The following is a 354,397-nucleotide window of genomic DNA, read 5'->3' on the forward strand; positions in this document are numbered from 1 at the left end:
GACGCCGCCGACCGTGAACATGAAGATGAAGCCCAGGGCCCACATCATCGGCGTCTCGAAGGTCAGCGAGCCGCCCCACATGGTGGCGATCCAGCTGAATATCTTGATGCCCGTCGGCACCGCGATCACCATCGTCGCGGCCGTGAAATACATCTTCGTGTTCACGTCCATGCCGATCGTGAACATGTGGTGCGCCCAAACGACGAACCCGATCACGCCGATCGCGACCATCGCATAGGCCATGCCGAGATAGCCGAAGACCGGCTTGCGGCTGAAGGTCGCGACGATCTGGCTGACGATACCGAAGCCCGGCAGGATCATGATATAGACTTCGGGGTGGCCGAAGAACCAGAACAGATGCTGGTAGAGGATCGGATCGCCGCCGCCGGAAGCGTCGAAGAAATGGGTTCCGAAATTGCGGTCCGTCAGCAGCATCGTGATCGCGCCGGCGAGCACGGGCAGCGACAGCAGCAACAGGAAGGCTGTGACCAGCACCGACCAGACGAACAACGGCATCTTGTGCAGCGTCATGCCCGGCGCGCGCATGTTGAAGATGGTGGTGATGAAATTGATCGCGCCGAGGATCGAAGACGCGCCCGCCAGGTGGAGCGAGAAGATCGCCATGTCGACCGCCGGACCGGCATGGCCGCTGGTCGACAAGGGTGCGTAGACGGTCCAGCCGGTGCCGGCACCGTCGCCGCTTCCGCCAGGTACCAAGGTCGATCCGAGCAGCAGCAGGAAGGCCGGAACGAGCAGCCAGAAGCTGATATTGTTCATGCGCGGAAAGGCCATGTCCGGTGCGCCGATCATGATCGGAACGAACCAGTTGCCGAAGCCGCCGATCATTGCCGGCATGACCATGAAGAAGACCATGATCAGGCCATGCGCGGTGATGAGGACGTTCCACAAATGGCTCGCCTCGTCGGCGGTGGCGCCGGCGCCGGCCCAGGCCTGCAGATACTGGACGCCCGGTTCGGCCAGCTCCATGCGCATCATGCCCGAAATCGAGCCGCCGATGATGCCGGCGATGATCGCGAAGATCAGGTAGAGGGTGCCGATGTCCTTATGGTTGGTGGACATGAACCAGCGCGCGAAGAAGCCCGGCTTGTGATCCGCATCATGATGCGCGTCATGGGCGTGGCCTGCATCGAAATGGCTGGCATTGGCAGTGGTGTCGGTCATTTTACTGGTTTCCGCGTGAATCGGTGGCGGCCTGACTGGAAACCGGCGGCGTCGCCGTTCCCGCTGAGATATTGGTCGGCTCCGGGCTGGTCTCGGTCGCGGCGCCTCCCGCCGTCGGCACGGGGCTGCCGGCCGCGCCGGGATTGGTGATCGGGGAATTGACGGTCGCCTCGACCGACGTCGGTGCCACGGCGCCGGGCATGGTGCCGCCCTTCGACGCTACCCAGGCTGCGAACTGATCCTGCGACACCACTTCCACCGCAATCGGCATATAAGCGTGGCGCGCGCCGCACAGCTCGAAACACTGCCCATAATAAAGGCCGGGCTTCTCGGCCTTGAACCAGGTTTCGTTGAGCCGGCCGGGCACCGCGTCGAGCTTTACCCAGAAAGCCGGGACGCCCCAGCTGTGGATGACATCGGAGGCGGTGACGATCACCTTGACGGTCGCACCGACCGGAACCACCATCCGTTCGTCGACGCCGAGCAGGCGCGGCTCGCCGCGCTGCTTGGCGTCCGCATCGGAAAGCATGTTGGAGACGATCTCGAAGTCGCCATTGTCCGGATAGGTATAGGTCCAATACCATTGGTTGCCGGTGACCTTGACCGTCAGATCGGCCTTGGGCGGCGAATATTGATTCGCCAGCAGCTGGATCGAGGGGATGGCGATCGCCACCAGGATCAGCACCGGCACCAAGGTCCAGATCACCTCGAGGGCGGTATTGTGCGTGGTCCGGGACGGCACCGGATGGGCGCCGCGACGGAAGCGGACGACGACATAGATCATCAGCAGGAGAACGAAGATCGAGATGATGGTGATGATCGGCAGCAGCAGCACATTGTGGAACCAGGCTGCCTCCCGGCCGATCGGCGTCACCTGATCCTGGATGTTCATCGTGCCATTGGGCTGGCCGATATAGGTCGGCGTCGGCAGCTGGCTTGCCATCGTGCTCTTTGCCACGGTCGCATCGGACGGCTCCTCGCCGGTGATGTTGGCAATGGCCGGATCGGACACTTCCTCGGGCTGGGCAGGCGAGGCTTGCGATCGCGCGCTGATCGCGTCGGACGGCGGAGCGGCGGTCGGCTGGGCCGCGGCCGGCGTGGTTGCCGTCTGCGCCGCGACGGCGGCAGGTGCCATGCCGAAGGCTGCGGCGACGGCGAGAAGTTTCAGCAGAGTCTTCATCTAAACCCCTTGATCCGGTCCGGAATGGAGCGGGTGGATTCGAGCCGCGACCGCGGATGCGCGCGCCTTATAGGCAGGCAGGCTTTTCTCCTCAAGCGTCCCGCGCCGCTTTTTCGGAAGCTTGATGGCGCGGCCCCCCGCGCCTATCAGGCGGACAGCCCCAGCAGCCACGGGATCCTCCGCGTGACCGAAGAAGAGATACTCGCCGAATTCCGCGCAGCGGATGCCTTGCTCGAAGGGCATTTCGTGCTTTCATCGGGGCTTCACAGCCCGCGCTACCTGCAATGCGCGCGGCTGCTGATGGATCCGATGCGTGCCTCGCGTCTCGCCTCGGCGCTCGTCGCCTCGTTGCCGCGCGATATCAGGAGCAGTGTCGAGATCGTCGTCTCGCCGGCCATGGGCGGATTGATCGCCGGTCACGAAATGGGCAGGGCCCTCGGCGTGGAGGCGATCTTCCTGGAGCGTCCCACAGGCACGTTCGAACTTCGCCGGGGGTTCCGGCTGAAGCCAGGACAGAAGGTCTTGCTGATGGAGGACGTCGTCACCACGGGCTTGAGTTCGGGCGAGGCGATCAAGGCGGTCGAGCAAGCCGGCGGCGAGGTGATCGCCGCGGCCGCGATCGTCGACCGCTCGAACGGGGTCGCACAGTTCGACGTTCCATTCTTTCCGCTGATCAGCCTCTCGATTCCGGCTTATGAAGCGGACAAATTGCCTCCGGAGCTGGCTGCTCTCCCGACGGAAAAGCCGGGGAGCCGCGCTGCGGCGTGAGCATTTCCGCGGCAAAGGGACGCCTGCGGCTCGGCGTCAATATCGATCATGTCGCGACCATAAGGAATGCGCGCGGCGGCGATCATCCCGATCCGGTGCGGGCCGCCTTTGCTGCCGCCAAGGCCGGCGCTAACGGCATCACGGCGCATCTGCGCGAAGACCGGCGCCATATCCGGGACGCCGATATCGCCCAGTTGATGGAGCGGCTCACCATCCCGCTCAACCTGGAAATGGCCGCAACCGACGAAATGCTGGAGATCGCGCTTCGCCATCGCCCGCACGCCGCCTGCATCGTTCCGGAGAGGCGCGAGGAGCGAACCACCGAAGGCGGGCTGGACGCGGCTGGGCAGGACAACCACCTATTGCCCTTCGTCGCTCGCCTCGGAGCCGCCAATATCCGCGTGAGCCTGTTCATCGAACCCGACCCCCGCCAGATCGAGGCGGCGGTGCGGCTGAAGGTTCCGGTAGTGGAATTCCACACAGGGCGTTACGCCCATCTTGACGGGGAGGCACGCACCGCCGAGCTGCGCCGGCTTGCCGATTGCGCCGCCCTTGCGGCCAAGAACGGTATCGAGCCCCATGCGGGCCACGGCCTCACCTTCGACAATGTCGTACCGGTCGCGGCGATCCCGCAGCTCGCGGAGCTCAACATCGGCCATTTCCTGGTCGGCGAGGCCATTTTCGACGGCCTTGAAAGCAGCGTCGCTCACATGCGCGCGCTGATGGACGAGGCGCGCGGGTGACGGCGTGCTGATTATCGGCATCGGCTCCGACCTCTGCAACATCGAGCGGATTCAGAACTCGCTGGACCGCTTCGGCGAACGCTTCGTCAACCGGGTCTTCACCGAAACGGAACGCCGGAAGGCCGAAGGTAGGCCGTTCACGCGTGCCGGAACCTATGCCAAACGCTTCGCCGCCAAGGAGGCCTTTTCGAAGGCCGTCGGCACCGGCTTCAAGCGCGGGGTGTTCATGCGCGATATAGGCGTGGTGAACAAGATGTCCGGACAGCCGACCTTCCTGCTCACCGGCGGCGCCAAAGAGAGGCTTGACGCCATGATCCCCGAAGGCCACCTCGCCGACATCCACTTGACTATGACCGACGATCATCCCTTCGCGCAGGCGTTCGTCATCATCACCGCCAGCGCGATCGAAGGAGCTTAGGGTCAGGACTCATGAAATGAGCAGCAACGATCCCGCAGTCACCATGACCGATGAAAATCAAGCGCCGGAAGAAACGGCAAGCGCCAAACCCGAAAAGGCCGGCACCGATTGGTGGGGCGAGCTGAAGGCGATCTTCTGGCTGATCCTCGCCGTGCTCGCCTTCCACAGCTTCATCGCCAAGCCCTTCTACATTCCTTCCGAATCGATGATGCCGGTGCTCCTCAAGGGCGATCGCCTGGTCGTCACCAAATATGCCTATGGCTGGTCCTGGGTTTCGCCGAGCTTCCACATCGTCCCGCCGATGGAAGGACGGCTATTCGGCTCCGTTCCCAAACGCGGCGACATCGTCATCCTGACGCCGCCGGGCCAGAAGTCGGATTATATCAAGCGCGTGATCGGCCTGCCCGGCGACACGCTGGAGATGCGCGACGGGCAATTGTTCATCAATGGCGAGGCGGTGCGGCGCGAGCGCCGGCCGCCTGCGATGTTCCCGATCGACGAGAACGTACCTTGCCGGATAGACCAATGGGGCGATCACAAGGTCGTCGGCCCGGACGGGCGCGCTTATTGCAGCCAGCCCATCTACCGGGAGACCTTGCCCAACGGTCGCTCCTACGACACGATCGACGCCGGCTATTCCCCAGTGGATGATTTTTCGAGGCTGAAGGTGCCGGCCGACCATATCTTCGTCATGGGCGACAATCGCGATCGTTCCGCGGACAGCCGCGTTCCGCTCGGCGAGCAAGGGCTGGGGGGCCCCGTGCCGATCGAGAATATCGGCGGACGCGCGGAGTTCATCACCTTCTCGCTGGACGGGACGTCTTCCTATCTGAACCCGATAAGCTGGTTCACAGCGCTTCGCGGCGGTCGGGCCGGAACCTCTCTCCATCCGGACGAATCGCATTGATCGACGAGGACGGGCCTCATGTGGAGGAACGGGGCCCGACCGAGCTTCGCGACCCGCTGGTCCGGCAGGAGCTGAAGAAGGCAAGCGTCTGGCTCGGGATGGCGGTTACCATCGCCGGCATCTTCTTCCTTGCCCAGCCGCTGCTGCTGATTTTCGCCGGCATCGTCCTGGCGGCGATGCTGGACGGCGGCACCCGCCTGCTCGGGCGCATCCTTCCGATCGGGCGCGGCTGGCGGCTGGCGATCGTAGCGACAGCCGCGGTCGGTTTCGTCATCTGGACGTTCGTCTTTGCGGGTTTCGAACTGGCCAGCCAGGCCGAACGGCTGCGCGAGGTCATCGCTTTCCAGACCAACCGAATCCTCGCCTTCGGCAACGATCTTGGCATCGTACAGGGCGGTGCCAGCATGAACCAGCTCAGCAGCCAGCTGATGGGATCGCTCGGCCGCGTTGGATCGGCGGTCAGCAGCGCCGTCGGCGTCCTCACCAGCATCGTCCTGATCCTGGTGATCGGCATCTTCATCGCGATCGAGCCGCGGCTCTACGAACGCGGCATCGCCTGGATGTTGCCGATGCGCAATCGGGACAGCTTCTACACCACGGCAGAGTGCATGGGCCACACGCTGCGGCGCCTGATGGCCGGAAGGCTGGTCGGCATGGCGGTCGAAGGCGTCGGCACCTGGCTGTTGCTGTTGGTCGGCGGCGTGCCGATGGCGGCACTGCTCGGCATCCTGACCGGCCTGCTCGCCTTCATCCCGAATATCGGGGCGATCATTTCCGGCGTTCTGATCATTCTCGCCGGCTTCAGCGTCAGCACCGATGCCGGGCTCTGGGCGATCGGCGTCTATCTGGTGGTGCAGACCGTCGACGGCTACGTGATCGTTCCCTATGTCGCCCGCCGGACAGTCGACCTTGCGCCGGCCCTGGTGCTGGGCGCCCAGCTTCTGTTTGGCGCCCTGTTCGGCATCATGGGTCTGATGCTTGCCGACCCGATCATCGCCATGATCAAGACGGCGCTGGAACAAAGTTCGAAGCAGAAGCCGATCAAGGCCAAAGCCGGAGATTGACGCCAGATCCGGCGCCGAGGGCTCAGGGCGTCGGCTGACCTTGCTGCGACTGCTGCAGCATCTGCATCATCTTCAGCTGTTCCAACTGCTCAGGCGGAACCGGTTGGAAATCGACCAAAGTCATATCGAATTGAAGCACTGCATTGGCGGGGATGACGACCTCGTCGGTCCGCGGGTCTCTCTTTTCCTCCGGACCGTAGCCGAGCTCCGGTGGCAGCCAGATGCGCAGCTTCGTCCCGCGCTGCATTAGCTGAACAGCCTCGCTGAAACCGGGGACCACGCCCATCACCGGGAATGTCGCCGGTCCACCGTTCTGGGCGGTCGATTCGAACATCGTTCCGTCCGTCAGGCGTCCCTCATAATCGACAGCGACGACGTCGGTCATGGTCGGCTTGGCGCCCTTACCCTGCTGAAGGAGTTTGTATTGGAGGCCGGACTGGGTCGTGACGACACCGTTTTGCTGGGCATTGCGCGCCAGGAAGGTGGCGGGATCAGCCGCGAGCTGGCCTTCCGTGCCGGCCCAGGCGACGCCGGCCGCAGCCAGGCACAAGGCCCCGACGCCCACCCACAATTTCAAAACGGAGCCCTTCTTGACGGGGCGGATGGGAACCGTGGTCACCGACATGATGCTGATCCTAGAAACGAGAATGGCGGCGATAGCATCGCCGCCACTCTATTCAACCTCGAGACCGAATAGACGCCGCAGGCAGACGATCAGGGTCCGACCCGACAGCATTCTGGCGGTCCTAGCGGATGCCGTCCCGCTCCAGCCGCTTGCGCTCGAGCTTGCGGGCCCGGCGGATGGCGGCGGCGCGCTCACGCGCGCGCTTCTCCGACGGCTTCTCATAATGACGACGCAGCTTCATCTCGCGGTAGACGCCTTCACGCTGGAGCTTCTTCTTGAGCGCCCGCAGCGCCTGGTCGACATTATTGTCGCGAACGATGATTTGCATAAGCGGTCGTCACTCTCCGATCAAAAGCGTGGGGGCCATATAGCCGCCCTAATCTCAAAACAATGAAAAAGGGTTCGTCGCGGAAACTCCGCGCCGTCGCCGGGGGCCGATACCAGCGCAAAGCCCAAAATTCAAGCGGCAAAGCCAGCATCGCGGACGGAAGGGCCGCTCATCCACCACCGGTCATTCGTCGAGCGGGCCGAATTCGGGCTCGTTCTTGGCCAGCCTCGATCGAAGTGCCTCGTCGAGATCGGCGCTGGCGAGCGTCGCAGCGTTCCACAAGGCGACATGCCGCAGCCCGTCCTCGACCGGCCGGCCGCGGCTATAGTTGAGCGACTGCTTCGTACCGGCCACCGCCAATGGCGATTTGGCGGCGATGGTGCGGGCAAGGGCCATGCCGGCCTCGACCAGCGATTCGCGGTCGCCCAGCAGCTGATTGACCAGTCCGACCCGTTCCGCCTGCCTGGCTTCCATCCGGCGGCCCGTATAGGCCAGCTCCCGGAGCAGTCCTTCCGGAACGAGATGAGCAAGACGCTGCAAGGTGCCGAGATCGGCGGTAATGGCCACGTCGACCTCGGCAACCTGGAAGAAGGCATCGGCGGCGGCGAGGCGAATGTCGCAAGCGCTGACGAGATCGACTCCGGCTCCGATACAGCCGCCGTGGACGGCCGCGATCACCGGCGCCCGCGCGCGCTCGACCGCATTGAACGCGTCCTGCAGCCACTGGATGTGGCGAAGCCTGGCTTCGGCGGCCCGGCCAGGATCGGCGTTCGGCACGAATTGCGATGCGGCATAATGGAGGTCGATGCCTGCCGTGAAATGCTTGCCGCGACCGGTAAGCAGGATGGCGCGGACCCTCGGATCGGCGCCGAGGCTGCGAAAGACCTCGCCAATGGCCGCGAACATCGGTTGGTCCATCGCATTGTGCCTGTCGTCCCGCGCCAGTTCGACATGGGCGACGCCGTCTTCGATTCCGATCGCAATCCTTTCGCTTTCCATCGCCGCGCCTCTTTGCCTACAACCGCCCCATGACCCGCTTTACCGTGAACGGACAGCCCGTCCACTATCGGATGGATCCGGAGACCCCCTTGCTTTGGGCCCTCCGCGATGCGTCCAACCTGACAGGCACTAAATATGGCTGCGGCACCGGTCATTGCGGCGCCTGCACCGTCCATATCGATGGCAATGCGGTGCGCAGTTGCCAGGTCAGCATCGCCGCCATCGAAGGCAGCTTCGTGACGACCATCGAGGCCTTGTCGCGCGACCGTTCCCATCCGGTGCAGCAGGCCTGGGTGGCCGAACAGGTTCCGCAATGCGGCTATTGCCAATCGGGCATGATCATGGCTGCGGCCGCCCTGCTCGCCCGGAAGGGCAATCCGACCGACGCCGAAATCGACAGCGCCATCACCAACATCTGCCGGTGCGGCACCTATCCCCGAATCCGCGAGGCGATCCGACGCGCAGGTCGTGTCATTTCAGGACGAGAACGCATATCGGCAGCGCCGCCACCCGGGGTCGATCCGGAGGATGCGGCGCGCGAAGTGCCTGCCTTGCGGGCGCCTTCGGCAGCCCATAAAAGAAAGGGCTCCTGATTCTTTCTGTAGCCTGTGCAATGAGTTCAGCATCCGCTCATCCTGGATCGGGCACAAGCTGTCTTGGTTGGAAGGCAGATCGTGCCGGCCCCTAAGTGAGGAGTTTCTCATGCGTAGAGCGTTCATCTTGATGTTGATGGCGGCCACTGCGGCGACCCCGATCGCTTCCGCAGCCGCCCAGGACCGCGGCCGGGGCAATGCCCGTGCCGAACGGGAAAGCCGGCCGGAACGGCCACAGCGGGCCGAACGGCCACAGCGGACCCAGAGAGCAGAGCGGCCCCAGCGTGCCGTTCGCGCCGAACGCGTCCAGCGGGTCGAGCGCGCCCCGCGCAATTACGCCGCCCCCAGGTCGGTGCAGCGACGCGGCGCCGTCGCCGAGCGTCGCGATGACCGGCGCGATGCGCGGATCGAACGGCGGAACGATGTCCGGGATGCGCGTATCGAACGCCGGGACGATCGTCGCGACGCCCGCATCGAGCGCAGGGACGACCGGCGCGACACCGCAAGGTCCGGCTATAACCAGCGCGATCGTTATCAGCGTGACGGCGCCTATCGCGGCGATCGCAATCGCGGTGGCAATTGGGCCGACAATCGCGGGTCCTCCCGTTCGTGGAACCGCAACTGGCGCAATGATCGCCGCTACGATTGGCAGAGGTACCGGCATTCGAACCGCAACATCTACCATCTTGGGCGCTATTATTCGCCCTATCGCAACCACAGGTACAGCCGCTTCTCGGTCGGTCTGTTCCTCGGCAGCGCTTTCTTCGGTCAGAACTATTGGATCAACGATCCGTGGTATTATCGACTGCCGCCGGCTTATCCCGGCACCCGCTGGGTCCGCTATTATGACGACGTCATGCTCGTGGACACCTATACCGGCGAAGTCCTGGACGTGATCTACGACTTCTTCTGGTAAACGGATCGCAATAACGACAGAAAGTCCGGAGCCTGAAAAGGCTCCGGGCTTTCTTATCGTAAGGGCAAGCGCGGCGGAGAGATGAGAGCCGTTGGACGATATGGAGGCGAATGAGCAGCGATCCCGTCCAGGACCCCTATGCCGTCTACCGCATGCAGGTCGGCGCATGGGTGCGCGATCGGTTGCTCCGCACGCCCGGGACGCTCAAGATTCCCACGTCCGGCCTGGACCTGTTCGTGGTGCGCGATTTCCTCGATGCCAGACAGTGCGCCACCCTCGTCAAGCTGATCGATTCGGATCGCCGGCCCTCGGATATCCTTGCGGATGACGAGCCGGATCCGGAGTTTCGAACCAGCGAAAGCTGCAACCTCAGCCCGCGCCACCCCGTCGTGCGGGCGGTGGAGGACAAGATCTCGCAGCTGATCGGGATCGATCCTGCACAGGGTGAAACGGTGCAGGGACAGCGTTATGCTGTGGGGCAGCAATTCAAGCCGCACCATGATTTCTTCTTCGTCGACCAGCCTTATTGGGCGGAACAGGAGCGGACCGGCGGGCAGCGGACGTGGACGGCGATGATCTTCCTGAACGAACCCGAAGCGGGCGGCCAGACCGGCTTCCCGAACGTGGACGTCAAGGTGACGCCGCGCACCGGCAACCTCCTCGCCTGGAACAATATGGACGAACTGGGCATGCCCAATCCCCGTTCCCTGCATACCGGCATGCCGGTCGAGGCCGGGACCAAATATGTCATCACCAAATGGTATCGAGAGCGCCCCTGGGGTTAGAACCTTATCGTCAGTCGGACGCGAAATCGGCCCGGTCGCCCGCGGCCCGGCGTGGCGGAACGCGCTGGGTGGCGGCGAGCAAGGCGGCGCCCGACATGATCGCGGCCGCGATCAGGAAGGAAGCGCCGGGAAGCGGCAGAAGCGGCTTCTCCCCGACGGAAACCGAATAGACGAAGCCGAAAAACAAGGGCGACATCGCGCCGGCGATACTGGCTACGCTCATATTGGCGCCCTGCAACTGGCCCTGCTCGCTTTCCGAGACCAGCCGCGTCATCAGCGACTGGATGGTCGGCATCGCCAGGCCCCACAGGGCATTGGGGAACATGGCCAGGGTGAAGAGCCAGCCGGTCGGCGCCAGACCCATGCAGGCGATACCGACGGCACCGGCTGCCAAACCGAAGACCATGACCTTGCGGTCGCCCCAGCGCTTGACCGCCGGTCCGACGAGAATGCCCTGCACGACCATGTCGAGCGCGCCGACCAAGGCAAGCAGGATCCCGACCTCCATCGCACCCCAGCCGTAGCGGTAGGCCGCGTAAAGGACGAAGACGGCGGAGAAGAGGTGATGGGCGAAATAGAGAAGGAAATTGACGATCGAGAGACCGGTCAGTTCATGGTGGGAGCGCAGCAGCCGCAGCGCCCCGAACGGATTGGCGCGCCGCCACGAAAAGGCCATTCGCTTTTCCGGGGCAAGCGATTCGGGAAGAACGAACAGGCCGTAGAGGAAGGCAAGGCTGCTGAGCGCGGCGGCCGCCCAGAAGGGAATGCGCGGGCCGAACTCGCCCAGCACGCCGCCGATCAGCGGTCCGGCGACGAAGCCGGCGCTGAAGGCCGCACCGATCAATCCGTAGGCGCGCGCCCTTTTTTCCGGCTCGGTTATGTCCGCCATATAGGCGAAAACCGTCGTGAAGCTGGACGAAGTGATCCCTCCCAGGATACGCGCGGCCGCGAGCCACCAGAGGTTGGGCGCGAGCGCCATCAGGGCGAAATCGACGGCAAGCCCAGCGGCCGAGATCAGGATCACCGGACGGCGGCCGAAACGGTCGGAAAGTGAACCGATCACCGGGGAGAAGATGAATTGCATCGCCGCCCACAAGGTGACGAACAGGCCGTTATAGATTCCGGCTGCTGCATTCGATCCCGTGAATTGTTCCACGAGCACCGGCAAGACCGGTATGATGATGCCCATCGCCATCACGTCCAGCACCGCCGTCACGAAGATGAAGGCGATGGCCGGCGAGAAGCCGCCCCGTGGAGCGGGGATCATTCCGTGTCGGCCGCGAGCGCTTCGGCGATCAGCCGACGGCTATTGTCGACACCGTAGAGGGCGATGAAGCTGCCCATGCGGGGGCCCTGACTGGTCCCCAGCAGGGTTTCGTAAAGCGCCTTGAACCAATCGCGCAGAGTCTCGAAACCGGCGGCCTTGCCTGCCTCATAGACTTCATACTGGATCGTCTCCGCATCCGCATCCGCGGCGAGCGCGGCGAGCCGTGCGTCGAGATCCCGAAGCGCCGCGGCTTCCGTCGCATCCGGCGCGCGGCGACGGAGCGAATCCTTCACGAAGTCGCGGAAATAGGCGACCGCATGCGCGATCAGTGCATCGAGCTCCGGGTGCGACTCCGGCGCGGCTTCGGGGGCATAACGCTTCACGAATGCCCAGAGCAGATCCTTGTCGTCTGTCGACGCGACGCCGACCAGATTGAGCAGCAAGCCGAAGGTCAAGGGCATCCGGGCCGGCGGAACCTTCCCGCCATGGACATGGTGGACGGGATTGCCGAGACGCTTGTCCCAATCCTGTTCAGGATAAGCGGCTAGGAACTGCTGATATTCGTCGACAGCCCGCGGGATGATCGAAAAGCTGAGCTGCTTCGCCTTCCTGGGATCGCGGTAGATGTAGAATGCCAGGCTCTCCTGCGGCGCGTAGCGGAGCCATTCGTCGATGCTGAGGCCATTGCCCTTCGACTTCGAAATCTTCTCGCCATTTTCGTCGAGGAACATCTCGTAATTGAAGCCCTCGGGCGGGCGGCCGCCCAGAACCCGCGTGATCTTCGAACTTTGGATAACGCTGTCGATCAGGTCCTTTCCCGACATTTCATAATCCACCCCCAGCGCCACCCAGCGCATCGCCCAGTCCACCTTCCACTGCAGCTTTGCGCCGCCCGAAAGGATCGACTGTTCGATCTCGCGGCCGCTGGCCGGGTCGACATAGCGGACGAGACCCGCTTCGGCATCGGCAACGGTGACAGGGACCTGCAGAACCTTGCCGCTTTCCGGGCTGATGGGAAGGACGGGGGAATAGGTCTGGCGCCTTTCCTCACGCAGCGTCGGCAGCATCACCGCCATGATCGCGTCATAGTGGCGCAGGACCGATTTCAGCGCGTCGTCGAAGCGCCCCGAACGATAACAGTCGCTCGACGCGAGGAATTCATAGTCGAAGCCGAAATCGTCCAGGAACTGCCGGAGCATTCCATTATTATGCTGTGCGAAGCTTTCGTGGCAGCCGAACGGGTCCGGCACCTTGGACAATGGCTGGTCGAGATGCTGCATCAGCATTTCATGCTGGGGCAGGTTGGGCGGAACCTTGCGCATCCCGTCCATGTCGTCGGAAAAGGCGACGAGCCGGCTCGGCCAGTCCACCATCTCCGACAAGGCGTGGCGGACCATCAAGGTTCTGGCGACTTCCTGGAAGGTGCCGAGATGCGGCAGTCCGCTCGGGCCATAGCCCGTTTCGAACAGGATCGCACGATCGCCGGGGCCGTCCGGGTATCGTTTCAGGATCTTGCGCGCTTCCTCATAGGGCCAGGCCTTCGAGACCAGTGAAGCGGCGCGCAAAGCGTCCATGTCTGCCATGATGTCCTTCGGGGATTGCGGAAGAGTTGGCGCGGCTGATAGCCGACCGCGCCCGCCTCTGCCAGCGGGAAGCGGGAATGCCCGTTTCCCTTTCGTTCCGCCTTGCCTATAGCGAAGGCGATGGAGCCCCTCCCGCCCTATCCTGCGCTTTATGCGACCCATGCCGGCATCTGGATCGCGTCCCCGGGCGGCAATGTGCGCGGCGTTGGCCGCGGCGAGGCAATCGCCCTGGCGGCGGAGACGCCGATGATCATGCTGAACGCCCCGCTGGTCGGACAGCGGCTCGGCTATCCCGATTTGTCGGGACTCGACCTGCTCGAGCTGTTCGCATTCGTCTTCCCGGCCCGCTTCGCGGTGCCGACGCCGCGAGGTCTTGCCCATGCCCTGGATCTTGCCGTGCCAGAGCGCGATGCCGATGCCGCGCCCTTCCTGTTGCGCGTCGCCGAAGTCCTGCTCGACACGATGACGGAGGATTGGCCCGAGCGCGAAGGCGCATGGGCGTCGGCGCAATCCCTGTCGCGCCTGCGCTGGACCTGGGCGCCGCTCGTGGCGCAGCGCGTGCGGCGGCCGGAGCGGGACGAACGCTGGCTATTCTCGCGCCTGCCGGATTGGGAAGAACAAGGCGCGAGGCCCCAGCCGCGGCCCGTGCGGATCGGCGAGGACGAAGCGGTGGATCGGCTCATCCGCCTTGTCGGCAGCGAAGCCGAGATACGGCAGGGCCAGCGCGATTATGCCGCCGCTGCCGCGTCGGCCTTCGCGCCCAGGACAACCGAAGGGCAACCCAATTTGCTGCTCGCCGAAGCGGGGACCGGGATCGGCAAGACGCTGGGCTATCTCGCGCCTGCCTCTTTATGGGCCGAAAAGGCCGATGGCGCGGTCTGGATATCGACCTTCACCAAGGCGCTGCAGCGCCAGCTGGACCGCGAAGGCCACCGCCTGTTCCTCGATCCCGAAATCCGCAAGCGGAAGATCGTAATCCGCAAGGGCCGCGAAAATTATCTGTGCCTGCTGAATCTCGAAGATGCACTGCAGGGCGGCTTTGCCGGTCGCGCCGCCATTCTCGCCCAGCTGGTCGCGCGCTGGGCGACATATTCGAAGGACGGCGACATGGTCGGCGGCGACATGCCGGGCTGGCTGCCGACCTTGTTCCGCCGCGCCGGATCGACGGCCTTGACCGATCGGCGGGGCGAATGCGTCTATGCGGGCTGCCCCCATTATCGCAAATGTTTCATCGAACGATCGGCAAGGGCCAGCGCCGACGCTGATATCGTCATCGCCAATCATGCCCTGGTGATGGTGAATGCCGCGCGCGGCCGCGATGTGGCGCAAGCACCGACGCGGGTGGTCTTCGACGAAGGCCATCATCTGTTCGACGCGGCCGATTCCACGTTCGCCACCATCCTCTCGGGACAGGAAACGATCGAACTTCGCCGCTGGCTGACCGGGCCCGAAGGCAAAGCGCGCGGCCGCCGACGGGGTCTCGCCGCCCGGCTGATGGACGTGGCCTCCTATGACGAAGGCGGCGCGGCCGCGCTGGAGGCGGCGGTGCAGGCCGCGACGGCCCTGCCCGGTGACGGCTGGCTGCAGCGCATCGCGGAAGGCCTGCCCTTCGGGCCGTTGGAGAAGCTGCTCTCCGCCGTCCGGAGCAGCGTCTATGCCCGCGCCACCGCGCAGGATGCCGGCTATGGCATCGAAACCGAAATGGCCGAGCTTGACGGCGCGATCGTCGATGCGGCTGCGCCAGCGGTGACGGCGCTCGAGCAATTGATGCGGCCCCTGACCGCGCTCGCCAAGAGACTGGAAGCGGTCCTGGAGGACGCGCCGGACTGGCTGGACGGTCAGGCAAGGGCGCGAATCGAAGGCGCGATCGCGGGCCTCGGATGGCGGAGCCAGCTGCTTTCGTCTTGGATTTCGCTCGCCGCCCGGATCGGAGGTCCGTCCGATCCGGATTTCGTCGACTGGCTGGCGGTGGAACGGATCGACGGCCGCGAATATGATATCGGCCTTCACCGCCGCTGGCTCGATCCGACCCGCCCGCTGGCGGAAACGGTGCTGAAGCCGGCCCACAATGTCATCGTCACCTCCGCCACCTTGCGCGGCGCGGAGGATTGGTCGGGTGCCGAAGCCCGCACCGGGGCCTGCCACATCGGCGCCGCCACCCACTTTTCCGCAGCGAGCCCGTTCGATTACCAAGCCAATAGCGAAGTGGTGATCGTCACCGACCTGAAGCGCGGCGACGTCGCACAGCTGGCCGGCGCCTATGCGCGGCTGATCGACGCGGCGGGCGGCGGCACGCTTGGCCTGTTCACCGCGATCCAGCGCCTGAAGGCGGTCCATGCGCGCATTGCCGATCGGCTCGCCCGGGCCGGGCTGCCGCTTTATGCGCAGCATGTCGATCCGATCGACACCGGCACTTTGGTCGACATCTTCCGCGACGACCCGCGCGCATCTTTGCTCGGCACCGACGCCCTTCGCGATGGGGTCGACGTGCCTGGCCATTCGCTTCGGCTGGTGGTGATGGAGGGCGTGCCGTGGCCGCGGCCGACCGTGCTTCATGCCGCCCGCCGCGCGGCTGGCGGCGGCTCCGCCTATGACGACCGGGTGGTCCGGGCGCGGCTGGCCCAGGCCTTCGGGCGCCTTATCCGCAGCAAGCAGGATAGGGGCATGTTCCTGCTTCTGTCCGCAGCCACACCATCGCGGCTACTAAGCGCCTTTCCGGCGGGCGTGGCGATAAACCGAATGGGACTCGACGAAGCGATCGATCGCGTGCGGTCACGACTTTCAACCGCAACGTCTTTCGGGCATCAGGCCGCAGAGAGGATCGCGACGCAAGGGACGCAATGAAGATACTGACACTGCTGCGTCACGCGAAATCAAGCTGGGACGACCCCGTCGCGCGGGATTTCGACCGCCCCCTGAACCCGCGCGGGCGCCGTGCCGCGCGGACCGTTGGCCGGGAAATCTGCCGGCAAGGCCTGATTTATGATCTGGTCCTCGCATCGCCGGCACGTCGGGTGATAGAGACACTGGCGGAAGTCTCGGAAGCCTGCCCGATGCCGGCGCCGACTTTTGACAAACGGATCTACCTCGCCTCCACCGCAACCTTGATCGACATCGTCAAGGAAACCGCCGATTCGGTGGAGCGCCTGCTGCTGGTCGGGCACAATCCCGGCCTCGAAAGCCTGGCGATGGCCATGGCGGCCGCCGATGGCGGCGCGCTGCGACTGGAGCTCGAACAGAAATATCCGACTGGGACCTTGGCCGAGATAAGGTTCGACATCGAGCATTGGGCGGAAGTGGACGAAGGCATCGGCACGCTCGTCCGCTTCATCCGTCCGCGCGACCTCGATCCCGAACTGGGTCCGGACGAGGACAGCTTTTGAACCGGATCAATCCTGACGGAATTGGGGGACGGTACGGAAGATAGGGAAGCTTCCGCTCCTGTCGCCGCATCGTCATTGCGAGCGGTCGGCGCACGCTTGGTAAACTGCTCCATGCTGCGGAACGTCAGGCCGAGACGAGCGCCTGTGCCAGCCTGTTCCTGATTGCACGCAACTCCTCGGCCGGGAAGGGAGGATGTTGGCTGGCGGAGGTCGGTCCGGTCGCCGCGACCTGTTCCTCGCTGCCGGAAGCGCCGCTTCTCAGCAATTGCTGGACGCCGCGGATCGTATAGCCTTCCTGGTTGAGCAGGCGGTGGATGCGGTGCGCCAGGGCGACATCGGCGGGGCGATAATAGCGACGGTTGCCGGCGCGCTGAAGCGGCCTCAGCTGCGAAAAGCGGGTTTCCCAGTAACGGAGGATATGCTGCGGAACACCGAGATCGGCAGACAATTCGCCTATGGTCCGAAATGCCTGATCGCTCTTGCGGTTCGTATCCGCCACCGGCTCAGCCGCCGTTGGCGATCCGCTCGCGCATGATCTGGCTGGCGCGGAAGGTCAGCACCCGGCGCGGCGCAATCGGTACTTCGACCCCGGTCTTCGGATTGCGGCCGATCCGTTCGCCCTTGTCGCGCAGGATGAAGCTGCCGAAGCCGGAAATCTTCACATTCTCGCCCTCCGAGAGAGCGTGGCAGAGATGATGAAGGATGCGCTCGACGATGCCCGCGGAATCCGCGCGAGACAGGCCGATCTCCTGATGAACGACATCGGCGAGGTCGGCCCGCGTCAAGGTTCCGGCAGCGGCCCGCCTTATGGTGCCAGCATCCGCCATCTTCTACTCCCTCCCCGGAAATGAGCAAAAACCATAGTCCAGCTTGGGTCTATGTGCAAATGGCCATTGCTCGGCCCCTGTCTCAATAACGAACGACAGCCGCCCCCCAGGTGAAGCCGCCGCCCATGGCTTCCAGCACCAGCAGATCGCCTTTCTTGATACGCCCGTCGCGGACGGCGACATCCAGCGCCAGCGGCACCGAGGCCGCCGAAGTGTTGGCATGCTGGTCAACCGTCACGACGACTCGCGCAGGATCGAGGCCCAGCTTCTTGGCGGTCGCATCCAGGATGCGCTTGTTCGCCTGGTGCGGCACCACCCAATCCACCTCTTCCGGCTTGTGGCCCGTCGCATCCAGGACTTCGTTCAGAACGTTGGCGAGGTTTACCACCGCATGACGGAAAACCTCCTTCCCCTTCATGCGCAGCTTGCCGACCGACCCGGTGGTCGAGACGCCGCCATCGACATAGAGCAAATCATTGTGGCGTCCGTCGGCGTGGAGCCTGGTGGCGAGGATGCCGCGATCTTCCGTGTCCTCCGCCTTGAGCAGAATGGCGCCGGCGCCATCTCCGAAGAGGACGCAGGTGGTGCGGTCCTCCCAGTCGAGGATCCTGCTGAACGTTTCGGATCCGATCACCAGGGCATAATCCGCCATGCCGCCCTTCAGCATATTGTCGGCGACGGAGAGGGCGTAGAGGAAGCCGGTGCAGACCGCGGCTACATCGAAGGCGATGCAATCGTCGATGCCGAGCGCGGTCTGGACCTTGGTGGCGCTGGCCGGGAAAGTCTGGTCGGGAGTGGCCGTGGCCAGCACGATCAGCCCGACCTCCGCGGCCGATATTCCGGCTTCGCTCAAGGCTTTGCGTGCCGCCTCGGTTGCCAGCGAAGCGGTGGTTTCGCCGTCCCCGGCAATGTGACGCGCCTGGATGCCGGTGCGCGCCACGATCCATTCGTCGCTCGTGTCGACGCGCTCGGCAAGCTCGGCGTTGGTCACGCGTTTGGACGGCAGCGCCGAGCCGGTTCCAAGAATGACCGAGTGCCGGCTCATTTCGCGGCCGCCTGTGCGCGATGGGCGGCAATATTGTCGAGATCCTCGATGATCTTGCGTGTCAGGTCCTCGCGGACCATGCGGGCGGCGACCCGGATGGCATTGGCGACGCCCTTGTCGTTGGCGCTGCCGTGGCTTTTCACGACGAGGCCGTTGAGACCGAGGAAGACGGCGCCATTATGATTGTTGGGATCGAGATGATGGCGCAGCAGCTCCGTCGCGGGGCGCGAGATCAGGAAGCCGATCTTGGAGCGCACCGAACTGGTAAATGCTCGACGGAGGAGGTCGGTGACGAAGCGGGCGGTCCCTTCGATCGTCTTCAAGGCGATATTGCCCGAAAAGCCGTCTGTGACGACCACGTCCACGTCGCCGTGCGACAATTTGTCGCCTTCGACGAAACCGTCGAAGCGCATCACCAGATATTCCGCTTCGCGCAGGACCGCCGCTGCCGCCTTCAGTTCGTCGGTCCCCTTCAATTCTTCGGTACCGATATTGAGCAGTTTCACCCGCGGCTTGTCGATGTCGAGCACCACGCGGGAATAAGCGGCGCCCATCACCGCGAACTGGACCAGGTTGCGCGCGTCCGATTCCGTGTTCGCGCCGAGATCCAGCATGACAAGGTCATTCTGGCCAAGTGTGGGGAGCAATGCGGCCAGAGCGGGCCGATCGATGCCGGGCATGGTGCGCAGGGAAAGCTTGGCCATCGCCATCAGCGCGCCGGTATTGCCGCCCGATACGGCGGCATCGGCTTCGCCAGCCTTCACGGCCGCTATGGCATTGCCCATCGACGTGGTCTTGGCGCGGCGGATCGCCTGGCTCGGCCTGTCCTCGGCCGTGATCACGTCCGGACAATGGACGATGTCGCATGCCGAGGCCAATTGGGGATATTTGGCATGTTCGGAACGAATCCTCTCCTCGTCCCCGAAGAGGATGAAATGGAGGTCCGAACGCCTTTGATAGGCCTCCGCGGCACCGGCGATCATCACCGCCGGGCCGATATCGCCACCCATCGCGTCGATTGCGATCCGCGGCGCGCTGCCCACTGATAACGACTCCTGAAAGGCCTTGTTATCTGTTCTTTACGCCTCGACCGGCAGGATTTCACGCCCGTTATAATGGCCGCATTTGCCGCAGAGGTTGTGAGGAAGGCGAAGCTCCCCGCAATTCGGGCATTCCTGATAGTTGACGGGCTTCAGCGCGTGATGGCTGCGGCGCATATTGCGCTTCGAAGGCGAGGTTTTTCTTTTAGGGACGGCCATCCTGGCACCTGTTCCAATCGATAGAAGTTCATGATCTGGCGAACATGAAGCCGACGGCCAACGGCCGGTCGGGCCGCAGGCCATGGCGGCCGATTGCTCGCGCGTGAGCGTTGCCGCCTATAGCGAATTCACCCGATGTTGCAAGCGCTGCCTTGCCGTGCGACTCCCCCCGCTCATCGCAAGGAGGTCTCGCTCATGATTTTGCCGATCACGCTTACCATCGCGGGCGCTGCCGCCTTGCTCAATCTGTGGATTGCCGTGCGGGTCGGCCGAGTCCGGATGTCGCAGCGTGTCTCGATCGGCGACGGCGGCCACGAGCCGCTCACCGCGCGCATGCGGGCACATAGCAATTTCGTCGAATATACGCCTTTCTTCCTGATCCTGCTCGCTCTCATAGAGATGGCGCATGGCTCAAGGATCTGGTTGTGGGGCGTTGCCATGGCCTTCATCCTTGCCCGCATCGCCCACGTCTTCGGCATGGACGGCGGGCCCCGGAACCGCCTCCGCGGCCTGGGTATCGGCGTGACGATGCTCGTCCTGCTCGGCCTCGCCCTATACGCGATCGCGATCCCCTATATGGAGCGGTCGCGGCCGACGCTCCAGATCGCCGATGTTCCTCAGCCTTCCTCGTCGGGCGGCCTGAAGCTCAACTGAGCCAATCGCCAGCTCCGCTCCGGCGCGCCGGGCCATAAAGCATTCAGGTCCTGGGCCCGGTCCGGCTCGATTCCGCAGATTTCCGCGTGGATATAACGGCCCGTTTCGCGCAGCCGGATGGCGCCGCCGGGATATTGGCACGAAAGCTTTTCCATCAGCATTTCGGCTTCGGCGTCCATCTCCAGTCCGCCAAGCGCCCTCGGCACGCCGTCGGCGAGCTCGGCCGAAGCGATCCTCAGCGCCTTCCAGCCGTCATGGATGATCCCGATCGAAATGAAGGCGGCGGCGACCGAATCGGCCCACCACCATCCCAGTCCCAGCCCGATCACGCCGAACAGGCCGGCCGCACCGGTCAACCAATTGGCCTTGTTCATCAGGGCATCGGTGTAAAGAACCTCGTCCTGCAGCCTTTTGGCCAAGGGAAGCTCCTTGCGGCCGATAATATAAGGGGGAATGATCGAATAGACCTGTGCCGCCAGCATCACCCAGCCGAGCCAGATGTCTCGTCCGAAGATCGTGATCGAGGCGACCGTGGCATGTTCCTGGGCATAGAGAGTGAAAGCCGCATCCCAGAGCAGTGACAGGCCGACGGCGGCCAAGGCGACGGCGGCAACCAGGAAAGCAAGACTGTGGACGCGGGCGAAGCCAAAGGGAAAGAGTCTCGTCGAAGGCTTCCGTTCGAAATGGACGGCGGTCAGGAAGACGATCGGCGGAATGAGGCCGAGCAGATCCTCCACCCAGGCCGTCTTCATCGTCTGGCTGTTGCCCATGGCCAGGCCCATCACCACGACGATGCTGATCGTCCAACCGATATTCCAATATTCGAGCCCCACCGCCCGATCGAGATCCTTTTCGATTTCCGGTGGAATGGATGGCCTCATCGCGTGGTGCCGGTGACGTGGCGGGCAGAACGTTCCAGCAGCATGATCCAGGCATTCTCGCCATTGGCCGCCATGGCCGACAATTCGATCCGTTGCGCGCCACGGGATTCCACGTCCAGCGGCGGCAGGATGGTAACCCTTTTGGCCCAGGGGCTGTCCGGCGCCAGCTCGCCGACGACCAGGTCGATCCGGCCATGTTCGAGATCTTCGAGCAGGGGCTCGGCAGCGCCCTGGACCGTCACCGCCCGGGCGCCTGCGGCTGAAGCGACCCGTCGAAGGAAGGCCTGTTCCCGATCCGCGTTCGGACGGGCGGCGTCACCGGCGATGAGACCGACCCGGAATTGACCCTCGGCCCGCACGCGGTGCAAAGTGCCTCCTGGATCCTTGGGTATCCCGTCGCAGCCCGCCAGCAGTGCCGCGCAAAGGCAAATCCATGATTTCATTTCGGTGGCAGAACGCCTGCTCACCGCCCCCGTTCCTCGCCCAGGCTCTATTCAAACGTTGGGACGCCCGGTCTCCTCCCGGTCTCCCCTCGGTCGCCCCTTTATCCCCCAGAAGAATGGCAGGCGCCGCCTCCCGGCCACCCCGTCCAGCCTGGTCCGCGTACCACCCGTCCAGGACGATTTGCGGTCGGTTCGCCATTCAGGAGCACGGGTTCGCCATTGACGAAGACGTTCCTCATCCCCTCGGCATAGACGTGTGGCTTTTCGAGCGTCGAACGGTCGATGAAGGTTTCGGGATCGAACATGATGACATCGGCAAAATAGCCTTCGGCGAGGCGTCCGCGCCCCTTGATCGCCATATTTTCAGCCGGCTGCGAACTCATCTTCCTGATCACTTCGCCAAGGGGCATGAGCTTCTGGTCGCGCGCATAGCGGCCGACGACGCGGGCGAAGGTGCCGTAGGTGCGCGGATGAGACGGCGATTTCAGAGTATCGCCTTCCGCCGCCACCGCCGCGGCATCGGACCCGAAGCTCATCCAGGGGATGGCCGTCGCCCGGGCGACATTTTCCTCATCCATGAAGTTGTAGATGATGCCCACCCGGCTGCCATCCTCGATCACCAGGTCCATCATGGTGTCGACCGGATCCGTGCCGAGCATCGCCGCGATCTCGGCGATCGTCTTGCCTGTCAGCGGTTTCAGCTTTTCGCTTCTGAACCCCATGGCGATCATGCGGTCGGGACCTGTCGCGAGATAGAGATTCTCCCAACCTATCCCCGGCTTGGTAATCTCCTCCCTGATCCGCGCACGGACCTTCGGATCCTTCATCCTTCCGATCCAGGCGTCGAGGCCGCCGGACTGGACCCAGGTCGGCATGGCTGCATCGAGGCCGGAACCGCCCATCGTGTAGGGATACATGTTGGCACTGATCTTGAGACCCGAGGCGCGGGCCGCCTCGACACGGGCGATCGCCGCGTCGATCTTGTTCCAATTGGTCTTTCCGGCCTGTTTGAAGTGATAGATTTCCCCGCGCGCGCCGCTCTTGCGCGCGATCTCGATCAATTCGTCGATCGATTCGAGAAGGCGGTCGCCCTCCGAGCGCATGTGGCTGATATACAGGCCGTTGCAGCGTCCGGCCTCCGTCGTGAGGGCGATCAGTTCGGGGGTTTCGGCATAATTTCCCGGCGCGTAGATGAGCGCCGAGCCGACGCCGATCGCTCCTTCACGCATTGCCTGAGCGACGAGCGCGCGCATCTGCTGCAACTGCTCGGACGTCGGATCGACATCGTCTCGGCCAAGCACATAGGTTCGGACCGTCTCCGCGCCGACGAAGGAGGCGATGTTCGGCGCGATGCCGCGTTTCGCCAGCCAGTCGAGATATTCGCCGAGCGTGTTCCATTCGATGTCATATCCGGCTTCGCCCTGCTGCCGTGCCACCGCTTCCTGCTTCATCGCCGCGTTGATAGGGCCAGGCGTACTTCCCTCGCCGAACACTTCCAGCGTTACGCCCTGGCGAATGTCGCTGAGGCCGCGTCCGTCCTCGATCAGCGACTGGACCGCCCAGCTCAGCATGTTGATGAAGCCAGGTGCCACCGCCAGCCCCGTCGCGTCGATGCGGTCGCGGGCGGTGCCGGGAGCCCGGGGACCGACATAGACGATGCGATCGCCCTTGATGGCGACGTCGCCGACCCTGCCTTGCCCGCCGAGGCCATCATAGATGGTGCCGCCGGTAATCAGCGTGTCGTAGGCCGGCGCCGCCTGGGCGGTCGCGGCCGAGGAGATAAGAAGGCCGGCCAGGGCGGCCGTGGCAAGGGACAGGCGGCGCTTCATTGAGGAATCTCCGTTTTTGAGCGGCATATGCCTATCTTCAACAGAATGAGAAAATCTTCAACGGGCGAGAACCTGATCGGATACGAACGGATTGGTCCGGCGCTCATGGCCGAAGGTGCTCATTGGGCCGTGGCCGGGCACGAAGGCCGTTTCGTCGCCGAGAGGCCAGAGGCGGGTCGTGATGGCGTCGATCAGATCCTGATGATTCCCCATCGGGAAGTCGGTGCGCCCGATCGAGCCGCGGAACAGGACGTCGCCGACGATCGCAAGCTTCGACTGCGGGTGATGGAAGACGACATGGCCCGGCGTGTGGCCGGGGCAATGATAAACGTCGAGCACGAGCTCGCCGACCGTCGCCTGGTCGCCATTTTCGAGCCAGCGGTCCGATTCGAAGGGCTGGCCGAAGATGCCGTAGCGGGCGCCGTCCTCAGCCAGCCGGTCGATCCAGAATTTGTCCGCATGATGCGGCCCTTCGATGTTGACGCCCAGTTCGTCCGCCAGGATCTTGGCGGATCCGCAATGATCGATATGACCATGTGTCAGCAGGATCTTCTCGATCGTGACCCCCTGCTCCTTCGCCGCCGCCTTCAGCCGATCGAGGTCGCCGCCGGGGTCGGTGAAGGTGCCGCGCATGGTCTTCGTGCACCAGAGCAAGGTGCAGTTCTGTTGCAGCGGCGTGACGGGAATGACGGCGGCCTTGAGGGGCGGGTTCATCGCATCAACACTCCACCACATTGACGGCAAGGCCGCCCTGGGCCGTTTCCTTGTAGCGTTCGTTCATGTCCATCCCGGTCCTGCGCATCGTTTCGATCACCTGGTCAAGCGAGACACGATGGGTCCCGTCGCCGATCAGGGCAAGTCGGGACGCTTCGAGCGCCTTGATCGCGCCGACCGCATTGCGTTCGATGCAGGGCACCTGGACGAGGCCTCCGACCGGATCGCACGTGAGGCCGAGATTGTGCTCCATGCCGATCTCGGCGGCATTCTCGATCTGCGAGGGGCTGCCCCCAAGCGCCGAGGTCAATCCGGCGGCGGCCATCGAGCAGGCGACGCCGACCTCGCCCTGGCAGCCGACCTCGGCACCGGAGATGGAGGCGTTTTCCTTGAAAAGCGATCCGATCGCGGCGGCCGTCAGGAGGAAATTGCGGACGCCCCTTTCCGAAGCCTGGGGCACGAAGCGCTGATAGTAACGCAGGATGGCCGGAACGATCCCGGCCGCGCCGTTGGTGGGCGCGGTGACGACCCGCCCGCCCGCTGCATTTTCCTCGTTGACCGCCAAGGCCCACAGATTGACCCAGTCGAGGACGGTGAGCGGATCGGAAAGGCTGCGTTCGGCGCGTTCGATCAACAGGCGATGGAGCGCCGGGGCGCGGCGCTTCACCTTGAGTCCACCCGGTAGCATGCCGTCGATCGTCATGCCGCGGTCGATACAGGCTGCCATCGCCTGGGCGATCGCATCGAGGCGACGGTCTATCTCCTCGTCCGAAAAGACGGCCCGCTCGTTCGCGCGGGCGATTTCGGCAATGGCAATGTCGCCCCGTGCGGCAATGGCCAGCAATTCGTCGGCGCTGCGATAGGGATAGGGCAGGTCGAGGGCGCCATCGGGCGGCGCATTGCGGGCGATGGCCGCCTCGTCGACGATCGCGCCGCCGCCGACCGAATAAAGGATCGCACCGTCCAGCACGCCGCCATCCGCCGCAAAGGCGGAGAATTTCATGCCGTTGGAATGGTGCGGCAGCCGTTCGCGCTGAAGGAAGAGGAGATCGCGCGATTCGTCGAAGCCGATTTCGTGTCGCCCGGCGAGGCGGAGGCGTCCCGATGCGCGGATATCCTCGATGATGCCGTCGGCCGCATCGGGATCTATGCCTTCCGGTCTTTCACCCGACAGGCCGAGCAAGACCGCCCGATCTGAGGCATGGCCTTTGCCGGTCAACGCCAGCGAGCCGTAGAGCTTCACCTCGATCCGCGCCGCGCGATCGAGCAAAGCTTTTTCGGACAAGGCCTCGACAAAGCGGCAGGCGGCCGTCATCGGACCCATCGTATGCGAACTTGAAGGACCGACCCCGATCTTGAACAGGTCGAAAACGCTTGTGACCACGGAATACTCCCCTGCCTGGCCAGATGAACGTGCCGAGCCTCTCTGGCAAGACAGGCTGGGGAGCGAAACCTTCATTCTCCTCGACGACGCACGGCCGGGAGGAGCGAAGGCGCGGCTTTATCGCAAGCCGCGCGACATTATCGAAACCCGCGACCCGCATGAGGTGCGCGCATGCCTCGAACGGATCCGAGGTTCGCGGCTGCATGCGGCGGGATTCCTGACCTACGAGGCCGGTCACGCGCTGGAACCCAAGCTGGCCCCGCTCTGCCGACGGCCCGAGGAAGGCGAACCACCCCTGCTTTGGTTCGCCCTATTCGACGGGTTCGATCTGATCGATCCGCTCTCGCTCCTGCCGGGTGCATATTCGGGCTGGGCCGGCCGGCCGCGCCCGCGGATCGACCGGGCAACCTATGAGGCCGCTGTCGCGATCGCGAAGGGCCATATCGAATCCGGCGATATCTATCAGGCGAACCTCACTTTCCCGGCCGATGTCGAAACAGCCGGCGAGCCGATGGCGGTCTATGCAACGTTGCGGGCAAGGGCACAGGGCGGCCATGGCGGCCTGCTCTTCACCGGGGAACATTGGCTTCTTTCCTTCTCGCCCGAGCTTTTCTTCACCCTTGTCCACGGCCGGCTGACAGCCCGGCCGATGAAAGGAACGGCGCTGCGGGGCGCAAGCGAGGCGGAGGACCGGGTGGCAATGACTGCGCTTCGCAATGACGAGAAGCAACGCGCTGAAAATCTGATGATCGTCGATCTCCTGCGCAACGATCTGTCCCGCGTTTCACAGCCAGGCACGGTCAAGGTACCGGAATTGTTCGCCGTCGAAACCTATCCGACCGTGCATCAGATGACCTCGACCGTGGTGGCGGAGCTTGAGGAAGGATTGGGGCCGATCGACGTCGTCGAATCGATCTTTCCCTGTGGGTCGATCACCGGCGCCCCCAAAATCCGGGCGATGGAAATCATCGACGGTCTCGAACAATGGCCACGGCGGGTCTATACCGGCGCTATCGGCAGGGTTGCGCCGGACGGCGAAGCGGAGTTCAATGTCGCCATCCGGACATTGACCATGAAGGCGGGCGAAAGCCGAGCGTCGATGGGCCTGGGTTCCGGGATCGTCGCCGATAGCGTTCCCGCCGACGAGTGGCGCGAATGTCTGGCGAAAGGGGCGTTTGTGGAAACGGGCCGAAGCTTCGACCTCATCGAGACGATGCGCTTCGATCCGCAGGATGGGATCGCCGATCTCGATCGCCATCTCGCCCGGCTGAAGAGCAGCGCCGCGACGCTCGGCTTCGCGTTCGACCGGCACGATGCGCGAAACGAGCTCCAGGCTGCGACCTTCCGCCTTCGCGGCCCGCGCAAGCTGCGGCTACTCCTGTCGCGGACCGGCGCCATCGCGATCGAGGCACGTCCATTGCCGAAAGACCTGCCGGACCCGGTCGAGGCGATGCTGATGCCGCTGCCCGTGTCCCGCGACGACTTCCGGCTCCGGCACAAGACCAGCGACCGCAGCTTCTACGAGGATGCGCGGGCTGCCTCGGGCGCGTTCGAGGCTGTCTTCGTCGACACGGACGGATTCCTCACCGAGGGCAGTTTCACCAATCTGTTCGTCAAACGCCATGGCCGCCTGCTCACACCGCCGCTGTCACGCGGTCTCCTGCCCGGCATATTGCGCGCGCGGCTGATCGAGGAAGGCAAGGCCGCGGAAGCGAATCTTAGGCCCGCCGACCTCGCTGGGGGCTTCTTCGTCGGCAATGCGGTGCGGGGATTGCTCCGCGCCGTCCTTCGTCCCACGAAGACTGTTGCCGACCCTGTTTCCTCCGACCAGTCAACCGACATATAAATAGATTCATTCCAGCTGGGTTCATCCTGCATCCGCTAAGGGGAGTGCCGGAAGCTTGGGAACGACGTCGATGTTCAGCAGACGCAGCATGATCGGAACGGCCGGCGCAGGCGCGTTGGGTGGCCTTGCTCTGCTTTCGGGCTGGCGGCGGTCGGAAGCAGCGCCGAAACAGTTCCAGGTCGGCTATAGCGACGCCGAGTGGAAGCGAAGGCTGAGGCCTGATCAATATCAGGTGCTGCGGCGCGCGGCCACGGAGCGGCCCGGATCGAGCCCGCTCGACAAGGAAAAGAGGCCGGGAACCTTCGTTTGCGCCGGTTGCGCCCTGCCGCTGTTTTCGTCCAAGACGAAATTCGAGAGCGGGACGGGGTGGCCGAGCTTCTGGAAACCGCTGCCAGATGCGGTCGGAACCCGCAAGGATCATGAATTGCTGACGGAGCGCACCGAGGTCCATTGCCGCCGGTGTGGCGGGCACCTCGGCCATGTCTTCAAGGATGGTCCCAGGCCGACCGGCCTACGCTACTGCATGAACGGAGTCGCCATGCGATTCATACCGACATGAAGAGGGCGTTCGCCTTGACCGCGGCTTTGCTTGGCGCGGCGCCGCTGACGGCAAGCGACAGGCCGGCCTTCCAGACTGCTGTGCTTGCGGGAGGCTGCTTCTGGGGCATGGAGGCTGTGTTCGAACATGTGAAGGGCGTCCGCGAGGTCGTTTCCGGCTATGCCGGCGGCAGCGCCCGGGATGCGCGTTACGACCGTGTCAGCAGCGAACGAACCGGTCATGCGGAAGCGATCCGCATCTCCTACGATCCCGGACAGATCAATTATGATCGCCTTCTGCAAATCTATTTTTCGGCGGCCCACGATCCGACCCAGCTGAATCGGCAGGGTCCCGACGAGGGGCCAAGCTACCGCTCCGCCATCTTTCCGCAGGATCCTGCCCAGACCCGGGCGGCAAAGGCCTGGATCGACAGGCTGACCAAGGCGAAGGCGTTTCCCCGGCCCATCGTCACCAGGATCGAAAGCGGCAGCTTCTATCCGGCCGAAGCGGAACATCAGGATTTCATGCGTCGCAATCCGCGCCACCCCTACATCCTCGCCCACGACGTTCCGAAGCTGGCGCGGCTGAAGAAGCTGTTTCCCGCTTTCTATCGGAAATAGGATTCAGGCCCTGGACCGGCTCCGGCCCGGTCGAACCGGAGCCAATGCGCGTTTCCATTGAGTCCCAACCCTCGCGACCGACCGTATCCGTCCGTCGGATTTGGACGATTCCAGCTGGCCAACGGGCCTTCAGGCGGCGAGTGGGAAACGGAGCAGGCGGTCCGCGATCGGCACCAGAGCCTCCGCCTTGGGACCGACGGCGCGCACGATTTCGGGATGGGACGCATCGAGCCCTCCCGTCAGGGCACCGAACGCAGGGAGGATGAGCTTGCTCGGCGTGGCCACGAAGCAGCGGCGCGAGATCTGGCGGCCGCGATGACGGATCCTCAGCTTCGGATGAAAGTGGCCCGACAGCTCCGGCCGGCCCTCGCCAGGATCGGCTTCGTGACGGAGCAGGAGGCCGTCTACCTCGGCCTCCTCGACGATGGTGCCGCCGCAATGATCGGCAAAGCCGGGATCGTGATTGCCGGCGATCCAGGTCCAGCGCGTGGTGGAGGTGAGCGCCGTCAGCATCTCGCGCGCCCGTTCGGGCAGCCGATCGCAGCCATGACGGTCGTGGAAGCTGTCGCCCAGACACCAGATTTCCAGCGCGCCGGTCGAAACGGCAAGGGCAGTCAGATCGGCGAGCGTGGCGATACTGTCATAGGGCGGCAGCATCTGGCCAAGTCGCGCGAACCAGCTCGCCTTTTCAAGGTGAAGGTCGGCCACGAGAAGCGCGCGCCGCGCGGGCCAGTACACAGCGCCTTGCGGCAGCGCCATCATATCCTGGCCGGAGAACGAAAAGTGAACCACGGCTTCGCTATAACCGGGTCGCAACAACTTTCAAGTCGCGAGCACGGAGTCGGACATCGCCATCATGCCGGACGGATTCCAGCTTTCAGCCGCATGGCGCAATGCGTCCGGGACGAAGAGTCCGAAGCGAAATTCAACGTGACGAGGTGAACGACGCTTGGACCAGGATCGTTTAAGACTGAATCAATCTGAAGCGTGAAGCGCTTCCCCCTCAAACGGCCAGGCGCTAATCCGATCCCATCTGGTGGGAGGATGAAGAGAGCCGTTCGATCGCAGGCACGACCTGCGCGGCGGCGGAAGGCGGAGAATCAGCGGCCGCATTCTCATTCGCGCCCTGATCGGGTGCGATTGCCCAGAACAGGATCGCGCCCGCGACGAAGCCTTCGGCCGCCAGCAGGAAGGGATTGTCCAGCTTCTTGAGAAATTTGATCACGGTATCCGTTCCCGCCCCGGCTCCACGTCGCCTGTTGTGCGCGTAAGGGCCCCCTTTGGAGATGCGCGCCTTTACGCGCCAGGAAGGAAAATTGCACCTGCTAATTGTGCGCTGCGGCACGATCTGTCGCTCGCCTATTTCGGCTTGTCGCTGTCCTTCTTTTCGGCCGGAAGCCAGCGCTCGAACAATTTGATTGCGCTTAGGAGGACCAATGCGAAGCCGGAACCCACAAGCACAAGCTGATATTGGCCGGCGCCACAGGCTATTCCGATCGCGGCGGCGATCCAGATATTGGCGGCAGTGGTCATGTTCCGAACCGAACTGCCGCGCACGAAGATGATGCCGGCGGCAATGAAGCCGATCGCCTGGCTGAGCCCCTGCACGGCACGTAGCGGATCGGGCTGATGCTCGGGGGTCCGCAATTGGTCGAATAGCAGCAACGAGGAGATCATGATCATCGCCGAGCTTAGGGCGACCAAGGCATGGGTGCGGATGCCCGCATCATGGCCGCGTATTTCCCGATCGAGACCGAGCAATAATCCGATGAAGGCGGCAAGGCCCAGGCGCGCGACGAGCTCTCCCAGGGAATAGAGGTCGAGCGGATCGGCGTGCAGCATCGCCTTTCGCTACAACGATCCGGCGCGCGCCGTCCAGCCGCTCCGGAAGGAGCGCGGCGCTGTATGGTCCTCTTCCAAAGCTCAGGAAGGGGAGCTTCAGCCTGTCAGGGGCGCATGCACTTCCTCTTCAGGACCTTGTCGATGGCCGCCGCCAGGCCGGAAACACTGAACGGCTTCCGGAGAATGTCCACCGAAGGTCCGAGCGCCGCTTCGAGCTGCTCGGTCTCGGCATAGCCGGTGACGAAGATGATCGGCAGCGCGGGATGGAATGCCCTGGCCTTCCGGGCAACTTCGCCGCCATGCATCAGCGGCATGGCATAATCGAGCAGCATGAGGTCCGGCTCCCATGATGCGAGCGTCTCGAGCGCCGCCTCCCCATCCTCGGCCATCCTCACTTTGTGGCCGAGGCCTTCCAGCGAATCGGCGAGGAACGACCTGACGTCGCTGTCGTCGTCGACGATCATGATGGCGGCACCGCCATCATGATCGTCGAGGTCGGCCTGGGCTGCCGTGTCCCCTTCGGCGACGGCGGCACCGGCCTCGGCCGCAGGCAGGAAGAGGTCGATTCGGGTCCCGATCCCGACCCCGCTTTCGATGCGCAGGGTGCCTCCGGATTGCCGGGCGATACCGTAGACCTGGGCGAGGCCGAGGCCGGTTCCCTTGCCGAGCGGCTTGGTCGAGAAGAAGGGCTCCGTTGCGCGCTCGGCCACCTCCGGACTCATCCCTTCGCCGCTGTCCGCGACGCTGATGCAGACAAAATCGCCCGCCTCGATGTCCGGAGCATCGTGCAACGAGGTCCGGCTGGTGGAAATACTGAGCGAACCGCCGTCGGGCATCGCGTCTCGCGCGTTGATGGCGAGGTTGAGGATGGCGTTTTCGAGCTGGTTGGCGTCGCAGACCGCGTACTGCACGTCGCGATCGAGCAAAGTATCGATCCGGATCGCACCGCCGATCGTCTGTCGGAGCAGGGACCCCATCTTGCCGATCACGTCATTGACTGCGACCGGCGCCATGCTGATCCGCTGAATGCGGGAGAAGGCGAGCAACTGGCTGGTGAGCCTGGCCCCGCGACGCGTGGATTCGAGCGCCGCATCGGCGATGCGTTTCAGCCGCGGATCCTCCACCTTGTTCGCGATGATGTCCAAGCCGCCCATGATCGGCGTCAGCAGATTGTTGAAATCATGGGCGATGCCGCCGGTGAGCTGTCCGACCGCCTCCATCTTCTGGGCCTGGCGCAGAGCCTCTTCGGCGCGCTCTCTTTCGCCGACCTCGGCTTGCAGCCGGTCGAGCGCGGCGCTGAGATCCGCGGTCCGTTCCGCCACTCTTCTTTCGAGCGTCTCATTGACTTCCCGAAGCGCCGCCTCGGCGTGCTTTGAATCGGTGATATCGTGGGCGACTCCGATGAATCCGATATGCTCGCCCTGAGGCCCCCAGCGCGGCTGCGATTCCGATCTGAGCCAGCGCCATTGGCCGTCGCCCCGGCGATATCTGCCCTCCAGGACAAACGGCTTCAACGACTCCTCCCCAGCGACGGAATCAGCCAGGATGCGGGCGGCATCGTCCGGGTGGACGATCGTCCGCCAGTCGAAATCGATCGCATCCTCGTAGGATATGCCGAGGAAGTCGACATAGGCCCGGTTGGCGAAACTGCGCGTACGATCGAGCCTGGTGACCCACATCGGCACCGGCGCCGAATCGGCGATCAGCCGGAATCGTTCCTCGCTTTCACGCAAAGCCAGTTCGGCCAGGTGACGCTCGGTGACGTCATAACCTTCGACGAAGACGCCGCTGATCCTGCCGTCCGCATCCGCGATCGGCTGGAAGACGAAGTCGAGCAGCCTTTCCTCCGGCGACGCATCCGGTGCCCGTTGCAGATGGATCTTCATCGACCGGCCCGTGAAGGGCTTGCCGCTGGCATAGACCTCGTCGAGCAGTTCGAAAAAGCCCTGGCCCACGACTTCCGGAAGGGCCTCACGGGCCGGCCTGCCGATCAGATTACGATGCCCTACCAGCTGCAGATAGGCCTGGTTCAACATCTCGAAAATATGTTCGGGCCCGCGCAACACCGTCATGAAGCTCGGCGAGCGATCGAACAATTGCTCCAGCCTTTGGGCCTCGTCGATCCGGCGCCGTTCGGCCAGCACGGTGTCCGTCGTCTCCACGCAGGCGCAGAACATGCCGGCGACCGCGCCATCATCGCCGCGCAACGGGCTGTAGGAGAAGGTGAACCAGGTCTTCTCCTCATAGCCCTTGCGCATCATGACGAGCGGTAGGTCTCTCCAATAAGTGGCTTCGCCTGCCAGGGCGCGGTCGACCAGGGGACTGATGTCCGGCCAGATTTCGAACCAGATATCCTCGAAGCGTCCGCCCAGCGCCGCCGGATGCTTGCCCCCCAGCACCTCGCTATAGCCGTCATTGTAGAGGAAGCGCAGCTCCGGACCCCAGGCGACGAACATGGGGAATTTGGAGCTGAGCATGATGCCGACGGCCGTCTTCAGCGACTGCGGCCAATCCTGCGGCGGACCGAGCGTCGTCCCGTTCCAATCGAAGTCGCGGACCAGAGCGGCCATTTCCCCGCCGCCATCGAGAAATGAAACGCTGTCGGATGCGGAAGGCCCGGCGGTCGGCGTCGAAGGCATTCCTGATTCTCACTCCCCGAACGGCCATGGCGCCTTTCCTCGATCCTAGCGCGGGCCGTAGCATGACGGAAGTGTTTGTTCGCGATGCACTTTCCGGCGGAACCAGCCGATGTGCGGGCCCGGAGGAACTGTCGCTCTTTCCCCCCTCGGCCCACCTTGCTAAGGCCCGCGCGAAGCTCCGGGTGCGGCACCCGATCCATGCAACAGCATCAAGATGAGGACCTTATGACCTCCACCGGCCAGGACAGCCTGAACACCCGCTCGACGCTCCAGGTGGGCGGCAAATCCTATTCTTATTATTCGCTGGGCAAGGCTGCCTCCGCGCTGGGTGACATTTCCCGTCTGCCTTTCTCTTTGAAGGTGCTGCTCGAAAACCTGCTCCGCTTCGAGGACGGCAAGACCGTTACGCGTGAAGATATCCAGGCACTGGTCGATTGGCAGAAGGAAAAGAGCTCCACCCGCGAAATCCAGTATCGCCCCGCGCGGGTGCTGATGCAGGATTTCACCGGAGTTCCCGCGGTAGTCGACCTTGCGGCCATGCGCGACGCGATGGCGAAGCTCGGCGGCGATCCGGAGAAGATCAACCCGCAGGTCCCGGTGCATCTCGTCATCGACCACAGCGTCATGGTCGATGAATTCGGCACGCCCAAGGCCTTCGAGCACAACGTCGCGCTGGAATATCAGCGCAATTTCGAACGCTACCAGTTCCTCAAATGGGGCGCCGGCGCCTTCGATAATTTCAAGGTCGTGCCGCCGGGCACAGGCATCTGCCATCAGGTCAATCTGGAAAATCTCGCCCGTTCGGTCTGGTCCTCGGCGGACGCATCCGGGCAGGAAATCGCCTATCCCGACACTCTCGTCGGCACCGATAGCCATACGACGATGGTCAATGGCCTGGGCGTGCTCGGCTGGGGCGTCGGCGGGATCGAGGCCGAGGCGGCCATGCTCGGCCAGCCGGTATCGATGCTGATCCCGGAAGTGGTCGGCTTCAGGCTGACCGGCGCTCTCCGCGAAGGCATCACTGCCACCGACCTCGTGCTCACCGTAACCCAGATGCTCCGGGCACGGGGTGTGGTGGGCCGGTTCGTGGAGTTTTACGGCGAAGGCGTCAGCGCGCTTCCCGTCGCCGATCGCGCCACCATTGCCAATATGGCGCCCGAATATGGCGCGACCTGCGGCTTCTTTCCGATCGACGGCCGCACCCTGGACTATCTCCGGCTGACCGGCCGTTCCGAAGAACAGATCGCGCTGACCGAGGCCTATGCGAGGGAGCAGGGCATGTGGCTCGAGGCGGGGGCCGCCGATCCAATGTTCACCGATACGCTCCACCTCGACATGGGCAGTGTCGAAGCCTCGCTCGCGGGGCCCAAGCGGCCGCAGGACAAGGTGACGCTGGCTCGCGTCGACGAGGAATTCCTCGCCAATCTCAAAAGCGAATATGACCGCAACGGCGACGCCTCCAAGCGCTACAAGGTGCCTGGCACCGATCATGATATCGGCCATGGCGATGTCGTCATCGCCGCCATCACCAGCTGCACCAACACTTCCAATCCGTCGGTGATGATCGCCGCCGGGCTGGTGGCCCGCAAGGCGCGGGCGAAAGGGCTGACCCGGAAGCCCTGGGTCAAGACGTCGCTTGCCCCGGGATCGCAGGTCGTCACGGACTATCTCGTCAAAGCGGGTCTCCAGGACGATCTGGACGCAATCGGCTTCAACCTGGCGGGCTATGGCTGCACCACCTGCATCGGCAATTCGGGCCCTCTGCCTGAACCGGTGTCCAAGGCTGTGAACCAGCATGATCTGGTCGCCGCCTCGGTGCTGTCGGGCAACCGCAATTTCGAAGGCCGCGTGAGCCCGGACGTCCGGGCCAATTATCTCGCCTCGCCGCCCCTGGTCGTTGCTTATGCGATCAAGGGCACCGTGACCGACGATATGGTGGAAGCCCCGATCGGCACCGACACGCAGGGTGAAAACGTCTATCTGCGCGACATCTGGCCGACGAACGAGGAGGTCCGCTCGCTCATCGAGCAGCATGTCAACAGCGACATGTTCCGCACCCGTTATGCCGACGTCTTCAATGGCGACGAGCAATGGCGCGCGATCGCGGTGACGGGAGGTGAGACCTATGCATGGTCGGCGGGGTCCACCTATATCCAGAACCCGCCTTACTTCGAGGGCATGTCGATGACCCCGACTGCACCGGGCGACATTATCGGCGCCCGTCCGCTGGCGATCTTCGGCGATTCGATCACCACCGACCACATCTCTCCGGCGGGAGCGATCAAGGCCGATTCACCCGCAGGCACTTATCTGCAGGAGCATCAGGTCAGCCGCGCCGACTTCAATTCCTACGGGGCACGGCGCGGCAATCACGAAGTGATGATGCGCGGCACCTTCGCCAATATCCGCATCAAGAACCGCATGGTCCCCGGAACGGAAGGCGGCGTCACGAAACATATTCCCAGCGGCGAGACGCTTCCGATCTACGATGCCGCCATGCGCTACAAATCGGAAGCGACGCCCCTGGTGGTCATAGCCGGCAAGGAATATGGCACCGGCTCGTCGCGCGACTGGGCGGCCAAGGGCACCAACCTGCTCGGCGTCCGCGCCGTCATCGCCGAAAGCTATGAGCGGATCCACCGTTCCAACCTGGTCGGGATGGGCGTGCTGCCGCTGCAATTCCTGGACGAGGTACCTTCGTTCGACGGCACCGAAAGCTTCACGGTCGAACATGTCGGCGCGCTGACGCCGAGACAAGTGGTGACGGTCAAGGTGAGTCGGCCGGATGGCGCGGGCTTCACCTTCACCACACGCTGCAGGATCGACACGCTGAACGAGCTCGAATATTTCAGGAACGGCGGCATCCTCCATTATGTCTTGAGGAATCTCGCCGCCTGAGCGCGATCGAACTTTTCGTCGAAGCCGCCGGCTGGCTCGGGGCCGGCCTGATTCTGGGCGCCTATCTCTTGTTGTCGGTCGGCAAACTGGGCCCGCGCTCGCTCGTCTATCACGGGATGAACGTGGTCGGCGCGGCCGGTTTCATCGTCAACACCGCTTGGCATGGCGCCATCCCTTCGGCGGCGGTCAACGTCATCTGGGTGCTGATCGGCGGCTTCTCCCTGTGGCGGATCCTCCGGCGGTCAGGCGAGACCGGAGGCGAGCCAGCCGGGAATGATAGCGTCGCCTAGATCGTCGGTCCGGCGATGATCCACCGCCAGGCTGAGCTCGGGATAATGAACGCGCGTACGCGGCCCCGGCGACTCCGCGCGCACCACGACCAGCCGCCGGTTGACCTTGGAGCGATGATGCATCCTGGCCGTATTCTCCTGACCCACATAGCAGCCTTTGGCGAAGCTCACCCCATTCAGCTCGGCGGCATTGCATTCGAGCCATAAGGTCTTGTCCGATCCCAGCTCGGCCACCCCTTCGGTGACGCCCAGCGAGAGGCGGCGGTCGAGCCAGCCCGAAGCGGGCGCGTCCGCTGGAGCCAGCCAACGCAGGCCGAGCGCCGCCAGCCGGGGATCCGGAACGCCGTCGCCGCCATCCGGCGACCAATGGACCGCAAGATTCTCCTCGCGCGCAATGACGATCGGACGGCGCAACCGGTACAAGGTCAGCCGCCGGATCAGGGAATCTGCCTGTTCCGCCTCGCAATCGATCAGCACATCCTCGCCGTCCGCCCACAGGACGAAGTCGAACAGGGCCTTGCCCTGGGGCGTCAGCAGCCCGGCCCACAAGGGGCGGTCCGGCGCAAGCAGATCGGCGTCGTTGGTCACGAGCCCCTGCAGAAAGCCGCGCACGTCCGGACCCGAAAGCCGGATGATGCTGCGGTCGACAAGGGTGGTCGCGGCCATGTTCGGGAGTTAGGGATTGGCGCGAACAAAAGAAAGCGCGGCCGATGGCAACTTACGATCTCCTGCTCAAGAATGGCATAGTCTGGACCCCCGGCGGTCCGGTCGAGGCGAATATAGGCATTTGCAATGGCAAGGTCGCGGCGCTGGATATGGCCGGCGACGCGGGCGAAGTGATCGATTGCACGGGCCTGGTCGTTCTGCCGGGCGTGATCGATACGCAGGTCCATTTCCGCGAGCCGGGGCTGGAGGCCAAGGAGGACCTGGAAAGCGGCAGTCGCGCCGCCGTGCTTGGCGGCGTCACCGCCGTGTTCGAAATGCCCAATACCAAGCCCAACACCGACAGCGTGGAAGCCGTCGAGGACAAATTGCGGCGGGCGGCAGGGCGCATGTGGTGCGATCATGCTTTCTATGTCGGCGCCACTGCCGCCAATGCCGAGATTCTCGGCGAGCTCGAGCGCCTGCCCGGGACGGCAGGGGTGAAAATCTTCATGGGCGCGTCGACCGGTGATTTGCTCGTGTCAGAAGACAATGAGCTTGCCCGCGTGCTCGCGTCCGGCAGCCGCCGGGTGGCCATTCATGCCGAAGACGAGGCGCGGATGAACGCGCGCCTGGGCGAACGCATCCCCGGCGATCCTTCGAGCCACCCCGTCTGGCGCGATGACGAAAGCGCCCTGCTGGCCACGCGCCGGATCCTCACGCTTGCGCGCGCGGCGCGGCGGCGGATCCACATTCTTCACGTCACCACACCGGACGAACTTGAGTTGATCGCCGGAGCGAGGGATATTGCGACCTGCGAAGTAACGCCGCAGCACCTGACCCTTGCCGCCGAGGATGCCTATCCCAGCCTCGGCACCTTCGCGCAGATGAACCCGCCGATCCGGTCGGCGGCCCATCGCGACGGGCTTTGGCACTGGCTGAACCAAGGTGTTCCGGATGTACTCGGATCGGATCATGCGCCGCACACGCGGGAAGAGAAGGCAAGGGCCTATCCGGAAAGCCCCAGCGGCATGCCAGGGGTGCAGACATTGCTCCCACTGATGCTCGACCATGTCGCCAAGGGCCGTACCAGCATGGAACGCCTTGTCGACCTCACCTCGGCCGGGGCGCAGCGCATTTTCGGCCTGGTCGGAAAGGGACGAATCGCGGCCGGCTATGATGCGGACTTCACGATCGTCGATCTGAAAGCGGCGTGGACGATCGAGGAAAGCTGGCTGGCCTCGCGCTGCGGTTGGTCTCCCTTCACCGGCATGAAACTGACGGGCCGTCCGATCGGAACGATCATCCGGGGCAATCGCGTGATGTGGGAGGGGGTGGTGGCCGACGCCGCGCAGGGTCGACCGCTGAAATTCGAATCGACGGAATTCGCCAGATAGAATTGCGGAGGCAGGATCCCCCTTAAGGGCGGGATTCATGGAAAAAGCCTGGCGCTCTCCAGAGCGCCAGGCTTTTCATTACACCTCGGCGAAAGCTATTGAAGCGGTTGCAGATTCACCGCTGCGGTCTTGCCCCGGCGGTCTACTTCCAGTTCGAACTCCAGCCGGTCCCCTTCGTTCAGGGAAACCATGCCAGCGCGCTCGACGGCGGAGATATGGACGAATGCATCAGGCTGGCCGTCATCGCGGCTGATAAAGCCGAAGCCCTTCATCGCATTGAAGAACTTGACCGTACCCTGAGCCTTCTCGCCGGTCAGCTGACGCTGCGGCCCACCCGCATCGCGATCGTCGCGGTCGCGCGGGGCCCGGTCGGTGACGGGGAGCGGCTCTCCCTCGATCTTCAGATCGGTTGCGGAAATGCGGCCACCGCGGTCGACCAGGGTGAATTCGAGCGGCTGACCCTCGGCGAGGCCGGTAAGGCCCGCCTGTTCGACGGCCGAAATATGGACGAACACATCCTCGCCGCCATCATCGCGGACGATGAAGCCAAAGCCTTTCTGGCCGTTGAAGAATTTGACGACGCCCTTGCCTTCGCCGACGACCTGGGGGGGCATGCCGCCGCCGCGGGGACCACCAAATCCACCGCCGCCGCCACCGCCGCCACCGCCGCGATAGCCACCACCACCGCCGCCGCCGCCGAAACGGTCACCGCCACCGCCGCCGAAACGGTCGCCGCCGCCACCGAACCGGTCGCCACCGCCGAAGCCGCCGCGATCACCGTAGGAGCTGCCGAAATTGTCATCGCCGAAACTATCGCGCTTATCTCTGCCGCGCCCGCCGCGATCCCCGCGGCGCCCTTTGTCGAAACTCATGCCGTCTTATACTTTCCAGTGCCCTATCCCTGTTAGAACCATAGCGCTGGGCTGATTGCGCGAACGGCCTTTGGCGCGGAAACTTGGCGCACCCGCGACTCATATAGCCAAAAAACGACCCGCAGGCGAGTGACTTTGACGCAACAGCAGCCGCAATAATGACGGGGCTGGCCGAGACCTGCCACTTCGTGCATGGGCGAGGCACGAACATTCGTGAGGGCAGGGGAGAAGGATGGAAGGACTTTTTGAGCTGTTCAGCGATCCCGCGGTCCTGGCCGCGCTCGCCACGCTTATCGTCATGGAGGTGGTGCTCGGCATCGACAATCTGATCTTCATCTCGATCCTTTCCAACAAACTTCCCGAAGGCCAGCGCCAGAAAGCGCGGCGGCTGGGAATCGGCCTTGCTCTCTTCCTCAGGCTGGCCTTGCTGTCGGCCATCGCCTGGCTGGTGGGCCTCACGGCTCCCGTCTTCGACCTCGGCTTCACGGGCGCGCTCGATGCACATGACCAACCGACATTCGAAACCGCCTTCTCGTGGCGGGACCTTATCCTGATCGCGGGCGGCCTGTTTCTGGTCTGGAAGGCAACCAAGGAAATCCACCACAATATGGACCCTTCGCCGACGGACGACGTCTTCGACACGTCCAGGGCGGCACTCGGCTTTGGGGCCGCGATCGTCCAGATCCTGCTGCTGGACCTGGTCTTCTCGATCGATTCGATCCTGACGGCGGTGGGCATGACCGATCATTTGCCGGTGATGGTGGTGGCTGTACTCGTGGCGGTGTTCGTCATGCTCGTCGCCGCGGATCCGCTTGCCAATTTCATCAACAAGAATCCCACAGTGGTGATGCTCGCCCTCGGCTTCCTGCTGATGATCGGCGCCGTGCTGATCGCGGACGGCTTCGGCGTGCATGTCCCCAAGGGATATATCTATGCAGCCATGGCCTTTTCGGCCGGGGTGGAGGCGCTCAACATCTTCGCCCGGCGGCGGCGGGAGGCAGGCTCCCGCGCCAGGAATCCGGAGGGCATAGACGGTTCGGCAAGCCATTGAGCGTTCATCCGCTTCCGCCTATGCGGAGGTCATGACAGTTCATTTTCATCAAGAGGATCTGCCGGCCGGCGTCCTCGCGCCGGGCCCAGTTGCGGTCGACACCGAAGCAATGGGCCTCCACCCGGCCCGGGACCGGCTTTGCCTGGTCCAGATCTCCGATGGGGGCGGGGACGAGCACCTTGTCCGATTCGCGCCCGGCAGCGATTATGCGGCACCCAACCTGCGTGCCGTCCTTGCCGATCCGGATCGCCTGAAACTCTATCATTTCGCACGCTTCGACCTGGCCGTCATCAAGGCCTATATCGGCGTGATGGCGGCGCCGGCTTATTGCACCAAGACCGCCTCGCGCCTGATCCGGACCTATACGGACCGTCACGGCCTCAAGGAGCTCGTCAAGGAATTGCTGGCGATCGACATATCGAAGCAGCAGCAATCGTCCGACTGGGGGGCGCCGGACCTGTCCGACGCACAGAAGGATTATGCCGCCTCCGACGTGCGCTATCTTCACGCCCTGCGCGAGAAGCTGGACGAAAGGCTGAACCGGGAAGGCCGCATGGCCCTCGCCCAGGCCTGTTTCGATTTCCTGCCCAGCCGGGCGCTGCTCGATCTCGCCGGATGGCCCGAGGTGGACATCTTCGCGCATGTCTGAACTCGCCGAGCGGGAGCGGCTGATAAAGCGCGGCTGGGCGGCTCCCGGCAGCTTTCACGACGTCTTCGTCCGCTTGCTCAAGATCGCTCTGCCTGCGGGCATTGGCGTCCTTGCCGCCTATCTCGCCATTTCGCCCCTCCAGAAGGACAAGGAAGTCAGCTTCCTGCTCGACAAGAACAAAGTCGAGGTGGCGCGAGAACGGCTGCGCCTCGACGAGCCTCAGTATCGCGGCCAGGACGATAAGGGCCGGCCTTTCCTCATCCGCGCGGATCAGGCCATCCAGGCGACCTCCAAGGAGCAGGTCATGGACATCGAAGGCATGGATGCCAGTATAAGGCTGGCTGACGGGCCCGCGGTGCTTCGCGCCGATCGCGGACGCTACGACATGGATGCACAGACCGTCGATGTCCTCGGCCCGATCCTGTTCACGGCCGCCGACGGCTACAGGCTCGAGACCAGCGACGTGCAGGTCGATCTGAACAAGAGTCAGCTCGCCAGCCAGGGCAGCGTTAAGGGCCGGATGCCGCTTGGCCGCTTCACCGCCGATCGCATGTCGGTCGACCTTCCGGCCCGCCAGGTGACGCTGACCGGCAGGGCGCGCTTGCACATCGTCCAGGGCGCGATCAAATGAGCGGCATGAAAGAAGCCATCATCGCCCTTGCGGCGTCCGCCGTGATCGCCGCCGGTCTCGCGTTCAACCCCGCTTTGGCCCAGACCTCGGCGCTCAAGGGTCATAACAGCAATGCGCCAGTGGATGTGGCAGCGGACCGGATCGAAGTTCAGGACCGGGCCGACCGGGCGGTCTTTTCCGGCAACGTCCAGGTGCGCCAGTCGGATCTGACGCTGAGCGCCGCACGGCTTACCGTCGCTTATTCCAACGCTGGCGGCATCCAGATCGAGCGGCTGGACGCCAGCGGCGGCGTGACCGTGCGGAGCCCTTCCGAAACGGCGCGCGGCCAGTATGCGATCTACGATCTCAATCGCCGCATCATCACGATGATCGGCGATGTTACCCTGACCCGCGGCGATTCCAACGTGAAGGGCGGCCGGTTGGTGCTGGACCTCGACAGCGGGCGTGCGGTGATGGATGGCGCCGGTCCGGCCGGCACGGCGAACCAGGGCGGCCGCGTCACCGGAACCTTCACGGTCCCGCAGCGCCGGTATTGATCCTACGGTCCGGTCGCCCCGCCTCTTTTCAAGAAATAATCGTCGTCATGCATGAACCTTGCCAGTTGAGGCGCGCGGCGGCTTCGCCTAAGTCCGCGCAGGGCAAGGAAGCGGCATGAACGACAGCACGACGATCGAAAGGTCCCCGGACGCCGACGCGATCGGCGTGCTTTCACGGGGCCTGTCCGTCGTCTCGATCGCCAAATCCTATGACCGCAAGCAGGTCCTGAAGGACGTCTCGCTGGGCGTCGACCGCGGCGAGGTGCTTGGGCTGCTTGGCCCGAACGGCGCCGGCAAGACCACCTGCTTCTATTCCATCATGGGCCTCGTGAAGCCGGACAGCGGGCGTATCCTGCTCGACGGCAGGGACATTACCGGGCTGCCCATGTATCGCCGCGCCATATTGGGGCTCGGCTATCTGCCGCAGGAAACGTCCATCTTTCGCGGCCTTACCGTGTCGCAGAACATCATGGCCGTGCTGGAACTCGCCGAGCCCGACAAGTCCGTCCGTGCACAAAGACTGGAGCAATTGCTGGGGGAGTTCCACATCCAGCACCTGCGCGACGCCCCCGCAATGGCGCTGTCCGGTGGCGAACGACGGCGCTGCGAGATCGCACGCGCGCTCGCTGCGGATCCCAGCATCATGCTGCTGGACGAGCCGTTTGCCGGCATCGATCCAATCTCCATCTCCGACATTCGCGACCTGGTGATCCAGCTCAAGCAGCGGGACATCGGTGTCCTCATCACCGACCATAATGTCCGCGAGACCTTGGACATCGTCGATCGCGCCTGCATCATCTATGACGGCCAGGTGCTGTTCGCCGGCAGCCCGGAGGCGCTGGTTGCGAACGAAGACGTCCGCCGTCTCTATCTTGGCGAGGGTTTCGAATTGTAGTGATGGCCTGGGATCCCCTCTCGATCCCCTTTATCGACGCGGCACCGTGGTGGAGCGCGGCCTGATGGCGATCGGTCCCCGCCTCGACCTTCGGCAAAGCCAGTCATTGGTGATGACGCCGCAGCTGCAGCAGGCGATCCGGCTGCTCGCTTTGTCCAATCTTGAAATCGAAAGTTTCATTGCCGAGGAGCTGGAGAAGAATCCTCTGCTCGACACCGGCAGTGACGAGGCATCCGACAGGAACGCCGCCGAGGCGGACGAGGTGACCGATACGGGCGAGGAACCGGCGACCGTCGATCGCCTGGTGACGGAGGGCGACGGCGCCCGCGATGCACCGCTGGACATGGACCTGAACAATGAGAATCTCCACCAGGACAGCGCTTCGGACCGGGCGCTTGATGGAGGGCTGGGCCTCGATCATGGGTCCGGCGGCGGCGGCGGCGAGGAGGTCGATTATGACAGTTTTGCCGGCGAGGACATATCGCTCCACGATCATCTGCTCGCCCAGGCCGGCCAGCACCTCTCCGGCACCGATTTGGTCATCGCCGCCCAGATCGTCGAGCAGATCGAGGAGACAGGCTATTTCCCGGGCTCCACGCTTGAAATCGCCAATCGACTCGGAACGCCGCTGCAGGATGTCGAAAGGGTGCTTGCGGTCATCCAGACTTTCGATCCGAGCGGTGTCGGCGCACGCACGCTGGCGGAATGTATCGCAATACAGGCGAAGGAGGCGGACCGTTACGACCCGGCCATGGCGCTGCTGATCGACAATCTGGATCATGTCGCCAAGGGCAATCGCAGCGCCCTGAAGCGCATCTGTGACGTCGATGATGAGGATCTGTCCGACATGCTCCGCGAGCTGCGCGGATATGACCCGAAGCCGGGGTGCAAGTTCGCGCAGGGCAGCCGGATCGATGCCGTGGTGCCCGACATATTCATAGGCCGGCGCGGCCAGGGCTGGGCGATCGAACTGAACAGCGCGACCCTGCCCAGACTGCTGGTCAACCGAACCTATTATGCCGAACTGGCGGAAGGTGCACAGGACAGGAAATCGAAAACCTGGCTATCGGAATGCCTGGCCAGCGCGAATTGGCTGATGAAAGCGCTCGACCAAAGAGCCCGCACGATCGTCAAGGTCGCGACCGAGATCGTCCAGCAACAGGACGGATTCTTCCGCCATGGCGTGGCCCATTTGAAACCGCTGACGCTTCGCACGGTGGCGGATGCGATCGGCATGCACGAATCGACCGTCAGCAGGGTCACCTCGAACAAATATCTGTCCTGTGACCGCGGCCTGTTCGAGCTCAAATATTTCTTCACCAGCGGCGTGCAAAGCTCGGACGGCGGCGATGCGGTGTCCGCGGAAGCGGTGAAGAGCCACATAAGGGCGCTGGTCGCGGCCGAGGATCCGGCAAAGATTCTGTCCGACGACCAGATCGTCGACATGCTTCGCGCCAAAGGGTTCGACATCGCCCGGCGAACCGTCGCAAAATATCGCGAGGCGGCGGGCATCGGGTCCTCAGTCCAGCGGCGCCGGCAAAAGGCGATCGGCAACCGCGCGGCCTGACGCCGGTAGCGTCAATACGCTCGATCCGTCGCACATGCGCAACCGTCCGCACTGGTTTCGGCGCGCGGACCGGGCGGGCAACGGCAAAGCCGCAACCAAAGGCTGGCCAGGCGGTTTCCTTATCGAACCGAAAGCAAAGCGGGGGGTATGGAGGCCCAGCATGTTCCGCAGCTTGATTGCCGTGACATTATTGGCGGCGCCGATGGCCGCGACTTCCCAGACCGGCAATGGCGGCCGATGGGGGCTTGCCGGCTTTCCCGGCGGGTGCATGGTCCACGCGACCTCGCCGCAGGGCACCGTACTTTCCATCTGGGGCTTCGCCGGCCAGGAGAATCTCGGCATACTTGTCCAGAACCGGCAATGGCATGCACTTCGGGAAGGCGAACGCCACAACCTGAAAGTGGCTTTCGACCGGAATCATAGCTGGCCCGTCCGGGCAACGGCCCGTCGCGACATCGATGCCGACGGGCCAGGGCTTTTCTTCACCGTAAAACCGGGCAGTCGATCCGACCAGGCCGGCTTCTTCGAGGCGTTTGCCGCCGCCAGGGGAATGGACATCAGCCGCGAAGGACGAAGGGTCGATCGGCTGCCGCTCGCCGGCAGCCGCGAGGCGATGTTCGCGCTGGCGAACTGCATGGGCGCCTTATGGCAAGGCATGGCAGCGGCCTCGGCGAACGAGGAAGAAACGGCAGCTCCGGCGGGGCCGACCATCTGATCCATGTCCGTGGCCAGCTGCCGAGCGAATATTGCCGACGGGGGATCTCATCCAAGCCAATAGGCGGATCGCGGCCGCTTAGATTGAACGGTCCCGTGCCCTCGGCGGCGCCTGGCAAGCGCCACGCCGAACTGGCCTATTCAAATATCTAAGACCGGATCAGGCGTCCAGATTGGCGACGTTCAGGGCATTTTCCTGGATGAACTCGCGTCTTGGTTCGACGACGTCGCCCATCAGCCGTGTGAAGATCTCGTCGGCAATATCGGCCTGCGCGATCTCAACCTGGAGCAAGGACCGGTTTTCGGGATCCAGGGTCGTCTCCCAAAGTTGCTCGGCATTCATTTCGCCGAGGCCCTTGTAGCGCTGAATGGCGAGGCCCTTGCGGCCCGCGGCGAGGATTGCCTCGAGCAATTCGATCGGGCGGGTGACGCGATCCCCCTTGCCATCCGAAGACCGCTCCATGCCCGTCGAGTTCCCTGCATTGCCCTCGGCATCCTCGGCATCCGGAACCGTCTCCTCGGCTTCGGCGGCGGCCGTCGCCTTGAGCTTTACGAGCCGCGATGGCTTTGCGTAGGTCGCCTCCTGCTCCGACGCCAGGCTATGCAGCTTGCGCGCCTCGGCCGAGACCAGGAATTTATGATCGACGACGTGATGATCGGTCACGCCCCGCCAGAGGCGGCGCAGGACGTAATTGCCGTCCTCGCTGGCTTCGCCGGACCAGGACGCCTCAAGATCGCCGGCGCCGAGCCAGATCGACGCGCGCGAAATCGCTTCAGGTCTTTGGTCCGGGCGCAGATCCGGATCGAGCGCCCCGGCCAGGGCGAGCGCCTCGATGATGTCGAGATTATAGCGGCGCGGCACGTAGCGCATCAGGGTGCGCATCCGCCTTGCATGTTCGGCCAGACCCCGCAGATCCTCACCGGACCTGGGGCCGCCGTCGGTTTCCAGCACCATCAGGCCGATGCCGGCATCGATCAGATAGTCGTCGAGCTTGGAATCGTCTTTCAGATAGACTTCCGAACGGCCCTTGGCGACTTTGTAGAGCGGCGGCTGGGCGATGTAGAGATGGCCGCGCTCGATGATCTCCGGCATCTGTCGATAGAAGAATGTCAGCAGCAGGGTGCGGATATGGGCGCCGTCGACGTCGGCGTCCGTCATGATCACGATCTTGTGATAGCGGAGCTTCTCGACATTGAAATCGTCGCGGCCGATGCCGGTCCCCATCGCCTGGATCAGCGTGCCGATTTCCTTCGAGCCCAGCATGCGATCGAACCGCGCACGCTCGACGTTCAGGATCTTGCCCTTGAGTGGTAGGATTGCCTGGTAATGGCGATCGCGGCCCTGCTTGGCCGAGCCGCCGGCGCTGTCGCCTTCGACCAGGAACAGTTCCGATTTGGCGGGATCCCGCTCCTGGCAATCAGCGAGCTTGCCGGGCAGCGAGGCGATGTCCATCACCCCCTTGCGGCGGGTAAGCTCGCGCGCCTTCTTGGCCGCCTCGCGCGCCGCGGCGGCATCGATGATCTTGCCCACGATGGAACGGGCGTGGGCAGGGTTTTCCTCCAGCCATTCCGCCATTTTATCCGCCATCAGGCTTTCCATCGGCTGACGCACCTCGGACGAAACCAATTTGTCCTTGGTCTGGGAGCCGAATTTCGGATCGGGGAGCTTCACCGATACGATCGCGGTCAATCCCTCCCGCATGTCGTCGCCGGTCAGCGTCACCTTCTCCTTCTTCAGCATGCCGGATTTCTCGGCATAATTGTTGAGGGTGCGGGTCAGGGCCGCGCGGAACGCGGCCATGTGGGTGCCGCCGTCGCGCTGCGGGATGTTGTTCGTGAAGGCGAGGACATTCTCGTAGTAGGAATCATTCCATTCGAGCGCGATGTCGATGCCGATATCGTCGCGCTGCCCGTGAATGGCGATCGGATCGGGGAAGAGCGGCGTCTTGGTGCGGTCGAGATAGCGGACGAAGGCCGCGATTCCGCCTTCATAGAAGAGCTCGACCTCCTTCTTCTCCTCGTGGCGCGCGTCGACCAGGATCAGCCGCACGCCGGAATTGAGGAAGGCCAGCTCGCGAAAGCGATGCTCCAGCTTGTCGAAGTCGAAATCGGTGATCTTGAAGGTCGCGGGCGACGGCAGGAAGGAGACCCTGGTACCCTTCTTGCCTTCGGGCGCCGGGCCGACCAGCTTCAGCGGCGCTTCGGCATCGCCGAGCCGGAAGCGCATATAATGTTCCTGGCCGTCCCTCCAGATGGTGAGATCGAGCCATTCGGAAAGCGCGTTCACCACGGATACGCCGACGCCGTGGAGACCGCCGGAGACCTTATAGGCATTGTCGTCGGACGTGTTCTCGAACTTGCCGCCGGCGTGGAGCTGGGTCATGATGACCTCGGCCGCCGAAACCCCTTCCCCCTGGTGAATCCCGGTTGGAATTCCACGGCCATTATCCTCGACCGAAACCGATCCGTCAGGATTGAGCGTGATCAGGATACGGTCGCAATGACCGGCCAGAGCCTCGTCGATCGCATTGTCCGAAACCTCGAAGACCATATGGTGGAGACCCGACCCGTCGTCGGTGTCGCCAATATACATTCCGGGCCGTTTGCGGACCGCGTCGAGGCCTTTCAGAACCTTGATCGATTCCGCGCCATAGGAGTTTTCGCTGGGGGAAGATGCCATGGCGATTATATAGCGACGAACGTGGCGAAACCAAAGGAAATAAGCCCGAATACCGGCCTCCACTTCACGATTGCAGCAAGGCCTGGCGTCACCCCTCGCGCACGCGCCCTCCCACGATGTGAAGCCAGGTGGCATCGCTCCCCACGGCTTCGAACAGCGCCTTTTCCGTGCCCGTCATCCAGACCTGGCCGCCGGCCTTGATGAGCCTTTCGAACAAGGCTGCGCGGCGGCTGGAATCGAGATGGGCGGCGACCTCGTCCAGCAGGAGGATTGGGCGGCGGCCGGAGCGGTCGGCGACCAGTTCGGCATGGGCGAGCGTGATTGCCAGGAGGAGCGCCTTCTGCTCACCGGTGGAGCTTCGCTCGGCGGGCTGGCCCTTACCCAGGTGGGTGACGGCAAGGTCGGTGCGGTGCGGACCGATCAACGTCCGTCCAGCGGCCGCATCCCGCCCACGGCTGCGAAGAAGCCCTTCCGAAAGATCCTCCATCCCGCCTGCGAGCCGAAGGCCGGCGCGGGCGAACGGCCCCTCCGGCGCCGCCGCCAGGCGCTCCGAAAGAGCCGCCACCGTCGCCGCGCGGGCCCTTCCCAGGGCCGCGCCATGTTCCGCCATCCGCGCCTCGAGCGCCGTCAGCCACCCAGCATCGGCCGGACCGTCCTCGCCAAGCAATTTGTTGCGGGCACGCATCGCCGCCTCATAGCGGGCGGCATGAACGGCATGACCGGGATCCAAAGCGAGCACCAGCCTGTCGAGGAAGCGCCGGCGGCCGCTTGCCCCCTCAAGGAAAAGCCGGTCCATCGCAGGCGTCAGCCAGAGCAGCGAGAGCCATTCCGAAAGCGTCGTCGCCGAGGCCGCTGCAGAGTTGATCCGCACCTGCCGGCGGTCCGGCGATGCCGCGCCGGTTCCGGTGCCGAGCTCGACGTCGCCGAGCCGCGCCGATACCGCGAATCCGCCGGGGCCGTCGCTGCGGGCCATTTCCGCATAGGTGGCGCCACGAAGACCCCTGCCAGGCGACAGCAGGGAGATCGCCTCCAATATGTTGGTCTTGCCGGCGCCATTGTCGCCGGTCAGCAGGACGAGGCCGGTCCCCGGCGCGATCAGCGCATCGGCATAAGACCGGAAATTCGACAGGCTGAGGCGCGAAAGGACCATTGCGCGCTTCTATGGCCTATCGACACCAAGAGGAAAGGCATCGGCGCCCAAGCCCGCGCCGATAGCGACCCGCAAGCGGCACCGGCAACAAGATGCCGGCAGATTTCAGATATCGGCGAATGGCACCGGCCGGGCCGGCTTCAAACGCGCATCGGCATCAATACGTAGAGTGCGGGCGCCTTGTCATTCTCCCTGAGCAGGGTAGGCGCCGCCGCATCGGCGAGGTGGACCTCGATCAGGTCGCCTTCCATCTGGCCCAATATGTCGAGCAGATAGCGGGCGTTGAAGCCGATCTCGAACCCTTCCGAGCCATAATCGCCGGGGACCTCCTCGGCCGCGGTGCCGTTTTCGGGCGAAGTGACGGACAGGGTCACCTTGTCGCGATCGAGCGCCATCTTGACCGCGCGGGTCTTCTCGCTGGCGATGGTCGCGACACGATCCACGCCTTCTTCCAGGCTGCGCGGATCGATGCGGAGCAATTTGTCATTCGCCGTCGGAATGACCCGGCTGTAATCGGGAAAGGTGCCATCGATCAGCTTCGAGGTCAGGATCGCGGCGCCAAGGCCGAAGCGGATCTTGGTTTCCGAGAGGGAAAGCTGGACGGTCCCGTCCAGTTCCTCCAGCAACTTGCGAAGTTCAGCCACGCATTTGCGCGGAATGATCACGTCCGGCATGCCGGCGGCTCCGTCGGGCCGAGGCACAGTGACCCGGGCAAGCCGGTGTCCGTCGGTAGCCGCCGCCTTGAGCACCGGCTGCGATTCGTCGGAGACGTGCAGGAAGATGCCGTTCAGATAATAGCGCGTCTCCTCGGTGGAGATGGCGAAGCGCGTCTTGTCGATGATCTGCCGCAGGGTCGCTGCAGGCAATTCGAAGCGGGTCGGCAGGTCGCCTTCGGCGATGACCGGGAAATCGTCGCGCGGCAAGGTCGCAAGATTGAAGCGGGCGCGCCCGGCATTGACCTGCATCTTGCCCTCGGCCGCATTCAGCTCGACCTGGCTGCCCTCCGGCAGTTTGCGGGCGATGTCGAACAAGGTGTGGGCCGATACGGTGGTGGCGCCGGCTTGCGTCACATTGGCCTCGACCGTCTCGTTGATCTGAAGATCAAGGTCAGTCGCCATCAGGCGGATGCCGCCATCCTCGCTCGCCTCGATGAGGACGTTGGAAAGGATCGGGATCGTATTCCTGCGTTCCACCACGGATTGGACGTGGCCGAGGCTCTTCAGGAGCGTAGCCCGTTCGATCGTCGCCTTCATTGTGATCCCCGAAAGTGATGATTTCGGGGAGTTGTAGTGCGCCTTATCGCCCCTCGCCACTATTATTCATCGGATATGGAAAAGGGCCGGGGCTTGCGCCCCGGCCCTCCTTCTAATGCCGTCGAGCCAGGATCAGAAGCGGAAGCCGAAACCGGCAACGCCCTGATGCTTGTCGAAACCTTCCTCGTAATTCGAATAGCGATATTCGGCCTTGACGAACATGTTGGTGCCGAGAGCGTATTCGATGCCGGCGCCGGCCCGCACGCCGTCCAGATTCTCGCTGAGCGTGGAATCAAGCGCCGTGCCTGGGGTTCCATCCTCATAATCCAGGCTGACGCGACCATTGGTGTAGCCGGCCTTGGCATAGAGGAGCGCGCGGGAACCGACGACCGCCCCGATTCGACCGCCGACATAAAGATCCCGGCCGAGCTTGGCGCAAAGCTCGCTAGCGGGAGTCACGACGCCCGATACACATTCGGAAATGCTGGAATCGGTCGCTTCCGCCTCGATACCGAGGACGGCGCCGCCCATCTGGACATCATAGCCCACGGCAACGCCGTAGACGGCTCCGTCCGCGCCTTCATCCTCCACGTCGGTCGTGTCATAGCCGACGATGCCCTCGATCCGCGGACCGGTGAAGGTGGCGGCATCCTGGGCGAAAGCAGGCGCGGCCGCGCTGGCCGCGAGAAGGGCGGCGATCACATATTTACGCATTTTGATAACTCCGTTCAGCATTGACTAGGCACTGGGGTCCAGAAGGACGCGGACCCAGCGCGCGCCCCTTCAAGAGGTTGCATGAACCGCGGATAAACGCGTTTTTCCGTTGCCAAGCCGGGACGGAAGAAGGATCAAGGCAAGACCATGCGCAGCCTGTTTTTCCTCGTTTTGTTGCTGGGACTTAGCGGTCAGGCTGTTGCAGAAAGACAATCATTGGGAATTTTTCAGTTGTGGGGCGCCTTCAGCGAGCCGGGTCGCTGCTACGCCATTGCACAACCCTATCGTGCGCCCCGCGCCGAGCGCTGGAAGCCGTTCGCTTCGGTCGGTTACTGGCCGTCCCGGCGCGTCCGCAGCCAGATCCATTTTCGTCTCAGCCGGGAAAAGAGACCGGGTTCGGCGGTGCTGCTTCGAATCGACGACCAGACATTTCAATTGCTCGCGGGCGGCGCCGATGCCTGGGCGCCGGACGCGCGCGCCGACGCCGATATATTGAGCGCGATGCGCACCGGCATCGAAATGACGATCGAGACCCGATCCACCAGCGGGACGCTCGTGCGCGACGCCTACCGCCTGCGCGGCGCGGCAACCGCGATCGACGCCGCCGCAATCGCCTGCGCCGGCAGGAAATGACCCGCCCGGCGGGGCGTGGCAAAGACTGGTAAAATCTCCCTTCCGGCCTTACATGGCGCTCTCCATGACAGCCCTGATGCCCATCCCCGGTCATATCGACCCGGTTCCCGTGCCGCGTGCCGTGCCAGCGGATGCCGATTTGCGCCAGGACCTGGTCGGCCTGTCGCGCCCGGCGATAACGGAGGCTCTTGCGGCTGCGGGGCTGGACGCCAGGCAGGCAAAGCTTCGCGCGAAGCAGATCTGGCACCAGATCTACAATCGCGGCGCGACGGAATTCGACGCGATGAGCGACATCGCCAAGCCGCAACGGGGTTGGTTGGCGGAGCGGTTCCGGATCGGACGGCCGGAGGTGGTGGAGCAGCTCGTGTCGACCGACGGCACCCGCAAGTGGCTGCTCCGCACACCGGACGGCAATGATTTCGAGATGGTGTTCATACCTGATGCCGACCGGGGCACCTTGTGCGTGTCGAGCCAGGTCGGTTGCACCCTCAACTGCCGCTTCTGCCACACCGGCACGATGCGGCTCGTGCGCAATCTGACCGCCGGTGAAATTGTCGGCCAGGTCATGCTCGCGCGCGACAGCCTCGGCGAATGGCCGTCCCAGCCGGAAGGGCGGATGCTGTCCAATATCGTCATGATGGGCATGGGTGAACCGCTCTACAATTTCGACAATGTCCGCGACGCCCTCAAGATCGTCATGGACGGCGACGGCCTCGGCCTGTCGCGGCGGCGCATCACCCTTTCCACCTCCGGCGTGGTGCCGATGATGGCCAAGGCCGGCGCGGAAATCGGAGTCAATCTCGCCGTCTCGCTCCACGCCGTGACCAAGGAGGTGCGCGACGAGATCGTCCCGCTCAACCGGAAATATGGCATCGACGAGCTGCTCCAGGCCTGCGCGGATTATCCCGGCGCCAACAATGCCCGCCGCATCACGTTCGAATATGTGATGCTGAAGGACAAGAATGACAGTGACGAGGATGCTCGGGAGCTCGTGCGCCTCATCCGCAAGTATAAATTGCCGGCCAAGGTCAATCTGATCCCGTTCAATCCGTGGCCCGGCGCGCCCTATGAATGTTCAAGCGCGGAGCAGGTGGCGCGCTTTTCCGATATCGTCTTCGAAGCCGGTATAAGCGCGCCCGTCCGCCGGCCACGGGGCCGTGACATCATGGCCGCCTGCGGTCAGCTCAAATCGGCTGCGGAGAAGAAGAGCCGGGCCGATCTCGATCGTCTCGCGGCGGAAAAGCAAGCGGCTCTGGGCTGATCCGGCCGCCGCATGGCGGATCGAAACGCAAGAATCGAGGCGAACGGCCCCGTGCGCAAGGCCGGTTGCACTGAGCTTCGTCTCGGTTATTCTGAGCTCATGTGGCTTTTGAACAAGATGCTCCGCAAGCTCGTCACCCGTGGCGAACTCATCGTCAACGATCATGATGGCAAGGAGTATCGCTACGGCCATGCTTCACCGGATCGCAACCCGGTCAGGGTCAGGCTGACCGACAAGGGCGCGGCCTTTCATATCGCCAAGGATCCGCGGGTCGGCGCCGGCGAGGCTTATATGGACGGGCGACTCGTGATCGAGGAAGGCGATGTGCGCGACCTCGTGCTGCTGATCCGCGAGAATGCGCCTTGGGAAAGGCAGGGTGCGCTGGAACCGAAGGGGCCGATCCGGCAGGCCATCCATGCGGCCGCAGGCAAGCTCGACCAGGTCAACTGGAAATCACGCTCCCGGCGCAACGCAGAACATACCTACAACCTCACCCGGCGGCTCTACGAACTGTTCCTGGACGAGGACCGGCAATATACCTGCGCTTATTATCGCGACACGAACGACAGCCTTGAGCAGGCCCAGCTCGACAAGAAGGCGCATATCGCGGCAAAGCTCGCTCTGAAGCCCGGCATGAAGGTGCTGGACATCGGCTGCGGCTGGGGTGGCCTCGCTCTCTATCTGCATCGTCATTACGATGTCGACGTGCTCGGCGTCGCGCTGGCGCCGGATCAGATCGAATTCTGCCGTGAGCGTGCCGCCGAAGCAGGCGTCACCGACCGGGTCAAGTTCGAGCTGATGGATTATCGGGACGTCCAGGGAGAGTTCGACCGGATTACCAGCGTCGGCCTGATCGAGCATCTCGGCACCCCTCATTATCCGGGATTCTTCGCGCATATGCGCAGGCTGCTGAAACCCGACGGGGTCATGTTCTCCCATTGCTGCGGACGGATGGGCGGGCCCGGCGTCACCGATAAATGGACGCGCAAATATATCTTCCCCGGCGGCTACATCCCGTCCCTTTCGGAGCTGGTCAGCGAAGCGGAACGGAACCGGCTGATCGTTACGGACGTCGAGGCCCTGCGCTTCCACTATGCCCATACGCTGGAAGAATGGTATCATCGCACGACCGCCGCCAAGGACGAGATCATCGCCCTTTATGACGAACGTTTCTTCCGCATGTGGCAATTCTATCTGGCGGGCGCCGAAGCCGCCTTCCGCTATGGCGGACTGGTCAATTGGCAGCTCCAATATGTCCGCCGCCGCGACGCCATTCCCATGACGCGCGACTTCATGTTCGAGGAGGAAAGGCGGCTGTTCGAAGCCGAGCAGGCGCCCGAATGGCATATCAAGGCGGCTGCCGAATAGGCCGATTCAGCCGACTTGGGTGGAAGGGCGAAGCACGTCCACCTTAAACGATCAGGCTCTGGCCGGAAGACAGCCCCCGGCCATGTCCGCTTCAACTGTCCTGCTTGTTCTCAGCTGCCGCGGCGCTGCTGGCGGCCCGCACCGCGCGCGGACCGGCCTTCAGTCGGCGAAATGGTGCCATCGCGATCGGCATCGATCCGATCGAACCTGGCCAAGGCTCGTGCCGATGCCTCGGCCAGCGAAACCTTGCCGTCCTTATTGGAATCCATCGCTCGGAACCGGGTCGGCGCAAACATCAGGCCCGCCATCGCACTGCCGCGACGCTGCCGCTGCGCGCGGCGGTCGCTCTTTCCGGCAGCCGGCGGCTTTTCGAATTCGGAGCGGCTGAGGGAGCCGTCCTTGTTCGTGTCCAGCTTGGCGAACAATTCCGCTCGGCTTTCCGTGCGCAGGGCCTGGAATTCGGCGCGAGCCGCATCGGTGGCGGCCTTGGCTTCCGCCTCGGTCACGAACCCGTCCTTGTTCACGTCCACCTTGGCGAACTCCGCCTGTATGCTCGTCTGGACGGCGGCCCGGGTGGGCACAGGCCTAGCGGGCGCGGCCTGCTGTGCGAAAGCGGGGAGCGTGGCGGCAATTGCTATGCCCGCAAGTGCGAATTTCTTCATTGTCACTCCTTGGTCCAGACGGGCTTTGCGCCCGCCGGCGGCCGTTAGCCAGCGACGGCTGTACCCGAGTTGAACGCGCCTGGCAGCCGTCTCTCCGCCAAGAAAACAATCTTCCATTAACCATTTCTTGATGGCTCCAAGGCAGCTTGGCGCCGTCTCGGTGGCAAGCTGCCCGACACCGGAAACGGTCTGCTTGCTCCAAGCTTTTGTTATCCCATCGTGAAAAGTTGAAAGCCACCACTTTTCATACGATGCCTCGGGGGGAAAAGATGCAACTCGCGCTGCCGCGCACAGTATGGACACAGCGATCCGAGGGCATTCGCGCCCTGGAAAACTGGCTTCTATGCTGGGTGCTCCTGCCCAATCTGGCGTTTTGGCTGCTCTCGCTGATCGGTGGACCTCCCCGCGGCTTCGAGGTGCTGCTGACCGGGACGATCGGGATCGTGCTTCACCGCGCGCCTTTTCCGGCCAAGATGACGGGGTTCTGCCTGGCGCTCATTTATTCGGTGCTGAGTTTCATCTCCAGCCTGTTCAACCTGGCCATCCTCTCGCTTATCCAATCGCTTGAGTTCCTGACCGAGATGAAGCCGTCGGCCTCTCCGGAATATCTGCTCGGCGCACTGGCCCTCGCTGGAACGGTGGCGATCGCTTCGCGGCAATTGCGCAAGCCGACCACCCTTCCGCCGCAGCGGCTCGTCCTCGCCATGGCGCTGACCATCATCGCCGCCTGGGCGGACGTCCAGATGTCGAAGGCCGATCGGGGGACCTATTCGCGGATCGCCGAGCCTGGCGCTGCCTTTTCCTCCGCCGCCAGGCAGAGCGGCCTGGCCGGCCTCGCGACGGGGGAGCGGCATGTCCTTTTCGTCATGGTCGAAGCGATGGGCGCGCCTACCGATCCCGCCATCGCCACGAAGCTCGTCGATATATGGGCCCCCCCGGAAGTCCGCGCCCGCTATGAAGTCACCACCGGCACGACCCCCTTCTACGGATCGACCACCAGCGGCGAGATGCGGGAATTGTGCGGCCGCTGGGGCGACTATCGGGAATTGATGGAGACGAAGGACGCGACCTGCCTGCCCGCCTTGCTCGCCGCCAAAGGCTATCACAGCCAGGCATGGCACAGCTTCAGCGGAAAGATGTTCGACCGCAACCGCTGGTACCCCAATGCCGGCTTTCAGGAGATGCGCTTCGGCGAGCGGCTGGTGGCGGACGGGGCGGACATCTGCCCCGGCGTATTCCCGGGGGCCTGCGACCGTGACGTACCGCGAGAGATCGGCACGACGCTGAAGCAGGCGCGCCAGCCGCAATTCCTGTACTGGCTCACGGTCAACTCGCACCTGCCAGTGCTGAAGAACAAGAGATTGCAGACCCTCGATTGTGCGCGTTTCGACGCCTCTCTCGACGCCGCCTATCCGATGACCTGCCGTCTCCTCCAGCTTTTCGATCAGACCGGATCGGCCATGGCGCGCCAGATAACGGCGACTGATTTCCCGCCGACCGACATATTGATCGTCGGCGATCATCTGCCGCCATTCTTCGACCGCTATCACCGTACCCAGTTCGAGCCCGACCATGTGCCCTGGATCCTGCTGCGTCCCAAGAATCCGGACCGCGCAGCCGGGGTGGCCGCCAGCGCCGGGCCGGGCAAAGTCCGCGCTTAGGAGTTGACGGAAACCCGCCGCCGGACGAGACCCCCGCCAAAGGCATGCGGGAGCGGCAGGTGCAGGAACAGCAAGGGCGGCACTGGTGGGAAAGTCGGGCCTTTGCGCTCGCCTTGATCCTTGCCACCGCGATACCCCTGCTTTGGCCAGACATTCCGCCGCTGGTCGACCTGCCCGGACACATGGCCCGCTACCGGGTCCAGATCGAAATCGATCAGTCCGCCGCGCTGCGGAGCTTCTACGATTTCAGATGGGCGCTGATCGGCAATCTCGGCGTCGACCTTCTGGTCGTCCCGCTGGCGAAGATCTTCGGCTTGGAGCTGGCGGTCAAGCTGATCGTCCTTTCGATCCCGCCTTTGACGGCCGCCGGCTTCATATGGGTCGCGCGAGAGGTTCATGGCAACACGCCCCCCACGGCAGCCTTCGCGGTGCCGCTCGCTTACAATTATCCCTTCTTCTTCGGCTTCGTGAACTTCGCGCTTTCCATGGCGTTCGCTTTTCTTGCCTTCGCGCTCTGGCTTCGGCTCGCCCGGCTCGATCGTCTGCACCTGCGCATGGCCCTTTTCCCACTGATCTCAATACTGGTCTGGGTCACCCATACGTTCGGGTGGGGCGTCCTCGGCGTCATGGCCTTTTCCGCCGAACTGGTCCGCCAGGTCGATCTCAAGAGAACCTTTGTCCAGGCAGGTCTCAGGGCTGCGCTCCACAGCATGGCGATCGCGCCGCCTATCCTGCTGATGGTCGCCTGGCGCGGCGGCGATCACATTGCCGGACGCACCACCGACTGGTTCAACTGGGATCGCAAGCTGGACTGGCTGATCATGGCGCTTCGGGACCGGTGGGAGATGTTCGACCTCGGTTCGCTTGGCCTGCTCCTGATCGTCCTGCTCCTGGCCCTCATCTATCGCCGGATGGAATATTCCCGGAATCTCGCCGCTTCGGCGATCTTCCTCGCCGTGGTTTTCGCCCTCCTCCCGCGCATCGTGTTCGGTTCGGCTTATGCCGACATGCGGCTCGTTCCCTACCTGCTCGCGGTAGCCGTGATCGGCATTCGCCTGCGGCCGAACGCCTCCCTGGGATTCGCGACTCGACTGGCTTTCGTCGCTCTGGCCTTCTTCGTGGTCCGGACCGGCGCGGCCACGATCAGTCAATGGCGCTACGATCGCAATTACGACCGGGAATTGCCGGCTCTCGCGCACGTCCCCGAAAATGCCAGGCTGATCAGCTTCGTCGGAAGGCGCTGCGCCGATCTGTGGGCCATGTCGCGCATGGAGCATCTGCCCGGGATCGCGACCGTGCGCCGTCGCGCATTTTCGAACGATCAATGGTCGATGCCGGGCGCTCAGCTTCTGACTGTCCACTATCCGGCGCCCCGTTTCTACACCGTCGATCCCTCGCAAATGGTCACCCTGTTCAAATGCCGCCAGGAAAGATGGATGACCATCGACAATGCGTTGCGCCACCTGCCGCGCGAGGATTTCGATTATGTCTGGCTGGTCCGGCCGCCGCCCCACGATCCGAAGCTGCTGCGGGGACTGCGCCCGCTCTGGCGAAATCGCACCAGCGTGCTGTATGAGATCGTCGATCGAAACCCCGATCTTGCCCCCTAAGGGCGATCGGCCCGATGCAATGAATCCGCCTGCCTGCTCCAATTTTTCGTTATGGCATCCTGAAAGCTGGAAATCGGCGCCCCTTTTTCAGCAGGATGCTCTGAGAGGTATAGTGAATGAGCCCGGTCAAGCTGTCGGTTGTCATCCCTTGCTATAATGAAGAGGCGTGCCTCGACGAGCTTTGCAGCCGGGTCACCAAGGCATCGACCGAGGTCGTCGGCGATTCCTATGAAATCGTGCTGGTCAATGACGGGTCGCGTGATGGCAGCTGGGCGATGATGCAGGCGCTGGCGGCAAAGGACGACAAGCTCGTCGCCATCAACCTGTCGCGCAATCACGGTCATCAGTTGGCGCTCACCGCCGGCCTGGACCTTTGTTCGGGCGAGCGGATCCTGATCATCGACGCCGATCTGCAGGATCCGCCCGAATTGCTGCCGGCGATGATGGCGGAAATGGACCGGCTGCAAGCCGATGTCGTTTATGCGGTACGTCGCGCGCGGGCAGGCGAGACCGCGTTCAAGCGTTCGAGCGCGAAGCTTTTCTATCGCAGCTTGTCCAAGCTCGCGGACATCGAGATTCCGGTCGACACGGGCGATTTCCGGCTGATGAGCCGGCGCGCGCTCGACGCCCTGCTGAGCCTGCCCGAGCAAGCGCGCTTCATTCGCGGCATGGTCGCCTGGATCGGCTTCAGACAGGTGCCGATCGTCTATGACCGCGCCGAACGCCATGCCGGCCGGACCAATTATCCCTTGTCGAAGATGGTAAGGCTGGCGCTCGATGCCGTGACCGGCTTTTCGACGGCCCCTCTCCGCTTTGCCAGCCACATCGGCATGTGGCTGGTGGCCGCTTCGATCCTGCTCATCATCTATATCGCCGTGGGCTGGCTGAGCGGCAGCGCCATCCAGGGCTGGACCTCGCTGATGCTGGTGGTGGTCGTGCTCGGCGCCGTCCAGATGTTCGTGCTCGGCATGATCGGCGAATATCTCGGCCGGCTCTATATCGAGTCCAAGCGGCGTCCGCTCTACATCGTTTCCGAGATTGCCGGCCGCTCGGCGGGTGACGGCCGCCTGGGCCATGTCGCTCAGGGCGCCGAGAGCAAGGCGACCAGCGAGACGCCGGATGGGAAGGGGAATCTGCCGATCGCGTGACGCTCGAGCCCGAAAAGGGTCTCGAACAGTCGATTGACCGGCGCCGGTGGCAAGGCGTCGCTGCTATCCTCCTTGCCCGTCACGCGTCCGGCGATGCGCGCCGCCGCCGCCAGCGGGAAAAGCAGGCTGTTGAAATAACTCATGAAATCAATTCTGAGCCCGGCCGCCGCGACGACTTCCCGCAGGCTCCGTTTCGTATAGCGCCGGTGATGGTGATTGACCGTGTCGTGGGCACTCCACATCCAGGGATGGGCCGGAACGGTGATCAGGACATGCCCGCCTGGCTTCAGCCGCGCGCCGATGCTGACAAGGGCAGCGCGGTCGTCCTCGACATGTTCGAGCACGTCCAGCAGGGCGACAAGATCATAAGCGTGCAGCTGCACGCCGGGGAGCTCCGGGAGCGCCGCCTTCATGACCTCGCGGCCGAGCCGCTTGCTTGCGACGGCACGCGCCGCATCGTCGATCTCGATCGCATCGGCATGTCCGAACTGCGCCAGCATCGGCAGATTGTGGCCGGTGCCGCAGCCAATTTCGAGGATGCGCGCATCCGGGCCGGGTTCGAGCTTGCGGGCGATGAGATTGGCCAGGATATCGCGGCGCGCCCGATACCACCAATGGCGGCTGTCGAGCTCGGCCATCCGATCGTAGACGATGCGGTCCATCAGTCGAACACCCAGCGCCGCTGCAGCGAGAAGGTGACCAAGGGTGTCACGAACAGGATCGGTATGACGGACCACCAGACCTGACCGCCGAGATGCTTGACGAGCAGCCAGACGAAGAATTGGTTGCCGAGAAAACCCAATGTGTTGACGGTGAAAAAGCGGGCGGTCCTGGCGGCCGGGCGATCACGCGATCCGTGACCGCGGAAGCTGAACTTGCTGTGCAGCACGTAGCCGAGCGTCGTGAAGACGAGATAGTTGATAGTCAGGGCCAGCATCGGCTCGACACCGAACGCGGTCGCGACAAGCCAATAGCCGCCGGCCACCAGGACCGTCAGCAGGCCGCCGGTCAGCCCGAAACGGACCATCTGGCCGAAAAGCTCCTGATGATGTTTCGAAATCATCACGAAAATGTGAATTCCCCGAGGCGCTTGCCCTTTGCAGCCCAGCGACTAATGCCCGTTTGAGGGCTTGGAAAGGGGCGGCGCGCATCCATGGCTGAGACGGACCCATTGGACCGCTACTGGCGGGTCATGCTGCTCGTGACCTGGTTGGGGGCTGCAGCCGTCTTCGTCTATATGCGCTGGGACGCGATCCGCTGGTTCGTCCTCGGCGACACCGACGACAATATGCGGATCATGCAGGTGCGGGCCCTGATGAGCGGCCAGAGCTGGTACGATCTTCGCCAATACCGCCTGGATCCGCCGTTCGGCGCGGACATGCACTGGTCCCGGCTCGTCGACCTGCCGATCGCCGCCATCAAATATGTTCTGACCCCCTTCGCCGGTGCCCTGAACGCGGAGCGCGCGGCCGTCGCGATCGCGCCGATGCTGCCGATGGGCGTCGCCATGGCGTCCATTGCGGTCGCCGCCCGGCGGCTACTGGCGCCCTGGGCGTTCGTCATCGCCATCGCCATACTGTTCTGCGCGCCGTCGCTGCGCGGCATGTGGGTTCCGCTCCGAATCGATCACCATGGCTGGCAGCTCGCCTTGCTCAGCCTGGCCATGGTGGCGCTGACCGACCCGAAGCGGGCGCGCGGCGGCGCCTTGCTCGGCGCGGCTTCGGCCTTGTCGCTGGTGATCGGTCTGGAAATGCTGCTCTATTTGGCAACGGCCGGCGCCGCGATGGTGCTGATGTGGATCTGGGACGGCACCAGGAGCCGCGCCCTTGCCGTTTATGGCGCCAGCCTCGCGGGCGGCTCCGCCCTGGGCTATCTGCTCTTCGCTTCTTATGCCAACCGGGCCCCGGTCTGTGACGCGCTCTCGCCGGTCTGGCTTTCGGCGATGGTCTCGGCGGGCGCGGTTGCGGTGGCACTGCCCTTCATCGCGGCGAGAACGGCAGGGACCCGTCTCGCCGCCGCCGGCCTCGGCGGCATCGCGATAGCCGCCGCCTTCGCATATTTCTGGCCTCAATGCCTCGGTCGCCTCGAGGGCGTTTCGCCCGAAGCCCAGGCATTGTGGCTCAACAATGTCAGGGAGGCGCTGCCGGTCTACCGCCACGGTGCGCAGACGGCGATCGCCATCGCATCTTTGCCTGTGATCGGGCTCGTCGGCTATGCCATCATGTTGTGGCGGAGCCGCGCGGACCAGGCTGCGCTGATGCGGTGGGCGCCTCTTGCAGCGCTCGCTCTGCTCGCCGCGTCGTTGCTGCTGTGGCAGACCCGGGCGGGCGCGGCCTCGCAACTGCTGGCGCTGCCGGGCGCGACGGCGCTCGGCTGGATGATCCTGCCGCGGCTGCGGGGCAGTACGCACCTGCTGGTGCGGACGACCGGAACCGTGGCGGCCTTTCTTCTGATATCCGGCCTGCTGACCCAGAATGCGGCCAGGCTCCTGCCGAAGAAGGAGGATGACAATCCCCGGCTCAAGGCCGTGAACATCGCCAACAATCGCTGCCCGACGCTTCGCGCCTTGAGGCCGATCGCGCTTCTGCCCAAGGGCTATGTCCTGACCTTCGTCGACCTCGGGCCGAGACTGATCACCGTTACGCATCACGATGCCGTGGCCGGGCCTTATCATCGCAACGATGAAGACATTGTCGACGTCATGAAGGCATTTCGCGGCACGCCGGAGGCGGCGCAGCGCATGGTCGCGCGGCGCGGGATCGACTATGTGCTGATCTGCCCCAACCTCTCCGAATCCACGATCTACGCGAGCAAGGCGAGGAATGGCTTCTACATGCAGCTCAACCGGGGGAAAGTGCCGTCCTGGCTCGAGCGCGTGCCGCTTCCGGCCAGCTCGCCTTACAAGATGTGGCGCGTGATCAAGCGCTGAAGCTGGCGCTGATTCCGTCGATCACGAACTGGGCCGCCAACGCCGCCAGAATGACGCCGAGCAGCCGGGTGATCATCGCCTCCACTTTGTGGCCGAGGAAACGCATCAGCGCACCCGCCGCCAGCAAGGCGACCATGGTGAGGAGCAGGATCGCGAGCAGGGCGGCGAGCACGGTCAGCGATTCGTCGAGCCCGTCGCTCCTCGACATGAGCAGCATGGCGGATGCGATCGAACCGGGGCCTGCAATCATCGGGATGGCCATGGGAAAGACGGAAATATCCTCATGCTCGGGCGTGGCATTGATCTCCTGGGCCCGGCTTTCGCGCCGCTGGGTCCGCTTTTCGAACACCATTTCGAGCGCGATCAGAAACAGCATGATGCCGCCGGCGATGCGGAATGCGTCAAGGCTGATGCCTAACGCCCTGAGGAGGTCCTCGCCCAGCAAGGCGAAGAACAGGAGGATGCCGGCGGCGATCGCCACCGATCGCACCGCCATCTTCTGCCGCTCGCGGGCCGGCACGCCATGGGTCAAGCTGGCGAAGATCGGCGCGCAGCCGGGCGGATCGATGACGACGAAGAAGGTGACGAAGGCGGAGAGGAACAATTCCATCATCGCGACTGTCCCCGCACCAGATCGTCGATCACGGGCTCATGCCGGCGGCCGTTCCACAGCGATACCGTGACGCGGCGGGTCCCGTCGGGCGCGACCTGCCAGGCCCAGCTCAAGCTGCCGTCGGCAGACCAGCGGATGCCGGGCGAGGCTTGCCCCGGCCTCGGCGCGCCGCAGCGGGCCTTGCGCACCCTGACCCTGTCGCCGGCCGGACGCGGCTTCGCCAAACCGTCGCCATGGTCCAGAAGCCATTTCCAGCTACCGTCCTGCCTTTTGCTCCAGACAGTGGTGAAATATCCGGCAGCGGTGCCGCCGGCTCGCAGCCAGGCCCCGGTGTTCACCGCCATCGTTCCGTCGCACGACATGAAGCTCCGGGCCGGCCACCACATCACCGCCTGCGGCGGATCCTCGCGTCCCGCCAGCCAGGTCTGGGCGTTGACCGGCTCGGGCGTGAACATGACGGCCTCGTCGGCGGCGAAAGTGCGGAAGGCGGTCCATTGGCCCTGCGTCTGGGCGTTCGCGGCAAAGGCGCGTTCGGCAGCGACCGCTGTCGGAGGCGCAGCGCCTGCCATGAGGATGGCAAGCAGTCCGATCACAATCCCGCCGGCGGCGCGATGCCGGCACGCGCACAGGCCGCCACGAGCGTGTTGCGAAGCAGCACCGCAATGGTCATCGGACCGACTCCGCCCGGAACGGGCGTGATCCCCCCTGCAACCTGGCGCGCGGATTCGAAATCGACGTCGCCGACCAGGCGCGTCCTGTCGCCTTCGCCGGCGATCCGGTTGATGCCGACGTCGATCACGGTCGCGCCGGGCTTCAGCCAGTCGCCGCGAATCATTTCCGGCCGGCCGACTGCGGCCACGACGATGTCGGCACGGCGGACGACGCCGGGAAGATCGCGCGTGCGGCTATGGGCTATGGTGACCGTGCAATTCTGCTGGAGCAGCAATTGTGCCATCGGCTTGCCGACGATGTTGGAACGGCCGACCACGACCGCTTCCAGGCCGGACAGGTCGCCCAGCCGGTCCTTCAGCAGCATTAGGCAGCCAAGCGGCGTGCAGGGCACCAGCCCTTCCTCCCCCACAGCCAGCCGGCCGGCATTGGCGACATGGAAGCCATCCACATCCTTGGCCGGATCGATCGCCTCGATAACCGCCTTGTCGTCGATGCCCGCCGGCAGCGGCAGCTGGACGAGGATGCCGTCGACCGCGTCGTCGAGATTGAGCTGCTCGACCAGGGCGATCAACTCTTCCTGGCTGGTCGTGTCCGGCAGCCGATGTTCGAAGCTCGCCATGCCGGCCGCGACCGTCGCCTTGCCCTTAGAACGGACATAGACGTGGCTCGCCGGATCCTCACCGACGATGACGACGGCAAGGCCCGGCGCCCGCGCTTCGGTTTCGACGAACTGCGGCACGGCCTCGGCCACGCGCTGTCGCAAACGCTCGGCAAAGGCCTTGCCATCGATAATGTCGCCACTCATGCCAGGTCACCCGACAATCGAGGCAAAGGCCCCGGGCAGGAGATAATCCTTGATGATGACGATGATGAGCAGCACCACCAGGGGCGAGAAATCGAGTCCGCCGAAATCCGGCAGCAGCCGGCGGATCGGCCGATAGAGCGGCTCTGTGATCCGATCCAAGGCGTTCAGGAACGCGCGGACGAAATCATTATAGGTGTTGATGACGTTGAACGCGACCAGCCAGCTCAGGATCGCCTGCGCGATGATGATGTACATCAGCAGGCGCAGAAGCAGTTCCGCGATACCAAACAGCGCTTGGGGCATAGCCTCTCCCGATTTGCCAGAGGGCCCATGTAGGCGGCTGGCCGTCGGGGGGCAATGGCGGCAATCCGGCTCCTTGGCGGGCGGTCCTCATTCGGCGCGGCGGCCATTCGAGCTGGAGCAGGAACAATGCGGCGGCCGAAAGGGCATGAATCGCCGGCTGTCCCGGCCCCGCCGCGCGCAAAGGCCCGGATTTAGACTTGTTTCAAGGCACATGATCCACGTTTCAGATTGATTCAATCTGAAACGATCATGGTCTAGGGCGCGTGCCGGACAGCCTCTGCTTCTGCTAGGATCAGGGCGTATCGATCTTTCGGATCGGTCCATTCCTTGACCAGGCCCCAGCCCGAGGCGCGCAGCAGCAGGCGGGCATCGCGCGGCCCATATTTGTGGCTGTTTTCGGTGTGGATCGTCTCCCCCGCCTTCATCTCGAAATCAGCCCCATCCACGGTGAAGGCGATGTCGCGCATCGCTTCCAGGTGCATCTCGATCCGACTCATAGGGTCGTTCCAGACCGCGCGGTGACGGAACGCATCCACGGGAATGTCCGCATCGAGTTCCCGGTTGATGCGGTCGAGGAGGTTCAGGTTGAAGGCGGCAGTGACCCCGGCCGCGTCGTCATAGGCCCGCGTCAACACGTCCACATCCTTGATCCTGTCCACTCCGATGAGGAGATGGGCGCCTACGCCGAGGCTGTTCTTCATGGCGCGGAGAAGGTCGACGGCCGTCGAGGCCACCATGTTGCCGATGGTCGATCCGGGAAAGAAGCCCAGCCGCCTCCTGTCCCGGACTTCAGGCGGCAGGGCGATCGGCTGCATGAAATCGGCCTCGACCGGCCGGATCGCAAGCCCGGGAAACTCATTGGCCAGGGCCGTCGCGGCGTCCCGCAGGAACTCACCGGAAATGTCGATCGGGACGTAAAGCGGAGGCTCGGCCGCGCGCAGCAGGATACGGGTCTTGATGGAAGCGCCCGAGCCGAATTCGATCACGGCGGCACCGGGACCGACGATTCGCGCAACGGCGCCGCAATGGTCTTCCAGCAGCGTCGTTTCGACCCTTGTCAGATAATATTCCGGCAATCCGGTGATCGCTTCGAACAGCTCGGAGCCCCGGCGGTCGTACAGCCACCGCGCAGGGACAGCACGGACCGGCGCGGCCAGGCCGGCCAGCACATCGTTGCGGAAGAGAGGGTCGGCCGAAGGCCGTGTTTCGGCGTCCACTAAAGATCCCGGGCCAGTCTCAGCCCGGAAAACTGCCAGCGCTGATGAGGATAGAAGAAGTTGCGATAGCTTGCCCGGACGTGGCCGCGCGGAGTCGCGCAGCTGCCGCCGCGAAGCACGAATTGGTTGCACATGAACTTGCCATTATATTCTCCGACCGCGCCCGCTTCCGGGCGAAAGCCAGGATAAGGGCTGAAGGAACTCGCCGTCCATTCCCAGACGTCCCCGAAGATCTGGCGAAGGCCTGTGCCGTTCGGCGCCGGGTGCGGATGGGCCGGTCCCGCCTCGTCCAGCTGATTGCCGCCCATCGGATCGAGACCCGCCGCCGCGACCTCCCATTCCTCCTCCGTCGGCAGCCGTGCCCCGGCCCAACGGGCAAAGGCATCGGCCTCGTAATAACTGATATGGCAAACCGGCTCGGCGAGCCGCAACGGCTTCAGCCCGTCGAGGCCGAAGCGAAGCCAGTCCTCGCCGTCGCTCTGCCAGTAAAGCGGCGCCTCTATCCCGTTCTCCTTCACCCACTGCCACCCGTCCGACAGCCACAGATCCGGACGCCGATAGCCATTCTCGCCGACGAACCGCAGCCATTCGCCGTTCGTCACCAATCGGTCGGCGAGCTCATGCGGATGGATCAGCGCCGGGTGCCGCGGAGATTCGCAATCGAAGCCGAATCCGCGTCCGTCATGGCCGATCTCGAAAATGCCGCCATGGGCGCGGACGCCGCTGAGTGCGGGCAGCGCAGGGGGCGCATCATCCTCTCGCCGCAGCCAAGCCGACGGAAGCAATGGGTTGGAGGCGAAGGTCGCCAGCATGTCCATCAGCATCAGCTCCTGATGCTGCTGCTCATGGTGGAGGCCGAGCTCGACGAGGTTCAGCGCTTCGGCCGGCAGGCCTGACAATGCGTCGAGCAGAGCGGCGTCGACATGACCGCGATAATTCTGCACCTCCGCGAGCGACGGACGACTGAGCATGCCGCGTTTGGCGCGGGCAATCCGATCGCCCTCTCCCTCATAATAAGAGTTGAACAGATAGGCCCATGCTTGGTCGAAGAGGCGATAGCCGGGAACATGATCGCGAAGGATGAAAGTTTCGAAGAACCAGCTCGTATGCGCCAAGTGCCACTTCGCCGGCGAAGCATCTGGCATCGGCTGGATGGTGGCGTCAGCGTCCGACAGCGGCGCAGCGATGGCGCGGCTCAGGGCCCGCACGGCCTGGAAGCGGTCGTGCAATATTCCCTCGGGGACCGGCCGTGCCTGTGTCGCCATGTGATGACCCTATCCCAAAAAAGGGTTTCAAAGGCTCCTAACCGTTGCGGGTGCTTCCTGGTTGCCAGAGAATGTCGCCGCCCTCATGTTTCGCCAGCAGGCGCCCCATGACGAACAAATGGTCGGACAGGCGGTTGAGATAGGTGAGGGCCAGTGGATTGAGGGCAACCTCCCGGCCCGCCGCCACCGCCGACCGCTCCGCACGCCGCACAACTGCGCGGGCAAGGTGGAGATGGGCGGCACCGGCGCCGCCCCCCGGCAGAATGAAGCTGCGGAGCGCTTCCAGGCTCTCGTTCATGGCGTCGATCTCGCGTTCCAGCCGATCGATTTGCGGCTGCACGACCCTGAGACTCATCTCGGTCGGCGTGAAATCCTCGCCGGGCGTCGCGAGATCGGCGCCAAGATCGAACAATTCGTTCTGGATGGCACCAAGCATTGCGCGTTCCTCGGCGCGTGCGATGTACAGCAGGGCGACCCCGATCGCGCTATTGGCCTCGTCGACATCCCCGATCGCCAGAGCGCGGGGATGATCCTTCGACATGCGTGAGCCGTCGACCAGGCCAGTCTGGCCAGCATCTCCGGTCCGGGTATAGATCTTGTTGAGCTTGACCATGATCAGGACCTTCCGCTTGCGAGCAGCAGGATCAGGATCGCGACGATGATCGCAATGGCCTGGAACATAACCCTTTGCCGCATCAGCTGCTGCGAACGCATGCCGGTCAGGTCCTTGCCCTGGGCCATGCCGACCACGCCTTTGATGAGGATATACAACGTGGTGAGCGCTGCCGCGGCCAGCAGGATATAGAGAAGGATGGTCATGCCCTCCTATCTAGGCCCCCGCCGCCGAATATCCAGCAGGCAATCGTCCGCCGCGGAGGTCCTCGGCAAGTTTCTTCGGGTCGACGCCCTTCAGACGAAGATCGGCGAGCGTCGGCGCGCCGTGACGCTTGGCCAGCCGGCGGCCGGCGGCGTCCGCAAGCAGGGAATGATGATGATAGGTAGGCGTCGGCAGGTCCAGCAATGCCTGGAGCAGGCGATGGATATCCGTCGCGGCATAGAGATCGCGGCCGCGCACGACATCTGTAACCCCCTGCGCGGCATCATCGATGGTGACCGCGAGATGATAGCTGGTCGGCGCATCCTTGCGGGCGAGCACGACGTCGCCGAAGGCTTCCGGTTCGGCGACGACCTCGGTGTGGTCGTCATGCCAGTAAAGCGTGCCGGCCAGGGTCGCGGCGCGGGCCATGTCGAGCCGCCAGGCATGAGGCCTTTCGGCCATAAGTTGTCGCCTCTCGCCCTCGCCGAGCACGCGACAGGTGCCGGGATATACCGCCCCTTCGGGTCCATGCGGCGCGGCAGCGCTGGCCGCGACCTCGGCCGCAATCGAAGCGCGGGTGCAGAAACAGGGATAAAGGAGGTCCATCGCCCGCAGCCGATCCAGCGCCTGCCCGTAGACCGGAAGGCGCCGGGACTGGAACAGGATTTCGCCTTGCCAGGCGACCCCAAGCCAGCTCAGATCCTCGATAATGGCGTCGACATGTTCGGAACGCGTTCGCCCGGGATCGATATCCTCGATCCTGAGCTTGAAGATGCCGCCATGGCGCGCCGCGAAATCATGTGCGAGCAAAGCGGAATAAGCATGGCCTAAATGCAACAAGCCGGTCGGGCTGGGGGCGAAGCGGCTAATCAGCATGTTCGTCAACTTGGCTCTTGACCGCGAGTCGGGGGACATGCTGTCATGATCAGGTCACGCTTTGACGTCAAAGCGCGGCGGAACAGGGGAAAACCTCCCCCGTTCTGGGTGCGACAGGCCGGGCTGGTTCGGGGGGCGATTTCTCCAGCAATGCGGAGCGTCGTCGCCAGCCTATGTATCATCCAGACCTCATCCGGCATCCCGACAGCTGTCCCGCACTCGTGCTGAACGCGGATTACACGCCGCTCAGCTACTATCCGCTCAGCCTGTGGCCCTGGCAGACCGCGGTCAAGGCCGTGTTCCTCGAGAGGGTGGACATCGTCGCGCAATATGCGCGTGAGGTGCACAGCCCGACCCGAACCATGCAGATCCCATCGGTGATCGCGCTGCGTCAATATGTGAAGCCCAGCGAGCATCCCGCTTTCACGCGTTTCAACCTGTTCCTGCGCGACCGCTTCACCTGCCAATATTGCGGTGATCCGCGCGACCTGACGTTCGACCATGTCGTACCCCGCGCCCAGGGTGGCCGGACGACATGGGAAAATGTCGCCACCGCGTGCGCGCCCTGCAACCTCCGGAAGGGTGGGCGCACGCCGCAACAGGCGCATATGAACCTCAACCGCCGGCCGATCCGGCCGACCAGCTGGCAGCTCCAGGAACATGGCCGGAGCTTCCCGCCCAATTTCCTTCACGAAAGCTGGCGAGACTATCTCTATTGGGACATCGAGCTGGAAGCCTGACGGTCCCTTCGCGCATCCCTCCACCGATGCTGGAAACCGTGCCGGCGAGACGGCACCTCACTGGCTGCGACGCTTGTGCGTCGGCGCGTGGAAGTCCGGATCCTTGCCGCTCACCCAGGCGATGAATTTAGCGATGTTGGGATGCGCCCTCAACGCGTCGGCGGACCCTTGGCCGCGCTCCAATTCCTTGTTGGTGAAGGCGGCGTGGATCACGCGATGGCAAATCGGGTGGACGGCAACCGTCTCTCGGCCGCCCCGGCTCTTTGGAACCGGATGATGGCGCTGCACGTGCCGGCCCAGCGGACGTCCGCACAGGAAACAGACCTCGTCCCCTACCGCCGCAGCCAGTGGACCCTCATGAAATAGCCGGTGATCAGGAGGGCGATCATCATGCAGAAGCCGACCACGCCCCAGAATGCCCAGGGACTGTCGGCGTAAGGAATGCCGTGCACGTTCATGCCGAGCAGGCCGGTTACGAAGGTCAAGGGCAGGAAGATGAAGGCGACGATGGAGATGAGCAGGGCGCGCGTTTCCATCTGCTCGCCGCGCATGTCGGTAAGCTGCTCGTGAAGGAGGGCGGAGCGCTCGCGCACGGACTCGAGCTCTTCGGCCATGCGCGCGAAGCGGTCGGCGGCCTCCCTTATATGAAGCCGGTCTTCCTCGGCCAGCCAGCTGAAATCGAGCAGCGCGAGGGTTTCGAGCGCATCACGGTCGGGCGCGACGAAACGGCGGAAGGAGATGGCTTCCGAACGTATCTCGGCGATTTCCCGACGCAGCCGGTAGACGTGGCGGGGCTGCAGATCGCTTTCGCAATCGTCGAGCCGGTCGCCAAGGTCGGCGACCTGCGGGTCGAGCTGCTTGCTGATGGCCCGCGCATAGGCCGCGACCAGATCGCCGGGATCCAGGATCGTGCCGGCTTTCATCTGCGCCACGACCAGCGCCGTGGCGGCGAGGGGCCGGCGGGTGACCGAGGTCACCTTGCCCTGCCTTACCCAAAGCCGGATCGAGACCAGACGATCGGACGTTGCGAGCTCTTCGGCGGCAGGGCCGCGCAGATTGACCAGCGCACCGTCGTCCATCCGGTCGCAGCGTGGACGGGTCTCGGTGGCCGTCATGGCACTCGCGGCCACCTCCGGAATATCGTCGCCTATCATGGCGCCGAGTTCCTGCTCGCTCTCGCATTCGATATGGGTCCAGATGAACCCGGGTCCGCGATACCCGCTCACCTCTTCCGACTTGACCGTCCGAGTCGGTCCGTCGCCGACGAGGATCGCCGTACAGCTCATCCTGTCCTACAGATCCGCAATGACGGCGCGGATCGCCGGACCGGTATCGTCGCGGCCGAGCGCCAGGGCCAGATTGGCCGTGACGAAGCCGATCTTGTCCCCGCAATCGTAGCGCTTGGCGTCCACGGTCACGCCGTGAAAGGGCTGCGTGCCGATCAGGGCGGCCATTGCGTCGGTCAGCTGAATCTCGCCGCCCGCGCCTTTGACGGGATTGTCGAGGATCTTCATGACCTCAGGCTGCAGGATATAGCGTCCGACGATGCCAAGCGTGGACGGGGCCTCGTCGGGCGTCGGCTTTTCGACGAGGCCCTTTACCTCGGTCAGGTTGCCGTCCTGACCCCCGGGTGCGATGATCCCGTAACTGGCGGTCCGTTCCCGCGCGACCCGCTCGGCGCAGACGATATTGCCGCCTACCTTTTCATAGGCAGCGACCATCTGGGCGAGGCAGCCGGGTCTGCCGACCATCAAATCGTCCGGGAGCAGAACGGCAAAGGCCTCGTCGCCGATCATTTCCCGCGCGCACCAGACGGCATGGCCCAGACCCAGGGGTTCCTGCTGACGAACCGAAACCAACGCCCCCGCCGGAAGGCGCGTATCGTCGAGCACGGCCAGCGACTTGCCGCGTGCCCGCATGGTCGCCTCCAGCTCATACGCAATGTCGAAATGATCCTCGAGCGCGCCCTTGCCCCGGCCGGTTACGAAGATCAGCTGCTCGATCCCGGCCTCGATCGCTTCCTCGACCGCATATTGGATGAGCGGTCGATCGACGACCGTCAGCATCTCCTTGGGAATCGCCTTGGTGGCCGGCAGGAACCGCGTGCCGAGGCCAGCGACGGGAAAAACCGCCTTGCGAACTCTTTTCATCCAATCTCCGCTCTTGAGGTCAATCCGGGGGCGGCAGATCGAAGCGGTCATCCTCCCGTTCCTCGGAACGGGTCAATGTCTCGTCGATCCGCTCCGGGCGCGCGATGGGCGGCGGCGTCAGCAATTCGTCGGTGGTCAGCGCCCGCGTCGTCATGGCCGGCGGTGGCGGCATGGACTGGCCCGGCTTGGGCTGCAGCGGCTCGCGGCTGCCACATCCCGCAAGCAACACGGCGCTCCCCAATATCAGGTTTCTCGACAATGACATCCCGGTGCCAATAGCCGAGCCGGTGCGGCGAGGTCACCCAAAAACCGATTCCCTTGCCGAAGCGGACAGCGCGGCCTAACCGCAGGGCATGGATATTCCCAAGCACCTGCTTTTCCTCGCGCCGTTCCTGCTGGTCGTTGGCGGGTGCGGCGGGGAAAGCGAACCCCGCACGCAGGAAGCGGCCAAGCAAGCCGAGGCGGGGAAAACCGCGAAGAGCCTGCTCGATCGTTCGCGCGCGGGCAGCAAGGCGCCAACAGTCGAATTCCTGGATCCGGACGGCGAAAAAGCCTCCCTGGCCGATTTCGCCGGCAAGCCGGTGCTGGTCAATCTGTGGGCGACCTGGTGCGCCCCGTGCATTGCCGAAATGCCGACCCTGGACGCGCTCGCCGCGCGCGAGCAAGGGAAGCTCCAGGTGCTCGCGCTCAGCCAGGACATGGAGGGGCGCGCCAAAGTGGAGGCGTTTTTTGCGGAGCACCGCTTCAAGATGCTCGAACCCTATCTCGATCCCGAGCTCGGCATGATGGACGCGCTGAAGGTGGAGATCCTCCCCACCACCATCCTTTACGATGCCGCGGGCAAGGAAGTCTGGCGGATGACCGGCGTCGAGGAATGGAACAGCGACAAGGCGGCCGCGCTCATCGCCGAAGCCTCCAAAGGCTGAACTATCACCGTCCGCCGATCGCCCTTCGGCACAGTCATCCGCTTCGCAAGGGCCGCTCAGCCTGAACAAGGTCGGATGACGTTCGAGCCTCAGTCCCGCAACAATTCGTTGATGCTGGTCTTCGACCGCGTCCTCGCGTCCACGCGCTTCACGATGACCGCGCAGGTCAGCGAAGGCCCGCCGTCCTTGCCGGGAAGGGTGCCGGGAACGACGACGGAATAAGCCGGGACCCGGCCATAATGGACCTCGCCGCTGGCCCGGTCGACGATCTTGGTGGAGGCACCCAGAAAGACACCCATCGAAAGCACGGCGCCTTCCTCCACGACGACCCCTTCGGCAACTTCCGAACGGGCACCGATGAAGCAATTGTCCTCGATGATGACGGGTCCGGCCTGCAGGGGCTCCAGCACGCCGCCGATGCCGGCACCACCGGAAATATGGACATTCTTGCCGATCTGGGCGCAGCTGCCGACGGTCGCCCAGGTATCGACCATCGTTCCTTCATCGACATAGGCACCGATATTCACGAAGCTCGGCATCAGCACCGCGCCCTTGGCGACATAAGCGCCGCGACGAACGATCGCCCCTGGAACCGCGCGAAAGCCGGATGCGGTGAATTGATCCTTGTCCCAGCCGGCGAATTTGGAAGGAACCTTGTCCCACCAGTTGGCGCCGCCTGGACCGCCGCTGATCGCTTCCATCGGATTGAGGCGGAAGCTCAGTAGCACCGCCTTCTTCAGCCACTGGTTGACCCGCCAGCCATCGGCAGCCTTCTCGGCCACCCGCGCTTCGCCGGCGTCGAGCAGGCCCAAAGCGGTTTCAACCGCGGCTTTCACCCCGGCGTCGCTGCCGTCCAATGTGTCGCGCGCCTCCCAGGCTTCCTCGATCGTCGTTCGCAATGCCTCGGTCATTCGCTTTCGTCCCCCAAAATTTCACTGAGCCATGCGCCGATATCCGCGATCCGATAATCGATAAAGGCCGGATCGGCGCCGCTACCCGCTTGTTCCGAACCATTGTCGATCCAGACGGTAGTCATGCCGAGCGCCTTGGCCGGCGCGAGATTGCGCGCCATGTCTTCGACGAACAGGGCGCGGTTCGGGTCGATGGCGTGCCTGTCGCACATCGTCCGGTAGGATCGCGGATCGGGTTTCGGCAGATAGGCCATGGCATGGATGTCATGCAGGCCGTCAAAGGCATTGGCGAGGCCCAATTTGTCGAGAACCCGTCGGGCATAGGTCTCGTCGCCGTTGGTGAAAACATATTTGCGTCCCGGCAGCCGGTCGAGAGCGGCGACGATAGCCGGATCGGCGGAGATGCGCGCGAGTTCGATGTCATGGACGAAGTCGAGGAATGTATGCGGGTCCACGCCATTGACCGCCATCAGCCCGGCAAGGGTCGTCCCATGTTCGTGGAAATAGAGCTTCTGCGTGCGGCGCGCCTCGTCATGGCCGCATTCCAGCAGCTTCTGGATGAAAGCGGCCATGCGCTGGTCGATCAGTTCGAACAGATTGGCCGAGGCGGGGTAGAGGCTGTTGTCGAGATCAAAGATCCAACAATCGACATGGCTGAGAGCGGGGATCATGGTTGCCCCTATCCTAACCATTACTGAACAGCAATGCGAAAGCATTGATATTATAGGATATATCTGCAATGACTGGACGTTCCCGGTCATTCGGGTGGGGGTGGGGTAATGAATTCAAGGCTTTGCAGGCAGGTGCTTGTTCTTTCCGCAGGCGTCGCGGCGCTCGCGCTTGGCGGATGCGGCGGTGGCGGCGGCGGTGACGCGCGGCCGGCGCCGATCACGACCCCACCGCCCGCACCGCCGCCGCCTCCTCCCCCGCCTCCGCCGCCACCGCCTCCTCCGCCGCCGGCACCGAGCGGCTTCAACGATGCGGAATATAGCCGCTCCAACGGCGCAAAATCGGCTGGGGCAATCAGTGCCTATGAAGCGGGCGGGACCGGCAAAGGCGTCAAGATCGGCATCATCGACAGCGGCATCAATCCAGCGCTCCCCGAATTCACCGGCCGGATCGATCCGGCGAGTGCCGATCTGGTCGGCAATCGCGGTGTCGCGGACAGCGAAGGCCATGGCACCGCGGTTGCCGCGGTGGCCGCCGCCGCGCGCGATGGCAGCCAGGTCATGGGCGTCGCCTTCGATGCGACAATCCTGTCCCTGAACAGCTCCGACCCCACCCAATGCGATGCCGATGGCTGCAGCCATTTCGACGACGACATTGCCGAAGGAATCGACGTTGCCCGCGCCAATGGCGCCCGCGTGATCAACATCTCCCTAGGCGGCGGCGCACCTTCATCCACGGTGATATCGGCGCTGAAGCGCGCGACGGACGCTGGCATCGTCGTCGTCATATCGGCCGGCAATGACGGGGATGACCAGCCGGACCTGTTCGCGCTCGACCTGGCCAAGGCGGGATCGGGCCTCGTCATCATCGCCGGGGCGATGTCCGCAAACGGGAATCTGGCCAGCTTCTCCAACGAAGCCGGCACCGGATCGGAATATTATCTGACGGCGCTGGGAGACCGGGTCCGCACCATCGACAACAAGGGTGCGGCATCGATCTACTCCGGCACCTCTTTCTCCGCACCGGTGATCAGCGGCGCGGCCGCCCTGCTGGCGAGCGCCTTCCCCAATCTGACCGGAGCCGAGATCGTCGAACTGCTGCTAAGCTCCGCCGACGATGCCGGTTCGGCGGGGATCGACAATCGTTATGGTCATGGAATCCTGAACCTCGTTCGGGCCTTCGAACCGAAGGGCGCTCTCAAGACGGCTGGGAGCGAAGCGCCGGTGTCGGCCAGCTTCAACGGGACCACCTCCAGCGCGATGGGCGACGCGCAGCAGAATGCCGCCATGGCCGGCGTGGTGGTGCTGGACGGCTATTCGCGGGCTTTTGCCCTGAATCTCGCCCGTACCCTGTCGCGGGCGCCGCTGGAGCAGCCGCTTGGACGGGCGCTGCACGGAACCATCCGCACCGCCGGGGCTGCTTCGGGCCGGACGGCGGTTTCGATCACCATCGATCGCAACCTGCACGGACAGCCCTCGGTGGGCTTCGCGCAGCTGGGGCTGACCTATGAGGATGGCCGCAAGGCCCGCGTCCTGTCGGGGATGGCGCTGAGCCGGATCACCGACCGGACCGCCCTCGCCTTCGGCTTTGCAGAAAGCGGCAGTAGCCTGCAGCAGCGTTTGTCCGGCCAGGAACAAAATGCTTTCCTGGTGGCGCGCGACCCGACCAGCCGCATGGGCTTTTACGGCGACGACGCCGCCAGCATGGCCGTCCGCCACAGGTTCGGCCGCATCGGTCTCTCGATCGCGAATGAACGGGGTGAGGTCTATCTGTCCGGGCCGGCTCGAACGCTCGCCCGCCCGGGCTACAATGCCAGCTCGGTGACCGTCGACCGCAAGATCGGACCTGCCCGGCTCGCTCTGGGCGGCACCCGCCTTGGCGAGGACAAGACGGTGCTCGGCGGCCGATTTTCAGGCGCTTTCGGCAGCCGCGGCGCGACCAGCTATTTCATCGACGGCAGTGCCAGCTTCGACTTCGGCCGCGGCTGGGGCGTCCATGCCAGTTATCGGCGCGGCCACACCGCCTTGCCGGGAAGCGGAGCTCTGGTAGAGCGGGGATCGCTCGCAAGCGACGCCTGGGCCTTCGACCTTTCCAAGCGCGGTGCCTTTTTCGGAAGCGGCCATCTGGCGCTGCGGGTGATGCAGCCGCTGCGCGTCCGCTCCGGCGGTTTTCAGCTCAACGTGCCCGTATCCTGGGATTATGCGACGCTCCGCGCCGGCTATGAGCAACGCTTCTTCAACCTTGCCCCGACCGGGCGCGAAATCGATTTCGAAGCCGCTTACGGCCTGGATCTGCTCGGCGGCCAGTTCAGCGCCAACGCCTTCCTGCGCCGGCAGCCGGGCCATATCGCGGCGCTCGGCGACGATATTGGCGGGGCGATCCGCTTCACCCGGGGATTTTGAGGCGGGCGGGCGCGTTCACACGGTGAAGCTTTCGCCGCATCCGCACATGCCCTTGGCATTGGGATTTTCGAAGACGAAGCCGGCGGTGAAATCGTCTTCCTTCCAGTCCATGCGGCTGCCGATCAGATAGAGGACGGAAGCGCCATCGACATAGAAGGTACCGCCGGGCGTCTCGATCGCCTCGTCGAAGGGTTGGGCTTCGGTCACATAATCGACCGAATAAGCGAGACCCGAGCAGCCCCGCTTCGGGGTCGACAATTTGACCCCGATCGCGCCGTCCGGCGCGCGCTTCATCAGCTCTGCGATCCGCGCCTCCGCCGCCGGCGTGAGCGTCAGGGCCGCAGGACGTGTTCTTGTCGTGGTCGCCACTTTTTTCATCCAATCGCTAGAGCATGCCCAGTTCGAGCTTGGCTTCGTCGCTCATTTTCTGCGGATCCCAGGGCGGATCCCAAACCAGTTCCACCTCGGCATGGCCGACGCCGGGCACCGACCCGACGCGAAGCTCGATCTCGCCGGGCATGGATTCCGCCACCGGGCAGTGGGGCGTCGTCAGCGTCATGATAACCTTGGCATGACGGTCCGGCGAGATTTCGACGCCGTAGATGAGACCGAGATCGTAGATGTTGACCGGAATTTCCGGATCGTAAATCTCCTTCAGCGCGTCGATCACCGCCTCGTATAGATCGCCACCCGGTTCGACGTCGGATGCGCTTGCGGCCGGCGGCCTGGACAGGAATCCTTCCAGATAGTCCCGCTTGCGCTCGAACGTGTCGGAGACGCGCGCCTTGGGCGGCTTCACCGCTTCGTCGACTTCCTCGACCTCGATTTTGTGTTGTTCGTTCATCCGAAGATTCTCGTCACCCGCTCGATGCCGCCGGCCAGCGCCTCGACATCCTGCCTGCCATTATAGACGCCGAAGCTCGCCCGCGCCGTTGCTTCCACTCCGAGGTGGGCCATCAAGGGCTGGGCACAATGATGCCCGGCCCGGATCGCCACCCGGCTTTCATCCAATATGGTGCCGATATCGTGCGGATGCACCCCTTCGATCGCGAAGCTGACGATGCCGGCACTCTCTTCCGGCCCGAACAGACGAACGCTGTTGATCGCCGACAGCGCATCGCGCGTGGCCGCGACCAGGGCCGTCTCGTGGACATGGATCGCGCCCAGCCCGATCGCCTCGATATAATCGACCGCCGCCTCGAGCCCGAGGACGCCGACGACATGCGGCGTCCCCGCCTCGAACCGGGCGGGGGGCGGCGCAAAGGTGGTGCGGGCGAAAGTGACCTGGTCGATCATCGCGCCGCCGCCTTGCCAGGGCGGCATCGCCTCCAATATCTCGCCGCGCGCCCACAGGACGCCAATCCCGGTCGGCCCGTAAAGCTTGTGGCCGGAAAAGACGTAGAAGTCACAACCAAGATCGGCGACGTCGACCTTCATGCGCGGCACGGCTTGGCAGCCGTCGAGCAGCAATCTCGCGCCGACCCGATGGGCCAATTCCGCCGCACGGCGCGCATCGAGCACGGATCCGAGCACGTTCGAGACGTGAGCGAGCGCAACGATGCGATGCTTCTCCGTCAGCATCGAAGCCATCGTCTCCAGATCAATGCGGCCGTCCTCCGTCAGCGGCGCCACGTCGATCTGGGCGCCGGTCCGCTCCGCGATCAGTTGCCAGGGAACGATGTTCGAATGATGCTCCAGCATCGACAGCATGATGCGGTCGCCAGGCTTCAGCTGCGACCCGCCCCAGCTTTGGGCGACCAGATTGATCCCTTCGGTGGCACCGCGGACGAAGATGATCTCATCCGGGGATGGGGCGCCTATGAAGAGGGCCACCCGCTTTCGCGCCGCTTCGAAGGCGAGGGTCATTTCGGAGGAGCGCTGATAGACGCCGCGATGCACGGTCGCATAGGTTTCGGAATAGGCCCGGTCGATGGCGGCGATCACCGGCAGCGGCTTCTGCGCCGTGGCCGCGGTATCGAGATAGGCCCAGCCGGAAGGGATGGCCGGAAAGTCGGCGACGCGATCGAGCGGGCGGGTGGCGGCAGCAACGTCCATCAGGCCAGCCATCTCATCGCATCTTCATGGAAGGCATCGCGCACGGCCTGCTCGCCGATGCGATCGACCGCATCGGCGACGAACGCGCGCGTAAGCAGCGCCTTCGCTTCACGCTCCGGAACGCCGCGGCTCGCCAGATAGAAAATGGCATTGCGATCCAGTTCGCCGACAGTGGCGCCGTGCGCGCATTTGACGTCGTCGGCGAAGATTTCCAGTTCCGGCTTGGCGTTGATCGTCGCCCCGCGCGAAAGGAGGAGTCCCTTTAGCGACTGCTCGGCATCGGTCTTCTGCGCGGCCCGGGCCACCTCGACCCGCGCCGCCACCGAACAGCCCGCCTGATCGTCGGCGACCGAGCGCCAGGTCTGGCGGCTCATCCCGCCGACGGCGTCGTGCCGGACCACCAGATTGGCGTCGTGCCGCTGCCGCCCGCGCGCCAGCAACGGCCCGCCGATCTCGGCAAAGCCCGCCTCGCCTGCAATTGCGATCTCGCCGTCGAGACGGCTGTCGACGCCGCCCGCCGCCAATGTCGTGATCGTCAGGCTTGCCCCTTCGCCGACCGACGCACGATCCGTGATGCTGACGAAGCCGGATTCGCCGAGCAGCCGTCGGCTCAGCATCAGCCGGGCGCCCTTGCCCAGCTGCATGCTGGACAGCCGATTGGCCCAACCTTTCCCGACGAACGTCTCCACCACGGAGGCCTGTGCGTCGACGTCCAGCATGATCGAGGCCGGCAAGTGATCCGCACCGCCGGTCGTGAGGTGGACGATCTGGACGAGACCGGGCGGTGCATGATCCCGGCCAAGCTGAAGCCGCCAGCCTTCCCGGCCCACCAGCCGGGCAAGCGGATGGCCGCGCGGATCGCCATCCACCGGCCCGATCGTGACCGCCCCGGCATCGCTCTGCGCGGGGATGAACCGGCCGTCGAGGAACAGCAGACGGGGGCCGGCCTCCGCGCCATGGATCCACGGCAAATCAGAAAGGTTCGCCGCGCCCACATCGGGCCGGGCGTCGGCCAGCGCCGGCAGCGCCGACAGATCGCTCCAGCGCCAAGCCTCGGCGCGGTTGGAAGGGAGGTCGATCAGGCTCATGCGGCGATCGCTCCATAGCCTTCGCGCTCGAGCTTATGGGCCAGTTCGGGACCGCCGGAACGGACGATCCTGCCATCGGCGAGAACATGGACGAAGTCCGGCTCCACGATGTCGAGCAGCCGCTGATAATGGGTGATTAGCAGCACAGCCTTGTCCGGCCGCCGCATGATCCGGTTGATGCCCTCGCCGACGACGCGAAGCGCGTCGATGTCGAGGCCGCTATCGGTCTCGTCCAGCACGGCGAGGCGCGGATCGACAATGCCCATTTGCACCATCTCGTTGCGCTTCTTCTCGCCGCCCGAAAAGCCGACATTCACCGCCCGCTTCATCATGTCCATCGAGATACCGAGCTTGTCCGCCTGCTCGCGCGCCAGCCGCAGAAAGTCGCCGGCCGAAACCTCGTCCTCGCCCCGCGCGCGTCGCTGCGCGTTCAAGGCGGTACGCAGGAATTGGAGGTTGGAGACGCCCGGAATCTCGACCGGATATTGGAAGCCGAGGAAAAGGCCGGCGGCGGCGCGTTCGTCGGGGGCCAGTTCGAGCAGGTCCTTGCCATCGAACGTCACCGAACCCTGGGTCGCCTCATAACCCGGCCGCCCGCCAAGCACATAACCAAGCGTCGACTTGCCGGCGCCGTTCGGCCCCATAATCGCATGAATCTCGCCCGCGCCGACCGAGAGGGTCAGGCCGTTGAGGATCTGCTTGCCGCCGACTTCGGCGTGGAGGTTTTCAATTTTCAGCATGTCAAACGGCTGTTCCTTGAGCAGCTAATAGCCCCTCCCCTTCAGGGGAGGGGTTGGGGTGGGGGGTGTTCCGGCTATCGGAAACAGAATTCAGTTCGAGAAGCAGCGTCTGCAAGACACCATCCATCTCGCGCATCACTTGCTCGTTCGTGAAACGGACGGTCCGATAACCAAGCCGGGCGAGAGCGGCATCGCGAACGATATCCGTCTCCGCGTCATGGGTGATGCCGTCGACCTCTACGATCAGCGCCTTCTGCGGGCAGAGGAAGTCGGCGATGTAACGGCCAATCATCGCCTGCCGGCGGAACTTGAAGCCGCCGAGCTGGCGGTTGGAGGGATGACGCCAGAGACGGATTTCAGGCTCGGTCGGCTGGTTGCGCATCGACCGGGCGCGTTCGTGGAGGGTATCGATCTGCTCGACCGACAGCCCCCACCCCTTTCCCCTCCCCCGAAGGGGAGGGGTTTGTCTGCGCTGACCTTTGTCGATCATGCCGGCGCCTAGCCCCTCCCCTTCAGGGGAGGGGTTGGGGTGGGGGATGTCCCTCGAACCCGAACCTCCATCGATCATCCCACGCTCCCCTCAAGGCTGATGCCCAAAAGCTTCTGCGCCTCGACTGCGAACTCCATCGGCAATTGCTGGAGCACTTCCTTAGCGAAGCCGTTGACGATCAAAGCCACCGCATCCTCCTGCGAAAGGCCCCGCTGCATCGCATAGAAGAGCTGATCGTCGCTGATCTTCGAGGTCGTCGCCTCATGCTCGATCTGGGCGGTCGGGTTGCGGACCTCGATATAGGGGACGGTGTGGGCGCCGCATCTGTCGCCGAGCAGCAGGCTGTCGCATTGGGTGTGGTTGCGGACATTGTCGGCGGCGCCATTGACCCGGACAAGACCTCGATAGGTATTGTTGGAGCGGCCGGCGGAAATGCCTTTCGACACGATGGTCGATCGGCTGTCCTTGCCGATGTGGATCATCTTCGTGCCGGTATCGGCCTGCTGCATGTTGTTGGTGAGCGCGACCGAATAGAATTCACCGACCGAAGCCTCGCCCTTCAATATGCAGGACGGATATTTCCAGGTGATCGCCGAACCGGTTTCGACCTGGGTCCAGGACACTTTCGACCGATCGCCACGGCACATCGCCCGCTTGGTCACGAAATTGTAGATGCCGCCTTTGCCTTCGGCATCGCCCGGATACCAATTCTGCACGGTCGAATATTTGATCTCGGCATCGTCCAATGCGACCAGTTCGACCACCGCGGCATGAAGCTGGTTCTCATCGCGCATCGGCGCGGTGCAGCCTTCGAGATAGGAGACGTAGCTGCCCTTGTCGGCGACGATCAGGGTGCGTTCGAACTGACCGGTATTCTCGGCATTGATCCGGAAGTAGGTGGACAATTCCATAGGGCAGCGCACCCCTTCGGGCACATAGACGAATGTGCCGTCCGAAAAGACAGCGCTGTTCAGGCAGGCAAAATAATTGTCGCGCTGCGGTACCACCGAGCCGAGATATTGGCGCACCAGGTCCGGATATTCGCGAATCGCCTCGGAAATCGACAGGAAGATGACGCCGGCTTTCTTCAGCTCCTCGCGGAATGTGGTCGCCACGGACACGCTGTCGAACACTGCATCGACCGCGATCTTGCGCGCGCCCTCGACGCCGGCCAGCACCTTCTGCTCCTCGATCGGAATGCCGAGTTTCTCATAGGTGCGGCGAATCTCGGGATCGAGCTCGTCGAGTGAAGCCAAGGTCGGCTTTTTCTTCGGCTCCGCATAATAATAAGCGTCCTGGAAATCGATTTCCGGGATGTCGAGCTTGGCCCAGCTCACCTCCTCCATCGTCAGCCAGGCGCGATAGGCCTTGAGCCGCCATTCGAGCATCCATTCGGGCTCGTTCTTCTTGGCCGAAATGTATCGGACCGTCTCCTCGCTCAACCCCTTGGGAGCGAATTCCTGTTCGATATTGGAGGAGAAGCCCCATTCATAGCTCGAGGCGCGGTCGACCGCCTCCTGGGCTTCGCGGTTGCGTACGTCCATCACTTCACCTCGGCGAGACTGGCAAGGCTGACGCCCTGCAATGCGCCACGGAGGGCGCCGTTGACGACGGAAAGGTGGGGCTTGACCTGGCAATGGCCGTCGAGCGCGCAATCATTGCGCTTTTCGTCGACGCAATTGGTCATCGCGATCGGCCCCTCCACCGCTTCGATAATATCAGCAAGGCTGATTCCCCCCGCCTCCCGCGCCAGCCGGAAGCCGCCACCGGTTCCGCGAGCGCTACTGAGCAGGCCGGCACCGGCCAGCCGCCCCATCAATTTCTGCGCGGTCGGAAGTGGGACGCCGGTTTCGCCCGCCAGCAGGGACGCCGACAACCGCGCATCGCCGGGATGGCGAGCGGCTGCGGCCATCATCACGACGGCATAGTCGGCAAGGCTGGTGAGGCGCATGGTCAGGATCCGGACCGGCTATGGACGAGGGCGCGAGACGAAGCCGACGGGGGCATGGCGATGCCGGCGCCAGGGCGCGTCAAAGGCCTCGGACGCGCCAACAGGCCGGCCGATCGCCTTTCTCCTCCCACAGCATCATGCGTGATCATGTCACGATCCTCATACGAGCCAGCCAAATCGGACTGAATCATTCCGATTGCGCATGTGGCGGCAGCGGCGGCGGAAATCAAGGACTTTTGACGGCATTTTGACCCGCGTCGCCGCTAATGCCATAGGCCTTCCATGGCGCTCTATCCCCTGATCCGGCCCTTGATATTCGTGCTGGATGCGGAGCGGGCGCACCGCCTCACCATCCGGGCATTGAAGCTGGTTCCTCCGGGAGATCCGCCCAAGCCCGACCGGCTGCTGTCGATCCAGGTCGCCGGGTTGCATTTTCCCAACCCGGTCGGTCTGGCGGCGGGCTTCGACAAGGATGCCGAGGTTCCCGCCCAGATGCTCGGGCTCGGCTTCGGCTTCGTCGAGGTCGGAACATTGACGCCGCTGCCCCAGGCCGGGAATCCGCGGCCTCGCCTGTTCAGGCTCGCCGAGGACCGGGCCGTGATCAACCGCATGGGGTTCAACAATCGCGGTATGGAGACGGCGCGCCTCCGTCTTGCCAAGCGCAAGAGCGGCGGAATCGTCGGCGTCAATATCGGCGCCAACAAGGATAGCGTCGACCGGATCGCAGATTATGTCGCCGGGGTCCGTGCCATGGCCTCGGTCGCCGACTATCTGACGATCAATATCTCCTCGCCCAACACGCCGGGCCTCCGCGCTCTTCAGGACAAGGGCGCGTTGGTCGAATTGCTGGAGGCAGTCCGCGCGGCGCGCGGCGAAGCCGATGTCCCCGTCTTCCTGAAGCTGGCGCCCGATCTCGAGCGCATTGACGTGGACGATGTCGCGCGCATTGCGATCGACCGCAAACTGGATGGCCTGATCGTAGCCAATACGACGATTTCGCGGCCGGGGCTGATCTCCGACCATCGCGGCGAAGCCGGTGGCCTGTCGGGGGCGCCGCTGAAGGGGCTGGCACTCCAGCGGCTGCGCGACTTCAGAAGCGCGACGGGGGGCGCGCTGCCGCTCATCGCCGCCGGCGGGATCGAGAACGGCGTCGACGCCTTCCAACGGATTCGAGCGGGCGCGAGCCTCGTCCAGCTTTATTCGGCGCTGGTCTATCAGGGACCGACGCTGGCGGCCGCAATCGCCGCCGAGCTGAAGCGCCTGCTTCGGCGGCACGGTTTCGAGCGCCTGTCGGATGCCGTGGGGTCCGCGACGTCTTAGCGCTTGCCGCGCTGGCACAGCGCATTAGGGTTGCGGCCATGCCCCACCCGTTGCGCCGCGTCTTGCGGTCTCTCCATTTCCTCTTTCCACTCATGCTGCTCGCAGGATGCGCTTCCCCAGCGGTCCATGCTCCTCCCGCTTTGTCGGGGCCGCCAGGCATGGTTTCCGCTGCCGACCCGCGCGCGGCCGCGGCAGGCGTCGAGATATTGAATACGGGCGGCAGCGCCGCCGACGCCGCGGTGGCGGTGATGCTGGCGCTGACGGTGGTGGAGCCACAATCCTCAGGCATCGGCGGCGGAAGCTTCCTCGTCTATCATGACGAAAAAAGCGGCCGGATCCTGTCCTATGACGGGCGCGAGGCCGCGCCCGCCGCGGCCACAGCAGCTTATTTCCTGGACGATGACGGCACTGCGCGCCCGCGCCGGGATGCGGTTCCCGGTGGCATGAGCGTCGGCGTTCCGGGCAATTTGCGCCTGGCCGAACTTGCTCACGACCGGCATGGCCAATTGCCCTGGGCTCGTCTGTTCGAGCCGGCGATCCGGCTCGCCCGCGAAGGTTTCGCGATCACGCCCCGCATGCATAGATCGCTCGCCGCCAATTCCGATCTTGCCGCAATGACGCCATGGGCCCGTAGCCATTTCTTCGATCCGGACGGACAGCCCAAAGCGGTCGGAACCCTCCTCACCAATCCCGATCTTGCACATTTCCTAGAAAAAATGGCGGCCCGGGGTCCGGATTATTTCTATACCGGCCCAGCTGCCGAGGCACTTGTCCGAACGGTGCGGGGCGCCGCCCGGAACCCCTCGTCGATGACTACGGGCGACCTCGCCAGCTATGACGCCAAGGAACGGCAACCCTTGTGCGGCGCCTACCGTGTCTATCGCGTCTGCGGCATGGGCCCGCCTTCGTCCGGCGCCACCACCGTCTTCGCCATACTGAAGCAGCTGGAGCGGTTCGATCTCGCGGCGCTCGGCCCCGACGATCCCCGCGCGTGGCATCTGATCGCAGAATCGATGCGGCTCGCTTATGCCGACCGCGAAGCCTATCTCGGCGACCCCGACTTCGTACGCGTACCGGCGCCGGGACTGATGGGCTCATCCTATCTCGCCGGCCGCTCGCGCCTCATCTCACCCGGCAGGACGATGGCGAAGGTTGCGGCAGGAACCCCACCTGGCGCCGCCCGTGTGACCGCGGCGGCCGACCATGAAGTCCCGTCGACCTCGCATGTCGTCGCGGCAGATGCGGGGGGAAATGTCGCGACGCTGACGACGACGATCGAAGGGCCTTGGGGATCGGGCCTCACCGTCAACGGCTTCTTCCTCAACAACGAACTCACCGATTTCAGCTTCGCCCCAGAAGAAAATGGCGCGCCGGTCGCGAACCGGGTGGAAGGCGGCAAGAGGCCGCGCAGTTCGATGTCGCCGACCATCGTCTACGGCCCCGACGGCGAAGTTCGGATCGCCATCGGCGCCGCCGGCGGGATCACGATCATCGCCCAGGTCGCAAAGGCGCTGATCGGCGTGCTCGACTGGAATCTGAGCGCCCAGGATGCGATCGCCTTGCCTGTCATCCTCGGCATTGGCGACCGGGTGGCGGTCGAAAAAGGCACGAAGCTGGAGCTGATGATGCCGGCCTTGGCCGCGCTCGGGCAGCAGGTGAGCGCAATCGAACCGGGCTTCAAGGCAAATGCGATCGAATATGTGGATGGCCATTGGCGCGGAGCAGCGGACCCGCGTAGCGAAGGTGTGGCGATCAGCCAGTAGTTTGGCGATCGGTAACGGGTTTGGGCGTAAAGCCTGATCGTGTGCGGTGGAAGCGCTTCGCGCCTCCACCGATGACGTCAGACAAGCTCTATCAAATGTTGGGGATCGGGAGATTCTATGCGTCCGTTCGAACATTTTCCCAATCTCGTGACGATGTTCTTCACGCGCGCGGCCGAGAAAGGTGACGCGCCTTTCCTGTGGGCGAAGCGCGACGGGAAATGGCGGTCGACCAGCTGGCGGGAGGCTGCCGAACAGGTGGCGGCACTGGCCGCCGCGCTGCGGACGATCGGGCTCGATCGCGGCGACATGGTCATGCTGGTTTCGGAGAACCGGCCGGAATGGTGCATCGCCGATCTTGCGATCATGGCGGCGGGCTGCATCACGGTCCCGGCCTACACCACCAATACCGAACGCGATCACCAGCATATCCTCGACGATAGCGGCGCCCGGGCAGTGATCGTTTCCACCCAGAAGCTGGCCAAGCCTCTGCTTCCCGCCGCCATCCGATCCAACAATTGCGAGCATGTGATCGGGATGGATCCGCTGCCGGCCGGACAGACCGGCACTGTCCGGTTCCACCACTGGACGGCCTTGGTAGAGGCAGGAGGAACGAATGTCGCGGCCTGCGCCGAAGCGGCCGATTTCGGGCGCGACGATCTTGCCTGCGTGATCTATACTTCCGGCACGGGCGGGGCCCCGCGCGGCGTCATGCAGCATCACGGCGCGATCCTCCACAATGTCGAAGGCTGCATCGACGTCATTGCCGAGGATTTCGGCTGGGACGACGAGATCTTCCTGTCCTTCCTGCCGGCCTCCCACGCCTACGAACATAGTGGCGGGCAACATTTCCCGATCGGGCTCGGTGCCCAGATCTATTATTCGGAAGGACTCGAAAAGCTCGCCTCCAATATCGAGGAGGTGCGCCCGACCATCATGGTGGTCGTGCCGCGCCTGTTCGAGGTGTTGCGCCAACGCGTGCTGAAGGCGGTCGAGAAGCAGGGCAAGGTGCCGAACTATCTGCTGAAGCGGGCGCTCGACATCGGTGCCCGGGATTATGCCGGCTCCATGTCGATCCTCGACCGGCCGATGGACTTCATCCTCGACCGCACCCTGCGCCCCAAGATCAATGCGCGCTTCGGCGGACGGATGAAAGCCATGGTATCGGGCGGTGCGCCGCTCAATCCGGAGGTCGGCATCTTCTTCCATTCGATGGGCCTGACCCTGCTGCAGGGTTACGGCCAGACCGAGGCGGCGCCGGTGATCAGCTGCAACCGGCCCAAAGCGGGCATCAAGATGGACACGGTCGGGCCGCCGCTGAAGAATACCGAGGTGCGAATCGCCGAGGACGGCGAAATTCTGGTGCGTGGCGAACTGGTCATGAAAGGCTATTGGCGCAATCCCGCCCAGACGGAGCGGGCGCTTCAGGACGGTTGGCTGCTGACCGGCGACATCGGTCATGTCGACGATGCCGGGCGGCTCGTCATCACCGATCGCAAGAAGGACATTATCGTCCTCGACAAAGGCGACAATGTCGCCCCGCAGAAGATCGAGGGAATGCTGACCCTGCGGCCCGAAATCACGCAGGCGATGGTGGCGGGGGACCGGCGGCCTTATCTGGTAGGCCTCCTGGTTCCCGATCCCGAATGGACCGCGGATTGGGCGAACACCCACGGCAAGCCCGCCGGCGACGCGCTGAAGAGGGATCCCGACTATCTTCGCGCGCTTTCGGCCGCAGTCGACCTCGTCAACGCCGAATTGTCGGTGATCGAGAAGGTGCGCCGCTTCATCCTGGCGGACGAGCCGTTCACGACCGAGAATGAGCAGCTCACCCCGTCGATCAAGATCCGCCGCCACGTCATCCGCGGAGTCTATGGCAACCGCCTGGACGCGCTCTACAAACACTGACGCCAAGAAAACCGGAATGAGGGAGAAGAGATGAAACGCCGCAGCATGACCGCCATTGCCTGTGCCCTGATGGCGCTGGCCGCGACACCGGCGGGCGCCCAGAAGGTGAGCGCCGTCAAGCAGCGCGCGGTCTCAGGAGTGGAGGCGCGCGCGAAGCTGGCGCAGGAGATCAACGATTCCATCTTCAGCTTCGGCGAGCTCGGCTTCCAGGAGGTCGAAACATCCCGCTACGTCACCGAGATCCTCGAAAAGAACGGCTTCGCCATCGAACGCAATGTCGCCGGGCTGCCGACCGGCTGGGTGGCGCGCTGGAGCCATGGCGAGGGCGGGCCGGTGATCGCCTTGGGATCGGATATCGACGGCATTCCCAAGGCGTCGCAGAAGCCCGGAATCCCTTATCACTCGCCGCTGGTCGAAGGCGCACCCGGTCATGGCGAGGGGCATAATTCCGGACAGGCGGTCAATGTGGTGGCAGCGCTGGCGGTCAAGGAGATCATGGAGCGCGACGATATCAAAGGGAGCCTGGTGCTGTGGCCGGGCGTCGCCGAGGAACTGCTCGGTGGCAAGGCCTATATGGTCCGCGACGGCGTGTTCGAGGGTGTCGACGCCGTCCTCTTCACCCATGTCAGCGACAATCTCGGCACCGCCTGGGGCCAGCCGACGGGTACCGGCCTCGTCTCGGTCGAGTATAGTTTCCACGGCGACACCGCCCATTCCGCGGGCGCGCCATGGCGCGGCCGTTCCGCGCTGGACGCCGTCGAGCTTATGAACATGGGCTGGAACATGCGCCGCGAGCATCTGCGTCCCGAGCAGAGATCCCATTATGTGATCACCGACGGCGGCGATCAGCCGAACGTGGTGCCCTCGATCGCCAGTGTCTGGTATTATATCCGCGAGCAGAGCTTCGCGGGCATCGCGAAGAATTTCGAAATCGCCAATACGATCGCCGAGGCGGCGGCGAAGATGACCGATACGACAGTCACCCGCCGCATCATTGGCGCGGCGGCGCCGCGGCATTTCAACCGTCCCATGGCCGAGGCCGCCTATGCCAATATCCGGGCCGTGGGCCTGCCAAACTGGACGGCGGACGAGCAGGCTTTTGCAAAGGCCGTGCAGCGCAACATCAACGCGGAAAAGGTGGAGGGCCTCGATACGGAGCTCGATACGCTGGCCGCGCCGGTAGCAGATCCCAAGAGCGGCGGCTCAGATGATATTGGCGACATTTCCTGGACCATTCCGACCATCACGATCGGCTACCCCGCGAACATACCCAATCTTCCCGGTCACAATTGGGTGAATGCGGTCGCCATGGCCACGCCGATCGCGCACAAGGGCGTGGTCGCCGGCGCAAAAGTGGTGGCGATGACGACCATCGATCTGCTGACGCGCCCATCGCTGCTGCGGGATGCCCGGGATTATTTCGACAAGGTCCAGACCAAGGACCAGAAATATGCGCCGGTGCTGGCGTCGACCGACAAGCCGGCGGTGGAACTCAATACCGAGATCATGGCGCGCTTCCGGCCACAAATGAGGGAATTTTATTACGACCCGAGCCGCTACGCCACCTATCTGGAGCAGCTCGGGATAAAATTCCCCATTCTGGACAATCCGCCGCGATGACCGCGGGCAAGCCGGTCGATCGTATCAGGCTCTATTCAAATGTTGGAGACGCGGCTCAACCCGCCTTGCGATAAGGCGTGAAGTCACCCAGCGCGCAGCCGCCATATTCGGCGCCGGTCGACGGATCGAAGACACTGGCCAAATCACCCGAACAAAGCCGGCTGCTGGTGGTCCGAGTCCGCAAGGCCCGGGTCGACGTGATTTCCGGACAACCGTCGCGCGGCCGGTTCACATAGAGCGTGTTTCCGAACGATTCGAAGATGATCGCATGCTCGCCGATGCTTCGATTGCCCTGCAGGTCACGGCTGTTGACGCACGACACAGGCGGGCCGGATTGTGAATAGCCCGCTAGCGCCGATGCCAGGCGCGCTTCGTCATCCCGCTGCACCTCCATCGATTTCTGCTCGGACGCGCATCCCGCAAGCAGGAGGGCGCCGGCCAGCAACATCCTTTTCATGCCAATCTCCTTTCCCTTAATGGATTTCACCCTGGTCAACGCTTCAACCTCGAAATCCATCCTTGGCGGTCCGCCGCTCCGCGAATTCCGTAACCGAAGAGGCCCGCATGAAGGGATTGGTCGCCCGCTCCAGTGCAATCGTCGTGGGTATCGTCGGCTGGTCGGCACGGCGCGCCTTCTCCACCTCGGTCATGCGCCGGACGAGCGCGTCATTGTCCGGTTCGACCGTCAAGGCGAAACGCCCGTTCGCAAGCGTATATTCGTGGGCGCAATAGACCTTGGTCTCGGGGGGAAGAGCGGCCAGGCGCTGCAGGTTGGCGTGCATCTGCTCCGCATTTCCCTCGAACAGCCGGCCGCAGCCCATGGCGAACAAGGTGTCACCGACGAAAACGAGACCTTCCGTCGGAAGATGAAAAGCGATGTGACCTGCCGTATGGGCGGGCACTTCCATGACGATGGCTTCGGCGCCGCCGAGCGAAACGCTATCCCCCTCCGCCACCGGCCGGTCCAGCGTCGGGATCTTGCCGGCCTCCGCGGCGGGACCCGTCACGCGGCAACCGGTGACTGCCTTTATCCGGTCGTTGCCGCCGATATGGTCGGGGTGCCAGTGGGTGTTCCAGATCTGGCTGATCCGCCAATTCCGCGCCGCGGCCTCCGCCAGCACCGGCTCGGCCTCGGCCGGATCGATCACCGCCGTTTCCCCTGACGCACCGTCATGTGCCAGCCAGATATAATTGTCCGTGAGGGCCGGGATGCGCACCACTTCGATCATAGTCGTTTCTCCTTGCGCCCCTGCAGCAGTGCCAGGGCGCCTGATGCAAGCGTCGATACGAGTTGGGCAGCCGGCATGGGCCGGCCGAGCCTGGCCGCCTGGCCGGCCCAGAGCGGCGAAAAGCCGGCATCCCCACGTGCCTCCGCGGCGGCGCGAAGCGGTGCCAGCGCGCTCGCCGCATAGGGAAAAGGCGGCGCCTCGCGCCGCACCACGCCCAGTTCCCGCATCAGCCGGTTGGGCACGCCGCGCGCAAAACCGCCGGTCATCAGGTTGGTCACCATCGTTTGGTCCGCATCCTCCCCGGACAAGGCTGCGCGATGGGCAGCGGAAATCCGGCTTTCGGGACAGGATAGGAAGGCCGTGCCGATCTGGACGGCGCTCGCACCCAGCGTCAAGGCGGCGGCAATGCCGCGCGCATCGGCAATTCCGCCCGCGGCCACGACGGGAACGTCCACTGCATCGACGATCTGCGGCAGGAGCGCCATCAAGCCCATATGGGCGGCGGGATGGGCGGCAAGGAAGCGGCCGGCATGGCCGCCGGCTTCATAGCCCTGGGCAATCACGGCGTCGACGCCCCGCCCCTGCAGCCATCGCGCCTCCTCGACGCTGGTGGCATTGCCGAGGATCACCGCTCCGGCAGCCCTGACGCGATCGAAAAGCGCGGGGGCCGGCAAACCGAAGTGGAAGCTGACGACTTCGGGCTTCAGCGCCTCGACAAGCGCGCACGTGCCGGCGTCGAACGGCATGCGAAGGCGCGGCGCCTCCGCAGGAGGAAGGGTTCCGAATTCGTCATGATAGGGCCGAAGCAAGGACCGCCATTCCTGTTCGTCCGGCGCGGGTGGCATATTATGGCAGAAGAAATTGAGATTGATCGCCCCGGTCGCAGCACGCCGGATCGCCGCGACCTCCGTCCGCACCGCGTCTGGGGAAAGGATGGCGCAAGGCAGCGATCCCAGCGCGCCGGCCTTGATGGCGGCGACCGCAAGCGCGGCATCACTTGCACCGGCCATCGGCGCCTGCACGATCGGATAGCGGGTTCCGACGAGATCGAGGAAATGCCGGTCGGGCCAGGGGGTTGCGGCCCCTACCATTTCCCCGTGTTCGCCATCGAGGCCCAGGGCTCCGCTGGCGGCAGCGCCTCGCCAGCCTGAAGCAATTCGATCGAAATATTGTCGGGCGTGCGGACGAACGCCATGCGGCCGTCGCGCGGCGGCCGGTTGATGGTAATGCCATTGTCCATCAGGTGTCGGCATGTTTCATATATGTCGTCTACCCGGTAGGCGAGATGTCCGAAATTGCGGCCCTCGCCATAATCTTTCTCGTCCCAATTATGGGTTAGCTCCACCTGTGCATCCTCGTCCCCCGGGGCGGCCAGGAAGATCAGGGTGTAACGGCCTTGTTCATCGTCATGGCGGCGCAGTTCACGAAGACCGAGCAGGGTGAAGAAGCGAATTGTCTCGTCGGGATCCGATACCCGGATCATGGTATGCAGATATTTCATTTCGGCTCCCCATCGTTTCGGCTAAGCTCTATTCAATGTTGAGACCATGATCGGCGCGCGCCTAGTCGTGCTTTAATATGGGAGAATATGGCGCGCGTTCCAGCAGGGGATTTTCGAATGATCCGCGACCGCAATCTCGTGCTTCTCGTCATCGGCGGCGCCATCGCCATCGCGATCGTCCTGGGCGGCTATCTGCTGGGCGACGGCCTCCGGCGCGCGCGCATGGCCGATCGTTCCGTGACGGTGCGCGGCCTTGCCGAACGCGACGTCAACGCCGATCTCGCGACCTGGACGATCGTCTATACCGAACAAGGGACGGAGCTCGGTACGGTCCAGGCGGCGATCGATCAGAAGACGCGCACCGTCCGCGCTTTCTTTACCCGGCTCGGCTTCAACGAGCAGGACGTCAACACGGCCGGGACCGGCGTCAGCCAATATTATGACAGCAACCGCGGCACCAACAACGTCACCGTCCGCCAGCGCCTGCAGTTGCGCACCAACGATGTCGGCAAGGCTCGTGCCGCCTTCGCCCGTCAGTTCGAGCTGATCCGCAACGGCGTCGCGCTCGAGGAGGGGACGGCGATGATCTACAGCTTCACCAGGCTCAATGACATCAAACCGGCCATGATCGCGGAGGCCACCAGGGACGCCCGCAAGGGCGCCGAGCAATTCGCCAAGGATAGCGGCACCAGGGTCGGTGGCATCAAGCAGGCCACCCAGGGCTATTTCTCGGTCGGCGCGCGCTATGGAGACGAAGGATCCTCGGGAAGCGATTCGCCCTTTCAAAAGGTGCGGGTCGTCACCACCATCGATTTCTATCTGGATTGATCGGGCGGGGCCGCGGCCGACGCCGGCTCCAATCCGTTTTCCACGATCGCGGCCTGGGCGGCGCGGCCCGCCGGCGACTGGGGCGACGCCTTTATCGCGCGCATGTAGAAGGCTCTTGCGATGTCGGTGTCGCCGGCCAGGCCGGAAATGTTGCCGGCCTCGAGCAACACGTCGGCATCGTCGGGCGCCAGCGTGACAGCCTTGCCGATATCGGTCCGGGCGCGCGCAAGATCGTCGGACTGGCGCGCAAGCGCCGCCGACAAATACCATCCGAACGGGTCGGACGGCACCAGCGCCAACCCCTTGTCGATATCAAGCCGCGCCGCCTGAACATCATCGGCGGCAAATGCGGCGCGGGCACGATCGAACAAGACTTCCCCGCGAAGCTCGGGCGTCAGGCTGCTGGTGGCGAGCGCGGCGTCCAATGCCTTGCGGGCGCTCGCAAATTCGCCGCCCGCCAGCCAGGCATTGCCGGACTGGGTCCAATATTCGGCGGCGCGCGGATCCTGCTTCAGCTCCGCCTCCCTGGCCGCCTGCTCGAACTCGGTCGCCGCTGGCCCCCATCGCTCCAGCTGGACATAAGCAAGCGCCAGGCAGTGCCGCGCGGACAGCCCCCCGCCCGATACGCGCCACTCGCTCGCCTTGCGCACGGCCTGTTCGGGATCGGTCCTGACGGTTTCGGTGCAGCTGCGTAGCTGTGCCTCTTCGGATGCGGCGGGCGGCGCGCCCTGAAGCGCGGCAAAGGCAAACAGAAGCGAAATCACAAAGCCTCCAGCAGAGCGGTCACGGTCGCGATCAGCCTGGCGATGTCGGAATCGCGCGACAGGCGATGATCGCCGTCCTTGAGCAACAGCATCTGCACGTCGGCTGAACGAAGCTGCTCCATCAGCCGATAGGAGATGCGCCAAGGCACATCCTTGTCGTCGAGACCGTGGAGAAGCCTGACCGGACATTCTATCGCCACCGGGCCATCCAGCAACTTCAGCCCTTCGCCGTTCTCCCAGAAGCATTTGGTGGTGACATAAGGCTGATCGCTATAGGCCGACGGCTCCTCGATCCGGCCCTGCTCCAATATCTCCCGCTTCTGCGCCTCGGTGAAGCCCCACGAGGTAAAGTCGGGCGCCGCGGCGATCCCGATCAGGGCCGCCACTTTCTGCGGACGGGCGAGGGCCGCCAGCAGCATCAGCCATCCGCCCATGGACGATCCGACCAGGACGACCGGCCCAGCAACTTGGTCGATCATCGCCAGCGCGTCATCACGCCAGTCGGCAAGACTTTGCGCCTCGAACGCACCTTCACTGGCACCGCAGCCGGCATAATCGAAGCGAAGCATCGCGCGCCCTTCGGCCGCGGCCCAGCCATCGAGCGCGACGGCCTTGCTGCCTTCCATGTCGGACATATAGCCGGGAAGGAAGATCAAGGTCGGGGATCCGCCGGGACGGTGGCGATAGGCCAGGCGGCGCCCCGACCGGTTCAGGAACTCGATTTCGTTCATGCAAGGATCGACTTTGCTGATGGTCAGGATGGTCTGCGGCGGGCGGCCTTTACCTGTGCTTCGTCCTCCCCGCAAATGTCCCGGAAAGCACGCCATTCCGATTGGGTTAGGATCTGCGCATAGCTGTGGCAAAGTTTCATGCTTCGCCGGAATTTCAACTGCCGGTCCCGCGATGGCGGATGGGTAGAAATATATGCAAAACCGCTGCCGAGTCGGCCCAGCTGTTCAGGAGCCTGATAGGCTCCGTCACTCGCATTGCGTCCATTGACCACCCCGGGTTCGATCGAGGCTGCAACGAACAGGCAGGAGGCGCAAGCAGGGTTTGATCCGTTTCTGCTGCGCCTGCAGCGCATTCCGTCCGGAAGCCGTCTCGTTTCCGCTGTTTTCTTGACAGCGAACCCGCCCCATCTATGGCGGCAAGGTGCCAAAACTTGCGGAGTGCTCCTTTCGATGTCCGAAATGTTTTCGATCAAGCTGCCCGACGGATCGGTCCGCGAGGTCGAGGCGGGGACTACGCCTGCGGACATTGCGGCGGCGATCGGACCCGGCCTTGCAAAGGCGGCGCTGGCCGCTCGCGTCAACGGTGAAGTGCGCGACCTCAACCGGCCGCTGGAAGGCGATGCCGAGCTGCAGCTGATCACGGCCAGGGACGAAGCCGACGCACTGGAGCTGGCACGGCACGATTATGCCCATGTCCTCGCCGAGGCGGTTCAGAACTTGTTCCCAGGCACCCAGATCACCTTCGGGCCGGCCACCGAGGACGGCTTCTATTATGATTTCGCGCCGAAGGACCGTCCCTTCACGGAAGAGGATCTGCCGGCGATCGAGGAAGAGATGCGCCGCGTGATCGCGCGCGACGAACCGCTTGTCCGGGAAGTGTGGGCGCGCGACGATGTCCGGGCTTTCTTCGAAAGCCAGGGAGAGACCTTCAAGGCGGAATGGGTGATGGAGCTGCCCGCCGACGAGACGATTTCCATGTACCGCTCTGGCCGGTGGATGGACTTGTGCCGGGGGCCTCACCTCGCCTCGACCGGCAAGCTCGATCCGGATGCGTTCAGGCTGACGCGGGTGTCGGGCGCCTATTGGCGCGGCGACCAGAAGAATGCGATGCTGTCGCGCATCTACGGGACGGGCTGGCTGAACAGGAAGCAGCTCGACGCCCATCTGATCCGCCTCGAGGAGGCGGGGAAGCGTGATCATCGCAAGATCGGCCAGGAAATGGACCTGTTCCACCTCCAGAACGAGGCGCAGGGTTCGATCTTCTGGCACCCCAAGGGCTTCATGATCTGGCGGGTGCTCGAAGCCTATGTCCGCCGGCGTCAGGACGAGGCTGGCTATACCGAGGTGAAGACGCCACAGCTGCTGGACGCCAAATTGTGGGAAGCCTCGGGCCACTGGGGCAAGTTTCGCGAGAACATGTTCGTGGTGCCCGACGAGGTGCCGGGGACCGATCCCGACAAGCCGGTGCTCGCCGGTACGGGCAATCTCATGGCCCTGAAGCCGATGAACTGCCCCGCCCATATCCAGGTCTTCCGTCAGGGCATCAGAAGCTATCGCGACCTACCGGTGCGGCTCGTCGAATTCGGCGCTCTCCATCGCAACGAGCCACATGGCGCGCTTCACGGCATCATGCGGGTACGACAGTTCACCCAGGACGACGGTCACATCTTCTGCACCGACGAACAGGTGGAAAGCGAGAGCATCGCTTTTTGCGAACTGCTGGGTTCGGTCTATCGCGATCTCGGCTTCGCCGACTTCCAGGTGAAGCTCGCGACCCGTCCCGAAATGCGGGTCGGCGAGGACGCGGTCTGGGACCGCGCCGAGGCCAATCTCGAGGCCGCGCTCAAGGCGACCGGCCTGGCTTACGAGATCCTGCCGGGCGAGGGTGCCTTTTACGGGCCGAAGCTCGAATTCCATTTGCGGGACGCGATCGGCCGCACCTGGCAATGCGGAACGCTCCAGCTCGACTATCAGATGCCCGATCGGCTGGATGCCAGCTACGTGGCCGAAGACGGTTCGAAACGTCGGCCGGTCATGCTCCACCGGGCAATCCTTGGCACCTTCGAACGCTTTATCGGCATTTTGATCGAACATCATGCCGGACGCTTCCCGCTGTGGCTGGCGCCGGTCCAGGCGGTGATCGCGACGATCGTGTCCGATGCCGACGATTATGCCAAGGAGGTGCTTGGTCTGCTGACCGCTGCAGGCATCCGCGCCGAGACCGACCTTCGCAATGAAAAGATCAATTACAAGATACGCGAACACAGCCTCGCCAAGGTCCCCAACCTGCTGGTGCTGGGCAAGCGCGAGGCCGAGCAGCGCATGGTGGCGCTGAGGCCGCTCGGCTCCGATGCGCGGCAGGAGGTGCTGCCGCTCGAACAGCTGATCGAGCGGCTCAAACGCGAGGCGACGGCGCCGGACCTGCGCGGCTGATCCGCAACAGCCCGGCCGGAAAAGAAGCCTCGTTCGGCGGCCTGGCTTTCAATTCGCGCCGGGAATCACTAGGTGATGCGCTTACCTACGTATTCAGGAGACACAGCTATACGTCCCCCTCTGACCCGGCGCCCTCAGACGCCGCCCATGAACGGCCCCCGTTTCAATGAATTCATCGTCTCGCCCAAAGTACGCGTGATCGATGAGAATGGCGAGAATCTGGGCGTCATGCTGACCGCCGAAGCCATTGAGCAAGCGGCCGACGTCGGCCTCGACCTGGTGGAAGTTTCGCCCAATGCCGATCCGCCCGTGGTCAAGTTCCTGGACGTCGGCAAATATAAATATGAGGCCCAGAAAAAGGCCAACCTCGCCCGGAAGTCGCAAAAGACGCAGGAGATCAAAGAGATCAAGATGCGTCCCAACATCGACGACCATGATTACGACACCAAGATGAAGAAGGTGTTCGACTTCATCAAGGAAGGCGACAAGGTGAAGATCACTTTGCGCTTTCGCGGCCGCGAGCTTGCCCATGGCGAGCTTGGCATGCGCCTCCTCCAACGCGTCCAGGACGATGTCGTCGAAGCGGCAAAGGTGGAACAGCATCCCCGAATGGAAGGCCGGCAGATGCTGATGGTGCTCGCACCCAAATAGGGCTTGATGGCCGATTCGACGAACGGCGCGCTTTTACGGTCCGGCCGCCGATGATGTTTGCTCGGCGGTCGGATTCTGGAAATCAAAGCTTTCCGTAGCGGCAGTTGATCGCCCATTTTTCCTTAAGTTTCATTACGCAACCTAATTGTTGCTTTATTGCCATGAAAAAGTGAAACCTACGGAAAAGTGCGGTTTCCCGCTGGCAGACAATCGGCCTTTTCATTAGCTTCCTTCCAAATAAAAACTTTTAGGGAGGACTGAAAATGTCGAAATCCTTTTGGTTGATGTCGGCCGGCGCGCTCGCATTCGCAATCCCTGCCCATGCCCAGGACAATACATCGTCCACCGGCCAGACCAGTCCCTTGCAGGAATCCGCCGAAGTCGCCCAGAACGTGGATGTCGATTCCACGGACGAAGTCATCGTCGTCACGGCGCAAGGCCGCGAACAGATCCTGCAGGATGTGCCGCTGGCCGTTTCGGCGGTTTCGGCGGAAGCGCTGCAAAATTCGGGTGGCAGCGACATACGCTCGCTCAACCAGCTCGCGCCCTCGCTCCTGGTATCATCGACAGGGTCCGAGGCCAATGGCTCGGCGCGGATCCGCGGCATCGGAACGGTCGGCGACAATCCCGGCCTCGAAAGCTCGGTCGCGGTATTCATCGACGGCGTCTACCGGTCCCGGACAGGCGTCGGGCTCAATGAGCTAGGCGAGATCGAGCGGGTCGAAGTGCTGCGCGGACCGCAGGGCACCTTGTTCGGCCGCAACGCCTCCGCCGGCCTCATCAACATCATCAGCAAGAAGCCGAACCTCAACGAGTTCGAAGGCTTTGGCGAAGCTACGTACGGAAATTACGATCATATCCGCATCGGAGGCGGGATCACCGGCCCGATCGGCGAAGGCGGGCTCGGCTTCCGGCTGGACGGCGTCTATGTGAACCGTGACGGCTTCCTCAAGGTGGTCGACCCTCAGGGAGGAACCGAAAGCCGGGTCAACGATCGCGACCGCCTGTTCCTGCGTGGCCAGTTGCTCTACGAGCCGACCGATGCGCTCGAGATAAGGCTGATCGGCGATTATACGACCCGCGACGAATCCTGCTGCGGCGCGGTCTATATCGAAACGCGCGAGACATTCGATCCGACCCCGGCGACGCCGGGCGATTTCTCGGTCGCCCCAAGCAACCGGATCGCCGACATCTTGCGTGATCCCTTCTTCGGCGAGACCTTCCCGTCGGGCGACGATCCCTATCGGCGGCTGATCTCGGTCTCTCCGGGCCGAACATTTCGCAACAAGACCGAGGATTATGGAGTCTCGCTCCAGGTCGATTACGACCTGGGACCTGCGGCGCTGACCTCGATCACCGCTTATCGCGAATATAAATCCGGCGGTGCCGCCGATCTCGATTACGGCCGCGCCGACATCTATTATCGCGACGACGACGGCAATTCCTACCGCCAGTTCAAGACCTTCAGCCAGGAGTTGAGACTGCAGGGCTCGGCGTTCGACGACCGGCTCGACTGGCTGGTCGGCGGCTATTACGCCCATGAGGATCTCCGCCTCGTCGACAATGTGCGCTTCGGCACCCAATATGGCGCCTTCGCGGCCTGCCGCGCCATCGCCACCGTCAATCCGGCAGCGGCGCTGCGGCAGGCCGGCGCTCCCGGTTGCCTCAGCCCGACCGGCCGCGCCGTGCTGAGCGGCCAGGCGCCTGGAACCACGCCGGCCTTCGGCGCGCTGACTCCGGTCGTGCTCGCGGCGGTGGACCGACTCAGCACCGTCAGCGACGTGGGCGACGTAGATTCACGCTACGATCAGACCAGCGAGAATTATGCGCTGTTCACCCACAATATTTTCGAGATCACGGACGGCCTGAGCCTGACCCTCGGCGCGCGCTACACGCATGAATCGAAGGATCTGGAGACGGATTTCAACAACAATAATAATATCTGCCCCGCCCAGCAGGCCGCGCTAGCCCCCTATATTACCGATCCCAACGTGCCGGCCAGCCTGAGAACCCTGCTCGGCCAGGTCGTGCTGCTCACCTGCACCGGCAATTCGAGCACTTCCTTGAACGGTCTCGACATCAGGAGCGAGCGCGACGAGGGCGAATGGACGGGGACCGCCGTGCTTTCCTACAAGCCCAATGCCGACATGATGTTCTACGCCAGCTATTCGAAGGGCTATAAAGCAGGCGGCTTCAATCTCGACCGGTCGGATCTCGGTTCCGCCATCTTCCCGCGCAGCAATGCCGACGGAGACGCGCTCCAATTCGCGGCGGAGAAAGTCGATGCCTATGAAATCGGCGCGAAGTTCAGCGGGCCCCGAGGCCTCACCTTCAACGTCGCGGCGTTCCGGCAGGACTTCAAGGATTTCCAGCTCAACACGTTCAACGGAAGCGTCTTCATCGTCCAGAACGTCAATAGCTGCGGAACCGATCTGGGCGGAGCCGACCAGGACCCGTCGGCAACGACAGGCGGCTGCTCGGCGGACGATGTCGAGCCCGGCGTCCGTTCACAGGGCATCGAGGTAGAGATGAGCGCTTCGCCGCTTCGCAACCTGTTCGTCACGGCAGGCTACACCTATGCCGACACCAAATATCGCCGCAATCTGATCGGCAGCTCGCAGGGCGAGCCGCTCGATCCTTTCCTGTTCAACCTTCCCGGAAAGAATATTTCCAACGCACCCAAACATGTGCTGACGGGCTCGCTGGCCTTCACGCCGGAGCTCGGCATGGGCGGACTGAGCGGCCTCTTCTATATCGATGGCCGCTACACCAGCTCCTTCAATACCGGGTCGGACCTGTTCCCCGAAAAGGCCCAGGACGATTTCCTGCTGGTCAATGCCCGCATCGGTATCAGAGGACCGGAACAACGGTGGGCGGTGGAGCTTTGGGCGCAGAATCTGTTCAACAAGGATTATCAGCAGGTCGCCTTCAACTCGCCGTTCCAGGGTTCAGGCAGCCGCGCCCAGGTCGAACAGTTCGGGGCGCCTCTGGGCTTCGGCACCGCCAACCAGCTCTTTTCCTCCTATCTGGCGGAGCCCAGGACCTACGGCCTCACTGCCCGCATACGCTTCTGATCCGTCTCCATTCGATCGATGGCCCCCATCCAGGATGGCGGGGGCCTTCGATACAGTGAGGAATCGGATCAGGCCGCTTCGTTCTTGGCGTCCGCATCGCGTTCGGCCGACTTCAGCAACCGTGCCTGAAGGCTTTTCAGCCGCGCCGGATTCTCGATCTTCTGGCCCTGCATATCGGTGACATAGAAGACGTCGACGGCGCGCTCGCCGTAGGTGGCGATATGGGCGGAATGGATTGTCGCCTTTGACTGGAAGAAGGCCAGAGCGAGGCTGCTGAGCAGCGCCGCCCGGTCGCGGGCATTGACCTCCACGACCGTATAGCGGTTGGATGCGACATTATCGACGAACACGTTGGGCTCGATTGGAAAGGCGTCCGCCCGTGGCAGGCGCAGCGCCTTCGCCTCCAGCCGGTCCATAAGCGGCTCCTGCCCTCCAACGGCAGCCGCCACCGCTTCGTCCAGCCGGCGCAGCTGGTGCCGGTCGGTGAGTGGTCCGCCACCGCCTGACTGGACCAGGAAATTGTCGAGCGCCATGCCATCCATGGTGGTGTGGATGCGGGCGTCGATGATGTTCCCGCCCGCCAGGCTGATCGCGCCCGTGACGCGATAGAAAAGGCCGGGTTCGTCCTTGACATAAATGGTCACGAGGGTGGCGCCGCGTTCCTCGTGCACCGACGTCGAAAGCGGTCGCGCCTTGGCCGGCGCACGGTCGGCGGAATCGACGTAGAGCGCGTTACGTTCCAGGACCTGGATCGGCTCGGAAAGCCAATAACTGTCGGGTAGCCGCGACGTCAGGCTGCCGAAGCGGCTTTCGTCCCAGCCCAATCGTTCGGCCAGCTCCGCCTGGACCGCGGCGATCCGCTCCCGTCTGCCCTTCTGCTTATGGCCCAGACGGAGTATCTCTTCGGCCTGTTCGAACAAGTCGCGCAGCAGCTGGCGCTTCCAGCTGTTCCAGACTCCCGGCCCGACCGCGCGGATATCCACCACGGTCAGCAGGAAGAGGAGCCGAAGCCGCTCCAGGCTCTTCACGCGCTCGACGAAATCGATCACCGTCTTGGGATCCGTAAGATCGCGCTTGAATGCCGTGGCCGACATCAGCAGGTGCCAGCGCACGAGCCATGCGACGGTCTCGGTTTCGGCGCCGCTCAGGCCGAGGCGCGGACAAAGGGTGCGCGCGACGTCCGCGCCGAGCACGCTATGATCGCCGCCCCTCCCCTTGGCGATATCGTGAAGCAGGACGGCGACGTAGAGGACCCGCCGCGACGCGACATGCTTGAACAGGCTGGTCGCGAGCGGATGATCTTCCTTGAGCATCCCCTGTTCGATGCGGGCGAGCAGGCCGATCGCCCGGATGGTATGCTCGTCGACCGTATAATGATGATACATGTCGAACTGCATCTGCGCGACGACGCGGCCGAAATCCGGCATGAAGCGGCCGAACACGCCGGCCTCGTTCATCCATCTGAGCACCGTTTCCGGATCGCGCGGACTGGTCAACACGTCGAGGAACAAATGGTTGGCGCGGGGGTCGGAGCGGACCTTGGCGCCGATGAGGCGGGAGTCGCGTCCCGCCGCCCGCATGGTCAGCGGATGGATTTCGAGGCCGTGCCGGTCGGCGAGAGCGAACAATTGGACGAGGCGGACCGGATCCTCTTCGAAGAAATCGTCGCGCGGCAGCGCCAGCCGTCCGCGATCGAGCACGAAACCGTCGAGCTTGCGAGGCCGGCGCAGCAGAGCCGGAAGCCCGAAGCGGCGGCCCTGATTGGCGAACTTCTCGTCGAGATGGGCAAGAAAGATGCCGGTGAGATCGCCAACCAACTTAGCGTTCAGGAAATAGTGGCGCATGAAACGTTCGACCGGCGACCGCCCCGGACGATCCGCATAATGCATCCGCTCGGCGATCTCGCGCTGATAACCGAAGGTCAGCCTTTCCTCGGCTCGCCCGGCGGCGAGATGGAGATTGCAGCGCACCGCCCACAGAAATCGTTCGGCGCGCTGGAACTGGCGCAGCTCCTGGGCGGAAAGCAGGCCGACATCGACGAGCTCCGCGACGTTCCTCACCCGGTAGGCATATTTGCCGATCCAGTAGAGCGTGTGGAGATCGCGCAACGCGCCTTTGCCCTCCTTGACGTTAGGCTCGACCACATAGCGGCTGTCCCCCATCCGCTCGTGCCGCGCATTGCGTTCCTCCAGTTTTTCCGTGACGAACTGCCTGGCCTTGCTGCCGACCACTTCCTTCCAGAAGCGGGCCTGCAACTCCTCGAACAAAGGCTCGTCTCCCCACAGGTAGCGCATCTCCAGGATCGCCGTCCGAACCGTATGATCGCCGGCCGCGACGCGGAGCATATCGTCGATGGAACGGCTGGCATGGCCGATCTTCAGGCCAAGATCCCAGAGAAGATAGAGGATCGATTCGATCGCCTGCTCGGTCCATCCGGTCGGCTTCCAGGGGGTCACGAAGGCGATGTCGACATCCGAATGAAGCGCCATCTCGCCCCGGCCATAGCCGCCGACCGCCACCAGAAGCAGCCGCTCGGAGGCGGTTGGATTGCTGAGCGGATAGAGGTGGGTGACCGCGAAATCATGGACCAGCCGGAGGATCTGGTCCGTCAGGAAAGCGTAAGCCGCGGCCGTTTCCGTTCCCTGGTAAGGCTTTTCCTCTACCCGTCTGGCTATTTCCGTGCGGCCATCGGCCAGCGCCTGCTTGAGGATGCGGGTCGCGGCGGCCCGGCGCGCCTGGACCTCGCCGTCCATCGCGGCAAGCTGATCGGCAAGCGCGCGCCGGTCGATGATGGAGCGGCGATTCGGAATGTGGGCGAAGCGGGCGGCCATCAACCTTGCTCCGCCGCGATCTGCTTCAACCGATAGACGAATTCGAGCGCCTCGCGCGGGGTCAGCGCGTCGGCATCGACGTCGTCTAGCGCCGCCTGGACAGGGTCGGGCACCGCCTCCGCAGCCTCCTGGGCAGCGGCGAACAGCGGCAGGTCGTCGAGCCCGGCGGCGATACCGCCGGTTGCGGCGCGGCCTTCTTCCAGCTTGGCAAGGACCGAGCGGGCGCGGCCGAGGACTGGCGGCGGCAGGCCCGCCAGCTTGGCGACGGCAAGGCCGTAGCTACGATCGGCAGGCCCTTTCGCCACTTCATGCAGGAAGACGAGTTCACCCTTCCATTCCCGGGCCCGGACATGGTGGAGCGACAGAGCGTCCAGGCGTTCGGCGAGCCGGGTCAGCTCGTGATAATGGGTTGCGAAGAGGCATCTGCAGCGATTGCGATCATGAATTGCCTCCACCACCGCCCAGGCGATGGCGAGGCCGTCATAGGTGGAGGTGCCGCGCCCGACTTCGTCGAGGATGACGAAGCTGCGCTCGGTGGCCTGAGCCAGGATCGCAGCGGTTTCCACCATTTCGACCATGAAGGTGGAACGCCCACGAGCCAGATTGTCGGAGGCGCCCACGCGGCTGAACAGGCGATCGACCAGGCCCAATGTCGCTTTGGCCGCGGGAACGAAGGAGCCGGCCTGGGCAAGCAGGACGATCAGGGCGTTCTGACGCAGGAAGGTCGATTTGCCGCCCATGTTGGGTCCGGTCACAAGCCACAGCCGCTCATCCTCGGACAGACCGCAATCATTGGCGACGAAGCGGGCACCCGACGCGCGCAAGGCGTCCTCCACGACCGGATGACGGCCGCTTTCGACCTCGAAACATGGTTGTGGCACGAATTGCGGGCGGCACCAGCCGCCCTCCGCCGACCGCTCGGCCAGTGCCGAAGCCACGTCGAGCCGCGCCAGTGCGTCGGCCGCGTCCGAGATCGTCTCGGCGCGCGCCAAGGCGGCGGCGATCAGTTCCTCCAAATGAGCGGATTCAGCGGCGAGGGCATGCGCCCCCGCCTGACCCACACGAAGCGCCTGGTCGTGAAGGTCGGGCGCGTTGAAGCGGACCACGCCGGCCAGCGTCTGGCGGTGGGTAAAGCCCGATTCTGCCGTCATCAGCCGGTCGGCATGACGGGCAGGCACCTCGATATGGTAGCCGAGCACGGCATTGTGCCGGATCTTGAGCACGGCAATTCCTGTTTGCTGGCGATAGCGGGCCTCGAGACCCGCGATCGCGCGCCGCCCCTCCCCACCGGTCGCGCGCAGATCGTCCAGCGCGGCATCATAGCCTTCGGCGATATAGCCGCCTTGCGACGCGTCGAGCGGAGGCGCCGGAACCAGGGCGCGGGCGTAGAGATCGACGAGATCGCCATGCCCGGTCAGCGCGGGCAGCAGACGGGCCAGCAAGGCCGGCTTGTCCGAGAGAGCTGCGAGCCGGTCGTGGAGACGTCGTGCTTCGCCCAGACCGTCGCGGAGCTGGGCCAGATCGCGCGGGCCGCCCCGGCCCGCCGCCAACCGGCCGAGCGCCCGACCCAGATCCGGCAGCGCCTTCAACTGACGGCGCAGTGCATCGCGGCCGCCGGCATCGCCTTCGAACAAAGCGACGAGATCGAGCCTATCCTCGATCGCCGCCCTGTCGAGGAGCGGCGCGCCCAGATCCGCCGCGAGGAGCCGGGCGCCCGCACCGGTAACGCAGCGGTCGACGGCGGCGAGCAGGCTGCCGGCCCGGGTACCGCCGGCCGAGATGTTGAGCTCCAGACTTTCCCGCGTCGCCGCGTCGATCAGCATATGATCGCCGGGGGATCGCGCCACCGGGGGACGGAGGAAGGGGAGCGATTCGCGTGCCACCTCGTCCAGATAGGAAAGCAGGCCGCCGGCGGCGGCGAGCGCAGGGCGATCGAAGCTGCCGAACCCGTCAAGGGTCGCGACTTCGAAACGCGCCTTCAGCCGGCGCTCCGCCGCGATACTGTCGAAACCATGTTGCCTCTCCTGCACGTCGACACCAAGCAGGGCGATGGGCGCAACGATCTCCGCCGCGCCCAACCGTGCCAGTTCGGCATCCAAAGCGGCGCTCTCGACCGAGCCAAGTTCGAAACGGCCGGTGGAAATGTCCGCGGCGGCGATGCCGTAGCTGTCGCCGACCCGTGCAACGGCCGCCAGCCAGTTTGCCGACCGCGAGTCGAGCAGGGCCTCCTCGGTCAACGTGCCGGCTGTCACGACCCGGACGATCGCGCGGTTCACCACCGCTTTCGACCCGCGTTTCCGCGCTTCGGACGGATTCTCCGTCTGCTCCGCGATCGCGACGCGGAAGCCGCCGCGGATCAGCCGGGCGAGATAGGCTTCCGCGGCATGGACCGGCACACCGCACATCGGAATCGGTTCGCCCAGATGCTCGCCGCGCGCCGTCAGGGCGATGTCCAGGCAGGCCGCCGCCGCCTTGGCATCGTCGAAGAACAATTCGAAGAAATCACCCATGCGATAGAAAAGGAGGCAGTCCTGCGCCTCCGCCTTCAGCGCAAGATATTGCGCCATCATCGGCGTCGGCCCGCTCTCCGTCTTCATCTTGGTCGCCATGATGCAGCGATAGGGCTTCTGCGCCCGGCCGTCAGCCCTGAAGTCCACGGGTTCGTTCCGATTCCGCGCCGGCCGCCGCGCGCCGCCGCGGTCATGGGCTCGTCACGATGACGCCTCATCTGCCGTTGCAGCGCCGCCGGCTCGGAAAATTCGCGGGGCCGCGGCCATTGTGAGGATCAGATCTGGGCCCTAGAGCATCCGGAATCAGGGAGAGAGCAACGATGAACGACGGCAGCAATGTCAAATTTTCCGAGCAGGAAGCGCTCTTGTTCCATTCCCAGGGGCGGCCGGGAAAGATCGAGATCGTCGCCTCCAAGCCGATGGCGACCCAGCGCGACCTCAGCCTCGCTTATTCTCCCGGCGTTGCCGTGCCCGTGCGCGCCATCGCCGAAAACCCGGGATGCGCCTATGATTATACGGCCAAGGGAAATCTGGTCGCCGTCATCTCGAACGGCACCGCCATACTCGGTCTCGGCAATCTGGGCGCGCTCGCCGCCAAGCCGGTGATGGAAGGCAAAGCGGTGTTGTTCAAGCGCTTCGCCGACGTCGATGCGATCGACATCGAACTGGCGACGGAAGACAGCGACGCATTCATCAACGCCGTGGCCCTGATGGAGCCGAGCTTCGGCGGCATCAACCTCGAGGATATCGCCGCGCCCGCCTGCTTCATCATCGAGCAGACGCTGCGCGAACGCATGAACATACCGGTCTTCCACGACGACCAGCATGGCACCGCCATCATCACCGCGGCCGGGGTCATCAACGCCTGCTACCTCACCGGCCGCGACATGAAGGAGGTGCGCGTGGTCGTGAACGGCGCGGGCGCGGCCGCCATCGCCTGCACCGAGCTGATCAAGTCGATGGGCGTTCCTCACGACCATGTGCTGATGTGCGATCGCAAGGGCGTGATCTACCAGGGCCGAGACGATCTCGACCAATGGAAATCGGCCCATGCCGTCAAGACCGACCGGCGCACACTCGCCGAGGCGCTGGCCGGGGCCGACATCTTCCTCGGCCTGTCCGCGGCCGGCGCGCTCAAGCCCGAGATGGTCATGGCGATGGCGGCCAAGCCGATCATCTTCGCCATGGCCAATCCGGATCCGGAGATTTCGCCGCCCGAGGCCAAGGCGGCGCGGCCGGACGCGATCATTGCCACGGGCCGATCCGATTATCCGAACCAGGTCAACAACGTGCTGGGCTTTCCCTTCCTGTTCCGAGGCGCTCTGGACGTGCGCGCCACGACCATCAACGATCCGATGAAGATCGCCGCGGCCCAGGCCCTCGCCAGTCTCGCCCGCCAGCAGGTGCCCGAGGAAGTGGCCGCCGCTTATGGCGGCAAGGCGCAGAGTTTCGGGCCCGATTATATCATCCCCGCCCCGTTCGACCCACGGCTGATGGAGATCGTGCCGGCGGCGGTGGCGCAGGCGGCGATGGACAGCGGCGTCGCCCAATTCCCGATCAAGGACATGACCGTCTATCGCAACATCCTCAAGTCGCGGCTGAATCCCACCACCTCCGTCCTCTCGCTTGCCTATGAGGCGGCGCGCGCCAATCCGAAGCGGGTGCTGTTCGCCGAAGGTGAGGAAGCGGTCGTCCTCAATGCCGCCATCGCCTTCCGCGAGGGCGGCTACGGCATTCCGATCCTGGTCGGCCGCGACGACGTATATGACCGCCTTCGCGCGCTCGGCGTCGACGATCCGGAAAGCTATCCTCTCTTCAACAGCCGCACCTACAAGCGCGTGCCGGAGATGGTCGACCTGCTCTACCGGCGGCTGCAGCGGCGCGGCTATCTGCACCGCGAGATCGAACGGATGGTCAATCAGGACCGCAACACCTTCGCGTCGTTGCTGATCGCGCTGGGCGAAGCCGACGTGATGATCAGCGGCGTCACCCGGCCCTACGCCCAGACCATTCGCCAGATCCGGCGCGTACTGGATCCCAAGCCCGGGGTCACGCCTTTCGGGATCCATATTCTGGTGGGCAAGAGCCATACGGTCTTCATGGCGGACACCACCGTCAGCGAGCGTCCGAGCGCGGACCAGCTGGCCGCGATCGCCGTGCAGACCGCTGCCGTGGCCCGGCGGATGGGCCATGAACCCCGCGTCGCTTTCCTGTCTTATTCCACTTTCGGCAATCCCGAAGGCGCATTCCTCGACAATATACGCGACGCCGTGCAGCTGCTCGATCAGGGACCGGTCGATTTCGAATATGAAGGCGAAATGCCGGCGGACGTCGCGCTCAACCCGACGATGCAGCGCATCTATCCGTTCAGCCGGCTGACGGGCCCGGCCAACATCCTGATCATGCCGGGCCTGCAATCGGCGAATATCGCAGCGAAGCTGCTCAAGGAACTGGGCGGCGATGCCATGATCGGCCCGATTCTGGTCGGCATGGAACAGCCGGTCCAGGTGGCGGCCATGACTGCGACTGCATCGGAACTGGTCACGCTGGCGGTGCTCGCCGCCGGCGAGATCGTACGCTGAGGCCAGCCTCCGCCTGAAGAGGCGCGCTATCTCGGGTTGTTGGGATCCTGGCCGGCCATGCCGCCGGCGCCAACGGCACCGATATTGCCGAACAATTCCTCGAAGAAGCTCTTGTCCCGACCGAGGGTCGGCGTCTTGTCGCCCATGGGATCGATCGACACCACCTGTTCCAGGCCCCGCCGGTCGACCGCGGTGACATTGCCGGCCTCGTCGAAAGTGATGCGGAGCACGGTCTGACGCGCCGGACGCGGCGAATTGAAGGCCAGATTCTTGGTCTGACGCGACACATAATACCATTCGTTGGTGTTGAACTGGCCCGTGAAGGTCGGACGGCCGAGCGTGGCCTGCACCGAGTCGCGATTGTCGACGCCGGGCTGGACCGAGGCCACCAGGGTTTCATCGACGATATAGCCTTGCTGGTCCCTGATATTCGCGCAGCCGCCAACCAGCAGCCCCGCAGCAGCCAGGGTCGTCAAGACCAAGCTTCGTCCTTGCCCGAGGATCATAGAGGAATATCTCCTGAAAACAGCCGGCGCACAACGACGCGCCGACACCCTCCTTGCAGGGAGGAATAAGAGACCCCAATATCCGACAACAGACGAACGGCGCAAGTCTGCGTCCTTTCCCTTCGGAGCAAACAATTGTCCTTCATCACCCGCATATTCGGCGATCGGCGCGAACGCGATCGACTCGCTCCGCTCTATGGGGCGATCGTGGCCGCCGCACGCGATCCCCGCTGGTATCGCGAAGGACAGGTGCCGGATACGATCGACGGTCGCTTCGACATGGTGGCGGCGGTCCTCGCGCTGGTGCTGATCCGACTGGAGCGCGAGGGCGATCGCTGCCGGGATGATTCGGTGCTGCTGACGGAGACCTTCGTCGCCGACATGGATGGAACGCTCCGCCAGATCGGCATCGGCGATTTCGTGGTGGGCAAGCATGTCGGCCGGATGATGGGCGCGCTTGGCGGCCGGCTCTCGGCCTTCCGCGATGGCGGTGCGGACGAGGGCGCGCTCGAAGGCGCGGTCGGCCGCAACATCTTCCGGGAATCGCCCCCGTCGCCGGAGGCCCTCCGAACGGTCAGCGTGCGCCTGCGGCAATTCCAGGTCGCGCTGGATGCCCTCCCGGCCGACCGGATCGTTGCGGGACAATTGCCGACGCCATGACCGACCAGCCCGAATTCAGCCGTCCCGTCCGCATCGACTCATTGAGCGAGGCACCACGCCGAATCGCCATCGAGGCCGACGAAGGGGAAAAGCGGGCGCTCGCCCGCCGCTTCGATCTTGCCGGCCTTGACCGTCTCACGGCCGAGGTCGCCCTCAGCCGCAGCGAGGAGACGGTGACGGCTCAAGGATCGTTGAGCGCCGCGGTCGCCCAGAGCTGCGTCGTCACCGGTGAGGCGGTGGAAACGGAAATCGCGGAGCCGTTCGCGCTTTCGTTCCGGCCGCCGCCGGAACCGGGGGCAGCGGAGGAGGAGGTGGAGCTCGCCGAAGCGGAGATGGACGTGATCTTCTTCGAAGGCGGGAACGTCGATATCGGCGAGGCCGTGGCGCAGACGCTGTCGCTCGCCCTCGATCCCTATCCGCGCGCGCCGATTGCCGAAGCTGTGCTCCGGGATGCGGGGGTCAAGAGCGAGGAGGAAGCCGGTCCGTTCGGCGCCCTCGCTGCGCTTCGGGACAAGATGAAGCCCTGACGCCCCTCTCGATCGCATAGGGAAATCCGTCCGCACGCATGCCGAACGGGTGGACGGGCGCTCCGATCAAGAATCCCGGCTCGGAAAGGCCGGGCTCAGAAAGGAACGTCGTCGTCCAGGTCGCTGTCGAAAGCAGGCGCCGGCCGTGACTGCTGGCGGCTGGGACCGCTATCATAGCCGCCGCTCATATCGTCGCCAAATCCACCACCGCCGCCGCCGCCACTGCCTTTGGCGTCGAGCAGGACGAGCTCGCCCCGGAAGCGCTGGAGCACGACCTCGGTCGAATATTTGTCGGCACCGGACTGGTCCTGCCATTTGCGCGTTTGCAGCTGTCCCTCGAGATAGACTTTGGAGCCTTTGCGCAGGTAGCTCTTGGCGACCTTGCCGAGATTCTCGTTGAAGATGACCACCCGGTGCCATTCTGTCCGCTCCTGGCGGTTGCCGTCGCGATCCTTCCAGCTTTCCGACGTGGCGACGCGGAGGTTGACGACCTCGCCGCCATTGTTGAGCGAGCGGCTTTCCGGATCGTCGCCGAGATTGCCCACCAAAATAACCTTGTTCACGCCCGCCATCATCGTCTCCCGGCTGGATCGCGCCGGGAGGTTTCCGGCGCCGATCGCATCTGATTGGAGACCTGATTAACGCCCTTCGCCCGGCGGCGAAAGCGCCGAGTCTGCTAAAGGCCGAGCCCGATAGCGGTCCAGTAGGTCAGGCCCGCCGCCACGTAAGCGAGGGTAAAGAGATAGAGGAGCATAAAGCCCGGCCATTTCCATCCGTTGGTCTCCCGGCGGGTGACCGCAACCGTGGACAGGCATTGCGGCGCGAACACGAACCAGGCGAGGAAGGCCAGCGCGGTCGGCAGCGACCAGCGCCCGCGAAGCTGTTCGATCAGGCTGGTTTCGGTCTTGGCATCATCCTCGGCGTCGATCGAATAAGCCGTGGCGAGCGCCGCGACGGCCACTTCGCGCGCGGCCATGGCGGGGATCAATGCCAGCGCGATTTCATGGTTGAAACCGACCGGCGCTACGACCTTCTCCAGGCCGGCCGCCATGCGGCCGGCGATCGAGCTGTCGAGGACGCTTTCGCCCGCGCGGGGCTGCGGAAAGGACAGCAAGGCCCAGAGCAGGATCGTCGAGACGAGGATGATGGTGCCGGCACGTTTGAGGAAGATGAGGGCGCGCTGCCACAGGCCGATCAGGATGTCGCGCAGCTGCGGCAGCTGATATTTGGGCATTTCCATGAGGAAGCCCTGATGCGTTCCCTTCGCCACCGTCCTGCGAATCAGCAGCGCCGCGACAAGGGCGCCGCCGATGCCGGCGGCGTAGAGGCCGAAAAGGACGAGCCCTTGCAGGCCGATGCCCCAGCCGATGCTGGTCGCCGGTATGAAGGCGCCGATGATGATCGCATAGACAGGCAGTCGCGCCGAACAGGTCATCAACGGCGCGATCAGGATCGTCGTCAGGCGATGCTTGGGGTCCTCGATCGTGCGGGTCGCCATGATGCCGGGAACCGCGCAGGCGAAGGAGGAAAGCAGGGGAATGAAGGCATGGCCGGACAGCCCGACCTTGGCCATCAGCCTGTCCATCAGGAAAGCCGCACGTACCATGTAGCCGCTCGCCTCCAGCAGGAGGATGAACAGGAACAGGATCAGGATCTGGGGCAGGAAGACGACAACCGCGCCGACCCCGCCGAGGACGCCATCAACCAGAAGCGAGCGAAGCCAGCCCTGAGGAAGCAGAGCCGAAACGGCGCCCTGGAGGCCGGCGACCAACGCCTCGATCCAGCCGATCGGCGCCTCCGACCAGGCGAAGACAGCCTGGAACATCAGAAACATGACGAGGGTGAAGATGATCGGGCCGGCGACGGGATGAAGGGCGATGCGGTCGATATAATGAGTCGACCTCCTGGCCGGGCCCTCCGCCACCGTCGCCGCGGCCGCAATGGCGCGGGCGCGGCGCTGGACCCGGACGAAATCGCTATCGAGCGTTGGCGCTTGCCGCTCCTTCGTCACGGCGAGGCTGAGCGCTTCCTTGAGCGCTTCGAGTCCGCGCCGGCGCACGGCCACGGTTTCGATCACCGGCACGCCCAGTTCGGCGGCCAAGGTGGCCGGATCGATATTGAGTCCGTCGCGGCGCGCCAGATCCATCATGTTGAGCGCGATCACCACCGGCGCGCCCAGGTCGATCAGCTGGAGCGCGAAGCGAAGGTGATTGTCCAGATTGGTAGCGTCCAGCACGACCAGCAACGCGTCGGGCAGCCGCTCGCCCTCCTGCCGGCCGAGGACGACGTCGCGGGTAACCTGCTCGTCGGGACTGGACGTGTCGAGACTATAGGCACCGGGGAGATCCACAAGCTCCACCGGCCGGCCGTCCGCCAGGCTCATACGGCCGGATTTGCGCTCTACCGTCACGCCCGGATAATTGCCGACCTTCTGCCGGGCGCCGGTCAGCATGTTGAACAGGGCGCTCTTGCCGGCATTGGGGTTGCCGACCACCGCCACCAGCGGGATTGTCGTCATGCGCCGGCCGCGCCTACCGTCACACTGACTGCGCGCGCCTGGGCGCGCCGCATCGCCACCGTCATGCGCCCGATCCGGACCGCGAGCGGATCCCTGCCGAAGGGCGCGCCATGGAGCGCTTCGATGCCGACGCCTTCGTCGAAGCCGAGATTCCTGAGGCGCCGGGCATCGCTGTCCGAAAGGGCGGGCCAGTCGATCCCGACGACCCGGGCGGGCGTGTGAAACGGCAATTGGTCGAGACTGAGACTCATATGGTCATTCATCGGATCATCATAAGGCCGGACTGATTGATGCGACTGATTATCAATATCGCCATGAAAAGACCAGCTTTGTCTCGGCCATGATATAGTCTTTCACGCCGCGCCGGTTCGGCTCTTTTCCAATATGCATTTGACTTGCCCATGGCCGCCTTGGACCAGGGCCATGTCACGTCTAAGGCGACCATCGCTCAGGTGGCGGACCATATCGAGCATATCCGCGACATTGCCGGCTGCGATCATGTCGGTATCGGCGCCGATCTCGACGGCACGGGCGGGTCCGCCGTTGAGGGCCTGGGAGGAACGGACCGCTATCCGGCGCTGTTTCGCGAACTGGTCGGCCGCGGCTGGACGGACAAGGATCTCGGCAAGCTTGCCGGCGGCAATCTGCTGCGGGCGATGGAGGCGATGGAGCGCGTCGCGGCGACGCTGTCGAAGGAACGGCCCATCCTTACGACCGGCCCGCCGCAGCATCGGGAAAATGATCGCCGCCCCCGCAGAATCGGACGGGGGAGCCGGTCAGACGGCTGGGTAACGAAGGCGGCCGAGGAAGCGGCTGAGGCTGGGCAGGCGCGTGCTGCTGCGCCGCCACTCCCCCTTCATCTTCTCGAAACGCATGACATCGTCGATGCGGCGGTCGAGAAAGGAACGGGTCGCGGCGAAGCCCTCGCTGCCATCGTCGAGGAAGACAAGCGTCGTCGAGCCGTAAACGCCCATCAGGATGGTGCGCTTGCTGTAATGATTGAAATCCGTGGCCGTATCGCCGGCGATCCGCCACATCCGGTCCGCCGCCCGCCAGGCCAGCCTCGTCCCTTCGATCATGTTTCGCGGCAAGGCCAGGATGGCCAGCGCGCGGCGCAGCGCCTCCCTGTGCGGATCGGCCGTCTCGAGCCGGTGGAGGACGAGGTCGCGGATACGCTCCCGTATCTTCATCCCCTCGATCCGCTCGAGCGGATAAGCCGCGGCCATGCCCCGGTCGATCGAATCGAACCAGGCGTCGATCATGTCGACTGCACCGCGCGGAAAGGCGAGCCCGGCCCGCGCGGCCGGTACGCCGAGTTCGGCCGCCGCCATGTCCAGTGCCTTCCTGTCCCAGCCGTCGAAGACGGCATGGGCGGGGATCAGCGGGGCCAGCGCCAGCCGCAGCTCGTCGAGTGTCATTTCCGCCGGTTCGATCATGTGCGGACAATGATCCCGAGACAGGCCGGATGCAAGCGGCCGAGCATCAACTGGCCGGAACCGGGCTCGCCCCAGGCTGGCGGAGGCGGATCAGCACGAGCGCGACACAGATCATGAGCGCGCCGGCGATATCGACACCGCTCATCGCCTCGCCATAGCCGATCCATCCGATCATGGCGTTCGCCACGGGCTGGATCAGCAGGGCGATCCCGACCACGATCGGCCTGAGATAGGCGATCGCATAGACAAGCAGGCCCTGTCCGAGAACCTGACTGCCGAGCGAAAGGAGGATGAGCGGGGTCCATTGGGTCGGCATGATCTTCTCGCCGAGGGCGAGCGCGAACAGCAGAAGCGGCACCGTCCCTGCGATCGTCGCCAGGGCCAGGACCGGCATCGGCGCCATCGTGCGACGGGCGCGGTCGATCGCCACGAGGTAGAAGAAATAGAATATGCCGCCCAGCAACGCGAGAATGTCGCCGAGGAGATGCTCGCCGGAAAGCTCGTAGCTCGATCCCAGCAGCAGGAAGGTCCCGAAGCCGGCCAGAAGCAAGGCCAGGCTCTGCGACGCACGGGGCAGTTCCCGCGCTATGAGAAAGCCGTAGATCGGGAAAAGGAAGCTGGAGCAATTTCCGAACAAGGCGGCGTTGGCGAGCTTGGTCATCCTGATCCCGGCATGCCATGCGGCAAGGTCTGCTGCGAAGAAGAGCGCGCCCAGGACAACCATTCCGAGCAAGGCGACCGAGGGCAGGGGGCGCCCCTTGCCGGCGCGAACGGCCAGGATGAGAAGGAAGGGAGCGGCTATGGCGAGGCGCCAGAATCCGGCCGCGACCGGGCCGACATCGGCGAGCCGGACCATCCAGGGACCGAATGCGAGCAGCAGGTTAGAACCGATCAGCGCCGTGAAGGCGAATCGGCCCGTCCGTGCGGGCGCCTCGGGTCGAAGGTGAATCATGCCGGACGCAGCCGCTAGAATGTTTTAGAACCGGGCGGAATATCCGATAGCGCGCAACGAATGGACGAATGGACGCGCGCACGGTCGCCTAAAGCCGACCGCGCATGCATATTAGAAGCTGCGTCGGCGTCAGCCATGCGCCCCGCCCGCAGCGGAAGGATCGTCAGGCGAAGCGCTGCTTCAACTTCATCATGGCGAGCGCGGCCTTGGCGGCTTCGCCACCTTTGTCCTTGTCGTCGCGCCGTGCGCGGACAAGCGCCTGGGCCTCGTCCTCCACCGTCAGGATGCCGTTGCCGATCGCAAGTCCGTCAAGGGTCAAGGCCATGATGCCCCGCGCGCTTTCGGTCGCGACGATTTCGAAATGATAGGTTTCGCCGCGGATCACGACGCCCAGCGCGACGAAGCCGTCATAGCCGCCCGTCTCCGCGGCCAGCGCGATCGCCGCGGGGATTTCGAGTGCGCCGGGCACGGTGACCACGTCATGCTTATGCCCTTCCGCCTCGATCGCCGCTTGCGCGCCTTCCAGCAGGAGATCGTTCAAATGCCCGTAGAAGCGCGCTTCGACGATCAGGAGCCTGGCCATCTCAATCCTTACTCTGGGGGATCGGCCGCTCGCCGACGATAGTGAGGCCATAGCCGCCCAGGGCTATGGGTGTATGATGGGTATTGGTGAGCAGGATCATGTCCTGCACGCCGAGCGCCGACAGGATCTGGGCGCCGCCGCCATAATCGCGCAGCAACTCCATATCCTCGGCCTGGGTCTTGCCGGACCGGACGTCGAGCGCGCTGGAAATGGCGTTGGGCGCGGAGCGGTTGAGAACGACGATCACGCCTGACCCTTCTTCGGCGATCAGCTTCATTGCGCCCGCCAGCAATCCGCTGCGCGCATTCACCTCGCCGAACGCGTCGGCGAACAGGCTGAGCTGATGCATCCGGACCAAGGTCGGCCGGGACGGATCGATTTGACCCTTGACCAGCGCCACCTGTTCGCTGCCCAGCGCCTTGTTGAGGAACGTCTTGGCCGTCCAGCGCCCCCCCCAGATGCTTTCGAAGCCCGCCTCGGCGGTCTCCTCGACCAGATGATCCTTCTTCAGCCGATAGGCGATCAAATCCCTGATGGTTCCGATCTTCAGATTGTGAAGCTGGGCGAAGGCGACCAGATCGTCCATGCGCGCCATCGTCCCGTCCTCGCGCATGATCTCGCAGATCACGCCCGATGGATTGAGGCCGGCGAGGCGGGCGACATCGACAGCGGCCTCGGTGTGGCCGGCACGAATCAGCACACCGCCGTCCTTGGCTACCAGGGGGAAGACGTGGCCGGGGGTCACGATATGCTCCGGTCCCTTGGCGGCATCGATGGCGACCGCGATCGTGCGTGCCCGATCGGCGGCGGAAATGCCCGTCGTGACGCCGTCTTTGGCTTCGATCGACGTGGTGAAGGCTGTCTCGTGACGGGTGCCATTGTGGCGGCTCATCAGCGACAGGCCGAGTTGCTCGACCCGGGTCTTCGACAGGGCCAGGCAGATCAGGCCGCGGCCATGCTTGGCCATGAAATTGATCGCATCGGGCGTCGCCATCTGGGCCGGAATGACCAGATCCCCCTCATTCTCCCGGTCCTCGTCGTCGACCAGGATGAACATCCGCCCGTTGCGGGCTTCGTCGATCAGCTCTTCGGGGGAGGAAAGATATGCGTGCGGCATCAGCGCCGAAGCTCCATCATGCGGCCGATGTAACGGGCCAGGACGTCGATCTCGATATTGACCCTTCGCCCCGGCCGGACGTCGGCGAAGCTGGTCTGAAGGGCGGTGTGCGGGATGATGTTGACCGTGAACCGAACGCCTTCCGACAAAGTCTCGACATCGTTGACGGTCAGCGACACGCCATCGAGCGCGACCGAGCCCTTGCGCGCTATATAGGCTTCGACCGCGGGCCCGGCCAGGATGGCGAGACGCACCGAACCGCCGACATCGACCGCGGCCTCGATCTCGCCCACCCCGTCGACATGGCCGGTCACGATATGGCCGCCAAGCTCGTCGCCAAGCTTGAGCGAGCGCTCGAGGTTCAGGCTATTGCCGGCCTCCCACAGGCCGGGTGCGGTGCGAAGGATCGTTTCGGCGGAAAGGTCGACGGCGAACCAATGCTCGCCCTTGTCGACGACGGTGAGGCAGACGCCGGAACAGGCGATCGAGGCACCGAGATCGACGCGCGCCATGTCGTAATGACAGGAGATCCGCAGGCGTAGATCACCACGCTGCTCGGCGGCCTCGATGCGGCCGATATCGGTGATGATACCCGTGAACATAGACTGGATCCTAGCTTCGGACGCGCTCGTAGACGTCCAGCCTGTCGATTCCAAGCATACGTGTTTCGGCAAGGCTCCAGCGGCCGTGGGCCTCGGCCAGCGAGGCAAGGCCGATGTCGCCGATCGCGGATTTGCCGGCGCCGATCAGAATCGGCGCGCGATAGATGAGCAGCCGATCGACAAGATCTGCCGCGAGGAAGGCCGCTGCCGCGCCGGCCCCGCCTTCGACCAGCAAATCGTTGACGCCTGGCAGCGCGGCAACCGCCTCCGGCGCACGAATGGCCTCCCAGCCTTCCGGTGCGTCGCCTGCGGTGAGGAGCGCGCGGCGTGGCGCGCGATCTTCATAGCCTTCCAGCCGGATGTCGAGCGATGGACTATCCGCCTGATAGGTGCCGCGACCGACCAGGATCATGTCCGCGCGCGCGCGTTCGCGATGAACGTCCGTGCGCGCCTCCTCTCCGGTGATCCAGCGACTCTCGCCGCTCGGCAGGGCGATGCGGCCGTCGAGCGACATGGCCAGTTTCAATGTCACGAAAGGACGGCCGAGTCGCTGGCGGGTGAGGAATCCGGCCATCGAACGTTCCGCCTCCGCGGCGCAGGCGCCGACCTCCACGATTATGCCGGCGCCTCGCAACTTGTCGAAACCGTCTCCGTTCACGTGGTGAAACGGATCGGAGATCGCCGCCACGACCCGGGCGATTCCCGCTTCGATCAGCGCATCCGCGCAGGCTGGTCCCCGCCCTGGAACCGCGCAGGGTTCTAGAGTCACATAGGCCGTGGCGCCCCGCGCTTGCGCACCGGCCTCGGCAAGGGCGACGGCCTCCGCATGTGGCCGCCCGCCCGGCTGGGTCCAGCCGCGGCCGACGGTGCCGCCGTTCCTGACGATCACGCAGCCGACGGAGGGGTTGGGAGCGGTCTGGCCGCGGCCGCGCTCGCCGAGCACGATCGCTTCCTCCATCCAGCGGATGTCGGACGTCAAATGCCCAGCCGCTTCAGATCCTGATCGACCTTCTGCCATTGCCGCTGACGTTCCTTCATCGCTTTTTCCCGGCGGATCTGGTCCGCTTTCTGCTCGGCGATGATCTCGGCGTCGGTGCGTGTCGCGCTCCAGCTGTCGACATAATAGATCTGCGCCCTCGGCTGGATATTCGTGCGGGCGTCGATCTGAAAAACCGTCACGATGCCAACCGGGATGGTGATGGCTAGGAGGGCGGCGATCCACTGATGCCGGCTCCGCTCCGCCGCGAAAGCGCGCAGGTCCGCCCAGAGGGCGCGAGGGGAGGAAGGGCGGGGCAACGGCATGGCCAGCAAGATAAGGTCTTGGCAGCCAGGATGCCAGCCCGCCCTTTTTGGCTAAGATTCGATTTCGAAGCGAACCGTCATCACTTTGCTGCTTTCGACCGGACGCCCGTCAATCATTGCGGGCTCGAAGCGCCACTTGCGGATCGCATGGCGCAGCGTGGCCTGGTAGAATGCCTCGCTGGTCGCCCTGAGCCTTTCCGCTGCCTTGACCCGGCCATCCGGCCCGATCAGGACCTTCAGCGACACCGTCCCCTCGGCGCCCATGCGCTGTTCCGAGGCAGGATAAGGCGGCTGCAGCTCGCTTCGGCGGTCGAGGCGCGCCTCGATTGGAATCGGATCCGGCGGCGGCACCGGCTCGACTAGGGTCCCGTCGCCGGTCCCGTTGAACGACGTGACGTCATTGAAATGGGGCGGTTCGATCGTTTCGGTCGGGGCATCGATCGGCGTGTCGACCGGCACGTCGACGATCGGGTTCCGATAGATGAGCTCTTTCCGCGCCTTCTGGGGTTTGGAATGGGTTTCATTCTCTGGAGGCGGCTCGGGCGTCTTGATCCAGGTGACATCCGTTGGCGGTCGTATCACCTTGGTCACCTCGATCCTGGACGAGGCCACCGTCGCGATCGCAGCGCAATGGATCAGGACGACTATGGCAATGCTCGTCCTTCTCGGGCGCGGCGGCTGGTAATATCCTCCTTCACTCATCGTCCGTCTCCTTCGTTGGCGGCCGCTGTCGCGGCTCTAGAGGGATGATACTTTATTTCATAACGTTATACCATATCATTAATGGCGATATTCTGTTTCGGTGGATGCGGATCTAAGTCGACGCGTTGAGGCGGCGGAGACTCTCCTGCTTGCCGATCAACGGCAGCAGGACGGCCATTTCGGGTCCGCTGTCGCGGCCGGTCAAGGCTTGCCGCAGCGGCAGGAACAATGATTTGCCGGTCCTTCCGCTACTTTGCTTGAGCATGCCGGTGAGGGTTGCCCAGACGGGCGTGGTCCAATCCAGAGCCTCGGCCGCCTGGGCGGCCGCACGGATGAATTCCCGGTCCTCCGGCGCCGCGGCGTGACGGACCGGTCCCTCGATGATCTGCCACCATTCGCCGGCATCGGCGACCTTTCGGATGTTAGGCCGGATGGCAGTCCAGGCCTCCTCCGTCATACCCGGTGGCAGCCGTCCGTCCGTCCGGCTGAAATCGAGCTGGTGGACGACGCGGGCATTGAGCCCTTCGAGTTCCTCCATGTCGAAGCGGGCGGGTGCGCGCCCGAACGTCGAAAAATCGAATCCCTCGATCAACGGACGCGCGTCCGTCACGGGCTCGACCGGTAGGCTGGTGCCGATCCGGGCGAGCTTGGCAAGCAACGCGATCGGCTCGATGCCATCGGCCCGCATCGCCTCGACGCCCAACGATCCGAGCCGCTTGGACAATTTCCCTTCCGAACCGACCAGCAAGGCTTCATGGGCGAAAGCAGGCGGCGACGCGCCAAGCGCCTCGAACATCTGGATCTGGAGCGCGGTATTCGTGACATGATCCTCGCCGCGCACGACATGAGTCACACCCATATCGATATCGTCGACGCTGCTCGGCAGCATGTAGAGCCAGCTTCCGTCGGCCCGGCGGATGACGGGATCCGATAGCAAGGCCGGATCGAAATGCTGGGGGCCGCGAATCAGATCCTCCCACGCGATCGGCGCTCCATGGTCCAACCTGAATCGCCAGTGCGGCCGCCGCCCTTCGGCCTCGAACCGCTTGCGGTCGGCATCGGTCAGTTCGAGCGCTGCCCGGTCGTAGACGGGAGGCTTGCCCCGGCTGAGCTGCACCTTTCGCTTCAGCTCCAGTTCCTGCGTCGTCTCATAGGCCGGATAGGCGCGGCCGGCGGCCGCAAGCGTCTTCAGGGCCGCATCATAAAGGTCGAAGCGCAGCGATTGGCGATGCTCTTCGTCCGGGGTCAGGCCAAGCCATTGGAGGTCTGCCCGGATCGCCTCGACATGATCCTCCGACGACCGCTCGAGATCGGTGTCGTCCAGCCGCAGGATGAACCGTCCTCCTTGCTTGCGCGCCCACAGCATATTGTGGAGAGCCGTACGGATATTTCCGACATGGAGCCGACCGGTCGGCGATGGAGCGAAGCGTGTGACGACAGTCATGAGCGCGCTGTAGAACCTGATCGCCTTTGGAGGAAGCGCTTCGCGCTCCGTCGCTCACGCGCCAGCGCTTCATAGGGCTCGGCCCATCTCCCCCCAGCTGATGAGATCCGAGAAGGCCAAAGAAGGGAGGGGGCCCGGGCGAGGCGGCAATGGCCCTCTTGCCTTCGAACCATCCTCGCTTAAGGGGGGTGCAGCCGCTTTCGGGGAAGCAATCGCATGAAATTGATGACAGGCAATTCGAACCTGCCGCTGGTGCGCGATATCGCCACCTATCTCGAAATCCCGATCACCTCCGCCAGCGTCCGCCGATTCGCCGACGAGGAAGTGTTCGTCGAGATCAACGAGAATGTCCGCGGCGAGGACGTGTTCGTCGTCCAGTCGACATCCTATCCCGCGAACGACAATCTCATGGAGCTGCTGATCTGCATCGACGCGCTGAAACGCTCCTCGGCGAAGCGCATCACCGCAGTCATCCCCTATTTCGGCTACGCGCGGCAGGATCGGAAGCCGGGGCCCCGGACGCCCATTTCCGCCAAGCTGGTCGCCAATCTGATCACCGTCGCCGGCGCCAACCGGGTCCTGTCGATCGATCTCCATGCCGGCCAGATCCAGGGCTTCTTCGACATACCGACCGATAATCTCTACGCCGCGCCGGTCATGTCGGCGGACATCCAGGCGCGCTTCGCCGGCCGCAAGATCACTGTGGTCTCGCCCGACGTGGGCGGTGTGGTGCGCGCCCGCGCCCTCGCCAAAAGGCTCGACAACGCCCCGCTCGCCATCGTCGACAAAAGACGCGAGAAGCCGGGCGAATCCGAAGTGATGAACATCATCGGCGATGTTTCGGGCCGCTTCTGCATCCTCATCGACGACATTGTCGATTCGGCCGGCACGCTCTGCAACGCCGCCGCCGCGCTTCGCGAGGCCGGTGCTGAAGACGTCATCGCTTATTGCACCCATGGCGTCCTGTCGGGCGGCGCGATCGCGCGGGTCGCGACCTCGGAGCTCAGCGAATTGGTGATCACCGATTCGATCGGCGCCCACGAAGCGGCGGCCGCGACGGACAAGATCCGCCTCCTGACGATCGCCCCCCTGCTCGCCGAAGCGATCCGCCGCATTTCGGACGAAGCTTCGGTGTCCAGCCTGTTCGATTGAAGAAGCTGTTCCGGTAAGAAGACGCTCCACTTGCCTTCGGCATGCGCCATCTTTATAGGCGCAGCCTTTCCAGCTTATGGAAGAATCGAACCGCCCGGCCAGTAAGGGCTGCCGTGGCGGTTCTCAAACGTCCGCCATAGTTGCGGCAAGGAGACGAAAATGCCCAAGCTCAAGACCAAGAGCGGTGTGAAGAAGCGCTTCAAACTCACCGCGACGGGCAAGGTGAAGCACGGCGTCGCCGGCAAGCGCCACCGCCTGATCAGCCACAATGCCAAATATATCCGCCAGAACCGCGGCACCGACGTGCTCGCCGACGCCGATACGGCGCGGGTGAAGCTCTGGGCGCCCTACGGCCTGAGATAGGAGTAAGAGAGCATGGCAAGAGTCAAACGCGGGACGACCACCAAGACCCGCCACAAGAGATTGTTGGATCAAGCGAAAGGTTATTATGGCCGTCGCAAGAACACGATCCGTATCGCCCGGCAGGCCGTCGAGAAGGCCGGGCAATATGCCTATCGCGATCGCAAGGTTAAGAAGCGGAGCTTCCGCGCCTTGTGGATCCAGCGCATCAACGCCGCCGTGCGGGTCGAAGGCCTCACTTACGGCCAGTTCATGCACGGCCTGAAGCTCGCCAATATCGATCTCGACCGCAAGGTCCTGGCCGATCTCGCGATGCATGAAGGTGATGCGTTCAAGGGCATCATCGCCCAAGCGCGCAAGGCATTGCCGGCTCAAGCTTCGGCTTAAGCCCCCTCAGCGAAGAGACAAAAAGGGCGCGGAAGGAAACCTCCTTCCGCGCCTTTCTCTTTCCCCCCTCGGGACGCGACCAGGGCGCAATTCACGCGCCCTGTAACTTCATGCCCTTATCGCACCGCCTCGGCGGCGATCGAATAACGGGTGGTGGCCGTCGCGGCCGGGCTGCAGCTCAGCCGCGTCCACTCAGTGCGGGCCCTGCCTTCATTTTCGAAGGGTCCGACCAGCTTCTCCGTCCCGGGTACGAGAGCGTTGAAGTCGGCGCCTTCATATTCCCCTCCGATCACCCAATAACGTCTGGTCATCACATCCTCCTTGGCGTGGTTCCAAATCGGAGGATGGAGCATCGGCTCCATCCTCCCGACAGGATCAAGCGGCCTCCTTGCCCTTGAACTGATCGGCCTCGGTTGATTCGGCCAAGGCCGTGGTCGAGGCCTGGCCGGCCGAAACCGTCTGCGCGATCAGGTCGAAATAGCCGGTGCCGACCTCACGCTGGTGGCGGGTTGCGGTGTAACCGTCCTTTTCGCTGGCGAATTCGGCCTGTTGCAGCTCGGAATAAGCCGCCATGCCGCGATCCTTGTAGCCGCGGGCCAGCTCGAACATGCCGTGGTTCAGCTGGTGGAAGCCGGCCAGGGTGACGAATTGGAATTTGTAGCCCATCGCACCCAGTTCCCGCTGGAAGCGCGCGATATCGGCCTTGTCCAGCTTCGCTTCCCAGTTGAAGCTCGGCGAGCAATTATAAGCCATCATCTTGCCCGGATGGGCCTTCTGGATGGCCTCGGCGAAGCGCTTGGCGTCCGCGAGATTGGGGTTGCTCGTCTCCCACCACAAAAGATCGGCATGTTCGGCGAAAGCGATGCCGCGCTTGATGCAATGGTCGACGCCGGTGCCGTCCTTGAGGCGGAAGAAGCCTTCGGAGGTGCGTTCGCCGGTCAGGAATTCATGGTCGCGCTCGTCGACGTCCGACGTGATCAGTTTGGCGCTTTCGGCATCGGTGCGAGCAACCAGGACGGTCGGGACACCGCAGACGTCGGCAGCCAGACGCGCCGAATCGAGATTGCGGATATGGGCCTGGGTCGGGATCAGGACCTTGCCGCCCAGATGGCCGCATTTCTTCTCGGAGGCGAGCTGGTCCTCGAAATGGACGCCGGCAGCACCCGCCTCGATATAGGCCTTCATGATCTCGAAACAGTTGAGCGGGCCGCCGAAGCCGGCTTCCGCGTCCGCGACGATCGGCGCGAACCAATCCCTTTTGACGCCGCCCTCGCTATGCTCGATCTGGTCGGCGCGCTGCAGCGTGCGGTTGATGCGGCGGCAGAGCTCCGGGCCGGCATTGGCCGGATAGAGCGACTGATCGGGATACATGGCGCCCGCCGTGTTCGCATCGGCCGCTACCTGCCAGCCGGAAAGGTAGATGGCCTTGAGACCGGCACGGACCATCTGCATGGCCTGGTTGCCGGAAAGCGCACCCAGGGCGTTGATATAATCCTCGCTCTTGAGCAGCTCCCACAACCGGTTCGCACCGCGCCGGGCGAGGCTATGCTCGATCGTCAGCGACCCGCGCAGGCGCGCGACGTCGTCGGCGCTATAGGGGCGGGTGATGCCGTTAAAGCGGTCGCCGGGGGCCGGGACCAGTTGGCTGATATCGTTCATGATCATCTCGCTTCTTGGGAAATCCAGTCGCGAGCAAAAGACCGGATCGGCGGAGATGGCATCATTGAAAAGGGTCGTTGAGTCACGATCCGACTTGCGACTTTTGTAAATTTTTGACAATGTAACAAGATGAAGTCCCCCGAGCGGAAACTCTATCTGGGCGGCCGGCTACGGCGTCTCCGGCGCGAGCTGGGCCTCAATCAGAGCGCGATGGCCGGGGAACTCGGGATATCACCTTCCTATCTCAACCATCTGGAGCGCAACCAGCGGCCGGTGACCGCCCAGGTTCTGCTTCGCATGGCGGAAATCTACGACGTCGATCTGAAGAGCTTCGCGGCGGAGGGGAAAGAGGGCACAGGTCCCGATCAGCTCGCCGAGATTTTCGCCGATCCGATGTTCGGCGACATTGGCATCCCCCGTTACGAATTGCTCGAAGTCTCCGACAATTCGCCGTCGGTCGCCGACGCCATTTCCCGCCTCTACGCCGCCCTGGTCGAACGGCGCCAGCATCCCGAAGGCGGTGCGCCCGACGAAAGCTCCTTCGTCACCCCGGAATCCTGGGTGCGGGACCATATCCAGGCGCAGCGCAATTATTTCACCTATCTCGAAGAGGCGGCGGAGACGCTCGCGGGAGCGCTCGGCGAGCCGCTGACGATCGCGGAGCCGCTGCGCCGCCGGCTGAAGGAGGGTTTCGGGATCGACACGCGCATTGTCCCGCCCGAACTCCTCGACGGCACCAGCCAGCATTATGACTATCACCGCAAGCGGCTGATGCTCTCGGCTTTGCTCAGGCCCGAAAGCCGCACCTTCGCCATTGCCTATCAGCTCGCCTTGTTCGAATTCGGTCCTTTGCTGAAGCGGATGCTGGAGGGAGCGACGCCGCCAGACGTGCCGACCCGCCGCCTGCTCCACATGTCGCTCGCCAATTATGCCGCCGGCGCCATCATGATGCCGTATGAGCCGTTTCTCCGCGCAGCCGAGCGCCATCGTTATGATCTGGACCGCCTTTGCGCCGATTTCGGGGCGAGCGTGGAGCAGGTCGCGCACCGGCTGACGACGCTCGGCCGCAGCGGCTTGCGCGGCATTCCCTTCTTCATGCTGCGCGTCGATGCGGCCGGGAATATTTCCAAGCGTTTCGCGGGGGAAAGCTTCCCATTCTCCCGCTTTGGCGGCACCTGTCCGCGCTGGAACCTCCATGCCGCCTTCCGCACCCCTGGACGGGTCGTCACCCAATGGGTGGAAACACCCGACGGTCAGCAATTCTTCACGATCAGCCGAACCGTGGAGCGATCGGTCCGGCTGGACCCCCGGGAAAATAGCCAGCTCGCCATTGGCTTGGGTTGCGACGCCAAATATGCCCGAAAGCTTATCTATGCCGACGGCCTCGACCTTAACGACCCGTCCGTCACCCCGATTGGTCCCGCCTGCACCATTTGCCCCCGCATGCGCTGCCCGCAACGTGCGGCCGCGCCGGCCGGCCGGACGCTGACGGTCAACGAGATGCAGAAGACGATCTCGCCTTATCCGTTCCTCGCTGGTTGACAGGCAACGGGACTCAAACCGCCCTGGGCACACCGGGAACGCCGAGCGAGCAATCCAGCGACGCGCGATCCCAGCCGCCGAGATCGGCGGCGGCGGCATAACTGCTTTCGAGAAAGCCTAGCAAAATGCGGTCGGGATCCGCCGCGGTCCGGACGACGTCGTAATCCAGGACGAATTCCCCCAATGTCGTGTCGTACCGCGCGGCTTCCGGTTCGACTTTCGCCTCGGCGAAGCCCTCCGGCACGGGATAGGCATAGGCGTAGAAGATCGGCGCTCCGCCATTGGCACCGCCCGGCCAGAAGCCAGCGCTCGATACTTCGTGGCTATAGGCCTCGCGGGTGACCGTATCGGGCAAAGCGGGAATGCCGCCCGGATGGAGCGGCGCCGGACGGCCCGAAAAACGGGTGACGGCCAGGTCGAAACTGCCCCAGAAGAAATGAACCGGGCTCGCCTTGCCGATAAAGGAAGAGCGGAACAGGCGCAGCACGCGATCGGCATGCCGCAAGGCGGCCAGCAGGCGCTGGGCGCTGTCTTCGTCATAGGCACGCACCGCATCGTCACTGGCCAATGCCACGACCGGATCGAGCTCGTTCGAAAAGGGATGAATGGCGACACTTTGTCCTGCGGCGGCCATCATTGCCATCGTTTCGGCATGGAAAGTCGCTACGGACATGGGCCTGAGCGGAACTGTTCCCGTTGCGCCGTCCCCGCCGGCGAAGACAAACCGATGGTCGATCAGATCGAAGGCGAGCTCGAACATATACCCGTTGCAATGGATCGGCTCGGTGCGAAGGCCGCGGGGCGTCACGTGCAAGGTCAGGTGCCAGCCATGATTGCGCCACGGCAAGGCAGCCGTCGCGATCTTGCCGGCCACTTGCGAGAAGAGATGCAGCGCGGCGATCGTCGGTCCGTCGCGATGCTCGCCAAGCTCGGGCCAACCGCCGCCCTCCCAGCGCTTGGCTCGCCGGCCGATATCCTGTCTGCCCATTCCATCCTCCGTGGTGGCCGGGCTTCAAACCCCTGCCAAACTCGGTTACGGGCCGGCCATGGTAAGTGACACACACGCGCTCGACAATATGAGCCGGGAATGGCGGGCACGGGTGGCCGCCGCGGAAGATCTCCAGGCGCTGGAGACGGAGCGCGTCGCCGCGCTCGGCAAGCAAGGCGCGATCACCGCCCTGCTGAAGACCCTGGGAACGATGAGCGCGGAGCAGAGGCAGGCGGAGGGCGCCGCCATCCATCGCCTCCGCGAGCAGGTGACCGAGGCCATTGTCGCGCGCAAGACCGCGCTGGAGGCCGCGGACCTGGACCGCAAGCTTGCCACCGAGATGCTGGACATGACGCTGCCGGTCTCTGATCCGCCGCAAGGCAGCGTCCATCCGGTCGCCCAGGTGATGGACGAACTGGCGGAGATTTTCGCCGATCTCGGCTTCTCCGTCGCGACCGGCCCCGAGATCGAGGACGACTGGCATAATTTCACTGCCCTCAACATACCCGAGAGCCACCCGGCGCGGGCGATGCACGACACATTCTATTTCGACAAATGCGATGGCGAGGGGCGCCGGATGCTGCTTCGCACCCACACCTCCCCGGTCCAGATCCGAACGATGATGGGCCAGAAGCCGCCCATCTATACGATCGCGCCGGGCCGAACCTATCGTTCCGACAGCGACGCCACCCACACGCCTATGTTCCATCAACTCGAAGGCCTGGTGATCGATCGCGGCATTCATCTGGGCCACCTCAAATGGACGCTCGAAACCTTTCTCAAGGCCTTTTTCGAACGTGAGGACATCGTGCTGCGAATGCGGCCGAGCTATTTCCCCTTCACCGAGCCCTCGGCCGAGGTTGATGTCGGCTATACGTTGGTCAATGGCCGCCGCGTTCTCGGCGGAAGCGGAGGATGGATGGAATTGCTCGGATCGGGCATGGTCCATCCGCGCGTGATCGCGGCCTGCGGCCTCGATCCGAAGGAATGGCAGGGCTTCGCCTTTGGCTGCGGCATCGATCGTCTCGCCATGCTGAAATATGGGATGGACGATCTGCGCGCTTTCTTCGACGGCGACTTGCGCTGGCTTCGCCATTACGGCTTTTCCTCGCTCGACGTACCGACTCTTTCGGGAGGTGTCGGCGCATGAAATTCAGTCTGAGCTGGCTGAAGGAGCATCTGGAGACGGATGCCAGCCTGGAAACCATCCTCGAAACCCTCACGTCGATCGGCCTCGAGGTGGAAGGCGTGGAGAATGTGGCGGAAAAGCTCGCGCCCTTCACCATCGCCCGCATAATCACGGCCGAACGCCACCCCCAGGCCGACAAATTGCAGGTCCTGACGGTCGATACCGGCAGGGGCGATCCGCTGCAGGTCGTCTGCGGCGCGCCCAATGCCCGCGTCGGCCTGGTCGGCGTGTTCGGTGCCCCGGGCGCTTATGTGCCGGGCAGCGACATCACCCTCAAGGTCGCCGCAATACGCGGCGTCGAGAGCAATGGCATGATGTGCTCGGTCCGCGAGCTGGAGCTGGGCGACGAACATGACGGCATCATCGCCCTTCCCGACGACGCACCGGTCGGCGCTTCCTATGCGGCGTGGGCGGGGCTCGATGATCCGGTCATCGATGTTTCGGTCACGCCGAACCGCCAGGATTGCATGGGCGTCCACGGCATCGCCCGGGATCTCGCCGCCGCCGGCCTCGGAACCTTGAAGGCCGTCGATGCCGATGAAGTGGCAGGCAGCTTCCCCTGTCCGGTTGAGATCCGGACCGACGATCCCGAAGGTTGCCCGGCTTTCTACGGACGGGTGATCAGGAGCGTCCGCAACGGCCCGTCGCCGGCTTGGCTCCAGCAAAGGCTGAAGAGCGTCGGCCTGCGTCCGATCAGCGCCCTGGTCGACATGACCAACTATCTCATGCTGGGCTATGGCCGTCCGCTGCACGTCTATGACGTCGCCAAGCTGAAGGGCGCGCTCGTCGCTCGCAAGGCGCGCGACGGTGAAGAAATATTGGCGCTCAACGGCAAGACCTACCGGCTCGACTCCAGCATGACGGTGATCGCCGACGATGCCCATGTCCACGACATTGGCGGCATCATGGGCGGCGAGGATTCGGGCGTCGGCGAGGACACGACCGAAATCCTGATCGAATGCGCCTATTTCGATCCCGAGACGATCTCCCGCACGGGCCAGAAGCTCGCCTTGACCTCCGATGCTCGCAGCCGATTCGAGCGCGGAGTCGACCCGGCTTTCCTGGACGCCGGCCTGGCCTTGGCGACCCGGCTCGCGCTGGAGCTTGCCGGCGGCGAAGCGTCCGAGCCTGTTCGTGCCGGCACGCCGCCCGTCGAAGACCGGACGGTGGATTATAGTCCCGCACGCGCACTTGAGCTTGGCGGCATTGCCGTCGACGAGGGCCGGCAGAAGGACATATTGAACCGGCTCGGTTTCACGGTCGAAGAGGGGCCGGTCTGGACGATCGGCGTCCCGTCCTGGCGGCGCGATATCGACGGATCGGCCGATTTCGTCGAGGAGGTCGCCCGCATCCATGGTTTCGACAAGGTGCCGGCGACTCCGATCGTCCGCGCGCCCGGCGTCGCCCGGCCGACAGCGACGCCGCGTCAGATGCTCGAGCGGCGCGCCCGCCGGGCCGCGGCGGCCCGTGGCCTCAACGAGGCGGTGACCTGGAGTTTCATTTCCGAAAGTCAGGCGGAAGCGTTTGGCGGAAGCGCCTGGATCCTCGCCAATCCGATCAGCGAGGAGATGAAGGCGATGCGGCCTTCGCTCCTGCCCGGCCTGCTCGCTGCGGCCGCACGCAACATGGCGCGCGGCGCCGACAGCATGCGCCTGTTCGAGGTCGGACGACGCTATCTCGCCGAGAGCGAGCCCACCACCTTGGGCCTGCTGCTGGCCGGCGACCGGCAAACCCGCCACTGGCGCACGGGCAAGGCGCAGGGCTTCGACGCCTATGACGCCAAGGCGGAAGCGCTCGCCATCCTTGCCGCTGCGGGCGCGCCGGTCGACAGTCTCCAGGTCCTGGACGGCGCGTCCTCCATCTATCATCCCGGCCGTTCCGCCCGCCTCTGCCTCGGCCCCAAGAATGTGCTCGCCGAATTTGGCGAGCTGCATCCGGCAACGCTGAAGGCCTTCGACCTGGACGGTCCGGTCGTGGCCGCGGAAATCCACCTGGATTCGATCCCGCGGAGGAGATCGAGCGGCCATATGCGCGATGCTTATGCGCCCCCGGCGCTGCAGGCGGTCAAACGCGATTTCGCCTTCCTGCTACCCTCGGACACGCCCGCCGACACGCTCTTGCGAGCAGTGCGCGGGGCCGACAAGCAGGCGATCCTTGCCGTCAGCCTGTTCGACGTCTTCACCGGCACCGGAATCCCGGAAGGACAGAAATCGCTTGCGGTGGAGGTGACGCTCCAGCCGGCCGAACGGAGTTTCACCGACGAGGAATTGAAGGCGATCTCCGAGCGGATCGTCGCTGCGGCAGCAAAGTTGGGCGCGACCTTACGGGCCTGAGGATGGGGCGGGCCCGATCATTGGGTGAGGACGTCCTCGTCCGGCTCATAGGCTCCGTCCAGCCAGGCCAGGATTTCTGCCGCGCCCGGATGGTCCCATCCGGCATAATGTTCCCTGAGCGCCGCCCGCCGGTCCCCCAGCCGATCGAGGCCGCGATCCTGCAGGGCGATCAGATCCCGCCTCAGCATTCGGGCGAGTTCCGGCCCGACCACGGCTTCCGCAGCGGCGTCGAAAGCAGCGCCATAGGCGTAAAGATCCCCGTCCCGATAGCTGGCGGCAAGGGTGAGCGCGGGTATCCGGCTGAGCACGGGCTGGGAGGCGAGATTGATGCCATGTGCGGACAGATGCGGTCCGATCGCCGCAGGCCGGCCGGTAAAGGCGCGAAGATGAAGATGCCGCGCCATGCGCGGGCCGTCATTCACCGGATAATTGTCCCATAGGAACGGGCGTCGGCGCAGGCGCTCGCTCACTTCGGCGAGATGGCCGGGTGAATATTCGACCGAACAGACCTCCTCGCCCGTCCACATGATCTCGATCGAAGGATCGAGCTGTTTTCCCAGCGTTTCCAGATAGAGCGGCGGTCGCTGGCCAAAGGCGACGTCCAGCACCGGATCGTGGGAATAATAAGTCGGGCAGAAGATGATCCGCTTCGCCAGGCTGCGCTCCGCCGCGAAATGAACGATCGCACTCTGCCGTTCTGCGATCTCGGGAATGTCGCCGCGCATGTCGTCGAACAACAAGGCAAGGTCGTCGATCGGCAGCGCGTTGAGGCTCGCCAGCTTTGCGGCGAGCGGCTCCTGCCAGCTGCGACCCGGCTGGAGGTGGAGCTCGAACGGGCTGAGTCCGATTCCGAAGCTTATGCCGAGCTCACGGCATAATATGCCGAACCGGGCGATTTCCTCCAATTCCCCGTCGGGATGGATTTCCTGCCAGCGCCGACGGAGGAAGGGATCGGCCTTGGGCGCATAAAGGAAGAAGCGATAGCCGTGCGGGGCGAGGAAGCGCACTGCTTCGCTTCGCGCCCGCCAGCCCCAGGGTCGTCCGAAAAACCCTTCGATCAGGCCGAGCTCAGGCCTCATCGGCGCCCGGGCCCTTGCTGTCGAGAACGTTGATAGCCTGGTGCACGGCCGCTTCCATTTCGCCGCGGGGCAGGCCCGGCGGCAGCGGCGCGCCGAATCGCATCGTCACGATTCCCGGTCGTTTGACGAAGCTCCGCCGCGGCCACAGCCGGCCGCTGTCGAGCGCCAGCGGAACGACTGGCAGTCCGAGCAGCTTGTACAGGCCGGAAAATCCCGGCTGCAGCGGGGGCTGCTCGCCGGGCGCGACTCGCGTTCCCTCGGGAAAGATCGCGATGGAGCGGCCCTCTTCGCGCGCCGCATGCGCCGCTTTCAGCATCCGTCGTAGCGCAGCCGCGCCTCCCGACCGATCCACCGGAATGATGCCGTAGCGCCGCGCGACCCAACCCCAAAAGGGGATGTCCGCGAGTTCGCGTTTCATCACCACCGCGGGATCGTCCAACACCAGGATCATCTCGATCGTCTCGAACATGGACTGATGCTTGATGGCGACGATCGCCGGCGCCTGGGGTTTGACGCCTTCGATCCTGATCCGGACGCCGAGAATGATGGCAGCGCACCACCGGTGGTAGCGCGCCCAGCTGCGGGTCACGAACCAGACCGCGCCTTCGCTGACCAGGGCGGCCGGAAAGGCGAGCAGAACCGCGACCGCCGTGCCGGGATAGAAGAACAGAGCGAACAGGATCGAGCGGACGAGGTTCATCAGATTCCGACGAACACCGCGGCGCGGCGCAGCAGATATTTGTTATACTCGGTAAAGAGGTAACGGAAATTCGGACTGCTCTGGATGGCGTCGCCGACCAGTTGCACATCGTCACCGACCTGCAGCGACAATTCGAACCGGGCGCGCGGCATATGCCAGTCGTTGGTGACGAGCCGCACGCTCCGGAATTTGTGACGCTTCAGCCAGGCCGCCACCTCCTGTGCATTGGATCGCGTATCGACGGCTTCCCGTCCCAGATCCACGCAGCAGTCGAACAGCGATTGCTTCGCATGATATTGGGCGGCGAGCTCCTGGGGCCGGACCTGGCGCGCTACGCCGGAAATCAGCATCCTCTTCGCGCGCCCGCGCTCCAGCAGCTGGAGGCCACGCTCAATCCGCTTGGCGCCGCCCGTGAGCACGACGATCGCGTCGGTACGCCGATCGTCCGCCGGATCGGGAAGCTGGACCGTGAACCAGGCATAGCCGAGTGCGTAGAGGAGCAGGAGGAAGGAAAAGCCGCGGATAATCACAATAAACGACCCAATGCGCGCAATATGGTGGCGCGGGCAACCAGCATCGCCAGCAATACGCCCGCAACCGGAAGCGTGAACAGGATCAGCCAGCTGAGCGGCGGCAGGCCGGCCGAACCCAGCAGGTCCGATCCGAGCGCGCCGACGCGATTGCCGATCACGAGCAGGACCAGGGACGCGGCAACAAGACCGACAATCCCGCCGAAGAGCGCGTCGAGGGCGATCCTCCGCTGGAACAGGCGGGCGACCTGCAGATCGGTGGCACCCATGAGATGCAAGACCTCGATGGTGCTCCGATGGGTGTCGAGCGATGCCCGGGCCGCCAGCACGACGGTCGCTGCGGTGGCACCGATCATCAGCAGCACAAGCGCCGCAGCGAGCCATTTCAGCGACGTGATCAGCTTCGCGAGCGGCGCCAGCCATTGGGCATTGTCGTCGACACGGGCCGAAGGCGCGGCTGCGGCGACTTTCGCCTTGAGCGCGCCGAGCCGCTCATAGGTTTCTGGCTGGAGATCGACGTCGATCATGGTCGGGATCGGCAGATCGGCCTCCAGGCCGCCGGCGCCGATCCATGGTTCCAGCAATTCCTCCATTTCGGACGCGTCGATCTGGCGGACCCGCTCGATCCCAGGCTGCTGCCGCAGCGCACGGACCACTGCCGCGGCCTGGGTTTGACGCAGGTCGGGATTGGGCTCGACGATCTGGATTGTCACCCGGTTGGCGAGGTCGGCGTCGAGGCTCGACGCAGCGCTGCCAAGGCCCAGGCCCGCCGCCGCCGCGAGCACCGTCAGGAACATCATGATCGCGATTACCCAGGGCATCGGCCCGGACAGCCGCCCTTCCGGGAGCAGTCTGCGATCGGCCGCGCCGAATTTCCTGATCCCGCCCTTCACATTTCGGTCCGTCGCGGCGGATGGCGCAGCGCGCCGGTGGGATCGAGCAGCTGGCCACGATCCAGCCTCAGCATTTCCGCGCGATTGATGCGGGATATGAGATGCAGGTCGTGGGTGGCGACAACGACGGTCGTCCCCAATTTGTTGAGTGAGTCGAACAAATGGAGCAACCGCTTGGCCATTTCCGGGTCGACATTTCCGGTCGGCTCGTCGGCCACCAGGAGTTCCGGACGCGCGATCACCGCGCGGGCAATCGCCACCCGCTGCTGCTCGCCGCCCGATAGGGTGGCCGGACGGGCGGTGGAGCGATGGCCGAGTCCGACCCAGGACAGCATCTCGTTCACCGGGGTTTCCAGATCGCGCTCCTCGACGCCGGCGACGCGCAGCGGAAGGGCGACATTGTCGAAGGCGGAAAGATGGGGAACGAGCCGGAATTCCTGGAAGACGACACCGATGCGGCGTCGAAATCCCGGCAGCCGCCGGCGCGGCATGGTGACGATATCCTCGTTGAACAATTTTATCAGCCCCCGGCTGGGCCGCTGGGCAAGGTAAAGGAGCTTCAGCAACGAGGTCTTGCCGGCACCCGATGGCCCGGTGAGGAAATAGAAGCCGCCTTCCCGCAGCGAAAAAGACAGATCGGACAGGGTTTCGGCGCCCGTGCCGTAGCGCAGACCGACATTGTCGAACTGTACGATGCTGCCTGCGGCGTTCAGAACACGCCTCCAATCCTTGCTTGAGCCCCTCGGCGCCTCAATGGCATGGCCGGAGGCGCCACGTAAACCATCTGGGGATGAAAACCGGCATAAGCTTGATGGCGAGCCCTACATGTGCTTGGATTCAGGCAAGCACCAGCGTCAGGGCCCTACCAGCAATGATCCTCATCTGTCCCGCCTGCAATACCCGCTACGCGGTTCCCGACAGCGCGGTGGGGCCGACGGGACGCCAGGTCCGCTGCGCGTCGTGCAAGCATAGCTGGTTCCAGCCCCCGGCAAGCCAGCCGGCCGCGGCCGAACCCGCGGCATTCGTGCCGCCCGCGCCGACCCCTGAGCCTGAGCCGGAGAATGATGTTCCGCCCACGGCGCACAGGCCGATCCTGCCGCCGGCCGAACCCGTCGAACCGCAGGCGGAACCCGACGATTTCGATGCCTTCGCCAATGAGCCGCCCTTCCGAGGTCGTCGCAATCCTGCGCGCATGTGGACGATGATCGCGGTCGTCGCGGCTATACTCATGCTGGCGGGTGTCGGCGCCATATCCTATTTCGGCATCCCCTCGATCGGCCCCGCGACGGGCCAGAGCGGCAGCCCATTCTCGATCCAGGGACGGGCCGAGCGCCAGGAAATGGCGAGCGGCAACGAACTCTTGACCGTGACCGGGCGGATTTCCAATCTGACCGACCAGGTCCAGCGCGTGCCGCCAATCCGGGCCGAGCTTCGCGATCCGCAAGGCCGGGTGGTCTATGTCTGGTCGATCTCGGCACCGGTGACCGAATTGCAGCCGCGCCAGAGCGCCAGCTTCAACAGCGCCGAGGTCGATGTACCCAAGGGCGCCAAGGCGCTGAACCTTACGTTGGGGCCGCCATCCTGAGTGAGGCGGCCATCCTCGGTACTTGCCGGGGTGCGCGCTCCTGCGCACAGCCGGCACCGGCTTCGGAAAGGCGTTGATGCGAATCGGAATCCTGACCGGCGGCGGTGATGTTCCCGGCCTCAACCCCTGCATAAGATCGATCACCTTGTCGGCGGACGATCTCGGTTGGCAGGTGACCGGCTTCCGGCGTGGATGGCAGGGATTTCTGGAGATCGACCCGGCCGATCCGGAAAGCATCGCCGCGAACAGCTTCCCTTTGACGCGAGAAGGCGTCCGCGGCATCGACCGGATGGGCGGCACTATCCTCCACACATCCCGCACAGATCCCCGCACCGTCTCCGGCGGCGACCGGACCAGCCAGGTCTTGGACGTGCTCCAGAAGCTCGGAATCGACGCCATGATCACCATGGGCGGCGACGGGACACTTCGCTTTTCGGCTCATCTGGCGAGCCGCGGCGTCCCCGTCATCTCCATCCCGAAGACGATGGATAATGACGTTTTCGGCACGGATTATGCGATCGGCTTCTCGACCGCGGTCAGCCGCTCGGTCGAAGCGATCAACGCGCTTCGGACCACCGTCGAAAGCCACGAGCGAATAGGCGTGATCGAATTATTCGGCCGCCGCAGCGGGGAGACGGCTTTGCTCGCCGGCTTCCTGGCCCAGGTCGATCGAACGGTGATCGCCGAAGTGCCGGCGGACCTGGACATTCTGCTTCCGCTGCTGGCCGAGGACAAGGCCTCCAGTCCCGCTCACTATGCGATGTGCGTCATTTCGGAAGGCGCGACGATCAAGGGGGAAGCGGACGAGGATGGCGATTTGTCCAAGCCGGCGAGCGAGCGCGCCGAAATCGGGGTCGGCCATCGCCTCGGCCGAGCGATCTCGGCACGGATCGGGAGCGGCGTCGTCAATCAGGAGCTCGCCTATCTGATGCGGGCCGGCGAACCCGACGCAATGGATCGGATGGTCGGCTTCGCCTTTGGCGGTCTGGCCATCCAGCTCCTCCAGCGCGGCGAGAAGGCCCGCATGGTGGCGTTGACCGACGGCAATTATTGCCACGTTCCAGCCGACACCCTGCTTCAGGGCCGGAAGGCGGTGAACGTATCCGGCCTCTATGATGCGTCGGCCTATCGCGCGAAACTCATGCGGGTCGAGAATATGCCCATGTTTCTTTATTAGGATTCAAGCCCAGGGAATTCGGGTCGAACGGCGCCGCCCGCCGGTTTCGCACCCCGCCCAAGATGCTAGATTGCGCGCCGCCGACGCCTTTGCTAGAGGCGCCGCTCCTACCAACCGCCGGCATGGTTTTCGGCGGTGAATCACGTGCGGTCGTGGCGGAACTGGTAGACGCGCAGCGTTGAGGTCGCTGTGGCCGAAAGGCCGTGGAAGTTCGAGTCTTCTCGACCGCACCATTTCTTCTCCCGAAACGTCGCCCGGCGCGTCGGCAGTCGCCCCTCGGGGCATGGCTGGACCTTTGCCGCTGCTCTCGTCATGCTCGCGTCCATGACCGCTTCTCCCACACCCCGGCGCGCGTTCGGTTTCTGGATCTGTCTCGCCCTGGTGATGGGCAATATGATCGGATCTGGCTTCTTCCTGATGCCGGCAAGCCTCGCCCCGTTCGGCTGGAACGGCGCATTCGGCTGGGTCGCCACAACGGCCGGTGCATTGTGCCTTGCCGTCATTTTCGGAAGTCTTGCGCACGCCTTCCCCAAGGCAGGCGGGGCCTATGCATATACGCGCCAGGCCTTCGGTCCGACCACGGCCTTTGTCGTCGCCTGGAGCTATTGGGTGTCGATGTGGGTCGGCAACGCCGCTATCGCTACCGGCCTGGTAGCGCCGCTCGCCACGCTCTTCCCCTCGATCATCGACCATTCGGCGATCGTGACCATCGCCATTGTCTGGATGGTGACGGGAATCAATTGCTTCAGCGCCCTGCTGACCGGACGTGTGCAATTGCTGACGACCATCCTCAAATTCGCTGCTCTGGTTGCGGTCGTGCTGCTTGCCGCGCTGGTGATCGGAAGATCGGGAGGCGAGGTACTTCCGCCCATCCGGCTGCAGGATCTGGGTTTTGGCGGCGAGACCGGGATCGCCGCAGCCGCGGCCCTTACTCTCTGGTCGTTCCTCGGTCTCGAATCCGCCACGGTCCCGGCCGAGCGGGTGAAAGATCCGAGCAGGACCATTCCGCGCGCGACGCTGGCGGGAACCGCGATCACCGGATGCATCTATCTGTTCGCCTGCTCCGCCGTCGCCCTGCTGCTGCCCGTCGAGCAGGTGGTGAAATCGGGCGCGCCAATGGCCGATTTCGTCGCTCTATATTGGGGGCCCTTCGCAGGCACGATGATGGCCGCGGCGGCGGTGGTCAGCGCCTTCGGAGCGCTCAACGGCTGGGTCCTGCTGCAGGGTGAGATGCCCTGGGCGATGGCGAAGGACGGGGTGTTTCCCCGCTTTCTGGCAAAGACCTCGTCGCGCGGGACGCCGTTGCGCGCGCACATCGTCGCCAGCCTGCTGGTCACTCTCGTCATATCCTTCAATTTCACGCGTTCCATCGGCGACCTCTTCCAATTTCTGATCCTGCTCGCGACCAGCGCCGCCCTCGTCGTCTACCTGGCTTGCTCGGTTGGCGCGCTGCGGCTCGCCCGTCAGGGAAGACTCCCGGCGGGCCGGGCTCGTTTGCTGGTTTTTCTCCTGGCGGCATTATTTTCCTGCTGGGCTTTGTACGGCGCAGGAGTGGAATCCCTTTTATGGGGCATGGTGTTGCTCCTGAGCGGCATACCGATCCACTTCCTGATGCGCCGAAACTTGCCCCCGGGGGAGACGGTCTCTAGCCTCGGTCCGGACGATCAGGAGTTGAACGATGCGTAACGGCGGCCCCGACCTGGGCAGGATGCCGGATTTGAAGCCGGCCGCATGATGCCGCCGCTTGTGGGCGGACTCGTCCGGCCCTATCGATAGATTTCTATGGCCAGCAAAGCTCCCAACCGATCCCGGCTGCGGCGAACGGTGATCGGGATCCTCAAATATTCCCTCTACGCCCTGCTCCTCGCAATGGTCGCCCTGGCCGTCGCGGTCGGTGTCGCGATGAGTTCATTGCCGAGTTACCAGGAGCTGATCCGCCGCGACGATCTGGGCCAGATGATCCGCGTGCGCGCCGCCGATGGATCCCTGCTTGCGGAACTGGGGCCGAGTTTCGGCGAATGGCTCCGTTCGGACGAGATCCCGCAGATCATGAAGCAGGCGATGATCTCGGTCGAGGACCGTCGCTTCCGGTGGCATCCGGGCGTCGACCCGATCGGCATCGTCCGCGGCATCCAGGTGAGCATCCAGCGTGACGACAAGGTTCGCGGGGTGTCGACGATCACGCAGCAGCTGGCGCGCAACATCTTTCTCACCAACAAGAGAAGCTTCGGGCGCAAGGCCCGCGAAGCGGTCCTCGCGCTCGCGCTGGAGCGGCGGTTCAGCAAGGATCAGATCCTCGAACTCTACCTCAACCGCGTCTATTTCGGCGGCGGAGCTTATGGCATCGATGCCGCGTCGCGCCGCTTCTTCGGCCATTCCGCCGCCGAGCTCAGCCTCTCGGAGGCGGCGATCATCGCCGGCCTCGTCAAGGCCCCCTCCAATTATGCGCCGACGGCGGACGCCGAAGCGGCGCGCCAGCGTGCGTCGGTCGTGATCAGGTTGATGGTGAGGAATGGCGACATCACTCCTGCCGAGGCTGCCGCCGCGCACCCGTCAGAAATCAAGATCGTTCCAACGCCCAAGCAGAACAGCGTCCGCTATTTCACGGACTGGGTCCTGCCGCAGCTCGATACGTTGATCGACGAGACGATGAAGCCGATCGAGGTCTGGACTACGCTCGACCCCAACATGCAGAAGGTGGCCGACCAGGCGATCAATGCCAACACGCCCGGCACCGCCCAGGGTGCGCTCGTGTCGCTCGATCGGGACGGCGCCGTCAGGGCGATGGTAGGCGGGCGCGACTATGTCAGCTCGATCTACAATCGGGCGACCCAGGCCGTGCGCCAGCCGGGGTCCGCCTTCAAACTGTTCGTCTATCTGGCAGCGTTGGAGGGCGGCTACAAACCCAACGACATTGTTTCGGACCGGCCGATCAGCATCAATGGCTGGAGCCCGCGCAACAGCAATGGAAGCTTCGCCGGCGACATTACCCTCCGCCAGGCTTTCGCCCAATCGATCAATACGGTGTCCGTCCGGCTTGGCCAGGAGGTCGGTTTTCGAACCGTTGCCGATATGGCGCAGCGCTTCGGCATTACCACGCCGGTCGTCACGCATCCGTCCATGACTCTTGGCAGCTCAGATGTCCGCCTGCTGGACATGACGCGCGCCTATGCATCGGTGGCGCAACGCGGTGTCGCCGTCGTCCCTTATGGAATCAAGCGGGTCACGACATCGGACGGGGAATTGCTCTACGATCATGGACCGAGGGAATCCCGGGTACTTGTCGCTCCCTGGGTCGCGGCGCAGATGACTGACCTCCTGCAGGCGGCGGTGCTGACCGGCACCGGCCGGGCTGCGCAGATCGGCCGTCCGGTTGCCGGCAAGACAGGCACTACCAGCTCCAATAAGGATGGCTGGTTTCTGGGCTTTTCGAGCGGCCTGACGACGGGTGTGTGGATGGGCCGGGACGATGCCAAGAGGGTATCCGGTCTCCAGGGCGGCGCCGCCCCGGCGCGTGCCTTTCATGACTTCATGGTGCGGGCGGTCGCGCGGCGCCCGGTCGAGAATTTCGACATCGAGGTGGAGCTGCCCGACTGGCAGGTCGAACCCGATACCGAGGCCTGGTTCCAGGCGCCCAGCGACGGGCAGCTGGTCGATGCCGACGGCAATCCGGTCGTTCCGGCAGAGCCGCCTGCCGACGAAGCCGAACAGGATCCGGCGCCTCCCGAAAGACTTGACCAGGAATGGCTCGATCGCGCGACAGGGCGCGATCGCGCGCCGCCGCCGGACCTGCCACGGCGGCTGCCGCCGCCCCCGCAATTGCGGACCTTAAACCCGCCCGAACCGATGGAGAGAAGAACCGTTCCTCCGCAACCATGATCGCGCCGGTTTCGGGTCGGCGCCCAGCAGGTCGGCGACCAGCGCATGAAAGCGCGGGCTGTGATCCATGTGGATACGATGGGCGACTTCGTGGGCGACGGTGGCCCGGCGGACCCATTCGGGTGCCAGGATGAGCCGCCAGCTATAGCGAATGGCACCGGTGCTTGAACAGCTTCCCCAACGCGATACCGGATCACCGACACCCGTCCGGTCGACGCTGACGCCCGCTTTGTCCGCAAATTCGCAGGTTTCGCGGTCCAATAGCTCCGCCGCATGCCGTTTCAGCCAACGGAGCAGACGGGCCTCCAGATTCTCCAGCGGGCCGCCGACGGTTAGCCGATCCTCGTCGCGCCGCACGAGCCGCGAGCGTTCTGGGCTCCAATCGATGCGATGGGGGAGGTCGTAAAGCGGAATGACGGCGTCGGGAACGAAGCGGACGGGCGGGGCGATCGCCGCCAGCTGCGTCTCGATCCAGTCGCGCTGGTCCGCCGCCCATGCGAGCGCATGGCGCTGGGAGACGCGACGCGGCACGGTGAGCAATATGGTCGCTGTGCGCTGGTCGACCCTCAGCCGCATTGCACGCGCGCGCGGTGACTGCCTGATGCTGAGCGCTGCGGTTATGCCTCCGCCACGAAAAAGGAGGTCAGAGCTCACGGTCGACAAGGTGATGTTCGAGATCGCCCGCATCGGTCTCCGAAATCGTCCAGCCGCGAACGGATATGCCCGCTTGATGCACCATTTCCCGATCGCCGCTGACAAGATAGTGCCAAGCGGGCAATTCCTTGCCTTCGGCACGAAGGCGGTAGGCGCAGGTTGACGGCAGCCAGGCCAGCCGGTCGACATTGCCAGCCGTCAGACGGATGCAGTCCGGCACGAAAGCCCGGCGACCGCTATAATTGGTGCAGCGGCCGCTGTGCCGATCGAGCAATTTGCAAGCGACGTTGGTGGCGTGGATATCGCCGGTGACCTCATCTTCGACCTTGTGAAGACAGCATTTGCCGCAGCCGTCGCACAGCGCTTCCCACTCGGCGCGGTCGAGTTGGGCGAGCGGCTTTTCCCAAAAAGGCTTCGTCACTTCACCCATCGGTCGAGCTCGGCAGCGACCGCGTCGGCGCCCTGATCCGACGGAAGGATGGCGATCGGTTCGCCCTTCGGCCCGAACAGGATCGTTTGTCGGCTATGGTTCATCGTGTAGCCGGTGACGTCCTCTCTTTGCTCCTTCGCATAATAGATGCTGAAAGCCTTCGTCACGGCGGCAATATCCTCGGCGCTGCCGGTAAGTCCGATCAGGCGCGGGTGGAAGGACGCAACATATTGTTTGAGAACGGCAGGCGTATCCCGCTCCGGATCGACGGTGATGAAGATGGGCTGGATTCCGGCGGCGCGATCCGGGTCCTTCTTCTCGAACCTTTTCAGTCCCTGGCCGATGGCGAGAAGATCGGTGGGGCAGACGTCCGGACAGTAGCTGAAGCCGAAATAGACGATCCGGTAGCGCCCGGCGAAATCCGTATCGCTGACCTTCCTGCCATTCTGGTCGGTGAGCGTGAAGGGGCCGCCGATGCGGGCCCCCTGGAGGGGCGGCTCCTCGACGGCCGCGGGTGAACAGGCGGCCAGCGCCAAGCCCAGCAGCAGCGAAACGGCGAGCAGAATGAGGGATTTGGCTTTTTCGTTCATGGCAAAGGCAGCCTTGCTTTGCTAAGGGCCGCGGATCAAGTCGGGATAATGGTGTTGTGATGGTCAAACGCTTCTTCGCCACATTGGGGACCGTTCTGGCGCTGGGCCTGCTCGCCATCCCCGCCGCGGCGCAGCAGGTCTCCGACAGCTATGCGTTTTTGAAGGCGGTGCGTGACCGTGACGGCAACAAGGTTCAGTCGCTGATCGGTTCGCCCGGCGCGACCGTGATCAATACCAGGGAACGCGGCAGCGGCGAGGGGGGGCTCCACATCCTCGCCCGCGAACGCGACCTCACCTGGCTGGGCTTTCTTCTCTCCCGCGGCGCCAAGCCGGATATCCAGAACGAGAATGGCGACACGCCGCTCGGCCTGGCTGCCCAGCTTGGCTGGGTGGATGGGGCGGAGGAACTTCTCCGTCGCCGCGCCAGCGTCGACCTTGCCAACAACCGGGGCGAGACGCCGCTGATCCTGGCAGTCCACGCCCGCGATCTGCCTATGGTACGGCTGCTGCTCGCCAAAGGCGCCAATCCCAAGAAAAGCGACAATGTGGCCGGTTATTCGGCCATCGATTATGCCAGGCAGGACGCGCGCACCGCCGCGATCCTCAAACTGCTCGAATCGCCGCCGGCGCCGCCGCGCGCCGTGGCCGGCCCCAAATAAAATACGACACTACGAGGATCAATCGTAAGGGATGAGGGCGCGATCCGCGGCCTCAGGTGAAAGCCGCCAGTCCTGGATCGATATCGCCCACCAGCCGCCGCGCGGCCCGGCGGGCGAAGCGCAATGTCTCCGAGCGACGGCGGGCAGGCGCCAGCTTGCGCATCATCGGCTCCCGCAGCACCGCAGCATCGTAGCGATCGGCCACCAGAAGCCCGCAAAGCGACGGTTCGAGGGCCTCGCTTTCAAAAGGCGTCAGGTCGAATCCGGGCGGCACGGCCCAGAAGAAGCGATCGCAATAGTCGAGATAATCCGGCCATTTTTGATCGCCCAGCAAATCCGCCCGTGACACCTTGATCTCGACGATGGTGATCAGGCCGCCGCCGTCGATCGCCATCATGTCTGCACGTCGCCCATTGGGAAGCGGTACCTCGCATATGGCGAACTGGTCCTGACGGAAGAAGAGGCGGGTGACGCCGCGCGCCACGTCCTGGGCAGCCGGCGGTGCGTCCGAAAAGCAAGGTTCTTGTGCCGGATTCGCGATCGGAGCCATCGCCCAAGTCTAGAATGAAACGGGAACAGGCGAAAGGCCTGTCCCCGATTTTCAACGATAGAATATGTGGTTGCCGACCGTGGCGACGCGGGTGAGGCCGCGCCAGCGCGGCGAAACATGGGTCGCATGGAAGAACAGGGCCTGCGGCGCCGGGCCATCGGCAAGATCGCGAAGCGCGATCTGGGCGATAGCCACCGCTTTGTGCCAGGCCGCCGACGAGCGTCGGATAGCTGGAAAACGGCCGCCGCGAATGAAGGAGAATTGTCCCCGTTGCTTGACGACTCCGCAGATCGAGGAGGGAAAGCGACTGGAACGCGCCCGGTTGAGAATCACTTCGGCAACGGAAAGCTGCCCTTTCAGTGATTCGCCCTTGGATTCGAAATAGACGGCGCCCGCCAGGCATTCCTCCTCGGAGGTCGCCGTTTCATCGTCCGCAAAATCGCTCACCAGATCGGCGAGCGAACGGGCCGCGACAGGCTCGGGGGGCTCGATCGAGGCATTGGCGTGGACGGCCACGGCCGCAGGCGGAACGGGATTGGCCACCTCGCCCTCGGTCTTGGCAGGATTCAAGGCGGATTCGCCAGGGTCCAATATGGCGGCTGAGTGGTCGATATAGGAACTTGTGCTGGTCGGAACGTCCGCTTCCCAAGCACGGGAAGGTCCAGCGTAGATGAAACCGCCGACAATGGCGATTGCCGCCGCGGCATATCCCGCGACATGAATCCTCGATCGCATTCAAACTCTAATCAGTGCGGTCGATTGATCTCACGCCGGATGCAGAACATCCTGATCGCCCGTCCGTCTCGCGTGCCCCCGGCCTAAACAACAGGCTCTTAAATGGCAGCCACCGCTCTTGTGCTGAAAGTGCTGGGCGGCGCTACTTTGTGCGGTGCAACAGAGTCAATCCGGGGAAATCATTTCAGCGGCGAACCGTTCCCAGGATGGGACATCCAGCTCAAGTGCCCAGATATCCGGGTCGAACCGCCTCCGCTTCGCGATAAGATCGGGAACCGCTTCGATTGGCGTCGGACTGGTTTCCTGCCAGCCATAAGTCCCGTTCGCCTGCAGGACGCGCTCGAAGATGTGCGGATCCGCGCCACGTTCGGTCAGGATGAGGATCACCGAACCGGCCCGTTCGTCGCCCTTCGCCAATATCGCCGCAAAGCCTCCTTCGGCCTCGGCCTTTCGGATCAGGGCACTCACCAGCACGGACGTGGATAGCCTCGCCGCCATCAGCCGCCAGGATCGTATCCGGGAAGATTCGCGAGCGGAATGTGGGAGCGCATGAAAGTTCCCGTCCCGCGCGCCGCCTCCTCCCCATCCGCGTCGATCAGCCGCGCCTCGCCGACGAAGACCCGCCGCTTGCCGCTCGCCCACCGCCCTTCGGCCACGACCGGCCCGGAGCGGATGGGCCGCGTGAACAGGAGGTTGAAGGCCGTCGTCAGGAGGAAGCGATCCGTGACGAGGCTGTTGCATGCGTAAAAGGCCGCGTCGTCGAGCATCTTGAAATAGAGCGTGCCATGTGCGGCGCCCGCCGCATGGAACATGCCTGGATCGACGACGAAACGGATCCTGGCCTGGCCATCCTCGACAATCTCGAGGGACGATTGGAACAAGGCGTTGATCGGCGCCTGCCGATACAGCGATTCCAGCGCCCGATGATGCGCAGCCGCGCCGGAGCGCAGCCCCGCATCAGGCGGCATGGCGGCTTTCGACTCCGGACAGCAGCGCGAAGATCGCATCGCGCGACCGGGCCCCGCGCAGCTTGGCGATCACCGCACGGTCGCGGAGCGTCCTGCTGACGCTTGCCAGGGCCTTGAGATGGTCGGCGCCGGCATCCGGAGGGGACAGGATCAGGAAGACCAGATCGACCGGAAGATTGTCGATGGACTGATATTCGATCGGTGCCGCCAGGCGCGCGAAGAATCCGAACACGCCGTCGAGTCCCGCATGTTTGCCGTGCGGGATCGCGATGCCACCGCCAAAGCCGGTCGATCCGATCTTTTCCCGCTCGTTGAGGCAGGCGAGAATCGACTTGGCGGGCAGACCCGTCTGGCGCGCCGCGGCGGCGGCGAGCTGCTGGAACAGGGTCTTCTTGTTTGCCGCCGCCATCGATTCGTCGATGCCGTCGGAAGCGAGAATATCGGAAAGATCGTTCATCGGTCACCGAATGGAGACGCCGCGCCTCCGCCTTTTGCTGCACTTGTGAATATGTCGGGCGGTCAGTCGCGTTGCGGTTCGACCCATCCGATCGTTCCGTCGCCTCGCCGATAGACCATGTTGAACTTGCCGGTGCCGCTGTTTCGGAACAGTAACGCATTGGTGTTGCGGAGATCGAGCAGCATGACGGCGTCCGACACACTGGCATCGGGAATATCCACCTTGGTTTCCGCCACGATCGGCGGATTGTCGGCGGGCTCGGCGTCTTCTTCGCCAATATCGAATACGCGATAGGCCGCGTCCGCCGTGACATCGGCCAGCGCCACCGCCTCACTGGCACCATGCCGATCCTTCAGCCTGCGCATATAGCGGCGCAGCTGCTTTTCGATTCGCTCCGACGCCTGGTCGAAGGCCGGATGCGCATCGGCGGCCTTGCCCGAACCCTTCAGGATCACGCCTTGCATCACATGGGCGATGATGTCGCATACGAAGGCATGGTCGTGGGGGCCCTTGCCGAATGTCACCGTCGCCGAAATGGCCCGCGCGAAATATTTGTCGGCAATCGCGGTCATCCGTTCCGCGACATGGGCGCGAAGCGCCTCGCCGGTATCGACCTGATGACCAGAGATCCGGATTTCCATCATTTTCTCCAGCTTGGACATGGAGCGGATGCAACGGGAAGAAACCGCAGCCGCCCTCAAACCCTTGTTCTACATTGCTTCTTCGCGAAAGGCCGATGCCGCCCTTTCGCCCAATGTTCCAGCGCGCGGGATTAGGCGCCGTTTCCTCCCAAGGTCAACTGCGTGCCTCCAGCCGATGCCATATGGGATCGGATATGGAATCCAGAAAGGCCGCATGCGCGACAAGTTCCTCTTCCGACGGAGCGTGCGGACGGGGCGTCCGTATCTGCACGACGATCGTTTCGGCCGGCGCCGCGCGATCCGTTGCCTCGTTGCGCTGCTCGACGGTATCGGTGGCCAGCGAAAACCCGATCTGCCGCCCACCGGTCAGCTCGACATAGCATTGCGCGAGAAGCTGAGCATCGATCAGCGCGCCATGCTTTATGCGCAAGCTACGATCGATTCCATAACGCGTGCAAAGCGCGTCCAGGCTGTGCTTGGCGCCAGGGTGGCGCGTGCGGGCGATCGCCAGCGTGTCGACCATCCTGGTCAGACAGACGAGCGGCCGCCCGCAATAACCGAGCTCGTGGTTCAGGAATCCGAAGTCGAAGCTGGCATTGTGCGCCACGAGCGGACAATCGCCGAGAAATTCCAGCAGATCTTCCACCTGATCCTCGAAGAGCGGCTTGTCCGAAAGGAAGATGTCGGAGAGGCCGTGCACGGCCTCCGCGCCGCTCGGCATCGGCCGGCATGGATTGAAATAGGCGTGAAAGGTACGGCCCGTTTCGACTCGGTTGACCAGCTCGACACAGCCGATCTCGACCATGCGATCGCCGGCAAGCGGGCTGAGCCCCGTGGTTTCGGTGTCGAATATTATTTCCCGCATGGGGCGGTTATGAATCGGTGCTGGCGGTGAGACAAGCGATGATGCGGCGAACCGCTTGTCGCGTCTCATCGAAACTGCCCCCGGTCGGGATCACGAAATCGGCGCGTGCCCTCTTGTCGGCGTCCGGCAGCTGCCGCGCCAATATCTTCTCGAACTTGTCCAGGGTCATGCCGGGCCGCCCCAGCACGCGGCTCCGCTGGACGTCGGCCGGGGCCGAGACAACTGCGATTCGATCGACGGACTCCCATCCGCCCTTCTCGAAAAGCAAAGGAATGTCGAGGACGACCAAAGGCCTGCCGGCATGAAGGCGCAGGAAGGATTCCCGTTCCCGCGCGACCGCCGGGTGGACGAGGGCTTCCAGTGCCTCCAGTTTGCGGTCGTCGCCGAGCACGGCTTCGGCGAGACTCGTCCGATCGACGCCCGCGGCGCCCGTCGTTCCGGGAAAATGCGCCTCGATCGCTGCCACCAGGGCGCCGTCGGGTCCCTGAAGCTTGTGCACGACGGCGTCGGCATCGAAGACGGGCACGTCCTCATCGGCGAACATGGCGGAGACCGTGGACTTGCCCATCCCGATCGAGCCGGTGAGGCCGAGAATGATCATGAGGTCAGCACGGCCCGCAGCTCCGCATCATGCTCCCGTGGCGCAGTCACGCCGAAGAAGAAGGCGAAGGCGATTGCAGCCTGGCCCACCAGCATGTGAAGACCGTCGATCGCGTGCATTCCCCGGCGCCGCGCCTGTTTCAGAAGATTGGTTTCCAACGGTGCGTAAACGAGATCATAGACGATGGTGTCGCCTAGATAAGCGTCGAGGTCGATTTCCAGCCCGTCCTGGCCCGACATTCCCAGGGCCGATGCATTGACGATGATGCAGCGGCCTTGCTCGTGGCCGATAGACGCTTCGGTGAGCGCTGTCAGCGGCATGGCCGAGCCACCGCTTTGGGAAAATTCGTCGGCCAGCATTTGGGCTCTTGCGACATTCCGGTTGAAAAAGGTCAATCTGCGGCCTTTGAATGCCGCGCCCACGGCCCGGGCGGCGCCGCCCGCGCCGATCACATGGATCGCGGCAATATCGTCGTTCAGGTCCCGCAGCGGCTCCAGGAAACCTTCGACATCTGTATTGCGGCCCACCAGGCCGCCATCGGCGCTCCGGGTGACGCTGTTGACGGCCCCCACTGCCGAGGCGATTCCTTCGATTCGGTCGAGATGGGACATGATCTGGACCTTGTGGGGGATGGTGACGTTACATCCTGCCCAGGCGGGATCGCCACGCCGCTCAGCGAAGAAGCCGGCGAGCTTCTCCGCGCGAATTTGGGTCGCCCGATAATCCCCGTTCTTGCCCAGCTTCGACAGCCAGAATTTATGGATAAGCGGCGATTTGGAATGCGCGACCGGATCACCGATCACCTCGGCATAGGGAAAGTTAGTGGAAGCGGCCGCGGACATGGTCGTCAGCTCGGCAACAGGGCCCGCGCGCGCAAATAAGCGAGCAGGGGCAGCAAGGGCAGTCCGAGTATTGCGAAATGGCTGCCTTCGACGCGATCGAACAATTGCACGCCGGGGCCTTCGATGCGGTAGCCGCCGACGCTCCAGCGGATCGCGTCAAATTCCCGGTCGAGGTAGGATTCCAGGAAGGCATCGCTCAAGCGCCGCATCGTGAGCGCCGAAGTTTCGACATGCGACCAGGCCACAACCCCGTTTTCGACGATCACGGCGGCCGAATGCAGCTTGTGGGTCGTACCGCTCAGCGATCGCAGCTGGGCAAAGGCGTCGTCGCGGGACTCCGGCTTGCTCAGCAGCCTGCCGTCGGCCTGCTCCAATATTTGGTCGGCGCCAAGCACGAGGTCTCCGGGTGCCGCGCGGACGCTGAGCGCCTTGAGCTGCGCAAGTTCTTCCGCGACCACGGCGGGACTGAAGCCGGCTTCCGCAAGACCAGCCTTGGCAGCCGCTTCGTCCAGTGCGGATTCCACCGTGTCGAAAGCGAGGCCCGCCGCTTCGAGCATCGATCGGCGAGCGGCGCTGCGGGACGCGAGCAAAAGCGTCATTCGCGCGCCGTAGCTATGTCGAACCGTTCATTGCACAGCTTCACGATGGCGAAGGCGGTCTCCTCGATCGATCGGCGGGTGACGTCGATGACCGGCCAATCATTGTCCGCGAAGATGCGCCGCGCGAAGGCGAGCTCGGCGTTCACCGCCTCCTGATCGACATAATCGGTTTCGGGCGCCTGGTTGAGCGAAAGCAGCCGGTTGCGGCGGACCTGGATCAGCCGGTCCGGATTGGTGGTGAGACCCACGACCAATGGATGGCGCAGGCCGAACAGCGACGGCGGGGGCGGCGCTTCCGGCACCAGCGGAATGTTCGCGACCTTGAAGCCGCGATTGGCGAGATAGATGGAAGTCGGGGTCTTGGAGGTTCGCGACACGCCCGCCAGGATGATGTCCGCTTCCTCCCAATTATCCGATCCGATCCCGTCATCATGCGCTATGGTGAACTGGATCGCGCCGACGCGGGCAAAATAAGCGGCGTCGAGGGCATGCTGGCTGCCCGGGCGGGCTTTGGCTTCCTGGCCGAGCACTGCCGACAGCGCATCGACGACGGGATCGAGCGCGGAAACGGCATGGATCCCGCGCCTGCGGGTCTTCTGCTCCAGCTCCCGCCGGATATTGCTGTTCACCAGGGTATAAAGGACGAGGCCGGGCCGACGCTCGATATCGTCCAGCACCCGATCGAGATGGCCTTCGGACCGCACCATCGGCCAGAAGTGGCGCAACACCTCCGCGCCTTCGAACTGAGCGAGACACGCCTTCGCGATCACTTCCAGCGTCTCTCCGGTGGAATCGGACAGAAGGTGGAGGTGGAGCGGATCCGCCATCAGATCTGACTGTGGATAAGCATGGGGAATTCGCTAGCGTAAGCCTCGGGGCGCTTTCAAGAAAAGCTTTGGTCCCCGTCATTCGGATTCGATCCACAATCGGGCCAACATGGGAAAGATGAATGCGGTCCATTGTGGATGCCGGGGATAAGAGGAACGAATCCACGGCTTTGTGCGGACCTTGCGGAGTCAAGCTGTTTGCAAAATCGGGTGGAGGCAATAAACCCCGCTGCTCGACCGCCTACAACCTACTACAGACTCTCTTCTATATAAGATTCTAATAGATAAGAGAGGGGAGCTTCCAGCCTGCCATGTCCGCTCGAACCAAGCCCTTGCTTTCCGTTCTGAACGGCCGAAAAGCTGAGAAAACTCCCATTTGGCTGATGCGCCAGGCGGGCCGCTATCTTCCCGAATATCGCGCGCTGCGGGCTGAGAAGGGGGGATTCCTCGATCTCGTTTATGATCCCGACGCCGCGGCGGAAGTGACGCTGCAGCCGATCCGCCGTTTCGGTTTCGACGGCGCAATTCTGTTTTCCGACATATTGATCGTGCCGCACGCGCTTGGCCAGGATCTCACTTTCGTGGCCGGCGAGGGGCCACGTCTGTCGCCGCCGCTGGTCGATGCCGCGCTGGCCGGACTGGAAGCGGTCCCGCAGCGGCTGGAGCCGGTCTATCGGACTGTGGAGAAAGTGGCCGCCGGGCTGCCGCCCGAGACCAGTTTCCTGGGTTTTGCCGGCAGCCCATGGACGGTCGCTACTTATATGGTCGCCGGCCAGGGAAGCCGCGATCAGGCCGAGACCCGCCGTCTCGCCTATCGCGATCCGGGAGGCTTCCAGGCGATCGTGGATGCCATCGCGACCATGACGGTGGACTATCTGTCCTGCCAGATCGAATCGGGCGTGGAGGCGGTGCAGTTGTTCGACAGCTGGTCGGGCAGCCTGTCTCCAGCCCAGTTCGAAAAATGGGTGGTGGCACCCACGGCAGCGATCGTTTCTGCTTTGAAGGCGCGTCATCCCGATGTGCCGGTGATCGGATTTCCCAAGGGGGCGGGCGGCAAGCTGCCGGCTTATGCCCGCGAAACCGGAGTCGATGCGATCGGACTCGATGAAACGGTGGACCCCCTCTGGGCAGCGGCGGCCTTGCCGCGGGACCTTCCCGTGCAAGGCAATCTCGACCCGCTTGCACTCATTGCAGGCGGCGAGGCGCTTGAAATCGCGGTCGGTTGCATCATATCAGCCTTTGAAGAGCGTCCGCATATCTTCAATTTGGGGCATGGCATTTTGCCGGACACACCGCTTTTGCATGTCGAGCAGCTCGTGAAGCTGGTGCGCCGGTGACCGATGGCTTGGAAGCGGCGCTCAGCTTGACCTACGCCTGGATCAAGGCCGGTCACGTCATCTTCGTGATCTTCTGGATCGCGGGACTGTTCATGCTTCCGCGTTTCTACGTCTATCACCAGCAAGCAGCGGCGGGATCCCCCGAGGAAAGAAGCTGGATCGAACGGGAGCGCAAGCTTCGCAAGATCATCATCACGCCGGCCATGGCGATGGTCTGGCTGCTGGGCCTCACCCTCCTCTACATCACCGGGGCATGGTCGCAGGGCTGGATGCAGGCGAAGTTGGTCATGGTCCTCCTCCTGTCCGCTTATCATGGCTGGATGATCGGCTATGGTCGCAAGCTGGCCGCGGGCGACAGGTCGATGAGCGGCAAGGCGCTTCGCATCATGAACGAGGTGCCGGGCCTTGCCACGGCCGTCATAGTCGTGCTGGTCATCGTAAAGCCCTTCTGAGCTCGCTTGACTTGGATTTGGGCGAGGCTTAACGCCGACCCGTCGTTCGCCCGCCGTCCGTGTGGGCATCCCAGCCGCATTCCATCCTTCCCGCGCGACGTACGACATCAACACTCCAGAGAAACTGTATGCATCTCAAAGACTTGAAACAAAAATCCCCTGCCGAGCTGGTCGCCATGGCCGAAGAGCTCGGCGTCGAGGGCGCCTCCACGCTGCGCAAGCAGGAACTGATGTTCTCCATCCTCAAGGTCCAGGCCGAAAATGGCCAGGAGATCATGGGCATGGGAACGATCGAGGTCTTGCAGGACGGATTCGGATTTCTGCGCTCGCCCGATTCGAATTATCTGGCCGGTCCCGACGACATCTATGTTTCCCCCAATCAGGTGCGCAAATTCGGTCTCCGGACCGGCGACACGATCGAAGGCGAGATTCGCGGGCCGAAGGATGGCGAACGCTATTTCGCACTGACCCGATTGGTGTCGGTGAATTTCGATGACCCCGAGGCGGTTCGTCACCGCGTCAATTTCGACAATCTTACGCCGCTCTATCCGGACGAGAAATTGCGGCTCGACAGCGCCGATCCGACCGTCAAGGACAAGTCCGCTCGCGTCATCGACATCGTTTCGCCGCAGGGCAAGGGCCAGCGCGCCCTGATCGTGGCGCCGCCGCGGGTGGGCAAGACCGTCCTGCTCCAGAATATGGCGAAGGCGATCACCGACAATCATCCCGAAGTCTTCCTGATCGTTCTGCTGATCGACGAGCGTCCCGAGGAAGTGACCGACATGCAGCGTTCGGTGAAGGGCGAGGTGATTTCCTCGACCTTCGACGAGCCGGCACAGCGCCACGTCCAGGTCGCCGAAATGGTGATCGAGAAGGCCAAGCGCCTGGTCGAGCATAAGAAGGATGTCGTCATCCTGCTCGATTCGATCACCCGCCTCGGTCGTGCCTACAACACCGTCGTACCGAGTTCCGGTAAGGTCCTGACCGGCGGCGTCGACGCCAATGCCCTGCAACGTCCCAAGCGATTCTTCGGTGCTGCGCGCAACATCGAGGAGGGCGGTTCGCTGTCGATCATCGCGACAGCATTGATCGACACCGGCTCCAAGATGGACGAGGTCATTTTCGAAGAGTTCAAGGGCACCGGCAATTCCGAAATCGTGCTGGATCGCAAGGTGGCCGACAAGCGTATCTTCCCGGCGCTGGACGTCGGCAAGTCGGGCACGCGCAAGGAAGAGCTGCTGGTCGACCCGGCAACGCTTTCGAAGATGTGGGTGCTGCGCCGGATCCTGATGCAGATGGGCACGGTCGATGCGATGCAGTTCCTGCTCGACAAGATGAAGGACGCCAAGTCGAACGAAGACTTTTTCGCCTCGATGAACCAGTAAAGCGCAGGGACGTTCGAGCCGGATGCTGGAAACTCTTCTCTCTTTCTCCGCATCGGCAGGCGGCATCTCCCATATGTGGGATGCGATCGCCACCGATTTCTCGAACTTCGGTTCGCCCGCGGCTTTGGCTGCATTCGCCCAGGTGTTGATGATCGACATCATGCTGGCGGGCGACAATGCTATCGTCGTGGGTGCGCTCGCCGCGGGCCTACCGGCCGACCAGCGCAAGAAGGTGATCCTGATCGGCATCATCGCCGCTCTGGTGCTGCGCATCATCTTCGCGCTGATGGTGACCCAGCTGATGCAGATTGTTGGCCTGATCTTCGCAGGCGGTCTGCTCTTGTTGTGGGTCTCCTGGAAAATGTATCGCGAGCTGCGCCACACCGGCGAATCCCCGGGGTCCCAGGAGGTTGCGGGCGACGAACATAGCGGCCTGAAGCCGGCCAAAAGCTTCGCCAGCGCGGCCTGGGCGGTGGCCGTAGCCGATGTGTCGATGAGCCTCGACAATGTGCTCGCTGTCGCCGGCGCGGCCCGGGATCATCCTGGCATCTTGATCATCGGCCTCTTGCTGTCGGTTGCTCTGATGGGCGTCGCTGCCAATATCCTAGCCAAATATATCGAGCGCTATCGCTGGATCGCCTGGCTGGGCCTGCTCGTCATCCTCTGGGTAGCCGGCAAGATGATTTATGACGGATTCATCGACCCGACGGTGGGTGTGCAGACATTGTTCACCTGACCCGGTCATTGGTTGAGATCAGGCAACCGACCGAGGCTTTCTGATCAGGCTTTCGCCTCCGGGGCAGTGCCGATCGGCTCCGCGAATCCCCTAAAGATTGGCTGCGAAGAACGCCTCGGTACGCTGATCTGCGAGACGGGCAGCCTCGTCGCTTCGCCGTTTGCCCATTTCCGTAGCGAAGCCGTGATCCTCGCCTGGATAGTCGTGCAAGACGACTTTGGGATGATCGTCCAGTCCTTCGTGCATTGCCTTCTGGACGTCGTTGTCCACGAAATGATCGGTGCCGGCGATATGCAGCATGAGCGGGTGAGCGATGGCGTGTTTCTCGTGAAGCAGATTGTCGATTCCGACCGCATAATAGCCGACGCTGGCATCGACGTCGGTGCGGGCTGCGGTCATGAATGCGAGCCTTCCGCCCAGGCAATAGCCGACGCAGCCGACTTTCCCGCCATCACCATTGTCGTGAGCGAAACGTGCCCGTGCGAAGCGGATCGTGGATTCGATGTCCCTGATGCCCTGGTCCTGGTTGAACTTGCCCATCAGCCGCAATGCCTCCTGAAATTCTTCCGGGATATCGGGATCCAGCTCTACTCCCGGCTCCAGGCGCCAGAACAGGTCCGGGGCCAGAGCGAGATAGCCGAGTTCCGCCCAGTGATCGCATTTGCGTCTTATCCCTTCATTGATCCCGAATATTTCTTGAATGACGATTATCGCGGCCCGGGGCCGGTTTTCGGGCTCGGCGATATAGGCCTCGAACTTGCCGTCCCCTTCCAGCGTGTCGATGGTGATTTTGGACATTTCGGCTCCTCCTGGCTTGGCCCTTTCCTGCTATACACCTAAGGGCTACCATGCCCGCAACAGCCGGATGAGCGAGCCGCTATGAAAGTCACGATCGACGTGGACTGCACGCCTGAAGAGGCACGTCGCTTCATGGGCCTCCCGGACATCAGCCCGGTGCATGAAGCCTATGTTGAGAAGATGACCAAGGCAGTGAATGACGGCATGACGCCGGAACATCTCGCCACCATGATGAAGAATTGGGGCCCGATGAGCGAGGCCGGAATGTCTATGTGGCAGGTGATGATGGATCAGATGAGCGGGAAGAAGTGACCGGAACCGGTCGCGATACCATCTACGCGCTATCGTCCGGATCTCCGCCCGCTGCCGTTGCGATTGTCAGGATCAGCGGCCCGGCCGCCCTTGTTGCACTGCAGCAATTGACTGATATCGCACCCGCCCTCCCGCGCCACGCGCGGCTGGCGACGCTTCGCCACCCGGTTGGCGGCGAAGCGCTCGACCGTGCCTTGGTCCTGCATTTCACTGGACCGGACAGCGCCACTGGCGAGGATGTTGCCGAGCTCCATCTCCACGGCGGCCGCGCCGTCATTGCTTCGGTTCTCGCCGCCTTGTGCTCTATCGACGGCTTGAGGCCGGCCGAGGCTGGGGAATTCACGCGGCGGAGTTTCGAAAACGGACGTGTCGATTTGGCCGAAGCCGAGGGACTGGCCGATCTGCTCTTGGCTGAGACGGAGTCGCAACGGCGCGCCGCGCTGGCGTTGGCGGGCGGTTCGGTCAGCCATCTGGTTGAGGACTGGCAGCGCCGTGTTCTCGCACTCGCGGCGGACGTCGAGGCCTGTTTGGATTTTTCCGACGAAGGCGACGTCGCGGAGGGTTTGCCTTCGTCGTGGCATGAGGAATTGGCGCGTCTTGCCGAAGAGATGGGAAGCTTGTTGAGCCGACCGGCGATCGAGCGTCTGCGGGACGGTCTACGGGTGAGCATCGCTGGCCCGCCAAACGCAGGCAAGTCCAGCTTGCTCAACGCGCTCGCAGGACGGGAGGCTGCTATCATATCCGATATCGCGGGTACGACGCGCGATCTCATCGAAGCCCCGACCGCCATCGGCGGGGCGCCTTTCCTATTGATAGATACGGCAGGTCTGCGGGATGGCGCCGACGAGATAGAAGCCATCGGGATAAGCCGGACGCGGCTGAGCCTGGAGCAGGCCGACATCATCTTGTGGTTGGGCGCGCCCTGCGATTGTCCCGATCCGCCGCGTTCGATCATTGTCCAGGCCAAAGCGGATCTCAATCCGCGCATCGATGCCCGCGCCGATATCCGGGTCTCGGCGGTAACGGGCCAGAATATGGGAAAGTTGATAGAACTCCTGATCGCGCGTGCCGAGGGACTCCTGCCGAAGGAAGGAGAGGTCGCGATCAATGCGCGGCATCAGGCGGCGATCCAAGAGGCCCGCTCTTTTCTGGACGATACCAAGTCGGCTCCTGACCTTCTTATTGTGGCCGAATCGCTTCGTCTGTGCCGCGTCGCTCTCGACAAGGTTACGGGTCGCGCAGGGGTGGAGGACATGCTGGACGCATTGTTCGGCCGCTTCTGCATCGGGAAGTGATGTTCCACGTGGAACATTCGAAGCTTTTTCTTGGAGCCGTCGCTGGCCGTGTATAGAGCCCCTGACATGTTGAGCGAGTTCGATGTCATCGTCGTCGGCGGCGGTCACGCCGGTTGCGAAGCTGCCGCCGCGGCCGCCCGCATGGGCGTTCGGACGGCTTTGCTCAGCTTTGCCCGTGATTCCATCGGAGCCATGTCATGTAACCCGGCCATTGGCGGACTGGGCAAAGGGCATCTCGTGCGCGAGGTGGATGCCTTCGACGGGATCATCGGGCGCGCCACGGACGAGGCTGGTATCCATTATCGGATGCTCAACGCGAGCAAGGGCGCCGCAGTGCAAGGGCCCCGCGTCCAGGCCGACCGGCGCCGCTACAAGTTGGCGATCCACCGTCTTCTCGACGAACAAGCGGATCTCGATATCGTGGAGGGCGAGGCCGCCGCCTTGCGTCTCGAAGGGCGCCAGGTGACGGGCGTGGTGCTGGCCGATGGAAGGGTCTTGCGGTCGCGGGCAGTCATCCTCGCGACGGGAACCTTCCTCGGCGGCAAGCTGCATTTCGGGATGCGCAATTGTCCGGGCGGACGGGTTGGTGAGCGCTCGGCGACGGCACTGGCATACCAGCTGCGCGATCTGCAGCTGCCCTTGGCCCGTTTGAAGACCGGCACGCCGCCGCGCCTGGACGGGCGCACCATCGACTGGGCGGCGCTTGAGCGGCAGCCGTCCGATGACGAGGGCTGGACGATGTCGCCGATGAGCGAAGGGCGACTCGCGCCGCAGCTCTTCTGCGCAATCACCCGAACCAATGCTCGGACGCATCAGATCATACGCGACTCACTCCACCGATCGCCTCTATTTGCCGGTGAGATCACTGGCGTAGGACCGCGCTACTGCCCGTCGATCGAAGACAAGGTGCATCGGTTCGGTGATCGCGAAGGGCATCAGATCTTCCTCGAGCCCGAAGGCGCCGACGACTTCACCGTCTATCCGAACGGCATTTCAACGTCCCTGCCGGAGGACGTGCAACTGGATATGGTCAGGTCCATGCCGGGTCTGACCCGGGCCGAGATTCTGCAGGCCGGCTACGCGGTCGAATATGATCATGTCGACCCGCGCATCCTCGAGCCGACCTTGGCTGTCCGAGACGTACAGGGGCTTTACCTGGCGGGCCAGATCAACGGGACCACGGGCTATGAGGAGGCCGCCGCGCAAGGCCTCGTCGCCGGCCTTAATGCCGCTGCTGCGATCAGCGATCGCGACCCCGTCATTCTCGACCGAAGCCTTTCCTATATCGGCGTCATGATGGACGATCTCGTCCTGCAGGGCGTGACAGAGCCCTATCGGATGCTGACGGCCCGAGCGGAGTATCGCCTGCGTCTTCGCGCTGATAATGCGGAAACGCGATTGACGCCGTTGGCCATCGAAACGGGCTGCGTATCCGGGCCACGCCGCCTTCACTTCCAGGCAACGCAGGCTGCCCGCATGCGCATCGAGGGGCTCCTCACTTCACAACTGCCCGCAGAAGCTTTGAGAGGGGTGGGCGCGGATGTACGGGGTGATGGGCGCCGCAGTTTGGCGGACTGGCTGCGGTTTCCGGAGTTGGATGGTCGCAAGCTCAAGGCGTTGGTACCGGAGCTTGAGGTGGAATCACGATTTCTTCTCGAACAAGTGGTGCAGGATCACCGTTACGCACCCTATGTTGCCAGACAGCAAAGTGAAATCGCGCGGCTCCGCAAGGATGAAGCGATTCGCATCCCACGGGACCTTGATTTTTCCCGGGTACCAGGCCTCTCGACGGAGATGGTCGAAAGGCTGCATGCTGCCCGTCCGGCCAGTCTCGGCGCAGCAGGGCGGGTCCGGGGTATCACACCGGCGGCTCTCGCCGCTATCCTGGTTCATGCGCGCCGCGTAGCCGCCTGATGACGGAGGAGGAGGCAAAGGCTCGGCTCGATGTTCCACGTGAAACATTGGAGCGCCTGGAGGCCTTCGTCTCCCTGTTGAAGGAGGAGAATCGGCGGCAGAATCTCGTCTCGGAGGCGTCACTCGCCCAGGTCTGGAGCCGGCATGTGCTTGATTCGGCCCAATTATTGGCTTTCTCGCCGGCGCCGGCGGCCCGCTGGCTCGACATAGGTACAGGCGCCGGCTTTCCGGGGCTCATCGTGGCCATGCTGCATCGCGGTAAGACCGTAATGGTCGAATCACGCAAGCTTCGGACGGATTTCCTCCACAGAGCGATCGCCCTGACGGACATCGGAGACCGTGCTACCATCGTGGAGACCCGTGTCGAGCGCATGGAGGGTTCACTATTCGATGCGATCAGCGCACGTGCTTGCGCCTCGTTAGATCAATTGTTCGGCTTGGCTGCGCGTTTTGCGGCGCCCGAGACCAGATGGATTCTTCCCAAAGGCCGAAAGGCCAAGTCCGAACTGGATGCGGCGCTTGCTTCATGGCAGGGTAGATTCCGTCTCGAGCCGAGCCTCACCGATCCGGACGCCATGATCGTCATTGGTGAGGCCGTTCACCGCAGACATGAAGGGAATTGGGCGCGATGATCCGGATTGCAGTGGCCAATCAAAAAGGCGGTGTCGGCAAAACCACTACGGCAATCAATCTTGCCACGGCGCTCGCCGCCACAGGATGGAAGGTGTTGCTGGTTGATCTCGATCCCCAAGGCAATGCTTCGACCGGACTTGGCGTTCCGCAAGGTCAGCGCGACCGTTCAAGTTACGACCTGCTGACCGGCGAATGCCGGCTGGAAGAAGCGGTGGTGCCGACACGCGTCCCGCGTCTCGATCTTATACCGGCAACGGTCGATCTCTCCGGGGCGGAGATTGAACTCGTCCAGATGGAACGGCGCACCCACCGGCTCGACAAGGCGCTGGACGGGGCGGCTCCGGGTCGCTGGGATGTGACCTTGATCGACTGCCCGCCGTCCTTGGGCCTCATCACGATGAACGCGCTGGTGGCCGCGCAATCAATACTCGTTCCCCTGCAGACGGAGTTTTTCGCCTTGGAGGGTCTCAGTCAGCTGCTCCAGACGATCGAGCGCGTACGCGCCCGCTTCAATCCGGAGCTGTCGATCCTGGGTGTTGCCCTGACAATGTATGATCGACGCAACAATCTTTCCTCGCAGGTCGCCGACGATGTCCGGGCCTGTCTTGGCAAAGTCGTCTTCGAAACGGTGATTCCCCGGAACGTCCGTCTCTCCGAAGCTCCCAGCCACGGCATACCGGCCCTGATCTACGACCACCGCTGTCCGGGGTCGGAAGCTTATATCTCGCTCGCACGTGAATTGATCGGGCGCCTGCCCAAGCCGGCAGCGGCAGCATGAGCGAGGAGAATCCTATCCGCAAGCGGCCCTCGGGCCTTGGTCGGGGCCTGTCGTCGTTGATGGGCGAAGTGGCCCAGGAGGCGCCCCTGTCGGGCGGCGAGCGAAGCGGCATCCAGTTGATGCCGGTGGCGAGTCTGGAGCCGCATACCGGCCAGCCGCGGCGCCATTTCGACGAGGCTGCGCTGGAGGAGCTTGCGGCCTCGATCCAGGCACGCGGGCTCATTCAGCCCATCGTCGTCCGCCCGCATGGCCACCGTTACCAGATCGTCGCAGGTGAGCGGCGATGGCGGGCTGCGCAGAAAGCCCGGCTCCATGAAGTGCCGGTCATCGTCCGCGACTTCAGCGACATCGAAACGCTGGAAGTGGCGCTGATCGAGAATATTCAGCGCCAGGATCTTAACGCGATCGAGGAAGCGGAGGCCTATAAAAGGCTGATCGACGAATATGGCCATACCCAGGAAGCTTTGGCCAAGTTGGTCCACAAATCACGGAGTCATGTCGCTAACCTATTGAGATTAATAGACCTTCCAGCCAAGGTTCGCGATCTGGTCGCGACAGGCGCACTCAGCATGGGCCACGCCCGCGCGATCGCCGCAGCCGGGGATCCTGCGGCACTGGCGGACGAGGTGGTGAGCCGCGACCTTTCCGTTCGTGACACGGAGAAGCTGGTTCGCGCCGGCAAGGGGGGCGGCCGGCAAAGGCAGGAAAAGCCGGATGTCCAGGAGGCGAGCGCCGATCTTGCGGCGCTGGAGCGACAATTGGGAGACCTGCTGGGCCTGAAGGTCACGATCCGGCATCGACCGGATGGCGGCACGGTCGCCCTGAACTATTCGACCCTCGATCAGCTCGACATGATCTGCCAGCGCCTGAGCGGGGAGAAGATCTGAAAGGCAAGGGCGGAGCGCTTCCCTGTTGCATCCTCCGATAAGGAGGGATGGCTGCAGTACAGCGCTGTTTCATCCTCCGAATCCGGGATCGTCCGTCGGATGCGGACGGTTTCGTTACCTCAGCCGGGCCGCCTGGCGGCAGATCGCAAACAAGGTTTCATCGACCGCCGCCGTTCCGATCGTCCCCGGCGCCTTGACGTTCTGCTCCGCCTCCATCAGCCGGCCGATGCTTCTGGCGAGCAGATCGGCACGCCAGCGGGAGAGTTGGCGCGTGACGGCGTCCTTTTCCTTCCAGAAGATCGCTTTGCCCTGTGACGCCATGACGGCGTCGACACTGTTGCCGCGCTCGACCTCTCCGCGCAGCCGGGCCAGCAGCATCATCCGCCGCAGGACCGCGCGGATCAGCGGCACGCCGGTCATTCCCTCGCTGGACAGGCGCAGCAGTTCGGCATGAAGTGTGACGGCGTCGCCCCCCCCGACGCTTTCCACCAGCCGGCTCAGGTCGCCTTCCTCGCTTGCCGCACCGACGGCTTGGACCATATCGTGGCTGATCTCCTGCGGGTGGCCGGGGGCGGCATCCGCATATAAGGCGAACTTCTCCAACTCCTGGCCGATGATCGCACGGTTGCCGCCGCTCGCATCGGCGATACGGCGGGCGACGTCGGGGCGAATCGTCAGGCCCAGTTCCCGTCCCAAGTCGATGACGAGCCTGTCGGCCTCCCGCCCCTCTGGAGCATAACTGGCGAAACTCAGCGCCGAGGCGTGGCCCAAGGCAATTTTGAGAAGACGTGAGCTAGGCTTTAGCGCGCCGGCCACGATCGCCACCGGATTGCCGGCCCTTTCGCTCTCGAGCAGCGCCTCGACTGCCGGTACGACTTCCTCGCCCGCGGGCTCGACGACGATGTAGCGGGTCCCTCCGAACAGCGATATGGACGCAGCTTCGTCGGCCAGCCGGGCCGGATCGCCCTTGAGCAGGGCGCCGCTCAGGTCGACCCGCTCGGCCCCGGTTCCGACGGCATTTGCCATCGCCGCCATCAGTGCGCGCGACCCGGCTTCGTCCGGTCCGTGGAACAGGAAGAAGCGCGTCTCCGCTGGCGCTTTCAGCGCGCGTTCGATCTGCCCCTTATTCGCCTTCACCGATTGCTGTCGCTGCGCGACGCATAAAGGGCGATGCGGGCAACGATCTGGTCGGCGACTTCCTTGGACAGATGCTCCAGCGCCGTCTGCTCCGCAGCCACCGTCGCATATTCCGAGCTGACCACGTCGATGCCGGCATCGGAACCGGCGGTGGCATCGAGGAGCACGGTGCCCTTCGAAGCCTCCACCAGTCTGAAGCGCGCCCGCAGGCTGCGCCGCTCCAGCGTGACGGCGCTGTCGCGACGAATACCGAAACCGGTAATGTCGTCATCCAGCTCGACTTCCAGGCGATAGGCAGGCGTACCGCCGGAACGCCGGCCGAGCCGATCCTCCAGCGCGGTCCGCACGAGCCAACCGGCGCGCCCGTCGATCGGCGCGACATCTACCGATTGCAGCGCCTGCGCCACCACGCCCGATTCTCCGCCGCCATAGAGCGGGCGCAGGCCGCAGCCGGCCAGTAGCAAGGACAAAGCGAGGATCGCCGCCCTGGTCATGCGACCAGGTTCACAAGGCGGTCGGGCACGACGATCACCTTGCGCGGCGGCTTGCCTTCCAGAATACGCACGACCCTTTCCGAGGCCAGCGCCATTTCCTGGAGCGTCTCGCGTGCCGACCCTTTGGGTACGGTGAGCGTATCGCGCAGTTTGCCGTTGACCTGGATGGCGATCGTGACTTCGTCTTCCACCAGCAGGGCCGGATCGGCTTCGGGCCAGCGGGCGTCGGCAATGAGCCCTTTTCCACCCAGCGTAGCCCAGGCCTGCTCGGCAAGATGCGGGACCATCGGTGCGATCAGAAGGACCAGGGTTTCGATGGCCTTGGCGCGGGAGCGAGAGACGGGCGCCTTTTCGATCGCGTTGGCGAGCTCGTATATATTGGCCACCGCCTTGTTGAAGGCGAGCGATTCGATGTTCGCGCCCACCGAGGCGATGGTCTGATGAAGCTTGCGGTCGAGGGCTTTATCCTCGCCTTCAGCTTCGTCCCCGTCTTCCGCGCGCTGCATGCTCATCCGCCAAAGCCGCTGCACGAATCGCCATGCACCTTCGATCCCGGCCTCGCTCCAGGGCAGGTCGCGCTCGGGCGGGCTGTCGGAGAGCATGAACCAGCGAACCGCATCGGCGCCATATTGGTTGACGATCGGTTCCGGATCGACCGTGTTCCGCTTCGATTTCGACATCTTCTCGACGCGGCCAGGCTGGGCGGGCTGCCCGGTCGCGGATTCGATCCAGGTCCCGCCCTTCTGCTCGACCTCGTCGGGGCTGAGCCAGCGCCCGTCCGGCGCCCGGAAGGTCTCATGGGTCACCATTCCCTGGGTGAACAACCCCCTGAACGGCTCTTCGATGTCGAGCAGCCCGATCCGCTTCAGCGCCCGCGTCCAGAAGCGCGCATAAAGGAGGTGGAGGATGGCATGCTCCACGCCGCCGATATATTGGTTCACCGGCAGCCAGCTTTCGGCGATCGCGCGGTCGAACGGCTTGTCGGTGGGCTGGCTCGCGAAACGGATGAAATACCAGCTCGAATCGACGAAGGTGTCGAGCGTGTCCGTCTCGCGTCGGCCCGGCGCGCCGCAGCGGGGACAAATGGCGGAGTTCCAGCTTGGGTGGCGGTCCAGCGGATTGCCGGGGATGTCGAAGCTGACATCCTCCGGCAGCAGCACGGGCAGCTGATCCTTCGGAACGCCCACCGGACCGCAGCTTTCGCAATGGATGACGGGGATCGGCGTGCCCCAATAACGCTGGCGCGACACGCCCCAGTCGCGAAGCCGCCAGACGATCGTGCCTTCGCCCCAGGATTCGGCTTCGGCCCGCGCGATCACTGCAGCCTTGGCGGCTTCGACGTCCAATCCGTCCAGGAATCGCGAATTGACGATCACGCCGGGGCCGGTTTCGGCCTCGCCGCCGATCGGCAGATCCGCGTCTTCGATCGCCGGCGCGACGACCCGCCGGATGGGAAGGCGATATTTCGTCGCGAACTCGAAATCGCGCTGGTCGTGGGCGGGCACGCCGAAGACGGCGCCCGTGCCATAATCCATCAGCACGAAATTGGCGACGTAGAGCGGCAGCGTCCAGTTCGGATCGAGCGGATGAACCACACGCAGTCCGGTTTCGAAGCCCTTCTTTTCGGCCGTCTCCAGCTCTGCGGCCGTGGTGCCGCCCGCTTTGCATTCGGCGATGAAGGCGACAAGCGCTTCATTGCCCTCGGCCAGCGTCAGGGCGATGGGATGATCGGCGGCAACGGCCGCGAAGCTCGCGCCGAAGATCGTGTCGGGCCGGGTGGTGAAGACCTCCAGGTCGCGATGTCCGCCGATCGGCTGCTCGAGCGCGAAGCGGAAACGCATCCCCTGGCTCTTGCCGATCCAGTTTTCCTGCATCAGCCGGACCTTGTCCGGCCATTGATCCAGTTCGCCCAGGCCTTCGAGAAGCTCCTCGGCGAAATCCGTGATCTTCAGGAACCATTGGCTCAGTTTGCGCCGCTCCACCGCCGCACCGGACCGCCAGCCCTTGCCGTCGATCACCTGCTCGTTGGCGAGCACGGTCATGTCGACCGGGTCCCAATTGACCTCGCTTTGCTTGCGATAGACGAGGCCGGCTTCGAGCAGATCGAGGAACAGGGCCTGTTCGTGGCCATAATATTCAGGATCGCAGGTGGCGAATTCGCGGCTCCAGTCGAGCGCGAAGCCCAGCCGCTTCAACTGCCCACGCATGGTCGCGATATTGGATCGGGTCCAGGCGCCCGGATGGACCTTCTTTTCCATGGCGGCATTCTCCGCCGGCATGCCGAAGGCGTCCCAGCCCATCGGATGCAGCACTTCGAACCCGTTCATGCGGCGGTAGCGGGCGAGCACGTCCCCCATCGTATAATTGCGGACATGGCCCATGTGGATGCGCCCTGACGGATAGGGGAACATCTCGAGCACATAGGTTTTCGGGCGGCCGCTGCTGTCGGATGTATGGAAGGTCCCTCGTTCCTCCCAGACTTTCTGCCAGTGCGCGTCGGCCTCCAGCGGGTTGAAGCGCGCTGTCATGAGGCGCCCCTAGCCGGAAATGGCGTTTCGGCGAAGGTCCCGTGCCCGGGTGAGGATGATTTCCTCCAGCTTCTGCACGGTGGCTGCGGTCACCGGGGCTTCCAGCCATTGGCCATTCTGCATGACCTGTCGCGATGCGGTGATCCGAAGCGCGTCCGCACGAAGATCGCGGTCGAGGATCGAAACGGTCACCTTGACGCGGTCGTTCGGCGAATTGGGGTTGGCGTACCAGTCGGTGATGATGACGCCGCCATTCGAATCCGCCTGCACCAAGGGCGCGAAGGACAAGGTGTCCAAAGCGGCGCGCCACAGATAGGCGTTGACGCCGATCGAGGTCACTTGCGAGGCGGCGATATCGGCCTGCCTCACACGCTTGTTCGATCCGTCGCCGAAGGTTTTGGCAAGGTCCTGCTTCACCCACGCGCAACCGGGAAGGGTGAGAGCGAGGGCGATTGACAGGCCAAGAGAGGCAGCGCGGACCATATGGGTAATCCTTGAAACTACAGGGCTCATCCGCCGTTATAGATATGGATGCGCAGGCGGCAAGCCGTCTCTGGCGAATGGGGCTCGCACGCTCTTGCCTCGCGGGCTCCTTTCGGACCAGGGGTTGTGGAAAAGATGCAACAACCTCTCATAATTCGTAGGTTTTTTTCCGGTTCGGCTGGTCCATCGCGCAGACTCATATTACATCGGTCGTCGTTACGGAGTCGAATGGGGTGAAGAGTCGTAAAGAGATAGGGGCCATCGGGGGTGCGGCGTTCGCCGCGCTCTCCTTGCTGCTGTCTCCGGCGCTTGCCGAATCGCAACCGAAAAAACTCAAGACTCTTCGTCCCTCGGCATCGATTCGGGCGGGCAATTTCACGCCCGCCGTCGCCGATCCCAGGCTGGCCGCCGAGCTGGCCAAGCGGGGATTGCCGACCGGCAGCTTCCGTTTCACGCCGGCGGCGGCTTCGCCCAACAATAGCAAGGCCGTGCGGGTTGCCGTCCGCGCCCGTGCGACCACTCCGGAAGAGGCGATCCGCCGCGCCGGCGAGACCTCGGCCTCGACCGTCACTGCGATCACGCCGAGCGCCTATAATCTTGGCGTCGCCATCGGTTGGAAGCGTTTCGCCATTTCCGGCGATGTCGCCCGAATCCAGGGCGGCGCGATTCCAGGCGGCCGTGAAGCCGCGGAAATCGGCGTGAGCTATGCCGGCAGGAAGTTTACCGGACGCCTCGATATCGCCGCCGATCGCACCGACGGCACCCGGCCGAAGGCGCTGGCGGAAGAAAGTGGTTATTCTGTCGGCGTGGGCGGTTCATATCGTATCGCGCGCAACATCGACCTGACCGGCGGCGTCCGGTACCGCATCCAGAACGACCGCCTCGAGCCGCTCGTCGACGAGCGCCGGGACAGCCAGGCCGTCTATATCGGAACCGCCTTCCGCTTCTGAGGCCTTCGGCTCTCTCGTTCCTCGTATCGGTATCAGCTTTGCGATGCCCCGTATGCGCGCAGAAACGATTCCAGAGCGGGTTCGGTCTGACGCATCGGACTCTGGTCGAACGTTTAGGTCCAAGCGTCGATTGCCGCCCAGCCATAAGCGTAAGCCGCCATCGCCCGGCCCCGTTTGCCGTCCATGCCGCCAAGCGCGATGGCGGGGAGCCGCGTCCGTCGCGCCAGGGCTGCGAAGCCTCTTCTTCCCAAGGTCGGACGGCCCGGGTGGGAACGGGTTGGAAAGACCGGCGAGATGAAGAGGACGTCCGCACGCGCCCGCTCGGCCGTCTTCAGCTCGGCGAGGTCATGGACGGATTTGCCGCGCAACAGCGGTGTCGGATGCCGATCCGCACCGCGACCGTAGACGCCGTCGGCACGCCAGGCGCGGCCGAGGCCGATATCGCCTGCCAGCAACAGCAGCAATCCGCGCCGCCGACACAATCGCTTCACCTTCCGAAACAAGAGGCGCCGTTCCTGCTGGCCCAGGCTGTAGTGGCGGAACACGACGCCGGATCCCCTCGGAAGCCGCTCCAGCGCGCTCCACAGCATTTGCGACTGCCGTTCATCGGTGAACATCCAGAGGCGCGGCAGAGGCTGGCGGCGAGGCATGGGCCTTCCTATAGCGAGGGCCATGACCGGTCCATCACCCGCCGAGCGCCTCCACGACGTGCAGGCCGCCATCGCCAAGGCGGCAGCCCTGGCTGGGCGCGAACCAAATGACGTCACCCTGCTGGCGGTATCCAAGACCCGCACCGCGGAAGAGATCGCTCCGCTGATCCTGGCTGGTCAGCGCATCTTCGCCGAAAACCGCGTCCAGGAAGCCCAGGCGAAATGGCCGCCCTTGCTCGGTGATCATTCGGAACTCGAACTTCACCTGGTTGGCCGGCTGCAATCCAACAAGGCGGAGGACGCGGTGGCATTGTTCGACGCGATCCATTCCGTCGATCGGGCCTCGCTGATGGACGCGCTGGCTGCGGCGGCGGCGAAGCTCGGTCGCCGGCCGCGCCTTTTCGTCCAGGTCAATATCGGCGACGAGCCGCAAAAGGGGGGGTGCTCAGCCGGCGAGCTGCCCGCCTTGCTCATGCAAGCGGAAGGCGCAGGTTTAACCATCGAGGGTTTGATGGCGATTCCCCCTGCCGGAGTGGAGGCAGCGCCTTATTTTGCCTTGCTCGCCAAGCTGGCCCGCCGGCATGGGCTCGCCGGCCTCAGCATGGGCATGTCCGCCGATTTCGAGACGGCAGTGACACTTGGTGCTACCCATGTCAGGATCGGGACCGCATTGTTCGGCGAACGCGACTGACGCCATGGCATCAGAAATGTCTCTTGCGTGGCTTCCGCTGCCCGGCACTCCCCTAAACAATTCTATAGGCTGTGGCCGCTTCGATCCCGCTTGGTATCCAGATAGGCCCGGTTGTGCGGGTTGGCGCCCGCCTGGAGTGGAACCCGCTCCCTTACCCTGACCCCCGCCGCTTCCAAGGCGGCGACCTTGCGGGGGTTGTTGGTCAGCAGACGTACCTCCGGCTGGGCAAGGAGCCCTAGCATGAACGCGGCAACGCCGAAGTCGCGCTCGTCGTCGCTGAAGCCCAGGCGGAGATTGGCGTCAACCGTATCGAAGCCCTGGTCCTGCAGCGCATAGGCTCTGAGCTTGTTGACGAGGCCGATGCCGCGCCCTTCCTGGCGCAGATAAAGAAGAATCCCCCAGCCCGAAGCGGCAATGGCAGCGATCGCGTCGGCCAGCTGCAGACCGCAATCGCATTTGAGCGATCCGAGCACGTCGCCAGTCAGGCATTCGGAGTGGATCCGCACAAGCGGCGGCTGTCCGGTCGGCTCGCCAATCATCAAGGCGACATGTTCGGAAGCATCGCCTTCGGCACGGAAGGCGATGATCTCCGCCTTTTCTGCCTCGGCGATCGGCAGCCTTGCGCGGGACGCGATGGTCAATGCGGGTCTGTCGTGGACGACGCCGATCGCATCGGCACCGACGCTGATAGCATCGTCGCCAGGGGTGCCCCCCGCGAACAGCGCCGGGAGCAGGCCGGCCATCTTCGCCAGACGAAGTGCGGCCGTGGCCGGCGCCGGTACCGGGAGCGTTTGGAATGGTCCCTTGAGCGGGGTGGAAAGGTCCCGCGCAGGGTCCGCGATCGCGGTGGCGCCGGCGAGATCGATCCAGGGCATGCGCGCAATTCTCACCGGTCCCGTCGGAACGGCGTCTCGCTGGTTGGCGAGCTTGAGTGTCACAGCCCGATTGCCCGCGATCAGGATGTCGGCAGCGGCCGGTGTGTCGAACGCGGCAAGACCTGCCTCATCAGCCGTTTCCACGGCGAGCACGGCCAGTTCGTCGATGATGACGGGCCAGCCGCGCCTCAGCGCATCGATGGCGCGGGCGACGTTGCGCCCCACCGTCAAATGACGAACTCGGTGACCAGCGGAACATGATCCGAAGGCCGTGTCCAATTGCGGCAGGGCTCGTGGACGTGATGATCGACCGCGAGCGCGGCGACATCCGGCGTTGCCCACATATGATCCAGCCGGCGGCCCCGGTCGTTCTTGGTCCAGTCCGGGGAGCGATAACTCCACCAGGTATGGAGCCGCTTGGGCGGCGGGTGGAAATGGCGGCCGAGATCGATCCAGTCATTGCTTTCCCGCAGGCGGGTGAGCGCTTCGACCTCGATCGGCGTATGGCTGACCACGGTCAGCAATTGCTTGTGGCTCCAAACGTCGCATTCCAGCGGGGCGATGTTGAAGTCGCCAACCATGATGGTCGGCGCCCCGCAGGTTTCGGACCAGCGCGTCATCCGTTCGATGAAATCGAGCTTTTGGCCGAATTTCGGATTCTGCGTCCGATCGGGAATGTCGCCGCCGGCGGGTACATAGACATTTTCCAGCCTGATACCGCATTCCAGTCGCACGCCGACGTGGCGGGCCTCGCCATTGGCCTGCCAGTCGAACCGCTCATCCTCGTGAATCGGAATCCTGCTCAGGATCGCGACCCCGTGATGCATCATCTGGCCGCAGAAGATCTGGTGGTTGAAGCCAAGCTGCCGAAAGATCCCCGTGGGGAAATCGGAGTCCCGCACCTTGGTTTCCTGCAGGCACAAAATGTCGGGGGATTCTTCTTTCAGGAATCGTTCCACGATCGGCACGCGGGCGCGGACGGAATTGATGTTCCATGAGGCGATCTTGAGACGGGATGGCATGGCAGGGGCTGTAGCTTGGGCCTTCTTCGCTGTCACCAGACGGAACGAAAAGGCCCCCGCTCCGGGGGCGTGGAGCGAGGGCCAACCTGGCGTAGGTTACGCGAGGTCAATTGCGAGCCCCCGTCCGGGCAACAGGGGGAAAACCCGAAGAGCGAAGGCCCGCAATTGCAAGCTTTGGTTTAATGGCATCTACCTGTCGGCTCGATGAATGAATGAAGCCAATTCGCAGCCCCAGACACTCATTTCATCGCATCGTTCAGGCTCGCGGTCCACGACGGCGCGGATCGGTCCACCGAAAAGCGGAATCGGCCACCGCGACATTGAATCGCTGATTGGCCAGCTTGACCGTCGTGCGATTATTCTGTGCGTCGATAACGCTCCAGCCCTGGAGCGAAAGACCAGCGGGTGCGCTGTCGATCCTGGCGAAGACGAGGGTGATTCGGCCATATTCCGGCCTCTTGGCGTCCCGTGCCTCCACCATCACCACACGGGGATCGTCGCTCGGGACGATCTTGGCATAGCGTGACAAGTCCTTGCCGGCATCCAGCAGCACTGACAGAGGCGAATTGCCTACCGGCCAGCTTTCGACCCGCTTCACTTCATAATCGATCATGTTGAGGCGCTTGCCGTCCGCCACGATCAGCATCGGCACGCCCTTTTGATACTGGAATCGGACCTTGCCCGGCCGCTTCAGGGTCAGCTTCCCGCCCAGCACCTGGCCGCGTCGGTCGGTCTGACTGAAATTTGCGGTCATCGTGTCCACCGCCTTCAGATGCTGGCTTACCTGGTCGAGCGCTGACGGGGCCTGGGCGATCACCGCCGGCGCCGTCAGCAGCGCCGCCGGCAAGGCGGCAAGTGCGAGCATCTTCATACGCAACATCGACTGTCTCCATGTTCAAGCTTTGGCGGAAATATAGGGACCGCCGCTTGAATGGCTACTTAACCTCTGGTTTTCTTGGCGTCCGACCCGTGACCCGTCGGCCGATGGCACCGGCCTGGTCGGCAGGATTCGATCCCTTCCTGTACCATCGCAAGAGCTCGCGCTGGTCGGCGGAAGCCTTTGCCCCATCGCGCAGGCACGCGTCGATTTCCTCCGCCAGCAATTCCTCGGCACGATCCTCGAGCCGTTCCAGCATGTCGGCAAGCATGTCGGCTTCGCCGGCATCGAGTATGGTCGAAAGCTTCGCAGCGCGCGTGGCCATGATGTCCGCGACGGATCGGTAAAGCCTTTCACCCGATTCCGTCAGGCCGAGCTGGGCCTGCCGCCGATCTTTGTCGTCCGGACGGATCACGACCAAATCGCGTTCGACCAGGGTCGTGACCGCCCGGCTCACCATGTGGGTGTCGAGCCGTGACTGATAGGCGATGTCGGCAGCGCGCACCGGCATATAGGTGCCGATGTTCAGCAGCACGCGGAGCTCGCGCGCCGCCAGGTCGGTGATTCGCCGGACGAAGGGATCTCGGTCGATGCGAAGCAGATTCGACAGAACGGCTATCTTGAATGGAAGATGCCGGGCGAGGTCCAGCGGATCCGGCAAGGACGACGTGACCTCGTAATCCCGCTTCCTCCTGCGGGTCTGCGCCGCGCGCGGTTCCGGTTTCGCCAAATCCCTGCGCTGCTTAGGCTTCGTCATGGCCGATCATGGGTTCTTCTGCGCCTTCAGGTCAAGCTTGACCCTTTCCAATATTGATGCAATTGCAACTAATATGTCGAGCGCGAAAGGACGATGATGAAGCCTCATGACGCGGTGCCGCTGCCGGATTATCTAGAATTGCCGCTGTCGGATATGCAGCGGCGAATCGATGCCTTTCAGGCCGATCTGCAGCGGCGCCATACGGTGCGAAGCTTTTCGGATCGTCCCGTGCCCCGATCGATCATCGAAAGTGCCATCCGGGCGGCGGGCAGTGCTCCGAGCGGCGCCAACCACCAGCCATGGTATTTCGTCGCGATCGGCAGCCCGGAGGCCAAGGCCAAGCTGAAGGCGCTGGCGGAACCGGAGGAGGGTCGATTCTATGGCGGCAAGGCGGGCGAGGAATGGCTCGATGCGCTCGCCCCGCTGGGCACCGACGCGGACAAGCCCTATCTGACGATGGCACCCTGGATCATTGCGATCTTCGGACAGCGCCGGGGCGGCGTCAGTTCCGGCGAGCAGCGCAAGAATTATTATATGCCGGAATCGGTGGGGATCGCGATGGGGTTCCTCATCGCAGCGCTCCACCAGGCAGGGCTGGCGATGCTGACCCATACACCGAAACCGATGGATTTTCTGAACCAACTCTGCGGACGGCCCGTATCGGAAAAGCCCTATCTGCTGCTGGTGGTCGGCTATCCCGCCGCCGATGCAACCGTGCCGGTTCACGCCTTGCGCAAAAAGACCCTCGAGGAAATCAGCGCCTTCATCTGATCGCTTCGCGAGGTGGTGCCGACCGGCGGTCGCGCCGACAGGAAGGCCTATTCAGAGCGGATGGCCGTCGGGATCGACCAGCACTTCGCGGCGGCCCACATGGTCTGGCGCACTGACGACGCCTTCCTTCTCCATCCGCTCGATCAGGCGGGCGGCATTGTTGTAGCCGACCCGGAGCTGGCGCTGGAGATAGGAGGTGGACGCCTTCTGCGCTTCCGCCACGGTCTGTACCGCCTTGCGGTAAAGCTGGGTTTCGGCATCGTCGTCGCCCTGCGGCTGGCCTTCGAACAGATAGCCGCCGCCTTCGGGCTCCTCGGTGACGGCCATGATATAATCGGGCGTGCCCTGGCCCCGCCAGAAATCGGCGACCGCGCGAACCTCCTCGTCCGACACGAACGGGCCGTGGACCCGCGCGATCTGCTTGCCGCCGGGCATATAGAGCATGTCGCCTTTGCCCAGCAGCTGCTCGGCGCCCTGTTCGCCGAGGATGGTGCGCGAATCGATCTTGGACGTGACCGAAAAGCTGATCCGCGTCGGCAGATTGGCCTTGATGACGCCGGTGATGACGTCGACCGAGGGGCGCTGCGTTGCCATGATCAGGTGGATACCGGCGGCGCGCGCTTTCTGGGCAAGCCGCTGGATCAGGAACTCGACCTCCTTGCCGGCGGTCATCATCAGATCGGCCAGTTCGTCGACGATCACGACGATCTGCGGCAGTACGTCGTAATCCAGCTCCTCATTCTCATATTTCGGCTGGCCCGTTTCGGGATCGTAGCCGGTCTGGACGCGGCGGCCGAGCGACTGGCCCTTGGCCTTGGCCTCGCGCACCTTGGCGTTGAAGCTGGAAAGCTGGCGCACCCCGACGGACGCCATCATCCGATAACGTTCCTCCATCTGCTCGACCGTCCATTTGAGCGCGCGCACGGCTTTGGAGGGTTCGGTAACGACCGGCGACAGCAGGTGCGGAATGCCGTCATAGATGGACAATTCCAGCATCTTGGGATCGATCATGATCATTTTGCACTGCTCGGGCGTCAGCCGGTAGAGCAGCGACAGGATCATGCAGTTGAGACCGACCGATTTGCCCGATCCGGTCGTACCCGCGACGAGCAGATGGGGCATCGGCGCGAGATCGGCGATCACGGGATCCCCGGCGATGTTCTTGCCGAGGATGATCGGAAGGGAGGCGACCTGGTCCTCGAAGGCGTGGCTGGCGATCAGCTCCGACAGCGTGACCGATTCGCGCTTGGCGTTGGGAAGTTCGATGCCGATCACGCTCCGGCCCGGAATGGTCGCCACCCGGGCCGACAAGGCCGACATGTTGCGGGCAATGTCGTCGGCAAGCTGGATCACGCGGCTCGCCTTGATTCCGCTCGCCGGTTCCAGCTCGTACATGGTGACTACGGGGCCGGGGCGGACCTCGACGATCTCCCCCTTGACCGAGAAATCCTCCAGCACCGATTCGAGCAGGCGGGCGTTGCGCTCGAGGCTTGCTTTGTCCAGCGCGACGTTTGTCGTCGGCGGCGGCGGATTGAGCAGATCCAGGGTCGGCAGGGCATAAGCGTCGCCGAGGGCGAGCGACGGCTGGCGTTCGCGCAGGGGGCGGCGGCCTTTGTCGGGTGTCTTGACGCGGTCGGCGATGACCGTCCGGGGCGGTGCGGCCGGCGCCACCACAGGGGCCCGGGCGGGACGCTCTTCCGGCTCATGCAGGACATGATCCTCTTCCGTCTCCCGCGCCTTTCGTTTGGGCCACGGGCGCTGGTTGATCCAGTCGCGTTCCTCGGGCTTGAGGCCCAGGCCGATATAGCAGCAGGCCAGGCCGGCCAGCGCCGCCAGCGCTACCACCGCCAGCCGCAGCGGCTGCACGAAGGCATGGTCCGGAACGAAGGCGAGGCCGGCCTCGATCAGCTTCGCCCAGGACAGGCCGAATGCGCCGCCCCAGCCAGCCGGCAGCCCGTTGACGGCGCCCCACACCAGAAGCGCGGCGGCCGTACCCACCAGCATCGTGCCGAGGATCGTCAGCAGGACCGCCTTGACCCAGCGACCGGCCCCGGCACCGCGCAATACGCGCAGACCGATGACGAGCATGAGCGGGAGAATCAGGCCGGCCGGCGGTCCGAACAGGCTCAACAGCAGATCCGAGGAATAAGCGCCGGGCGCGTCGAGCAGGTTTTCGACCGGTCCGGCCGCCTTGGTGTTGAAAGCGGGATCGCTCGGATGATAGGTGATCAGGGCGACCAGCAGCAGCAGGGCGCCGGCCGCCAGCGACGCGCCGAGGATCAGGTCAAAGGCACGGCGCGCGCCGTTGCGGAACGCAATCCGCCACTGCGTCAGCCGCTCCTGGCGGCTCGTCCGCGCTGCTGATGCCGCCATTTACGTGCCCCAAATGTTCCGCGCCATCTTCATGCTCCCAGCCGGACTCGCAGGTCAAGCGCTTGACGTTGCAGGGTTGGATCGGCTCGCCGCTTTTCGGCGACCATAGAGCCGGGCTGCGGCGCGGTACAACTGGACCCTTTCGGCGCGAAGGACTAGGGGACGGGCATGGAGCGCGCGGACGTCATCATCCTTGGCGGTGGCCTGGTCGGGCTCACGCTCGCCATCGCGCTCGACCGGCACGGGCTCTCCAGCATCGTCGTCGACACGGCCGACCCTAGCGCCCAGCTTGCCCCGGCCTATGACGGCCGCGCCACGGCTGTCGCAAGTGCGTCCTGGCGCATGCTTCAGGCGATCGGCGTCGGCGAACGGCTGGAGGGCGAGGGCTGTCCGATTCGGGCGATCCGGGTCAGCGATGGGCTGGAGCCCGGGGGGATCGTCTTCGATCCGCCGGCCGCCGACGATCCCCTCGGCATGATGTTCGAGAATCGCAGGCTGCGCCAGGCCTTGCGGGATTGCGCGCTGGCCGCCGCCAACATCAATCTGCTGATGCCGGCCAGGCCGGCCGAGGTCGTCCGCGACACAGCCGGCGTGCGAGTGGCGTTGGACGACGGACGGGTCGTGACGGCATCGTTGCTGGTCGGCGCGGAGGGCCGCAACTCGCCGACCCGCGAAGCGGCGCAGATCGCCGTTGCGCGGTGGCGCTACGATCATGCCGCGATCGTCGCGACGGTGACGCACGAGCGGCATCATGAAAATGTCGCTTACGAGATATTCTACCCCTCGGGCCCGTTCGCGATCCTGCCCATGCTGCCGGGCAACCGCTCCGCCATCGTCTGGTCGGTCAAAGGCGCGGACGCTGCAGCGGTGATGGACCTGCCGGAACGCGCGATTGCGGCCGAGATCGGCAAGAGGATGGGCAATTTCCTGGGAACGGTGGCGATGGCGGGGCCACGCTGGTCCTATCCGCTCGGTTTTCACCATGCCGCGACGATCACCGCCGAACGATTGGCGCTGGCGGGCGATGCCGCCCATGGCATCCATCCGATCGCGGGACAGGGCCTCAATCTCGGTTTCCGCGATGCCGCGGCACTGGCGCAGGTCCTGGTCGAAGGTGCGCGGATCGGGCTCGACCTCGGCGATGCGCAACTGCTGAAACGCTATGAGCGCTGGCGCAGCCTGGACACATTGATGGTCGCCGCCGCGACCGATGGCCTGACCCGCCTCTACGCCGTACCCGGCCGCACCGCGTCAGCGATCCGGCGCTTGGGCATGGGTGCCGTCCAGCGAATCGGACCCCTCAAGGATCGTTTCATGGCAGAGGCCCGCGGCGAAACCGGCGATATTCCGCTGCTGCTTCGCGGCCTGGCCATCTGATAGTCAGGCGCTCTGGCGCGCCTTGCGCGTCGCCGATTGCCGTGCGGCAGGATTGCGGATCATCAGGAATGTGCCGGACCAGGCGCCGGGAATGTCCCACCTCCCCTCGATCTCGTCGCCGCCCGCGGCAATTGTGCCCCGATAGTGGATCGGATGGCCGGCATGGTCGAGATCGTCATAGATTTTCGTGAAATGCAGGATACCGCCTTCATGGTGGCCCTCGATCATTCCGTGCGCGGTGCCCGTCAGGCCAAGATGGCCGCCAGTCTCTGTCGTTTCGCCTGTGACCGATCCCGCAAGGTCGCGAAGCCTGGCCTGGAATTCCGTCTGGGGCAGGTGCGCGGGATAGTTGAACAGGCCCGTCCATGCGCCGCTGAGATCGTGTCCGTCGTCGCTCACGCCCCGGTCGGCCGCGCTTCTTCGATCAGCATGACCGCAACGCCCTCGCGAATCGGATAAGCGAGCCCGGCGGCATCCGAAACCAGTTCCGCGGACTCGCGATCGTAGCGGAGTGCCGTTCGCGTGAGCGGGCAGACGAGAAAGGCGAGCAGCCCTTCGTCGAACTTCGCCGTCACTGCATGGTCTCCGGCCCGTCGGCGCCGCCGGGGACCATGCGCTGGAATTGCATGAACTGGACGAGCAGATCCGCCCGCGCCGGAATGTCGGCCGCCTCCAGCAAGGCTTGTTTGGAGCCGATGTCGATCGGCGCGATCTGGGCGATCCCGTTCACCAGCATCTCGTCGTCGAGGCGGGTCACCGCCTGCCAATCGACGCTGTAGCCGAGCGCGTCGGCATAGCTTCTGGCTTCACGCTCGAGTTCGGCGCGCTGCACGCTGGCGAGCGCCTCCGGCTCTCCTTCATCCTCGAATCCGTCGCAATCTGCGTCGACCTGCCGATACAGCGTGGCGACCGCGGCCTCGCCGGCGATTCGAAAGCGGCGCAGTCCTTCGAGGACGATGTTGAAGCGACCATCCTCCAATTCCTCCGATCCCACGATGCGGCCAAGGCAGCCGATATCGAACAGGGCGGGCGGCTCGGCCTGGTCGCGGGGCTGAACCATGCCGATCAGTTGGTCCTTCGCAAGCGCATCCTGGACCATGGCGCGGTAGCGGGGCTCGAAGATGTGGAGCGGCAGCTGCGCACGGGGAAAGAGGAGTGCGCCCGCCAGCGGGAAGACGGGAATGCGCAGGAGCTGTGCGGTCATCAGGTGAAGAGGATCGCCGAGAGCCGGCGCCGCTGCGCGGAGACCCACGGATCTTCGAGGCCGACCACTTCCAGCAGCTGGAGCAGCCGCGTGCGCGCGGCCCCCTCGTTCCAGTCGCGCTCACGGCTTATGATCTCGAACAATTGATCGGCCGCCGCGTCGCGCTTGCCCGCGGCCATCAGGATGCCGGCGAGATCGTAGCGCGCGTCATGATCCTCGGGATTGCCGGCGATGCGCCGTTCGAGATCGCCAGTGTCCTGGCCGGGTTCGGCCGCCTGGGCCAGCGCGAGCGCCGACCGGGCGCGCGCGATCGCGGCGCTTGACGTCATGGCTTCGGGTACCTGGTCGAGCAGGGCGCGCGCATCGTCGGCCCTGCCGGCCGCGATCATCGCGCGGGCCAGGCCGGACACCACCTCGTCATTGTCGGGCGCCATGTCGTGAATCTGCTGAAAGATCGAAAGCGCCCGCTCGGCGTCTCCACCGGCCAGCACTTCCTCCCCCATCTGGATCAGGGGTTCGACCTCGGCATCCAGCTGCTGCGCCTCCCCCTCGACCGGAAGCTGCGCCAGAAGCTGATCGAGCGCCCGGACCAGCTGAGATTCGGTGCGCGCAGGGGTGAGGTCGGCCACCGGCTGTCCCTGGAAAATGGCATAGACGGTCGGGATGGTCTGGATCCGGAACTGCGTCGCGAGCATCTTGTTCTCGTCGACGTTGATCTTGACCAGCGTGACGCCCTTGGCGGCGTAATCGGCCGCGACCTTTTCCAGGATCGGGGTCAATTGCTTGCACGGACCGCACCATTCGGCCCAGAAATCGACAATGACGAGCGCTTTCATCGAAGGGTCGATGACGTCGCGCTTGAACCCTTCCAAAGCCTCTTTGTCGGCCGCGCTCATTCCCAGGGTCGCCACATCGATCTCCGCTTGTTGCTCAAGACCCCCTATGTGGGATCGGCAGCCGCTCTGCCAAGCCCGCTTTATTTGCATTGGCGTCCGCGGAACAGGGTCTTGCCGGACCCCTGGACCCATGCTAGCAGCCGCCGCCTTACCTGAGGGGGCCGGCATGCCGGCCCAGCTTTTCGAGCGGGCGTAGCTCAGGGGTAGAGCACAACCTTGCCAAGGTTGGGGTCGAGGGTTCGAATCCCTTCGCCCGCTCCAGAAACCACGTGTCCAGCCTGGACACATAGGTAACACAACATACCCAAGACAATGGTGACAGATGCTGGCCGGACGCGGTACAGGGTTGGACGGCGGATGCCACGACCCCTCGTCGTCGCGGGCGAGCCGGTGCGGGACGGTCAATCTTGGGGCCCATCGAAATGACAGGGCAAGAAACGATTGCAAGGACGCGCCTCACCCTTCCGGTGGCGCATCAACCTCTATCTGGCGAAGGAGCCTCCGGCCATGGATGATGGATTAGCAGTGTCGCGCCGCGGCGTTCTGATGGGTGGAGCGGCAACCGCCGCGCTGACGGTCGCGCCCCCCCTGGAAGCACAACCGGCGCCGCATCCATCTCCTCCCGCGGCCAAGGTCGCGTTCAGGGTGAACGGCGGGCGGCAGGAGTTGACCCTCGACACCCGCACCACCTTGCTCGATGCCTTGCGGGAGCATCTCAGGCTCACCGGCACCAAGAAGGGCTGCGATCACGGCCAGTGCGGGGCCTGCACGGTGATGGTGAACGGGGAACGGATCAATTCCTGCCTGACCTTCGCGGTCATGCACGAAGGGGACGAAGTCACGACGATCGAGGGTCTCGGCAAGCCAGGCAATCTCCATCCGATGCAGGCGGCGTTCGTGAAGCATGACGGCTATCAGTGCGGCTATTGCACGCCCGGGCAGGTCTGTTCCGCCGTCGCCGTCCTCGACGAGATCAGGCGCGGCATCCCCAGCCATGTCCAGGAGGATATTACCGGCAAGCCGCGTGCAACCAGGATGGAGATGCGCGAACGGATGAGCGGCAACATCTGCCGCTGCGGCGCCTATTCCAACATTGCCGACGCCATGGCCGAAGTCGCGGGAGCAAGAGGATGAAGGCCTTCACCTACGAACGTGCCGGCTCCCCCGCCGAAGCGGCGGCCGCAGTCGTCCGGATGCAGGGCGCCAAGTTCATCGCCGGCGGCACCAATCTGATCGATCTCATGAAATTGGAGATCGAAGCGCCGACGCATCTCGTCGACGTGAACGGCCTCGGCCTCGACAAGATAGCCGAAACCGATGACGGCGGGCTGCGGATCGGCGCCTTGGTCAGCAATACCGCCTGCGCCGCGCACAAGCGCATCCGCAGCCATTATGGCGTACTGACCAGGGCCATCGTTTCGGGGGCGTCGGGACAGCTGCGCAACAAGGCGACGACCGGCGGCAACCTGCTCCAGCGGACGCGCTGTCCCTATTTCTACGACACCAACATGAGCTGCAACAAGCGCAAGCCCGGCAGCGGCTGCGCGGCGATCGGCGGTTTCAGCCGGCAGCTCGGCATCGTCGGCGTCAGCGACAAGTGCATCGCCACTTATCCCGGCGACATGGCGGTGGCGTTGCGCGTGCTGGACGCGGTCGTGGAAACGGTGAAGCCGGACGGCTCCACCCGCGCGATCGAGATCGCACACTTCCACCGTCTGTGGGGCGACACGCCGCATGTCGAAACCGTGCTGGAACCCGCTGAGCTGATCACGGCCGTCGTCCTGCCCAAGCCGCTGCCCGGCAAGCATATCTACCGCAAGGTGCGCGATCGCCGCTCTTATGCCTTCGCTTTGGTGTCCGTCGCCGCCGTCATCCGCCCAGACGGGCGCGGCCGGGTCGCGGTCGGCGGGATCGGGCCGCGGCCCTGGCGGACCGATGCGGCCGATGCGGCGCTGCCGGACGTCGCGAAGGCGGCACGCGCGCTGACCGACGGCGCGACACCCACCGAAGACAATGCGTTCAAGATCGCATTGGTCGAACGCACCCTCGCCAGCGTCATGGCCGAGGCCGCGAATGGAAAGGGGAGCTAGGCGCATGGAATTCAATTCTCCAGCGGGTTCAAACCTGTTCGACAAACCCAAGGTGATCGGCAAGTCGACGCCGCGCATAGACGGCCCGCTGAAGGCAAGCGGGACCGCGCCTTATGCCTATGAGCGGCACGATGTCGCGGCGAACCCCGCTTATGGCTATATCGTCGGGTCGGCCATCGCCAAGGGACGGCTGACCGAGCTCGATGTCGGCGATGCCGAGAGGGCGCCGGGCGTACTCGGCGTGGTGACCGCCGCGAACAGCCAGAAGCTCACCAAGGGCGATTTCAACGTCGTGCCGCTGCTCGGCGGTCCTGAAATCACCCACTATCACCAGGCGATCGCCCTGGTGGTGGCGGAAAGCTTCGAACAGGCACGCGCCGCCGCCGGGCTCGTCCGCGCCCGATACGAGCGCGGCAGCGGCCGGTTCGATCTGGCTGCCCAAGCCGGCAGCGCGGATCCGATCGGCTACGATCCGCAAGCCAAATCGCCGATCGACAGTCTCGGCGATTTCGACGCCGCCTTCGCATCGGCGCCCGTCAAGATCGACCAGCATTATCATGTGCCAGCCGAGAGCCACGCCATGATGGAGCCTTTTGCCACCATCGCGGCGTGGGAGGGCGACCGGCTGACCGTCTGGACATCCAACCAGATGATCGATTGGGCAAGGAAGGACCTCGCCAAGACGCTGAACATGCCGGCCGAGAATGTCCGCGTCGATTCGCCCTATATCGGCGGCGGTTTTGGCGGGAAGCTGTTCCTGCGGGCCGATGTCCTGCTGGCGGCACTGGGCGCGCGCGCGGCAAAGCGTCCGGTGAAGGTCGCCATGCAGCGGCCGCTGATGATCAACAACAGCACGCACCGGCCGGCGACCATCCAGCATGTCCGGCTCGCGGCCCAGCGCGACGGCAAGCTCGTCGCGATCGGGCATGAGAGCCTTAGCGGCAATCAGCCGGGCGGAAGTCCCGAAGTCGCGACCGCACAAAGCCGGTTCCTGTACGGCGCCCCCAATCGCCGGACCCTGATGCGCCTGGCGGCGATGGATCTGCCAGAGGGCAATGCCATGCGTGCTCCGGGGGAGGCGCCGGGGCACCTGGCGCTCGAGGTCGCGATGGACGAACTGGCGGAGGCACTGGGCATGGACCCGGTCGAACTTCGGATCATCAACGACACCCAGGTGGTTCCGGGAACAGACAAGAAGTTTTCCGACCGCAATCTCGTTCGCTGTCTGCGCGAGGGCGCGGAGCGTTTCGGCTGGTCGAAGCGCAATCCCAGGCCGGCGCAGGTTCGGGAGGGTCGTTGGCTGATCGGCATGGGCGTCGCGGCCGGGTTCCGCGATGCCCCGACCCAGCATTCGGCTGCGCGCGTGCGGCTGCGCGAGGATGGCGGCATCTCCGTCGAGACCGACATGACCGATATCGGCACCGGCAGCTACACGATCATCGCACAGACGGCGGCCGAGGTGATGGGCGTGCCGCTGGAGCGCGTCTCCGTCGATCTCGGCGATTCGGCCAGTCCGGTCTCGGCCGGATCGGGCGGACAATGGGGCGCCGCCAGCTCGACGGCGGGTGTCTATGCCGCCTGCGTCAACCTGCGGCGCGCGATCGGGCAGAAGCTCGGAATCGATGGCGACCAGGCCAGGTTCGAGGACGGACGCGTCATCCTGGGCGATCGGAGCTTCGCGCTTCGAGATGCCGGACCCGTTTCCGCCGAGGGCGAAATGACCTTCGGCAAGTTCAAGGACGATTATCAGGTGTCGACCTTCGCCGGCCATTTCAGCGAGGTCGCCGTGGACGCCTATACGGGCGAAGTCTCGCTGCGGCGGATGCTGGCTGTGTGCGACGCCGGCCGCATTCTCAACCCGCTATCGGCGCGAAGCCAGGTGATCGGCGCGATGGTCATGTCCGCCGGCGCGGCGCTGATGGAGGAACTCGCGGTCGACAAGCGCTTCGGCTTCTTCGTCAATCATGATCTCGCCCAGTATGAGGTGCCGGTCCATGCCGACATTCCGGAGCAGGAGGTGGTCTTCCTCGATACGCTGGACCCGATCGTGTCGCCGATGAAGGCAAAGGGCGTCGGCGAGCTGGGAATATGCGGGCCGGGCGCGGCGATCGCGAACGCCATCTACAATGCCACCGGCATCCGCGTGCGCGACTATCCGCTCACGCTCGACAAATATCTCGATCGATTGCCCGCGATCGTCTGAACTCGGACGCGCCTTCGGACGGATTGGAGATTTCCGGCTTGATCAGGGCCGGACCCTGGCGGACTGGATACCCCGTCGCAGCAACAGGTCCTGGACGCTGTTCTTGCCTGCGAGATGGCCCGCGCCGACCGCCATGAAGACGGTGCCGGGCCTGTCGAGACGCTGATCGATCCATTCCGCCCAGGCAGCGTTCCGATTGGTCAGCATGATGTCGAAAAGCTCCGGGGTCTCGTCCATGCCTTCGTTCATGAACCTGGCGACCGTCTCGGTATCGCCCGCGGCCCAGGCGGCGACCATCGGCGCGAACATCTCGTCGATCTCGGCAAGCTGGCCGATCGTTTCCGAAAGCATCGCGATCTGGAGATTCTCTGGAACCGTGTCGAACAGGCTGAGCTGGAATTCCAGGCCCTCGATCTCGTCCACCGGCTTGCCCGCCGCTCTGGCGGCCTTTGTGATCAAGGCTTCGGCGCCATGCTCGCCCGACATGCCGAGCTTCTGCGCGCTCGCCGACGCCAGCATCGTCGACACGAACCAGGGTTCCATCGGCTCGAGAGCTTCGGCTGGGATGCCGAGCGCAGCCAGTTGTTGCTTGAGCCGGTCCTTCAATGCCGGTTCGAGCCTGCTGGACAAGGTCCGGCCGGCCGGGTCCATCGCATATTTGACGATCAAGGGCTGGAGCATGGCCGGGTCGTCGGGAATGATCGCCTCCAGCACGACCTCCTGCGACGCGTCGAACGCGGCCTTCACCTCGTCGTTGAACCAGTCCCTCTTCCCGTCGAGCAGATGGAAGGTGCCGAACAGATAGATGGTCGTGTCCTCGTCCTTCACCGCCCAGATGGCGGGATCGGCATCCGGCAGAGCGGGTGTCGACACGGCGGGGGTGGCGGTGAGCGCGAGCGCGGCGGACGCAAGCAGCTTTTTCATGAATATATACCTCTCGGGATGAAGAATTAGCGGAAGCGAAGAGCCCGGACCAGTTTCGCACCGCAGGCCTATTTTTGCGCGAGATCAAGGAAGGGCTGAAACAAGCAGGGTAGCGGCGTGCGTGCAGAACAGCGGAACGGAAAAGGCGCGACCCATGAAAAAAATCCTACTCGGTCTCCTCGTGGCGGCGGCGGCGCAGCCCGCGCAGGCGGAAGCCGGCGACCTGCTCATCCGGGTCAGGGGCATCATGGTCGCACCCAATGAAGATTCCGGCAGCATCCTGCCCGCCTTTCCGGGCGAAGAGGTGAAGGTGGATGACAGCATCATGCCGGAAGTCGACATCACCTGGATGGCGACGGATCGTATCGGCCTGGAACTGATCGCCGCGACGACCAAGCATCACGCGTCCGGCAAGACCGGCGCAACCGGCGCGATCGGAAGGCTCGCATCGACCTGGGTCCTGCCACCGACCCTGACCGTTCAATATCACGCCAATCCGGGCGGGAGGCTTCGGCCCTATATAGGGGCCGGGATCAATTACAGCTTATTCTATTCCGAAGACGCTTCGGCTGCGCTGGAGGCTGCCGCGGGCGATACGCGGGTGCGGATGTCCGACAGCCTGGGCTGGGCGTTGCAGGCGGGCCTGGATCTCGACCTCAACGACAAGGTTTTCCTGAACCTGGACGTCAAATATATCGATATCGATACCACCGCGCGGCTGGATACCGCCGCGGCCGGCACGCAACGCGTGCGGATAAGCCTCGACCCGTTCGTCTTCGGTGTTGGGATCGGCACGCGCTTCTGACATGGGCCGAAGCTCATGCGGCCTCGGACAAGGCCTCCAGGTCCGCACGCCCGTTAATGACGAGTGCGCGCCGGCCGGGCAACGCGATGATGCCGGCCGATTTGAGCAAGGTCAGCTGCCGGCTGACGGTTTCGATCGTTAGCCCGAGCACGTCCGCCATTTGCTGACGCCCGAGCGGCAGTTCGAGCTGGCCCCCGGTTCCGAGCCGTTCCGAAAGCTCGAGGATCAGCGAGGCGACCCGCTCGATCGCGCTCTTGCGTCCCAGCAGCAGCATGAAGCGGCGGGCACGATCGAGATCGGTCAGGGCCCGCTTCAGCAATTCATGCTCCAGCGCGGGATGATGGCGGGCAAAGCCTTCGAAATCGCGGCGGGTGAACAGGCAGATTTCGACGTCGGACAGCGCGGTGACGCTATATCCGCTGCGGCGCCCATAGAGGGGGCCGACGAAATCCGACGGATAAGCGATGCCCAATATCTGCTCGCGGCCCGAAGCCGTGGATGCGGTGAGCTTGAGCGCGCCGGAAAGGAGATTTGCGACGACGGCCGCATCTTCCCCTTCCCAGATGAGCGTCTCTCCGGCCGCCAGGCATCGTTGCCGGCCGAGCGTGCTGAGCAGCGCCAGCTGATCGGCCGCCAGTTCGTTGCAAATCCCCCGCAGCCTGGCCGCGCATCCCCCGCATCTGTTCGCCACAATGCCTCTTCTCAAGCCATGTCCCATCATTACGGGTCCGGTCCAGCCGCCTGAATAGGGGTTTATACGGACCCGCCGACTGACGGACGCCGCAAGCCGTCATCTCGCCCTGGCGCTGTGGCGGCGCGAGTGTGGCCGGCATCAGGCGCATGGGAACGGTTGCGCGTGCGCAGAGTTCAACGGTCTCGGTCAGGGGCGATCTACCGTCGCTTCCCGCCGCGACCATGATGCGGACGCATGAGCAACATTCTCGAAACCCTCGACCCTTCCATCTTCGAACCACCCGAGGCCGCCGTCGATTTCTACGTCGAAAGCCTGAAGCTTCTCAAGGAATCCGAGGTGCCGTTCCTGCTTTCCGGAACCTATGCCTTGAGCTGCTATACGGGAGTGATCCGGCCAACCAAGGATCTGGACGTCTTCTGCAAGGTCAGCGACGGACCGCGCATCCTCGCATTCTTCAAGGCGCGCGGGTACGAGATCGAGGTCGAGGACGACCGCTGGATCGGCAAGGTCTGGAAGGGCGAGCATTTCTTCGACGTCATCTGGAACATCTCGTCGGCGAGCCTGCCCGTCAACGAGGACTGGTTCCGGGAAGCCTATGAGGTGGAGGTGTACGGCACGTTGGTGCGGATTACCCCGCCGACCGAATTCATACTCTCCAAGCTCTTCATCCAGGATCGCTACCGCTATGACGGGGCGGACGTGGTGCACACGATGCTCAAGAAGCATGACGAGATCGATTGGAAGCGCCTGCTCACCGCGATGGAGCTCTATTGGGAGGTGCTGCTGATCCATATCCTCAACTTCCGCTTCATCTATCCGACCAAAAGGGACCTCGTTCCGCGCTGGGTATTCGAAGAGCTGATCGACCGCCTTCATGCCCAGGCGGAGCTGCCGCCCGCCGGCGTCGACATCTGCCGCGGCCGTCTGCTGAGCCCGCGAGACTATATCACCGACATCACCGAATGGGGCTTTGCCGACGTGGTCGGAAAGGGACTCGAGGAACGGCATGAACGAAAGCACTGATACGATCATTCTCGCCGCGATCGGCGACCTCCACGTCACCGAGGAATCCGAACATCGCTATCGCGACATGTTCGCCGAGATTTCCGAGCAGGCGGACGTGCTCGCCTTATGCGGAGACCTCACCAATTTCGGCAAGACGCGAGAAGCCGAAATCCTGGCGGAGGACCTGCGCGCGTGCGAAATTCCTATCGTCGCCGTTCTCGGCAACCACGATTATGAATGCGGCCAGCCGGATGAGGTCGCCCATATCCTCCAGGATGCGGGCGTGACCATGCTGGGGGAGCAAGCGGTCGTCATCGAAGGCGTCGGCTTCGCAGGCACCAAGGGCTTTATCGGTGGTTTCGGCCGCGGCGAGCTCGGGGCCTTCGGCGAGGCTGCGATCAAGGCCTTCGTCGACGAGGCGATCAATGAGGCGCGAACGCTGGAAAACGCATTGCGCTCGCTCCGTACCGACCGCGCCGTCGCCGTGCTCCATTATGCGCCCGTGGCCGACACCGTTGCCGGGGAGCCGTTGGAAATCTTTCCGTTCCTGGGCTCGTCCCGCTTGGCGGACGCCGTCGACCGGTTCGACAATGTGAAGGCGGTGGTGCACGGCCATGCCCATCGCGGCGCCTATACGGGCCGCACACCGAGGAACGTGCCTGTCTATAATTGCGCCCAGTTCGTGGTGGAGACGGCCCTGGGCCGGCCATACGCTTTGCTCGAAATCTAAAGTTCGGGTCCGCCCGCCGCTGTTCGGCTTGAAGGGTCGCCGGCGTTCAGCCCGTTGGTGCCGGTGCCGGCGGTCGAGGGGCGATTTGCGGCGGATTGCGGGGATCGAGCAACGCGGCGGTCTCGATCGTGTCCAGCGCCCGGCGGGCGGCCACGTAGCGGCGGGCGGCGGCGATCCAGTCGGCGGCTTTGTCTCGGTTCGGCATGCGGAGGACTTCGGCCAGGGCGACATCGACTTGCCCGGATTCCAGGCGTCTGGTGGCGCGGCGGAGCCGTTCCGCCGGCAGGGTCGAAGGCGTATTGGCCTTCCGGATCGTGACGAGGCCGGCCAGCTCGGTCCGGAACGCGCTCCACCAGCTCTGGTCCGGCCCGCCGCCGGTCAGTTGCGGCCCGGCCTCCTGAAGGCCCAGCTGAAGATCTTCCAGCGTCACCGGCTGCCGGGCCCCGGTGATGATCGTTGCCACCGCCTGGCGCTGGCTCTGGCCGAAACGCTCCCGAAGCAGGCCCTCGATATAGCCGAGCGAGACGCCGCGATCGAGCGCGCGGCGCGCGGCGAAGGCCACCAGCAATCCTTCGGCACGATCGGCGTTGCCGGCTGCCGCCAGGGACTGGTTCTGGACTTGCACGATGCGCTCCTCCAGCCGGTTCACCCGCCGCATCATTTCGGGATCGAGGAGCAGGCGTTGCGGTTCCTGGGGGTTGGGCGGCATCGCCGCCGGCGGCTCCGATTCGACCGAAACGGCAGGCAGGGGCGCTTCGGCCTGGGCCGGCAATGGTGCGCGCGCCACGCCCAGGAAGGCGGCGGCGCTTTGCCAATTGGCAAGCAGCCATCCCATGGCGGCCAGGCCGGCGACGAACGCGAAAAGCGGGATCAGCACGAGCGGCAGCCAGGACCGTCGAACCGCCGGATCCGCGTCGACCAGCTCGTAATCGCTTCTCATCGTCTCGATCCCATGCTCATTGCGGGAATGTGGCATAGCTTGGCGGCAAGCTCCAGCAATGCATCATCCCGCGGCGCCGCTGCGATATGCTTGGCACGCCAACAGCCGCCTGCCGCCCTGGCGGCCGCCGCGCTGATCGCCGCCAATTCGATATCCGACCGCGCCAGGCCCGCTTGGTCGAGGAGGCGTCCGAAATGCGATGCGGCACGGGCGGAATGGAGGAGGATGAGCGCCTGCGCGCGGATCGCCTGGAGCGCTTCGCCGGGAAGCCCATCGATCGCATCCGCTGCGTAAACGGGCAGGCGCGTCACGGACACTCCTGGCGCTTCGACCTTTTTGTGATCGCGGCCGCATAAATGGAGGATGTGGCGCGCTCCGTCCCCCGCCGCCAGGCGAACGGCGTCTTCCCCGGCGCCCTCGCCGACGCGGATGTCGCGGAAGCCGGCATCCCGCGCCGCGGCGGCCGTGGCCTCGCCCACCGTGTAGCAAGGCAGGTCGCGATAAGCCGCGAGCCCGTCGCCGCCGTGGCGGGCGGCGTTGGCGCTGGTCAGCAGCACGGCAGCGAAAAGGTGGGGATCGGGCGCTTGCCAGGATAAAGGCCGGACGGTGAACAGTGGAGCGGTTACCGATATGAGCCCGATCGCTTCGGCGCGTTCCGCGCTGTCGCTCGCCCCGGGTTCCGGCCGCAGGATCAGCACCGGCCTCATCCGGTGAACAAGCTCCGCAAGGCAGCGCTGGCCCGGCCCAGAAGCTCCGCCGCCAATTGTCCCGGGGCCTCGCCATCGTCGACTGGAAAACGCCTCTCGCCGCGAATCACTTCGCTGCCGTCGGGGCTGAGGATCTCGGCGCGCAGATGAATCCGGCCATCGTCGAGCAGCGCCAGGGCGGCGATCGGCGATCGGCAATCCCCGCCAAGCCCCATCAGCAGCCGGCGTTCGGCGGAGACGCATATGTGGGTGGACGCATGGTCGATCGCGGCCACCAGGCTTCGCATCCTGCCGTCGCCGGTGCGGATCTCGATCCCGACCGCGCCTTGCGCCGGGGCGGGAAGAAGATCGTCGAGCGGGACGCCGACATCGCGACGATCGAGCCTGTCGAGCCCCGCCGCCGCCAGCAAGGTCGCATCGGCCTCGCCCATTTCGATCTTTCGCAGCCGCGTCTCGACATTGCCGCGGAACGGGACGGTGGCGAGATCCGGGCGCCGGCTGAGCAATTGCGCGGCGCGGCGCGGCGAGGAGGTGCCGAACCGCGCGCCCCGCGGGATGCTGTCCAGGCCGGAAGCGCCAATCAGCCGGTCGCGCACGTCCGCGCGGGGAAGCATGGCGGCGATCGTGAATTCGGCCGGTCGGAAGCTTTCCACGTCCTTCATCGAATGGACCGAAATGTCGATCCGTTCGTCGCCCAGGCACTCGTCCAGTTCCTTGGTCCAGAGCGCCTTGCCGCCCAGCTCGGCCAGCGGCCGATCCTTGATACGGTCCCCGGTGGTGGTGACCGGGACGATTTCGATCTGTGCCGGGCTCAGGCCGTGCATGTCGCGCAAGGCCGTTGCCGCCATCCGTGCCTGCGCCAGCGCCAGCGGCGAGCCGCGCGTCCCGATCCTGATCGCCCGTGTCATGCTGCTTGTGCTAACCTTATCGGCAATGGCAGGGAAGCAGCGATGAGCCTGATCCTCGGTATAGAATCGAGCTGCGACGAGACCGCGGCCGCCCTCGTGACCAGCGGGAGAGAGATCCTCGCCCACAAACTGGCCGGCCAGGAAAGCGCCCACCGGCCTTATGGCGGCGTCGTCCCGGAGATCGCCGCCCGCGCCCATATCGAGATCCTGCCGGCCCTGATCGAGCAGGTTCTCGCAGAGGCCCGCCTGAGCCTCGGCGACGTCGACGCCATCGCTGCCACCGCGGGCCCCGGCCTGGTCGGCGGCGTGATGGTCGGGCTGGTGACCGCCAAGGGGCTGGCCCTCGCCGCCGACAAGCCGCTCGTGGCCGTCAACCATCTCGAAGGCCATGCGCTGTCGCCCATGCTGTCGCAACCCGATCTCGCATTTCCCTATCTGCTGCTGCTCGTCTCGGGCGGCCATTGCCAGTTGCTGTTCGTCGAAGGCGTCGGCCGTTATCGCCGGCTGGCCACGACGATCGACGATGCGGCCGGCGAGGCGTTCGACAAGACCGCGAAATTGCTGGGACTCGGTTTCCCCGGTGGGCCGGCGGTCGAGCAAGCGGCGAGGGCGGGTGATCCCAAAGCCGTTCCGCTGCCGCGGCCTCTGCTTGGTTCCAGCGATCCTCATTTTTCCTTCGCCGGACTGAAGAGCGCCGTCCTGCGCGCCCGCGATGCGGGGCTGTACCGGCCCGAGGACATCGCCGCCTCCTTCCAGCAGGCGGCGGTCGATTGTCTCGTGGACCGCACCGGCCGGGCGCTGGCCGCCGCCGTCGGGGCGACCGCCCTGGTGGTCGCGGGAGGCGTGGCTGCAAACCAGGCGGTCCGTGGGGCTCTGGCCCAGCTTGCCGCCGATCATGGCCTGCCCTTCGTCGCGCCGCCTTTGTGGCTCTGCACCGACAATGCTGCGATGATCGCCTGGGCGGGTGCGCTCCGTTTCGAGGCTGGCATGGTCGACGGCCTCGATGCGCCTGCCCGGGCACGATGGCCGCTCGATCCGGAAGCCGAGAAGGCGCGCGGCGCCGGGGTGAAGGCATGAAGACGATCGGCGTAGTCGGCGGTGGCGCCTGGGGAACGGCCCTTGCCCAGGTTGCCGCGGAAGGCGGCGAGACCCTTCTTTGGGCGCGCGAGACGGAGGTGGTGGAAAGCATCCGCAACAGGCACGAAAACAGCCTGTTCCTGCCCGGCATAGCGCTTCGGCCGGCTATCGCGGTTACGGGGGATCTGGAAGATCTTGCGGCTTGCGATGCGTTGCTGGTCGTAACTCCGGCCCAGCATATGCGCTCGGTCCTGGCGGCTCTGCCGCGTCTTCGAATTCCCCTTATACTGTGCGCGAAGGGAATGGAGGAGGCGACCACGAAATTGATGCACGACGTCGCACGGGAAGAGCAGCCCGAATCTCCACTGGCCGTGCTGTCGGGGCCGACTTTTGCGCATGAAGTGGCCGCCGGCCTGCCCGCGGCAGTGACCCTGGCCGTCGAGGATCGCCCGGTCGGAGAAGCGTTGCGCAGCCGCCTCGCTTTGCCCTGGTTCCGCCCCTATCTGTCCGATGATGTCGTCGGGGCCGAGATCGGGGGCGCCGTCAAGAACGTGCTCGCCATAGCCTGCGGCGTCGTCGAGGGCCGCAAGCTAGGGCTCAATGCCCGCTCTGCGCTCATCTCGCGCGGCTTTGCGGAAATGACCCGTTTCGGCCTCGCGCGCGGCGCCCGCGCCGATACGCTCGCCGGCCTGTCCGGCCTCGGCGATCTCGTTCTGACCTGCTCGTCCACCAATTCGCGCAACTTCAGCCTCGGCAAGGGCCTTGGCGAAGGATCGTCCGCGGCGGCATTGCTGGCCGACCGGCGCACTGTCGCCGAAGGCGCCTTCACCGCCCCCGTCCTTGCCCGGGCGGCACAGGATGCCGGGGTCGATATGCCGATCACGTCCGCCGTATGCGCGCTCTTGAGCGGGCAGGCGGCAGTCGACGATGTCGTGGAATATCTATTGTCGCGCCCGCTCAAGGTCGAAGGCGCCTGAACTGCATCGAAGCGCCCATCGATGCATGGACTCGAGGCACATTGTCAGAAGTCCCAGCAAATGCCCTTATTCTCCCAGTCGCCATAGCGGGTGGGTTCGCGGCCCTTCGGTCCCCCATGTTCCTCCCCCGCGGCCAGCGGTTCGGGCGCCGGGATCGGGGGATTCTTCGATAAGTGCCTCGGCGGCTTCAGATGTTCGGGGCGCTTGGCCATGGTTGCTTCGTCCGTTGAATGGCGAGGGTGCAGGCACCACATTTCGGGGGTAGGAGACACGGACGCAAGATGAACTCGTTCAAGACCTTGATGCTGCTCTCGGCGATGACCGCCTTGTTCATGGGGCTCGGCTATACGATCGGGGGCTCCGGCGGCGCCTTGATCGCGCTGGCCGTTGCCGCCGGCATGAACCTGTTCACCTTCTGGAATGCCGACAAGATCGTCCTGCGGATGCACAATGCCAAGGAAGTGGACGGCAGATCCTGTCCGCAACTGGTAGGCATCGTCCATCGGCTGGCAAGCCAGGCCGGGCTGCCGATGCCGAAAGTCTATTTGATCGATTCCCCCCATCCCAACGCCTTCGCCACCGGGCGCAATCCGGAACATGCCGCAGTGGCCGCGACGACCGGACTGCTCGGGCTGCTGGAGCGCGAAGAGGTGGCGGCGGTTATGGCCCATGAACTCGCCCATGTCCGCAATCGCGACACTCTGATCATGACGATGACGGCCACGATCGCGGGCGCGATTTCGATGCTGGCCAATTTCGGTCTTTTCTTCCGCGGCGCGGGGGACAATCGCGGCAATGCGCTGGCGATGATCCTGGCCGTCCTGGTAGCGCCCTTCGCGGCGATGATCGTCCAGCTCGCGATCAGCCGCGCCCGCGAATATGGCGCCGACCGCACCGGCGCCGAAATCTGCCGGGACCCGCGGGCGCTCGCCCGTGCCCTTGCCAAGCTGCACCAGGGGGCGGCCAGGATCCCCAATCCTGTCGCTCTTCGCAATCCGGCTGCGGCATCGCTTTATATCGTGCCGGGCGGCGGTGGCCGCGACAGCATGTTCTCCACCCACCCCGACACCGCCAACCGCATCGCCGCGCTGGAGCAGATCGCGCTGGAAATGGGTGGTCCCGCTTCGCTCCGGACGATCTCCGCCGCAGCGCCGGTCCGCACGTCCGTTCCGATTAGCGCCGGTCGCGCTCACAGGCGCACCAGCGCCCTCGATCCGCTGGGACGCCGCGACTGAGCCGTCCCGATCCCGTAGGCGCGGCTTCGCGCCGCGCCGCCATGCGCCTGCTCGACGCGGTGCTGCGCAAGGGGCTGCCGCTGGAGGCGGCGCTCGATGGCGCCGCGCGCGACCTCGATCGTGCAGACGACAGGGCTTTCGCCCATGCCATTGCCGCCGAGACGTTGCGCCGCCTTTCCGATCTCGACATCCTGATCGACAGCGCGACCCGGAACAGGCTTGCCGATGATTCGAAGGCGCGCGCGGTCCTGCGGATCGCCCTCGTCCAGGTGCTGGCGATGCGAACGCCTCCCCACGCCGCCATCGCCACGGTCCTGCCGCTCGTGGAAGGTGGTCCCAAGCGGCTGGTCCATGGCGTATTCGGCGCGCTGATGCGCAGCGAGGCGAAGCTTCCGGAATCGCCTTCGCTGCCAGCGCTGGTCGAGGAACGATGGCGAAGCGCCTGGGGGGCGGAGACGGCCGAGGCGGCGGCCCGATTGCTCGCGGTCCAGCCACCGCTCGATCTCATCTTCGCCTCCGAGCGGCCGCCTGAAATGGAGGGCATCAGCCTTCTCCCCAGGCATTTGCGGGTGACCGGACGGACGGCAGTCGCCGATCTCGCGGGCTATGGGGAGGGCCGTTGGTGGGTGCAGGATGTCGCGGCTTCCGTCCCGGCCCGGCTGCTCGGTGCCGGCCAGGGCCGCGTCGCGCTCGATCTCTGTGCCGCTCCTGGGGGCAAGACGATGCAGCTTGCCGCCGCCGGCTTCGATGTCACGGCGCTGGACGTGTCGAAAAGTCGTCTGGCGCGACTTTCCGAAAATCTGGAGCGGACGGGGCTTAATGCCGAAATCCTCGTCGCCGATCTCATGAAGTGGGAGCCCAAGGCTCCGGCGGACGCGATCCTGCTCGACGCGCCATGCTCCGCCACCGGCATTTTCCGCCGCCACCCGGACGTTCTCCACCGCGTGCGGCCACGCGCCATTGCCGAGCTTGCCCAAGGTCAGCGGTCGATGCTGGCGCGGGCAGCGGCGTGGCTGAAGCCGGGCGGCAGCCTGATATATTCGGTCTGCTCGCTCGAGCCGGAAGAAGGTGAAGCGGTGGCCGATGCCTTTCTCGCCGAACGCGGCGATTTCGAGCTAGATCCGGTGCGGGCGGAAGAAGTGCCGTCCGAAATGGCGCCGAAGGCCGGTCGGATTCGGCTGCTGCCAGGCACTTTCGAGGCCGAAGGCGGCTGCGACGGCTTTTTCGTCGCACGTTTCAGGCGAATTAGCTGAGGATAAGTTTCCGCCTTCCTTGCCCCCCGAGTCGCACAGGGTTAGTGATTCGGTGTGCAAAAGCCCGTCCGCATCGCCCCTTCGATCCTTTCCGCCGATTTCGCGCGCCTTGGCGAGGAGGTGCGCGCGATCGATCAGGCCGGCGCCGACTGGATCCACGTCGATGTGATGGATGGACATTTCGTCCCCAACATCACGATTGGCCCGGGGGTGGTGAAGGCGCTTCGGCCGCATACGTCGAAACCGTTCGACGTCCATCTGATGATATCCCCGGTCGATGATTTCCTCGCCGCCTTCGCCGAGGCCGGGGCGGACATCATCACCGTCCATCCCGAGGCGGGGCCGCATCTTCACCGCACCATCCAGCGGATCAAGGCCCTCGGCAAGAAAGCGGGCGTCTCGCTCAACCCTGCCACACCGGCCAAGATGCTGGATTATGTGCTGGAGGAGGTGGATCTCGTCCTGGTGATGAGCGTAAATCCCGGCTTCGGCGGGCAGAGCTTCATCGAAAGCCAGCTCCGCAAGATCGAGGCCGTCCGCAAGCAGATCGATAAGGCAGGGCTCGCCGTCGACATCGAGGTGGACGGGGGCATCGACGCCGGCAATTGCCAGCGGGCGATCGACTCCGGTGCCGACGTTCTGGTGGCAGGGACCGCCACTTTCCGCGGCGGACCTACCCAATATGCCGCGAATATCAGCGGCCTGCGCGGGCGATGAGCCTGCTGGAAAAGATCGACTCCGACCCGCCGGAAGAAATCGAATCCGGCAAGCGGCTGATCCGCGTCGGCGACGATCGCGGCGCCTCCCTGTCCGAACGGCTTGCCTATCAGCTCCACCGGCTTGCCTGGCGCACGCCCTTTCACAGTTTCCGCCTGCGCGGCCGCTTTCCGCTGAAGCTCCTGGCCGTGCCCAAGGATCCGATCGCCGGGGACAAGGCGGCCGGCGAAGCGATCCTCGCCGGCCAGCTGGTTCGCGCGGGCCACAAGATCTCGATCGAGGCGCTGGACTTCACGGCCGCCGCAGCGATGCCGCGCGCCATGGCCGATTATCTGCAAAGCTTTGCGTGGCTGCGCGACCTTGCCGCTGCCGCGACCCGGGAACGGGGCGCGCGTATGGGCGAAAAGATCACCCAGAAATGGCTTCTCGCCCATTTCGAACATGTCAGCGAGCCGGCTTGGCGGGCCGATCTGTGGGGCCGCCGGATTCTGTTCTGGTCGGCCTATGCGCCCTACATCCTGTCCAGCCGTGACATGGTCTATCGGTCGGCGGTGCTGAACACTCTGGCCCGTGGGGCCCGTCACCTCGACAAAGGGGCGGAAAAGGCCCCGCCTGGCCTGGCGCGCATCACCGCCTGGAGCGGGGTGATCACCGCTGCCCTGGTCGTTCAGGGCGGACCGGCCCGGCTCGGCAAGGGCGAGACGGGTCTGATCCGCGCTCTCGGCACGGCCCTGCATGAAGATGGCGGCCTCGTCAGCCGCTCCCCGATCGAGCAGCTTGCCTTGGTGGAACTGCTCGGCCAGCTTCGCGCAGTCTATTATTCGGCACGGCGCGAAATGCCGGAAGCGATCGCGGAAGCGCTCGAAGATTCCGTTGCGGCCCTGCTCGCGGTCACGCTCGGCGATGATTGCCTGTCCAGTTGGCAAGGCGGCAACATGGTCTCCAGGCGCCGGTTGGAAGCCGCCGTGGAAGGCTCCGGCGTCCGCGCGCGTGCGCTGCGCCAGGCGCGCGGATGGGGCTATCAGCGGCTGGCGGCGAAGAATAGCGTCGTGGTCTTCGATGCGGCGCCGCCGCCTTCGAGCCGGGCGCTGTCCGGCGGATGCGCCTCCACGCTCGCCTTCGAGCTCAGCGACGGTCCCAACCGCATCGTCACCAATTGCGGCGGGGTCGGTGAAACGCCGGATGCGCTGTCGCCGGCGCTGATCAAGGGCCTGCGCACCACGGCGGCCCATTCCACCCTGACATTGGGCGACCGCAATTCGACGGCGATCCACGAGGACGGCACCCTGGGCAAGGGCGTCAGCCAGGTTGAGCTCGGGCATGACGAGACGGGCGGCGTCATCAATGTCGAGGCCACCCACGACGGCTATGTCCGGCGCTACGGGCTGCTCCACCAGCGTCAGCTTACCCTCTCCGGCGATGGCCTCGAGCTTCGCGGCCAGGACAGCCTGGTTCCGCAGGGGCGCCGCCGGCGTACCGAACCGGTGCCCTTCTCCGTCCGCTTTCATCTCGCTCCGGCCGTGGAAGTGGCCGCGACCGCCGACGGCCAGGGTGCGCTCCTGAGGGTGAGGGGCAGCGGCGCCTGGCAGTTTCGCTGCCGCGGCGGCAAATTGTCGATCGAGGATGGCCTGTGGATCGACGGCGATGCCAAGCCACATGCCAGTCAGCAGCTCATCATCTCGGGCGAAACGCCGCCCGACGGGATGACCATCGCCTGGCTGCTGCGGCGCGCCGGCTGAATTGAAGCGCGCAGCGAAAACGGGCATCGGCATCCCGCTCTGAATCGCGAATAGGAACGAATGGAATGAATGAGGTGAAAATCGCCCGCGCCCTGCTGTCGGTGTCGGACAAGACGGGCCTCGCCGACCTGGGCCGGGCCCTCGCTCGCCATGGGGTCGAGCTGGTCTCGACCGGTGGAACGGCGAAGGCCTTGCGCGAGGCCGGCCTGGCCGTGCGCGACGTCAGCGACCTGACCGGCTTTCCCGAAATGATGGATGGTCGGGTCAAGACGCTTCATCCCAAGGTCCATGGCGGGCTGCTCGCCGTACGCGACAATGAAGAACATGCGGCCGCGATGGCGGAACATGAAATCGGCGCGATCGATCTGGTGGTCGTCAATCTCTATCCGTTCGCCGAGACGGTCGCGCGGGGCGCCGGGCGCGACGAGATCATCGAGAATATCGATATTGGCGGTCCGTCGATGGTCCGTTCGGCGGCCAAGAATCATGCGTTCGTGGCCATTGTCACCGACCCCGCCGATTATGCCAAGGTCACCGACGCGATGGATCACAACGACGGCATGACGTCGCTCGATCTACGCAAATATCTGGCGGCCAAGGCTTTTTCCGCGACAGCTGCCTATGATTCGATGATCTCCCAATGGTTCGGCTTTGCCGATCAGGCGCAGATGTTCCCCGATACGCTGCCGCTGGTCCTGCAGCGCGGCAAGGATCTCCGCTACGGGGAGAATCCGCATCAGAAGGCAGCGCTCTATCTTCCTGTCGGCCCGCACGGTCGCGGCATCGCTCAGGCCGAGCAGGTTCAGGGCAAGGAACTGAGCTACAACAATTATAACGACGCCGATGCCGCACTGGAACTGGTGGCCGAGTATCGCGACTCAGGGCCCGCTTGCGTCATCGTCAAGCATGCGAACCCCTGCGGCGTGGCGACCGGCAATTCCCTGCTCCAGGCCTATCAGGACGCGCTCGCCTGCGATTCCGTCTCGGCCTTCGGGGGGATCATCGCCCTCAACGCGCCGCTTACCGGCGAGGAAGCCGAAGCCATCTCGTCGATCTTCACGGAGGTGGTGATCGCACCCGATGCCGATGCCGAGGCGCGGCAGGTGTTCGCGCGGAAGAAGAATCTCCGCCTGCTCCTGACCGGCGATCTGCCTGATCCGGGTCGACCGGGACTATCGCTCAAGTCGATTGCAGGCGGCTATCTCGTCCAATCCCGCGACAATGGACGGTTGGACCGCCATGCGCTGAAGGTCGTGACCCAGCGCGCACCGACCGATCAGGAATTGGAGGATTGCCTTTTTGCATGGACCGTTGCCAAGCATGTGAAGTCCAATGCCATCGTCTATGCCAAGGGAGGCGCGACGGCGGGGATCGGCGCGGGACAGATGAACCGGCTGGAATCGGCTCGGATCGCGGCCTGGAAGGCAAAGGATGCGGCCGGCAAGGCCGGGTGGGACCAGCCTCGCACGATCGGCTCCGCGGTGGCCTCGGATGCCTTCTTCCCGTTCGCCGATGGTCTGCTCGCCGCGGTCGAAGCAGGTGCGACGGCGGTGATCCAGCCGGGCGGATCGATACGGGATGAAGAGGTGATCGCCGCTGCCGATGCGGCCGGGCTGGCGATGGTCTTCACCGGTATGCGCCACTTCCGCCACTGACCAAAATATCTCGGGGGGACGGGCTGGCAACTCCGTCGCCTCTTCCGCAGGAACCCATCGCCGCGCAGGGCCGTTGCGCTCCCGTCCAATCGGGAGAGCGAAGATGAATGTCGGCGACGAGCGCAGCACATCCTTCTGGATGCAGGAAGCGGAGGCGATCGATGCACCCCCGCTGACCGCCGATGCGCGCTGCGACGTGGTTGTGGTGGGTGCCGGCATAGCGGGCCTTTCCACCGCCTATGAGCTCGCCAGGTTCGGCCGTTCCGTTATCGTCATCGATCGCGGCCGAATCGGCTCCGGCATGACCCTCCGCACCACGGCGCATCTCGCCACCGCTCTCGACGATTATTATTTCGAGCTGATCCGGGTCCGGGGAAAGGATGAGGCACGGCTTTATCACGACAGCCAGGTGGCCGCGGTCAACCGGATCGAGGCCATTTGCAGGGACGAGGGGATCGATGCCGGTTTCCGGCGGCTGGACGGCTATTTGTTCGCGGCCGAGGACAAGCATCGTGCCGATCTCGAAAAGGAATATGAAGCCTGTCGGACCATCGGCATCGATGTCGCCTGGGCAGATCGCGCCCCGGTTCCCGGAATCGACACCGGACGCTGCCTGCGCTTTCCCGATCAGGGCCGCTTCGACCCTACCAGATATCTGGCGGGTCTCGTCCGCGCCATAAGGCAGCGAGGCGGTCTCCTCTACGCCGATACGGTCCACGTCCATGACAAGGAGGAAGGAAATGAAGTGGAGGTGGAAACCGAAGCCGGCGCCCGCATCCGCGCCGGTGCGGCGATATTCGCGACCAATTCGCCGACCAACGACAAGGTGGCCATCCATTCCAAACAGATGCCGAACCGGACCTATGCGATAGCGGGGCGGGTCGCAAAGGGTTCGGTTCCGGACGCGCTCGTCTGGGACAGTTGCGAAGCCTATCATTATGCCCGCATCCAGGAATTGAGCGATACCGAGGATTTGCTCATCGTCGGTGGCGGCGATCATCGGTCCGGAGAAGAAAATGACATGGACGCCAGGCTGGCTGCGCTGGAGCAGTGGACGCGGGACCATTATCCCAGCTTCGGCGGAACCGACTATCGCTGGTCAGGCCAGGTGCTGGAGCCGATCGATTTCATGCCCTTTTCCGGGCGCAATCCAGGCAATCGCAATATCTATATCCATACCGGCGATTCCGGCCAGGGTATCACCAACGGCGTTGCCGGCAGCCTTACCATCATGCCTTTGATCATCGGCGAGGACAGCCGCTACGCGCCGCTGTTCGATCCGAGCCGCAAATCGGCCAATTCGGCCGTCTCCCTCGGCGAATTCGTGCGGGGCCAGGCAGGCGCGGTGAAGAATCTCGCCGAATATGTCGGTCCGGGCGAGATCGGATCCCCCGACGACCTCAAGCCGGGTGAAGGCGGGATCCTGCGATCGGGTCTCAGCAAGCTCGCAGTCTACAAGAATGAGAATGGCTCTGTCATCACCCGTTCGGCCGTGTGCACCCATCTCGGCTGCATCATTCACTGGAACGGCTTCGAAAAATGCTGGGATTGCCCTTGTCATGGCTCCCAATTCGCGGTTGACGGCCAGGTGCTCAATGGACCGGCGGTACAACCCCTGGCGGAGGCGGCAGACTGATATCCTCCGGCTCGTCGTCATGCTTGCGGAACAGCACCCGATCCTCGTGGGTGAAGCCCTTGGTCCAGAGGATGGATCCGAAGGCGAGCAGGATCAGCGGAATGCCGAAGACCAGTTCCGCCCACTCCCAGGAAGGCGGCAGCAGCGTCACGAAATAGCCGACCGCGATCGCCGCCCCCGCAGCCCAGACCAGCGGCCAGCGCCAACCCTGCACGGGCGCCCCGAGTATTCGTCTGAGCAGCCGGGCCTTCAGGACCGAGGCGAAACTCAAGGCCAGCATCAGCGCGAGGGCAGGGCCCGCCGCCTGGAACGATTCCGGCCAGCCCAACGCCTTCATGCCGAGGATCAGCGCGACCGACAGTATCCCCTGAACCGCGATCATGGCTGTCGAGATCATCAGATTCTTGTGACGTGCCACGAAGACGAGGGCGCCCTCGGATACCGCTGCCGTCGCCGCGATCACTTCGGCGGCGAGCAGGAAGGCCAGCGCGCCCGTGCCGCCGACGAAGGCGGCCCCGACCAGGCCCATGACGGCTTCACCCGGAATGCCGAGCGCGAGCGCCACGCCGGTCTGTGCCGCGATGATCCAGAATCCGACCTGGCGTATCTGCTTGGCGACCGCCTTCTTGTCCCCTTCCGCCAGCTTTTGCGTGATGACCGGACTCAGGATCGGATCGAAGCTGGTCTTCAGCTTCTGTGGAAGCGATGCCACCTGCTGGGCGACATAATAGATGCCGACGATGGCGGGCGAAAAGAACAGGCCGAGTATGGCGATGTCCAGCCGCCGCGACCCCCATTCGATCGCGTCGGCGACGGCCAGCGGCGTGTTGCGCCGCGCCAGCGCCCACAGGCCGACGATTTCGGGCCGCCATCCGCGCGGCAGGCCATAGCTTCGGTAGAGGGGCCAGAGCGAGGCCAGCAGGGCAGCGATCATCGACAGGACATAGGCGATGATCAGGCCGTCGCGCTGCGACAAGGTGAAATAGAGCAAGGTCGCGGCGATGCTCAAAGTCCAAGGCTCGACGATCGCGCGCGCCGTCACGGTCGCTTTGACATTGTGCTGGTAGGCGAGCGCAGCCAGGGCGACGTCCGACCCCGCTACCGCGAAGACGATCAGCGGAAGCAGCCACTCGACGCCGCGGACGGGGCTGTTCGGGAACATGGCCTGCGGGAACAGGAACAGGATGGCGCTGGCGGCGGCCGAAGCGAGCAAGGCAACAAGCATCGCGTCCCACACGACGCAGACATGCGGCCTTTCGGTGGTCGACAGCTGCTGGGCAAGGCCGCGCTTCAGGCCCAGCGTCGCGATCTGAGCCGCGAATTCGACGATCAGGACCGCATAGGCGAAACGTCCGAGCGCATCGGCGCCATAGAGGCGGCCGGCAACGAACAGGAAGGGCAGGCGCGCGGCGAGGCGAAGCAGGAAGCCGAAGAAGTTCGTCCGGCCACCCTTCGCCAGTGCAGCGATATCCTCATTGCCGGCCGGAACCGCAGCGCTCAATGCGCGGCGCCCCAATTCGGGCCGGTGCCGATCTCGACGCCCAGGGGCACGCTGAGTTTCACCGCAGGTTCCGCGGCCCGCTCCATCACCTCCCGAATGACATTGGCTGCCCGTCCGACATCGGCTTCCGGAACCTCGAAGACGAGCTCGTCATGGACCTGCATCAGCATACGGGTCGTGCCGAGGCCGTGACGCTCCAATGCCGGGCACATGCGCGCCATGGCCCGTTTGATGATGTCCGCGCTTGTCCCCTGGATCGGCGCGTTGACGGCCGCCCGCTCGGCGCCTTGCCGCTCGCCCTGATTCTTGGCGCGGATGCTCGGAAAATGGGTCTTGCGGCCGAATAATGTGGTGGTGAATCCGGTGTCGCGCGCCCTGGTGAGCGTGTCGTGGATGTAATTGCTGATGCCGGGAAAGCGCTCGAAATAGCGGTCGATGATCGCTTGCGCCTCGTCGGCCGTGACGCCAAGACGTCCCGCCAGTCCCCAGCGCGAAATGCCGTAAAGTATGGCGAAATTGATCGTCTTCGCGTTCGCCCGCGTGTCGCGATTGACCTCGCCGAACAATTCCTGCGCGGTGAGATTGTGGATGTCCGCCCCTTCCGAGAACGCCTGGCGAAGCTGCGGCACGTCCGCCATATGCGCGGCGAGGCGGAGTTCGATCTGGCTGTAATCGGCGGCCAGGATGACGAAGCCCGGCTCGGCCACGAATGCGTCGCGGATTCGCCGGCCGATTTCGCTGCGGATCGGGATGTTCTGGAGGTTGGGATCGGTGGAGGATAGCCGCCCCGTCTGCGCACCGGACAGGCTGTAGGAGGTGTGGACCCGTCCGGTCTCCTTGTTGATCTGCTGCTGGAGCGCATCCGTATAGGTGCTCTTGAGCTTGCTGAGCTGGCGCCAGTCGAGCACCAGCCGCGCGATGGGAACGCCGTCGCGGGCCAGCCTCTCCAGCTCGGTCACGTCGGTCGACCAGGTGCCGGACTTGCCCTTGCGTCCGCCCTTCAGCTGCATCTTGTTGAACAGGACGTCGCCCAGTTGCTGGGGGCTGCCGATCGTGAAGCTGCAGCCGGCCTCGCCGCAAATCTGCTCCTCCAAAGAGGCGATCTGGCTGGTGAACTCCTCCGACAAACCCCTCAGCGCTTCACGATCCACCTTGACGCCGTCGCGTTCCATCCGCGCCACCACCGGCACCAGGGGGCGATCGACCATTTCATAGACCCGTGTCACGCGCTCGTGCGGCATCCGGGTCTTGAAACGCATCCATAGCCTGAGCGTCACGTCCGCATCCTCGGCGGCATATTCGGTGGCCTTGTCGACCGGCACCTGGTCGAAGCTGATCTGCTTCTGGCCGCTGCCGCACAATTCCTTGTAGGTCAGGCATTGATGGTCGAGATGCTTCTTGGCGAGATCGTCCATCGCATGGCTGTTGAGCCCGCCGGCATCGAGATTGAAGCTCATCACCAAAGTATCGTCGATCGGCGCGACCTTGATGCCGCGCCGGTCGAAGATCACCCAGTCGAACTTGAAATTGTGGCCGATCTTCAGGACGGCCTGGTTCTCCAGCAACGGCTTGAGCTTGGCGATGACCAGATTGGCGGGCAGCTGGTCCGGCCGTTCGCTCAAAAGGTCGTGGCCGCCATGTTCGAGCGGAATGTAACAGGCCTTGCCGCATTCGGTAGCGAGGCTGATCCCGACCAGCTTGGCGGTCACGCAGTCGAACCCGTCGGTCTCGGTGTCGAGCGCGACCCGGCCGAGGGAATCCGCTTCGGCGATCCAGCGATCGAGCGCCTCTTCGGTCGTCACCTTTTCATAGGCGGTCCGGTCGATCTCGGGCTCCGGCCGTATCTGGTGCTGAACCGGCGCCGGCATCGCGGCCGCGGGCGCAGCCTGTGATGCACCGTTCAGGCGGCTCAGCAGCGACCGGAAGCCATGTTCTTCCAGGAAGGCCCGGAGTGGCGCGTCGGGGATGCCCTTCATCGCCAGATCGGACAATGGCTCGGGCAGAGGCGAATCGCAGACCAGCCGCACCAATTCGCGTGACAGACGCGCATTGTCCGCATGGTCGATCAGGTTCTGTCGGAGCTTCGGCTTGGCGATTTCCCCCGCATTGGCGAGAACGGACTCGACATCGCCATATTGCTGGATCAATTGCGCGGCCGTCTTGGGGCCGACACCCGGCACGCCCGGCACATTGTCGACGCTGTCGCCCATCAGCGCCAGCACCTCGCCCAATTGCTCGGGTGGCACCCCGAACTTTTCGACGACATAGTCGCGGCCGATCCGGCGGTCGTTCATCGTGTCATAGAGATCGAGGCCCGGCTCGATCAGCTGCATCAGATCCTTGTCGGACGAGACGATCGTGACCTGCCACTGCTCGGCCAGGGCCGCCTTGGCATAACAGGCGATGATATCGTCCGCCTCCAGCCCTTCTTCCTCGATGCAAGGCAGGGAAAAGGCCCGCGTCGCGTCTCGGATCAGCGGGAATTGCGGCACCAGGTCGGGCGGCGGCGGCGGCCGGTGCGCCTTGTACTGATCGTACATGTCGTTGCGGAAGGTTTTGGACGAAGCGTCGAAGATGACCGCGAGATGGGTCGGTCCGTCCGCCTTGTGAAGCGTCTCCGCCAGCTTCCAGAGCATGGTCGTATAGCCGTATACGGCACCCACATTGAGGCCGTGCCGATTGGTCAGCGGTGGCAGCCGGTGATAGGCGCGAAAGATGTAGCTGGAGCCGTCGACGAGATAGAGGTGGGAGGGCATGGAGCAGGCTTACGGCGCATATTCGCTTCCCGCAACGGCCACGATCGATGGTGCCATGCGCCTTTCCCGCATCGTCCGGGAAACGGGACGGGTCATCTGACGTTCAAACCCCCTATGCCAGGTTCGCTCCGATGAAACGTCGCGATTTCCTGCTTTCGGTCCTGGTCCTGGCGGCGGTCGCCCTCCCTGGTCCGGTGCATCTCGCCCGGGCCGCGGCCGCGCGGCCTTTCCATTCGACGCGGATTTCGGTGGTCGTCCGCGGCACCGGTCCCGACGTCATCCTCATCCCGGGGCTCACAGCCTCGCGCGCCGTCTGGGACGGAACGGTCGCGGCTCTTCCCGGCTACCGCTATCATCTGGTCCAGGTCGCCGGATTTGCCGGCACGCCGCCGGCCGGCAACGCCAAGGGGCAAGTGGTGGCGCCGGTGGCGGCGGAAGTCGCCCGCTACATTTCGACGATGCGTCTCAACCTTCCGGCCCTGGTCGGCCATTCGATGGGCGGGACGATTGCGATGATGGTTGCCGCCCGTCACCCGTCGCTGGTGGGCAAGGCGATGGTCGTGGACATGCTACCGCAACCGGCCGGCATGCTCGGCACCTCTTCGGCCGGCCTGCGCGGCTTTGCCGGTCTGTTTCGCGACCTCGGCGACAGCCCGGGCGGCCGGCAGCTGGTCACGTCGCTGATGGGCATGTTCGGGAATGACGCATCGGCCGACGGCCGCAGCGATCCCGGCGTGGTCGCCCGTGCCGCCCATGAACTCGCCGTCACCGACTTGACGGCCGAACTCCCGAACATCGCCGCGCCGCTCACCATCGTCTATGCGGTGCCGGACATCAGCCGCCGCGCCGGCATCGACCGGAGCTATGCCGCCGCTTATGCCGCCCGGCCCGGGACGCGGCTGCGCCGCGTCGATCGGAGCGGCCACATGATCATGTACGATCAGCCGGGCCGGTTTCGGGAATTGCTCAAGGCTTTCCTTGGTTCCTAGGCTCTATTCGAGGCACCAGAATCGTGTCGACTGCTTCCGGCAGCAGGTCGGGATAATCGAGCGTGTAATGCAGTCCTCGGCTCTCCTTGCGGGCGAGCGCCGAGCGCACGATCAGGCTCGATACCTCGACGAGGTTGCGAAGTTCGACCAGGTCCGGCGTGACGCGGAAATTGCCGTAATATTCCTCCGTCTCCTGGCGGAGCAGGTTCACCCGGTTCAGCGCGCGCTCGAGCCTCTTGGTGGTGCGGACGATGCCGACATAGTCCCACATGAAGCGGCGGATCTCGCGCCAATTGTGGTGGACGACGACTTCCTCGTCGCTGTGGGTGACCCGGCTTTCGTCCCAGGGCCGGATTGCCGGGGGCGGAGGCAGATCGCGCCAACCGGCATCGATGTGCCTGGCCGCGGCCAGCCCGAACACCAGGCATTCGAGCACTGAATTGGAGGCGAGGCGATTGGCCCCGTGCAGCCCCGACTGGGTGACCTCGCCGGCCGCGTAGAGACCGTCGAGGTCCGTCCGGCCGTCCAGGTCCACGACCACCCCGCCGCAGGTATAATGGGCGGCGGGGACGACCGGGATCGGATCCCTGGTGATGTCGATGCCGACGTCCGGACGGGCCAGCCGCTCCGCGATGTTGGGGAAATGGGCGAGGATGAATTCGGGATCGCGGTGGCTGATGTCGAGATGCACATAATCGAGCCCGAGCCGTTTCAGCTCATGGTCGATGGCGCGGGCGACGATGTCGCGGGGCGCCAGCTCCTCGCGCGGATCGAAGCGCGGCATGAAGCGGCGGCCGGTGGTCGGGATCCGGAGCTTGCCACCCTCGCCGCGAACGGCCTCGGTGATCAGGAAATTCTTGACCTCGTGATTGTAGAGGCAGGTCGGATGGAATTGATTGAATTCCATGTTCGACACGCGGCATCCGGCCCGCCAGGCCATGGCGATACCGTCCCCGGTGCTGCCGCGCGGGTTGGTGGAATAGACCCATGCGCGACTGGCGCCGCCGGTCGCGAGGATGGTGGCGCGGCCGGTGAAGAGCGAGACGTGGCCGCTTTGCGCATCCACCGCATAGGCGCCCCAGACCCGTTGCGGGCCGCTTTGGCCCTCCGCATGGCGATCCGTGACCAGGTCGATCGCGGTCATGTCGGGGATCAGGCTGATGTTCGGATGGTCATGGGCTGCTTTTTCCAGCGCCTGCTGCACCGCCCAGCCAGTTGCGTCGTCGACATGGACGATGCGGCGATGGCTGTGGCCGCCCTCGCGGGTGAGGTGCCACCGTTCGGTTTCGCCGGGGCTGAACGGGACGCCGAGCGCCGCCAGCCGCTCGATCGCTGCCGGCGCATTTTCGACGACGAATTCGACGGTGGCGCGGTTGTTGAGGCCGGCGCCGGCGACGATCGTGTCCTCGATATGGCTCTCGAACGTGTCGCCTGGCTCCAGCACGGCGGCGATGCCGCCTTGCGCCCAGGCGGTCGAGCCCGAAGAGATTCCACCCTTGGCGAGCACCGCCACCCGGCGGTCCGGCGCAAGCGCCAGGGCCGCGCTGAGCCCGGCGGCGCCGGAGCCGAGGATGATCACGTCGAAATCCTGCTGCGGGCTTTTAGCCATGGGCGTCGGCAGTGCGCGTCAGGTTCAGGAACACATCCTCCAGATCGGCTTCGCGAGTCGAGACGTCGACGATCCCCAGACCGTCCTTCTGCAATGCCGCCAGCACGTCACCGGCATTCACCCGGTCCTTGCGGTAGGTGATGGCGAGCGTGCGGTCGGCGATGATCTCGATCTTGTCGAAGCAGGACGCATCGGGCGGCTGGACGATGTCGCGGTCGACGGTCACTTCGACCACTTTCTCCTGGGCCATGCCGACCAGGGTACGGGTCGTCTCATTGGCGATCACCCGGCCGTGATTGATGATGGCGATGCGGTCGCACAGATTCTCCGCTTCCTCTAGATAATGGGTGGTGAGGACGATCGTCACACCCTCCTTGTTGAGGCTGCGGACATAGTGCCAAAGCTGCTGGCGGAGCTCGATATCGACGCCGGCGGTCGGCTCGTCGAGGACCAGGATGGGCGGCGAATGAACCATTGCCTTGGCCACCAGCAGCCGCCTTTTCATTCCGCCCGACAGCGTCCGCGAATAGGCATTGGCCTTGTCCTCCAGTCGCATCGCCCGGAGCAATTCCATGGTGCGCCGGCGGGACTTGGGAACGCCGTAGAGGCCAGCCTGCAGCTCCAGCGTCTCTGCGGGCGTGAAGAACGGATCGAACAATATTTCCTGGGGGACGATGCCGATCGAGACCTTGGCGTTGCGAGGACGCTCGTCGAGGTCGAAACCCCAGATATTGACCCTGCCGCCGCTCTTGTTGACCAGCCCAGCGAGGATATTGATCAGGGTCGATTTGCCCGCCCCGTTGGGGCCGAGCAGGCCGAATATCTGGCCGCGCGGAATGTCGATGCTGACGCCGTCCAGCGCCCTTTTGCCGCCGGCATAGGTCTTTTCGAGTGTATCGATCGCAATCGCTGGCGGCGAGGTCATGCTGCGGCCTTAGGATCAGGGAGCTTTTCCCGCAACAAGGAGGGTGTCGCGCCGATTGTCTGCCCGGATCGCGATTGCTAAGGGGCTGCCATGCAAGACCCGTTCGTGCCCGAAATCGCTTATGTCGAATCGCCCCGCATCGCCTGCGACGGCGCCAGCGCGACCCATCCGGCGCTCGGTCACCCGCGCGTCTATATGCAGATCGACGAAAAGGGGTTCGTGGATTGCGGCTATTGCGACAAGCGCTTCATCCTGAAGGGTGGGCCGGCCGATCGGAATCTGGACGAGGGTGTATCTGTCGCCTGATTCTCCTATATCGGTGACATGATCAGCACCGCCAGCACCGCCGACCCCCGCCGCTTCCTCTACCGCGATGACGGACTCTCCCCCGAAGCCGCGCTCCGCCTGACCGCCGATGCCCTCAAGGGCTGCGACGATGGCGAGCTCTATCTGCAATATACGGCTTCGGAGAGCTTCGGCTTCGACGATGGCCGGCTCAAGACCGCGGATTTCAACACCCAGGCCGGCTTCGGCCTGCGCGGCGTTTCCGGCGAGACGACGGCCTTCGCCCACGCCAATGAATTGTCGGAAGCCGCGATCCGGCGCGCCGCCGAAACGATGGCGGTGCTCGATCCGAGCAAGACGGCGATGGCGCCGCCGCCGCGCCGTACCAACGCCACGCTCTATACCGATGCCGATCCGCTCAGCCTGATCCCGTTCGCGCGCAAGGTCGCCCTGTGCCAGGAGGTGGACGCCGCCGCCCGCGCGCGCGACCCGCGCGTCGTCCAGGTCTCCGTGTCGCTGGCGGGATCGTGGAGCGTGATCGACATCGTCCGGGCTGACGGCTTCGTCGCGCATGACGTCAGGCCGCTGGTCCGGCTCAATGTGCAGATCGTCGTCGAGCAGAATGGCCGGCGCGAAACCGGCTATCACGGCCTGGGCGGCCGCAACCTCTATGACAGCCTGTTCGAGCCGGCGACCTGGAACCGGGCGATCGATATGGCGCTGGCCCAGGCGCTGGTGAATCTGGAATCGGTCGCGGCGCCGGCCGGCGAAATGACGGTCGTGCTCGGGCCCGGCTGGCCGGGCGTCCTGCTGCACGAGGCGATCGGCCACGGGCTGGAGGGCGATTTCAACCGCAAGGGCAGTTCGGCCTTTTCGGGGCGGATCGGCGAGCGGGTCGCTGCCCCCGGGGTGACAGTGGTGGACGACGGCGCGATCGGCGAGCGGCGGGGATCGCTCTCGATCGACGACGAGGGAACGCCCACCCAGTGCACGACCTTGATCGAGGACGGCATCCTCAAGGGCTATTTGCAGGACCGGCTGAACGCGCGCCTGATGGGCGTCGCCGCCACCGGCAATGGCCGCCGCGAAAGCTTCGCTCATGCGCCGATGCCGCGCATGACCAATACGTTCATGCTCGGCGGCAGGGACGATCCCGGTGAGATTCTGGCGCGCGCGAAGAACGGCATCTATGCCAAGAGCTTCGGCGGCGGCCAGGTCGATATCACCAGCGGCAAGTTCGTTTTCTCCTGCACCGAAGCCTATAAGATCGAGAATGGGCGGCTCGGTGCCCCGATCAAGGGCGCGACCCTGATCGGCGACGGCCCGACCGTGCTGACCAAGGTGGCGGCGATCGGCAACGATATGGCGCTGGACGAAGGCATCGGCATTTGCGGCAAGGGCGGCCAGTCGGTTCCGGCCGGCGTCGGCCAGCCGACTTTGCTGATCGAGGGCCTCACCGTCGGCGGCACGGCCGCCTGATGTCCTGGCAGCAAGAGGTGCTGGACTTCTGGTTCGGGCTCGAACCGGAACAATGGTGGAAGCCCGATCCCGTGCTCGACGCCCGGATCGAGGAGGATTTCCTGGAATTGTGGAAGGAGCAACGGCCGTTGCCGCCTGCGGCCTTCCTGGACAATGCCGAACATGCGCTCGCCGCGATCATCCTGTTCGACCAATTCCCTCGGAACATGTTCCGCGGCCATGCCGACCAGTTTTCGACCGATCCGCTTGCCTTGGCGATCGCCAAGGGCGCGATCGAGCGCGACTATGACGAACGCCTGCAGCCGCCGCGGCGCGGATTCATGCTGATGCCCTTCCAGCACAGCGAGGATCTGGAGGATCAGAAAAGGTCGGTCGCTTTGTTCACCGCCCTGGGCGATGCCGAACAGCTCCGCTACGCGAAACTGCACCATGACGTCATCGCGCGCTTCGCCCGCTTTCCGCACCGCAACGAAGTGCTCGGCCGCGCGCCGCGCCCGGCCGAAGTCGAAGCGGGCGACGTCTTTCCCTGGTGATGGCGCTCGTCGAGCTCGCCCGCTTCTACAACAGTTTCGAAGCCGGCCTCGCCCGGTCGCGCCTCGCGTCCGAAGGCATTGAGAGCTTCATCTTCGACATGGAAATGAGCTGGGACGGAATGGGCATCCTCATTCCGATCCGGCTCATGGTCGACGACGAGGATCGCGACGAGGCCGCGGGCCTCCTGATCGATTGAGCGTCGAAGTCTCGGAATATCTGTCGTCGCAGGCCATGGCGAGCGATCGAGAGGCTACCGCAACGCGATTTTTTCGCCGCGCGCCCGCAGATATTGGCTCCGCATGCGCCGATTGTCCGCCTCGATGGCTGCTGCGATCTTCTGGAAGCGCGGATCGCGAACCACCTCCGCCATGAACGGATAATCGCGGACCGGAATGAAATATTCGAAGTCGATCAGCATCCGCCAGCCCGCACGATAGGCTTGCGCGAAGGCGTCGATCGCCCGCTCCTTGTCGCCCAGTGCGGCATGGGCCATCCCCTTGAACGACAGGGTTTCGGCGGTCGGCAGGGGATTGGCGTCCATCCTCTTCAAGAGCAGCTCGAGCACCTGTCGGCCTTGCTCGGGCGCGCGCGTCTGCTGGAGCACGGCGGCCGAGACGATGATGTCGGTTTCCCGATAGCCCGCCAGCTCCGGCGGCGTCTTCAGCACGCCGGTGAAATTGGCGGGCAGCAGAGCGCGCGCGGTATGATATTCCTGCATCAGCAGACTTTCGACGATCTGGAGCGAACCCCAGATCGGATCTCCGGTCTCCTTCGCCGTGACCGCCGCCAGCGTCAGCAGATCACCGCGGCGCCCGGCGAGTTGAAGCAGAACCGCCTCCCCGATCGGCCAGGCCGGCGAATCCTTGCCGATTCGCGCAATCGCATCCTCCGGCCCCCCTTCGATGCCCAGATTGGCCTTGGCCGCGGCCAGAAGGATGGCGTTGAGCGGGTCGGTGGCGGTGTAGCGCGGATTGTCGAGCAGGCGGGCCGCTTCGTCGAGCCGGCCCTGCCGGAACATCAGCATCTCGGCAAAGGCGCTCGCTGCGGCCGTATAATCGGGATGAAGGGACAGCAGGGTCTCGAACGTGCGGCGCGCTTCGTCGAACCTGCCCAGCGCGCCGAGCGCGCCGGCGAGCACCTCCTGCGTCGTCCGCGACAGCGGGTCGGTGGCAAGCGCCTGGCGCAGCAGGGTCACCGCCTGGTCATATCGGCCTTCGGTGACGAGCTGCTTGGAAAACAGGGTCATCGTCTCCGGATCGCTGGGATTGACTTCATGCGCCTTGCGGAAGGCGGCGAGCGCCTGGGCATGATGGCTGCCCTCCCCGGTGCGGATGCCGAGCACGCGTTCGACAATGCCCCTGGCGAGCCACGCGTCCGCGGAGTCCGGATCGGCCTGCAGGGCCGCCTCGATCGCTTCTTCCGCACCCTTCAGCGCCGGGTTGAAGGGCAGGGCGAGATAATTCTGGGCGAGCAGGATCGTCGCCTGCGCATAGCCTGCATGGGCCTGGGCATTCTTTGCGTCCCGCTGCCGCAGCTGATCGAAGACCGCGCGCGCCGCCTGCAGATCCTCCAGATCCTGCGTGCGCAGGCGCGCTTTCGCGATCAGCGCCAGGCGGTAATCGTCCGGATCCCGGACCGCCTGCTCCTCATCGCCGACGAGATGCGCCTTCAATTTCCCGGCGACGGTTTCGGCGACCTCGGTCTGGATGGCGAGCGCGTCGTCGACGGTGCGGTCGTAGGTCGCGGACCACAGGTGGAAGCCGTCCTCGACATTGATGAGCTGGGCGGTGACGCGCAGCTTCTCGCCTGCCCGCCGGACGCTGCCTTCGACGACATGGGCGACGCCCAGCTTACGGCCGACGTCGCGCAGATCCTCATTCTTCCCCTTGAAGTAGAAGGAGGATGTCCGGCCCGCGACCTTGAGCTCGGGCGACTGGGCGAGGCTGTTGATCAGTTCCTCGGTCAGCCCATCGGCGAAATAGCCGTCCGCCTGGACTTGCGAGAAGCTGGCGAAGGGAAGCACCGCCACCGAACGCGACGAGGTCGAGGCGAAGAGCGGCGATCCCGCCGCCTCCTTGCGCAGGCTGACCAGCTGGACGGCGGCGAAGGCGAAGACGATGACGACCACGGTCGCGATCAGCCAGTCGATCCAACCGAACTGGCCCGATCCGAACCGTCGGCGGTCGCGCGGCGCCAGCCGGATTCCCTCCGGTGTGACCTCGAACATCCAGGCCAGCGTGACGGCGACCGGGAAGCCGGCCAGGAAGAGGAGAGCGGCCGCCGAAACCGTCCATTTCGGCATGTTGATGGCGGGAAAGAGCGTGTTGACGACCTGGAACACCGCCCAGCCGGCGACGGCGTAGAGTCCGGCGACCCGGACTACGCTGCGCTGCTTGAGTTCGTCCAGAACACCGCGAATCATGGCCCCCTGGCCCTTTCGCTCCCAGCATAAACCCGATTTGGGTCAAGGCGAAGCGTTCAGGAAGTGCGACAGATCATTCCCGGTAAAGAAGATGGGCGATCGGCGACAGATCATATCCGGCCTCGGCCGCCTTGGCGACCAGCGCGGCGCCCTGCGCGCCGCGGCGTGCCTCCGCGAGTGCCCACAGGAATGTCGATCGGGTGCCGGAGGTGCAATAAGCGAGCAACTGCCCCTCGGCATCCTCGAGCGCCCTCGCCATCGCCTCGATCTGGTCGTGGGACAAGCCGCCGGCCACCGGGATGAAGCGGTAATCGATCCCCGCCCGGCGCGCCGCCGCCTCGATCTCCGCGCCCGTAGGCTGGCCCGGCGCCTCGCCGTCCGGACGATTGTTGACGATCATGCCTACGCCCTGCGCTTTGGCCGCTGCCATGTCGTCCGGGCGAAGCTGGCCGGATACGAGCATGTGCGCGTCAAGCCGGCGGAACATGATTTTCCCCTTCCCGGAAGCCGAGGATCGTGTCGACGAACGCGGCGCCGTAGCGGTCGAGCTTGGCGGCGCCGACGCCGGAGATTTCCGACAGGGCGCGCAGACTGGCGGGCCGCAGCGCCGCCATTTCCCGCAAGGTGGAATCGTGGAAGATCACATAAGGCGGCACGCCGGCCTCCTTGGCCAGATCGCGGCGGCGGGTGCGCAGGGCCTCGAACAGGGGATCTCCGTCCGGATTGGCGACGCCGCCCCTGCGCGACCGGCGCTGCCGCTTGGGCGGCAGGACCAGCTCCAGCCTGTCCTCGCCCTTCAGCAGCGCCCGGGCGGAAGGACCGAAGGACAGCCCGCCATATTCGTCCGCCCTCAGCGCGTCGCGGGCGAGCAGCGCGCGTGCCACGGGCTTTACCAGCGCCAGTTCCTCCTCGCTGGCGATCCCGAAGACGGAAAGGCGGTCGTGGCCCAAATTGCGGATCTTCTCGGTGTCGCGGCCCGCCAGCACGTCGGTCAGGTGCGCGATCCCGAACCGCATCTCGGTCCGGAATGCCGCCGACAGCAATTTGCGGGCGGCCTCGGTCGCGTCGACCGTGGTCGGCGGCTCCAGGCAATTGTCGCAATTTCCGCATATTTCGGGGGGCGTCTCGCCGAAATGGCGGAGCAGCAGGGCGCGCCGGCAGCCCGCTGTCTCGACAAGGGCGGCGAGGGCATTCAGGCGCTGGCGCTCGCCGGGACGGCGGCTTTCCTCCACCTCGGTCTCGATGCGGCGGCGGGCGCGGGCGAAATCCTCGCCCCCCCAGAAAAGCCAGGCTTCGGCCGGGTCGCCGTCGCGGCCGGCCCGTCCCGTCTCCTGGTAGAAAGCTTCGATCGACTTGGGCAGTCCGGCATGGGCGACGAAGCGGACGTCGGGCTTGTCGATCCCCATGCCGAAGGCGATGGTCGCGGCCATCACCATATCCTCGGAGGAAACGAAGGCGGCCTGGTTGCGCGATCGGATCTGCGGCTCCAGCCCGGCATGATAAGGCAGCACCTTGCGGCCGGCGCCGCCAAGCTGCTCCGCCAGTTTCTCGGTGCCCGCCCGGCTCGGCGCATAGACGATGCCGGGCCCCGGCTGCCCGCCGAGCAGGGTTTTCAGCTGCGCGCCGACGCCGTCGCGCGGGCGGATATGATAGCGGATATTGGGGCGGTCGAAGCCGGCGAGGATCAGGCCGTCCTGCGGGATGCCCAATTGCACCAATATGTCGGCCCGCGTCTCGCGGTCGGCGGTTGCGGTCAGCGCCAGGCGCGGCACGTCGGGGAAATGATCGAGCAAGGGGCGCAGCAGCCGGTAATCGGGCCGGAAATCATGGCCCCATTCCGATACGCAATGCGCCTCGTCGATGGCGATCAGCGCCAGCGGGATGCGGCCGATCATGGCGCGGAAGCTTTCGCCCGACGCCCGTTCCGGCGCCGCATAGAGGATGTCGAGCGCGCCGCTGTTCAGCCGGGCGAGGGTTTCCTGGCGATTGTCGTCGGCGGATGTCAGCGCCGCCGCCTGGATGCCGAAGCCCGAAGCGGCGCGGATCTGGTCGTGCATCAGCGCGATCAGCGGCGAGATCACCAGCGCCGTTCCCGGCCGCGCCAAAGCCGGCACCTGGTAGCAGAGCGACTTGCCGGCGCCGGTCGGCATCACCGTGAGGCTGTGCTGCCCGGACATGACCCGGTCGATCACCTGCTGCTGGACGCCGCGAAAGTCCTGGAAGCCGAACGTGCTGCGGAGGATCGCGAGAGGGTCTTGCACGTCTCTCCCTATCCGCACCGCGCGGGACAAGTCGAGGGGGAGCGGGATTCGGCCGGTCGGCTCATTCGGCCGCTTCGGCTTCCTCTTCTTCGCGTTCGCTCTGCTGGCGCGTCCACATTTCGGCATAGATGCCGTTCTTGCGGAGCAGTTGCGCATGGGTGCCGCGCTCGGCCACCTGCCCCTGGTCCAGCACCACGATCTGGTCCGCATCGACCACGGTCGACAGGCGATGGGCGATGACGATGCTGGTGCGGCGGGCGGCGACGTTGCGCAAAGTCTCCTGGATGGCCGCCTCGGTGCGGCTGTCCAGCGCGCTGGTGGCCTCGTCCAGCACCAGGATCGGCGGATCCTTCAGAAGCGTGCGGGCGATGGCGACGCGCTGTTTCTCGCCGCCCGACAATTTGAGGCCGCGCTCGCCGACCTGCGAATCGTAGCCATGCGGCAGCTGGGCGATGAAATCGTGAATTGCGGCGCCTTTCGCGGCCGCCTCGATCTCCGCCTGGCCGGCGCCTTCGCGGCCATAGCCGATATTATAGCCGATCGTGTCGTTGAACAGGACGCTGTCCTGGGGAACGATGCCGATGGCCGCGCGAAGGCTCTTCTGGGTCACCTTGTTGATGTCCTGCCCGTCGATCGTGATGCGGCCGCCGGTCGGCTCGTAGAATCGGAACAGCAGGCGCGACAGGGTCGATTTGCCCGCGCCGGAAGGGCCGACCACGGCCAGCATCGATCCCGGCGGCACGTCGACGTCGATGCCCTTCAATATCTCGCGGTCGGCATCATAGCCGAAACGCAGATCCTGCAGCCGGACATGCCCGTTCGTGACGATCAGATCGGGCGCGCCTTGCATGTCCTCGATCTCGGCCTCGGTGTCGACGATGCCGAACATGGCTTCCATGTCGATCAGGCCCTGCCGCACGTTGCGATAAACCCAGCCGAGCATGTCGAGCGGGCGGAAGAGCTGGGCAAGCAGGGTGTTGACCAGCACCACGTCGCCGGCCGTGAACATGCCGCGGCTCCAGCCCCAGACGGTATAGCCCATCGCCCCCGCCATCATCGCATTGGTGATCAGCGCCTGGCCGATATTGAGCCAGGCCAGCGAGGTTTCATTCTTGACGGCGGCGTCGGCGAAGCTGCGCATGGCGTGGCCGTAGCGCCGCGCCTCCCGTTCCTCGGCGGTGAAATATTTGACCGTTTCGTAATTGAGCAGCGAATCGACCGCGCGGGCGATCGCCTGATTGTCGACCTCGTTCATCCGTCGCTGGAGGTGGGTGCGCCATTCGGTGACGATGCGGGTGAAAAGGATATATCCGGCCACCATGGCGAGCGTCGCCACCACCAGGCCGATCCCGAACTTGAGGCCGAAGATGACGCAGATGACGGCCAGCTCGACCACGGTCGGCGCGATGTTGAACAGCAGGAAATAGAGCATCATGTCGATGCTCTTGGTGCCGCGCTCGACGATTTTGGTGAGCGCGCCGGTGCGCCGCTCCAGATGGAAGCGCAAGGACAGTCGGTGGATGTGGCGGAAAACATTCTCCGCCAGCCGCCGTGCGGCGTCCTGCCCGACCCGTTCGAAGATGGCGTTCCTGAGATTGTCGAACAGCACCCCGCCGAAGCGGGCGCCGGCATAGGCGACCACCAGCGCGACGGCCACCGCTACCGCCGCCTCCATCCCGGCCGACATGCGGTCGATCGCCGCCTTGTAGACGAATCCGGTGCTGAGCGTGAGCGCCTTGGCGGCGAGCACCAGCACCAGCGCGACGACCACCCTCGCCCTCAGCCTGGGTTCGTCCTTCGGCCACAAATAAGGCAGGAAGCGGCGCAGCGTCCGGAATCCCGCAACCGGTGCGGTGGGCTGGGAAGGATCGGGCGGCGCCATCTCTCCACCATTTAGGGACGCGGCGTCGCCGCACCAAGTTATGGATGCGAAACTGTTGGAACGGCTGCCCGCGCCGAATGTTTGTAAGACATGGGACCGGCTTTCTTCGTCATCGCAATTCTCGGCTGCGGCGAGGGCGATTCCTCCTGCGAGCAGGTCGCCCGCGCCGAAAGCCGATTCGAAAGCCTCGCCAGCTGCACCGATGCGACCGGACCGGCCGTCGCCCGGCATGGCGACATACCCTATCCGGTCGTCGTGGCGCAGTGTCAGCCGGGCAACCAGGCCGCGGTGAGGCTGATGGCCCAGGACGTCAAGCTCCCGCATCCGCAGCCCCGCGACCGCCAGAAATATGCGGATAATAGCGCGCGCTGAACCGGGCCGCCGCCCTGCTTCGGAACCCGCAAGTCCTTGCCGCTTTTATCTTTTGAACCGGCCGACGATGGGCGGTCAGGAAGAGGCACGAAAATGAACACGAAAATTCCCCCAAAGGATCGCATCGAGGACGGACGTGAAGCCGATCGCGAAAACGAAGCGCCCGATGCGCTCGGCAGGGCCGGCAAGAAGACGGCCGTCGAACGTGAGGACGATGACGATCAGGATGCGTCCGCTCTGGAAGCTTTCGATGAGGAAGGCGCGGGCATCGCGGCGAAGGAGTGATCGAAATGAGCGACACCGAAACGATCGAAATGATCCACGAAGATGGACTGCCGGGCCATGAGAGCGAATTGGAGCCGAAGCCGGATTGGGAGCCGCGTTATCCCGGCTCGGGCCGGCTGAAGGACAAGGTGGCGCTGATCACGGGCGCCGACAGCGGCATCGGCAGGGCGGTGGCGGCTCTGTACGCGCGCGAGGGCGCGGATGTCGCCATCCTCTATCTGTGCGAGCATGACGATGCGGACAAGACCAGGCAGATCGTCGAGGCGGAGGGGCGCAGGGCGATCACGATCGCGGGCGATCTCGGCGACAGGCAATTCTGCGAAAAAGCGCTCGCCGAAACGGTGGAGAAGCTTGGCGGCCTGGATATCCTCGTCAACAATGCCGGCGAACAGCATCCTGACGAGGACATTACCGACATTACCGAGGAACAGCTCAAGCGCACTTTTCAGACGAACATCTTCAGCATGTTCTTCCTGACCCAGGCGGCGCGGCCGCATCTGAAGCGCGGCGCAGCGATCGTCAATTGCACCTCCATCACCATGTATCAGGGGTCCAAGCTGCTGCTCGATTATTCCTCCACCAAGGGTGCGATCACGGCCTTCACCCGTTCGCTGTCCGAAAATCTGATCGGGGACGGCATCAGGGTGAACGGGGTCGCGCCGGGGCCGATCTGGACTCCGCTCAACCCCTTCGGCGGCCAGCCGCCGGAGAAGATGAAGGATTTCGGGAAGGACACGCCGATGGGCCGTCCCGGCCAGCCGAACGAGGTGGCGCCGAGCTTCCTGTTCCTGGCCTGCGAGGATTCGAGCTACATGTCGGGGCAGGTCCTTCACCCCAATGGCGGCACGATCGTCGGCAGCTAGAGCCGGAATCAGGCTCTATTCAAACCTTTGGGCCATGGTCCGCGTTTCATGGTCTAGGGACGGCAGGCTGGATCATGCTATAGCGAGTCGCGAAGGGGACGAGCCATGGCGCGATATATTGGCGCGATTGCGGCGGGAATCCTGGTCGGTTTCGCCACCGTGTGGATCGTCGAGACGATCGGCCATGCCCTCTATCCGCTTCCTTCCGACATAGCCCTCGACGATCCCGCCGCGGCCGGCCGCCATGCGGATTCGATGCCGATCGGCGCCCAGCTTTTCGTCATCGCCGCCTGGTTCCTGGGCGCCCTTGCCGGCGGATCGGTGGCGGCGCGGATCGCGCAGGCACGCTGGGCGGCCTGGCTGGTCGGCGCTGCGGTCGCGATCGGCGCGGTCGCTTTCATCTTCTGGATCCCCCATCCCGAAGCGATGCAGATCGCGGCCGTGGTCGCGCCGCTGGCCGGCGGACTCGTCGCGGGCCATTGGCCGGCAGCCCGCGCGCCGCGAATGAAGCGAAGGGCGTCCGATGCGTGAATATCGCAGCTTCGCGGACTTCTGGCCGCATTATCTGCGCGAACATGCGCGGCCGGCTACGCGCGCACTCCATTATACGGGCACCGGCCTCGTCATCTTCATCGCCATCGCCGCGGTCGTCACGAACCGATGGTGGCTGCTCGCCGCGCTCCCGGTCGCAGGTTACGGCTTTGCCTGGGCCAGCCATTTCATGGTCGAGCGCAACCGCCCCGCCACCTTCACCTATCCGGCCTGGTCGCTGGCCGCGGATTTCAGGATGTGGTGGCTTTGGCTGACCGGGCGGCTGGGTTCCGAGCTTGCCGCGGCCGGCGTTCGCGCCGCCGCCGGGGAACGGAGCGATGGGCACTAGCGCTCTCGCCGGCGATCCTGGTCTCGACCGGCTGCTGATGAAGATGCGGGCCCGCGACATCGTCGATGCCCGGGAAGAAGATGTGCTGCGCGATTCGGTCGCCGAGGTGCGTGAATCGCGCGCCGGCAGGATCATCATCCGTGCCGGCGCCATGATCGGCGGATGCACGTTGCTGCTGGACGGCCTCGTCTGCCGCTATCGGGATCTCGCGGACGGCCAGCGCCAGATCATGGAGCTCCATGTCGCGGGGGACTTTCTCGATCTTCACTCCTTCCTGCTGAAGCGGCTCGAACATCATGTCGGCGCGATGACGCCCGTCCGCTACGCGATCGTCCCGCACCAGCGGGTCCGCGAGATTACCGAACGTCATCCGCATCTGACGCGCCTGCTATGGTTCCAGACCTTGCTCGACGCCGCCATTCACCGCGAGCGCATCATTTCGGTCGGCCGGCGCTCGGCGGTAGGGCGGATCGCCCATCTTCTCTGCGAGATGTTCGTCCGGCTGGAAATCGTCGGCATGACGGACGGCAATCGTTACGCCCTCCCCCTCACCCAGGGCGACCTCGCCGATGCGACCGGGCTAACCTCCGTGCACGTTAACCGGATGCTGAAAAGGCTGCGCGACGAGGCGCTTCTGACCTTCAGGGGCGGCCAGGTCGCCATCCACGATTGGGACAGGCTGCAGCGCGTCGCCGAATTCGACCCCGCTTACCTCTATCTGGAGCGCCTGCCGCGCTAAAAGCATCGTGCTGAAAAGTGGGTACCGGTTTTCAGCTTTTCGCGATGCGATAACGAAGGTCCAAAGCATCGTGCTGAAAAGTGGGCACCGGTTTTCAGCTTTTCACGATGCGGTAACAGGGGTCCAAACATCGTGCTGAAAAGTGGGCACCGGTTTTCAGCTTTTCACGATGCGATAACAAACCATTAGATATCCTGCCGGCGATATTCGCCCATCGCCATCAGCCGGTCGGCGACGATCGCGCGGTGGCAGCAGGCGGCGTCGCGTTCGAAGCAGAGCAGGGCCGCGTGCCGGGCCGTGGCGGCCTCATGGGCCTGCGCCAGGGCCAGCTCGGCTTCGGGCGTCTCCAGCTGCTCTTCATAGATGGCGTGCATTTCCGCGATCCGGCCGCTGCGCGCGGCATCGCGCCCCGCCTTCGGGGTGCCGAGCGCGCGCAGGTGGNAGGGGTCCAAACATCGTGCTGAAAAGTGGGCACCGGTTTTCAGCTTATCACGATGCGGTAACAGGGGTCCAAACCTCGTGCTGAAAAGTGGGCCCCGGTGTTCAGCTTTTCACGATGCGGTACCAGGGGTCCAAACATCGCGCTGAAAAGTGGGCACCGGTTTTCAGCTTTTCACGATGCGATAACAAACCATTAGATATCCTGCCGGCGATATTCGCCCATCGCCATCAGCCGGTCGGCGACGATCGCGCGGTGGCAGCAGGCGGCGTCGCGTTCGAAGCAGAGCAGGGCCGCGTGCCGGGCCGTGGCGGCCTCATGGGCCTGCGCCAGGGCCAGCTCGGCTTCGGGCGTCTCCAGCTGCTCTTCATAGATGGCGTGCATTTCCGCGATCCGGCCGCTGCGCGCGGCATCGCGCCCCGCCTTCGGGGTGCCGAGCGCGCGCAGGTGGAGATAGGAAATGCCCCGCGCACGAAGGGCGCCCGCCAGCGCCGTCTTGGAAAAGCCCGGCCGCCGGGAGGCCGCCACCGCCCGCACGTCTATCAGCAGCGTGACCTTGGCGTCGCCGAGCTCGTCCAGCACCTCGTCGATCGTCTTGCCTTCATAGCCGATCGTCGAAAGCGGTCGGGGTGTCGCCATCGCCGGCTCAGTCGAACAATTCTTCAAGGAAGCTCTTGCGCTTCTTCTTGTAGGGACGCCCATGGTCGTGGCCGTAGCCGCCGCCGAAGCTCGGCTGCGCCTGCGGATAGGGTTGCGGCTCGGCCGCACGGCTGGGTGCGGCCGGCGTCGCGGGCGCGCTGCGCTCGATGATCTTGTCGAGCTCGCCGCGATCCAGCCAGACGCCGCGGCATTGGGGGCAGAAATCGATCTCGATATTCTGCCTCTCGCTCATCGTCAGGGGCACACGGCAGACGGGACAAAGCATCGCGGCGGATTCGGCCATCAGGATCTCCAATATTGTGTGCTCCCAACCTAGGAAGGGCGGGTTCCGCCTTCAACGGCGCAGTGCGCGCACTGCCCAAAACTCGGCTCCCAATATTTGGGAAATTTCACCGACTGTTCGGAGTGCTGAAAGTGCCCAGCGGCGCGACCGTTGCAGAAAGTCGCGCTTTTCTGCCGTTTATTGTGTTTGGCACGGACCCTGCAATCCGCTGGATATGCCGCCGGATGGTCCGGTGGATTGTTCAAGGAGACAGACAATGACCTTCAATCTCATCAATGCCCAGCAGCTCGCAATCTCGCTCGTCGCAGCCCTGCTCGCCAGCACCCTGGTTGTTTCCGCCGCCGTCACCCCGTTCATCTGAGCGTCCGGCGCCGAACATCAGCAAGTTTTTAGGATATCAAGATGACCAGTCGTTTCATGCTCGACAAAGCCAATGCCAGGATGATGGGTGTGTGCTCCGGCCTCGCCGGTCTCACCGGCCTCGATGTCACCATCGTCCGCGTGCTGACCGTGCTGAGCCTGTTCCTGCTCGGGCCGGTCACCATCCTCCTCTATCTCGTCGCCGGCCTGATCGCGCCGGACCGGGTCTGATCCGATGGCGCTGCCTTTCTATCGCAAATGCATGCGCCGCCTGCAGGGCCTGCTCGCCGCCCGCCCGCGGACGCTCGGGAACGGGGCCGGAATCAGGGACAGCGAACGCGGGTGAAGCTGGTGCCGTCGCCGCTGACCACCAGCTGTCCGCCATCGTCGGTCAGGTCCAGCTGGCGCACGCTCCGCCACTTCTCCCCCTCGCCTTCATAATCCGCCGTCACCGATATGCTGGTGGGGCTCACGATCTTCACTTCGGCGACCACGCCCAGGCTCTCGTGGAAGCGCAGCGCCTTGGGCGTGAGCTGCAGCCTGTAGACGCCCGGCCGGCCGCAGGCCTCGATGGTTTCATCGAACGTGCCGACGAACGCCGCCGGGATCGCCGTTTCGATCGTTCCGGGCAAAGGGGCCGAAACATTCTCCGTGGCCGGGTCCGTTTCACCTTCTGACGCCGGTTCGATCGCGGATGGCGCTTCGGGCTCCTGCACCGGTGCCACCCGATTGGCTTCCTGGCTCGGCGTCTCCCCGCAGGCCGTCAGCAGGGCCGTGGCAATCATTATGGCGGCAAACCGCATCTTTCTCTCCGTTCAGATTGGCAGAAACAGGCCGAGGACCGCCAGCGCAATGGCGATACAGGCAATGATGAGCGCGGCCCGCGCCATCAAACTCGCCTGCCGGGCCTCGTCGGCCGCGCGATTCTGGTCCTGACCATCCACGTCCTGAAATTAGGGTCCGCACCCACAAATAGCGAGTCCGTGGCGCGCCCAGGTCCATCGCCTCGCTTGGTCGCCGCGACTTCCATTCTCCATCCGGCACCGCGCCTCTGGTGGACACGGCATTTTGGGCCTAAGCTTGATTGGAACGAGAAGGAGATTGTGATGCGCATCCTGGCACTCGCCGCCGCCTTCGCCGTGGCGCTCACGCCGGTCGCCACCGCGGCCGCCCTGCGCGAAGGCGCGAAGGCGCCGGATTTCACCACCCGCGGCGCCCTTGCCGGCAAGCCGTTCCGCCTCAATCTCAAGGAACAATTGCGCCGCGGCCCGGTGGTCCTCTATTTCTTCCCCAAGGCTTTCACCCAGGGCTGCACGCTGGAAACGCGCGCTTTTTCCGAGGCCAATCCCGAATTTCAGAAGGCCGGCGCGCGCGTGATCGGCCTGTCGGCCGACGATTATCCGACCCTCGCCAAATTCTCGGTCGAGGAATGCCGCAACGCCTTCCCGGTCGCCATCGCCACGCCCGCCATGATCAAGGCTTATGACGTGCTGCTGAAGGAAGGCATGGCCTATACCAACCGCACCTCCTACGTCATCGCCCCCGACGGCCAGATTCTCTACGCCCACAGCGAGCCGGACTGGAAGGACCATGTGAAGAACACGCTGGCGGCGGTTCAGAAGTGGAAGGCGGGGCAGAATCGCTGATACGGGCGCTTTGACGGCGTCCCGGCGTCGGTGTCTTGGCCAATGAAGAGGTGAATTCGGCCCATGGCCAAGGATGAATGGAATTGGTGGGAAGAAGATGAACCTGATGGCGGGGCGACGATTGGTTCCCCGGTCACCACGGACAGCAATGGCACGCCACTCGCCAATGGCGACAGCGTCATTCTCATCAAGGACCTGAAGGTGAAGGGCGCCGGGCAGATCCTGAAACGCGGGACCGTCGTGAAGAATGTGCGGCTGACCGACAATCCCGACGAAATCGATTGCCGCACAGACGCGATCAAGGGCCTGGTCCTCCGAACCGAGTTCGTCAAAAAAAGATAATAGCCGGATGCCGGATCTATCTGCCGTCGCAGTGTCGGCGCGGCTCGGGCCGGCTGCTGTGCCGCCTGGTGAACCTAGGCTGTCGGGCCGGTTCAGCAATCCCTCAAGCGAAGGGGCGCCTCCATCCCTGCACGCATTCGGCGTGATGGAGTAGATCGATGAGAAAGATCCTGTTGGGCATGGCCGCCATTTCGGCGCTGGCCGTCGGCGCGCCGGCATTCGCGCAATATTCGAACGGAAATTACCAAGTTCGGGATGGCTATCAGGGCCGCGACTATGGCTATGCGAACGGCAATATTTCCATGCGGATCGATCGACTTCAGGATCGAATCCGGGCCGGGGTGCAGAACCGGACGATAAGCCGGCAACAGGCGATGCGACTCGATGCGCAACTGCGCCAGCTCAGCGGGCTCGAACGTCGCTACCGGAGCGACGGTCTGTCAGGATGGGAGCGGTCGGAGCTGCAGCAACGCCTGAACGGGCTTCGCCAGCAAATCCGCCTGGCCGACCGGGGCGGCAGCGGGCGCTACGATTCCGAGGACCGCCACGGCGACTTCTACGATCGAAACAACGACAATTGGGACGACCGCGATTCAGATCGGGATGGCCGCTGGGACGCCGAAAGTCGCTACGACAATGACCGTGACAGCTGGGACGATCGGGATTCCGATGGTGACGGACGGTGGCAGGACGACGTCGATGACGATCCCTATCGCGGCGGACGCTGAACCCTTCAGCTCAGTCTAGAATGATGTGGCTTGCCCGGATCGGACGACCGTCCTCATCGAACAAATCGCGACCCCGGCTATTTCCAAGGTCTGTGAACTTGTTGATGGAGGACATGACCCTCACCAACAGCACCTCGTGATCGCGCCCAGCGGCCGGATTATCTACGCCCCCAGCGACCCCGCCTAGAAAGATCATGTGAAGACACGCTGGCGGCGGTGCAGGATTGGAAGGCCGGCAGCGGCATAGGGGGGCTAACGACTTGTTAGGCTGTTATCCGGCTTCACAAGTGTCCAAAAAGTTTGCAATATAGGTAGGCAGACTTCAAAGCTCTGTAACGCTATTGACGGAGCAGGATAGGTCTCTGTTGTTCCAGCGATGGAGGTGTGAGCTGCGTTTCGCCGAACTGGCTTTAAACTTCCGGTGGTGCTTTTAAGACGATCGAGTGACCCGTCTTTTGTAAGCTTCTTTTCAATTTCAAGTAGCCGCATAACGCCCAACGCATGTGTAAGGAGCGGGCGGCTATGAGTATTATAATCAAAACCATGCGTATTTTGAATCTTGGACATTAAGTGTTTGCGACTCTCAAAGGTTCTCAATCGATGTCGCACGCAATTATGTGCAATTTCGTCGAAGGACTCTTCCAGCCAACCACATACTTCTAGAGTGGCAAGCTTGGAGTATGCGATTGATAGTTTAACATCCGACGCAGAACAATTATCGTATAGGGTATTAAGCTTCCGAAGGAACTCCCTGGTTGCGGCGTAGCGGATCACCCGGCCCTACCTGCCAAATATTGCAATTGCTGTGTTGAGTCTCTCCTTCACCCGATCCGGCGCCGCCAATCCTTCCTTCAGAGCCTCAATGCTAAACGCGTCGTTCGATCTCAGCTCAATGTATCTTTCATAGAGATCCTTCTGATCCATAGAAGACAGGACCGAGATGTTTCTAATTACCCCGATGAAAATGGCTTCTATCGTGGCTCTGGACAGTCTTGGGAATGGTTCTCCAGCAAGCATTTTTTCGTATATGAGCGATAGCGCACTTTCTAATATTGCACGCTTATCTGCGATCAAGTCGTCGCTGGAGCTGCGAAACTTGCTCATGTACTCATTTAGAAACTTCGAGAGCGGACCTTTGTAACTCTCGTATCCATCGTTAAATGCAAGGATTCTTAAGAACAGCTCTTCATTAGAAAAGCGATATTTTCGTCCCGGTGAAAGCCCAAAAAGAGACATGGATGTTTCAGACCAGACAACTGATTTGAGCATATCATTGAACTGGCCACTATAAATGCAGTTTCTGATCTCTTGATTATTTAGTTTGAGTCCTCCTGTATTCAATCTGTGAAAGATCGTGAAAAGGTATTCTTGATGGCTGCGTTTCGATAGATCGCACCGCAAGACCGTAACAGGAATAACAGTGTTCTCGACCCGATTTATTATCTCAGGATTATGCTGTTCAATATACTCGACAGTTTTGTTGGCTATTCTGTGATCAACGTCTTTGAGTCCAGAAAGTCTCCACTTCCTGTCGGAGAGAAATTTAATGATGGCTGACATTCTCTGTAATCCGTCAACCACTTGTCGGCTATCAGTCTTGTAATCCAAGCTTATACACATGCTTGGGATAGGGAGTTGCTTCGCTAGAGAGTCTATGAACCGAGTCTGTTGCGAGGCTTCCCATACGACCTCTCTCTGAAAATCTGGTTGTATCTGCAGTTGGCCGGCGTCGTGCAGTCTCTTGAGGTCGGAACACGAACGAAGCTCGTTGAAGGCCACAATATCAGAAGGAGGACTTTCATCGTACTCATCCGTCTCAGCTAGATCGTCCTCCCTCCTCTTGAGCTCCTCGTCAATCTCTACTGGCTCACCTGTTGCTGCAGCAGTCATGGAGATTCCTTCTCATGTCTTTTGTGACTGATATTACTCCAAGGTGTTTTGAGGCAAATATATTTCCCCACCTTTCTCCCTGAACTTCTCGCTCATGTCAGCCATGCCCTTTTCCGCATCGCCGGCGGCAAGGAAGGAGTCGACCGGCGCGTTCTGCTTGGCCGCGAAGTCGCGCACTTCCTGGGTGATCTTCATCGAGCAGAATTTCGGGCCGCACATCGAGCAGAAATGCGCGGTCTTGGCGCCTTCGGCCGGAAGGGTCTGGTCGTGATATTGTTCGGCCGTGTCGGGATCGAGCGACAGGTTGAACTGGTCGCGCCAGCGGAATTCGAAGCGGGCCCGTGACAGGGCATCGTCGCGCATCTTGGCGGCGGGATGCCCCTTGGCCAGATCGGCGGCATGGGCGGCCAGCTTGTAGGTGACGACGCCGACCTTGACGTCGTCGCGGTCGGGCAGGCCGAGATGCTCCTTCGGGGTGACGTAGCAAAGCATCGCCGTGCCGAACCAGCCGATCATCGCCGCGCCGATCGCGCTGGTGATATGGTCGTAGCCGGGCGCGATGTCGGTGGTGAGCGGGCCCAAAGTGTAGAAGGGCGCCTCGCCGCAGGCCTCGAGCTGCTTGTCCATATTGGCCTTGATCTTGTGCATCGGCACATGGCCGGGGCCTTCGATCATCACCTGCACGTCATGCTGCCAGGCGATCTGGGTCAATTCGCCCAGGGTCGCCAGCTCGGCGAACTGGGCCTCGTCATTGGCGTCGGCGATGCTGCCGGGGCGCAGGCCGTCGCCCAGGCTGAAGGCGATGTCATAGGCCTTCATGATCTCGCATATCTCTTCGAACCGTTCGTAGAGGAAGCTCTCCTTGTGGTGGGAGAGGCACCATTTCGCCATGATCGATCCGCCGCGGCTGACGATGCCGGTGACCCGCTTCGCGGTCATCGGAATGTAAGGCAGCCGGACGCCGGCATGGATGGTGAAATAATCGACGCCTTGCTCGGCCTGCTCGATCAACGTGTCGCGGAAGATTTCCCAGCTGAGGTCCTCGGCGACGCCGCCCACCTTCTCCAGCGCCTGGTAGATCGGCACGGTGCCGATCGGCACCGGCGAATTGCGGATGATCCATTCGCGCGTGTCGTGGATGTTGCGGCCGGTTGAAAGGTCCATGACGGTGTCGGCGCCCCAGCGGATCGACCAGACCATCTTGTCGACCTCGGCCGCTACGTCGGACGCCACCGCGCTATTGCCGATATTGGCGTTGATCTTGACCAGGAAATTGCGGCCGATCGCCATCGGCTCCGATTCCGGGTGGTTGATATTGTTGGGGATGATCGCCCGGCCGCGCGCCACTTCGTCGCGGACGAATTCCGGGGTCACATGATCGGGAATGGCGGCGCCGAAATCCTGGCCGTCGCGGATGTGACCGGCCATCCGGTCGCGCCCGAGATTCTCCCGGATCGCCACATATTCCATTTCCGGGGTGATGATGCCGCGCCGGGCATAATGCATCTGGCTGACATTCTGGCCGGCTTTCGCCCGCAGCACCTGCCGGCGGACGTTCGGAAAGGGCTGCACGCCGCCCGAGCGGTCGGGGCCGAGCTGGCCATTATCCTCGGGGCGGACTTCGCGCTGGGCGATCTCTTCCACATCGCCGCGGCCGCGGATCCAGTCGCGGCGCAGCTCGGGCAGGCCGGACAGAATGTCGATCCGCGCATTGGGATCGGTATAGGGTCCCGAACAATCATAGACGCGCAGCGGCGGCTCGCCCGAGGAAGGCTCGAGATCGATCTCCCGCATCGCGACGCGCAGGTCGCCGACATGGATCTTGCGGCTGCCGCGGATCGGGCCGGTGGTGACGCCGGGCGCATTGCCGGTCTTGCCGGGGAGATTGCTGGGGTCGATGTCGGCCATGTCTTCATTCTCCTTGCTGGACGGAGAACGGGTGGCCCGCACTCCCTCCCTACGCCGGTGTCAGCCGGATCAGGTTCGACGGGTCGCGGCCGATCTGCCGCCTCTCAACCGCACGTCTGGAATCCCGCCGATGATCGGCCGGATCCCGCGGTCCCCCGGGGATGAAAGCCTGTTAGCCGCTTCGGCGTCCGGGCGGAAGCGCTAATGCGGTTAGCACCCTGTTTACCAAATCCCTCTATCCCCGTCTGGCAAGGTCCGGCCATCGGCGGGATCCGCCGGCGACGGATATGATAGCGACGTGAATCTGGTCTGTTCAAATTGCGGAAAGCGCGAAGGGCCGACGGCAACCTATTGCCGCGACTGCTACACCGTCTTTCCGTTCGAGGCGCGGGCCGCGGCCCAGCGCGGCCGGGAACGCAGGGATTCGCTGGGCGCCTGGAAATGGCTTCCCGTGCTCGCGCTCGTCGCCGGAGGCGTGATCTTCACGCGGCTCGATTTCGAAGCGCCGCCACCGCCCGAGGAAGAAATGCCCGAACCGGTCGCCACCCAGTCTGCGCCGGCCAAGCATCGGCCGCCGCGAACCTTCGGCGATGCGGACCAGGCCTGGTCGACGCTGAAGGAACATGCGCCGACGCCGGGCGCCGGGGGCGGCAGGGCCCGTCAGGCGCGCGTGCGGGGCGCCGGCAAGCAGGCCGAAAAATTCGCCATCGCGCCGTCGATAGCGGCGGCCAGTCAATATGTCGGATGGGTGCTCGGCAGCGATACGGAGCTTGCCTGTCCTTCGGTGCGGCCGTGCCCGGCGACGATCAGCTTCGGTTCCGGCGACCAGGGCAGCTATGCCGTGGAACGCTGGGAGGGCACGTCCAACAATGTCGTCCCGGCCGATGCCAGGGCCAGCCGCCTTCTCAACAGGAATTTCAGCGGCACGATGAAGATGAAGCTCCCGGAAGGACGGGTGCGTTCGGTGGAAATCGAGAAAAGGGCCAGCCGATGGTCCTTCAGCGGATCGGGGGATTCATGATGCGGCAGCATGGTCCATGCGCCCGCCTTTCCCAATATGCGAGGTGTCGGCATGTTTAATCCTGGCAGGATCTTCAGCAGCCTGTTGCCGCGAAAGAAGCAGGAGCGCCGTCTTCACATCCGGGCCCTGCTCCACTGGCAGGCTGCGGCCGGGGGACGCGATCTCGTCCCGTTGGAAGGCTTCGACTGGCTCGCCTTCGAAGACAGGTCGAGCCATGTCTTCCTGCTCGATCTCACCGACGAGGCGGAACCGGCTTTCGCTTATGTGGGCCCCGTGCTTCGCGACGAGGCCGATGTCTCAGGCGACGATATCAGGTTGGACCAGGTGCCGCCGGACTCGCTGCTCGCACGCTTCGCCGGCCAGTTCCCGCAAGTGGTGGCGAGCGGCGCGCCGATCACCGCGGATTATGAATTCGTCACGCCGGCCGGCTATCGCGTGCTCTGCCGCGGCGTGCTGGTTCCCCTGTCCAAGTCCGGATCCCGGATCGACCATGTCTGCGGCTGGATAAGCTGGAAGAGCGAGAAGGCCGCGGGCTGAACCGCCCGCATTTCGCGCCTTCGGGGTGTATCGCGGTCTGATCGTGCCGGGCAGCTTCGTTCGAAACCGCTCGACCGGAAGCCTCCTGGACCGGTACAGGCGTTTCATTGAAGCGCCATGACGACTTTCCTGATCAATTCCAGCATCGGCAATGTCCGCTCGATCGCCTCGATGATGCGGCGGATCGGGCAGAAATGCGAAACGGTCGATCGGCCTGTGCCGCTTTCGCCGGGCGATAGGCTCATTCTGCCCGGCGTGGGCTCGTTCGACGCCGGCATGATCGCGCTCCGGCAGACCGGCCTCGACGCCTTCGTCCGCGAAGGCGCCAGCCTCGGCTGCGATTTGCTCGGCATTTGCCTGGGCATGCACTTGCTCTGCGACGGGAGCGAGGAAGGGCAATTGCCGGGCCTCGGCCTGGTGCCCGCCACCGTCAGGAAATTGCCGGCCGAGGTCCATGGCCTGCGGCTCCCGCACATGGGATGGAACGTCGTGCGCCCGACCGGGCCGAGCCTGTTGTTCGATCCCGGTGGCGACGAGCAGCGTTTCTATTTCGTGCACAGCTTCTACGTGGATTGCGAAATGGCGGCCGACAGGACCGCATCCTGCGATTACGGCATTGAATTCGCCTGCGCCTTTCAACATGGCAGGATCATGGGCGTCCAGTTCCACCCGGAAAAGAGCCACCGTTTCGGCATGGCGCTGCTGGACCGGTTCATGGCGGATCGACAAGGCTGATGGCGCGCCGGGGCCGCGGCATCTCCGTCGTCATCACCTGCCACAATCTCGAACGGTTCATCGGCGAAGCGATCGAATCGGTGCTGGCGCAGGATTTTGGCGAGCCCGTCCAGATCGTCGTCGTCGACGATTGTTCGACGGACGGCAGCGCCGGCATCATCGCCGGCTATGGCGGCGTGAGCCATGTTCGCACGGACAGGAATGGCGGCGTATTGCTGGCGACCATCGCCGGCATCGAGGCCGCCGAGGGCGAGTTGATCTTCTTCCTGGACGGGGACGATCTCTGGGAGCCGGGCAAATTGTCGGCATGCGTCCCGCGCTTTCGCGAAGACCAGCGGCTTGCCTTCCTGACCCACGACCTCCTCTATATCGACGAACAGGGCCGCGCGCTGGACCGGACGACGCGTCCGGGCGACGAATTTGCGGGCCTGGCCCCGGACGTGGCCGGCGAAAGGGTGCGCGAGGGCATATTGACCCTGGGCGATTTTGTCTGGCTGGGCAGTGCCTTTGGGATCCATCGCCTCCGCGCTCGCATCGAGGAATTTTGCGCCTGGGCGCGGCAGCTTCCCGATCCCGCCAACACCTATCAGGATTGGCCTTTGGCTTATTGGGTGGCCGCGCGGTCCGACGTCACCCTTGGCCATGTGCCGCAGAAACTGTTTCGCTATCGGCTGCATGGGGCGAATTTCAGCGGCGATGCCACCAGCGTCGCCAAGGCCAGCCGCAATCTTCGCCGGACCCGCAATACGTCGGCGGCGATGGCCGCCATCGCCCGCGACCGGGGCCTGGCGCCGCATCTGCGAATGCGCGCCGAGCGGCAGACGCGCTTCTACGATTATCTGCTCAGCCTTTATGCCGGCGCGCGCGCCAGGGCCGGGCTCGGCTTTGCCGGCAGCTTTCCCTATCTGATCGCCCGGCCCGCACTGTTCGCCAAGGAACTGGTGCGTTTCGCCGGCGTCCAGCTGCTGGGCGCCGAGGCCTTCATCCGCCTGTCCAAGCGCGGCCTTTCCTGATGCTGCGCACCCGGATCATACCCACTCTGCTCCTGCGCCGCGGCGGCCTGGTGAAAACCATCGGCTTCGCCGGGGCAAAATATGTCGGCGATCCGATCAACAGCGTGAAGATCTTCAACGAAAAGGAGGTGGACGAACTGATCCTGCTCGACATCCATGCGTCGAAGCAGCGCGTCGAGCCGGATTATGACCTGCTTTCGGATATCGTAAGCGAAGCCTTCATGCCGATCGCTTATGGCGGCGGCGTGCGCTCGGCCGGCCAGGCGCGGCGGCTGGTCGGTCTCGGCATCGAAAAGATCATCCTCAATTCGGCCGCATTGCGCGACATCGGCCTGGTCCGCGCCGTAGCCGACAAGCTGGGTTCGTCCAGCACCCTCGTCGCCGTGGACGTGAAGCGGAACTGGCTCGGCAAGGCGCGCGTCTTCGATGCGTCCAGGGGCAAGCTGACCTCCATCGACCCGGTCGAGCATGTCAGGGCGGCCGTCGCCCAGGGCGCCGGGGAGATCTTCATCAACGATGTCCAGCGCGACGGCACCGGCAAGGGGCTCGATCTGGCGATGATCGCCGCCGTCGCGGCGGCCGTTCGGGTGCCGCTCATCGCCTGCGGGGGCGCCGGATCGGTCGCGGATCTGCGCGCGGCGGCGGATGCCGGCGCTTCGGCGGTCGCGGCCGGCAGCCTGTTCGTCTATATGGGGCGTCATCGCGCCGTGATGATCAACTATCCCGCTTATGCCGCGCTGGAGGCCTTGTTCTCATGAACGAGCACCAGGTCTGCACCATGTGCGTGATGGACACGTCCGCGCCCGGCATCGTCTTCGACGATCGCGGGCAGTGCAATTTCTGCCGCGACTTCGAAGCCCGGCTCGGCGATCCCGCGGTCCATGGCCGCAGCGACCGGGAACGCGCCGGTTTCATCGCGGAGGTGAAGAAGCAGGGGCGCGGCAAGGATTATGATTGCATCGTCGGCGTGTCCGGCGGCGTCGATAGCAGCTATGCGCTCTATCTGGCCGTGAAACACGGGCTGCGGCCGCTCGCGGTCCATCTCGACAATGGCTGGAATTCGGAGCTGGCCTCCCACAATATCGCCAACCTCATCACCACCTTGAAGGTCGATCTCGTCACCCACGTCATCGACTGGGAGGAAAATCGCGACCTGCAGCGCGCCTTCTTCGCGGCCAATGTCATCGACATCGAATTGCTGATGGATAATGCCATGCTCGCCACCAATTTCGCGCAGGCGCGCAGGTTCGGGGTCAAATATATCCTGGCGGGCACCAACAATTCGACCGAGGGCATGACCATGCCGCTCGGCTGGAACCATCACAAATGGGACAAGAGGAACATCAAGGCGATCCACAGGCGGTTCGGCCGGCTGCCGATCCGGACCCACCCCCTCTACGGAACATGGGAGTTCATCCTCGACCAATATGTGCGGCGGATCCGCTGGATCTCCTTCCTCGACTATTTCGACTATAACAAGGCCGAGGCGATCGCGATCCTGCAGCGCGAATGCGGCTATCGGCCTTATGCCCACAAACATTATGAATCGGTCTTCACCCGTTTCTACCAGGGCTATATTCTTCCCAACAAGTTCGGCGTCGACAAACGCCGTCTGCATCTGTCCACCCTGGTCGTCAGCGGTCAGCAAAGCCGCGAGGATGCGCTCGCGGCGCTCGAACAGGATCCCTATCCCGATCCCGACCAGAAGCGGGAGGACAAGACCTTCGTCCTGAAGAAGCTGGGCTTCAGCGAGGCCGGCTTCGACGAATATGTCGCCGCCCCGCCCGTGCCGCACGCACATTATGGGTCGGAAGCCGGCAGGATGCGGTTCCTCGGCCGTCTCTATCATCGCCTGCGCGGCCGGGCCCGCGCCTGATGGCGGCGCCCTCTTATCTGATCATCACCTCGCGCGCCGTGGGCGGCATGGAAAAGAGACTGCTGGAAATCTGGCAGGAGCTTGCCGGTCGAGGCTGCGACGTCCGGCTGGTCATTCCCGGCCCCACCTACCGGCAGCTTCGCAAGCGCCCGGATCTCGCGCCGCTCGCCCGGCTCGAAGCCCGCATCCAGCTGATCGATCCCGCCGGCACGTCCTTCTGGCACATGTTGCGGGCCTTGTGGCCGATCGTGCGCACCATCCCGGCCGGGGCGACCGTCCATTATCTGCTCAACATCTTTCCGTTCGTTCACTCTTGGCTCGGCCACCGAATCATCCTGTCATGGGTCGCGACGCGCCTGCCCCGCCTTGGTCTGCGAAAAAGCGCATTCGCCGATTGGCTGATGGCCTCCTTGTCCTTCCGCCAGGCCGACGTGATCGACGTGCTCAATCCGATGATCGAGGAAAAGCTCGCCCGGCGGTCGGGGCTTCGCCGCAAGCTCAACGTCACCGCCGGGGGTACGTTCGTCGATCTCGCCCATTTCCGGCCGGGGCCATGCAAGATGGATCGCATCGTCTTTCTGGGGCGCATGGAGCGGGAAAAGGGCGCCTTGCGCTTCGTCGAGGCCATACCCGAGATGGTTCGCCAGCTCGCCGTTCACGGCCTGTCCGCCGAATTCGTTTTGCTCGGCGGCGGCGGCGATGAAGAGGATGCGATCCGCGCACTGCTGAAGACGGAGGATTATCGCGCCCTGCCGATCATGCTCGGCTATGCGGACGATCCGAGCGTCGCCCTCGGTCCGGCCAAGATCTTCCTCTCGCTCCAGCGTTCGTCCAACTATCCGTCCAAGGCGCTGGCCGAAGCGATGGCGTGCGGCTGTATTCCGATCGTCACCGATACGGGGGAATCGCGCCTGATGACGGGTGAGGCGCCGGCCGAATATGTTCCCGGGGCGTTCACGCCCGCACAGCTTGCGGAGGCGGTCGTCCGGATCCTGGCTTTGCCGGCCGAGGCGTTTGCGCGCCGGTCCGAGGCGGTTCGCCGGCTTGCCCAGGATCGCTTCGCGATCGGCGTCCAGGCCGATTATTTCGCGCGCCTCTATGGCTGCGCGGCCCGCTGAGGAGGAAAGGGCGGATGGCGATCGGTAAGCTCCTTTTCTTCACCGCTTCCTATCCGTTCGGCCTGGGCGAATCCTGGAAGAAGAACGAGCTCGACTGTCTCAGCCGCGGCTTCGACGCCATCCGCATCTTTCCCTTCACCTTTGCCGGCAACCGGCAAGCGAGGGCGTTGCCCGACAATGCGCAGGCGGAGCTGCCGCTTGTCGAGGATGCCAGCGGGCTTCGTACCCATCTGCCGAAGCTGCTGACGGGCGGGCGCCTCTTGTTCTACATGCGGGAATTCGTCGCCTGCGGCGTGTTCCGGAGCCGGAAGAGAATGGCCGCTTGGCTGATCGCCAGTATCCAGATCGAACTGATCCTGCGATCGCGCCAATATCGGCAGCTGCTTGGTGAGGATCGCGGTGCCATTCTCTATTTCTTCTGGGCGCGGGAATGGGCCTATGCCATTCCTTTCCTGCGCAAGGCCGGCTTCGACCGGATCATGGTCCGCTTCCACGGCTATGATCTGTATGAAGAGCGGGAAAGCAATTCCGGATACATTCCCTATCGCATGCCCCTGCTCGCATCGCTGCACAGCGCGATCCTGCTCTCCGCCAAGGCCAGGGACTATCTTCGTGGCAAATATCGGGGCGATTTCAACGCCACCATCATCCCTTTGGGTACCACCTTCGTGGGCAAGGCCCGCCCCAGCGAAGACGATATGTTCAGGATCGTCACCTGTTCGGCCGTCGTGCCCGTCAAGCGCCTCTCGCTGCTGGCCGCCGCTTTGGCCCATGCCGATCGGCCGGTGGAATGGACCCATATCGGGGATGGGCCGCTCATGGCGGCGTTGCAGGCCGAAGCCGCCTTGGCGCCGTCATGCGTGCAGACGCGCTTCGCCGGCCATCTGCCGCCGGAGGCGGTGCTGCCTTTCTATTCCGGCCGGCAGTTCGATCTGTTCGTCAATGTCAGCGAGAGCGAAGGCCTGCCGGTCAGCATATTGGAGGCCTTTTCCGCCGCCATTCCCGCCTTGGCCACCGACGTCGGCGGAACCGCGACCATCGTCGGCGAGGAAACCGGCGCGTTGCTCCCGCCCGACATCGATGCTCCCGATCTGTGGCGCCGGATCGCCGCTTTCGCTTCGCTCCCGATCGAACGGCGGCGGGAGAAGGGCGAGGCCGCTCACGCCTTGTTCCGCGATCATTACCATGCCCCCGACAATGGCCGGCGGCTGATGGCGCTGTTCGAGACAGCGAGCCGGGGAAGCGCGTTCGATTCCCCCTAGGCCTTTGCACCTCTTGCCGATACCGACCGTAGCGACATGAGGCTCAAGGACGACATCCACCCCTTCCTGACCGGCGAGCGTTTCTCGAACGGCCTCGTGGTCGACCTGGCCCGGCGCCAGCCGCATATCGACGAGCGAATGGTGCTCCTCGAAGCGATCGCCCGCGGCAGGAAGGTCATTCATCTCGGTTTCGCCGATCATATTCCGCTCATCCGCCGCAAGATCGACGAAGGCAAATGGCTGCACGGCCGGCTCTGCGAGGTGGCTTCGCGCTGCGTCGGCATCGACATTTCCGATCAGGCGGTCCGCTTCGTGAAGGAGGAGATCGGCCTTCAGGACGTCTATCGTCAGGACGTGCTGAACGATCCGGTGCCGGACGCGATCGCCGATGAGTCTTGGGATTATATGATCCTGGGCGAGGTGCTCGAACATACCGACAACCCGGCCGCCTTTCTCGCGACCATCGCCGCAAAATATCGGCCGATCGTGCAGCGGATCGTCGTCACTGTTCCCAATGCATTCGATCTCACCAACCTGCGGGCCTTGTTCAAGGGGCGGGAGGTGATCAACAGCGATCACCGCTACTGGTTTACCCCTTTCACCTTGGCCAAGGTCGGGACTTGCGCGGGTCTTCGTCCCGGCGATTACGCCCTTTGCCAGAACGATCCGGTGAACAGCCGCCTGACGTCGATCCTGCTGAAGCGCTTTCCTTTAATGCGCGAGACGATCGTCATGACCTTCGATATGGCCGGCGAGAGCGAGCCCCGATCCGGATGAGCCGATCGGGCAAGACATCGCGATGATCAGGCTGTTCCTGAAATTTTCGGCGGGAAGCTGGCTTGCCGCCGCCATCTCGCTGCTGACCACGCCGATCGTGACGGCCCTGATCGTGCCCGACGAATTCGGGCGGGCCTCCATGTACATACTCGCCTTGAACCTCCTGCTGCAGGTCGTGATGCTCGGCCTCGATCAAAGCTTCGCCCGGCGCTTCTATTCGGATCCGTCGCTCGAACATCGCTCGCGCCTTTTGTGGAACGCGATGCTCCCTCCGCTGGGGCTCTCCGTCCTGGTCGCTCTTGCCATTCTCTGGTTCGGGTCGCCGATCAGCCGCCTGCTGATCGGTGCCGAAAGCGACATTCTGATCTGGCTGCTGGCCCTTTCGGTCGTCGTTGCGGTGCTGGAACGTTTCGCCCTGCTCGTGCTGCGCATGAACAAGGAGGCGGTACGTTTCTCGATGCTCCGCCTGGCGTTCGCGATCATCAACTTCCTCGTCATCCTGCTTTACTGCCAGTTCGTGGCGCGCGATTTCCTCGCCATCGTTTCCGCCAATCTGGCCGCGCTTTCGCTCTGCGCCGCCTTGGCGATCCTGATGGGCGGGCCGATCTGGAAGGCCTGGCCGCTGGACAGAGCCCTGATCGGCGCCATGCTCCGCTACGGACTGCCTTTCGTCCCGACCTTCCTGGCGGCCTGGATGTTCGAAGGGATCGATCGGGTGGCATTGCGCCATTATTCGACCTTTTTCGAGCTCGGCCTGTTTTCGGCCGCGATCAAGATCGTCGCCATCCTTTCGCTGCTGCAGATCGCCTTTTCGAACTTCTGGGTGCCGGTATCCTACGAGCTCTACGAATCGGGGTCCGATGAGGCGCGGGCGACCTATGCCTCCGTCTTCTCGCAGATTTCGGGCAGTCTGTTCGTCGCCGGGCTCGGCATCATCGTGCTGAAGGACGTGGTGATCCTGCTGTTCGACCCGGCCTATCGGGGCGCGGCCTCGATCATGCCCTTCCTGCTGCTGATCCCGATCATGGCGACGCTGTCGGAGGTGACGGTCGTCGGGATCAATTTCCGGAACCGCACCCATTGGCATCTCTATATCGCCCTCGGCTGCGCGGCCCTGAACCTCATCCTCAACCTGCTGCTGGTCCCTTCGCTCGGCGCGAAGGGCGCGGCCATCGCCACTGGCTTTTCCTATATCGCCTTCTTCTATTCCCGCACTCTCATGTCCGCCCGCCTGTTTCCGATCCCGGTGGATCTGAAGCGGGTCCACATCGCCGTCATCCTGTTCGTCCTTGTGGCGGCGCTGAACAGCTTTCTGCCATTCTCGCCTCTATCCTATGGCGCGGCGGCGGCGGCGATCCTGGCCATGCTGCTGATCGATCGCCGGATCTTCCTCGGCCTCGCCACGGATTTGGCGGGGCGGATTCGGCGCAGCGCCGCCTGATCCTCAGGCCGGGCGATAGGGCTCGAAATGCGGGTCCAGTTGGTCGGCATTCTGCAGCCGTGCCAGCGCCGCGTCGATGCCGGTCGCGCCCTGGACGGCATCGCCATAATTCCACCAGTGCGATTCGAGCAGCCGTTCGACGGTTGCCGCGTCGAAACGCATGCGCAGCAATTTGCCCGGCACGCCGGCGATGATCGAATAAGGCGCGACATCCCGCGTGACGACCGCGCCGGCACCGATGACCGAGCCTGTGCCGATGGTGAGGCCCGACATGATGACGACATTGTCACCGATCCAGACGTCGTGCCCGATCTCCACCGGCGGCCCCCATTCGAATTCGCCCAGGATGAAGGGATGGGTCGAAACCCTGTCGGTAAGGTGCATCGCCGCGCCGATCGAGCAGCGCCGGCCGATCGAACAGAAGCGGCCGACGGTCGCGTTCCGGAACAGGCTGTCGATCGAATAGCTACGATAGCCGATCCTCACCGGCGCCAGCAGCGTGCAATTGGCCAGGGATACATGGCGTTCGGCCTGCACGCCCGGATCGATGGGCGCCGGGCGCAGGGCTCGGGCCGCGGCCGCGAAGAGGCGCCGCACCGCCGGTTAGCCGTCCGAGACCGCGCGGACGAGCGCGGCGACTATGTCGCGCTGCTGCGCTTCGTCGATATCGGCCGACATGGGCAGGCTGAACACGCGCCTGGCCAATGATCTGGCGACCGGCGTTTCATGACCCTCGTCGAAGTGACGATAAGCCGGTTGCTCGTTCATCGGCACCGGATAATGGATGGCCGTCGGTACCCCCGCTTCCTTGAGCGCGGCGATCACCCGGTCGCGATCGTCGCTCATCACCGTATATTGGGCGAAGACGCTGGTGCGGCCCTGCCGCTGCCGGACGCGCTCGATGCCGGCCTCGTCGAGTAGGCGATTATAATATTCGCCTTTCGCGATTCTTTGCCCGATCTCCCAGTCGAACCGTTCCAGCTTGGCGAGCAGGATCGCGCATTGCAGAGTGTCCATGCGTCCGCCGACCCCGATGCGGGTGTGGACATAGCGCTCGCTCTGACCATGCACACGGATCTCGCGGCAGGCCCGGGCGATCTCGTCATCGTCGGTGAAGAGCGCGCCGCCGTCGCCGTAGCAGCCCAGCGGCTTGGACGGAAAGAAGCTGGTGCAGCCGATCCGGCTCAGATGTCCGCTCTTGCGGTCGCCATAGAGAGACCCGAGGCTCTGCGCCGCATCCTCGATCACGGTCAGGCCGTGGCGCTCGGCCAAGGCGTTGATCTCGTCCATGTCGCAGGGCTGGCCATAAAGGCTGACTGGCATGATCGCCCGGGTCCGCGCGGTGATGCGGGCTTCGATCAGATCCGGATTCATGTTGCAGGTGTCGGGCTCGATATCGACGAACACGGGCGTGGCGCCGGCCAGCGCAATGATCTCGGCCGTGGCGATGAACGAAAAGGGTGTGGTGATGACTTCGTCGCCGGCCCCGATTCCGAGCGCCATCAGGCTGATCAGCAGCGCCTCGGTCCCGCTCGATACGGTCACGCAATGGGCCGCGCCGGTCCAGTCCGCCAGCCGCTGCTCCAGCTCCTTGACCTCGGGCCCCATGATGAACTGGCCGTGGTCGAGCACCCGTTCGATCCGCTCCATGATCGAGGGCCGCAATGCCTGATATTGCGCCTTGAGGTCGATGAAGGGGATGGTCATCGCGGCCGATGCTCCAGATGATCGCCGTGCAGCGTGTAGCGGTCGCCGGTGTCGGGGCAGATATGGGAACCCACGCCCTGCAGCGGCAGTTCGATGCGGTTGCCGAAGGCGCTCATCCACCCGATCTGGCGCGCGGGAACGCCCGCCATCAGGGCGAAAGCCTTCACATCCTCGCGGACCACCGCGCCGGCGGCGACGAAGGCATGTTCGCCGATCGTCACGCCGCAGACGATCGTGCAATTGGCGCCCAGCGTCGCCCCGCGCTTGATCAAGGTGTCGCGATATTCGTTGCGGCGGGATACCGCGCTGCGCGGATTATAGACATTGGTGAAGACCATGCTGGGTCCGCAGAAGACGTCATCTTCCAGCGTCACATTGTCATAGACGGAGACATTGTTCTGGATCTTGCAATTGTCGCCGATCACCACCCGGTCCGCCACGAAGACATTCTGGCCCAGCGAGCAATCGGCGCCGATGCGGGCGCCGCCGCTGACATGGGTCCAATGCCAGATGCGGGTGCGATCGCCCACATCCGCGCCCTCGTCGACGATCGCCGTGGGGTGGATCTGGGCCGTCACGCGAGCCTTCCCGTCAATATTGGAGCGGCAGGGCGACGCGCGCGCCGTCACGAGCCGACAGATAGAGCGCGATCAGCAATTCGAGGCTGCGCAGGCCTTCGCGGCCGTCGGTGATCGGTCTCTGCTCACCGCGCAGGACCCGGATGACCTCCTCATAATAACGCTGGTGCCCGTTGCCATAGACGCTCGCCGTCTCATAGCTGGCGTCGGTCACCTGTGCGTCCTCGGGTGCGGGATCGGCGAACTGCCATTTCTCGACCTTGTTGAGCGCCACCCCGCCGATGCGCACCGTGCCGGTTTCGCCGATGATGGTGAAGCTTCCCTCGAAATTCCGGGGATGGGTGAGCATGGAAACGTTGAGCGTGCCGACGGCGCCGTTGCGCCAGCGCAGGGCCGCCACCCCGACATCCTCGACCTCGATATTGCGGGCGAGCGTCGCCGTATAGGCCATCACGCTTTCGACCGGTCCGACCAGCCAGTCGAGCAGGTCGATATAATGGCTTGCCTGGTTCATCAGCGCGCCGCCGTCGAATTCCCAGGTTCCGCGCCACTTCGCGCTGTCATAATATTCCTGCGGCCGGGTCCAGAAGACGTTGACCGCGACATTGTAGATCCGGCCGAAGCGCCGTTCCTCGATCGCGCGCTTCAGCAGCATCAGGGTCGGGTTGTAGCGATTCTGCTTCACGACGAAGAGGCGGCGATCTTCCTCGTCGAACGCTTCCACCATCCCGAGCCCGTCGCCGAGCCGGGTGGCCATCGGCTTCTCGGTCACGACATGACGGCCGGCGCGCGCCGCCGCGATCGCCTGGGCGGGATGCAGGCCGCTGGGCGTCGTCAGCACGATCACGTCGGCTTCGTCGCGGTCCAGCATGTCCGCCAGGCTCGCATAGCCCGCCGCGCCCGTTTTGTCCCTGGCGGCGGCAAGGGCCGCCGGATCGACGTCGCAGATGCCGCTCAGTTCGGCCTCTTCGGACAGAGCCTCGAGAGCGTTGAAATGATTGGCGGAGATTCGTCCACAGCCTGCCAAAGCGAAGCGAATCTTGCGGTCGATGATCGGTTCGATGACCTTGCCCATGGGATGAATGGTGGAGTGCGCCAGAAGGCCACCTGCATGGGCTAGCAAATGCCCATAATCATTGCACGTCGAATTTGGTCCCTGTCCGCCTCCCGATCGCGGCGCGGCCTGGCGCTGGATCGCCGTCTTTTCTCTGCTAAGGAACGGCTGGAAGGTGAAGATCAGTGTGCGGAATTGCGGGCATCATCGCCGGCGGCGGGCTGGACGCCGCATCCGTCAAGAGGATGACGGATCCGATCGCCCATCGCGGGCCCGACGATGAAGGCGTATGGCTGGATGCACAGGCCGGTGTCGGCCTCGGCCATCGCCGGCTCGCCATCGTCGATCTTTCGCCTTTGGGGCATCAGCCGATGGGCTCGTCCGATGGCCGCTACATCCTGTCCTACAATGGCGAAATCTACAATCACGCGGCCCTTCGGGGCGAACTCGAAGCGGCCGGCCTGGCGCCGGCCTGGCGCGGCCACAGCGACACCGAGACCTTGGTCGAATGTATCGCCGCCTGGGGCCTGGAGACGACGCTGCGCAAATGCGTCGGCATGTTCGCCCTGGGCTTGTGGGACCGGAAGGAACGGCTGCTCCATCTCGCTCGCGACCGGTTCGGCGAAAAGCCCTTATATTATGGCTGGACCGGCGGCGATTTCGTCTTCGCCTCCGAACTGAAGGCGCTTCGCAGCCACCCCCGCTTCGCCAATGAGATCGATCGCTCGGCGCTGCGCCTGTTCGCGGCGCGGACCTATATCCCCGCGCCGCTTTCCATCTACCGTCACATCTACAAATTGCAGCCCGGATGCATTCTGACCGCGTCTACCGATGTCGCGAAGACGGCGCCGTCGGGGGCGCCGCGGATCGGCAGCCGCGAAGGCGGGCTCTCGATCGCGGCTTACTGGTCCTATCGCGCGGTGGTGGCGCAGGGCCTCGCCGACCCGATCGGACAGGAGGATGAGGCGCTCGAGCGGCTGGAAGCGGCCTTGGCGGAAGCCATCAAGGGCCAGGCGGTTGCCGATGTCCCGGTCGGCGCCTTCCTTTCGGGCGGGATCGATTCCTCCACCGTGGTCGCGCTCTATCAGAAATATTCGTCGGGCAAGGTCAGCACCTTCACCATCGGCTTCGAGGAAGCGGGTTTCAACGAAGCCGAATATGCCAAGCAGGTGGCCCGGCATTTCGGCACGGCGCATCACGAAAATTATGTCACGTTCCGCGAGGCGCAGGCCCTCATCCCGTCGCTTCCCGCCATGTATGACGAGCCGTTCGCCGATTCCTCGCAGATCCCCACCCATCTCGTCAGCCGCTTCGCGCGCGAACAGGTGACGGTGGCATTGTCGGGCGACGGCGGCGACGAATTGTTCGGCGGCTATAATCGCTATTTCGGCACCGCGCGTTTGTGGTCGCAGATGAAGCGGCTGCCCCGCCCGGTCCGTGCACTGGCGGGTGGGGGCTTGGGGCATTTGCCGCCCGGCTTCTGGAACGGCCTGTCCGATGTCCTTCCCGGGGGGCGGCGTCCGCCGCATTTCGGGGTCAAGGTGCAGAAGACGTTCCGGACGCTCGGCGCCGCGAGCGGCCTGGGCGACGTCTTCACGACCTTTCTGAACGAATGGTCGGGCGAGCGGTCTCCCGTCCTGGACGCGGGCGGGGCGCCCGGAGAATGCGCCTTCGATCTCGATATCGGCGCCGCGCCCGATGCCGTGCGGATGATGTATTGCGACGCCGTGAGCTATCTGCCCGACGACATTTTGTGCAAGGTCGATCGCGCGGCCATGGCCGTCAGCCTCGAAACGCGCGTCCCCTTCCTCGATCATCGCGTCGCCGAACTTGCCGCGCGCATGCCGGTGGAAATGAAGATCAAGGGCGGTGTCGGCAAGCATATCCTGCGGCGTCTTCTCTATCGCGAGGCGCCCGCCGCGATGTTCGAAAGGCCCAAGGCCGGCTTCGCAGTGCCGGTCGGGGAATGGATCAGGGGGCCGCTTCGGCCATGGGCGGAATCTTTGCTCGATCATGGCCGGCTTGCGGATCAAGGCCTGTTCGATGCGGCCATCGTCCATCGCCGCTGGCAGCAGCATCTTCGCGGCGAGCGCGATTCCACGCCGGCCCTGTGGGCGCTGTTGATGTTTCAGGCCTGGCAGGAGGATCAGCGATCCTCCGCGGCTCGTGCTGCGGCGTGATCGTCGTCAGCGCGCGCCGAACCCGCTGAAGATCGTGCGCAGCGTCCTGGCGACGATCAGCAGATCCAGCCAGAACGAGAAATTCTTGATATAGTAAAAGTCGTAATGGAGCTTCCACAGCACGTCTTCCACCTCGGCGACATGGCCCTGCCGCACCTGGGCCCAGCCGCTGATGCCGGGCCGGACGATGTGGCGATAGCGGTAGAAGGGAAGCTCCGATTCATACCAGTGGGATAAAGGGACCGCCTCCGGCCTGGGGCCGATCCAGCTCATCTCCCCCTTCAGGATGTTGATGATCTGCGGCAGTTCGTCGACGCGGTAACGGCGCAGATACTTGCCGATGCGCGTGACCCGGTCATCGTCGTGCTGGGTGATGGCGGCGAGCCGTGAATCGGCGGCGGCGCCTGCTGCGGGCTCCGTCATCGTCCGGAACTTGTACATCCGGAACGGCGCGCCGCGATAGCCCATGCGCTGCTGCCGGAACAGGACAGGGCCCTTCGATTCCAGGCGAATGGCCAATGCGGTGAAGCCCATCAGCGGCGCGAGGAAGGGGATGGCCAATATCGTGAACCCCAGGTCCCAGACCCGCTTGACCTTCGCGTAGATGATGCCGGGTATCAGGGAGCCGAGATTGTTCTCGGACAGATGCTCGATCGCGACGCGCCCGGTCAGCGATTCCTCCATCTGCTTGACGTGCATCACCAGGGTTCCGTCGAGGGCGCGATCCGCCAGGAAGCGTTCCCATTGATCGGGTATGTCGGCCCTGAGGTCCGCGACGATAGCGTCCAGGTCTTCGCCTGGCCCGTGCGAGTCGGCGAGGCGCACCCATTGCACGTCCGGAATCTCGAACAGGCTATCCACTTCGCCGAACGGCACCACGCCGATCTGGAGCCGCTGCTGCCGCTGCAGCTTGAAATAGACGATATAATACCAGCAGGTCGAAACCAGGAAGCTCGCCAGGAAGTGGAAGCGGCTATATTCGAGCCGGGCGAAGAAGAAGACCGCCAGGACCAGCCCGTAGGAGGCCGCGAAGGACGGCAGGATGTGGTAGGAGGCCCGGACGCCGGGATAATGGGATACGCGCCGGAAGGCATAATAGCCCAGCAGCAGCGCGATGATCGTGCCGATCAGCGAATTGTGCAGGCTGACGATGTCGCCCGGCGATTCCAGCTTGAACCGGATCAGATAGGGAATGAGGACCGCCAGCAGCAGTCCGAACCCCAACTGGTATCGCACCCGATGCCAGAGCGTCTTCCGCTTGCTCGCAAATTTACCGGTCTGGATGGACACTGCGGGGGCTTGCCTGTCGGCTCCGTCGCTTGAGGGATCGGCGCCGGTTAAGAGGAAATTCCCTTGGAAGTCCACCATGCCGGGCCGAATGGAGGACGGATACAGGCCTATTCATAACCGGGGATGAATGGTTCGCGCGGAAGGGGCCGTCGCAGGGCGCGGCCGGACCACGATCAGTCGTGTTCTTGATATGTTCCGCTTTGTGTGGTAGAGGCGGCAATAAAGGACGAAGGACGATCGCGGGGTTTCGACTTTGGGGAGGGCGAAGTTTTTGCTCTTATGAAGCCGAACCTTCTGAACCTTCGTCTCCGTCCGGCTCTTTCTCAATGTCGAAAACGGGAACCTGGTCTTCGCATGGCCGGCGGCCGCACGGGGTTATGCGGCACCGCGCACCGACGCGGAGGCGCCGATCACCTCATCATAGGTGCCGATCGTCTTAACCTCGCCGGCCTCAAGCCGGATGAGCCGGTCGCAGGCCTTCAGCGTGGACAGCCGGTGCGCTATCATGAGCACGGTGCGGCCGGGTCCCGCACCGGCGCCGGCCAGCGCCTCGATGACCTTTTCCTCGGTGTCGTCGTCGAGCGCGCTGGTGGCTTCGTCCAGGATCAATATCTGCGCCTTCTTGTACAATGCCCGGGCAATGCCGATCCGCTGGCGCTGGCCGCCCGACAGCCGGATGCCCCTTTCCCCCACTTCCGTCAGATAGGCTTCCGGCAATTCCTCGATGAAATCGGCGATCTGCGCCTGCGCGGCGGCCGTCCGGACCCGCGCCATGTCGATCGCCCCCTCGGGCTGTCCGAAGGCGATATTGGCTGCGATCGAGCTGTCGGCGAGATAGATGAATTGCGGGACATGCGCGATCTGCGCCTGCCAGTTCGGTCGCTCGGCCGCATCCAGCGTGACGCCGTCGATCCGGATTTCGCCGCTGTTCGGCTCGAGCAGGCCCATGACCAGGTCCAGCAACGTGCTCTTGCCGCTGCCGGTCTTGCCGATGAAGCCGATCCGCTCGCCTCGGGCGATCGCGAAGCTCACGTTGCGGAGTGCGGTCTGCCGCCCGCCATAGCTGAAGGTCACGCGGTCGAGGACGATATCGCGGGCGAAGGCGCGGACCGTTGCGGGCGGACCCGCCATGGCGCCGGGCGGCACCTCGATGTTCGAAAGCTGGACGATTTCGGACAGGGTATGGAGGGAGCCGGCGGCGCGGCTCCAGCCAAGATAGACCAGCTGAAGCAAGGGCAGCAGGCGCTGGGCGCCCAAAGCGAGCGCGCCCAAAATGGGAATGGCCGCCACCAGCCCACCCGCGTCGGAGCTCATATAGAGGGCGAGGAGCGCGATGGCGACGATCCCGATCGCCTCGACGACGAAGCGCGGCGCGGCGGCGACGAACATGTTCGCCATCTGCGCCCGGCGCAGCTGGTCGTCATATTGGCTGAAGCTGCGCTCGAACACCGGTTGCGAACGGTCGATCAGGATATCCCTGATGCCGCCCAGCCCTTCCTGGAGCTGTTTCATCCGCTGGTTGTGGGCGAGATTGATGATGTGGCTATTACCGGTCAGCAGCCGCTGGGTGCCGATGCTGACGACGATGTAGAGGATGGCCAGCAGGGCCGCCGCCGCCAGCGCGGTCGTCGGATCGATGGCCACGAGGATGGCGATGATGAAGATCGCCATCACCGCCGCGACGGCGGCCTGCATCAGCTGCAGCAGCACACCGAATATCGCCGTCTGCACCTTCTCGATGGCGGCCAGGACCTCGCTGCTATTGCGCTGGACGTGATAGCGATAGGGCTGGCGGAGCACGCGGGAATAGATTTGGTTGCCCATGTCGTGGCCGAGCCGGAAGATGAAGGACTGGCTTACCCAGGTCAGCAGCAGGCGCACCAGCGCCGCGAAAATGGCGATGCCGATCAGCAGCAGGGTGGCCTTGCCGATCAGATCCTCCCCGGCCCGCCAGCCGAACAGATCGTACACGACCCGCACGGCCGGCAATTGGCTCGCTTTGCCGGGATCGGCCAGCAGGGCCAGGAAGGGAAGGACGGCGCCGATCGTCATGAGCTCGGCGAGCGCGCCGACCAGCATCAGGGCGATGGTCAGGTGAAAATGAAGACGCCGGCGCGCGCTCATCGATCCATAAATCGCGCGCAAGGCGTCCCACACGCTCGCGGGAGAAGAAATTGCCCTGCCCGATGCTTCAGTCACGCCAGCGGTAAGACGCAAAAGAGCCGGAAAGTCTAGGCCGTTATCGGCGGCAGGATACCGCTCCGATGCGGTGGGCGGACTGCCGCGGTCCTTCCACCCCGAAGAAACTGGCTCTATGCGCGAAGGCGCAATCAGGACAGGAACGCGATGACAACGCTCGTTACCGGCGCGGCCGGCTTCATCGGCTTTCACGTCTGCCAGCGGCTGCTGGCGGGCGGGGAGCAGGTGATCGGCCTAGACAATCTCAACGATTATTACAGCGTCGCGCTGAAGCGGGCCCGGCTCGCGGCACTCGCGTCGAATTCCGGGTTCGAGTTCGTCGAGGTCGATTTCGCCGACAACCAGGCCTTTCAGGACATGCTGGCGGCGCGGTCGTTCGACCGGATAGTGCATCTCGGCGCGCAGGCCGGCGTCCGCTATTCGATCGAAAATCCGCACGCTTATGTCCAGTCGAACCTCGTCGGTCATCTCAATCTGCTGGAAGTCGCCCGCCGGCGCGAGGTCGGTCATCTCGTCTATGCCTCCTCCTCCTCCGTCTATGGCGGCAACGAGACGCTGCCCTTCCGGGTCGAGGACAGGGTCGATCATCCGCTGTCGCTTTATGCCGCGACCAAGAAAGCCGACGAGCTGATGAGCGAGACCTACGCCCATCTCTACCGGCTTCCCCAGACCGGCCTGCGCTTCTTCACCGTCTATGGGCCCTGGGGCCGTCCCGACATGGCGATGTGGCTGTTCACCAAGGCGATCCTCGCGGGCGAGCCGATCGGTATATTCGGCGAGGGGGATATGCGGCGGGATTTCACCTATATCGACGATATCGTGACGGGCATCGTCTCCTGCCTTGAAAATCCGCCGCCGGACGACGGCGCCGAAAAGGCCGGCGGCAGCAAGGGGCCTCACCGGCTCTACAATATCGGCAACAATCGCTCCGAAGAGCTGATGCGCATGATCGACATATTGGAAGAGGCCTGCGGCCGGAAGGCCGAGCGGCGTCTGCTGCCGATGCAGCCCGGCGACGTTCGCGACACCTATGCGGACATCGGCGCGATCCAGCGCGATCTGGGTTTCGCGCCGACCACCGGTATCGACGAAGGCGTGCCGCGTTTCGTCGACTGGTACCGCCACTATCACGGCGTCTGATCGTCTTTTGTGGCGGCTGAACGTTCCTAGCTAAAGCGTCCAGCGCTCGACGCCGTCGGTCAGCGGCCTGCCGGCATAGATGTTCTTGAGGTCCGCGAGCAGCCCGCCCGGGGTCAGCAGGGCGGCGAGACGGCCATCGTCCAGTGCGCGATAGTCGGCGTGCGGGACGGCGACGACGACCAGGTCATAGGCCTTGCCGAGCGCATCCGTCGGCAGGTCCAGTCCATATTCGTGCTGCGCCTCGACGGGATCGACAAGCGGATCGTGGACGGTGACGTCATGGCCCAGCGACCTCAGCCGGCCGATGACGTCGATCACCTTGCTGTTGCGGAGATCCGGCACATTCTCCTTGAACGCCAGGCCCATCACCAGCACCGATCCGGCCTTGCCGCCGCGGCGGGCATGGACCTGCTCGGCGATCCAGGCGCCCATCCCGTCATTGGTGGAGCGGCCGGCCAGGATGACATTGGGCTCCTCGCCCAATTGCTGCGCCCGGAAGCTCAGATAATATGGATCGACGCCGATACAGTGGCCGCCGACGAGACCTGGCTGGAAGGGCAGGAAGTTCCATTTGGTGCCGGCCGCGGCGAGCACGTCCCAGATCGAGATGTCGAGCTTGCCGAAAATCTGGGTGATCTCGTTCATGAACGCGATGTTGATGTCGCGCTGGGCATTTTCGATGACCTTGGCGGCCTCGGCCGCCTTGATCGATGCGGCCCGGAACACGCCAGCGCTCGTCACGCGGCCGTAGATCGCCGCGAGCCGTTCGGTGATTTCCGGGGATTCGCCCGCCACCACCTTGACGATGCGATCGACCGTATGTTCGCGATCGCCCGGATTGATGCGCTCCGGTGAATAGCCCAGGAAGAAATCCGTGCCGCGCCGCAGGCCGGCCACCTCTTCGATGAGCGGACCGCAAATCTCGTCGGTGACGCCGGGATAGACGGTGCTTTCATAGACGATGATCGGCTTCCTTGCCGGATCCAGCAATGCCGCCACTGCCTTCGTGGCGCCGATCACCGGCCCCAGATCGGGCTGGTTGCCGGCATCGACGGGGGTCGGGACCGTGACGATATAGATATCGGCGCCCCGGCAGTCGGCGGCGCGGCTGGTGAACCTGAGGTTCGATTTCGCCAGCACGAACGGATCGACTTCCCTTGTGCGATCCACATTGCTTTCCAGCTCGTCGATGCGGCGCCGATCCACGTCGAGCCCGATCACCGAAAAGCTGCGGGCCAGGGTCACCGCCAGCGGCAGCCCCACATAGCCGAGGCCGACGACGACGATCTGTTCTTCGGAGGCAGCGCTCATCATTCTCACCCGTTGGACAGTGGTGCCGGACCTTCCCCGGAAGATCCCCGTTTGGCCGATCCGCAAACATTCAATAGCGATGCGAAGTCAAGCGGTCGCCGACCGATCCACGTTCAATCGCGATGGAAGATCGCGCTGCGGCCCTGCAGCCACTGAAGATTGGCGCGGGTCAGGGCTTCCAGATAGGAACGCGGCTTCTTCATCAGCCGGCTCGTATCCGCATGCATACCCAGGATCGCCGCCACCTCCGCGACGAAATGGACGCAGTTGCGGCGGTTGAGGTCGTAGGAAGGCTGCGGCGCATGGCGCCATGCATTCACCCTTTCCATCACCCGCTCATATTCGCCGTCGCTGATCGTGAAGGTGAAGTGCTTGTCGCTCTTGCGGACATAATCGTCCTTGTCGTGGGAGACGATCTCTCCCTTCACGGCGCCCATCAATATGGCCGGCGTCACGCTCTTGGCGGTGAAGCCGTAATTATCGGCGATCGGTTCCCCGCCTTGGTCCAGCCTCCCTTCCAGGACGACAAAAGCATGCGGAAACGACGTTCCGAACTCCTTGGAATAAAAGGTGATTCTGACCGCCGCCGCCGCCTGCGTCGCGCCGAGCGCGAGGGCCGCAGATAGCAACAGGCACAGCAAACGAGACAGGATACTGGTCCCCGACACGCCTTTCTCCTCGTCCGGCATCGGCCTGCGCTACTGAGGCAAAATGTCCCTGCAGGCAACCGGCCGCATCGGGCTTCGTCCGTCCGCGGACCCGCAAGATGCACAGTCACTTTTCGGCAACACATTTCTGCTCAATGCATTGCAAGTGAACTTTTGCTTGCGAAGGGCGTTAGGTTCAGTCTTCGTAAACTCACAGGGGATTACGGAGTAGATCGGTTCGAGTGGGTCGAGCGGGGCTTTCAGGGGTGGACACTTGTTTTGGCCTCGGATAGTAAACGCGCGAATTCGAGAAGATCAGGCTCGAGTACGAAGGGAGAAGCTGACGTGGTATTCAAAGGAATTATTGCTGCTACCGCCTCCGTTGCCTTGATGGCAACTCCGGCGATGGCTGCTTCGGCGAGCGCGAGCGCCGCATCGTCGCAATTGGCTCCGGCCAGCGAGTCTGTCACCGGGTCGGAACTTGACGGCGGCGGCAGCATCATCGTGATCGTTCTCGCTCTCATTGCTGCGGGCCTTGGTCTCTGGGTCCTTCTCGATGACGGCAACAACGCTCCGAACAGCCCGTAATCGCGGGTTGGAGTGAACGAATAACGTTCGGCCGAATGAGGAAACCCCTCATTCGGCCGAATTTTTTTATGCTCTTCGTCGGCTCATCTTTGGCATGAACCGCCTCATCTTGTTTCTTTCATCGATCTTGTTGGTTCCGGCGGCCATGGTCTCGGCCCAGGCCGGCGAGTCAGCACAGGGCAGCAGCCTGCGGGCGGAGGATTTGCGCGTCGCCGCGGTGGCGTATCGGCTCGCGCTCGGCGGTGCGCCGGATTGCCCGGCGGATTTTCCTCTTACGGGCATGCTGCTGCATCACCTTGCCGAATATGCGCCGGACGATCAGCCCCGGGCGATCGCGCTCTATCAGGTGGATCGCGGACCGGGTGTGCTCGCGGTGGTCGCAGGCGGCCCCGCTGCCCGCGCGGGCCTCATGCCCGGTGACGTCATTCTCGCGGTCAACAAAGTCCCCTTCCCAGCGCCGGTCCTCATCGCCGCCGAGACCAAGCGCAAGATATGGCGCAAGATGGTGGAGGCGTCGGAAGCGCAGCTCGAGGACCAACTGCGCCTCGGTCCCGTCCGTCTCGACATTCTTCGTGCCGGTGCCGAGAGCGTCGTCATGCTGGATTCCATTCCGGCCTGCCCGGCCCGTGTCCGGCTCGCCCGCTCGAACCAGCTGAACGCCTTCGCCGATGGGAAATATGTGACGGCGACAACCGCGTTGCTCGATTTCGTGCGGAATGACGACGAACTCGCCATCGCCCTTGCCCATGAAATGGCCCACAATATCCTCGCGCACCCCGCCTTGCTGGACGAACAGGGCGTCCCCAGGCGGGGGATGATGAGGGGGTTTGGTGGCAATGCGAAGCGCGTCTGGGCGACGGAAGCGGAAGCCGACCGATTTTCGATTGCGCTGGCCTGGCGTGCCGGCTTCGACGTCTCCGCCGCGATCCCCTTCTGGCGGCGGCTCTATGCGAGCCGGAACAGGCTCCCGCAGATCTTTCGGACCCATCCGAGCCTCGGTGCCCGCGAAAAGATCGTCAACGAAGCCATAGCCGCCCTTCCGTCACGATAAGGCCCGACGTGAAGTGAGCCATCAATCCTCGTCGCGGAGGCGGAGCATTTCGACGACGTCCTTCACGCGCTGGCCTTCTCCACGTGGGAGCACCAGGATATTTTCCTTGGTCGCGATGACGATAAGGTCGTGGACGCCGACAGCGACCACCCTCGGGCCGTCCGAGCGGAGCAGGCAGTCGCGGCTGTCGATGGCCAGTACGTGGCCGGTCGCGACGTTCCCGGCCTCGTCGCGCGGACCGATATTGTGGAGCGCATCCCAGCTGCCGATGTCGGACCAGTCCATTTCGACCGGCACGGTCGCCACCCGGTCGGCCTTTTCCATCACGGCATGGTCGATCGAGATGGAGGGCGAGCGTTGGAAGGCTTCGGCCTGCGGCAGGATCGGGCCGTCTTCGTCCCGGCGGGCGGCCGCCATGGCCGCCGCGGCGGCCTCCAGGACGGCAGGCGCATGGGTGGCGAGTGCCGCCAACAGGTCGCTCGCGCGGAACAGGAAAATGCCGCCGTTCCAAAGCCAGCCGCCTTCATCGTAGAAACGCTGCGCCGTCTCTCCGTTCGGCTTTTCGACGAAACGGTCCGCCCGGAATATGCCCCGCCCGATCTCCGCGCCGCGGGCAACATAGCCATAGCCTGTCTCGCCATGGGAAGGGACGATGCCGAATGTCACGATCCATCCCTCGCGGGTAAAGGGCAGAGCTGCTTCGACACCCTTGAGGAAGGCCGCTTCGTCGCCGATGAGGTGATCGCTGGGCATGACGAGCAGGACCGCGTCCTCGCCCGCCGCCAAGGCGGCCAGGGCGATTGCCGGCGCGGTGTTGCGGGCGACGGGTTCGAGGATCAGCCGCGGTGTTGCAATCCCGACGGCGGCGAGCTGCGATATGATGGCTTCCGCGTGCGCGGCGCCCCCCACGAGGATCGGATCGGCAAATCGCGCGCCGTCACCGGTACGGAGCGCTGTCCGCTGGAGCATCGTCATCCCGCCCGACAAAGCCAGGAATTGTTTGGGGCGGGCCGCGCTGGACAGAGGCCAGAGCCGGCTGCCGGAGCCGCCGGAGAGGATCACCGGCGTAATGCGCATCCCGCTTTCGGCGCCGCTCATGATCCCGCGGCGATCATAGCAAGGTGCGCAGCGACCAGAGCTCCGGAAAGGCGCGCTTGCCGAGCGTGGACTGCAGATAGGCGACGCCGCTGGTTCCGCCCGTGCCGCGCTTGAGGCCGATCACCCTCTCCACGGTGGTGACATGCTTGTGGCGCCAGGTCGCGAAGGCCTCATCGACATCGACCAGTTTCTCGGCCAGCTGATAGAGCGCCCACCATCTTCCGGTATCGCGATAGACTTCCGCCCATGCAGCCTCCACCTCGGCGCTCGGCTGATAGGATAAGGTCCAGTCACGCTCCAGCACATGCGGCGGCAGATCGAAGCCGGCCCGGGCGAGCGCCGCATTGGCCTCGTCCCACAGGCTCGGTTGCCGAAGCGCCTCGACCAGTCCGGCCCGTCCCTCCGATCCTTCGTCCTGGAAGCGTAGGAAGGCGCCGTCCTTGAGTCCGAGCAGATATTCGACCTGGCGGAACTGCGCCGATTGGAAGCCCGAGCTCGACCCCAGCACGTCCCGGAAACTGCTATAGTCGCTGGGCGTCAGGGTCGTCAGAACGTCCCAGCTCAATGTCATCACCGCCTGTATCCGGGACACCCGGGCCAGGCTCTTGTAGCTGGTTTCCGGTGAATCCGCGCGGATCAGTTCTCGCGACAATTTCAGCTCGTGGATGATCTGCTTGAGCCAGAGTTCCTTGGTCTGGTGGATGATGATGAACAAAAGTTCGTCATGATGGCTCGAGGCCGGATGCTGGGCCGAAAGGAGCTGGTCGAGCCCCAGATAGTCGCCATAGGTCATGGCTTTGTTCGTATCGGTCATGACGATCGCCCGCGAATGTCCGGGCGCGCCCGGATTGGTTCGGAATTGTCTGCCCTCAACGCGGCCGCCTCATGTTCGGCACGCTACATCCGCTCGGCGCTGGAGACAACGTCGGTCGCCCGCAACGCAGCCAGGATCCGCATCAGATGCTGGACGTCGTGCACTTCCAGGTCGAGGCGGAAGGTGTGGAAGCTGCCGTCGCGAGCCGCAAGATCCAGGCCGACGATATTCGCTCCATGGCTGCCCATGATGCCGGCGATGGTCGCGAGCGCGCCGGGCTCGTTCCGCACGACGACCGCCAGCCGGGCGAAGCCGCCGTCCGATTCGTCGCCCCAGGCCAGGTCGACCCAGTCCGCATCCACCCCGTCTGCCAGCGTGTCGCATCCGATCATATGGACTTCGATGCCTTCACCTTCGCGGCGGAGGCCGACGATCCGATCGCCGGGCACGGGATGGCAGCATTCCGCCAGATGGAAGGCGACGCCAGGGGTCAGGCCCTTGATCGATATCGCGCTTTGCTGCGGTGGAGGTTTCACACCCTTCTTGCCGGCCGATCCCGGCATCAAGGCTTCCATCACCGCAATGTCCGTCACGCGCTTCAGCGCGATTGCCTCCATCAGTTCCTGATCGTCGTGAAGATTGAGGCGCCGCAGCGCTTCCGCCATGGCCTCCCATCCTAAAGGCGCCGGCAGCCGCTGCACGATCTCCTCGAAGATCTTGCGGCCCAGGGCCATCGTCTCTTCCCGTTCCTTCGACTTGACGAAGCGGCGGATCTTGGCGCGCGCCTTGCCGGTGACGACGAAGTTGAGCCAGGCCGTCTGGGGATGCTGGGCCTTGGAGACCAGAATTTCGACCTGGTCGCCATTCTCGAGCGCAGTCCGTAGCGGCATGACGCGGCCGTTGATCTTCGCGCCCACGGTCTGGTCGCCGAGATCCGTATGGACCGCATAAGCGAAATCGACGGGCGTCGCGCCCTTCGGCAGCTGGATCAGTTCGCCCTTCGGCGTGAATGCGAAGATCCGATCCTGGTACATGGCCATTCTGGTATGTTCCAGCAGCTCCTCGGCGCTGGCGGCATGGTCCAGAATTTCCAGCAGGTCCTCGATCCACGGATGGGGCGTGGAGGCGGCGGCCTTCCCCTCCTTATAGGCCCAATGGGCAGCGAGCCCGTTTTCGGCCTGGATGTGCATCTCGCGCGTCCGGATCTGCACCTCGATCCGCATATTCTCGTTATGGATGAGCGTCGTGTGAAGCGAGCGATAGCCGTTGCGCTTCGGCGTGGAGATGAAATCCTTGAAGCGGCCCGGTACCATCGGCCAGCGCTGGTGGATGACGCCCAAAGTGCGATAGCAATCGTCAACGGTGTCGACGATCGCGCGAAACGCCATGACGTCAGACAATTGCTCGAAGCTGACGTGGCGTTCCGCCATTTTCCGCCAGATCGAATAAGGATGCTTCTCTCGACCCTGAATCTCGGCCGCGATTCCCTTGGATTCCAGATGCGCCTTCAGGTCCTGCCCGATCCTGTCGATCAGGTCGCCACCGCCCTGATGCAGATGCTCGAGCCGCTTGGAGATGGAATCATAGGCATCCGGCTCCAGCTGGCGGAAAGCGAGCGTCTGCATTTCCGTCATGAATTCGTACATGCCGATCCGCTCCGCGAGCGGGGCATAGATGTCCATCGTCTCGCGGGCGATCCGGCGGCGCTTTTCCTCCGATTTGATGAAGTGGAGCGTCCGCATATTGTGGAGGCGGTCGGCGAGCTTCACGAGCAGGACGCGTATGTCGCCGGACATGGCAAGCAGGAACTTGCGCAGATTCTCCGCCGCCCGCTGATTCTCGCTCTGGGCTTCGATCTTGGACAATTTGGTCACGCCGTCGACCAGCCTGGCCACATTCTTGCCGAAGCTCTTCTCGATCTCCTCCGGCGTCGCCAGCGTATCCTCGATCGTGTCGTGGAGGATCGCCGTCACGATCGTCTCGTCGTCGAGGTGGAGGTCGGTCAGGATACCGGCCACCTCGATCGGGTGGCTGAAATAAGGGTCGCCCGAGGCCCGCTTCTGGCTGCCATGCTTCTGCATGGAAAAGACATAGGCGCGGTTGATCATCGCCTCGTCCGCGTCCGGATCGTAGGCCCTTACCTTTTCGACGAGTTCATATTGCCTCAGCACCTTTTCAACATGGAGTGCCGCGCTACCGCGTTGCAACGTTAAAAGGCGCCGGAAGAACTAAATTCCTTGCTAGCGGGCGCGACTGTTGCATTTTTCCATGACGTCCGGCGGCAAGTCGGCGCCGTCGACCGAGAAGCTGCTTAGCCTCCGATCCGGTGGGCCAAGGCTGGCAGTCGACGAGAGGTCTGCTGCTCTTGCGGCGACGCACGCTCGCGCCACATTACCATACCAACCCGCCAAGCATCATGGCCAACACGGCCTGCTAAGTTTCAATATAGGACCCATATTCACTTAGGTTTTCAAAGGCAACTAAAAATGCCAAACATGTTATAAGGGAGGAAAGAAGCGTAGGTCGGAGATGGTGCTGAACGTCGAACATCATAAGGAAATGCTGAAGCGCTGCTCGATCGCTGCTGCGCTGGAAGCTGTCGGAGAACGCTGGTCATTTTTGATCCTGCGCGCTGCCTTCAACGGCCTTCACCATTTCGAGGAGTTCCAGTCCACTCTGGGCATCGCCCGCAACATCCTCTCCCATCGTCTCGCCCGTCTGGTCGAAAATGAGATATTGGAACGGCAGCCCGATCCGGCCGATCGTCGCAAGGTGGCCTATCGGCTGACCGAAAAGGGGCGCGACCTGCTGCCGGTTCTCATCTCGCTGCGCCAATGGGGCGAACGCTGGGTGTCCTGTGTGTCCAGCAATCCCGTGCTGGTCGACTGCTACAACCGCCAGCCCGTCGCCGCGATGGCGGTGCGATCGGCGGACGGACGGCCGTTGTCGCTCAAGGAACTGGAATGGATCGATCTCGACGAGATCGGCGAGGCTCCCACGATCTAGACTTCGATCTCGAAGCTGAATTCCTCGATCCACGGTCGCGGCGCCCTCAATGCGGTTTCACCGCCAGCGGCAGATCCGCGAACAAGGAAGGATCGTCGCGGCGGCGCGCCCGCTCGATCTCCAGAAGCTTGAACTTCGTCGCAACGCCGCCGGGAGCCGAAAAGCCTCCGCTTTTCCCGGATGCCGCCAGAACCCGGTGGCAGGGTATGATGATCGGCAGAGGATTGCGGCCGAGTGCGGAACCGACCGCCCGGGCGGCGCCCGGCTGGCCGATCTGGGCTGCGATTTCGCCATAGGTGCGGACCGCGCCGCAGCGTATCCGCCTGGTCGCGACATAGACCTGCCGCTCGAACGGCTCACTTGTTCCAAAGTCGAGCGCAATTTCTTCGAAGTCCACCTCGTCGCCGTTCAGCAGTCGAACGATGCGGGCGACGGTCTCTTGCACGAAGGCGGGAGGATGGGCCGCGGCGGCACCCGGAACACGCGCCTCAAGCCGCGCGTGCAATGCCGTCTCGGATCGTTCGGGGAGGGCTGTCCCGATTATGCAGCCCGCCCGCCACAGGATTGCACAGCGGCCGATTGCGGTCGAGAAGAGCAGGAAGCCGGTCTCCGTCACGGGACCGGGCATCCGATCATTCGTAATCGCCACCGAGATTGTTGTTGCGGGGCGGGGCTGCAGCCGTGAGGCGCAACGCTTCGGCGGAGGCGCTCAGCGAGCCGACTTCGTCCGGAGCATCGTCGTCATCGACCTGCACGCGCTGAAGATTCCCGACCAGCGCTTCCTCCAGATGCTTCGGCTTCACGGTCTGTTCGGCAATTTCGCGAAGGGCGACGACGGGATTTTTGTCCCGGTCGCGATCGAGCGTGAGCTCGGCTCCGCCGGAGATCTGGCGCGCCCGCTGCGCCGCCAGCAGGACGAGGTCGAAACGGTTGGGAATCTTGTCGACACAATCTTCGACGGTAACGCGCGCCATGAAGCAGCTCCGCTCAATATCAATATGCGTGGAAAGGTCAGGCGGCTACCAGCAGCGGCCGCCGCTGTCAATCTTCCTAGGGGGGTTGCCCTCGGCCTTCGGGGTCATCATGTCCTTGCGATGGCCGACGAAAATCTGCGTGAAACCGGGGAGACCGTTTCCATCGACGTCGGGGCAGATCGATTGACCCTGCTGGCGGACGGTCCCGCCCGCCTCGATGCCCTGATCGACCTGATCGAAGGCGCCTCGACCAGTCTTCGGGTCCTCTATTATATCTTTCAGGACGACGCTTCGAGCACGCGTGTCCGCGATGCGCTGATCGCTGCGGCAAAAAGGGGCGTGCGGGTGTCGATGCTTGTCGACGGATTCGGATCGACTTCAGACCGTGATTTCCTCGCCCCGCTTTTGGAGAGCAAGATCGGCTTCTGCCGTTTCAGTCCAAAATTCGGCCGGCGCTACTTGCTGCGCAATCACCAGAAGCTGGCGCTGGCTGATCGGCGGACGGTGCTGATCGGCGGGTTCAACGTCTCGGATGAATATTTCGGGACCGTGGAGAGCGGCGCCTGGCGGGATCTCGGCCTCCGTGTCGAAGGCGGCAGTGTCGATTGTCTGGCAGGATATTTCGACGACCTGTTCGCCTGGGCGACCAAGCCGGGCGGCCGGATCCGGGAATTGCGGCGCCTCCTTCAGCAGCACAGCGTGGTCGAAGGCCGCCTCCACTGGCTGTTCGGAGGGCCGACAAGGCGTCTCAGCCCGTGGGCGCGCGCGGTGCGCAGGGATATGGCTAGCGCGCGCCGGCTCGATCTGATCGCTGCCTATTTCGCCCCTAGCCTCGGGATGCTCCGCCGCATGGCCCGTGTCGCCAGACGCGGCGAGGTGAGGCTGGTGACCGCCGCGAAATCCGACAACAAGGCGACGATCGGCGCAGCCCGCAATACCTATTGGTGGCTGTTGAAGCGTGGCGTCGAAATCTTCGAATATCAGCCGACCAAATTGCACACCAAATTGTTTGTCGTCGACGATGTCGTCCATATCGGCTCGGCCAATTTCGACATGCGCAGCCTCTATCTGAATCTGGAAATGATGCTTCGTGTCGACGATCCCGGCTTTGCCGCCGCGATGCGGCGCTTCGTCGATGGCGAAATCGCGAGCAGCAAGAAGATCACGTTGGCGAGCCATCGCCGCCGGCGCACATTCTTCAATCGGCTGAAATGGGCCGTGGCCTATTTCCTGGTAGCGGTGGCGGATTATCGGATCTCGCGCGGGCTCAATTTCGGCGCCGAGAAGTCGACAGGGTAGCCGTCGGCCCGATCGGCCGCGCTCAGCCTTTCCAGGCCCAGAACAAGGTGGCCGGAGGGATATTGCGCCACTCGAAGGCGCGATCGATCCGGTCGAAATGCGGCGCGATGAATTGCCGGACCTTGGGGGAGAATTGATAGACCAGGAATGCGCCGTCCGTCCGAAGCGCCGCCTGGGTTTCGGCCGCGATCTTGGGTCCGACACCTGCGGGAAGGGTCGAAAATGGCAGGCCGGAAAGGATGAAATCCGCCTCCTCAAAGCCGAGATCCGCCATGATATCGCGAACATCGGCCGCCGAGCCGGTCACGGCGCGCAAGCGGGAATCGCGTATCTTGCCATTCAGATATTCGGTGAAATCCTCGTTCGTATCGATGGTCAGCAGCGTCGCATCGGGCGCCAGCCGATCGAGGATGTGCTGCGTGAACGTTCCGACGCCGGGCCCATATTCGACGAACAATTTGCAATTGGCCCAATCCACCGGGGCCAGCATCTTGTCGATCAATATGCGAGAGGAGGGAATGACCGATCCCACCATCACCGGATGTTTCAGAAATCCCCGAAGGAAGTGCCAGAGCGGACCGCCGGCGCCGCGGCGCGCAAATGCCCGCGTCCTTTGTGCCTGTTCACCCGATAAGGTCATGCCGCGTTCCGTAAGCTCCTGATCAGCAAGGTGCGTTGGCAAATCGGCGCGACAATGGCAAGGCCGACGCGTTCCGGCCGGGGCGAATATGTCAATTCCGGGACGGGCCGCTTCTTTTCCGGGATCGCACATGGCAACCGTCTCTTCCCTTTCCAGAGAGCGTTTCGCATTGCTCTTCGGTGTGATGCTGGTGGCAGCGGCGGGCAACACGGCCCTGCAGTCACTGATGCCGTCGATCGGCAGGCAATTGGGCGTGCCCGATTTGTGGGTTGCCGCCGCCTTCAGCCTTTCGGCAGTCATCTGGGTGCTGACAGCGCCTCATTGGGCCAGGCGCGCCGACCATCGCGGACGCCGGGCGCTCATGCGGCTCGGTCTTTACGGCTTCATCGCGTCCATGCTCGTTTGTGGCGGGGCGCTCGCCGCCGGGCTTGCCGGACTGATCGGCCCTATGGCCGTATTCCTGATCTTCATCGTCGGCCGTGCCGCCTACGGCGCCTGGGGGTCGGCATCGCCGCCCGCCGTCCAGGCCTATATCGCCGCCCGAACGGAGGGCGCTGAGCGAACCAGCGCCCTCGCCACAATCGCCTCCTCATTCGGCCTCGGAACCATTGCCGGCCCCGCTATCGCGCCACTGTTCATTTTTCCGCCGCTGGGATTGTCCGGCCCCCTGATCATATTCGCGGTCATCGGCATCGCGGTCCTGCTCGCCGTCGTCACCCGATTGCCGGACGATACGCCGCGATCCTCCGCGCGGGGACAGATCATCGGCTATCCATCCCTGGGGGACATGAACAGCGGGGCCGGGTCGGACGATCAGGACTGGTCGCCGGCCACCCTCGCATGGCGGGATCCGCGCGTCTTCGGCTGGCACATGATCGGGGCCATCGGCGGTCACGGACAGGCGGCGTTGTTCGGCGTGATCGGCTTCCTCGTCATCGACCGCCTCAGGGTCTCCCCGTCGGAAGCGCAGCAGTGGATTGCCATCGTCCTCATGAGCGGGGCGGCAGCCACCTTGCTTGCGCAATGGGGCCTCATCCCCCGTCTCGGCCTCGATCCGCGCCGGCTGGTCTTATGGGGGTGCCTGCTTTCCGCGCTGGGGGCGATCATCATCGGCATCGCCGCCGGCATGTACGGCATCACCTTGGGCTTCGCTTTGGCATCGCTTGGCTTCGGCTTCTTCCGGCCCGGCTATACCAGCGGCGCATCCCTCGCCGTGACGCGGTCGGAGCAGAACCGGGTGGCGGGTATGGTCACCTCCGTCAACGGAATCGCCTTCATCGGGGCGCCGGCGGCTGCGGTCGCCCTTTACAGCCTCTCGAAGGCCCTGCCCTTCTTCGTCACCGCCGCTTTGCTGGTGGCATTGACGTTCTGGGTCTGGCTTCGTTTCATTCCTTCGGACCAAGCGGCTTGAGCATGCCCGGGGTGATGAAACCGATCCCGCCCGAGCTCATCGCCTCCTGCTTGAGCTTCGATTCAATCTCCGCATAGTCGCGTTCCATCTCCGGCGTGACCGACGCGCGCGTCTCCTTGAGCGCCGCTTCGAAGTTCGCCATCGTCACCTGGGTCGCCTCGAGCGACCCGCGCAATGCGAACAGACCGGCGCGGCGCACCAGATCCTCCAGATCGGCACCCGTGAACCGTTCGGCGCGGTCGGCAAGGGCATCGAGATCGACATCGTCGGCCAGCGGCATCGCTTTCGTGTGGATGGCCAGGATTCGGCGTCGGCCGCTTTCCTCCGGAACCGGGACGTAGAGAAGCTCGTCGAACCGGCCGGGGCGGAGCAACGCAGGGTCGATCAGATTCGGTCGGTTGGTGGCGCCGATCACCACCACCGACTGCAGCTCCTCCAGTCCGTCCATTTCCGCCAGGATCGTGTTCACCACCCGCTCGGTGACCTGCGGCTCGCCGATGCCGCCGCCGCGGGCGGGGACCAGGCTATCGAGCTCGTCTATGAAGATCACGGTCGGGGCGACCTGCCTCGCCCGTGCGAACAGCCGCGCGATCTGCTGCTCGCTCTCTCCATACCATTTGGAGAGGAGGTCAGACGATTTGGTGGCGATGAAATTGGCTTCCGCCTCGCGCGCGGCCGCCTTGGCGAGCAAGGTCTTGCCCGTTCCCGGCGGACCATAAAGCAGGAAACCCTTGGCCGGGCGGATGCCCATGCGCTTGAACGCCTCGGGATTCTTCAGCGGAAGTTCGACACCTTCACGCAGTCGCTCGCGCGCAGCGTCCAGACCGCCAATATCGTCCCAGCCGACATTGGGCGCCTGCACCATCACTTCGCGCATGGCCGACGGCTGCACGCGCTTCAGCGCCTCTTCGAAATCGGAGCCTGTCACCGACAGATTGTCCAGCACTTCGGGCGGGATCGTCCCGTCTTCCAGGTTGATCTTGGGCATGATCCCGCGAACCGCCTCGATGGCGGCCTCGCGCGTCAGCGCGGCGAGATCGGCGCCGACAAAACCGTAAGTCCGCCGTGCCAGTTCGCGCAGGTCGACGCCGCCGTCCAGCGGCATGCCACGCGTATGGATGGCAAGTATTTCCCGGCGTCCCCCCTCGTCAGGGACGCCGATCACGATCTCGCGGTCGAAACGGCCCGGCCGCCGCAGCGCTTCGTCAATCGCTTCCGGCCGGTTGGTGGCCGCGATCACGACCAGGTTCTGGCGCGGCTCCAGCCCGTCGAGGAGAGTGAGAAGCTGCGCCACGAGCCTCTTTTCCGCCTCTCCGGTCACCTGGCCGCGCTTGGGAGCAATCGAATCGATCTCGTCGATGAAGACGATTGAAGGAGCGGCCTTGCCCGCCTCCTCGAACAGCTCGCGCAAGCGCTTTTCGCTCTCGCCATAAGCCGAGCCCATGATTTCGGGGCCCGCAATATGGAAGAAGTTGGCGTCGCTTTCATTGGCGACCGCGCGCGCCAGTCTGGTCTTTCCGGTTCCTGGCGGCCCGTGCAGGAGGACGCCCTTGGGAGGGTCGACGCCAAGCCGCTCGAAGATTTCCGGATAGCGCAGCGGCAGTTCGACCATCTCCCGCAACTGATCGATGGTCGATCCGATGCCGCCCAGATCGTCATAGGTGACGTCGGCGCGGCGGGTTTCGGTGGCCTCGGTATATTCCGAGCGGAGCTCGACCTCGGTCGTGGCGTCGATGTGGACAATCCCCTTCGGAACGGTCGACACCACCACCAGGCGCACCTCCTGAAGCGCATAAGCCGGGGCATTGAGCATCTGCCGCAGCTCAGGTGGGATATCCCCGCGTTGCACCTGCTGCTGGCCGGTGGTCGCTACCACGTCTCCGGCCGTCAGCGGCTTCATCCCGAAGCTGCGTTTGAGGGCCTGGGCAGATCCCTGCAGCCGCAGATTCTTTTGCGCGGGCGCGAAGACAACGCGCTGGGCGGGTTTAGAGTCTGCCTTGCGGATCGCGACATGATCGCCCGAACCCACCTCCGCATTGGCGCGCTGAAGGCCATCGAGACGGATGATGTCGAGCCCCTCATCCTCCGAATAGGGTCCGACCGCGCGGGCAGGGGTCGAACGTTTTCCCGTGAGTTCGACGACGTCGCCGTCGCGGAGGCCGAGCAGGGTCATGACCCTGCGCGGCAAGCGTGCGAGTCCGCGTCCGCTGTCTTCGGGTCGCATGGTCGCGACCTGTAACCGCGTCGCTTCTCTTTCCTCGTCAGCCATCGCCTGTTCTCCTCGTCTTCCCCAGACAGATAGGGAAGGACAACGAGCCTTTCACCCGCGAAGGTCCGATGGCGAAAAAAAAGGGCCGGTCCCGAAGGGCCGACCCTGAAAGTTTTAGGAGAGGATGCCTGAAAGGCAGGGTCGTTTTGCCTCTGCATCTTCTATTGTGCAAGTGCGAAATATGCTGTTACAAGTGCATTACGTGCACTCACGTTTCCTTGAATTCGTGGGCTATATGATAAGAAAAGCGTAATGATGCGCTGCACAATAGGTGAGGATATAATGCGTCGACTACCACCGCTGACGGCCATCGAGGCTTTCGTCCAGGTCGCTCGGATCGGTTCGGTCAAGGCGGCGGCGGAGGCGCTGTCACTATCTTCTCCCGCGCTCACGCGGAGGATCCAGGCGCTCGAACGTTTCGTCGGTCATCCCTTGTTCGAGAGGGGTCACCAAAGCATTCAGCTCAACGCTGATGGCGACCGGCTGATGGCCGAGCTCGGTCCTTCGATCGACGCGCTGGCGGCGGCCATGGAGCGGGCCACCGGGGGTGAAGAACTCATGCGCCTCCGTTTGGCCGTACCCTCCCTGTTCGCGTCGCAGCGCCTGATGCCGGTCTTGCCGGAGCTTCGGGCTCTCTATCCTGATCTTCATATCGACATCGATACCGGCGCCGGCCGGCTGATGCGTCTCAATGACGGATTGGATGCGGCGATCGTCATCACCGCCAGAACCGATCCGATCCTCTATGCGCGGCAGATCGACAGGAATCGCGTCGTCGCCGTTGCCAGTCGTGCGCTGGCGGAGGGCCCACATGCCCTGCTCCATCCCTCGCAACTAAGTGGCGCCACCATCTATCTTCACCGCGAAATGCCCGATGCCTTCCAATATTGGTGCGACGCGGCTGGGGTGCCCGACCTTCAGCCGGCGGCGATCGACGTCTTCGATGCCGGTCAGTTGATTCTCGATGCCGCGGCACAGGGCCTGGGCGTCGCATTCATGCTCGAAAGCCATTTGCGCGCGTCGCGAGACGATCGGCTGGTCGAACTTTTCGGCGTCGAGGCCGAAAGCCCCTACAGCTATTGGTTCGTCTGCCGCCGCTCCGCTCTTTCGCGCCGGCCGGTCAAGATTTTCCATGATTGGCTGTTCAGCGGCCAGAAGGAAGGCTCGCTGGCGAGGGTCTGAAAAATGATCCATGTTTCAGATTGATTCAATCTGAAACGATCAGGTCAGGTCCGAAGCTTGAGGCCGGCCACGATCCGCCGCATCGCCGCGCGAGGCAGGAATCGGTTCGACGCGGCCGTGATTTTGTTGGTGAGCCCGGGAACGACCACGGCCTGGTTACGCGCGAGACCCCTGAGGGCCGCCGTCACCACCGTTTTCGGCCGGGCGGAGAATCGATGGAAGCGGTCGTTCGTCACGCCGGCCACATCCCCAAATTCGGTCGCCGTCGGCCCGGGGCAGAGGGCCGAAACCTTGATGCCGCTGCCCTTCAACTCCTGGTGGAGTGCCTCCGTAAAGGAGAGGATATAGGCCTTGCTCGCGAAATAGACGGCGATCCCCGGACCCGGCTGGAACGCGCCGGTGGATGCGACGTTCAGAATGGCTCCTTGCCGCTGTTGCACCATGCCGGGCAACACCAGGTGGCAAAGCTCTGTCAGGGTAACGACATTCAGCTCCAGCATCTGCCGTTGGCGGTCGAGCGGGAGGGACGGAAATCGGCCGGCGAGGCCGAAGCCCGCATTGTTGATCAAAGTGGCCACACGGAATCCCAGCGCGTCCACTGCTCCGATCAGCGCCTGCGCCGCGCCGGGCTGGCTCAAATCCATCGGCAGCACATGCGCGCTGCCGCCAATTTCGCGGCCGAGCTCGTCCAGCCGATCCCGGCGGCGCGCGACCAGCAGGACTTCGTCGCCCCGACGGGCGCATGCGCGGGCGAAATCCGCGCCAAGTCCGCTCGAAGCGCCGGTGACCAGGGTGACCGGTCGGCGCTCTTTATTCAGCGTAGGCTTGCCTTGACGATCTTGCCCGGCTGGCGCGGCGGTTCGCCCGTGGGGAGCGCGTCCACATGCTCCATGCCTTCGACCACCTGGCCCCAGACCGTATATTGATTGTCGAGGAATCGCGCGTCGTCGAAGCAGATAAAGAACTGGCTGTTGGCGCTGTCAGGATTCTGGGCCCGGGCCATGGATGCGGTTCCGCGGACATGCGGCTCGCGGCTGAATTCCGCTTTCAGGTCCGGCTGCTCAGAGCCGCCCATGCCGGTGCCGGTGGGGTCGCCGCCCTGGGCCATGAAGCCGGGGATCACGCGATGGAAGACTACGCCGTCATAAAAGCCTTCGCTCACGAGGCCCTTGATCCGTTCGACATGGCCGGGCGCGAGATCGGGCCGGAGCTGAATCACGACGTCGCCGCCGCTGTCGAGGTTGAGCACCAGAGTATTGAATTCGTCCGCCATCATGACCTCTTCCGATTGCATTCAGGGCGGGACTTAGGAGCGCAGCCCGTCGGATGCCAGCCCCGCCTTCGCAAATATCGACAGGTCGCCCCGTCGCGCCTAGACCATGATGGTTTCAGATTGCATCAATCTGAAGCGTGAATCATGGTTTCGATATTTGAATAGAGCTGATTCACGTCATCGGCGGAAGCGCGAAGCGCTTCCACCTCAAAGGATCAGGCTCTAGGAAGCCTTCGAGCACGAACGGGAGGCGGGCGATGAGCGATACTGATCTCGAAACGCCCGACCTGCCCGCGCCGCTCCCGGCATCGCGTCTGGACGAAGACGACAGGCTGGTGCCGCAATTCGTCCGAGACGTGATGGAGCGGGTGGAGGCAGGCGACGACGAAGGCGCCCGCGCCCTTGTCCAGCCGCTTCACCCCGCAGACATCGCCGATCTTTTCGAACAGGTCGATTCCGACGACCGCCGGGCGCTGGCCGCAGCTCTTTCCGACATGGTCGACGGCGACGTCATCGCCGAGATGAACGAGCATGTCCGCGACGAACTGATCGACTCGCTCGAGCCGCATCAGGTCGCGGATATTGCCGGTCAGCTCGAAACCGACGATGCCGTCGCGATCATCGAGGACATGGAGGAGGACGATCAGCGCGCCGTCCTCCGGGCTCTCGATCCCGACGATCGCGCGGCGATCGAGGAGGCGCTCACTTATCCGGAGGAATCCGCTGGTCGCCTGATGCAGCGCGACCTCATCGCAGTGCCCGAACATTGGACGGTCGGGCATGTGATCGATTACCTCCGCGCCGACGATCAGCTCACCACCGATTTCTGGGAAATCTACGTCGTCGACCCCCAGCATCATCCTATCGGCACCTGCATGTTGAGCTGGATCCTGCGGGCGCCGCGCAAGATCCGGATCGCCGACGTGATGAAGCGCGAGCAGACCCTGATCCCGGTCGACATGGATCAGGAGGAAGTCGCTCTCCGATTCCAGAAATATGCGTTGATCTCTGCCGCGGTCGTCGACCAGTCGGGACGGCTCGTCGGCATGATCACCGTCGACGACATCGTCCATATCATCCAGGAGGAAGCGTCGGAGGACGTCCTCCTGCTGTCGGGTGCCGGCGAAGGCGATATCAATGAGCCCATAAGCGAGAGCTACAAGTCCCGCGTCCGCTGGCTCGTCACCAATCTCTTCACGGCCTTGATCGCTTCGGCCATCATCGCCAGCTTTGGCGCCGCGATCGAACAGATGGTCGCTCTCGCCGTGCTGATGCCGATCGTTGCCTCGATCGGGGGCAATGCCGGGACCCAGACGATGGCGGTGGCGGTCCGCGCGCTGGCGACCAACCAGCTGACCCGATCCAATAGCTGGCGCACGATCGGGCGTGAAATCCGGCTGGCGCTGCTTAACGGCGCGACGATCGCGATTCTGGTCGGCCTCGGTGCGGGCTTCGTCTTCTCCAATCCCGCCCTTGGCGGCGTCATAGGGGCCGCGATGCTGATAAACGTTGGCGTTGCCGGTCTTGCCGGCGTTCTCGTCCCCTTGCTGCTCGAGCGGTTCGATCAGGATCCAGCCGTGGCTTCGTCCGTTTTCGTCACCATGATCACCGATTCGATGGGTTTCTTCGCATTTCTGGGTCTAGCTGTGGCCAGCGGATTGGTCGGCTGAAGGACCCGGGCCGCCCGTGTGTCATTATCCAAGCTGTTGAACTTCATATGAAAAACAGGCAAATATGGCCTGTGGCCTTATTACATATCAGCAAGGTGGCGGTCGGTTGCGCCAGTTTCGAGGCGCTCCGCAAACGGCAGCAGGCCCGCTTGATCGACAATCACGTTCCCATCGTCACGCGCTTTCGGCCCAAGCGTGCGGATGAACTCGTCGGCGGCTCGATCTTCTGGATCGTCAAGCATCGCATCGCCGCACGCCAGACCATCATCGGCTTCGCGGAGCGGGAAGAGGACCGCCGGACGATCATCCGCCTCGATCCCTGTCTGATTCCGGTTAAAGCCAGGCCAAAGCGCGCGCACCAGGGCTGGCGCTATCTCGCCGGCAGCGATGCTCCAGCGGATTTCGACGGAGAGGAGGATGGACTCGAACAATTGCCGCCCGATCTGGCAGTAAAATTGTCCGCCCTGGCATTGATCTGAACACGCCTCGGGAAGGAACTGCCTATTTGCGCGTGCCGCAGCGGACGATGCCGGCCCCTTGGGCATTAACTGTGCAGGCAGGGCTTCCCAAAATCTCGACGTCGCCGCTGCCCGACGCGGAAACTTTCGCCGATCGGACTGCACCCAGGGTCACCGCACCTGCCGTGCTGGCAACAAGCTGGACATCGTTCGCCTTGAACGCAGAGCCGTCCAGATCGCCGCTGCCCTGGACCGTCGCCCGCAGTTGCTTGGCCCTGCCGGCGATCCGGACCGAACCCGATCCGACGAGGCCAATGGTCAGATTATCGGCCTCCACATTCTCGACCGCGAGGCCGCCGCTTCCCGACAGCGACAGGGCAAGGCGGAGGCCGCGCGCGCCGTCTATGTTGAGCTTGCCCGAGCCTCGCACCGCCGCCGATTGCACATTGCGGGTGGAGATCTCGATCCGGACCGGTCCGGCCGCGCGCCCAGGCGTACCGTCCAGCACCGCCCGGTTGGGCCGAATGCGCAAGGTCCCGCTCTGGACGTCAATCGAAACCCGATCGAGACCCTCCTTGGATCCGATCGCCTTCGCTGACGAAGGGCGGCCAGTCGCCAGGACGACCTCGTAGGAACCATCGATCTGGATACGATCGAAATCGGCGACGGAAAATGTCCGTTCCGCGCCGACGGCCGGCGCAACCGGGATGAGGGCGACGATGGCGAGAATGAGCTTCTTCATGCCGCGACATTGAGGCCAAATGGTTAACGGTCAATAAGCATGGCAGCTCAGGCGCCGCAGCGCACGTCGCCGGATCCCAGTTTCGAAACCTTGCATCTGGCCGGTCCCGACATGGTGACGTCGCCCGATCCGAGGATCGAGACGTCGGCAACGTCCGTCGCCCTGGCCCGCACGTTACCCGATCCCACCACGCTGATATTCGCCGTCCGGACTTCCAATTGCGCCAGATCCGCATTGCCCGACCCGGCAATGGAGATGGTCGAGCGGCCAGCCGAGCCTGTCGCCTTTATGTCACCCGATCCGGCGATCGAGAAATCGGCCTTGCCCGTCCGCAGCGATGCGATTTCCATATTACCCGATCCACCGATCGAGCCCGTAAAGCCGCTGCCGTCCACCTTGTCGATCCGCATGTCTCCGGATCCACCGATCGAAGCTCCGGCCAAGGCGGGCGTCGTCACGTGGATTCTGACCGGCGCGCGTCCGCGAACTGAATTCCAAGACCAGTTGCCGCGCTTGGTCCGTATCCTGAGATCGCCGCGTACGACGTCGACTTCAAGCCGGTCGAGCAATTCGGGATCGCCTTGCGCACGTACACTCGTCGCGCCACCGACGTTGACCGATACGTCATAGGAACCGCCGAGCGAGATGGTGTCGAAGCGTCCGACTTCGAAGGCTCGCTGTCCGGTTCTGCCGTCGCCCGCCTCCGGCCCTCGCTCCGCATCGGCGGACATGCTGCAGGCGCCGAGGGCCGTGACCAGGATCATCGCTGCACGCATCGCCATCTCCTCAGCCGTGTTGTAGATATAATACACTCGCCGGATTCGAAGCGCAACAAAGAAGAAGGCGGCCCCTCGAAAGGGGCCGCCTCTATGGCGCGCACCTCATGCGATGCCTATTTTTCCAGGACCTTGTCCTTGTTGTAGATGGCGGCGGCCTGGTTGAGGATATCGAGGATCTTCTCGAGCGCCTTGGGTTCGTCGACCTGTTCCATCGCCGCAAGCTCGCGTGCGAGACGGCTCGAGGCTGCTTCGAAGATCTGACGCTCGGAATAGCTTTGCTCGGGCTGGTCGTCGGCGCGAAACAAATCGCGTGTTACTTCGGCAATCGACACGAGATCGCCCGAATTGATCTTCGCCTCATATTCCTGGGCTCGGCGCGACCACATGGTGCGCTTCACCTTCGGCTTGCCCTTCAGGGTCGCGAGCGCTTCCTGCATCGTCTTGTCGGACGAAAGCTTGCGCATGCCGACGCTTTCCGCCTTGTTGGTCGGAACGCGCAGCGTCATCCGTTCCTTCTCGAAGCGGAGAACATAGAGTTCGAGCTGCATGCCGGCGATTTCGGAGCGCTGCAATTCGATAACACGGCCGACGCCATGCTTGGGGTATACGACATAGTCGCCAACGTCGAAGCTCAACGCCTTCGCTGCCATTTAACAAACCTTCCCAAGAAAATGGCCGCAAAGAGCGCTCGACTGCATCTCCCCCAAAAGGCGCTGCCAGGCGTGGATTTGCGGCGGTTCAGCTGACCATCAATGCGGATATGCGTCATATCCGCTTCGCGAAAAGGCTATAATGCAAAACGGGCGGAAAATCCAGTCCTACGGGCGCGTGTCACCAAAATGACGCATCCCGCGAGCAAAATGGATCAATCGCCCTCGCCAGGCTCCGCCGAGAAATATTTCTCGAACTTGCCGTCCTCGCCCTTATGCTCGTCGGCGTCGGCCGGTGATTCCCGTTTACGCGTGATGTTGGGCCATTCCGCCGAATAAGTGGCGTTGATCTCCAGCATCTTTTCCAATCCCGTCTCAGTGTCCGGAAGAATGGCTTCGGCGGGGCATTCAGGCTCGCAGACGCCGCAATCGATACATTCGCTGGGATTGATCACCAGCATATTCTCGCCTTCATAAAAGCAATCCACCGGACAGACTTCCACGCAATCCATATATTTGCAGCGGATGCATGCCTCGGTCACGACATAGGTCATCAAGCTTCTCCCTGAACGGCGATTCCCTAAGACCCATCCTTTGTTTCTGCAATGGTGGTGATCGGGGGTACGGCCGGTGCCCGATGATCGGTCGCCGGCCGCCCTTCGCCCATCTCGCTGTAGAGCAGGCGCGCCACCGCAGGCGGACCCCGGCGTGCCGGGAGCGCCTCGATCCTGATCACGCGCACCCGCCCATGGACGGCAAAGCTCAGGACGTCGCCAACGCGGACAGGGACATGGGCGCGGTCGACGACCCGGCCCTGCAAGCGAAGCCGGCCCTCGCCGGCGATACGCTGGGCGAGGGAACGGGTCTTGACGATGCGCGCGAACCAGAGAAACTTGTCCAGCCGCAAGCTCTCCTCAGCCACGCCGAAGCTCCGCAAGCGCCGCGAAAGCGTGAGTCGGCGCGGCTTTCCGTGGCGGTTTCGGCCGTGTCCGTCCCCGCCAGATCCACTCCGCTTCGCCGCCGGCAGGGCGGAAGCCGATTTCCTGCATCAGGCGTGTGATCGTCTGCGGCTGGAGGCCGATCGACGTCGCGAGTCCCCTGTCCACGACAGGGGCCTGCTTTCCCGCCCGCACTTCATGGGCATGGCGTGCGAACCGTTCGACCAGATCGACGCGGACCATTTGCGGCCCCAGCTGCCTGTAGCCGAGCTTGGCGAGGAGACGCGATGCATTTTCGGGGGGCGTGGTCAGCACCACGCTCGCCGCCTCCGGCAGTTCGGGCATGGCATCACCCGAAGCGGCGGCGCGCAACGCCGTGCGCCAGCGGCGAGGCTCCGGCTTCAGCATATCCGGCATGAAGATGTCGAGGGCGCCGATCCTGACCCTGAGCCGGGAGATCGTCCGCCTTTGTTGCCGATCCAGGGTAGCAAGCGGCTGAGCCACGGCCTCGCGTGCGATGATCCCGCCCTCGTCGACCAACATGGCCAAAACCGATCGCAAGGCCGGCGGCAAGGCGCCATCGGCTGCAGCCATGCCGGCGGCGCGCAATGGCCCCAGCCAGTGCTCCACCTGAAGGCGAACCCAGCGATCGAGCCGCTCGGCGACCGCGGCGCGGCCGCGCCCGGACAATCGGTCGAGGCGCCGGTCGATCTGCACGCGCGGCGAAAGCAGGTTCTTTCCCGGGCTCAGGCGGGCGACCTCGTGGCCGCGCCACAGCAAGGCGACGGGGCTTCCGGGCTCGGTACGCAATGCGAAACTTTCGTCGCGGTCGGCAATCAGAGCCGCCGCCCTTTTCTCATATTCGCCGCCGAGCCGCCGCTCCGCCGCGGCCAGCAGCATCTTACGGTCCGAATGGCGCGCCGTGGGATCCACCTCGAAAGAGAAGCCCCGCATCCGGCCGATCGCGTGCGAGCCGACCGAAACCTCGCCTTGATCGTCGACCAGCACCGGATATTCGGCTTTTTCCTTGCCGCCGAGATCGCGCATCAGCACGGACGTGCGACGATCGACGAAGCGTTGCGTCAGCCGATCGTGCAGAGCATCGGAAAGCCTTTCCTCCACCTGCCCTGTTCGCTCCGCCATGGCGACAGGATCGGCCAGCCAATCGGCCCGGTGAGCGATATAGGCCCACGTCCTCACGCCCGCGATCCTGTCTGCGAGCGTGTCGATATCGCCCTGGACATTGTCCAGCCGTGCAACCTGCTCGGCATACCATCCTTGCGGAATCCGGCCGTCGCTGTCGCTGAGATGGAGGTACAGTCTGGCGACGAGTCTCGCATGATGGTCCGGCCCCGTCTTGCGAAAGTCGGGAAGCCCGCAAGCAGCCCAGAGCCGCCGCACCCGTTCCGGATTGGTGGCGCGCGCGCGGACGTCCGGATCCTCCGACAGGCGCTTCAGCACAGCGAGGTCGACGGCTTCCGGAGCGGCCCGGAGGCCGGGCCTTTGCGGGCGGCGTTCCAGCGAACGGATCAAGCCTTCCAGGGTACGGACGTCGGGATCGCCTTCGCGCCAGAACAGATGTTCCAGCGGTGCGAAAAAATGCTGCTCGATCGCTTCGACTTCTTCGGTTCGGAATTCGGCCCCGAGCTCGCCCTCCAGCATCAGGACGCCGAACGTGCCGTCGCGCTGGTGGCGTCCTGCGCGTCCGGCGATCTGCGCCATTTCCGCCGCCGTCAGGCGGCGTCTGCGGCGTCCGTCATATTTCGAAAGGCCGGCGAAGGCGACGTGGCTGACATCCATGTTGAGGCCCATGCCGATGGCGTCGGTGGCGACCAGATAATCGACCTCGCCGGCCTGGTACATGGCGACCTGGGCGTTACGGGTCCGCGGCGAAAGCGCACCCATGACAACGGCCGCGCCGCCGCGCATCCGGCGCAGCATCTCGGCCACGGCATAAACCTGTTCCGCCGAAAAGGCGACGATTGCCGATCGCGGCGGCAGCCGCGACAATTTGGAGGATCCCGCATAACTCAAGGTCGAAAAGCGGGGGCGGCCGATAATCTCCGCCTTCGGCAGCAATGTGCGCACCATCGGCGCCAGTGCCTCGGATCCAAGGATCATCGTCTCTTCCCGACCGCGCGCATGGAGCAGCCGATCGGTGAAAACGTGCCCGCGCTCCGGATCGGCGCCCAATTGCGCCTCGTCGAGCGCGACGAAAGCGAATTCCCGCTCCATCGGCATCGATTCCGCCGTGCACAGGAACCAGCGCGCGTCCCTGGGCAGGATTTTCTCCTCGCCCGTGATCAGCGCAACCTGGTTGGCACCCTTGATGGCGACGACGCGGTCATAGACCTCGCGGGCCAGCAGACGCAGCGGAAAGCCGATCATTCCACTGGAATGGCCGCACATTCGCTCGACCGCCAAATGGGTCTTTCCGGTATTGGTCGGGCCGAGGATAGCGGTCAGCGGGACGCGGGCGAAATCGCTCATGTCCGGTAAATCGGGGCTGGGGCGACGAAGTGCAATGATTTGAGTTGGTTCCGGCCAGGAATAACGATTCATCCCGCCCTCGTCGCGTTTGGTCGCAACGTTGCCCCCGCTTCTCACTGCTTTACTTTACTTTAACCGTCTTTCCCCACAGTCTTTTTCTCCTGACGCGAAAGCGCGGGGCTAATTTCAGGTCGCCGGGGGCAGGACCGCATTGTTTCAATTCAACGATATAAGCGCCGGATCGGGTGGAGGGACGGCGGTCCTCAGTCTCGATTCTGCGCTGCGTCCGGCCCTCTCACGCAGTTTCGGCCGAAGGATCGAGGAATTCCGGGCGACCCGGCCGGATTTCGATCTCGTCACCGATCTCGGGGTCCGCATCGGTTCGGCCGAATGGTTCCGCGGCCTGACCACGTGCGCAATCCTCTGCTATGCCGCTTACGCATTTGCACCGGGCTTCGGCCCGATCAGCGGCGCTTCCCCTGCGCCTCTCGCCGATGTGCAATGGGAGGAAGCGCGCACCTTCGCCATCGCTCCGCTCGCCTTGGGTGCCGATACCGGCCGCCGGATGGCGCCGACCGAAGCGGTGGAGCCACTCGCGGATACGCCGGAGCGGCCCACGGTCGATCTAGTCGTCACGCTCGGTCGCGGCGATCGCTTCGCCCGGGTCCTCGAACGCGCCGGCACGGCAGAAGCGGAAGCCCAGAAAGTGTCGGACATGGTCGCCGCCGCCGTCGACCTTGGCGACATCAAGCCCGGCACGGTGATGGATGTCAGGCTTGGCCGTCGGCCCAACAGGAATGTGCCGCGGCCGCTTGAGGCATTGAGCTTCCGCGCCCGCTTCGATCTGAAGATCAAGATGGCGCGGGCCGACGACAAGCTCGTCCTCACCAAGGTGCCGATCGCGGTCGACAATACCCCGTTGCGCATTCAGGGCCGGGTGGGCTCCAGCCTGTATCGCGCGGCGCGCGCCGCCGGCGCACCCGCCAAGGCGGTCGAAGCCTATATTCGGGCCGTCGCGTCCCAGATCGGCATTTCGAGCATCGATGCCGACGACCGCTTCGACATCATCATCGAACATCGCCGCGCCGCGACCGGGGAGACGGAAAGCGGACCCTTGCTTTATGCCGGTCTCGAGCGATCCCGCGGCAAGGATCTCCAGCTCATGCAATGGGACCAGGGTGGCCGCGCGCAATGGTTCGAAGCGTCCGGCGTCGGCAAATCGAGCGGCAGCCTGCAACGTCCCGTTCCCGGCTCGGTATCGTCGAATTTCGGCATGCGCCGCCATCCGATCCTCGGCTATTCGCGGATGCATAAGGGCATGGATTTCCGGGCCGGCTACGGCACGCCGATCCTGGCCGCGACCGACGGACGCGTGACACGGGCGGGGTGGGCCGGAGGTTATGGCCGGCAGGTCCGTCTCAATCATGCCGGCGGCCTCGCCACCAGCTACAGCCACATGAGCCGGATCGTCGCCAAGCCGGGTCAGAGGGTTCGCCAGGGTCAGGTGATCGGCTATGTCGGTTCGACGGGCCTTTCGACGGGGCCCCACCTTCACTACGAACTGTATCGCAACGGCAGGCCGGTCAATCCGGCGTCGGTCAAGTTCACGATGCGGGCGCAGCTGAGCGGGTCGGACCTGACGCGCTTCCGTCAGAAGCTCAGGAATCTCCTGTCCGTGCGGGTAGGTGCGACCGGCCCCAAGGAGAATGCTTTGGCGGCCTCTCCAGCCAAGACCGCCAATTCAGGCTGAACGGGCTTCGGGCCAGGGTTGCTGACCCGAGCGTCGGACATCATCGCAAATAGCGGAAACGCACGCGCCAAGTTTCGATCAAGCCGCAGCGCATCGCTTCGAGGTGTCACCTTGCCTCGTAGTGCAGCCCCTGTTCAGCTGAGCCGAACCGGCTCCGAACGATGGCTTCTCAGCGGCCCTGGCTCCGCCAGCGCTTGACGACGCGGTTGACCATCGCCTCTTCTTCACCGGTCTGCCGCCAGAGTTCCGAGAAGAGCGGGTCGGACGAAGCAGGACAGCGTTCACGCTCCAGATCGTCGAAGGAGACCCGGATCGGGATCGAAACACCCTCGCCGCAGATGATGCATTCGCGATTCCTCAGCGCCGGTATGACGTCCAGGAAGCCGCGCGCACCCTCGGGCATGGCGCTTTTCACGAATTGCTGGTCGCGGTCATTGTTCAGCCGCATGGCGATTATGGTGCCGCATTGCGACAGCACGCCTTCCGCCAGATCGGACGGCCTTTGGGTTATAAGGCCAAGGGAGACGCCATATTTACGGCCTTCCTTGGCGATGCGCTCGAGGATCTTGCGGACGGCCTGGCCGCTGGACGTCTTGTCGGCGGGTACATAGCGGTGCGCTTCCTCGCAGATGAGGAGAACGGGCCGCTGCACCTCGTGGCGCGACCACAAGGCATAATCAAAAACCAGGCGTGACAGCACCGCCACCACGACCGAGGTGATGTCGGACGGAACGCCCGAAACATCGACGATCGAGATCGGCTTGCCGTTGGCAGGGAGGCGGAAGATCTTGCTGATGAACTGCGCCATGCTGTCCGCGACGAGCATTCCGGAAAACATGAAATTATAGCGTGGGTCGGCCTTCAGCTCGTCGATCTTGGTCTTGAGACGCATGAACGGAGCCGTGTCCGTCGCCTTGTTGAGCAAGCCCATTTCCTGGGTGATCGCGCTGGTGAGGTCGGAAAGCGCATAAGGTATCGGAGAATCGACGGTCAGTTTGGTCATGCCTTCCGCGGCGCGGTTCTTGGACCGGGCGATCAGCAGGCACTTCGCCAATATGTCGCTGTCCCTCTGCCAGTCGGCGCCGGACGAGGTGATGAACACTTCGCAATGTTCCTCGAAATTCATCAGCCAATAAGGCATGGCCAGGTTTTCGACGCTGAACAATTCGCCATTGCTCTTGAAGGCGGCCGAATATTCCCCGTGCGGATCGATCATGACGATATGGCCGTCGGGCGAAAGGTCGCAGATTCGATGCATGATCAGCGATGCGGCGGTCGATTTGCCGGTGCCGGTCGATCCAAGCAGTGCGAAATGCTTGCCGAGCAGGGCGTCGATATAGAGAGCGCCCCGAACGTCGCGCGTCGGATAGACGGTGCCCACCTCGATATGGGCGCGCTCGTCCGCGGCGAACATCTGCTTGAGATCGGATCCCGTCACCGGAAAGACGCGGGCGCCGGGGATCGGATAGGTGGTGATACCGCGCTTGAAATTGATGAGCTTGCCGCTCTGCTTGTCCTCCTCGCCCTCACCAAGGAAGTCGGCCTGGGCGATAACCAGCCCGCCCTCGGCGTCATTGAGCCGGAGGGCGCGGACATTGGCGAGGAGCCAGCGATTGCCGGCCTCCACCTTGACGTGGCCGCCGACCTGACCCGAAATGGCGACGCTGGGATCGGCGTCTCCCGAAAGCTCCCGCAAGCGGCCCTCTTCGAAGTCGATCCGGGCCCCGCCGCCGGCAATCTCGATCACGCGGCCGATGGCGCCATGGACGCGCGAAGGGCTCGGATTCGGCTTGAAGCCGACCGGCGTGATTTCGGCCTCGGCGGGCACGGTCGAGGTGTGGAATTGCATATCGGTCATGCGTCAGCCTGCTCCCGAAGGTTCGCTTGTCGACCGCCAGCTTAACGCGGAGGGGTAAACAAGTGATTTGCACGCCGCAGGGCGCTCCCGGCCTACCGTCGGTTGGCGATCGCGCTCGCGCCCCATCCGAGCAGGAGGGACAGCAACACGGCGGCCAGGCCGTAGGCGAAGGACCAATGTTCGGCCGCGTTCGCCATCCAGCGCTCGAACCCCAGTTTCTCGATCCGGATCTCCCGCACCGCTCCCGCCACGACGCGCCCGTCGCGAATCAGGAAAGTCTCCGCCGTATAATCGCCGACCGGAACCCGCGCCGGGATGTTGAGCCGCGCCCGATAGAGAACGCCTTCGCTGATCTCCACACCTTTGGGATTTTCCAAATAGAGCTGGCGGCGCTGCATCAGGTCGATAAAGCCGGTCTCGAAGCGGCGCTGCACGTCCGGGGGCGCCCCGGTGCTGGGCGAAAGCTGGATGTTGCCGAGACCCAGTTCGTATATGGCCGCCATGCGCTCATCGACCAGCTCGCGCAGCGGCCGCGAGGATGCCACGGCATAGAAAGCGGGGGCGGAGCGGAAGCGGGCGCTTTCGACATTCATCCAGATGCCGGCGACCTTCTTCTTTTCCCTGACCACGATGGGCTCGAGGGGGCCCTTGACGACGACCGCGACATCGGCGCCATGTTCGGGAACCCTCCCGCCGGGATAAAGGATGGCGCCGAAGAGCAGCAGCTCTGCGCCGGTGAAGCTGTAGCGTATCTCGACATTGCGCTGGGAAACGTCGGGCACGAGCTTGGGCTCGGCCGCGCCCAGCAGCAATGACGCCAGCAAAGGCAGGAGCAGGCAGCGGATCCCGAACCTCACAGCATCTGCACCGTATAGATTTCCTCCGGTCGCCAGCCGAGCCCGACCGCCATCCGGAAGGCGACCGCAAGGATGATGATCGCCAGCACCATGCGCAGCAATTCTGGCTTGGCCTTCTGTGCGAGCCGTGCGCCATATTGGGCCCCGACGACGCTGCCGACGAGGAGAAGCCCGGCCAGGACGATGTCCACAGATTTGGTCGTCGTGGCATGGATCAGCGTCGTCGCCGCCGTCACGAACAGGATCTGGAGAAGCGATGTTCCGACCACCACCTGGGCGGACATGCCGAGAAGATAGATCATGGCGGGAACAACGATGAAGCCGCCGCCCACGCCGAGAAGGACCGTCAGCATGCCGGACACGAAGCCGAGCAGCAGCGGCGCCAGCGGTGAGATATAGAGGCCCGATTGATAGAAGCGCCATCGCATCGGCAGTGCCGCGATCAGCGGATTGTGGCGCCGGGGCGGCCGTTTGCTCGGCTTGCTCTTGATGATGTCGAGCGCGGTTGCCGCCTCTTTGGCCATCAGCACGCCGATGCTGCCGAGGAGGATCACATAAAGCAGCGCGATCGCCGTATCGATCTGGCCGCTGTCCTGGAGGAGCCGGAACAGGCCACCGCCCATCAGGGCGCCGATCAGTCCGCCGACAATGATCACCGCGCCCATTCGATAGTCGACGCCCTTGCGCCGCCGGTGCGCCAGCACGCCGGAAACGCTGGTGCCGGTGATCTGGGTGGTGGCGGATGCGACGGCCACGGCCGGCGGGATACCGAAGAAGATCAGGATCGGCGTCGTGAGGAAGCCGCCGCCGACACCGATCATTCCGGTAAGGAGGCCGACGATTCCGCCAAGACCGATGATTACAAGGGCGTTGACGGACAGACCCGCGACAGGAAGGTAAATGTCCACGCGGCGAAACCTAGCCGCATCCTCCGCTTCAAGGAAGGCCGGTGGGTCACTCTGATGGGCGCGGTTCGGCCGCTCGTCCCGAAGGGCTTCAATTCGAAAGATCGAAACCCGAGGCACGCCCCAAGCGTAGGCTGAGACGAAAGGTCGCGGAAGTTTGGCGACTTCAGTCCGTCCGCCGGGAGAAAATATGGGCGCTCAAGGTTCAGGCAAAGGCAGATCCGCCTTGCGCGCATTTCTGGGCAATGAGGCAGCGGGCGGACTTCTGCTCATGGGCGCGGCGGCTTTTGCCATGATCGTCGCCAACAGTCCTTTCGGAACTCTCTATGAGAATATCCTGCACATGCCGCTGGGGCCGGAACTGACACCCAAACTCGGTCCGATGACGCCGCATTTGTGGATATCGGACGGCCTGATGGCGATTTTCTTTCTTCTGGTCGGCCTGGAAATAAAGCGCGAGTTCGTCGACGGCCGGCTCGCGACCTGGGAATATCGTCGCTTGCCGGTCATTGCCGCCGCCTCCGGCATGGCAGTTCCGGCCTTGCTCTATCTGACCGTCATCGGCGGCGATCCCCTGCTCCGAAATGGTTGGGCCATTCCGGCCGCCACCGATATCGCATTCGCGATCGGCGTACTTGCCCTGCTTGGAAACCGTGCGCCCACATCACTGAAGTTGTTTCTGACCACCGTCGCCATCGTAGACGACATGGGCGCGGTGGCGATCATCGCGATCGCCTATACAGCGTCGCTCGACTTGGCTGCCTTGGGTGTGGCCGCCGGGATCATGCTGGTCATGTACATCATGGGCAAAAGCGGCGTGACCCGCTTATGGATCTTCGCGATCGGCGCCTTCTGTCTCTGGTACGCCGTGCTCCTGTCCGGCGTGCACGCCACCATCGCGGGCATCCTCGCGGCAATGACGATCCCGATCGTCGGCACCCCGGATGCGCCGGATTCCGCCTTGTCGCCCCTGCACCGCCTTGAAAAGGCTATTGCCCCCTTGGTTGCCGTCCTGATCGTCCCCTTGTTCGGATTTGCCAATGCGGGCGTGTCGCTGGAGGGCCTCGGTCTCGACCGGATCTTCGCACCGCTTCCGCTCGGCATTGCCGCCGGCCTGTTCCTGGGCAAGCAGGCGGGTATCTTCGGTGCGGTTTGGCTTTCGGTGCGTCTGGGGTTCGCGCGAAACCTGCGCGGCGCGACCTGGCCGCAGATTTACGGCATTTCGACCCTGTGCGGGATCGGCTTCACAATGAGTCTCGTCATAGGCGGGCTGGCCTTCCCGCTTGCACCCGATCTGGTCGAGAAAGCCAAGATCGGCATCCTTCTGGGGTCGCTTGTCTCGGCGATTGTGGGATATGCAGTGCTCCGATTCGTGCCCTTGCACCGTCGGCATTTCGAGGAAGAGGCCTTGCTGGCGCGCGAGATCATCGCCGACGGCGATGTCGAACGCGTAGAGGAAAAACGATGACGGCACCTCGCCGACGGCCGCCTTTCCATTGTTCGCATCACGAGGATTTTCATGCGTAGCTTCTGGGATCCCCGCCAATTGTCCCATTCTCCTTCCAAGGAGCTGCACAATGGCGCCTTCGTCCCCTATGCCGAACATATCGGCCGGCCCAAATCGATCCTGGCCGCCATCGGCGCGACGGAGGCGGCCGTCGATCATGGCGAGGAGCCGCTGTTGCGCGTCCATCCCCGCGACTATCTCGATTTCCTATGGTCCGCCCACAAGGATTGGCGTGCCGCGGGCCGGGAAGGAGACGCGGCCGGTTACGTCTGGCCGGTCGTGGGGCGCCGGCCGCTCGACCTCAGCCGCATCGATGCCCGTCTTGGCCGATATAGTTATGACGGGGGCACGCCGATCGCCGCCGGGACGTTCGAATCCGCTTATTGGTCGGTCCAGTCGGCGCTGTCGGGGCTGGATGCGGTGATCGGCGGCGATCCTGTCGCCTTCGCTCTGTGCCGTCCGCCCGGCCACCATGCCGGCGCCGATTATATGGGCGGCTATTGCTATCTCAACAGCGCTGCCGTCGCAGCCGAGGCCGCCATTGCCGCCGGCAAGAGCCGGATCGCTATCCTGGACATCGACTATCATCACGGCAACGGCACCCAGGACATCTTCTACACGCGCGGGGACGTGCTCTTCGTGTCGATCCATGCCGATCCCAAATATGATTATCCTTTTTATTGGGGGCATGCCGACGAGGAGGGCGCCGGGGATGGGGAGGGCGCAAATCTGAACCTGCCGCTGCCTCGCGGAACGGCGCTTGCCGGCTTCGCCCGCGCGCTCGACACGGCATTGGCAAGGATCGCCGCTTTCGGCCCGGACCTGCTGATCTGCTGCTATGGCGCCGACACGTTCACCGACGACCCCATTTCCTTTTTCGATCTCCAGACGATCGACTATCCGGTCATCGGCCGATCGATCATGTCGCTCGGCCTCCCGACCCTTGCCGTCATGGAAGGCGGCTATGCCACCGACGCGCTCGGCGGCAACGTGGCGGCATTCCTCGAAGGCCTGCAATAAGGCAGGTGCGTCCGCGCCGAGCTGACCAAAGCGGCGGCGTTACAGCTTCTCGGTCAGCTCGGGCACCAGCTTGAACAAGTCGCCCACCAGTCCGAGATCGGCCACCTGGAAGATCGGCGCATCCTCATCCTTGTTGATGGCGACGATGATCTTCGAATCCTTCATGCCGGCCAGGTGCTGGATCGCACCGGAAATGCCGATCGCGAAATAGGCTTCCGGTGCGACGATCTTGCCGGTCTGGCCAACCTGATAATCGTTGGGCGCATAGCCGGCATCGACTGCCGCGCGCGAGGCCCCGACGGCAGCGCCGAGCTTGTCCGCCAGCGGATCGATATATTGATGGAATTGCTCCGCCGAGCCGAGCGCCCGGCCACCGGAAACAATGATCTTGGCGCTGGTCAGCTCCGGCCGTTCGCTTTCGGCGATTTCGGCGCCGACGAAGCTGGATATGCCTTTATCGCCTGTCGAGGCGACAGCCTCGATCACGCCCGATCCGCCCTGGTCGGCCGCCTTCTCGAAGGCCGTGCCGCGCACCGTGATCACCTTCTTCGTATCCGAGGACTTGACCGTCGCGATGGCATTGCCGGCATAGATGGGACGGGTGAACGTGTCCGCGCTTTCGACCGAGAGAATGTCGGAAATCTGCATCACGTCGAGCAAGGCGGCGACGCGCGGGGCGATATTCTTCCCCGTCGTCGTGGCCGGTGCGACGAAGGCGTCGTGGCTGTCCATCAGCCCGACGATCAGTGGCGCGACATTTTCTGCCAAGCCATGGGCATAAGCGGCGTCGTCGGCGACATGGACCTTTCCCACGCCGGCGATCTTGGCCGCGGCTTCGGCCACCGCACCGACGCCTTGACCGGCGACGATGAGATGAACTTCTCCAAGCTTCGCCGCTGCCGTCACCGTCGGCAGGGTAGCGTCCTTCAGCTGGCCGCCTTCATGTTCGACCCAGACAAGCGTCTTCATCCCACCACTCCCATCGTCTTCAGGCGATCGATCAGCTCATCGACCGAGGCCACCTTGATACCAGCTTCCCGCTTGGAAGGTTCGCGGACGTTCGTCGTCGTCAGGCGCGGCGCGACGTCGACACCATAATCGTCCGGACTCTTTTGCGCCAAAGGCTTGGACTTCGCCTTCATGATGTTGGGAAGGCTTGCATAACGAGGCTCGTTCAAACGAAGATCGGTGGTGACGATCGCCGGCAGCTTCAGCTTCACCGTCTCCAAGCCGCCATCCACCTCGCGCGTGACGCTGACCTGCTCGCCGTCGACCTCGACCTTGGAGGCGAAGGTGCCTTGCGCCCAGCCGAGCAGCGCCGCCAGCATCTGACCGGTCTGGTTGCTGTCATCGTCGATCGCCTGCTTGCCGAGGATCACCATGCCCGGCTGTTCTTCCTCGGCGATCTTGGCGAGAATCTTGGCGACGGCCAGCGGTTCGACCTCGGCGTCCGTCTCGACGAGGATGGCGCGATCGGCGCCCATGGCGAGCGCGGTTCGCAGGGTTTCCTGCGCCTTGGCCGGCCCGATCGATACGGCCACGATCTCCGTGGCGGCGCCCTTTTCCCTGAGCCGGATCGCCTCCTCGACGGCGATCTCGTCAAAGGGATTCATGCTCATCTTGACGTTGGCGAGATCGACCCCCGAGCCGTCGGACTTGATCCGCGGCTTGACGTTGTAATCGATCACGCGCTTGACCGGAACCAGCAGCTTCATGCTCTCACGTCCTCTTTCTTGCCGAGTCTCAGGCAGCTTCGCGCACTTGCGCGACAATCTTGCGGGCGGCGTCACCCAGGTCGTTGGCGGCGACGATCGGCAAGCCCGATTGCGCGAGGATCGCCTTGCCCTCCTCGACATTGGTGCCTTCCAGCCGGACGACCAGCGGCACCTTGAGGTCGACCTCGCGTGCCGCGGCGACGATGCCGTCGGCAATGATGTCGCAACGCATGATCCCGCCGAAAATGTTCACCAATATACCCTTCACCGAAGGATCGGAGAGGATGATCTTGAAGGCTGCAGTGACCTTTTCCTTATTGGCGCCGCCGCCCACGTCGAGGAAATTGGCGGGCTCGGCGCCGTTCAGCTTGATGATGTCCATCGTCGCCATGGCGAGGCCCGCGCCATTCACCATGCAGCCGATATTGCCGTCCAGCTTCACGTAAGCGAGGTCGTGGCGCGAGGCCTCGACCTCCATCGGATCCTCCTCGGTCTCGTCGCGCAGCGCTTCCAGGTCCTTGTGCCGGAACATGGCATTGGAATCGAAGCTCATCTTGGCGTCCAGCACCAACAATTTGCCGTCCTCGGTCGCTACCAGCGGATTTATCTCCAGCATCGAACAGTCGAGGGCGATGAAGGCGTCGTAGAGTTTGCGGGCGAGCGCCTGACCCTGTTTGTTGAGGTCGCCCTCCAGTTCCAGGGCATAAGCCAAAGCGCGGCCATGATGGGGCATGAACCCCTGTGCCGGATCGATCAGGATAGTGGTGATCTTGTCGGGCGTGTCGTGCGCGACCTGTTCGATATCCATGCCGCCTTCGGTCGAAGCCACCATGGCGATCCGCCCGCTGCCGCGATCGACCAGCAAGGCCAGATAATATTCCTTGGCAATGTCGACTCCGTCGGTGACATAGAGGCGATTGACCTGCTTGCCCTCCGCGCCGGTCTGGATCGTCACCAGCGTCTGGCCGAACATTTCCTCGGCATTGGCGCGGACTTCGTCGACGCTCCTGGCAAGCCGCACGCCGCCTTTGGCGCCTTCCGGAAGCTCCTTGAACTTGCCCTTGCCGCGCCCTCCGGCGTGGATCTGGGCCTTCACAACATAAAGCGGACCTGGAAGCTTTCCCGCCGCGGCGACCGCTTCGTCGACGCTCAAGGCCGCATATCCGACGGGCACCGGGATACCCTGGGCAGCGAGCAATTCCTTCGCCTGATATTCGTGCACGTTCATGGAGGAGCAGATCCTGTCGGGTCAAAAGGTGGCGGCCCGGGGGCCATCGAGTCCGGGCCCTAAAGCATAATGAAGGGCGCAAGCCAAGCCGCTCAACCCTATCGGGAGGGTCGGGCCGGTTCACTGCCGGCCCCTATCCACCTGGCCTAGATGGAGATGGCGCAGCCGATCCCGGCGCCTGCGATCACCTTATAGATCTCGGGATCGAGCGCCCCCCGATAGCGATCCAGGAATTCACCGACACTCAATTCGCCATCCGGCCGATCCTTTTCCTGGCCGACCCGCGCAAGGCGGCGCAACTGGGCGCCGGACAATCGATCGACCATCCGTTCGGCAACGCAGCCCGCCATCTCACGCGAAAGGCCCGCATCAGTCAGCGCATTCCTGATCCGCGCTTCATATTGATAGGCGCAGGCGGACAGGATCAGCGTGGCGGCGGCGGCAAGGATGAAATGGCGCAACGGCAAATCCTCGAAAAGGCGGCTGTGACGGAACGGCCGAGCCGGGCGATTGGATGCGAATGTCTAGCGCGAGATTGCGCCGGCGATCCGGCGGCGGTCGAATATCCCCAGGCGCTCCGACTGAAATCGGGCGATCAGATTGGCATCGAGCTGGTAAAGCCGTTCGAGCGCTCCGCAGCGCTCGCCGCTTCTGTCCTCGAGCAAGGCGGCGTTGAAGTTGCGGTGGAATTCGCGACGGTTCCACGCATTTACCGCCTGGGCCTCGAAAAGGTCGTGCAGATGTTCGCCGCCGAAATCCGATTGCTTGACCAGCAGCATGGCTGTGCGGATGGCATCGGCCAAGGGCGAACCGGTGGCTGGATGGAAAAATCCCCCACGTACGCCGATCTTCGCCACCCGGGCGCCGCCGGCGCGCCAGAAGGCGGGGAAATCGCCTCCGATCGCAATCGGGGATGCTCCGACCGGTCCTTGCTTGCGCTTTCCGCCTTTCCAGCCACGCCGTTCCACATAGGAATCGATGCGCGCCGAAACCATTTCGCGATCTTCTTCCTCCGGCGCGCGCGAATAGTGGACGTCCTCGACCAGCAGAGCCTTTTCGCCCAGCGGCACGCAGGAGGTGAAGCGGCAGCTAGCGCCTTCGCTCAAGGTGGAGTCCATCAGCACCGGACGATCGACGCGATGCGGACTGGCGAAGACGAATTCGCGCGTCATCGCGTTGCGCCAGCCGAGATCGAGCAGATTGAGGTTCGTCGCGGCGCGCGCGTCGATGGCGCCTTCGGCCGTAATCTTCTCGCCTCCATGCAGGATGAGACTGTCCTCCCGGGTCGCGACGATCCTGGCCTTGAGGCGAAAGCGGTCGGGACCGAGTGCGTCGCGCACCAGCTTATCAAGGTCGGACGGCCGGATAACCGAACATTCCGCTTTGAGCTTACGACTGGTGCCTGGAAAAGCCACATAATAACCATGCCAGCTATGGCTTATCCAAGGTTCGACCAGCCTCAGTTCGTCCTTCGTCAATTCGTCGTGGAAGAAGGTCCAGCTGGCATTTCCACCGAACGCATTGTCCTCGCCCACCAGCAGCAGCGGCACCTCGGGCCGAAGCCTGGCCATGGCCAGCGCCGCCAGGCTGGCGGCGATGCCGCCGCCGGCAATCAACACGCCCTGTCTTTTCGCTTGTGCCATGGCGGGGCATTTTACCCGGTGGAGCGCGGCGAAGCCATCGTCACGAATCCGCCATTCGCAAAAGCCTCATTTTGGCACTATTTTGCCGCAAATTGATGAGAGAGCCGGAACCGCTATGGGTCGTTGCACGTCTAGCAACGCCAACAGGGAGCATTTGCGTGACATTCGGACCTTATAAGGCGGCCGCCTTCGCGCTGCCGCTACTCGCCGCCTCGCCCGCCTTCGCCCAGGATGAGGAGCCGCTGGAGCGGGACGACAATTACAGCCTCACCGTCGGCGCAGGCGCAGCCTATCTGCCCTCCTATGAAGGCTCCGACAATTATATCGTCACCCCGGTCGGGATCGCGTTCGGCAAGATAGCGGGCTTCAGCTTCGCGACCAGGGGTACGACCCTCACGATCGATCTCGTTCCCGATTCGGCGGGATCGGCGTTCGAATTCGGGCTCGGGCCGGCCGGCAATGTCAGACTCGACCGCAGCAGCCGGATCAAGGACCCAAGGGTGCGCGCGCTCGGCAAGATCGACGAGGCGATAGAAATCGGCGGATTCGCCTCGATCGGAAAGAAGGGCATTCTTCATCAATATGACAAGCTGAGCGTCGGCCTCCAATATCTCACCGACATGTCCGATACGCACGACAGCCATGTGCTGACGCCGCGGATCACGTACGAGACGCCGCTCAGCACGCGCACCTACCTGACCTTTTCGGCAGAGGCCGATCGCGTCGGCGACGGCTATGCCGCCACTTATTTCGGAATCACCCCGGCCGGCGCACTTGCAAGCGGGCTCGCGCCTTACGGGCTGGACGGCGGCTGGAAGAATATGCGATTCAGCCTGCTCGGCGCCCAGGCGCTGACCGGTGATCTGCGCAATCCCGCTTTGTCGATGTTCGCGGGCCTCAGCTATTCGCGGCTGCTCGGCGATTTCAAGCGCAGCCCGATCGTCGCCGATGCCGGCGATGCCGACCAGTATCTCGTCACGATCGGCCTCGCCTACAGTTTCTAGATGTGCGCTTTCCAGAGGAAGCGCTTCGGGCCGTGACAGCGGGGTGAGCCGGCCCTATAGGACAAAGGGTGAACGAAGCGGCCGCAGCGGCGCCTGTCCGCAAGATCATCCATGTCGACATGGACGCCTTCTATGCGTCCGTGGAGCAACGCGACGATCCTTCGCTTCGTGGTCTTCCCATCGCCGTCGGGGGCATGGTGCGCGGGGTGGTGGCCGCGGCAAGCTATGAAGCGCGCAGGTTCGGCGTGCGATCGGCCATGCCTTCGGTAACGGCCAAGCGCATCTGCCCGGACCTCGTCTTCGTCAAGCCGCGCTTCGACGCCTATCGCGAGGTCTCGCGCCAGATCCGCGCCATCTTTTCCGATTATACCCCGCATGTGGAGCCACTGTCGCTCGATGAAGCCTATCTGGACGTCACCGAGGATCTGAAGGGCATCGGCGTCGCCACCCGGATCGCCGAGGAGATACGCGACCGCATCAAGGCGGAGACCGGCCTCACCGCCTCGGCGGGTGTTTCTTACAACAAGTTCCTGGCGAAGCTCGCCAGCGATCAGAACAAGCCGGACGGTCTGTGCGTCGTGACGCCGGCGCGGGGGCAGGCCTTCGTCGCCAGCCTTTCGGTCAAGCGCTTTCATGGCGTCGGTCCCGTGACGGCCGCCAAAATGGCGCGGCTGGGGATCGAGACCGGGGCGGATCTCCGCGCCTGCTCGCTCGAATTCCTCAGTGACAATTTCGGTAGCAGCGGCCAATATTATTTCAACCTGGCCCGCGCCATCTGCCACCGGCAGGTCAAGGCGCATCGGCCCTACAAGTCGATCAGCGCCGAGGACACGTTTTTCGAGGACCTGCGGGAGGAGGCCGTCTTGCTGACCGAGCTGGAGCGGATCGGTGGCACGCTGTGGCGGCGGATCGAAAGCAAGGCCCTTGCCGGCCGGACCGTCACGCTCAAGGTGAAATATCAGGATTTTCAGATCGTCACCCGATGCCGGAGCGTGCCGGACCTGGTGAACGACCAGGCGGAGTTCCTTGCGATCGGCACCGCCTTGCTGCGTAGCCTGTTGCCGGCGCCAAAGGCGATCCGCCTGCTCGGCCTTGGTCTTTCCAACCTGCGGTCTGAACGCGATCGGGACCCGCCGGCCCAGCTTGGCCTGGCCCTTCAGCCGGTGCTGGCGTTCTGAGATGTGCAGCGATTATCGTATGCGCGTCGAGCTGGTCAGGATCGATGAGATTTTCGAGACGATGGGCGTCCTTCTGGCCTTTCCGGAAGGGCGGCCAAATTTGGAACCGCGCGATGATGTCCGGATCACCGACCGCGCGCCCATCCTTCGCGGCTCCAGCGGGAAGTCCGGTGCCATCGAGCTCGTGCAGCGGCGTTGGAGCTGGCCCACCCGGAACAACAAGCCCGTCTATAATTTCCGCTCGGAAGGCCGGAGCTTCGGAAACGGGGCCGGCAGCGGCCGCTGCGTGATCATTGCCGACGGCTTTTATGAATTTACCGCGCACAGCGACCCCAAAAGCAAGCGCAAGCATAAATGGTTGTTCACGCTGAAGGATGCGCCCTGGTTCGGCATTGCAGGGCTCTGGCGAACCAGCCCGGAGGTCGGGGAGGCCTTTACGATGCTGACCACCGAAGCAGGGGCGGACATCGCGCCCTTCCACGATCGGCAGATCATCCCGCTTGCCCCGGCAGATTGCGTGCGCTGGCTCGACCCGGCTTCGCCGACCGCTGCGGTGCTTGGGCCGTCGCCGGCCGGCAGCTTGGACATCGAACAGATTTTCTGAAGTCCTCCACCCGGAGGCGTGCGCGCCGCGGCTGAACACCATTTTCAGCGACGCTTCCGGATCAAGGCGTTTATGCCGGCTCCTCGCCCGTTGCATTTCGTGCAACGGAATCGCCGCGCCATCTCCGCGACCGGCAATGGCTCGACGAATTCGGACTCGATGGCGAAGGGCTGCCAGATCACGCGCCGCCCGCAGCGCCGGCAGACAAGTTCCATGTCCGCCCGGTTTTCGCGGAAGCTGTGTGCCGTCCAGTTTGCCCGCCGAATCCGCATCAGCGCCGGGCCGGCGGCACCGGCGCGATCCGTCCCTGCCTGGCGCCGCATCGCGAACAGCGCAATTTTCGGATCGCCATGTCCAGCGGACAGGGCGCCGGGAACAGCAATTGCACGAGCGGCGGGCTCAGGATTACCGCATGATGGCACTGCGCGCAGGATATGCGCGCATCGGCGCGGCGTTTCAGAAAGTCGCGCGTCGTCCAGATTCGGGTATCGGCCATCCGGAACAGATATAGAACATCCAATTCGGATGTAAGTCGTTCCCGCACGCGCGGTCGACGCGCCGGCGCATCACCCGTTCAGATAGCCGCGATAATATTCGTCAAGATATTCGTCGAGGCAGACGCGCCAGTCGCGCATGACGTTGAGGCCGCGCAGGTTGAGCTTCGCCGTCAGCAGCCGCTCCGAAGCCGGGCGGGCCGCAAAATATTCCGTGGCGAAATAGTCGGAGGCCACCGGAGTGATACGGATTTCGTCGGCAAGGCCCAGGGCTTCGACGAGATAGCGGGCAACCTCCAGGCGGCTGGTGACACCTTCGCAGACCATATTGTAGATGCCCCAATATTCCTTCCCGAGCAGCAGCTCGACATTACGGGCGAAATCGCGCGTGTAGGTCGGCGTCCCCAGCTTGTCGTCGACGACGAACAATTCCCTCTTCCCGTCCTTCAGTTGCTGCATCAGCTTCTGGATGAACTTCTTGTCCTTGGCCGGGCCCCCGCCCATCATCCAGCCGGCGCGGCAGATAAGATGCTGCCGGCAATTGGCCGCGACGAACTTCTCGCCTGCGAACTTGCTGCGCGCATAATGGCCGAGCGGATTGGGATCGTCCCAATCGTCATAGCTTTCCTTCAGGCCGTCGAAGATGCCGGCGGTGCTGATGTAGAGCAGGGGGATGTCGAGGCGATTGGCGATGTGGGCCGCATTCTCCACCGCCAGAGCGTTGGTGAGATAGGCATCGTCGTAATTTTCCTCGCAATATTCGAGGCTGGTATGCGCGCCCAGATGGAAGAGATAATCGGGCCCGAAATCCAGGACGTCGCGGCGATAGGCCTCCTCGTCACGGAAATCGAGGAAGGAGAGCCAGGATTCGTTGACATCCTTGTCGGTGCATCTGAGCTCGTGGCGCTGGCCGAATATCCGGTGAAAGGCCTCACCGAGCATGCCGCCGCAGCCGGCGATATAGATTTTCCGTCGTTCAGCCATTCACCGATTCCATCACGCTTGCCAGTACGCGCCTGTACTGGGCCGCCACGGCCCGGGTCGAGTAGTTTCGAACCGCGTCGGCTCGGGCCGCCACGCCCAGGCGGCGGCGCAAGTCGGGATCGCGGATCAGCGCTTCCAGGGCGGCGAGCCATTCGTCCTGGGTCTTCACCAGCAGACCGTTCTCGCCGTGGCGGATCAGCATCGGCGTCGTGCCGATATCGGTGGCGACGGCGGGCAGGCCGAACGCCATATATTGAATGGCCTTCAATCCGCTCTTGCCGAGCACCCAATCGTCCATCGGCAACGGATAGACGCCGATGTCGAAGCCCTGCAGGTCCTCGACCTCCTTTTCGCGCGACCAGCGGACGACCTCCAGGTCGACGCCGGGCAGGGCATAGTCGAAATTGCCGATCACCTTCAGCCTGAAGTCGGCGCGCCTGGCCAATTCCTGGAAGACCGGCCGCAGCAGATCGAGATAGGGTCTGGAACTGAAGGTCCCGGTCCAGCCGATCACCACCTTGCGGTCATTGCTGTAGGACGTGGCCGGCAGGAAGCGGTCGGTGTCGACCGATGACGAGATATAGGTGCAGGCCTTCTTCTCGTTGGTTGCCAGGCATGTCTCGTTGAGGAAGGGCGAACTGGTGATGACATGATCCGCATTGCGGATCATGTAAAGCGCCTTGCCCGGTCCCTTCATTCTCTGCAGCAGCGGGTTCGGATTTTCGGCGCCGCCTTGCCCTTCCGGCAGGATCACATTGTCTTCGACGTCGAAGATGATCCTCCTCGCGAGGGTCCGTACCATGCGTTCGAAAAAGGAAGTGCCGACCGGCGTCACCCACATGTGGATGAAGACGAGATCGTAGCGTGCTACCCGCATCAGATCCCGGATGCGCCGCATGTGGCCGCGGGCCAGGCCGAACAGCTTGGCGGGATAATGGCCCTTTCGATAGGCCACGTCCCACATGGCCATGTCCATGTAGGTGGACACGATGATGTCGAAGCCCAGGCTTCGCCAATCATCGAAATATTGCTCATATTTCAGGCGCTGTCCGGCCGCCACGCCCTCCGGATAAGGACAGATGACCAGCATCCGTGGGCGGCGGACGGACGCCATGTCAGCGCCCCGCCCTGCGCGATACGGCAAGCCGATCATAGATTTCGCCATACGCTGCGACACCGGACTCCAGCGAGAAATGACGTTGCGCCGCCGTTCGGCAGCGTGCCGCAATGTCCGGTTCCCGCGAGAGTGCGACCAGGGCCTTCATTCCGCTTCGCACCTCTTCGTCGGAAAAGTCCTTGAGGACGATGCCGACCTTTGCTTCTTCCAGGATCGCCTTGACGTCGCCTATGCCTTCATTGGCGAGACAGGGAATGCCACAGCCGAGATATTCCGCCAGCTTGGTGGGTGCGCAGGCGATCTGCGAATAGGCCTGTCTGCGGACTGCGGCGCCGGCACTGATCCTCGACAACAGCAACGGCATTTCCCGGTGATCCGCCGTCACCAGTTCGATCCGCTCGGGATCGATCCCGGACGCACCGATCCTTTCCCGGATGAAAGCATGTTCGCCGCGGTTGACGACCAGCAGTCGGGCCTCGGGTTCCACCTCGATCAGCTGCCGAAAGCAGGCGAGCACCTGGTCGAACAGCGACCATGTGCCGGCCGCACCGACAAAGCCGAAGGTGAAGGGGGTCGGCCTGGCGTTGCCGACGCGGTTGAACCGGTCGAGATCGGCGCAGGTCGGTATGACGGCGATCGCAGGCTTGCGGCCTTGCAGATAAGGGAAAGTCCCAATCTCCCTCGCCGAGGCCTGCGTCAGCGTTACGACATGATCGGCCGCCATGAGAAAGCGCTTTTCCAGCCGCTTGGCAAAGCGATAGAGTCGGCTGTCCGCCGGCCACAGGCCTGCGTCGATCCGCTCGTCGGCCCAGAACCCACGCATGTCGAACAGGAATTTCGTCCCCGTTACGCGTTTGACGAGAAGCGCCATCGTCGCGGCCACATAGGAGCGGGCATGAACGATTGCGATTCGATGCCGCAGAACCTGGTACAGGGCGACGAACGCGCCGGCCAGAATGTCGAAGGCGGTCGCCGGAGCGGTAGGAGTCTTGTGGTAGCGCAGCGGAATCCAGGCGATGCCGGCCGCCTCTATCCGCATCCGGACCGCTTCCCGTTCTTCCCGCCGGCACCAATCCTCCTTCTTTTCGAAGCTGATCAGGCGGATCGGGTACCTGTCGGACAGCATTTCGAGATAGGCCAGGACTTGCGACTGACCCAGCGGCTCCAGCATGCCGTCATAGCTGATATAGAGGATGGCGGGCGACGACCGGTCCGTCATTGCTCAGGCAGCCGCCGGCTCGCCTAGCAGGCGTTCGATCGTTGCCCTTGCCGATATTTCCCAGGCCGGCATGCGGAAGCCGAAATGCGATTCGAATTTGGAGCAGTCGAGCAGGGAATTGGCCGGGCGGCGCGCCCTTGTCGGCCATTCGGAGGTCCGGATCCGCCGAACCTTGGCGGATCCCTGGCCCAACCGCGCGGATTCCCGCATGATCAAGGCCGCGAAATCGAACCAGGTGGCGTGACCCGATCCAGCCAGATGATAGGTCTCCCCCAATCCCGTCGTCCGACCGGATCGCCATGCACGGATCATCGTCAGGAGGCCGTCCGCGAGATCCATCGCGGATGTGGGATTGCCGTGCTGGTCGCCCACCACGGCTACTTCCTCCTGCGACTTCGCGAGCGCCATCATCGTCTTCAGGAAATTCCGTCCGAACGGACTATAGACCCAGGACGTCCGGACGATGACATGATCGGCATTGGCCTTTCGCACCTTGTCCTCGCCAGCCAATTTTGTGCGTCCGTAAACGCCGAGGGGGTGCGGCGAAGCCTGTTCGCCATAAGGGACTGGACTGGCGCCATCGAAGACATAGTCTGTCGAGATATGGACCATCGGCGCACCGATCCGCCGCGCCGCCTCTGCAAGGGCGGCTGGTGCGGCTTCGTTGAGAAGCGCTGCACGTTCCGGCTGCTCCTCGGCGAGATCGACCGCCGTGAAAGCGGCGGCATTGATGATGACGTCGGGCGCCGCTTCGGCGACGATGGGCGCGATACTCTCGGTCCGCTCGAGATCGAGCTGGGGCCGTCCGAAGGGGACCAAGGAGACCCCGGATATGCCGCCGGCGCGCTCGATCAGGCTTCTGACGAGTTGTCCTTCTCGTCCCGTGACGAGGATCTTCACGATGCGCTGCCAAGCCGGTCTCCGGCATATTTCTTCTCGCGCAGGGGTCGCCACCACCATTCGTTGGCGATGAACCAGTCGATCGTCTTGTCGATGCCGGTTTCGAAGCTTTCGGAGGCGCTCCAGCCGAGCTCCTGTTCGATCCTGCCGGGATCGATGGCATAGCGCCGGTCGTGCCCCGGCCGGTCGGCCACGAAATCGATGAGCGCGCGGCGGTCGCCGCCGCCCTGCAACGGCCGTCTTGCATCCAATCGGTCACAGATCGTCTCGACGACCGCCAGGTTGGTCCGTTCCGCCCGTCCGCCGATATTGTAGCTCGACCCGACCTCACCCTTCATCATCACCAGTTCCAGCGCGCGGGCATGATCGTCCACGAACAGCCAGTCGCGCACGTTCGCGCCCGCGCCGTAGACGGGCAGCCTCTTTCCCTCGAGAGCGTTCAGGATGATGAGCGGGACCAGCTTTTCCGGGAAATGATAGGGCCCGTAATTGTTCGAGCAGTTGGACAGCACGACCGGCAATCCGAAGGTTTCGTGCCAGGCGCGGACGAAATGGTCGGAGGCCGCCTTGGATGCCGAATATGGCGACGACGGTGCATAAGGGCTTTCCTCGGTGAAGACGCCCTCGTCGAAGGGCAGGTCGCCGAAGACTTCGTCGGTGGACACGTGGTGGAAGCGGAAATCCTGCCGGGCCGCTCCGTCCAGCTCGCGCCAGTAAGCGTGCGCGGCGTTCAGCAAGCGGAACGTGCCGACCACATTCGTTTCCAGGAACACGGCCGGACTGTCGATGGAACGATCGACATGACTTTCGGCTGCCAGGTGCATGATCCTTTCGATCCGCTCGGCGCGCAATATCTCCGCCATCCTGCGCTCGTCGCAAATATCGGCATGATGGAACGTGTAGGCGGGGCTGTTCTCGATATCCTTCAGGGACTCGAGATTGCCGGAATAAGTGAGCTTGTCGACATTGACGACATGGTAGCGCCCCTCAGCCACCAGGTGACGGCAGACCGCACTGCCGATGAAACCCGCGCCGCCGGTGACCAGGATCCGCTTCATCGCCAATGAAATCCCGTATCGGTTCCGGCAAGCGAGGCGGCGTCACGATCCTTGGACGATAGGATGATCTCGGCGGCCGGGACCGGCCAGTCGATCCCGATGTCGGGATCGTCGAAGCGGATCGCGCGATCGGCCTCCGCCCGATAGGGCGCGCTGACCTTATACTGCACTTCCGTGTCCGGCTCCAATGTGACGAAGCCATGGGCGAAGCCCTGTGGCACCAGGATCTGATTCCAAAGATCGGCCGACAAGGTCAGCCCAACCCATTTTCCGAATGTCGGGGAGCCTTTCCTGATGTCGACTGCAACGTCGAATATCGCACCCCGGCTGACCCGCACCAATTTGTCCTGAGCGGCGGGGGGCAGCTGGAAATGGAGGCCCCTCAGCACGCCTCTCGCCGCCGAATAGCTGTGATTGTCCTGGACGAAATCATGGTGGAGGCCGGCGGCCCCCATCGCTTCCCGGCTCCACACCTCCGAAAAGAAGCCGCGATCGTCGCCATGCCGGCGCGGCCGGATTTCGAACACGCCGTCCAGCGCCAGGGCGCGTACGTCAAGCATGGACGATCTCGGCAACGCGGCGTCGCAGATAGTTGGAATAATCGCCCTGGCCCAACAGGTCGGCGCGCGCCAGCACCTGTTCCGGCGAAAGATAGCCCAGTTCCAGGCCGATTTCCTCCAGGCACATGATCTTCAGACCCTGCCGATGCTCGATGGTGCGGACGAAGGAGGAAGCGTCGTGGAGGCTGTCATGGGTACCGGTGTCGAGCCAGGCGAAGCCCCGCCCCAGCCGGCTGACATGAAGCGTGCCCCGTTCCAGATAGGCCCGGTTCACGTCGGTGATTTCAAGCTCGCCGCGTGCCGAAGGACGGATCGTCGCGGCGATGTCGAGCACGTCATTGTCGTAGAAATAAAGTCCCGTCACCGCCCAGTTGGACCGTGGCTGCGCCGGCTTCTCCTCGATGCTCAGCACCTGCCCCGTACCCTTGTCGAAGGTGACGACACCATAACGCTGCGGATCTTCGACCGCATAAGCGAAGACGGTCGCTCCCTTCGGTTCGGCGGCCGCCGCGCGGCACAGTTCGGGGAGGCCGGCGCCATAGAAGATATTGTCGCCCAGGATCAGAGCCACGGAATCGTCGCCGACGAAATCGCGACCGATGATGAAGGCTTCGGCAAGACCATTGGGTTGCGGCTGTTCGGCATAGTCGATCGAAACGCCAAACGCGCGGCCATCGCCGAGCAATGCCTGGAACCGGGGCAGATCGAGCGGGGTGGAAATAAGCAGGATCTCGCGAATGCCGGCCATCATCAGCACCCCGAGCGGATAATAGATCATCGGCTTGTCGAAGATCGGCAGCAATTGCTTGGAAAGGGCCAGGGTCGCTGGATATAGACGGCTGCCGCTGCCCCCCGCCAATATGATCGCTTTCATCCGATACTCCGTCGTTGCCCGTTCGGGCGGATCGTCCTGCTTCTCAAAGACCTGCCCGCCAGCACGCCATGCTGGTCCGGCAACCTCGCCAGCGCGTCAATATGGGTTTCCGAAAGGGAAGGTCTGATATGGCAACCAATATTCGGCATGGGTGGCGTAATTCAGCCAGACAAACTGAATCAAGGCCGAATAAGCGATGATGACGATCACCAATTGCCCGTTGGCCCGCCCTTTCTCCGTGAAGATATAGGGGAGGCGAGACCAGACGAAGAGCTGAAGCGGAATGAAATACAGGGCCAGGCGGTCGATCGCCGTCGATGCGGTCGTGGCGAACAGCATACCGAGAAGGGCGACGCTGCCCAAGGCCAGGTTTCGCCACACCTTGACCTGCATGTCCGACATCTGGAAGGTCTGTTGGAACCTCTTCTGGTAGAGCAGGTAGATGGCCGCCGGCAGAAGATTCATCGACACGCGGACGCCGGCGCCTTCCGAAGCCATCTCATGTTCCACATAATTGGTCATCATTCGATCGATGGCGGCATCGACGAACAGGTAATAAAGCAAGACGCCCGCGAGCATCAGCAGGCCGGCGGTTGCGAAACGCTGCCGCGCCGCCGCCAGGGCGACGAGCGGCAGGACGATGATAGCCGATTTGTGGAAGCTGGCCGCGAACAGGATATAGACGACGAATCGGCCCAAGGTCTGGCGATCCAGGCTGGCAAGGCCGGCAAAGATGATGCCGATGGCGACCGCCTGGCGGGTATAGCCCATCGCAATGACGATGATGAGATAAGGAACAGCGACGACAATGGCGAGCCATGGGTTGGGCTGCCGTTTGGCGAAGCGGATCGTGCCCCAGCAGAAAATGGCGGCGCATATCAGGTTCACGGCCCAGATCTTGAGACCCGCCTGGATCACGACCCAGTTGATCAGGGCATAGCCCGGATCATCCTCTGCCAGCGTTCCCCAGAAATCCTTGTAGGCGATGCGATCGAAGATCACCATGTAAGGAATCCAGTCGCCGCCGACTTCGTAGCGAAGTCCGATCAAAACGGCCGTCAGCAGGCCAGCCACCGCAAGCACAGGGGCTGGGCGCGCATGAACCAGGGGCTGCGCGCGATTCTGCAGGGCGCCTACGGCAAAGACTGCAAAGAGTAGCCAGTAAGGAAACAAATTGGCTCCAGCCTGATCTGTGCCGTTCGCCGCGGGCAGGCGAATTCGGGTCGCTGTATAGAGAGACGGCACGGGAGCCGTCCAGAGCGCGTATGGGATGCCATGCCGGGCTCATCGCGTTTTTGCGGCGATCCGCGACATGTCATAGCTGCGGACGGCGCAGACGATCCCGCCACGTCTTCTCTCATAAGGGCGGGCGGCTTCATAAGGGCGGCCGGAATTCCTGAATATTTGAACAGAGCCTGATACGCATCATCCTCGGCAGCGCGAGGCGCTTCCACCTCAAAGGATCAGGCCCTAGACGTTGGACATGGCCCAAAAGACCGTCGCGCTCTCGATCAACGCTTCCTGGAACATCGTGAATTTCAGGACGGGGCTGATCAAGGACCTGCAGCGGCAGGGCTATCGGGTCGTCGCGCTGGCGCCTGTCGATAGCTATAGCCCGAAGCTGCAGGCGCTGGGTGTCGATCATATCCCCATCCCGATGGACTCGAAGGGCGTGTCTCCGATCCGTGATCTCATTCTGCTCGGGCGTTACTGGCGGGTGCTGCGCCGGCTCCGCCCCGATGTCTTCCTGGGCTATACCGCCAAGCCCAATATCTATGGGTCATTGGCGGCTCATTCCCTTGGAATCGCAGTGATAAACAATGTGTCGGGCCTCGGCACGGCCTTCATCCGGGACGATCTCCTCACCCGGATCGTCACGGGTCTCTACCGGCTCGCTTTCCGGCGCTCGGCTACGGTGTTTTTCCAGAATGAGGAGGATTTCGACATGTTCCTCGCGGCGGGAATGGTGACGCCCGCCCAGGCCCGCCTGCTGCCCGGTTCGGGGGTCGACCTCGAACGGTTCAGCCCAGCCGCCGCACCTGGCGAAGCGAGCGCCTTTCGCTTCCTTCTCATAGCCCGCTTGCTGTGGTTCAAGGGCATTGGCGAATATGCCGAGGCCGCGCGCCTGATCCGGCGGCAGGGTCGTGATGCGCGATTCCAATTGCTCGGATTTCTCGATCCCGACAATCCCAACGGCGTGCCCAAGGATCAGGTGCTGGGATGGGTCAAGGAAGGGATCGTCGATTATCTTGGGGAATCGGACGACGTCCGGCCGTTCATCGCGGAGGCCGATTGCGTGGTTCTCCCCTCCTATCGCGAAGGGATGCCGCGCACCTTGCTGGAGGCCTCCGCCATGGGCAAACCGTTGATCGCCACCGACGTGGCCGGCTGTCGTCAATTGGTCGAGCATGATTTGAACGGCTTTCTTTGCGCACCGCGCGATGCCGGTTCGCTGGCAGAGGCGATGCTGGACATGCTGCGTCTGTCTCCCGCGCGTCGGGAGGAAATGGGGCAGGCGGCGCGCGCAAAAGCGGAATCGCAATTTGACGAGCGGATCGCCATCGGCCTGTATCAGGAGGCTATCGCGGCTGCGCTCGGGTCAGGAACCCGACGATCGGCTGATTTTTCAGAATCGGATCGCGCCCGGAGCGCGTAAACGCGTTCACGGTTATACTGAATCGAAAACGAGCTTGGCTTCTAGTCGGCCGACAGATGCCGGGCCTGGCTTTCGCGGGGCTCGCTCCGGCTCTTCCTCACCTTGGCCCTCGGCTCGGCCATCAGGGCGCAGCACATGGCGAAGATGGCACTGATGGCGACGGTGCGCAGCGGATAATCGACCACGCTATGCGTCAGGATCGCAGCCGAAGCCACGGTCGCGGCGCAGGCGAATGCATCCTTATCCTCACTTCCCCAGATGGAGGCGACGCGGCGCACCCACCATATCAGGAAAAGGAGGATCAGTACGAAACCGGCCACGCCGGTTTCGAGGACGATTTCGATATAATCGCCGTGGACGTGGTTCATGTAGACCCGCGTCACCCGCGCCGCATTTTCATAATAAGGATAGATGTCGTCGAAGGTGCCGATGCCGGATCCCAGAGGCGCGAAATCCTGCACGGCTTCCAGGCTTCTGGAAAAGGAGGTGTAGCGGGATTCCTGGGAGGTCCGGGCCTCCTTGGTGGTGAGGTTGTTCTGGAAGGGTGCGCTGAAGGCGAGCAGGATCGAGCCGAGGGTCAGGACAGCGACCACAGGCAGTGTCCAGGCCGGCAGCTTCTTCTTGCGCGAGAATATCATCATCAGGGTCGCCGCGAGCACCGGGACCGAAAGGCCGAGGCCCGCCAGCGATCCGTTGAGCGCGATGCCGACGACGATCACGGTCAGCGCGCCGGAGAGAATCACGAACAGACCCGAGGAATGCTGCACGGACCGGCCGTGGCCCCGCCCGTTCAGATAGAGCGCTGCAAGAAAGGGCAAGGTCACGACCATCAGCGTCGCGAAATGGTTGGCGTTCGAGAAGAAGCCCGTGGACGCGCCGAAATTGGTGATCTGGTAGAAATACCATGACGAAGCTTCGCCGCCCATGATCTGCAGCGCGCCCAGAGCAACCGAGACGATCGCCACGGCGACGACGACCCAGGTCAGCCAGCTGGCTTTGAAATAACCGAGCTGGAGGATGCCGAGCAATATGGCGATGGCGGGCAGCAGCCAAAGGGATGAGGAAATGGTTTCGTGCGGCGAAAGCGAAATGGGCAGCCAAGGCAGCGGCTGGTCCAGCATCCTGTAGCCGTCGGCAATCTGCTCCCGGCCCGGAAAGACGGTCCAGAGCGAAGGTGGCAACGGCACCAGCTGCACAAGGACAAGCAGGACGATCAGGAAGAGGAGCAGCATAAGCTGCCGCCCGGCCTTGGCCATTGGCGTGCTGCGCTGGACGATGAGCGCCCACAATATGATCGGAATGGCGAGCAGCTGAAGCAGCATGTTCACCCAATAGCCGGCGGCGCTTGCGCCCCCGAGGAGAAGGCAAAGCAGCAGATAGGCCGGAATCAGGCCGAGACGGACATAGTGGATCAAGATTTTCCTGCCTTCCGGATCTCGACCTCGCCTATCGTCACATTCTGCGCGGTCGCAAATTCTCCGTTGATACCGGACAGCCGCAGCCACTGCGCCGGACAACCGGACGCCGGGACGTTGAAATCGGCTACGATCCGTCGCGTGGCGTAGCTGATATTCTTGAGCGGGAGCTCGAGCAGCGGCGATTTTGCCTTGTGGCAGGCCACAACCCAGACAAGCCGGCTGCCTTCGCCTTTGGCGGAGCCTTCGACCCGGAACTGGAGACGGTAGCGGCCGGGCCGCAGCATCAGCATCTGGCTGGCGAGTTCGGTCGGAAGCCGGCCGTAAAAGGCGACCTCGAGGCCGCCCGACCTTGCCGGTTCGGCGACGCCGGCAGTCCCCTGGGTCAATTTCCAGTTGAACGGCGCGGCACCCGGCAGGCCCTTGAAGCTGCCGTCGTAAACGGACTTCGCATCTTGCGTTTCGCGCGCGCCAATGAAGCTTTGCCAGAGCCGGTGGGCACGCCGCACATCGCCTTTGTCGATCAGCTTCTGGATCAGCAGACCCTGCCAGGGAGCTGCCCGGGCGGATCCGGATGCGCGGTCCGTTTGCGCGATGCGGAGGATCAGGTCCGGGTCGGCGCCACTGGACGCGAGCTGTTCCAGGACCGATTGCCGCATGATCGCATCGCCCTCCAGCACGCGCATCATGGCGGGTCGTGTCCTGGGATTGCGGACCATCCTCGCCAGCTCCGGGACGAGGACGGTCGCGACTTGTGGTACGAGCGCATTGAGGACGCGGATTTCAGCGCTCGCCGCGGCGACCTGGTTCGATTGCAGATATCCGTCGAGCAAGACGAGCCGGGCCGTACGGGAGCGAGGATTCCGGCGCCGTGCCTCGGCGAGCAGCCGTTCGCCCCTGGCGGCATCGCCATTGACCCTGGCAATCAGCCCGGCGAGCAGGAAAGGCTCCTCGGCAAGCGGCGCTCCGGAGATAGCGTTGATCGCGCGGGTCGATTTGACGCGGCTGAGGGTGCCGTTGCGTCGGCGAAATTCCTGCATGGCCACTTCCATCACCGGACGGGGATCATCCGGTGCGACCCTGGCCGCGGCATTGGGCCTGGCCCTCAGCAGGCCGTCGACCGCCGAGGTCTTGAACACCAGCCAGGCCATGAAGATCGCGCCGATGACGAGCAGCAGCGTCTTTCCGGCCCGACCGGCACTTAAGCCTTGGAGCCTAGCCCTCACGTTGCGCGACCAGCTTGATCTCGCGTTCGCGGCTGCCGATCCCGCCATATTTATAGGGTTCGTAGCCATAGCCATAACCATAGCCATGCGCCTGATGGCGGAATTTGGTCAGGACGGCGCCCACGATATGGCTGCCCGCCGCCTTCAGGCGATTGACCGCATCGACCGCGGCCTTGGTGCGGGTCTTGCCGCTCTCGACGACCAGCAATGTGCCGCGGCAGACGCCCGACAGCAACGGCGCGTCGGCAAGTCCCAGAACCGGCGGTCCGTCGACGATGACCATGTCATAATGGTTCATAGCCTCGCTGATGATCGCCTTCAGCCGCGGCGATGCCAGCAATTCCGCCGGATTGGGCGGAATCGGTCCGCAGGGAACCAGCGACAGGTTTTCGACTTGCGTCTTCAATACGTGATTCTGCACCGGATCGCTGTTGGTGAGCAGCTTCGACAGGCCTTCATTCGGATCGACGCCGGTTACGAAGGCGGGCTTGCGAAGGTCTGCGTCGATCAACAGCACCGAATTACCGAGCCGGGCGAAATTCTGCGCAAGCGCCAGGGTCGTGCTCGATTTGCCTTCCGCAGCGCGCGTGCTGGTGATCAGCAGGCTCTTGGGCGCGCCGGTTTCGGTGGTGAACTGGAGCGACGTCCTGAGCGAGAAATAGGCTTCCGAAATCGGTGAAGTCTGTTCCTTCAACTCGTCGGCCAGAGCCTCCTCGCTGGTCTTCTTCGGGATCACGCCCAGTGATGGCAGCCGCAATTTGTCGCGGACGTCGTCGGGGGTCTTGATCGTGTCGTTGACGAATTCGAGCGCCAATGCCGCTCCCATGCCGCCCAGCACGCCGACCAGCAGACCGATCAGCACGTTCAGCACCAGATTGGGCTTATAGGGCCCGCCCGGAGGCTCGGCCGGATCAACCACCGAAACCGTATTGGTGCCGACGCCGCCGGCGACGCCAATCTCCTTATAGCGCTGCAAGAGCGCATCGTAGAGTGAGCGGTTGGTGTCCACCTCCCGCTGCAGGATGTTATATTGGATGCTGCGTCCGCGCAGGTTGAGCACCGTGCTCTTCAGCTGTTCGACCCGTTCCTGCAGCGAGCGCTCCTCGGCCGCCGCCGCCTGGAATTCGGCGAGCAGCGAGGCATTGTTGCCGCCGGCCACGGTTCCGGCCTCGCGCTTGATCTGCTGGTCCAGGGCCTCGATCTGATTGCGAAGCCGGACCATGTCCGGATAATCGGGTTTGAACGAAGACAGCTTGTTCTGATATTCCGCCTCCAACTGGGCGCGCCACTGCCGCATCGGCGCAGTGCTGGCGGTGATCTCGGCCGTGGTGCTGGCGCTGCTCATCTGCCGGTAGCGTTGTTCCGCCGCGATCCTGCGCGCCTGCGCGACGGCGAGTGCCTGGTTCATGGCGAGCAAAGACGCACCCTGGATCGAGGCTGTGTCGCTGCCGGCGCCGCCGCCTTGGCCGGGCTGGCCCTGGCTCGCTCCGGTGTTGATGATGCTTTGCCGCTGCGCATAAGCGACCAATTCCCGTTCCGATTTCTCGAGATCGCCCTTTATGGTCGCGATCTGCCGCTCCAGGAACTGGCGGGCATAGGATGAGGCCTCGTAGCGGCGTTCCAGGTTCGCGTTGATGAAATTGTCGGCGAAACTGTTGGTGATCCGAGCGGCAAGATCGGGCGACGGGGACGAATAGGAGATCCGGACAAGGCGGCTCCCCTGCACCGGGCTCACTTCGAAATTACTGGACAGGATAGCGGTGGCGATCTTCACGCGCGTGGCTCTGTCCGCCTCGGCCGAAACGAAGGATTCATTCGATGCGAGATTCATCTCCTGCGCCACGCGCTCCGCGAGGCTCTTGCTGGCGAGCAGGCCATATTGTGTGGACAGATATTGCTGGTCGTTATTTCCCCCGCTTTTCGTCATGGAATCTTCCAGGATCTCGACCGCGGGCGGATTGAGCTCCAAGACCGCCGTCGCCCGATATTGGGGCGTGGTCAGGAAGGTGACGACGATCGCGACTGCGATGGCGACGGCCGCGGCGCCGAGGATCAGCCAGCGCCATTCCGATGCGATGCGCAGGATCGTGGAAAGATTGAGATCACCGAAGCCGGAGCCGATGCCGTAGCTCCGCTGCCCCCAATCGCCGGCAAGTGCGAGGTCGCCTTGCGGTTGAGGGGCCAGCGGCCAGATCGGTCCGCTTATGGGTTCGATGTCGTTCTTGCTCATAGAATCGAGCTGCCTTTCAGCCGCCCTGTCAATAACAGGTCGCGAATTGGTTAGAAAACGAAGGAGTAGAAGAAGCCGACGATCGGGATCGTTTGAAGGATTTCCCTCTGCGCCCGTTTGATGTTGGACCCATCCACGACCACGACGTCGCCTGGATAGATTTTGGGATCCTCGGCCTCGGCGCGCCGGATGTCGGTCAGGTCGAAAGCCGCCGCCATGCGCTTGCCGTCGATGGTTCTGAACACGGCAATGCGGCGCGCATTGGCATCTTCGGTCGTGCCGTTGGCCATGGCGATGACCTGCAAGAGGGTCATCGGTCCCGGGATCGGGAACATGCCGGGAGACCTGACCGCGCCGTCGATCGTGACATTGCGCCTGGTCGACGATTTTATGCCGACGCTGACGTCCGGCGATTGCAGATATTTGACTCCCAGTTGCTGGGTCAGGGCCTTGTCCAGTTCGGATGCGGTGAGGTCCACCGCCTTGACCTCGCCGAGCAACGGCATCGAGATACGGCCCCTGAGATCGACCGGGAAGTCGCCGGACAGATCCGGCACCTGGAAGACCTTGATGGTCAAGGTGTCGAGCGGCGAAATCTTATAGTCTTCCTCGAGGGTGACGGGCTGGGGCGTGTCCGGTGCGCTGAAATTCTGCACTTCATAAGGAACCGGGCCGCCGCGCGTGCCGGTGCATCCGGCAAGCGCGGCAAAGGCGGCAAGCAGGACGAGCAGGAAGCCGAGCCTCAGGCTCCCGGTCACGGTGGCTGAAGGGGCGAACGACGATGCCGTCTGCCGGGTATCGATGATCGTCGGCACGGACAGTCCTGAATTCTGCAAAATCTGAAGCCCCTGAATTAGTCGCGCGGGTTCGCTTGGGTCAAGTTCTATTACTCCCGCCTGAACGGGCCGGCGGGTGCTGAAAGCCTTTGAAATCCGTGCTATTTGTTCGTCGGTCGATCAGGCGGCGGCACTCCGGACAGCGCCGCCGCCAAGCCCGGCACGCAGGTCGTTTCGGTTCGTGGCGAGATACCATCTTTGCCCGTCCTCGATGGCGAGGGCCGTCAGCATGTTGCTGCGATAGGCGCCTGTGTCGATCGCGATTCGATTGGCGCGCTCCTCCACCCGTTCCACGATCGTGTGGCCATGCACGACGACGAACCCATGTTCCTTCACGTCGCTCAGGAACGGCTCGCGGATCCAGCGCAAATCGAAACGGGTCTGCTCTTCGATGGCGACCCCCGGCCGGATGCCGGCATGGACGAACAGATAGTCGCCGAACCGGAACGTGTCCGCGAAGCCTTCCAGAAATTCCACATGAGCGCGCGGCACCTTCGCCTGCAGCAACTGCAACGCGGCCTCCTCGTCCAGGCGACGCAGTGCGTCGGGATCCAGCCCGTAGCTCTGGGCGCATTCGGCGCCACCGAATTTGAGCCAGCTGGCGAGCAGCTCTGATTCCCCGCTGAGCATGCGCAGCAGCACTTCCTCGTGGTTGCCGGCGAGGAAGACCGGCCGGCCGTCCTGCGGACTATAGGCGCGCAGACGTTCGACGACGGCGGCCGAGTCCGGTCCCCGATCGATCAAGTCGCCCAGGAAGACGATGAAGTTCCGTCGCGACGGCCGCGCTGCGATGTCGTCCTCTATGCGCTGCAACATGATGTTCAAGAGATCGAGCCGGCCGTGTATGTCGCCCACGGCATAGGCGCGGGCGCCGGCCTTTCCCTTCGGCATATTCCTGTCCGAACTCATGAACGTCCGGGAAATCCTGTTCAGAAAGTCCATTTCATTCCCATCATTCGGCTCGCCGCCGATTCAGAGCCGCTCCTATAGCGCCACGGCCTTGGTGCAAGCTAGGCCAGCATGGCTATACGGCTGATTTACCGGTCGGTTCCTCGCGGCGGTCAGTTCAGCCGGGAAAGATCTTGCCTGGATTCATGATCCCGGCGGGATCCAGTGCGGCCTTGATGGCCCGTTGGGCGAATAGCAGGGCCGGGTCGGCCGTTCGCGCCAGCGCATCGGCCTTCATCTGTCCGATGCCATGTTCGGCCGAAATCGATCCGCCGGCTGCCGTCACAAGATCGTAGATCAGGTCGCTGACGTCGCCGCCCGGGCGGGAAAGCCAAGACTCGCTGCAGGCGTCGGCGGGGGGTTGGACGTTGAAATGCACATTGCCGTCGCCGAGATGGCCAAAGGCGATGATCCGGCATCCGGGGTAGAGGCCTTCGACGGCTTTTCTGGCCGATACCAGGAAGCCGGGCATGGCGGAAACGGGCACTGCGATGTCGTGCTTGAGCGAAGCGCCCTGTTTGCGTTCTGCCTCCGCAATGCTTTCCCGCAACCGCCAGAGTGCCTGGGCCTGCGCCTCGTTCGCCGCGATCGTGGCATCGGCGGCGAGGTTCCGATCCAGGCTGTCCGCAAGCGCGGCGGCGAGGCTGTGTTCGGCTCCGGCCTCGCCGGCGGGAGCCGTCACTTCGACGAGGGCATGCCAGGCATGGGCCTGCGCCAGGGGCGCACGCGTCCCTGGTATATGGGCAATGACCAGTTCGAGGGCATTGGAGGGTATCAGCTCGAAGCTTTCCACCCGGTCGCCCAGCCGGCCCTCGAGATGCCGCAGCAGCCGGAGCGCGTCGTCGGGCGAGGCGAGGCCGGTCCATGCCACCGCGCGCGATCCCACCGCCGCGACCAGCCTGAGGCTTGCCGCAGTGACGATGCCGAGCGTGCCTTCCGCGCCGATCAGCATTTGCCGCAGATCATAGCCGCGATTGTCCTTTCGAAGCCCCGACAGGCCATGATAGAGCGAACCATCGGGCAAGACCGCTTCCAGGCCGAGGACGAGGGCCCGCATCGTGCCGAATCGCAGCACCTGGGTTCCGCCGGCGTTGGTCGAGACAAGACCGCCCACGGTCGCGGAGCCCTTGGCAGCAAGCGAGAGGGGAAAACGGCGCCCGATCCCTTCGGCTGCCTCGTGCACATCCGCCAGGATCAGGCCCGCTTCGGCAACCAGCATATTGTCGCTGGCGGATATTTCCCGGATGCGTCGCATCCGCCGCAGCGAGAGCAGAAACGAATTCCCTTCGGCCGATGGCGTCGCGCCGCCGACCATCGACGTGTTGCCGCCTTGCGGGACGATGGCGACCCGCTCTGCGGCGCACTGCGTGACGATCGCCTGGACCTGTTCCGGGGTCTCCGGCGAAAGCAAGGCGGCGGTTCGCCCGTGCCAACGACCCCGCCAATCCGTCAGCCACGGCTTCAAATCCTCGGGCGCCCGCGAAAAGCCGCGAGGGCCGAGCGATTCCGCCAGTTGGCGCAGCAAAGTCTCCGACGGTGGATTCGGCATAGGTCCCTGGGTCCAAACCTGGTTTCGGCCTAAGTGGCGCAGAAGGCGAGACCGTGCAATTAATCCGCGGAACGAAATCGTGATTGCGAAGGTTTAAGCCTCGTAGAACGCGGCGGGCCGCGAGCGCATCATGTTGCCCATGTGAAGGGGAAGGCGAATTGTATCGGCGCGCGGGTCAGGGGTTTTGCCGGCACCATCGATCAAGATCTTCCACTCCAGCAGCCTTTGATTTCTGTCGGATTTTCCAGGGCGGTTGCGGAAATTGAAGGGGGCCGGCATCCTGTTGGCGGCGGTCGCCGGCGGTTCGGTTCTGCTGGCCTCGGGCGGGCATGCCCAGACGACTGAGCCTGCAAATGCCGACCAGCCCGTCATTCCCGACAGCGAGTTCGAAGCGCAACTTCCGCCGCTCGATCCGGAACTCTCGGCGCCGCTCGAACCGATCGAGGATTTCGACGTGCGGCAGGAAGCGGTCCCGGTCGAGCCCGCCGAGCCCGGCGCGCCGGATGAAACCATTCCCGATGCCCCGCTCCCGGACGATCCGGCCCTCAGTGAACCGCTGGCGCCCCTGGCGACATTCGATGTCGCCGTGCCGGAAGCGAATCCCGAGGATGATGGCGAGGACGAAGCGCCTTCCATTCGCTACACCCTCGTCATCGAGGGATTGGAAGAAGTCGGTCTGCAGGGTCGCTTTCGCGACCTCTCCGCGCTGGAGGACGCGGATGGCAGGGCGACCAATGGCGCAATGGTCGCCGCCCGCGCCGAAGAGGACGAATTGCTGGCCGTCCGCCTGCTGCGCTCGGAAGGCTTTTATGACGGCACTGCCGTGTCTTCGATCGAACAAGTGCCGGATCAGCCGGGCCAGCTCCGGGTCACGCTCACGGCGGCACCTGGGGCCCGTTACAATTTCGGGGAGATCGCGGTCACGGGTCCGCAGACGGAGCCGCCGGGCCTGGCGCGCGAAGCGCTGCCGCTGGAGAGCGGCAAGCCGATTATCGCGGAAATGGTCGAAGGCGCCGAAGCCAATGTCCGGCTGCGTCTGCCGCAGCAGGGTTACCCCTTCGCTGAGATTGGCCTGCGCGACATATTGCTCGATCCGGAGACTCATCTCGGTGACTATTCGCTGCCGGTCGAGCCCGGCATCCGCGCGCGCTTCGGCGGATTCACCACCGAAGGCGATCTCGCCTTCGACGCGGAGCATGTCGCGGTCCTGTCCCGGTTCGAACGCGGCGATCTCTATGACAGCCGGATGGTCGACGATCTGCGCGAAGCGATGATCGCGACCAACCTGTTCAGCACGGTGTCGGCCGAGCCCGTGGCAACAGGCGAAAAAGCCGAGGACGGCACGGAATATGTCAACATTCTCGTGCGTCAGCAGGCGGGACCCGCCCGTTCGATCACCGGCAGCGCGGGATATAGCACGGGCGAGGGGATAAGGCTGGAGGCGGCCTGGGAACATCGCAACCTGTTTCCTCCTGAAGGCAGTCTTCGTTTCGCCGCCATCGCTGGCACGCAGGAGCAGGCCGTTCGGGCGACCTTCCGGCGCATGAATGCAGGCAAGCGCGATCGCACCGTCCTGCTCCAGGTCGAGGCCGGACGGCGGGATTTCGCAGCCTTCGAAGGCTATACGGCGAGGATCAATGGTCTCATTTCCCGGGAATCGACACCCATCTGGCAGAAGCGATGGACCTGGGCCTATGGCGCGGAGCTGATCGCCACCAACGAAAGCCAGATCGGAAGGCCAAGGCTGTCGCTCAGCGATGCCTTCTTCCTGGCCGGCGTGACGGGGCAAATCGGCTATGATGCCTCCGACAGCCTTCTCGATCCCACGAAGGGGTTTCGGCTGCTCGGTCGCGTCAATCCGGAAGTGTCGCTTCGCGAGCCGACCCAGCCCTATATCCGCAATATCGTCGAAGGCAGTGCCTATTTCCCGGCGGGCGATTCCCTGGTGATCGCCGGGCGCGCACGGTTCGGATCCATCTATGGTGCGGAGCTGTCCGAGCTTGCACCCTCCCGCCGCTTCTATGCAGGCGGCGGCGGATCGGTGCGCGGCTTCGGCTTTCAGGAACTCGGCCCGAAGGATGCCGAGGGCAGGCCGTTGGGGGGCCGCAGCCTTGCCGAATTCGCCCTGGAAGGCCGCTACCGCTTCGGCAATTACGGCGTGGTTGGGTTCGTCGATGCCGGCCAGGTCTATGACAGCCAGTTCCCGACCTTTTCCAGCATGAGGTTCGGCGTCGGCATCGGCGGGCGCCTCTACACCAACTTCGGGCCCCTGCGCGTCGACGTCGCGACGCCGATCGGCCGCAGGAAGGGCGAATCCCGTGTCGCCGTCTATATCTCCATCGGCCAGGCCTTCTGATGGCCGAGGTCGTCACCGAATCCTCTGAGATACCCATCGGCCGCCGCCGCGCCCGTGCCGCGGTGAAGTGGGCCGGCATAATCATCCTCGGCCTGATCGTGCTGATCGGTGCATTGCTGATCGCCATCAACAGCGATCCGGGCCGGCGCTATGTCGTCCGGCAGATCAACAATCTCGAAATGGTTTCGGGCCTGGACATCGATATCGGCCGGATCGAAGGCTCGCTGTTCGGCAAGCTGATCGTCCACGACCTGAGACTCAAGGATCCGAAGGGGCTGTTCTTCGCCGCCCCGGTCGCTGAAATGGAATGGCGTCCGCTCGCTTATCTCCAGAATCATATCGACATTCGCACATTGGTGATTCCGCGGGCCAGGCTGATGCGCCTCCCCGAACTCAGGTCGGGGGATCCGAACGCGCCGCTGCTCCCCGACATCGACATCGACATTGGCCGTTTCGAGGTCGGCCGGATCCTTGTGGACCCGGCGGTGACGGGTCAGCGTCATCTTCTATCCCTGGGCGGGGGGACCAGGATCAAGGATGGCCGTGCCCAGGTCGCGCTCGACGTCGCCGCGATTCCGGCGCCGGGCCTTGCCGGAGGCGACAAGCTGATGCTTCGGCTCGATGCCGTGCCGGCGGCGAACCAGCTCGACATCGGCCTTCGCCTCGATGCGCCCGGTGACGGGTTCGTCGCCAAGCTGGCCGGGCTGGACAAGCCACTGGTCGCTCGGGTGAAAGGTGCCGGCAGCTGGTCGAACTGGAAAGGCCGCGCCCGTGCCGCGCTCGCTGGCCAAGGGCTCGCCGACCTTGCCATCGGCGCTCGCGATGGGACGGTCAGTCTTTCAGGGCCCACTCGCCCCGGCCTGCTGCTCGCCGAAGGTCCGGTGCAGCGGCTGTTGCAGCCATTGGTCCAGGTCAACCTGGTCACCGCGCTTGCGGAACGACGCGCCGACACCCGGCTGCGCCTGAATTCAGCCGCGCTTGCGGTCGTCGCCGACGGCGTGATCGATCTTGGCCGAAGCCGGTTCGACAATTTCAAGGTGGCCGCGCGCCTGATCCAGCCTCGTGCCATCGCGCCCAACCTGACCGCGCGGGACGCCCGGATCGCGCTGGTGCTGAACGGCGCCTTCGCGACACCGTTCGCCGCCTATGATCTCAAGGCGGCCGCGCTTGGCTTCAATGGCACCGTGGTCGAGGGACTGAGCGCACGTGGCCGGGCCAAGGTGGACGTCGATCGGATGACGATCCCGATCAGCGCCCGCGCCCGCCGCATCACCGGCATCAACGCTGCCGCCGGCGGCCTGCTCACCAATGTCGCGCTGGACGGTAATCTCAACATCAGTGGTCCGCGGGTGCTTTCCGACGATCTTCGCATCCGCTCGGATCGGATCAACGCCACCGCCGTCGTGGTGGCCGATCTCGAGCGCGGCCAATATCGTGCGGGTCTTCAGGGTCGTATCGACAATTATGAGGTGGAGGGGATCGGGCTTCTCGATCTCACCACCAAGCTGGACGTCGTCGCCACGCCGGCCGGCTTCGGGATCAAGGGTCGCATCGCCGCCAAGACGCGCCGCATCGACAATAGTTCTGCACGAGATTTCCTGGGCGGCAATGCGGCGGTCGCGGCGACGATAGACATGAATGCCGACGGCGTGATCCGTCTGGATGCGATCCGGCTCAATGCACCCCAGCTCCGCATCACGTCCGGGCGGGGAACCTATTGGCCCGATGGCCGGATCGACTTCCGTCTATCCGGCGTGTCCACCGCTTATGGTCCGCTGGCCATGGTGGTCACCGGAACGACGCGCCGGCCCAATGTGGAACTCCGCGCCGCCAGCCCCGGTCTTGGGGTCGGTCTTCGCGACGTCCGCGCAACCGTCAGGGCGACGGCGAATGGCTATGCGATCGAGGCGACCGGCCAATCGCAATATGGCCCCTTTACGGCGGACATCCTTATCCTGTCGGGCCGCGGCCCGCTGACGATCGAGGTTCGGACGCTGACCTTCGCCGGATTCACCTTCAGTGGGCGGGTGGTCCAGACGCCGGCCGGCCCCTTCGTCGGTACGCTGGCGATGAACGGAGAAGGGCTGAGCGGCACCGTCCGGCTTGCCGCGGAGGGGCGTTACCAGCGCGCCGACATCCAGGCGCGCGCCAGCGGTGCAAGAATTCCGGGCGAGAATCCGATCCTGGTGCAACGCGGCCTGATCGATGCGACCCTCATTCTTTATCCCGATGCGCCGTCGATCGTCGGCGACGTCCAATTGGCGGGCGTACGGAGCAGCAACCTGCTGATCCGTCAGGCCCGTGCCCGGGTCAATTACCGTGGCGGAAACGGCCAGGTCCAGCTGGTTGCGGACGGTAGCAGCGGCGTGCCCTTCAAGGTCGCGGCCAATGCGGCGCTGACGCCAAATCTGGTTCGGGCGGCGGCACAGGGCACGATCAACCGCATTCCCTTCCGCCTGGCGCGGCCCGCCGAAGTCCGCAAAGTGGGCGCGTCCTGGGAGCTGTCTCCGACCCGGATCGTGCTGCCGCAGGGCAATGTGGAGCTCGCCGGCCGCTATGGCGATGGCTTGTCAGTCCAGTCGCGCATACGAAATCTCGATCTGTCGCTCCTCAATGCATTCTCGCCGGGTCTCGGCATTGGTGGCAAGGCGACCGGCAGCCTCGATTTCTCGCAGCCGTCAGGCGGGGCCTTCCCCCGTGCCGATGCAAGGTTGACCATCGCCGGCTTCACCAGGACGGGGATCGCCGTCCGGTCGGAAACCGTCGATCTCGCCTTGCTGGGCACCTTGCGTCCGGAAGGGGGCGCCCTCAACGCCGTCATCCGGCGCAGCGGCGACGTGATCGGAAGGGCCCAGGCCAGGCTGCAGCCGGTCGGCGGGGGCGCCGGCTGGACCGAGCGGCTGATGGCGGCGCCACTGGCCGGCGGCCTACGCTATAATGGCCCGGCCGATGTCTTGTGGTCCCTCACGGGGATCGCCGACATGCAGCTATCGGGGCCGATCGGGATCGCCGCCGATTTCAGCGGCCGCGTTCAGAATCCCCAGCTGACCGGAGTGATCCGCGCCAACAGCCTCACCTTCGTTCACGAAACCTATGGAACGCGGATCACTACCCTGGCGCTGCAGGGACGCTTCACCAATTCGCGTCTCGAAATCACCAGCCTTTCGGGTCGCGCGGGCCGCGGCACCCTCACCGGGCAAGGCAGCATCGGCTTCGCCTCCGATCAAGGCTATCCGGTGGACGTCCGGCTGAATCTTCAAAATGCCCGGCTGGCGCGAAGCGATTCGATCGGCGCGACCGTCACGGGCGATGTCGCTATCACCAATAGCCGCGCCGGCGGCGCCCTGATCTCGGGCGATCTGCAGATGCCCGAAGTCCGTTACCAGGTCGTCCGCCAGGGCGCGGCCCAGGTAGTCGAGCTGCAGGGTGTCCGGCGGAAGGGCGAGCCGCTTCCGGAACCGGGCGCCAAGCGCGATGCGGCCGAAGCCGCGCCCAGCATCTGGAAGCTCGATCTTCGCCTGCGCGCCGACAACCAGATCTATGTGTCCGGCATGGGCCTCGAATCCGAATGGGAGGCCGATCTGCGCATTCGCGGAACCACGACCGCGCCTGCCATCACCGGCACGGCCGACCTTATTCGCGGTACCTATAGCTTCAGTGGACGCCGGTTCGACGTGACGAGCGGCCGGATCAGCTTCACCGGCGAAGCGCCGCCCAACCCACGCATCGACATCACCGCCAGCGCGGACATTGAGGATGTCACCGTGACGATCAACGTCGATGGCAGTGCCCAGGATCCGCGCATCGCCTTCACCTCCTCTCCCGCGCTGCCGCAGGACGAACTACTCGCCCGGATCCTGTTTGGCGGATCGGTCACCGAGATTTCCGCCCTCCAGGCGGTCCAGCTTGCGGCTTCGCTCAACGCGTTGCAGGGCGGCGGCGGCGGTCTCAACCCGCTGGGCAAGCTGCGCTCCTCGACGGGTCTCGACCGGCTGAGGATCCTCGGCGCGGACGAGACGACCGGGCGCGGCACCGCCGTCGCCGCCGGCTTCTATATCAGCAACGACATCTATCTGGAGATCGTCACCGACGCCCGCGGCTACACTGCCACGCAGATCGAGGTCGCCCTGTCAAAGAGCCTCAGCATACTTTCACAGGTCGGCTCGTTCGGCGGCTCCAACGTCAATCTGCGCTATCGCAAGGATTATTGACGCGGGCGCCCGTCGCCGCTTCCGCAGGTGCGAAACAAAGGCTAGGCGACGGTGATGAACTGGTTTCACCTCAAATTATGGCTGGTCGAGGCGAGCGGCCTGGATATGGACGCGCTTCATGTCCATGCCGGCATATTTCTCCAGGTGGCGGCGGCGCTGGTTCTGCGGCGTTCCCTGGCCAGCCCGCTCCCCTGGTTCGCCGTGCTCGTCGCGGTCCTCGCCAACGAGATATACGACTTCAATTACGAGGTCTGGCCGAACCGTTGGGACCAGGTGCTGGAAGGGTTTCGCGACAGCTGGAACACCCTGCTCCTGCCGACCCTGTTCCTGGTCCTGACCCGCTATCTCCCGCGCTTGTTCCGGAAATCGGGCCGATAGATTTGTTTCAACGCAGTTGGAATCCATCCGACGTCGGAAATAACGGAAGACAAAGAGAAACGAGACCCGTTCGCGTTCGATATAATTGTGAGCAAGTCTGGGATCGGGGCGTTCCTCAGGCGCCGATCCGCGTGAGGCGCGCCGCCAGCGATGCGAGTGCGGGGTTGGCGCCGACCAGGCGCATCAGGCCAAAGCGGGCCGCACCATGTTCGGCGGCCCATCTTATCGTCTCGGCGACCATCACCGGCCTTCGGGTTCGCTGCGCGAAGGCGCGCTGGAAATTGCGGGCGTCCGGCTCTTGCCCGACCAATGTCGAGGCAGCCGCGATGCCGCTTTCGAGTGCGATCGCGATGCCGTCCCCGGCGATGGAGGCGATCACCGCCGCCTGGTCGCCGAGCCGGAACAATCCAGGCGACGTTTCCCGCGCCCGCCAGCCATAAGGAACGGCCGAAACCGCCATCCACTCCGAGGCCGCGCCGTCCGCCAGCCGATCGGCCAGGGCCGGCGCCCTGGCGGCGATCTCCGCGACCAGATTTTCGATGCCTCCGGCGCGCTTCATCGATTGCCGGGCGACCGAAAGGCACAGATTGGCGCTGCCGTCTTCCTGCAGCAAAAGGCCGGCATAGCCGCCATCGAACAGATGAAGCTCGATCACGCCTTCCAGCGACGTGCGGAGCGACCCCGGGGTTTCGAGGCTGGTTCTTATACCGATCGGGTCCCCGGCCGTGTCTCGCGGCCTGGCTGCGCCGCGCAGCTCATATTTGCCGTTGGCAAGGAGCAAGGCTCCGGCCTCGATCTCCTCGCCATCGTCCATGCGGACAAGGTTTCGGGCCACGTCGGCGGCCCGGACGGCCCGGCCGCGATGCACTGCCGCGCCGGCATCGGCGGCAGCACCCAGCAAGGCCGCGTCGAGCGTGCGTCGGGACAGACCCGCCGCGGGCTGCGGCAATGACGCTTCGACCTGGCGCCCGCCGGCCAGCAGACGGAGCTTGCGGATCGGGCGCGCGCCGAGCGACGCAGCGTCGATGCCGAGCCGCGCCAGCGCCCGTAGCGCATCCCAGCCCAGGAAGCCGCCACAGACCACGTCATGGCCGGCATGGCTTCGTTCGAACAGCTCGGCGGAAATGCCGGTTCGGGCCAGGCTGATTGCGGCGGCGCAGCCTGCCGGTCCGCCGCCGACGATCAATATGTCGGTCCGGCGCGGATCGGGTGCCGGGTTGGCGTCTGACTTGCCGCCGATGGCGTCATGGACCGCCACCGGCATTACCCGGCGCGGCGGAAATGGAAGCCCTCGGCCGCGAGGCCGGGGCCGAAGGCGAGGGCAACGCCCTGGCGGCATTCGGGCGCGGCCAGTAATTGGGCGAGCACGAACAAAAGGGTGGAGGAAGACATGTTGCCGTAACGGGCGAGCACATCGCGCGATTGGCCAAGAGCATGCGGGGCCAGCGTCAAACCCGATTGGACGGCATCGAGCACGGAGCGGCCCCCCGCATGAACCGCCCAGCAGTCGATCTCGTCCGGCGCCGCCGGACCCATGATCGACTGCCGGAGGTCCGCATCGCGCAAGGCCTCGGCGATCCGGCCCGGCACTTCGCCCGACAATTGCATGGCGAAGCCCTGGTCGCCGATGGTCCAGCGGATGAGTCCGGCCGAATCTTCGAGGGTTGTCGCAAAAGGGCGGGAAATGGCAAAGCCGTATGGTTCCGCCGTCACGAGCGCCGCGGCGGCGCCGTCGCCGAATTGAAGCATGGCGAGGAGGGGTTCGATCCGGTCTTCGTTCTGCAGATGCAGGGTGGACAGCTCGATCGTGACCACCAACACCCGCGCTTCGGGCTCGGAGCGGACGATATGATGGGCAAGCCGGAGCGCGGAGACGGCGGCGTAGCAACCCATGAAGCCCACCAAGGTGCGCTCCACCTGCGAGGACAGGCCGAGCTGCCGGGCGATGATCTGATCGATGCCGGGGGCCACGAACCCCGTGCAGCTCGCCACGACGAGATGGGTGACGTGCCGGACCGCTGCGGCATCGAGACCGGCAATCGCCTGGAGCGCCAATTTGGGCGCCGCCTCTGCGTAGAGCGCCATCCGTGCCCCTGTGCTGGGCAATGCTCCATGGTAGAAGCCGCCCGGCGCGATGGGCGAGCCGCCCTCCGATGCCGCCGGCAGGATGGACCAGCGGTGCCGTATTCCGGACCGGTCCGCCATGCGACGGAACAGGCTTCGTTCGCGCGGATCGCCGATTCGGCCCTCGGCCCAGTCGATGAAGGCATGGTGGACATCGTGATCGGGCACGGCCGTGGCGATCGCTTCGATATGGGCGGCGATTATGTTCAAGCGTGTCCGATCCGGTTGGGGCAAAAAGAGTCTATGACTGCCTAGATGAACGATAGATGGGGAAGTTCCGTCTCGTCAGACCTATTTGGAATCGAAGCCGAACGTGCGGCGTCCACTTTTCCCGCCGCCTTCATTTTCATCCTTTTCGTGGAGGGACGGAAATGCAATCTGCGCGCCATGTTCCGCTTTGCTCCCTTCATTCTCCTTTCCTGCCTGTCCAGCGCCGCGGCCGCCCAGCCGGTCGAGATCGTCGTCACCGGCAGGGATCTCGGCCAAGGATTGGGGGAAGAGGTTTACGACACGCTCCTAATCGACAGAGAGCGTCTCGTGGGGTCGGCGTCGAACCGGCTGGAAGACATTCTCCGCGACGCGGCCGGTTTCCAGACGTTCCGGCGCTCCGATGCGCGGTCGGCCAATCCCACCAGCCAGGGCGCGACCCTGCGGGGGCTCGGCGGCAATGCCTCCAGCCGCGCGCTGCTCCTGCTCGACGGCGTGCCGCAGACCGACCCGTTCGGCGGATGGATTTCCTGGCCGGCTTTCGATCCCCGCCGGCTCGGCGAAATTCGGGTGACGCGGGGCGGCGGCAGTGGTGTTCATGGGCCCGGTGCACTGGCCGGTACGATCGCGCTTTCAAGTGCCGCCCCCGCCGACATGAAGGGTTTATACGCCTCGCTTGCCTATGGAAGCCGCGACAGCGTCGACGCCTTTGCGGCGGCGGGTTTATCGCTGGGCAGAAGCTTCTTGACGCTTTCCGGAAGCCATGCGGCCGGGGACGGATTCGTGCCGATTGTCGCCGGTCAGCGCGGCTCCGCAGACAGGCCGGCGCCTTATTCGCAATCCAGCCTCGGCGGACGCCTGGTGACTCCGATCGCTGATATGGTCGAGCTCCAGGCCAATGCCCTGTGGTTTTCCGACGAACGGGAACGGGGAACCGCCTTCACCGACATACAGACGAAGGGAACGGACGCGTCATTGCGGTTGGTCGGGGAAGGCGCCTGGCGTTGGTCTGCGGTCGCCTATGTGCAGAAGCGGGATTTCTACAACAGCTTCGCCAGCGTAGACGACCTGCGCACCGTCGCCACCCAGGTTGCGGAGCAATATGACGTGCCGTCGACCGGCCTCGGTGCGCGTTTCGAGCTGCGCCCGCCGCTCGGCCGGGAGCTGGAACTCCGGCTGGGAGGCGATTGGCGTCGGACCGACGGCGAGACGCGGGAACTCTACTCCTTTGCCGGCGGGCAGGCGACCCGGCGCCGCGTCGCCGGCGGGGAAACCGGCAATTTCGGTGCCTTTGCCGAGCTGGCGAGGGAGAATGAGGCGCTGACGCTCACCTTGGGCGGCCGCATCGATCGCTGGTCGATCCGTAATGGTTTCATCGTCGAACGCATCATCGCCACCGGCGCGGCGCTTGCCGATATGGACTTCGCGGACCGTTCAGGTTGGCAGCCGACCGCCCGGGCCGGACTTGCATGGCGGCCCCGGCCGGATTTGAGTGTCCGGGGCGCCGCCTATCTTGGATGGCGCCTGCCGACATTGAACGAGCTCTACCGGCCGTTCCGGGTGGGGGCGGACGCGACCGCCGCCAATGCCGCGCTTGATCCTGAGCGGTTGCGGGGTCTGGATGTCGGCCTGGATTACCGACCGGCCAGCTGGGCAAGGATCGGCGCAACCTTGTTCGTGAACGAGCTGCGGGATGCGATCGCCAACGTCACTTTGGGCGAAGGGCCCGGCCAGTTTCCGGGTGTCGGCTTCGTCGGCTCCGGCGGCCAGTATCGCCAGCGCCGCAATCTTGACGGCATCAGCAGCGGGGGCGTCGAGCTGGACATGCAATTATCGTCCGGCGCCTGGGCACTGACGGCGGCCTATTCCTATGTGGATGCCAAGGTCGAGGCTGGCGGAGACGCCATCGCGCTCGACGGATTGCCTCCTGCACAGACGCCGCGCCACAATTTTTCCACGGCCATAAGCTGGCGGACGGAAGGCAGATCGGTCGCGCTTACTGCCCGCTACGCAGCGAGCCAGTTCGAGGACGATCTGGGCGAACAGATTATTCCGGACGCCCTGACATTCGATGCGGCGGCGACCTGGCCGGTCACGGACAAGCTGGCCGTCGAGTTCAGGGCGGAGAATCTGGCCAATACACGCGTGGTCGCCGGAATTTCCGGAAGCGGAATCATCGAGCGCGCGACTCCGCGAACCTTGTGGATAGGGCTTCGCTTCAAGGATCGCGATTAAGGCGCTTCCGGTCGCAGCGGGGAGTCGGGCGGAGGAAAACTCGCTCGTCGCACGTCGAACCAATATCCGAACGCGATCGGCGGTAGGGGAGGTTCAGCCCGGTCTCGTCTTCGTCTCGAAATAGTCGCGATAGCTTTCCTTGGCGTTGCTGATGAAATCCTCGATCTCGGTGGCGGCATTTTCCTCTGCCACGGGCCGCTTGATCCCTGCGGAAACGTCGACCGCGACGATCGCATCACGAAATGCCGCCCGCTCCGACTGGCAGGCCGTTGCGAGCTTGCCCTCGAAGGCGGCAGGCTCGGTCTTGGCGTCGAGCTCGCTCTTCACCAGGCCGGTGAGGCAGGTGGAATAGGCGCGGCGGGCGTCGTTGATCCTGTCCGCCGGGGCGGCGGCAAGCAGCATGAAGAGCAGCTGTGAAATCATGGCGAGTTCCAGTGCGGCAACCGAGCCATGGGAGCATGATATAGGCGCGCCGAAAAGTGAAGCATGATTTTGACGCGCGGTGGCCTGGCCGCGGCGCTGGGGCACTCGGCCGTGGGCTAGCGCCGCGTATCATCGTGCTGCCGGCGACCATTTGCCTCGCTTGCCTTGCGCGGCTAAGTTGCCGGTACCATATCCACCCGGCTGCAGCCTTGCAGTCCATAAAAACTCAGTAAAACGCACAGGGATCTCCCCTGCGGGACCGGAGCAGGCGAAGTACAAATGAGCAAAAGCCAGCCAACACTTGGAAAATTGCTTCGCACGTTACGGTCGCGCAACGGCTGGACGCTGAAGCAGATGAGCGACCATAGCGGCATTCCGGTTTCCACCTTGTCCAAGGTTGAGCATGACCGGCTGACGCTCACTTATGACAAGCTCCTGCAGCTCAGCCAGCGCCTGGGCATACGCCTGTCGGATCTCTTCGCCGAGAATGAGGAGGGCCATAGCGGGCCGGTCACGGCGCGCCGCAGTTTCGGGCGGATCGACCAGGCCGTGCAGGTGATGACCGCCAATTACGATTATCATTATCTCTGCACCGAACTTCGCCGCAAGCGCATGATCCCGCTGGTGACGAAGATCAGGGCTAAGTCGATGGAAGAGTTCGGCGACCTGGTTCGTCATTCCGGCGAGGAATATATCTATGTCCTCGATGGCAGGGTCGAGGTCCAAACGGAATTCTACGATCCCGTCGTGCTTGGCCCTGGCGAATCCATGTATCTCGATTCCCAGATGGGCCATGCCTATCTGGCGGCCGAAGGGTGCAGGGAAGCGACCGTGCTTGCGGTCTGCTCCAGTCCGGAAGAAGCCTATATGAACTGGCTGACCGACATCCGCGATTCCATGGCGGGCCGTTCCGGTAACGACAAGAAGGCCACGATCGAAGATCTCCACCATTTCGCGACCGGTCGCAAGGTCAGCCGCCTGGGAACGCTCCAGGACGTGGAGGACTGAAGACCGTCTGGCCGGTCCGTCCCGTCACTTGTACATGTCCTGGCGCAGGTTGATGCCGTGCTCGACATAGACTTTGAGTGCGCACAGCATTTGCGACCAACCCATGCAATTGCCGTAGGACGCCTGAAGCCCGGGCTCCGTTTCGCGCCACCCTTCCTCGGTGATGGTCACCAGGGTGCGGTCATCGTCGATAGGTTCGAAGTTCATCGTCACGAGAGTCTTATAGCCGGCGCCTGACGCCTCCATGTCGTCGCCTTCCGCCGGCGCGGCGTCATTGGCCTCCCATCGCAGCACGATCCGGCTGTTTTCTTCCACTTCCACCACCTCGACCGGGAAGGCACCCGGAAAATCGTGGAATTCCCAGGTGACGATGGCGCCGCTCTCGAGCCGGCCTTTGGCGCCGCCGGTGGTGAAATAGCCGGAAAGCTTGGCCGGATCGGCAACCGCCTCGAACACTTCGCGAACTGGACGGGATATCCGGGCGGACACCGTGAATTTGAGTTCCATGGCGTTTCTCCTTGTCGCCCAAAGCAATATGTTATATAAATATAACATGTCAATCCCAGGCGAAAGCGATGTTGTTTTCAAGGCTTTAGCGTCGCCTGTCCGGCGCCGGCTGCTCGATGCTCTGAAGGACAATCCGCAGAAGACGGGCACCTTATGCGAACGATTCGCCTCGTTGGACCGATGCACGGTGATGCAGCACCTCAAAGTGCTGGAAGAAGCCGACCTCGTCATCGTCCGGCGGAAGGGCCGCGAGCGCTGGAACCATCTCAATCCCTTGCCCATCAAGGCAGTGCATGACCGATGGATCGGGCCCTATGCCGCTTATGCCGTAGGGATGCTCGATCGGCTGGCGCACGATCTGGAAATGTCAGGCGACAATTGACAATTTTCCAACCGGGACCATTATCTCCGGCGAACCATTCCGGGCCAAAGGCCCTCAACACAGGGGAAAATATGATGAGGCTCCGGCTGGCTGCCTTGCTGCTCGCTTTCGCTCCGATCGCTGCCGCGCAGGCGCAGCCGGGTGAAACCTATATTCACGCCGGGCGCCTTCTGGCCGATCCCGCCAGCGGCCGGGTCGACAAGGAGAAGACGATTGTCGTCAGCGGCGGCCGCATCGTCGCCATTCGCGACGGCTATCAGGGCACGGGTGACGTCGTCGATCTTCGCGACGCGTTCGTGCTGCCCGGCCTGATCGACAGCCATGTCCATATTCTCGGCGAAAGCGGCGTGGGCCAGGAACTCGATTCGTTCAAGAAGACCAGTGCAGACCTGCTGGTGGATGGATTGATCTTCGCGCGGCGCACGCTCGAAGCGGGGTTCACCACCGTGGTCGATCTGGGCGCCGACCCCGACGCCATATTCGCCTTGCGCGACGGCGTCGCCGCCGGGAAAATCGACGGCCCCCGCATCATTGCCGGCGGATTTGTCGGCGCCCATGGCGGCCATGGCGATGTCCACGGCTACCGTGCCGATATCCTGAAACTGTTCCAGAGCCCCTATCTGTGTTCTGGTGCCGACGATTGCGTGCGGGCCGTGCGCCAGGCGGTCCAGCGTGGGGCGGATGTCATCAAGACGGCATCGACCGGCGGCGTCATGTCGAACACGGCCGCGGGTCTCAGCCAGCAGATGACCGATGCGGAACTGAGCGCGATCGTCACGACGGCCCACGGTCTTGGCCGCCAGGTGGCAAGCCATGCCCATGCGGCGGACGGGATCAATGCTGCCCTTCGTGCCGGCGTGGATTCGATCGAGCACGGAACCTATCTCGATGCCACTTCCGTTCGCCTGGCAAAGGCCTCCGGCGCCTATCTCGTGCCGACCCTGCTGGCCGGCGATACGGTGATGCACGACGCGCAGGATCCGAACAGCTGGATGCCGCCCGCCGTCCGCGCGAAAGCGCTCCAGGTCGGTCCCAACATGATCGCCGGCACCCGCCGAGCCCATGAAGGTGGCATGAAGATCGCCTTCGGTACCGATTCCGGCGTTTCCAAACATGGCATCAATGCGCGCGAATTCGGCCTGCTTATCAAGGCGGGCCTCACTCCAATCGAGGCGATCCGCTCGGCGACCGTGTGGGGAGCTGCCCATAACAAGATGAGCGACCAGATCGGTTCCCTCGAGGCCGGTAAGGCGGCGGACATCATTGCCGTGCGGGGCGATCCCCTGACCGACGTGACCGAACTCGAAAGGGTGGGCTTCGTCATGAAGGGCGGCAAAGTCGTCAAGTCGGCCGCCGCGGGCCAGTAGAGAGCCCATACCGAGATCGTCTCGGATGGAATCGATCGGGAGCTGAATCAGGGCATGGTCCGGCAACGCGCTATGCGCGCACCTCCGTCAAGGTCGCCTCCATCGTCGCAAGGAACTTTCGTTCCAGCCGGGAAAGCGACCGTTCCTCGAGACTGACGCCGAAAACCTCGAACTCGACCTTGTCGACGAGCGGGCGATAATCGAGCTCGGAGGTCCGAAGCGCCAGCGCCGTATATTCATCGACGATGGCGAAGCCGGCGCGCCTGCGGACGAGCGCGGCCGCCACGAAATAGGTCTGAACGAGAATGTTCGGGCCGGCGGCATCGCGATTGATGATCTTGTTGAACAGGGTCCCGACCGAACCCGCATTGACGAGACGGATCAGGTCACGGTCGCCCATCATGGCGACGGAAACCCGGTCGGGAGGATCTGGCAGATCCTCCTTGTGGAAAAGCATGACAAGCTCCCCCGCACCGATCGTCTTATGGGTCAGCCGCGGATGGTGGCGGGCGTCATATGCGATGGCGAGGTCGCAGGCGCGTTCGCACAGCGCACGGCTGATATCCTCGCTGTGGAGCGTCTTGATGTCGAACGACACTTCGGGATGTTCCTGTCGAAAACGGGCAACCGCCATGGGCACGGCGTCCAGACCGAGGGAATGCAGCGCGGCGAGGCGCAAATGGCCTTCGCTACCCCGGCCCAGATTTCTCGCGGTTTCGTCCAGGGATTCGACGCGGCTATTCACCTCGCGCGCCTCATGGAAGAGGATGTGCGCTTCCTCGGTCGGCACCAGCCGCCCCTTGATCACGTCGAACAGCTTGAAGCCGACCCGACTCTCGGCGTGACGCAGCACCTTGCTGACGGAGGGTTGCGATACTTGAAGGGCCCGGGCTGCGCCGCTCACCGTTCCGGCGACATAGACTGCATGGAAGACCTCGATGTGGCGAAGGTTCATGAGAGCCATGGCCGGACCCTATTCCCGCCGCGGCCGGTCGACAATCAGGAACGATAGCCCCCGGCTATGGGGTGGGCCATCATCTGCTCTTGCCGGGCCCCGCCGATATGGCGATGCTGCGCGAATGGGAAGCCTTCAGGGGGATATGCACTTATGCAGTTGAAGGACGCTTCGTCCCGGAGGGTCGAGGGCCCATGCAGCGGGCCGGCCGCCGCATGAACTCTGCGCAGGGCGCATCGCCGCCGGACGGGAATGCGGTCGGCCCGCTTCGCCGATACTGGTTCGGCATTCCGCTGTGGAAGCGTATCCTGCCCGCGCTTATGCTCGGCGTCCTGACCGGATGGCTGCTGGGCGAAAATGCCGTTCAGCTGCAATGGATGGGCGACCTGTTCATTCGGCTGATCCGTATGCTGGTGGCGCCATTGGTGTTCGTCATCATCGTCTCCGGGATCGCTGCGCTCGGCGATCCCCGGAAACTCGGGTCGATCGGGGTCAAGACCCTGTTCCTGTTCGCGCTCATCACCTTGAGCGGGGTTACGGTCGGTCTGACGCTCGGCACCTGGATCCAGCCTGGTGCGGGCATTTCCCTGGCAAGTGCCGAAAGCGCCGCCGTCCAGCAGGCCAAATCGTTCACCGAACAATTGCTGTCGATCGTGCCCGTCAATCCGGTCAAGTCCCTTGCCGAAGGCGAGATGATGTCGGTCATCTTCTTCGCCATCATGTTCGGGATCGGCATATTATGCGCCGGCCCGCGCGCGCAGATGGTCGGCAATCTCTTCCATGGCGCCACCGACGTGCTGATCAAGCTCGTTCACATCATCATGGAAGTCGCGCCGTTCGGCGTCTTCGCGTTGATGGCCGCCCTGGTCGGCAAGAGCGGTTTCGCGGTCTTCGCCAATATATTCTGGCTGGCGCTCTGCGTCGTGATCGGCTGCGCGGTGCAGACCTTCCTCGTCCACGGAAGTCTGGTCCGCTTCCTCGGCCGGCTGCCGCTATTGCCATTCTATCGCGGCATCGCCGAAGTGATGATCGTTGCCTTCTCGACCTCCTCGAGCTCGGCTACCCTTCCCGTCGCCATGGCCGCAGCCGAGGACAGGCTCGGCATCAAGCCGCCGGTCGTCGCGACGGTGATGCCGCTCGGCTCGACGATGAGCATGGACGGAACGGCCATGTACATGGCGCTCCTGTCGATGTTCGCTGCACAGAGTTTCGGCATCGTGCTGCAACCGTCGGACTATCTGCTGCTGCTGCTGTCCATCACGATCGTCGCGATGGGGACGCCGCCAATCCCGTCCTCGTCGCTTTTTCTGCTGGTCGCGATCCTCTCGGGAGTCGGGATAGGTCCGGAACAGACGGCGCTACTGGTTGGATTCATCCTGCCGATCGACCGGCCGCTCGACATGATTCGAACGATCCCGAACGTCACCAGCGATCTCGCCGCCGCCACCGTCGTCGCGAAGTGGGAAGGCGAGATCGACCTGGATATCTATCACGCCCGCAGGCCCAATGAGGATTGAGGATTCCGACCTTCAGTTCACTTTCTTGAAATCGAGGTCCTGGAAGTCGAAGCTGAAGTCGGTCCGCGCCGAGATCGCCTGCATCGTCATTCCTTCGACCTTGCCGCCAAAACCTTCCTCGAAGCGGACGAAGGCGTCCGCCTCCATGCTTCTGTCGTTCCAGCGCACGATGAAGATGTTACCGCGATAGGGCGTCAACGGCCCTTCAAGATGCTTGGTACGGCTGAATTTCAGGACCAGCCGGTCCCCCTCGCGGCGAATGGTCGCGTCACCCCGCCAGGGATCGTTGTAGCGGCCCGCATAGGCGTCGAGCGGTAGCGAGGGCGGGCCGGCGGAAGCGGCAATGCGTGCGACTTCCTGCTCGACGGCGTCGACCTCATTGCCGCGTTGCTGGTTCTGCGCGATCGCCATGGCCACCCAGTCGCGTTTGGGGGCGCCGAGATAGGCATCCAGGATCTGGTTGCCCACCGTGTCCATCGCCGCGCCGGATTGCTGGTTGGTGAAGACGAGGACGCCCAGATTGAGTTCCGGGATCATGGCCACCCAGGTGACGGTGCCCAATACGCCGCCGGTATGGGCCACCTTCTTGTAGCCGAACACGTCCTGCACGCCCCATCCCAGGGCATAGCCGGCAAAATGGGTGCGGTTCATGGCCGCCACCGGCCCTCCCACCGGCAGGACAGTGTTCATCGACCACATCTCGTCGCGGCGTTGGGTGCTGAACACCTGCTTTCCGTTCGGCGCCTTGCCACCAGCGAGCTGGGTCATCAGCCATTTCGACATGCCGTCGATATTGCAATTGATCGTTCCGGCCGGTCCAACCTGATCGATGCTGACGACCTCGACCGGTCTCAACTTGCCTTCGACCACCACATGCGGCGAGGCGAAATTGCTGCGGTCCGCGATCTGGCCATAGGTCGGCGCGCAGGGACGCATTCGCAGCGGATCGAGAATCCGCGCCTTGACGAAATCCTCCCAGCTCTGGCCGGTCACGGCCGGGATGATCTGACCCGCCACCATGAACATGACATTGTCATAGTCGAATTTGGTGCGAAAGCTGGAGACGGGTTTCAGGTGGCGAAGACCGCGCATGATCTCTTCACGGCTGAAATCGGTGGACGGCCAGAACATCAGGTCGCCGGCGCCGAGGCCAAGACCGCTGCGGTGGGTGAGAAGGTCGCGGATGGTGAATTCGCGGGTCACATAGGGATCGTACATCCGGAAGTCCGGGAGATGGTCGATCACCTTGTCGTTCCAACCGATCTTGCCCTCGTCCACCAGGATGGCGAGCGCCGCCGAGGTAAACGCCTTGGTGTTCGAGCCGATCTGGAACAGGGTGTCGGTGTCGACCGCGCCGCGCTTGCCGGCCTCGCGCACGCCATAGCCCTTGGCGTAGACCAGCTTGCCGTCCTTCACGATGCCGACCGCCATGCCCGGCACCTGGAAGGCCTCCATCGCCCGGGCCACCGTCTCGTCTATCTTTGCGGGCGCGATCGGCAAAGCGGGCTGAGTCTGGGCCGCGGGCGCCTGCGCGGCGACAAGGAAAAGGCCGGCCGCCGCGGCGCATGTCCATGTCCGAAGCCCCGCCGGAGCCGCGGCGAAAATCCGGCTTCGCCTTTTCAGGCCGTGATATCGCTTTGTCATGAAGCCCCCATTTCCTTGTGTTTCTTCATGTGTTCCTACGGGAAGAGGAAGATCGTGCAAATGCCAGGTTTCCTCGCGGCGAAACATGAAACCGAATTCCCGTTGCGGAAGGCCACGTCTGTATTATATGCATAATACAGCGGGGAGGGCAAGATGAAATTGGCGACCGGAGGCACCGGCAAGGCGGCGATGGGCTTCATCCTCTTGCTGGCCCTGCTCGACGCTGTCTCGATGGGCCTGATCTATCCCATCCTTCCCCAGCTCGTGATCGACCTGTCGGGCGGCGATACGCCCCATGCTTCACGCATCTTCGGCCTTCTCGCCGCAGCCTGGGCCGTGATGAACTTCGTGGCGGCGCCGATCCTCGGCACCTTGTCCGACCGCTTCGGACGACGGCCGGTCATCCTGATTTCCGCCTTCGGCCTGGCGATCGACCTCGTCATCATGGCGCTGGCCCAGAATCTCGCATGGCTGTTCATCGGCCGATTGCTGTCGGGTGTGACGGCCGCAAGTTATGCGACGATCTCCGCCTATCTGGCCGATGTGACGCCTCCGGAGCAGCGCGCCAGGCGCTTCGGGCTACTTTCCGGCATCTTCGGCATCGGTCTTATCCTGGGCCCCGCGGCCGGCGGATTGCTTGCCGAGATCAGCCTCAGGGCACCTTTCTGGGTCGCGGCGGTCCTGACGGCGTTCGGCTGGCTCTATGGTCTCCTCGTGCTCCCGGAATCGCTGCCGGCGGAGCGCCGGGCGAGACTCTCCTGGCATGCCGCCAATCCGGTCAAATCCTTCGGCGTGCTGACCAGATATGAAGGTCTTTCGGGTCTGTCGGCGATGGCGATGCTCGTCCAGCTCGCGGCGCAGGCCGTGAATACATTGTTCATGCTCTACACCGCCCACCGTTATGGCTGGACGCCCGTCCAGGTCGGGCTCCTGCTGATGGTCTATTCGGCCGGGACGATCGTGATGGTCGCCGCATTGTCGCCATTCCTGGTGAGTCGTTTTCGCGAGCGCAAAGTCGTGCTGGGCGGCCTCCTGTGCCTGGTCGTCGGATTTCTCGGTCTCGCGGTCGCTCCGACCGGTTTCTGGTTCGCCGCCGCTTGCGCCGTGATCTGCCTCGGAAACGTCGCCACTCCGCCGTTGCAGGCGCTGCTTACCCACAAGGTCGGGGCAGACGAGCAAGGCCGGCTGCAGGGCGCCTTGTCCGCCTTGATGGCGCTGACCGGAATGGTGGGCCCGATCCTGTTCACCCAGATCTTCGCCTGGTCCATCTCCGGCAATGCGGTGCCAGCCATGTCGGGCATCGCGCTCGCCGTCGGTGCCTTCATGGCGGCACTGGCCTGGCTGCTTGCTTTGAAGGTCGCCAGAAGCCCGAAGGCGGAGAAAATGCCGTCTGCCGAGGATGCGGCCGCGACGGCAGCGGGAATGATGCCGAGCTAAGTTTCCCGCATGTTCAAGGTGCGGCCTTGGTCTTCACAGGCGCGCTGCGCAAAATCGTCCGCCCCGAACGCACGCCCGTCGGCCGGCTGTCTTCGAACACCTGCTCGCCATTGACCCAGACCCGCTGGACGCCGACCGACAGGGCGTTCGGATCCTCGCTCGTGGCGCGGTCGGCGATGCGGTCGGGATCGAACAGCACCAGGTCCGCCTTCATGCCGGGACGAATGAGCCCGCGATCGGCCATGCCCATATGGGCGGCGGCGGCCCCCGTCATCTTGTGGATCGCCTGTTCGAGCGTGAGCAACGGCTGGTCGCGGACATAGAGGCGGAGCACCCGCGGAAAGGCTCCGGTGCCGCGCGGATGGCGTCCGGCAAGCTGTCCATCGCTGCTGATATTGGAATAAGGCCAGGCGATCAGCTTGGCGACGTCCTTGCTGTCCATGCTGGTGCCGATCACGGATTCCTCGGCGCCCGGCGCCTGCGATTCCGCGATCAGCTGCATCAACGCATCGGTCGGATCGATGCCGCGCTGCTTCGCCACGTCCGCGACCGTCTTGCCGACGAGCGACGGATCGGGGCTGAAGGACGACAGTAGCAGCCCCTCGGGCTTGGCAATCTGCTGGAGCGCGAACTCGGCGGCCTTGCGGTTGGTGAAGTCGCGATCGGGGAACATGACCGTCAGCGTCGATTGCCAATATTCGTACGGATAGACGTCGCCGGTAATGTCGACGCCTGCCGCTCGCGCACGGTTCATGACGCCAAGGAAGCGATCTGCCTGGCCCCACAGGTCGGTCATGGCGAGCTTCATATGCGAAACCTGCACCGGCATGCCCGTGACCCGCCCGATCTCCACGATTTCGTCGAGCGCATCCCAGATGAAGCGGTCCTCGCTCCGCATATGGCTGATATAACGGCCGCCGAACCGCGCCGCTTCCTTCGCCAGAATCAGCACTTCTTCCTTGCTGGAATAGATGCCGGGATCATATTCGAGGCCGGTTGACAGGCCGATCGCGCCCGCCTCCATTCCCTCGCGGACCAACGTCCGCATATGCTCGATCTCGGCGGCGGTCGCCTTCCTCTTATAATCCTCGCCGAGCACCGCCGCGCGCACGCTGTTATGGCCTATATAGGAACCGATATTCACGGCGACGGGATGCTTCCTCATCCGTTCGAATAGAGGCGACAGCGGCAATTCCGAGCCGCCGTCCTGGCCGACGATGATGGTCGTGATCCCCTGGCTGATGACGGGAAGGGCATCGGGCGCCTCGAACAGTCCGCCGTCATGATGGCTGTGGGTGTCGATAAAGCCCGGCGAAAGAAGGTGGCCGGCGGCGTCGATCACCTGCTCGCCCGCGCGCGGCGTGAGTTCTCCGACGGCTTTGATCGTGTCGCCCTCGACCCGTACCGAAGCCGCGCGTGCCGGGCTTCCACTGCCGTCGACGATTCGCGCATTGACTATGAGAGTCGATTTTTGCGCCGCCTGTATCTGTCCCGGCACCGTCACCAGCATGAACGCCGCCAGCAGCAAACGGACGCGTCCGGCCTGCCGGCCTGGTCCCCTGCTCCCCTTCGCCCTCTTCCTCGTCATACCGTCCTCTCCGGCTTCATTTTTCGATCATGAAGGAGGAAACCTTGTCCCCCGGCGCGACCTGATAGGCTATTGTGAAGGCGCGATCGCCGAGCATCGCCTTGTAACTATAGGCGACATCGTCGCCGAGTTGCCGGCGCTCGACGAGCTCGAGCGACTTCAGCGGCCCGGCGTCCTTCAGCATCGGCGCGAAATATTGGTTGGCGGCCTCCGCAAAGCCCTTTGAAGCGAGCGGCAGGTCTTCCTTGCGCAGTGTCCCGGCGCGGGCGCGCTCGATCAGGGCAGCGACGCGTGGTTCGATGGCCGGTTCGGGTCTGGGCCGGGGGCCGGGGGCGACCAGCGCCGGATTCCAGAGCTTCGCAATCCCGTCGGTGAAGCTGGAAACCTCGGCGCTGCTGGAATTGGTCAGCAGGATCACCGCCAGATCCTCCCCGAGATAGCGGGAATAATAGGTCCGGAAGCCTTGCCAGGCGCCGCCATGATGAAGGCGGGGCTTGCCGTCGGCTTCGTCAAGGGACCAGCCGAAACCGTAAGGATAGGGATTGCCGCTGTTGAGCTTCACCGGCGCATAGACCTGAGTCCAGCCGGCGGCGCTCAGCACCTCGCCTTTCTCCACCGCCCGCGCCCAGGCGATCATGTCGTTCAAGGAGAAATAGAGGGAGCCGTCCGCGGTCCTGTTCATCGTCGGCGACACCCAGTCCTGATTCTTGAGGACCCCGCCGACCAGCTGATAGCCGGACGCGCGATTGGGGACGATATCGGCCTCGGTAATGCCCTGCGCCGTTTTCATGCCGAGCGGCTTGAACACCTCGGTGGCCAGCAGGTCGAGATAGGACGTGCCGGTCTTCTTCTTCACGATTATGCCAAGCAGCACGTAGCCGGTATTGCTGTAGCTCCAGCGCGAGCCGGGCTGGAAGTCGAGCGGCAACGCATATGCGAACTTCACCAGTTCGTCGTCCGTATAGTCGCGCCTGAAATCGAAGTCCCCGGTATAGTTCGCGACGCCCGAAGTGTGCGTGAGAAGGTGGCGGATCGTGATCGGGCGCCAGCTTTCGGGCGCGTCGGGAAGATATTGGGACAGGGGATCGTCGAGCCCGATCTCGCCCCGTTCGACCAGCTTCATGACCAAGGCGGCGGTGAACATCTTCCCGACGGAGCCCGACTGGAAAATGGTGTCGCGCGTCACCGGGACGTCATGTTCCAGCGTAGCGCGGCCATAGCCCTTGGCAACGACGATCTCACCCTTGTGGAGGACGGCGACGGCGGCGCCCGGCACATGTCGTTCGCGCATTTCCCGGGTCATATAATCGTCAAGCTGCGTCCGGAACGTCGTAGGATCCGGGGCCGATAGGGCCGGGACGGCGGCGAACAGGCCCGCCACCGCGCACAGTTTCGAAATCAGCCTGATCATTGATCCTCCCCTTCAATTCGTTCTTTGCGTTACGCCGACAATCTGTCGGTCGGCCATGACATCGCCCGACCCGCCATTCTCGAGATGGTCGACCAGCCCGGCGGCACCTGTTGCCACCGGATCGAAGCAGGGAATGCCGAAGCGTTCGTGCAGCGCGCGCAGATATTCGTCGCGCTCATCCGCCGGCAGCGCCCTGCCGTTGATGCTGATGCCGGCGCAACGGACGTCCGGATTGGTGCGGCGGGCCAGCCGAAGATTGGTTTCGATACACTCTTCGAGATCAGGGATCGGGAAATCGGGATAGCCGTCGATATGCGTGCGTCCCGCTTCGTGGCACAGAATCAGGGCGTCGGGTTGCGAGCCGTGCAGCAAAGCGAGCGAGACCCCCGCATAAGCCGGGTGGAATAATGACCCCTGACCCTCGATGACGTCCCAATGATCCGGCGCATTGTCCGGCGACAAGCTCTCGGCAGCGCCGGCGACGAAATCCGAGACGATCGCGTCGATCGGGATCCCGGAGCCGGTGATCAGGATTCCCGTCTGCCCGGTGGCCCGGAAGCTCGCCTTCATGCCGCGCGCATTCATCTCGCGGGCGATGGCGAGCGCGCTATATTTCTTTCCGACGGCGCAATCGGTGCCGACCATCAGCATCCTCTTGCCCGAACGTTTGCCGCCCGATGCGACGGCATATGGCGCGGATGGAACGCGCACGTCGAACAGGGACGCGCCTGACCTGGCAGCCGCTTCCGCGATCGCAGGCACATTGTTCAGGCGGGTATGCATTCCGCTCGCCACGTTGAGGCCCGCGTGAAGCGCCGCCGCGATCGGCGCGATCCAATCCTCCGCGATAGCCCCGCCGAATGGCGTCACGCCGATCACCAATGTTTTCGCGCCCTGCGCGCGTGCCTCGGCGAAATCCAGGTCGGGAAGCCCAAGATCGATCCCGCACGCCGGAAGCCGCCATTGTCCGAGGCAGCGGTCCGGTGCCCAATCGATCAGTCCGCTTGCGGTCTTGGCGTCGAGTCGGTCGCGAACATCGCCCAGGAACAGAAGATATTTTCCCGGGATGAACATCCGCTTTCGAACCTTTTCGCGCTTGTTTGGGGGATTCTAGCCCAGGCGAGCTATGGTTATAAACATTGCTGCGCAAGTCAACTGAGATAAAAGTAACAACAACGAGCGAGGGCGCGAGCCGAATTGGTGAGGATCGTTCTGGGCGACGGGCGACTAGGGTCGGCTGCGTTTGCGTCCCGGACGCATCCCGACATGGCCGGTATGGGATTGATAGAGTTCCGACAGCCGCTGGAGGCGCTTCTCCACGCCTGGGCCGAGCGCTCCGATTACGTCGTTGACCAGCAGATTGACCGCGCAACCGACGGCGACCTGCGAGCTCCAGAACAATTCCACCTCGGTGGAAACGGCGATGACGTGGGGCGTGAACCTGCGGATCCAGTCGCAGAATTTATCGGTGATCATCACCACCTTCACGCCCTCGCGGCTCGCGCGTTCGGCAAGGGCGTAGGCCTGTTCCGAATAACGCCTCATGTCGATCAGCACGAGGCAACGTCCCTCCGGTTCGGCGGCGAAGACCTCATGATAATTTCCCGCGGAAGAATCGACGATGCTGACGCCGTCGCGGGCATATTGGAGCAGATGCGCCAAGGTCGCGGCGATCCCGCGTTCCGTCTGGAAGCCGGCGATGTGGACGTGGCGGCTGCCGGCCAGCAGCGAAACCACCGCTTTCCAGCTCGCGCTCTCGGCCAAGGCATAGACTTCGATGATGCCGGCCAGCTCGAGTTCAAGACTGCGCTTGGTCCGGTTGCCGGTGCCGCGCGCACCGACGAATTCGGTCAGCTGATCGCCGACAAGCCAGGGTACGCCCGACATGGTGGTGCGCAGGCCGGCTTTCAGGTCCTTGAAGTGGCGATAGCCCATCTTGCGCGCGAAGCGCCCTACCGTGATCGCGCTCACCTGCAATTTGTCCGCGATCGAATTGGCGGTTTCGAACGCGATCCCGCCGCGATTGGTCAAGATGAAATTGGCGATCGTCCGCTCGGCCGGCGTGAAGCTGTCCAGACTTCCTTCAAGCCGCTCAAGCAGGTCGCGCGACATATGCTTTCCGTCCGTCACTAGGATCTTCCCTCATTGCCGCGCAGGCGTTTCTTAGAATAGGGACTCTGGCGAGGCCAGCAGATCGAGCAAGCGGGCGGAAGATGACGGATCTAGGGCAGTTTCTGAAAGACACTTTGGTCTGGGACAATCACGGCTGCATGCCGCTGCGTCCCGGCGATACCGCGTTCCTCCCGCAGCTCAGCCGCTACCGCGCGGCAAATGTCGATGTCGTGCTGCTGAATGTCGGTTTCGACGCCAAGCCGATGGAAACGGACATTCGGGTGCTGGCGATGTTCCGTCGCTGGATTCGCGATCATGCGGAGGATTATCGGCTGATTGGATCCGTCGCCGATATCGATCGCGCCCAAGCCGAAGGGAAACTGGCGATCGGCTTCAATCTCGAAGGATTCAATGCCCTTGGCGGCGACGTCAACATGGTGTCCCTCTATCACGATCTCGGTGTGCGCTGGATGCTGGTCGCCTATAATCTGAACAATCAGGGCGGCGGCGGCTGCCAGGACGACGATGAAGGGCTGACCGATTTCGGCCGGGAAGTGCTCGACGAGATGGTGCGCGTCGGCATAGTGCCCTGCTGCTCGCACACAGGCTACAGGACGGCGATCGAGGTGATGGAGCATGTCTCGGGGCCCGTCATCCTCTCGCATTCCAACCCCCGCGCGCTCCACGATCACCCGCGCAACGTGCCCGACGAGGTCATGAAGGCCTGCGCGGCGACCGGCGGGGTGATGGGGATCAACGGCGTCGGGATCTTCATGGGCCGGAACCGGGTCGATGCCGACCTGATCGCCGATCATATCGATTATGCCGTCGATCTCATCGGGATCGACCATGTGGGACTTGGGATCGACACCTGCTTCGACCCGAGCGAAGTAGACGATCTGATGCGGGAAAGGCCGGAAATCTGGCCGGACAGCGTGGGGTATGAGGATGGCCTGCAGATTGCCGGTCCCGAGGAGATACCCAATATCGCCGCGAAGCTTCTGCAACGCGGCTATGGCGAGGCCGAACTTGCCAAGGTGCTGGGCGGGAATTTTCGCCGCGTCGCTGCCGAAGCCTGGAAATCCTGATCAGCGGTCGAGGACCGCCATGTCCAGTGGCGGCGTGGAGCGTTGAACCACCGATTTGACGGCGAAGCTGGTCGTCAGGCGCGCCACTCCCGCAACGCGCGTCAGTTTCGAGATGAAGGATTGAAAGCCCGGGAGGTCCGGCACGACGACGCGCAGCAGATAATCGGCGGTTCCCGTCATCATGAAACAATCCATGACCTCGGGAATGTCGATGATGCATTCTTCGAACCGGGCCAGCGCCTCGTCGGTCTGGGCATCGAGGCTTGCCGACACGAACACGTTGATCGCGGCGCCCAGCCGAGCCTCGTCCAGGACCGCGCGATAGCCTTTTATATAATTCTCGGCCTCGAGCGCGCGGACACGCCGCAATGTCGGTGTCTGCGACAGGCCGATCCGTTCGGCCAGATCGCTCCAGCTCATCCGCCCTTGCTCGCAAAGCGCGGACAGGATCTTCAGATCGAAATCATCAAGCCGGCCTGCCACCAGCGTTCCTCTCCACTTGCACTAATATAATCATCATTATTGGCGTATTTTCCCAATCTCGTGGCCAACGTTAGCGCAAATTGGCGAGATACACCAGCTCGCCTTTGCTATTGTTCATATCCGACAAGCGGCGGCCGGCCGGCGCTTGGTCGAGGTCGAAATCGTGGAGGAACCGTCAATGCCAGTCTCTTTCCGGCCGTTGCCCGGAGCTTTCGGAGCGGAGATACTCGATCTGGACCTTTCGAGGGATCAGTCCGAGGCGACGATGCGGGAGGTCCTCTCCATATTCTACGAACATCAGTTCATCGCCATTCGTGGGCAAAAGCTGCAATTGTCCGAGTTCGATTCCTTCAGCCGTTGCTTCGGAACCCAGCGGCCGCATTTCCTGGACCATCTCCGGATGGACGGACACCCGGCCATCCTGATGCTGTCGAACATCCATGAATCGGGCCGTCAGATCGGCATCTACGAAGGCGCCTGCTTCTGGCACACGGATGTGGCTTATGAAGACCCGCCCAACAGCGCGACCATCGTCTATGCGATCGACACGCCGAAAGGCGAGGCCGCCCCCACTTATCTTGCCGATATGTTCGCGGCCTATGATGCGCTGACGGAACGGACCAAGCGGATGATCGACGGCCTAATCGTGCTTCATCATTACGGGAACCGTTACGATACGAAGGAGGGTTCCCCGACGGCCGCCGAGAGACTGACGGAGGACCAGAAGCAACGGGTGCAGAACGTCCATCATCCGCTCGTCATACGGCACCCCGTGACCGGGCGGCGTTCGCTTTACGGTGTGGCCGGAAGCTCGTTCGGCATCGTCGGCATGCCGGACGACGAAGCCTTCGATCTGCTGCACGAACTGGCTGAACATGCGACCAAACCGGAATTCACCACGGCCTATGATTACGCGCCTGGCGACGTGGCCTGCTGGGACACTTATTCCACCCTTCACAAGGCGCCCGGGCAGAAGGCGGCGGTGCGGGGCGACCCGCATGCACGGCTGCTGTGGCGGGTGAGCGTGACCGGCACCGCGCCGCTGGCCGCGAGCCGCCAGGATCAGCTTGCGCCTCAGGCTGCCGAATAGACGGATCAAAGGGGGAATCCTGTGCCGAAGAAGAGACGTGTGAGAATGATCGCCAATGCCGCGATCGCGGCATTGGCGACGGTCGCCTTAACGGCCGCCGGCCGGGCGGCGAGCGATGTCAAATGGGAGACACCAGCGGAAAAAGCGGCGGCGGACGCGACCCGGGTCAAGCTCCAATGGGGGGTCAGCATTCCGATGCGCGACGGCATCGCGCTGAACGCCACCGTGTACCGGGCGGAGAATGCCGCCGGCCGCTTGCCGGTCATCTTCGGCATGACGCCTTACATCTCCGACACATATTATGCGCTCGGCCAATATTATGCGAAGCGCGGCTACGTCCTCGTCGTCGTCGACAGCCGGGGGCGCGGCAATTCCGGCGGCGAGTTCCACCCCTTCCTCCAGGACGCCGATGACGGTCATGACGCGGTCGAATGGCTGGCCGCTCAACCCTGGTCGAACGGCAAGGTCGCGATGATCGGCGGCTCCTATGGCGGGGCCAACCAATGGGCGACGGCGAAGGAATCGCCGGAGCATCTGACCTCGATCGTTCCGACGGCGCCCGGCTTCTTCGGGATCGACTTTCCCGGCGTCAACAACGTCATGCGCGCCTACGACATGCAATGGCTGATGTTCACCAACGGCAAGGCGGCCAATGGCAGCCTGTTCGGCGATCAGGTCTATTGGGGCGATCTCTTCACCGATCTTCATACCGGCAAGGTGGCGTTCAAGGATTTCGACAATCATGTCGGGGGCGCCCCTGACGCCCGCTACCAGCGCTGGATCGACCATCCCTATTTCGACGAATATTGGCAGTCGATCACGCCGACGCCCGAGGAATATGCGCGGATCGACCTGCCGATCCTTTCGATCACCGGCCATTATGACGGCAACCAGCAGGGCACGCTGGAATTCTACAACCGGCATATGAAACATGGCTCGGCCAAGGCGAAGGCCAATCATTATCTGATCATCGGCCCTTGGGATCATGGCGGGACGCGCGCGCCGCGCAAGGATACGGGCGGCGTCGACATCGGCGATGCCGCCATGCTGGACATGCATTATCTGTCGAAGACCTGGTATGACTGGACGCTCAAGCACGGACCGCGGCCGAGCTTCCTCGAGGACCGCGTCGCTTATTATGTGACGGGGACAAACGAATGGCGCTGGACGAACAGCCTCGATGCGATCGGCCGGCAGAAGCGAATTCTCTATCTTGACGGTAACGGCGCCCGCAGTCCGTCCGCCTACGGCTCAGGCCTGCTCTCTGCGAAGGCGCCAGCGCACCAGACGATGGTCTATGTCGACGATCCGCGCGACACCGCGAAGACGGTGGCGCGGGAGAAGGGCCGGGCGCCCGACTATCAGAATCTCAACTGGCTGGTCTACCAGGACGACGTGCTGGCGATCGACGGCAATGGTCTCGTCTTTCACACCCCGCCCTTCGAAGAGGACACCGAACTTGCCGGTTTCGTCGCACTGGAAATGTGGATGTCCATGGATGTGCCGGACACCGACTTTCGTGCCAGCCTCTATGAGATCCTGCCCAACGGGGATTCCATATTGCTGACCAATACGATCGAACGCGCGCGCTACCGCAAGTCGCTGGAGCAGCCCGTCCTGGTGACGCCCGGCGCAATCGAGAAATATAGTTTCAACCGATTTCCCTTCGTTGCCCGCTTGATCCGCAAGGGAAGCCGGCTACGGCTTGCCTTCGACGGTAATGATAACATCGCCTGGCAGCAGAATTTCAATGCAGGCGGTGTCGTCGCGGAAGAGACGGCGAAAGACGCCCGCAAGGCGACCGTCACCATCTATCAGAATGCGAAATATCCCAGCAGGATCATCCTGCCGCTGGGGGAGGGCGCGGACTGAACGGGCGCGGCCGCCCGCGTTGCAGGATTTGGCCGCGCCGCTGCGGGCCGCAAGCCAGGTGCACGAACAGCGTTTCTATATGATCACGGATGATGGTGCCCAGGGACGGGATCGAACCGCCGACACCGTGATTTTCAGTCACGTGCTCTACCAACTGAGCTACCTGGGCTTATCCGGCGCAAGCGCGGAAGTCAGCGCCTATAGAGGCGGCTAGCCTTCGCTGTCCAGCCCATCCGCCGCGATTTCCTCGGCCGGTGGGCCGGGCACGCGATAGCCCTCGCCCAGCCAGTTCAAGAGGTCTCGGTCCCGGCAGCCCTGGCTGCAGAAAGGATTGTGGTCCGCGCTCGGCGGCTTTCCGCAGAGCGGACATTTGTTGCGGCGCATATCAGGGTCCCTAAAGGGTCCGGCTGTGGACATGGCCCGCCGATATGGCGAGCCCGGGTTCCGCCTGCAAGGAGGCCGGGGCACCGAGACGGCGAGCGAGCGCGTCGAGCCATTGCGGATGGCGTTCGATGCGCGCGGCCACCGCCGGCGCGGCATGAAGAATGCGTGGGCCGGATCCGGGCGTGCGCTCCGCCCGCCGCAGCAGCGCCCTTGCGGCCGCGCCGACCCTGTCCGCCTGCAGGAGTTCGGGGAGAGACGGGCGCTCCCGCTTTCGCACGATCTGGAGGAAGCCGAAGCCGTTCACCGCCGTCCGTTCGAAGGGCTGGGGAAGAATCGCGTCCACCGCCTCGGCCGCGGCCTGGCGATCCGCCTTCGCGGGCATGGTCGGCAAGTCGATCCCGATCGATCCGGTTACGCCGAAACGGCGGATGGCCCGCGCCGCCGCTTCGGCCCCGGCCATGGCGAGGACGGCCGGCGGCAAATCGCCGTCGACATCGAACAGCGTCATGGCCGGCGTCAGGCTCATCCTCAGGGCGCCGCCGATGAAGGCGATTTCGCCGGACGACGCTTCCTCCAGCAGCTCCGACCATCCCGCTTCCTCGAACCGGTCCGGTCCGACCGGATCGGATCGGGTGGCGCCGCCGATCCGATCCCGCAGGGTCGGGCCGGGCCGCACAGGCGCGCTCGATGCGCGTGCCCGTGCGAGCTTGGACCGCCCCTCTTCGGCCAGGGCCTCGCGGAGGATCTCGACGGTCAGCGCCTGCCCTTCGGTCAGATCCGCCGCCAGCGGCTCGATCAGCGCTTCCCCGCCTTCGATGGCGAGGATGCCGCGTCGGCGCGGGACGAGGATCCTGGTCATCCGTGCCGGGACTATGCTCCCGGCCGGGAGTGTGCCCGGCAGCTCAATCGCCGCTTCGGCGATCTGCCCATCTTCGATCAGGATGGCCCGATTCTCGCCGATGCCCTCTTCATAGAGCCACTCGGGACCTTGCAGCCTAGCCAAGGGGATAACCGGCGGCGCGAAGCAAGGCACGGGTTTCGAACAGCGGGAGGCCCATCACCCCTGAATGGCTGCCGGACAGCCACTGCACCAGGGCCTCGGCGCGGCCCTGTATCGCATAGCCGCCCGCCTTGCCGCGCCACTCGCCGGTGGCAAGATAGGCGTCGAGTTCCGCCTCTCCGAAGCGCTTGAAGGCCACAATGCTGGTGGATAGCCGATGCCGTGCCTTGCCGTTCGCATCGATCATCGTCACCGCCGAATGGACGCGATGGCGGCGTCCGGAAAGCAGGCGCAGGCTGGCGCGCGCTTGGTCCTCATTTTCGGTCTTGGGCAGAATCCGCCGCCCGGCTGCCACCACCGTATCGGCGCCCAGGATCAGTGCCCTGTTTTCCCTGTCGCGGATCAGCGCGGCCTTGGTCGCGGCCATGCGCGCGGCGTGGACGGCCGGCAGCTCATTCTTGCCGGGAGTCTCGTCGATCTCCGCGGGGACGACGGCATCGGGCACGATCCCGATCCTCGCCAGCAATTCGAGGCGGCGCGGGCTTGCGGAAGCGAGGACGAGCCGCATGACGCGGGGCTACGCTCTATTTGAAACGGTAAGTAATCCGACCCTTGGTCAGATCATAGGGCGTCAGCTCGACCAGCACCTCATCGCCGACCAACACGCGGATGCGGTTCTTGCGCATCTTGCCGGCGGTGTGACCGAGTATCTCATGATCATTCTCGAGCTTCACGCGGAACATCGCATTGGGCAGCAGCTCCACCACCTGCCCGCGCATCTCGAGAAGTTCTTCCTTGGCCATCTAGATCCTAAAGTGCTTCCCGGAAATGTGGAAACCGGTTTTCCGATCGGGAAGCGCGGAAAACAGGTGCTCTCGTCGAAAAAGAGCGTGCCGCCCTTAGCGGTTCGGAGGGCAAAATGAAACCCCGGAGGCGGTGCGCCTCCGGGGTTCCCGCTATTCAAATGTTGCGACCGTGATTCACGCTTCAGATTGATTCAATCTGAAGCAATCATGGTCTCCGCTTGTCAGCCCGCGCCGCCGGCCGCCAGGGCGGCAAGCAGGAGCAAGGCCACGATATTCGTGATCTTGATCATCGGGTTCACCGCCGGGCCGGCCGTATCCTTGTAGGGATCGCCGACCGTGTCGCCGGTGACGGCGGCCTTATGGGCTTCCGAGCCCTTGCCGCCATGATTGCCGTCCTCGATATACTTCTTCGCATTGTCCCAGGCGCCGCCGCCCGACGTCATCGAAATGGCGACGAACAGGCCGGAAACGATCACACCGAGGAGCAGGGCGCCGAGGGCAGCGAAGCCGCTTTCGCGTCCCGCCACGGCATAGATGACGAAGAAGACGACGATCGGCGCCAGCACCGGCAGCAGCGACGGGACGATCATCTCCTTGATCGCGGCACGGGTGACGAGGTCGACGGTCCGGGCATAATCGGGCCGGCTGGTGCCGTCCATGATGCCTGGATTGTTACGGAACTGTTCGCGCACCTCCTCGACGACGGCGCCGCCGGCGCGGCCGACCGCCGTCATGCCCATCGCGCTGAACAAATAAGGGAGCAATGCGCCGAGCAGCAGGCCGACCACCACATAGGGGTTGGAGAGGCTGAAATCGACGCCGTCAGGCCCGATGCCGAGCTCGCCCGCGAAGCGTTCGAGATCGGTCGTATAGGCGCCGAACAGGACCAAGGCGGCAAGGCCTGCCGAACCGATCGCGTAGCCCTTGGTGACCGCCTTCGTGGTGTTGCCGACCGCGTCGAGTGCATCGGTGCGGACGCGGACGTCATCGTCCATGCCCGACATTTCGGCGATGCCGCCGGCATTGTCGGTGACAGGGCCGTAAGCGTCGAGCGCGACGACCATCCCGGCTACCGCCAGCATCGCGGTTGCGGCGAAGGCGATGCCGATCAGCCCGGCAAGCTGATAGGCGACGACGATGCCGACGCAGATGACGATGGTCGGAAGCGCCGTCGATTCCAGGCTGATGGCGAGGCCCTGGATGACGTTGGTGCCATGGCCCGTCTCCGAAGCCTTGGCGATCGACCGGACCGGCCGATAATTGGTGCCGGTATAATATTCGGTGATCCAGACGATGAGCGCCGTGACGGCCAGGCCGACCAGGGCGCACCAGAACAGGTCCATGCCGGTGAAGCCGTCGGTGACTGCGGTCGCGGCGACCTGCGCTTCGACCTCGAAGCCGGCCGCTTCCTGGGCGCCGCCGATGACGGCGTTCATGTCGCCCAGAGTCTGTGCCATCACGTAATAGATGGCCGGGATCGACAGCACCGCCGTCGTCCAGAAGCCCTTGTAGAGGGCACCCATGATCGATTGCTTGGCGCCCAGGCGAACGAAATAGGTGCCGATGATCGAGGTGAGGATGCAGACGCCGCCGATGATGAGCGGAAGGCTCATGAGCGCGAGCATCTGTTCGGGAGCGGCCGTGATCAGCAAGGCGATGAGGACCATCGTCGCGCCGACGGTGACGACATAGGTCTCGAACAGATCGGCGGCCATGCCGGCGCAGTCGCCGACATTGTCGCCGACATTGTCCGCGATCACGGCCGGATTGCGGGGATCGTCCTCCGGGATACCGGCCTCGACCTTGCCGACCAGATCGGCGCCGACGTCCGCGGCCTTGGTGAAGATGCCGCCGCCGAGCCGAGCGAAGATCGAAATCAATGAAGCGCCGAAGGCGAGCGCCACGAGCGCATCGATCACTTCGCGGTCATTGGGCGCATGGCCCTGGATTCCGACGAGAACGTAGAAGAAGAGGGAAATGGCAAGCAGGGCCAGGCCCGCGACCAGCATGCCGGTGATGGCGCCGGAGCGGAATGCCACGGTGAGGCCCCCCTGGAGGGACGTGCGCGCCGCCTCGGCGGTGCGGACATTGGCGCGGACCGAAATGTTCATGCCGATATAGCCGGCGGCACCCGACAGCAAAGCGCCGATCACGAAGCCCAAAGCCTCGGTCAGGCCGAGGAAATAAGCGACGATGGCCGCGACCACGACGCCGACGATGGCGATGGTGGTATATTGGCGGCCGAGATAGGCTTTGGCGCCTTCCTGAATGGCGGCGGCCACGGCAATCATCCGCTCGTTGCCCGCCGGAGCGGCGAGCACCTGGCGACTGGTGATGATGCCGTAAAGCACCGCGGCCAATCCGCAGGCTATGGCAATAAGCACAACGGTCATGAAATTTCCTTCCCCTGAATTTGAGTTTGCCCGAGAAGCAACTGGCTTCCCCGGCCCTCTTGAACCCGGGCAGGGCTGAGCGGCCCCCGACGGACGCGCCCGGTGGCCCTGGTTCTTACGGGGCCTTCACCCGCGATTCAACTGTCCACAGGGGGTGCGGTCAAGACGCTGTTCGCAGGTCCCCGTGCCGTGGCCGGACATGCTCCCAGCCAAGACGATCGGGGAGCGGAACCTCCTCCGCGCCGTCGGTCAGGATCAGCCCCGATCCCGCCGTCATTTCGCCGATCCTGCTGATGGCGAGGCACAGCCGGTCCGAAAGATCGAGCAAGGCCGTCGCACGGCCGGGATCGGCCGCGAACAGCAATTCGTAATCGTCGCCGGCGCAGGCGGCGGCGATGCGATCGTCGCGACTGTCGCCGCACGCCTGGAGGAGGTCATCCGAGCGCGGTATGGCGCTGAGGTCGATCCGCGCCGCGACCCGGCTCGCCGCGGCCATTCTTTGCGCATCGATCAGCAGTCCGTCGGAGACGTCCATCATCGCGCTGACGAGCGGCGCCAGCGCCTGTCCGGCTTCGAGCCGGGGCCTCGGATTGCGGTAGCGGTCGACCAAAGCCTGCGAAAAGGCGAGTTCGCCCCGCAATATCTTGAGGCCGGCGCCGGCATCCCCGATCGACCCGGTCACCCACAGATGATCGCCATCGCGTGCGTCCGCCCGGGACGGCGCCCCATCCAAAGCCTGTCCGATGGCGGTCAGGCCGAGCGTGCGGGGACTGTCGGCCGCCGTCGCAACCGTGTCCCCGCCCAGCAAGGGAATGGCGAAAGCGGCCAGCGCTTCGCCCATGCCTTCGGCAAAGGCGCGGTCCCATTGATCGTCGCCGAGGCTATAGCCCAGCAACGCGCCGATCGGGCGGGCACCCTTCGCTGCGAGGTCCGAAAGGTTCACCGCCAGCAGCTTCCAGGCAATGTCGCCCGGCGGATCCGCGGGAAGGAAATGGACATTCTCGACGATCATGTCGTGCGTCAGGACGATGTTCGTCCCGCCGATATTCAGCACGGCCGCATCGTCGGCGAGCCCGCGTGCGGCAGGATCGGTGGCGAAACCTCTGAGCGTGGCGATGAAATCGAATTCGGTCACCCGCGGACCTTTCAGCTGGGTATGCGGCGAACCTCCTTCGCGACGGCATCGAGCAGGCCGTTCACGAAGGCCGCCTCGCGCTTGTCGTAAAAGGCGTGGGCCACGTCGACATATTCCGAGATAACGCTTGCGGTGGGCACGTCGATCCGCGCCACCAGTTCATAGGCGCCCGCGCGCAGGATCTGGCGCATCGGTTTATCCAGCCGGTGAAGCGACCAGTCGGCCGCCAGCTTCGCCTCGATCAGGCCGTCCAGCTCCGCCGACCGCGCATGGACGCCGCTCACCACATCGTCGAAAAAATCGACCTCCGCGTCGGCATATTCCACATCCTCGATCGTCGCACCCAGCCGGTGATGATGGAATTCATGGAGGAGGGTCGGCAGCGGCGTCTTTTCCATTTCCTGTTGATAGAGAGCCTGGACCGCGGCGAGGCGCGCTGCGGAACGGGATCGGGAGCGGGCCGGAGTCTGCGTCATGGGCGGGGGCATAAAGCGTCATCGTCCGGGGAGGAAGCGCTTTGCACGTCCCGCCAGGGTCACGCCTTGCGAGGGTTCGTCTCGGGCATCCTGATCAGCACCGGGAGCACAGCCAGCGCGACCAGGGCGATCATGATGCCTGGTACGCTCGTCCAGCCGGTCCGCGCCATCATCAGCTGGGCGAGATAGGGCGTCAGGCCCCCGAATATCGCCGTGGCCACGGTCGCGCCCAAGGCCAGTCCGGTAAGCCGACCCTCGCCCGGAAACTGCTCGGCAGTCGCGACGGCGCCGACCGCGCTCACCGCTCCGCCGACGCCGGCCAGGACGATGGCACCGAACAGGGCCTGGCCGTGGGACCCGCCCGCCATCACGGAGAACATGGTAATGGGAAGCAGCGCGCCGCAAAGCGCTACGCCGATCAGCACGGGTTTGCGGCCGACCCGATCGGACAATGCGCCGATCAGAGGGGTCACCAGGAGGACCACCAAGGCGGCGATCGTCGACAGCCATAGCGAATCCCCTTCCGTCATGGCGCCGGCGGAGGTGAGAAAGACGGGAACATAGGTGATGCCGACATAATAAGTGATCGATCCCAGCGCCGATATGGCGAAGGACCGTCCGATACCGGTACGATGATGGGCAAGGCTGTGGCGCAAAGGTTGTCTGGGCACAGTCCCGGCCGCGCGCTGGCGTTCGAAGTCGGGGGATTCCTGCATAGTCGCGCGGGCCAGGAATATGCTGGCCGCGAGGACGGCGCCGACCAGGAAGGGGATGCGCCAGCCCCAGGAATCCAGCTGGATCGAACTCAGCATGGCGACGGTAAGGGCGGAGGTGCCGACCGCGATCAGCGCCCCCACTTCGCTGGCCGCCGAGGCGAGCGAGGTGATCAGTCCGCGGCGGCCCGGTCTCGATCCCTCCATCAGATAGGCGACGACGCCCGTATATTCGCCACCCACCGAAAACCCCATCACGCAGCGGAGCAGGAGGAGAAGCAGGCCCGCCACCGGGCCGATCTGGTCATAAGTGGGCAGGAGCGCCGTGGCGAGCATGGCGAAACTCATGACCGCCATGCTTCCCAGCATCATCGGCCGGCGCCCCCAGCGATCGCCGATATGCCCGAACACCACCGCGCCCAAGGGACGCATCAGATAGGCGACGGCGAAGCCGGCCAGGGTCGTGACGAGCGACGTTGCGCCGCCGCCGAAGAAAACGCGCGACAGAATCGTCGCCATGTAGAGATAGAGGGTGAAGTCATACCATTCGACGATCGTCGAAAAGGCCGCCACGCCCATCGATCCGCGCGAGATTTCAGTGCGCGGCAGGGTCACGGATGGCGCAGGTCCAGGTCCAGGAAATCGCGTATCGCGCACGTGACCGTTGCCGGCTCCTCCCACGGGATGAAATGGCCGGCCGTGGCAGAGGTGACGATTTGCAAATCGTCGACCAGGCCTCCGAGGCCTTCCAGCTGGATCGGCAGCAGCGCCTTGTCCTTGAGGCCCCAGATGACGAGCGTCGGCATGGCGAGGCGCGGGAAAGGCGTCTGCGTCCAAGCCGGAAGCGAGGCTTGCTCGCCCGGCGCGGGAACCTCCATCTTCGAGGCTCGGTACCAGTTGAACATAGCGGTCAGGGCACCCGGTTGCGACCAGTCCTCAAGGTATCGGCGACGCTCCCGTTCGGGAATCTTGGCGAGGTCCACATGGGGTCCGAAACTCTTCTCGAAAAAGGCTTCGAGGCCCATCGCCTTTATCCCCTGCTCGATCAGCGGGCTGCGGAAGGCGCGCATATATTGGGAAGCGGCGCGCTGCTGCTCGTCCTCGATCAGACTTTTTGCGAAGATCAGCGGATGCGGCGCGTTGACGATCACGAGCCGCCGGATCCGACCCGGATGGGTCAGCGCGGCGAGCCACGCCGCCGCCCCGCCCCAATCATGGCCGACCAGGCTGAAGTGCCTTATGTCCAGCGCATCGGCCAGCGCAATGAGATCTGCGACGATCTCGTGCGCCTCGTAATCGGCCGCGTCCTGCGGCTTGTCCGATCGCCCGAAGCCGCGCTGGTCGGGTGCGACGACGAAATGATCCTGCGAAAGATCCGCCAGCTGGTAACGCCAGGTGCGGTGCGATTCGGGGAAGCCGTGCAGGAAGATGATCGGATCGCGTCGGCCAGTGCGGGGGCCGCCCTGGCAAGCATTGATGGTGATGCCTGTGGAAAGCGGAATTCGGACCGTGGCGAGCGCCGTCACGGATAGCTGACCGTCTTCGGCACGTCCGGGATGGGGATGAATTCCTGATCGTCGTCGGGCGGAAGCGGGAAACGCATCGCCGTCCAATCCTCGCGCGCCTGGCGGATGCGGTCGCGGCTGGAAGAGACGAAGTTCCACCAGACATGGCGCGGGCCGTCGAGCGGCGCGCCGCCGCACAACATGACATGGGCGCCCCGCTCCGACCGAAGCGTGAACGACAGGCCCGGCCGCAACACATACAGGGTCTGCGGCAGCAAGCGCTGGCCGTCGAGGCTCGCTTCGCCTTCGGCGACGTAGAGTGCGCGTTCGTCGGCATCGTCGTCGATCGGCATCGCCCCGCCCGGCGTCAAAGCGATGTCGGCATAGATGGTCGGGCTGTGACAGGTGACCGGCGAGGCGGCGTCCCAGAGCGTCCCCATCACGATACGCGCATGGGCGCCGCCTGCCTCGATCACCGGAAGATCCGCTTTCGGCACATGTTCGAAGGCCGGATCCATTTCCTCCTTGGCCTGCGGTAAAGCCAGCCAGGTCTGGATCCCGGACAGGTCCGGCCCCGAAGGTCGCGCCGAGGCCGGCGAGCGTTCCGAATGGCTGATGCCGCTGCCCGCCGTCATCAGATTGACGGCGCCCGGCTCGATGGTGCGGAAAGTGCCCAGCGAATCGCGATGATCGACGGCGCCGGCGAACAGATAGGTGACGGTGGCCAGGTTGATGTGCGGGTGCGGCCGGACGTCGATACCCTCGCCCGGCGGCAAGGTTGCCGGCCCCATCTGGTCGAAGAAGATGAACGGGCCGATCATGGTCCGTTCCTTGTGCGGCAAGGTGCGATGAACCTTGAAGCCGCCCAGATCGTGGGTGGTCGGCTGGAGCTGCTGAAGGAAAAGATCGTCCATAGTCATTCTCCCGGTGCGCGGGCCCTGATCGCCAGGGCGTGGACACGCGCCTTCAAAAGGTCGGCCAGTGCCGCATTGACCGCCCGCTGCCGTGCCACTCTGTTCATGCCCGCGAAGACGGGCGCGACGATCTCGACGGTGAAATGGCTTTCGCCGCGCGGGTCGTGGCCGGCATGGCCGCGATGCTTCTCGCTGTCGTCGATGACTTGGAGATGCGTCGGAGCGAGCGCCTCGATGAGACGTTCGGTGATTTCGGTCGCGACGGGGCCGGTGGAAGGGTGGGGCATGCGAACTATATAGCGGGTTTGACGCGGAAAGGGAGTTGGTTGGCGAGCGACGGGAAGAGGCAGACCCGCTTTCACGGGCGGGTTGAGGGGCGGCAGAAGGATTGCGCGCATCCCGGCTGCGACCAGGCGGGGGAATTCCGGGCGCCGGCAGCGGGTGGCCGCCGGCCGGGATCCGACGGTCCGGGCGACTGGCGCTGGTTCTGCCTCGATCATGTCCGCGCCTTCAACGACAGCTACAATTATTTCCAGGGGATGAGCCCGGACGAGATCGAATCTGCCCAGGCACCTTATGGTGGCTGGGAAAGGCAGACCCGCGCTTTCTCCATGAACGGCGCGCCGCCGCCCAAATGGTCGGATTTTACGGATCCGCTGGACGCGATAGGCGCCCGCTTTCGCAAGGCGCCCCGCGCGCGCAGCGACGGACGTGAGCTGAGCGAGCAGGACCGCAAGTCGCTCCACGCCCTCGGCCTTGGAACCGATGCCGACCGGCGCGCGCTGAGGCAGCGTTATGCCGCACTGTTGCGCCGCTACCATCCCGATCATAATGGCGGTGACCGGGGTCATGAGAAAGCGTTGCAGGCGGTGATCGAGGCCTATACGCAGCTCAAGTCCCGACCCGCTTTCGCCTGATCCCGAGAATATCACTGAAGAGAATGACCATGGCCGATCTTGCCAATGCCAATCCCGCCAGCCGCAATACGCCGCTGATGGACGCGCCCGACAAGATGGCGAAGGTGCGTGAGCTGTTCGGCATCGACAGCGATATGGAAGTTCCCGCCTTCAGCGAGGCCGACGAGCGGGTGCCCGATCTCGATCCCGCTTATGTATTCGACCCGGACACGACGCTCGCCATCTGCGCCGGCTTCGCCAAGAATCGTAGGGTGATGGTTCAGGGTTATCACGGCACCGGCAAGTCGACCCATATCGAGCAGGTCGCGGCGCGCCTCAACTGGCCGGCGATCCGGATCAACCTGGATGCCCATATCAGCCGCATCGATCTTATCGGGCGCGACGCCATCGTGCTTCGCGACGGCCATCAGGTCACGGAATTCCGGGAGGGGCTGCTGCCTTGGGCGCTGCAGACACCCACGGCGCTCGTCTTCGACGAATATGATGCGGGCCGCCCGGACGTGATGTTCGTGATCCAGCGCGTCCTCGAAACCGAGGGCAAGCTCACCCTGCTGGATCAGAATCGCGTGATCCGCCCGCATCCCTACTTCAGGCTCTTCGCCACCACCAACACGGTCGGTCTCGGCGATACGACCGGCCTCTATCACGGCACCCAGCAGATCAATCAGGGCCAGATGGACCGATGGAACATCGTCGTCACCCTGAACTATCTGCCGGCCGAAACCGAGGCGCGGATCGTCCTCGCCAAATCCGGCGAATATGACCATGAAGGCGGCAAGCTGGTCGTCGACCAGATGATCAAGGTCGCCGATCTGACGCGGCAGGGCTTCGTCAATGGCGATATCTCGACCGTCATGAGTCCGCGCACGGTGATCAGCTGGGCTCAGAATGCGCTCATCTTCGACGATGTCGGCTTCGCTTTCCGCCTGAGCTTCCTGAACAAATGCGACGAAGCCGAGCGGCCGCTCGTCGCGGAATATTATCAGCGCGTGTTCGGCAAGGATCTGCCCGAAAGCGTGGTGGCGAAGGCGGGCTGAGCGCGGCGCTGGCGATGCGATTATATTGAAGGCGGCTGGAGGCCCATGCCTCAGAACGACAATCCCCTCGAAAGTTTTCGCCAGGTCCTGACAGGCGCGTCCCGCGCGCTCGCCCGCGAGCCGGAGCTCGAACTCGGTTTCACCGCAGAGCTGCCCTCTGCCGCCGGCAAGAACGTCAAGGTGCCGATGCCGGGCCGCGCGCTGGGCGAACGGGAAGTCGCCGAGGCGCGGGGTTTTGCCGATGCGGCCGCCTTGAAGCTGCGTCATCACGACGCGGCGCTTCATGGCCGGGGCGCACCCGCCGACGATGTCGCCCGGTCGGTCTTTAACGCGGCCGAGCAGGCGCGGGTCGAGGCGCTGGGCGCGCGCGGCATGGCCGGAATCCGTTCGAATCTCGCCCGCGCGATCGAGATGCGGATGCGGACGGACCCGATCACCCGCGCCCGCAGCCGTGAGGAGGTTCCGCTCGACACCGCGCTCGGCCTGATCGTGCGGGAACGGCTGACGGGCGAGGCTCCGCCCGAAGCGGCCCGCGAAGGGCTGAAGCTCGTCTCCGATTGGATCGAGGACAAGGCCGGCGCCGATCTGGACGCACTGGGCCTGGCTCTGGACGATCAGGCCGCCTTCGCCGCGCTGGCGACCAAGGTGTTGCGGGACCTCGAACTGGTGGAAGGCGATCTCGATGCCGAAAGTGATCCAGACGCGGGCGATGAAGGGGATGGCGAGGACAAGGACGAAGGCGACGAGGGCGGCGAGGATGATGATGAGGCCGGCGGCGGCGAGGGTGATGCCGACATAAGGGTCGAACAGGGCGATGCCAGCGACCGGGAGGAAGAAGGCGAGATCGATCCTGACGAGATGTCGGACGGCGAGGAAGGGCTTGGCGAGGAAGGCGAGGACGGCATGCTGCCGGTCCGGCCGAATCGGCCTTTGTCGGATCTGCCGCCGAGTTTCGACTACAGGGTCTTCACCACCCGCTTCGACGAGATCGTGGAGGCAGGCGAGCTATGCGACGACGAGGAATTGGGGCGGCTGCGCTCCTATCTCGACCAGCAGCTCGTGCACCTCCAGGGCGCGGTCACCAAACTGGCCAACCGCCTCCAGCGCCGCTTGATGGCCCAGCAGAATCGAAGCTGGGATTTCGACCAGGAGGAGGGGCTGCTTGACGCGGCGCGCCTTGCCCGCGTGATCGTCAATCCGGCCCATTCGCTGAGCTACAAGATCGAACGCGACACCGATTTTCGTGATACGGTGGTAACCTTGCTGATCGACAATTCCGGATCGATGCGTGGCCGGCCCATCTCGATCGCCGCCATTTCGGCGGACATCATGGCGCGGACGCTCGAGCGATGCGGCGTCAAGGTCGAGATATTGGGCTTCACGACGCGGGCATGGAAGGGCGGCCAGGCGCGCGAGAAATGGCTGGGGGAAGGGCGACCCGCCCATCCCGGACGGCTGAACGACCTCAGGCACATCATCTACAAGAAAGCGGACGAGCCGTGGCGGCGCGCGCGCAAGAATCTCGGACTGATGATGCGCGAGGGCCTGCTCAAGGAAAATATCGACGGCGAGGCCCTGCTTTGGGCCCACAACCGGCTGATCGCGCGCGCCGAGGAGCGGCGGATCCTGATGGTGATATCGGATGGCGCTCCCGTCGACGATTCCACGCTTTCGGTCAATTCGGGCACTTATCTCGAACGGCATTTGCGGCAGGTGATCGCATGGATCGAAGCGCGCTCGCCCGTCGAACTGATCGCCATCGGCATCGGCCATGACGTGACCCGTTATTATGACCGCGCTGTCACCATCATGGATGCCGAGCAATTGGGCGGCGCCATGGTGGAGCAGCTCGCCAGCCTGTTCGACGCCGACTGAAACCGCCGCGATAAAAAATTAGGGCCGGCACTCCCGTAGGAATGCCGGCCCCGCCCTCGTTACACGACTGGAGGGATAGAAATTGCTTTTCCGACTCTAGCGGCAGTCGCTCTTGTCGATCGCCCGGCCGGCAAGGGCGCCCAGCGCGCCGCCGAGGATGGCGCCGGTCGTGCCGCTGTTGCGGCGATATCCGCGACTGTCGCGGGTCACTTCGCGGCCCAGCAGGGCCCCGGCGACGCCGCCGACGATCGTGCCGGTCGTGCCGCTGCACCGGCGATCGCGATAATAACCCCGGCGATTGCCGTACCGGCTGCGATAATCCCGATAATAACCGCGATCGGCATAGTAACGATCGCCGCGATGATAGCGGTCGCCCCGATAGGCGCTTTGGTAACGGCCAGAATCATAATAGCCGTGCTGGGCCTGGGCGGCCGTGGGCAGGGCGGTGAAAGCCGACAGCGCGACAGCGGCGGCGAATGTGGTCTTCAACATGGCGAAACTCCTTTGCTCAACTTCGGCCGGCGCCCCGTAGGCATGGATCAGGCCGGCCTTTCGTCGGACCCCTTTTGCCCCGATTCGCTTGAGCTTGGCCTGAATGCTCCCGTCAGCCGCGGTTCATCCGATTCCGGGTGCCGCCGACTTGGTGCGGAGGTTAGGAGGGATGCGATGCGTATCGGCTTCCTGCTCCTTTCCCTGCTTCTGCTGACGACGTTCGCGCCGCCGCGTCTGCATCGCCTTCCCGATCTGCCGGATCAGCCCATTGTGTCATTCACGCCGGTTTCGATCCGGCCGGAACGCGGGATTGGCGAGAGGGCGGGGGGGCTCGTCTTTCTTGGCGGGTGGACGATCGAGAGCAACGATTACCGGTTCGGCGGCATTTCCGCCCTCCATGTCGGCGAAAGCGAGATTCTGGCTGCCAGCGATGCCGGCATCCTCTTCCGTTTCACCCGGCCGGATATCGGCATCCGCCCGGCGATTCGGATCATCCCTTTGTCCGATGGTCCGGGGTCGCCGCGGCGCAAGAGCGACCGCGATTCGGAAGCCATGGTGGCGGCGAATGGCCATATCTGGATTGCGTTCGAGCGTACCAATGCGGTCTGGCGCTATTCGCGCGATACCCTGGGCAAGGAATCGGCGGCTGCACCAAGGGCGATGCGCAAGTGGCGGGCGAATAGCGGAAGCGAGGCGATGCTCCGCCTGCCCGACGGCCGCTTCATGATCTTTTCGGAAGGCGCAGGCGACGAGGCGAATAGCGACAGGAAGACCAGCGACGTCTTGCTGTTCGATGGCGATCCGTCCGATCCGGATACGCCGGTGCGGAAGCTGCTTTACAGTCCGCCTCACGGCTATCGGATCACCGACGCCGCCATCCTCTCCGACGGCCGCATCCTGTTCCTCAACCGGCGCTTCGCCCTGTTCGAGGGTATGTCGGCCAAGCTCGGCATCATGAAGCCGGCCGAGCTGATGCCGGGAACGATCCTGCGCGGCAACGAAGTGGCCGATCTTCGGCCGCCGATGGCGGTCGACAATATGGAGGCTTTGAGCGTGGCGCGGGAAAATGGCCGGACGATCGTCTGGATCGCCTCGGACGACAATTTCAGTCCGCTGCAGCGGACCCTGCTGCTGAAATTCATGCTCGCCGGCTGAACAGGCAGCCGGCAGAACGCCGTCAGGCTTCGACCGTTGCGTTCTTCTTGGCGATCTCGCGCTTCAGGCGGCGCGCAGTCAGGCTCAATTTCTCGTCCGAAGTCTTGGCGAGCCAATTGTCCAGGCCGCCGACATGCTCGACGGAACGCAGGCCGTTCATCGATACGCGCAGCTTGATCCCGCGCTGCAGGGCATCGGACATCAAGGTCACATTCTGCAAATTGGGCAGAAAGGTGCGCTTGGTCTTGTTGTTGGCGTGGGAAACATTGTGGCCCACCTGCCGGCCCTTGCCGGTCAGCTCGCAAATGCGCGACATCTTGTCTCGTCCTGAATGATATGGGGAACAAGCCCCGGAAAGGGGGCGCGGATAGCCGTAGCCGGGTCTTTCGTCAACCTCCCCGCACGTCATTCCCTGCGCAGGATCGTTCCGGCTCTGCAACCGATGGCGTTCCGCTTCGTTGTCGGCTGAACAGCTGGACGGAGATCGAAAACATGTTGCGTGCCCTATTGATCCTATTGCTTCTGATCATCCTGGCCGCAATCGGGCTCGTCGCGACCGGCTATCTCGATATCAGCCAGACGCGGCAGGCGCGGGCGCCGGCGATCGAGGCGGGCCAGACGCCAGCCTTCAATGTCGACGTACAGCCGATCGAGGTCAACACGGTCACCAAGAACGTCCAGGTTCCCGTGGTCGAGATGCAGACCAAGCAGATCCAGGTCCCGACCATTACCACCGGCCGTGAGGACCCGGACAACGCGCAATGATGTAAATACCGGCCAGAGCAAACCATCCGGGGACCGGAAGCGCGCGTTTAACAGGGTTCCGCAACCATAGGCGGCGCGGTAGCAGGCCAGGATGGCCTTTCCGCTTCCCGATCCCATGCGCCGTGCCCTTGCGCTCGCTCGCGAAGCCGCCGTCGCGGGCGAAGTGCCGGTGGGTGCCGTGATCGTTCGCGACGGGGAGGTGGTCGCCGAAGCGCGAAACGACATGCGGTCAGGCAACGATCCGAGCGCTCACGCGGAAATGCTGGCGATTCGCCGGGCCGCCGAGCATCTGGGGGCTGGAGGGCGTCTCGACTCTTGCGATCTTTGGGTAACGCTGGAGCCTTGCGCGATGTGCGCCGGCGCGATTGCCCTTGCCCGTATCAGGCGCCTTTATTTCGGCGCCCCCGATCCAAAAGGGGGCGCCGTAATTCATGGGCCGCGCCTGTTTTCACAGCCGACATGCCATCATCGCCCCGAAATCTATGGAGGCCTGGGGGAGAGTGAATCGGCAGTCCTCCTGCGAAGATTCTTCACCGACCGGCGGGAATAGGGGCGATCCCGCCGGACGCAGAGCTTCTCATTCAGCCTGCATCCTGCTCCAGGGGCACGATCCGGATTTCGACGCGGCGGTTGGCCGCCCGTTGCGCTTCGGTGGAATTGGTGTTTCCGGGCAAGGGCTGGCTGGAGCCGAAACCCTGGGTCGCCATCCTTGCAGGGGCGACACCGCGCTGCACAAGGTAGGAAGCTACGGATTGAGCCCGGTCGCGGGACAGTGGCAGGTTTATGGAATCTCCCCCCGAGGGATCGGTATGGCCGTAAATGTCGATCAAGGTCGAAGGATAGGTCGACAAGGTTTGCGCGACCTGGTCCAGCGTCCCCAGGAATTGCGGCTGGATCTCCGCGCTGTTGATCGGGAAAGTGATGCCCGCGGGCATGGTGAGCAAAAGCTCGTCGCCTTCGCGGTCGATGTCGACGCCCGTACCGGCCGTCCTTTCCCGAAGCTCGCGTTCCTGCTTGTCCATATAAGCGCCGACCGCCGCACCGGCGAGAGCGCCGACGCCGGTGCCGACGATCCTTTCGGTCCGGTCCCGCCTGCCGCCGATCAGATCGCCCGCGAAATAGCCGACGACCGCGCCGCCAATACCGCCAATGGCCGCTTTCGAGATCCTGCGTTCCCCTGTTTGAGGGTCTGTCACGCAGGCCGCGGTGATGCTGAGCAAGGCTGCCGCTCCGAGGGCGGTACCCATACGATTTACAATAAGCATACGCATCTCTTCTCCGGTCGGAATGGTGGGATCCCGTAACAACCGTCGCTTCGCTGCGGTTGTTCCGCAGCCTTTTCGAAAGCTGCGCCTCCTTCTCGATTTCTGGCATTGCGGGTGAATGGTTTCGACCCTAAAGAAAATGTCGCAGCCCATGCCGCCAGCTCCCCTCCTGACACCTTATCCCTGGTCCGATGTGTTCATCATCGTGTGCCTAATCGCTTTGAACGGCGTGTTCGCGATGGCGGAGCTTGCCATCGTCTCGGCCCGGCGTCCGCGGCTGAAGGTGATGGCGAAAAGCGGCAGACGCGGCGCTCAGACAGCGCTGGATCTCGGGGCGGATCCCGGCCGGTTTCTGTCCACCGTCCAGATCGGCATTTCGCTGATCAGTATCCTTGCCGGCGCCTATTCGGGGTCCACCCTTGGCGGGCCGACCGGGGAACGTCTGGAGGCGCTAGGCATCGACGCGGAGTTTGCTCACACGCTCGGTTTCTCGCTCGTGATCATTCTCACTACCTACGGCTCCCTGGTGATCGGTGAGCTGGTCCCAAAGCAATTTGCGCTACGCTCGCCCGAGCCGATCGCCGCGGTGATGGCGGTGCCGATGCTGTGGCTGGCACGGGCGACGGCGCCTCTGGTCTGGCTGCTCGACCGAACGAGCGCGATCATTTTCCGTCTGCTCCGCATGCGCCGGGACAAGAGCAACAAAGTCACGGCCGAAGAGTTGCATCTGGTCGTCGCCGAAGCCCATCATGCCGGCGTTCTCGAGGAGAATGAGCGGGCGATCATTTCCGGCGTGGTGCGCCTGGCGGACCGGCCGACGCGGGAGGTCATGACACCGCGCACCGAGGTGGACTGGATCGACATCGACGCGGAGCCGGCCGAGGTACGCCAGGCGTTGCTCGATACGCCCCACAGCCGGCTGCCGGTCGCTGAAGGTTCGGTGGACAGGCTGGTCGGCGTGGTCCAGTCGCGCGACATCGTTACCGCCTTCATCGAAGGCCGTCCGCTCGACCTGCGTGCGCTGATGCGCGAGGCGCCGGTGGTGCCGGATCAGATGGATGCGATGGATACGCTCGCGGTTCTTCGCCGGGCCGACGTTCCTATCGCCTTCGTGCATGACGAATATGGCCATTTCGAAGGCCTCGTGACGCCGTCCGATTTGCTCGCTGCCCTCGCCGGAGCCTTTGCATCGGATCTCGACGGCGATACAGATCCGCCATTGGTGGAACGCGATGACGGCAGCTGGTGGGTTTCCGGTTCCCTTTCCGCCGACACTCTGTCGGACCGGCTCGGCATCACCCTTCCCGAAGATCGCGACTTTGCCACCGCGGCCGGCTTCGCTTTGTCCGTGCTGAGGCATCTGCCAGAGGTCGGCGAGCGATTTTCCTATGGTGGCTGGCAATTCGAGATCAGCGACATGGACGGCCGCAAGATCGATAAATTGCTCGCCTCGGAGATCGTCCGGAAAAGGCGCGGGGGCTGAGCGACGCCCGCAGGCGAAGCCGATATCTCCGCCTAGAGCATGATCATCTTAGACTGAACCATAA

Annotated in this window: 348 protein-coding genes, 3 tRNA genes, 1 pseudogene and 1 riboswitch; of the genes and pseudogenes, 148 read left to right on the plus strand and 204 right to left on the minus strand. The window is 64.1% G+C overall.

Annotated elements, in window-relative coordinates:
- The coding region (locus RQX22_RS10620) for a cbb3-type cytochrome c oxidase subunit I (RefSeq protein WP_315726315.1) at positions 1–1,182 on the minus strand (1,182 nt) is incomplete at its 3' end.
- 1 nt (position 1,183) lies between these two features.
- The gene (coxB, locus tag RQX22_RS10625) at positions 1,184–2,362 is read right to left on the minus strand and encodes a cytochrome c oxidase subunit II (RefSeq protein ID WP_315726316.1); all 1,179 of its coding nucleotides are present in this window, start codon (positions 2,360–2,362) and stop codon (positions 1,184–1,186) included.
- Positions 2,363–2,545: 183 nt separating this feature from the next.
- Between coxB and pyrE the strand changes: the two genes are divergently transcribed.
- The 5 genes from pyrE to RQX22_RS10650 are packed head-to-tail and all read left to right on the plus strand — an operon-like array spanning position 2,546 to position 6,262.
- Entirely contained in the window at positions 2,546–3,130 is a 585-nt protein-coding gene (pyrE, locus tag RQX22_RS10630; protein ID WP_315726318.1) for an orotate phosphoribosyltransferase, read from the plus strand.
- Between the two features lie 2 nt (positions 3,131–3,132).
- The gene (locus tag RQX22_RS10635; protein WP_315726832.1) at positions 3,133–3,873 is read left to right on the plus strand and encodes a pyridoxine 5'-phosphate synthase; all 741 of its coding nucleotides are present in this window, start codon (positions 3,133–3,135) and stop codon (positions 3,871–3,873) included.
- A gap of 7 nt (positions 3,874–3,880) precedes the next feature.
- The gene (gene acpS / locus RQX22_RS10640) at positions 3,881–4,291 is read left to right on the plus strand and encodes a holo-ACP synthase (RefSeq protein WP_315726833.1); all 411 of its coding nucleotides are present in this window, start codon (positions 3,881–3,883) and stop codon (positions 4,289–4,291) included.
- A gap of 16 nt (positions 4,292–4,307) precedes the next feature.
- Positions 4,308–5,198: a signal peptidase I gene (gene lepB / locus RQX22_RS10645; RefSeq protein ID WP_410001632.1), complete on the plus strand. Its 891-nt coding sequence runs from the start codon at positions 4,308–4,310 to the stop codon at positions 5,196–5,198.
- Positions 5,198–6,262: an AI-2E family transporter gene (locus tag RQX22_RS10650; protein WP_315726835.1), complete on the plus strand. Its 1,065-nt coding sequence runs from the start codon at positions 5,198–5,200 to the stop codon at positions 6,260–6,262. The genes lepB and RQX22_RS10650 overlap by 1 nt, the downstream gene beginning before the upstream one ends.
- 22 nt (positions 6,263–6,284) lie before the next feature.
- Here RQX22_RS10650 and RQX22_RS10655 read toward each other — a convergent pair whose 3' ends face one another.
- The 3 genes from RQX22_RS10655 to RQX22_RS10665 form a co-directional block, all read right to left on the minus strand.
- Entirely contained in the window at positions 6,285–6,887 is a 603-nt protein-coding gene (locus RQX22_RS10655; protein WP_315726320.1) for an FKBP-type peptidyl-prolyl cis-trans isomerase, read from the minus strand.
- 121 nt (positions 6,888–7,008) lie between these two features.
- The gene (gene rpsU, locus RQX22_RS10660; RefSeq protein ID WP_315726322.1) at positions 7,009–7,215 is read right to left on the minus strand and encodes a 30S ribosomal protein S21; all 207 of its coding nucleotides are present in this window, start codon (positions 7,213–7,215) and stop codon (positions 7,009–7,011) included.
- 183 nt (positions 7,216–7,398) lie between these two features.
- Positions 7,399–8,214, minus strand: coding sequence for a crotonase/enoyl-CoA hydratase family protein (locus RQX22_RS10665; RefSeq protein ID WP_315726323.1), 816 nt, complete (start codon positions 8,212–8,214; stop codon positions 7,399–7,401).
- A 29-nt stretch (positions 8,215–8,243) separates the two neighbouring features.
- On the opposite strand from RQX22_RS10665, the gene RQX22_RS10670 reads away from it, so the two are divergent.
- The 3 genes from RQX22_RS10670 (at position 8,244) to RQX22_RS10680 (ending at position 10,508) form a co-directional block, all read left to right on the plus strand.
- A complete protein-coding gene (locus tag RQX22_RS10670; RefSeq protein WP_315726325.1) occupies positions 8,244–8,807 on the plus strand; it encodes a (2Fe-2S)-binding protein in 564 nt (187 codons plus the stop codon).
- Positions 8,808–8,916: 109 nt separating this feature from the next.
- Complete coding sequence (locus tag RQX22_RS10675; protein WP_315726327.1) at positions 8,917–9,723, plus strand: RcnB family protein; 807 nt, start codon at positions 8,917–8,919, stop codon at positions 9,721–9,723.
- Positions 9,724–9,833: 110 nt separating this feature from the next.
- Entirely contained in the window at positions 9,834–10,508 is a 675-nt protein-coding gene (locus RQX22_RS10680; RefSeq protein ID WP_315726328.1) for a prolyl hydroxylase family protein, read from the plus strand.
- Positions 10,509–10,518: 10 nt separating this feature from the next.
- On the opposite strand, the gene RQX22_RS10685 is transcribed toward RQX22_RS10680, so the two are convergent.
- Both RQX22_RS10685 and RQX22_RS10690 read right to left on the minus strand, forming a co-directional pair.
- Positions 10,519–11,775 (minus strand): TCR/Tet family MFS transporter, encoded by a 1,257-nt coding sequence (locus RQX22_RS10685; protein ID WP_315726329.1) that lies wholly within the window; start codon positions 11,773–11,775, stop codon positions 10,519–10,521.
- Positions 11,772–13,358: a lysine--tRNA ligase gene (locus tag RQX22_RS10690; RefSeq protein ID WP_315726330.1), complete on the minus strand. Its 1,587-nt coding sequence runs from the start codon at positions 13,356–13,358 to the stop codon at positions 11,772–11,774. The genes RQX22_RS10685 and RQX22_RS10690 overlap by 4 nt, the downstream gene beginning before the upstream one ends.
- Before the next feature lie 120 nt (positions 13,359–13,478).
- On the opposite strand from RQX22_RS10690, the gene RQX22_RS10695 reads away from it, so the two are divergent.
- Positions 13,479–16,202 carry an ATP-dependent DNA helicase gene (locus RQX22_RS10695; RefSeq protein WP_315726332.1) on the plus strand — a complete coding sequence of 908 codons (2,724 nt, stop codon included), beginning with the start codon at positions 13,479–13,481 and terminating at the stop codon, positions 16,200–16,202.
- Positions 16,199–16,741: a SixA phosphatase family protein gene (locus tag RQX22_RS10700; RefSeq protein WP_315726334.1), complete on the plus strand. Its 543-nt coding sequence runs from the start codon at positions 16,199–16,201 to the stop codon at positions 16,739–16,741. The genes RQX22_RS10695 and RQX22_RS10700 overlap by 4 nt, the downstream gene beginning before the upstream one ends.
- Before the next feature lie 124 nt (positions 16,742–16,865).
- Here the strand turns inward: RQX22_RS10700 and RQX22_RS10705 are convergent, their stop codons facing one another.
- From RQX22_RS10705 to rpmF, 5 genes are all read right to left on the minus strand, one after another.
- Positions 16,866–17,240, minus strand: a complete 375-nt coding sequence (locus tag RQX22_RS10705) for a MerR family transcriptional regulator (RefSeq protein ID WP_315726336.1) — start codon at positions 17,238–17,240, stop codon at positions 16,866–16,868.
- Between the two features lie 4 nt (positions 17,241–17,244).
- Positions 17,245–17,568 (minus strand): integration host factor subunit alpha, encoded by a 324-nt coding sequence (locus tag RQX22_RS10710; protein WP_315726339.1) that lies wholly within the window; start codon positions 17,566–17,568, stop codon positions 17,245–17,247.
- A gap of 82 nt (positions 17,569–17,650) precedes the next feature.
- Complete coding sequence (locus RQX22_RS10715; RefSeq protein WP_315726341.1) at positions 17,651–18,613, minus strand: beta-ketoacyl-ACP synthase III; 963 nt, start codon at positions 18,611–18,613, stop codon at positions 17,651–17,653.
- Entirely contained in the window at positions 18,610–19,656 is a 1,047-nt protein-coding gene (gene plsX, locus RQX22_RS10720) for a phosphate acyltransferase PlsX (protein ID WP_315726343.1), read from the minus strand. The genes RQX22_RS10715 and plsX overlap by 4 nt, the downstream gene beginning before the upstream one ends.
- 36 nt (positions 19,657–19,692) lie before the next feature.
- A complete protein-coding gene (rpmF, locus tag RQX22_RS10725) occupies positions 19,693–19,872 on the minus strand; it encodes a 50S ribosomal protein L32 (RefSeq protein WP_315726345.1) in 180 nt (59 codons plus the stop codon).
- A 195-nt stretch (positions 19,873–20,067) separates the two neighbouring features.
- Here rpmF and RQX22_RS10730 point away from each other — a divergent pair, with 195 nt between their 5' ends.
- Positions 20,068–20,526, plus strand: a complete 459-nt coding sequence (locus RQX22_RS10730) for an MAPEG family protein (protein ID WP_315726347.1) — start codon at positions 20,068–20,070, stop codon at positions 20,524–20,526.
- Here RQX22_RS10730 and RQX22_RS10735 read toward each other — a convergent pair.
- From RQX22_RS10735 to RQX22_RS10755, 5 genes are all read right to left on the minus strand, one after another.
- Positions 20,490–21,407 carry a cation transporter gene (locus RQX22_RS10735; RefSeq protein ID WP_315726349.1) on the minus strand — a complete coding sequence of 306 codons (918 nt, stop codon included), beginning with the start codon at positions 21,405–21,407 and terminating at the stop codon, positions 20,490–20,492. The genes RQX22_RS10730 and RQX22_RS10735 overlap by 37 nt on opposite strands.
- Entirely contained in the window at positions 21,404–21,874 is a 471-nt protein-coding gene (locus tag RQX22_RS10740; protein WP_315726351.1) for a transglycosylase SLT domain-containing protein, read from the minus strand. The genes RQX22_RS10735 and RQX22_RS10740 overlap by 4 nt, the downstream gene beginning before the upstream one ends.
- Before the next feature lie 77 nt (positions 21,875–21,951).
- A complete protein-coding gene (locus RQX22_RS10745) occupies positions 21,952–23,679 on the minus strand; it encodes an N-acyl-D-amino-acid deacylase family protein (RefSeq protein ID WP_315726353.1) in 1,728 nt (575 codons plus the stop codon).
- Between the two features lie 57 nt (positions 23,680–23,736).
- Positions 23,737–24,393, minus strand: a complete 657-nt coding sequence (locus tag RQX22_RS10750) for an MBL fold metallo-hydrolase (protein WP_315726355.1) — start codon at positions 24,391–24,393, stop codon at positions 23,737–23,739.
- A gap of 4 nt (positions 24,394–24,397) precedes the next feature.
- Positions 24,398–25,777 (minus strand): L-serine ammonia-lyase, encoded by a 1,380-nt coding sequence (locus RQX22_RS10755; RefSeq protein ID WP_315726357.1) that lies wholly within the window; start codon positions 25,775–25,777, stop codon positions 24,398–24,400.
- Here RQX22_RS10755 and pabB point away from each other — a divergent pair.
- The 3 genes from pabB to msrA all read left to right on the plus strand — a co-directional run bounded on the left by pabB (position 25,770) and on the right by msrA (position 28,781).
- Positions 25,770–27,623: an aminodeoxychorismate synthase component I gene (pabB, locus tag RQX22_RS10760; protein ID WP_315726358.1), complete on the plus strand. Its 1,854-nt coding sequence runs from the start codon at positions 25,770–25,772 to the stop codon at positions 27,621–27,623. The genes RQX22_RS10755 and pabB overlap by 8 nt on opposite strands.
- A 70-nt stretch (positions 27,624–27,693) precedes the next feature.
- Positions 27,694–28,182 carry a peptide-methionine (R)-S-oxide reductase MsrB gene (gene msrB, locus RQX22_RS10765; RefSeq protein WP_315726360.1) on the plus strand — a complete coding sequence of 163 codons (489 nt, stop codon included), beginning with the start codon at positions 27,694–27,696 and terminating at the stop codon, positions 28,180–28,182.
- On the plus strand, positions 28,179–28,781 hold the full coding sequence (gene msrA / locus RQX22_RS10770; protein ID WP_315726363.1) for a peptide-methionine (S)-S-oxide reductase MsrA: 603 nt from the start codon (positions 28,179–28,181) through the stop codon (positions 28,779–28,781). The genes msrB and msrA overlap by 4 nt, the downstream gene beginning before the upstream one ends.
- A gap of 129 nt (positions 28,782–28,910) precedes the next feature.
- Here msrA and pdeM read toward each other — a convergent pair whose 3' ends face one another.
- From pdeM to RQX22_RS10790, 4 genes are all read right to left on the minus strand, one after another.
- Entirely contained in the window at positions 28,911–29,573 is a 663-nt protein-coding gene (gene pdeM / locus RQX22_RS10775; RefSeq protein WP_315726365.1) for a ligase-associated DNA damage response endonuclease PdeM, read from the minus strand.
- Positions 29,574–29,799: 226 nt separating this feature from the next.
- Positions 29,800–30,006, minus strand: a complete 207-nt coding sequence (locus tag RQX22_RS10780) for a hypothetical protein (RefSeq protein ID WP_315726367.1) — start codon at positions 30,004–30,006, stop codon at positions 29,800–29,802.
- Between the two features lie 134 nt (positions 30,007–30,140).
- Positions 30,141–30,623: an MgtC/SapB family protein gene (locus RQX22_RS10785; RefSeq protein ID WP_315726369.1), complete on the minus strand. Its 483-nt coding sequence runs from the start codon at positions 30,621–30,623 to the stop codon at positions 30,141–30,143.
- A gap of 104 nt (positions 30,624–30,727) precedes the next feature.
- A complete protein-coding gene (locus tag RQX22_RS10790; protein WP_315726371.1) occupies positions 30,728–33,262 on the minus strand; it encodes a PAS domain-containing protein in 2,535 nt (844 codons plus the stop codon).
- Positions 33,263–33,487: 225 nt separating this feature from the next.
- Here RQX22_RS10790 and acnA point away from each other — a divergent pair, with 225 nt between their 5' ends.
- The gene (gene acnA, locus RQX22_RS10795) at positions 33,488–36,160 is read left to right on the plus strand and encodes an aconitate hydratase AcnA (protein ID WP_315726372.1); all 2,673 of its coding nucleotides are present in this window, start codon (positions 33,488–33,490) and stop codon (positions 36,158–36,160) included.
- Positions 36,161–36,165: 5 nt separating this feature from the next.
- The gene (locus tag RQX22_RS10800; protein WP_410001637.1) at positions 36,166–36,450 is read left to right on the plus strand and encodes a CBU_0592 family membrane protein; all 285 of its coding nucleotides are present in this window, start codon (positions 36,166–36,168) and stop codon (positions 36,448–36,450) included.
- Here the strand turns inward: RQX22_RS10800 and ygfZ are convergent.
- Positions 36,403–37,116, minus strand: coding sequence for a CAF17-like 4Fe-4S cluster assembly/insertion protein YgfZ (ygfZ, locus tag RQX22_RS10805; protein ID WP_315726375.1), 714 nt, complete (start codon positions 37,114–37,116; stop codon positions 36,403–36,405). The two genes, RQX22_RS10800 and ygfZ, sit on opposite strands and share 48 nt — an antisense overlap.
- A 44-nt stretch (positions 37,117–37,160) precedes the next feature.
- Here ygfZ and RQX22_RS10810 point away from each other — a divergent pair, with 44 nt between their 5' ends.
- Positions 37,161–38,489 carry a dihydroorotase gene (locus tag RQX22_RS10810; protein WP_315726377.1) on the plus strand — a complete coding sequence of 443 codons (1,329 nt, stop codon included), beginning with the start codon at positions 37,161–37,163 and terminating at the stop codon, positions 38,487–38,489.
- 95 nt (positions 38,490–38,584) lie between these two features.
- Here RQX22_RS10810 and RQX22_RS10815 read toward each other — a convergent pair whose 3' ends face one another.
- Positions 38,585–39,361, minus strand: coding sequence for a cold-shock protein (locus RQX22_RS10815; RefSeq protein ID WP_315726379.1), 777 nt, complete (start codon positions 39,359–39,361; stop codon positions 38,585–38,587).
- A gap of 232 nt (positions 39,362–39,593) precedes the next feature.
- Between RQX22_RS10815 and RQX22_RS10820 the strand changes: the two genes are divergently transcribed.
- The 7 genes from RQX22_RS10820 to RQX22_RS10850 all read left to right on the plus strand — a co-directional run bounded on the left by RQX22_RS10820 (position 39,594) and on the right by RQX22_RS10850 (position 45,405).
- Complete coding sequence (locus RQX22_RS10820) at positions 39,594–40,412, plus strand: TerC family protein (RefSeq protein WP_315726380.1); 819 nt, start codon at positions 39,594–39,596, stop codon at positions 40,410–40,412.
- Between the two features lie 31 nt (positions 40,413–40,443).
- Complete coding sequence (locus RQX22_RS10825) at positions 40,444–41,061, plus strand: ribonuclease D (RefSeq protein WP_315726382.1); 618 nt, start codon at positions 40,444–40,446, stop codon at positions 41,059–41,061.
- A complete protein-coding gene (gene lptC, locus RQX22_RS10830) occupies positions 41,054–41,692 on the plus strand; it encodes an LPS export ABC transporter periplasmic protein LptC (protein ID WP_315726384.1) in 639 nt (212 codons plus the stop codon). Before RQX22_RS10825 ends, lptC begins: the two co-directional genes overlap by 8 nt.
- Positions 41,693–41,697: 5 nt before the next feature.
- Positions 41,698–42,228, plus strand: a complete 531-nt coding sequence (locus tag RQX22_RS10835) for an LptA/OstA family protein (RefSeq protein ID WP_315726386.1) — start codon at positions 41,698–41,700, stop codon at positions 42,226–42,228.
- 115 nt (positions 42,229–42,343) lie between these two features.
- A complete protein-coding gene (gene lptB, locus RQX22_RS10840; protein WP_315726388.1) occupies positions 42,344–43,123 on the plus strand; it encodes an LPS export ABC transporter ATP-binding protein in 780 nt (259 codons plus the stop codon).
- A gap of 64 nt (positions 43,124–43,187) precedes the next feature.
- Positions 43,188–44,690 (plus strand): RNA polymerase factor sigma-54, encoded by a 1,503-nt coding sequence (gene rpoN, locus RQX22_RS10845; protein ID WP_315726390.1) that lies wholly within the window; start codon positions 43,188–43,190, stop codon positions 44,688–44,690.
- A 160-nt stretch (positions 44,691–44,850) separates the two neighbouring features.
- Positions 44,851–45,405: a hypothetical protein gene (locus RQX22_RS10850; protein WP_315726392.1), complete on the plus strand. Its 555-nt coding sequence runs from the start codon at positions 44,851–44,853 to the stop codon at positions 45,403–45,405.
- Between the two features lie 159 nt (positions 45,406–45,564).
- Here the strand turns inward: RQX22_RS10850 and gyrB are convergent, their stop codons facing one another.
- From gyrB to RQX22_RS10870, 4 genes are all read right to left on the minus strand, one after another.
- Entirely contained in the window at positions 45,565–48,084 is a 2,520-nt protein-coding gene (gene gyrB, locus RQX22_RS10855) for a DNA topoisomerase (ATP-hydrolyzing) subunit B (RefSeq protein ID WP_315726394.1), read from the minus strand.
- An 88-nt stretch (positions 48,085–48,172) separates the two neighbouring features.
- Complete coding sequence (gene recF, locus RQX22_RS10860; RefSeq protein ID WP_315726396.1) at positions 48,173–49,234, minus strand: DNA replication/repair protein RecF; 1,062 nt, start codon at positions 49,232–49,234, stop codon at positions 48,173–48,175.
- Positions 49,235–49,374: 140 nt separating this feature from the next.
- Positions 49,375–50,487 (minus strand): DNA polymerase III subunit beta, encoded by a 1,113-nt coding sequence (gene dnaN, locus RQX22_RS10865; RefSeq protein ID WP_315726398.1) that lies wholly within the window; start codon positions 50,485–50,487, stop codon positions 49,375–49,377.
- A gap of 132 nt (positions 50,488–50,619) precedes the next feature.
- Positions 50,620–51,201 (minus strand): outer membrane protein, encoded by a 582-nt coding sequence (locus tag RQX22_RS10870; RefSeq protein WP_315726400.1) that lies wholly within the window; start codon positions 51,199–51,201, stop codon positions 50,620–50,622.
- Positions 51,202–51,417: 216 nt separating this feature from the next.
- Here RQX22_RS10870 and RQX22_RS10875 point away from each other — a divergent pair, with 216 nt between their 5' ends.
- From RQX22_RS10875 to RQX22_RS10885, 3 genes are all read left to right on the plus strand, one after another.
- Positions 51,418–51,834 (plus strand): hypothetical protein, encoded by a 417-nt coding sequence (locus RQX22_RS10875; protein WP_315726402.1) that lies wholly within the window; start codon positions 51,418–51,420, stop codon positions 51,832–51,834.
- A gap of 76 nt (positions 51,835–51,910) precedes the next feature.
- Positions 51,911–53,095 (plus strand): 23S rRNA (adenine(2503)-C(2))-methyltransferase RlmN, encoded by a 1,185-nt coding sequence (gene rlmN / locus RQX22_RS10880; RefSeq protein ID WP_315726404.1) that lies wholly within the window; start codon positions 51,911–51,913, stop codon positions 53,093–53,095.
- 99 nt (positions 53,096–53,194) lie between these two features.
- Positions 53,195–54,463, plus strand: coding sequence for a cyclopropane-fatty-acyl-phospholipid synthase family protein (locus RQX22_RS10885; RefSeq protein WP_315726406.1), 1,269 nt, complete (start codon positions 53,195–53,197; stop codon positions 54,461–54,463).
- 110 nt (positions 54,464–54,573) lie between these two features.
- Here RQX22_RS10885 and RQX22_RS10890 read toward each other — a convergent pair whose 3' ends face one another.
- Positions 54,574–55,125, minus strand: a complete 552-nt coding sequence (locus tag RQX22_RS10890; RefSeq protein ID WP_315726408.1) for an EF-hand domain-containing protein — start codon at positions 55,123–55,125, stop codon at positions 54,574–54,576.
- A gap of 269 nt (positions 55,126–55,394) precedes the next feature.
- Here RQX22_RS10890 and RQX22_RS10895 point away from each other — a divergent pair, with 269 nt between their 5' ends.
- The 3 genes from RQX22_RS10895 (at position 55,395) to RQX22_RS10905 (ending at position 59,544) form a co-directional block, all read left to right on the plus strand.
- Entirely contained in the window at positions 55,395–56,786 is a 1,392-nt protein-coding gene (locus RQX22_RS10895; protein WP_315726410.1) for a sulfatase-like hydrolase/transferase, read from the plus strand.
- A 59-nt stretch (positions 56,787–56,845) separates the two neighbouring features.
- Entirely contained in the window at positions 56,846–58,396 is a 1,551-nt protein-coding gene (locus RQX22_RS10900) for a hypothetical protein (RefSeq protein WP_315726412.1), read from the plus strand.
- Positions 58,397–58,512: 116 nt separating this feature from the next.
- Complete coding sequence (locus tag RQX22_RS10905; protein WP_315726414.1) at positions 58,513–59,544, plus strand: glycosyltransferase family 2 protein; 1,032 nt, start codon at positions 58,513–58,515, stop codon at positions 59,542–59,544.
- On the opposite strand, the gene RQX22_RS10910 is transcribed toward RQX22_RS10905, so the two are convergent.
- Positions 59,478–60,206 carry a class I SAM-dependent methyltransferase gene (locus RQX22_RS10910; protein ID WP_315726416.1) on the minus strand — a complete coding sequence of 243 codons (729 nt, stop codon included), beginning with the start codon at positions 60,204–60,206 and terminating at the stop codon, positions 59,478–59,480. The two genes, RQX22_RS10905 and RQX22_RS10910, sit on opposite strands and share 67 nt — an antisense overlap.
- On the minus strand, positions 60,206–60,607 hold the full coding sequence (locus tag RQX22_RS10915; RefSeq protein ID WP_315726418.1) for a GtrA family protein: 402 nt from the start codon (positions 60,605–60,607) through the stop codon (positions 60,206–60,208). Before RQX22_RS10915 ends, RQX22_RS10910 begins: the two co-directional genes overlap by 1 nt.
- A gap of 90 nt (positions 60,608–60,697) precedes the next feature.
- Here RQX22_RS10915 and RQX22_RS10920 point away from each other — a divergent pair, with 90 nt between their 5' ends.
- Complete coding sequence (locus RQX22_RS10920) at positions 60,698–62,473, plus strand: AcrB/AcrD/AcrF family protein (protein ID WP_315726420.1); 1,776 nt, start codon at positions 60,698–60,700, stop codon at positions 62,471–62,473.
- Here RQX22_RS10920 and RQX22_RS10925 read toward each other — a convergent pair.
- The 9 genes from RQX22_RS10925 to gluQRS all read right to left on the minus strand — a co-directional run bounded on the left by RQX22_RS10925 (position 62,463) and on the right by gluQRS (position 69,041).
- Positions 62,463–63,086, minus strand: coding sequence for a MarC family protein (locus RQX22_RS10925; protein WP_315726422.1), 624 nt, complete (start codon positions 63,084–63,086; stop codon positions 62,463–62,465). The genes RQX22_RS10920 and RQX22_RS10925 overlap by 11 nt on opposite strands.
- Complete coding sequence (locus RQX22_RS10930) at positions 63,083–63,655, minus strand: hypothetical protein (protein ID WP_315726424.1); 573 nt, start codon at positions 63,653–63,655, stop codon at positions 63,083–63,085. Before RQX22_RS10930 ends, RQX22_RS10925 begins: the two co-directional genes overlap by 4 nt.
- Positions 63,656–63,675: 20 nt before the next feature.
- Complete coding sequence (gene folD, locus RQX22_RS10935; RefSeq protein ID WP_315726426.1) at positions 63,676–64,563, minus strand: bifunctional methylenetetrahydrofolate dehydrogenase/methenyltetrahydrofolate cyclohydrolase FolD; 888 nt, start codon at positions 64,561–64,563, stop codon at positions 63,676–63,678.
- A gap of 6 nt (positions 64,564–64,569) precedes the next feature.
- Positions 64,570–64,866 carry a YggT family protein gene (locus RQX22_RS10940; protein ID WP_315726428.1) on the minus strand — a complete coding sequence of 99 codons (297 nt, stop codon included), beginning with the start codon at positions 64,864–64,866 and terminating at the stop codon, positions 64,570–64,572.
- A gap of 254 nt (positions 64,867–65,120) precedes the next feature.
- Positions 65,121–66,083 carry an L-histidine N(alpha)-methyltransferase gene (gene egtD / locus RQX22_RS10945; RefSeq protein ID WP_315726430.1) on the minus strand — a complete coding sequence of 321 codons (963 nt, stop codon included), beginning with the start codon at positions 66,081–66,083 and terminating at the stop codon, positions 65,121–65,123.
- Positions 66,083–67,348, minus strand: coding sequence for an ergothioneine biosynthesis protein EgtB (gene egtB / locus RQX22_RS10950; protein WP_315726432.1), 1,266 nt, complete (start codon positions 67,346–67,348; stop codon positions 66,083–66,085). The genes egtD and egtB overlap by 1 nt, the downstream gene beginning before the upstream one ends.
- A 37-nt stretch (positions 67,349–67,385) precedes the next feature.
- Positions 67,386–67,961, minus strand: a complete 576-nt coding sequence (locus RQX22_RS10955; RefSeq protein ID WP_315726434.1) for a cob(I)yrinic acid a,c-diamide adenosyltransferase — start codon at positions 67,959–67,961, stop codon at positions 67,386–67,388.
- Positions 67,962–67,963: 2 nt separating this feature from the next.
- Positions 67,964–68,167 carry an HIG1 domain-containing protein gene (locus tag RQX22_RS10960; protein ID WP_315726436.1) on the minus strand — a complete coding sequence of 68 codons (204 nt, stop codon included), beginning with the start codon at positions 68,165–68,167 and terminating at the stop codon, positions 67,964–67,966.
- A 10-nt stretch (positions 68,168–68,177) separates the two neighbouring features.
- Positions 68,178–69,041, minus strand: a complete 864-nt coding sequence (gene gluQRS, locus RQX22_RS10965; protein WP_315726836.1) for a tRNA glutamyl-Q(34) synthetase GluQRS — start codon at positions 69,039–69,041, stop codon at positions 68,178–68,180.
- A 173-nt stretch (positions 69,042–69,214) separates the two neighbouring features.
- On the opposite strand from gluQRS, the gene RQX22_RS10970 reads away from it, so the two are divergent.
- Positions 69,215–69,781 carry an HNH endonuclease gene (locus tag RQX22_RS10970; protein ID WP_315726438.1) on the plus strand — a complete coding sequence of 189 codons (567 nt, stop codon included), beginning with the start codon at positions 69,215–69,217 and terminating at the stop codon, positions 69,779–69,781.
- Between the two features lie 57 nt (positions 69,782–69,838).
- Here RQX22_RS10970 and RQX22_RS10975 read toward each other — a convergent pair whose 3' ends face one another.
- From RQX22_RS10975 to RQX22_RS10990, 4 genes are read right to left on the minus strand one after another with little or no spacing between them, the layout of a single operon-like run.
- Positions 69,839–70,129 carry an HNH endonuclease gene (locus RQX22_RS10975; protein WP_315726837.1) on the minus strand — a complete coding sequence of 97 codons (291 nt, stop codon included), beginning with the start codon at positions 70,127–70,129 and terminating at the stop codon, positions 69,839–69,841.
- Positions 70,114–71,067, minus strand: a complete 954-nt coding sequence (locus RQX22_RS10980) for a zinc transporter ZntB (RefSeq protein WP_315726440.1) — start codon at positions 71,065–71,067, stop codon at positions 70,114–70,116. Before RQX22_RS10980 ends, RQX22_RS10975 begins: the two co-directional genes overlap by 16 nt.
- A gap of 6 nt (positions 71,068–71,073) precedes the next feature.
- Positions 71,074–71,931, minus strand: coding sequence for a UTP--glucose-1-phosphate uridylyltransferase GalU (gene galU / locus RQX22_RS10985; protein ID WP_315726442.1), 858 nt, complete (start codon positions 71,929–71,931; stop codon positions 71,074–71,076).
- A 19-nt stretch (positions 71,932–71,950) separates the two neighbouring features.
- Positions 71,951–72,196, minus strand: a complete 246-nt coding sequence (locus tag RQX22_RS10990) for a hypothetical protein (protein WP_315726444.1) — start codon at positions 72,194–72,196, stop codon at positions 71,951–71,953.
- A gap of 88 nt (positions 72,197–72,284) precedes the next feature.
- Between RQX22_RS10990 and RQX22_RS10995 the strand changes: the two genes are divergently transcribed.
- The gene (locus tag RQX22_RS10995; RefSeq protein WP_315726446.1) at positions 72,285–72,857 is read left to right on the plus strand and encodes a TlpA family protein disulfide reductase; all 573 of its coding nucleotides are present in this window, start codon (positions 72,285–72,287) and stop codon (positions 72,855–72,857) included.
- Positions 72,858–72,946: 89 nt separating this feature from the next.
- On the opposite strand, the gene dapD is transcribed toward RQX22_RS10995, so the two are convergent.
- A complete protein-coding gene (dapD, locus tag RQX22_RS11000; protein WP_315726448.1) occupies positions 72,947–73,768 on the minus strand; it encodes a 2,3,4,5-tetrahydropyridine-2,6-dicarboxylate N-succinyltransferase in 822 nt (273 codons plus the stop codon).
- Positions 73,765–74,439 (minus strand): pyrimidine 5'-nucleotidase, encoded by a 675-nt coding sequence (locus tag RQX22_RS11005; protein ID WP_315726450.1) that lies wholly within the window; start codon positions 74,437–74,439, stop codon positions 73,765–73,767. Before RQX22_RS11005 ends, dapD begins: the two co-directional genes overlap by 4 nt.
- A gap of 132 nt (positions 74,440–74,571) precedes the next feature.
- Between RQX22_RS11005 and RQX22_RS11010 the strand changes: the two genes are divergently transcribed.
- Entirely contained in the window at positions 74,572–76,839 is a 2,268-nt protein-coding gene (locus tag RQX22_RS11010; RefSeq protein ID WP_315726452.1) for a S8 family peptidase, read from the plus strand.
- A gap of 15 nt (positions 76,840–76,854) precedes the next feature.
- Here RQX22_RS11010 and RQX22_RS11015 read toward each other — a convergent pair whose 3' ends face one another.
- The 8 genes from RQX22_RS11015 to RQX22_RS11050 form a co-directional block, all read right to left on the minus strand.
- Complete coding sequence (locus tag RQX22_RS11015; RefSeq protein ID WP_315726454.1) at positions 76,855–77,217, minus strand: HesB/IscA family protein; 363 nt, start codon at positions 77,215–77,217, stop codon at positions 76,855–76,857.
- Positions 77,218–77,224: 7 nt separating this feature from the next.
- On the minus strand, positions 77,225–77,683 hold the full coding sequence (locus RQX22_RS11020) for an SUF system Fe-S cluster assembly protein (protein ID WP_315726456.1): 459 nt from the start codon (positions 77,681–77,683) through the stop codon (positions 77,225–77,227).
- Positions 77,680–78,894 carry a cysteine desulfurase gene (locus tag RQX22_RS11025; protein ID WP_315726457.1) on the minus strand — a complete coding sequence of 405 codons (1,215 nt, stop codon included), beginning with the start codon at positions 78,892–78,894 and terminating at the stop codon, positions 77,680–77,682. Before RQX22_RS11025 ends, RQX22_RS11020 begins: the two co-directional genes overlap by 4 nt.
- Positions 78,894–79,982 carry a SufD family Fe-S cluster assembly protein gene (locus tag RQX22_RS11030; protein ID WP_315726458.1) on the minus strand — a complete coding sequence of 363 codons (1,089 nt, stop codon included), beginning with the start codon at positions 79,980–79,982 and terminating at the stop codon, positions 78,894–78,896. Before RQX22_RS11030 ends, RQX22_RS11025 begins: the two co-directional genes overlap by 1 nt.
- Complete coding sequence (gene sufC, locus RQX22_RS11035) at positions 79,979–80,722, minus strand: Fe-S cluster assembly ATPase SufC (RefSeq protein ID WP_315726459.1); 744 nt, start codon at positions 80,720–80,722, stop codon at positions 79,979–79,981. Before sufC ends, RQX22_RS11030 begins: the two co-directional genes overlap by 4 nt.
- 1 nt (position 80,723) lies before the next feature.
- Positions 80,724–81,212: an endonuclease domain-containing protein gene (locus tag RQX22_RS11040; RefSeq protein WP_315726460.1), complete on the minus strand. Its 489-nt coding sequence runs from the start codon at positions 81,210–81,212 to the stop codon at positions 80,724–80,726.
- 74 nt (positions 81,213–81,286) lie between these two features.
- On the minus strand, positions 81,287–82,756 hold the full coding sequence (gene sufB / locus RQX22_RS11045) for a Fe-S cluster assembly protein SufB (protein ID WP_315726462.1): 1,470 nt from the start codon (positions 82,754–82,756) through the stop codon (positions 81,287–81,289).
- A complete protein-coding gene (locus tag RQX22_RS11050) occupies positions 82,756–83,163 on the minus strand; it encodes an RrF2 family transcriptional regulator (RefSeq protein WP_315726464.1) in 408 nt (135 codons plus the stop codon). The genes sufB and RQX22_RS11050 overlap by 1 nt, the downstream gene beginning before the upstream one ends.
- Before the next feature lie 282 nt (positions 83,164–83,445).
- On the opposite strand from RQX22_RS11050, the gene RQX22_RS11055 reads away from it, so the two are divergent.
- The 4 genes from RQX22_RS11055 to RQX22_RS11070 all read left to right on the plus strand — a co-directional run bounded on the left by RQX22_RS11055 (position 83,446) and on the right by RQX22_RS11070 (position 89,771).
- Positions 83,446–84,483, plus strand: a complete 1,038-nt coding sequence (locus RQX22_RS11055; protein ID WP_315726466.1) for a quinone-dependent dihydroorotate dehydrogenase — start codon at positions 83,446–83,448, stop codon at positions 84,481–84,483.
- Positions 84,484–84,521: 38 nt separating this feature from the next.
- Positions 84,522–86,246, plus strand: coding sequence for a gamma-glutamyltransferase (gene ggt / locus RQX22_RS11060; RefSeq protein ID WP_315726468.1), 1,725 nt, complete (start codon positions 84,522–84,524; stop codon positions 86,244–86,246).
- Positions 86,247–86,363: 117 nt separating this feature from the next.
- Positions 86,364–88,151, plus strand: coding sequence for an AMP-dependent synthetase/ligase (locus RQX22_RS11065; protein ID WP_315726470.1), 1,788 nt, complete (start codon positions 86,364–86,366; stop codon positions 88,149–88,151).
- Between the two features lie 30 nt (positions 88,152–88,181).
- Entirely contained in the window at positions 88,182–89,771 is a 1,590-nt protein-coding gene (locus RQX22_RS11070; protein WP_315726472.1) for an amidohydrolase, read from the plus strand.
- Between the two features lie 55 nt (positions 89,772–89,826).
- On the opposite strand, the gene RQX22_RS11075 is transcribed toward RQX22_RS11070, so the two are convergent.
- From RQX22_RS11075 to RQX22_RS11090, 4 genes are read right to left on the minus strand one after another with little or no spacing between them, the layout of a single operon-like run.
- Positions 89,827–90,228: a DUF6491 family protein gene (locus tag RQX22_RS11075; RefSeq protein ID WP_315726473.1), complete on the minus strand. Its 402-nt coding sequence runs from the start codon at positions 90,226–90,228 to the stop codon at positions 89,827–89,829.
- Between the two features lie 43 nt (positions 90,229–90,271).
- Positions 90,272–91,000 (minus strand): hydroxyacylglutathione hydrolase, encoded by a 729-nt coding sequence (gene gloB / locus RQX22_RS11080; protein ID WP_315726475.1) that lies wholly within the window; start codon positions 90,998–91,000, stop codon positions 90,272–90,274.
- A complete protein-coding gene (locus tag RQX22_RS11085) occupies positions 90,997–92,091 on the minus strand; it encodes an NAD(P)H-dependent flavin oxidoreductase (protein WP_315726477.1) in 1,095 nt (364 codons plus the stop codon). Before RQX22_RS11085 ends, gloB begins: the two co-directional genes overlap by 4 nt.
- Positions 92,085–92,501, minus strand: coding sequence for a VOC family protein (locus tag RQX22_RS11090; protein WP_315726479.1), 417 nt, complete (start codon positions 92,499–92,501; stop codon positions 92,085–92,087). Before RQX22_RS11090 ends, RQX22_RS11085 begins: the two co-directional genes overlap by 7 nt.
- A 117-nt stretch (positions 92,502–92,618) precedes the next feature.
- Here RQX22_RS11090 and RQX22_RS11095 point away from each other — a divergent pair, with 117 nt between their 5' ends.
- Positions 92,619–93,329 carry an SIMPL domain-containing protein gene (locus RQX22_RS11095; protein ID WP_315726481.1) on the plus strand — a complete coding sequence of 237 codons (711 nt, stop codon included), beginning with the start codon at positions 92,619–92,621 and terminating at the stop codon, positions 93,327–93,329.
- Here the strand turns inward: RQX22_RS11095 and RQX22_RS11100 are convergent.
- Positions 93,317–94,093 (minus strand): tetratricopeptide repeat protein, encoded by a 777-nt coding sequence (locus RQX22_RS11100; protein WP_315726483.1) that lies wholly within the window; start codon positions 94,091–94,093, stop codon positions 93,317–93,319. The genes RQX22_RS11095 and RQX22_RS11100 overlap by 13 nt on opposite strands.
- A complete protein-coding gene (locus tag RQX22_RS11105; protein ID WP_315726485.1) occupies positions 94,090–94,824 on the minus strand; it encodes an alpha/beta hydrolase in 735 nt (244 codons plus the stop codon). The genes RQX22_RS11100 and RQX22_RS11105 overlap by 4 nt, the downstream gene beginning before the upstream one ends.
- Positions 94,825–95,274: 450 nt before the next feature.
- On the opposite strand from RQX22_RS11105, the gene thrS reads away from it, so the two are divergent.
- From thrS to RQX22_RS11120, 3 genes are all read left to right on the plus strand, one after another.
- Positions 95,275–97,257 carry a threonine--tRNA ligase gene (thrS, locus tag RQX22_RS11110; RefSeq protein ID WP_315726486.1) on the plus strand — a complete coding sequence of 661 codons (1,983 nt, stop codon included), beginning with the start codon at positions 95,275–95,277 and terminating at the stop codon, positions 97,255–97,257.
- Positions 97,258–97,404: 147 nt separating this feature from the next.
- Positions 97,405–97,908 (plus strand): translation initiation factor IF-3, encoded by a 504-nt coding sequence (gene infC / locus RQX22_RS11115; protein ID WP_315726488.1) that lies wholly within the window; start codon positions 97,405–97,407, stop codon positions 97,906–97,908.
- A 263-nt stretch (positions 97,909–98,171) separates the two neighbouring features.
- On the plus strand, positions 98,172–100,982 hold the full coding sequence (locus RQX22_RS11120) for a TonB-dependent receptor (RefSeq protein WP_315726490.1): 2,811 nt from the start codon (positions 98,172–98,174) through the stop codon (positions 100,980–100,982).
- A gap of 68 nt (positions 100,983–101,050) precedes the next feature.
- On the opposite strand, the gene RQX22_RS11125 is transcribed toward RQX22_RS11120, so the two are convergent.
- Entirely contained in the window at positions 101,051–103,813 is a 2,763-nt protein-coding gene (locus RQX22_RS11125; RefSeq protein WP_315726492.1) for a [protein-PII] uridylyltransferase, read from the minus strand.
- Entirely contained in the window at positions 103,813–106,422 is a 2,610-nt protein-coding gene (gene mutS / locus RQX22_RS11130; RefSeq protein ID WP_410001638.1) for a DNA mismatch repair protein MutS, read from the minus strand. The genes RQX22_RS11125 and mutS overlap by 1 nt, the downstream gene beginning before the upstream one ends.
- 221 nt (positions 106,423–106,643) lie before the next feature.
- Here mutS and RQX22_RS11135 point away from each other — a divergent pair, with 221 nt between their 5' ends.
- Positions 106,644–108,905, plus strand: a complete 2,262-nt coding sequence (locus RQX22_RS11135) for an NADP-dependent malic enzyme (protein WP_315726494.1) — start codon at positions 106,644–106,646, stop codon at positions 108,903–108,905.
- 26 nt (positions 108,906–108,931) lie between these two features.
- On the opposite strand, the gene RQX22_RS11140 is transcribed toward RQX22_RS11135, so the two are convergent.
- Positions 108,932–109,411 (minus strand): outer membrane protein assembly factor BamE, encoded by a 480-nt coding sequence (locus tag RQX22_RS11140; RefSeq protein ID WP_315726496.1) that lies wholly within the window; start codon positions 109,409–109,411, stop codon positions 108,932–108,934.
- 135 nt (positions 109,412–109,546) lie between these two features.
- Between RQX22_RS11140 and RQX22_RS11145 the strand changes: the two genes are divergently transcribed.
- Positions 109,547–110,071 carry a ubiquinol-cytochrome C chaperone family protein gene (locus tag RQX22_RS11145; protein ID WP_315726498.1) on the plus strand — a complete coding sequence of 175 codons (525 nt, stop codon included), beginning with the start codon at positions 109,547–109,549 and terminating at the stop codon, positions 110,069–110,071.
- Positions 110,068–110,598: a YceD family protein gene (locus tag RQX22_RS11150; RefSeq protein WP_315726500.1), complete on the plus strand. Its 531-nt coding sequence runs from the start codon at positions 110,068–110,070 to the stop codon at positions 110,596–110,598. The genes RQX22_RS11145 and RQX22_RS11150 overlap by 4 nt, the downstream gene beginning before the upstream one ends.
- Before the next feature lie 95 nt (positions 110,599–110,693).
- Here RQX22_RS11150 and ssb read toward each other — a convergent pair whose 3' ends face one another.
- The 3 genes from ssb to RQX22_RS11165 all read right to left on the minus strand — a co-directional run bounded on the left by ssb (position 110,694) and on the right by RQX22_RS11165 (position 113,379).
- Positions 110,694–111,173 carry a single-stranded DNA-binding protein gene (ssb, locus tag RQX22_RS11155; protein ID WP_315726501.1) on the minus strand — a complete coding sequence of 160 codons (480 nt, stop codon included), beginning with the start codon at positions 111,171–111,173 and terminating at the stop codon, positions 110,694–110,696.
- A 101-nt stretch (positions 111,174–111,274) separates the two neighbouring features.
- The gene (gene feoB, locus RQX22_RS11160; RefSeq protein ID WP_315726503.1) at positions 111,275–113,116 is read right to left on the minus strand and encodes a ferrous iron transporter B; all 1,842 of its coding nucleotides are present in this window, start codon (positions 113,114–113,116) and stop codon (positions 111,275–111,277) included.
- Positions 113,113–113,379 carry a FeoA family protein gene (locus RQX22_RS11165; RefSeq protein WP_315726505.1) on the minus strand — a complete coding sequence of 89 codons (267 nt, stop codon included), beginning with the start codon at positions 113,377–113,379 and terminating at the stop codon, positions 113,113–113,115. Before RQX22_RS11165 ends, feoB begins: the two co-directional genes overlap by 4 nt.
- A gap of 138 nt (positions 113,380–113,517) precedes the next feature.
- Between RQX22_RS11165 and RQX22_RS11170 the strand changes: the two are divergent.
- A pseudogene (locus tag RQX22_RS11170) lies at positions 113,518–113,718 on the plus strand (membrane dipeptidase); the annotation flags it as partial.
- Positions 113,719–113,892: 174 nt separating this feature from the next.
- Here the strand turns inward: RQX22_RS11170 and RQX22_RS11175 are convergent.
- The 9 genes from RQX22_RS11175 to gltX all read right to left on the minus strand — a co-directional run bounded on the left by RQX22_RS11175 (position 113,893) and on the right by gltX (position 121,254).
- On the minus strand, positions 113,893–114,552 hold the full coding sequence (locus tag RQX22_RS11175; protein ID WP_315726507.1) for a COQ9 family protein: 660 nt from the start codon (positions 114,550–114,552) through the stop codon (positions 113,893–113,895).
- Between the two features lie 46 nt (positions 114,553–114,598).
- Complete coding sequence (locus RQX22_RS11180; protein ID WP_315726509.1) at positions 114,599–115,504, minus strand: DMT family transporter; 906 nt, start codon at positions 115,502–115,504, stop codon at positions 114,599–114,601.
- Positions 115,505–115,667: 163 nt separating this feature from the next.
- Positions 115,668–116,087 carry a 6,7-dimethyl-8-ribityllumazine synthase gene (ribH, locus tag RQX22_RS11185; RefSeq protein ID WP_315726511.1) on the minus strand — a complete coding sequence of 140 codons (420 nt, stop codon included), beginning with the start codon at positions 116,085–116,087 and terminating at the stop codon, positions 115,668–115,670.
- A 1-nt stretch (position 116,088) separates the two neighbouring features.
- Positions 116,089–117,204, minus strand: coding sequence for a 3,4-dihydroxy-2-butanone-4-phosphate synthase (ribB, locus tag RQX22_RS11190; protein ID WP_315726513.1), 1,116 nt, complete (start codon positions 117,202–117,204; stop codon positions 116,089–116,091).
- Positions 117,204–117,806: a riboflavin synthase gene (locus RQX22_RS11195; protein ID WP_315726515.1), complete on the minus strand. Its 603-nt coding sequence runs from the start codon at positions 117,804–117,806 to the stop codon at positions 117,204–117,206. The genes ribB and RQX22_RS11195 overlap by 1 nt, the downstream gene beginning before the upstream one ends.
- 10 nt (positions 117,807–117,816) lie before the next feature.
- Positions 117,817–118,785 (minus strand): bifunctional diaminohydroxyphosphoribosylaminopyrimidine deaminase/5-amino-6-(5-phosphoribosylamino)uracil reductase RibD, encoded by a 969-nt coding sequence (gene ribD / locus RQX22_RS11200; protein WP_410001633.1) that lies wholly within the window; start codon positions 118,783–118,785, stop codon positions 117,817–117,819.
- Positions 118,782–119,108 (minus strand): hypothetical protein, encoded by a 327-nt coding sequence (locus tag RQX22_RS11205; protein WP_315726517.1) that lies wholly within the window; start codon positions 119,106–119,108, stop codon positions 118,782–118,784. The genes ribD and RQX22_RS11205 overlap by 4 nt, the downstream gene beginning before the upstream one ends.
- A gap of 51 nt (positions 119,109–119,159) precedes the next feature.
- Positions 119,160–119,810 (minus strand): energy transducer TonB, encoded by a 651-nt coding sequence (locus tag RQX22_RS11210; RefSeq protein WP_315726519.1) that lies wholly within the window; start codon positions 119,808–119,810, stop codon positions 119,160–119,162.
- Between the two features lie 112 nt (positions 119,811–119,922).
- Positions 119,923–121,254 (minus strand): glutamate--tRNA ligase, encoded by a 1,332-nt coding sequence (gltX, locus tag RQX22_RS11215; RefSeq protein WP_315726521.1) that lies wholly within the window; start codon positions 121,252–121,254, stop codon positions 119,923–119,925.
- Positions 121,255–121,470: 216 nt separating this feature from the next.
- Here gltX and RQX22_RS11220 point away from each other — a divergent pair, with 216 nt between their 5' ends.
- The 3 genes from RQX22_RS11220 (at position 121,471) to rplT (ending at position 123,153) form a co-directional block, all read left to right on the plus strand.
- On the plus strand, positions 121,471–122,406 hold the full coding sequence (locus tag RQX22_RS11220; RefSeq protein ID WP_315726523.1) for a ribose-phosphate pyrophosphokinase: 936 nt from the start codon (positions 121,471–121,473) through the stop codon (positions 122,404–122,406).
- 159 nt (positions 122,407–122,565) lie between these two features.
- Positions 122,566–122,769 carry a 50S ribosomal protein L35 gene (rpmI, locus tag RQX22_RS11225; protein ID WP_315726525.1) on the plus strand — a complete coding sequence of 68 codons (204 nt, stop codon included), beginning with the start codon at positions 122,566–122,568 and terminating at the stop codon, positions 122,767–122,769.
- Positions 122,770–122,781: 12 nt separating this feature from the next.
- On the plus strand, positions 122,782–123,153 hold the full coding sequence (gene rplT / locus RQX22_RS11230) for a 50S ribosomal protein L20 (protein WP_315726527.1): 372 nt from the start codon (positions 122,782–122,784) through the stop codon (positions 123,151–123,153).
- Positions 123,154–123,269: 116 nt separating this feature from the next.
- Here the strand turns inward: rplT and RQX22_RS11235 are convergent, their stop codons facing one another.
- Together RQX22_RS11235 and aceA are read right to left on the minus strand one after the other, a co-directional pair.
- Complete coding sequence (locus RQX22_RS11235) at positions 123,270–123,464, minus strand: DUF4170 domain-containing protein (RefSeq protein WP_315726529.1); 195 nt, start codon at positions 123,462–123,464, stop codon at positions 123,270–123,272.
- Positions 123,465–123,528: 64 nt separating this feature from the next.
- A complete protein-coding gene (gene aceA, locus RQX22_RS11240) occupies positions 123,529–124,812 on the minus strand; it encodes an isocitrate lyase (RefSeq protein ID WP_315726531.1) in 1,284 nt (427 codons plus the stop codon).
- 129 nt (positions 124,813–124,941) lie between these two features.
- Here aceA and RQX22_RS11245 point away from each other — a divergent pair, with 129 nt between their 5' ends.
- Positions 124,942–126,354: a helix-turn-helix domain-containing protein gene (locus tag RQX22_RS11245; RefSeq protein ID WP_315726532.1), complete on the plus strand. Its 1,413-nt coding sequence runs from the start codon at positions 124,942–124,944 to the stop codon at positions 126,352–126,354.
- Positions 126,355–126,367: 13 nt separating this feature from the next.
- Here RQX22_RS11245 and RQX22_RS11250 read toward each other — a convergent pair whose 3' ends face one another.
- On the minus strand, positions 126,368–127,342 hold the full coding sequence (locus RQX22_RS11250) for a DUF5996 family protein (protein ID WP_315726534.1): 975 nt from the start codon (positions 127,340–127,342) through the stop codon (positions 126,368–126,370).
- A 58-nt stretch (positions 127,343–127,400) separates the two neighbouring features.
- On the opposite strand from RQX22_RS11250, the gene pheS reads away from it, so the two are divergent.
- Together pheS and pheT are read left to right on the plus strand one after the other, a co-directional pair.
- Entirely contained in the window at positions 127,401–128,492 is a 1,092-nt protein-coding gene (pheS, locus tag RQX22_RS11255) for a phenylalanine--tRNA ligase subunit alpha (protein WP_315726536.1), read from the plus strand.
- Entirely contained in the window at positions 128,489–130,864 is a 2,376-nt protein-coding gene (gene pheT / locus RQX22_RS11260) for a phenylalanine--tRNA ligase subunit beta (protein WP_315726537.1), read from the plus strand. The genes pheS and pheT overlap by 4 nt, the downstream gene beginning before the upstream one ends.
- A gap of 17 nt (positions 130,865–130,881) precedes the next feature.
- Here the strand turns inward: pheT and RQX22_RS11265 are convergent, their stop codons facing one another.
- From RQX22_RS11265 to ftsE, 5 genes are read right to left on the minus strand one after another with little or no spacing between them, the layout of a single operon-like run.
- Complete coding sequence (locus tag RQX22_RS11265; RefSeq protein ID WP_315726539.1) at positions 130,882–131,943, minus strand: beta-N-acetylglucosaminidase domain-containing protein; 1,062 nt, start codon at positions 131,941–131,943, stop codon at positions 130,882–130,884.
- Positions 131,933–132,643, minus strand: a complete 711-nt coding sequence (locus tag RQX22_RS11270; protein ID WP_315726541.1) for a lysophospholipid acyltransferase family protein — start codon at positions 132,641–132,643, stop codon at positions 131,933–131,935. The genes RQX22_RS11265 and RQX22_RS11270 overlap by 11 nt, the downstream gene beginning before the upstream one ends.
- On the minus strand, positions 132,643–133,173 hold the full coding sequence (locus RQX22_RS11275; protein WP_315726543.1) for a YdcF family protein: 531 nt from the start codon (positions 133,171–133,173) through the stop codon (positions 132,643–132,645). The genes RQX22_RS11270 and RQX22_RS11275 overlap by 1 nt, the downstream gene beginning before the upstream one ends.
- Positions 133,170–134,066 (minus strand): cell division protein FtsX, encoded by an 897-nt coding sequence (locus RQX22_RS11280; protein WP_315726545.1) that lies wholly within the window; start codon positions 134,064–134,066, stop codon positions 133,170–133,172. Before RQX22_RS11280 ends, RQX22_RS11275 begins: the two co-directional genes overlap by 4 nt.
- Positions 134,063–134,779, minus strand: coding sequence for a cell division ATP-binding protein FtsE (gene ftsE / locus RQX22_RS11285; protein WP_315726840.1), 717 nt, complete (start codon positions 134,777–134,779; stop codon positions 134,063–134,065). Before ftsE ends, RQX22_RS11280 begins: the two co-directional genes overlap by 4 nt.
- A gap of 158 nt (positions 134,780–134,937) precedes the next feature.
- Here ftsE and RQX22_RS11290 point away from each other — a divergent pair, with 158 nt between their 5' ends.
- From RQX22_RS11290 to RQX22_RS11310, 5 genes are all read left to right on the plus strand, one after another.
- Positions 134,938–135,651: a zinc-ribbon domain-containing protein gene (locus RQX22_RS11290; protein WP_315726547.1), complete on the plus strand. Its 714-nt coding sequence runs from the start codon at positions 134,938–134,940 to the stop codon at positions 135,649–135,651.
- A gap of 76 nt (positions 135,652–135,727) precedes the next feature.
- The gene (locus tag RQX22_RS11295; protein ID WP_315726549.1) at positions 135,728–136,828 is read left to right on the plus strand and encodes a 6-phosphofructokinase; all 1,101 of its coding nucleotides are present in this window, start codon (positions 135,728–135,730) and stop codon (positions 136,826–136,828) included.
- A 146-nt stretch (positions 136,829–136,974) separates the two neighbouring features.
- Positions 136,975–137,061, plus strand: a tRNA-Leu gene (locus RQX22_RS11300).
- A 91-nt stretch (positions 137,062–137,152) separates the two neighbouring features.
- The gene (locus RQX22_RS11305; protein WP_315726551.1) at positions 137,153–138,514 is read left to right on the plus strand and encodes an APC family permease; all 1,362 of its coding nucleotides are present in this window, start codon (positions 137,153–137,155) and stop codon (positions 138,512–138,514) included.
- Positions 138,515–138,610: 96 nt separating this feature from the next.
- Positions 138,611–140,707 (plus strand): transglycosylase domain-containing protein, encoded by a 2,097-nt coding sequence (locus tag RQX22_RS11310; RefSeq protein ID WP_315726553.1) that lies wholly within the window; start codon positions 138,611–138,613, stop codon positions 140,705–140,707.
- Here the strand turns inward: RQX22_RS11310 and RQX22_RS11315 are convergent.
- The 3 genes from RQX22_RS11315 to RQX22_RS11325 are packed head-to-tail and all read right to left on the minus strand — an operon-like array spanning position 140,657 to position 142,381.
- Positions 140,657–141,361 (minus strand): M48 family metallopeptidase, encoded by a 705-nt coding sequence (locus tag RQX22_RS11315; protein WP_315726554.1) that lies wholly within the window; start codon positions 141,359–141,361, stop codon positions 140,657–140,659. The two genes, RQX22_RS11310 and RQX22_RS11315, sit on opposite strands and share 51 nt — an antisense overlap.
- The gene (locus RQX22_RS11320) at positions 141,351–141,791 is read right to left on the minus strand and encodes a YcgN family cysteine cluster protein (protein WP_315726557.1); all 441 of its coding nucleotides are present in this window, start codon (positions 141,789–141,791) and stop codon (positions 141,351–141,353) included. Before RQX22_RS11320 ends, RQX22_RS11315 begins: the two co-directional genes overlap by 11 nt.
- Positions 141,779–142,381 (minus strand): SCO family protein, encoded by a 603-nt coding sequence (locus RQX22_RS11325; protein WP_315726559.1) that lies wholly within the window; start codon positions 142,379–142,381, stop codon positions 141,779–141,781. The genes RQX22_RS11320 and RQX22_RS11325 overlap by 13 nt, the downstream gene beginning before the upstream one ends.
- Positions 142,382–142,440: 59 nt before the next feature.
- Here RQX22_RS11325 and RQX22_RS11330 point away from each other — a divergent pair, with 59 nt between their 5' ends.
- Positions 142,441–143,040, plus strand: coding sequence for an ankyrin repeat domain-containing protein (locus tag RQX22_RS11330; protein WP_315726561.1), 600 nt, complete (start codon positions 142,441–142,443; stop codon positions 143,038–143,040).
- Between the two features lie 52 nt (positions 143,041–143,092).
- Here the strand turns inward: RQX22_RS11330 and RQX22_RS11335 are convergent, their stop codons facing one another.
- From RQX22_RS11335 to RQX22_RS11385, 11 genes are all read right to left on the minus strand, one after another.
- The gene (locus tag RQX22_RS11335) at positions 143,093–143,590 is read right to left on the minus strand and encodes an MmcB family DNA repair protein (protein ID WP_315726563.1); all 498 of its coding nucleotides are present in this window, start codon (positions 143,588–143,590) and stop codon (positions 143,093–143,095) included.
- 51 nt (positions 143,591–143,641) lie between these two features.
- Positions 143,642–144,325, minus strand: a complete 684-nt coding sequence (locus tag RQX22_RS11340; protein WP_315726565.1) for a cell wall hydrolase — start codon at positions 144,323–144,325, stop codon at positions 143,642–143,644.
- Positions 144,326–144,490: 165 nt separating this feature from the next.
- Positions 144,491–144,799 carry a DUF1491 family protein gene (locus RQX22_RS11345; protein ID WP_315726567.1) on the minus strand — a complete coding sequence of 103 codons (309 nt, stop codon included), beginning with the start codon at positions 144,797–144,799 and terminating at the stop codon, positions 144,491–144,493.
- A gap of 23 nt (positions 144,800–144,822) precedes the next feature.
- A complete protein-coding gene (locus RQX22_RS11350) occupies positions 144,823–145,293 on the minus strand; it encodes a PaaI family thioesterase (protein ID WP_315726569.1) in 471 nt (156 codons plus the stop codon).
- On the minus strand, positions 145,283–145,750 hold the full coding sequence (locus tag RQX22_RS11355) for a PTS sugar transporter subunit IIA (RefSeq protein ID WP_315726571.1): 468 nt from the start codon (positions 145,748–145,750) through the stop codon (positions 145,283–145,285). Before RQX22_RS11355 ends, RQX22_RS11350 begins: the two co-directional genes overlap by 11 nt.
- A gap of 62 nt (positions 145,751–145,812) precedes the next feature.
- Entirely contained in the window at positions 145,813–146,391 is a 579-nt protein-coding gene (gene hpf, locus RQX22_RS11360) for a ribosome hibernation-promoting factor, HPF/YfiA family (protein ID WP_315726841.1), read from the minus strand.
- Between the two features lie 154 nt (positions 146,392–146,545).
- Positions 146,546–147,256 carry a DNA polymerase III subunit epsilon gene (gene dnaQ / locus RQX22_RS11365; protein ID WP_315726573.1) on the minus strand — a complete coding sequence of 237 codons (711 nt, stop codon included), beginning with the start codon at positions 147,254–147,256 and terminating at the stop codon, positions 146,546–146,548.
- 7 nt (positions 147,257–147,263) lie between these two features.
- A complete protein-coding gene (coaE, locus tag RQX22_RS11370; RefSeq protein ID WP_315726575.1) occupies positions 147,264–147,857 on the minus strand; it encodes a dephospho-CoA kinase in 594 nt (197 codons plus the stop codon).
- Entirely contained in the window at positions 147,854–148,699 is an 846-nt protein-coding gene (aroE, locus tag RQX22_RS11375) for a shikimate dehydrogenase (RefSeq protein ID WP_315726577.1), read from the minus strand. Before aroE ends, coaE begins: the two co-directional genes overlap by 4 nt.
- Positions 148,700–148,704: 5 nt before the next feature.
- Positions 148,705–149,298 carry a Maf family protein gene (locus tag RQX22_RS11380; RefSeq protein ID WP_315726579.1) on the minus strand — a complete coding sequence of 198 codons (594 nt, stop codon included), beginning with the start codon at positions 149,296–149,298 and terminating at the stop codon, positions 148,705–148,707.
- Entirely contained in the window at positions 149,295–150,125 is an 831-nt protein-coding gene (locus RQX22_RS11385) for a pyruvate, water dikinase regulatory protein (protein ID WP_315726580.1), read from the minus strand. Before RQX22_RS11385 ends, RQX22_RS11380 begins: the two co-directional genes overlap by 4 nt.
- A 311-nt stretch (positions 150,126–150,436) precedes the next feature.
- Between RQX22_RS11385 and hemE the strand changes: the two genes are divergently transcribed.
- From hemE to RQX22_RS11405, 4 genes are all read left to right on the plus strand, one after another.
- Positions 150,437–151,462 carry a uroporphyrinogen decarboxylase gene (gene hemE, locus RQX22_RS11390; RefSeq protein ID WP_315726582.1) on the plus strand — a complete coding sequence of 342 codons (1,026 nt, stop codon included), beginning with the start codon at positions 150,437–150,439 and terminating at the stop codon, positions 151,460–151,462.
- Positions 151,459–151,914, plus strand: coding sequence for a CopD family protein (locus RQX22_RS11395; protein WP_315726584.1), 456 nt, complete (start codon positions 151,459–151,461; stop codon positions 151,912–151,914). Before hemE ends, RQX22_RS11395 begins: the two co-directional genes overlap by 4 nt.
- A gap of 128 nt (positions 151,915–152,042) precedes the next feature.
- Positions 152,043–153,299 (plus strand): transcription termination factor Rho, encoded by a 1,257-nt coding sequence (rho, locus tag RQX22_RS11400; RefSeq protein WP_315726586.1) that lies wholly within the window; start codon positions 152,043–152,045, stop codon positions 153,297–153,299.
- 73 nt (positions 153,300–153,372) lie between these two features.
- Positions 153,373–154,035, plus strand: a complete 663-nt coding sequence (locus RQX22_RS11405; protein ID WP_410001639.1) for a TerC family protein — start codon at positions 153,373–153,375, stop codon at positions 154,033–154,035.
- A gap of 90 nt (positions 154,036–154,125) precedes the next feature.
- On the opposite strand, the gene RQX22_RS11410 is transcribed toward RQX22_RS11405, so the two are convergent.
- Positions 154,126–154,833 carry a dienelactone hydrolase family protein gene (locus RQX22_RS11410; protein ID WP_315726590.1) on the minus strand — a complete coding sequence of 236 codons (708 nt, stop codon included), beginning with the start codon at positions 154,831–154,833 and terminating at the stop codon, positions 154,126–154,128.
- Between the two features lie 81 nt (positions 154,834–154,914).
- Here RQX22_RS11410 and RQX22_RS11415 point away from each other — a divergent pair, with 81 nt between their 5' ends.
- The 6 genes from RQX22_RS11415 (at position 154,915) to RQX22_RS11440 (ending at position 160,652) form a co-directional block, all read left to right on the plus strand.
- Positions 154,915–155,145 (plus strand): DUF6489 family protein, encoded by a 231-nt coding sequence (locus RQX22_RS11415; protein ID WP_315726592.1) that lies wholly within the window; start codon positions 154,915–154,917, stop codon positions 155,143–155,145.
- Entirely contained in the window at positions 155,142–156,440 is a 1,299-nt protein-coding gene (gene mnmE, locus RQX22_RS11420; protein WP_315726594.1) for a tRNA uridine-5-carboxymethylaminomethyl(34) synthesis GTPase MnmE, read from the plus strand. Before RQX22_RS11415 ends, mnmE begins: the two co-directional genes overlap by 4 nt.
- A 66-nt stretch (positions 156,441–156,506) precedes the next feature.
- The gene (mnmG, locus tag RQX22_RS11425; protein WP_315726596.1) at positions 156,507–158,354 is read left to right on the plus strand and encodes a tRNA uridine-5-carboxymethylaminomethyl(34) synthesis enzyme MnmG; all 1,848 of its coding nucleotides are present in this window, start codon (positions 156,507–156,509) and stop codon (positions 158,352–158,354) included.
- Entirely contained in the window at positions 158,354–158,986 is a 633-nt protein-coding gene (gene rsmG, locus RQX22_RS11430; RefSeq protein WP_315726598.1) for a 16S rRNA (guanine(527)-N(7))-methyltransferase RsmG, read from the plus strand. Before mnmG ends, rsmG begins: the two co-directional genes overlap by 1 nt.
- Complete coding sequence (locus RQX22_RS11435; RefSeq protein WP_315726600.1) at positions 158,983–159,765, plus strand: ParA family protein; 783 nt, start codon at positions 158,983–158,985, stop codon at positions 159,763–159,765. The genes rsmG and RQX22_RS11435 overlap by 4 nt, the downstream gene beginning before the upstream one ends.
- Positions 159,762–160,652 carry a ParB/RepB/Spo0J family partition protein gene (locus RQX22_RS11440; protein WP_315726602.1) on the plus strand — a complete coding sequence of 297 codons (891 nt, stop codon included), beginning with the start codon at positions 159,762–159,764 and terminating at the stop codon, positions 160,650–160,652. The genes RQX22_RS11435 and RQX22_RS11440 overlap by 4 nt, the downstream gene beginning before the upstream one ends.
- A 114-nt stretch (positions 160,653–160,766) precedes the next feature.
- On the opposite strand, the gene holA is transcribed toward RQX22_RS11440, so the two are convergent.
- The 4 genes from holA to RQX22_RS11460 are packed head-to-tail and all read right to left on the minus strand — an operon-like array spanning position 160,767 to position 165,294.
- The gene (gene holA / locus RQX22_RS11445; RefSeq protein WP_315726604.1) at positions 160,767–161,789 is read right to left on the minus strand and encodes a DNA polymerase III subunit delta; all 1,023 of its coding nucleotides are present in this window, start codon (positions 161,787–161,789) and stop codon (positions 160,767–160,769) included.
- Positions 161,786–162,283 (minus strand): LPS assembly lipoprotein LptE, encoded by a 498-nt coding sequence (gene lptE / locus RQX22_RS11450; protein WP_315726606.1) that lies wholly within the window; start codon positions 162,281–162,283, stop codon positions 161,786–161,788. The genes holA and lptE overlap by 4 nt, the downstream gene beginning before the upstream one ends.
- Positions 162,280–164,811 (minus strand): leucine--tRNA ligase, encoded by a 2,532-nt coding sequence (gene leuS, locus RQX22_RS11455; protein WP_315726607.1) that lies wholly within the window; start codon positions 164,809–164,811, stop codon positions 162,280–162,282. The genes lptE and leuS overlap by 4 nt, the downstream gene beginning before the upstream one ends.
- Positions 164,812–164,820: 9 nt before the next feature.
- Entirely contained in the window at positions 164,821–165,294 is a 474-nt protein-coding gene (locus RQX22_RS11460; protein ID WP_315726609.1) for a DUF3576 domain-containing protein, read from the minus strand.
- A gap of 233 nt (positions 165,295–165,527) precedes the next feature.
- Between RQX22_RS11460 and RQX22_RS11465 the strand changes: the two genes are divergently transcribed.
- Positions 165,528–166,244, plus strand: coding sequence for a hypothetical protein (locus RQX22_RS11465; protein WP_315726610.1), 717 nt, complete (start codon positions 165,528–165,530; stop codon positions 166,242–166,244).
- Between the two features lie 113 nt (positions 166,245–166,357).
- Here the strand turns inward: RQX22_RS11465 and RQX22_RS11470 are convergent, their stop codons facing one another.
- On the minus strand, positions 166,358–166,894 hold the full coding sequence (locus RQX22_RS11470) for a thiamine phosphate synthase (RefSeq protein WP_315726612.1): 537 nt from the start codon (positions 166,892–166,894) through the stop codon (positions 166,358–166,360).
- Positions 166,895–166,916: 22 nt separating this feature from the next.
- On the opposite strand from RQX22_RS11470, the gene RQX22_RS11475 reads away from it, so the two are divergent.
- Complete coding sequence (locus tag RQX22_RS11475; RefSeq protein ID WP_315726614.1) at positions 166,917–167,585, plus strand: YggS family pyridoxal phosphate-dependent enzyme; 669 nt, start codon at positions 166,917–166,919, stop codon at positions 167,583–167,585.
- A gap of 62 nt (positions 167,586–167,647) precedes the next feature.
- On the opposite strand, the gene ribA is transcribed toward RQX22_RS11475, so the two are convergent.
- The 4 genes from ribA to RQX22_RS11495 form a co-directional block, all read right to left on the minus strand.
- A complete protein-coding gene (gene ribA / locus RQX22_RS11480; RefSeq protein ID WP_315726616.1) occupies positions 167,648–168,691 on the minus strand; it encodes a GTP cyclohydrolase II in 1,044 nt (347 codons plus the stop codon).
- The gene (locus RQX22_RS11485; protein WP_315726842.1) at positions 168,688–169,482 is read right to left on the minus strand and encodes an exodeoxyribonuclease III; all 795 of its coding nucleotides are present in this window, start codon (positions 169,480–169,482) and stop codon (positions 168,688–168,690) included. Before RQX22_RS11485 ends, ribA begins: the two co-directional genes overlap by 4 nt.
- Before the next feature lie 256 nt (positions 169,483–169,738).
- Complete coding sequence (locus tag RQX22_RS11490) at positions 169,739–170,362, minus strand: LolA family protein (RefSeq protein WP_315726618.1); 624 nt, start codon at positions 170,360–170,362, stop codon at positions 169,739–169,741.
- A 55-nt stretch (positions 170,363–170,417) separates the two neighbouring features.
- The gene (locus tag RQX22_RS11495; protein ID WP_315726620.1) at positions 170,418–171,116 is read right to left on the minus strand and encodes a MarR family winged helix-turn-helix transcriptional regulator; all 699 of its coding nucleotides are present in this window, start codon (positions 171,114–171,116) and stop codon (positions 170,418–170,420) included.
- A 93-nt stretch (positions 171,117–171,209) separates the two neighbouring features.
- Between RQX22_RS11495 and RQX22_RS11500 the strand changes: the two genes are divergently transcribed.
- A complete protein-coding gene (locus RQX22_RS11500) occupies positions 171,210–171,887 on the plus strand; it encodes a nitroreductase family protein (RefSeq protein WP_315726623.1) in 678 nt (225 codons plus the stop codon).
- Between the two features lie 51 nt (positions 171,888–171,938).
- On the opposite strand, the gene RQX22_RS11505 is transcribed toward RQX22_RS11500, so the two are convergent.
- Entirely contained in the window at positions 171,939–174,260 is a 2,322-nt protein-coding gene (locus tag RQX22_RS11505; RefSeq protein WP_315726625.1) for an FtsK/SpoIIIE family DNA translocase, read from the minus strand.
- Positions 174,261–174,428: 168 nt separating this feature from the next.
- On the opposite strand from RQX22_RS11505, the gene RQX22_RS11510 reads away from it, so the two are divergent.
- Positions 174,429–175,637 carry a UbiH/UbiF/VisC/COQ6 family ubiquinone biosynthesis hydroxylase gene (locus RQX22_RS11510; RefSeq protein WP_315726627.1) on the plus strand — a complete coding sequence of 403 codons (1,209 nt, stop codon included), beginning with the start codon at positions 174,429–174,431 and terminating at the stop codon, positions 175,635–175,637.
- A 3-nt stretch (positions 175,638–175,640) separates the two neighbouring features.
- On the opposite strand, the gene RQX22_RS11515 is transcribed toward RQX22_RS11510, so the two are convergent.
- The 4 genes from RQX22_RS11515 to RQX22_RS11530 are packed head-to-tail and all read right to left on the minus strand — an operon-like array spanning position 175,641 to position 177,752.
- Positions 175,641–176,036, minus strand: a complete 396-nt coding sequence (locus RQX22_RS11515) for a hypothetical protein (protein ID WP_315726628.1) — start codon at positions 176,034–176,036, stop codon at positions 175,641–175,643.
- A complete protein-coding gene (locus RQX22_RS11520; RefSeq protein ID WP_315726630.1) occupies positions 176,033–176,212 on the minus strand; it encodes a Trm112 family protein in 180 nt (59 codons plus the stop codon). Before RQX22_RS11520 ends, RQX22_RS11515 begins: the two co-directional genes overlap by 4 nt.
- Positions 176,209–176,841: an LON peptidase substrate-binding domain-containing protein gene (locus RQX22_RS11525; RefSeq protein WP_315726632.1), complete on the minus strand. Its 633-nt coding sequence runs from the start codon at positions 176,839–176,841 to the stop codon at positions 176,209–176,211. Before RQX22_RS11525 ends, RQX22_RS11520 begins: the two co-directional genes overlap by 4 nt.
- Positions 176,841–177,752: a tetratricopeptide repeat protein gene (locus RQX22_RS11530; protein ID WP_315726635.1), complete on the minus strand. Its 912-nt coding sequence runs from the start codon at positions 177,750–177,752 to the stop codon at positions 176,841–176,843. The genes RQX22_RS11525 and RQX22_RS11530 overlap by 1 nt, the downstream gene beginning before the upstream one ends.
- 171 nt (positions 177,753–177,923) lie before the next feature.
- Between RQX22_RS11530 and RQX22_RS11535 the strand changes: the two genes are divergently transcribed.
- The 4 genes from RQX22_RS11535 (at position 177,924) to paoC (ending at position 182,030) form a co-directional block, all read left to right on the plus strand.
- Positions 177,924–177,998, plus strand: a tRNA-Gly gene (locus tag RQX22_RS11535).
- Between the two features lie 246 nt (positions 177,999–178,244).
- Positions 178,245–178,871 (plus strand): aldehyde dehydrogenase iron-sulfur subunit PaoA, encoded by a 627-nt coding sequence (gene paoA / locus RQX22_RS11540; RefSeq protein WP_315726637.1) that lies wholly within the window; start codon positions 178,245–178,247, stop codon positions 178,869–178,871.
- Positions 178,868–179,827 (plus strand): FAD binding domain-containing protein, encoded by a 960-nt coding sequence (locus RQX22_RS11545; protein WP_315726639.1) that lies wholly within the window; start codon positions 178,868–178,870, stop codon positions 179,825–179,827. Before paoA ends, RQX22_RS11545 begins: the two co-directional genes overlap by 4 nt.
- 4 nt (positions 179,828–179,831) lie before the next feature.
- A complete protein-coding gene (gene paoC, locus RQX22_RS11550) occupies positions 179,832–182,030 on the plus strand; it encodes an aldehyde oxidoreductase molybdenum-binding subunit PaoC (RefSeq protein ID WP_315726640.1) in 2,199 nt (732 codons plus the stop codon).
- 42 nt (positions 182,031–182,072) lie between these two features.
- Here paoC and RQX22_RS11555 read toward each other — a convergent pair whose 3' ends face one another.
- On the minus strand, positions 182,073–182,954 hold the full coding sequence (locus RQX22_RS11555) for a TraB/GumN family protein (RefSeq protein WP_315726641.1): 882 nt from the start codon (positions 182,952–182,954) through the stop codon (positions 182,073–182,075).
- A gap of 154 nt (positions 182,955–183,108) precedes the next feature.
- On the opposite strand from RQX22_RS11555, the gene RQX22_RS11560 reads away from it, so the two are divergent.
- Positions 183,109–183,759, plus strand: coding sequence for an OmpW/AlkL family protein (locus RQX22_RS11560; protein ID WP_315726642.1), 651 nt, complete (start codon positions 183,109–183,111; stop codon positions 183,757–183,759).
- A 13-nt stretch (positions 183,760–183,772) separates the two neighbouring features.
- Here the strand turns inward: RQX22_RS11560 and RQX22_RS11565 are convergent, their stop codons facing one another.
- Positions 183,773–184,450: a Crp/Fnr family transcriptional regulator gene (locus tag RQX22_RS11565; RefSeq protein WP_315726644.1), complete on the minus strand. Its 678-nt coding sequence runs from the start codon at positions 184,448–184,450 to the stop codon at positions 183,773–183,775.
- A 237-nt stretch (positions 184,451–184,687) separates the two neighbouring features.
- On the opposite strand from RQX22_RS11565, the gene RQX22_RS11570 reads away from it, so the two are divergent.
- Positions 184,688–185,476 carry a nucleotidyltransferase family protein gene (locus RQX22_RS11570; protein WP_315726645.1) on the plus strand — a complete coding sequence of 263 codons (789 nt, stop codon included), beginning with the start codon at positions 184,688–184,690 and terminating at the stop codon, positions 185,474–185,476.
- The gene (locus tag RQX22_RS11575) at positions 185,460–186,188 is read left to right on the plus strand and encodes a metallophosphoesterase family protein (protein ID WP_315726647.1); all 729 of its coding nucleotides are present in this window, start codon (positions 185,460–185,462) and stop codon (positions 186,186–186,188) included. Before RQX22_RS11570 ends, RQX22_RS11575 begins: the two co-directional genes overlap by 17 nt.
- Before the next feature lie 46 nt (positions 186,189–186,234).
- On the opposite strand, the gene RQX22_RS11580 is transcribed toward RQX22_RS11575, so the two are convergent.
- From RQX22_RS11580 to hemC, 3 genes are read right to left on the minus strand one after another with little or no spacing between them, the layout of a single operon-like run.
- Positions 186,235–187,128, minus strand: a complete 894-nt coding sequence (locus RQX22_RS11580) for a hypothetical protein (RefSeq protein ID WP_315726649.1) — start codon at positions 187,126–187,128, stop codon at positions 186,235–186,237.
- Positions 187,125–187,835 (minus strand): uroporphyrinogen-III synthase, encoded by a 711-nt coding sequence (locus RQX22_RS11585; RefSeq protein ID WP_315726651.1) that lies wholly within the window; start codon positions 187,833–187,835, stop codon positions 187,125–187,127. Before RQX22_RS11585 ends, RQX22_RS11580 begins: the two co-directional genes overlap by 4 nt.
- Positions 187,832–188,743 carry a hydroxymethylbilane synthase gene (gene hemC, locus RQX22_RS11590; RefSeq protein ID WP_315726653.1) on the minus strand — a complete coding sequence of 304 codons (912 nt, stop codon included), beginning with the start codon at positions 188,741–188,743 and terminating at the stop codon, positions 187,832–187,834. The genes RQX22_RS11585 and hemC overlap by 4 nt, the downstream gene beginning before the upstream one ends.
- Before the next feature lie 42 nt (positions 188,744–188,785).
- Between hemC and tsaD the strand changes: the two genes are divergently transcribed.
- A complete protein-coding gene (gene tsaD / locus RQX22_RS11595; RefSeq protein ID WP_315726655.1) occupies positions 188,786–189,820 on the plus strand; it encodes a tRNA (adenosine(37)-N6)-threonylcarbamoyltransferase complex transferase subunit TsaD in 1,035 nt (344 codons plus the stop codon).
- On the plus strand, positions 189,817–190,797 hold the full coding sequence (locus RQX22_RS11600) for an NAD(P)H-dependent glycerol-3-phosphate dehydrogenase (protein WP_315726657.1): 981 nt from the start codon (positions 189,817–189,819) through the stop codon (positions 190,795–190,797). Before tsaD ends, RQX22_RS11600 begins: the two co-directional genes overlap by 4 nt.
- A gap of 44 nt (positions 190,798–190,841) precedes the next feature.
- On the opposite strand, the gene RQX22_RS11605 is transcribed toward RQX22_RS11600, so the two are convergent.
- Positions 190,842–191,009: a DUF1674 domain-containing protein gene (locus RQX22_RS11605; RefSeq protein ID WP_315726659.1), complete on the minus strand. Its 168-nt coding sequence runs from the start codon at positions 191,007–191,009 to the stop codon at positions 190,842–190,844.
- 69 nt (positions 191,010–191,078) lie between these two features.
- Here RQX22_RS11605 and htpX point away from each other — a divergent pair, with 69 nt between their 5' ends.
- The 6 genes from htpX to RQX22_RS11635 all read left to right on the plus strand — a co-directional run bounded on the left by htpX (position 191,079) and on the right by RQX22_RS11635 (position 199,032).
- Positions 191,079–192,032 (plus strand): zinc metalloprotease HtpX, encoded by a 954-nt coding sequence (htpX, locus tag RQX22_RS11610; RefSeq protein ID WP_315726661.1) that lies wholly within the window; start codon positions 191,079–191,081, stop codon positions 192,030–192,032.
- Positions 192,029–193,285 (plus strand): RsmB/NOP family class I SAM-dependent RNA methyltransferase, encoded by a 1,257-nt coding sequence (locus RQX22_RS11615; RefSeq protein ID WP_315726843.1) that lies wholly within the window; start codon positions 192,029–192,031, stop codon positions 193,283–193,285. Before htpX ends, RQX22_RS11615 begins: the two co-directional genes overlap by 4 nt.
- 54 nt (positions 193,286–193,339) lie before the next feature.
- Positions 193,340–194,002 carry a ribulose-phosphate 3-epimerase gene (gene rpe, locus RQX22_RS11620; RefSeq protein ID WP_315726663.1) on the plus strand — a complete coding sequence of 221 codons (663 nt, stop codon included), beginning with the start codon at positions 193,340–193,342 and terminating at the stop codon, positions 194,000–194,002.
- A complete protein-coding gene (locus RQX22_RS11625) occupies positions 193,999–195,741 on the plus strand; it encodes a heparinase II/III family protein (RefSeq protein ID WP_315726665.1) in 1,743 nt (580 codons plus the stop codon). The genes rpe and RQX22_RS11625 overlap by 4 nt, the downstream gene beginning before the upstream one ends.
- A gap of 65 nt (positions 195,742–195,806) precedes the next feature.
- Positions 195,807–197,396, plus strand: coding sequence for a bifunctional phosphoribosylaminoimidazolecarboxamide formyltransferase/IMP cyclohydrolase (gene purH, locus RQX22_RS11630; protein WP_315726668.1), 1,590 nt, complete (start codon positions 195,807–195,809; stop codon positions 197,394–197,396).
- Between the two features lie 103 nt (positions 197,397–197,499).
- Positions 197,500–199,032: an FAD-dependent oxidoreductase gene (locus RQX22_RS11635; protein WP_315726670.1), complete on the plus strand. Its 1,533-nt coding sequence runs from the start codon at positions 197,500–197,502 to the stop codon at positions 199,030–199,032.
- Here the strand turns inward: RQX22_RS11635 and RQX22_RS11640 are convergent.
- Positions 198,989–200,533 carry a lipopolysaccharide biosynthesis protein gene (locus RQX22_RS11640; protein ID WP_315726672.1) on the minus strand — a complete coding sequence of 515 codons (1,545 nt, stop codon included), beginning with the start codon at positions 200,531–200,533 and terminating at the stop codon, positions 198,989–198,991. The genes RQX22_RS11635 and RQX22_RS11640 overlap by 44 nt on opposite strands.
- Positions 200,530–203,289 carry a DNA polymerase I gene (polA, locus tag RQX22_RS11645; RefSeq protein WP_315726674.1) on the minus strand — a complete coding sequence of 920 codons (2,760 nt, stop codon included), beginning with the start codon at positions 203,287–203,289 and terminating at the stop codon, positions 200,530–200,532. The genes RQX22_RS11640 and polA overlap by 4 nt, the downstream gene beginning before the upstream one ends.
- Positions 203,290–203,420: 131 nt before the next feature.
- On the opposite strand from polA, the gene RQX22_RS11650 reads away from it, so the two are divergent.
- Positions 203,421–204,278: an alpha/beta fold hydrolase gene (locus tag RQX22_RS11650; protein WP_315726676.1), complete on the plus strand. Its 858-nt coding sequence runs from the start codon at positions 203,421–203,423 to the stop codon at positions 204,276–204,278.
- Here RQX22_RS11650 and nadB read toward each other — a convergent pair.
- Together nadB and RQX22_RS11660 are read right to left on the minus strand one after the other, a co-directional pair.
- On the minus strand, positions 204,256–205,887 hold the full coding sequence (gene nadB, locus RQX22_RS11655) for an L-aspartate oxidase (RefSeq protein WP_315726678.1): 1,632 nt from the start codon (positions 205,885–205,887) through the stop codon (positions 204,256–204,258). The two genes, RQX22_RS11650 and nadB, sit on opposite strands and share 23 nt — an antisense overlap.
- Positions 205,880–206,812, minus strand: coding sequence for an ABC transporter ATP-binding protein (locus RQX22_RS11660; protein WP_315726680.1), 933 nt, complete (start codon positions 206,810–206,812; stop codon positions 205,880–205,882). Before RQX22_RS11660 ends, nadB begins: the two co-directional genes overlap by 8 nt.
- A 90-nt stretch (positions 206,813–206,902) precedes the next feature.
- On the opposite strand from RQX22_RS11660, the gene RQX22_RS11665 reads away from it, so the two are divergent.
- Genes RQX22_RS11665 through RQX22_RS11680 form a run of 4 tightly spaced genes read left to right on the plus strand, consistent with a single transcriptional unit; the run spans position 206,903 to position 209,306 of the window.
- Positions 206,903–207,118 carry a zinc-finger domain-containing protein gene (locus tag RQX22_RS11665; RefSeq protein ID WP_315726682.1) on the plus strand — a complete coding sequence of 72 codons (216 nt, stop codon included), beginning with the start codon at positions 206,903–206,905 and terminating at the stop codon, positions 207,116–207,118.
- An 18-nt stretch (positions 207,119–207,136) separates the two neighbouring features.
- Positions 207,137–208,576: a metalloprotease TldD gene (gene tldD / locus RQX22_RS11670; RefSeq protein WP_315726684.1), complete on the plus strand. Its 1,440-nt coding sequence runs from the start codon at positions 207,137–207,139 to the stop codon at positions 208,574–208,576.
- Positions 208,576–209,109 (plus strand): DUF924 family protein, encoded by a 534-nt coding sequence (locus tag RQX22_RS11675; protein WP_315726686.1) that lies wholly within the window; start codon positions 208,576–208,578, stop codon positions 209,107–209,109. The genes tldD and RQX22_RS11675 overlap by 1 nt, the downstream gene beginning before the upstream one ends.
- Positions 209,109–209,306, plus strand: coding sequence for a putative signal transducing protein (locus tag RQX22_RS11680; protein ID WP_315726688.1), 198 nt, complete (start codon positions 209,109–209,111; stop codon positions 209,304–209,306). The genes RQX22_RS11675 and RQX22_RS11680 overlap by 1 nt, the downstream gene beginning before the upstream one ends.
- Positions 209,307–209,360: 54 nt before the next feature.
- Here the strand turns inward: RQX22_RS11680 and RQX22_RS11685 are convergent, their stop codons facing one another.
- The 4 genes from RQX22_RS11685 to RQX22_RS11700 form a co-directional block, all read right to left on the minus strand.
- Positions 209,361–211,532: a tetratricopeptide repeat protein gene (locus tag RQX22_RS11685; protein ID WP_315726690.1), complete on the minus strand. Its 2,172-nt coding sequence runs from the start codon at positions 211,530–211,532 to the stop codon at positions 209,361–209,363.
- Positions 211,533–211,605: 73 nt separating this feature from the next.
- Positions 211,606–212,019, minus strand: coding sequence for a protein tyrosine phosphatase family protein (locus tag RQX22_RS11690; RefSeq protein WP_315726692.1), 414 nt, complete (start codon positions 212,017–212,019; stop codon positions 211,606–211,608).
- The gene (gene recQ / locus RQX22_RS11695; RefSeq protein ID WP_315726694.1) at positions 212,003–213,793 is read right to left on the minus strand and encodes a DNA helicase RecQ; all 1,791 of its coding nucleotides are present in this window, start codon (positions 213,791–213,793) and stop codon (positions 212,003–212,005) included. Before recQ ends, RQX22_RS11690 begins: the two co-directional genes overlap by 17 nt.
- A 61-nt stretch (positions 213,794–213,854) precedes the next feature.
- Positions 213,855–215,675, minus strand: coding sequence for an ABCB family ABC transporter ATP-binding protein/permease (locus RQX22_RS11700; RefSeq protein ID WP_315726696.1), 1,821 nt, complete (start codon positions 215,673–215,675; stop codon positions 213,855–213,857).
- Between the two features lie 90 nt (positions 215,676–215,765).
- Here RQX22_RS11700 and RQX22_RS11705 point away from each other — a divergent pair, with 90 nt between their 5' ends.
- The 6 genes from RQX22_RS11705 (at position 215,766) to RQX22_RS11730 (ending at position 218,814) form a co-directional block, all read left to right on the plus strand.
- Positions 215,766–216,047, plus strand: coding sequence for a hypothetical protein (locus RQX22_RS11705; protein WP_315726698.1), 282 nt, complete (start codon positions 215,766–215,768; stop codon positions 216,045–216,047).
- A gap of 93 nt (positions 216,048–216,140) precedes the next feature.
- A complete protein-coding gene (locus tag RQX22_RS11710) occupies positions 216,141–216,332 on the plus strand; it encodes a hypothetical protein (protein ID WP_315726699.1) in 192 nt (63 codons plus the stop codon).
- Between the two features lie 5 nt (positions 216,333–216,337).
- Positions 216,338–217,195, plus strand: coding sequence for an SDR family oxidoreductase (locus tag RQX22_RS11715; RefSeq protein WP_315726701.1), 858 nt, complete (start codon positions 216,338–216,340; stop codon positions 217,193–217,195).
- A gap of 105 nt (positions 217,196–217,300) precedes the next feature.
- Positions 217,301–217,726 (plus strand): hypothetical protein, encoded by a 426-nt coding sequence (locus tag RQX22_RS11720; RefSeq protein ID WP_315726703.1) that lies wholly within the window; start codon positions 217,301–217,303, stop codon positions 217,724–217,726.
- The gene (locus RQX22_RS11725) at positions 217,719–218,075 is read left to right on the plus strand and encodes a DUF962 domain-containing protein (RefSeq protein ID WP_315726705.1); all 357 of its coding nucleotides are present in this window, start codon (positions 217,719–217,721) and stop codon (positions 218,073–218,075) included. Before RQX22_RS11720 ends, RQX22_RS11725 begins: the two co-directional genes overlap by 8 nt.
- On the plus strand, positions 218,065–218,814 hold the full coding sequence (locus tag RQX22_RS11730; protein ID WP_315726707.1) for a Crp/Fnr family transcriptional regulator: 750 nt from the start codon (positions 218,065–218,067) through the stop codon (positions 218,812–218,814). The genes RQX22_RS11725 and RQX22_RS11730 overlap by 11 nt, the downstream gene beginning before the upstream one ends.
- A 185-nt stretch (positions 218,815–218,999) precedes the next feature.
- Here RQX22_RS11730 and RQX22_RS11735 read toward each other — a convergent pair whose 3' ends face one another.
- From RQX22_RS11735 to RQX22_RS11745, 3 genes are all read right to left on the minus strand, one after another.
- Positions 219,000–219,266, minus strand: coding sequence for a DUF488 domain-containing protein (locus RQX22_RS11735; RefSeq protein WP_315726708.1), 267 nt, complete (start codon positions 219,264–219,266; stop codon positions 219,000–219,002).
- Between the two features lie 182 nt (positions 219,267–219,448).
- Positions 219,449–219,892 carry a DUF488 domain-containing protein gene (locus RQX22_RS11740; RefSeq protein ID WP_315726710.1) on the minus strand — a complete coding sequence of 148 codons (444 nt, stop codon included), beginning with the start codon at positions 219,890–219,892 and terminating at the stop codon, positions 219,449–219,451.
- Positions 219,893–219,899: 7 nt separating this feature from the next.
- Positions 219,900–220,196, minus strand: a complete 297-nt coding sequence (locus tag RQX22_RS11745) for a TFIIB-type zinc ribbon-containing protein (RefSeq protein WP_315726712.1) — start codon at positions 220,194–220,196, stop codon at positions 219,900–219,902.
- A 402-nt stretch (positions 220,197–220,598) separates the two neighbouring features.
- Between RQX22_RS11745 and RQX22_RS11750 the strand changes: the two genes are divergently transcribed.
- Positions 220,599–220,787, plus strand: coding sequence for a PspC domain-containing protein (locus tag RQX22_RS11750; RefSeq protein WP_315726713.1), 189 nt, complete (start codon positions 220,599–220,601; stop codon positions 220,785–220,787).
- A 92-nt stretch (positions 220,788–220,879) separates the two neighbouring features.
- Here the strand turns inward: RQX22_RS11750 and RQX22_RS11755 are convergent, their stop codons facing one another.
- The gene (locus RQX22_RS11755; RefSeq protein ID WP_315726715.1) at positions 220,880–221,341 is read right to left on the minus strand and encodes a hypothetical protein; all 462 of its coding nucleotides are present in this window, start codon (positions 221,339–221,341) and stop codon (positions 220,880–220,882) included.
- 30 nt (positions 221,342–221,371) lie between these two features.
- The gene (locus tag RQX22_RS11760; protein WP_315726716.1) at positions 221,372–221,500 is read right to left on the minus strand and encodes a hypothetical protein; all 129 of its coding nucleotides are present in this window, start codon (positions 221,498–221,500) and stop codon (positions 221,372–221,374) included.
- A gap of 162 nt (positions 221,501–221,662) precedes the next feature.
- Here RQX22_RS11760 and RQX22_RS11765 point away from each other — a divergent pair, with 162 nt between their 5' ends.
- From RQX22_RS11765 to RQX22_RS11775, 3 genes are all read left to right on the plus strand, one after another.
- Positions 221,663–222,202 (plus strand): peroxiredoxin, encoded by a 540-nt coding sequence (locus tag RQX22_RS11765; protein ID WP_315726717.1) that lies wholly within the window; start codon positions 221,663–221,665, stop codon positions 222,200–222,202.
- A gap of 63 nt (positions 222,203–222,265) precedes the next feature.
- Positions 222,266–222,544, plus strand: a complete 279-nt coding sequence (locus RQX22_RS11770) for an alkylphosphonate utilization protein (protein ID WP_315726718.1) — start codon at positions 222,266–222,268, stop codon at positions 222,542–222,544.
- A gap of 158 nt (positions 222,545–222,702) precedes the next feature.
- Positions 222,703–223,272, plus strand: a complete 570-nt coding sequence (locus RQX22_RS11775) for a hypothetical protein (RefSeq protein WP_315726719.1) — start codon at positions 222,703–222,705, stop codon at positions 223,270–223,272.
- Positions 223,273–224,052: 780 nt separating this feature from the next.
- On the opposite strand, the gene RQX22_RS11780 is transcribed toward RQX22_RS11775, so the two are convergent.
- Together RQX22_RS11780 and thiC are read right to left on the minus strand one after the other, a co-directional pair.
- The gene (locus RQX22_RS11780) at positions 224,053–225,162 is read right to left on the minus strand and encodes a DUF262 domain-containing protein (protein ID WP_315726720.1); all 1,110 of its coding nucleotides are present in this window, start codon (positions 225,160–225,162) and stop codon (positions 224,053–224,055) included.
- A 33-nt stretch (positions 225,163–225,195) separates the two neighbouring features.
- On the minus strand, positions 225,196–227,070 hold the full coding sequence (gene thiC, locus RQX22_RS11785; protein ID WP_315726721.1) for a phosphomethylpyrimidine synthase ThiC: 1,875 nt from the start codon (positions 227,068–227,070) through the stop codon (positions 225,196–225,198).
- A 29-nt stretch (positions 227,071–227,099) separates the two neighbouring features.
- Positions 227,100–227,238, minus strand: a riboswitch (TPP riboswitch).
- Between the two features lie 130 nt (positions 227,239–227,368).
- Here thiC and RQX22_RS11790 point away from each other — a divergent pair.
- The 10 genes from RQX22_RS11790 (at position 227,369) to RQX22_RS11835 (ending at position 236,850) form a co-directional block, all read left to right on the plus strand.
- Positions 227,369–228,091 (plus strand): hypothetical protein, encoded by a 723-nt coding sequence (locus RQX22_RS11790; RefSeq protein ID WP_315726722.1) that lies wholly within the window; start codon positions 227,369–227,371, stop codon positions 228,089–228,091.
- 51 nt (positions 228,092–228,142) lie between these two features.
- On the plus strand, positions 228,143–228,628 hold the full coding sequence (locus RQX22_RS11795) for a PAS domain-containing protein (RefSeq protein ID WP_315726723.1): 486 nt from the start codon (positions 228,143–228,145) through the stop codon (positions 228,626–228,628).
- A gap of 117 nt (positions 228,629–228,745) precedes the next feature.
- Complete coding sequence (gene hisH, locus RQX22_RS11800) at positions 228,746–229,363, plus strand: imidazole glycerol phosphate synthase subunit HisH (protein WP_315726724.1); 618 nt, start codon at positions 228,746–228,748, stop codon at positions 229,361–229,363.
- A complete protein-coding gene (locus RQX22_RS11805; protein ID WP_315726725.1) occupies positions 229,363–230,376 on the plus strand; it encodes a glycosyltransferase in 1,014 nt (337 codons plus the stop codon). Before hisH ends, RQX22_RS11805 begins: the two co-directional genes overlap by 1 nt.
- Complete coding sequence (locus RQX22_RS11810; RefSeq protein WP_315726726.1) at positions 230,376–231,134, plus strand: AglZ/HisF2 family acetamidino modification protein; 759 nt, start codon at positions 230,376–230,378, stop codon at positions 231,132–231,134. The genes RQX22_RS11805 and RQX22_RS11810 overlap by 1 nt, the downstream gene beginning before the upstream one ends.
- A complete protein-coding gene (locus RQX22_RS11815) occupies positions 231,131–232,252 on the plus strand; it encodes an N-acetyl sugar amidotransferase (protein WP_315726727.1) in 1,122 nt (373 codons plus the stop codon). The genes RQX22_RS11810 and RQX22_RS11815 overlap by 4 nt, the downstream gene beginning before the upstream one ends.
- Entirely contained in the window at positions 232,252–233,370 is a 1,119-nt protein-coding gene (locus tag RQX22_RS11820; protein WP_315726728.1) for a glycosyltransferase family 4 protein, read from the plus strand. The genes RQX22_RS11815 and RQX22_RS11820 overlap by 1 nt, the downstream gene beginning before the upstream one ends.
- Positions 233,371–233,384: 14 nt before the next feature.
- Entirely contained in the window at positions 233,385–234,632 is a 1,248-nt protein-coding gene (locus RQX22_RS11825; protein WP_315726729.1) for a glycosyltransferase, read from the plus strand.
- A gap of 36 nt (positions 234,633–234,668) precedes the next feature.
- Positions 234,669–235,409, plus strand: coding sequence for a methyltransferase domain-containing protein (locus RQX22_RS11830; protein ID WP_315726730.1), 741 nt, complete (start codon positions 234,669–234,671; stop codon positions 235,407–235,409).
- A 22-nt stretch (positions 235,410–235,431) separates the two neighbouring features.
- Positions 235,432–236,850, plus strand: a complete 1,419-nt coding sequence (locus RQX22_RS11835) for a lipopolysaccharide biosynthesis protein (RefSeq protein WP_315726731.1) — start codon at positions 235,432–235,434, stop codon at positions 236,848–236,850.
- Between the two features lie 3 nt (positions 236,851–236,853).
- Here RQX22_RS11835 and RQX22_RS11840 read toward each other — a convergent pair whose 3' ends face one another.
- The 4 genes from RQX22_RS11840 to RQX22_RS11855 are packed head-to-tail and all read right to left on the minus strand — an operon-like array spanning position 236,854 to position 240,210.
- On the minus strand, positions 236,854–237,447 hold the full coding sequence (locus RQX22_RS11840) for a CatB-related O-acetyltransferase (protein WP_315726732.1): 594 nt from the start codon (positions 237,445–237,447) through the stop codon (positions 236,854–236,856).
- Positions 237,448–237,453: 6 nt separating this feature from the next.
- Positions 237,454–238,557 (minus strand): DegT/DnrJ/EryC1/StrS family aminotransferase, encoded by a 1,104-nt coding sequence (locus tag RQX22_RS11845; RefSeq protein ID WP_315726733.1) that lies wholly within the window; start codon positions 238,555–238,557, stop codon positions 237,454–237,456.
- Positions 238,554–239,135 carry an acyltransferase gene (locus tag RQX22_RS11850; protein ID WP_315726734.1) on the minus strand — a complete coding sequence of 194 codons (582 nt, stop codon included), beginning with the start codon at positions 239,133–239,135 and terminating at the stop codon, positions 238,554–238,556. The genes RQX22_RS11845 and RQX22_RS11850 overlap by 4 nt, the downstream gene beginning before the upstream one ends.
- A 13-nt stretch (positions 239,136–239,148) precedes the next feature.
- A complete protein-coding gene (locus tag RQX22_RS11855; RefSeq protein ID WP_315726735.1) occupies positions 239,149–240,210 on the minus strand; it encodes a Gfo/Idh/MocA family protein in 1,062 nt (353 codons plus the stop codon).
- Positions 240,211–240,374: 164 nt separating this feature from the next.
- On the opposite strand from RQX22_RS11855, the gene asnB reads away from it, so the two are divergent.
- Entirely contained in the window at positions 240,375–242,369 is a 1,995-nt protein-coding gene (asnB, locus tag RQX22_RS11860; RefSeq protein WP_315726736.1) for an asparagine synthase (glutamine-hydrolyzing), read from the plus strand.
- A gap of 6 nt (positions 242,370–242,375) precedes the next feature.
- Here the strand turns inward: asnB and RQX22_RS11865 are convergent, their stop codons facing one another.
- Together RQX22_RS11865 and RQX22_RS11870 are read right to left on the minus strand one after the other, a co-directional pair.
- Positions 242,376–243,737 carry a sugar transferase gene (locus tag RQX22_RS11865; protein ID WP_315726737.1) on the minus strand — a complete coding sequence of 454 codons (1,362 nt, stop codon included), beginning with the start codon at positions 243,735–243,737 and terminating at the stop codon, positions 242,376–242,378.
- A gap of 297 nt (positions 243,738–244,034) precedes the next feature.
- Positions 244,035–245,783 carry an ABC transporter ATP-binding protein gene (locus tag RQX22_RS11870; RefSeq protein WP_315726738.1) on the minus strand — a complete coding sequence of 583 codons (1,749 nt, stop codon included), beginning with the start codon at positions 245,781–245,783 and terminating at the stop codon, positions 244,035–244,037.
- A 222-nt stretch (positions 245,784–246,005) separates the two neighbouring features.
- On the opposite strand from RQX22_RS11870, the gene RQX22_RS11875 reads away from it, so the two are divergent.
- Complete coding sequence (locus tag RQX22_RS11875) at positions 246,006–246,998, plus strand: SDR family NAD(P)-dependent oxidoreductase (RefSeq protein WP_315726739.1); 993 nt, start codon at positions 246,006–246,008, stop codon at positions 246,996–246,998.
- Between the two features lie 30 nt (positions 246,999–247,028).
- On the opposite strand, the gene RQX22_RS11880 is transcribed toward RQX22_RS11875, so the two are convergent.
- Both RQX22_RS11880 and RQX22_RS11885 read right to left on the minus strand, forming a co-directional pair.
- On the minus strand, positions 247,029–248,312 hold the full coding sequence (locus tag RQX22_RS11880) for a nucleotide sugar dehydrogenase (RefSeq protein WP_315726740.1): 1,284 nt from the start codon (positions 248,310–248,312) through the stop codon (positions 247,029–247,031).
- Positions 248,313–248,422: 110 nt separating this feature from the next.
- A complete protein-coding gene (locus RQX22_RS11885; RefSeq protein ID WP_315726741.1) occupies positions 248,423–248,977 on the minus strand; it encodes a hypothetical protein in 555 nt (184 codons plus the stop codon).
- A 369-nt stretch (positions 248,978–249,346) separates the two neighbouring features.
- On the opposite strand from RQX22_RS11885, the gene RQX22_RS11890 reads away from it, so the two are divergent.
- Together RQX22_RS11890 and RQX22_RS11895 are read left to right on the plus strand one after the other, a co-directional pair.
- A complete protein-coding gene (locus tag RQX22_RS11890) occupies positions 249,347–249,544 on the plus strand; it encodes a hypothetical protein (protein WP_315726742.1) in 198 nt (65 codons plus the stop codon).
- Positions 249,545–249,638: 94 nt separating this feature from the next.
- The gene (locus RQX22_RS11895; protein WP_315726743.1) at positions 249,639–250,595 is read left to right on the plus strand and encodes a M48 family metallopeptidase; all 957 of its coding nucleotides are present in this window, start codon (positions 249,639–249,641) and stop codon (positions 250,593–250,595) included.
- 21 nt (positions 250,596–250,616) lie between these two features.
- On the opposite strand, the gene RQX22_RS11900 is transcribed toward RQX22_RS11895, so the two are convergent.
- The 3 genes from RQX22_RS11900 to RQX22_RS11910 all read right to left on the minus strand — a co-directional run bounded on the left by RQX22_RS11900 (position 250,617) and on the right by RQX22_RS11910 (position 254,678).
- On the minus strand, positions 250,617–251,693 hold the full coding sequence (locus tag RQX22_RS11900; RefSeq protein ID WP_315726744.1) for a mannose-1-phosphate guanylyltransferase: 1,077 nt from the start codon (positions 251,691–251,693) through the stop codon (positions 250,617–250,619).
- 13 nt (positions 251,694–251,706) lie between these two features.
- The gene (locus tag RQX22_RS11905) at positions 251,707–252,507 is read right to left on the minus strand and encodes a tryptophan 2,3-dioxygenase (protein WP_315726745.1); all 801 of its coding nucleotides are present in this window, start codon (positions 252,505–252,507) and stop codon (positions 251,707–251,709) included.
- 83 nt (positions 252,508–252,590) lie between these two features.
- Positions 252,591–254,678 carry a RelA/SpoT family protein gene (locus RQX22_RS11910; RefSeq protein WP_315726844.1) on the minus strand — a complete coding sequence of 696 codons (2,088 nt, stop codon included), beginning with the start codon at positions 254,676–254,678 and terminating at the stop codon, positions 252,591–252,593.
- A gap of 358 nt (positions 254,679–255,036) precedes the next feature.
- Here RQX22_RS11910 and RQX22_RS11915 point away from each other — a divergent pair, with 358 nt between their 5' ends.
- Positions 255,037–255,513 (plus strand): winged helix-turn-helix transcriptional regulator, encoded by a 477-nt coding sequence (locus RQX22_RS11915; RefSeq protein WP_315726746.1) that lies wholly within the window; start codon positions 255,037–255,039, stop codon positions 255,511–255,513.
- A gap of 46 nt (positions 255,514–255,559) precedes the next feature.
- On the opposite strand, the gene RQX22_RS11920 is transcribed toward RQX22_RS11915, so the two are convergent.
- Together RQX22_RS11920 and rpoZ are read right to left on the minus strand one after the other, a co-directional pair.
- The gene (locus RQX22_RS11920; RefSeq protein WP_315726747.1) at positions 255,560–256,141 is read right to left on the minus strand and encodes a methylated-DNA--[protein]-cysteine S-methyltransferase; all 582 of its coding nucleotides are present in this window, start codon (positions 256,139–256,141) and stop codon (positions 255,560–255,562) included.
- 4 nt (positions 256,142–256,145) lie between these two features.
- Positions 256,146–256,487 carry a DNA-directed RNA polymerase subunit omega gene (rpoZ, locus tag RQX22_RS11925; protein ID WP_315726748.1) on the minus strand — a complete coding sequence of 114 codons (342 nt, stop codon included), beginning with the start codon at positions 256,485–256,487 and terminating at the stop codon, positions 256,146–256,148.
- Positions 256,488–256,607: 120 nt separating this feature from the next.
- On the opposite strand from rpoZ, the gene RQX22_RS11930 reads away from it, so the two are divergent.
- Positions 256,608–257,786 carry a phospholipase D-like domain-containing protein gene (locus tag RQX22_RS11930; RefSeq protein WP_315726749.1) on the plus strand — a complete coding sequence of 393 codons (1,179 nt, stop codon included), beginning with the start codon at positions 256,608–256,610 and terminating at the stop codon, positions 257,784–257,786.
- Positions 257,787–257,808: 22 nt separating this feature from the next.
- Here RQX22_RS11930 and RQX22_RS11935 read toward each other — a convergent pair whose 3' ends face one another.
- The gene (locus tag RQX22_RS11935) at positions 257,809–258,426 is read right to left on the minus strand and encodes a class I SAM-dependent methyltransferase (protein WP_315726750.1); all 618 of its coding nucleotides are present in this window, start codon (positions 258,424–258,426) and stop codon (positions 257,809–257,811) included.
- 130 nt (positions 258,427–258,556) lie between these two features.
- On the opposite strand from RQX22_RS11935, the gene RQX22_RS11940 reads away from it, so the two are divergent.
- On the plus strand, positions 258,557–259,837 hold the full coding sequence (locus RQX22_RS11940; RefSeq protein WP_315726751.1) for an MFS transporter: 1,281 nt from the start codon (positions 258,557–258,559) through the stop codon (positions 259,835–259,837).
- Here the strand turns inward: RQX22_RS11940 and RQX22_RS11945 are convergent.
- Complete coding sequence (locus tag RQX22_RS11945; protein WP_315726752.1) at positions 259,812–262,106, minus strand: CDC48 family AAA ATPase; 2,295 nt, start codon at positions 262,104–262,106, stop codon at positions 259,812–259,814. The genes RQX22_RS11940 and RQX22_RS11945 overlap by 26 nt on opposite strands.
- Before the next feature lie 282 nt (positions 262,107–262,388).
- On the opposite strand from RQX22_RS11945, the gene RQX22_RS11950 reads away from it, so the two are divergent.
- Positions 262,389–263,288, plus strand: a complete 900-nt coding sequence (locus tag RQX22_RS11950) for a LysR substrate-binding domain-containing protein (RefSeq protein ID WP_315726753.1) — start codon at positions 262,389–262,391, stop codon at positions 263,286–263,288.
- Positions 263,289–263,332: 44 nt separating this feature from the next.
- Here RQX22_RS11950 and RQX22_RS11955 read toward each other — a convergent pair whose 3' ends face one another.
- Together RQX22_RS11955 and RQX22_RS11960 are read right to left on the minus strand one after the other, a co-directional pair.
- Positions 263,333–264,211 (minus strand): SDR family NAD(P)-dependent oxidoreductase, encoded by an 879-nt coding sequence (locus RQX22_RS11955; RefSeq protein WP_315726845.1) that lies wholly within the window; start codon positions 264,209–264,211, stop codon positions 263,333–263,335.
- Positions 264,103–264,561 carry a peptidylprolyl isomerase gene (locus RQX22_RS11960; RefSeq protein ID WP_315726846.1) on the minus strand — a complete coding sequence of 153 codons (459 nt, stop codon included), beginning with the start codon at positions 264,559–264,561 and terminating at the stop codon, positions 264,103–264,105. Before RQX22_RS11960 ends, RQX22_RS11955 begins: the two co-directional genes overlap by 109 nt.
- A 257-nt stretch (positions 264,562–264,818) precedes the next feature.
- Here RQX22_RS11960 and mgtE point away from each other — a divergent pair, with 257 nt between their 5' ends.
- Complete coding sequence (gene mgtE, locus RQX22_RS11965) at positions 264,819–266,231, plus strand: magnesium transporter (RefSeq protein WP_315726754.1); 1,413 nt, start codon at positions 264,819–264,821, stop codon at positions 266,229–266,231.
- Between the two features lie 71 nt (positions 266,232–266,302).
- On the plus strand, positions 266,303–266,710 hold the full coding sequence (locus tag RQX22_RS11970) for a DUF1489 family protein (RefSeq protein WP_315726755.1): 408 nt from the start codon (positions 266,303–266,305) through the stop codon (positions 266,708–266,710).
- Between the two features lie 22 nt (positions 266,711–266,732).
- Here RQX22_RS11970 and RQX22_RS11975 read toward each other — a convergent pair whose 3' ends face one another.
- The 6 genes from RQX22_RS11975 to RQX22_RS12000 form a co-directional block, all read right to left on the minus strand.
- Complete coding sequence (locus RQX22_RS11975) at positions 266,733–267,431, minus strand: head GIN domain-containing protein (RefSeq protein WP_315726756.1); 699 nt, start codon at positions 267,429–267,431, stop codon at positions 266,733–266,735.
- Positions 267,432–267,478: 47 nt separating this feature from the next.
- Complete coding sequence (locus RQX22_RS11980; protein ID WP_315726757.1) at positions 267,479–268,207, minus strand: head GIN domain-containing protein; 729 nt, start codon at positions 268,205–268,207, stop codon at positions 267,479–267,481.
- 116 nt (positions 268,208–268,323) lie between these two features.
- A complete protein-coding gene (locus RQX22_RS11985) occupies positions 268,324–268,860 on the minus strand; it encodes a CarD family transcriptional regulator (protein ID WP_315726758.1) in 537 nt (178 codons plus the stop codon).
- Positions 268,861–269,075: 215 nt separating this feature from the next.
- Positions 269,076–269,414 (minus strand): ferredoxin FdxA, encoded by a 339-nt coding sequence (gene fdxA, locus RQX22_RS11990; protein ID WP_315726759.1) that lies wholly within the window; start codon positions 269,412–269,414, stop codon positions 269,076–269,078.
- A 26-nt stretch (positions 269,415–269,440) separates the two neighbouring features.
- On the minus strand, positions 269,441–269,782 hold the full coding sequence (locus RQX22_RS11995; protein WP_315726760.1) for an RNA-binding S4 domain-containing protein: 342 nt from the start codon (positions 269,780–269,782) through the stop codon (positions 269,441–269,443).
- Positions 269,775–272,288: a helicase-related protein gene (locus RQX22_RS12000; protein ID WP_315726761.1), complete on the minus strand. Its 2,514-nt coding sequence runs from the start codon at positions 272,286–272,288 to the stop codon at positions 269,775–269,777. Before RQX22_RS12000 ends, RQX22_RS11995 begins: the two co-directional genes overlap by 8 nt.
- A gap of 211 nt (positions 272,289–272,499) precedes the next feature.
- Between RQX22_RS12000 and RQX22_RS12005 the strand changes: the two genes are divergently transcribed.
- On the plus strand, positions 272,500–274,038 hold the full coding sequence (locus tag RQX22_RS12005) for a M23 family metallopeptidase (protein WP_315726762.1): 1,539 nt from the start codon (positions 272,500–272,502) through the stop codon (positions 274,036–274,038).
- 169 nt (positions 274,039–274,207) lie between these two features.
- Here the strand turns inward: RQX22_RS12005 and RQX22_RS12010 are convergent, their stop codons facing one another.
- From RQX22_RS12010 to RQX22_RS12020, 3 genes are all read right to left on the minus strand, one after another.
- A complete protein-coding gene (locus RQX22_RS12010; protein ID WP_315726763.1) occupies positions 274,208–275,896 on the minus strand; it encodes an ATP-binding protein in 1,689 nt (562 codons plus the stop codon).
- 92 nt (positions 275,897–275,988) lie between these two features.
- Positions 275,989–276,753, minus strand: a complete 765-nt coding sequence (locus tag RQX22_RS12015) for a TIGR02186 family protein (RefSeq protein ID WP_315726764.1) — start codon at positions 276,751–276,753, stop codon at positions 275,989–275,991.
- Positions 276,750–277,661 (minus strand): sulfite exporter TauE/SafE family protein, encoded by a 912-nt coding sequence (locus tag RQX22_RS12020; protein ID WP_315726765.1) that lies wholly within the window; start codon positions 277,659–277,661, stop codon positions 276,750–276,752. Before RQX22_RS12020 ends, RQX22_RS12015 begins: the two co-directional genes overlap by 4 nt.
- 187 nt (positions 277,662–277,848) lie before the next feature.
- Here RQX22_RS12020 and nhaA point away from each other — a divergent pair, with 187 nt between their 5' ends.
- Complete coding sequence (gene nhaA, locus RQX22_RS12025; protein WP_315726766.1) at positions 277,849–279,126, plus strand: Na+/H+ antiporter NhaA; 1,278 nt, start codon at positions 277,849–277,851, stop codon at positions 279,124–279,126.
- A 51-nt stretch (positions 279,127–279,177) separates the two neighbouring features.
- A complete protein-coding gene (locus RQX22_RS12030) occupies positions 279,178–280,185 on the plus strand; it encodes a histone deacetylase family protein (RefSeq protein WP_315726767.1) in 1,008 nt (335 codons plus the stop codon).
- A 39-nt stretch (positions 280,186–280,224) separates the two neighbouring features.
- Here the strand turns inward: RQX22_RS12030 and RQX22_RS12035 are convergent, their stop codons facing one another.
- From RQX22_RS12035 to crtY, 5 genes are all read right to left on the minus strand, one after another.
- Positions 280,225–281,154 (minus strand): electron transfer flavoprotein subunit alpha/FixB family protein, encoded by a 930-nt coding sequence (locus RQX22_RS12035; protein ID WP_315726768.1) that lies wholly within the window; start codon positions 281,152–281,154, stop codon positions 280,225–280,227.
- Entirely contained in the window at positions 281,151–281,900 is a 750-nt protein-coding gene (locus tag RQX22_RS12040) for an electron transfer flavoprotein subunit beta/FixA family protein (RefSeq protein ID WP_315726769.1), read from the minus strand. The genes RQX22_RS12035 and RQX22_RS12040 overlap by 4 nt, the downstream gene beginning before the upstream one ends.
- A 28-nt stretch (positions 281,901–281,928) precedes the next feature.
- The gene (sucC, locus tag RQX22_RS12045; protein ID WP_315726770.1) at positions 281,929–283,128 is read right to left on the minus strand and encodes an ADP-forming succinate--CoA ligase subunit beta; all 1,200 of its coding nucleotides are present in this window, start codon (positions 283,126–283,128) and stop codon (positions 281,929–281,931) included.
- 146 nt (positions 283,129–283,274) lie between these two features.
- Positions 283,275–283,589, minus strand: coding sequence for a hypothetical protein (locus RQX22_RS12050; RefSeq protein ID WP_315726771.1), 315 nt, complete (start codon positions 283,587–283,589; stop codon positions 283,275–283,277).
- A gap of 63 nt (positions 283,590–283,652) precedes the next feature.
- Positions 283,653–284,771 carry a lycopene beta-cyclase CrtY gene (gene crtY, locus RQX22_RS12055; RefSeq protein ID WP_315726772.1) on the minus strand — a complete coding sequence of 373 codons (1,119 nt, stop codon included), beginning with the start codon at positions 284,769–284,771 and terminating at the stop codon, positions 283,653–283,655.
- A gap of 158 nt (positions 284,772–284,929) precedes the next feature.
- On the opposite strand from crtY, the gene RQX22_RS12060 reads away from it, so the two are divergent.
- From RQX22_RS12060 to RQX22_RS12070, 3 genes are all read left to right on the plus strand, one after another.
- Complete coding sequence (locus tag RQX22_RS12060) at positions 284,930–285,775, plus strand: MipA/OmpV family protein (protein WP_315726773.1); 846 nt, start codon at positions 284,930–284,932, stop codon at positions 285,773–285,775.
- A 68-nt stretch (positions 285,776–285,843) separates the two neighbouring features.
- On the plus strand, positions 285,844–286,953 hold the full coding sequence (dinB, locus tag RQX22_RS12065) for a DNA polymerase IV (RefSeq protein ID WP_315726774.1): 1,110 nt from the start codon (positions 285,844–285,846) through the stop codon (positions 286,951–286,953).
- Position 286,954: 1 nt separating this feature from the next.
- Positions 286,955–287,557 carry an SOS response-associated peptidase gene (locus tag RQX22_RS12070; protein WP_315726775.1) on the plus strand — a complete coding sequence of 201 codons (603 nt, stop codon included), beginning with the start codon at positions 286,955–286,957 and terminating at the stop codon, positions 287,555–287,557.
- A 271-nt stretch (positions 287,558–287,828) separates the two neighbouring features.
- On the opposite strand, the gene RQX22_RS12075 is transcribed toward RQX22_RS12070, so the two are convergent.
- From RQX22_RS12075 to RQX22_RS12115, 9 genes are all read right to left on the minus strand, one after another.
- The gene (locus tag RQX22_RS12075) at positions 287,829–288,053 is read right to left on the minus strand and encodes a hypothetical protein (protein ID WP_315726776.1); all 225 of its coding nucleotides are present in this window, start codon (positions 288,051–288,053) and stop codon (positions 287,829–287,831) included.
- A 70-nt stretch (positions 288,054–288,123) separates the two neighbouring features.
- Entirely contained in the window at positions 288,124–289,035 is a 912-nt protein-coding gene (locus RQX22_RS12080; RefSeq protein WP_315726777.1) for an SDR family oxidoreductase, read from the minus strand.
- Complete coding sequence (locus tag RQX22_RS12085) at positions 289,028–290,149, minus strand: glycosyltransferase family 4 protein (protein ID WP_315726778.1); 1,122 nt, start codon at positions 290,147–290,149, stop codon at positions 289,028–289,030. Before RQX22_RS12085 ends, RQX22_RS12080 begins: the two co-directional genes overlap by 8 nt.
- A 1-nt stretch (position 290,150) precedes the next feature.
- Positions 290,151–291,371, minus strand: coding sequence for a glycosyltransferase (locus tag RQX22_RS12090; protein ID WP_315726779.1), 1,221 nt, complete (start codon positions 291,369–291,371; stop codon positions 290,151–290,153).
- A 3-nt stretch (positions 291,372–291,374) separates the two neighbouring features.
- The gene (rfbD, locus tag RQX22_RS12095; protein ID WP_315726780.1) at positions 291,375–292,271 is read right to left on the minus strand and encodes a dTDP-4-dehydrorhamnose reductase; all 897 of its coding nucleotides are present in this window, start codon (positions 292,269–292,271) and stop codon (positions 291,375–291,377) included.
- The gene (rfbB, locus tag RQX22_RS12100; protein ID WP_315726781.1) at positions 292,268–293,329 is read right to left on the minus strand and encodes a dTDP-glucose 4,6-dehydratase; all 1,062 of its coding nucleotides are present in this window, start codon (positions 293,327–293,329) and stop codon (positions 292,268–292,270) included. Before rfbB ends, rfbD begins: the two co-directional genes overlap by 4 nt.
- Positions 293,326–293,889 carry a dTDP-4-dehydrorhamnose 3,5-epimerase gene (gene rfbC / locus RQX22_RS12105; protein ID WP_315726782.1) on the minus strand — a complete coding sequence of 188 codons (564 nt, stop codon included), beginning with the start codon at positions 293,887–293,889 and terminating at the stop codon, positions 293,326–293,328. Before rfbC ends, rfbB begins: the two co-directional genes overlap by 4 nt.
- Entirely contained in the window at positions 293,882–294,763 is an 882-nt protein-coding gene (gene rfbA / locus RQX22_RS12110) for a glucose-1-phosphate thymidylyltransferase RfbA (protein ID WP_315726783.1), read from the minus strand. The genes rfbC and rfbA overlap by 8 nt, the downstream gene beginning before the upstream one ends.
- Positions 294,764–294,859: 96 nt before the next feature.
- Entirely contained in the window at positions 294,860–295,837 is a 978-nt protein-coding gene (locus RQX22_RS12115; protein ID WP_315726784.1) for an EpsG family protein, read from the minus strand.
- A 409-nt stretch (positions 295,838–296,246) separates the two neighbouring features.
- On the opposite strand from RQX22_RS12115, the gene RQX22_RS12120 reads away from it, so the two are divergent.
- Positions 296,247–297,419 (plus strand): glycosyltransferase family 4 protein, encoded by a 1,173-nt coding sequence (locus RQX22_RS12120; protein WP_315726785.1) that lies wholly within the window; start codon positions 296,247–296,249, stop codon positions 297,417–297,419.
- 41 nt (positions 297,420–297,460) lie between these two features.
- On the opposite strand, the gene RQX22_RS12125 is transcribed toward RQX22_RS12120, so the two are convergent.
- The 6 genes from RQX22_RS12125 to RQX22_RS12150 all read right to left on the minus strand — a co-directional run bounded on the left by RQX22_RS12125 (position 297,461) and on the right by RQX22_RS12150 (position 305,623).
- On the minus strand, positions 297,461–298,834 hold the full coding sequence (locus tag RQX22_RS12125) for an O-antigen ligase family protein (RefSeq protein ID WP_315726786.1): 1,374 nt from the start codon (positions 298,832–298,834) through the stop codon (positions 297,461–297,463).
- A complete protein-coding gene (locus tag RQX22_RS12130; protein ID WP_315726787.1) occupies positions 298,831–300,060 on the minus strand; it encodes a tetratricopeptide repeat protein in 1,230 nt (409 codons plus the stop codon). The genes RQX22_RS12125 and RQX22_RS12130 overlap by 4 nt, the downstream gene beginning before the upstream one ends.
- Positions 300,050–302,290, minus strand: a complete 2,241-nt coding sequence (locus tag RQX22_RS12135) for a GumC family protein (protein WP_315726788.1) — start codon at positions 302,288–302,290, stop codon at positions 300,050–300,052. The genes RQX22_RS12130 and RQX22_RS12135 overlap by 11 nt, the downstream gene beginning before the upstream one ends.
- Before the next feature lie 50 nt (positions 302,291–302,340).
- A complete protein-coding gene (locus RQX22_RS12140) occupies positions 302,341–303,105 on the minus strand; it encodes a polysaccharide biosynthesis/export family protein (protein WP_315726789.1) in 765 nt (254 codons plus the stop codon).
- A gap of 141 nt (positions 303,106–303,246) precedes the next feature.
- Positions 303,247–304,035, minus strand: coding sequence for a metallophosphoesterase family protein (locus tag RQX22_RS12145; RefSeq protein WP_315726790.1), 789 nt, complete (start codon positions 304,033–304,035; stop codon positions 303,247–303,249).
- A 157-nt stretch (positions 304,036–304,192) separates the two neighbouring features.
- The gene (locus tag RQX22_RS12150) at positions 304,193–305,623 is read right to left on the minus strand and encodes an FAD-binding oxidoreductase (protein ID WP_315726791.1); all 1,431 of its coding nucleotides are present in this window, start codon (positions 305,621–305,623) and stop codon (positions 304,193–304,195) included.
- 253 nt (positions 305,624–305,876) lie between these two features.
- On the opposite strand from RQX22_RS12150, the gene RQX22_RS12155 reads away from it, so the two are divergent.
- From RQX22_RS12155 to RQX22_RS12165, 3 genes are read left to right on the plus strand one after another with little or no spacing between them, the layout of a single operon-like run.
- Positions 305,877–307,979, plus strand: a complete 2,103-nt coding sequence (locus RQX22_RS12155) for an autotransporter assembly complex protein TamA (protein WP_315726792.1) — start codon at positions 305,877–305,879, stop codon at positions 307,977–307,979.
- Positions 307,979–312,190, plus strand: a complete 4,212-nt coding sequence (locus tag RQX22_RS12160) for a translocation/assembly module TamB domain-containing protein (protein ID WP_315726793.1) — start codon at positions 307,979–307,981, stop codon at positions 312,188–312,190. Before RQX22_RS12155 ends, RQX22_RS12160 begins: the two co-directional genes overlap by 1 nt.
- A 54-nt stretch (positions 312,191–312,244) precedes the next feature.
- On the plus strand, positions 312,245–312,568 hold the full coding sequence (locus tag RQX22_RS12165; protein ID WP_315726794.1) for a hypothetical protein: 324 nt from the start codon (positions 312,245–312,247) through the stop codon (positions 312,566–312,568).
- A 115-nt stretch (positions 312,569–312,683) separates the two neighbouring features.
- Here the strand turns inward: RQX22_RS12165 and RQX22_RS12170 are convergent, their stop codons facing one another.
- Positions 312,684–313,832 carry an FAD-dependent monooxygenase gene (locus RQX22_RS12170; RefSeq protein ID WP_315726795.1) on the minus strand — a complete coding sequence of 383 codons (1,149 nt, stop codon included), beginning with the start codon at positions 313,830–313,832 and terminating at the stop codon, positions 312,684–312,686.
- Positions 313,832–314,902, minus strand: a complete 1,071-nt coding sequence (locus RQX22_RS12175) for a type III polyketide synthase (protein WP_315726796.1) — start codon at positions 314,900–314,902, stop codon at positions 313,832–313,834. The genes RQX22_RS12170 and RQX22_RS12175 overlap by 1 nt, the downstream gene beginning before the upstream one ends.
- Before the next feature lie 177 nt (positions 314,903–315,079).
- On the opposite strand from RQX22_RS12175, the gene RQX22_RS12180 reads away from it, so the two are divergent.
- Positions 315,080–317,134 (plus strand): TonB-dependent receptor, encoded by a 2,055-nt coding sequence (locus RQX22_RS12180; RefSeq protein WP_315726797.1) that lies wholly within the window; start codon positions 315,080–315,082, stop codon positions 317,132–317,134.
- A gap of 93 nt (positions 317,135–317,227) precedes the next feature.
- Here RQX22_RS12180 and RQX22_RS12185 read toward each other — a convergent pair whose 3' ends face one another.
- Positions 317,228–317,557 (minus strand): hypothetical protein, encoded by a 330-nt coding sequence (locus RQX22_RS12185; protein WP_315726798.1) that lies wholly within the window; start codon positions 317,555–317,557, stop codon positions 317,228–317,230.
- A 279-nt stretch (positions 317,558–317,836) separates the two neighbouring features.
- Here RQX22_RS12185 and RQX22_RS12190 point away from each other — a divergent pair, with 279 nt between their 5' ends.
- Positions 317,837–318,565 carry a helix-turn-helix domain-containing protein gene (locus RQX22_RS12190; protein WP_315726799.1) on the plus strand — a complete coding sequence of 243 codons (729 nt, stop codon included), beginning with the start codon at positions 317,837–317,839 and terminating at the stop codon, positions 318,563–318,565.
- 24 nt (positions 318,566–318,589) lie between these two features.
- Here RQX22_RS12190 and RQX22_RS12195 read toward each other — a convergent pair whose 3' ends face one another.
- On the minus strand, positions 318,590–319,072 hold the full coding sequence (locus RQX22_RS12195) for an SRPBCC family protein (protein WP_315726800.1): 483 nt from the start codon (positions 319,070–319,072) through the stop codon (positions 318,590–318,592).
- Positions 319,073–319,118: 46 nt separating this feature from the next.
- Between RQX22_RS12195 and RQX22_RS12200 the strand changes: the two genes are divergently transcribed.
- Both RQX22_RS12200 and RQX22_RS12205 read left to right on the plus strand, forming a co-directional pair.
- Positions 319,119–319,454, plus strand: a complete 336-nt coding sequence (locus RQX22_RS12200; protein WP_315726801.1) for an ArsR/SmtB family transcription factor — start codon at positions 319,119–319,121, stop codon at positions 319,452–319,454.
- A 71-nt stretch (positions 319,455–319,525) separates the two neighbouring features.
- Positions 319,526–320,821, plus strand: coding sequence for a metal-dependent hydrolase family protein (locus tag RQX22_RS12205; protein WP_315726802.1), 1,296 nt, complete (start codon positions 319,526–319,528; stop codon positions 320,819–320,821).
- A 70-nt stretch (positions 320,822–320,891) separates the two neighbouring features.
- Here RQX22_RS12205 and RQX22_RS12210 read toward each other — a convergent pair whose 3' ends face one another.
- Positions 320,892–321,785, minus strand: coding sequence for a LysR family transcriptional regulator (locus RQX22_RS12210; RefSeq protein ID WP_315726803.1), 894 nt, complete (start codon positions 321,783–321,785; stop codon positions 320,892–320,894).
- Positions 321,786–321,991: 206 nt separating this feature from the next.
- Between RQX22_RS12210 and RQX22_RS12215 the strand changes: the two genes are divergently transcribed.
- Complete coding sequence (locus RQX22_RS12215; protein WP_315726804.1) at positions 321,992–323,293, plus strand: dicarboxylate/amino acid:cation symporter; 1,302 nt, start codon at positions 321,992–321,994, stop codon at positions 323,291–323,293.
- Positions 323,294–323,305: 12 nt separating this feature from the next.
- Here the strand turns inward: RQX22_RS12215 and RQX22_RS12220 are convergent, their stop codons facing one another.
- Positions 323,306–324,937, minus strand: coding sequence for a serine hydrolase (locus RQX22_RS12220; protein ID WP_315726805.1), 1,632 nt, complete (start codon positions 324,935–324,937; stop codon positions 323,306–323,308).
- Positions 324,938–325,090: 153 nt separating this feature from the next.
- Here RQX22_RS12220 and RQX22_RS12225 point away from each other — a divergent pair, with 153 nt between their 5' ends.
- Positions 325,091–326,374 carry a TCR/Tet family MFS transporter gene (locus tag RQX22_RS12225; protein WP_315726806.1) on the plus strand — a complete coding sequence of 428 codons (1,284 nt, stop codon included), beginning with the start codon at positions 325,091–325,093 and terminating at the stop codon, positions 326,372–326,374.
- Between the two features lie 13 nt (positions 326,375–326,387).
- Here the strand turns inward: RQX22_RS12225 and RQX22_RS12230 are convergent, their stop codons facing one another.
- The 4 genes from RQX22_RS12230 to RQX22_RS12245 all read right to left on the minus strand — a co-directional run bounded on the left by RQX22_RS12230 (position 326,388) and on the right by RQX22_RS12245 (position 331,503).
- Entirely contained in the window at positions 326,388–327,962 is a 1,575-nt protein-coding gene (locus RQX22_RS12230) for an N-acyl-D-amino-acid deacylase family protein (protein WP_315726807.1), read from the minus strand.
- A gap of 16 nt (positions 327,963–327,978) precedes the next feature.
- Positions 327,979–329,373, minus strand: coding sequence for a serine hydrolase domain-containing protein (locus RQX22_RS12235; RefSeq protein ID WP_315726808.1), 1,395 nt, complete (start codon positions 329,371–329,373; stop codon positions 327,979–327,981).
- A 12-nt stretch (positions 329,374–329,385) separates the two neighbouring features.
- Positions 329,386–330,447 carry an N-acetyltransferase DgcN gene (gene dgcN, locus RQX22_RS12240; protein ID WP_315726809.1) on the minus strand — a complete coding sequence of 354 codons (1,062 nt, stop codon included), beginning with the start codon at positions 330,445–330,447 and terminating at the stop codon, positions 329,386–329,388.
- A 153-nt stretch (positions 330,448–330,600) separates the two neighbouring features.
- Positions 330,601–331,503: a MurR/RpiR family transcriptional regulator gene (locus RQX22_RS12245; protein WP_315726810.1), complete on the minus strand. Its 903-nt coding sequence runs from the start codon at positions 331,501–331,503 to the stop codon at positions 330,601–330,603.
- Between the two features lie 83 nt (positions 331,504–331,586).
- Between RQX22_RS12245 and RQX22_RS12250 the strand changes: the two genes are divergently transcribed.
- Complete coding sequence (locus tag RQX22_RS12250) at positions 331,587–332,573, plus strand: dipeptidase (protein WP_315726811.1); 987 nt, start codon at positions 331,587–331,589, stop codon at positions 332,571–332,573.
- Here the strand turns inward: RQX22_RS12250 and RQX22_RS12255 are convergent, their stop codons facing one another.
- On the minus strand, positions 332,574–333,056 hold the full coding sequence (locus tag RQX22_RS12255; RefSeq protein WP_315726812.1) for an Lrp/AsnC family transcriptional regulator: 483 nt from the start codon (positions 333,054–333,056) through the stop codon (positions 332,574–332,576).
- A gap of 178 nt (positions 333,057–333,234) precedes the next feature.
- Between RQX22_RS12255 and RQX22_RS12260 the strand changes: the two genes are divergently transcribed.
- Both RQX22_RS12260 and RQX22_RS12265 read left to right on the plus strand, forming a co-directional pair.
- Complete coding sequence (locus RQX22_RS12260) at positions 333,235–334,146, plus strand: TauD/TfdA dioxygenase family protein (protein WP_315726813.1); 912 nt, start codon at positions 333,235–333,237, stop codon at positions 334,144–334,146.
- Between the two features lie 21 nt (positions 334,147–334,167).
- A complete protein-coding gene (locus tag RQX22_RS12265) occupies positions 334,168–336,018 on the plus strand; it encodes a CocE/NonD family hydrolase (protein WP_315726814.1) in 1,851 nt (616 codons plus the stop codon).
- A 93-nt stretch (positions 336,019–336,111) separates the two neighbouring features.
- Here the strand turns inward: RQX22_RS12265 and RQX22_RS12270 are convergent.
- From RQX22_RS12270 to RQX22_RS12325, 12 genes are all read right to left on the minus strand, one after another.
- Positions 336,112–336,187, minus strand: a tRNA-Phe gene (locus tag RQX22_RS12270).
- A gap of 41 nt (positions 336,188–336,228) precedes the next feature.
- Positions 336,229–336,402, minus strand: a complete 174-nt coding sequence (locus RQX22_RS12275; protein WP_315726815.1) for a DNA gyrase inhibitor YacG — start codon at positions 336,400–336,402, stop codon at positions 336,229–336,231.
- Between the two features lie 10 nt (positions 336,403–336,412).
- Complete coding sequence (locus tag RQX22_RS12280) at positions 336,413–337,405, minus strand: ribonuclease (RefSeq protein ID WP_315726816.1); 993 nt, start codon at positions 337,403–337,405, stop codon at positions 336,413–336,415.
- Complete coding sequence (locus tag RQX22_RS12285) at positions 337,398–337,970, minus strand: Maf family protein (protein WP_315726817.1); 573 nt, start codon at positions 337,968–337,970, stop codon at positions 337,398–337,400. Before RQX22_RS12285 ends, RQX22_RS12280 begins: the two co-directional genes overlap by 8 nt.
- Before the next feature lie 16 nt (positions 337,971–337,986).
- Positions 337,987–338,205, minus strand: a complete 219-nt coding sequence (gene infA / locus RQX22_RS12290) for a translation initiation factor IF-1 (protein WP_010162480.1) — start codon at positions 338,203–338,205, stop codon at positions 337,987–337,989.
- Positions 338,206–338,429: 224 nt separating this feature from the next.
- Entirely contained in the window at positions 338,430–340,601 is a 2,172-nt protein-coding gene (locus RQX22_RS12295; RefSeq protein WP_315726818.1) for a sodium-translocating pyrophosphatase, read from the minus strand.
- Positions 340,602–340,761: 160 nt separating this feature from the next.
- Entirely contained in the window at positions 340,762–341,736 is a 975-nt protein-coding gene (gene thiL / locus RQX22_RS12300; protein WP_315726819.1) for a thiamine-phosphate kinase, read from the minus strand.
- Positions 341,737–341,747: 11 nt separating this feature from the next.
- Positions 341,748–342,212: a transcription antitermination factor NusB gene (gene nusB / locus RQX22_RS12305; protein WP_315726820.1), complete on the minus strand. Its 465-nt coding sequence runs from the start codon at positions 342,210–342,212 to the stop codon at positions 341,748–341,750.
- Between the two features lie 59 nt (positions 342,213–342,271).
- Complete coding sequence (locus RQX22_RS12310) at positions 342,272–343,504, minus strand: MFS transporter (RefSeq protein WP_315726847.1); 1,233 nt, start codon at positions 343,502–343,504, stop codon at positions 342,272–342,274.
- Positions 343,505–343,536: 32 nt separating this feature from the next.
- Positions 343,537–344,451 carry an alpha/beta fold hydrolase gene (locus tag RQX22_RS12315; protein WP_315726821.1) on the minus strand — a complete coding sequence of 305 codons (915 nt, stop codon included), beginning with the start codon at positions 344,449–344,451 and terminating at the stop codon, positions 343,537–343,539.
- A complete protein-coding gene (locus RQX22_RS12320; RefSeq protein WP_315726822.1) occupies positions 344,448–345,350 on the minus strand; it encodes a pirin family protein in 903 nt (300 codons plus the stop codon). Before RQX22_RS12320 ends, RQX22_RS12315 begins: the two co-directional genes overlap by 4 nt.
- Complete coding sequence (locus RQX22_RS12325) at positions 345,347–345,631, minus strand: BolA family protein (RefSeq protein WP_315726823.1); 285 nt, start codon at positions 345,629–345,631, stop codon at positions 345,347–345,349. The genes RQX22_RS12320 and RQX22_RS12325 overlap by 4 nt, the downstream gene beginning before the upstream one ends.
- Before the next feature lie 39 nt (positions 345,632–345,670).
- Between RQX22_RS12325 and RQX22_RS12330 the strand changes: the two genes are divergently transcribed.
- From RQX22_RS12330 to cobT, 3 genes are read left to right on the plus strand one after another with little or no spacing between them, the layout of a single operon-like run.
- Positions 345,671–346,261 (plus strand): J domain-containing protein, encoded by a 591-nt coding sequence (locus tag RQX22_RS12330; RefSeq protein ID WP_315726825.1) that lies wholly within the window; start codon positions 345,671–345,673, stop codon positions 346,259–346,261.
- A 29-nt stretch (positions 346,262–346,290) separates the two neighbouring features.
- Complete coding sequence (gene cobS, locus RQX22_RS12335; RefSeq protein WP_315726848.1) at positions 346,291–347,298, plus strand: cobaltochelatase subunit CobS; 1,008 nt, start codon at positions 346,291–346,293, stop codon at positions 347,296–347,298.
- 45 nt (positions 347,299–347,343) lie between these two features.
- The gene (gene cobT, locus RQX22_RS12340) at positions 347,344–349,173 is read left to right on the plus strand and encodes a cobaltochelatase subunit CobT (RefSeq protein ID WP_315726826.1); all 1,830 of its coding nucleotides are present in this window, start codon (positions 347,344–347,346) and stop codon (positions 349,171–349,173) included.
- A gap of 96 nt (positions 349,174–349,269) precedes the next feature.
- Here cobT and RQX22_RS12345 read toward each other — a convergent pair whose 3' ends face one another.
- Positions 349,270–349,665: a glycine zipper 2TM domain-containing protein gene (locus RQX22_RS12345; protein WP_315726827.1), complete on the minus strand. Its 396-nt coding sequence runs from the start codon at positions 349,663–349,665 to the stop codon at positions 349,270–349,272.
- A gap of 174 nt (positions 349,666–349,839) precedes the next feature.
- Between RQX22_RS12345 and RQX22_RS12350 the strand changes: the two genes are divergently transcribed.
- On the plus strand, positions 349,840–350,820 hold the full coding sequence (locus RQX22_RS12350; protein WP_315726828.1) for an esterase-like activity of phytase family protein: 981 nt from the start codon (positions 349,840–349,842) through the stop codon (positions 350,818–350,820).
- A 22-nt stretch (positions 350,821–350,842) separates the two neighbouring features.
- On the opposite strand, the gene rpmB is transcribed toward RQX22_RS12350, so the two are convergent.
- The gene (gene rpmB / locus RQX22_RS12355) at positions 350,843–351,136 is read right to left on the minus strand and encodes a 50S ribosomal protein L28 (protein ID WP_315726829.1); all 294 of its coding nucleotides are present in this window, start codon (positions 351,134–351,136) and stop codon (positions 350,843–350,845) included.
- Between the two features lie 176 nt (positions 351,137–351,312).
- On the opposite strand from rpmB, the gene RQX22_RS12360 reads away from it, so the two are divergent.
- Both RQX22_RS12360 and RQX22_RS12365 read left to right on the plus strand, forming a co-directional pair.
- Positions 351,313–351,585 (plus strand): hypothetical protein, encoded by a 273-nt coding sequence (locus RQX22_RS12360; RefSeq protein WP_315726830.1) that lies wholly within the window; start codon positions 351,313–351,315, stop codon positions 351,583–351,585.
- 115 nt (positions 351,586–351,700) lie between these two features.
- Positions 351,701–352,135 carry a nucleoside deaminase gene (locus RQX22_RS12365; protein WP_410001634.1) on the plus strand — a complete coding sequence of 145 codons (435 nt, stop codon included), beginning with the start codon at positions 351,701–351,703 and terminating at the stop codon, positions 352,133–352,135.
- A gap of 31 nt (positions 352,136–352,166) precedes the next feature.
- On the opposite strand, the gene RQX22_RS12370 is transcribed toward RQX22_RS12365, so the two are convergent.
- Positions 352,167–352,832: an OmpA family protein gene (locus RQX22_RS12370; RefSeq protein WP_410001635.1), complete on the minus strand. Its 666-nt coding sequence runs from the start codon at positions 352,830–352,832 to the stop codon at positions 352,167–352,169.
- A 136-nt stretch (positions 352,833–352,968) separates the two neighbouring features.
- On the opposite strand from RQX22_RS12370, the gene RQX22_RS12375 reads away from it, so the two are divergent.
- Complete coding sequence (locus RQX22_RS12375) at positions 352,969–354,333, plus strand: hemolysin family protein (RefSeq protein WP_410001636.1); 1,365 nt, start codon at positions 352,969–352,971, stop codon at positions 354,331–354,333.
- Positions 354,334–354,397 lie beyond the last annotated feature (64 nt).

Origin of the sequence: Sphingosinicella rhizophila, from assembly GCF_032378825.1 — a bacterium.
GTDB classification, from domain to species: Bacteria; Pseudomonadota; Alphaproteobacteria; order Sphingomonadales; family Sphingomonadaceae; genus Allosphingosinicella; species Allosphingosinicella rhizophila.

What these genes read in the sequence shown, in the direction of transcription:
- coxB (WP_315726316.1), bottom strand. Translation starts at nt 2,362, where the DNA reads ATGAAGACTCTGCTGAAACTTCTCGCCGTCGCCGCAGCCTTCGGCATG.
- lepB (WP_410001632.1), top strand. Translation starts at nt 4,308, where the DNA reads ATGAGCAGCAACGATCCCGCAGTCACCATGACCGATGAAAATCAAGCG.
- RQX22_RS10655 (WP_315726320.1), bottom strand. Translation starts at nt 6,887, where the DNA reads ATGTCGGTGACCACGGTTCCCATCCGCCCCGTCAAGAAGGGCTCCGTT.
- rpsU (WP_315726322.1), bottom strand. Translation starts at nt 7,215, where the DNA reads ATGCAAATCATCGTTCGCGACAATAATGTCGACCAGGCGCTGCGGGCG.
- RQX22_RS10665 (WP_315726323.1), bottom strand. Translation starts at nt 8,214, where the DNA reads ATGGAAAGCGAAAGGATTGCGATCGGAATCGAAGACGGCGTCGCCCAT.
- RQX22_RS10670 (WP_315726325.1), top strand. Translation starts at nt 8,244, where the DNA reads ATGACCCGCTTTACCGTGAACGGACAGCCCGTCCACTATCGGATGGAT.
- RQX22_RS10675 (WP_315726327.1), top strand. Translation starts at nt 8,917, where the DNA reads ATGCGTAGAGCGTTCATCTTGATGTTGATGGCGGCCACTGCGGCGACC.
- RQX22_RS10680 (WP_315726328.1), top strand. Translation starts at nt 9,834, where the DNA reads ATGAGCAGCGATCCCGTCCAGGACCCCTATGCCGTCTACCGCATGCAG.
- RQX22_RS10685 (WP_315726329.1), bottom strand. Translation starts at nt 11,775, where the DNA reads ATGATCCCCGCTCCACGGGGCGGCTTCTCGCCGGCCATCGCCTTCATC.
- RQX22_RS10690 (WP_315726330.1), bottom strand. Translation starts at nt 13,358, where the DNA reads ATGGCAGACATGGACGCTTTGCGCGCCGCTTCACTGGTCTCGAAGGCC.
- RQX22_RS10695 (WP_315726332.1), top strand. Translation starts at nt 13,479, where the DNA reads ATGGAGCCCCTCCCGCCCTATCCTGCGCTTTATGCGACCCATGCCGGC.
- RQX22_RS10700 (WP_315726334.1), top strand. Translation starts at nt 16,199, where the DNA reads ATGAAGATACTGACACTGCTGCGTCACGCGAAATCAAGCTGGGACGAC.
- RQX22_RS10710 (WP_315726339.1), bottom strand. Translation starts at nt 17,568, where the DNA reads ATGGCGGATGCTGGCACCATAAGGCGGGCCGCTGCCGGAACCTTGACG.
- RQX22_RS10715 (WP_315726341.1), bottom strand. Translation starts at nt 18,613, where the DNA reads ATGAGCCGGCACTCGGTCATTCTTGGAACCGGCTCGGCGCTGCCGTCC.
- rpmF (WP_315726345.1), bottom strand. Translation starts at nt 19,872, where the DNA reads ATGGCCGTCCCTAAAAGAAAAACCTCGCCTTCGAAGCGCAATATGCGC.
- RQX22_RS10730 (WP_315726347.1), top strand. Translation starts at nt 20,068, where the DNA reads ATGATTTTGCCGATCACGCTTACCATCGCGGGCGCTGCCGCCTTGCTC.
- RQX22_RS10735 (WP_315726349.1), bottom strand. Translation starts at nt 21,407, where the DNA reads ATGAGGCCATCCATTCCACCGGAAATCGAAAAGGATCTCGATCGGGCG.
- RQX22_RS10745 (WP_315726353.1), bottom strand. Translation starts at nt 23,679, where the DNA reads ATGAAGCGCCGCCTGTCCCTTGCCACGGCCGCCCTGGCCGGCCTTCTT.
- RQX22_RS10750 (WP_315726355.1), bottom strand. Translation starts at nt 24,393, where the DNA reads ATGAACCCGCCCCTCAAGGCCGCCGTCATTCCCGTCACGCCGCTGCAA.
- msrB (WP_315726360.1), top strand. Translation starts at nt 27,694, where the DNA reads ATGTTCAGCAGACGCAGCATGATCGGAACGGCCGGCGCAGGCGCGTTG.
- msrA (WP_315726363.1), top strand. Translation starts at nt 28,179, where the DNA reads ATGAAGAGGGCGTTCGCCTTGACCGCGGCTTTGCTTGGCGCGGCGCCG.
- RQX22_RS10785 (WP_315726369.1), bottom strand. Translation starts at nt 30,623, where the DNA reads ATGCTGCACGCCGATCCGCTCGACCTCTATTCCCTGGGAGAGCTCGTC.
- RQX22_RS10790 (WP_315726371.1), bottom strand. Translation starts at nt 33,262, where the DNA reads ATGCCTTCGACGCCGACCGCCGGGCCTTCCGCATCCGACAGCGTTTCA.
- acnA (WP_315726372.1), top strand. Translation starts at nt 33,488, where the DNA reads ATGACCTCCACCGGCCAGGACAGCCTGAACACCCGCTCGACGCTCCAG.
- ygfZ (WP_315726375.1), bottom strand. Translation starts at nt 37,116, where the DNA reads ATGGCCGCGACCACCCTTGTCGACCGCAGCATCATCCGGCTTTCGGGT.
- RQX22_RS10810 (WP_315726377.1), top strand. Translation starts at nt 37,161, where the DNA reads ATGGCAACTTACGATCTCCTGCTCAAGAATGGCATAGTCTGGACCCCC.
- RQX22_RS10815 (WP_315726379.1), bottom strand. Translation starts at nt 39,361, where the DNA reads ATGAGTTTCGACAAAGGGCGCCGCGGGGATCGCGGCGGGCGCGGCAGA.
- RQX22_RS10820 (WP_315726380.1), top strand. Translation starts at nt 39,594, where the DNA reads ATGGAAGGACTTTTTGAGCTGTTCAGCGATCCCGCGGTCCTGGCCGCG.
- RQX22_RS10825 (WP_315726382.1), top strand. Translation starts at nt 40,444, where the DNA reads ATGACAGTTCATTTTCATCAAGAGGATCTGCCGGCCGGCGTCCTCGCG.
- lptC (WP_315726384.1), top strand. Translation starts at nt 41,054, where the DNA reads ATGTCTGAACTCGCCGAGCGGGAGCGGCTGATAAAGCGCGGCTGGGCG.
- RQX22_RS10835 (WP_315726386.1), top strand. Translation starts at nt 41,698, where the DNA reads ATGAAAGAAGCCATCATCGCCCTTGCGGCGTCCGCCGTGATCGCCGCC.
- lptB (WP_315726388.1), top strand. Translation starts at nt 42,344, where the DNA reads ATGAACGACAGCACGACGATCGAAAGGTCCCCGGACGCCGACGCGATC.
- rpoN (WP_315726390.1), top strand. Translation starts at nt 43,188, where the DNA reads ATGGCGATCGGTCCCCGCCTCGACCTTCGGCAAAGCCAGTCATTGGTG.
- RQX22_RS10850 (WP_315726392.1), top strand. Translation starts at nt 44,851, where the DNA reads ATGTTCCGCAGCTTGATTGCCGTGACATTATTGGCGGCGCCGATGGCC.
- gyrB (WP_315726394.1), bottom strand. Translation starts at nt 48,084, where the DNA reads ATGGCATCTTCCCCCAGCGAAAACTCCTATGGCGCGGAATCGATCAAG.
- recF (WP_315726396.1), bottom strand. Translation starts at nt 49,234, where the DNA reads ATGGTCCTTTCGCGCCTCAGCCTGTCGAATTTCCGGTCTTATGCCGAT.
- dnaN (WP_315726398.1), bottom strand. Translation starts at nt 50,487, where the DNA reads ATGAAGGCGACGATCGAACGGGCTACGCTCCTGAAGAGCCTCGGCCAC.
- RQX22_RS10870 (WP_315726400.1), bottom strand. Translation starts at nt 51,201, where the DNA reads ATGCGTAAATATGTGATCGCCGCCCTTCTCGCGGCCAGCGCGGCCGCG.
- rlmN (WP_315726404.1), top strand. Translation starts at nt 51,911, where the DNA reads ATGCCCATCCCCGGTCATATCGACCCGGTTCCCGTGCCGCGTGCCGTG.
- RQX22_RS10885 (WP_315726406.1), top strand. Translation starts at nt 53,195, where the DNA reads ATGTGGCTTTTGAACAAGATGCTCCGCAAGCTCGTCACCCGTGGCGAA.
- RQX22_RS10890 (WP_315726408.1), bottom strand. Translation starts at nt 55,125, where the DNA reads ATGAAGAAATTCGCACTTGCGGGCATAGCAATTGCCGCCACGCTCCCC.
- RQX22_RS10895 (WP_315726410.1), top strand. Translation starts at nt 55,395, where the DNA reads ATGCAACTCGCGCTGCCGCGCACAGTATGGACACAGCGATCCGAGGGC.
- RQX22_RS10905 (WP_315726414.1), top strand. Translation starts at nt 58,513, where the DNA reads ATGAGCCCGGTCAAGCTGTCGGTTGTCATCCCTTGCTATAATGAAGAG.
- RQX22_RS10910 (WP_315726416.1), bottom strand. Translation starts at nt 60,206, where the DNA reads ATGGACCGCATCGTCTACGATCGGATGGCCGAGCTCGACAGCCGCCAT.
- RQX22_RS10915 (WP_315726418.1), bottom strand. Translation starts at nt 60,607, where the DNA reads ATGATTTCGAAACATCATCAGGAGCTTTTCGGCCAGATGGTCCGTTTC.
- RQX22_RS10920 (WP_315726420.1), top strand. Translation starts at nt 60,698, where the DNA reads ATGGCTGAGACGGACCCATTGGACCGCTACTGGCGGGTCATGCTGCTC.
- RQX22_RS10925 (WP_315726422.1), bottom strand. Translation starts at nt 63,086, where the DNA reads ATGATGGAATTGTTCCTCTCCGCCTTCGTCACCTTCTTCGTCGTCATC.
- RQX22_RS10930 (WP_315726424.1), bottom strand. Translation starts at nt 63,655, where the DNA reads ATGGCAGGCGCTGCGCCTCCGACAGCGGTCGCTGCCGAACGCGCCTTT.
- folD (WP_315726426.1), bottom strand. Translation starts at nt 64,563, where the DNA reads ATGAGTGGCGACATTATCGATGGCAAGGCCTTTGCCGAGCGTTTGCGA.
- RQX22_RS10940 (WP_315726428.1), bottom strand. Translation starts at nt 64,866, where the DNA reads ATGCCCCAAGCGCTGTTTGGTATCGCGGAACTGCTTCTGCGCCTGCTG.
- egtB (WP_315726432.1), bottom strand. Translation starts at nt 67,348, where the DNA reads ATGGCGACACAGGCACGGCCGGTCCCCGAGGGAATATTGCACGACCGC.
- RQX22_RS10955 (WP_315726434.1), bottom strand. Translation starts at nt 67,961, where the DNA reads ATGGTCAAGCTCAACAAGATCTATACCCGGACCGGAGATGCTGGCCAG.
- RQX22_RS10960 (WP_315726436.1), bottom strand. Translation starts at nt 68,167, where the DNA reads ATGACCATCCTTCTCTATATCCTGCTGGCCGCGGCAGCGCTCACCACG.
- gluQRS (WP_315726836.1), bottom strand. Translation starts at nt 69,041, where the DNA reads ATGCTGATTAGCCGCTTCGCCCCCAGCCCGACCGGCTTGTTGCATTTA.
- RQX22_RS10970 (WP_315726438.1), top strand. Translation starts at nt 69,215, where the DNA reads ATGTATCATCCAGACCTCATCCGGCATCCCGACAGCTGTCCCGCACTC.
- RQX22_RS10980 (WP_315726440.1), bottom strand. Translation starts at nt 71,067, where the DNA reads ATGAGCTGTACGGCGATCCTCGTCGGCGACGGACCGACTCGGACGGTC.
- galU (WP_315726442.1), bottom strand. Translation starts at nt 71,931, where the DNA reads ATGAAAAGAGTTCGCAAGGCGGTTTTTCCCGTCGCTGGCCTCGGCACG.
- RQX22_RS10990 (WP_315726444.1), bottom strand. Translation starts at nt 72,196, where the DNA reads ATGTCATTGTCGAGAAACCTGATATTGGGGAGCGCCGTGTTGCTTGCG.
- RQX22_RS10995 (WP_315726446.1), top strand. Translation starts at nt 72,285, where the DNA reads ATGGATATTCCCAAGCACCTGCTTTTCCTCGCGCCGTTCCTGCTGGTC.
- dapD (WP_315726448.1), bottom strand. Translation starts at nt 73,768, where the DNA reads ATGACCGAGGCATTGCGAACGACGATCGAGGAAGCCTGGGAGGCGCGC.
- RQX22_RS11005 (WP_315726450.1), bottom strand. Translation starts at nt 74,439, where the DNA reads ATGATCCCCGCTCTCAGCCATGTCGATTGTTGGATCTTTGATCTCGAC.
- RQX22_RS11015 (WP_315726454.1), bottom strand. Translation starts at nt 77,217, where the DNA reads ATGAAAAAAGTGGCGACCACGACAAGAACACGTCCTGCGGCCCTGACG.
- RQX22_RS11020 (WP_315726456.1), bottom strand. Translation starts at nt 77,683, where the DNA reads ATGAACGAACAACACAAAATCGAGGTCGAGGAAGTCGACGAAGCGGTG.
- RQX22_RS11025 (WP_315726457.1), bottom strand. Translation starts at nt 78,894, where the DNA reads ATGGACGTTGCTGCCGCCACCCGCCCGCTCGATCGCGTCGCCGACTTT.
- RQX22_RS11030 (WP_315726458.1), bottom strand. Translation starts at nt 79,982, where the DNA reads ATGAGCCTGATCGACCTCCCTTCCAACCGCGCCGAGGCTTGGCGCTGG.
- sufC (WP_315726459.1), bottom strand. Translation starts at nt 80,722, where the DNA reads ATGCTGAAAATTGAAAACCTCCACGCCGAAGTCGGCGGCAAGCAGATC.
- RQX22_RS11040 (WP_315726460.1), bottom strand. Translation starts at nt 81,212, where the DNA reads ATGATCGACAAAGGTCAGCGCAGACAAACCCCTCCCCTTCGGGGGAGG.
- sufB (WP_315726462.1), bottom strand. Translation starts at nt 82,756, where the DNA reads ATGGACGTACGCAACCGCGAAGCCCAGGAGGCGGTCGACCGCGCCTCG.
- RQX22_RS11050 (WP_315726464.1), bottom strand. Translation starts at nt 83,163, where the DNA reads ATGCGCCTCACCAGCCTTGCCGACTATGCCGTCGTGATGATGGCCGCA.
- RQX22_RS11055 (WP_315726466.1), top strand. Translation starts at nt 83,446, where the DNA reads ATGGCGCTCTATCCCCTGATCCGGCCCTTGATATTCGTGCTGGATGCG.
- ggt (WP_315726468.1), top strand. Translation starts at nt 84,522, where the DNA reads ATGCCCCACCCGTTGCGCCGCGTCTTGCGGTCTCTCCATTTCCTCTTT.
- RQX22_RS11065 (WP_315726470.1), top strand. Translation starts at nt 86,364, where the DNA reads ATGCGTCCGTTCGAACATTTTCCCAATCTCGTGACGATGTTCTTCACG.
- RQX22_RS11070 (WP_315726472.1), top strand. Translation starts at nt 88,182, where the DNA reads ATGAAACGCCGCAGCATGACCGCCATTGCCTGTGCCCTGATGGCGCTG.
- RQX22_RS11075 (WP_315726473.1), bottom strand. Translation starts at nt 90,228, where the DNA reads ATGAAAAGGATGTTGCTGGCCGGCGCCCTCCTGCTTGCGGGATGCGCG.
- gloB (WP_315726475.1), bottom strand. Translation starts at nt 91,000, where the DNA reads ATGATCGAAGTGGTGCGCATCCCGGCCCTCACGGACAATTATATCTGG.
- RQX22_RS11085 (WP_315726477.1), bottom strand. Translation starts at nt 92,091, where the DNA reads ATGGTAGGGGCCGCAACCCCCTGGCCCGACCGGCATTTCCTCGATCTC.
- RQX22_RS11090 (WP_315726479.1), bottom strand. Translation starts at nt 92,501, where the DNA reads ATGAAATATCTGCATACCATGATCCGGGTATCGGATCCCGACGAGACA.
- RQX22_RS11095 (WP_315726481.1), top strand. Translation starts at nt 92,619, where the DNA reads ATGATCCGCGACCGCAATCTCGTGCTTCTCGTCATCGGCGGCGCCATC.
- RQX22_RS11105 (WP_315726485.1), bottom strand. Translation starts at nt 94,824, where the DNA reads ATGAACGAAATCGAGTTCCTGAACCGGTCGGGGCGCCGCCTGGCCTAT.
- thrS (WP_315726486.1), top strand. Translation starts at nt 95,275, where the DNA reads ATGTCCGAAATGTTTTCGATCAAGCTGCCCGACGGATCGGTCCGCGAG.
- infC (WP_315726488.1), top strand. Translation starts at nt 97,405, where the DNA reads ATGAACGGCCCCCGTTTCAATGAATTCATCGTCTCGCCCAAAGTACGC.
- RQX22_RS11120 (WP_315726490.1), top strand. Translation starts at nt 98,172, where the DNA reads ATGTCGAAATCCTTTTGGTTGATGTCGGCCGGCGCGCTCGCATTCGCA.
- RQX22_RS11125 (WP_315726492.1), bottom strand. Translation starts at nt 103,813, where the DNA reads ATGGCCGCCCGCTTCGCCCACATTCCGAATCGCCGCTCCATCATCGAC.
- mutS (WP_410001638.1), bottom strand. Translation starts at nt 106,422, where the DNA reads ATGGCGACCAAGATGAAGACGGAGAGCGGGCCGACGCCGATGATGGCG.
- RQX22_RS11135 (WP_315726494.1), top strand. Translation starts at nt 106,644, where the DNA reads ATGAACGACGGCAGCAATGTCAAATTTTCCGAGCAGGAAGCGCTCTTG.
- RQX22_RS11140 (WP_315726496.1), bottom strand. Translation starts at nt 109,411, where the DNA reads ATGATCCTCGGGCAAGGACGAAGCTTGGTCTTGACGACCCTGGCTGCT.
- RQX22_RS11150 (WP_315726500.1), top strand. Translation starts at nt 110,068, where the DNA reads ATGACCGACCAGCCCGAATTCAGCCGTCCCGTCCGCATCGACTCATTG.
- ssb (WP_315726501.1), bottom strand. Translation starts at nt 111,173, where the DNA reads ATGATGGCGGGCGTGAACAAGGTTATTTTGGTGGGCAATCTCGGCGAC.
- feoB (WP_315726503.1), bottom strand. Translation starts at nt 113,116, where the DNA reads ATGACGACAATCCCGCTGGTGGCGGTGGTCGGCAACCCCAATGCCGGC.
- RQX22_RS11165 (WP_315726505.1), bottom strand. Translation starts at nt 113,379, where the DNA reads ATGAATGACCATATGAGTCTCAGTCTCGACCAATTGCCGTTTCACACG.
- RQX22_RS11175 (WP_315726507.1), bottom strand. Translation starts at nt 114,552, where the DNA reads ATGATCGAACCGGCGGAAATGACACTCGACGAGCTGCGGCTGGCGCTG.
- RQX22_RS11180 (WP_315726509.1), bottom strand. Translation starts at nt 115,504, where the DNA reads ATGATTCACCTTCGACCCGAGGCGCCCGCACGGACGGGCCGATTCGCC.
- ribH (WP_315726511.1), bottom strand. Translation starts at nt 116,087, where the DNA reads ATGGCCAGGCTCCTGATCGTCGAAGCGCGCTTCTACGGGCATTTGAAC.
- ribB (WP_315726513.1), bottom strand. Translation starts at nt 117,204, where the DNA reads ATGCCGCACGCATATCTTTCCTCCCCCGAAGAGCTGATCGACGAAGCC.
- RQX22_RS11195 (WP_315726515.1), bottom strand. Translation starts at nt 117,806, where the DNA reads ATGTTCACGGGTATCATCACCGATATCGGCCGCATCGAGGCCGCCGAG.
- RQX22_RS11205 (WP_315726517.1), bottom strand. Translation starts at nt 119,108, where the DNA reads ATGCCGTTGCCCCGCCCTTCCTCCCCTCGCGCCCTCTGGGCGGACCTG.
- RQX22_RS11210 (WP_315726519.1), bottom strand. Translation starts at nt 119,810, where the DNA reads ATGAGTGAAGGAGGATATTACCAGCCGCCGCGCCCGAGAAGGACGAGC.
- gltX (WP_315726521.1), bottom strand. Translation starts at nt 121,254, where the DNA reads ATGACTGTCGTCACACGCTTCGCTCCATCGCCGACCGGTCGGCTCCAT.
- RQX22_RS11220 (WP_315726523.1), top strand. Translation starts at nt 121,471, where the DNA reads ATGAAATTGATGACAGGCAATTCGAACCTGCCGCTGGTGCGCGATATC.
- rpmI (WP_315726525.1), top strand. Translation starts at nt 122,566, where the DNA reads ATGCCCAAGCTCAAGACCAAGAGCGGTGTGAAGAAGCGCTTCAAACTC.
- rplT (WP_315726527.1), top strand. Translation starts at nt 122,782, where the DNA reads ATGGCAAGAGTCAAACGCGGGACGACCACCAAGACCCGCCACAAGAGA.
- RQX22_RS11235 (WP_315726529.1), bottom strand. Translation starts at nt 123,464, where the DNA reads ATGACCAGACGTTATTGGGTGATCGGAGGGGAATATGAAGGCGCCGAC.
- aceA (WP_315726531.1), bottom strand. Translation starts at nt 124,812, where the DNA reads ATGAACGATATCAGCCAACTGGTCCCGGCCCCCGGCGACCGCTTTAAC.
- RQX22_RS11245 (WP_315726532.1), top strand. Translation starts at nt 124,942, where the DNA reads ATGAAGTCCCCCGAGCGGAAACTCTATCTGGGCGGCCGGCTACGGCGT.
- RQX22_RS11250 (WP_315726534.1), bottom strand. Translation starts at nt 127,342, where the DNA reads ATGGGCAGACAGGATATCGGCCGGCGAGCCAAGCGCTGGGAGGGCGGC.
- pheS (WP_315726536.1), top strand. Translation starts at nt 127,401, where the DNA reads ATGGTAAGTGACACACACGCGCTCGACAATATGAGCCGGGAATGGCGG.
- pheT (WP_315726537.1), top strand. Translation starts at nt 128,489, where the DNA reads ATGAAATTCAGTCTGAGCTGGCTGAAGGAGCATCTGGAGACGGATGCC.
- RQX22_RS11265 (WP_315726539.1), bottom strand. Translation starts at nt 131,943, where the DNA reads ATGAGGCCTGAGCTCGGCCTGATCGAAGGGTTTTTCGGACGACCCTGG.
- RQX22_RS11270 (WP_315726541.1), bottom strand. Translation starts at nt 132,643, where the DNA reads ATGAACCTCGTCCGCTCGATCCTGTTCGCTCTGTTCTTCTATCCCGGC.
- RQX22_RS11290 (WP_315726547.1), top strand. Translation starts at nt 134,938, where the DNA reads ATGATCCTCATCTGTCCCGCCTGCAATACCCGCTACGCGGTTCCCGAC.
- RQX22_RS11295 (WP_315726549.1), top strand. Translation starts at nt 135,728, where the DNA reads ATGCGAATCGGAATCCTGACCGGCGGCGGTGATGTTCCCGGCCTCAAC.
- RQX22_RS11305 (WP_315726551.1), top strand. Translation starts at nt 137,153, where the DNA reads ATGACCGCTTCTCCCACACCCCGGCGCGCGTTCGGTTTCTGGATCTGT.
- RQX22_RS11310 (WP_315726553.1), top strand. Translation starts at nt 138,611, where the DNA reads ATGGCCAGCAAAGCTCCCAACCGATCCCGGCTGCGGCGAACGGTGATC.
- RQX22_RS11320 (WP_315726557.1), bottom strand. Translation starts at nt 141,791, where the DNA reads ATGGGTGAAGTGACGAAGCCTTTTTGGGAAAAGCCGCTCGCCCAACTC.
- RQX22_RS11325 (WP_315726559.1), bottom strand. Translation starts at nt 142,381, where the DNA reads ATGAACGAAAAAGCCAAATCCCTCATTCTGCTCGCCGTTTCGCTGCTG.
- RQX22_RS11330 (WP_315726561.1), top strand. Translation starts at nt 142,441, where the DNA reads ATGGTCAAACGCTTCTTCGCCACATTGGGGACCGTTCTGGCGCTGGGC.
- RQX22_RS11335 (WP_315726563.1), bottom strand. Translation starts at nt 143,590, where the DNA reads ATGGCTCCGATCGCGAATCCGGCACAAGAACCTTGCTTTTCGGACGCA.
- RQX22_RS11340 (WP_315726565.1), bottom strand. Translation starts at nt 144,325, where the DNA reads ATGCGATCGAGGATTCATGTCGCGGGATATGCCGCGGCGGCAATCGCC.
- RQX22_RS11350 (WP_315726569.1), bottom strand. Translation starts at nt 145,293, where the DNA reads ATGCCGCCTGATGCGGGGCTGCGCTCCGGCGCGGCTGCGCATCATCGG.
- RQX22_RS11355 (WP_315726571.1), bottom strand. Translation starts at nt 145,750, where the DNA reads ATGAACGATCTTTCCGATATTCTCGCTTCCGACGGCATCGACGAATCG.
- hpf (WP_315726841.1), bottom strand. Translation starts at nt 146,391, where the DNA reads ATGGAAATCCGGATCTCTGGTCATCAGGTCGATACCGGCGAGGCGCTT.
- dnaQ (WP_315726573.1), bottom strand. Translation starts at nt 147,256, where the DNA reads ATGCGGGAAATAATATTCGACACCGAAACCACGGGGCTCAGCCCGCTT.
- coaE (WP_315726575.1), bottom strand. Translation starts at nt 147,857, where the DNA reads ATGATCATTCTCGGCCTCACCGGCTCGATCGGGATGGGCAAGTCCACG.
- aroE (WP_315726577.1), bottom strand. Translation starts at nt 148,699, where the DNA reads ATGTCCGCGGCCGCTTCCACTAACTTTCCCTATGCCGAGGTGATCGGT.
- RQX22_RS11380 (WP_315726579.1), bottom strand. Translation starts at nt 149,298, where the DNA reads ATGACGCTTTTGCTCGCGTCCCGCAGCGCCGCTCGCCGATCGATGCTC.
- RQX22_RS11385 (WP_315726580.1), bottom strand. Translation starts at nt 150,125, where the DNA reads ATGGCGGATCCGCTCCACCTCCACCTTCTGTCCGATTCCACCGGAGAG.
- hemE (WP_315726582.1), top strand. Translation starts at nt 150,437, where the DNA reads ATGTCCGCTCGAACCAAGCCCTTGCTTTCCGTTCTGAACGGCCGAAAA.
- rho (WP_315726586.1), top strand. Translation starts at nt 152,043, where the DNA reads ATGCATCTCAAAGACTTGAAACAAAAATCCCCTGCCGAGCTGGTCGCC.
- RQX22_RS11405 (WP_410001639.1), top strand. Translation starts at nt 153,373, where the DNA reads ATGTGGGATGCGATCGCCACCGATTTCTCGAACTTCGGTTCGCCCGCG.
- RQX22_RS11410 (WP_315726590.1), bottom strand. Translation starts at nt 154,833, where the DNA reads ATGTCCAAAATCACCATCGACACGCTGGAAGGGGACGGCAAGTTCGAG.
- RQX22_RS11415 (WP_315726592.1), top strand. Translation starts at nt 154,915, where the DNA reads ATGAAAGTCACGATCGACGTGGACTGCACGCCTGAAGAGGCACGTCGC.
- mnmG (WP_315726596.1), top strand. Translation starts at nt 156,507, where the DNA reads ATGTTGAGCGAGTTCGATGTCATCGTCGTCGGCGGCGGTCACGCCGGT.
- rsmG (WP_315726598.1), top strand. Translation starts at nt 158,354, where the DNA reads ATGACGGAGGAGGAGGCAAAGGCTCGGCTCGATGTTCCACGTGAAACA.
- RQX22_RS11435 (WP_315726600.1), top strand. Translation starts at nt 158,983, where the DNA reads ATGATCCGGATTGCAGTGGCCAATCAAAAAGGCGGTGTCGGCAAAACC.
- RQX22_RS11440 (WP_315726602.1), top strand. Translation starts at nt 159,762, where the DNA reads ATGAGCGAGGAGAATCCTATCCGCAAGCGGCCCTCGGGCCTTGGTCGG.
- lptE (WP_315726606.1), bottom strand. Translation starts at nt 162,283, where the DNA reads ATGACCAGGGCGGCGATCCTCGCTTTGTCCTTGCTACTGGCCGGCTGC.
- leuS (WP_315726607.1), bottom strand. Translation starts at nt 164,811, where the DNA reads ATGACAGCGCGCTTCAACCCGCTGGAGGCCGACGCGCACTGGCAGAAA.
- RQX22_RS11460 (WP_315726609.1), bottom strand. Translation starts at nt 165,294, where the DNA reads ATGGTCCGCGCTGCCTCTCTTGGCCTGTCAATCGCCCTCGCTCTCACC.
- RQX22_RS11470 (WP_315726612.1), bottom strand. Translation starts at nt 166,894, where the DNA reads ATGCCTCGCCGCCAGCCTCTGCCGCGCCTCTGGATGTTCACCGATGAA.
- RQX22_RS11475 (WP_315726614.1), top strand. Translation starts at nt 166,917, where the DNA reads ATGACCGGTCCATCACCCGCCGAGCGCCTCCACGACGTGCAGGCCGCC.
- RQX22_RS11485 (WP_315726842.1), bottom strand. Translation starts at nt 169,482, where the DNA reads ATGCCATCCCGTCTCAAGATCGCCTCATGGAACATCAATTCCGTCCGC.
- RQX22_RS11490 (WP_315726618.1), bottom strand. Translation starts at nt 170,362, where the DNA reads ATGTTGCGTATGAAGATGCTCGCACTTGCCGCCTTGCCGGCGGCGCTG.
- RQX22_RS11495 (WP_315726620.1), bottom strand. Translation starts at nt 171,116, where the DNA reads ATGACGAAGCCTAAGCAGCGCAGGGATTTGGCGAAACCGGAACCGCGC.
- RQX22_RS11500 (WP_315726623.1), top strand. Translation starts at nt 171,210, where the DNA reads ATGATGAAGCCTCATGACGCGGTGCCGCTGCCGGATTATCTAGAATTG.
- RQX22_RS11505 (WP_315726625.1), bottom strand. Translation starts at nt 174,260, where the DNA reads ATGGCGGCATCAGCAGCGCGGACGAGCCGCCAGGAGCGGCTGACGCAG.
- RQX22_RS11510 (WP_315726627.1), top strand. Translation starts at nt 174,429, where the DNA reads ATGGAGCGCGCGGACGTCATCATCCTTGGCGGTGGCCTGGTCGGGCTC.
- RQX22_RS11525 (WP_315726632.1), bottom strand. Translation starts at nt 176,841, where the DNA reads ATGACCGCACAGCTCCTGCGCATTCCCGTCTTCCCGCTGGCGGGCGCA.
- paoA (WP_315726637.1), top strand. Translation starts at nt 178,245, where the DNA reads ATGGATGATGGATTAGCAGTGTCGCGCCGCGGCGTTCTGATGGGTGGA.
- RQX22_RS11545 (WP_315726639.1), top strand. Translation starts at nt 178,868, where the DNA reads ATGAAGGCCTTCACCTACGAACGTGCCGGCTCCCCCGCCGAAGCGGCG.
- paoC (WP_315726640.1), top strand. Translation starts at nt 179,832, where the DNA reads ATGGAATTCAATTCTCCAGCGGGTTCAAACCTGTTCGACAAACCCAAG.
- RQX22_RS11555 (WP_315726641.1), bottom strand. Translation starts at nt 182,954, where the DNA reads ATGAAAAAGCTGCTTGCGTCCGCCGCGCTCGCGCTCACCGCCACCCCC.
- RQX22_RS11560 (WP_315726642.1), top strand. Translation starts at nt 183,109, where the DNA reads ATGAAAAAAATCCTACTCGGTCTCCTCGTGGCGGCGGCGGCGCAGCCC.
- RQX22_RS11570 (WP_315726645.1), top strand. Translation starts at nt 184,688, where the DNA reads ATGAGCAACATTCTCGAAACCCTCGACCCTTCCATCTTCGAACCACCC.
- RQX22_RS11575 (WP_315726647.1), top strand. Translation starts at nt 185,460, where the DNA reads ATGAACGAAAGCACTGATACGATCATTCTCGCCGCGATCGGCGACCTC.
- RQX22_RS11580 (WP_315726649.1), bottom strand. Translation starts at nt 187,128, where the DNA reads ATGAGAAGCGATTACGAGCTGGTCGACGCGGATCCGGCGGTTCGACGG.
- RQX22_RS11585 (WP_315726651.1), bottom strand. Translation starts at nt 187,835, where the DNA reads ATGAGGCCGGTGCTGATCCTGCGGCCGGAACCCGGGGCGAGCGACAGC.
- hemC (WP_315726653.1), bottom strand. Translation starts at nt 188,743, where the DNA reads ATGACACGGGCGATCAGGATCGGGACGCGCGGCTCGCCGCTGGCGCTG.
- tsaD (WP_315726655.1), top strand. Translation starts at nt 188,786, where the DNA reads ATGAGCCTGATCCTCGGTATAGAATCGAGCTGCGACGAGACCGCGGCC.
- RQX22_RS11600 (WP_315726657.1), top strand. Translation starts at nt 189,817, where the DNA reads ATGAAGACGATCGGCGTAGTCGGCGGTGGCGCCTGGGGAACGGCCCTT.
- RQX22_RS11605 (WP_315726659.1), bottom strand. Translation starts at nt 191,009, where the DNA reads ATGGCCAAGCGCCCCGAACATCTGAAGCCGCCGAGGCACTTATCGAAG.
- htpX (WP_315726661.1), top strand. Translation starts at nt 191,079, where the DNA reads ATGAACTCGTTCAAGACCTTGATGCTGCTCTCGGCGATGACCGCCTTG.
- RQX22_RS11625 (WP_315726665.1), top strand. Translation starts at nt 193,999, where the DNA reads ATGAGCCTGCTGGAAAAGATCGACTCCGACCCGCCGGAAGAAATCGAA.
- purH (WP_315726668.1), top strand. Translation starts at nt 195,807, where the DNA reads ATGAATGAGGTGAAAATCGCCCGCGCCCTGCTGTCGGTGTCGGACAAG.
- RQX22_RS11635 (WP_315726670.1), top strand. Translation starts at nt 197,500, where the DNA reads ATGAATGTCGGCGACGAGCGCAGCACATCCTTCTGGATGCAGGAAGCG.
- polA (WP_315726674.1), bottom strand. Translation starts at nt 203,289, where the DNA reads ATGCCCTCCCACCTCTATCTCGTCGACGGCTCCAGCTACATCTTTCGC.
- RQX22_RS11650 (WP_315726676.1), top strand. Translation starts at nt 203,421, where the DNA reads ATGAAACGTCGCGATTTCCTGCTTTCGGTCCTGGTCCTGGCGGCGGTC.
- nadB (WP_315726678.1), bottom strand. Translation starts at nt 205,887, where the DNA reads ATGGCTAAAAGCCCGCAGCAGGATTTCGACGTGATCATCCTCGGCTCC.
- RQX22_RS11660 (WP_315726680.1), bottom strand. Translation starts at nt 206,812, where the DNA reads ATGACCTCGCCGCCAGCGATTGCGATCGATACACTCGAAAAGACCTAT.
- RQX22_RS11665 (WP_315726682.1), top strand. Translation starts at nt 206,903, where the DNA reads ATGCAAGACCCGTTCGTGCCCGAAATCGCTTATGTCGAATCGCCCCGC.
- tldD (WP_315726684.1), top strand. Translation starts at nt 207,137, where the DNA reads ATGATCAGCACCGCCAGCACCGCCGACCCCCGCCGCTTCCTCTACCGC.
- RQX22_RS11675 (WP_315726686.1), top strand. Translation starts at nt 208,576, where the DNA reads ATGTCCTGGCAGCAAGAGGTGCTGGACTTCTGGTTCGGGCTCGAACCG.
- RQX22_RS11680 (WP_315726688.1), top strand. Translation starts at nt 209,109, where the DNA reads ATGGCGCTCGTCGAGCTCGCCCGCTTCTACAACAGTTTCGAAGCCGGC.
- RQX22_RS11685 (WP_315726690.1), bottom strand. Translation starts at nt 211,532, where the DNA reads ATGATTCGCGGTGTTCTGGACGAACTCAAGCAGCGCAGCGTAGTCCGG.
- RQX22_RS11690 (WP_315726692.1), bottom strand. Translation starts at nt 212,019, where the DNA reads ATGTTCCGCCGGCTTGACGCGCACATGCTCGTATCCGGCCAGCTTCGC.
- RQX22_RS11700 (WP_315726696.1), bottom strand. Translation starts at nt 215,675, where the DNA reads ATGGCGCCGCCCGATCCTTCCCAGCCCACCGCACCGGTTGCGGGATTC.
- RQX22_RS11705 (WP_315726698.1), top strand. Translation starts at nt 215,766, where the DNA reads ATGGGACCGGCTTTCTTCGTCATCGCAATTCTCGGCTGCGGCGAGGGC.
- RQX22_RS11710 (WP_315726699.1), top strand. Translation starts at nt 216,141, where the DNA reads ATGAACACGAAAATTCCCCCAAAGGATCGCATCGAGGACGGACGTGAA.
- RQX22_RS11715 (WP_315726701.1), top strand. Translation starts at nt 216,338, where the DNA reads ATGAGCGACACCGAAACGATCGAAATGATCCACGAAGATGGACTGCCG.
- RQX22_RS11720 (WP_315726703.1), top strand. Translation starts at nt 217,301, where the DNA reads ATGGCGCGATATATTGGCGCGATTGCGGCGGGAATCCTGGTCGGTTTC.
- RQX22_RS11725 (WP_315726705.1), top strand. Translation starts at nt 217,719, where the DNA reads ATGCGTGAATATCGCAGCTTCGCGGACTTCTGGCCGCATTATCTGCGC.
- RQX22_RS11730 (WP_315726707.1), top strand. Translation starts at nt 218,065, where the DNA reads ATGGGCACTAGCGCTCTCGCCGGCGATCCTGGTCTCGACCGGCTGCTG.
- RQX22_RS11740 (WP_315726710.1), bottom strand. Translation starts at nt 219,892, where the DNA reads ATGGCGACACCCCGACCGCTTTCGACGATCGGCTATGAAGGCAAGACG.
- RQX22_RS11745 (WP_315726712.1), bottom strand. Translation starts at nt 220,196, where the DNA reads ATGGCCGAATCCGCCGCGATGCTTTGTCCCGTCTGCCGTGTGCCCCTG.
- RQX22_RS11750 (WP_315726713.1), top strand. Translation starts at nt 220,599, where the DNA reads ATGACCAGTCGTTTCATGCTCGACAAAGCCAATGCCAGGATGATGGGT.
- RQX22_RS11755 (WP_315726715.1), bottom strand. Translation starts at nt 221,341, where the DNA reads ATGATTGCCACGGCCCTGCTGACGGCCTGCGGGGAGACGCCGAGCCAG.
- RQX22_RS11765 (WP_315726717.1), top strand. Translation starts at nt 221,663, where the DNA reads ATGCGCATCCTGGCACTCGCCGCCGCCTTCGCCGTGGCGCTCACGCCG.
- RQX22_RS11770 (WP_315726718.1), top strand. Translation starts at nt 222,266, where the DNA reads ATGGCCAAGGATGAATGGAATTGGTGGGAAGAAGATGAACCTGATGGC.
- RQX22_RS11775 (WP_315726719.1), top strand. Translation starts at nt 222,703, where the DNA reads ATGAGAAAGATCCTGTTGGGCATGGCCGCCATTTCGGCGCTGGCCGTC.
- RQX22_RS11780 (WP_315726720.1), bottom strand. Translation starts at nt 225,162, where the DNA reads ATGACTGCTGCAGCAACAGGTGAGCCAGTAGAGATTGACGAGGAGCTC.
- thiC (WP_315726721.1), bottom strand. Translation starts at nt 227,070, where the DNA reads ATGGCCGACATCGACCCCAGCAATCTCCCCGGCAAGACCGGCAATGCG.
- RQX22_RS11795 (WP_315726723.1), top strand. Translation starts at nt 228,143, where the DNA reads ATGTTTAATCCTGGCAGGATCTTCAGCAGCCTGTTGCCGCGAAAGAAG.
- hisH (WP_315726724.1), top strand. Translation starts at nt 228,746, where the DNA reads ATGACGACTTTCCTGATCAATTCCAGCATCGGCAATGTCCGCTCGATC.
- RQX22_RS11805 (WP_315726725.1), top strand. Translation starts at nt 229,363, where the DNA reads ATGGCGCGCCGGGGCCGCGGCATCTCCGTCGTCATCACCTGCCACAAT.
- RQX22_RS11810 (WP_315726726.1), top strand. Translation starts at nt 230,376, where the DNA reads ATGCTGCGCACCCGGATCATACCCACTCTGCTCCTGCGCCGCGGCGGC.
- RQX22_RS11815 (WP_315726727.1), top strand. Translation starts at nt 231,131, where the DNA reads ATGAACGAGCACCAGGTCTGCACCATGTGCGTGATGGACACGTCCGCG.
- RQX22_RS11820 (WP_315726728.1), top strand. Translation starts at nt 232,252, where the DNA reads ATGGCGGCGCCCTCTTATCTGATCATCACCTCGCGCGCCGTGGGCGGC.
- RQX22_RS11825 (WP_315726729.1), top strand. Translation starts at nt 233,385, where the DNA reads ATGGCGATCGGTAAGCTCCTTTTCTTCACCGCTTCCTATCCGTTCGGC.
- RQX22_RS11830 (WP_315726730.1), top strand. Translation starts at nt 234,669, where the DNA reads ATGAGGCTCAAGGACGACATCCACCCCTTCCTGACCGGCGAGCGTTTC.
- RQX22_RS11835 (WP_315726731.1), top strand. Translation starts at nt 235,432, where the DNA reads ATGATCAGGCTGTTCCTGAAATTTTCGGCGGGAAGCTGGCTTGCCGCC.
- RQX22_RS11845 (WP_315726733.1), bottom strand. Translation starts at nt 238,557, where the DNA reads ATGACCATCCCCTTCATCGACCTCAAGGCGCAATATCAGGCATTGCGG.
- RQX22_RS11855 (WP_315726735.1), bottom strand. Translation starts at nt 240,210, where the DNA reads ATGGGCAAGGTCATCGAACCGATCATCGACCGCAAGATTCGCTTCGCT.
- RQX22_RS11865 (WP_315726737.1), bottom strand. Translation starts at nt 243,737, where the DNA reads ATGGTGGACTTCCAAGGGAATTTCCTCTTAACCGGCGCCGATCCCTCA.
- RQX22_RS11870 (WP_315726738.1), bottom strand. Translation starts at nt 245,783, where the DNA reads ATGAGCGCGCGCCGGCGTCTTCATTTTCACCTGACCATCGCCCTGATG.
- RQX22_RS11875 (WP_315726739.1), top strand. Translation starts at nt 246,006, where the DNA reads ATGACAACGCTCGTTACCGGCGCGGCCGGCTTCATCGGCTTTCACGTC.
- RQX22_RS11880 (WP_315726740.1), bottom strand. Translation starts at nt 248,312, where the DNA reads ATGATGAGCGCTGCCTCCGAAGAACAGATCGTCGTCGTCGGCCTCGGC.
- RQX22_RS11890 (WP_315726742.1), top strand. Translation starts at nt 249,347, where the DNA reads ATGGCAACTCCGGCGATGGCTGCTTCGGCGAGCGCGAGCGCCGCATCG.
- RQX22_RS11895 (WP_315726743.1), top strand. Translation starts at nt 249,639, where the DNA reads ATGAACCGCCTCATCTTGTTTCTTTCATCGATCTTGTTGGTTCCGGCG.
- RQX22_RS11900 (WP_315726744.1), bottom strand. Translation starts at nt 251,693, where the DNA reads ATGAGCGGCGCCGAAAGCGGGATGCGCATTACGCCGGTGATCCTCTCC.
- RQX22_RS11905 (WP_315726745.1), bottom strand. Translation starts at nt 252,507, where the DNA reads ATGACCGATACGAACAAAGCCATGACCTATGGCGACTATCTGGGGCTC.
- RQX22_RS11915 (WP_315726746.1), top strand. Translation starts at nt 255,037, where the DNA reads ATGGTGCTGAACGTCGAACATCATAAGGAAATGCTGAAGCGCTGCTCG.
- RQX22_RS11920 (WP_315726747.1), bottom strand. Translation starts at nt 256,141, where the DNA reads ATGCCCGGTCCCGTGACGGAGACCGGCTTCCTGCTCTTCTCGACCGCA.
- rpoZ (WP_315726748.1), bottom strand. Translation starts at nt 256,487, where the DNA reads ATGGCGCGCGTTACCGTCGAAGATTGTGTCGACAAGATTCCCAACCGT.
- RQX22_RS11930 (WP_315726749.1), top strand. Translation starts at nt 256,608, where the DNA reads ATGGCCGACGAAAATCTGCGTGAAACCGGGGAGACCGTTTCCATCGAC.
- RQX22_RS11935 (WP_315726750.1), bottom strand. Translation starts at nt 258,426, where the DNA reads ATGACCTTATCGGGTGAACAGGCACAAAGGACGCGGGCATTTGCGCGC.
- RQX22_RS11940 (WP_315726751.1), top strand. Translation starts at nt 258,557, where the DNA reads ATGGCAACCGTCTCTTCCCTTTCCAGAGAGCGTTTCGCATTGCTCTTC.
- RQX22_RS11945 (WP_315726752.1), bottom strand. Translation starts at nt 262,106, where the DNA reads ATGGCTGACGAGGAAAGAGAAGCGACGCGGTTACAGGTCGCGACCATG.
- RQX22_RS11950 (WP_315726753.1), top strand. Translation starts at nt 262,389, where the DNA reads ATGCGTCGACTACCACCGCTGACGGCCATCGAGGCTTTCGTCCAGGTC.
- RQX22_RS11960 (WP_315726846.1), bottom strand. Translation starts at nt 264,561, where the DNA reads ATGGCGGACGAATTCAATACTCTGGTGCTCAACCTCGACAGCGGCGGC.
- mgtE (WP_315726754.1), top strand. Translation starts at nt 264,819, where the DNA reads ATGAGCGATACTGATCTCGAAACGCCCGACCTGCCCGCGCCGCTCCCG.
- RQX22_RS11975 (WP_315726756.1), bottom strand. Translation starts at nt 267,431, where the DNA reads ATGAAGAAGCTCATTCTCGCCATCGTCGCCCTCATCCCGGTTGCGCCG.
- RQX22_RS11980 (WP_315726757.1), bottom strand. Translation starts at nt 268,207, where the DNA reads ATGCGTGCAGCGATGATCCTGGTCACGGCCCTCGGCGCCTGCAGCATG.
- RQX22_RS11985 (WP_315726758.1), bottom strand. Translation starts at nt 268,860, where the DNA reads ATGGCAGCGAAGGCGTTGAGCTTCGACGTTGGCGACTATGTCGTATAC.
- fdxA (WP_315726759.1), bottom strand. Translation starts at nt 269,414, where the DNA reads ATGACCTATGTCGTGACCGAGGCATGCATCCGCTGCAAATATATGGAT.
- RQX22_RS12000 (WP_315726761.1), bottom strand. Translation starts at nt 272,288, where the DNA reads ATGAGCGATTTCGCCCGCGTCCCGCTGACCGCTATCCTCGGCCCGACC.
- RQX22_RS12010 (WP_315726763.1), bottom strand. Translation starts at nt 275,896, where the DNA reads ATGACCGATATGCAATTCCACACCTCGACCGTGCCCGCCGAGGCCGAA.
- nhaA (WP_315726766.1), top strand. Translation starts at nt 277,849, where the DNA reads ATGGGCGCTCAAGGTTCAGGCAAAGGCAGATCCGCCTTGCGCGCATTT.
- RQX22_RS12030 (WP_315726767.1), top strand. Translation starts at nt 279,178, where the DNA reads ATGCGTAGCTTCTGGGATCCCCGCCAATTGTCCCATTCTCCTTCCAAG.
- RQX22_RS12035 (WP_315726768.1), bottom strand. Translation starts at nt 281,154, where the DNA reads ATGAAGACGCTTGTCTGGGTCGAACATGAAGGCGGCCAGCTGAAGGAC.
- RQX22_RS12040 (WP_315726769.1), bottom strand. Translation starts at nt 281,900, where the DNA reads ATGAAGCTGCTGGTTCCGGTCAAGCGCGTGATCGATTACAACGTCAAG.
- sucC (WP_315726770.1), bottom strand. Translation starts at nt 283,128, where the DNA reads ATGAACGTGCACGAATATCAGGCGAAGGAATTGCTCGCTGCCCAGGGT.
- crtY (WP_315726772.1), bottom strand. Translation starts at nt 284,771, where the DNA reads ATGGCACAAGCGAAAAGACAGGGCGTGTTGATTGCCGGCGGCGGCATC.
- RQX22_RS12070 (WP_315726775.1), top strand. Translation starts at nt 286,955, where the DNA reads ATGTGCAGCGATTATCGTATGCGCGTCGAGCTGGTCAGGATCGATGAG.
- RQX22_RS12075 (WP_315726776.1), bottom strand. Translation starts at nt 288,053, where the DNA reads ATGGCCGATACCCGAATCTGGACGACGCGCGACTTTCTGAAACGCCGC.
- RQX22_RS12080 (WP_315726777.1), bottom strand. Translation starts at nt 289,035, where the DNA reads ATGGCTGAACGACGGAAAATCTATATCGCCGGCTGCGGCGGCATGCTC.
- RQX22_RS12085 (WP_315726778.1), bottom strand. Translation starts at nt 290,149, where the DNA reads ATGGCGTCCGTCCGCCGCCCACGGATGCTGGTCATCTGTCCTTATCCG.
- RQX22_RS12090 (WP_315726779.1), bottom strand. Translation starts at nt 291,371, where the DNA reads ATGACGGACCGGTCGTCGCCCGCCATCCTCTATATCAGCTATGACGGC.
- rfbB (WP_315726781.1), bottom strand. Translation starts at nt 293,329, where the DNA reads ATGAAGCGGATCCTGGTCACCGGCGGCGCGGGTTTCATCGGCAGTGCG.
- rfbC (WP_315726782.1), bottom strand. Translation starts at nt 293,889, where the DNA reads ATGCTTGACGTACGCGCCCTGGCGCTGGACGGCGTGTTCGAAATCCGG.
- rfbA (WP_315726783.1), bottom strand. Translation starts at nt 294,763, where the DNA reads ATGAAAGCGATCATATTGGCGGGGGGCAGCGGCAGCCGTCTATATCCA.
- RQX22_RS12120 (WP_315726785.1), top strand. Translation starts at nt 296,247, where the DNA reads ATGGCCCAAAAGACCGTCGCGCTCTCGATCAACGCTTCCTGGAACATC.
- RQX22_RS12135 (WP_315726788.1), bottom strand. Translation starts at nt 302,290, where the DNA reads ATGAGCAAGAACGACATCGAACCCATAAGCGGACCGATCTGGCCGCTG.
- RQX22_RS12145 (WP_315726790.1), bottom strand. Translation starts at nt 304,035, where the DNA reads ATGAGTTCGGACAGGAATATGCCGAAGGGAAAGGCCGGCGCCCGCGCC.
- RQX22_RS12150 (WP_315726791.1), bottom strand. Translation starts at nt 305,623, where the DNA reads ATGCCGAATCCACCGTCGGAGACTTTGCTGCGCCAACTGGCGGAATCG.
- RQX22_RS12160 (WP_315726793.1), top strand. Translation starts at nt 307,979, where the DNA reads ATGGCCGAGGTCGTCACCGAATCCTCTGAGATACCCATCGGCCGCCGC.
- RQX22_RS12165 (WP_315726794.1), top strand. Translation starts at nt 312,245, where the DNA reads ATGAACTGGTTTCACCTCAAATTATGGCTGGTCGAGGCGAGCGGCCTG.
- RQX22_RS12170 (WP_315726795.1), bottom strand. Translation starts at nt 313,832, where the DNA reads ATGCCGGTGGCGGTCCATGACGCCATCGGCGGCAAGTCAGACGCCAAC.
- RQX22_RS12180 (WP_315726797.1), top strand. Translation starts at nt 315,080, where the DNA reads ATGTTCCGCTTTGCTCCCTTCATTCTCCTTTCCTGCCTGTCCAGCGCC.
- RQX22_RS12185 (WP_315726798.1), bottom strand. Translation starts at nt 317,557, where the DNA reads ATGATTTCACAGCTGCTCTTCATGCTGCTTGCCGCCGCCCCGGCGGAC.
- RQX22_RS12190 (WP_315726799.1), top strand. Translation starts at nt 317,837, where the DNA reads ATGAGCAAAAGCCAGCCAACACTTGGAAAATTGCTTCGCACGTTACGG.
- RQX22_RS12195 (WP_315726800.1), bottom strand. Translation starts at nt 319,072, where the DNA reads ATGGAACTCAAATTCACGGTGTCCGCCCGGATATCCCGTCCAGTTCGC.
- RQX22_RS12200 (WP_315726801.1), top strand. Translation starts at nt 319,119, where the DNA reads ATGTCAATCCCAGGCGAAAGCGATGTTGTTTTCAAGGCTTTAGCGTCG.
- RQX22_RS12205 (WP_315726802.1), top strand. Translation starts at nt 319,526, where the DNA reads ATGATGAGGCTCCGGCTGGCTGCCTTGCTGCTCGCTTTCGCTCCGATC.
- RQX22_RS12210 (WP_315726803.1), bottom strand. Translation starts at nt 321,785, where the DNA reads ATGGCTCTCATGAACCTTCGCCACATCGAGGTCTTCCATGCAGTCTAT.
- RQX22_RS12215 (WP_315726804.1), top strand. Translation starts at nt 321,992, where the DNA reads ATGAACTCTGCGCAGGGCGCATCGCCGCCGGACGGGAATGCGGTCGGC.
- RQX22_RS12220 (WP_315726805.1), bottom strand. Translation starts at nt 324,937, where the DNA reads ATGACAAAGCGATATCACGGCCTGAAAAGGCGAAGCCGGATTTTCGCC.
- RQX22_RS12225 (WP_315726806.1), top strand. Translation starts at nt 325,091, where the DNA reads ATGAAATTGGCGACCGGAGGCACCGGCAAGGCGGCGATGGGCTTCATC.
- RQX22_RS12230 (WP_315726807.1), bottom strand. Translation starts at nt 327,962, where the DNA reads ATGACGAGGAAGAGGGCGAAGGGGAGCAGGGGACCAGGCCGGCAGGCC.
- RQX22_RS12235 (WP_315726808.1), bottom strand. Translation starts at nt 329,373, where the DNA reads ATGATCAGGCTGATTTCGAAACTGTGCGCGGTGGCGGGCCTGTTCGCC.
- dgcN (WP_315726809.1), bottom strand. Translation starts at nt 330,447, where the DNA reads ATGTTCATCCCGGGAAAATATCTTCTGTTCCTGGGCGATGTTCGCGAC.
- RQX22_RS12250 (WP_315726811.1), top strand. Translation starts at nt 331,587, where the DNA reads ATGACGGATCTAGGGCAGTTTCTGAAAGACACTTTGGTCTGGGACAAT.
- RQX22_RS12260 (WP_315726813.1), top strand. Translation starts at nt 333,235, where the DNA reads ATGCCAGTCTCTTTCCGGCCGTTGCCCGGAGCTTTCGGAGCGGAGATA.
- RQX22_RS12275 (WP_315726815.1), bottom strand. Translation starts at nt 336,402, where the DNA reads ATGCGCCGCAACAAATGTCCGCTCTGCGGAAAGCCGCCGAGCGCGGAC.
- RQX22_RS12285 (WP_315726817.1), bottom strand. Translation starts at nt 337,970, where the DNA reads ATGCGGCTCGTCCTCGCTTCCGCAAGCCCGCGCCGCCTCGAATTGCTG.
- infA (WP_010162480.1), bottom strand. Translation starts at nt 338,205, where the DNA reads ATGGCCAAGGAAGAACTTCTCGAGATGCGCGGGCAGGTGGTGGAGCTG.
- RQX22_RS12295 (WP_315726818.1), bottom strand. Translation starts at nt 340,601, where the DNA reads ATGACCGTTGTGCTTATTGCCATAGCCTGCGGATTGGCCGCGGTGCTT.
- nusB (WP_315726820.1), bottom strand. Translation starts at nt 342,212, where the DNA reads ATGACGCAGACTCCGGCCCGCTCCCGATCCCGTTCCGCAGCGCGCCTC.
- RQX22_RS12310 (WP_315726847.1), bottom strand. Translation starts at nt 343,504, where the DNA reads ATGGGCGTGGCGGCCTTTTCGACGATCGTCGAATGGTATGACTTCACC.
- RQX22_RS12320 (WP_315726822.1), bottom strand. Translation starts at nt 345,350, where the DNA reads ATGACTATGGACGATCTTTTCCTTCAGCAGCTCCAGCCGACCACCCAC.
- RQX22_RS12325 (WP_315726823.1), bottom strand. Translation starts at nt 345,631, where the DNA reads ATGCCCCACCCTTCCACCGGCCCCGTCGCGACCGAAATCACCGAACGT.
- cobS (WP_315726848.1), top strand. Translation starts at nt 346,291, where the DNA reads ATGGCCGATCTTGCCAATGCCAATCCCGCCAGCCGCAATACGCCGCTG.
- cobT (WP_315726826.1), top strand. Translation starts at nt 347,344, where the DNA reads ATGCCTCAGAACGACAATCCCCTCGAAAGTTTTCGCCAGGTCCTGACA.
- RQX22_RS12345 (WP_315726827.1), bottom strand. Translation starts at nt 349,665, where the DNA reads ATGTTGAAGACCACATTCGCCGCCGCTGTCGCGCTGTCGGCTTTCACC.
- RQX22_RS12350 (WP_315726828.1), top strand. Translation starts at nt 349,840, where the DNA reads ATGCGTATCGGCTTCCTGCTCCTTTCCCTGCTTCTGCTGACGACGTTC.
- rpmB (WP_315726829.1), bottom strand. Translation starts at nt 351,136, where the DNA reads ATGTCGCGCATTTGCGAGCTGACCGGCAAGGGCCGGCAGGTGGGCCAC.
- RQX22_RS12360 (WP_315726830.1), top strand. Translation starts at nt 351,313, where the DNA reads ATGTTGCGTGCCCTATTGATCCTATTGCTTCTGATCATCCTGGCCGCA.
- RQX22_RS12365 (WP_410001634.1), top strand. Translation starts at nt 351,701, where the DNA reads ATGCGCCGTGCCCTTGCGCTCGCTCGCGAAGCCGCCGTCGCGGGCGAA.
- RQX22_RS12370 (WP_410001635.1), bottom strand. Translation starts at nt 352,832, where the DNA reads ATGGGTACCGCCCTCGGAGCGGCAGCCTTGCTCAGCATCACCGCGGCC.
- RQX22_RS12375 (WP_410001636.1), top strand. Translation starts at nt 352,969, where the DNA reads ATGGTTTCGACCCTAAAGAAAATGTCGCAGCCCATGCCGCCAGCTCCC.